At 26.6% G+C, this 461,373-nt stretch carries 452 protein-coding genes, 13 tRNA genes, 2 pseudogenes and 1 riboswitch (2 of these 468 cut by a window edge); of the genes and pseudogenes, 230 read left to right on the top strand and 237 right to left on the bottom strand.

All coding sequences use genetic code 11. The features are described 5' to 3' along the window. Window positions 1-739 carry the 3' portion of a hemolysin family protein gene (locus tag ACBT_RS06585; RefSeq protein ID WP_051429946.1) on the top strand. It extends 569 nt beyond the left edge of the window, so only the last 739 of its 1,308 coding nucleotides appear in the window; its start codon lies beyond the left edge, outside the window; the stop codon is at window positions 737-739. A gap of 59 nt (window positions 740-798) precedes the next feature. Here ACBT_RS06585 and folP read toward each other — a convergent pair whose 3' ends face one another. The 5 genes from folP to ACBT_RS06560 are packed head-to-tail and all read right to left on the bottom strand — an operon-like array spanning window position 799 to window position 4,843. Further along, a complete protein-coding gene (gene folP / locus ACBT_RS06580; protein WP_024775002.1) occupies window positions 799-1,938 on the bottom strand; it encodes a dihydropteroate synthase in 1,140 nt (379 codons plus the stop codon). 2 nt (window positions 1,939-1,940) lie between these two features. Then, entirely contained in the window at window positions 1,941-2,564 is a 624-nt protein-coding gene (locus tag ACBT_RS06575) for a DNA polymerase III subunit delta' (RefSeq protein ID WP_024775001.1), read from the bottom strand. Window positions 2,565-2,566: 2 nt separating this feature from the next. Then, the gene (locus ACBT_RS06570; protein WP_024775000.1) at window positions 2,567-3,118 is read right to left on the bottom strand and encodes a HobA family DNA replication regulator; all 552 of its coding nucleotides are present in this window, start codon (window positions 3,116-3,118) and stop codon (window positions 2,567-2,569) included. A 1-nt stretch (window position 3,119) separates the two neighbouring features. Beyond that, window positions 3,120-4,331 carry an aspartate kinase gene (locus ACBT_RS06565; protein ID WP_024774999.1) on the bottom strand — a complete coding sequence of 404 codons (1,212 nt, stop codon included), beginning with the start codon at window positions 4,329-4,331 and terminating at the stop codon, window positions 3,120-3,122. 17 nt (window positions 4,332-4,348) lie between these two features. Continuing rightward, window positions 4,349-4,843 (bottom strand): RNA pyrophosphohydrolase, encoded by a 495-nt coding sequence (locus ACBT_RS06560; protein WP_034218518.1) that lies wholly within the window; start codon window positions 4,841-4,843, stop codon window positions 4,349-4,351. Between the two features lie 55 nt (window positions 4,844-4,898). Between ACBT_RS06560 and hemW the strand changes: the two genes are divergently transcribed. The 11 genes from hemW (at window position 4,899) to mog (ending at window position 16,182) form a co-directional block, all read left to right on the top strand. Continuing rightward, the gene (hemW, locus tag ACBT_RS06555) at window positions 4,899-5,990 is read left to right on the top strand and encodes a radical SAM family heme chaperone HemW (RefSeq protein WP_024774997.1); all 1,092 of its coding nucleotides are present in this window, start codon (window positions 4,899-4,901) and stop codon (window positions 5,988-5,990) included. A gap of 9 nt (window positions 5,991-5,999) precedes the next feature. Beyond that, the gene (gene prmC, locus ACBT_RS06550; protein WP_024774996.1) at window positions 6,000-6,827 is read left to right on the top strand and encodes a peptide chain release factor N(5)-glutamine methyltransferase; all 828 of its coding nucleotides are present in this window, start codon (window positions 6,000-6,002) and stop codon (window positions 6,825-6,827) included. Between the two features lie 11 nt (window positions 6,828-6,838). Further along, window positions 6,839-8,803, top strand: coding sequence for a M3 family metallopeptidase (locus ACBT_RS06545; RefSeq protein ID WP_024774995.1), 1,965 nt, complete (start codon window positions 6,839-6,841; stop codon window positions 8,801-8,803). Between the two features lie 55 nt (window positions 8,804-8,858). After that, entirely contained in the window at window positions 8,859-9,332 is a 474-nt protein-coding gene (locus tag ACBT_RS06540; protein ID WP_024774994.1) for a hypothetical protein, read from the top strand. An 8-nt stretch (window positions 9,333-9,340) separates the two neighbouring features. Beyond that, complete coding sequence (locus ACBT_RS06535; RefSeq protein WP_024774993.1) at window positions 9,341-9,619, top strand: hypothetical protein; 279 nt, start codon at window positions 9,341-9,343, stop codon at window positions 9,617-9,619. Window positions 9,620-9,714: 95 nt separating this feature from the next. Then, window positions 9,715-10,749, top strand: a complete 1,035-nt coding sequence (gene aroB, locus ACBT_RS06530) for a 3-dehydroquinate synthase (RefSeq protein WP_024774992.1) — start codon at window positions 9,715-9,717, stop codon at window positions 10,747-10,749. Next, window positions 10,750-12,438 carry a mechanosensitive ion channel domain-containing protein gene (locus ACBT_RS06525; protein ID WP_024774991.1) on the top strand — a complete coding sequence of 563 codons (1,689 nt, stop codon included), beginning with the start codon at window positions 10,750-10,752 and terminating at the stop codon, window positions 12,436-12,438. It abuts the gene before it with no gap. Continuing rightward, entirely contained in the window at window positions 12,438-13,706 is a 1,269-nt protein-coding gene (mtaB, locus tag ACBT_RS06520; RefSeq protein WP_024774990.1) for a tRNA (N(6)-L-threonylcarbamoyladenosine(37)-C(2))-methylthiotransferase MtaB, read from the top strand. Before ACBT_RS06525 ends, mtaB begins: the two co-directional genes overlap by 1 nt. Further along, a complete protein-coding gene (locus ACBT_RS06515; protein ID WP_024774989.1) occupies window positions 13,687-15,153 on the top strand; it encodes an AAA family ATPase in 1,467 nt (488 codons plus the stop codon). The genes mtaB and ACBT_RS06515 overlap by 20 nt, the downstream gene beginning before the upstream one ends. After that, on the top strand, window positions 15,143-15,658 hold the full coding sequence (gene bioV, locus ACBT_RS06510; RefSeq protein WP_024774988.1) for a pimelyl-ACP methyl ester esterase BioV: 516 nt from the start codon (window positions 15,143-15,145) through the stop codon (window positions 15,656-15,658). Before ACBT_RS06515 ends, bioV begins: the two co-directional genes overlap by 11 nt. Next, on the top strand, window positions 15,655-16,182 hold the full coding sequence (gene mog, locus ACBT_RS06505; RefSeq protein WP_024774987.1) for a molybdopterin adenylyltransferase: 528 nt from the start codon (window positions 15,655-15,657) through the stop codon (window positions 16,180-16,182). Before bioV ends, mog begins: the two co-directional genes overlap by 4 nt. A 42-nt stretch (window positions 16,183-16,224) precedes the next feature. Here the strand turns inward: mog and ACBT_RS06500 are convergent, their stop codons facing one another. Further along, the gene (locus ACBT_RS06500; protein WP_024774986.1) at window positions 16,225-16,632 is read right to left on the bottom strand and encodes a hypothetical protein; all 408 of its coding nucleotides are present in this window, start codon (window positions 16,630-16,632) and stop codon (window positions 16,225-16,227) included. Window positions 16,633-16,747: 115 nt separating this feature from the next. Between ACBT_RS06500 and ACBT_RS06495 the strand changes: the two genes are divergently transcribed. Then, complete coding sequence (locus ACBT_RS06495; RefSeq protein WP_024774985.1) at window positions 16,748-18,955, top strand: endonuclease MutS2; 2,208 nt, start codon at window positions 16,748-16,750, stop codon at window positions 18,953-18,955. Window positions 18,956-18,985: 30 nt separating this feature from the next. Here the strand turns inward: ACBT_RS06495 and ACBT_RS06490 are convergent, their stop codons facing one another. The 3 genes from ACBT_RS06490 to ccsA form a co-directional block, all read right to left on the bottom strand. Further along, window positions 18,986-22,009: a DUF748 domain-containing protein gene (locus tag ACBT_RS06490; RefSeq protein WP_024774984.1), complete on the bottom strand. Its 3,024-nt coding sequence runs from the start codon at window positions 22,007-22,009 to the stop codon at window positions 18,986-18,988. A 68-nt stretch (window positions 22,010-22,077) separates the two neighbouring features. Further along, window positions 22,078-23,367: a zinc-binding metallopeptidase family protein gene (locus ACBT_RS06485; protein ID WP_024774983.1), complete on the bottom strand. Its 1,290-nt coding sequence runs from the start codon at window positions 23,365-23,367 to the stop codon at window positions 22,078-22,080. Window positions 23,368-23,426: 59 nt separating this feature from the next. Next, on the bottom strand, window positions 23,427-26,177 hold the full coding sequence (gene ccsA, locus ACBT_RS06480; protein ID WP_024774982.1) for a cytochrome c biogenesis protein CcsA: 2,751 nt from the start codon (window positions 26,175-26,177) through the stop codon (window positions 23,427-23,429). Window positions 26,178-26,333: 156 nt separating this feature from the next. Here ccsA and cmoB point away from each other — a divergent pair, with 156 nt between their 5' ends. Continuing rightward, a complete protein-coding gene (gene cmoB, locus ACBT_RS06475; protein ID WP_024774981.1) occupies window positions 26,334-27,248 on the top strand; it encodes a tRNA 5-methoxyuridine(34)/uridine 5-oxyacetic acid(34) synthase CmoB in 915 nt (304 codons plus the stop codon). Window positions 27,249-27,274: 26 nt separating this feature from the next. Here cmoB and ACBT_RS06470 read toward each other — a convergent pair whose 3' ends face one another. Together ACBT_RS06470 and ACBT_RS06465 are read right to left on the bottom strand one after the other, a co-directional pair. Further along, window positions 27,275-28,060, bottom strand: a complete 786-nt coding sequence (locus tag ACBT_RS06470) for an exodeoxyribonuclease III (protein ID WP_024774980.1) — start codon at window positions 28,058-28,060, stop codon at window positions 27,275-27,277. Continuing rightward, window positions 28,057-28,302 (bottom strand): hypothetical protein, encoded by a 246-nt coding sequence (locus tag ACBT_RS06465; protein ID WP_024774979.1) that lies wholly within the window; start codon window positions 28,300-28,302, stop codon window positions 28,057-28,059. Before ACBT_RS06465 ends, ACBT_RS06470 begins: the two co-directional genes overlap by 4 nt. 93 nt (window positions 28,303-28,395) lie before the next feature. Between ACBT_RS06465 and ACBT_RS06460 the strand changes: the two genes are divergently transcribed. Beyond that, window positions 28,396-29,121, top strand: coding sequence for a sulfite exporter TauE/SafE family protein (locus ACBT_RS06460; protein ID WP_024774978.1), 726 nt, complete (start codon window positions 28,396-28,398; stop codon window positions 29,119-29,121). On the opposite strand, the gene ACBT_RS06455 is transcribed toward ACBT_RS06460, so the two are convergent. The 8 genes from ACBT_RS06455 to ACBT_RS06420 form a co-directional block, all read right to left on the bottom strand. Further along, the gene (locus tag ACBT_RS06455; RefSeq protein ID WP_024774977.1) at window positions 29,118-30,029 is read right to left on the bottom strand and encodes an AEC family transporter; all 912 of its coding nucleotides are present in this window, start codon (window positions 30,027-30,029) and stop codon (window positions 29,118-29,120) included. The two genes, ACBT_RS06460 and ACBT_RS06455, sit on opposite strands and share 4 nt — an antisense overlap. 4 nt (window positions 30,030-30,033) lie before the next feature. Continuing rightward, complete coding sequence (locus ACBT_RS06450; protein WP_024774976.1) at window positions 30,034-31,266, bottom strand: glucose-6-phosphate isomerase; 1,233 nt, start codon at window positions 31,264-31,266, stop codon at window positions 30,034-30,036. Next, window positions 31,266-32,135: a UTP--glucose-1-phosphate uridylyltransferase GalU gene (gene galU / locus ACBT_RS06445; RefSeq protein ID WP_024774975.1), complete on the bottom strand. Its 870-nt coding sequence runs from the start codon at window positions 32,133-32,135 to the stop codon at window positions 31,266-31,268. Before galU ends, ACBT_RS06450 begins: the two co-directional genes overlap by 1 nt. A 1-nt stretch (window position 32,136) precedes the next feature. Then, window positions 32,137-33,513, bottom strand: coding sequence for a phosphomannomutase/phosphoglucomutase (locus ACBT_RS06440; RefSeq protein WP_024774974.1), 1,377 nt, complete (start codon window positions 33,511-33,513; stop codon window positions 32,137-32,139). A gap of 173 nt (window positions 33,514-33,686) precedes the next feature. Beyond that, entirely contained in the window at window positions 33,687-34,517 is an 831-nt protein-coding gene (locus ACBT_RS06435; RefSeq protein ID WP_024774973.1) for a flagellin, read from the bottom strand. Between the two features lie 57 nt (window positions 34,518-34,574). Continuing rightward, window positions 34,575-35,570 carry a GGDEF domain-containing protein gene (locus ACBT_RS06430; RefSeq protein WP_024774972.1) on the bottom strand — a complete coding sequence of 332 codons (996 nt, stop codon included), beginning with the start codon at window positions 35,568-35,570 and terminating at the stop codon, window positions 34,575-34,577. Window positions 35,571-35,577: 7 nt separating this feature from the next. Next, window positions 35,578-36,480 carry a GGDEF domain-containing protein gene (locus ACBT_RS06425; protein ID WP_024774971.1) on the bottom strand — a complete coding sequence of 301 codons (903 nt, stop codon included), beginning with the start codon at window positions 36,478-36,480 and terminating at the stop codon, window positions 35,578-35,580. 5 nt (window positions 36,481-36,485) lie between these two features. Next, a complete protein-coding gene (locus ACBT_RS06420) occupies window positions 36,486-37,085 on the bottom strand; it encodes an MBL fold metallo-hydrolase (protein ID WP_024774970.1) in 600 nt (199 codons plus the stop codon). A 54-nt stretch (window positions 37,086-37,139) separates the two neighbouring features. Here ACBT_RS06420 and ACBT_RS06415 point away from each other — a divergent pair, with 54 nt between their 5' ends. Together ACBT_RS06415 and ACBT_RS06410 are read left to right on the top strand one after the other, a co-directional pair. Continuing rightward, complete coding sequence (locus ACBT_RS06415) at window positions 37,140-37,958, top strand: ferritin-like domain-containing protein (protein ID WP_024774969.1); 819 nt, start codon at window positions 37,140-37,142, stop codon at window positions 37,956-37,958. A 27-nt stretch (window positions 37,959-37,985) separates the two neighbouring features. Continuing rightward, window positions 37,986-38,627, top strand: coding sequence for a hypothetical protein (locus tag ACBT_RS06410; RefSeq protein WP_024774968.1), 642 nt, complete (start codon window positions 37,986-37,988; stop codon window positions 38,625-38,627). On the opposite strand, the gene ACBT_RS06405 is transcribed toward ACBT_RS06410, so the two are convergent. Continuing rightward, window positions 38,628-39,218 carry a hypothetical protein gene (locus tag ACBT_RS06405; RefSeq protein ID WP_024774967.1) on the bottom strand — a complete coding sequence of 197 codons (591 nt, stop codon included), beginning with the start codon at window positions 39,216-39,218 and terminating at the stop codon, window positions 38,628-38,630. Between the two features lie 30 nt (window positions 39,219-39,248). Continuing rightward, complete coding sequence (dnaJ, locus tag ACBT_RS06400; protein WP_024774966.1) at window positions 39,249-40,361, bottom strand: molecular chaperone DnaJ; 1,113 nt, start codon at window positions 40,359-40,361, stop codon at window positions 39,249-39,251. Between the two features lie 103 nt (window positions 40,362-40,464). On the opposite strand from dnaJ, the gene recR reads away from it, so the two are divergent. The 11 genes from recR to ACBT_RS06345 all read left to right on the top strand — a co-directional run bounded on the left by recR (window position 40,465) and on the right by ACBT_RS06345 (window position 52,276). Next, the gene (gene recR, locus ACBT_RS06395) at window positions 40,465-41,037 is read left to right on the top strand and encodes a recombination mediator RecR (protein ID WP_024774965.1); all 573 of its coding nucleotides are present in this window, start codon (window positions 40,465-40,467) and stop codon (window positions 41,035-41,037) included. A gap of 5 nt (window positions 41,038-41,042) precedes the next feature. After that, on the top strand, window positions 41,043-41,219 hold the full coding sequence (locus ACBT_RS06390) for a hypothetical protein (RefSeq protein WP_024774964.1): 177 nt from the start codon (window positions 41,043-41,045) through the stop codon (window positions 41,217-41,219). Between the two features lies 1 nt (window position 41,220). Beyond that, complete coding sequence (locus ACBT_RS06385) at window positions 41,221-42,711, top strand: PAS domain-containing sensor histidine kinase (RefSeq protein WP_024774963.1); 1,491 nt, start codon at window positions 41,221-41,223, stop codon at window positions 42,709-42,711. Window position 42,712: 1 nt separating this feature from the next. Continuing rightward, the gene (locus tag ACBT_RS06380) at window positions 42,713-43,639 is read left to right on the top strand and encodes a dUTP diphosphatase (RefSeq protein ID WP_024774962.1); all 927 of its coding nucleotides are present in this window, start codon (window positions 42,713-42,715) and stop codon (window positions 43,637-43,639) included. A gap of 279 nt (window positions 43,640-43,918) precedes the next feature. Continuing rightward, window positions 43,919-45,154 carry a hydrogenase small subunit gene (locus ACBT_RS06375; protein ID WP_024774961.1) on the top strand — a complete coding sequence of 412 codons (1,236 nt, stop codon included), beginning with the start codon at window positions 43,919-43,921 and terminating at the stop codon, window positions 45,152-45,154. Beyond that, window positions 45,154-46,878: a nickel-dependent hydrogenase large subunit gene (locus ACBT_RS06370; protein ID WP_034218516.1), complete on the top strand. Its 1,725-nt coding sequence runs from the start codon at window positions 45,154-45,156 to the stop codon at window positions 46,876-46,878. Before ACBT_RS06375 ends, ACBT_RS06370 begins: the two co-directional genes overlap by 1 nt. A 10-nt stretch (window positions 46,879-46,888) precedes the next feature. Then, a complete protein-coding gene (locus ACBT_RS06365; RefSeq protein WP_024774960.1) occupies window positions 46,889-47,590 on the top strand; it encodes a cytochrome b/b6 domain-containing protein in 702 nt (233 codons plus the stop codon). A gap of 40 nt (window positions 47,591-47,630) precedes the next feature. After that, a complete protein-coding gene (locus ACBT_RS06360; RefSeq protein ID WP_024774959.1) occupies window positions 47,631-48,218 on the top strand; it encodes a HyaD/HybD family hydrogenase maturation endopeptidase in 588 nt (195 codons plus the stop codon). Beyond that, window positions 48,202-49,704, top strand: coding sequence for a Kae1-like domain-containing protein (locus tag ACBT_RS06355; RefSeq protein WP_024774958.1), 1,503 nt, complete (start codon window positions 48,202-48,204; stop codon window positions 49,702-49,704). The genes ACBT_RS06360 and ACBT_RS06355 overlap by 17 nt, the downstream gene beginning before the upstream one ends. After that, a complete protein-coding gene (hypF, locus tag ACBT_RS06350; protein ID WP_024774957.1) occupies window positions 49,701-51,941 on the top strand; it encodes a carbamoyltransferase HypF in 2,241 nt (746 codons plus the stop codon). The genes ACBT_RS06355 and hypF overlap by 4 nt, the downstream gene beginning before the upstream one ends. A gap of 17 nt (window positions 51,942-51,958) precedes the next feature. After that, window positions 51,959-52,276 carry a TFIIB-type zinc ribbon-containing protein gene (locus ACBT_RS06345; protein WP_024774956.1) on the top strand — a complete coding sequence of 106 codons (318 nt, stop codon included), beginning with the start codon at window positions 51,959-51,961 and terminating at the stop codon, window positions 52,274-52,276. A 3-nt stretch (window positions 52,277-52,279) separates the two neighbouring features. On the opposite strand, the gene ACBT_RS06340 is transcribed toward ACBT_RS06345, so the two are convergent. Further along, on the bottom strand, window positions 52,280-52,921 hold the full coding sequence (locus tag ACBT_RS06340) for a hypothetical protein (protein WP_024774955.1): 642 nt from the start codon (window positions 52,919-52,921) through the stop codon (window positions 52,280-52,282). Between the two features lie 109 nt (window positions 52,922-53,030). Here ACBT_RS06340 and hypB point away from each other — a divergent pair, with 109 nt between their 5' ends. The 13 genes from hypB to ACBT_RS06275 all read left to right on the top strand — a co-directional run bounded on the left by hypB (window position 53,031) and on the right by ACBT_RS06275 (window position 62,515). Further along, the gene (gene hypB, locus ACBT_RS06335) at window positions 53,031-53,837 is read left to right on the top strand and encodes a hydrogenase nickel incorporation protein HypB (RefSeq protein ID WP_024774954.1); all 807 of its coding nucleotides are present in this window, start codon (window positions 53,031-53,033) and stop codon (window positions 53,835-53,837) included. Between the two features lie 4 nt (window positions 53,838-53,841). Then, entirely contained in the window at window positions 53,842-54,123 is a 282-nt protein-coding gene (locus ACBT_RS06330) for a HypC/HybG/HupF family hydrogenase formation chaperone (protein WP_024774953.1), read from the top strand. 9 nt (window positions 54,124-54,132) lie between these two features. Continuing rightward, complete coding sequence (gene hypD, locus ACBT_RS06325; RefSeq protein ID WP_034218515.1) at window positions 54,133-55,257, top strand: hydrogenase formation protein HypD; 1,125 nt, start codon at window positions 54,133-54,135, stop codon at window positions 55,255-55,257. A gap of 27 nt (window positions 55,258-55,284) precedes the next feature. After that, window positions 55,285-56,133 carry an NAD(P)-dependent oxidoreductase gene (locus ACBT_RS06320; RefSeq protein ID WP_024774951.1) on the top strand — a complete coding sequence of 283 codons (849 nt, stop codon included), beginning with the start codon at window positions 55,285-55,287 and terminating at the stop codon, window positions 56,131-56,133. A gap of 9 nt (window positions 56,134-56,142) precedes the next feature. Beyond that, on the top strand, window positions 56,143-56,499 hold the full coding sequence (locus tag ACBT_RS06315) for a nucleotide pyrophosphohydrolase (RefSeq protein ID WP_024774950.1): 357 nt from the start codon (window positions 56,143-56,145) through the stop codon (window positions 56,497-56,499). Next, the gene (hypE, locus tag ACBT_RS06310) at window positions 56,500-57,498 is read left to right on the top strand and encodes a hydrogenase expression/formation protein HypE (RefSeq protein WP_024774949.1); all 999 of its coding nucleotides are present in this window, start codon (window positions 56,500-56,502) and stop codon (window positions 57,496-57,498) included. A gap of 10 nt (window positions 57,499-57,508) precedes the next feature. Next, a complete protein-coding gene (hypA, locus tag ACBT_RS06305) occupies window positions 57,509-57,850 on the top strand; it encodes a hydrogenase/urease nickel incorporation protein HypA (RefSeq protein WP_024774948.1) in 342 nt (113 codons plus the stop codon). A 281-nt stretch (window positions 57,851-58,131) separates the two neighbouring features. After that, window positions 58,132-59,067, top strand: coding sequence for an IS256 family transposase, variant Zn-binding type (locus ACBT_RS06300; protein WP_456057509.1), 936 nt, complete (start codon window positions 58,132-58,134; stop codon window positions 59,065-59,067). A 303-nt stretch (window positions 59,068-59,370) separates the two neighbouring features. Continuing rightward, window positions 59,371-60,096 (top strand): DUF4198 domain-containing protein, encoded by a 726-nt coding sequence (locus ACBT_RS06295; RefSeq protein ID WP_024774912.1) that lies wholly within the window; start codon window positions 59,371-59,373, stop codon window positions 60,094-60,096. A 1-nt stretch (window position 60,097) separates the two neighbouring features. Then, window positions 60,098-60,700 (top strand): CbiM family transporter, encoded by a 603-nt coding sequence (locus tag ACBT_RS06290; protein WP_024774913.1) that lies wholly within the window; start codon window positions 60,098-60,100, stop codon window positions 60,698-60,700. Then, window positions 60,697-61,179: a hypothetical protein gene (locus tag ACBT_RS06285; protein WP_024774914.1), complete on the top strand. Its 483-nt coding sequence runs from the start codon at window positions 60,697-60,699 to the stop codon at window positions 61,177-61,179. The genes ACBT_RS06290 and ACBT_RS06285 overlap by 4 nt, the downstream gene beginning before the upstream one ends. Beyond that, the gene (locus tag ACBT_RS06280) at window positions 61,176-61,820 is read left to right on the top strand and encodes an energy-coupling factor transporter transmembrane component T family protein (protein ID WP_024774915.1); all 645 of its coding nucleotides are present in this window, start codon (window positions 61,176-61,178) and stop codon (window positions 61,818-61,820) included. The genes ACBT_RS06285 and ACBT_RS06280 overlap by 4 nt, the downstream gene beginning before the upstream one ends. Beyond that, window positions 61,817-62,515, top strand: coding sequence for an energy-coupling factor ABC transporter ATP-binding protein (locus ACBT_RS06275; RefSeq protein WP_024774916.1), 699 nt, complete (start codon window positions 61,817-61,819; stop codon window positions 62,513-62,515). The genes ACBT_RS06280 and ACBT_RS06275 overlap by 4 nt, the downstream gene beginning before the upstream one ends. Here ACBT_RS06275 and ACBT_RS06270 read toward each other — a convergent pair. Beyond that, a complete protein-coding gene (locus ACBT_RS06270; RefSeq protein WP_024774917.1) occupies window positions 62,466-62,966 on the bottom strand; it encodes a gamma carbonic anhydrase family protein in 501 nt (166 codons plus the stop codon). The genes ACBT_RS06275 and ACBT_RS06270 overlap by 50 nt on opposite strands. A gap of 152 nt (window positions 62,967-63,118) precedes the next feature. Between ACBT_RS06270 and ACBT_RS06265 the strand changes: the two genes are divergently transcribed. The 5 genes from ACBT_RS06265 to ACBT_RS06245 are packed head-to-tail and all read left to right on the top strand — an operon-like array spanning window position 63,119 to window position 67,184. After that, on the top strand, window positions 63,119-63,349 hold the full coding sequence (locus ACBT_RS06265; protein ID WP_024774918.1) for an acyl carrier protein: 231 nt from the start codon (window positions 63,119-63,121) through the stop codon (window positions 63,347-63,349). Next, window positions 63,346-64,461 (top strand): D-alanyl-lipoteichoic acid biosynthesis protein DltD, encoded by a 1,116-nt coding sequence (locus ACBT_RS06260; protein WP_024774919.1) that lies wholly within the window; start codon window positions 63,346-63,348, stop codon window positions 64,459-64,461. Before ACBT_RS06265 ends, ACBT_RS06260 begins: the two co-directional genes overlap by 4 nt. Before the next feature lie 10 nt (window positions 64,462-64,471). Then, a complete protein-coding gene (locus ACBT_RS06255) occupies window positions 64,472-64,612 on the top strand; it encodes a hypothetical protein (RefSeq protein WP_169729042.1) in 141 nt (46 codons plus the stop codon). After that, complete coding sequence (locus tag ACBT_RS06250) at window positions 64,612-65,751, top strand: MBOAT family O-acyltransferase (protein WP_024774920.1); 1,140 nt, start codon at window positions 64,612-64,614, stop codon at window positions 65,749-65,751. Before ACBT_RS06255 ends, ACBT_RS06250 begins: the two co-directional genes overlap by 1 nt. Further along, a complete protein-coding gene (locus ACBT_RS06245; protein WP_024774921.1) occupies window positions 65,748-67,184 on the top strand; it encodes an AMP-binding protein in 1,437 nt (478 codons plus the stop codon). Before ACBT_RS06250 ends, ACBT_RS06245 begins: the two co-directional genes overlap by 4 nt. A 36-nt stretch (window positions 67,185-67,220) precedes the next feature. Here the strand turns inward: ACBT_RS06245 and ACBT_RS06240 are convergent, their stop codons facing one another. Next, window positions 67,221-68,456, bottom strand: coding sequence for an argininosuccinate synthase (locus ACBT_RS06240; protein WP_024774922.1), 1,236 nt, complete (start codon window positions 68,454-68,456; stop codon window positions 67,221-67,223). Window positions 68,457-68,553: 97 nt separating this feature from the next. On the opposite strand from ACBT_RS06240, the gene ACBT_RS06235 reads away from it, so the two are divergent. From ACBT_RS06235 to ACBT_RS06210, 6 genes are all read left to right on the top strand, one after another. Beyond that, window positions 68,554-68,802, top strand: a complete 249-nt coding sequence (locus tag ACBT_RS06235; RefSeq protein ID WP_024774923.1) for a S4 domain-containing protein — start codon at window positions 68,554-68,556, stop codon at window positions 68,800-68,802. Continuing rightward, the gene (gene trpD, locus ACBT_RS06230) at window positions 68,803-69,789 is read left to right on the top strand and encodes an anthranilate phosphoribosyltransferase (RefSeq protein ID WP_024774924.1); all 987 of its coding nucleotides are present in this window, start codon (window positions 68,803-68,805) and stop codon (window positions 69,787-69,789) included. After that, window positions 69,789-70,205, top strand: coding sequence for a tRNA (adenosine(37)-N6)-threonylcarbamoyltransferase complex ATPase subunit type 1 TsaE (gene tsaE / locus ACBT_RS06225; protein WP_024774925.1), 417 nt, complete (start codon window positions 69,789-69,791; stop codon window positions 70,203-70,205). Before trpD ends, tsaE begins: the two co-directional genes overlap by 1 nt. Beyond that, entirely contained in the window at window positions 70,174-70,923 is a 750-nt protein-coding gene (lptB, locus tag ACBT_RS06220) for an LPS export ABC transporter ATP-binding protein (RefSeq protein WP_024774926.1), read from the top strand. The genes tsaE and lptB overlap by 32 nt, the downstream gene beginning before the upstream one ends. A gap of 30 nt (window positions 70,924-70,953) precedes the next feature. Next, the gene (locus ACBT_RS06215) at window positions 70,954-71,985 is read left to right on the top strand and encodes a bifunctional 3,4-dihydroxy-2-butanone 4-phosphate synthase/GTP cyclohydrolase II (protein ID WP_024774927.1); all 1,032 of its coding nucleotides are present in this window, start codon (window positions 70,954-70,956) and stop codon (window positions 71,983-71,985) included. A 189-nt stretch (window positions 71,986-72,174) separates the two neighbouring features. Beyond that, complete coding sequence (locus ACBT_RS06210; protein WP_024774928.1) at window positions 72,175-72,525, top strand: hypothetical protein; 351 nt, start codon at window positions 72,175-72,177, stop codon at window positions 72,523-72,525. Between the two features lie 461 nt (window positions 72,526-72,986). Here ACBT_RS06210 and ACBT_RS06205 read toward each other — a convergent pair whose 3' ends face one another. From ACBT_RS06205 to ACBT_RS06160, 10 genes are all read right to left on the bottom strand, one after another. Beyond that, window positions 72,987-74,306 carry a replication endonuclease gene (locus ACBT_RS06205; protein WP_024774929.1) on the bottom strand — a complete coding sequence of 440 codons (1,320 nt, stop codon included), beginning with the start codon at window positions 74,304-74,306 and terminating at the stop codon, window positions 72,987-72,989. 21 nt (window positions 74,307-74,327) lie between these two features. Beyond that, window positions 74,328-75,518, bottom strand: a complete 1,191-nt coding sequence (locus tag ACBT_RS06200) for a type II secretion system protein GspD (RefSeq protein WP_024774930.1) — start codon at window positions 75,516-75,518, stop codon at window positions 74,328-74,330. 11 nt (window positions 75,519-75,529) lie between these two features. Next, a complete protein-coding gene (locus ACBT_RS06195) occupies window positions 75,530-75,745 on the bottom strand; it encodes a hypothetical protein (RefSeq protein WP_024774931.1) in 216 nt (71 codons plus the stop codon). A gap of 10 nt (window positions 75,746-75,755) precedes the next feature. Beyond that, window positions 75,756-76,889 (bottom strand): zonular occludens toxin domain-containing protein, encoded by a 1,134-nt coding sequence (locus tag ACBT_RS06190; protein WP_024774932.1) that lies wholly within the window; start codon window positions 76,887-76,889, stop codon window positions 75,756-75,758. Beyond that, window positions 76,889-77,329 carry a hypothetical protein gene (locus tag ACBT_RS06185; protein ID WP_024774933.1) on the bottom strand — a complete coding sequence of 147 codons (441 nt, stop codon included), beginning with the start codon at window positions 77,327-77,329 and terminating at the stop codon, window positions 76,889-76,891. Before ACBT_RS06185 ends, ACBT_RS06190 begins: the two co-directional genes overlap by 1 nt. Beyond that, on the bottom strand, window positions 77,329-78,879 hold the full coding sequence (locus tag ACBT_RS06180) for a hypothetical protein (protein ID WP_024774934.1): 1,551 nt from the start codon (window positions 78,877-78,879) through the stop codon (window positions 77,329-77,331). Before ACBT_RS06180 ends, ACBT_RS06185 begins: the two co-directional genes overlap by 1 nt. Next, window positions 78,876-80,831: a T-complex 10 C-terminal domain-containing protein gene (locus ACBT_RS06175; protein ID WP_024774935.1), complete on the bottom strand. Its 1,956-nt coding sequence runs from the start codon at window positions 80,829-80,831 to the stop codon at window positions 78,876-78,878. The genes ACBT_RS06180 and ACBT_RS06175 overlap by 4 nt, the downstream gene beginning before the upstream one ends. A 416-nt stretch (window positions 80,832-81,247) precedes the next feature. Continuing rightward, window positions 81,248-81,478 carry a hypothetical protein gene (locus ACBT_RS06170; protein WP_024774936.1) on the bottom strand — a complete coding sequence of 77 codons (231 nt, stop codon included), beginning with the start codon at window positions 81,476-81,478 and terminating at the stop codon, window positions 81,248-81,250. 79 nt (window positions 81,479-81,557) lie between these two features. Beyond that, window positions 81,558-81,956, bottom strand: coding sequence for a hypothetical protein (locus ACBT_RS06165; RefSeq protein ID WP_024774937.1), 399 nt, complete (start codon window positions 81,954-81,956; stop codon window positions 81,558-81,560). A 109-nt stretch (window positions 81,957-82,065) separates the two neighbouring features. After that, entirely contained in the window at window positions 82,066-82,650 is a 585-nt protein-coding gene (locus ACBT_RS06160) for a hypothetical protein (RefSeq protein WP_024774938.1), read from the bottom strand. A gap of 101 nt (window positions 82,651-82,751) precedes the next feature. On the opposite strand from ACBT_RS06160, the gene ACBT_RS06155 reads away from it, so the two are divergent. After that, complete coding sequence (locus ACBT_RS06155) at window positions 82,752-83,804, top strand: tyrosine-type recombinase/integrase (RefSeq protein ID WP_024774939.1); 1,053 nt, start codon at window positions 82,752-82,754, stop codon at window positions 83,802-83,804. A gap of 24 nt (window positions 83,805-83,828) precedes the next feature. Here the strand turns inward: ACBT_RS06155 and glyS are convergent, their stop codons facing one another. The 6 genes from glyS to ribA are packed head-to-tail and all read right to left on the bottom strand — an operon-like array spanning window position 83,829 to window position 87,760. After that, window positions 83,829-85,844 carry a glycine--tRNA ligase subunit beta gene (glyS, locus tag ACBT_RS06150; protein WP_024774940.1) on the bottom strand — a complete coding sequence of 672 codons (2,016 nt, stop codon included), beginning with the start codon at window positions 85,842-85,844 and terminating at the stop codon, window positions 83,829-83,831. Then, on the bottom strand, window positions 85,837-85,986 hold the full coding sequence (locus tag ACBT_RS06145) for a hypothetical protein (RefSeq protein WP_169729043.1): 150 nt from the start codon (window positions 85,984-85,986) through the stop codon (window positions 85,837-85,839). Before ACBT_RS06145 ends, glyS begins: the two co-directional genes overlap by 8 nt. Before the next feature lie 22 nt (window positions 85,987-86,008). Then, on the bottom strand, window positions 86,009-86,377 hold the full coding sequence (locus ACBT_RS06140; RefSeq protein ID WP_034218507.1) for a hypothetical protein: 369 nt from the start codon (window positions 86,375-86,377) through the stop codon (window positions 86,009-86,011). 1 nt (window position 86,378) lies between these two features. Next, a complete protein-coding gene (locus ACBT_RS06135; protein WP_024774941.1) occupies window positions 86,379-86,600 on the bottom strand; it encodes a PP0621 family protein in 222 nt (73 codons plus the stop codon). Window positions 86,601-86,603: 3 nt separating this feature from the next. Beyond that, window positions 86,604-87,188, bottom strand: a complete 585-nt coding sequence (gene rsmG, locus ACBT_RS06130; RefSeq protein ID WP_228130291.1) for a 16S rRNA (guanine(527)-N(7))-methyltransferase RsmG — start codon at window positions 87,186-87,188, stop codon at window positions 86,604-86,606. Continuing rightward, window positions 87,185-87,760, bottom strand: coding sequence for a GTP cyclohydrolase II (gene ribA, locus ACBT_RS06125; RefSeq protein ID WP_024774943.1), 576 nt, complete (start codon window positions 87,758-87,760; stop codon window positions 87,185-87,187). The genes rsmG and ribA overlap by 4 nt, the downstream gene beginning before the upstream one ends. Before the next feature lie 61 nt (window positions 87,761-87,821). Between ribA and hemB the strand changes: the two genes are divergently transcribed. The 4 genes from hemB to ACBT_RS06105 all read left to right on the top strand — a co-directional run bounded on the left by hemB (window position 87,822) and on the right by ACBT_RS06105 (window position 91,677). Beyond that, window positions 87,822-88,796, top strand: coding sequence for a porphobilinogen synthase (hemB, locus tag ACBT_RS06120; RefSeq protein ID WP_024774944.1), 975 nt, complete (start codon window positions 87,822-87,824; stop codon window positions 88,794-88,796). Window positions 88,797-88,808: 12 nt separating this feature from the next. After that, on the top strand, window positions 88,809-89,882 hold the full coding sequence (locus ACBT_RS06115; RefSeq protein ID WP_024774945.1) for a PAS domain-containing sensor histidine kinase: 1,074 nt from the start codon (window positions 88,809-88,811) through the stop codon (window positions 89,880-89,882). Continuing rightward, window positions 89,879-90,547: a response regulator transcription factor gene (locus ACBT_RS06110; RefSeq protein ID WP_024774946.1), complete on the top strand. Its 669-nt coding sequence runs from the start codon at window positions 89,879-89,881 to the stop codon at window positions 90,545-90,547. Before ACBT_RS06115 ends, ACBT_RS06110 begins: the two co-directional genes overlap by 4 nt. A gap of 80 nt (window positions 90,548-90,627) precedes the next feature. Then, the gene (locus ACBT_RS06105) at window positions 90,628-91,677 is read left to right on the top strand and encodes an IS630 family transposase (protein ID WP_176325391.1); all 1,050 of its coding nucleotides are present in this window, start codon (window positions 90,628-90,630) and stop codon (window positions 91,675-91,677) included. A gap of 44 nt (window positions 91,678-91,721) precedes the next feature. Here ACBT_RS06105 and ACBT_RS06100 read toward each other — a convergent pair whose 3' ends face one another. From ACBT_RS06100 to ACBT_RS06070, 7 genes are read right to left on the bottom strand one after another with little or no spacing between them, the layout of a single operon-like run. Next, on the bottom strand, window positions 91,722-92,789 hold the full coding sequence (locus ACBT_RS06100; protein ID WP_024775375.1) for a DUF475 domain-containing protein: 1,068 nt from the start codon (window positions 92,787-92,789) through the stop codon (window positions 91,722-91,724). Window positions 92,790-92,833: 44 nt separating this feature from the next. Further along, window positions 92,834-94,126: a branched-chain amino acid transport system II carrier protein gene (brnQ, locus tag ACBT_RS06095; protein ID WP_024775374.1), complete on the bottom strand. Its 1,293-nt coding sequence runs from the start codon at window positions 94,124-94,126 to the stop codon at window positions 92,834-92,836. 1 nt (window position 94,127) lies between these two features. After that, on the bottom strand, window positions 94,128-94,424 hold the full coding sequence (locus ACBT_RS06090) for a hypothetical protein (RefSeq protein ID WP_024775373.1): 297 nt from the start codon (window positions 94,422-94,424) through the stop codon (window positions 94,128-94,130). Between the two features lie 18 nt (window positions 94,425-94,442). Beyond that, window positions 94,443-96,713 (bottom strand): DNA translocase FtsK 4TM domain-containing protein, encoded by a 2,271-nt coding sequence (locus tag ACBT_RS06085; RefSeq protein WP_407647544.1) that lies wholly within the window; start codon window positions 96,711-96,713, stop codon window positions 94,443-94,445. A gap of 4 nt (window positions 96,714-96,717) precedes the next feature. Further along, window positions 96,718-97,665 (bottom strand): UDP-3-O-(3-hydroxymyristoyl)glucosamine N-acyltransferase, encoded by a 948-nt coding sequence (gene lpxD / locus ACBT_RS06080; protein ID WP_024775371.1) that lies wholly within the window; start codon window positions 97,663-97,665, stop codon window positions 96,718-96,720. Between the two features lie 37 nt (window positions 97,666-97,702). Continuing rightward, a complete protein-coding gene (gene ilvN / locus ACBT_RS06075; RefSeq protein WP_024775370.1) occupies window positions 97,703-98,200 on the bottom strand; it encodes an acetolactate synthase small subunit in 498 nt (165 codons plus the stop codon). Further along, a complete protein-coding gene (locus ACBT_RS06070; RefSeq protein WP_024775369.1) occupies window positions 98,200-99,897 on the bottom strand; it encodes an acetolactate synthase large subunit in 1,698 nt (565 codons plus the stop codon). The genes ilvN and ACBT_RS06070 overlap by 1 nt, the downstream gene beginning before the upstream one ends. 163 nt (window positions 99,898-100,060) lie before the next feature. On the opposite strand from ACBT_RS06070, the gene ACBT_RS06065 reads away from it, so the two are divergent. Then, entirely contained in the window at window positions 100,061-100,870 is an 810-nt protein-coding gene (locus tag ACBT_RS06065; RefSeq protein ID WP_024775368.1) for a hypothetical protein, read from the top strand. Here ACBT_RS06065 and ACBT_RS06060 read toward each other — a convergent pair. The 3 genes from ACBT_RS06060 to ACBT_RS06050 are packed head-to-tail and all read right to left on the bottom strand — an operon-like array spanning window position 100,867 to window position 103,453. Next, window positions 100,867-101,790 carry a Ppx/GppA phosphatase family protein gene (locus ACBT_RS06060; protein ID WP_024775367.1) on the bottom strand — a complete coding sequence of 308 codons (924 nt, stop codon included), beginning with the start codon at window positions 101,788-101,790 and terminating at the stop codon, window positions 100,867-100,869. The genes ACBT_RS06065 and ACBT_RS06060 overlap by 4 nt on opposite strands. Next, complete coding sequence (locus tag ACBT_RS06055; RefSeq protein ID WP_024775366.1) at window positions 101,787-102,344, bottom strand: CDP-alcohol phosphatidyltransferase family protein; 558 nt, start codon at window positions 102,342-102,344, stop codon at window positions 101,787-101,789. The genes ACBT_RS06060 and ACBT_RS06055 overlap by 4 nt, the downstream gene beginning before the upstream one ends. Further along, on the bottom strand, window positions 102,341-103,453 hold the full coding sequence (locus ACBT_RS06050) for a GGDEF domain-containing protein (RefSeq protein WP_024775365.1): 1,113 nt from the start codon (window positions 103,451-103,453) through the stop codon (window positions 102,341-102,343). The genes ACBT_RS06055 and ACBT_RS06050 overlap by 4 nt, the downstream gene beginning before the upstream one ends. An 85-nt stretch (window positions 103,454-103,538) precedes the next feature. Between ACBT_RS06050 and ACBT_RS06045 the strand changes: the two genes are divergently transcribed. Genes ACBT_RS06045 through trxC form a run of 3 tightly spaced genes read left to right on the top strand, consistent with a single transcriptional unit; the run spans window position 103,539 to window position 104,692 of the window. Then, entirely contained in the window at window positions 103,539-104,033 is a 495-nt protein-coding gene (locus tag ACBT_RS06045; RefSeq protein ID WP_024775364.1) for a putative metalloprotease CJM1_0395 family protein, read from the top strand. Beyond that, a complete protein-coding gene (locus ACBT_RS06040) occupies window positions 104,020-104,259 on the top strand; it encodes a hypothetical protein (RefSeq protein ID WP_024775363.1) in 240 nt (79 codons plus the stop codon). The genes ACBT_RS06045 and ACBT_RS06040 overlap by 14 nt, the downstream gene beginning before the upstream one ends. A 1-nt stretch (window position 104,260) precedes the next feature. Continuing rightward, window positions 104,261-104,692 (top strand): thioredoxin TrxC, encoded by a 432-nt coding sequence (gene trxC / locus ACBT_RS06035; protein ID WP_024775362.1) that lies wholly within the window; start codon window positions 104,261-104,263, stop codon window positions 104,690-104,692. Between the two features lie 12 nt (window positions 104,693-104,704). Here the strand turns inward: trxC and ACBT_RS06030 are convergent, their stop codons facing one another. After that, the gene (locus ACBT_RS06030; protein ID WP_024775361.1) at window positions 104,705-105,205 is read right to left on the bottom strand and encodes a DUF523 domain-containing protein; all 501 of its coding nucleotides are present in this window, start codon (window positions 105,203-105,205) and stop codon (window positions 104,705-104,707) included. Continuing rightward, a complete protein-coding gene (locus ACBT_RS06025) occupies window positions 105,202-105,984 on the bottom strand; it encodes an ATP-binding protein (RefSeq protein WP_024775360.1) in 783 nt (260 codons plus the stop codon). Before ACBT_RS06025 ends, ACBT_RS06030 begins: the two co-directional genes overlap by 4 nt. Before the next feature lie 111 nt (window positions 105,985-106,095). Here ACBT_RS06025 and ACBT_RS06020 point away from each other — a divergent pair, with 111 nt between their 5' ends. The 3 genes from ACBT_RS06020 to ACBT_RS06010 are packed head-to-tail and all read left to right on the top strand — an operon-like array spanning window position 106,096 to window position 108,406. After that, window positions 106,096-106,296: a hypothetical protein gene (locus ACBT_RS06020; RefSeq protein ID WP_024775359.1), complete on the top strand. Its 201-nt coding sequence runs from the start codon at window positions 106,096-106,098 to the stop codon at window positions 106,294-106,296. Continuing rightward, on the top strand, window positions 106,296-107,513 hold the full coding sequence (locus tag ACBT_RS06015) for a molybdopterin molybdotransferase MoeA (RefSeq protein WP_024775358.1): 1,218 nt from the start codon (window positions 106,296-106,298) through the stop codon (window positions 107,511-107,513). Before ACBT_RS06020 ends, ACBT_RS06015 begins: the two co-directional genes overlap by 1 nt. After that, on the top strand, window positions 107,513-108,406 hold the full coding sequence (locus tag ACBT_RS06010) for a DMT family transporter (protein WP_024775357.1): 894 nt from the start codon (window positions 107,513-107,515) through the stop codon (window positions 108,404-108,406). The genes ACBT_RS06015 and ACBT_RS06010 overlap by 1 nt, the downstream gene beginning before the upstream one ends. Before the next feature lie 9 nt (window positions 108,407-108,415). Here the strand turns inward: ACBT_RS06010 and ypfJ are convergent, their stop codons facing one another. The 8 genes and pseudogenes from ypfJ to ACBT_RS05970 all read right to left on the bottom strand — a co-directional run bounded on the left by ypfJ (window position 108,416) and on the right by ACBT_RS05970 (window position 115,065). Continuing rightward, window positions 108,416-109,306 (bottom strand): KPN_02809 family neutral zinc metallopeptidase, encoded by an 891-nt coding sequence (gene ypfJ, locus ACBT_RS06005; RefSeq protein ID WP_024775356.1) that lies wholly within the window; start codon window positions 109,304-109,306, stop codon window positions 108,416-108,418. Then, entirely contained in the window at window positions 109,303-110,478 is a 1,176-nt protein-coding gene (locus ACBT_RS06000) for a DNA recombination protein RmuC (RefSeq protein WP_024775355.1), read from the bottom strand. The genes ypfJ and ACBT_RS06000 overlap by 4 nt, the downstream gene beginning before the upstream one ends. After that, complete coding sequence (locus ACBT_RS05995; RefSeq protein WP_024775354.1) at window positions 110,475-111,692, bottom strand: M48 family metallopeptidase; 1,218 nt, start codon at window positions 111,690-111,692, stop codon at window positions 110,475-110,477. The genes ACBT_RS06000 and ACBT_RS05995 overlap by 4 nt, the downstream gene beginning before the upstream one ends. A gap of 33 nt (window positions 111,693-111,725) precedes the next feature. Further along, window positions 111,726-112,193, bottom strand: coding sequence for a phospholipase D-like domain-containing protein (locus tag ACBT_RS05990; protein WP_024775353.1), 468 nt, complete (start codon window positions 112,191-112,193; stop codon window positions 111,726-111,728). 2 nt (window positions 112,194-112,195) lie between these two features. Continuing rightward, on the bottom strand, window positions 112,196-112,561 hold the full coding sequence (locus ACBT_RS05985) for a YbgC/FadM family acyl-CoA thioesterase (protein WP_024775352.1): 366 nt from the start codon (window positions 112,559-112,561) through the stop codon (window positions 112,196-112,198). A gap of 32 nt (window positions 112,562-112,593) precedes the next feature. Continuing rightward, a pseudogene (locus ACBT_RS05980) lies at window positions 112,594-112,896 on the bottom strand (tyrosine-type recombinase/integrase); the annotation flags it as partial. A gap of 46 nt (window positions 112,897-112,942) precedes the next feature. Next, window positions 112,943-113,878 carry an IS256 family transposase, variant Zn-binding type gene (locus ACBT_RS05975; RefSeq protein ID WP_456057509.1) on the bottom strand — a complete coding sequence of 312 codons (936 nt, stop codon included), beginning with the start codon at window positions 113,876-113,878 and terminating at the stop codon, window positions 112,943-112,945. A gap of 545 nt (window positions 113,879-114,423) precedes the next feature. After that, on the bottom strand, window positions 114,424-115,065 hold the full coding sequence (locus ACBT_RS05970; protein WP_024775349.1) for a MarC family NAAT transporter: 642 nt from the start codon (window positions 115,063-115,065) through the stop codon (window positions 114,424-114,426). A 179-nt stretch (window positions 115,066-115,244) separates the two neighbouring features. On the opposite strand from ACBT_RS05970, the gene ACBT_RS05965 reads away from it, so the two are divergent. The 3 genes from ACBT_RS05965 to ACBT_RS05955 are packed head-to-tail and all read left to right on the top strand — an operon-like array spanning window position 115,245 to window position 117,875. Further along, window positions 115,245-115,400 carry a hypothetical protein gene (locus ACBT_RS05965; RefSeq protein WP_157833404.1) on the top strand — a complete coding sequence of 52 codons (156 nt, stop codon included), beginning with the start codon at window positions 115,245-115,247 and terminating at the stop codon, window positions 115,398-115,400. A 14-nt stretch (window positions 115,401-115,414) separates the two neighbouring features. Continuing rightward, window positions 115,415-116,080 carry a response regulator transcription factor gene (locus tag ACBT_RS05960; protein ID WP_024775348.1) on the top strand — a complete coding sequence of 222 codons (666 nt, stop codon included), beginning with the start codon at window positions 115,415-115,417 and terminating at the stop codon, window positions 116,078-116,080. Continuing rightward, on the top strand, window positions 116,064-117,875 hold the full coding sequence (locus tag ACBT_RS05955; RefSeq protein WP_024775347.1) for a sensor histidine kinase: 1,812 nt from the start codon (window positions 116,064-116,066) through the stop codon (window positions 117,873-117,875). The genes ACBT_RS05960 and ACBT_RS05955 overlap by 17 nt, the downstream gene beginning before the upstream one ends. A 30-nt stretch (window positions 117,876-117,905) precedes the next feature. On the opposite strand, the gene ACBT_RS05950 is transcribed toward ACBT_RS05955, so the two are convergent. The 5 genes from ACBT_RS05950 to ACBT_RS05930 all read right to left on the bottom strand — a co-directional run bounded on the left by ACBT_RS05950 (window position 117,906) and on the right by ACBT_RS05930 (window position 120,840). Continuing rightward, window positions 117,906-118,613, bottom strand: coding sequence for a pirin family protein (locus ACBT_RS05950; RefSeq protein WP_024775346.1), 708 nt, complete (start codon window positions 118,611-118,613; stop codon window positions 117,906-117,908). A 2-nt stretch (window positions 118,614-118,615) separates the two neighbouring features. Further along, window positions 118,616-119,470: a PAS domain-containing protein gene (locus ACBT_RS05945; protein WP_176325390.1), complete on the bottom strand. Its 855-nt coding sequence runs from the start codon at window positions 119,468-119,470 to the stop codon at window positions 118,616-118,618. A 358-nt stretch (window positions 119,471-119,828) separates the two neighbouring features. Then, entirely contained in the window at window positions 119,829-119,999 is a 171-nt protein-coding gene (locus ACBT_RS05940; protein WP_169729051.1) for a hypothetical protein, read from the bottom strand. Window positions 120,000-120,088: 89 nt separating this feature from the next. Next, entirely contained in the window at window positions 120,089-120,280 is a 192-nt protein-coding gene (locus ACBT_RS05935; protein WP_084031371.1) for a hypothetical protein, read from the bottom strand. Between the two features lie 77 nt (window positions 120,281-120,357). After that, the gene (locus ACBT_RS05930; protein ID WP_024776006.1) at window positions 120,358-120,840 is read right to left on the bottom strand and encodes a MarR family winged helix-turn-helix transcriptional regulator; all 483 of its coding nucleotides are present in this window, start codon (window positions 120,838-120,840) and stop codon (window positions 120,358-120,360) included. Window positions 120,841-120,939: 99 nt separating this feature from the next. On the opposite strand from ACBT_RS05930, the gene ACBT_RS05925 reads away from it, so the two are divergent. The 21 genes from ACBT_RS05925 to argC all read left to right on the top strand — a co-directional run bounded on the left by ACBT_RS05925 (window position 120,940) and on the right by argC (window position 149,269). Further along, window positions 120,940-122,175 carry a TolC family protein gene (locus ACBT_RS05925; protein ID WP_024776007.1) on the top strand — a complete coding sequence of 412 codons (1,236 nt, stop codon included), beginning with the start codon at window positions 120,940-120,942 and terminating at the stop codon, window positions 122,173-122,175. Further along, window positions 122,172-123,209, top strand: coding sequence for an efflux RND transporter periplasmic adaptor subunit (locus ACBT_RS05920; RefSeq protein ID WP_024776008.1), 1,038 nt, complete (start codon window positions 122,172-122,174; stop codon window positions 123,207-123,209). The genes ACBT_RS05925 and ACBT_RS05920 overlap by 4 nt, the downstream gene beginning before the upstream one ends. Window position 123,210: 1 nt before the next feature. After that, window positions 123,211-126,348: an efflux RND transporter permease subunit gene (locus tag ACBT_RS05915; RefSeq protein ID WP_024776009.1), complete on the top strand. Its 3,138-nt coding sequence runs from the start codon at window positions 123,211-123,213 to the stop codon at window positions 126,346-126,348. A gap of 85 nt (window positions 126,349-126,433) precedes the next feature. Beyond that, on the top strand, window positions 126,434-127,354 hold the full coding sequence (locus tag ACBT_RS05910) for a GGDEF domain-containing response regulator (RefSeq protein WP_024776010.1): 921 nt from the start codon (window positions 126,434-126,436) through the stop codon (window positions 127,352-127,354). 46 nt (window positions 127,355-127,400) lie between these two features. Next, a complete protein-coding gene (gene pnuC / locus ACBT_RS05905; RefSeq protein WP_228130323.1) occupies window positions 127,401-127,967 on the top strand; it encodes a nicotinamide riboside transporter PnuC in 567 nt (188 codons plus the stop codon). Between the two features lie 72 nt (window positions 127,968-128,039). Next, window positions 128,040-129,869, top strand: coding sequence for an excinuclease ABC subunit UvrC (uvrC, locus tag ACBT_RS05900; RefSeq protein WP_024776011.1), 1,830 nt, complete (start codon window positions 128,040-128,042; stop codon window positions 129,867-129,869). 13 nt (window positions 129,870-129,882) lie between these two features. Next, the gene (locus ACBT_RS05895) at window positions 129,883-130,908 is read left to right on the top strand and encodes an alanine racemase (RefSeq protein ID WP_024776012.1); all 1,026 of its coding nucleotides are present in this window, start codon (window positions 129,883-129,885) and stop codon (window positions 130,906-130,908) included. Between the two features lie 37 nt (window positions 130,909-130,945). Beyond that, entirely contained in the window at window positions 130,946-132,457 is a 1,512-nt protein-coding gene (locus ACBT_RS05890; RefSeq protein ID WP_024776013.1) for a PAS domain-containing sensor histidine kinase, read from the top strand. A gap of 5 nt (window positions 132,458-132,462) precedes the next feature. Then, entirely contained in the window at window positions 132,463-134,832 is a 2,370-nt protein-coding gene (locus ACBT_RS05885) for a hypothetical protein (RefSeq protein WP_138108841.1), read from the top strand. A gap of 2 nt (window positions 134,833-134,834) precedes the next feature. Beyond that, window positions 134,835-135,113, top strand: a complete 279-nt coding sequence (locus tag ACBT_RS05880) for an EscU/YscU/HrcU family type III secretion system export apparatus switch protein (RefSeq protein ID WP_024776015.1) — start codon at window positions 134,835-134,837, stop codon at window positions 135,111-135,113. Between the two features lie 502 nt (window positions 135,114-135,615). Further along, window positions 135,616-137,394: a penicillin-binding protein 2 gene (gene mrdA / locus ACBT_RS05875; RefSeq protein ID WP_024776017.1), complete on the top strand. Its 1,779-nt coding sequence runs from the start codon at window positions 135,616-135,618 to the stop codon at window positions 137,392-137,394. 105 nt (window positions 137,395-137,499) lie between these two features. Then, on the top strand, window positions 137,500-138,165 hold the full coding sequence (gene fliP, locus ACBT_RS05870; RefSeq protein WP_119184001.1) for a flagellar type III secretion system pore protein FliP: 666 nt from the start codon (window positions 137,500-137,502) through the stop codon (window positions 138,163-138,165). Window positions 138,166-138,172: 7 nt separating this feature from the next. Then, on the top strand, window positions 138,173-140,119 hold the full coding sequence (locus tag ACBT_RS05865) for an HD domain-containing phosphohydrolase (RefSeq protein ID WP_024776019.1): 1,947 nt from the start codon (window positions 138,173-138,175) through the stop codon (window positions 140,117-140,119). A 120-nt stretch (window positions 140,120-140,239) separates the two neighbouring features. Continuing rightward, entirely contained in the window at window positions 140,240-141,592 is a 1,353-nt protein-coding gene (locus ACBT_RS05860) for a TolC family protein (RefSeq protein WP_024776020.1), read from the top strand. Further along, window positions 141,589-142,311: an efflux RND transporter periplasmic adaptor subunit gene (locus ACBT_RS05855; protein ID WP_024776021.1), complete on the top strand. Its 723-nt coding sequence runs from the start codon at window positions 141,589-141,591 to the stop codon at window positions 142,309-142,311. Before ACBT_RS05860 ends, ACBT_RS05855 begins: the two co-directional genes overlap by 4 nt. Continuing rightward, entirely contained in the window at window positions 142,304-143,875 is a 1,572-nt protein-coding gene (locus ACBT_RS11785; RefSeq protein ID WP_024776022.1) for an efflux RND transporter permease subunit, read from the top strand. The genes ACBT_RS05855 and ACBT_RS11785 overlap by 8 nt, the downstream gene beginning before the upstream one ends. Beyond that, window positions 143,872-145,533 carry an efflux RND transporter permease subunit gene (locus tag ACBT_RS11780; RefSeq protein WP_024776023.1) on the top strand — a complete coding sequence of 554 codons (1,662 nt, stop codon included), beginning with the start codon at window positions 143,872-143,874 and terminating at the stop codon, window positions 145,531-145,533. The genes ACBT_RS11785 and ACBT_RS11780 overlap by 4 nt, the downstream gene beginning before the upstream one ends. Continuing rightward, entirely contained in the window at window positions 145,526-146,023 is a 498-nt protein-coding gene (locus tag ACBT_RS05840; RefSeq protein ID WP_024776024.1) for a protein disulfide oxidoreductase, read from the top strand. Before ACBT_RS11780 ends, ACBT_RS05840 begins: the two co-directional genes overlap by 8 nt. 89 nt (window positions 146,024-146,112) lie before the next feature. Further along, window positions 146,113-146,754, top strand: coding sequence for a DsbA family protein (locus ACBT_RS05835; protein ID WP_024776025.1), 642 nt, complete (start codon window positions 146,113-146,115; stop codon window positions 146,752-146,754). A 67-nt stretch (window positions 146,755-146,821) separates the two neighbouring features. Next, window positions 146,822-148,246, top strand: coding sequence for an SDR family oxidoreductase (locus ACBT_RS05830; RefSeq protein ID WP_024776026.1), 1,425 nt, complete (start codon window positions 146,822-146,824; stop codon window positions 148,244-148,246). 66 nt (window positions 148,247-148,312) lie between these two features. Further along, window positions 148,313-149,269 carry an N-acetyl-gamma-glutamyl-phosphate reductase gene (gene argC, locus ACBT_RS05825; RefSeq protein ID WP_024776027.1) on the top strand — a complete coding sequence of 319 codons (957 nt, stop codon included), beginning with the start codon at window positions 148,313-148,315 and terminating at the stop codon, window positions 149,267-149,269. Between the two features lie 43 nt (window positions 149,270-149,312). Here the strand turns inward: argC and ACBT_RS05820 are convergent, their stop codons facing one another. The 5 genes from ACBT_RS05820 to ACBT_RS05800 form a co-directional block, all read right to left on the bottom strand. Next, window positions 149,313-150,905, bottom strand: coding sequence for an ABC-F family ATP-binding cassette domain-containing protein (locus ACBT_RS05820; protein WP_024776028.1), 1,593 nt, complete (start codon window positions 150,903-150,905; stop codon window positions 149,313-149,315). 95 nt (window positions 150,906-151,000) lie between these two features. Then, the gene (locus ACBT_RS05815) at window positions 151,001-152,494 is read right to left on the bottom strand and encodes a hypothetical protein (RefSeq protein ID WP_024776029.1); all 1,494 of its coding nucleotides are present in this window, start codon (window positions 152,492-152,494) and stop codon (window positions 151,001-151,003) included. Window positions 152,495-152,615: 121 nt separating this feature from the next. Beyond that, the gene (locus ACBT_RS05810; protein ID WP_024776030.1) at window positions 152,616-153,251 is read right to left on the bottom strand and encodes an NAD(P)H-dependent oxidoreductase; all 636 of its coding nucleotides are present in this window, start codon (window positions 153,249-153,251) and stop codon (window positions 152,616-152,618) included. Window positions 153,252-153,285: 34 nt separating this feature from the next. Further along, window positions 153,286-154,314, bottom strand: coding sequence for an NADH:flavin oxidoreductase/NADH oxidase (locus ACBT_RS05805; RefSeq protein WP_024776031.1), 1,029 nt, complete (start codon window positions 154,312-154,314; stop codon window positions 153,286-153,288). A 31-nt stretch (window positions 154,315-154,345) separates the two neighbouring features. Then, window positions 154,346-154,933, bottom strand: coding sequence for an NAD(P)H-dependent oxidoreductase (locus ACBT_RS05800; RefSeq protein WP_024776032.1), 588 nt, complete (start codon window positions 154,931-154,933; stop codon window positions 154,346-154,348). A gap of 132 nt (window positions 154,934-155,065) precedes the next feature. On the opposite strand from ACBT_RS05800, the gene ACBT_RS05795 reads away from it, so the two are divergent. The 5 genes from ACBT_RS05795 (at window position 155,066) to ACBT_RS05775 (ending at window position 158,782) form a co-directional block, all read left to right on the top strand. Continuing rightward, window positions 155,066-155,437 carry a winged helix-turn-helix transcriptional regulator gene (locus ACBT_RS05795; protein WP_024776033.1) on the top strand — a complete coding sequence of 124 codons (372 nt, stop codon included), beginning with the start codon at window positions 155,066-155,068 and terminating at the stop codon, window positions 155,435-155,437. A 3-nt stretch (window positions 155,438-155,440) separates the two neighbouring features. Continuing rightward, entirely contained in the window at window positions 155,441-156,133 is a 693-nt protein-coding gene (locus ACBT_RS05790) for an AEC family transporter (protein ID WP_176325389.1), read from the top strand. 202 nt (window positions 156,134-156,335) lie between these two features. Continuing rightward, window positions 156,336-157,553, top strand: a complete 1,218-nt coding sequence (locus tag ACBT_RS05785; RefSeq protein ID WP_024774266.1) for an IS110 family RNA-guided transposase — start codon at window positions 156,336-156,338, stop codon at window positions 157,551-157,553. A 180-nt stretch (window positions 157,554-157,733) separates the two neighbouring features. Then, a complete protein-coding gene (locus tag ACBT_RS05780; RefSeq protein WP_151028996.1) occupies window positions 157,734-157,976 on the top strand; it encodes an AEC family transporter in 243 nt (80 codons plus the stop codon). Between the two features lie 65 nt (window positions 157,977-158,041). Next, window positions 158,042-158,782, top strand: a complete 741-nt coding sequence (locus ACBT_RS05775) for a thioredoxin fold domain-containing protein (RefSeq protein ID WP_024776035.1) — start codon at window positions 158,042-158,044, stop codon at window positions 158,780-158,782. A gap of 26 nt (window positions 158,783-158,808) precedes the next feature. Here ACBT_RS05775 and ACBT_RS05770 read toward each other — a convergent pair whose 3' ends face one another. Next, a complete protein-coding gene (locus ACBT_RS05770; protein WP_024776036.1) occupies window positions 158,809-159,831 on the bottom strand; it encodes a YeiH family protein in 1,023 nt (340 codons plus the stop codon). A gap of 100 nt (window positions 159,832-159,931) precedes the next feature. On the opposite strand from ACBT_RS05770, the gene ACBT_RS05765 reads away from it, so the two are divergent. Then, window positions 159,932-160,801 carry a LysR family transcriptional regulator gene (locus ACBT_RS05765; protein WP_024776037.1) on the top strand — a complete coding sequence of 290 codons (870 nt, stop codon included), beginning with the start codon at window positions 159,932-159,934 and terminating at the stop codon, window positions 160,799-160,801. 1 nt (window position 160,802) lies between these two features. On the opposite strand, the gene ACBT_RS05760 is transcribed toward ACBT_RS05765, so the two are convergent. The 15 genes from ACBT_RS05760 to ACBT_RS05690 form a co-directional block, all read right to left on the bottom strand. After that, on the bottom strand, window positions 160,803-161,327 hold the full coding sequence (locus ACBT_RS05760; protein WP_024776038.1) for a YbhB/YbcL family Raf kinase inhibitor-like protein: 525 nt from the start codon (window positions 161,325-161,327) through the stop codon (window positions 160,803-160,805). A gap of 25 nt (window positions 161,328-161,352) precedes the next feature. After that, window positions 161,353-161,880, bottom strand: coding sequence for an NAD(P)H-dependent oxidoreductase (locus ACBT_RS05755; RefSeq protein ID WP_024776039.1), 528 nt, complete (start codon window positions 161,878-161,880; stop codon window positions 161,353-161,355). A gap of 77 nt (window positions 161,881-161,957) precedes the next feature. Further along, window positions 161,958-162,839, bottom strand: coding sequence for a DMT family transporter (locus ACBT_RS05750; protein ID WP_024776040.1), 882 nt, complete (start codon window positions 162,837-162,839; stop codon window positions 161,958-161,960). 48 nt (window positions 162,840-162,887) lie between these two features. Continuing rightward, the gene (locus ACBT_RS05745) at window positions 162,888-163,388 is read right to left on the bottom strand and encodes a ribonuclease HI (RefSeq protein WP_024776041.1); all 501 of its coding nucleotides are present in this window, start codon (window positions 163,386-163,388) and stop codon (window positions 162,888-162,890) included. Beyond that, window positions 163,385-164,938, bottom strand: a complete 1,554-nt coding sequence (locus ACBT_RS05740) for a type II and III secretion system protein family protein (RefSeq protein WP_024776042.1) — start codon at window positions 164,936-164,938, stop codon at window positions 163,385-163,387. The genes ACBT_RS05745 and ACBT_RS05740 overlap by 4 nt, the downstream gene beginning before the upstream one ends. Before the next feature lie 9 nt (window positions 164,939-164,947). After that, a complete protein-coding gene (locus tag ACBT_RS05735; RefSeq protein ID WP_024776043.1) occupies window positions 164,948-165,370 on the bottom strand; it encodes a hypothetical protein in 423 nt (140 codons plus the stop codon). Next, window positions 165,363-166,562, bottom strand: a complete 1,200-nt coding sequence (locus ACBT_RS05730) for a CpaB family protein (protein WP_024776044.1) — start codon at window positions 166,560-166,562, stop codon at window positions 165,363-165,365. The genes ACBT_RS05735 and ACBT_RS05730 overlap by 8 nt, the downstream gene beginning before the upstream one ends. A gap of 18 nt (window positions 166,563-166,580) precedes the next feature. After that, complete coding sequence (locus tag ACBT_RS05725; RefSeq protein ID WP_024776045.1) at window positions 166,581-167,312, bottom strand: type II secretion system F family protein; 732 nt, start codon at window positions 167,310-167,312, stop codon at window positions 166,581-166,583. A 77-nt stretch (window positions 167,313-167,389) separates the two neighbouring features. Next, entirely contained in the window at window positions 167,390-168,772 is a 1,383-nt protein-coding gene (locus ACBT_RS05720) for an IS5 family transposase (protein ID WP_034218578.1), read from the bottom strand. A 194-nt stretch (window positions 168,773-168,966) separates the two neighbouring features. Then, window positions 168,967-169,896, bottom strand: a complete 930-nt coding sequence (locus ACBT_RS05715; RefSeq protein WP_024776046.1) for a type II secretion system F family protein — start codon at window positions 169,894-169,896, stop codon at window positions 168,967-168,969. Next, window positions 169,889-171,490: a CpaF family protein gene (locus tag ACBT_RS05710; protein WP_024776047.1), complete on the bottom strand. Its 1,602-nt coding sequence runs from the start codon at window positions 171,488-171,490 to the stop codon at window positions 169,889-169,891. The genes ACBT_RS05715 and ACBT_RS05710 overlap by 8 nt, the downstream gene beginning before the upstream one ends. Beyond that, a complete protein-coding gene (locus ACBT_RS05705) occupies window positions 171,487-173,076 on the bottom strand; it encodes an AAA family ATPase (RefSeq protein WP_024776048.1) in 1,590 nt (529 codons plus the stop codon). Before ACBT_RS05705 ends, ACBT_RS05710 begins: the two co-directional genes overlap by 4 nt. 9 nt (window positions 173,077-173,085) lie before the next feature. Beyond that, window positions 173,086-174,129 carry a hypothetical protein gene (locus tag ACBT_RS05700; RefSeq protein WP_024776049.1) on the bottom strand — a complete coding sequence of 348 codons (1,044 nt, stop codon included), beginning with the start codon at window positions 174,127-174,129 and terminating at the stop codon, window positions 173,086-173,088. A 7-nt stretch (window positions 174,130-174,136) separates the two neighbouring features. Next, window positions 174,137-174,553 (bottom strand): prepilin peptidase, encoded by a 417-nt coding sequence (locus ACBT_RS05695; RefSeq protein ID WP_228280440.1) that lies wholly within the window; start codon window positions 174,551-174,553, stop codon window positions 174,137-174,139. Between the two features lie 63 nt (window positions 174,554-174,616). Beyond that, complete coding sequence (locus ACBT_RS05690; protein ID WP_024776051.1) at window positions 174,617-174,805, bottom strand: hypothetical protein; 189 nt, start codon at window positions 174,803-174,805, stop codon at window positions 174,617-174,619. Between the two features lie 129 nt (window positions 174,806-174,934). Between ACBT_RS05690 and ACBT_RS05685 the strand changes: the two genes are divergently transcribed. The 5 genes from ACBT_RS05685 (at window position 174,935) to ACBT_RS05665 (ending at window position 179,669) form a co-directional block, all read left to right on the top strand. Then, window positions 174,935-176,227, top strand: coding sequence for an IS1380 family transposase (locus ACBT_RS05685; protein ID WP_176325388.1), 1,293 nt, complete (start codon window positions 174,935-174,937; stop codon window positions 176,225-176,227). Between the two features lie 387 nt (window positions 176,228-176,614). After that, window positions 176,615-176,932: a quaternary ammonium compound efflux SMR transporter SugE gene (sugE, locus tag ACBT_RS05680; RefSeq protein ID WP_024775345.1), complete on the top strand. Its 318-nt coding sequence runs from the start codon at window positions 176,615-176,617 to the stop codon at window positions 176,930-176,932. A 12-nt stretch (window positions 176,933-176,944) separates the two neighbouring features. Next, window positions 176,945-177,778 (top strand): ABC transporter ATP-binding protein, encoded by an 834-nt coding sequence (locus ACBT_RS05675; RefSeq protein WP_024775344.1) that lies wholly within the window; start codon window positions 176,945-176,947, stop codon window positions 177,776-177,778. A gap of 41 nt (window positions 177,779-177,819) precedes the next feature. After that, a complete protein-coding gene (locus ACBT_RS05670; RefSeq protein ID WP_024775343.1) occupies window positions 177,820-178,488 on the top strand; it encodes a UPF0323 family lipoprotein in 669 nt (222 codons plus the stop codon). Between the two features lie 2 nt (window positions 178,489-178,490). Then, complete coding sequence (locus ACBT_RS05665) at window positions 178,491-179,669, top strand: glutathionylspermidine synthase family protein (RefSeq protein WP_034218612.1); 1,179 nt, start codon at window positions 178,491-178,493, stop codon at window positions 179,667-179,669. A gap of 26 nt (window positions 179,670-179,695) precedes the next feature. Here the strand turns inward: ACBT_RS05665 and ACBT_RS05660 are convergent, their stop codons facing one another. After that, window positions 179,696-181,654 carry a methyl-accepting chemotaxis protein gene (locus ACBT_RS05660; RefSeq protein WP_024775341.1) on the bottom strand — a complete coding sequence of 653 codons (1,959 nt, stop codon included), beginning with the start codon at window positions 181,652-181,654 and terminating at the stop codon, window positions 179,696-179,698. A gap of 128 nt (window positions 181,655-181,782) precedes the next feature. Here ACBT_RS05660 and ligA point away from each other — a divergent pair, with 128 nt between their 5' ends. The 5 genes from ligA to ACBT_RS05635 all read left to right on the top strand — a co-directional run bounded on the left by ligA (window position 181,783) and on the right by ACBT_RS05635 (window position 187,707). Continuing rightward, window positions 181,783-183,729: an NAD-dependent DNA ligase LigA gene (gene ligA, locus ACBT_RS05655; protein ID WP_024775340.1), complete on the top strand. Its 1,947-nt coding sequence runs from the start codon at window positions 181,783-181,785 to the stop codon at window positions 183,727-183,729. A 132-nt stretch (window positions 183,730-183,861) separates the two neighbouring features. Continuing rightward, on the top strand, window positions 183,862-185,868 hold the full coding sequence (locus ACBT_RS05650; protein WP_024775339.1) for a HAMP domain-containing methyl-accepting chemotaxis protein: 2,007 nt from the start codon (window positions 183,862-183,864) through the stop codon (window positions 185,866-185,868). A 205-nt stretch (window positions 185,869-186,073) separates the two neighbouring features. Then, window positions 186,074-186,502, top strand: coding sequence for a hypothetical protein (locus tag ACBT_RS05645; protein ID WP_024775338.1), 429 nt, complete (start codon window positions 186,074-186,076; stop codon window positions 186,500-186,502). A gap of 73 nt (window positions 186,503-186,575) precedes the next feature. After that, window positions 186,576-187,511 (top strand): IS256 family transposase, variant Zn-binding type, encoded by a 936-nt coding sequence (locus tag ACBT_RS05640; RefSeq protein WP_456057509.1) that lies wholly within the window; start codon window positions 186,576-186,578, stop codon window positions 187,509-187,511. A 46-nt stretch (window positions 187,512-187,557) separates the two neighbouring features. Continuing rightward, window positions 187,558-187,707, top strand: coding sequence for a hypothetical protein (locus ACBT_RS05635; RefSeq protein WP_157833409.1), 150 nt, complete (start codon window positions 187,558-187,560; stop codon window positions 187,705-187,707). A 199-nt stretch (window positions 187,708-187,906) separates the two neighbouring features. Here the strand turns inward: ACBT_RS05635 and guaB are convergent, their stop codons facing one another. The 8 genes from guaB to rpmJ form a co-directional block, all read right to left on the bottom strand. Further along, window positions 187,907-189,352: an IMP dehydrogenase gene (gene guaB, locus ACBT_RS05630; RefSeq protein WP_024775320.1), complete on the bottom strand. Its 1,446-nt coding sequence runs from the start codon at window positions 189,350-189,352 to the stop codon at window positions 187,907-187,909. Between the two features lie 16 nt (window positions 189,353-189,368). Beyond that, window positions 189,369-190,727: an Asp-tRNA(Asn)/Glu-tRNA(Gln) amidotransferase subunit GatA gene (gene gatA / locus ACBT_RS05625; RefSeq protein WP_024775319.1), complete on the bottom strand. Its 1,359-nt coding sequence runs from the start codon at window positions 190,725-190,727 to the stop codon at window positions 189,369-189,371. Window positions 190,728-190,887: 160 nt separating this feature from the next. Beyond that, window positions 190,888-191,238, bottom strand: a complete 351-nt coding sequence (rplQ, locus tag ACBT_RS05620) for a 50S ribosomal protein L17 (protein WP_024775318.1) — start codon at window positions 191,236-191,238, stop codon at window positions 190,888-190,890. Window positions 191,239-191,252: 14 nt separating this feature from the next. Continuing rightward, window positions 191,253-192,251 carry a DNA-directed RNA polymerase subunit alpha gene (locus ACBT_RS05615; RefSeq protein ID WP_024775317.1) on the bottom strand — a complete coding sequence of 333 codons (999 nt, stop codon included), beginning with the start codon at window positions 192,249-192,251 and terminating at the stop codon, window positions 191,253-191,255. 17 nt (window positions 192,252-192,268) lie between these two features. Continuing rightward, window positions 192,269-192,895, bottom strand: coding sequence for a 30S ribosomal protein S4 (gene rpsD, locus ACBT_RS05610; protein ID WP_024775316.1), 627 nt, complete (start codon window positions 192,893-192,895; stop codon window positions 192,269-192,271). 10 nt (window positions 192,896-192,905) lie between these two features. Beyond that, on the bottom strand, window positions 192,906-193,298 hold the full coding sequence (gene rpsK, locus ACBT_RS05605) for a 30S ribosomal protein S11 (RefSeq protein WP_024775315.1): 393 nt from the start codon (window positions 193,296-193,298) through the stop codon (window positions 192,906-192,908). 9 nt (window positions 193,299-193,307) lie between these two features. Beyond that, on the bottom strand, window positions 193,308-193,676 hold the full coding sequence (gene rpsM / locus ACBT_RS05600; RefSeq protein ID WP_024775314.1) for a 30S ribosomal protein S13: 369 nt from the start codon (window positions 193,674-193,676) through the stop codon (window positions 193,308-193,310). Window positions 193,677-193,681: 5 nt separating this feature from the next. Beyond that, entirely contained in the window at window positions 193,682-193,795 is a 114-nt protein-coding gene (gene rpmJ, locus ACBT_RS05595; RefSeq protein WP_004509205.1) for a 50S ribosomal protein L36, read from the bottom strand. A gap of 252 nt (window positions 193,796-194,047) precedes the next feature. On the opposite strand from rpmJ, the gene ACBT_RS05590 reads away from it, so the two are divergent. Next, a complete protein-coding gene (locus tag ACBT_RS05590; RefSeq protein ID WP_024775313.1) occupies window positions 194,048-194,407 on the top strand; it encodes an HIT family protein in 360 nt (119 codons plus the stop codon). Window positions 194,408-194,426: 19 nt separating this feature from the next. Here the strand turns inward: ACBT_RS05590 and ACBT_RS05585 are convergent, their stop codons facing one another. From ACBT_RS05585 to ACBT_RS05575, 3 genes are read right to left on the bottom strand one after another with little or no spacing between them, the layout of a single operon-like run. After that, complete coding sequence (locus ACBT_RS05585) at window positions 194,427-195,356, bottom strand: DHH family phosphoesterase (protein ID WP_024775312.1); 930 nt, start codon at window positions 195,354-195,356, stop codon at window positions 194,427-194,429. A 9-nt stretch (window positions 195,357-195,365) separates the two neighbouring features. Next, on the bottom strand, window positions 195,366-196,433 hold the full coding sequence (gene leuB / locus ACBT_RS05580; RefSeq protein ID WP_024775311.1) for a 3-isopropylmalate dehydrogenase: 1,068 nt from the start codon (window positions 196,431-196,433) through the stop codon (window positions 195,366-195,368). Then, on the bottom strand, window positions 196,430-196,933 hold the full coding sequence (locus ACBT_RS05575; RefSeq protein ID WP_024775310.1) for a 3-isopropylmalate dehydratase small subunit: 504 nt from the start codon (window positions 196,931-196,933) through the stop codon (window positions 196,430-196,432). The genes leuB and ACBT_RS05575 overlap by 4 nt, the downstream gene beginning before the upstream one ends. Window positions 196,934-197,083: 150 nt before the next feature. Between ACBT_RS05575 and rpoD the strand changes: the two genes are divergently transcribed. Continuing rightward, complete coding sequence (rpoD, locus tag ACBT_RS05570) at window positions 197,084-198,955, top strand: RNA polymerase sigma factor RpoD (protein ID WP_024775309.1); 1,872 nt, start codon at window positions 197,084-197,086, stop codon at window positions 198,953-198,955. 8 nt (window positions 198,956-198,963) lie between these two features. Here the strand turns inward: rpoD and ACBT_RS05565 are convergent, their stop codons facing one another. Genes ACBT_RS05565 through hemL form a run of 4 tightly spaced genes read right to left on the bottom strand, consistent with a single transcriptional unit; the run spans window position 198,964 to window position 201,420 of the window. Beyond that, window positions 198,964-199,512: a hypothetical protein gene (locus tag ACBT_RS05565; RefSeq protein WP_024775308.1), complete on the bottom strand. Its 549-nt coding sequence runs from the start codon at window positions 199,510-199,512 to the stop codon at window positions 198,964-198,966. After that, on the bottom strand, window positions 199,496-199,807 hold the full coding sequence (locus ACBT_RS05560; RefSeq protein ID WP_024775307.1) for an AtpZ/AtpI family protein: 312 nt from the start codon (window positions 199,805-199,807) through the stop codon (window positions 199,496-199,498). Before ACBT_RS05560 ends, ACBT_RS05565 begins: the two co-directional genes overlap by 17 nt. 5 nt (window positions 199,808-199,812) lie before the next feature. After that, on the bottom strand, window positions 199,813-200,127 hold the full coding sequence (gene ppnP / locus ACBT_RS05555) for a pyrimidine/purine nucleoside phosphorylase (protein ID WP_024775306.1): 315 nt from the start codon (window positions 200,125-200,127) through the stop codon (window positions 199,813-199,815). Between the two features lie 9 nt (window positions 200,128-200,136). Beyond that, entirely contained in the window at window positions 200,137-201,420 is a 1,284-nt protein-coding gene (gene hemL / locus ACBT_RS05550; protein ID WP_024775305.1) for a glutamate-1-semialdehyde 2,1-aminomutase, read from the bottom strand. A 241-nt stretch (window positions 201,421-201,661) separates the two neighbouring features. Between hemL and ACBT_RS05545 the strand changes: the two genes are divergently transcribed. Further along, window positions 201,662-202,312 carry an energy transducer TonB gene (locus ACBT_RS05545; RefSeq protein WP_193210038.1) on the top strand — a complete coding sequence of 217 codons (651 nt, stop codon included), beginning with the start codon at window positions 201,662-201,664 and terminating at the stop codon, window positions 202,310-202,312. Window positions 202,313-202,323: 11 nt separating this feature from the next. Here the strand turns inward: ACBT_RS05545 and ACBT_RS05540 are convergent, their stop codons facing one another. Next, a complete protein-coding gene (locus ACBT_RS05540) occupies window positions 202,324-203,430 on the bottom strand; it encodes an FtsW/RodA/SpoVE family cell cycle protein (RefSeq protein WP_024775303.1) in 1,107 nt (368 codons plus the stop codon). A 19-nt stretch (window positions 203,431-203,449) separates the two neighbouring features. Between ACBT_RS05540 and ACBT_RS05535 the strand changes: the two genes are divergently transcribed. The 7 genes from ACBT_RS05535 to ACBT_RS05505 are packed head-to-tail and all read left to right on the top strand — an operon-like array spanning window position 203,450 to window position 210,581. Beyond that, window positions 203,450-204,436, top strand: coding sequence for an RluA family pseudouridine synthase (locus ACBT_RS05535; protein ID WP_024775302.1), 987 nt, complete (start codon window positions 203,450-203,452; stop codon window positions 204,434-204,436). Then, window positions 204,384-205,646, top strand: coding sequence for a fibronectin type III domain-containing protein (locus tag ACBT_RS05530; RefSeq protein WP_024775301.1), 1,263 nt, complete (start codon window positions 204,384-204,386; stop codon window positions 205,644-205,646). Before ACBT_RS05535 ends, ACBT_RS05530 begins: the two co-directional genes overlap by 53 nt. Window positions 205,647-205,664: 18 nt before the next feature. After that, window positions 205,665-206,858 carry a tRNA (guanosine(46)-N7)-methyltransferase TrmB gene (gene trmB, locus ACBT_RS05525; RefSeq protein WP_024775300.1) on the top strand — a complete coding sequence of 398 codons (1,194 nt, stop codon included), beginning with the start codon at window positions 205,665-205,667 and terminating at the stop codon, window positions 206,856-206,858. Then, a complete protein-coding gene (locus ACBT_RS05520) occupies window positions 206,855-207,517 on the top strand; it encodes a cell division ATP-binding protein FtsE (protein WP_024775299.1) in 663 nt (220 codons plus the stop codon). Before trmB ends, ACBT_RS05520 begins: the two co-directional genes overlap by 4 nt. Continuing rightward, window positions 207,504-208,322: an FtsX-like permease family protein gene (locus ACBT_RS05515; protein ID WP_024775298.1), complete on the top strand. Its 819-nt coding sequence runs from the start codon at window positions 207,504-207,506 to the stop codon at window positions 208,320-208,322. The genes ACBT_RS05520 and ACBT_RS05515 overlap by 14 nt, the downstream gene beginning before the upstream one ends. After that, a complete protein-coding gene (locus ACBT_RS05510) occupies window positions 208,315-209,640 on the top strand; it encodes a murein hydrolase activator EnvC family protein (protein WP_024775297.1) in 1,326 nt (441 codons plus the stop codon). Before ACBT_RS05515 ends, ACBT_RS05510 begins: the two co-directional genes overlap by 8 nt. After that, window positions 209,637-210,581: a hypothetical protein gene (locus ACBT_RS05505; RefSeq protein WP_024775296.1), complete on the top strand. Its 945-nt coding sequence runs from the start codon at window positions 209,637-209,639 to the stop codon at window positions 210,579-210,581. Before ACBT_RS05510 ends, ACBT_RS05505 begins: the two co-directional genes overlap by 4 nt. A 1-nt stretch (window position 210,582) precedes the next feature. Here ACBT_RS05505 and ACBT_RS05500 read toward each other — a convergent pair whose 3' ends face one another. After that, window positions 210,583-211,176: a M48 family metallopeptidase gene (locus ACBT_RS05500; RefSeq protein ID WP_024775295.1), complete on the bottom strand. Its 594-nt coding sequence runs from the start codon at window positions 211,174-211,176 to the stop codon at window positions 210,583-210,585. Window positions 211,177-211,258: 82 nt separating this feature from the next. Here ACBT_RS05500 and ACBT_RS05495 point away from each other — a divergent pair, with 82 nt between their 5' ends. Together ACBT_RS05495 and ACBT_RS05490 are read left to right on the top strand one after the other, a co-directional pair. Next, window positions 211,259-212,428 (top strand): pyridoxal phosphate-dependent aminotransferase, encoded by a 1,170-nt coding sequence (locus tag ACBT_RS05495; RefSeq protein ID WP_024775294.1) that lies wholly within the window; start codon window positions 211,259-211,261, stop codon window positions 212,426-212,428. 1 nt (window position 212,429) lies between these two features. Further along, window positions 212,430-213,314 carry a cation diffusion facilitator family transporter gene (locus ACBT_RS05490; protein WP_024775293.1) on the top strand — a complete coding sequence of 295 codons (885 nt, stop codon included), beginning with the start codon at window positions 212,430-212,432 and terminating at the stop codon, window positions 213,312-213,314. Window positions 213,315-213,484: 170 nt separating this feature from the next. On the opposite strand, the gene ACBT_RS05485 is transcribed toward ACBT_RS05490, so the two are convergent. Next, window positions 213,485-216,061, bottom strand: coding sequence for a bifunctional aconitate hydratase 2/2-methylisocitrate dehydratase (locus ACBT_RS05485; protein ID WP_024775292.1), 2,577 nt, complete (start codon window positions 216,059-216,061; stop codon window positions 213,485-213,487). 296 nt (window positions 216,062-216,357) lie between these two features. Between ACBT_RS05485 and ACBT_RS05480 the strand changes: the two genes are divergently transcribed. Next, entirely contained in the window at window positions 216,358-217,119 is a 762-nt protein-coding gene (locus ACBT_RS05480) for a M48 family metallopeptidase (protein WP_024775291.1), read from the top strand. Window positions 217,120-217,129: 10 nt separating this feature from the next. On the opposite strand, the gene ACBT_RS05475 is transcribed toward ACBT_RS05480, so the two are convergent. From ACBT_RS05475 to ACBT_RS05455, 5 genes are read right to left on the bottom strand one after another with little or no spacing between them, the layout of a single operon-like run. After that, window positions 217,130-218,353, bottom strand: a complete 1,224-nt coding sequence (locus tag ACBT_RS05475; RefSeq protein WP_024775290.1) for a sensor domain-containing diguanylate cyclase — start codon at window positions 218,351-218,353, stop codon at window positions 217,130-217,132. Further along, window positions 218,350-218,865, bottom strand: coding sequence for a Rab family GTPase (locus ACBT_RS05470; RefSeq protein WP_024775289.1), 516 nt, complete (start codon window positions 218,863-218,865; stop codon window positions 218,350-218,352). The genes ACBT_RS05475 and ACBT_RS05470 overlap by 4 nt, the downstream gene beginning before the upstream one ends. A 6-nt stretch (window positions 218,866-218,871) precedes the next feature. Then, complete coding sequence (locus ACBT_RS05465; protein WP_024775288.1) at window positions 218,872-220,497, bottom strand: BON domain-containing protein; 1,626 nt, start codon at window positions 220,495-220,497, stop codon at window positions 218,872-218,874. 9 nt (window positions 220,498-220,506) lie between these two features. Further along, on the bottom strand, window positions 220,507-221,079 hold the full coding sequence (locus ACBT_RS05460; protein ID WP_024775287.1) for a hypothetical protein: 573 nt from the start codon (window positions 221,077-221,079) through the stop codon (window positions 220,507-220,509). 30 nt (window positions 221,080-221,109) lie between these two features. Continuing rightward, window positions 221,110-221,820: a YebC/PmpR family DNA-binding transcriptional regulator gene (locus ACBT_RS05455; RefSeq protein ID WP_024775286.1), complete on the bottom strand. Its 711-nt coding sequence runs from the start codon at window positions 221,818-221,820 to the stop codon at window positions 221,110-221,112. Window positions 221,821-221,966: 146 nt separating this feature from the next. On the opposite strand from ACBT_RS05455, the gene ACBT_RS05450 reads away from it, so the two are divergent. From ACBT_RS05450 to ACBT_RS05430, 5 genes are all read left to right on the top strand, one after another. After that, window positions 221,967-222,713, top strand: coding sequence for an MlaA family lipoprotein (locus ACBT_RS05450; RefSeq protein WP_024775285.1), 747 nt, complete (start codon window positions 221,967-221,969; stop codon window positions 222,711-222,713). Window positions 222,714-222,717: 4 nt separating this feature from the next. After that, the gene (locus ACBT_RS05445; protein WP_024775284.1) at window positions 222,718-223,299 is read left to right on the top strand and encodes a Tgt2/MlaC family protein; all 582 of its coding nucleotides are present in this window, start codon (window positions 222,718-222,720) and stop codon (window positions 223,297-223,299) included. Between the two features lie 3 nt (window positions 223,300-223,302). Further along, a complete protein-coding gene (locus ACBT_RS05440; protein WP_024775283.1) occupies window positions 223,303-225,789 on the top strand; it encodes an efflux RND transporter permease subunit in 2,487 nt (828 codons plus the stop codon). Continuing rightward, window positions 225,786-226,349 (top strand): LOG family protein, encoded by a 564-nt coding sequence (locus ACBT_RS05435; protein WP_024775282.1) that lies wholly within the window; start codon window positions 225,786-225,788, stop codon window positions 226,347-226,349. The genes ACBT_RS05440 and ACBT_RS05435 overlap by 4 nt, the downstream gene beginning before the upstream one ends. Window positions 226,350-226,521: 172 nt before the next feature. Further along, window positions 226,522-227,160 carry an HAD family hydrolase gene (locus ACBT_RS05430; RefSeq protein WP_024775281.1) on the top strand — a complete coding sequence of 213 codons (639 nt, stop codon included), beginning with the start codon at window positions 226,522-226,524 and terminating at the stop codon, window positions 227,158-227,160. 23 nt (window positions 227,161-227,183) lie between these two features. On the opposite strand, the gene ACBT_RS05425 is transcribed toward ACBT_RS05430, so the two are convergent. Genes ACBT_RS05425 through ACBT_RS05410 form a run of 4 tightly spaced genes read right to left on the bottom strand, consistent with a single transcriptional unit; the run spans window position 227,184 to window position 229,135 of the window. After that, the gene (locus ACBT_RS05425; protein ID WP_024775280.1) at window positions 227,184-227,753 is read right to left on the bottom strand and encodes a TlpA family protein disulfide reductase; all 570 of its coding nucleotides are present in this window, start codon (window positions 227,751-227,753) and stop codon (window positions 227,184-227,186) included. Then, window positions 227,750-228,049 (bottom strand): hypothetical protein, encoded by a 300-nt coding sequence (locus ACBT_RS05420; protein ID WP_024775279.1) that lies wholly within the window; start codon window positions 228,047-228,049, stop codon window positions 227,750-227,752. Before ACBT_RS05420 ends, ACBT_RS05425 begins: the two co-directional genes overlap by 4 nt. After that, window positions 228,049-228,684 (bottom strand): DsbA family protein, encoded by a 636-nt coding sequence (locus ACBT_RS05415; protein ID WP_024775278.1) that lies wholly within the window; start codon window positions 228,682-228,684, stop codon window positions 228,049-228,051. Before ACBT_RS05415 ends, ACBT_RS05420 begins: the two co-directional genes overlap by 1 nt. A gap of 52 nt (window positions 228,685-228,736) precedes the next feature. Further along, a complete protein-coding gene (locus ACBT_RS05410) occupies window positions 228,737-229,135 on the bottom strand; it encodes a disulfide oxidoreductase (protein WP_228130306.1) in 399 nt (132 codons plus the stop codon). Between the two features lie 88 nt (window positions 229,136-229,223). Here ACBT_RS05410 and ACBT_RS05405 point away from each other — a divergent pair, with 88 nt between their 5' ends. After that, window positions 229,224-231,749 (top strand): glycosyltransferase family 2 protein, encoded by a 2,526-nt coding sequence (locus ACBT_RS05405; protein ID WP_024775276.1) that lies wholly within the window; start codon window positions 229,224-229,226, stop codon window positions 231,747-231,749. Window positions 231,750-231,761: 12 nt separating this feature from the next. Here ACBT_RS05405 and ACBT_RS05400 read toward each other — a convergent pair whose 3' ends face one another. After that, complete coding sequence (locus tag ACBT_RS05400; protein ID WP_024775275.1) at window positions 231,762-233,387, bottom strand: cation:proton antiporter domain-containing protein; 1,626 nt, start codon at window positions 233,385-233,387, stop codon at window positions 231,762-231,764. 113 nt (window positions 233,388-233,500) lie between these two features. Between ACBT_RS05400 and ACBT_RS05395 the strand changes: the two genes are divergently transcribed. The 5 genes from ACBT_RS05395 to ACBT_RS05375 all read left to right on the top strand — a co-directional run bounded on the left by ACBT_RS05395 (window position 233,501) and on the right by ACBT_RS05375 (window position 238,339). Continuing rightward, a complete protein-coding gene (locus ACBT_RS05395) occupies window positions 233,501-233,815 on the top strand; it encodes a DUF6172 family protein (protein ID WP_024775274.1) in 315 nt (104 codons plus the stop codon). Between the two features lie 79 nt (window positions 233,816-233,894). Continuing rightward, window positions 233,895-235,157, top strand: coding sequence for a serine hydroxymethyltransferase (locus tag ACBT_RS05390; RefSeq protein WP_176325387.1), 1,263 nt, complete (start codon window positions 233,895-233,897; stop codon window positions 235,155-235,157). Window positions 235,158-235,173: 16 nt separating this feature from the next. Further along, a complete protein-coding gene (locus tag ACBT_RS05385; protein ID WP_024775239.1) occupies window positions 235,174-236,013 on the top strand; it encodes a bifunctional helix-turn-helix domain-containing protein/methylated-DNA--[protein]-cysteine S-methyltransferase in 840 nt (279 codons plus the stop codon). Beyond that, entirely contained in the window at window positions 235,997-236,677 is a 681-nt protein-coding gene (locus ACBT_RS05380) for an endonuclease III domain-containing protein (protein ID WP_024775238.1), read from the top strand. The genes ACBT_RS05385 and ACBT_RS05380 overlap by 17 nt, the downstream gene beginning before the upstream one ends. A gap of 57 nt (window positions 236,678-236,734) precedes the next feature. Beyond that, window positions 236,735-238,339, top strand: coding sequence for a YcaO-like family protein (locus ACBT_RS05375; protein ID WP_024775237.1), 1,605 nt, complete (start codon window positions 236,735-236,737; stop codon window positions 238,337-238,339). Window positions 238,340-238,360: 21 nt separating this feature from the next. On the opposite strand, the gene ACBT_RS05370 is transcribed toward ACBT_RS05375, so the two are convergent. Further along, window positions 238,361-240,115 carry an ABC-F family ATP-binding cassette domain-containing protein gene (locus ACBT_RS05370; protein WP_024775236.1) on the bottom strand — a complete coding sequence of 585 codons (1,755 nt, stop codon included), beginning with the start codon at window positions 240,113-240,115 and terminating at the stop codon, window positions 238,361-238,363. A 115-nt stretch (window positions 240,116-240,230) separates the two neighbouring features. On the opposite strand from ACBT_RS05370, the gene ACBT_RS05365 reads away from it, so the two are divergent. After that, window positions 240,231-240,776 (top strand): hypothetical protein, encoded by a 546-nt coding sequence (locus tag ACBT_RS05365; protein WP_024775235.1) that lies wholly within the window; start codon window positions 240,231-240,233, stop codon window positions 240,774-240,776. A 21-nt stretch (window positions 240,777-240,797) separates the two neighbouring features. Here ACBT_RS05365 and ACBT_RS05360 read toward each other — a convergent pair whose 3' ends face one another. The 7 genes from ACBT_RS05360 to ACBT_RS05330 form a co-directional block, all read right to left on the bottom strand. Continuing rightward, window positions 240,798-241,490: a tetrahydrodipicolinate N-succinyltransferase N-terminal domain-containing protein gene (locus ACBT_RS05360; RefSeq protein WP_051429952.1), complete on the bottom strand. Its 693-nt coding sequence runs from the start codon at window positions 241,488-241,490 to the stop codon at window positions 240,798-240,800. A gap of 36 nt (window positions 241,491-241,526) precedes the next feature. After that, window positions 241,527-243,374 carry a primosomal protein N' gene (locus ACBT_RS05355; RefSeq protein ID WP_024775234.1) on the bottom strand — a complete coding sequence of 616 codons (1,848 nt, stop codon included), beginning with the start codon at window positions 243,372-243,374 and terminating at the stop codon, window positions 241,527-241,529. After that, entirely contained in the window at window positions 243,371-243,799 is a 429-nt protein-coding gene (locus tag ACBT_RS05350; protein WP_228130305.1) for a pilus assembly FimT family protein, read from the bottom strand. The genes ACBT_RS05355 and ACBT_RS05350 overlap by 4 nt, the downstream gene beginning before the upstream one ends. A 1-nt stretch (window position 243,800) precedes the next feature. Continuing rightward, on the bottom strand, window positions 243,801-244,010 hold the full coding sequence (locus ACBT_RS05345) for a hypothetical protein (RefSeq protein WP_084031349.1): 210 nt from the start codon (window positions 244,008-244,010) through the stop codon (window positions 243,801-243,803). Next, window positions 244,003-244,203: a hypothetical protein gene (locus tag ACBT_RS05340; protein WP_024775231.1), complete on the bottom strand. Its 201-nt coding sequence runs from the start codon at window positions 244,201-244,203 to the stop codon at window positions 244,003-244,005. The genes ACBT_RS05345 and ACBT_RS05340 overlap by 8 nt, the downstream gene beginning before the upstream one ends. 17 nt (window positions 244,204-244,220) lie before the next feature. After that, a complete protein-coding gene (locus tag ACBT_RS05335) occupies window positions 244,221-244,640 on the bottom strand; it encodes a hypothetical protein (protein WP_024775230.1) in 420 nt (139 codons plus the stop codon). A 116-nt stretch (window positions 244,641-244,756) separates the two neighbouring features. Then, complete coding sequence (locus ACBT_RS05330) at window positions 244,757-245,989, bottom strand: BaiN/RdsA family NAD(P)/FAD-dependent oxidoreductase (protein WP_024775229.1); 1,233 nt, start codon at window positions 245,987-245,989, stop codon at window positions 244,757-244,759. A 65-nt stretch (window positions 245,990-246,054) separates the two neighbouring features. On the opposite strand from ACBT_RS05330, the gene ACBT_RS05325 reads away from it, so the two are divergent. From ACBT_RS05325 to ACBT_RS05315, 3 genes are all read left to right on the top strand, one after another. After that, window positions 246,055-247,116, top strand: a complete 1,062-nt coding sequence (locus tag ACBT_RS05325) for a polysaccharide deacetylase family protein (RefSeq protein WP_024775228.1) — start codon at window positions 246,055-246,057, stop codon at window positions 247,114-247,116. A gap of 160 nt (window positions 247,117-247,276) precedes the next feature. Continuing rightward, window positions 247,277-248,380, top strand: coding sequence for a DUF808 family protein (locus tag ACBT_RS05320; protein WP_024775227.1), 1,104 nt, complete (start codon window positions 247,277-247,279; stop codon window positions 248,378-248,380). Window positions 248,381-248,475: 95 nt separating this feature from the next. Next, on the top strand, window positions 248,476-249,330 hold the full coding sequence (locus ACBT_RS05315; protein WP_024775226.1) for a hypothetical protein: 855 nt from the start codon (window positions 248,476-248,478) through the stop codon (window positions 249,328-249,330). A 48-nt stretch (window positions 249,331-249,378) separates the two neighbouring features. Here ACBT_RS05315 and ACBT_RS05310 read toward each other — a convergent pair whose 3' ends face one another. Next, window positions 249,379-250,914, bottom strand: coding sequence for a B12-binding domain-containing radical SAM protein (locus ACBT_RS05310; protein WP_228130304.1), 1,536 nt, complete (start codon window positions 250,912-250,914; stop codon window positions 249,379-249,381). An 85-nt stretch (window positions 250,915-250,999) separates the two neighbouring features. On the opposite strand from ACBT_RS05310, the gene ACBT_RS05305 reads away from it, so the two are divergent. Further along, window positions 251,000-251,299 (top strand): DUF3817 domain-containing protein, encoded by a 300-nt coding sequence (locus ACBT_RS05305; RefSeq protein WP_024775224.1) that lies wholly within the window; start codon window positions 251,000-251,002, stop codon window positions 251,297-251,299. A gap of 16 nt (window positions 251,300-251,315) precedes the next feature. On the opposite strand, the gene ACBT_RS05300 is transcribed toward ACBT_RS05305, so the two are convergent. The 3 genes from ACBT_RS05300 to thiI are packed head-to-tail and all read right to left on the bottom strand — an operon-like array spanning window position 251,316 to window position 256,625. Next, window positions 251,316-253,220, bottom strand: a complete 1,905-nt coding sequence (locus tag ACBT_RS05300; protein WP_024775223.1) for a YdgA family protein — start codon at window positions 253,218-253,220, stop codon at window positions 251,316-251,318. 12 nt (window positions 253,221-253,232) lie between these two features. Next, window positions 253,233-255,155, bottom strand: coding sequence for a hypothetical protein (locus ACBT_RS05295; protein ID WP_024775222.1), 1,923 nt, complete (start codon window positions 255,153-255,155; stop codon window positions 253,233-253,235). A gap of 9 nt (window positions 255,156-255,164) precedes the next feature. Then, window positions 255,165-256,625: a tRNA uracil 4-sulfurtransferase ThiI gene (gene thiI / locus ACBT_RS05290; protein WP_024775221.1), complete on the bottom strand. Its 1,461-nt coding sequence runs from the start codon at window positions 256,623-256,625 to the stop codon at window positions 255,165-255,167. Window positions 256,626-256,711: 86 nt separating this feature from the next. Here thiI and ACBT_RS05285 point away from each other — a divergent pair, with 86 nt between their 5' ends. Then, complete coding sequence (locus ACBT_RS05285) at window positions 256,712-256,969, top strand: hypothetical protein (RefSeq protein ID WP_024775220.1); 258 nt, start codon at window positions 256,712-256,714, stop codon at window positions 256,967-256,969. 3 nt (window positions 256,970-256,972) lie between these two features. On the opposite strand, the gene ACBT_RS05280 is transcribed toward ACBT_RS05285, so the two are convergent. Together ACBT_RS05280 and ACBT_RS05275 are read right to left on the bottom strand one after the other, a co-directional pair. Further along, window positions 256,973-257,464 carry a hypothetical protein gene (locus ACBT_RS05280; protein WP_024775219.1) on the bottom strand — a complete coding sequence of 164 codons (492 nt, stop codon included), beginning with the start codon at window positions 257,462-257,464 and terminating at the stop codon, window positions 256,973-256,975. Between the two features lie 11 nt (window positions 257,465-257,475). Next, entirely contained in the window at window positions 257,476-258,735 is a 1,260-nt protein-coding gene (locus ACBT_RS05275) for a putative Na+/H+ antiporter (RefSeq protein ID WP_024775218.1), read from the bottom strand. Window positions 258,736-259,174: 439 nt separating this feature from the next. Between ACBT_RS05275 and uvrA the strand changes: the two genes are divergently transcribed. Beyond that, on the top strand, window positions 259,175-261,994 hold the full coding sequence (uvrA, locus tag ACBT_RS05270; RefSeq protein ID WP_024775217.1) for an excinuclease ABC subunit UvrA: 2,820 nt from the start codon (window positions 259,175-259,177) through the stop codon (window positions 261,992-261,994). Window positions 261,995-262,016: 22 nt separating this feature from the next. Here the strand turns inward: uvrA and ACBT_RS05265 are convergent, their stop codons facing one another. Next, window positions 262,017-262,391 carry a hypothetical protein gene (locus ACBT_RS05265; protein WP_024775216.1) on the bottom strand — a complete coding sequence of 125 codons (375 nt, stop codon included), beginning with the start codon at window positions 262,389-262,391 and terminating at the stop codon, window positions 262,017-262,019. Between the two features lie 112 nt (window positions 262,392-262,503). Between ACBT_RS05265 and ACBT_RS05260 the strand changes: the two genes are divergently transcribed. Next, on the top strand, window positions 262,504-264,858 hold the full coding sequence (locus tag ACBT_RS05260) for an ATP-binding protein (protein ID WP_024775215.1): 2,355 nt from the start codon (window positions 262,504-262,506) through the stop codon (window positions 264,856-264,858). Window positions 264,859-264,880: 22 nt separating this feature from the next. Here ACBT_RS05260 and ACBT_RS05255 read toward each other — a convergent pair whose 3' ends face one another. Beyond that, window positions 264,881-265,477, bottom strand: coding sequence for a YiiX/YebB-like N1pC/P60 family cysteine hydrolase (locus tag ACBT_RS05255; RefSeq protein ID WP_024775214.1), 597 nt, complete (start codon window positions 265,475-265,477; stop codon window positions 264,881-264,883). Further along, window positions 265,477-265,884, bottom strand: coding sequence for a DUF4878 domain-containing protein (locus ACBT_RS05250; protein WP_024775213.1), 408 nt, complete (start codon window positions 265,882-265,884; stop codon window positions 265,477-265,479). Before ACBT_RS05250 ends, ACBT_RS05255 begins: the two co-directional genes overlap by 1 nt. 129 nt (window positions 265,885-266,013) lie before the next feature. Here ACBT_RS05250 and ACBT_RS05245 point away from each other — a divergent pair, with 129 nt between their 5' ends. Further along, entirely contained in the window at window positions 266,014-267,753 is a 1,740-nt protein-coding gene (locus ACBT_RS05245) for a L,D-transpeptidase family protein (RefSeq protein ID WP_024775212.1), read from the top strand. 10 nt (window positions 267,754-267,763) lie between these two features. On the opposite strand, the gene ACBT_RS05240 is transcribed toward ACBT_RS05245, so the two are convergent. From ACBT_RS05240 to ACBT_RS05225, 4 genes are all read right to left on the bottom strand, one after another. Further along, window positions 267,764-268,897 carry a hypothetical protein gene (locus ACBT_RS05240; RefSeq protein ID WP_024775211.1) on the bottom strand — a complete coding sequence of 378 codons (1,134 nt, stop codon included), beginning with the start codon at window positions 268,895-268,897 and terminating at the stop codon, window positions 267,764-267,766. A gap of 35 nt (window positions 268,898-268,932) precedes the next feature. Next, window positions 268,933-269,838, bottom strand: a complete 906-nt coding sequence (locus ACBT_RS05235) for a class I SAM-dependent methyltransferase (protein ID WP_024775210.1) — start codon at window positions 269,836-269,838, stop codon at window positions 268,933-268,935. Between the two features lie 124 nt (window positions 269,839-269,962). Next, window positions 269,963-271,120, bottom strand: coding sequence for an acyltransferase family protein (locus ACBT_RS05230; protein WP_228130303.1), 1,158 nt, complete (start codon window positions 271,118-271,120; stop codon window positions 269,963-269,965). A gap of 81 nt (window positions 271,121-271,201) precedes the next feature. Further along, window positions 271,202-271,900, bottom strand: coding sequence for an alpha/beta fold hydrolase (locus ACBT_RS05225; RefSeq protein ID WP_024775208.1), 699 nt, complete (start codon window positions 271,898-271,900; stop codon window positions 271,202-271,204). 148 nt (window positions 271,901-272,048) lie between these two features. Between ACBT_RS05225 and ACBT_RS05220 the strand changes: the two genes are divergently transcribed. The 3 genes from ACBT_RS05220 to ACBT_RS05210 all read left to right on the top strand — a co-directional run bounded on the left by ACBT_RS05220 (window position 272,049) and on the right by ACBT_RS05210 (window position 274,167). Next, window positions 272,049-272,243, top strand: coding sequence for a YgaP family membrane protein (locus ACBT_RS05220; RefSeq protein ID WP_024775155.1), 195 nt, complete (start codon window positions 272,049-272,051; stop codon window positions 272,241-272,243). A 149-nt stretch (window positions 272,244-272,392) separates the two neighbouring features. After that, complete coding sequence (locus ACBT_RS05215) at window positions 272,393-273,928, top strand: IS1634 family transposase (protein WP_176325386.1); 1,536 nt, start codon at window positions 272,393-272,395, stop codon at window positions 273,926-273,928. 44 nt (window positions 273,929-273,972) lie between these two features. Continuing rightward, on the top strand, window positions 273,973-274,167 hold the full coding sequence (locus ACBT_RS05210) for a YgaP family membrane protein (RefSeq protein ID WP_024775155.1): 195 nt from the start codon (window positions 273,973-273,975) through the stop codon (window positions 274,165-274,167). A 1-nt stretch (window position 274,168) separates the two neighbouring features. Here ACBT_RS05210 and ACBT_RS05205 read toward each other — a convergent pair whose 3' ends face one another. After that, a complete protein-coding gene (locus ACBT_RS05205) occupies window positions 274,169-275,464 on the bottom strand; it encodes a M99 family carboxypeptidase catalytic domain-containing protein (RefSeq protein WP_024775156.1) in 1,296 nt (431 codons plus the stop codon). Window positions 275,465-275,537: 73 nt separating this feature from the next. Next, on the bottom strand, window positions 275,538-275,900 hold the full coding sequence (locus tag ACBT_RS05200; protein ID WP_024775157.1) for a RidA family protein: 363 nt from the start codon (window positions 275,898-275,900) through the stop codon (window positions 275,538-275,540). Between the two features lie 146 nt (window positions 275,901-276,046). On the opposite strand from ACBT_RS05200, the gene ACBT_RS05195 reads away from it, so the two are divergent. Beyond that, window positions 276,047-277,747 carry a protein adenylyltransferase SelO family protein gene (locus ACBT_RS05195; RefSeq protein WP_228130299.1) on the top strand — a complete coding sequence of 567 codons (1,701 nt, stop codon included), beginning with the start codon at window positions 276,047-276,049 and terminating at the stop codon, window positions 277,745-277,747. 257 nt (window positions 277,748-278,004) lie between these two features. On the opposite strand, the gene guaA is transcribed toward ACBT_RS05195, so the two are convergent. From guaA to ACBT_RS11775, 3 genes are all read right to left on the bottom strand, one after another. After that, the gene (gene guaA, locus ACBT_RS05190; RefSeq protein WP_024775159.1) at window positions 278,005-279,540 is read right to left on the bottom strand and encodes a glutamine-hydrolyzing GMP synthase; all 1,536 of its coding nucleotides are present in this window, start codon (window positions 279,538-279,540) and stop codon (window positions 278,005-278,007) included. Window positions 279,541-279,601: 61 nt separating this feature from the next. Beyond that, window positions 279,602-281,053, bottom strand: a complete 1,452-nt coding sequence (gene nadB / locus ACBT_RS05185) for an L-aspartate oxidase (RefSeq protein ID WP_024775160.1) — start codon at window positions 281,051-281,053, stop codon at window positions 279,602-279,604. After that, window positions 281,050-281,181 (bottom strand): LptM family lipoprotein, encoded by a 132-nt coding sequence (locus tag ACBT_RS11775; protein WP_257117044.1) that lies wholly within the window; start codon window positions 281,179-281,181, stop codon window positions 281,050-281,052. Before ACBT_RS11775 ends, nadB begins: the two co-directional genes overlap by 4 nt. A gap of 153 nt (window positions 281,182-281,334) precedes the next feature. Between ACBT_RS11775 and ACBT_RS11720 the strand changes: the two genes are divergently transcribed. Then, window positions 281,335-281,577: a hypothetical protein gene (locus ACBT_RS11720; RefSeq protein ID WP_228130300.1), complete on the top strand. Its 243-nt coding sequence runs from the start codon at window positions 281,335-281,337 to the stop codon at window positions 281,575-281,577. Window positions 281,578-281,633: 56 nt separating this feature from the next. On the opposite strand, the gene ACBT_RS05175 is transcribed toward ACBT_RS11720, so the two are convergent. From ACBT_RS05175 to ACBT_RS05165, 3 genes are all read right to left on the bottom strand, one after another. Further along, the gene (locus ACBT_RS05175; RefSeq protein ID WP_024775162.1) at window positions 281,634-281,876 is read right to left on the bottom strand and encodes a hypothetical protein; all 243 of its coding nucleotides are present in this window, start codon (window positions 281,874-281,876) and stop codon (window positions 281,634-281,636) included. Between the two features lie 142 nt (window positions 281,877-282,018). After that, complete coding sequence (gene lipA, locus ACBT_RS05170; RefSeq protein WP_034218554.1) at window positions 282,019-282,918, bottom strand: lipoyl synthase; 900 nt, start codon at window positions 282,916-282,918, stop codon at window positions 282,019-282,021. A 10-nt stretch (window positions 282,919-282,928) separates the two neighbouring features. Continuing rightward, complete coding sequence (locus ACBT_RS05165) at window positions 282,929-283,648, bottom strand: lipoate--protein ligase family protein (RefSeq protein ID WP_024775164.1); 720 nt, start codon at window positions 283,646-283,648, stop codon at window positions 282,929-282,931. A 106-nt stretch (window positions 283,649-283,754) separates the two neighbouring features. On the opposite strand from ACBT_RS05165, the gene aceE reads away from it, so the two are divergent. From aceE to ACBT_RS05145, 4 genes are all read left to right on the top strand, one after another. Continuing rightward, window positions 283,755-286,427 (top strand): pyruvate dehydrogenase (acetyl-transferring), homodimeric type, encoded by a 2,673-nt coding sequence (aceE, locus tag ACBT_RS05160; RefSeq protein WP_024775165.1) that lies wholly within the window; start codon window positions 283,755-283,757, stop codon window positions 286,425-286,427. 10 nt (window positions 286,428-286,437) lie between these two features. Beyond that, window positions 286,438-288,099: a dihydrolipoyllysine-residue acetyltransferase gene (locus tag ACBT_RS05155; protein WP_024775166.1), complete on the top strand. Its 1,662-nt coding sequence runs from the start codon at window positions 286,438-286,440 to the stop codon at window positions 288,097-288,099. A gap of 10 nt (window positions 288,100-288,109) precedes the next feature. Further along, window positions 288,110-289,543 (top strand): dihydrolipoyl dehydrogenase, encoded by a 1,434-nt coding sequence (lpdA, locus tag ACBT_RS05150; protein ID WP_024775167.1) that lies wholly within the window; start codon window positions 288,110-288,112, stop codon window positions 289,541-289,543. Between the two features lie 99 nt (window positions 289,544-289,642). Further along, a complete protein-coding gene (locus tag ACBT_RS05145) occupies window positions 289,643-291,397 on the top strand; it encodes a YgiQ family radical SAM protein (RefSeq protein WP_024775168.1) in 1,755 nt (584 codons plus the stop codon). 28 nt (window positions 291,398-291,425) lie between these two features. Here the strand turns inward: ACBT_RS05145 and ACBT_RS05140 are convergent, their stop codons facing one another. From ACBT_RS05140 to ACBT_RS05130, 3 genes are all read right to left on the bottom strand, one after another. After that, window positions 291,426-292,274 (bottom strand): aldose 1-epimerase family protein, encoded by an 849-nt coding sequence (locus ACBT_RS05140; RefSeq protein ID WP_024775169.1) that lies wholly within the window; start codon window positions 292,272-292,274, stop codon window positions 291,426-291,428. A 10-nt stretch (window positions 292,275-292,284) separates the two neighbouring features. Next, window positions 292,285-294,369, bottom strand: coding sequence for a heavy metal translocating P-type ATPase (locus ACBT_RS05135; RefSeq protein WP_024775170.1), 2,085 nt, complete (start codon window positions 294,367-294,369; stop codon window positions 292,285-292,287). Between the two features lie 124 nt (window positions 294,370-294,493). Then, the gene (locus ACBT_RS05130) at window positions 294,494-295,870 is read right to left on the bottom strand and encodes a DEAD/DEAH box helicase (protein ID WP_024775171.1); all 1,377 of its coding nucleotides are present in this window, start codon (window positions 295,868-295,870) and stop codon (window positions 294,494-294,496) included. 224 nt (window positions 295,871-296,094) lie between these two features. Here ACBT_RS05130 and ACBT_RS05125 point away from each other — a divergent pair, with 224 nt between their 5' ends. Together ACBT_RS05125 and ACBT_RS05120 are read left to right on the top strand one after the other, a co-directional pair. Further along, window positions 296,095-296,472: a DUF302 domain-containing protein gene (locus ACBT_RS05125; RefSeq protein ID WP_024775172.1), complete on the top strand. Its 378-nt coding sequence runs from the start codon at window positions 296,095-296,097 to the stop codon at window positions 296,470-296,472. Then, the gene (locus ACBT_RS05120) at window positions 296,472-296,939 is read left to right on the top strand and encodes a DUF2721 domain-containing protein (protein ID WP_024775173.1); all 468 of its coding nucleotides are present in this window, start codon (window positions 296,472-296,474) and stop codon (window positions 296,937-296,939) included. The genes ACBT_RS05125 and ACBT_RS05120 overlap by 1 nt, the downstream gene beginning before the upstream one ends. 18 nt (window positions 296,940-296,957) lie before the next feature. Here ACBT_RS05120 and ACBT_RS05115 read toward each other — a convergent pair whose 3' ends face one another. Further along, a complete protein-coding gene (locus ACBT_RS05115) occupies window positions 296,958-299,180 on the bottom strand; it encodes a methyl-accepting chemotaxis protein (protein ID WP_024775174.1) in 2,223 nt (740 codons plus the stop codon). A 121-nt stretch (window positions 299,181-299,301) separates the two neighbouring features. Here ACBT_RS05115 and ACBT_RS05110 point away from each other — a divergent pair, with 121 nt between their 5' ends. Further along, the gene (locus ACBT_RS05110) at window positions 299,302-300,132 is read left to right on the top strand and encodes a ribonuclease HI (protein WP_024775175.1); all 831 of its coding nucleotides are present in this window, start codon (window positions 299,302-299,304) and stop codon (window positions 300,130-300,132) included. A gap of 55 nt (window positions 300,133-300,187) precedes the next feature. Beyond that, window positions 300,188-301,159 (top strand): aldolase catalytic domain-containing protein, encoded by a 972-nt coding sequence (locus ACBT_RS05105; protein WP_024775176.1) that lies wholly within the window; start codon window positions 300,188-300,190, stop codon window positions 301,157-301,159. 48 nt (window positions 301,160-301,207) lie between these two features. Here the strand turns inward: ACBT_RS05105 and ACBT_RS05100 are convergent, their stop codons facing one another. Then, complete coding sequence (locus ACBT_RS05100; RefSeq protein ID WP_024775177.1) at window positions 301,208-301,516, bottom strand: monooxygenase; 309 nt, start codon at window positions 301,514-301,516, stop codon at window positions 301,208-301,210. A gap of 68 nt (window positions 301,517-301,584) precedes the next feature. Next, window positions 301,585-302,943 carry an IS4 family transposase gene (locus tag ACBT_RS05095; RefSeq protein WP_024775179.1) on the bottom strand — a complete coding sequence of 453 codons (1,359 nt, stop codon included), beginning with the start codon at window positions 302,941-302,943 and terminating at the stop codon, window positions 301,585-301,587. A gap of 223 nt (window positions 302,944-303,166) precedes the next feature. Between ACBT_RS05095 and ACBT_RS05090 the strand changes: the two genes are divergently transcribed. Further along, a complete protein-coding gene (locus tag ACBT_RS05090) occupies window positions 303,167-304,648 on the top strand; it encodes an inorganic phosphate transporter (RefSeq protein WP_034218560.1) in 1,482 nt (493 codons plus the stop codon). Between the two features lie 39 nt (window positions 304,649-304,687). Here ACBT_RS05090 and ACBT_RS05085 read toward each other — a convergent pair whose 3' ends face one another. Further along, window positions 304,688-305,956, bottom strand: a complete 1,269-nt coding sequence (locus tag ACBT_RS05085) for a Y-family DNA polymerase (RefSeq protein ID WP_024775181.1) — start codon at window positions 305,954-305,956, stop codon at window positions 304,688-304,690. 210 nt (window positions 305,957-306,166) lie between these two features. Here ACBT_RS05085 and ACBT_RS05080 point away from each other — a divergent pair, with 210 nt between their 5' ends. Both ACBT_RS05080 and ACBT_RS05075 read left to right on the top strand, forming a co-directional pair. Beyond that, on the top strand, window positions 306,167-306,466 hold the full coding sequence (locus tag ACBT_RS05080; protein ID WP_024775182.1) for a c-type cytochrome: 300 nt from the start codon (window positions 306,167-306,169) through the stop codon (window positions 306,464-306,466). A 17-nt stretch (window positions 306,467-306,483) separates the two neighbouring features. Further along, window positions 306,484-307,770 (top strand): NAD(P)/FAD-dependent oxidoreductase, encoded by a 1,287-nt coding sequence (locus ACBT_RS05075; protein ID WP_034218561.1) that lies wholly within the window; start codon window positions 306,484-306,486, stop codon window positions 307,768-307,770. Between the two features lie 24 nt (window positions 307,771-307,794). Here the strand turns inward: ACBT_RS05075 and ACBT_RS05070 are convergent, their stop codons facing one another. From ACBT_RS05070 to ACBT_RS04995, 15 genes are all read right to left on the bottom strand, one after another. Then, window positions 307,795-308,796: a cysteine desulfurase gene (locus tag ACBT_RS05070; protein WP_024775184.1), complete on the bottom strand. Its 1,002-nt coding sequence runs from the start codon at window positions 308,794-308,796 to the stop codon at window positions 307,795-307,797. 2 nt (window positions 308,797-308,798) lie between these two features. Beyond that, a complete protein-coding gene (locus ACBT_RS05065; protein ID WP_024775185.1) occupies window positions 308,799-308,999 on the bottom strand; it encodes a hypothetical protein in 201 nt (66 codons plus the stop codon). Window positions 309,000-309,061: 62 nt separating this feature from the next. Beyond that, window positions 309,062-310,075, bottom strand: coding sequence for an energy-coupling factor ABC transporter ATP-binding protein (locus ACBT_RS05060; RefSeq protein WP_024775186.1), 1,014 nt, complete (start codon window positions 310,073-310,075; stop codon window positions 309,062-309,064). Continuing rightward, window positions 310,072-310,767 (bottom strand): ABC transporter permease, encoded by a 696-nt coding sequence (locus ACBT_RS05055; protein WP_024775187.1) that lies wholly within the window; start codon window positions 310,765-310,767, stop codon window positions 310,072-310,074. Before ACBT_RS05055 ends, ACBT_RS05060 begins: the two co-directional genes overlap by 4 nt. A 19-nt stretch (window positions 310,768-310,786) precedes the next feature. Next, a complete protein-coding gene (locus ACBT_RS05050) occupies window positions 310,787-311,599 on the bottom strand; it encodes a substrate-binding domain-containing protein (RefSeq protein ID WP_024775188.1) in 813 nt (270 codons plus the stop codon). 22 nt (window positions 311,600-311,621) lie between these two features. After that, window positions 311,622-312,869 (bottom strand): molybdopterin molybdotransferase MoeA, encoded by a 1,248-nt coding sequence (locus ACBT_RS05045; protein ID WP_024775189.1) that lies wholly within the window; start codon window positions 312,867-312,869, stop codon window positions 311,622-311,624. A 3-nt stretch (window positions 312,870-312,872) separates the two neighbouring features. After that, on the bottom strand, window positions 312,873-313,235 hold the full coding sequence (locus ACBT_RS05040; protein ID WP_024775190.1) for a winged helix-turn-helix domain-containing protein: 363 nt from the start codon (window positions 313,233-313,235) through the stop codon (window positions 312,873-312,875). Next, entirely contained in the window at window positions 313,219-313,644 is a 426-nt protein-coding gene (locus ACBT_RS05035) for a hypothetical protein (protein ID WP_024775191.1), read from the bottom strand. The genes ACBT_RS05040 and ACBT_RS05035 overlap by 17 nt, the downstream gene beginning before the upstream one ends. Beyond that, complete coding sequence (gene fdhD / locus ACBT_RS05030; protein ID WP_024775192.1) at window positions 313,637-314,428, bottom strand: formate dehydrogenase accessory sulfurtransferase FdhD; 792 nt, start codon at window positions 314,426-314,428, stop codon at window positions 313,637-313,639. The genes ACBT_RS05035 and fdhD overlap by 8 nt, the downstream gene beginning before the upstream one ends. Before the next feature lie 70 nt (window positions 314,429-314,498). Continuing rightward, window positions 314,499-315,464: a cytochrome b/b6 domain-containing protein gene (locus ACBT_RS05025; protein WP_024775193.1), complete on the bottom strand. Its 966-nt coding sequence runs from the start codon at window positions 315,462-315,464 to the stop codon at window positions 314,499-314,501. Further along, window positions 315,454-316,068, bottom strand: coding sequence for a formate dehydrogenase FDH3 subunit beta (gene fdh3B / locus ACBT_RS05020; RefSeq protein ID WP_171018042.1), 615 nt, complete (start codon window positions 316,066-316,068; stop codon window positions 315,454-315,456). Before fdh3B ends, ACBT_RS05025 begins: the two co-directional genes overlap by 11 nt. A gap of 9 nt (window positions 316,069-316,077) precedes the next feature. Further along, on the bottom strand, window positions 316,078-318,900 hold the full coding sequence (locus tag ACBT_RS05015; RefSeq protein WP_084031348.1) for a formate dehydrogenase subunit alpha: 2,823 nt from the start codon (window positions 318,898-318,900) through the stop codon (window positions 316,078-316,080). A 16-nt stretch (window positions 318,901-318,916) separates the two neighbouring features. Continuing rightward, a complete protein-coding gene (locus ACBT_RS05005; protein ID WP_024775197.1) occupies window positions 318,917-319,129 on the bottom strand; it encodes a hypothetical protein in 213 nt (70 codons plus the stop codon). A gap of 100 nt (window positions 319,130-319,229) precedes the next feature. Then, window positions 319,230-319,958, bottom strand: a complete 729-nt coding sequence (locus tag ACBT_RS05000; RefSeq protein WP_024775198.1) for a TorD/DmsD family molecular chaperone — start codon at window positions 319,956-319,958, stop codon at window positions 319,230-319,232. Beyond that, entirely contained in the window at window positions 319,948-321,600 is a 1,653-nt protein-coding gene (locus tag ACBT_RS04995; RefSeq protein ID WP_228130302.1) for a 4Fe-4S dicluster domain-containing protein, read from the bottom strand. The genes ACBT_RS05000 and ACBT_RS04995 overlap by 11 nt, the downstream gene beginning before the upstream one ends. A gap of 184 nt (window positions 321,601-321,784) precedes the next feature. On the opposite strand from ACBT_RS04995, the gene ACBT_RS04990 reads away from it, so the two are divergent. From ACBT_RS04990 to ACBT_RS04980, 3 genes are read left to right on the top strand one after another with little or no spacing between them, the layout of a single operon-like run. Next, window positions 321,785-322,924 (top strand): ABC transporter substrate-binding protein, encoded by a 1,140-nt coding sequence (locus ACBT_RS04990; RefSeq protein ID WP_024775200.1) that lies wholly within the window; start codon window positions 321,785-321,787, stop codon window positions 322,922-322,924. Continuing rightward, a complete protein-coding gene (locus ACBT_RS04985) occupies window positions 322,921-324,495 on the top strand; it encodes a sensor histidine kinase (RefSeq protein ID WP_024775201.1) in 1,575 nt (524 codons plus the stop codon). Before ACBT_RS04990 ends, ACBT_RS04985 begins: the two co-directional genes overlap by 4 nt. Then, the gene (locus ACBT_RS04980; RefSeq protein ID WP_024775202.1) at window positions 324,488-325,147 is read left to right on the top strand and encodes a response regulator transcription factor; all 660 of its coding nucleotides are present in this window, start codon (window positions 324,488-324,490) and stop codon (window positions 325,145-325,147) included. The genes ACBT_RS04985 and ACBT_RS04980 overlap by 8 nt, the downstream gene beginning before the upstream one ends. A gap of 1 nt (window position 325,148) precedes the next feature. Here the strand turns inward: ACBT_RS04980 and ACBT_RS04975 are convergent, their stop codons facing one another. From ACBT_RS04975 to ACBT_RS04965, 3 genes are read right to left on the bottom strand one after another with little or no spacing between them, the layout of a single operon-like run. Beyond that, window positions 325,149-325,421, bottom strand: coding sequence for a heavy-metal-associated domain-containing protein (locus tag ACBT_RS04975; RefSeq protein WP_024775203.1), 273 nt, complete (start codon window positions 325,419-325,421; stop codon window positions 325,149-325,151). A gap of 4 nt (window positions 325,422-325,425) precedes the next feature. Then, the gene (locus ACBT_RS04970; protein ID WP_024775204.1) at window positions 325,426-325,752 is read right to left on the bottom strand and encodes a transporter; all 327 of its coding nucleotides are present in this window, start codon (window positions 325,750-325,752) and stop codon (window positions 325,426-325,428) included. Next, a complete protein-coding gene (locus tag ACBT_RS04965; protein WP_024775205.1) occupies window positions 325,749-326,840 on the bottom strand; it encodes a transglutaminase-like domain-containing protein in 1,092 nt (363 codons plus the stop codon). Before ACBT_RS04965 ends, ACBT_RS04970 begins: the two co-directional genes overlap by 4 nt. A 217-nt stretch (window positions 326,841-327,057) precedes the next feature. Here ACBT_RS04965 and selD point away from each other — a divergent pair, with 217 nt between their 5' ends. From selD to ACBT_RS04950, 3 genes are all read left to right on the top strand, one after another. Continuing rightward, window positions 327,058-328,095, top strand: coding sequence for a selenide, water dikinase SelD (gene selD, locus ACBT_RS04960; RefSeq protein ID WP_201768306.1), 1,038 nt, complete (start codon window positions 327,058-327,060; stop codon window positions 328,093-328,095). A 452-nt stretch (window positions 328,096-328,547) separates the two neighbouring features. Then, window positions 328,548-329,837: an IS1380 family transposase gene (locus tag ACBT_RS04955; RefSeq protein WP_024774781.1), complete on the top strand. Its 1,290-nt coding sequence runs from the start codon at window positions 328,548-328,550 to the stop codon at window positions 329,835-329,837. 224 nt (window positions 329,838-330,061) lie between these two features. Further along, on the top strand, window positions 330,062-331,354 hold the full coding sequence (locus ACBT_RS04950) for an IS1380 family transposase (RefSeq protein ID WP_176325385.1): 1,293 nt from the start codon (window positions 330,062-330,064) through the stop codon (window positions 331,352-331,354). A gap of 319 nt (window positions 331,355-331,673) precedes the next feature. On the opposite strand, the gene ACBT_RS04945 is transcribed toward ACBT_RS04950, so the two are convergent. The 9 genes from ACBT_RS04945 to ACBT_RS04905 form a co-directional block, all read right to left on the bottom strand. Then, window positions 331,674-332,177 carry a tetratricopeptide repeat protein gene (locus tag ACBT_RS04945; RefSeq protein ID WP_024774779.1) on the bottom strand — a complete coding sequence of 168 codons (504 nt, stop codon included), beginning with the start codon at window positions 332,175-332,177 and terminating at the stop codon, window positions 331,674-331,676. After that, window positions 332,174-332,992: a tetratricopeptide repeat protein gene (locus tag ACBT_RS04940; protein ID WP_024774778.1), complete on the bottom strand. Its 819-nt coding sequence runs from the start codon at window positions 332,990-332,992 to the stop codon at window positions 332,174-332,176. Before ACBT_RS04940 ends, ACBT_RS04945 begins: the two co-directional genes overlap by 4 nt. 67 nt (window positions 332,993-333,059) lie before the next feature. Beyond that, window positions 333,060-334,766 (bottom strand): HD domain-containing protein, encoded by a 1,707-nt coding sequence (locus ACBT_RS04935; protein ID WP_228130286.1) that lies wholly within the window; start codon window positions 334,764-334,766, stop codon window positions 333,060-333,062. Further along, entirely contained in the window at window positions 334,747-336,123 is a 1,377-nt protein-coding gene (locus tag ACBT_RS04930) for a PhoH family protein (RefSeq protein WP_024774776.1), read from the bottom strand. The genes ACBT_RS04935 and ACBT_RS04930 overlap by 20 nt, the downstream gene beginning before the upstream one ends. A gap of 94 nt (window positions 336,124-336,217) precedes the next feature. Beyond that, window positions 336,218-336,697, bottom strand: a complete 480-nt coding sequence (locus ACBT_RS04925) for a glutathione peroxidase (RefSeq protein ID WP_024774775.1) — start codon at window positions 336,695-336,697, stop codon at window positions 336,218-336,220. Window positions 336,698-336,765: 68 nt separating this feature from the next. Then, window positions 336,766-337,212, bottom strand: a complete 447-nt coding sequence (locus tag ACBT_RS04920; protein WP_024774774.1) for an SRPBCC family protein — start codon at window positions 337,210-337,212, stop codon at window positions 336,766-336,768. A gap of 110 nt (window positions 337,213-337,322) precedes the next feature. Next, a complete protein-coding gene (locus tag ACBT_RS04915) occupies window positions 337,323-337,769 on the bottom strand; it encodes a low molecular weight protein-tyrosine-phosphatase (protein WP_024774773.1) in 447 nt (148 codons plus the stop codon). A 150-nt stretch (window positions 337,770-337,919) separates the two neighbouring features. Continuing rightward, window positions 337,920-338,417 (bottom strand): hypothetical protein, encoded by a 498-nt coding sequence (locus ACBT_RS04910; RefSeq protein ID WP_024774772.1) that lies wholly within the window; start codon window positions 338,415-338,417, stop codon window positions 337,920-337,922. Window positions 338,418-338,520: 103 nt separating this feature from the next. After that, window positions 338,521-339,855: a ferredoxin reductase family protein gene (locus tag ACBT_RS04905; protein WP_201768305.1), complete on the bottom strand. Its 1,335-nt coding sequence runs from the start codon at window positions 339,853-339,855 to the stop codon at window positions 338,521-338,523. 180 nt (window positions 339,856-340,035) lie between these two features. Here ACBT_RS04905 and ACBT_RS04900 point away from each other — a divergent pair, with 180 nt between their 5' ends. The 12 genes from ACBT_RS04900 (at window position 340,036) to ACBT_RS04845 (ending at window position 350,677) form a co-directional block, all read left to right on the top strand. Next, window positions 340,036-341,118, top strand: coding sequence for an ABC transporter permease (locus ACBT_RS04900; RefSeq protein WP_024774770.1), 1,083 nt, complete (start codon window positions 340,036-340,038; stop codon window positions 341,116-341,118). Next, window positions 341,115-341,738, top strand: a complete 624-nt coding sequence (locus tag ACBT_RS04895; RefSeq protein ID WP_024774769.1) for an ABC transporter ATP-binding protein — start codon at window positions 341,115-341,117, stop codon at window positions 341,736-341,738. Before ACBT_RS04900 ends, ACBT_RS04895 begins: the two co-directional genes overlap by 4 nt. After that, entirely contained in the window at window positions 341,722-343,293 is a 1,572-nt protein-coding gene (locus tag ACBT_RS04890; protein WP_024774768.1) for a hypothetical protein, read from the top strand. The genes ACBT_RS04895 and ACBT_RS04890 overlap by 17 nt, the downstream gene beginning before the upstream one ends. Continuing rightward, the gene (locus tag ACBT_RS04885; protein WP_024774767.1) at window positions 343,281-344,249 is read left to right on the top strand and encodes a hypothetical protein; all 969 of its coding nucleotides are present in this window, start codon (window positions 343,281-343,283) and stop codon (window positions 344,247-344,249) included. Before ACBT_RS04890 ends, ACBT_RS04885 begins: the two co-directional genes overlap by 13 nt. Continuing rightward, window positions 344,242-344,766, top strand: a complete 525-nt coding sequence (locus ACBT_RS04880) for a YceI family protein (protein WP_024774766.1) — start codon at window positions 344,242-344,244, stop codon at window positions 344,764-344,766. The genes ACBT_RS04885 and ACBT_RS04880 overlap by 8 nt, the downstream gene beginning before the upstream one ends. A gap of 3 nt (window positions 344,767-344,769) precedes the next feature. Next, the gene (locus tag ACBT_RS04875; protein WP_024774765.1) at window positions 344,770-345,225 is read left to right on the top strand and encodes a hypothetical protein; all 456 of its coding nucleotides are present in this window, start codon (window positions 344,770-344,772) and stop codon (window positions 345,223-345,225) included. After that, window positions 345,222-345,953 (top strand): metallophosphoesterase, encoded by a 732-nt coding sequence (locus ACBT_RS04870; protein WP_024774764.1) that lies wholly within the window; start codon window positions 345,222-345,224, stop codon window positions 345,951-345,953. Before ACBT_RS04875 ends, ACBT_RS04870 begins: the two co-directional genes overlap by 4 nt. 4 nt (window positions 345,954-345,957) lie before the next feature. Continuing rightward, a complete protein-coding gene (locus ACBT_RS04865; protein WP_024774763.1) occupies window positions 345,958-346,626 on the top strand; it encodes a response regulator in 669 nt (222 codons plus the stop codon). Beyond that, window positions 346,616-347,998: a sensor histidine kinase gene (locus ACBT_RS04860; RefSeq protein WP_024774762.1), complete on the top strand. Its 1,383-nt coding sequence runs from the start codon at window positions 346,616-346,618 to the stop codon at window positions 347,996-347,998. Before ACBT_RS04865 ends, ACBT_RS04860 begins: the two co-directional genes overlap by 11 nt. A gap of 12 nt (window positions 347,999-348,010) precedes the next feature. Next, on the top strand, window positions 348,011-348,892 hold the full coding sequence (locus tag ACBT_RS04855) for a phosphatase PAP2 family protein (RefSeq protein WP_024774761.1): 882 nt from the start codon (window positions 348,011-348,013) through the stop codon (window positions 348,890-348,892). Between the two features lie 5 nt (window positions 348,893-348,897). After that, window positions 348,898-349,254, top strand: coding sequence for a diacylglycerol kinase (locus tag ACBT_RS04850; RefSeq protein WP_024774760.1), 357 nt, complete (start codon window positions 348,898-348,900; stop codon window positions 349,252-349,254). Window positions 349,255-349,999: 745 nt separating this feature from the next. Further along, entirely contained in the window at window positions 350,000-350,677 is a 678-nt protein-coding gene (locus ACBT_RS04845; protein WP_024774759.1) for an IS630 family transposase, read from the top strand. Window positions 350,678-350,692: 15 nt separating this feature from the next. On the opposite strand, the gene ACBT_RS04840 is transcribed toward ACBT_RS04845, so the two are convergent. Then, complete coding sequence (locus ACBT_RS04840; RefSeq protein ID WP_138154195.1) at window positions 350,693-350,983, bottom strand: hypothetical protein; 291 nt, start codon at window positions 350,981-350,983, stop codon at window positions 350,693-350,695. A 126-nt stretch (window positions 350,984-351,109) separates the two neighbouring features. Next, window positions 351,110-351,208, bottom strand: a tRNA-Sec gene (locus tag ACBT_RS04835). A gap of 57 nt (window positions 351,209-351,265) precedes the next feature. On the opposite strand from ACBT_RS04835, the gene selA reads away from it, so the two are divergent. From selA to ACBT_RS04785, 10 genes are all read left to right on the top strand, one after another. Continuing rightward, window positions 351,266-352,615, top strand: coding sequence for an L-seryl-tRNA(Sec) selenium transferase (selA, locus tag ACBT_RS04830; RefSeq protein ID WP_024775242.1), 1,350 nt, complete (start codon window positions 351,266-351,268; stop codon window positions 352,613-352,615). Next, window positions 352,608-354,437: a selenocysteine-specific translation elongation factor gene (selB, locus tag ACBT_RS04825; RefSeq protein ID WP_024775243.1), complete on the top strand. Its 1,830-nt coding sequence runs from the start codon at window positions 352,608-352,610 to the stop codon at window positions 354,435-354,437. The genes selA and selB overlap by 8 nt, the downstream gene beginning before the upstream one ends. After that, entirely contained in the window at window positions 354,438-355,919 is a 1,482-nt protein-coding gene (locus ACBT_RS04820; protein WP_024775244.1) for a UvrD-helicase domain-containing protein, read from the top strand. It begins immediately after the preceding gene. Between the two features lies 1 nt (window position 355,920). Then, window positions 355,921-356,856, top strand: coding sequence for a hypothetical protein (locus ACBT_RS04815; protein ID WP_024775245.1), 936 nt, complete (start codon window positions 355,921-355,923; stop codon window positions 356,854-356,856). Between the two features lie 7 nt (window positions 356,857-356,863). Then, window positions 356,864-358,972, top strand: coding sequence for a hypothetical protein (locus tag ACBT_RS04810; protein ID WP_024775246.1), 2,109 nt, complete (start codon window positions 356,864-356,866; stop codon window positions 358,970-358,972). An 11-nt stretch (window positions 358,973-358,983) separates the two neighbouring features. Further along, window positions 358,984-359,730 (top strand): hypothetical protein, encoded by a 747-nt coding sequence (locus tag ACBT_RS04805; RefSeq protein ID WP_024775247.1) that lies wholly within the window; start codon window positions 358,984-358,986, stop codon window positions 359,728-359,730. A 70-nt stretch (window positions 359,731-359,800) separates the two neighbouring features. Next, a tRNA-Gln gene (locus ACBT_RS04800) sits at window positions 359,801-359,875 on the top strand. An 18-nt stretch (window positions 359,876-359,893) separates the two neighbouring features. Next, a tRNA-Tyr gene (locus tag ACBT_RS04795) sits at window positions 359,894-359,978 on the top strand. 21 nt (window positions 359,979-359,999) lie between these two features. Then, a tRNA-Phe gene (locus ACBT_RS04790) sits at window positions 360,000-360,075 on the top strand. A gap of 20 nt (window positions 360,076-360,095) precedes the next feature. After that, window positions 360,096-360,182, top strand: a tRNA-Leu gene (locus ACBT_RS04785). A 121-nt stretch (window positions 360,183-360,303) separates the two neighbouring features. Here the strand turns inward: ACBT_RS04785 and ACBT_RS04780 are convergent. The 23 genes from ACBT_RS04780 to ACBT_RS04670 form a co-directional block, all read right to left on the bottom strand. Further along, window positions 360,304-361,080 (bottom strand): alpha/beta hydrolase, encoded by a 777-nt coding sequence (locus ACBT_RS04780; RefSeq protein ID WP_024775248.1) that lies wholly within the window; start codon window positions 361,078-361,080, stop codon window positions 360,304-360,306. A gap of 12 nt (window positions 361,081-361,092) precedes the next feature. After that, entirely contained in the window at window positions 361,093-361,533 is a 441-nt protein-coding gene (locus ACBT_RS04775; RefSeq protein WP_024775249.1) for a DsrE family protein, read from the bottom strand. Then, on the bottom strand, window positions 361,526-361,975 hold the full coding sequence (locus ACBT_RS04770; protein ID WP_024775250.1) for an MOSC domain-containing protein: 450 nt from the start codon (window positions 361,973-361,975) through the stop codon (window positions 361,526-361,528). The genes ACBT_RS04775 and ACBT_RS04770 overlap by 8 nt, the downstream gene beginning before the upstream one ends. Continuing rightward, window positions 361,972-362,766, bottom strand: a complete 795-nt coding sequence (locus ACBT_RS04765) for a thioredoxin family protein (RefSeq protein ID WP_024775251.1) — start codon at window positions 362,764-362,766, stop codon at window positions 361,972-361,974. Before ACBT_RS04765 ends, ACBT_RS04770 begins: the two co-directional genes overlap by 4 nt. Window positions 362,767-362,843: 77 nt before the next feature. Beyond that, entirely contained in the window at window positions 362,844-364,610 is a 1,767-nt protein-coding gene (gene soxB / locus ACBT_RS04760; protein WP_024775252.1) for a thiosulfohydrolase SoxB, read from the bottom strand. 75 nt (window positions 364,611-364,685) lie between these two features. Then, the gene (locus tag ACBT_RS04755) at window positions 364,686-365,108 is read right to left on the bottom strand and encodes a hypothetical protein (protein ID WP_169729045.1); all 423 of its coding nucleotides are present in this window, start codon (window positions 365,106-365,108) and stop codon (window positions 364,686-364,688) included. Between the two features lie 11 nt (window positions 365,109-365,119). Further along, on the bottom strand, window positions 365,120-366,034 hold the full coding sequence (gene soxA, locus ACBT_RS04750; protein ID WP_024775254.1) for a sulfur oxidation c-type cytochrome SoxA: 915 nt from the start codon (window positions 366,032-366,034) through the stop codon (window positions 365,120-365,122). Window positions 366,035-366,064: 30 nt separating this feature from the next. Continuing rightward, window positions 366,065-366,370: a thiosulfate oxidation carrier complex protein SoxZ gene (gene soxZ, locus ACBT_RS04745; RefSeq protein WP_024775255.1), complete on the bottom strand. Its 306-nt coding sequence runs from the start codon at window positions 366,368-366,370 to the stop codon at window positions 366,065-366,067. Window positions 366,371-366,441: 71 nt separating this feature from the next. Then, window positions 366,442-366,894, bottom strand: coding sequence for a thiosulfate oxidation carrier protein SoxY (gene soxY, locus ACBT_RS04740; RefSeq protein WP_024775256.1), 453 nt, complete (start codon window positions 366,892-366,894; stop codon window positions 366,442-366,444). A gap of 15 nt (window positions 366,895-366,909) precedes the next feature. Next, on the bottom strand, window positions 366,910-367,260 hold the full coding sequence (gene soxX / locus ACBT_RS04735; protein ID WP_024775257.1) for a sulfur oxidation c-type cytochrome SoxX: 351 nt from the start codon (window positions 367,258-367,260) through the stop codon (window positions 366,910-366,912). A gap of 9 nt (window positions 367,261-367,269) precedes the next feature. Beyond that, complete coding sequence (locus ACBT_RS04730) at window positions 367,270-368,451, bottom strand: c-type cytochrome (RefSeq protein ID WP_024775258.1); 1,182 nt, start codon at window positions 368,449-368,451, stop codon at window positions 367,270-367,272. After that, the gene (soxC, locus tag ACBT_RS04725) at window positions 368,420-369,754 is read right to left on the bottom strand and encodes a sulfite dehydrogenase (protein WP_034218576.1); all 1,335 of its coding nucleotides are present in this window, start codon (window positions 369,752-369,754) and stop codon (window positions 368,420-368,422) included. The genes ACBT_RS04730 and soxC overlap by 32 nt, the downstream gene beginning before the upstream one ends. 215 nt (window positions 369,755-369,969) lie before the next feature. Beyond that, complete coding sequence (locus tag ACBT_RS04720) at window positions 369,970-371,154, bottom strand: cation:proton antiporter (RefSeq protein ID WP_024775260.1); 1,185 nt, start codon at window positions 371,152-371,154, stop codon at window positions 369,970-369,972. Window positions 371,155-371,166: 12 nt separating this feature from the next. Further along, entirely contained in the window at window positions 371,167-373,212 is a 2,046-nt protein-coding gene (locus ACBT_RS04715; protein ID WP_024775261.1) for an ATP-dependent helicase, read from the bottom strand. Between the two features lie 241 nt (window positions 373,213-373,453). Continuing rightward, complete coding sequence (locus tag ACBT_RS04710; protein WP_024775262.1) at window positions 373,454-374,677, bottom strand: NnrS family protein; 1,224 nt, start codon at window positions 374,675-374,677, stop codon at window positions 373,454-373,456. A gap of 78 nt (window positions 374,678-374,755) precedes the next feature. Next, the gene (locus ACBT_RS04705) at window positions 374,756-375,841 is read right to left on the bottom strand and encodes a DegT/DnrJ/EryC1/StrS family aminotransferase (RefSeq protein ID WP_024775263.1); all 1,086 of its coding nucleotides are present in this window, start codon (window positions 375,839-375,841) and stop codon (window positions 374,756-374,758) included. Between the two features lie 11 nt (window positions 375,842-375,852). Continuing rightward, window positions 375,853-376,842 carry a Gfo/Idh/MocA family protein gene (locus ACBT_RS04700; protein WP_024775264.1) on the bottom strand — a complete coding sequence of 330 codons (990 nt, stop codon included), beginning with the start codon at window positions 376,840-376,842 and terminating at the stop codon, window positions 375,853-375,855. A gap of 96 nt (window positions 376,843-376,938) precedes the next feature. Then, window positions 376,939-377,649, bottom strand: a complete 711-nt coding sequence (locus ACBT_RS04695; protein WP_024775265.1) for a tetratricopeptide repeat protein — start codon at window positions 377,647-377,649, stop codon at window positions 376,939-376,941. Between the two features lie 101 nt (window positions 377,650-377,750). Further along, window positions 377,751-378,290 (bottom strand): thiol peroxidase Prx-SUH, encoded by a 540-nt coding sequence (prx-suh, locus tag ACBT_RS04690; protein ID WP_024775266.1) that lies wholly within the window; start codon window positions 378,288-378,290, stop codon window positions 377,751-377,753. Between the two features lie 62 nt (window positions 378,291-378,352). After that, window positions 378,353-379,180, bottom strand: a complete 828-nt coding sequence (locus ACBT_RS04685; protein ID WP_024775267.1) for a CvfB family protein — start codon at window positions 379,178-379,180, stop codon at window positions 378,353-378,355. Next, window positions 379,177-379,995, bottom strand: coding sequence for a metal ABC transporter permease (locus tag ACBT_RS04680; protein WP_024775268.1), 819 nt, complete (start codon window positions 379,993-379,995; stop codon window positions 379,177-379,179). The genes ACBT_RS04685 and ACBT_RS04680 overlap by 4 nt, the downstream gene beginning before the upstream one ends. Before the next feature lie 9 nt (window positions 379,996-380,004). Then, complete coding sequence (locus ACBT_RS04675) at window positions 380,005-380,745, bottom strand: metal ABC transporter ATP-binding protein (protein ID WP_024775269.1); 741 nt, start codon at window positions 380,743-380,745, stop codon at window positions 380,005-380,007. A 46-nt stretch (window positions 380,746-380,791) separates the two neighbouring features. Further along, complete coding sequence (locus ACBT_RS04670; protein WP_024775270.1) at window positions 380,792-382,675, bottom strand: sensor histidine kinase; 1,884 nt, start codon at window positions 382,673-382,675, stop codon at window positions 380,792-380,794. 120 nt (window positions 382,676-382,795) lie between these two features. Between ACBT_RS04670 and ACBT_RS04665 the strand changes: the two genes are divergently transcribed. Continuing rightward, entirely contained in the window at window positions 382,796-383,305 is a 510-nt protein-coding gene (locus ACBT_RS04665; protein WP_024775271.1) for an NADPH-dependent FMN reductase, read from the top strand. A 22-nt stretch (window positions 383,306-383,327) separates the two neighbouring features. Here the strand turns inward: ACBT_RS04665 and ACBT_RS04660 are convergent, their stop codons facing one another. Both ACBT_RS04660 and ACBT_RS04655 read right to left on the bottom strand, forming a co-directional pair. Continuing rightward, window positions 383,328-383,519, bottom strand: coding sequence for an EAL domain-containing protein (locus ACBT_RS04660; protein ID WP_024775272.1), 192 nt, complete (start codon window positions 383,517-383,519; stop codon window positions 383,328-383,330). Window positions 383,520-383,538: 19 nt separating this feature from the next. Further along, window positions 383,539-384,921, bottom strand: a complete 1,383-nt coding sequence (locus ACBT_RS04655; RefSeq protein WP_034218578.1) for an IS5 family transposase — start codon at window positions 384,919-384,921, stop codon at window positions 383,539-383,541. A gap of 255 nt (window positions 384,922-385,176) precedes the next feature. Here ACBT_RS04655 and ACBT_RS04650 point away from each other — a divergent pair, with 255 nt between their 5' ends. Beyond that, entirely contained in the window at window positions 385,177-386,466 is a 1,290-nt protein-coding gene (locus ACBT_RS04650; protein WP_024774781.1) for an IS1380 family transposase, read from the top strand. Window positions 386,467-386,493: 27 nt separating this feature from the next. On the opposite strand, the gene ACBT_RS04645 is transcribed toward ACBT_RS04650, so the two are convergent. Then, window positions 386,494-387,987: a bifunctional diguanylate cyclase/phosphodiesterase gene (locus tag ACBT_RS04645; RefSeq protein WP_051429958.1), complete on the bottom strand. Its 1,494-nt coding sequence runs from the start codon at window positions 387,985-387,987 to the stop codon at window positions 386,494-386,496. A 108-nt stretch (window positions 387,988-388,095) separates the two neighbouring features. On the opposite strand from ACBT_RS04645, the gene pdxH reads away from it, so the two are divergent. Further along, window positions 388,096-388,734, top strand: coding sequence for a pyridoxamine 5'-phosphate oxidase (pdxH, locus tag ACBT_RS04640; protein ID WP_024775377.1), 639 nt, complete (start codon window positions 388,096-388,098; stop codon window positions 388,732-388,734). A gap of 4 nt (window positions 388,735-388,738) precedes the next feature. Here the strand turns inward: pdxH and ACBT_RS04635 are convergent, their stop codons facing one another. From ACBT_RS04635 to ACBT_RS04625, 3 genes are all read right to left on the bottom strand, one after another. Then, entirely contained in the window at window positions 388,739-390,766 is a 2,028-nt protein-coding gene (locus ACBT_RS04635; protein ID WP_228130309.1) for a sensor domain-containing diguanylate cyclase, read from the bottom strand. Window positions 390,767-390,924: 158 nt separating this feature from the next. After that, complete coding sequence (dbpA, locus tag ACBT_RS04630) at window positions 390,925-392,289, bottom strand: ATP-dependent RNA helicase DbpA (RefSeq protein WP_024775379.1); 1,365 nt, start codon at window positions 392,287-392,289, stop codon at window positions 390,925-390,927. Continuing rightward, on the bottom strand, window positions 392,286-392,834 hold the full coding sequence (locus ACBT_RS04625; RefSeq protein WP_024775380.1) for a DedA family protein: 549 nt from the start codon (window positions 392,832-392,834) through the stop codon (window positions 392,286-392,288). Before ACBT_RS04625 ends, dbpA begins: the two co-directional genes overlap by 4 nt. A 129-nt stretch (window positions 392,835-392,963) precedes the next feature. Here ACBT_RS04625 and ACBT_RS04620 point away from each other — a divergent pair, with 129 nt between their 5' ends. The 6 genes and pseudogenes from ACBT_RS04620 to thiC all read left to right on the top strand — a co-directional run bounded on the left by ACBT_RS04620 (window position 392,964) and on the right by thiC (window position 400,074). Continuing rightward, the gene (locus tag ACBT_RS04620; protein ID WP_024775381.1) at window positions 392,964-393,767 is read left to right on the top strand and encodes a DUF4197 domain-containing protein; all 804 of its coding nucleotides are present in this window, start codon (window positions 392,964-392,966) and stop codon (window positions 393,765-393,767) included. A 186-nt stretch (window positions 393,768-393,953) separates the two neighbouring features. Next, a complete protein-coding gene (locus ACBT_RS04615) occupies window positions 393,954-396,041 on the top strand; it encodes an EAL domain-containing protein (RefSeq protein WP_024775382.1) in 2,088 nt (695 codons plus the stop codon). Window positions 396,042-396,710: 669 nt separating this feature from the next. Beyond that, window positions 396,711-397,460: pseudogene (locus tag ACBT_RS11905) on the top strand (methyl-accepting chemotaxis protein); the annotation flags it as partial. A gap of 9 nt (window positions 397,461-397,469) precedes the next feature. Further along, a complete protein-coding gene (locus ACBT_RS04605; protein ID WP_024775384.1) occupies window positions 397,470-397,853 on the top strand; it encodes a PAS domain-containing protein in 384 nt (127 codons plus the stop codon). A gap of 74 nt (window positions 397,854-397,927) precedes the next feature. After that, window positions 397,928-398,026: riboswitch (TPP riboswitch) on the top strand. A 126-nt stretch (window positions 398,027-398,152) separates the two neighbouring features. After that, window positions 398,153-398,701, top strand: coding sequence for a spermine/spermidine synthase domain-containing protein (locus ACBT_RS04600; RefSeq protein ID WP_024775385.1), 549 nt, complete (start codon window positions 398,153-398,155; stop codon window positions 398,699-398,701). Between the two features lie 11 nt (window positions 398,702-398,712). After that, the gene (gene thiC / locus ACBT_RS04595; protein WP_034218628.1) at window positions 398,713-400,074 is read left to right on the top strand and encodes a phosphomethylpyrimidine synthase ThiC; all 1,362 of its coding nucleotides are present in this window, start codon (window positions 398,713-398,715) and stop codon (window positions 400,072-400,074) included. Between the two features lie 24 nt (window positions 400,075-400,098). On the opposite strand, the gene ACBT_RS04590 is transcribed toward thiC, so the two are convergent. From ACBT_RS04590 to htpG, 5 genes are all read right to left on the bottom strand, one after another. Further along, window positions 400,099-400,680 carry a hypothetical protein gene (locus ACBT_RS04590; protein ID WP_024775387.1) on the bottom strand — a complete coding sequence of 194 codons (582 nt, stop codon included), beginning with the start codon at window positions 400,678-400,680 and terminating at the stop codon, window positions 400,099-400,101. 62 nt (window positions 400,681-400,742) lie between these two features. Further along, on the bottom strand, window positions 400,743-401,867 hold the full coding sequence (locus ACBT_RS04585; protein WP_024775388.1) for an ABC transporter permease: 1,125 nt from the start codon (window positions 401,865-401,867) through the stop codon (window positions 400,743-400,745). Continuing rightward, window positions 401,867-404,584 (bottom strand): ribosome-associated ATPase/putative transporter RbbA, encoded by a 2,718-nt coding sequence (gene rbbA, locus ACBT_RS04580; RefSeq protein WP_024775389.1) that lies wholly within the window; start codon window positions 404,582-404,584, stop codon window positions 401,867-401,869. Before rbbA ends, ACBT_RS04585 begins: the two co-directional genes overlap by 1 nt. Continuing rightward, window positions 404,577-405,566: an HlyD family secretion protein gene (locus ACBT_RS04575; protein ID WP_034218629.1), complete on the bottom strand. Its 990-nt coding sequence runs from the start codon at window positions 405,564-405,566 to the stop codon at window positions 404,577-404,579. Before ACBT_RS04575 ends, rbbA begins: the two co-directional genes overlap by 8 nt. A 107-nt stretch (window positions 405,567-405,673) precedes the next feature. Continuing rightward, entirely contained in the window at window positions 405,674-407,584 is a 1,911-nt protein-coding gene (gene htpG / locus ACBT_RS04570; RefSeq protein WP_024775391.1) for a molecular chaperone HtpG, read from the bottom strand. Window positions 407,585-407,786: 202 nt separating this feature from the next. Here htpG and aqpZ point away from each other — a divergent pair, with 202 nt between their 5' ends. Together aqpZ and ciaB are read left to right on the top strand one after the other, a co-directional pair. After that, a complete protein-coding gene (gene aqpZ / locus ACBT_RS04565; protein WP_024775392.1) occupies window positions 407,787-408,485 on the top strand; it encodes an aquaporin Z in 699 nt (232 codons plus the stop codon). Window positions 408,486-408,658: 173 nt separating this feature from the next. Then, entirely contained in the window at window positions 408,659-410,542 is a 1,884-nt protein-coding gene (gene ciaB, locus ACBT_RS04560; RefSeq protein ID WP_024775393.1) for an invasion protein CiaB, read from the top strand. A gap of 353 nt (window positions 410,543-410,895) precedes the next feature. Here ciaB and ACBT_RS04555 read toward each other — a convergent pair whose 3' ends face one another. The 3 genes from ACBT_RS04555 to ACBT_RS04545 are packed head-to-tail and all read right to left on the bottom strand — an operon-like array spanning window position 410,896 to window position 414,721. Continuing rightward, window positions 410,896-413,553 carry an MlaD family protein gene (locus tag ACBT_RS04555; protein ID WP_024775394.1) on the bottom strand — a complete coding sequence of 886 codons (2,658 nt, stop codon included), beginning with the start codon at window positions 413,551-413,553 and terminating at the stop codon, window positions 410,896-410,898. Next, window positions 413,531-414,127, bottom strand: a complete 597-nt coding sequence (locus ACBT_RS04550) for a paraquat-inducible protein A (protein ID WP_024775395.1) — start codon at window positions 414,125-414,127, stop codon at window positions 413,531-413,533. The genes ACBT_RS04555 and ACBT_RS04550 overlap by 23 nt, the downstream gene beginning before the upstream one ends. After that, on the bottom strand, window positions 414,128-414,721 hold the full coding sequence (locus ACBT_RS04545; RefSeq protein WP_024775396.1) for a paraquat-inducible protein A: 594 nt from the start codon (window positions 414,719-414,721) through the stop codon (window positions 414,128-414,130). Between the two features lie 108 nt (window positions 414,722-414,829). Between ACBT_RS04545 and ACBT_RS04540 the strand changes: the two genes are divergently transcribed. Further along, the gene (locus tag ACBT_RS04540; RefSeq protein WP_024775397.1) at window positions 414,830-415,264 is read left to right on the top strand and encodes a globin domain-containing protein; all 435 of its coding nucleotides are present in this window, start codon (window positions 414,830-414,832) and stop codon (window positions 415,262-415,264) included. A gap of 22 nt (window positions 415,265-415,286) precedes the next feature. Here ACBT_RS04540 and ACBT_RS04535 read toward each other — a convergent pair whose 3' ends face one another. Beyond that, a complete protein-coding gene (locus tag ACBT_RS04535; protein ID WP_024775398.1) occupies window positions 415,287-415,760 on the bottom strand; it encodes a hypothetical protein in 474 nt (157 codons plus the stop codon). A 100-nt stretch (window positions 415,761-415,860) separates the two neighbouring features. On the opposite strand from ACBT_RS04535, the gene ACBT_RS04530 reads away from it, so the two are divergent. After that, on the top strand, window positions 415,861-416,754 hold the full coding sequence (locus ACBT_RS04530) for a DMT family transporter (protein ID WP_024775399.1): 894 nt from the start codon (window positions 415,861-415,863) through the stop codon (window positions 416,752-416,754). 6 nt (window positions 416,755-416,760) lie between these two features. On the opposite strand, the gene ACBT_RS04525 is transcribed toward ACBT_RS04530, so the two are convergent. Continuing rightward, a complete protein-coding gene (locus ACBT_RS04525; RefSeq protein ID WP_024775400.1) occupies window positions 416,761-416,958 on the bottom strand; it encodes a hypothetical protein in 198 nt (65 codons plus the stop codon). Between the two features lie 19 nt (window positions 416,959-416,977). After that, window positions 416,978-417,445 (bottom strand): Cys-tRNA(Pro) deacylase, encoded by a 468-nt coding sequence (gene ybaK / locus ACBT_RS04520; protein WP_024775401.1) that lies wholly within the window; start codon window positions 417,443-417,445, stop codon window positions 416,978-416,980. A gap of 156 nt (window positions 417,446-417,601) precedes the next feature. On the opposite strand from ybaK, the gene ACBT_RS04515 reads away from it, so the two are divergent. The 8 genes from ACBT_RS04515 (at window position 417,602) to ACBT_RS04480 (ending at window position 423,415) form a co-directional block, all read left to right on the top strand. Then, window positions 417,602-418,420, top strand: a complete 819-nt coding sequence (locus ACBT_RS04515) for a phosphate ABC transporter substrate-binding protein (protein ID WP_024775402.1) — start codon at window positions 417,602-417,604, stop codon at window positions 418,418-418,420. A gap of 3 nt (window positions 418,421-418,423) precedes the next feature. Next, window positions 418,424-419,260, top strand: a complete 837-nt coding sequence (locus ACBT_RS04510; protein ID WP_024775403.1) for a PstC family ABC transporter permease — start codon at window positions 418,424-418,426, stop codon at window positions 419,258-419,260. Then, entirely contained in the window at window positions 419,257-420,132 is an 876-nt protein-coding gene (locus tag ACBT_RS04505) for a PstA family ABC transporter permease (protein WP_024775404.1), read from the top strand. Before ACBT_RS04510 ends, ACBT_RS04505 begins: the two co-directional genes overlap by 4 nt. Then, entirely contained in the window at window positions 420,122-420,802 is a 681-nt protein-coding gene (locus ACBT_RS04500) for a phosphate ABC transporter ATP-binding protein (protein WP_034218632.1), read from the top strand. Before ACBT_RS04505 ends, ACBT_RS04500 begins: the two co-directional genes overlap by 11 nt. Window positions 420,803-421,019: 217 nt before the next feature. Next, entirely contained in the window at window positions 421,020-421,238 is a 219-nt protein-coding gene (locus tag ACBT_RS04495; protein WP_024775405.1) for a cold-shock protein, read from the top strand. 294 nt (window positions 421,239-421,532) lie between these two features. After that, window positions 421,533-421,673: a hypothetical protein gene (locus ACBT_RS04490; RefSeq protein WP_169729046.1), complete on the top strand. Its 141-nt coding sequence runs from the start codon at window positions 421,533-421,535 to the stop codon at window positions 421,671-421,673. Window positions 421,674-421,797: 124 nt separating this feature from the next. Then, the gene (locus tag ACBT_RS04485) at window positions 421,798-422,862 is read left to right on the top strand and encodes an agmatinase family protein (protein WP_024775406.1); all 1,065 of its coding nucleotides are present in this window, start codon (window positions 421,798-421,800) and stop codon (window positions 422,860-422,862) included. A gap of 112 nt (window positions 422,863-422,974) precedes the next feature. Further along, on the top strand, window positions 422,975-423,415 hold the full coding sequence (locus ACBT_RS04480; RefSeq protein ID WP_024775407.1) for a DoxX family protein: 441 nt from the start codon (window positions 422,975-422,977) through the stop codon (window positions 423,413-423,415). Window positions 423,416-423,469: 54 nt separating this feature from the next. Here ACBT_RS04480 and ACBT_RS04475 read toward each other — a convergent pair whose 3' ends face one another. The 5 genes from ACBT_RS04475 to ACBT_RS04455 all read right to left on the bottom strand — a co-directional run bounded on the left by ACBT_RS04475 (window position 423,470) and on the right by ACBT_RS04455 (window position 427,897). After that, complete coding sequence (locus tag ACBT_RS04475; RefSeq protein ID WP_024775408.1) at window positions 423,470-424,036, bottom strand: superoxide dismutase; 567 nt, start codon at window positions 424,034-424,036, stop codon at window positions 423,470-423,472. Window positions 424,037-424,111: 75 nt separating this feature from the next. Next, window positions 424,112-425,317: a mechanosensitive ion channel family protein gene (locus ACBT_RS04470; protein ID WP_024775409.1), complete on the bottom strand. Its 1,206-nt coding sequence runs from the start codon at window positions 425,315-425,317 to the stop codon at window positions 424,112-424,114. Window positions 425,318-425,377: 60 nt separating this feature from the next. Further along, on the bottom strand, window positions 425,378-426,298 hold the full coding sequence (locus ACBT_RS04465) for a manganese-dependent inorganic pyrophosphatase (protein WP_024775410.1): 921 nt from the start codon (window positions 426,296-426,298) through the stop codon (window positions 425,378-425,380). A 74-nt stretch (window positions 426,299-426,372) separates the two neighbouring features. Beyond that, complete coding sequence (gene hemH, locus ACBT_RS04460; protein ID WP_024775411.1) at window positions 426,373-427,314, bottom strand: ferrochelatase; 942 nt, start codon at window positions 427,312-427,314, stop codon at window positions 426,373-426,375. After that, window positions 427,304-427,897, bottom strand: a complete 594-nt coding sequence (locus ACBT_RS04455; RefSeq protein WP_024775412.1) for an ATP-binding cassette domain-containing protein — start codon at window positions 427,895-427,897, stop codon at window positions 427,304-427,306. Before ACBT_RS04455 ends, hemH begins: the two co-directional genes overlap by 11 nt. Window positions 427,898-428,277: 380 nt before the next feature. On the opposite strand from ACBT_RS04455, the gene ACBT_RS04450 reads away from it, so the two are divergent. Beyond that, window positions 428,278-429,528: a type II toxin-antitoxin system HipA family toxin gene (locus ACBT_RS04450; RefSeq protein WP_024775413.1), complete on the top strand. Its 1,251-nt coding sequence runs from the start codon at window positions 428,278-428,280 to the stop codon at window positions 429,526-429,528. Beyond that, window positions 429,528-429,890, top strand: a complete 363-nt coding sequence (locus ACBT_RS04445) for a helix-turn-helix domain-containing protein (RefSeq protein WP_024775414.1) — start codon at window positions 429,528-429,530, stop codon at window positions 429,888-429,890. The genes ACBT_RS04450 and ACBT_RS04445 overlap by 1 nt, the downstream gene beginning before the upstream one ends. Window positions 429,891-430,450: 560 nt before the next feature. Here ACBT_RS04445 and ACBT_RS04440 read toward each other — a convergent pair. Continuing rightward, window positions 430,451-431,005, bottom strand: a complete 555-nt coding sequence (locus ACBT_RS04440; protein ID WP_024775415.1) for a helix-turn-helix domain-containing protein — start codon at window positions 431,003-431,005, stop codon at window positions 430,451-430,453. Between the two features lie 189 nt (window positions 431,006-431,194). On the opposite strand from ACBT_RS04440, the gene ACBT_RS04435 reads away from it, so the two are divergent. From ACBT_RS04435 to ACBT_RS04405, 7 genes are all read left to right on the top strand, one after another. Next, window positions 431,195-431,461: a hypothetical protein gene (locus tag ACBT_RS04435; RefSeq protein WP_024775416.1), complete on the top strand. Its 267-nt coding sequence runs from the start codon at window positions 431,195-431,197 to the stop codon at window positions 431,459-431,461. Continuing rightward, window positions 431,415-431,678 carry a hypothetical protein gene (locus ACBT_RS04430; protein ID WP_024775417.1) on the top strand — a complete coding sequence of 88 codons (264 nt, stop codon included), beginning with the start codon at window positions 431,415-431,417 and terminating at the stop codon, window positions 431,676-431,678. Before ACBT_RS04435 ends, ACBT_RS04430 begins: the two co-directional genes overlap by 47 nt. A 62-nt stretch (window positions 431,679-431,740) precedes the next feature. Beyond that, window positions 431,741-433,030, top strand: coding sequence for an IS1380 family transposase (locus tag ACBT_RS04425; protein WP_024774781.1), 1,290 nt, complete (start codon window positions 431,741-431,743; stop codon window positions 433,028-433,030). 144 nt (window positions 433,031-433,174) lie between these two features. Continuing rightward, window positions 433,175-433,804, top strand: a complete 630-nt coding sequence (locus ACBT_RS04420) for a hypothetical protein (RefSeq protein WP_024774906.1) — start codon at window positions 433,175-433,177, stop codon at window positions 433,802-433,804. 127 nt (window positions 433,805-433,931) lie between these two features. Then, window positions 433,932-434,234: a hypothetical protein gene (locus tag ACBT_RS04415; RefSeq protein ID WP_024774905.1), complete on the top strand. Its 303-nt coding sequence runs from the start codon at window positions 433,932-433,934 to the stop codon at window positions 434,232-434,234. Further along, window positions 434,231-435,280, top strand: coding sequence for a tyrosine-type recombinase/integrase (locus ACBT_RS04410; protein ID WP_024774904.1), 1,050 nt, complete (start codon window positions 434,231-434,233; stop codon window positions 435,278-435,280). The genes ACBT_RS04415 and ACBT_RS04410 overlap by 4 nt, the downstream gene beginning before the upstream one ends. Window positions 435,281-435,438: 158 nt before the next feature. Continuing rightward, window positions 435,439-435,729: a c-type cytochrome gene (locus tag ACBT_RS04405; RefSeq protein ID WP_024774903.1), complete on the top strand. Its 291-nt coding sequence runs from the start codon at window positions 435,439-435,441 to the stop codon at window positions 435,727-435,729. A gap of 43 nt (window positions 435,730-435,772) precedes the next feature. Here the strand turns inward: ACBT_RS04405 and ccoS are convergent, their stop codons facing one another. Continuing rightward, window positions 435,773-435,994 carry a cbb3-type cytochrome oxidase assembly protein CcoS gene (gene ccoS / locus ACBT_RS04400; protein WP_024774902.1) on the bottom strand — a complete coding sequence of 74 codons (222 nt, stop codon included), beginning with the start codon at window positions 435,992-435,994 and terminating at the stop codon, window positions 435,773-435,775. Window positions 435,995-436,026: 32 nt separating this feature from the next. Continuing rightward, window positions 436,027-438,459 (bottom strand): heavy metal translocating P-type ATPase, encoded by a 2,433-nt coding sequence (locus tag ACBT_RS04395; protein WP_024774901.1) that lies wholly within the window; start codon window positions 438,457-438,459, stop codon window positions 436,027-436,029. Between the two features lie 106 nt (window positions 438,460-438,565). On the opposite strand from ACBT_RS04395, the gene ACBT_RS04390 reads away from it, so the two are divergent. Further along, window positions 438,566-440,185 (top strand): EAL domain-containing response regulator, encoded by a 1,620-nt coding sequence (locus ACBT_RS04390; RefSeq protein WP_024774900.1) that lies wholly within the window; start codon window positions 438,566-438,568, stop codon window positions 440,183-440,185. Here the strand turns inward: ACBT_RS04390 and gmk are convergent. From gmk to ileS, 9 genes are all read right to left on the bottom strand, one after another. Continuing rightward, window positions 440,178-440,792 (bottom strand): guanylate kinase, encoded by a 615-nt coding sequence (gene gmk, locus ACBT_RS04385; RefSeq protein ID WP_024774899.1) that lies wholly within the window; start codon window positions 440,790-440,792, stop codon window positions 440,178-440,180. The genes ACBT_RS04390 and gmk overlap by 8 nt on opposite strands. Next, the gene (locus ACBT_RS04380) at window positions 440,782-441,621 is read right to left on the bottom strand and encodes a hypothetical protein (RefSeq protein WP_024774898.1); all 840 of its coding nucleotides are present in this window, start codon (window positions 441,619-441,621) and stop codon (window positions 440,782-440,784) included. The genes gmk and ACBT_RS04380 overlap by 11 nt, the downstream gene beginning before the upstream one ends. After that, complete coding sequence (locus tag ACBT_RS04375; protein WP_024774897.1) at window positions 441,615-442,298, bottom strand: ABC transporter ATP-binding protein; 684 nt, start codon at window positions 442,296-442,298, stop codon at window positions 441,615-441,617. Before ACBT_RS04375 ends, ACBT_RS04380 begins: the two co-directional genes overlap by 7 nt. 39 nt (window positions 442,299-442,337) lie before the next feature. Further along, complete coding sequence (tsf, locus tag ACBT_RS04370) at window positions 442,338-443,381, bottom strand: translation elongation factor Ts (RefSeq protein ID WP_034218493.1); 1,044 nt, start codon at window positions 443,379-443,381, stop codon at window positions 442,338-442,340. After that, window positions 443,381-444,178, bottom strand: coding sequence for a 30S ribosomal protein S2 (rpsB, locus tag ACBT_RS04365; protein ID WP_034218492.1), 798 nt, complete (start codon window positions 444,176-444,178; stop codon window positions 443,381-443,383). Before rpsB ends, tsf begins: the two co-directional genes overlap by 1 nt. 217 nt (window positions 444,179-444,395) lie before the next feature. Continuing rightward, on the bottom strand, window positions 444,396-445,685 hold the full coding sequence (locus tag ACBT_RS04360; protein WP_024774896.1) for a UDP-N-acetylmuramoyl-L-alanyl-D-glutamate--2,6-diaminopimelate ligase: 1,290 nt from the start codon (window positions 445,683-445,685) through the stop codon (window positions 444,396-444,398). Further along, window positions 445,663-446,259, bottom strand: a complete 597-nt coding sequence (locus ACBT_RS04355) for a hypothetical protein (protein ID WP_024774895.1) — start codon at window positions 446,257-446,259, stop codon at window positions 445,663-445,665. The genes ACBT_RS04360 and ACBT_RS04355 overlap by 23 nt, the downstream gene beginning before the upstream one ends. 1 nt (window position 446,260) lies before the next feature. Next, window positions 446,261-446,536: a NifU family protein gene (locus tag ACBT_RS04350; protein ID WP_024774894.1), complete on the bottom strand. Its 276-nt coding sequence runs from the start codon at window positions 446,534-446,536 to the stop codon at window positions 446,261-446,263. A gap of 115 nt (window positions 446,537-446,651) precedes the next feature. After that, on the bottom strand, window positions 446,652-449,381 hold the full coding sequence (gene ileS, locus ACBT_RS04345; protein WP_024774893.1) for an isoleucine--tRNA ligase: 2,730 nt from the start codon (window positions 449,379-449,381) through the stop codon (window positions 446,652-446,654). A 182-nt stretch (window positions 449,382-449,563) separates the two neighbouring features. Here ileS and ACBT_RS04340 point away from each other — a divergent pair, with 182 nt between their 5' ends. From ACBT_RS04340 to ACBT_RS04255, 18 genes are all read left to right on the top strand, one after another. Next, window positions 449,564-450,922, top strand: a complete 1,359-nt coding sequence (locus ACBT_RS04340; RefSeq protein ID WP_024774892.1) for an FAD-dependent oxidoreductase — start codon at window positions 449,564-449,566, stop codon at window positions 450,920-450,922. 98 nt (window positions 450,923-451,020) lie between these two features. Further along, a complete protein-coding gene (locus tag ACBT_RS04335; RefSeq protein WP_024774891.1) occupies window positions 451,021-451,527 on the top strand; it encodes a CinA family protein in 507 nt (168 codons plus the stop codon). Between the two features lie 56 nt (window positions 451,528-451,583). Further along, window positions 451,584-451,659, top strand: a tRNA-Lys gene (locus ACBT_RS04330). 18 nt (window positions 451,660-451,677) lie between these two features. Further along, window positions 451,678-451,752: transfer RNA gene (locus ACBT_RS04325), tRNA-Glu, on the top strand. Window positions 451,753-451,772: 20 nt separating this feature from the next. Continuing rightward, window positions 451,773-451,848: transfer RNA gene (locus ACBT_RS04320), tRNA-Val, on the top strand. 13 nt (window positions 451,849-451,861) lie between these two features. After that, window positions 451,862-451,938, top strand: a tRNA-Asp gene (locus ACBT_RS04315). Window positions 451,939-451,953: 15 nt separating this feature from the next. Next, a tRNA-Lys gene (locus ACBT_RS04310) sits at window positions 451,954-452,029 on the top strand. A 20-nt stretch (window positions 452,030-452,049) separates the two neighbouring features. Further along, window positions 452,050-452,124 (top strand) — tRNA-Glu (locus ACBT_RS04305). A gap of 27 nt (window positions 452,125-452,151) precedes the next feature. Next, window positions 452,152-452,227: transfer RNA gene (locus ACBT_RS04300), tRNA-Val, on the top strand. A gap of 13 nt (window positions 452,228-452,240) precedes the next feature. Then, window positions 452,241-452,317 (top strand) — tRNA-Asp (locus ACBT_RS04295). Between the two features lie 70 nt (window positions 452,318-452,387). After that, on the top strand, window positions 452,388-453,971 hold the full coding sequence (locus ACBT_RS04290; RefSeq protein ID WP_024774890.1) for a sensor histidine kinase: 1,584 nt from the start codon (window positions 452,388-452,390) through the stop codon (window positions 453,969-453,971). After that, entirely contained in the window at window positions 453,952-454,614 is a 663-nt protein-coding gene (locus ACBT_RS04285) for a response regulator transcription factor (protein WP_024774889.1), read from the top strand. Before ACBT_RS04290 ends, ACBT_RS04285 begins: the two co-directional genes overlap by 20 nt. 73 nt (window positions 454,615-454,687) lie before the next feature. Then, window positions 454,688-454,933 (top strand): sodium/substrate symporter small subunit, encoded by a 246-nt coding sequence (locus ACBT_RS04280; protein ID WP_024774888.1) that lies wholly within the window; start codon window positions 454,688-454,690, stop codon window positions 454,931-454,933. 2 nt (window positions 454,934-454,935) lie between these two features. Beyond that, on the top strand, window positions 454,936-456,678 hold the full coding sequence (locus tag ACBT_RS04275) for a VC_2705 family sodium/solute symporter (protein ID WP_024774887.1): 1,743 nt from the start codon (window positions 454,936-454,938) through the stop codon (window positions 456,676-456,678). Continuing rightward, window positions 456,675-458,492: a DUF294 nucleotidyltransferase-like domain-containing protein gene (locus ACBT_RS04270; protein ID WP_024774886.1), complete on the top strand. Its 1,818-nt coding sequence runs from the start codon at window positions 456,675-456,677 to the stop codon at window positions 458,490-458,492. The genes ACBT_RS04275 and ACBT_RS04270 overlap by 4 nt, the downstream gene beginning before the upstream one ends. Next, on the top strand, window positions 458,492-459,106 hold the full coding sequence (locus ACBT_RS04265) for a 3'-5' exonuclease (protein WP_024774885.1): 615 nt from the start codon (window positions 458,492-458,494) through the stop codon (window positions 459,104-459,106). The genes ACBT_RS04270 and ACBT_RS04265 overlap by 1 nt, the downstream gene beginning before the upstream one ends. A 405-nt stretch (window positions 459,107-459,511) precedes the next feature. Continuing rightward, window positions 459,512-459,823 carry a DUF485 domain-containing protein gene (locus ACBT_RS04260; RefSeq protein ID WP_024774884.1) on the top strand — a complete coding sequence of 104 codons (312 nt, stop codon included), beginning with the start codon at window positions 459,512-459,514 and terminating at the stop codon, window positions 459,821-459,823. After that, window positions 459,823-461,373, top strand: the 5' portion of a protein-coding gene (locus ACBT_RS04255; protein WP_024774883.1) for a cation acetate symporter. The gene runs 99 nt beyond the window's last position; 1,551 of the gene's 1,650 nt are visible here — the first part of the coding sequence; the start codon lies at window positions 459,823-459,825; the stop codon falls past the right edge of the window. The genes ACBT_RS04260 and ACBT_RS04255 overlap by 1 nt, the downstream gene beginning before the upstream one ends.

The following is a 461,373-nucleotide window of genomic DNA, read 5'->3' as shown; positions in this document are numbered from 1 at the left end:
GGGTGGTTATATTGATTCTGTTGAAAGTGAAATTATAAAAAATGCAGTTGACTTTTCAGAAACTATTGCAAAAGAGATTATGACTCCAAGAAAAGATATGATTTGTATTAACTCTGAGAAAAGTTTTGAAGAAAATATTAAAAGAGTATTAAATTCAAGACATACAAGATATCCATATTGCCATGGTGGAAAAGATAATATAACGGGGATGATTCACACTAGAGATTTACTAAATAGTGCTTTACAAAACAATATAAGTGACTTTTCTAAGCTTGTAAGACCAATTATTATGGTTCCAGAGAATACTTCAATTTCTTCTATCCTTACAAGAATGAATAAAAGTAGAATTCATTTAGCTTTGGTTGTAGATGAGTATGGTGGAACTTCAGGATTGATTACTATGGATGATATCCTTGAAGAAATTATTGGTGAAACGACAGATGAACATGATCCAAAACAAGAAACTATCAAAAAAATAGACGAAAATACTTATGAACTTGATGGTATGGTAAATATTGAAAAAGTAGAAGAAATTTTAGATATAAGTTTCGATGAAACAGAGTTTTCTGTGACTATTGGTGGAAGAATTATAAGTTTAATTGGTGGAATACCTGTTGTTGGTGAAATAATTGAAGACGAAAATTGTACATATGAAATTTTAGAGATAAATAATAATAGAATCAAAAAAATCTTATGTAAAAAAAATCAAGAAGTAGAATCAGAATCTAAAGATTCTTAACTCTTTGTATATTAATTTCCAATCCAAATTTGGATTGGAAATACTTTTTATAAAAATATCTAATTAATCTTTTCTATTGCTTCAAAAACTTTTATAGCTTGAGAATGCTCTTTAACGTCGTGACATCTTATAATTGATGCACCATATCTAATAGATTCTAAATGAATTGCTAATGTTCCTGGAAGCCTATCTATAACTTCTGTAGGAGTAATCATATTTATCATTGATTTTCTACTCGCACCTATTAAAAGTTCATATCCAAAATGTTTGAAATGTTCTAAATTTTTAAGTAGAAGCAGATTGTGTTCTAAACTTTTTCCAAAACCAATTCCAACATCTAAAACTATATCTTTTACACCAAAATTTTTTACTTTTTCAACTCTTTCTTTAAAGAAATTGTCAATTTCAACTATTACATCTTCATAATATGGATCATTTTGCATATTTGTTTGATTATTTTGCATATGCATAATTACTGCTGTTGCATTATATTTTGCTACAAGTTCACAAACTTTATCGTTTTCTAGTCCAGTTATATCATTTATTATTTTAAAACCATGGTCTAAAACATAATTTATAACTTTTGGTTCATATGAATCTATTGAAAATTGAACTTTATCATAATATTTATTCTTATAAATAGTTTGAGCTATATCTTTTACTCTATCTAATTCAATTTCAGGACTCACAGGAAGACTTCCTGGTCTACTTGAAACAGCACCAATATCTATAATATTGGCTCCATCTTCAATCATTTTTTCTATTTTTTGAGAAGCTGATGAATTATCAAATCTACTATTTTTAAAAAATGAATCTTCATTTGCATTTAAAACACCCATTATTTTTACAGGAAAGTTTTCTTCATGTAGAAAACTTTTTAACACCTTTGCTAATTCTTTTAATCCAAAAGGTTGAGCTAACTCTTTTTTACTTAATATTTCAATATGTTTTATAGTTCCAATAAGCATTACATTTACATGTTTATCTCTTGCCACAATAACACCTTCTGGAACAGCTAAATCAGCTCCTATAGATAATGCATCTTGTTTTAAAATATTTGCAGCACCAACATGCATATTTTTTATTAAGAAAGTATGAACTTTTGTTTTTTTAGACATTATTTTAACGCCACTATTATCACAATTAAGCTTTGTTAAAAATGCATTAGCATCATTTAGTGAAATTTTATAAATATCCATAATTAAATCTTTTTGTTAAATAAAGTTAAAAGAAGAAGAGTCAATACATTTACGGGTTTTGAATTTAAATCTAAAAGTTTTATAGATTTAGAAAAAACTTCTAATTCTTTCTCTTTTAACTCAATTTTTTCATTTTTTATTTTTATTAAAATTTCTTCAACAATAATTTTTGCATCATTTTTAGATAACTTTTGATTGTCTTTTAAAAAATTGTAGATATCTTTTAAATCCAATTTTTTTATATTTAAATTCGATTCATTTTTTATTTCAAAAATTTTTAAATTTTTATAAGGTAACCTTGAATATATAGTTGGAAGTAGGGTGTTTTTTAAATTTGTCAATATAATAAAAACAATATTTAATGGAGGCTCTTCTAAAATTTTTAGTAAAGCATTTTGTGCTTCAACTCTAAAAGTTGCTCCACATAAAAATATATACTTTACTTCACTTGTAGCAATGTAAGCCTCTTTTATTGCTGTTTGAGCTTGTGCTATTTGAAATTCATCTTTTTCTTCATTTTTTATAACTCTTGTAGAGTGTTTTGGATACAACAAAATTTGTTTATCTAATGTATCTTGAATATCATCTACAAGTAAAATATGAGATTTAAAGAAAAAATCTTGCAAAATCAATTTTCCACATTTATTTGAGCAAATAGAGCTGCACTTAATGTTTTATTATACAATCTAAACATTTGTAGTAGTTTCATATCTAAAGCTTCATCATTTGATTTTAAATTTATAGCATCTTGTTTTTCTTCATCAAGTAGCCAAAGAAAAGAGTTCTTTGAAATTTTTGCAATATTCGCTCTATTATCTTGACTTTTCCCTATATACCAAAAACTATATCCATTTGGAAATGAAATACTTAGCATATCTTTTATATTCGTAATATCATCATCGGATTTTACTCCATCTATATATCCAAATATAGATCTAAAATCATAAAATGGTAAAAATGGTCTATTTAGTTTTGAAGAGTTTATATTTGATAAAATATAACTTAGAAACCAATCTCTCTCTTTGTCAGTAATCACGATAACTGAGTAATTTTTATCTAAAATATTTGTTATATTTCTAGCAACTATTGGAGTCCATTCAAATTTTTTCTCTTCTAACCAAGGAGATATAAGTCTATCTTCCCTGATTGTATCAACTGTCCAATTTAAAAATTCTTGCAAATTATTTATCCAAATGATATGCGTCGTGTAGTGCTCTTACAGCTAATTCAGCATATTTTTCATCTATAATCATAGAAATTTTAATTTCGCTTGTAGAGATTATTCTTATATTTATATTTTCATTTGCTAATGCTGTAAATGCTTTTGAAGCAACTCCTGTATGAGATTTCATACCAACACCAACTATTGAAACTTTACAAATAGCTTCATTGTAATCAATATTTTTTGCTTCAGCAGTAAATTGAGTCATAACTCTTTTACAAATCTCTAAATCAGTTGTAGGAATTGTAAAATCTAAATCAGTTGTTCCATCAAGTCCTCTTGTTTGAACAATCATATCAACATTTATATTTGCATCAGCAAGTGCTGTAAAAATTGCACTAGCAACTCCTGGTCTATCAATTACTCCATACATTCCAACTCTAACTTGATTTTTATCTAAAGCTATTCCACTTACTATTGGTTTTTCCATAATTTCCTCTTCGTTTGTAATTAATGTTCCCTCTACATCAGGTGTAAAGCTACTTCTTGATACTAAATTTACATTTAACTTTTTTGCCATCTCAACAGATCTATTTTGTAAAACTTTTGCACCTAAACTAGCAAGTTCTAACATTTCGTCATAAGAGATTTTTTCTAATTTTTTAGCTTTTGGTTCAATTCTTGGGTCTGTTGTATAAATACCATCAACATCAGTGTAAATTTCACAAACATCAGCCTTTATAGCTCCTGCAATAGCAACAGCAGATAAATCACTTCCACCTCTACCTAATGTTGTAACTCTAGAACCTTCAAGCGTTACTCCTTGGAATCCAGCAACAATAATAATGTTACCTTCTTTTAAGGCTTTTTGCATATTTGATGTATCAATTTTTTCTATTCTAGCTTTTGTATGAGAATTATCTGTTAAAATTCCAGCTTCTCTTCCACTCATAGAAATAGCCTTATAACCCATATTATTCAATGCAATTGATAAAAGTGCTGAAGTTACTCTTTCTCCAGCGCTTAAAAGCATATCCATCTCTTTTGGTTCAGGAGTTTTAGTATAGTATTCAGCATACTCGATTAATTTATTTGTTTCGCCACTCATAGCTGAAACAATAGCAATTACATCATGACCTTCATCTCTTATTTTTTTAATGATATTTGCAACATTTTGAATTCTATCTAATGCTCCAACACTTGTTCCACCGAATTTAAGTACTTTTAACATCTATTTTTCTTTCCTTTTTAAATATAACCTTCACTTTTAAAATATTTTAGAACTTGTTTATAAACAGTTCTTTTGAAGAAAGTTATATAATCGTAAATCTCTCTTGTAGGTACAAATTTATATTCACTAAATTCAGGAATTTCAGTGTTTATATTTATTTTTGCGCCTTTTTTTAGTTTCACTAAATAGTATTTTTGTTTTTGTCCATCATAAGGGTACATTTTTTGAGCAATTACTGGAGGAAATTCATAAGAAACCCAAGTTGGATATTCTGCAATTATTTCAACATCTTTTGTACCAATTTCTTCTTCAAGCTCTCTAAATAATGCTTCTTTAGTACTTTCCCCTTCGTCTATTCCACCTTGTGGGAATTGCCAAGCATTAGTTATATCAGTTCTTGAAGCTATGAAAATTTCACACTTAGCTGGATATTTAGATGATAATATAATAGCTGCAACATTTGGTCTAAAATTCTTTTTCTCTTTTTTAATAATCTCTTCTTTATCAGTCATAAATATACTTTTCCTTATAATTAGGGAGATATTTTAATAAATATAGGATTAAAAATTGCTTTTATACATACACATACCTTTTTGCGATAGCAAATGTTTCTATTGTGCTTTTAACTCATATACAACTAAATTTAAGTTAAAAGATGACTATATGGAGGCACTAAAAAAGCAATTAGCTAATAATTTAAAAAGACATTTAATAAATACAAATAAAAAAATCGAAACTGTTTTTATTGGTGGGGGAACTCCTTCTACTATAAAAGCTTCAAGCTACAAAGAGCTTTTTGATTTAATAAAACCGTATTTAATTGAAAATGCTGAAATTACAACTGAAGCGAATCCAAATTCAGCAACTCTTTCTTGGCAACAAGAAATGTTTGATTTAGGAGTAAATCGTATTAGTTTTGGAGTTCAAAGTTTTGATGAAAAAAAACTCAAATTTCTTGGACGTGCTCATAGTAGTCAAAGTGCTATTGAAGCTGTAAATAATGCTAAAAAAGTAGGATTCAAAAAAATCAATTGCGATATCATATATGGTGTTGTAAATGATAGTTTTGAAACTTTAAAAAAAGATTTTGATATAGTAAAAGATCTAGGAATAAATCATATTAGTGCATATTCTTTAATAATAGAAGAAAATACAAAATTCTTTTTGGATGAAAAATCTTTGAAAAAAGAGAAAAAAAGTTTAAAAATAGATGATGAAGATCTTAGTTATGAAATTTTTGATTATTTAGCAAAATTAGGTTTCAAACAATATGAAATAGCAAATTTTGCAACAAGCGAAGAGTTTGAATCAAAGCATAATTACGGTTATTGGAAACATAGAGAATATTTGGGTGTTGGCGCAGGAGCTGTTGCTTGTATAAATAATACAAGAGAATATAGTGAAAAAAACATTGAAAAATATATAGAAAATCCACTTTCAGTTGAAAAAGAGGAGTTAAGTCTTGAAGATATTAAGGCAGAGAAAGTTCTATTAGGATTTAGATGTAAATTTGGAGTAGAAATAGAACTTTTAAATAAAAATGAATTAAAAAGAGCAGAAGATTTAATTACTGAAAAAAAATTAGAGTTAAAAGATAATAGAATTTTTAACAATAATTATTTATTAGCTGATGAATTAGCATTATATATTTTAGATTAAGGAATAAAATTGACAATAAAAGAGTGTGTAAGAAAATACACAAATGATTTAAAATTAGTAACTCATATTCCTGCAAAGGAAGTTGAAATACTAATAATGTATTTACTTGATAAAAATCCGATTTGGTTACATTTAAATTATAACAAAGAGTTTGAAAAAGAGTTTGAGCTTAAAAAATTAGTTTTAAAAAGAGCTACAAATTATCCTTTAGAATATATTACAAAAAGAGCTTCTTTTTATGGAGAACAATTTATTGTAAATGAAGGTGTTTTGATACCAAGACCTGAAACTGAAATTTTGGTTGAAAATGCTTTTAATATTTTAAAAGAACAAAAAGATAAAAAATTGATTCTTGAAATTGGAACAGGAAGTGGTATTATATCTGTAATGTTAGCTGTTTTATTAAAAAATATAAAAATAATTGCAGTTGATATAAATGAAAAAGCTTTAGAATTAGCCAAACAAAATGCAATAAAATTTGGTGTTCTTGAAAGAATTGATTTTAGATATAGTAATTTATTTGAAAATGTAATAGAAGATAATATTTTTATGGTAGTTTCAAATCCTCCATATATAAAAGATAGTTATGTTTTACCAAAAAACGTAGGATTTGAACCAAAAAATGCACTTTTTGGTGGAGTTATAGGTGATGAGTTATTAAAGGATATTATAAAAAGTACTGAAGAGAAAAATATACCTTATCTATTGTGTGAAATGGGGTATGACCAGAAAAATAGCTTAGAAGAGTATTTTAAAGAGTTTAATGTAGAATTTTACTCTTTTTATAAAGATTATGAAAATTTCGATAGAGGATTTACTCTAAAATTTAAAAAATAAAAAGGAATAAAATGTTTTGTGAATTTAATTTAGAAAATTTAGAAAATTCTAGTGTAGAACTAGAAAAGATTTTAGAACAAAGTAGAGAAGAGATCAAAAATCTTTTGGCTATTGAAAATAAAACTTATAAAAATTTTGTATTACCATTTCAAGAAATAGGGGAGAGAATAAACGAATTTATTACTCCTATTTTTCATATTGATTCAGTAAAAAATTCTGAAATCACTTCAAAAGTTTACGAAGAGTGCTTACCAATTATTTCTAAATATGAAAGTGAAATAAGTCAAAATGAAAATATATATAGTGCTTTAAAATATATACAATATAATGAAAATAATACTTTAAATAGTATACAAAAAAAAGTGCTAGAAAATGAAATAAGAGATTTTGAATTATCTGGTTGTAATTTAGAAAAAGAGAAGAAACAAAGATTAGAAGAGTTAGATTTACAGTTAAGTGAGTTATCTCATAAATTTTCACAAAATTTATTAAAAGCCACTAACTCTTATTCATTGATTATTGAAAATTTTGAAGATGTAAAAGGTATACCTGATTCAGATTTAGAATTAGCAAAATTTGTTGAAGATGGAAAGTCTAAATATAAATTTACTCTTCATATGCCTTCTTATATAGCATTTATGACATATTCAACATCTAGAGAAAAAAGAGAAGAGTTGTACAAGGCCTATACAACAAGAGCTCCAGAAAACGGAAAAATAATTGAAGAACTTTTAAAATTAAAAGAAGAAAAAGTAAAAATATTAGGTTTTTCTAATTTTGCTCAATATTCACTTGCTACAAAAATGGCAAAAAGTGAAGATGAAGTTATAAAATTTTTAGAAGAACTTGGAAATAAAGCAAAGCCTAAAGCTATAAAAGAGTTTGAAGAAATAAAAGAGTTAGCATTAAAAGATGGTATAAATGATTTTAGAGCAAGTGATATAGCTTTTTATAGTGAAAAATTAAAAAAAGCCCAATATGATTTAGATGAAGAGTACTATAGACCTTATTTTGAGCAAAATTCAGTTCTTAATGGGTTCTTTGAATTTTTGTATAAAATGTTTAATATTAAATTCACAAAAGTTGAATCTAAAGCTTGGGATGAAAAAGTTCAAGTATATAATATAAGTGAAAATAATCAAATCATTGCTAGAATTTATATAGATTTAGAGTCAAGAAGTGATAAAAGAGGTGGTGCTTGGATGAATAACTGGCATTCATATTACAGAACATCTGATGATAAAATAAAACTTCCAACAGCTTATATAGTAGGTAATTTCCCTCAATCAACAAAAGATATTCCATCATTATTAAGACATAGTGATGTTGTTACACTTTTCCATGAAATGGGTCATGCATTGCACCATTTATTAAGTAAAGTTGATGAGCCTTTTGTTAGTGGAATATCTGGAGTTGCTTGGGATGTAGTTGAGTTCCCATCACAATTTTTAGAATATTTTTCATATGATAAAGATGTTTTAAAACTATTTGCAAAACATTATAAAACTGGTGAAGTGTTAGATGATGAAGCTATAAATAGATTAATTAAAGCTAGAAATTTTCAATCTTCAATGGCAACAGTAAGACAAATAGAGTTTGCATTGTTTGATTTTAAACTATATCAAGAGTTATACAAAAAAGAAGAACAAATCCAAAAATTACTCGACGAGGTACGTGAAAAATTTGCAGTTATAATTCCACCATCATATAATAAATTCCAAAATGGTTTTTCTCATATTTTTGCTGGAGGATATAGTGCAGGATATTACTCTTATAAATGGGCTGAAGTATTAAGTGCAGATGCTTTTTATATGTTTATAGAAAGTGGAAATATTTTTAATCAAGAGCTAGGATTAAAGTATAAAGAGTGTGTATTAAGTAAAGGCGGTTCATATAATATGGATAAGCTTTTCTATAATTTTGCAAAAAGAGAACCAAAAGTTGATTCTTTATTAAAAATAGATGGAATAATTTAGCAAAAATTTGTAATAATACGATTTTAATTATATAACACATAAGGATTTAATAACTATGACAAATGCTGAGACAATTTCAAAACTAAATAACGCTTTACAAACATTAATCAAAGCATATGAAGAATTACAAGATAAAAATAATAATTTAAAAGAAAGAATTGCTGAACTTGAGGATGAAGTATTAAATCTTGAGTTAATAAAAGAAAGCTTAGAAAAAGATGTAGCTAGTTTTAAAACAAATACAGAGCAAGATAAAACAAATATTTATTCTATGCTTGGAAAAATTGAAGATATTTTAAATAAAAAAGATAGTAACTTAGATTTTGTTTCTCCTATTTCTAGAGTAGAAAAAGAAGAAGAAATAGTTAAAGAAGAAGTTCAAAATGAAAAAGAAGAGGGAGCTATAAGTGAAAGTGAAAACTTACTTAGCTCTTTTGAAAATGTTTTAAATAAAAAAGATGAACAAAAAGAAGATAATAAATTGGATTTAACAAGAATGTCTTCTTTGTTAAATGGATTTCATAACTAAAACTTGAAATGATTGTTTGTGTAAATAAAGAGAGTATTTACAGCCTTTTTGGAGTAGATGATTTTGTTTCACTAGAAACTGCTTTAGATAATATAGCACCATCTTTGTTAGATTATCATTTCAAGGATTTTTGTGATAATAGTGAAGAAGTTTCATTCTTTAATAAAAGGGAGGTTGAAAACAGCTTTTCACAAGGTAGTTATACTCTTTTTTTAGATTATAATGAAAATCTTTTTTTAGAAATAGATGATTTAGAAGTAGATGACTCTACTTCGTCATTCTGGTAATAAAGTTAAAATAAGTATGACAAAAACAAAAATTTAGTTTTTCAGTAACTTTTAGCTATTATCCAATAAACTTAATAAAACTTTTGGATATAAAAATGATCGTAAAAATTGACCTTTCAAATGATAATTCATATAAAATTTATATAGAAAAACTACAAGCTTTAAGCTTTGATAGAAAAGTTGTTGTTGTAACAAATCCAACTATTGCTGGTTTTCATTTAGAATATTTAAAATCAAAAATAACTGCTAAAGAACTTAGTTTTTGTACTATTCCTGATGGAGAAGAGTATAAAAATATGAAAACTTTAGAGATGATTTTAGAATCTTGCTTTGAAGCAAAACTTGATAGAAAATCTCTTTTAGTAGCTTTTGGTGGAGGAGTTATTGGTGATATGACTGGTTTTGCTGCTTCAATATATCAAAGAGGTATAGATTTTATTCAAATTCCAACTACTCTTTTATCTCAAGTTGACGCAAGTGTTGGTGGAAAAACAGGAATAAACAATAAATTTGGTAAAAATTTAGTAGGAAGTTTTCATCAACCAAAAGCTGTTTATATTGATTCGAATTTTTTAAAGACTTTACCAAAAAGAGAATTTGGTGCAGGGGTTGCAGAAGTTATAAAAATGGCTGTTTGTTTTAATAGTGATTTTTTTGATTGGCTTGAAAAAAATGATTTAAGAGATGAAAAAAATATAGATATTGCAATACAAAAATCAGTTGAAACTAAAGCTTATGTAGTAAGTATTGATGAAAAAGAACAAGGATTAAGGGCTGCTTTAAATTATGGGCATACTTTTGGACATGTTATAGAAAATCTTACAAACTATAAAACTTATCTTCATGGTGAAGCTGTTGGAATTGGAATGTGCATGGCAAACGCTTTAGCTGTTAAATTAGGATTAATGACAAAAGAGCAAGAGCAAAGGGTAGAAAATTTACTAAAAAAATATGATATTCCAACAACTTATAAAATAGAAGATGTTGAAGACTTTTATGAACATTTCTTTTTAGATAAAAAATCTAGTAATAGTAAAATTAAATTTATTTTACCTGTTGGAATTGGTGATTGTAAAATTACTGATGAAATAAAAAAAGATGATGTCTGTGAAATTTTAAAAGGATTTTAATTGAAAAAAATTTTACTCTTAATACTTGCTAGTTTTTTATTTTTAAATGCTGCTAATAAAGTTGAAAAAACTACTGAAAAAAATGTAGAACAAACCACTAAAGAAGATACTAGTTTAGCAGAAAGTGATATTGAAATAGAAAATATGGTGGAAGCAAATATCTTAAATGAAAAAATTAGTAAAATTGAACTCTCTTTGAAAGATAATATTTTATTAAAAAGATATTCAAATTATCTATCTTATGGAAAAATATCTGCAGAACTTGATAATTTAAAAGATAGTTTAAAAAGAAAAAATAATTTAAGTGAAGAAGAGAGTTTTCAACTTTCAAATAAAATAAGAGTAAAAGAAAATGAACTAGAGTTAATAGCAGAATATAAAGGTTCGGCTATTGGTTCATTAATGAATCCTCCAGAAATAGAAAAAGTTGAAAATATTACAAATCCATTTGGAATAATAAATGCTTTATCAAATGTAAAAAAATTGGAAACTAATAAAAAACAATTTGCAAATGTTGAAATTGATATAAGTTCTTTAACTGATAAATTAGAAGAAGAATTGATTAATTACATGAAATTATATGAACTTGATCCAAAACCTGAATATAAAGAAAAAATTACATATCTTGAAAAGCAGAAAAAAGATTTTGAAATAGTATTAGACATAGTAAGTACAACTCAAGAAGTTTACAGTAAAAAAATTGAACAAGTAATTTTAGATATGAAAAATCAAATCACACAACAAGTTCAAAAAATGCTTGCTATTTTTGTAATAATAATTATTATGTTAGCTGTTTCATTTTTAGTTAAATTAGCTTTGAAAAAATATTTTTCACAAAATGAAAACTACTATATGGTAAATAAAATTATCAATTTTACTCTAGTATTTTTGATTCTAATGGTTCTTCTTTTCTCATATATTGATAATGTTTCATATCTAGTAACAATTCTTGGATTTGCTTCTGCTGGTATTGCTATTGCTTTAAAAGATTGGTTTATGTCTTTATTTGGTTGGATGGTTATAGTTACTTCAGGATCTATTCAAGTTGGAGATAGGATAAGAGTTACAAAAGGTGATGTTGAAACTGTTGGAGATGTTTTAGATATATCATTATTTAAAATTACAATAAAAGAAGACGTAACTATGGTTAGTTACTTAAAAAATAGAAGAGCAGGAAGAATATTTTTTGTTCCAAATAACTATATTTTCTCTGAACTTATTGCAAATTATAGTCACTCTGAGTTAAAAACTGTTTGGGATGGAATTGATATCACTTTAACTTTTGATTCAAACTTTAAGAAGGCACAAAAAATAATTAGGGATATTCTAAAACATTATTCTAAAGGTTATAGTGATATTACAAGAAAACAGTTATCAAAAATGAGAAATAAATATCAATTAAGAGCAACTGGTGTTGAACCAAGAGTATTTACTTTAATTGAAAAATATGGTGTTGTTGTATCAGGTTGGTATCTTACAAATTCATTTGCAGCTTTAGTTTTAAGAAGTACAATTTGTGCTGAAATAGTTGAAGCTTTAATGAAAGAAGATGATATTCACATAGCTTATCCAACGCAACAAATAAATATAAATAAAACTTCAAATGCTTATGGACCTTCAAGAAAAATGATGAAAGAAGATATAGATGATATTGAAGATATTATTACAAAAAGACAGGAAATTTTTTAATGAATTTTAGTACAGAAAAACCAAAAGTATTTTTTAAAACTTTTGGTTGTAGAACAAATATTTTTGATACTCAAGTTATGATTAGTAATCTAAAAGATTTTGAAGTAACTCAAAATGAAAAAGAAGCATCTATTGTAATAATTAATTCTTGTACTGTAACAAATAGTGCTGATACAACAGCAAGAAGCTACATAAATGGTTTAAAAAAACTTTCAAATAATCCAAAGGTGATTTTTACAGGTTGTGGAACTAGAACAAAAGGTGAAAAATTATTTACAGAAGATAAAATTGATGGACTTTTTGGTTCAAGTGAAAAAGAAAATATAAATGAGCTTTTAAAAATAGATGATAAATTTTTTAAATTAGGTGATTTAAAATCACTTGATAAAACAGTTGTTGAAGAGTTTGTTGGTAAAAGTAGGGCATTTATAAAAATTCAAGAAGGTTGTGACTTTAGATGCTCATATTGTATTATTCCTTATGTTAGGGGTGATGCTAGAAGTTATGAAGAAAATGTAATTTTAAATCAAGTAGAAACTCTTGCAGAAAATGGATTTAGTGAATTTATTTTAACAGGTACAAATGTAGGAAGTTATGGTAAAAAAATGCATACTTCTTTGGCAAAACTTTTAAAAAAAATGGCTTTAATAAAAGGTGTAAAAAGAATAAGAATGGGAAGTATAGAACCTATTCAAATTGATGATGAATTTAAAGAACTGATAAATGAACCTTTTATGGCAAAACATCTTCATATTGCATTACAACATACATCAAAAGAGATGTTAAAAATCATGAATAGAAGAAATAAAGTTTTAAGTGATTTAGAACTTTTTGAATTTTTAAGTTCAAATGGTTATGCTTTAGGTACAGATTTTATTGTAGGTCATCCTGGAGAAACTCCTGAAATATGGGAAGAAGCTATGAAAAATCTACATAACTTTCCTTTAACACACATACATGCTTTTACATATTCAAAAAGAGATGGAACACCAAGTGCAACTATGAAAGATATTATAAAAGGTGACATAGCAAAAGATAGGTATATAGAGCTTGTAGAAATAATCAAACAAAAAAATTATGAATTTAGAAAAAACAATCAAGTTTCTCTTGAAGTATTGGTTGAACAAGAAAAAAATGGAAAATATTTAGGTTTTGATCAATTTTTTAATCAAGTTGAAATAAGCTCAGATGAAGATTTAGTTGGAGATTGGTTAATTTTAGATGATTATAAAATAGGAACAACAAAAAATGAAGCAAGATTTAAATAGTAGAAATATTGATAAAAATTTTAAGCTGATGATTATTTCAGCTTTAATTCTAGTTATTTTGTTTGTTTACACAATCTATAAAAGCAAAACTGTAATAGAAGGAACTACTTATTACTTAGGAATAGGTTTTTTATTTATTCTTTTAATTTTAGCTTTTATTTTAAAGTTAAAACAAGAAAAAATAAGAAAGTTTATTAATAAAGAGGGTTTTAATACTTTTGATGATGAATTATCAAAAACGACATCTGCAAAAAGCTCAAAAAAAGATTTAGATTCAACAATTTCTCCTGTAAAGTCAAATATAACTTTTAAAGATGTTGCTGGAATTAAAGAGATAAAAGAAGAGTTAGAGGAAATTGTAGAATTTTTAAATAATCCTTCTAAATTCCAAAAATTTAAAGTTAAACTTCCAAAAGGTGTTCTTTTAGTAGGACCTCCAGGTGTTGGTAAAACACTTATCGCAAGAGCTGTTGCTGGTGAAGCACAGGTTCCATTTTTTTATCAAAGTGGTGCTAGTTTTGTTCATATTTATGTTGGTATGGGTGCAAAAAAAGTAAGAGAACTTTTCAATAGTGCAAAATTAAGTGCTCCTTCAATAATTTTCATAGATGAAATTGATGCTATTGGAAAAAGTAGAAGTGGAAAATCAAATGATGAAAGAGAATCAACTTTAAATGAACTTTTAACTCAAATGGATGGATTTGAAGGTGATAGTGGAGTTATTGTAATGGCTGCAACAAACAAAATTGAAATTCTTGATGATGCTCTTTTAAGAGCTGGAAGATTTGATAGAAGATTACATGTTGGATTACCAAATATTGATGATAGAAAAAAAATTTTAGAATTATATTTGAAAGATGTTAATTATGAAATTAATATAGAAAAATTAGCTTTAAGTACAGCAGGATTTAACTCAGCAAGTTTATCAACACTTGTAAATGAGTCGCTTTTATATATGATAAAAAGTGGAAAAAATATATTAGATGAAAGTGATATTGAAATTGCAAAAAATAAACTGGAATTTGGTAAAAAACAATTAAAAATTTTAGATAGTGATCAAAAAGAAATTTTAGCAATTTATCAAACCTGTAAAGCTTATATTTCAAAATCAAAAGTAAATCTTTTAGATGAAGGCGTAAATAAAATAAATAATGTATTTCTATCTTATAATGAAATGCTAGAAAATATAAAAAGAGAATTAGCTGGAAGTGTTGGTCTTGAATTGATTAAAAAAGAAAAATTTGCAATAGGTGAAGATGCTATAAAAAGAGCAGAAGATATTGCAATAGAAATGGTGAACAAATATAAAATGGCGGCTAGTATTGATGAAATTATATTTAGTGTAAAGGAGAGTTTAAAACTTGAATTTATGCAAAATATTTCTGAAATTGATAGACTAAAAGAAATTATGATTAAAAATGAGGTTATAAATAAAGATGACTTCTGAAAATTTTTTTAGTGGTTTTTGTTTTAAAAATGAATCAAAATTGTTCGATGAATATTTAGAGAGAAATGATTTTACTATTAGTGGTTTTTCATACGGTGCTATAAAAGCTTTTGAAAAAGCAATAAATTGTGAAACTAGAATTGATAAATTACAACTTTTATCTCCAGCATTTTTTCAAAATAAAGATGAGAAATTCAAAAAAATGCAGTTAATGTTTTTTAAAAAAGATGAAGAACAATATATAAAAAACTTTTTAGAAAATGTAAAATCTCCTTTTTATAAAGATGTAGAAAAGTATTTTTCAAAAGGAAGTATAGAAGAATTAAAAGAACTTCTAAATTTTATTTGGAATAAAGAGGAACTAAAAAAATTAGTTTCAAAAGGTATAAAAATAGAAGTTTTTCTTGGTGAAAAAGATTTAATAATTGATTCAAATGAGGCAAAAGAATTTTTTAAAGATTTTGCCACAGTTTATTATTTTAAGGATAAAGGACATTTATTATGATAGCAAAAATTGGTATTGTAACAACAAGTGATAGAGCTAGTGCTGGAATTTATGAAGATTTGTCAGGCAAAGCTATAATTGATACATTAAATGATTATTTAAAATCTCCTTGGGAGAGTGTTTATAGATGTATTAGTGATGATAGAGATACTATTGAAAATACATTAAAAGATTTAATTGATAATGAAGAATGCTGTTTAGTTGTGACAACAGGAGGAACTGGACCAGCTATTAGAGATGTAACCCCAGAAGCTACAGAAGCAGTTTGTGATAGAATGATGCCAGGATTTGGTGAACTTATGAGAAGTGTGAGTTTACAATATGTTCCAACTGCAATTTTATCAAGACAAACTGCAGGTCTTAGAGGAACTAGTTTAATAGTAAATCTTCCAGGAAAGCCAAAATCAATAAGAGAGTGCCTTGATGCAGTTTTTCCTGCTATTCCATACTGTATAGATCTAATTGAAGGTCCATTTTTAGAAACAAACGAAGAAGTAATTAAAGCATTTAGACCAAAAAAGTAAGCTTTTGAATTTAAAAGTTGGTATGAAATATACCAACTTTTACTATTTTAAAATATCTAAAATTTCCCTTGTATCTCCATAAATTCTGAAAATCTTATTTTCAACTTGATAAACTTCAGTATTTTTTATTCTTGGATATTTTCCTGTAACAATTATTCCGTTACTTAAAATACTAGAATCTACAACTTGTCCTTTTGCAATTTTTTTCTCCCAACCTGGAGGAAGAGTTCCACCATTTTCTAATTTCTTTTGAAGACCTTGAGGAATATCTTTTTGTTTTTCATATTTTACTTTTTTATCATCATAATAATCTTGATTTTTATCATAGTGATTATGATATTTATCTTGTTTATCCTTATTACCTCTTTCTTCATCATTTTGCTTTGCATAAAGAGATGAGCCTAACAAACAAACCGTTACAAATGAAACAACTACTTTTTTGTTTAACATAAACAACCTCCATTTTATTTTATAAATTGTACTATAAAATAGTATATAAATAGTGATTTTAACTAATTCACTATTTTCATAAAAATATCAAGCCCTTTAAGATATAATCCACCTCATGGAAAAATTAATTAAAAAACTAGACTTAAATGACTATATAACAAGCTTTTCTAAGCTTTTTTCGAGAGAGAAATCTATAATTCTTGAAGGTGATATAAATATACATTATAAAATAATTAGTGAACTTTCAAATTATAATTTTAATCCTCCAAAAAATACAATAAATCTTGATTCACAGCTAATGCATATACAAAAACAAGGGGTTTTGAAAGTATATGAAATCTATGAATTCGTAAAAATAATAAATTATTTTTTATATCTTAAAAGATTCAACTTTGAAGGTAAACTTCTTGAATGGATGGAAAAAATAGTAATTCCAAATGATATTATAAAAATTTGTGATTATTTTGATGAAAATTCAAAGTTAAAATCTGGAATAAGTGAAGATTATGACAATATTAAAGAATCAATAAGTAGAAATAAAGAAGAGACAAAACAAAGCCTTTATAAACTTGTAAATTCTTCAAAGTTAAAACCTTATTTAGTAGATATGCAAGTTCATTATATAAATCAAGAAGAGTGTTTATTAGTAAGAGGCGGTTTTAATCATGCATTAAATGGTAGTGTTATTGATAGATCAAATACAGGTTTTTTCTATGTTGTACCTCATAGTATTAGTGAATTAAAACAAAAAAGAAGTGATTTAGAGAATAAGCAAGAAGAAGTTTTATATAAAATTTGTAAAGAAGTTTGTTCTATTTTTGAGAAAAATCTTCTATTTTTAAAATTTATAAATAAAGAGTTTGATAAATTTGATCATTATCAAGCTAGAATATTTTTTGCCCAAATAGGAGATAAAAATTTTATTCTTCCTTCAAAAGATGGAATAAATAAATTAGTAGATTTTTCTCATCCTGCATTAACAAATGCAAAACCAATAACTGTTGACTTTTCAAAGAAAGTTATTATGTTAACTGGAGTTAATGCTGGTGGTAAAACTATGATGTTAAAATCAATTTTAAGTGCAATTTTTTTATCAAAATATTTACTTCCATATAATACGAATAAAAGTACAAAAGTTAGTAATTTTAAATCAATAAATGCTGTTTTAGATGATCCCCAAAGTGTAAAAAATGATATTTCAACATTTGCAGGAAGAATGCTTGAGTTCTCAAAATTTTTTGAACTTAAAAATGCAATAGTTGGAGTAGATGAAATAGAATTAGGAACAGATTCTGATGAAGCAGCAAGTCTTTTTAAAGTTATTATTGAAGATTTAATAAAAAATGATATTAAAATAATAATTACAACTCACCATAAAAGGTTAGCAGCTCTTATGGCTTCTAATCCAGATGTTGAATTAATTGCAGCACTATATGATGAAGAAAATCAAAGACCAACATATGAATTCTTACAAGGAACAATTGGAAAATCTTATGCTTTTGAAACTGCATTAAGATATAAAATTCCAAAAGGAGTTGTTCAAAGAGCAAAAGAAGTTTATGGGGAAGATAAAGATAAGTTAAATGAGCTTATTGAAAGAAGTAGTGAACTTGAAAGAGAATATAAACAAAAAATTGCAAAATTGAATAGTGAAATTGAGAATTATCAAAGATTATCAAATAACTTAAAAGAGCAAAAAGAAGAATTAGATACTCATATTTTAAAAGAGAAATCGAAACTTCACAAAGAGTATAAAGATGCAAGAGAAGAAGCAAAAAAAGCTATAAAAACAAAACTTATTGAAGATTCTCACAGACATTTAAATATATCGCACAAACTTGCAAGTCAAATAGAAGTTGAAAAAGTTGAAGATGAAACTTTGGCATTAGAGTTAAAAGTAGGGGACAGAGTAAAATATAGAAATACAAAAGGAAATATTTTATCAATAAAAGGTTCTAAGGCATTTATACAAAATGATGAAGGATTTAAAATGCAAGTTCTTTTAACAGATTTAAGAAGAAGTGGAAATCCTCCTCCAAAGCCAAAGAAAAAGGTTAGTGTAAATATAACAAAACCACAAAGTGGGGATATAAAACTTGATCTTCATGGGCAAAGAGTTGAAGAAGCTATGGAAAATCTAGATAAATTTTTAAGTGATGCTTTACTTGCTGGATTTGAAGAAGTTTTAGTTTACCATGGAATAGGAGCTGGAAAATTAGCACAAGCTACTAAAGAATTTTTAAAAAAGCATCCAAAAGTAAAAGGTTTTGAAGACGCTCATCCAAGTAGTGGTGGATTTGGAGCAAAAGTTGTAAAACTTTAAAATTAAGAGAGTTTGTAATCTCTCTTAATTTTATTTAATTTGTTCAATATTTAAATCAATATTTTGAGATGATTTTTTTATCTCATTTAATATAATTATCTGTTTTGGATTTATACTTTTTTCTTTGATTAAATAATCTTTAATATTTTGAGCTCTTTGATTTGCAAATTTCTCTTTTTCTTCTTTTTCATTAAATGAAGGAGCAAATTTAATTGCTATCTCTTCTTTTTTACTTAAAATTAGAGCAATTTTATCCAAAGTTTCTTTTTGTATTGGAGTTACTTCACTCTCTTTTAACTCAAAATTTACACTTTTTATCTCATCCTCACTAAAATTAAATAAGCTTCCAATCAATGAGAATGGTGATGTTATAGCCTTTGTAATTAAGTTTACAAAAGCCTTCCAAACAATAGAACCAATAGAAAACTGAGGATCATCAACATTTCCAGAAACAGGAAGATTTATATCAATAACATTTGAACTATTCTCTAATAAAGTAATAGCTAAATCAAGAGGTAATGATATAGCATCTGGACTCTCTACTTTTTCTCCTAATTCTAATTTTTTAATTATAATACTGTTTTTAGCTTTTAAATTAGAATCACTAATATTATAATTTAAATCTAATTCTAATTTACCATCTTTTATAGTTCTACCAACAAATTTTGCTGTATAAGGAGTAAAACTTTTCATAGCTATATTTTGGAATTTCATATTTACATCTGTTAATATTTTTAAACTATTTGGATTTACCAAACCAGTTATTTTTGCCACTCCATATTGGTCAACTTCACCTTTTATTTCAAGCTGAGACACACTTTGCTCTTTATTTTTTATCTCAGAAATTTCACCATTTAATTTTGAAACAGTTGTTTTAAATGGAATTGGAAGATTTTTATCTTCAAAATCAAGAGTAAGATTTTTTATATTTACTGGACCTAGATTTAATCTAAATTTATTTTCATTAGAATTTATATCTTTATTATTTTCAGTTGTTTGAGAAACTACTTTTTCTTCTTTTTTATCTTCATTATTAGTTACATTTTCATTTTTTGGTAAAGTTATAGAAATATAAGGATTTACAAGATCTGTTTTTTCTATTCTAAAAAAATTCTCTTTAGATACCAATTTTTTTAAATTTAAATTTATATTTTTTGTATCAATTTTTAGGTTTGTTTGAGTATTTAAAATACCTAAATTTGGTTCTACCAACTTGATTGAATTGAAAGATATATTTCCTTTATTAAATTTAAATTTATTTACATCTAAAGATAAATTTTTAGCATCAACTTTTAGATTATTTTTGTTGTCTAAAAGATTTATTGTTGGTTTAGCTAATTTCAAATTTCCTAAAGTAATATTTGAGTCTTTAGTAATTAATAAATCTTTAGAATTTATATTTATATTTTTTGTATCAACTGATAATTTATTTGTTAAATCTTCAAAATGAAGTTTTAAATTCTTTAATACAATGTTTTTTAGATTTATACTATTTTTTTCATCTATTAAAAAATTACTTATCAATACATTTAAATTAGAACTATCAATTTTTAATTTATTTTTATTATCTTTAAAATTTAAACTATTTAATTTTAGATCATTTGATTCAAAAGATATGTTTTTTGCAATTTCAAGATTTTTAAATGAGCTATCTAATTTTTTCGTATTAATATCTATATTTAATTTTTTTTCTTTAAAATCAAAATTATCTTTAATAAGATTAATATTTTCTATTTTCAAATCACCATTTACTACACTTAGATTATTTAAACTAAGATTTGTATTATTTGATTTCATATCTAAATTATTTTGTTTATCAATATAAGTAATATTTGGTGTTTTTAAATCTGCTTTATTTAAATATACACTAGAATCAACTATTTTTAAATCATTCGCATTTAAAACTATTGATTTAACATCAATTTTGCTATTTAATGAAATATTATCAAAGTTATAATTTGCATCTAGATTTATGTTTTTTATATTTATTTTCCAAGGTTTTGAAATTCCAGTATTTGTAACTATTTCGCTATTTTGTTCTTCTTTTTTTGAATTTATTAAATTTGCAAAATTAATTCCATTTTTATCCATAACCATATTTGCATTTAAATTATTGATATTTATTTCATCAAAATTGATATTTTGTTCTTTTAAATCAAAATCAAATTTCTTTATATCAAGTTTTTTAAAATTTGCAATTTTATTGTTTGATTGAATTAAATCTAGACTATTTATTTCTAAAAGTTCGCTATTTAAATTTAATAAAAATTCTTTTGAAGCATCAACATTATAATTTAATATAAGATTAATATTTGCTTCATCATTAACTGAAAAATTGAAAAAACTCTTATCAAAATCTAAAATATCTTTAACTTTTAAATCACTAATTTCAACTTTTCCATAGGCTTTAAATGGATTTATATTAAATGCACCTCTTATACTTACATCGGTAGTTTTATTTATTGTAAAACTTAGATTATTTGATGATAGAAAATTTTTATATGTACCTAAATCATAAATTGTGTAGTTTATATCTTTTAAATTTAAAATATAAGGTTCTTGATTTATATTACTTGTAAAATTAAAGTTTGTATTTTTTAAATCTAATTTTGCAACTAAAAAAGCAAGTTCTTTTGATGTGTTATCTTCTACTTTTGGCTCTTCTTTTTGATTACTCTCTTTTAAAAGTTGTGCCAAATTTATATTTCCATCTTTTGATTGAATTAAATTTACAAAAAGTTCATCAAGTAAAATATATTCTATTCTAAAATGTTTTTGGTCAATAGATTTTAGTATTCCAAGTCTGATTTCAAGCTCTTTAGCTTTTATAAGTTCTTGATTTTCTAAAGAAACAAGTTTAAAGTTATGAACTTTTAAATCAAAAGTTAAAGGATTAAACTCTATTTTTTCAATAGTTGCTTTTGCATTAAGATTTTCATCTAAATTTTTTGTAATTTGATCTTTTAAAATAAGGGGGAGAACAAAAAATCCAAATAAGATATACAAAAAAATTAATGATACAAACGTATATAAAAGTTTTTTTAGAATTCCCATAATAAGCCCCTTTTAAAATGATATTAATTATATCATTTTAAAATTAAAAGCTTAAAAAATATTTTTAATTATTTTAGATTATATGCAATTATTTTAACTATTTCAAAAACATTATTTATTGAATCTTTATATACAATCTCTTTTTTTGAATGGGGATATTTTATTGTAGGTCCAATAGAAGCTATTTTCAAATTTGGGAATTTTTCTTTAAAAATTGCACATTCTAAACCAGCATGAATTGCTCTTAGAGAAGCTTTACTATTTATATTTTTATAAATATTTAAAATAGTATCTGTAAAACTATTGATATCTGGATTCCAAGCAGGATATTTTCCATAAGTATTTACATTACAACCAATTTTTTCTAAATCTGATTTTGTACTATCTTTTAAATTTTTTAAATTTTCATTATTCATAGATCTGGCACTAAATTCAATAACAATTTCATCTATATTTGTTTTAATTAATGCAAGATTTATTGAATCTTGAACTACATTTAATTCTTTATTTAGTTCTCTTACACCATTTTTAAAAGAGTATAGATAATTTAAAAGAGTATCATCATAGATTGATAGATGTTCACTTTTAGTATCTATTTTTTCTATTTTCATATTATCAATTAATTTTTTAGGTTGTTTTTTAGTAGCAATTATAGCTTTTGCATTCGCAGGAATAGAGTTTATTCTTTCACCACCACTAATATCCAGTATTTTACCATCGCACCCTTTTATACTTTGTATTAAAAGTTTTATAGCATTTGGTATATTTTTATCAATATCAACACCGCTATGACCACCTGGTAAACTTGAAATAGAAATTTCATATAAATCTAAATTATCAATATTTGGAACAATTTTTTTGTTATTAAATATAGCTTTTATATCAACTCCACCTGCACAGCCTATACAAATTTCACCTTCTTCTTCACTATCAAGATTTAACATAAAATTAGCATTTATAGGAAGATTTAAACCATTTGCTCCAATTAATCCTATCTCTTCATCGCTTGTAAATAAAAATTCACCATCAAATCTCTCATACATTAAAGCAATCATATAAGAACAACCGATTCCATTATCTGCCCCTAAAGTCGAATCTTTTGCACTTAAACTATATTCATCTTCAATAATTTCTGGTACACAATTTTCTTTTAAACAAACAATGTCATAATGTGATTGAAATACTATTTTTGCATTACTATTTTCTTTTTTACATAAAATATTATGAACATCATCAACTAAACAGATATAACCTAGTTTTTGACTTAAATTTTGCATATAAGCTATAAATTCTGAGTGATTTCCTGAACATCTTTGAAGTTTTGTGATATCTTTAAATATATCTAAAATTGTTGGCATAGTTATCCTTTTGAAAATAATTATAAATTAAAAAAGGGCCTGAAAATCAAGCCCTTTAATTAAACAACTTCTTTTAAATCTCGATTCCTATAAGCAAGAATTATAGCCGCAAACGCAGTTGCAACTGTAACATATGCCCATGTTGGAATTGGTACAGGATCTCCTGTTGCATAAGAGTGCATTCCAGATAGATAGAAGTTTACTCCTAAATAAGTCATCATAATTGAGCTAAATGCCAATAAAGAAGCTGTTGCCAATACATAAGGAGTATTTAGAGATTTTACAAATCTTAAGTGTAACACTAAAGCGTAAACTACTATTGAAACATAAGCCCATGTCTCTTTTGGATCCCATCCCCAGTATCTTCCCCAAGATTCATTTGCCCAAACTCCACCAAGGAAGTTACCTATAGTAATAAATGCTAATCCAATTATTAATGAAATTTCATTTACTGCACTAACATGTTTAATAATATCATCTAAATGTGCTCTATTTTTTCTAAAGATAAACATAATCAAAGTTAAGAAACCTAATATTGCACTAAGTCCAAAGAATCCATAAGATGCTGTAAGTATTGAAACATGAATAGTTAACCAATAAGATTTAAGAACAGGAACTAAATTTGTAATTTGTGGATCAACATCTGTTAAATGTGCTGTAAACATAAAAATTCCAGCAATTATTGTTGCAGCACCAAGTGCAAGTAAAGAGTTTCTAAAGAAGATAACTCCTGCAAAAACAGCTGACCATGATATATAAATTAAAGTTTCATAGATATCACTCCATGGAGCATGTCCTGAAAGATACCATCTATATCCCATACCAAATGTTTGAATCATAAATAGTAAAGATAAAACAATAAATATTAATTTTGTTGTTTTTGCTGGTTTGAAATCTTGTTTAAAGATTATAACAAATGCTAAAACAACCATAATAAATCCTAAAAGTACATAAGCTAATGTAAGATTAAAGAAAATATCTAATTTATTGAAAATTATCTCTGCATTTACTTTTTCTTTAGAAGGTTTTATATCTGTTCCTACTTTATCTTGATATAAAGAAGTCATATCTATAAAATTATTTGCAGCTTCCCAGTTATTTTCAGCTAAAGCAGTCATAAGACCTTTTATTACACTTTGAATTGCTGCTTGATTTTGTCCTGTAAAACTTTGCATAGCTTCTAATGGAGAGTACCATTTAAAGTTATCATCAGCGCTTTTTTGATCATAAACTTTTGGGAAAATATTTAATAAGGCACCATTAAATACTGAATAAATAATATTTAGCTTTTCATCAGTTTTAATAATGTCTTTTTCATAAGTTCCTCTTTCAATAGGTTTTGTTTGAAGAGCTTTTTCTGTTTCAGCAGCTAAAAGATACTCACCTTTTTCATTGAAAGCTTCAGAGAAAGATATATATTTTTCTTCAGCTGGAATATTTAAGAATTTTTTTAATTTTGGAGTTTGGATTTTTATAATTTTTACATCTTTCCAAACATCAGGATTTGATAACATTCCTAAAATAATTTGATTTGCATCCATTCCTAAAAAAGTAGATTTTCCACTTAGTTTTTGAACAATTTCTCTATTTAATGTTGCAAGAGGTTTCATTCTTCCACCATTACTTTGAACTACTAAGTGCCCAAATTTATCAGCTGTTACTTTTGATTCATCTTTTAATTTATTTAAATATTGAACTGTTTGCTCAACTTTATTAACAGATGGTTCAGTTACTTTTTGTTCATTTGCATTTAAGTTTGAATTTGAAAGTAAAGCAATTGTTAAAATAAACATAGCTAAATTTTTGTTGCTAACATAGTTTGTTAATTTTCTAAATCTTGATTTTTTGTCAAAGAAATTTAAAAATAATCCAAGAGTTAATAGAAAATATCCAAGATATGTAGGCCATTTACCTGGGTCATTATTTACAGATAATATAGTTCCAGTCTCATCAGGGAAATATGAACTTTGGAAAAATAAGAAGTTACCTTCACCTAAAGTTCTATTCATAAAAATTCTGTAATCATAAGTTTTATCATCTTTTATTACTGTAATTTCAGATGCATATGATGAAGGACTCATACTACCAGGATATCTTTCTAATTGGAATTCATTTAATCTAATAGAAAAAGGTAAATCTAAATATCTTGAACCATACTCTAATAAAACAGTATAATTATCAAACTTAAGTTCTTTTGGAACTCCTAATTGACCTCTTAATCCAGGTAATCTAACACTCTCTTTTTTATCATTAAATGTTACATCAACAGTTAAAAGACCCATCATTGCTTTTTCTTTTTTTGCAAACATAAAATCTTTATAAGAGATTGTTAAGCTGTTATTATCGAACTTATTTGTATAAGAAAAATTATTTAATGAAGGAACTAAAGAGGTAAACTCTTTTTGATATTCATTGTGAGAAACTATTTTATCACCATCTTTTACAGTTACTTGTAAATAAGGCTCCAATGATATCATTTTATTTGTAGTTACTCCTTCTGGTATTTGCATAATACCTTCATAACCTACATATCTTGTTATTATTGCTCCTATTAAAATTACTACAAATGAAAAATGGAATAAAAATCTTGGTAAATTTTTCCACATTTTAAATTTATAAATTATTCCAATAAGATTAATAGTTGTTAAAACCATTACAATTTCATACCAAATGTTGTTATAGACTAAAACTCTTGCGGAAGAAGTTCCGAAATCATTTTCTATAAACGTAGCAACTCCAGCCCCAATAGCTAAAATAGCTAATAATACAAGAGTTGTTTTAAAAGAGAACAAAATACTTTTAAAATTCAAAATAGTCCTTTATATAAGTTTTTTCAAGGGATTTTATAGCTTTCTTGTTAACATTTAGTTAATAAGGGTGCGTATTCTAGCATATCTTATTTAAAAATCATGAGATATAGGTACTATAACCTTCGAATTAAGATGATTTCTTCTATAATTGCATCTATGAATTTAGAAGAACTTAAAAAGAAAAAAGATGAGTGCAGATCTTGGAAAAATGTTGAACCTTGGTATAAAAAGCTTCAAAATGCACAAAAAATTGAAAAAAACGATTTGTTTATAGATTATGGTGACTGGTTTAGTGTTGGAAAAAAAGAAGATTTAACACAAGATGAATATGAAATCATAGTTGAAACTGCAAGAACTCTTATTCCTTGGAGAAAGGGACCTTTTAAGATTTTTGATTTAGAAATTGATAGTGAATGGCAAAGTAATTTAAAATATAATTTGTTAAGACCACATTTTAATTTAAAAAATAAAATTGTTGCAGATATTGGATGTAACAATGGTTATTACATGTTTAGAATGCTTGAAGATAAACCAAAAAGATTAGTAGGATTTGACCCTTCACCTTTGACTCTTCATCAATTTGAATTTGTAAATCACTTTGTTAAATCTGATATTGTTTATGAAATGTTAGGTGTTGAACATTTAGAGTTTTATAATCATAAATTTGATTTTATATTTATGCTTGGAGTTTTATATCATAGAGCTGATCCTGTTGGAACTTTAAAATCGTTAGCACGAGGATTAAATAGTAAAGGTGAAATTATTATTGATACTTTTATGATAGATGGTGAAGATGAAATTTGTTTAACTCCAAATCAAAGATACTCTAAAATTCCAAATATCTATTTTATACCAACAATTCCAGCTTTAAAAAACTGGCTAATTAGAGCAGGTTTTGAAAATATTGAAGTTTTAGCTACTGTTGTGACAACAACAGATGAGCAAAGAGCGACATTTTGGTCTTTTGATGAGAGTTTAGAAAACTTTCTAGACCCAAATGATAATTCAAAAACTGTTGAAGGATATCCAGCACCTAAAAGAGTTTATATAAAAGCTAGAAAAATTTTGTAATAGTGGAATTCCACTATTATTTTTACTTAAATTTCTATTTCTAGAGCAATAGGACAGTGATCACTTCCATGAATATCAGCTAAAATATAAGCATCTTTTACAAAATCTTTTAAATCATCACTTATATAAAAATAGTCTATTCTCCAGCCAACATTATTTTCTCTTGCATTTGCTCTATAACTCCACCAAGAATATTTGTCTTTTATATCACCATTTATTAATCTAAAACTATCAATAAATCCATGATCCAAGAATTTTGTAATCCAATCCCTTTCCATTTTTAAAAATCCACTAGTATTTTCATTTGCTTTAGGACGAGCAATATCAATTTCAGTATGAGCCGTATTTACATCTCCACAAACAATTATTGATTTGTTTTGTATTTTTAGATTTTTACAATGTTCTAAAAATCTATCATAAAACTCCATTTTATAATTTAATCTTTCTTGAGAACTTTGTCCATTTGGGAAATAAATATTAAAAAATGCTATATCTTTATCTCCTAAAGTAAAATGAATTTCATTTATTCTTCCTTCATCTAAAATATCTACACTAGGACAAATACATTCAAAATGCGGTTTTATATCAGTAAAAAGTGCTGTTCCACTTCTTCCTTTTATTTTTGATTCACTTGCTATAATATGAGCAAACTCTTTTTGAAATATAGTTTTAGGAATTTGTGTGTTTTGTGATTTAGTTTCTTGAATAGCTAAAATATCAATATTAAAATCATCAACCCATTTTAAAGCGTTTTTTTTATCAACGGCCCTTACTCCATTTACATTCCAAGATATAAATTTATATCTTCTCATTTTTTATTTTCCTTATTCTCTTTTTTCTCTTCTTTTATTAATTTTTCAGGAGCTTTTGGAGGCGTTGGTTTTACAATTCCAATATTGTTTAAATTTTTATTTGATAGTGAATTATTTTTATTTAATAAATTTTCACCTTTTCCACCATGCATATCTATTTTGCCACTATTCTCACTTGTATAGTTATAGTTTGCAAATAAAAAATTTGTAAAAATAAATGTTACGATTAGTATTTTTTTCATAATTATTCCTTTTTTTTAAAAATAAATTATATTTAAACTTTAATAATAAAGGCTTTATTTGGTATTTTTCTTTAATTTTAGTTTAGGATTTTTATGGAAGAGCTCTTTTTAGGATTTCTTACTTTTTTTACATCTGTTGTAGCTGCGATTGTTGGAATAGGTGGAGGTATGATGTTAATTGCAATTTTACCATCATTTTTAGCAACAAATGCATTAATACCAATTCATGGTCTTACTCAAGTTTCAAGTAATTTAAGTCGTGCCTATTTTGGTTATAAAGATATTGAATTTAGTGTTGTTCCAAAATTTTTATTAGGTTCTATTTTGGGTATAGTTTTTTTTGCAGGAATTTTATCTTTAATTTCTCTTGATTATGTACCTTTATTTATAGGTATTTATATTTTATTATCTTTATGGAGTGAAAAATTTAATGAAAAGATAAAAAAATATGAAAATTATTACATTGCAGGTTTTTTTCAAACAGGTTTATCAATGGTAGTTGGAGCGACTGGTCCTCTTACAATGACACTTTTATTCAAAGATTTTAAAAACAAAGATAAAGTTGTTGCAACAGGAGCTCTTCTTATGAGCATCACACATTTTTTGAAGATTGTAGTATTTATATATTTTGGATTTTTATTCTTTGATTATATTGGAATCATTGTTTGTATGATTTTTGGGGCTATTTTAGGAAGTTATGTTGGTACAAAACTAAGAAATAGAATTGATGGTAAAAAATTTGCAATTATCTTAAAAATTATGCTTACATTTTTAGCAATAAATTTAATTTTTCAAGTAATTATAAAAAATATTTTTTAAATTAAATATTTTATATAAAATATTAGAATAGGGACTGCTAAAATTGTTTGTACAGTAATAATACTTGTCATAAGTGATAAGTTACCATTTAACTGACGTGCTAAAATAAACGAAGTTGGTGCCGTTGGCATTATTGCAAAAAGAACAAGTATTGAAATCATAACTTCTTCTAATTCAAACATTTTACCTATGAAATAAATAAAAAAAGGAAGAAGTAAAAATTTAGCAAAAGAACTTAATATAATATCTTTTTTACCGCTATTTATCTCTTTTATAACCAGATTATAACCTATAGAAATTAATCCTAAAGGTAAAGCTGCACCACTTAAAATTTTTAAAAGATTTTCTATACTTACTGGAATTTGTATAGTTGAAATATTTATCATAGCACCAATAATACAAGAGATTATTAAAGGATTTTTAAAAATAGATTTTAAAATATATGAAAAACTAATTTTACTATTTTCTGAATAAATAGCAAAAATTGTAATACAAAAAATATTTAAAATGGGAATCGCAAAAGTTATTATAATAGCTGAAAAAATTAGACCTTTTTCTCCAAACAAAGAACTACTTAAAGCTAAAAAAACATAGGTATTAAATCTAATTCCACCTTGAACAACTGATGTAAAAGAGTTATTTAAAGTAGGGCTAATTTTATTAAAAATAATTAAAAAAAACATTGTAAGAAATATTGCAAAAATAGAAACTAAAACTAAATCTACACTATTTGAATCAAGTTTTGCTTTTGAAAGTGTAAAAATTAAAAGAGCAGGCATTAAAATATAATATGTAAGCTTATCAGCCATAGGCCAAAAATCATTGGAAGGAAAACTTATTTTTTTAAATAAGTATCCCATCACAATAAGCGAAAAAATTGGAATTAAACTAGAAAAAATCTGTTCCATTATTCTAGTTTTTCTTTTTCAACATCTCTTTTAGAATAATCTTTCCACCTTCAACACCTGGTTGATCATAAGTATTTATTCTTAGGAATTTTCCTACAATAGAAGTTAATAATTCATAGTAAAATAACAATTTGCCTATTTCAAATTCACTGATTTCTTCTATCTCTATTAAATCTATAGGAATATCTTTTTTATACTCTTTTACTGATGCTATTGTTGCATCTGCTTGAAGGTTAATCAATTCTTTAAAATTCAGTCCATTTATATAGTCTAAATCTTCTAGTCCTTCAAGAGTTATTGGAGCAATTTTTGTATCATCTTTAAAATCTTTAATTTTAATAAATGTTACAGTTTTATCTCTTTTTCCTTCAACAATTAATTGTAAAAATGAGTGTTGATCAACTGGTCCTAAAAGTCCAATAGGAGTTAAACCTTGATTTGTATTATTTGCATCAATTTTTCCTAAACTTTCACCCCAAAGTTGAATATACCATTTATTGAAACCTTCAAGAAGTTGAGAGTAAGAGAAAATTGCATTTATATTATAAACATCTTTATATTCATAATAAGTTCTTGCTTTTTTAAGAAGTTGATTATATAACTCATTTTGTTCAAAAAATGAAGTTGATATTTTTCTAGCACCTTTTAAAAGTTCATCAATATCAAAACCAGCTAAATATAAAGGCACTAATCCTACATTTGATAGTACAGAGAATCTTCCACCAACATTTTTTGGTATTTCAAATGTAGAAATTCCATTTGCAGCAGCAAAAGAGTTTAATTTACTATCATCTTCAGTAATAACTAAAAGATTTTGACTATTCATTTTTACAATAGAACTTAAATATTTAAAAATAGAGATAGTTTCAATAGTTGTTCCTGATTTTGAAATAACTATAAATAAAGTATCTTCAAGATTTAATTGAGCTATTGTTCCATTTAAATTTATTGGATCTGTACTTTCAAAGAAAAAAAGCTCTTTTTTTAGAGTTTTATTTCTTTGTTTGTTATATTTTAGAAAATTATAGATTGCATAAGTTCCTAAAGTACTTCCACCAATACCAATAATTGCTATTTGTTTTTGTTTAAAATCAAGATTATCAAGTCTTGATTTTATAACTGAAGTGTCAACATATGGTAAAGAGTAATATCCAATATCTTCTCTCTCTTTTTTTATTTCTGTAAAAATATCTTCATCACTTAGAGATACAAAAGGATAATAAAGATTGTTTTTCATTATTTTTTACCGTTATCTTTTTTTTCTTGTTTTTTGTCATCTTTTATTGATTTATCATAAAAGTAATTTGTTGCTTTTACAAATCCATCAATACTTCCACAGTCAAATCTTTGTCCTTCAAATTTATATGCTAAAACCATACCTTTTCTTGCTTGAGTAAGTAATGCATCTGTAATTTGAATTTCTCCACCTTTTCCTGGTTTTGTTTCTCTGATGATATCAAAAATATCTGGTGTTAAAATATATCTTCCAATGATTGCTAAATTTGAAGGTGCTACTTCAGGTTCAGGTTTTTCAACCATGTCTTTTACCATAAAGATACCTGGTTCTATCTCATTTCCTGCAATAACTCCATATTTATTTGTATCTTCTTTTGGAATCTCTTCAATTGCAACAATAGAACAGTGGTATTTTTTGTATAAATCAACCATCTGAGATAAAACACCTTTTGAAGATGAATCACACAAGTCATCTGCTAATAGAACAGCAAAAGGTTGGTCACCAATTAAATTTTCACCACATAAAATTGCATGTCCTAAACCTTTCATCTCTATTTGTCTAGTATATGAAAAAGTACATTTTGTAATAACACTTCTAATTTCTGTTAAATAGTGCTCTTTACTTGTTCCTTTAATTTGGTGTTCAAGCTCATAAGAGATATCAAAGTGATCTTCAATTGCTCTTTTTCCTCTTCCCGTAACTATTGCCATATTTTCGATACCAGCAGCAAGTGCTTCTTCAACCCCATATTGAATTAAAGGTTTAGTTAATACAGGTAGCATCTCTTTTGGTGTCGCTTTTGTTGCAGGTAAAAATCTTGTACCATAACCAGCAGCTGGGAATAAACATTTTTTGATTGGATTTGTCATCTTAGTTTCCTTTTAAGTTGTTAAATAATTTTATTAATGCATCTTCATATATTTTTGCATTTTCTTTTGTATCTGCTTCAAATCTTGTTACTAATTTTGGAGTTGTATTACTAGCTCTTACTAATCCCCAACCTTTTTCAAAAATAACTCTTACACCATCAACTGTTATGATATCTTTAATTTTTGGAAAATCTGAAGATGGATTTTGTAAAGCTACTTTTAAATCTTCAATAATTTTAAACTTTGTCTCTTCTGTTACAGTTATATTTATTTCAGGAGTTGAATATACTTTTGGTAATGCTTCATACTCTTTATCAAAATCAAAACCTTGATCAATCAACTCTAAAGCTCTGAATGTTGCATAAATTGCATCATCATAACCAAAATATCTATCATTAAAAAATAAGTGACCTGATACTTCAGCTGCAAAAGATGCATTTGTCTCTTTTATTTTAACTTTTAGGTTTGAGTGACCTGTTTTATACATGATAGCTTTACCATAAGAGTTTATAGTATCATACATAACTTGCGAACATTTAACTTCACCAATAACTGTTGGATTTTTAATATGTTTAGAGAAGAATATGGCTAATATATCTCCTTTAAAGTTATATTTTGGAGAAAGTAGAGCAATTCTATCTGCATCTCCATCATAAGCAAATCCAAAATCAAATTTTCCACTAGCAAGTTCTTTTTTGATATCTTCTAATGTATGTTCATCACTCGGATCTGGATGATGATTTGGGAAATTTCCATCTGGCTCTTCAAATAAAATTTTGTGTTTAATATTTAATTTTGTTAGAATTTCACCTAAAACAACACCAGCAACACCATTTCCACAATCAAAAACAAACTCTTTATTTGTTAATTTTAAATGAGAAAAATGATTTACAATATAATCAATATATCTATTTTTACAATCTATTTTTATTGTTTCTTCATTATCTTCAATAGTTGAGTTATCAGCAAGAATCTCTCTTCCTAAAGCATAAATATCTTCACCAAAAAATGGATCTTTATTTAATGTAATTTTAAATCCATTATATTCTGGAGGATTATGAGAACCTGTAATCATTACAGAACCATCACATTTAAAACCATCAATTTCATTAAAGTTTGCAAAATAATTTGCAGGAGTTGGAACTAATCCCATATCAAGTACTTTTAATCCAGCTTTATTTATTCCTGAACTTAACCAACCTTTTAAAGTTGGTGAATGAAGTCTTGCGTCATAACCAACTGCCATGTAAACAGCATTAGGAACTCTTTTTAATAAAGATTTTGCCAAATAATACCCAATTTTTTTTACAATATCTTCATTTAATTCTTTTTGAAAAATTCCTCTGATATCGTACTCTCTAAATATAGATGCACTCATTTAAATATAACTCCTACTGTGTAATTAAAAATTGTGTAATTCTACCTAAAAATTGTTGAATAATTGTATTAATAGTTCTATTATAACGAAGTTATTTAGATGTTTTTTAGGAAAAAAATAAATATTTTGATTTAAATTGTAGAGGGTTTAAAAAAACTTTAAACCCCTAGTAGTTAACCAATAAGTCTAGAAACTATTTGTTGGTTTATATAGCTTGATTGAGCTTGTCCAAAAGCACCAATTTTAGCTAATATATTTTGTTTTGAAAAATTTGATGATTCTTTAGCATAATCTGTATCAAACATTGAAGCTGCATTTTGAGTATTTGTTCTTTGAGTTAATAAATTTCTTCCAGAACTTTCAAGTTGATTTTGAATAGAACCCATTTCACTTCTAATAGTATTCAACCCATTATTGGCTTTGTCAACTGTCTCTAAAAAATTTCTTGCTACTTCGGATGTAAAAGTAGAAGAATCTTGATTTACTAAATTTGAAAGCCCCAATCCAGTAGTATTTGACTGAACTGCTGGTGTTTCAATGAGATTTTCACCTTTTAATCCTGATTGATACTGTTGAATATTCGAAGCAGAATTATCCGTAGCACTTTTTTGAAGTAAACTTTGACCATTATAATTTGTACTACTTGCAATTTTATCAAATTGTTCAAGTTGAGATTTTATATCTTTTAAAATAGCATCTCTTCCTTCTTTACTTGTTGTATCAGTAGAAGCTTGTAGAAGTTTTTCTTTAATGTTATCTAAAATCTTTGATTGTTCATTTGTTGCACCAGAAGTAATCTGTGTTGCTGCAACTGCTGAGTTTGTATTTTCAATGGCTTGAGAATAACCACTTGATTGAGACAATAAATTATTTGCTATTGCTAAACTAGAAGCATTATCACTTGAACGATTTAATTCAATTCCCGTAGCAATTCTAGTCAGTGCTTGATTTGCATTTAAATATACATTTTGATTTAATAGAGAGTTATTAGAATTTATTTGCATTTTAAACTCCTTTCATAATTGTTTAATCATTCTATTACTTATGAGTTTAAAATATTATTAAAAAAATTCTATAGATTCATCAAAAATTTCAACACCATCTGCAGCAGTTAAATCACTATATTTTAGGAACTGAGATCTGCCTTTATTTTTTGCTTCATATAGCGCTATATCAGAATGTTTTATTGACTCATTTATTGTTTTTTCTGAATTTAAAACAAATTTATCCATTCCTATACATATTGTTTTTTTCAATGTTTGATTATTCGCATCATTTACAACTATATCAGTATTTGCAAAATCTTCTATTATTTTTAGAGCAAGTTCTTCTATTTGTTTTTCACTAGAATTATTTAAAATTGATACCAAAAATTCATCTGTACCTAATCTTCCTACTAAATCAAAACTATCAATATTTGAGTGAATAACTCTTGCTAATTCAACTAAAACTTTATCTGCAATATCATAATCAAATTCATCAATTACAGCTTTAAATCTATCAATTCCAACCATTAAAAAATATATCTCTTCTTGATTTTTGTTTGATAATCTCAAATGATTTGTTAAATTTTGAATTAAATAAGTTCTATTATAAACATTTGTAACAGAATCAAGAGATGATGATTCAATAAAATTTTTCTTTAAAATTAAACTTTGGATAATTGGACTAATCTGAAAAAATGAAGCTTGTATTGTTTCATAATTATCCTCTATCATTTTGTGATGCAATTTAGAATTTGCACAAAAAGAGATAGTGGCATTTAGACTAATATGTGTATTTATAATGAAAAAATGAGATAATTCATCATCTAAAAAGAATTCTTCACCTTTTGAAAAAATTTTATCTTTACTATTTTTATTTATGTCAAATAAACTAAATTCAACATTTGTAATTTTAAATTCATAACTTAACCAATTAAAAATATCTTCAGCGAGTTGTTTTAGATTTGTAGAATATGTTAGTTGTTCTTGAAGAGAAAATATACTTTCTAATGCTTTGTATGCGAATTCATTCGTAGCAGAAGATTTTATTAATTCCATCATTTTATGTTTCATATATTTCCTAAAATAAATCTATTTTATTTGTTTCTTCATCATTAAATAAAAAAACTTTCCCTCTACCTCTATTTCTAGCTTCATAGAGCGCAATATCAGATTTTTTTATTATTTCCTCTATTGTTGTTGCATTATCTGGAAAAATTGATATTCCTCCACAAATTGTTTTCATTAAAGTTTGTTTATTTGATTCATTTACAATTACACTTTCTTTACTAAAATTACTTATTAATTTTTCAGCAATCATAACAGCATTTGTATCAGAAATAACATTTAATAAAATTACTAAAAATTCATCATTTGAAATTTTTATTACAATATCAGATTCTCTCACACTACTTTTCAATGAATTTGCCAAAGCTTTTAAAACTTTATCACCAACTTCATAATCAAATTCATCAAGTACAGCTTTAAAGTGATCTATTCCAATTTTTATAAAAGCTACTTTTTTTTGTTCCCTATTTGAAAGACTTAATAAATTTGAAACATAATTATTTAAATAAGTACGATTGTACGAACTAGTAACTGGATCAATTAAAGATAAATCATTTATTGTCTTTTCCATATATTTATTATATAAAGATTGTGAAAAAAGATTTAAAGACATTTTTATCTTATCAAAATCTTGTAAAACTAATTCTTTTTCGTTTTCATCTCTTAGTAAAAAAATAAATATAATTTTAGTGTCAATATTTTGTGAAAATTCCATAGAAAATTCAATATAATTTGTATCTAAATCAAATAAAGAAAAAATGTTTTCTTTTATATCTTTTTTAGAAATATCTATTTTTATAGCATTTATGTTGTGATGTAGTTTTAAATATTCAAAAATATTTAAAGCACTTTTGTCTAAGTCTGAAACTTTCAACTTATCATTTTCATTTATTATTAATTCACAAGAATACTGCATATATTTCAAGCCTTTATATATTTTTCCCACTGCTTAATAGTTTGAATCTCATTATTTAAGGTTGTTTTCGAACCATGACCTGGATAGATATGATAATTATCTTCCCATTTTAATATTTTTTGAAGACTTTTTTTCATATCTTTTTCATTTGACATAGGAAAATCAAACCTTCCAATAGTTCCACTAAATATAAAGTCTCCACTAAAAAGTGTTTTATTTATCTCTATTACACTACATCCTGGAGTATGTCCTGGAAAATGATGAAATTTTACTTTAACACCAGCAATTTCAAGTTCTTCATCAGAATTTACCAAAATATCTGCATAAGATGGAGGCATTCCTAGATTATAAGGATTTAAAGTCAACATAAATTCATCATCTTTTGGTACATAAAGTTTTATATTAAAAAGTTCCTTTACCTCTTGATTAGACCAAATATGATCAAAATGCCCATGAGTATTTAACACAGCAACAGGATTTTCAACATTTTGTTTAATCCAAGCAGTAGCACCAACTCCTGGATCAATTATAAAATCTTTATCGTCAATAGTAACAATATAACAATTAGTCCCATAATCACCCATAGGATGAACTTTTATATTCATTTTAAACCTTACTTTGCTAGAATTTGACTGATTATATCAAAAAAAGGTTAATTTATGGATTATTTTTCTACTCTTGAAGCTATTTTGATTGAGAATGTAGCAGAAAATAAATTTAGAATGTTCAATGAATTTTACGAATGTTTTTTAAAAAATGATATAAGTTTTGATAATAATTATCAAGCACCAGTATTAAATAATCCATCATATTCAAGTTTTCTTAATACTATAAAACCAACTGCTTTACCACCAATTAAAAATTTCAAATCAATTGAAGGAAAAAAATATTTAGTTCATACAATTTTACACATTGAATACAGTGCAATTGATTTAGCACTAGATGCAGCTTTGAGATACCAAAATATGCCAATTGAATATTATAAAGATTGGTTAGAAGTGGCAAATGATGAAATTAGACATTTTCTAATGTTAGAAAGACTACTAAAAGAATTAGGTGGCTTTTATGGAGAATTTGATGTTCATAAAAATCTTTTTGAAGCTATGCAACAAACTCCCGATTTTCTAAGTAGGATGGCTTGTGTTCCTAGATATTTAGAAGCAAATGGACTCGATCAAAATCCGAAAATAATGCAAAAACTAAATTCAAATAAAGATGAATTTAATGTGAAATTTATAAAAGCTCTAGAGATTATTTTAGACGAAGAAGTTGAACATGTTCGAAAAGGTGATTTTTGGTTTAAATATGAATGTAAAAGGTTAAATCTTGACCCAATAAATACATATTATAAAGCTATTGAAAGAATTTTTCCAGGTAGTACACGAAGAAAAATGGATTTAAATTTTATTGCTAGAAAAGAAGCTGGTTTTTCGTGTGATGAACTTAAATTTTTATCAAAAAAAGACGATTGTTACTAATTGATTTTATTTTACTAGGATATTAATATGATAACTCCCAATTTAGCCATATCAAATAGAGATTTTGATGTAAAATCAACTGAAATAAAGAAGAAAAATGATGAATTTCTTAATACTATAAATAGTATTAAGAATACTACAAATATATCTTTAACTTATGAAGATATTAAAACTTTAAGTATAGAAGAGATAGAAGAAAAATATACAGATGAAGATGAAAAAATATTAGCAAAAAATCTTAAAATGGCTACATTTTTTTCAAAAGATGAAATATTAAGTAAGACTCTTTTTAACTCTATTTTAAAAAAACCTATAAGTTCTGGATATGATTATTTAAGTAGTAAATTTAGTGATAAAAACAATTATTTAAAAGCAAAATTTGATAATACTTCATTGTTTGATTTGTTACATATGTCTCTATCTTATTCCATAAATGGAAATAAAAATAATATTAGTAAAAATGATTTAGATGATATTTTGTTAAAAGTAAACTCTTTTGATTTTTTAGACTCTTTATCTTCTAATTATAAAAAAGGTTACGATAAATATAAGGAAAAAAATAACAAATACTCTTTTTTATATGATAATTATTCAAAAGAGTATGATGAAATTATAAAAAACTACAAAGAACTTGAAGAAATTAATAAATCTATAATCAAACAATTTTGATTATAGATTTGTAGTGAATATAAGATTTATAGAATTATCTTTTTCATATGTAACTAAATTACAACTTACTCTTTCAGCAGATAAAACACCTTGTAAAGTTTTTAAGGTATGCCAAAACTTCTCATTAAAAGGTATTTCTAACTTTTTTATTTTTTTAATTTTAATTAAATTAGCTATTGCATACACAGCTGCATAATAAAAGATTTTGTTTTTTGCTCTATTTATTCTATACATTTCCATTGATTTAAGATTATTGATGTAAACATATTTTTCAATTTCATTCATATTATGTCTATTTTCAATCTCATTGTATTTGTTTTGTATATGCTTTTTATATTCTTCCAATTCTAAATTTATTTTATTTTCTAAATCTGGATTTAAAGATAAAAGTTGTTTATATAATTTATCTATATTTGAATTATCAATTTTAATTGAGTATGAGTGATTTTTATTTGTATCATAGTCGCTATTAACTGCATCTAAAATTTCATAAATAAATGGTAAATAAATATATTTATCATCCTTACCTTGTTTAAAAGATACACCATGCTGATTTATTATTGGTTTATATCCTACATACTCAAATTTCATTTTATTCCCCCAATTGTTCTTTTTATAAATTTATGAAAACCATTTTTTAACTTTGTCAAACATTCCTTCAAATTTTGTTTCATGAGGAGTACTTTCAACTCCGAAGCTTTCTTGAAGTTTGTGAAGTAACTCTTTTTGTTCTTCATTTAAGCTTTTTGGATATTCAATTTTTATTTGAACTATTAAATCGCCTTTTCCATATCCTTGAGCTGATTTAACTCCCTCATTTCTAAAAGTAAATTGTTGTTTATCTTTAGCACCTTTTGGAATTTCAAGCTCAAGTTCACCTCTTAAAGATGGAACTTTTATTTTTGCACCTAAAGCTACTTGTGTGAAGAAAATAGGAGCTTCAAAATAGATATCATCATCGTGTCTTACAAAATGACTATCTTCTTTTACTTTTATTTGAAGATATAAATCTCCTCTTTGACCATTTGGAGCGATATTTCCTTTATTTGAAACTCTCATTCTCATTCCATCATTTATTCCTTCTGGAATATCAACTTTGAAATTATCACTTTGCTCTTCATATCCTAAACCATTGCATGATTTACAAGCGTTTACTTTAGCTTTTCCACTTCCAGCACAAGTAGGACAAGTTTGAGCAAAAGTCATGAATCCTTGTCTTGAATGAACTTGACCTTGTCCAGCACAAGTTCTACAGTTTTCCAACTTACCATCTTTAGCACCTGTTCCACTACAAGGTTTACAAGAAGTTTTATATTTATAACTAATATCTTTTTTACATCCAAATACAGCTTCATTAAATTCTAAAGTTAAATCAAAAACCATATCTAAATTGTAGTTATATGTCTTTCTTTCTCTTCTTTGGCTTCTTCCAAATCCAAACATCTCTTCAAAAATAGAACCTAGATCATCAAAACCGCCAAATCCTCCTGCGCCTCTTTGACCATGTCCTTCAAGACCAGCTTTTCCGTATCTATCATAGATAGCTCTTTTTTCATCATCACTTAAAACTTGATAGGCTTCATTTATCGCTTTAAATTTTTCTTCAGCTTCACTATTCCCTGGGTTTTTATCTGGATGATATTGCATAGCTAGTTTTCTATATGCCTTTTTTATAACAGTTTTATCAGCATTTCTCTCTATTTCTAATAATTCATAATAGTCAATTTCAACCAAAACTAATTCTCCATAAAATAATAATTTTTAAAAGCCGTATGTTATCAAAAAAAATAATAATTATAAATTAATCGATTAATTTTTATTTAGATATAATCCCAAAATGAATAGAGGACTAGAAAAATTTTATGAATTAGTTGAAGCTTTTGAATCGCTTCCTACTGTAGGTAAAAAATCAGCACTGAGGCTTGCATATCATATTGTAATGAATGATAATTACTGTGGTATAAAACTTGCCCATAGTATCGAGAATGCTCTCAAAAATATTACTAAATGTAAAAGATGTGGTTCTATGAGTGAGCATGAAATTTGTGAGTTTTGCCTAGATGAAAGTAGAGTTGGAGAAAAACTTTGTATTGTTCAAAGCGCCAAAGATATTTTTATTATTGAAGATTCAAAAACATTTGATGGAAGATATTTTGTAATTGATGAATTAGAACAAGATAAAATAAATCTTCTTGAAAATTTTATAATAAACAATGGTGTAAAAAGTATATTATTTGCTATAACACCATCTATTGCAAACGATGCATTTATATTGTTTATTGAGAGTAAATTAAAAAATTATGATCTTCAGTTTACAAAAATAGCCCAAGGTGTTCCTACTGGAGTTAGTTTGGAAAATGTTGATATATTATCCCTGTCAAAAGCTATACAAAGTAGGGTAGAGATTTAATAATTATGCAAAAAAAGATTATTTGTCAAAAATGCATACATTACTATGTAACTTGGGAAATTGGAAGAGGTCATGGTTGCAAAGCTTATGGTTTTAAATCTGCTCAACTTCCATCAGTTATTGTAAAAAAAAGTAGTCAAGAAGATTGTAAATTTTATACACCAAAATTTTCTAAGGAGTGAAATGGAAGATTTTTTAACACATATAGAAAAAAATAAAATTTCACTAATTAGACTTTGGGTTTCATCTTCTACAGTTTTAGATTTAATAAAAAAATATTCATTAGATGAAAATTTATTTATAAGAAGATATGCTTTTGCGCTTGTTGAATATTATATTTTAGTTATAAAAAATGATGGAAAAAACGAAAATGACCATTCAATAATTGATTTTGTGAAATATTTAAAAAAACACCATATTAAAATTAATGAGTTCTTTTTAATGTTTCTAGCATTTAAAGATGCTTTAATAGATTTTGCAACAAATGAAAAAATCAAATCCTCTTTTTTAGAAAAACGAGTTGATTTTTATTTCAAATCTATTCTTTCAGAACTTTTAGACTTATACTCTAAATCTATAGAACAAATTGAAAGTGCATTAAATAAATCTGTTGATATTGTAGATAAATATGTTTTAATGAGCAGATGCGATAAAGAAGGTAAAATTACTAGTGTTTCATCTGCTTTTTGTAAGCTAACTGGATATGAAGCATTTGAATTAATAGGTAAAAATTTTGATATTTTGAATTATCCAAATTATCAAAAAGAAAAACTTGAAGAGTTAAAAGAGAGATTAAAATCTGGAGAAATGTGGAGCGGAACTTTAAAAAGTATCAAAAAAAATGGTGATGTTTTTTGGTTAAAATCAACAATTCTTCCAAATTTTGATTCAAATTCAAATATTATAAGTTATGACTCTATAAATGAAGATATTACATCTAGTGTAGAATTAAAAAATAAACAAAAAATCTTAATAGAACAATCTAAATCTGCTGCTATGGGAGAGATGATAAGTATTATTGCTCATCAATGGAGACAACCTTTACAAGCAATATCAATACTAAATCAGAAACTTTCTATGACAAAAATGTTAAAAGGTGAAATTACTGATGAAGTTTTAGAAGATGTAACAAATGCAATAAATTTACAATTAGATTACATGTCTAAGACTATAGATGATTTTAGAGATTATTTTAAACCAAATAAGAAAAAAGTAGAGACAAATATTGAACATATTTTGAATAAATCCATAGATTTTTTATCTTATTTACTAAAATTAAATTCTATAAAAATAAATTTAAAAAATAATTCTCATTCAAATATTGAGGTTTTTTTAAATGAAATGGTACAAGTGTTTATTAATTTAATTAAAAATTCTTGTGATATCATGCTTGAAAAAAATATAGAAAAAAGAGAAATTTTCATAAATACTTATGAAAAAAATGGAAAACTTTTTGTTGAATTTGAGGATAATGGTGGAGGAATAGATAGTAAAATTTTACATAAAATATTCAATCCATATTTTTCAACAAAAAATAACAAAAATGGAACAGGATTAGGTTTGTATATGAGTAAAACTATCATAGAACAACATAGTTCTGGAAAAATATATGCTTTAAATAGTGAAATTGGAGCAAAATTCATTATAGAATTACCATTAAAAATAGGAGAATAATTTGATTTATAAAGATTTTAAAGAGAGTATTAAAAATTTAGGTTTTTTAACAATTGAGGATTTTATAAAATACGCAGGAGTTACTTCTGATGATATTTTATCTTGGGAAACAAAAAATGAAGTTCCTTATACAATCTCTTTGTTATTACATATTTTAAAAGGTGAAAAAGAGGTTTTACCTACAAATTGGGGTTTACAAAGTATAGTAGAAGAGTGTTTACCACTTGCTACATTACTTGAAGAAGCTTCATCTTTTCCACATAAATTAGAAGAGATGTTTTTATTACAAAAAAAATTGAATGATTCAACAAATGGTAAAAACTGGGAATTAGGCGTAAATAAATTTGGTAAAGAAATAAATTGGTTAAGATGTATACATATGGAAGTTTCTGAGCTAATAGAATCTACTCCTTGGAAACATTGGAAAAATATAAATTCAGACCCAGATATGAATAATATTCATGTTGAATTGGTTGATATTTGGCATTTCTTAATGAGTTATATTCTTCAAGAAACAAATGTTCCTAAAGCAGTATCTTTAGTAAATACACATTGTATATATGAAGCTTCTCAAGATATTGATGTAAAAGCTATGGTTAAAGAAGCTGAAAAATTATCATATATTGCTTTAGCAATTGATACAGGGAATATGCCTTCATTTAGTGGTATAGAAAGATTTATAGACCAATTTTTTAGATGCTGTAAAATTTCAGGTCTTTCATTTACTTGGTTACAAAAACTTTATATTGGTAAAAATTGTTTAAATCAATTTAGACAAGACAATGGATATAAAGAGGGTTCTTACAAAAAAATGTGGAATCACATAGAAGATAATGTTGTAATGGTTTCTCTTTTAGAAAAAATTGAAAATATAAGTTTTGAAGAACTATATAATAATCTTAAAATTGAATACTCTCTAGCAAAATAATAGTAGTTTTCTACTATTATTTTCTAAAAAATAATTTTTATCAATTATAAATTTTAGTGTAAATTAGTAACACAATTAATAAAAACTAAAATTTTCTTACGCTTATATACTTTTTGAACAATTATAATTCCAAAACCACCAAAAAAACGTAAATTTTTTTTTACCTTTTTATCACAAGACCCAAATAAATCAGTTTTTATGTTATTGTTTTTATAATTTTATAAGTTTTCTTACAATATTTTGTTAAAGAATATTTACTTTTAAGTAGGAGGAGGAAATATGACTGATAATATGGAAAGGGTAAGAGAAGTTTTTACTCAAAAATCAACTAGAGTTGATACAAATAAAGGTGATGAATTTTATAACTCTTTATTTGAAAAATCAAAAGCAAGACTTAAATCTTTAAGAGAACAAGAACCTCTTAAAAACATTGATATGATGGAAGTTATAGAGAGTGAAGGAATAAATAGAAGAGATTTTATGAAGTGGGTTAGTGCAACTACTGCTACACTTATGCTTCCTCCTATGTTTGCTCCTCTTGTTGCAGAAGCAACGGAACTTATGAATAGAGTTCCTGTTGTTTGGATAGAATTACAAGATTGTGCAGGGAATTCAGAAGCACTATTAAGAAGTTCTGCTCCAACAGTTGATGATTTGCTATTTGATGTTTTAAGTTTAGAGTTCCATGAAACTCTTCAAGCAGCTGCGGGATTTGATGCAGATAAACAGTTAGAAGAAGCTGTTCATCATTTTAAAGGAAAATATCTTCTTTTTGTTGAAGGTGCAATTCCTATGGCTATGAATGGTCAATATGGAACTATTGGAGCAATGGGTGAAACTTTCCATGACCATTTAATGAGAATGTCAAAAGATGCTGCTGCTATTGTTGCTGTTGGAACATGCGCTACATTTGGTGGAGTTCCAGCTGCTGCCCCAAATCCAACAGGTGCCGTAGGAGTAATGGATTTAGTAAAAGGGAAACCAATTGTTAATATTCCAGCTTGTCCTGCAAATCCAGCAAATATGGTTGGTGTAATTTTACATTACGTTTTAACAGGTCAGGTTCCTGAGCTTGATTCACTTTTAAGACCAAAATTTGCATTTGGGTATAGAATTCATGATAACTGTGAAAGAAGAGCCCATTTTGATGCAGGAGAATTTGTTGAAGAATGGGGAGATGAAGGTGCTAAAAATAACTGGTGTTTATATAAAGTTGGTTGTAAAGGACCGATGACATTTAACAACTGTTCAATAATTAGATATAACGATGGTGCAAACTGGCCAGTTGGTGTTGGACGTGGATGTATTGGATGTAGTGAACCAGATTTTTGGGACAAATATGCTTATGAAAGATCGATGGCAACTGCAAGAATTAAAGCACCTACAGGTGGAGTTGAAAAAACAGTTGATGAATTTGGTTTAGGTCTTTTAACAGCAACTGCTGTTGGTATTGGAGTTCATGCAATTGCAAGTGTAGTTGCTGGTAAGAAATCAAATGAAAATGAGGAGAAATAATGACGAAAAAACATTTAGTAGTAGATCCAATTACAAGGATTGAAGGACATCTTAGAATTGAAGCAATTATAGATGAAAACAATGTTATTACAGATGCCTACTCATCTTCTACAATGTTTAGAGGAATTGAAGAAATTTTAAAAGGAAGAGATCCAAGAGATTGTGGACTTCTTGCTATGAGAATTTGTGGAGTTTGTACAGGAACTCATTATCAAAGAAGTATTGAAGCTGTGGAAAATGCATTTAATGTAACTATTCCTAAAAATGCAAGATTGGTTAGAAATCTTATTCAAGGTGCTTTATATCTTCATGACCACGTTGTTCATTTCTATCATTTACATGCACTTGATTGGGTTGATATTACAAAAGCACTTGAAGCAGACCCAAAAGCTACTGTTACTGAAGCTCAAAAATGGGCTGCACTTTCAGGACAAAGAGCATGGAATGCAAATGAAGATGTATATATTCAAGTAAAAGAGAGAGTTCAAAAATATATAAAACAAGGAAGACTTGGTATTTTTGGAAATGCTTATTGGGGTAGCGAAGGGTTTAAATTAACGCCTGAACAAAATTTAATAGGTCTTTCACATTATCTTGATGCACTAGAGTTACAAAGAGATTTAGCAAAAATGATGGCTATTTTTGGTGGTAAAAATCCTCATCCACAATCTTTTGTAGTAGGTGGAGTTACTTGTGTTCAAGATATTAAAAATCCTGCAAGAATTGCTGAATTTAAACAAATTCTTAAAAGAGGTAGAAAGTTTATAAAAGAAGCTTATTTGCCAGATGTTTATATGGCTGGAACAATGTATGGAGAAGAAGCACTAAATGGAACAGGTGGTGGATTAGGAAACTATATGACGTATGGTGGATTTAATCTAGATGACTTACCATTTTATAAATCAAAAAAATTATTCCCAGCTGGTATAGTAAAAAATAGAGATTTAACTAAAGTTTATGAACTAGATGAGACAAAAATCACTGAAGATGTAACACATGCTTGGTATGAAGGAAATACAAACCTACATCCATTTGATGGAGTTACAAAACCAAATTATACAGGATTTGGTAAAAAAGAGAATAATATTGCTTATTTAGATACTAAAAATAAATACTCTTGGATTAAATCTCCATTATACAATGATGAAAGAATGGAAGTGGGTCCTCTTGCTAGAATGATTGTAGGATTTGTAAGTAACGATGAAAGAATTAAAAAATACGTTACAAATTTCTTAACAAATGCAAATCTTCCAGCAACAGTTTTATTCTCAACAGTGGGAAGAACAGCAGCTAGAGCAATAGAAAGTGAGCTTATGGCAGATATTATGCTCGAATGGGTAGATGAATTAGCTTCAAACGTTGCAAAAGGTGATCTATCAACATGGACAGAGTTTGATTTTAGTACAGTTGCGAAAGATGCAAAAGGATTTGGATTAGAAGAAGCTCCAAGAGGAGCATTAGGCCACTGGGTAAAAATAAAAGATGGAAAAGTTGTAAATTATCAAACTGTTGTTCCTTCAACTTGGAATGCAGCTCCTAGAGATTATAAAGGAAGAATGGGTGCTTATGAATCAGCTTTAATTGGTACAAAAGTAGCAAATGTTGAGCAACCTTTAGAAATTTTAAGAACTATTCATAGTTTTGACCCTTGTATTGCTTGTGCGGTTCACCTAATTGATACAAATGGTAAAGAGCTTGGTGTTTATAAAGTAAATCCAGTATAAGGAAGATGCTATGTCAAAAAATATAGAAATAAAAAGAATGACAGGAACTATGAGAATAGTTCACTGGGTTACATTTCTTAGTATGATAGTAGCTGTAATTACAGGCTTATATATTGGCCATCCATATTATCAAACATTCATAGCTGATCCTGCGGTTGATAAATATATTATGGCATGGAATAGATGGGCACATTTTATAGTTGCTATTATATTTGATGTAACAGCTATTTTAGTTGCATATTTATATTTCTTTTCAAGATTTGAAAAGCCTTATAAAAAGCTAATTCCTAATAAACAAAATATTGTTGAATTTTTTGAAGTGTTCTTAAATCTAATTACACTTAATAGAAGAAAAAAATTTGACTCAAGACATAGTGATAGTTTTAATATAGTGTTTTTTACAATATTTCATCTGTTGCTAGTATTTATGCTTTTTTCAGGACTTCAACTATATGTTCATGGTTTAGGTTCAGGAAATAGCTCTATTGGAGCTTGGTGGCCAGCAATGCTTCATCTAGTTACAGATTGGACTTTATATGTTTTTGGTGGAAATATGGGAGTTAGAATTGCTCATCATTACACTATGTACTTTATACTTATTTGGGTAATGTTCCATATTTATTATCAAATTTGGAGAACAATCTTCTGGAAAGAGGGTGATATTGCTATTGTATTTGGTGGAAGTAAGTTTGTAAAAGAAGAGGAGAAGTAGGTTTTAGAAGCAAAAGCTTCTAAAACTTTTAAATATTTATATGAAAAATACAATTATTATAGGTGTTGGAAATATGCTCTTTAAAGATGAGGGTATTGGGATTTACGCTAGTGAGTATATAAAACAAAATTATGATTTTGATGAAGATTTAGAGATTATTGATGGTGGAACATTGGGATTTAAATTAATGGCATATTTTCAAGAGTATAAAAATGTCATTATTTTAGATACTGTGTCTATTGATGATGAAGCTGGAAGTATATATAGACTTCCTAGCGATGTTTTATTAGGACTTGGTAAATATAGAAAAACAGCTCATGAAGTAGAAATTGTTGAGATGCTTGAAATTGTTTCAGTTTTAGATTCTCATGCAAATGTTACAATAATTGGAATAGTTCCACAAGATATAGAAAGTGTTGAAATAGGACTTACAAAAATAATGGAAGAAAAATTTCCACTTTTTATAGAAACTTCTATAAAAGAGATAGAAAGTTTAGGTTTTAAACTTAGAAAAAAATCAGATATAGATGTGGAAGATATTGTAAAAAGTTTAATTGGAAGTTATAATGGCTCTCATCTAGCTAGAATTCCAAATGAAGAGGATTTTACTCATGAAGTTAATCTATAAAATAGAATATAACTCAACTTCTTTTTATTTTAAAAGATTAATAGATGATTTAATAAATAGCTCAAATATAAATGCAAATACAAAACAATATTTTGGATTTATTTTAATATTTATAGATGATGAATTAGAAAATATAGAAAAATTCTTTTTGAATTTAGAAAGAAATCTTCCTTACTCTATGTTTTTAAAGAAATCTTATATAATTGAAGATTTTAATGAAGATATCAAAGAATTAGAAGATAAGAATTTAAAAGAAAATTTTGAGATTTTGACAAATATAAGAGTTAAAGATATTCTACAAAATTCAAATTTTGATTTTTTAAATCAAATCGTAAATTTAAATAAATCATTGGTTGTTAAATTTGAAGATTTAGAACTCTTTTTACCAAATAAAGATTTAAAAGAAAACTTTGAAAAAGAAAATTATGAAGTTAAATTAATAGTTACAAATAGTCAAATTTTAACAGATCTTTTTATAATAGAAGAATCTAAAATAAATCTTTTATGTTCAATAGAAAGACCTTTGGTTAAATTAAAATTAAAAGATATAAATGAAAACATTTCAAATAGTGGATATATTTTTACAAGACTTGTAAACTCATCAAAAGAGGTTGAACTATCAAAAGCATTGAAAGAACAAAATATTAATTATATTTTGTATATAACTAAAAAAGATGAGCTAAAAGCTTTTAGTTTTGAAGGGCTAAATCTTATTATTAGTGATGATAAAACTTTATATCCAAAGTATGATTACAGAAGAAATATTATTTTTAATTCAAGTAGTGAATATTTAAACTCTTTTTCAAATATTTATAATGCAGTTTTACATGAACATAATCTTTTAGATATAAACTCTATTGGAGTGTATTTTTCATTAAATTCTAAGAATAGTTTTGTGGATATAAAAGTTTTAAATGAAGAAGAAAAAAGAGTAATATATATTCCTGATATTGCATCAAATATGAATCAAATTTTAGAAGATATCTCATCTCTTGATGAAAATTGTAGAAGATTGGTTGATAATTTTTCAAAAAAATATCCTTATACAAAAGATATAAAACTTACAAATAACAATGGTTTTTCAACTATCATAGAAGCTATTGTAAAACTTTTAAATATACAATCAATTAAAGATTTTGAAGAGTTAGCACTAAATAGTGAATATACAAATGCTCTTCAAGTTGATATGAAATTAATCAAAATTGACAACAAAAATTATTTAGATTATAGAAAAATCATTCAATCTATAATGTCATATAAAATGGCAGATGTTGATAATGAAACACTTAGCTTCTCTTTTTATGAGTTTTTAGCTGAATTTATAATAGATTATTTAAGAGAAATAGCAAGAAAAACAAACTCAAAAGATATCGTTTTATGTGGAGATATATTTTCAAATAGGCAAGTTTTTCATAAAGTTTATAAAGAACTTAACAAAAAATATAATCTAATTTTACCAACAGAGTATGCAATGGATTACATATAAGTAAAAAAATAAGAGTTTATGGGACAGTACAAGGGGTTGGATTTCGCCCTTTTGTATATAATCTAGCAATTAAATACAATCTTTACGGCTATGTAAATAATGATAGTCTAGGAGTAAATATAGAAGTATCTGGAAAAACTAATGATATTTCTATTTTTTTAAAAGAGTTAAAAAATAATCCTCCACCTCTTGCAGTTATTGAAGATATCAAAGTAGAAAATTCAAATAAACAATTTTTTGAATTCAAAATAGAAAATAGTAATAGTTTTGATAATAAAACAACTACAATTCCCTCTGATATAGCTATTTGTAAAGATTGTATAGATGATATTTTTGATAAAAATAATTTTAGATATAACTACTCTTTAACAAACTGTACAAACTGTGGGCCTAGATACTCTATAATTAAAACTATTCCTTATGATAGAAAGAATACATCTTTAAAGGATTTTCCTCTTTGTAAAAAGTGCCAAAACGAGTTTGAAAATCCAACAAATAGAAGATATCATGCACAAGCAATATCTTGCGAAGAATGTGGACCAACAACTTTTCTATATGATAGTAAACAAACTCTAATTGCATCAAAAATAGATGCCATAAATTTAGCCTCATCGTATATAAATGATGGAAAAATCTTAGCTATAAAAAGTATGGGAGGATTTCATATTGTTTGTGATGCAACAAATGATAAGAGTATAATTAAATTAAGAGAGTTTAAAAAAAGAGCTATAAAACCGTTTGCTATAATGTTTAAGGATATAAACAATTTAAAAAATTATGCGGTTTATTCTAATTTAGAAGAAAATATTCTAACTTCAAAAGAAAGACCTATAGTATTATTAGAAAAAAAATATAATCAAAATCTATCAAATTTTGTTGCACCAAATATAAAAAAAATTGGCTGCTTTTTACCAAATAGTGCTTTACATTATCTTTTATTTATAAATTTACCTAATCCTATCATAGCAACTAGTGCAAATTTAAAAGGTGAATCAATTATTACAACAAAAGAGGATATTTTCTTAAAATTAAATAATTTAGTAGATTTTGTACTTGATTACAATAGAGAAATATTAAATAGTTGTGATGATTCAATAATACAAGTTGTGAATGAAAAAATTATAAAACTTAGAAACAGTAGAGGATATGCTCCAAGTAGCTTAAAAATTGATACTAAATTTAATAAAAAAATCTTAAGTTTAGGAGCAAATCAAAAATCAACTTTTAGTATTGCTTTTGATAATAAAATTATTACAAGTCTATATTTAGGAGATTTAGATTCAATTTCTTCTATAGAAAACTATAAAAAAACAGTAGAAAATTTTCTCTCTTTTTATGATTTTATACCTGAAATTATAGTTTGCGATAAACATCCAAAATATGAGAGTACAAAATTTGCTTTTGAATTAAAAGATAGAAATCCAAATTTAAAATTAGTTCAAATACAACATCACTACGCACATGTTCTAGCAGTTTTAGCAGAAAAATCTATAAATGAAGATGTTTTAGCATTTGTTTTTGATGGTACAGGATATGGAGATGATAAAAATATTTGGGGAGGTGAAGTATTTATTGCAAATAAAAAAGATTATAAAAGAGCTTATCACTTAAAATATTTTAAACTTTTAGGAGGTGAGTTTGCTATAAAAGAGCCAAAAAGAGTTGCTTTATCTTTACTTTTTGATAATTTTACACTAGAAGAGATTTTAAATTTACCTTTAGATTTTTTAAACTCTTTTGAAAAATCAGAGATAAAAACTCTATATACACTTTGGCAAAAGAATTTAAATTCACCTCTTTCTAGCTCTTTTGGAAGATTATTTGATGCAGTTTGCTCACTTGCTAATATTTTACACATACAAGAGTATGAAGGACAAACGGGTCTTTATATCGAAAATTTATATGATAAAAATATAAAAGAACTCTACTCTTATGAGATTATCAATAACTCTATTGATTTTTCAAAAATGATAAAAGAGATTTTAAAAGAAAAAGATAAAAAAATAGTTGCTTCAAAATTTATAAATACAGTTGCTAATATTGTTCTTGATATTTCAAATAGACATAAAGAAATGCCAATAATTTTATGTGGAGGAGTATTTCAAAATAAAACTTTAGTAGAAATTTTATTAAAAGAGTTTCATAAAATGAATAGAAAAATTTATTTAGGAGAGAAATATAGCCCAAATGATGAATCTATAAGTTTAGGTCAAGTATATTTTCAATTACAAAATTAAATAAAAGAGGTATTATAATGAAATGTCCTGTTTGTAAAGATGTAGATTTATTAATGAGTGAAAGACAAGGCGTTGAAATTGATTATTGTCCATCATGTAGAGGAGTTTGGCTTGATAGAGGAGAGTTGGATAAAATTATTGAAAAAAATTCAAATTATCAACCAAGTAATCAACAATCAAATAACCATTCAAACTATTTTAAAAATGATAATAGAAATTCATATAATAAACATAATAACCATCAACAATATAACTCTTACGATAATAAACACCAAACTCCTTATAAAAAGAAAAAAGAGGGATTTTTATCTGAAATCTTTGATTTTGATTTCTAATTTTTATAAAAAGCTAAGAGATTTTAAAATCTCTAGCTGTTCAGATTTTTTATAGTTAAACTTAAATTCATACTCTTTTAAATAGTAAAAAAAATTATCTTCATCGACTCCCTTGTGCTTTTTTAAATTTTTCTCCAAAAACTTCCAAAATCTATTTAGTTTTGTTTGATGTGCATTTTGAGAATGAATTTTATACCAACTTAAATATTGAATAAATCCATCCTCTACGTCAAATGCTCGATTACCTATTTTAGGCATCAAAAGAGTGTAAACTTTTTGATTTGAATAAAAACCAATAATATTTATAGCTTCGCTAAGACTCTTTTTTTTCTTCACTTTTTCTCTCTCTTTTAAATAGTAAAACTCTTCATATTCTGTATTGTCTTTAATCAATGAATTGTAAATATCTTCAGAATAAACTGCAATTTTTTGTCTTAAGAGATCAAATCTATCTTTTACAGTTTTATAATTTAGTTTTAATTCATTTGAAATTTCAAAAGCAGTTTTATTTTCACAGAATTTTTGAATTATCAGAATATCTTTCTCAATTTTCTTTAAAGAGAACTTCTTAGCACACTTTTTACATTTTATATAATCATTTGCAAGAGTATAAAACTCTACACTTTTACAATTTTGGCATATCATAAATAGATTTTAGCAAATTGGTTCTAAAAATATATATGTGTTTAATATACATCAAAGAATTTTAAAAAGAAATGGGCTAAACTGTAAAAAACTAAAAGGAAAGAATAATATGTGTAAAGATTGCGGATGTACGATAGCTGGAATGGAACACCACCACACTCATAACCATAATCACGACCATGGACATAGTCATCACCATCATCATGAAAATAGAGCTATTTTTAAAACTACAGATGAAAATATAAAAACAAATCCTTTATTAAATGACTCAAAAACTATTTCAGTAATTCAAAAAATTTTAGATAAAAATGATCATGAAGCAGCACATAATAGAGCTCATTTTGACCAACATAAAGTTTTAGGAATAAATTTAATGTCAAGTCCAGGAAGTGGGAAAACTACTCTTTTAGAAAAATTAGCAGAAAATTGTGATTTTAGATTTGCTGTTATTGAAGGCGATTTAGAAACATCAAAAGATGCTGATAGACTAAAAGCAAAAGGGATAAATGCTGTACAGATTCAAACGGGAAGTGCATGTCATTTGGATGCTTTTATGGTACATAAGGCTTTACATGATATTAAATTAGCTGATATTGATGTCTGTTTTGTTGAGAATGTTGGAAATCTAGTTTGTCCAGCATCTTATGATGTAGGAACTCATTTAAATATTGTTTTGGTTTCAGTTCCAGAAGGTGAAGATAAAATTGCAAAATATCCAGTTATGTTTAGAAGTGCTGATTTAATTTTATTTACTAAAATAGATTTATTACCATATTTTGAATACGATATTGAAAAAGAGAAGCAAATAGCTAGAAAATTAAAACCAAATGTAGATATTTTAGAAGTTTCTATAAAAGATGAGAATTCACTAAAAGCTGTTATAGATTGGATAAATTTTAAAAGAAAGATGAGATAACTATATGTGCTTATCAATACCATCAAAAATAAAAAGTATAGATAAAGAGACGAATACTTGTATAGTTGATACTATGGGAGTAGAAAGAAGTGCTAGTTTAGATTTGATAGATAAAGAGGTTGATATTGGAGATTATGTTTTGATTCATATTGGTTTTGCTATGAATAAAATAGATGAAGTTGATGCTTTAGAATCTTTAAAAGTTTATCAAGAGATAATTGACAAAATGGAAGAAAAAGATAGGCTTGAGATGATCCAAGAGTCTGACAATTATCAAAATAACTAAAAGTAAAATATTATGAAAGAGTTACAATTAAAAGATTTATATGATGGGTTTCGTGATGCAAAAGTTATAAAAGCTTATCAAAAATTAATAGGTGAGGATTTAAAAGATTATCATAAAACTATAAATATAATGGAAGTTTGTGGTGGACATACTCACACTATTATGAAATATGGAATACCTCAACTTTTAAACAAAAAGATAAATTTCATTCATGGACCTGGTTGTCCGGTTTGTGTTATGCCAAAAGATAGAATAGATAGTGCTTATGAGCTAAGTTTACAAAAAGATTTAATTCTTGTAACACTTGGGGATATGATAAAAGTTCCGGGAAGCAAGGGAAGTTTACAAAAAGTAAGAAGCGAAGGAGCCGATGTAAGATTTGTCTACTCTCCACTTGATTGTTTAAAAATTGCTAGTGATAATAAAGATAAAACAGTAGTATTTTTTGCAATAGGATTTGAAACTACAACTCCAATGACTTGTGCTTTACTTGAACAAGTTATAAAAAATGATATAAAAAATATTTTATTTCATATAAACCATATTACAGTTCCAGAAGTTATGAAAGTTTTGCTAGAAGATGAAAATTGTAAAATAGATGCTTTTTTAGGCCCATCACATGTTAGCGTTATAAGCGGAAGCAAAATTTATGAAGAGTTTCCAAAAAATTATAATAAGCCAGTAGTTGTAAGTGGATTTGAACCAGTTGATGTTATGCAAAGTATTTCTATGATTGTAAAACAGTTCAAAGAGAAAAGAGCTGATTTAGAAATAGAATATAAAAGACTTGTTTCTTATGAAGGAAACATAAAAGCTCAAAAACTTATAAACAAATACTTCAAAAAAGTTCCTTTTAAATTTAGAGGTATAGGAGAAGTAGAAAATAGTGGTTATGAACTAAAAGATGAATTTAATATCTACAATGCAAAAATAGTATATAAAGATATTCTACCAATACATGAAGTGAAAGAAAACAAAGCTTGCAAATGTCCTGATATTCTAAAAGGTGTAGCAAAACCAACTGATTGTAAAATCTTTGGAAACATATGTACTCCGACAAATCCTATTGGTTCTTGTATGGTGAGCTCAGAGGGTGCTTGTAGTGCTTATTATAAATATGGGAATTTATTATAAAAATATGAATTATTTAAAGGATAACTTATGAAAAAAATAGCATTTATTGGTGTTGGAGTTATGGGGAAATATATGGTTTCAAATCTTTTAAAAAATGGTTTTGAAGTAAGTATTTATGCAAGAAATAAACAAAAGGTTGAAGATACAATAAAAGAAGGAGCTATTTTTTGTGAAACTATTAAAAAGTGTGTAGAAAATAAAAATGCAGTTATCTCAATAGTTGGTTATCCAAAAGACGTTGAAGATGTATATTTTTCACCAAATGGTATAATAAACTCTGCTTCAAAAGATACTTACTTAATAGATATGACAACTACTACACCAACTCTTTCAATTAAAATTTATGAAGAGGCTAAAGAGAAAAATCTAAAAGCTTTAGATGCTCCAGTTTCAGGTGGAGATATTGGAGCTAAAAATGGAACACTTTCTATTATGGTAGGAGGCGAACAAAAAGATTTTGAAGCTTGTAAAAATATTTTTGATAGTTTAGGTAAAACAGTTATATATGAAGGAAAAGCAGGAAGTGGTCAGCACACAAAAATGGCAAATCAAATAGCAATAGCTGGCGTTATGGCAGGAGTTAGTGAAGCAATTGCTTATGGTAAAAAAGTAGGGCTTGATATACCAACAATGTTAAATAGTATTAGTAATGGAGCAGCACAGAGTTTTCATATGACAAATAATGCTCCAAAGATGTATAAAAGAGATTTTGAACCTGGTTTTTATATAAAACATATGGTAAAAGATTTAAAAATAGCTTCAGAAGAGATGCCAAACTTAGAAGTATTAAAAAATGTATTACATATGTACCAAACACTTGAAAAAAATGGTGATGGTAATTTAGGAACTCAAGCTATTTGTAAATACTATGAATAAAGGTTTCTTATGAATATAGAAAAAATAAAACAAAGAATACAAAAATTCAGTAATGATAGGAACTGGGAAAGTTTTCATAATCCTAAAAATTTAGTTATGGCATTAAATGGAGAAGTTGGAGAATTAAATGAGATTTTCCAATGGTTAAACTTTGAAGAGTCTATGAACTTACCAGAGGATGTAAAAAAACATACAAAAGAAGAGGTTGCTGATATAGCTATTTATCTTATTAGGATTTGTATGAAGCTTGATATTGATCTAGAAGATGCCATATTAAATAAAATGACAAAAAATGAAGCTAAATATCCAGTAGAAACATCTTTTGGTGGAAGTAAAAAATATAGTAAAAGTAGAGAAAATAGATAAATGACTAAAACAATAACACTAGCACATGGAAACGGTGGTCAAGAAAATAATGAATTGATAAAAGAAGTATTTTATGAAGCTTTTAAAAATGATATTTTAGAAAAAAGTGAAGATGCTGCAATTATAGAAAATGGAAAGTTAGCATTTAGTACAGACTCTTTTACAGTAAGTCCTATTTTTTTTAATGATGCTAACATAGGAAAACTTGCTATTTGTGGAACTTGTAATGATCTAGCAATGATGGGAGCAAAACCAAAATATCTTACTTGTTCAGTTATTATAGAAGAGGGATTTGAAGTAGAACAACTTAAAACTATTGTAAACTCAATGAAAAAAGAGTTAAAAAAGAATGAAGCAACAATTGTAAGTGGTGATACAAAAGTAGTGCCAAAAGGTACTGTTGATAAAATCTTTATAAATACTACTGGTATTGGAGAAGTAATATATAGTGGTATTAGTTCAAATAATATCACAGAAAATGACCTAATACTTGTAAATCGTGATATTGGAGCTCATGGAGCTACTATATTTACAGCACGGGAAGGAATAGATATTCATTCTAATTTAAAAAGTGATTGTAACTCTTTATTTCCTCAAGTAAAAGCTTTAATCGATAATGGTATTAAAATAACTGCACTTAGAGATGCTACTAGAGGTGGGGTAAGTGCTGTTTTAAATGAATGGGCAAAACAATCAAATATTTGTATAGAAGTTGATGAAGAAAAGATTCCAGTAAGCGATGAGGTAAAAGGGATTTGTGAAATGTTAGGTTTTGAAGCAACAAATCTAGCAAATGAAGGAACATTTGTTTTAGCAATTCATAAAAAGTTTGCTTTTAGAGCAATAGAAATTTTACATAAGTTTCCTGAAGCTTTGAATGCTTCAATTATTGGTAAAGTAACAGATCAATATCCACAAAAAGTTATTTTAAATAGTTCTTGGGGAACAAAAAGATTTTTAGATACCCCAACAGGTGAATTACTTCCAAGGATTTGTTAGGAGAATACTTATGCATGAATACTCAATTGTTCAATCTTTATTAGAAAGCTGCGAAGAACACGCACGTCAAAATGATGCAAAAAAAGTTACAAAAGTAATTGTAAAAATTGGAGTTTTAAGTGGAGTTGAACCTGATTTATTAAAAACAGCTTTTGATACTTTCAAAGAACAGACAATTTGTCATGATGCGAATTTTTTGATAAATATACAAAAGATAGAGATATTTTGTCATAAATGTAACACTAAATCAACTTTGGAAAAACATGAATTTTCTTGTCCAAAATGTGAAAGTGTGGACATAAGAATAACAGATGGCGAAGATATGTATCTTATGAGTTTAGAGTTAGAATGATTTTTCTAACTCTTTTTCATATTTTTGCAGTTCAGAAGAAGGTAAAGCTTTAGAAAAATAGAACCCCTGAACAATATCTAGTCAGCCCTGAAAAAGCCTAAATTATTTTATTTTCTACTAATTTTTTAGTCTCAGGGATGAATAAATATTAGTTTTATCACAATCAGTTGTAAAAATATTTGGCTTAATTAAAAAAAATGGGGTCTGAAAAGTTAAGCTAGCTTCGATACTATGGTTGTTTAAAAAGGATTATCTACAGATGTCTGTAAAAAAATAGTAAAATATGTCCAAAATGCTTATCAAAAAACACAAAAAAGATTGGTAAAAGAAATGAAATTCAACGTTATCAATGTAATAATTGTGGTAAAAAATTTCAATCAAAAAGAAGACCTGAAAAACTAGAAAATTCTCTTTTCAAAGAGTATGTTTATCATAGACAAACTTTACAAGATTTAGCTACTAAATACAATAAATCTATCCAATGGGTTCATTATAAAATTAAAGAATATCTTCCTATTGCAAAGGTACATAATCCAAGAGCAGTAAATTTAATATGTGATGCAACTTTCTATGGTAAGAGAAAAGATAAGTTGGGTACTTTAGTTTTTATGGATAGTATCACTCATGAGATATTAATTTGGAAACATATACAAACAGAAAGAGTAGATGATTATAAATACTTACTTGTTGAATTATTGAATCTAGGATATACAATTTTATCTGTAACAATATATGGTAAGAGAGGTGTTAACAGCGTATTTAAAGATTATCCAGTACAAATGTGTCATTTCCATCAGAAACGTATTATTCAAAGATATATAACATTACATCCAAAACTAGAAGCTAGCCAAGAGTTAAAGAAAATTATGACTAGATTAAAATATAGTGATGAGAATAGATTTACAAAAGCATTGGATATTTGGTATATAAAATATAAATCTTTTTTAGATGAAATTACTATTCATCCTGATAGTCAAAAAAGTTCATATACTCATAAAAAACTTGTAGCTGCTTATCGTAGTATTAGAAATAATTTACCATATCTTTTTACCTATAAAAATTATAAGAAATTAAATCTTTCAAATACAACAAATTTAATTGAGGGTGGAGTATTTTCTCCATTGAAAATATTAATAAAAATACATAGAGGTTTGAGTAAAAGTTTGAAGTTAAAGATTGTTGATGATTACTTAGTTAGCTATAAGAAAAAAGAATAATTCAGACCCCATTTTTTTTAATTAAGCCAAAAGATCCAATAGCTGATAAGATAAAATACTAATACCAATAATCAAAAAATATGGTAATAGATTTAAAAATGATTGTCTTATGGAAATTAACCATAAATTATTGTTGAGAAATAACACTTTTGTTCCTTAAATAATTAAAAACATTATTATACTTAAAAGTTGTTAATTTTATCTATTTATTTTTTTGTTCTAAAAATATATAAGAATTTATAAATTTTATTTTACATAAACTAAAGATAATTATAATTTGCAAAAAAAGTAGGATATTCTAATATGAAAAAAATTATTTCAACTTTAACTTTAATGGCACTTTTTGCAAATGCACATTTTTTGACACTTATTCCATCAAATGACAATATAGAAGATAAAAAAGATTCAAAAATAAAATTAGATGCAATGTTTATACATCCATTTGAGCAAAGTGGAATGAATATGGAAAAACCAAAAGGTATTTTTGTAAATAATAATAAAAATTCCCTAGAACTAAAAGAGACAAAAAAATTTAATAACAAAGCATGGGAAAGTTCATATTTAATAGAAAAACCTGGAATTTATAAATTTTTTGTACAACCCGAACCATATTTTGAAGAATCTGAAGGATTATTTATAAGTCATGTACCAAAAGTGGTAGTTAGTGCTTTTGGAATAGAAGAGGGTTGGGATAAGCCAATTGGTTTAAAATATGAAATAGTTCCTCTTACAAAACCATTTGCTATTTATGCCGGAAACATTTTTCAAGCAGCAGTTTTAAAAGATGGAAAACCCGAAGCTAATATTGAAGTTGAAGTTGAACTTTATAATGAGTTTGGTTTAAAGGCTCCAACAAATTCACATATAACTCAAAGTGTTAAAACCGATAAAAATGGAATTTTTTCTTTTGTCTTAAATCATAAGGGTTGGTGGGGATTTGCTGCACTAATTGAAGAGGGTGAAAAAGAGTTAAATGGTAAAAAATATCCTATTGAAAATGGTGCATTACTTTGGTTAAAAGCTTACTAAAATGCATATAAGTGATGGTATTTTAACTTTAGAAGTTACAATAGTATCAACTGTTGTAGCTTTTGGTTTTTTATTTTATTCATTTAAAAATTTGTCAAACGATAAAATAGCATTAGCTTCAGCTTTTAGTGCACTATTTTTTGTGGCTTCTTTTATACATATTCCTTTTGGACCAACACAAATTCATTTAATGTTATTGGGTTTTATAGGTATATTTTTAGGAAGTATTAGTATATTTTCAATCTCTTTAGCACTTATCTTACAAGCTTTATTATTAGGATTTGGAGGAGTTAGTTCTATAGGTGCAAATATTTTAATTATGGGTGTGTCTTCATATTTAGTATTTTTACTTTTTAATCTAAGAATTTTACAAAAATTAAATGAAAAAATTAAATTTTTTCTTGTAGGTTTTAGTGGGATATTAATATCTTCAATTATCCTATTTTTTCTTTTAATATTTTCAAAAAATGAATATGAAAACGTTGCATATTCAATATTTGTAATAAACATTCCTACAATGATTTTAGAAGGGTTAGTTACACTTTTTTTATTTTTATATATTAAAAAAGCTATGCCAAATTTATTAAAGGAATTAAATATATGAAATTTTTATTAATACTTTTTTTACCAATATTACTATTTGCTCATAAAGTGAATTTATTTTTGGATTTAAAAGATGATAATCTTTATATTAAATCCTATTTTGCGAATGCTAAAGCATGTGTTAATTGTAAATTTAAAATAGAATCAAATGAAAAATTACTTTTTGAAGGTATTTTAGATGAAAAAGGAGAATATAACTACAAAACATCAATAAATGATTTAAAAGTTATTGTAGATGCTGGAAATGGGCATACAGTAAATAAAAAAATAAGATTTCAAGAACAAAAAGATGAAGAAAAAACTATACAAATAGCAAAAATCAATAAAGAAATAGAAGGATTAATAGAAGAGAATAGGGCTCTCAAAAATCAAGTTAAAGTTTTAGAAGAACAATTAAACTACTTTGAAATTTTCAAAGTAATTTTTGGATTAGTTTTAATTGTTTTGATTTTTATATTTATAAAAAAAGTAAAAAATTGAATTTAAATCCAGCCATTGCACTTAGTAGTGCTTTTATTTTTAGCTTACTTTTAAGTTTTTCAAACTTAGAAGTTTTTTATATTGTTCCTATAATTTTTTTAATATTTTTAAATCTAGATAATATTTTTATAATTTTAAAAAAACTAATATTTTTAAACTTTTTCATACTATTTTTATCTGTTTTTTTCTATTTTGAAACAAATTTTATGGAGGCGTTAAATTTATTTTTAAAAGTAAATATGATTATTTTATTTAACCTTTTGTTATTTTTTTCTTCAAATGGTTTTGATATAGTAAAAGGATTTATGATACTTAGATTTCCAAAAAAATTTGTATCTTCTTTGTATTTTAGTGTTAAACTAATATTTGAATTAAATTTAGAGTTAAAAAATATTAGAACATCACTAAAAGCAAGAAATTTCAAAGCGAAAACAGATATATTTACATATAAAACTTATGGTAATATTTTTGGAATACTTTTTTTAAAAACTATTACTAAATCCGAACAATTAAAAGAGAATTTTTTATTAAGAGGCTTTAAAAATGAGATATTTCTAAGCTACAGCAATGAAATTAAAAAATTTGATTTTATATTAATTTTTATTTTAAATTTTATATTTTTACTAAAGGTAGTTTTATGAGTTGTTCAATGAATTTAAAAAATATTTCTTATAAAAAAAATAATAACTACTTATTTAAAAATATAAATTTAAATTTAGGACATAAAGAAAAAATGGCAATTATTGGACAAAATGGAGTTGGTAAATCAACTTTGATAAAAATAATTGCAGGATTAGAAGAACCAACAAATGGAGAAATAACTCTTTTCCACAACCAAATAAAAAATAAAAAAGATTTTGAAAAATATAGAGATGAAATAGGTTATTTACCTCAAGACGTAAGTAATTTTTTTCTTTGCATAACTGTAATAGAAGATATTATGTTTTCATTATTAACTTTAGGAGTTGATAAAAAAGAGGCTTATTCTAAGAGTGTAAATATCTTAAAAATATTAAATATTATACATTTAGAAAATAGAGTGATTTATGAACTAAGTGGTGGTGAACAAAAAATTGTAGCTCTTGCTGCAATTTTAGTAAAAGAACCAAAAATCTTACTTTTAGATGAACCAACAAATGCTCTAGATGAAGAGAGTGAGAAAAAAGTCTTAAGTATTTTAAATAGCATAGAAAAATCTATGATAATTGTTTCTCATCATAAATCTTTCATACAAAAATTAGTTTCAAAAATATATAAATTAGAAGATAAAACGTTAAAAAACGAGCCTATCTATACTCATTTTTATACTCAACATAGTGTTGTGCATGGGCTATAAATTTTTCCTCATCTTCTGCTGTTAGTTCTTTCACAACCTTAGCAGGACTTCCCATAATCAAACTTCTTGGTGGAAAAACTTTACCTGAAGTAACTAATGAATTAGCTCCAACAATACTTCCTTGACCAATTACAGCATTATCTAAAATAGTTGCACTCATACCAATTAAACAATTATCTTCAATTTTACAACCATGAAGCATTACTTTATGACCGATTGTTACATTATCTCCAATAATTGTTTTTGTATTTGTATCAGTATGAATCATACTTAGATCTTGAATATTTGTATTTTTACCAATCCTTACTTCATTTACATCTGAACGAATAACACATCCAAACCAAACTGATGAATTTTCACCAATTTCTATATTACCTATTAAATCTGCACTTGGAGCAATCCAAGCAGATGAATGAATAACTGGATAAAACTCTTTAAATTTCAAAATCATAACTTACTCCTTTAAAAGTTTAGATTCTAATACTTTAAAGTAGCAAAAGCATAGCAATCATATTACAAAAAAGTTACAAAATTTACTAAAATTTTTGTATAAATAATCAAAAAAATCTTATATAATGTCATTTTTATTTTCAGGAAAAGATTATGGATATAATAAATAGAATTAAACCGTTAGTGGAAGAGTTGGCTTTTAAAAAGCTTGAAAATGATGAACCCCTTTATACATCAAATTTAATTGATAGTATGGGTACTGTTGATCTTGCTATGATGCTTGAAGAAGAATTTAATATTAAGATTGATACAAGAGATATAATTGTAAGTAATTTTGATAGTATTGAAAAACTAGCAAATTATATTAAAAGTAGAATAGAGTGAGTAGGTTATTTTTAAACCTTCTTGCTTTTTTAACTGCTTGTTTTACTGTAATAATAATTTTTTATTTTAATAAAAATAATATTTTTAATCACTATTTTGAGTCTTTAGAATCTTTAAAGAAAACTCATAGTCTAAAAAATGATTTAGAAAGTGGTAAGATTGTAGTTTTTGGATCTTCTGAACTTGATTTTAAAAATCAAAAATTTACTCCACAAAATTTTTTTAATAATTTACAAATTCCTCTTAGAGTTCAAGGTAATGAAGGACAACAAGAATTTGCTATTTTATCTCAATTGGCTGCACTAAATAGTAAAAAAGTTGAAAACAATGCAAGAGTTGTAATTCTAATTTCTCCAAGTTGGTTCACGGGAAATCATAATGGTACAAAAATTCCAAAATTTTTAGAGTATATGTATGTGGGAATGATGGATAGGCTATATTTTTCAAGTAATATAGATGAAAAAATCAAAATGCAAATAAATAATTATGTACAAAAAAATCTAAGTTTAATAAAAGAACCTAGCTACGTATATAGTGATAATATAAATGAATATAAGAAAAATATTATTAATAGATATATTAAAAAAGCTATTATAAGCTATCTTGATTCAAAATATGAAACTAATGATAAATTTGAATATCAAAATATAAATATTGATTTTGAAAAACTAAAAGATGAAGCTCATAAATATGAACTACCATCGACAAATAATAACTTTGGAATAAATAATGATTACTACACAAGAGTAATTGAACCAAATATAAATAAAAACTATTTTCCTTTCTCTATTGAAATGACTAAAACATTGGAAGAGAATGAAGAATTTACACATTTCTTAACTCTTTTAGAAACTCTAAAAAATTACAAAATAAAACCACTTTTTATAATGCAAGATTTACATCCTTATACCTATGGAAAGAATAGAGAACAAATGGAAATTTTAATCAAGAACATACAAGACAAAGTAGAAAGTTACAACTATGAATTCTATAATATGTGGAGTTACGATAAAAAGAGTTATGAATTAGGAAACCTACATGATATGGTTCATTTAGGAGAATTAGGTTGGCTAAAAGTTAACCAAAAGATCATTGAACATTTTAACAAATAAGGAAATCTTTTTGAAATATTTTTTGAAATATTTTTTCGTCTATCTACTTTTAATTATTGGTTTTGCTTTTATTTTAATAGAAAAAAATATAAGCGATTTAAATGGTAAAGATACAGATTCTGAAGTAGAATTTGTTTATGAGGAGTTTTAATGGAAGATATCTTTCCATTTTCTGGTCTTGGATTTTTTTTAATATGCTTTGCATTTATAGCTTTTTTACATATTTTTAAAAATATATTAAAAAATGTTATATCTTATAAAATGGTAATTTTTATAGGGATTATAGCTTATATATTTTTTGCTATTCCTGAAAGTTATGAACTTTTTTTAATATTACTTTATACATATGTTATATATTGGTTATTTGTTACAAACAAATTTCAAGAAACTTTTTTCGCTATGATTGTTATTGCTTTTCCAATGATTATACATAAAATAGATATGGCAAATCCTATGTTTAAAATAATAGGTATTTCTTATATAACATTTAGAACTATTCAAGCCATTGTTGATAGTCAAAATTATGGAAAATTGTCTTTCTTTGAATTTACATCTTTTTTACTATTTCCAACAACTTTACTTGCAGGTCCAATAGATAGATCATATAGATTTCAAGAAGATTTACAAAAAGGTTATGAAAATCTTAATTTTTCAAATTTATTAAAAGGTTGGGAAATTTTAGTTATTGGTGTTTTATTTAAATTCATTTTTGCAGAGCTTGTAACAATGTTCTGGTTAAGTAAAATTGATGAAAATAGTACTAATATTTTGGATATGGTAAATAGTGCTTATTCTTATACGGTTTATCTATTCTTTGATTTTGCTGGCTACAGTGCAATGGCTGTTGGTCTTAGTATTATGATGGGAATTTTTATTCCAATGAATTTTAATCATCCTTATTTAGCACCTAATCCTCAAGATTTTTGGAGAAGATTTCATATTACACTTGGAAGCTGGTTAAATGACTATTTCTTTAAACCACTTTATAAATATCTTCATAATTTTGCTTATTTAAAAGGTAGAAAATTACTTATACAAAACATTGCTATAACTTCTACATTTTTACTTATGGGTATGTGGAATGGTTTAACTTGGTATTTTATTTTAAGTGGTTTTCTGTTTGGCATTTATTCAAGTATTCATAACTCATATGTTTTGTATATAAAAAAAGGTGGCTTTGATTATTTTTCAATATTTCCTCCAATTTTAAGTGTAAATATTAAAAGATTTTTAATGATAAACGGTGCAGTTTTTGCTTTATATTTTTTTAGTGGGAGGGTTCCTTTATGAGATTTGATTTAGAACTAATGGATTTTGTTGAGTGTGAAAAAGATTTTGATAATTTAGCTGTTTGTGGAAGTAATGAAGATTTAACATGGAAAGAATTTAAAGATAAAGTTGAAATTTTAAAAAATAAAATTTTAAAATACAATCTTCCAAAAGGTCATCCAATTATTATTTATGGTCATAAAGAATCTGATTTCATTGTAAGCATAGTTGCTTGTATGAACATGGGATATCCTTATATTCCTATTGATACAATTTATCCAAAATCAAGAGTTGATAAAATAGTTGATATAGTAAAATCTTCAATAATAATAAATTCTATAGAAAATGAAATCCATTTTGATGAAAATAATATATCTACAACATATCAATTATCTGATCCAATAGTTTACATAATATTCACTTCAGGAAGTACAGGAGAGCCAAAAGGTGTTCAAATAACACAAAATTCTATTTTGGATTTCCAAAAATGGCTTTCAAATGATTTTGGATTCTCAAATAAATCTGTTTTTATGAATCAAGCACCTTTTAGTTTTGATTTATCTGTTTACGAGGTGATTGGATTTTTAAGCTTAGGTGCAACTATTGTTTTAAATAGTAAAGATACTATAGAAAATCATCTTGAGTATTTTGAAAGATTAAAAAAATATTCTTGTGATTCTTGGGTTTCAACACCATCTTTTATAAGTAAACTTTTACTCTCTGAAGTATTTAATCAAAATAATTTAAAAGATTTAAAAACTTTTCTATTTTGTGGAGAAGTCTTACCAGCAAATACTGTAAAAAGAATAAAAAATAATTTTCCAGACTCTAAAGTTTTAAATACATACGGTCCAACAGAGGCTACTGTTGCTACAACTTTAGTTGAAATTACATCTGAAATTATAGAAAAATACTCAAAAAGTCTTCCAGTTGGTTATGTAAAAGAAGGAACTATAATAAATTTATTAAATATTGATGAACAAAATATTGGAGAAATGGAAATTATAGGAGACAATGTATCAATTGGTTATTTTAAAAACGAAGAATTAAATAGTCAAAAATTTGAAAAAAAATACGAAAAAAGAAGCTTCAAAACAGGAGATTTTGGATATTTTGAAAATGGTTTACTATTTTTTGCAAATAGAAAAGATGAGTTAATAAAACTTCACGGATATAGAATAGAACTAGGGGAAATAGATAAAGAAATTTTAACTAACAAATTAATCGAAGACGCTATAACTATTGCTTTAAAAAGAGGAGCTGAAGTTGTAAAATTGGTATCTTTTATAATTTCAAAAAATAACATAAATATTGAAGAATTAAAAGATAGTATCTCAAAAAATCTTCCGTATTATATGATACCTTCAGATATTGTAAAAATTGATAATTTTCCTTACAATGCAAACCATAAAATTGATAAAAATGAGTTGATTAATCTTTATAAGAGTTTATAAATTAGACAGAAATTCTGTCTAATTTATTTAAGAATTTTATCTTTGTTTTTTACCTGCAATTACAAGTCTTAAAGCATTTAATCTAATAAATCCTTCAGCATCTTTTTGATTATAAACTTCATCTTTCTCAAAAGTTGAATATGCATCATCATATAAAGATTTTGATGATTCTCTTCCAATAACCATAACATTACCTTTGTAAAGTTTTAATCTTACTTTACCTTCTACATTTTTCTGAGTTGCATCAATTGCTGCTTGAAGCATTTCTCTTTCTGGAGAGAACCAGTATCCTTGATAAATTAATTTTGCATATCTTGGCATTAATTCATCTTTTAAGTGAGCAGCTTCTCTATCAAGAGTTAAAGATTCAATAGCTCTATGAGCTTTTAACATAATAGTTCCACCTGGAGTCTCATAACAACCTCTAGCTTTCATTCCAACATATCTATTTTCAACAATATCAACTCTTCCAATACCATGTTTATTTCCAAGTTTATTTAAAGCTAATAAAAGATTCGCAGGAGATAATTTCTCACCATTTAATGCAATTGGATCTCCATTTTTGTATTCGATTTCAATAATTTCAGCTTGATCTGGAGCTTTCTCTGGAGATGTTGTCCATAACCACATTGATTCTTCAGGCTCATTTGCTGGATTTTCTAAATGAAGTCCTTCATAAGAGATATGTAATAAATTTGCATCCATTGAATATGGGCTAATTTTTGGATTTCCATTTTCATCAACATGTTTTTGTGCTATTTCAATTCCATGTTTTCTAGCATATTCAAGTAAGCTCTCTCTAGAATTCAATTCCCACTCTCTCCATGGTGCAATTACTTTTAATTCTGGATTTAAAGCTAACGCTCCAAGTTCAAATCTAACTTGGTCATTTCCTTTTCCTGTTGCTCCATGAGATACTGCTTCTGCACCTTTTTCATTTGCAATTTCAACTAATTTTTTTGCGATTAATGGTCTTGCTATACTTGTTCCTAAAAGATACTCTCCCTCATAAATTGCATTTGCTCTAAACATAGGAAAAACATAATCTCTTACAAACTCTTCTTTCACATCTAAAATATATACATTTTCTGGTTTAATACCACAAGCTATCGCTTTTGCTCTAGCAGGCTCAACCTCTTCACCTTGTCCTAAATCAGCTGTAAAAGTGATAACTTCAGCATTATATTCATCTTGAAGCCATTTTAAAATAATAGAAGTATCAAGTCCTCCACTATAAGCCAAAACTACTTTTTTAATATCTTTTTTACTCATTTTATATCCTATTTTAGTAAATTACTGTGGATTTTACCTAAGTTTTACTATAAAGAATTTTAAGCACTTTTAGAAATTTTTCGTTATAATCAATCTTATGAGAATAGATAAATTTTTAAACGCCGTAAATATTACAAAAAGAAGAGCTGTTGCTGAAGATATGTTGGAGCATAAAGTTGTATTTTTAAACGATATTCCAGTTAAAAAAGCAAAAGAGGTAAAAGTAGGGGATATTATAGAAATAAAATATCTTGAAAAAAGTGAAAAGTTTAAAATTATTCAAATTCCAACTACTAAATCAACACCAAAATCAAAAATGGATGAGTATATAGAGAGGTTAAACTAAATGTTTTTAGAGACAAAGCAAAAATTTGATGATATTTTTGAAAACAAATTAAGTCAAGAAGAGATAAGAGATTATTTCTTAGAGTTATATAATAGAGGAGAAACTGCATCTGAATTTGCTGGTGCTGCTAGTTCTATGAGAGATTATATGATTCCTCTTCCTATAAGTGAAGAATTAAAAGAGAAGTGTATAGATATTGTAGGAACTGGTGGAGATAAAAGTTATAGTTTTAATATATCATCAACAGTTTCAATACTTCTTGCAAGTGTAGGATCTTTTGTTGCAAAACATGGTAATAGAAGTGTTACTAGTAAAAGTGGAAGTGCTGATATGCTAGAAGCATTAGGTATAAACTTAAATTTAAGCTTAGAAGATACTGCAAAAATGCTAGAAGAAACGGGATTTGGTTTTATGTTTGCAGCTAACCATCATCCAGCTATGAAATATATCACACCTGTTAGAAAAACTATTGATCATAGAACTATTATGAATATTATTGGACCTTTATGTAGTCCAGCTGGTGTAAAAAAACAAGTTATTGGAGTTTTCCATAAAGATTTTGTTAATAAAATTGCAACTGCTTTAGATATGCTAGATTGTAAAAAAGCAATGGTATTATCATCGGCTGATGGTATGGATGAGATATCAATTTCAAGTATTACATATGCTACTTTATTAGATAATGGAAAACAAGTAGATGTTGAAATAAACCCTGAAAATTATGGTCTAAAATTAGCACCTAAAGATGAGATTGTTGGAGCAGGACCAGAAGTTAATGCTCAAATAACAAGAGATATATTATCTGGTAAAGAAAAAGGTGCAAAACTTGACATTGTTTTAATAAATGCAGCTGCAGCTCTTTTGGTTGATGGTAAAGCTAGAGACTTAAAAGAGGGGATTGAAATAGCAAGAGAAGCAATAGATAGTGGTCTTGCAAATAAAAAGTTAGAAGAGATTATAAAATACTCTCAAAGGCTTAGTTGTTAATGTGTAAAGAGTTTTTACTAGGTGAAGATGAGATTGAAGTTATAATCTCTTATCTTAAAGAACTTCTAGAAAATCGTGATTGTATTGTTATTCTAAGAGGTGATTTAGCTAGTGGGAAAACAACTTTAGTAAAACATTTCGTAAAAGCAATTGGATTAGATGATGTAGTGAATTCTCCTACTTTTTCTCTTCAAGTAGTGTATGGTAATGAAATTTTTCACTATGATTTATATAATAAAACACTAGAAGAATTTATTTCATTGGGTATGCTTGAAGAGTTTGAAAAAAGTGGTATACACTTTGTAGAGTGGGGTAGTGGTAAATTAGAAAATATTTTAAATGATTATGGATTTGATGTAATAGTGTTAGATATTTTAAAAAAAGATGATAAAAGGTTATATAAAATCGATGCATAAGTTAAAAATTGTAGAAATAAAAAAAAGTATTAAAAAAACTGAAATTTTACATGGAATTTCTCTAGAAGTTAATTCAGGTGAAATAGTTGGGCTTCTAGGACCAAATGGAGCAGGAAAAACAACAACATTTTATACAGTTTGTGGACTAGTAAAACCAAGTAGTGGACAAGTTTTTTTTGATAATGAAGATATAACATCTTTGCCTTTACATAAAAGAGCATTAAAAGGAATAGGGTATTTACCTCAAGAATCTTCAATTTTTAAAGACTTAAGCGTGGAAGACAATCTTCTTTTAGCAGCTGAAATTGTTTTTAAAGATAAAGAAGAACAAAATAGACGAGTAGAAGAACTTTTAGAATTACTCGATATTGAACCAATTAGACAAAGAAAAGGGATATCTTTATCTGGTGGAGAAAGAAGAAGAACAGAGATTGCAAGAGCTTTGGTTTCAAAACCAAAATTTTTACTTCTTGATGAACCTTTTGCAGGAGTTGACCCAATTGCTGTTAAAGATATTCAAGATTTAATAAGTGAATTAACAAAAATAGGAATAGGTGTTTTAATAACCGACCACAATGTAAGAGAAACTTTACAAATTTGTAATCGTGCTTATGTTATGAAAAGTGGTAGTTTACTTGCAAGTGGGACATCTGAAGAAATAAAAAATGATCCAAGAGTAAAAGAACATTACTTAGGTGATGATTTTAAATTTAATTAAAATATATAATAAATTATGAAAGATTGAAATATGAATGCAATAACAAGAGTAAAAGAAGCAATTGAAGAGATAAAAAAAGGTAATATGGTAATCATGCTTGATGATGAAGATAGAGAAAACGAGGGTGATTTAGTTTACTCAGCAGCATTAAGTACTCCTGAACACGTTAATTTTATGGTTACGCATGCTAAAGGTTTAGTTTGTGTAAGTGTTCCAAATGAAACAGCAAAAAGACTTGAATTATACCCTATGGTTAGTTCAAATACTTCAGCTTATGAAACTGCATTTACAGTTTCTGTTGATGATGCAAATGCTGCTACTGGAATTAGTGCTATTGAAAGAGACAATACTATAAAAATCCTAGCAAATCCTATAGCTAAAGCTGTTGAATTAGTTCGACCTGGCCATATTTTTCCACTTATTGCAAAAGATGGTGGTGTATTAGTTAGAACAGGGCATACAGAAGGAAGTGTAGATTTATGTAAGCTTGCAGGATTAAAAGGTGAAGCTGTTATTTGTGAAATCTTAAAAGAAGATGGAACTATGGCAAGAAGAGATGATTTAGATATATTTGCAGCAAAACATAACTTAAAACAAATTTATATATCTGATTTAGTTGAATATAGATTATCTCATGAAAAACTAGTAACTGAAATTTCTAGTGCACAGATTAAGTTTTTTGGACAAAATGCAATAAAAAAAGAGTTTAGAGATCATTTAGAAAATATTCATACTGCAATTATATTTGGAGAGTTAAAAGATTTAACTCATGTAAAATTTCATACAATAAGACCAGATATCAAAATCTTCATAAATGATGACAAACTTCACTCAATGTTAAAAACAATTAACTTTTTACAAAGTAAAGATGGAGTTTTAATATTTTTAAACAATGAAAACAAAAACCAAGAAATTGAGAAAAACTATGGAATTGGTGCTCAAATAATAAGTTCTTTAAACATTAAGAAAGTGAAATTAATGACAAGTGGTGGAAAACATTCATTTGTTGGTTTAAATGGATTTGGTTTAGAAATAGTTGAAGAAATACAAATAGAATCATAAGTTGGAAATAGCTAGTTTTAAATCCTAGCTATTTTTATATTATATTTAGTATTGAAAACTTTAATTAACAGTAGTTATTTTTTTTATTTTTTTAATAAATATGTGTAAATAGGTAACAAAAATAGCAATAAATAATTTTAAATTACTTGTAAAAATAAATTTAAAATAAAAAATAGGGGAGTTATTATTATGAAAAAAGCATTATTATTTTTAATAAGTATAAGTTTTGCAAATGGAGAAGTAATTTATAAAGAAAAAGAGTATAAATTTAATCAAAGTATTGAAAATGAATTAAGAAAATTTAATGAAAAAGAAACTTCAAAAAGAAATGATATTAAATTTAATGGAACAATAATAAATATAAAAGACTATAGAGATTATTATCAATACACACTAAAAGATCATGAAAAAGGATTAATATATTTAAGACTTGATACAAAAATGTATAAAGAGAAAAATATAATAAGTGGATATTGCAACGATAAAAGCTATTCTGAATATATTGAATGTTCTGTATATAATTATAAAATTATAAAGTAAAATATTGAAATAAAGTAAATTAGGTTTTTTAATAATTGTCGAACAACTTTTGATAATTAGACAAGAGTAAACTCATTGCCCCGCTACGCGGGGCTTCTGAGTTTACTTTATGCAGCTGCTTTTAATTTAATATTTAAAGATATTTTAGCAACTTGTAAACAGTTGCATTAGCATTTGTTAGAGAAACTATTTAACTGAAACTAAACAGAAATTTTTAAATTTTTAACATTACATTTATAAAATTTTAAAAATTTAAGTTTATTTTACAGTTATTCAGTGATTAAAATTCGAAAAAAACCCTAAGCATAGCTTTTAACGGGTTTCTTTAGAAATTTTATCACTAAAACATAGTTTTAAGGGCATTCTTTACGGTTGAGATATATTCTTTTTTTTCGCCAAAAAAAGAACCAAAAAAAGCAAAAAAAAAATAAATCCTAATAGGCGGTTTAAATTATCATTATTTAATATATATCTGTGTTATATAAATTTGCTGAAATTAAATCTTCATCTATGAATTGACGATTTATCAGTTCATTTTTAATTAGTGCATAATATTTTAAATTGACTGAATCAATATTTGTATTAAGTTTTTTATATTCCTGGTAGAGCTCTAAGTTAGTTCTGTAATTGATAGGTTTAGTATAATTTAATTTAACCAGGTGATTATCAATTTGTTTATAGAATTCACCTTCAATAATAATTTTAGGTTGTTTAATTTTTTTCTTATACTTTAATTCTATCTTTTTAAATATAGGTTTTTGAAATTCTTTTTTTTCTCCAAATTCTTTTATAATTTTTCCGTACTGATAGAATAGTTTATATTGACCTTGATTATATTGCAAGGTTCTTCCATGTTCATTAGTGATTGAAATATAATCATCTTCCTTTGACCATTCGGAAAGCGTAGGATTTTCCTTATAAGTAAAATTTAAATTATATAGATCTTTTTCAAGTGGAAGTAATTTTCTATAAACCCACATTGGAATCGTAGAATGAGAAGTAACTATTCTTAATATTCTGTTTTTTATATACCAAGCTTGAAGGTAATCTATTTCGGCTTCATTTTTAACATCTCTAAAAGATTTTAAAACATACTTTAATATATATCCTAAAGGTGAATGTAAATCAGTTTGAAAACCTTTTAAATCATTTGAGCCTTTTTTTAATTTTCTTATATTTTGGGGAGCAGGGAAGTATCTTTTATAATATTCTTTTAAAAGTTCTACTTTATTAAAAGGACAATAAACCAATAAATGAAAGTGCGGCACTCCATCTTTCTTATGTGGTTCAGCAGTTTTTATATAATGAATTTTAATATTATCTTTTTTAAATTGTTTAAAAATAAGTGATTTTAAAAATCTAGACCATTGGTAATTAATACAATTATATAAATCTTTTATTGTAAATTTTTCTTTTTTCATTATCTTATCTTGAAGAAAGCCAAAACGCTCATTATTAGGAATTAGTTTTTTATGTACACCAGGATAATATTTAGAAAAATCACCATAAAGAAAACCACGAAAGAAACCATCAAGAGTAATAGTTAAAAAAATAGGGGAATAACTAACATCAGTTTGAGTATTTATAAAATCCTGAATAGTATTAAGTTTATTTTGCATTTCAGAGTAATATCTTTCACTATGATTAGCAGAGTGAGAAACATCTAGTAAAGTTTTTACTTGACCGCTAGAAGTAACAAAAGAATTATTTTCTAAATATTTCTTTTGACGATCATGTTTTGTTTTTATATATTCTAAATCTTCTTTAGTTAATCCGTACATTTTAAGCCCTTTTAATATTTATTATTTGTCCCAATTTTTAATCTTATCTATGAACTTTTGTGGTGCTTCAAAATCTTCAACAAGCTCAAATATAATGCTAAGATTTGATAGTGAATCTTTTTGTGATTCATATTTAAATAGCCAACCTGCAAGTGGAATATCTTTTAAAACTGGAACGCCTGTTTCTTTTTTTGAGTTTTCTTTTTGATTCAATCCTGAAAGAATCATAATATTTTCTTTTGATAAATGAAAACTTTGAGTAATAGATTTTTTTGAAGTTATAGGCATATCATTATTTGTTAAAGAAACAATATTTGATAGTTCAAGGTTCAAATCAAGATAGACATTATCATCTTTGTAAATACGAGGTGTAACTTCAATTTTTAAACCTACATCACGATATTCGAAAGAATTTGAAGTCCTGAATTGTGTATCTTGAATTGTACTTGTACCTGTTCTAAAAGGCATGTTCGTAACAACATTAAAACTGTTTTTTTTATTATCTGTAAGAGTAAGTATAGGATTAGAAATAAAATCAGATATTCCATCATCATTTACAAATTTTAAAAAACTATAAAAACCTTTTTTTTGGTCTAAAGGTATCATATTTGTAGAACTGAAAGGATATGCTATTAAATTAAAAAAGAAATTTGAGTTATTATCAATATTTAAAATAGAATTTTCAGAACCATAATCTCTTAATTTATTTAAGTTTGTATCTAAAATTGTAATTTTTAATTTAAGTTGTTTTGGTAGTGTATCTATCTCTTGAATAGTATCTTTAATTGATTCAAATTCCATTTCATTTGAATGAACCATTAATATTTTAGAAGTAGCTATAAATTCAAATTTAATATCTTTATAAACATTTAGAAAGTTTTGAATATCATCATAATTTACAAAATTTAATTTTATAGCACGATATTTTGGTTTTTCTTCATAAGTTTTAATATCTCTTACATAGTACAAACCATTATTTTTTACAAGTTCTAGATTATGAATATTTAAAGCCTTTTCAAAAGCTTCAAGATATAGATCTTCTTTTCCTGATATTGTAAATATAAATGATTTGTCAGATAATGATTCATCAATTAGTATATTTACATTATTTTGTTCTGCTGCATAAATAGAAAAATCTGTAAGGTTTAATTGTTGAGATTCAGCTTTTAAAAATTGTATAAGTAATAATAATGTTAATAATATTTTTTTCATTTTAAGCCCCTTTATTTTTTTGATTCTAAATCTTCAATAGATTTATTAATTTTTGATATGTCATTGTAAGTATCTTCTATTTTACTTTGTAAGTGAGTATGACTAGATTTCAAAAAAATTAAAGTGGAATGTTTGTAATAATATAATTCTTTTTCAAGAAAATCAATTTTTAAATATAGTTCGTTTCGCTGCATGTATAACTTTTCAATTACTTTTTTAATGTCCATTTTAAGCCCTTTATTGTTGTGTTGTTGTATTAATTAAATTCATTGAAGAATCTTTTTTATCATCTTCACCAGTTGTAAATTCCATAAATGGAAAGTTTTTAGGATCATCTAATAAATAGATATTTGCTTTTTTACCTTTTTGTTCTAAGTACATATTTTCATCTTTTTTATCCTTTACATATTGAGTTAAAATTTTGATTGGTATTTCAGTAGTTTTATTATTGATTTTGTAATAACAAAAATTTTCATAACAAGTAAATTTAAATAGTTTTAATTGTTTTGATTCAGCAGCTGCACCAGGTGAATTTATATTTTGATTTTGTTGTGATTGATTTTCACCAGGTGAATTTATATTTTGATTTTGTTGTGATTGATTTTCATTTGAACCAGTAGTTTCAGCTATTGAAGAAGTAAATCTATAAAAAGAAAAATAGGCAATAGCTACAAGAAATAAAAGAAATAAAATATATTTATATATGATTGGTTTATCTTTTTTTTCAGCACCTGATACATATAAATTAAAATATTCAGGTTTTACTTTTAAAGAAACAATTCCTAACTTTTGATTTTTATATAATTCCCTTCCCGAATATTCTACATACTTGAAAGTATTTTTTGAAAATCTAAATCTTTGTGGAATTGCTTTATAAAAATATTCAGTTGAAGTTGTATAGTCTTTGAGAACTAAAGAAAGATTTTGAGTAATCATTATAATATCATGAAATAAGTGGCCGTGATAAGTAACCCACCAAATAAGAGAATCTTCTTTTTTATTTAGAAAATTATGGCACTCATCAATAACAAACAAAGATTTATAAATTTGTAGCTCTTTTGCTTTATCATTTAATAAATCATCATTAGCTTTATTTAAATACATAGAATGTAAGATTTGAATTTTTGAAAGAAATATATCAAAATCAAAAGGTTTAATTCTTTCATCAATTTCATAATTAAACTGATTTATATTTGTATAACAGTTCTCATAAAGACATTCAGTTTTTTTATCTAATCCAGCTTTTTCAAGTGCTTTATCTAAAAAACCTTTTTTAGGAATTTTAGGAGCTACAAAAGTTTCATAAATTAAAGCAACAGCTTTTAAAGTTTTACCACTTCTAGGAATACCAGTATAATAACTAATTGCCATTATTTAATACCAAGTTGAAGTAAAACACCAATTTTATAAAATTCATCACTTAATTGAGATAATGAATTAACAGCTAATTTTGCTATAAATGCGAGTAAAAGAGTTGTAAAAACTATTGTAAAACTTGCATAAAAATCAGATATAGCTTCAATTACTCCAAGCGATTGGAGTATCTTATAAGGAACAGTTAAAAAATCTTGACTCATTTTTAAATCTACAAAAGCCATTAAATCAGTAAATTTATTATAAACAAACATAATTAAAGTAATTATTGCAGTAAAAAGCGACAATCTAAAAGTAATTATTGCACCTATTAAAGTAATTTGAATTGGAAGGATAACGGCAGTTATACTAACTTTTTTACCAATCCAAAGAAAGAATTTAGCGAATGAACCCGCACTAGAAAAGAATCCGAGTAGTAAAGATATTAATTGTGGCATTATAAAAGAACTCCTATAAATCTAATTGAAAATGTGATTAATCCAATCATCAACATTAAATAAGTGAAAAAATAAATGATTGGTTTTAAATAACTCATATAGTGGCAGTAATCAACTATTACAGTTTGTAAACCTAAACCAAAAGAACTAAAATCTGCTTCATAAGTAGTAGGACAATTTACAACTTCAATATTTTTAAAAATATTCGTTGGATTAATAATAAGTGATTGAGTATCTGTTATTTGAGTATTAATTGTTGTGAATGAATCAGTAATATTAGTTTTAAAAGTTGTAAAAGTATTAATTAATGAATCTATTAAAGAATCTGTTTCTTCAATATTAGTATCTAATTCATTTGTATTTGTTTCTTCATCTTTTTTAAAATATTTATCAAGATTTAAATTTGTTTCAGGTTGTAATTCTAAATCAGGTGGAGTAGGTGGAGTAATTGAATCAGAATTTCCCAAAGTTGTATTTAATGTTTGCATAGAAGTATTTAAACTAGTCAAAGATTGATTAGTTATTTCTTGATTATTTTTCATAGTATCTAAAATAGTATTTGTATTCTTTTGTTCAGAAGTACGAACAGACTCATAACCTGATAAAGCTTTAATCTCTTTATTAATAGATTCAGTATTATTATTGTGTGAAGTATTTAGAATACCAATTAAATTATTTAGTGAATATTGGGGATTTGATTCTTGATTAATTTTCCTTAAATGGTTATTTATTTCACATAATAATTTATCTTGTAAAGTTAACATAGGATTATCACAGTTAGTACTTGCTTTAGTTGTATCAATAGTAATATCATTAATTTGAGGATTAGGATTAGGTAAATTATTAGCACTTTCAAATAATGAATAATATGATTTAAATTTTTCAGTTTGAGTAGGTGTATTTTTTGAAACTGTATCAGTCGGTGTTCCTAAATCATTAGGCAAATCGTAGGGTGTATCTCCACTAGATAAAAAACATTCTTTAGTTAAATAATTATAAGTGTAATTAAATTGTATTTTTGAAACAATTTCAGAGCCATTTGTAAAAGTAAATTGTGTGTAAGTAGGATTTGGATATTCAGGAGAATACATATATTTTGCAGTACTATAAGAATGTCCATAACCAGTTGTACAAAAAGTTTTTCCACTTTGAAAAGTATATTTATAAACGGGCTTTATATTAAAAAGATTATTTGCAGTACCCTGATCAAGTGCTGAAATATAAGTTGTTAAAGAAGGTAAATTTGGATATTTAAATAATAATTTTATATATTCAAATATTTCATAATTTTTTTTACCTGAAATCGGATCACAAGTTTTAGAAACATTATTATATTGATAACCTGTTTTTATAGAAGTAATACCACTCCTAGACATTTGTAAAGTTATTAAAGTATCAGTAGTGTTATAATATTGTACAAGTATATAATTATTAGTATCAGTTGCTTCAGAAAATTGAGAAGTACAATAATTCTTTCCATTATATGTTACTAAATAATCAGAAAAAGCAAAATTAATTAAAAAAGTTAAAATTATTAATATCTTTTTCATTTAGAAAGAACTCCTATTATAAATAATGTAGAGAACATCAAAGCAAACATTAAAGAAACATAAACAATAAAATAACCAAAAGTTTTTAATTCACTAAAATATTTACATATATCTATATTTATTTCTTTTTTTGATAAGTTATATTGTGATAAATCAAATTGATAAGAAATAGGACAATTAATAATATTTTGTTTTTCAAAAATATTATTAGTACCAGTAATAAGAGATTTTGTATCTTGTATTTGAGTTTGAATAATATTAAAAGAATTATTTATATTATTAACAAAAGTACCATATACAGAAATTAAAGAATCTATTATAGAATCTGTATCATTAGCATTATTAGTAACATTATCAGTATTTACAGTTGAATCAGAATAAAAGTATTCATCAAGGTTAGCAGTATTGCCTATTGTACCTTCTTCATTAGAACCAGTTCCACCAGTTGAACCGCCACCAGTTCCACCACCATTAGTTAAAGAAGGAAATAATCTTGATAAATTTGAAGTTAGTGAATCAATACCAGTTTTAATTGCAGAATATTGAGAAGTTTCATTTGAAGATAGTAAATTCAGATCTTGTAGTTTATTATTTTGTTGTTTTTGTAAAATAATTGCTTCACCTGATTGAATAGCAGTTTGCCTAAGATTATAAGCAATAGCTAATTCGTTTCTGTTCATAGTTTCATTATATTTTGCTAACATGTTGTTAATAGACATTTCAGGATTATCTTCTTGATTAATTTTCCTAAATCCACGATTAATTTCACAAAACATTTTTTGTTGATAAGTTAAATTAGGATCAGAACAACTTTTTGCTTCTTCTTCTTCTTCTTCTTCTTCTTTAATTTCAGGTACTTCACCGCCAACACCTGATTCATTTGAAGTATCACCTATATTAGTTCCATCAAGATATTGACCATTAGAATCAGATCCAGAACCTGATCCAGTATTTGAAGAAATAGAACCAGAACCAGAACCTGATCCAGTTTTATGACCATAGGTTTGAATAGGTTTCCAAGTGTTATAATCTACTTTTTCAGTTAAAGTAATACCGTCTTTATATTTTGTTAAATCGCCATTTGGTTCAAGAAGATATTTAACACCTTCATTAGTTTCAAAATATTTATTTCCTAATTTGTCAATAGCTTGATATTTAATAAAATTTCCAGTTTTATTAGGTGCTAAATCTCCAAATAAATAATCCACTTTTATTTCATTATTAGGATATTCAGTTATCAAAGCACCATTAGGATAAATAGTTTGTTTTGTCCCATCAGGAAGAATCATAGTAGTAGAACCATCATCATTATTATAAGTAATTGGATCAACCATAAGATCACCAGTTAAAGCACCTGATTTTAAAGAATTAGATAATTCATCAAGTTTAGAATCAGAAAATTCACCAGTTTCATCAAATTTTGGAAAACAAGAAAATGAAGAATAACCTGATTTATGCCTTTGATTAAAACCAAGAATATAAATTTGAGTATAATTTTCAGAGCAAGATAAAGGATTTTCTTGGTCATTAGGGTTAATTGAATCTACATTAGGAAGATGAACGGGAAAACCACCTTCACAAGAATAAAAACCTTCACCCGAAGCACCTTCGAATATAGAATACCAACTTTCAGTATTTTTACCGCAAATATATGGATATTCACCAATAAGAGCATTTGGATTATAAGTTACATAAGAAGGTAAAAGTGAAGCACCTGAAGGAATAGAGCCTTCTCTATCTTCACAAACATACATTCTACCTTTACATTGACCACCATCAGGATTATCAGGTAATTGGTGCATATATGTTAGTTTAGCTCCATTTAATCCAGTTCCATAAGAACACCCTGAAATACCACCAGTTTGCCAAGTTTGATTTTTTACATAACAGTATGAAGCAAATAATTGATTAACTGATAATAAAACCAGAAGAGAAAATAAGAGCTTTTTCATAGATTAAATCTTTTTAAATAAATTTAATAGTGCTATGAAAGGCAGAGAAATAAACATAGTATAAATTGGAAATGAAAAAAAATAGTTAAATGCCTGATTATCAGTAATTGCAATTATGTACATTTCCATATTAGAACCTTTTGAAAATAGAAAAAACGATTAAACTAGCACAGATAAGACCAGTTAAACCGCTTAAAAAATTAAACTCATTAAGAGTAAGACCTAAAGATATATGATCCATTAGAAAGACTCACGAGCATTTTTAATAGTTTCTATTGTTTTAGTAATTATTATTTGAGTAAAATTGAAAATTAAAACTATTGCAAAGATTGAAGATATTATAAAAGTAAAATGTAACATATATTTAATCCTTGAAATAATTTTAGTAAGAGTAGGAGGTACTACTCTTAAAAATTTTAACCTCTTGCCTTTTTAAGCATAGCAAAGAATAAACTAATACCTAAAGTAACACCAACAACTGCTACTGCAATTTCAACACCTGAATAATAAGCACCTAAATCTACTTCACCACCAAATTTTTTATTTGTTGCGTCGTAAGTAATTGCTGCTTGAGCACCAGTTGATAAAATTGTTGCAGCTGCAACAACACCTAAAGCTTTTGCTTTTTTTCCTAATTTTTTAAACATAATTTTCTCCTTATGAATGTTTTGTTTTTTGTTGTATGCACAGGTAAGAGTACACACAATCAAAAACAAAATAGGGGCATTAAGCCCCTTTTGAATCTTTTTTAATCAAAGAAGATAATCTTTGAATTAAAAAATCTGTTTTATCAGTACACACAACTTTAAGAAATGAAGATTTTTCAGGTCTAGAAGGTAATAATCCGTTTAACTCAAAAACTACTCCATTTGCTTTTAATGTTCGTAGAACCATATTTAATTCTGCTACTTGAGTAGGATTGTCGCATTTGATTTGTATCTCTAGTAATTGCTCTTTTTCAGCTATACCAAATTCTTCAGTTTCTTCTTCAATAATATTTATAAGTTTGATTGTCAAAGAATCACCATAATTATTACCGTCCATAACTCCAGCCTTAGTAACTTTTAAAGAATTAAAAGTTGCAACTTTATAGATAGTTGTGTATTGTTGTTGAGTAATTGTCATTTTTTGCCCTTTATAGTTATTTTGTTAAGCCCGATTTACAAGTAACGAACGGGGAGGGCTTAAACTACCCCGACCGAGTGAGAAAACTCACTAAAAAACAAAGCAGGGGTTAATTACTTTGCTTTTTATTAAGTTCATCTAATAACATTTCAAACTCTTTTCTTAATTTGAAAGGTCTATTTATAGTTCTTCTATATTTTGTTGAAGCTACAAAATCAATAATTTGTTTTATAAGTTCAAATGGTCTTTCATCTTTATAAAGCATTAATTCAACAGATTTAAAATTTTTATGAGTATCAACTTTAAATGAAGTAGGTATCAATTTAAAGAAATAGTTATAAATATTTTCAATAGCTTTAAAATAATCTTCAGAGCTATTTAATTTATTGAAATTAAAATCTAACGCTTTTTCAAGATTTAACTCATAAACATAAAAAGGAGTATTTTTTTTAACTTTCTTTTTTGCTTTTCTTCTTGTGATATATCCATTTTGAATAAGTGCTTTAATTGATTCAGACATCAAATTAGTAGTTTTGAAATTTAAATCACTTTGCATATCTTTAACCACAATATCGCTATGAGTTGAAATATAAAAGAACACACGGAATTGATTAGAACTTAAATTTTTATCAGTTGAAGCAGTTAATAAAAGCTTGTGATAATTTTCATTTATTCTAAATTCTTGTTTTTCCATAAGAGAAATATATCATAAGTATTGAAAACTATAATTTTCAAACTGATATTAATATATGATTTGATATACTTCTACTTACTTTAAGTTTATTAGGAATTTTTATGAGATATGAATTAGACTTTAAAAACGATTTTGATTCCACAATGCTATTTTGGCTTGAAAGATTTGTAAGAAATAAAATTACAAGTTTATCAAATAGATTAGTAAATGATAAAGACAAATTGGCATATATTTTAAAAAGATTAGTTACAGGTACAAAAAATATAGAAGAATTAGAATCTTTGGTTAAAGAAGCAAGAAATATTGGTTTAAGTGGAATAAACACATATTTTAATCCCCTACTAAAACTTTATAAATTTTCTACAAAATTAGGTTTAGCTTCAATGAAAGAATTTGATGAAGAACTTTTAAGTGATTTTTTAGCAAGTGAAACAAGTTCTTTATCAGATGCTAGTAAAAAAAATCACCGAATTGCCCTACTATCATTTTTTTCATATGTTGATAAACAAAATGAAACAACTGATGGTAATTCATACTTATTTAAAATTGAGTTAAAAAATTGGCAAGGTCTTAGTGGAAAATCAGGTTCTAAACTCCCCTCTTTTATGAATGAAGAAGAAGTAAATAGATTTTTGTCAGCTATCGATAAATATGAATTTAGTGAAAACCTAACTTATAGAAATAGAGTTATTTTAAAAATTATTCTTTACACAGGTATTAGGGTAAGTGAAATGCTAAACTTAAGATTAAAAGATATTTATAAAGAAGATGATGTTTATATGCTGCAAATTAGAGGAAAAGGAAATAAACCTCGAGTTGTAATGATAAAATGTAATATTATTAAGAATGATTTACAAAACTGGCTTAATCAAAGGATTTGTATCAGTGATATTTTAGTGTGCAATCAAAAAGGTGATAGGCTAACTCAAGCTTATGTTAGCAGAATTGTAGAAAATATTTTAATGAGTGCTGGAATTAGAAAAGAAAAAAATGGAGCGCATATGTTACGACATAGCTTTGCAACATTACTTTATTCAAAACACAAAGATTTAATTCTTGTTCAAGAAGCATTGGGCCATGCAGATATAAATACTAGCCGTATTTATACACATTTTGATAAAGATAGACTTAAAAAAACTACAGAAATATTCTAATAAAGTACCTAGAAGGTACTTTTATTAGATTGTAATTTCTTTAATATCAGCTATATTTCTAAAACCTAAATAAACTTGAGCAATTAAATTTTTTCTATTCATTTTTATTTTTTCATCTTCATGATTTACAAAAACTTTTTCAAAGAAACTATCTAATTGTGGTTTTAAGCTAAAAAGAGCTTCTAATTCTTCATCAAAAGATAAGAAGTTTGTAGCTTTAATTTTTTCAAAATTATTAAACAATTCTTTTTCTTCAACTTGCTCAAATAAAGAACTATTTACATTTAAATCTGAATTTAAATCAACATCTTTTACTATATTTGCAACTCTTTTAAATGTTGCACTGTAATCTTTGAAATTATCACTTTCAACAACAGGATTTAGAGCTTCAACTTTTTGATAAACTTTATAAATATTTGATTCTCCACTACTTAAAACTGCTTTTAGAACTGTAGGGTTTACATTAAAGATTTTAAACAATCTTTCATTGAAGAATTCTAATAAAAGTTTTGTGTCAAGATTTGTATAATTTATTTTTAAATCTTCAATAATAGTTTTAAAATCAATATCAATTTTATGTTCTATTGCAATTCTTACAATTCCTAAAGCAGATCTTCTTAATGCAAATGGATCTTTTGAACCTGTTGGAATTTTTCCAACACTAAATAATGCCATTAAATTATCAATTTTATTTGACATAGCCACAATTGAAGAAAAAATAGTGCTTGGTAACTCTGAATTTTCACCACTTGGAAGATATTGTTCTTTTAATGCAAGACTAATTTTTTCATCATTATTTGCAATTTTAGAGTAGTAATATCCCATAAGACCTTGTAATTCTGTGAATTCATAAACCATTTCACTCATTAAATCAGCTTTAGAAAGCATTATTGCTTTTTCTAAAATATCAGTTTCTTTTACATCAAGTTTTTTAGCTAAATAAGAAGCAATTTTTACTTCTCTTTCACATTTGTCATAAACTGTTCCTAAACCTTCAACAAAAACTAATTTTTTTAATCCATCATTTCTTAAACCATTTTTTATATCATTTTTATAGAAAAACATTGCATCAGCAAGTCTTGGTCTTAAAACTTTCTCATTTCCAGAAATTATATATCCAAAATCATCTGTTAAAGCATTTGAAACAACAACAAAATTATTTGCTAATTTTCCATTTTTATAAACAGCAAAATATCTCTGATTTGCTTTCATAGATGTAACAATAACTTCTGGTGGAAGTTCTAAAAACTCTTCATCAAATTTTCCTAAAAGTGCAGTTGGATATTCTGTAATTGCAACAACTTCATCTAAAAGTTCAATATCCAATTCTATTTGAACATTATGTTTCGTCTCAATATTTTTTAGTTGCTCAAGAATTCTTTTTCTTCTTTCATCTTGATATAGAATAACTCCATATTTATCAAGTTTACAGAAATAATCCCCAACATGTGAAAAACTAAAAGGTTCATAACTTTCCATTCTATGACCATAAGAAATATTAGATGATTTTACACCAAATAGTTCTCCTTCAATTATCTCACTATCAAGCATCATTGAAAAGAATCTAATAGGTCTTATGAAACTATCACTTCTACTTCCCCATCTCATAGATTTTCCAAAACTTAAAGAATTTACAAACTCGTTTACCATAGTATTTAAAAGTTCTTTTGCTTCAAGTCCAACTATTTGTTGTTTATAATATAAAACTTCACCTTTCCCAAAATCTTTAAAAGATATTTCATCTACACTAATCCCACATTTTGTAGCAAAACTAGCAGCAGCAGGAGTTGCAACACCATCTTTAAAAGCTATCTTTTTAGGTGCACCTATATGTTCAAACTCACTATTTTCTTGTTTTACTTGAAACTCTCTATGCCATAAAACCAATCTTCTTGGAGTATAAAATAACTCAAAATTACAAAGAAGTCTATTTTTTTCTAAAATATCACTCCATTTTTTCTCAATATTAGGAAGTTCTTGTAAAAATGGAATAGCTGGTAACTCTTCAACTCCAATTTCTATTAAAAGTGGTTTAAGCATTGTTTTTATCCTTATTTTGATTTTCTATATCTTCTAATTTATCTGTATGTTTCTTTATTTGTTGTCTATTGAAATTTATAATAAACATAGCAACCATAAACACAAATAAAATCACAACTATCGTATCAATTATCTCTTTCAATTTTTTCCTTTTAATAAAAAACTTAAATTAGTTCTTTATATATTACTCCATCAATTTCATCTAGTGCAATCTCTTCTAATTCATCATTAGATTTTATAATTGCCAAAATTTTAGAATCAAACATATAATTCTCTGCAATTTTTTGCATCTTTTTTGCCAAAGTTTTTTTACAAACTATATATTTAGCATTTAAACTATTTGCATACAATCCCTCTTTTACAGAGTTAATTTGAACAAAATAGTTTAAATTATTCAAATAGCAATATTTCAAAAGTTCTTCGTTATATTCAAAGAAAATTAGAGAATTAGGTTTTGTATTCTTAATTTCTTCAACATTTGAAACTTTAAAAAACTCTTCAAAAGGTACTATAGAATCTCCAATAATCTTCATTTTAAGCCTTTTTATTATTTAAACAATCTTTACTACAATAAAACTTCCCATTGCTTAATATACCTTCACTTTGAGACACATAAGTATTGCATGTAGGACACTCTACCATCTCTTCACTGATTAATTTATCATTCTTTTTTACACCATCAACTCTTCTATTTTTGAAAAATAATAAATATATAATAAATCCAACTAAAATAACTGCAATAACTTTTAATAACACTATTTATCCTTTTATATACAAATAGTTTCTATCACTTCTTGAAACTACTTTATAATCGTTTAATTTTGCTTCTTCTATCTCATTTTCAAGCATACTACCTTTATAAAAAAGATATGAAGAATTATCTTGTTTTATGTTTTTTGTTAATTCAATTAAGAGTTTTGTATTCGTAACTGCCCTACTTGTTATTAATTCAGCTTTTAAATCATCTACTGCTTCAACTCTTTTTTGTAAAATTGTAAGATTATTTAAACCTAAATTTGCCTTTACAAAACTTAAAAATGCAACTCTTTTTATTCTTGGCTCAATTAAATACCCTAAACTATCTTTTCTTGCAATTGCTAAAATTAACCCTGGATACCCTGCTCCTGTGCCAATATCTGCAAAACTAGAAAAATTTTCAATAAATGTAAGAGGAAAAAGTGAATCTAAAATATTTTCATAAATACTATCTTCATCCAAACTTCCACTTAAGTTATGAACTTTCCCCCATTTCTGCAAAAGCTCTATAAAAACTTTTATATCTTTATAAAAGTTTTCTTCTAAATTTATATTATGCTTTTCTAAAATAGTTTTTAATTTAATCAAAGCATATGTCCTAATTGCTCTTTTTTTGTATTTAAATAGTTTTTATTATAGCAATTTGGCTCAACTATTGTTGGAATTCTCTCCACTATTTCTACATCCAAACCTTCAAGAAACTTCATTTTTGCAGGATTGTTTGTAAGAACATTTATTTTTTTAATTCCTAAATCCTTTATAATGTACTCAACAATACTATATTCTCTTTCATCTTCTCTAAAACCTAAAGCTAAATTTGCTTCTACAGTATTTTTTCCTGCATCTTGTAAACTATAAGCATTTACTTTATTTAAAAGACCAATATTTCTACCTTCTTGTCTATGATAGATAATTAAGCCTCCATTTTTTGCTATATATTCAATTGCTAGTTCTAACTGCTTTTGACAATCACACTTTATACTTCCAAAAACATCCCCAGTAAGACACTCAGAGTGAATTCTTAGGTTTATTACATCCAAATTTTCAAAATTTTCACTCATTATTGCTAAATGTTCTTGATAACCTTGTTTATATGCTTTTATTTTAAATTTTCCGTGTTTTGTTGGAAGGTTTGCTATATTTGATTCAATTATATTCATTCTTTTTTTTAAACCTTAAACTGTTAAAATCGTAAGATTATATCCAAAAGAGGTAAATATTATGTTTAAACGATTTAGAAGATTAAGATTAAATGAAACTTTAAGAAATTTAGTTCAAGAAACAAGTATAAGTAAAGATGATTTTATATATCCACTTTTTGTAAGAAAAGGAAATGGAATAAAAACTGAGATTCCTAGTATGCCTGGTGTTTTTCAAATGAGTATTGATGAAATATTAAAAGAGTGCAAATATCTACAAGAAATAGGTTTAAACTCAATAATACTATTTGCAATTCCAGAAATTAAAGATTCTGTTGGAAGTGAGTGTTTATGCGATGAAAGTATAATCGCAAGAACAATAAAAGCTATTAAAGCAAAATTCCCAAATATGTTTATAGTAACAGATTTATGTTTTTGTGAATACACAGATCACGGTCATTGTGGAATTCTTGACCCAAAAACACAAAGTGTTCACAATGATAAAACACTTGAAATATCTGCACAACAAGCATTAGTTCATGCAAGAGCAGGAGCTGATATGATAGCACCTAGTGGAATGATGGATGGTATTATTACAACACTTAGAACTGCACTTGATGAAAATGAATTTAAAGATTTACCTATAATGGCATACTCTACAAAATTTGCTAGTGGATATTATGGACCTTTTAGAGATGTTGCTGAATCAACACCTTCTTTTGGAGATAGAAGAACTTATCAAATGAATGTTGCAAATAGACTTGAAGCTATAAGTGAGTCATTAGAAGATGAAAAAGAAGGAGCTGATATACTTATGGTAAAACCAGCTTTAGCATTTTTAGATATTGTAAGAGATATAAGAAACGAAACAAAACTTCCTTTATGTGTTTATAATGTAAGTGGAGAATATGCAATGCTAAAACATGCTGGACTTGCTGGACTTATTGATTATGAAAGAGTTATGATGGAAACAATGATAGCTTTTAAAAGAGCAGGAGCTAATATAATAATCTCATATCATGCAAAAGAAGTTTGTGAGATTCTAAATAGAAAATAAAATTCATATTTTATGAATAATTACCAAAAAGCAATAGAAAACTCAAATATTGTTTCAAAAACTGATATAAATGGAATTATTACATTTGTAAATGATGAATTTGTAAAACTTTTTGAATACAGTAAAGAAGAGCTTTTAGGTAAAAATCACAATATTATAAGACATCCTGATACTCCTAAAGAGAATTTCAAAACTCTTTGGGAAACAATTTTAAATAAAAAAGTTCATAAAGCAACTGTTAAAAATCTATCAAAAAGTGGCAAAACAATCTATTTAAATACAACAATAATACCAATTTTAGATGAAAATGAAGATATATTTGAGTTCATTGCAATAAGATATGATATTACAAATGAAATAATGCTTCAAAAAGAAGTTGAAGAAAAACAAAAAATTATATTTTTACAATCAAGAATGGCAAGTTTAGGACAAATGTTAGCAAATGTAGCTCATCAGTGGAGACAACCATTAACTGAGCTAAACCTAACACTCTTTAATCTCAAAAAAAGTTTTGAAACAAAAAATCAAAAAGAGTTTGATAAGTTTTATGATAGTAGCAAAAATCTTATTCTTGGAATGTCAAATACTATTGAAAATTTTACAAATTTTTTTACACCTCAGAAAGAAAAAGAAAAATTTTTATTAAATTTAAGTATAAATGAGGCTCTGAAAATTTTAAATAGAGTTTTACAAGAAGAAAATATAAATATAAAATTTGATATTTTAAAAAATTTAGAGGTTTTTGGGATTAAAAATGAATTAACTCAAGTTTTATTGAATCTTATAAATAATTCAAAAGATGCTTTTATCCAAAAAAGTATAAAACAAAAAGATATTACTATAAAAACCTACCTAAAAGATGATTTTATATATCTTGAATATCTTGACAATGCTCAAGGAGTAGATAAAGAGCTTTTTGATAGAATTTTTGAACCATATTTCACAACAAAACATCAAAGCAGTGGAACAGGTCTTGGGCTTTTTATTTGTAAAATTATTATTGAAAATAGCTTTGAAGGGCAAATTTTACATGAAAATACAAAAGATGGTTTAAAATTCACTATAAAGTTTCCAAAAATATTATGAAGAGTTTAAAAGTTTTAATAGTTGAAGATGAACAAAAACTAGCTAATTTAATCAAAAGTTCCATAAAAGATCTTTTTTACAAAGTATCTATTGCAAAAGATGGAGAAGAAGGCATAAAAAAATTCAACTCATTCAAACCAGATATCATAATTAGTGATATTTTAATGCCAAATCTAAACGGTCTTGAAATGTGTAAAAGAATAAAAATACAAAATAGTAATATTCCAATAATTATTTTAAGTGCTCATAGCCAAAAAGAAATGTTACTTCAAGCAATAGATATTGGTATTAATAAATATTTTATAAAGCCTTTTGATATAGAAAGTTTTATTGATTATTTAAAAGAGCTCTCAAATAAAATAAACATTGAAAAAAGTTTCAAGTTAAAAGATGGCTTTATTTTTATGAAAAATTCGATTAGTTTATATAAGAATAATGAATTAGTAAATCTTACAAAAAGAGAAAGAGAATTTTTAAACCTTTTACTTGATAACAAAAATTCACTTGTAAAACTTGAAACAATAAAAAGTATATTATGGGAAGAAGCTGATATTAGTGATGAAAGAGTAAGAACTTTTATAAAAAGGTTAAGAGCTAAAACTTCAAAAAATATTATTGAAAATGTATCTTCTCAAGGCTATATGATCTCTATTTTAGATAGATAATTTTACTATTTAGTACAACTGTACTATTACTCCACCGATAAATTAAACTAATATTATGGATATTGTTGGTACAATTTCTAATGGAAAAATTAGATAAAAATGATGCAAGAAAAGTAGATTCAAAGACATTGCAATATCTTCGGGATAGAGCAATAAAATTAAGAGAGAGTGGTGTTAGTAATATTGAGACAGCTAGTATTTTAGGTTTATCAAAAATTACAACTTCAAGATGGTATAGTAAATACAAAAAAGATGGACAAAAAGCTCTTAAAGTTCAAAAAACAGGTAGACCAAAAAAGAGTGGTAAACGCCTTAGTGATGAACAAGAATCAAGAATTATTAGTATGCTAATAGATACAACACCAGAACAGCTAAAATTTAAATTTGCCCTATGGACAAGGGAAGCAGTAAAACAATTGATTTTTAGAGAATGTAATATTGATATGCCAATATCAACTGTTGGAGATTATTTAGCTAAATGGCAATTTACATCTAAAAAGCCAATAAAAAGAGCTTATGAGAGAAAAGATAGTGCTACAAAAGCTTGGTTTGAAATAGAGTACCCAAAGATAAAAAAAGAAGCAAAAATAAATAATGCTGATGTTTGGTGGGCAGATGAAACAGCTTGTGTTTCATTGCCAAGTAATCTAAAAGGATATGCACCAATAGGAAGTAAAATAAAACCAATATTAACTCATACAGCTAAAAAGTTTAAAGTTAATATGATAAGTGCTATTACTAATACAGGTAAATCAATGTTTGCACTTTATGATGATTCAATAGCTACTGATAATTTTATAGATTTTTTAGAAAAAGTAATAAAGTCAAATGATAAAAAAGTATTTATGATAGTAGATAACCTAAGAGTACATCATGCTAAAAAAGTAAAAGAGTGGGAAGAAGAGAATAAAGATAAAATAAAACTATTTTATCTACCACCATACTCTCCTGAATTTAACCCAGATGAATATTTAAATCAAGATTATAAAAGTAATGTACATAAAAATGGTCTGCCAAAGAATCAAAAAGAGTTAAAAGAAAATACGCAAAATTATATGGAGAGTTTACAAAAAAATCCACAAAAAGTTGCAAATTTCTTTTTACATCCTAGTGTGAAATATGCTAGTTGATAAAATTAACTCTGTTTATTGGGGGAGTAATAAATAGTTTCTTATTAATTATTTGGATCAGTTAAAAATTTTCTATTTTTATAAATTGAATGAACAAATGCTAATCCAATTGGTACTATTGCAAAAGTAGTAATTAACATCGGTGGTAAATGATGGAAAATTTGAACTATCATAGATAAGGCTAAAAGACCAATAGACCACATAGCTCCATGTTCAAGGAAGATATATTTAGAAACTACTTCTCTTTCAACCATATAAATTGTAAGTGATCTTACAGCCATAGCACCAATTCCAAGTCCTAACATAATTATTACAACGTTTTGAGTAATAGCAAATGCACCTAAAACTCCATCTAAAGAGAAACTCATATCAATTACTTCAAGATACATAAAAGATATAAATCCTCCACTTAATTCTGTAATTTTAGAATCATTAGAATCATTTTTAAGCTCAATAGCTCCTTTTAATAACTCTAAAAGATAAAAAGCAATAACACCAATAATCATTGGAACTAAAATTTCTAATTTATTTACGGTTACTAACTTATCACCCATAACTACTTCATTCGGAGCAACATATGTAATTGCAAGCATTAAAAACATTATAAAAAGTGCTTTAATATCCCCTACTTTTGATAATTTTGTAGCAAAAGATTCTATATATTTAACCCAGTGAGTATCTTTATTTTCATCAAAAATGAATTTTAAAAATAACATTAATAAAAACATTCCACCAAAAGACATAATTACATGGTGAGAACTCTGAATAATTTTTTCATATTCTTCAGGATTTTTAATAGCTAATTCAAAAGAATCAATAAATCCCATAGATGTTGAAAAATATACAATTAAGATTGGAAATACAAATCTTACACCAAAAACGGCAATAATCATACCCCAAACAAGAAATCTTTTTCTCCATACAAGAGCCATAGTTGCTAAAATAGTAGCATTTACAACAGCATTATCAAAAGATAAACTAAGTTCTAAAACTGATAAAATAGTCCCTTGATAAAGTGCAAAAAATCCGCCATATAAAAACAGTAAAACAGAAGCTACAAACCAAACAGCGAAAAAACTGTAGAAGTAACTTATCATAGGTTTTTGTTTCAAAATAATTCCTTGAATCTATAATTTTTGCGTATTGTACCTAAAAATTATAGATTTTTAGCTTTTACTTTCATGAAGAAACCAATAAAACCAGAAATAAATGCTGGTAAAATCCATCCTAAACCTTCATTTGACAATGGAAATAATTTTAAAAATCCCATATTAAAAGTTGTTGTTGAAGAAATCAGTTCTAAAAAAGAAAAAATCATTGCAGCAAATGCAGCAAATTTATAAACATTATTATTTATATATTTATCAAAAAACACCAAAACTACTAAAATAATTGCAGCTGGATAAACAATACTTAGAATTGGGCCTGCAAATGAAATAATTTGTTCTAGTCCTATATTTGTAATAAATATACTAAATAAAGTTACAATTATTACTAAAGTTTTATAAGATATTTTTCTTTTGCTTAATTTAGAAAAGTATTCAGCAGTAACACTTACAAGAGCTGCTCCTGTTGTAAAACAAGCCAAAAAAACAACTATTCCTAAAAATATATTTCCATAATCACCTAATAAAATATTTATTATTTTATTTAATAAAACAGCTTTTGGGATATCAGCACCATATAAACTTGAAGCTGTTGCACCTAAATATGAAAGTCCAAAATATACTATCATTATTCCAAAAGCAGCAAGAAGTGAAGCAGAACCAATAATTTTAAAAGAGATTTTAGTGTTATTATATCCTTTTGCTTTAACAGTTTTTATAATAATAATTCCAAATGCTAATGCTGCTAAAACATCAAGGGTTTGATAGCCCAATATAAGTCCATCAAAAAATAAATTATCATTTGTAGTATTTAAAATTATCTCACCTATTGGAGTTACAAAGCCCTTAATAATTAAAAAAATCAATCCAAAAAAAAGTACAGGAGTTAAAATTTTTCCTAAAACTTCTATCATAATAGTAGGTCGAAAAGTAAAAAACATAATTAAACCATAATATATAATTGAAGTAATAATAGAATTTGAAAAACTAGCTCCAAATATAGGTACAACAAGCATTTCATAAGTTGTAGCACCTGTTCTTGGAAGAGCAATTAAAGGACCAATGCACAATACAATTGCTGACATTAATAAAATACCAGAGAGCTTTCCAAGTTTATTTGTTAAATCGTCTACATTTCCACCAACTTTAAGCAATGCAAACATAGCAATTGTAGCAAATCCAATATCAGCTAAAAAATAAGAGAAAAATGAAATATACCAGTCACTAGCACTTGTTAAGCCTAAGTATGGTGGGAAAATAATATTTCCAGCACCAAAATACATAGAAAATATTGCAAAACCTAAAATTATAGTATCTGTATATATTTTATTTTGTTTAAACATTTTATAACTTCTTTAATCTATTTAATAACAAAGATTCTACTATTTCATCAATACTTTTTTCTTTTGAAGCTATTAAAATTTCTATTCCATCATCTTGAAATGGCCAAACAAATTCAAGGTTATTTATAACCACTACTTTATTTACAAGACAAAAAATCTCTTCATATCTATCAAAAAAATCAACACTAACTATCTTAGCTCCATCTAAACTAACCACAGCCCATGCCCTATTTTCCTCAATAGAAGATATAACGGATAGAAATCTATCTTTTTTATCAACTGGAATTACAATTTTCATCTTTATTCCTCTTTTAATTTATATCAGGATTTCTCTGTTTCCTCTAGCATCAACTTCTGATAAAACTCCTGTTTGTTCTAATTGTTCTATTAAACTAGCTGCTCTGTTATATCCAATTCTTAATCTTCTTTGAAGATATGAAATAGATGTTTTTTTATCAGTAATAATAACTTCTTTAGCATCTTCATATAGCTCATCTAATTCTATATCTTCATTTTGAGAAGAACCTTTTGAAGAAGAACCACTAATACTCAAATTTTTATCTTTTATAAAATTCATATCATATTCAACTTCTCTTTGATTTTTTAAGAATTCAACAACTTGTTCAATTTCAGTTTCTGTACTCCAAGGAGCATGAATTCTTACAATACCAGGAGTTCCAGGAGGTGTAAATAACATATCCCCTCTTCCTAATAAAGATTCAGCACCCATAGAATCAAGAATAATTTTAGAATCAATTTTTTGCCCTACTTTATAAGACAATCTACTTGGTAAATTTGCTTTTATAAGTCCTGTTACAACATCCACACTTGGTCTTTGTGTTGCAACAATTAAGTGAATTCCACTAGCTCTTGCCATCTGAGCAAGTCTAGCAATTGAATATTCAACATCTTTTCCACTTGTCATCATTAAATCAGCTAACTCATCAATTACAACAACAATATAAGGCATTGTAGGTAATCCCTCTTTTTGTGCTTTTTCATTGTAATTTTCAATATTTTTAGTTCTTGTTTTAGCCATCAACGTATAACGTCTTTCCATTTCTCCTACCATATTTGCTAACGCATTTATTGCATCAACAGCTTTTGTAATAACTGGAGTTAATAGATGTGGGATATCATTATACATAGAAAATTCAAGCATTTTTGGATCTATCATTACAAGTCTTAAATTATCTGGTGAATTTTTATAAAGTAACGATAAAATCATCGAGTTAATTCCAACTGATTTACCACTTCCTGTAGTTCCTGCAATTAGTAAATGTGGAAGTTTTTTAAGATCTGTTACAAAAGGTTTACCGACAATATCTTTCCCTAAAATCATAGTTAATGGAGATTTAGAATTTTGGAAAATTTCACTATCAAGCATCTCTTTTAAATATATTGTTTGAGTATCTTCATTTGGAACTTCAATTCCAACAACATCTTTTCCAGGAATTGGTGCTTGAATTCTTATTGTTTGAGCTTTTAAAGCCATAGCTAAATCATCTTGAAGACTTAAAATTTTTGATACTTTCACATTTGGAGCTGGTTTGAACTCAAAAGTTGTAACAACTGGTCCAGTATAAGTTCTTACAACATCTCCATCTATTTTAAACATAGATAGTTTATCAAGTAAATCAGCAATTTTTTTATCTATAAATGCTTCATTTACTTTTGTCTTATTCTCTTTTGGAGAATCTTGAAAAAAACTTGTAGGAGGGAGTATAAAATCTTTTGGTTTTTCTGTTTTTCCGAACTCCAATTCAGATAAAAGTTTTGCATTTTCTTCTAACTCTTCAACAATTATACTATTTGTTTGAGGAACTACTATTTCATCTTCGAAGTTATTTAAAGCCAAATCTTTATCTTTTTTAGAAATTTTTACTATTGGTTCTTCTTCAAAAGATTCCTCTTCTTTTTTAAGCTCTTCTATCTTTGCTTTTAAAATAGTTTCTTGTTGTTCTCTTATTCTTTGTTCAACTGTTTTTTGAGCAGGTATAACAACCTCTTTTTTAACTATTTGTTGAGGCTTTGCAGGATAATTAGAAACTTCTGTTGTAACCTTTACAACTTTTGATATTTTATTTGCCATTTGAGCATTTCTTAGCTTTATTCTGTGTTTTAATTTTTTTAAATCTTCCACATCATAATCTGATAATTCAAATAAAATAAGTATAGATATTACAAATCCAAAAGTAACAAATAGATATAAACCAATATTTCCAATTATAGGAGACAAGCTATCAACTAAAATATTACCTATTTCTCCTCTATTATAAGGATTTTCTACTACTAAAGCTTGAAAAATTAAAGAAACAAAAAATATTAAAAGTAATACAGCAATATTTAAAATAATATCTTTATTATCGATATTTTTCTTAAAATTAATCATATAAATAGGATGAATAAAAATAAACAAATAAATGTATGATAAATATGAAAAATATTTTATTGAAAACTCTGAAAATGCAAAACCTACATCACCAACAATCTCTTTAGAATTTGCAAAAACTGAGAATTGAAAATATAATAAAATAAATAAAACAATTAAAGAAATAATTTTTTTTGTAATGGTGCAACCTTTTATGAAATTATTTTAATAAATTTGAAATTTTACCTTGTAGTTTAAGCCATTGTCTATGCTCAAATAAAGGAAAACCAGCCCATGATTTTTTCGGTTCAGTTATACTTTTTGTAACTCCACCTCGTGCTGCTATTGTTGTAAATGGTGCTATTTCTAAATGCCCTGCAGCTGCACTTTGTCCACCCATTACAACATAAGGATGAAGTGTCGTAGACCCAGAAATTCCAACTTGAGTCACTAAAATACATCCCTTACTTATTTTACAATTATGTGCTATATGAACTAAGTTGTCAATTCTAACACCATCTTCAATTATAGTAGATTTAAAAACTGCTCTATCAATAGTACAATTTGCCCCAATTTCAACATCAGAACCAATAATAACATTTCCATTTTGATAGATTTTTATATATTTTCCATCTTTTGTATTTGCAAATCCAAATCCATCACTACCAATTACCGTTCCAGCATGAATTATACAGTCATTTCCAATCTTACAATCTCTGTAAATTGATACATTTGGGTAAATAACTGTATTATTTCCAATAGTTACATTATCTCCTATAAAGGCTCCTGCCATAATAGTACAATCGCTTCCAATTTTTGAATTTTTACCAATATATACATTTGGCATAACTTTTGTACCACCACCAACTACTGGTTTTTCACCATCTAGTTCTATGATATTTGGTGCAAAAAGTTTTGATATTTTTGCTAAATATAAATAAGGTTCTTCACAAATAATTGCAATAGTAGAGCTTGGAACTTCTTTACTATTTTCTAAAGTTACTAAAACAGCTGCTGCATTTGTATTTTTCAAATCATCTATATATTTTTTATTCTCTAAAAAAGTAAGTTCGCTATTTGTAGCATCTAACAAAGAGTTTAATGCAGTAATTTCAATATCACTTTTACACTCTAAACCAACAATTTCAGCTATTTCATTTAATTTCATATTTTATCCTTAAATAAAAAAAGATAAGAGTAAACTCTTATCTTTCTATGGCAACAATTCCGCTTCTCACGACTTCAAGAGGATTAAATTTTTCCATAACTTTTATAAAATTTAAAATTCTATCACTTGAATCCGTTGCAGAAACAATAATAGCTTCATCAGTAACATTTTGAATAGTTCCATGATAAGCTCTTGCAATTACATCAATATCCGCTAAATTATTATCTATTGAGAATTTCATTAAAACTGTATCTTTTTCAATTACATTTTTATGTTCATTTACTTTTAAAACAGGAATTAATTTATTTAATTGTTTTACTATTTGATCAATTACTCTTTTATCACCTGTTGTAACTATTGTCATTCTTGAATATTGACTCTCAGCCATCGGAGCAACTGTTAAAGAATCGATATTATAACCTCTAGCTGAAAAAAGACCAATAATTCTTGATAATACATTGTGCTCATTTAAAACAACTACAGAGATAACTTGTCTTATAGTTTCGCTATTGTAATAAGTATTGAAGTTAGTCATTATCTATCTCCTTTTAATAAAGTCATCTCATTTAGTGAATGTCCATTTGGAACCATTGGTAATACCTCTTCATTTCTAGCAACAATTACTTCTATCATCGCTGGTTTTTTTTGTTCAACTGCATCTTTTAAGGCAACTTCAAATTCATCTTTTGTACCTACTCTATAACCTAAACCTCCAAAAGCTTTACAAAGCATTGGAAAATCAGGTTGTTTTGTAAGATCAGTTTCTGATAATCTATTATCATAGAACATTGTTTGCCATTGTCTAACCATTCCTAAATAATTATTATTTAGAATAATATTAATTACTGGTAACTCATATTCTACACAAGTCATAAGTTCTTGAATATTCATTAAAATTGAACCATCACCTGTAAAATTTACAACAACTCTATTTGAATCTTTAAATGCTCTAGCAGCTCCTAAGGCAGCTGGTAAACCAAATCCCATAGTTCCTAATCCACCACTTGTAATCCATTGTCTTGGATGTGAAAATGGAAAAAATTGAGCTGTCCACATTTGATGTTGACCAACATCTGTTGAAACAATTGCATTGTCACCTAAAATTTTTCCAACTTTTTCTATTACCCATTGAGGTTTGATTAATTCATTTGAATCAATATATCTTAAAGGCTCTTTTTCTCTATAATCTCTTAGTAACTCTACCCAATTAGAAAAATCATTTATTTCAATCTCATCAGCTTCTTCAATCATAGCTTTTACAGTTAATTTCAAATCTCCAACAATTGGATAATCTGGAACTACAAGTTTTGCAATTGATGTTGGATCAATATCAATATGAATAACTTTAGCTTTTGAAGCAAATTCATCTAATCTTCCTGTTACCCTATCATCAAATCTAGCTCCTAAAGAGATTAATAAATCTGTTTCATATGCAGCCATATTTGCAGCAAATTCTCCATGCATTCCTAACATTCCAAAAAACAATGGATTATTATCACCCATTACCCCTCTTGCCATTAGTGTCTCAACTGCTGGAATATTTAATTTTTTTGCTAAATCTCTAATCTCATAACCACAATTTGATAAAATCGCTCCTCCACCAATATATAAAAGAGGTTTTTTTGCACAACTTATAGCTTCCATTGCTCTTTTTAACTGTTTTTTATTGTAGTTTACAGTTGGTTTATATGTTGGCATATTCACTTCTGTTGGATATATAAAATCTGCAACTTGTGCTGTTATATCTTTTGGAATATCAATATGAACAGGTCCTGGTCTTCCAGTACTTGCTATGTGAAATGCCTCTTTAATTATTTTTGGTAAATCTTCAATTTTATTTACTAAATAGTTGTGTTTTGTACAAGGTCTTGAAATTCCAACTGCATCAATTTCTTGAAAACCATCTGTTCCAATAATTGTAGTTGGAACTTGTCCTGATATTATAACTAATGGAATCGAATCCATATAAGCATCAGCAATTCCTGTTACTGCATTTGTAAATCCAGGACCTGATGTTACTATTGCAACTCCAGTTTTTCCTGTACTTCTAGCATATCCTTCGGCTGCAATTACACAAGCTTGTTCATGTCTGTTTAAAATATGTTCAAAATAGTTTTGCTTGTAAATCTCATCGTAGACGTTCATAATAGCGCCTCCAGGGTATCCAAATACAACTTCAACCCCTTCTTGATGTAATGATTCTATTACCATTTTTGCGCCAGTCATTTTCATAAGTCTTCTCCATAAATTAAAAAGTAAGATTAGATTTTACTCAAAGTTCGATTAATTTACCTTTGTATAAATAAGTTAATTTTCTTTTTTTTCCTTTTTTATTTGACAAAAAAATAGATTTATTTTGATATAATCTAAAAAATAATTTTTAAAGGGATTGAAGATGGATGTAAATCAGATAAATAATAATCCATTAACTAGTGTTAATAACAATTCGTTATCTGGGATTGGTAATAACTCTCAGCTTCAGTTAAATAAATCAGATACTGTTCGAAAAGTAAGTGATTTAAATACAAATGAGTTAGATCTTAATCTAAGTAATCTAAGTAAACAAAGAAGTGAATTTTCAACAAACATCCAATCACTAAATGATGGTATTGCAATATCAAAGATAGCTACAAATGCTTTAGATAAACAACAGAACTATCTACAAAACATCCAAACAAAACTTGAAAATATAGATAATTTAAATAACAAAAATGATATTAAACAAAGTATAAATGAAGATTTAAGAGCTTTTAACAAAATATCTTATGAAACAAATTATAAGAGAGAATCTCTTCTTGTTCAAAATTATTATGATGATAGTCAAAATATTGAAATTAGTACAAAAAATCAAACTTTTTCAATGCAAAAACCAAATATTTCAAGTTTCGCAAACCAAATTTTTGAAACTATAAACAATAATGATTTAAATAACATCTCAAATTTATCAACTGCTAAACAATTAGTTTCAAGTATATCAGATGCTCTAAGTAAATTGACAGATAACTTTAATAACTTTAGTAAAGAGTTAGAAAACAAAGCTACAAACTCTATAAAAGAGCAAAATGATAATCTCTATAAAAATAGTATAAATTTTGGAAAAGAAACTAGTGATTTTTCAAAATCAAACATAAGTATTAATGCGGGGAATCTTATAGCTTCTCAAGCAAATATTATTCAAGAACAAAGTGTAAGGCTTCTTTCTTAAGCCTTACCACTCATTTTCAGTGCGCAATCTATTGCAACACCCTCTCTTAAACCATCATCTAAAACAATTGAAGTATTCTTTCCTAATACATCAAAAAACATTTTATATATGTAAGTCCCAACTTCCATAAACTCAACTCTTCCTTTTCCTACAAGTCTTGTTGTCTCTTCTATTGTTTTATTCTTTAAAATATTTAAACCATTTTCTAAATCCAAATATTCTAAAACCATTCCATTTATCTTATCTTTATCATAATTAAAATAATCCATTCCAATTTTCACAGCAGCTAGTGTCGTTGGTGTTCCAGCAGTTGCAACAAATGGAAAATCTTTTATATCAAAATCTAAGGTATTTAAAAACTCTTTTACTTCTTCTTTTCTTTTATCTAAATCTTGAAACAAATCACCATTTTTCAATGATTTTTGAGTCATTGTTACTATTCCAAAATCAAAACTTCTAGTAAAAGATTTATCTTCTAAACTTACTGTAAGTTCAGTTGACCCTCCTCCAATATCTAAAACCATAAATTTTTCTGATTTTAAATTTTCTCTTTCTAGTGCATATTTTATAGCAAGTAAAGTCAATCTAGCTTCTTCTTCAGCATCTATTATTCTAAACTTTGCACCACTATTTTTTTCTAAAAAGTTTAAAACTTCATTAGAATTATTAGCTTTTCTCATAGCAGCAGTCGTAACACAAACAGCATCTTTAGGATCAAATTTTAACTTCTCTGAAGATGATTTTAAAGCTTCAATTACTCTGTTTTGAGCTTCAAAACTTATCATACCGCTATTTACTAAACCATCTGCCAAACCAACAACTTGATGAAATTCATCAACAATCTTAAAATTTAAACAATCAAACTTCAAAACTCTAAATGAGTTTGATCCTAAATCAATAGTTATAAGCTCTTTTTTCATAAATGCTTTATTTTTATTTTAGAATTCAGTAAAAAACCAATTATTACCATCATTCCTAAAACAAAATATTCATGAATGAATCCTGTTAGATAAATCAAATAAACTACCCAAAGTAAAATTGCACCTAATGGTGTTGGTACACCTGTAAAGTATTTCTCAACTTCACCCTCTTCAGCATTTAAGTTAAATTGAATTAATCTTCTTAATCCTGAAATTATATAGTAAACAAAAGCACCTGCAATTAATGCCATATTAAAGAATTCTTCTTTTCCATTGAAAATAGCAAAATAAATAAACATTGCAGGAACAATTACAAAAGATAAAAAATCAGCATAAGAATCAAGCTGAATTCCAAATTCTGTTGAAAGGTTATATTTTCTAGCTATTTTTCCATCAAAGATATCAAAAGCACCAGCTAACCAAGCAAATAATGCTGCTGCAAAAAACTCATCATGAGTTAAAAAATATATTGCAAAAATTCCACTAGCTATGTTAAAGAAAGTTACAATATTTGCTAAATTAAAGTGACTATATTTGTTGAATAAAAAATTCATTCTTCCTCTTTTTTGTATATTTTATATCGATTTCTACCACTATTTTTAGCATCATACAAAGACTCATCAGCCATTTTATATAATCTATTTGCAGAAATATAACTTTTAGGTTCATAAATCACTGCTCCAATAGAAACTGAAACCAAGTCCAATATTTTACTATTTTTATGCTCAATTTGTAATTTGATTACATTTTTGTTAAGCTCTTCTAAACTATTTTCAAAAGATTTTTCATCTATATTAAATAAAATAATCCCAAATTCTTCTCCACCTAATCTAAAAACATATTCATACTGTTTCGAGAAATGCTCTTTTATGCATAAAGCAACTTTTTGAAGTGCCTCATCTCCCATATCATGCCCATAAGTATCATTGTAATTTTTAAAATAATCTATATCAACAATGATTAAAGCACTTTTCCATGAATTTTCATTTGAAATAAAAGTCATACTATCAAAAATAGTATCAAAATGTTTTCTGTTATACAAAGTAGTAAGGGAATCGGTTATAGACTCTATTTGATATTTTTTATTTAAAATTTGTAGTTGCTTATCTTTTTTTATGATTTGATAAACGATAAATAATATTATTAAAAATGCAAAAATTAAAATAAATAATATATTATAAAAAATATAATTTTGCATTTGTCCATACTCTTCTAAAAAAACTTGTCTTTGTAAAAAAGCTTGTTTTGTTTCATATTTTATTAAAATATCTGCACTATTTAAATTTTTATCATATTCATCTATTTTATTTATTTCAAAAGATTTTAAGATATCACTATTTATTGAATTAACAACATCTTTCTCTTTTTGAGTTTTAAAAGATGAAAGATAATAATTCCATTCAGTTAAAATAGAATCCTTTTCTTTACTTATATCACAGTTTTTGTTTTCATTTAAACAAGAAATTATTGTTTCAAAATCACTTTTTATAGTTTGAAGTTTAACAACAGGAATAAAATCTCCAAAATACAATATGTCTATCTGTTTTTTTAACTTCTCAACCTGAGAATTAAATAATATAGCAGAAAATATAAGTGCCATAAAAACAGTAAATACTAATAGTAGCAACTTCGAAGTTGTTGATTGTAAAAAATTAGTGAACATAAAAATTATTTTATCAAATATATCTTTAATTTATAGAAAAATAACAAAAATTATGATAGGATAAAAGAAATTATAGAGGGTTTGTATGGAATTAAAAAGTGATTATTTAAGTGCTTCTACAATTTATGCTCAATTAGCTCAGAAAAAAAGCGAATTGGCTAGTATTGATAAAAAAGAATTTGAAAAATCAGCTTTTGAGAAAAAAGATAAAGTAGTTTTAGGTGAAAAAAACTATGATGAAAGTGATTATTCAAGAGTCGTAGAAAAATTTAAGTCAAAAGATAAAGAGATTAGAAATCATGAACAAATCCATGCTAACTTAGGGAAAAGTAGCAGTCCTATAAACTATAACTATCAAATGGGTCCGGATGGTAAGTTATATGCAATGGGTGGATATGTAAAGCTTGATGTATCTATGCCTACAGATCCAAAAGCTGCGATGGCAAAAATTGAACAGATAAAAAAAGCTTCTAGCTCACCTGATGATTTAAGTGCAGCTGATCTGGGAATAGCTCAAACTGCAAATTTAAATAAAATGCTTTTATTAAGCTTGAAAGGAGATGAAAATGAGAATAGATAACAATTTAGGAGCTATGGTTAGCTCTGCTTTACAACTTCAAGAAAATATTTCAAATATATCAGATGTTGCTAAAGTTGTTGGAGATCCTGCTCTTCAAGAAGTAAGTGGTGATTTAATAGAACAAGTTACTGGACAAATTCCAGAAATTATTTCATATAGTGCAAATGCAAAAAGTATAGAAGTGCAAAGCGCTGTAATGGATAGATTATTGGATTTAAAGGCTTAATATGTCATCTCTAAATGTGATTTGCCCACACTGTTTAAAAGTAAACAAGATCCCACAAAAAGATGGTTATACAAAAGCAAATTGTGGATCTTGTAAAAATTCTTTACTTGATACGACTCCAATAGAGGCTGATGAAAATAATATAGATCATATTTTAGCAAACTCTGATATTCCAGTAATTGTTGATTTTTGGGCGCCTTGGTGTGGACCTTGTAAAATGTTTGCTCCTATATTTAACCAAACAGCACAAAAATATCCTTTAAAAGCACTTTTTGTAAAAGTAAATACAGAGGCTTTACCAAATTTAGGTGCTAGATTCCAAATTAGATCTATACCTACTTTAGTTGTTTTTAAATCAGGATTAGAGAAAAAAAGAAACAGTGGAGCTTTAGATCCACTAAGATTAACTAGTTTTATAAACGAGTTTATATAAATATTAAAAAGTTTATAGAGAACGATTTTTCTTTATAAACTTTTTTAACTCTTCAAGCTCAAATTCATTGAAAACTTTTATTCCATTCTCTTCTAAAAGTCTTGCACTAAGACCTTTTTCTTCTATTAAATTTTCACTAAAAGTTCCATCATAAATACTATTATTCCCACAAGATGGAGACTTTGATTTAAATAGAGCAACTTTTATACCATTTTCCAAGCAAATATCAAGAGCTTTTTTAGCTCCTAACAAAAAATTAATAGTAACATCATTTTGTTCTATGTCTAACACTTTAAAAGGTTTACTATGACTTGTTATTTCAGCTTTATTTCTTGGAATTCCAAGTCCGCCAGCTACTTCTGGACAAATAGAAAATATTTCATTTTCACACATAATATCCATAAAAAGCTCTTTTTGACTGAACTTAAATTTTGGATTCATAGCAACACTTGAATTTAATCCATCATATCTTGTATCTTCACCTAAAAGACAAGATGAAACTAATATTTTCATATATTTTCATCTTCAATATTTAATTTTATATCTTTTAAATCTTTATAAAAAAATGTTGGAAGTTGTATATTACTAAATGCACTTTTCATTGAAACAAAAATTTTAGGATTTTGCTCTTCAAGTTTTGCTAGAAGCTCTTTTGTTGCAGCTCTTGCATGAGGCATTTTTACGTCAAATCTAAGCCCTGGACAAGCTTCATCTCCAATTACTCTAATTTCATTTGAAGCTGCAAATGCTCTTAGTTGTCTCTCTCTACAAAAGATTAAAGGTCTAATAACTTCTAAACCATTATTTGCAGTATATTTTGGAGGCATTGTTCTCATTGTTCCATTATAAAATAAATTCATAAAATACGACTCCATTGCATCGTCTAAATGGTGTCCTAATGCAACTTTATTGTATCCTTGTTCCAATGCTGTTGTATATAAATATCCTCTTCTCATTCTTGAGAAAAAAGAACAAAAAGATGAGTTTTTTCTTATTTTTTCACCAGCAAGATCAAAAATCTGAGTATCAATTATTTCATGTTCAATTCCATGCTCTTTACAATGATTACTTAAAAATTCTATTTGTTCACCCATTCCATAAGTAATTGTTACTGCTTTAAAATCAAATTTAAAAGGTGCTTTCTTTTTCATTCTATTTAAAGTATGAATTAGTGTTAGAGAATCTTTTCCTCCACTAAATCCAACCATAACTCTATCACCCTCTTTTATTAATCCAAATTCAGCATTTACTTTTGCTACATTTGAAGTTATTTTTTTGCTTATTTCTATCAATTTTAATATTCCTAAACTATATTTTTTTGCGATTATATCTAAAAAGTTTTAATAAACTATTTTAGTTAAAAACTATATAATCTATTTTAAAAGATTATTTAAAGAGTTAAGATGACCCTAGAAGAAGAAAAAATATTTATAGATAAACTAAAAGAAACTATTTTGCCAGTCGCAATCTACTTAAATGAAAACGAGATTAAAAGAATTATTGAAAATGTTGAAAATTCAAATGAAAATTTGCCTGCAGGGTTTGGAAAAATGCTTTATGAACAAATTATCATTTTAAAATATAATAGATTAAGTGAAAAATAATGAGAGAATTTATTACATATAAAAAATCTTTAGAGATTTTAGAAAATATCAAAATAACTCATTCCACAAAAAGATTATTTATCTCAGATGCAATTGGTTATATTTTAGCAAAAGATATTATTGCAGATCATAATAGTCCAGAATTTCCAACTTCAGGTATGGATGGCTATGCATTTAAATATGAAGATATAAATCAAGATTTTCTAGAAATAACAGATAAAAATCCTGCTGGTTTTGTAGTAGAAACTAATGTTGTAAATGGAACTTGTATAAAAACTTTTACAGGTTCACTAATGCCAAAAGGTAGTGATACATTAATCCCTATTGAAAATGTTGAAGTATCTGGAAATAAAATAAAAATTACAAAACCAGTTACAAAAGGGTTTGCTGTAAGAAAAATTGGTGAAAACTACAGAAAAGATGAAATTTTAATCCAAAAAGGTACTAAAATTGGATTTAGCGAAATTGGAGTATTAGCTTCATTAAATATCGTACAAATTGATGTTTATGTAAATCCAACTATCGCTGTTGCAAGTACAGGAAGTGAAATTTTAGACTTAGGTGTTGAAAAAACAAATGACTCTCAAATAAGAAGCTCAAATCATTTAACTTTAGAAGCTTTATTCAAATCAAATGGTGCAAATGTTTTGCAAATGGGACCAGTTGATGATAATCTTGAAAATATTACATACTTTTTTGAAAACTCTCTAAAAAATGCAGATATTGTTGTAACAACAGGTGGAGTTAGTGTTGGAGATTATGATTTAGTTCAAGATGTAATTAAAGATAAATTAAAAGCAGAAGTTCTTTTTCATGGTGTTTTAGTAAAACCTGGAATGCATATACTAGTTGCGCTAAAAGATGAAAAAATTATCGTAGCACTTCCAGGTTTTGCATATTCTTCTACTATTTGTGCAATTTTGTATGTTTTACCTCTAATTTATAAGTTTAGAAATTCAAATGAAAAACTTCCTTTTGTAAAAGCTAAAATTACTCAAGATTTTAGAAAATCTCAAGATAAAACTATTTTTACAGCTTGTAATGTAAAATATGAAAATAATGAGTATGTTATAGATTTTGTTGGTAAAAAAAGTGGAACTAGTGCTATTTTAACAAATATGCTCGGTAATCCTGCACTTTTAATACAAGAACAAAATAGTTCTGATATAAAAAATGGAGATTTAGTAGATATTCTTTTACTAAACAATTTAAAATAGTGTCAAAACAACTTTTTTATCCCCTAATTATTATTTCAATGATTTTTTGGGGAGCATCTTGGATTAGTACAAAAGTTCTTACAAATTACATTGATGCCTACGAAATGGTATTTTTAAGAATGGGGATTTGTTTTTTATCTATGGCTCCTATAATCGTTTTCTTAAAAATGAACTATAAATTAGATTTTAAAACGTTTGTACTGATTTTATTTGCTTCACTTTTTTTAGTTTTATACTCTATATTTATGTACTTTGGTGTTGAACATGGAACAGGAAGTTTAGGAGGAGCTATGGTTCCTTCAATGATTCCAATAATTACCTATATTTTTGTTGCTATTTTAAATAAAAAAACGATTAGTTTAAAGCACTCTTTTGCTTTAGTTTTAGGGGCATTTGGTGTTTTAAATATGATAAATATATACCAATTTGATATAGATGTTATTTTTAGTAAGTATAATATCTTTTTTATTGTTGCTTCAATGCTTTGGGCAATTCTAACAATTATTACTTCAAAGTCAACAAAAATAAATGCTTTTGTTTTTACAACTTACACTTATTTAATAGCTAGTTCTGTTTTATATTTTTTCTATGTTGATAGCTCAATTTTTACAAAAGTAATAAATTTTGACATAACTTTTTGGTTCAATATGTTTATAATCACTATTCTAAGCACAACTTTCGCAACTTCAATATATTTCTTTGGAGCAGCAAAATATGGAGCAAAAGAAGTATCTAGCTTTGTATTTTTAGTTCCAGCTAGTGCAATTATTATAGGAAGTCTATTTTTAGATGAGAAGATAGAATTTTCAACAATTATTGGTGTATTTTTTGCAATGATTGCAATATATATTTTAAATAATTTAAGCTTTCTTAAATTTTTTAAGAAAGCTTAAAAGTATTTTTTAATTTATAGCACAAGTTTTTAAATCTCCACTATAAAATCCTTTTTTTAAAGCTTCCATTCTTTGCTGTGAACTTCCATGAGTAAATGAATCAGGTACAACATATCCTTGTGATTGTTTTTGCAAGGTATCATCTCCAATAGCACTAGCTGCTCTTAATCCAGCTTCTAAATCACCCTCTTCTATTGAACCAAACATTTTTTTTGAATAGTATGCCCAAATTCCAGAATAGCAATCAGCTTGCAATTCAACTTTTACTTGTAAAACATTTTGTTCATTTTTTGAAAGAGAATTTTTTGCTTTTTCTACTTTATTTAAAGTTCCTAATAAATTCTGAACATGATGCCCTATTTCATGTGCTACAACATATGCTTGTGCAAATTCACCAGGAGCTTTATACTTTCTTGCTAACTCATCAAAAAATGATAAATCTAGATATACTTTTTTATCTAATGGACAATAAAAAGGTCCAACTTGAGAAGAAGCAAATCCACAACCACTATTTACAGCTCCTCTAAAAAGTACAAGTTTAGCATCACTATAAGATAGACCATTTTTTCTTAAAACTTCTCTCCAAATATCTTCTGTTTGTGCTAAAACAACACTTACAAACTCTGCTTGTCTATCATCAATTTGTTTATTTACAACTTTAGTTTGATTTGTTTGAGTAGAAACTCCTCCATCAATAAGAGATAAAGGATTTATTCCAAATACAAAATATAAAAGAACTCCTATAATTAGAATAATTCTTCCAATTTTTGTTCCTAAAAGAGTTCTAATAAGAGGCAAAAGACTTAAAATTGAGCCTCCACTTGTTCTAGATCCAAAGTTCTGAGTTTCATCCCGTCTATCTTCTACATTTGAGCTTCTTCTATTATCTTCCCATTTCATAACTCATATTCCTCTTTAATAAACTTATTATCAATCAATTTTGTTGGTTTTACACCTAAATCTAAAAATTTTTGACTTCTAGATATTAAGTTTCCTCTTCCACTACTTAATTTATTTATAGCTTTTTCATAAGAATCTTTACTTTTATCTATACTTTTTCCAATCTCTTCAAAATCATTTAAAAAACCAACAAATTTATCATATAAATCAGCCGCCTGTTTTGATATCTCTTTAGCATTTTCACTTTGTCTATTATCTTGCCAAAGATTTTCTATTACTTTTAAACTTGAATAAAGTGTTGTTGGAGAAACTATTACTATATTCGATTTTAATGCAGTTTCAAAAATAGTATTATTTTGCGACATTAAAAGTGAAAATGCACCTTCAATTGGAACAAACATCAAAACAAAATCTAAAGTCCTAAGAGATTCTAAACTCTCATATTTTTTAGAGCTAAGATCTTTTATATGATTTTTAATAGAAAAAATTAATCTATTTATATGCTCTTTTTTTTCACCTTCATCTTTACTATTGAAATAATCAATATAAGAATTTAAAGAGAGTTTTGAATCAATAATAACATCTTTATTTGTAGGAAGATGAACTATTACATCAGGTCTTAAAGTTTGTCCTTCACTATTTTTATATGAATTTTGAACTTTATACTCTAAATCTTTTCTAAGTCCCGATTGCTTTAGAATAGATTCTAAAATCATCTCTCCCCAATCCCCTTGAATTTTACTTTGTCCTTTTAGTGCATTTGCAAGATTATTTGCATCATTTGATATTTGATTATTTAATTCTTTTAGATTTTTTATCTCTGTTAAAAGAGATACTCTTTGTTTAGTTTCTTCCGTAAAAACTTCATTTACTCTATTACCAAATATATTTAATTGCGATTTAAATGGTTCTAAAATTTGATTTATATTTTGATTTGATTTTTTTGAATTTTCTTCAAAAATTTTTGAAGTAATATTCTCTATTTCCATTTTTAGGATATTTTGATTTTCTCTGTTTTGTGCTAAAGAAGTTTCTAAAAACTCTTTTTCTAACTCTAAAGTTTTTATTTTTGATTTATATTTTTCAGTTACAAAAAACAAAATAGCCACAAAAACTATAAAAATAATTGCGACTATTAAATAAAAGTTTGTACTTTCAAACTCTAAAATCATATAAATTTCTCTTTTTCAACATCGTATCCAAGCTCTTTGAATCTCTCAATCAAAGGTGGATGTGAATAGTAGAAAAAGATATAAAGTTTATGTGAATGAGGAAAAGATTTATTTTCATTTGCAAGTTTTAATAAAGCATTTACTAAATCTTCTTTACTTGATAAATTTGAACCAAAACTATCAGCTGCATATTCATTGTGTCTTGAAATTAATGAGATTAAAGGCATCAAGAAAAAGCTAAGAGCTGGTGAAAATATCAAAAATATTGCAATGATTGATGATGGTTCACTATTTAATCCAAGACTTAAAAATAACTCTTCATTTAAATTTCCAAAAATTGCAAAAAATATAAACATTACTAACCCGATAATTCCTATATTTTTTAAAATATCACCATTTTTAAAATGTCCTAATTCATGACCTAAAACAGCAAGAAGTTCATTATGTGTTAATTTTTCAACCAATGTATCAAATAAAACAACTCTTTTTGTACTTCCAAGTCCTCCAAAATAAGCATTTAATCTACTATCTCTTTTACTTGCATCAACGCTAAATACTCCACTACTTTTAAATCCAACTTCTTTTAAAAGATTATTGATTTTTTCTTCTAGAACACTGTCTTTTAATTTTTCAAATTTATCAAACATTTTATCTCTAATAACTGGATAAAGCATGTTTATTAAAATAATAACAGCAAAAATAAAGATAAATCCAAAAATCCACCAAAAAGGAAAATTTAAAATGATATATGAAATTCCAGCAACTACTAATGAACCAAAAATAAGCGTAAGTAAAGCAGATTTTATAGTATCTTTTAAATATAAAGCTGGTGTCATATTTGAAAAACCATATTTTTTATCTAATTTAAAAGTTTGATAAAGTGAAAATGGTAAAGTAAAAATATAATTTACGACTATGAAAAGGTTTATAAAAATAACAGCTTTTAGAATTTGTGAATCAGTTACTATTTGACTATCCAAAAATTTAAGTCCAAACCCCAACCAAAAAACAAATATAATAAAATCAAAAAATGTACTAACAATTGCTAATTTTTCTTTATCAATACTATAATTTGCAGCCTCATAATATTTTTTAGTACTTAAAATAACTGCTCTTTTTTTCATACTATCTTTTACAAAACCAATTTGCATAAAAGATGTATAAATTGTAAAGAAAAAATATAAACAATATGCTATAACAAAAAATTGTAACAAAATTAATCCTTTAATAAAATTTAAGTATATATTTTATTCAAACTTTGCTACAAAATCTTTTAATTTTCCAACTAATTTCCAATCTTTAATAAAATATGCCATATCTATATTCTCTTCAAAAGATTTTTTTGTGAAATTCAAACTTCCAATTAGTGCTAGCTTATTATCAAAAAGCATCATTTTTAAATGCATTTTTTTATCTTCAACCAAAATAACATTTATATTTGCCTCTATTAGCATATTATAAACTTCATCATCTTCTTCTACTTTTGTTTTATCTAGTAAAACTGTAATTTTTGTACCATTTTTAGAGGCTTTAATCAAATCTTTTGCAATACTTTTGTACGAAAAATTATACATAGCAACAAATATAGATTCTTTTGAAGTTAAAATCTCATATCTAATTTTTTCTTTTAGATAATTAGAATCTTCAGGTAAAATGTATGCTTCATTTGAATATAAATTCAATACAAAAAATAGTATAAGTAAAATCTTTTTCATTCTTAATTCTCCAAAATTTCAAATATCTTTGATGGAATTTTTGCTGGTTTTCCACTTTTTAAAAATGCTAACTTGAACTCCGCTTCAAAAATAAGCTCATTTTGTCTAAAAATTTCTTGTTTCATAATAATTGAAGCAGCTTTTTTTTCTATTAATCTAGTATTTATATCCAAAATATCTGCAAATTTCGCAGATTTTATCCAGTTTGCTTTACATGATTTAACTACAAAAAATTCACTATTTGAATGAGGAAGTAAACCTTTTTTAAAAAAAAGTTCACTTCTTGCTCTTTCACAAAAATTTAAATAATTTGAGTGATAAACCATATCTCCACAATCTGTATCTTCGTAATAAACTCTTATTTGCATTATATAAACCCCTTAAAATAGTACTTCTTAGTTTATTTATTTAAAAAAGGGACAAAAAAAGGAACAATCTTAGATAAATTATTCAATCTTTCATCATCATTTTCTTTTATGAATTTTGTATAAACTTTTAATGTTATTGATATATCTTTATGCCCTAACATTCTTGAAACCCAAAGAATATTTTGACCTTGACTAATCATCATACTTGCAAATGTATGTCTTAGATTATATAGTTTTCTTTCTTTAATATTTATGTCCATCAAAAGCTCTTTAAACCTTTTAGCGATGATATCGTGAGAATAGAAAGGCTTATTAAAACTTGATAACAATAAATATTTATTATTACCAGTTTCGGCTTAATTAAAAAAAATGGGGTCTGAATTATTCTTTTTTCTTATAGCTAACTAAGTAATCATCAACAATCTTTAACTTCAAACTTTTACTCAAACCTCTATGTATTTTTATTAATATTTTCAATGGAGAAAATACTCCACCCTCAATTAAATTTGTTGTATTTGAAAGATTTAATTTCTTATAATTTTTATAGGTAAAAAGATATGGTAAATTATTTCTAATACTACGATAAGCAGCTACAAGTTTTTTATGAGTATATGAACTTTTTTGACTATCAGGATGAATAGTAATTTCATCTAAAAAAGATTTATATTTTATATACCAAATATCCAATGCTTTTGTAAATCTATTCTCATCACTATATTTTAATCTAGTCATAATTTTCTTTAACTCTTGGCTAGCTTCTAGTTTTGGATGTAATGTTATATATCTTTGAATAATACGTTTCTGATGGAAATGACACATTTGTACTGGATAATCTTTAAATACGCTGTTAACACCTCTCTTACCATATATTGTTACAGATAAAATTGTATATCCTAGATTCAATAATTCAACAAGTAAGTATTTATAATCATCTACTCTTTCTGTTTGTATATGTTTCCAAATTAATATCTCATGAGTGATACTATCCATAAAAACTAAAGTACCCAACTTATCTTTTCTCTTACCATAGAAAGTTGCATCACATATTAAATTTACTGCTCTTGGATTATGTACCTTTGCAATAGGAAGATATTCTTTAATTTTATAATGAACCCATTGGATAGATTTATTGTATTTAGTAGCTAAATCTTGTAAAGTTTGTCTATGATAAACATACTCTTTGAAAAGAGAATTTTCTAGTTTTTCAGGTCTTCTTTTTGATTGAAATTTTTTACCACAATTATTACATTGATAACGTTGAATTTCATTTCTTTTACCAATCTTTTTTGTGTTTTTTGATAAGCATTTTGGACATATTTTACTATTTTTTTACAGACATCTGTAGATAATCCTTTTTAAACAACCATAGTATCGAAGCTAGCTTAACTTTTCAGACCCCATTTTTTTTAATTAAGCCTGAAATTACTATTCATCCTGATAGTCAAAAAAGTTCATATACTCATAAAAAACTTGTAGCTGCTTATCGTAGTATTAGAAATAATTTACCATATCTTTTTACCTATAAAAATTATAAGAAATTAAATCTTTCAAATACAACAAATTTAATTGAGGGTGGAGTATTTTCTCCATTGAAAATATTAATAAAAATACATAGAGGTTTGAGTAAAAGTTTGAAGTTAAAGATTGTTGATGATTACTTAGTTAGCTATAAGAAAAAAGAATAATTCAGACCCCATTTTTTTTAATTAAGCCTTTTTTTTGGATCCATTTTTACTTCTTTCAAAATTTTTTAACTTTATTATTTACTATGCTGAAATAAAAAAATCATCTACATTAACATCATCTTTTATGAGACCTATTGTTTTATAATTATCGATAATTTTATTTATTTGTACGTCACCTTAATTTGGAAAATTAATAATTATTTCTTTTACTCCATTTATAATAAATTGAGTTCCCATACAAACAAGTAAAAAACCCATTATTTTAGATATTGCATCTACTCCATTTTCTCCAATTAATTTCATAATTGAATCTGCGCTTCTTAAACTTAACCACAAAATAATACTCAATAAAAGAGGAACAACTATAGATGATACATGTATAATCCAATCAGGTGTGTCAATTTGACCACTACTTACAGTTGATGCGGCACTAATAACCATAGCAATCGTTCCTGGACCTGCGGTAGTTGGCATTGCAATTGGAACAAAAGCAATATTTTCAGATTCTTCATTTTGCCCATCATGAACTTTTTTTGCAATAAATAACATTCTAAAACCAATATAAGCAACTATCAATCCACCTGCAATTCTAAGTCCCGGAATTGAAATACCAAAAGTCCTCATAATAAATTGTCCAAAATAAAATGATAGTACGATTATAAAAAATACATAAATTGATGCAAGTAATGCTTGTCTATCTTTAGCTTGTTTCGTCATATTTGAAGATAATATAATAAACAACGCAACTGTTGATACAGGATTTACTAATGGTACTAATATTAATAATCCTAAAACAATATTATTAAATAATTCAATCACCTATTTCCTTTATAGTTTTAAAAACTTATTCTTATTTTTAAATTTTATGCTAACAAACCAATAATTGAACTTAACTTATTAAAATTTTATTTATTAAATAAATATTACTTTAGGAAAAATATTACTTTCATCTTACAAATTAGTATTAAAATTCAATTATAAATTATAAGGATTTTATAATGCTACCATATGTATTAAATTCTGATTCTGTTTCAATATTGATTGATTCTGATGTAGTTGTAATATACAAAACCGATAAAAATTATGATAAGATTGTTAAGAATCTCAAATTAAAAAATTGGAATATAGTAAGAACATTAATTAAATATGATTAAAAGTATAAATAACTATGAATATTCTATTAATTGAAGATGATATAACATTAAACGATACAATCGCTGAATATCTTAAATTTAAAGGTGATGACATTGAATCACTTGAAGATGGCGATAAAGCAATAGAAATTATTGACAGCAAAGTTTTTGATTTATATATCATTGATATTAATATTCCTAACATAAATGGATTGGATTTACTAAAATATATTCGTCAAAAAGATACAAAAACTCCAATTATTATAATTACTGCCTCTCTTGAATTAGAAAATTTTAAAACTGCTTATAAAAGTGGTTGTGATGATTATATTAAAAAGCCTTTTTATCTAGAAGAATTAGATATAAGAATAAATAAGCTAATGTCAAAAAAATTTGATAGAAATAATATTATAAAAATCTCAAATTCAATTTCTTTTGACATGGAATATGAAGAATTAATTGTTGATGGAATTATTAAAAGACTTAGAAAAAAAGAAAGAAGATTACTCTCATTGTTATTACAAAATGTAAATAATACTGTTACTAATGAAATGATTGAAAATTATGTTTGGGAAAATGAGATAAAAGAATCTTACCCAATTAGACAATTAATTAATGATTTAAGAAAAGTTTTTGATAATGGTGAAAAATTCATTTTTATGGAAAGAGGATTAGGATACAGATTTGAAATTAAAGACTAAAATATATTTATTCCAAATTATTTTATCCACTATACTTTTTCTATTTTTAGTATTAAACTATTTCTCATATATACATCAATATAAAAAAGATATAAATGAGCATATAAATGAAGAAATAATTATTCATAAAAAACAGATATTATCATCAATAAATATTGCAAACGTCGAGTTTGGAAAGAAAGAACAACTTTTTTATGACATTCATAACGAAGCTTTAAATATTTTAAAAAACAATATAAATTTAGATTTAGAAGAGCTACAAAAAATATTAAAAAGTAGATTTCAACTAAAAGATCATATGAAAATTCAAATCTATTTAATAGACAAAAATTATACTATTTATAAAACTACATTTCCAAAAGATTTAGGATTTAATCTATCAATAGCAGCTGATGCAAAAGGTTATCTAGATAAAACATCAATTGATAATAAAATTTATGTATCAGATTTTGCTTCAACTGATTCAATGAACATGGAATACAAGCTTTATACCTATTCAAAACTTATTGAAGGCAAATATCTAGAACTTGGTTTTGTAGATACTAGACTAAACAACTATGCACTATCAATTGAAAATATTAATTTTAATTCAAAAATAAAAATTTATAATGTAGGAAAAAATGACACCGAATACTACTATTATGAAATGGATTTGCAAAATTATTATGAAAATAAGGAAGAGTTTTTTAAAACTGTAAAACGTTTTTCACTCGAACAATCAAATGATGACCTTATTTTAAATACATTAAAAAACAATAAACAAATTATTATAGATAATGGAAATATACAAACTGTTTATATAAATATTTTTGATGATAATATGTATAACATTTTAGGTTTTGAAAATTTTATTATGCAACTAGATATAAATATTAGCGATAAAAAAAAGTTCATGCAAAATTATGAATATATGTTTTTAATAACTTTAATAACAATATCAATATTACTAATTATTATGTATATTTTTATTAAAAAATATTTTACACTGCCTATTAATACAATAAGAGAAAGTCTAATAAATTCACAAAAAATCGAAGATGATTCAATTTTATTATCAAATGACGAGTTATCTGATATTTCAAAAATATATAATAAACTTTATGAAAAATTATCAAATGAGATAAATCTAAATTCAAATCTTTTAAAAGAAAATAAAAGATTTATTGCAGATACAGTTCATCAAATAAGAACACCTCTTACAAATATAATGATGAATGCTGAAATGGTTAAAAAATTACAAAAAGATAGCTCTCTTTACTCTTTTATTGATAAAATCGACGCTTCAGTTAATATGCTTTCAAACTCTTATGAAGATTTAGCTTATATAACAACATCTGATACTTTTGAATATGCAGCTGCAAAAATCAATTTAACTCATATATTAAAAGATAGGATTAGATTTTTTTCAACGATATCAAAAGTTAGTAAGAAAGAAATTGAATCAAATATAGAAGATAATATATTTATTAATATTAACCAAATAGAAGTAGAAAGAATAATAGATAATAATATTTCAAATGCAATAAAATATGCGACAAAAAATGAATTAATTACAATAAATCTTTACAAAAATAATGATAAGTTAATTTTAGAATTTAAATCATTTGGTAATGCAATCAAAAACAAAGATAGAATTTTTGATAAAAATTACAGAGAAGATGAAGGGAAAAGAGGCTTAGGTTTGGGATTAAATATGGTTAAAAATATCTGTGATAAATATGGAATATTATATGAAGTATCATATTTAAATAATCAAAATATTTTTACATACAATTTATCAAATCTAAAAAGCTAGAGATATTTATCTCTAGCTAAAAATCCTTTTTTAACAAGTTAAATCAGCTGGCATATCTATGAATAATACATGACTTTTAGTAACTGGTGAAATTGTTATTTTATCTTCACAAGTAATTTCCATTGCATCACCAAAATCTAATGTTACTCCATTTATATTTGCACAACCTTCAATTTGCATAAAATAAACTTGTCTATCTTTTTTTATTTCAAATTCAAGTTCTTTATCTAATTCACTTACATAAATATTAACATCTTGATAGATTTTAATAGGGCTATTCCCATCTTGACTTGATACTATATTTAAGAATTTATTATATCTTTGAGCCTCTTCATATTTATGTGAACCATAAAGTCTTGGAAGCCCTGCTTTTGGAGGAATAATCCACATTTGTAAAAGTCTTAAATCTTTACTTTTATGTAAGTTTTTTTCACTATGATATATTCCATCGCCAGCGCTTAGATATTGAACTTCTCCTCTTCTTAAAGTTTCACTATTTCCCATAGAATCTTTATGAGTAATTTCACCATCAACGATATAAGAAATAATCTCCATATTTGAATGAGGATGAGTTCCAAATCCAGTTTCTGGATGTATTAAATCATCATTCAGCACTCGTAAACACCCAAAGTTAATATTCTTTGGATTTCTATATTCAGCAAAACTAAAATGAAAACGACTTTGTAACCAACCTAAATCAGATGTTCCCATATTCTCTTTTGGTAATTTTTTCAACATATTTACTTCTTTATATTATTTATAAATTCAACAAAGATATTTTCTAAAGTTACATCATCACACTTATTTTGGTAAGTTGTGAGAATCTCTTTAGTCATAACATTAGCACCAAGTTTTGTAAATTGTACTCTTAATCCATTTAATAAATCAACTCCATTCCCACCTGAATGTGTTGCTAATTGAATAGCTCTTGAATCAAATAGTTTTCTAAAATCATCACCAATTCTTGAAACCCAAGCAATAGTATTTACAAGTACTGGAGAAACACTAAAATTGTATTCAGGAGATACAAGTTCCTTATCTACAAAATCATAATCTGTTTTATTTACTATATCTTTTTCTTTTGCTCCATATAACTCTTCAAATCTTTTATTACAAGAGATATAAACCCCTTTAGGATCTTTTATCCATAATAAATCTGGTGCATTATCAAAAACAGCTTTTAATTTATCATGTTCATTTTCTGCTTTTAGTTTTGCTAATGTTAACTCGGTTATATCTTGTACAGCACCTTTTGAATAAAGAGCAACTCCTTTTTCATCAAACTGTGTTACACACTCATCTTTTACCCATTTTACTCTTCCATCATTCATTAACAATCTATGTATTTGTTTATATACTGTTTGATTTTTGATAGAAGTTAGGTAAGCTTCTCTAACCATTTGTTTATCTTCAGGATGAACTTTATCTAAGAAATTATCATAAGTCGGAGTAAAAATATTTTTATCTAACTCAAATATATTATATACTTCATCTGTCCAAGATAAAACATTAGTTTTTAAATCATATTCCCAAAGACCAATATGTGATAATTTCTGCAGAGTTTCAAGCTGATTTTTATATTCGTATCTATCCATATTTACCTAATCATATTTTTATGAACTATTATACTACAGAAATTAATAAATAATAATTTCTATTAATTGGAAAATGTATTTTATTTATTACTGTTACTATTATTCAATAAGTAATGAAATAGTTAATAATATGGTAATTTGAGATAACTCAAACTAGAATTCAGTTAAATATAATTTAATTAGAATTAGTAACTTTATTTATCTAAGTAGATAAAATAATTTTTAAAGCTCTTTAAGAAATAAAACTAAGTATAAAGAAAACTTTTTTATTTTATATTAATTATTTATTAGTAATTAAATATTATTTTACTATTAATTAAATATTTAAATTAGAATAAATGTATTTACCAAATATAAACTATCTCTGTTTAGTTATTTCATCCACTGATTTTTTTATATCTGTAGCAACTTCACTTGTAGTTTCTTTAGTAGCTTCCCATGCTTCTTTACTATCTTTTTTTATTCCATACCAAGTTGCACAAGATTGAAAGAACATTACAAATATAATCAATATAATATTTTTAATCATAAAATTTTCCCATCATTAAACTATATTTTCAAAATCTTAAACATTTTGTTCTAGAGTGAAATTATACTAATTCATTTATGTTTTATGTATTAAATTTTCTTTGCTATATCCTTTTCCATAAGATTTGTTTTTCCACATCTTGGACAGGGATTCCCAGAATTTGAATGACAAGACCAACAAAACATACTAGTACAGTTCTCACAAGAAAGCTTACAATGTTTACAAACATAAGTCTTTTCTCTTTTAAATTTTTGTCTATTTCCAAATAACCAAGCAAACATTTAATTCCTTTAAAAATAAAAACAAGTATATTTCAAAGAAAAGTCATTATAGATGATTTATATCAATATTGAAATCATTAAATCATAGAGTAAAGTAGTTTTGATAATATTTTTTTTAAGTCGTTTTGCTCTTTTTGACTAAGAACTGAAAAAGATTCTTGAAGTCTACAAGATGTGTTTTTTATACAATCTTCTATTAAAGAGACTCCATTTTTAGTTAATGAAACAAAAGTTTTTCTTTTATCTTCTTTTGAAATAGTTCTTTTTATATATTCCCTATCTTCAAGTTTGTTTAAAACCTTTGTCATACCACCAGATGAAAAAATTGTAGCATCATATAACTCTGTTGGCGTTAATGAGTGTTCTATATTATTAAAATACAAAGCTGCCAAAACGTCAATTTCTGAATGGATTAAATCATAATTACTTTTGAAAAAACTTTCAGAAACATTATGCAAATTTTTAGTAATGAGTAACATTGGTAATGATAAAGTAAACACTTCATGGCTTTCATTTTGTGATACTCTTTGGTAAAAATCATCTATATATTTTTTATTCATGAAGCTAATTTTAGCAAAAAAATCTTTAAATTATCTTTCTAGCAAGATAATATTAAGAGAAAAGAAGATAAACTTTTATTTTATTTAAAAGGAGTGATTTTGAAAAAATTATATTTTTCTTTTTTTGTACCTCTTTTTTTATATAGCCAAAACTTAGATGAGTTAGTAAATTTATCTATTGAAAACAAGCTAATAAATGCTTCAGCACAAAGTCTTGAAGCAATAAAAGAAGATTATAAAAGTGTACAAAGTGGTTATTTACCGAAATTAGATGTTGGAGCTGGTTATTCTATAGCAGAACATGAATCAAGTACAACTCCTCATAAAGGGGCAAATGCTTATGGTAGTGTAAACTACTTACTTTATGATGGTGGAAAAAAATCAGATGTTTATGAATCTTATGAAAATACAATAAAAAGTGGTGAAAAAAGTTTAGAAGCTCTTAAAAATGGTATATCTTTAACTGTAATAAATTATTATTACAATTATTTATCACTACTTGCTAAAAAAGAGACAAAAATTCAGGAAATAAATGAATTAAATGCTCAAAAAGATAGAATCACAAGATTCTTTGATGCAGGAAGTACAACTGAAGATGAACTTCAAAAAATCATCTCTAGAGTTGAAAATGCAAAAGTTACTCTTCAAGAGATAGAACTTGAAATTACTACAATTTTACATAATCTTGAATATATTACAGGAAATCAAGTATCTATTAGTGAAGGCTCTATTATTGAAGCATTAACAGCAGAAAAAGAGAAAAATTTAAGATTTGATATTCAAGCTTTAGAATATGATACAAAAACAAAACAAAGCAATGCGAATGCACAAAAAAGTGATTATCTTCCAAAAGTTACTTTAGATAATACTTTTAATTACTATGACAGAGACTATAGCAATAAATCTAATGAACCTGCTGGTTTACAAGATCATCAAAATATTGCAAGTGCAAATATGAAATGGAATCTTTTTGCTTTTGGAGAAACAAAGCATAAAGTTGAATCAAAACAAAAAGAATATTTATCGAGTAAACTTAAATATGAATATGAAAAAAATAGAGCAAACGTTGATTTACAACTAGCTTTAAAGGCTTATGATATTTCAAAAGCTAAAATTAAATCTAGTGAAGCGAATATAAAAGCTGCACAAAGTGCTTATGAAATTATAAAATCAAAATTTGAAAATGGTCTTATAGATAATGTAGCATTTCTACAAAGTTTAACTGAAAAATACGACGCTATAAGCCAACATAAAACTGCTTTAAATGATTTAGAAATTAAAAAAGCAAATATTATTTATCACAGTGGTGAAAAATTACAGGAGTATATAAAATGATAAAAAAATCAATAATTACAATGTATTTGCTTTTTGGATTAAATAATCTAATGGCAAATGAAGCACCAGGATTACCTGTGCAAACTTTCAAAGTTACAAATCAATCAAATACGACAAACAAAACTTATCCAACTATTTTAAAAGCTTATGAGCAAGTTGATGTAATGGCAAGAGTTCCAGGAACATTAACAAAAAAACATTTTAGTGAAGGTGATTTCGTAAAAAAAGGAACTCTTTTATATAGTATTGAACCTGATACTTATCAAGCTATCTTAAATGTAAAAAAAGCAAATTTTGTAAAAGCAAAAAAAGATTTTGAAAGAGCAAAAACTCTAATAGCTTCAAAAGCAATTAGTCCTCAAGCTTATGATGATTACACTTTTCAATATGATAGTGCAAAAGCTGCTTTAGATGAAGCTCAAATAAATTTAAACTATACAAAAGTAACAGCTCCAATTGATGGAATTGTTGGAATTAAAAAATTTGATGTTGGAGATTTAGTTGGAAGTGGTGCAAATAATTCACTACTTGTTACTATTACAAATACAGATCCAATTCATGCCGAATTTTCAATACCTAAAGATGATATGAATAAGTATCTATCTCAAATAAAAGATAAAACTGCAAAAATAAATCTTTTAGCAAATGGAAAAAAATATGAAGGTGGAGAAGTTGATTTTATCTCTCCTGTGATCGATTCAAATACTGATACTTTATTAGTTAGAGCAAAATTTGAAAATAAAAATAGAGATTTAATAGCTGGAAATTTCACAAAAATTGAAGTTAGCAATTTATCTTTAGGTGATGTTTTTGTTGTACCTGAAAATGCTGTTTTAAGAACTGCTCAAAGTAGTATTGTAATGGTAATAGATGAAAATAATATAGCAAAACCAAGACCAGTAGTTGCTGGTGATTTAGTTCAAAATGGAGTTGTTATTAAAAGTGGGTTAAAGGCTGATGAGCAAATTGCTGTAAGTAATCTTGCAAAATTAAGACCTGATACTAAAGTTCAAATAGTAAATAAAGAGAAATAATATGTTATCTGCATTTTTTATTAAAAACCCCGTTTTTGCTGGTGTTTTGTCTATTATTGTTTTTCTAGTTGGACTTATATCTATGTTCAATCTTCCAATTGAACAATACCCAAGAGTTTTACCTCCACAAATTCTTGTAAGTACAGCATATCCAGGTGCTAGTGCAGATACTATTGCAAAAACTGTTGCAGCTCCACTTGAAGAAAAAATCAATGGTGCAAAAAATATGCTTTATATGAACTCTTTAGCTGAAGATAGTGGAAGATTAACTATAAATGTATTTTTTGAAGTTGGAACAGATCCAGATGATGCAAAAATCGATGTAAACAATAGAGTTCAAGCAGCTCTTTCATCAATGCCTGAACAAGTAAAAAGACAAGGTGTTGTTGTAGGAGAAAGAAGTCCTAGTATTTTACTTTTTGCTATGCTTCAATCTCCAAACAAAACTCATGATTCATTATATCTTTCAAACTATGCTCTTTTAAATATGGTTGAAACTTTAAAAAGGGTTGATGGAGTTGGTGATGCAATGATTTTTGGAGCAAAGGATTATTCTATTAGAGTTTGGATTGACCCAGCTAAATTATCTAAATATTCACTAGCTACTACAGATGTTATTACAGCTATTCAAGAACAAAATAATCAATATGCTGCTGGTAAAGTTGGTGCAGAACCTCTTGAAAATAAGCAAATGTACACATATACTATCAAAACTCCTGATAGATTTAGTGATCCAAAACAATTTTCAGATATTGTTATTAGAGCAAATGCAGATGGAAGTAGTCTGAAACTAAAAGATGTTGCACATATTGAACTTGGAGCTAGTTCATATAGCGTTCAAACAAGATTAAATAATGCACCATCTTTACCTATTGGAGTATTTTTACAAAGTGGTGCAAACTCTTTAGAAACAGCAAAAGCTATCAAAAAAGCTCTTGAAGAAGCTAGTAAAAACTTCCCTGAAGATATGACTTATACTATTCCTTATGATAGTACAGATTTTATTACAGCTTCTATTGAAGAAGTTGTAAAAACATTTGTTGAAGCACTTTTACTAGTTATTTTAATTATTTTCATATTCTTACAAAGCTGGAGGGCTACAATTATTCCTTTAATTGCTGTACCAATTTCTATTGTTGGAGCATTTGCAGGAATGTATGTATTAGGATTTAGTATCAATCTTTTAACACTATTTGGGCTAGTTCTTGCAATTGGTATTGTTGTTGATGATGCTATTATTGTTATTGAAAATATTGAAAGACATATGGATGAAGGAAAAACTCCTCTAGACGCTGCATTTATTGCAATGAAAGAGGTAACTGGAGCCTTAATCGCTATTATTTTAGTTTTAGCAGCTGTATTCGTACCTGTTGCATTTATGGGTGGATTAAGTGGAGAAATGTACAGACAATTCGCGATTACCATAGTTATATCCGTAATTATTTCTGGATTCGTTGCAATTACTTTAACTCCTTCTTTATGTGTAAGAATCTTAAAAAATAAAAAACATGAACCAAAAGGTTTTGCAAAATGGTTTAACAACATGTTTGATAAAGCTACTACTGGTTATTCATTTTTAGTTAAAAAAACAATTAGATATTCATTTATTTCTCTTTTAATTTTTGGTGGATTAGTATTTGTTTCGTGGGATATGTTTAAATCAATGAAAACAGGTCTTGTTCCAGATGAAGATCAAGGAACTATATTTGTATTTGGATTTAATCCTCCTGGTTCATCACTATCTAGATCTTTAACTTTAAGTGAAGAAATAAATGCAATAGTTGCAAAAGATCCAAATGTACAAAATATTATTACACTTGCAGGTTATGACTTTACAACTTCAGCTGAAAGATCGCACACAGTTGCAACTATTATTAAACTAAAAGATTGGAGCGAAAGACCAAATCCTGAACAGCACGCTCAAGAAATCTTAGGAAGATTAAGTAAACAACTAATGGGTACTAGTGAAGGATTCTCTTTTGCTGTTGTGCCACCTCCAATTATGGGTATGAGTGTCACTGGTGGATTTGATATGTATGTTCAAGATAGAACTGGGGGAAGTATTGAAAATTTAGGAAAAGTTGTAAATCAAATTATTGAAAAAGCAAAAACTAGACCTGAATTAATGGGTGTTAGAACTTCACTAGCACCAAATGTTCCAATGTTTAAAATGGATGTTGATGTCGAAAAAGCAAAAGCAAAAGGTGTAAATATAAACGATATTTATAGCACTATAAATGCAACTTTTGGAAGTTATTATGTAAATGATTTCTCATTATATGGAAGAACTTATAAGGTAAATTTACAAGCAATTGACACATACAGAAATAATATAAATAATATGGAAAATATTTTTGTAAGATCAAATAAAGGTGAGCTTTTACCTCTTAGCTCTTTTGTTAGTATTAAACAACAAGTTGGAGCTGATATTGTAGAAAGATTTAACCTTTTCCAAGCAGCAAAAGTTTCAGGACAACCAGCAGCTGGATATAGTTCAGGAGATGCTTTAAAAGCTATTGAAGAAGTTTCAAATGAAGTTTTACCTGAAGGATATACAATCTCATGGGTTGGAACAGCTTATCAAGAAAAACAAGTTGGTGGAAGTTCAGCACAAGCTTTTATTTTTGGTATTGTTTTCTTATTCTTGATTCTTTGTGCATTGTATGAAAGATGGTTATTACCAATTGCTGTTGTTCTTGCTGTTCCATTTGCAATATTTGGAGCAATTTTAGCAACTAATTTAAGAGGTTTAGATAATAATATCTACTTCCAAATTGGACTTTTAGTTCTTGCTGGACTTGCTGCTAAAAATGCTATTTTGATTGTTGAATTTGCTTTACAAAAAAGAAAAGAAGGATTTAATCTTGTTGATTCAGCATTAGAAGCTGCAAAAGTAAGACTTAGACCAATCGTTATGACTTCATTAGCATTTACTATTGGTGTTCTACCACTTGCCATTGGTGGAGGTGCTGGAGCTGCTAGTAAACACTCAATTGGTACAGGAGTTATTGGTGGGATGCTTACAGCAACATTTATAGCAATTATATTTATTCCTCTATTCTATATACTTATTTCAAAAATAAGCAAAGATAAAAAAGATGAAATCTTAATAGAAGATGTAAAAAAGGAAGAGAGTTAATCTCTTCCTTTTTTTAATCCACTTAATATAATTTTTTTGATAATATTTTTCCTCAAAAAATTATTTTAATAAAAAAGAGTTTTTAATGCCAGAAATAAATCAACAACCAACTATATTAATTGTAGATGATATGATTACAAATATTTTAATATTATCAGATTTACTAAAAGATGAGTATGATATTAAAATTGCCAAATCTGGTTTAAAAGCGATAGAAATTGCAAATTCTCAAAATATAGATTTAATACTTTTAGATATTGAAATGCCTAAAATGAATGGTTATGAAGTATGCAAAAATCTTAAAAACTCAGAAAAAACGAAAAATATTCCTATCATATTTGTTACAGCAAGGAATAGTGAAACAGATGAAGAAGAAGGTTTAAATTTGGGAGCTATTGACTATATTACAAAACCTTTTAATAAAACTATTGTAAAGCTAAGAGTAAAAAATCATATAAAACTCAAAGAAAAAACTGATTTATTAGAGCAGCTATCAATGTATGATGGACTTACAAATATAAAAAATAGAAGATTTTTTGATGAAATTTTTGAAAAAAGTTATTATGAATCAAGAAGAAAAAAAACAAATCTTGCTTTAATGATGATTGACATTGATTTTTTCAAACCTTATAATGACAATTATGGTCATGGAAAAGGGGATGAAGCTTTAAAAAAAGTTTCTCTAGCTATTAATAATACTTTATTATCCCATAGAGAAGATGATCTAGTCGCTAGATATGGAGGAGAAGAGTTTGTAGTTTTAATAAAAGATATTTCTTTAGATGAATTAAATAAAATTGCAAACAATATCTTAGACTCTATTAAAAAATTAAAAATAAAACATGATTATTCAAGTGCTAATGAATACTTAACTGTTAGTATTGGAATAGCTAACTTTGATGGAAATAAAGATATTCCAAAAATTGAACTTCTAATAAAATCAGATGAAACTTTATACAAAGTAAAAGCATCTGGAAGAAACAATTTCTTAATCACAAATTTATAACTAAATTACTTATTAAAAAGGATATTTAATAGAAAATATTTTTAAAATGATAAATGAAGCAATTTTACAAATGAGTTATTGGGAAATTATTGCTGCACTTTTATCAATATTTTATATCTCTTTAGCAATAAAACAAAATATTTGGTGTTGGATAGCTGCTTTCTTTAGTACATTAATCTATTCTATTTTATTTTTTGATGCAACTCTACTTATGTCAAGTTTTTTAAATGCTTACTATTTGATTATGGCTATTTATGGTTGGTACAGTTGGAAAATAAGAAATGATTATAAAGATTCAAATTTAAAAATATCAACTTTGAATCTATCTGTAAATGCAAAAATAATTGTTGTTTTGTCAATTATTTCAATCGTTCTTGGATATTATATGACAAATTATACTAATACTTCATATGCATATCTTGATTCAACAATCACTATATTTTCTCTTGTAGCAACATATATGATGACAAAAAAAATATTAGACAACTGGATATATTGGATTATAATTGATAGTGCTGCTATTTACCTATATTTTAAAAAAGAGTTTTATGTAACTTCTATTTTATACAATCTTAGCTTTTTTAGCTTATATGGAATGGAAAAAAGAATATAAAAGCTATCAAGAAATAGATAAATCTTAATTTTAAATATCCAGAATTAAATAGCTTTTAGTTAAAATCCTTTTATGAATTTAGAAGAAAAATTAAAACTGCTTCCATCAGAAGCCGGAGTCTATCAGTACTTTGACAATCAAGGACATCTTTTATACATTGGAAAGGCTAAAAGCTTAAAAAATAGAGTAAAAAGTTACTTTAAATTCAGTCCTACTTTACAAGCTTCAAACGATTTAAGTCCACGAATTTATAAAATGATTAGCGAAACTGTTTTTTTAGAATGGATTGTTGTTCCAAATGAACATGATGCCTTAATTCTTGAAAACTCACTAATTAAACAGCTAAAACCAAAATATAATGTACTTTTACGAGATGATAAAACATACCCTTATATTTTCGTAGATTTAAATGAAGATTTTCCAAGATTAGAAATCACAAGAAAAATAGAAAAAGGAAAAAATATAAAATATTTTGGTCCATATTCAAGTGGTGCTAGAGATATGCTTGATAGCATTTATGAGATAATTCCCCTAGTTCAAAAAAAATCTTGTGTGAAAAGTAAAAAAGCTTGCTTATTTTTTCAAATAGGAAAATGTCTAGCTCCATGTGAAAATAAAGTGAATAAAGATGAGTATAAAAAGATTTTAGATGAAGCTTTAGGATACATCTATAATAAATCAAAACTATTAAATAAACTAAAAGAAAAAATGCAATTTTATTCTGAAAATTTTAGATTTGAAGAGGCTTTAGTTTTACGAGATAGAGCGAAAACTATTGAAAAATCAGAAATTAAAACTGGAATTGATTTAACAACAAATGAAGATTTAGATATTTTTGCCATAAAATCTAGTAATAAAAAAGCTGTACTTGTAAGAATGTTTATAAGAGATGGAAAACTAGCTTCTTCAAACTATGATTTCATGAAAACAAATGACGATGTTGAATTTGATATACAAGAAGCCTATAAAAGAGCAATAATAAATTACTATTCAAATGAATTACCAATTATTCCAAAAGAGATAATTGTGGCCGATGAGATTGAAGATATTATCACGATTGAAGAATTTTTATATAAGAAATTCAATAAAAAAATAAAAATAGTAAACCCAAAAATAGATAAAAAAGCTTCTATTGTAAAAATTGCTTTAAATAATTGTGATGAACTTTTAAGATTAGAGAATATTAAAGATGAGAATTCTATATACAATGAATTAAAAGAACTGTTTTCCTTAAACTGTGTTCCAAATATAATAGAAACTTTTGACAATTCACATCTTATGGGACAGGCAACAGTTGGTGGAATGGTTGTATGGAATAAAGGAAAAGAGAATTTTGATAAAAAATCTTATAGACACTATAATCTTGAGAGCTTAGATGAATACTCTCAAATGAAAGAGATGCTATATAGAAGGGTTGAGAGTTTTGATAAAAATAATCCGCCAGATTTATGGGTAATTGATGGAGGGACGACTTTACTAAATTTAGCTTTTGATATAGTTGACTCAATTGGGGTAAATTTAGATATTATTGCTATTTCAAAACAAAAAGTTGATGCAAAAGCTTATAGAGCAAAAGGAAATGCAAAAGATATAGTGCATTTTAAACAAAATGGTGAGATTAAAAGTCTAAATTTGCTTCCTAGCGATAAAAGACTACAATTTATTCAAAGATTAAGAGATGAAGCTCATCGTTTTGCAATTAGTTTTCATAAAAAGCAAAAAAGAAAAGAGGATAAAGAGATTTCGCTTCTACAAATTAAAGGTATTGGTGAAGCAAAAATAAAAAAATTACTCTTATATTTTGGAGAGTTTGAAAAAATCAGAAATGCTTCTTTTGAAGAGTTAAAATCTGTCTTAAATGAAGCAGATGCACACAATATTATAAACTATTTTAATAATTAATAAGGAATTAACTTTGGCAAAAATATTAATAAACAAAAAAAACCTTTTTTACAATTTTGAACTTATTTCAAAAAAAGCAACAAACAAGGAAAAAGTTGCTGTTGTTCTAAAAGATAATGCTTATGGTCATGGACTTGTTGAAATTGCAAAACTTGCAAATGAATTTGGAATAAAAAAAGCTGTTGTAAGAACAATAGAAGATGCAAAAAAAATTGAAGATTATTTCCCTTATATTTTAGTTCTTGCAGATACAACTTTTCACAACTATTCACATACTTTTCACATAGCAATAAATAGTCTAGAAGATATTAATAAAGTGCCACAAAATGCTAACGTTCATCTAAAAATTGATACAGGAATGCATCGAAATGGTATATCAATAAATGACATAGAGATGGCTTTTTTAGGACTTTTAAAACAAAAAGCTAATATTACAGGTGTTTTCACGCACCATAGAGGAGCAGACACTTTAAGTACTGATTTTTTTTGGCAAAATGAAAATTTTGCTAAAGCAAAAACAAAGGTAAAAGAGGTATGTGAAAAACTTTCACTACCTTTACCACAGTTTCACTCTTGCAACTCAGCAGCACTTTTTAGACAAGAAAATTTCACTGAAGATTTTGCAAGAGTAGGAATTGCAACTTATGGTTATTTAGATAATGATGGTGTTTTTGATTTTCCAAAATTAAAACCTGTTATGTCACTTTGGGCACAAAAGCTAGCAACTAGAAAAATAAGAAAAGGTCAAAGTATTGGTTATGGTGGAAAATTTACTGCAAATGAAGATATGATAATTTCTACTTATGATATTGGATATGGAGATGGTTTTTTAAGATTAAATGAAAATGATAACTATACAACTCCTAAAGGTTTTAAAATTTTAGGAAGAGTATCTATGGATAATTTATCAATAAATAGTGATGAAAAAGAGGTTTGTATTTTTGATGATGTTACCACTTTAGCAAAAATTCACAAAACTATAACATATGAAATAACTTGTAGCTTAAAAGAGAGTATGAAAAAAGAGATTTTGGTATAATGAAAGAAATTATCTAAATAGTATCGAAAGGAGAGTTGTGGATTTAGATTATTATAAAGAAAAACTAGAACAACTACAAAAACTTACAAAAACAGGTTTTTGGGAACTCGACTTGAGAACTAATACTATTATTTACTCTAATGAGATTTATAATATTTTAGAAATCGATAAGGAAAATTTCAATCATAGTTATGAAAACTTTTTAGATATTGTACATCCAGAAGATAGAGATAGAGTTAATAGTTTCTTTTTTCACTCTTTTAAAAATGTAGGAAAAGATTCTACTATTACACATAAAGTTTTTACAAAGTCTGGAAAATTAAAATATTTAGAACAAAGATATCAAATAAAATTTGATGAAAATAAAAATCCTATAGCATCTTTTGGTACAACTCAAGATATTAGTGAACAAGAATATTATAAACAAAAACTAAAAGAAGATTTAATTAAAATTGAAGATCATCAAAATGAGCTTGAAGCGATATTTAATAATACAATAGATGGTTTAGCAATAATTGATTTAAATACAAACTTTCTAAAGGTAAATAAAACTTACTGTGACATTACAGGACTGACGGAAGAAGAACTTTTAAGTACAAATTGCATAGAAATAACTGCTCCTGAATATAGAGAAGAATCTCTAAAAAGTTTTGAAAAATTTTTATTAACAAATGAACCAAAACCACTCGAAAAAATTTGTAAAATAAAAGATAGAAAAGTAGAAGTAATTTTATATCCTTATAGAATCAATGAAAATCATATTATGGTTAATATGAAAGATATTTCAAGAGATAAATTAATACAAGAGCAATCAAGACTTATATCTATGGGAGAAATGGTTGGAAACATTGCACATCAATGGAGACAACCTTTAAGTATAATAACATCTATTGCAAGTTCCATTACTATTTTAAATAATCTAAATAAACTGCCTAAAGAAAATTTAAACACTGATATGGAAAAAATCATGGAACAATCAAGGTATCTATCTGATACTATTGATGATTTTAGAAATTTTATAGTAAATGCCACTGATTTAGAAAATATTAGTATAGTAAATACTATTAAAAAATCTCTATCATTAGTTGACTCAGCAATAAAAATGAATAAAATAAGAGTTGTTACAGATTTCCAAGATGATTTAATAATATCTGGTTTTCAAAATGAATTAATACAATCTTTTATAAACATTATAAATAATGCAAAAGATGCTCTTATTCAAAATGTAGAAAATAGTAAAGATAGATTAATATTAATTTGCACTAAAGAATTTGGAAATCGTCTAAGAGTTGGAATAAAAGATAGTGGGAAAGGTATAGATGAAGAGATTTTAGATAGAATTTTTGAACCATACTTTACGACAAAGCATCAAAGTTTTGGAACAGGTATTGGGCTTGCTATGAGCCATAAATTTCTTACTCAAAGACATAAATGTACTATTGAGGTTAATAATACAACTTTTAAATTTAAAGATAATGAATATAAAGGAGCTTATTTCATAATCTTTTTTGAAGATAATTTAAATTTAGAAAATTTGAAAAAGGCTTAAAATTGTTGGTTTCGGGAAGTACAACATTAAATATTCTATTGGCAAATAACAATAAAGTTATAAGTGATGTACTAAAAGAAGCTGATGCTCAAACTCTTGAAAATATAATAAAACAAGATCCAAAAGTAAAAGCAAATGCAAGTGAAGTTATAAAAGAACTCTTCCAGAATATTAAAGATGGTACTAAATCTACAGCAACTATAGAAAACATTCTTAAGAACTCGGCTATATTTAAAGAACTAGGTAGTGTATCAACAAATCTTGTGACCCTATCAAATATGTTGCAAGAAGTTGAAAATAGTGATAACTTAGCAAAATTCAAACCACTATTAGAGAATTTATCAAAAAATATAAAAGATTTAGATGCGACAACTTTAAAGGAACAAATAAAAAGTTCAGGTGTTTTTCTTGAGAATAAAATAGCAAATACACAAAACCCTAAACTTGAAAATATTTTAAAAGATATCCAAAGCTTAGTAAAAACTGTTCAAACTCCTCTTACAAATCAAATAGATGTTCAAATAAACAAAATTTTACAAGATATTCAAAATCCAAAATCAAATGTAAATCAATCTATACAAAATCAAAATAGCCAAACAAAACCAAATTTACAAACAACTTCGCAATCAAATACATCAAGCAATCAAACAATTAATAACCAAACACCCTTAAATCAATCAGCAAATCAAATTTTAACTAATACAAATAATATAAATCAACCAAGCTCTGAAAACCAATTGAATAAAAATTTTGCTACTTCAAATAATCCAATACAAGTTATTAAAAAAGAGAATAACCAAGTAGAAATTTTACAGACAAAAATAAATACTCAAAGTCCACAAATACAAAATACAGTTCAACAAAATCCTCAAACTCTTAATTTACAATCAAAAGAGCCTATTTTAAAAAATCCTTTAACAAATGATTTAAAAGTATTAACTCAAAATTTACAAAAATTAAGTGAAAATTTGACTCCAAAAGAGTTTGAAAATTTATCAAATTTAACAAAAGAGTTAAAAACCGTTGTAAATCAAGCATCTCTAGTAGAATCAAAATTTGAAAATGTCTCAACAACACAACAAAAACAATCAGTGTTTAATCAGGCAAATCAAACAAACCAACAAAATCAAATAAATTCTCAACAACTAAATCAAAATATACAACCACAAGTTTCACCAAATATACAAAACCCAAATAATCAAGTTCAAAATTTGCAACAAAATATTTTTAATGCTCAAACTCAGTTAAATAATATAAATACCACTTTAGTACAAAATCCAGTTCAACAAACTATTCCAAATCAAATACAAAGTACACAAGCATTTTTAAATCAAATTCAAAATCAAATAAAAGAAAATACAAATCCTCAAATAATTAATCAAAATCAAACACAAAATATTCAATCAAATTTACAAATAAATCAACCTCAAATTCTAAATCAATCTACTGAAGAAATTGCATTTAAAGAGCAAATTACAAATGAAACAAAGCAACTTTTAGTTCAAATAAAAGATGAAATAGTAAAAAATCCAAATATTGTTCAAAATAAAAATATTTTACCAATTATTGACAATTTATTAAAAATGGAAAATTTGTTCGTAAAGAATGAAACTCTACAAAATTTAACAGATATGAAACAGTTAAATCAGGCTTTGAGTCAAAATAATCTAAGTACATTTTCAAATAATTTTGCATCTAATTTATCCCCTCTTTTAAACAATTTAAAAGAAAGTTTAAATAATTTAACAAATCCAAATATATCAAATATTCAAACTCATTTAACAAAAACTATAAATAGAATAGAACATATAATCTCAAACACTGAAATTGAAAAAGAGAATAAAATATCTTCTAAAGACGATATGAAAACTCTTTTACTAGAACTAAAAGAAGAATTAAGTACAAAAACGGATGCAAAATCTAGCGAAATTTTAAAACAAGTTGATAAAATATTAACTCAAATAGATTTCTATCAATTAAACTCTTTAATCTTAAATTCAAATCATGTCTATGTTCCTTTCTTTTGGGAAATGCTAGAAGATGGTTCAATAAATATCAAAAAAACCGAAGAAGACAAGTTTTACTGTCAAATAAATCTTACATTAAAAGATTTTGGAAAAGTTGATTTAATGCTTGGTTTATACGATAAAAATAAAATGGATTTAACAATATATGCACAAAGAGATCATTTTAAAACTGCGATTAAAGAAAACATAAAAGATTTAAAACTGGCTTTGAATAATGTTGATATTATTCCTGTTAACATAAAACTACTAGATATGAAAGAAAATTTGGAAGAAGATACTCCAACTAGCAACTATTTAAATAATAGTTATAACCAAAGTATTAATTCTGGAATAGATATTAAGGTTTAAAAATGGCTAAAAAAATAGAAGAAAACTTTATTCAAAAAGCCGTAGCCTTACAATATGATTTAGAAAAAGACAATGCTCCTCTAATTACAGCAAAAGGACAAGGTGTAACAGCTTCAAATATTATTAAAATAGCCAAAGACAATAATATACCTATTCAAAAAGATGAAGATTTAGTTGAACTTTTATCAAAAATAGATATTGATAAAGAGATACCAAATTCTATGTACAAAGCTGTTGCAGAAATTTTTTCCTTCATTTATGATCTATCCAAAAAAAAATAATTTGATATTTTTAAGAGATTATATAATATAATCTAATACTTCAATTTACAGAGATTTTTTAAAATATGATTAGAAACCGACTTGAAAATCCGATTATTCTTTTTTTTGTTCTACTTGTAATTATCTCTATAAACCTTATTGCATCAATTAATTTTTTTCTAATAATGTTTTCAGGAGTATTATTCACTGCTTTTTATATTTTTTTAAAGAAAAGATATCTTTATTCTTTAATATTTGTAGTTATTGCTTTTTTATTTATTGAGATAAATTCCGGACTAAAGCCTTTTTCACTAACCTTACTATCTTTATTTATTTATATTTTTATTATTCCAAAGTCAGATTCTTATGGTTCGTATGATTTAGCAAATAGCTATGTTTATATGCTATTTTTTTATGTTGGTCTTATCATAATGTGGTCACTATTTTACGGAATGGATGAAAAAATATTTTTTGCCCTACTTTTAAATATACTATTTGACTTTATATTTTTTGGAGTATTTCTTTGAATTTACGACTAAATTTAATCTATATATTTATTATAGCAATAATTATAACTTTACTATCTAGAGTATATTTTCTTTCTATTAAATCAAATACTTATTATGAAGAATTATCAAAAAATAACTACATTAGTAGAGTAAATAAAGTTCCTGTTAGAGGAATTATTGAAGATAGAAATGGTGAAAAAATAGCTATAAATGAAATGGGATTTTCTATATCTATAAAACCTCATTTAAGAAGTGCTAAGAAAAGAGCTGAACTAGAAAGAATTGTAGATTTAATAGTAAAACAACTCCCTAATTTAGATAAAGAAAAACTAATTAAAACTTATTTGAAAGAAGATTCTGCATATAATCATAACTTTATAAATGTTGTTGATTATGTTCCTTATGATGAATTTTTCTCAAAATATACAATTTTAGCATCACATGAAGATATAAAAATCGATTCTTCAACAAAAAGATTTTATCCATTTAGAGATGCTGCTTCTCACGTAATTGGATATACAGGAAGAGCATCTACAAAAGATATTTTAAACAATGAAATTGCCAAGTTTACTGGAACTGTTGGTAAAAATGGAATAGAAAAATATTACAACAATAAACTTCAAGGTGAACTTGGTTACAAAGATGTAAAAGTAAATGCCTATAATAAAGAAATTGAAGTTTTAGAAGAAAAAGAACCTTCAACAGATAATAATATAAAAATATCTATTGATATTAAACTTCAACAATATTTAAAAGAAATTTTTGTGGGTAAAAGTGGTTCAATAGTAATCATGGATGCTACAAATGGAGAGATTTTAGCAGCAGCCTCTTTTCCTGAATATGATAGTAATCTTTTTGCAAGAGGAATTTCTCAAGAAGATTGGGATAAGATGAAAAATGATTTTAATCATCCATTCACAAATAAAATTACAAATGGATTATACCCTCCTGGTTCTGTTATTAAAATGGGTGTTGCACTTGCTTTTTTAGAGCATGGTATAAGTGAAAACTTTTCTGTAAATTGTACAGGTTCTTTACCTATTGGAAATAGAAATTTTAGATGTTGGAAAACTACTGGTCATGGACATATTGACTTCAGAAGCTCTCTAGAACAAAGTTGTGATGATTTTTACTATAAAGGTAGTTTAAAATTAGGAATAAATAAAATTTCTCAAACACTTGATAAATTAGGAATAGGGAAAATAACAGGTGTTGATTTAAACAATGAATTTGCAGGAATAAACCCAAATAAAGAGTGGAAAGAGAGCAAATTAAAACAACCTTGGTATGTAGGAGAAACGGTTATTACATCAATTGGTCAAGGAAATATGCTTACAACTCCTCTTCAAATAGCAAGATATACTGGATATATAGCAACTGGAAAGCTTTCAAAACCACATTTTAATAAATTACATTTTGAAGAGCCAAAAGAACTTGATATTCCAGAAAAATATTTAGAAACTATGAGAAAAGGTATGTATGATGTATCTTATGGAGATAAAGGAACTGCTAGAAAATATTTAAGTTCTAAAGTTCCAATTGCTACAAAAACAGGAACAGCACAAGTTGTAAGTATTCCTCAATCTGAAAAAGTAAGAATGAAAGAGAGTGAAATGGAGTACTACCAAAGATCTCACGCTTGGATTACTAGCTATGGACCATATAAAAATCCTAAATATGTTGTTACTATTTTACAAGAACATGGAGGTGGTGGAGGAAGTGCCACTGGTGAAGTTTTAAGTAAAATTTATAATAAGCTTCTAGACCTTGGCTACATCACTTTGGAGAATTAATAAGATTTTAGATAAAATCCTAGACTTTATATTATAGGATTTTATTTGAGAATATTTTTAGTTTTATTATTTTTCTTTAGCTTCACTTCAGCAGAAACTGCACCTATGGTAAACTTGTCTGTAGCTGCTATAGAAGAACCTGCACAATTTGTTAAAACTATTAATATTGCAATATTCCTAGCCCTTTTAGTTCTAGCCCCTACTTTACTTTTAATGGTGACATCTTTTACAAGATTTATCATTGTTTTTTCACTTTTAAGACAAGCTTTAGGACTTCAACAAACACCGCCATCACAAGTTATTATCTCTCTTGCTTTGATTATGACTATTTTTATAATGGAACCTTATGCAAAGAAATCTTGGGAAACTGCTATTTCTCCATATATGGATGAAAAGATAGGTTATGATGTGGCAATAGAAAAAGGGATACAACCTTTTAAAGAATTTATGCTAAAAAACACTAGAGAATCAGATTTAGCATTATTTTATAGAATCAAAAAAGAAGAAAACCCAAAGAAAATAGAAGATGTATCTATTACAATTTTAATGCCAGCATTTATAGTTTCAGAGTTAAGAACAGCATTTGAAATAGGTTTTTTAATATTTTTACCTTTCTTGGTTATTGATATCATTGTTGCATCTATTCTAATGAGCCTTGGTATGATGATGTTACCACCAGTTATGATATCCTTACCTATAAAAATTATCTTTTTTATAACAATTGATGGTTGGCAGCTAATTATTGGGAATTTAGCACAATCTTTCAAGTAATTAATCTATGAAAAAAATATTCTTTACATCTATAGTTTTCGTAACTATTTTATTAATATCATACTTTTTTTATTTCATTCCAACAAATAAAGATATATCTAGTAAGATTTACTTAGACAAAAGTGAAAAAATGAAAGAGTTATTTCGTGAAGAAGTTAAAAAAAAATATGGGAAAACAGATGTTCTTACATATATGCTAAGCGAAGATAAAAAAATAGTTGAAGCTCTTATAAAAAAAAATTCTTCTTTACTAAACTATGAAAATACTTTAAAACAAATAGAAAAACTAACTGATTTTAGAAATCTTTGGATACAAATTATTGACAAAAATGGTTATAGTTTTTATAGAAGTTGGACTAATGAAGTAGGAGATTATGTAGCTTCTGGTAGATTAGATGTTGCTGAAATGATGAAAAATCCAAGACCTTTAAAAGGTATAAGTGTTGGAAGATTTGATTTAACTTTCAAAACAATGTTTCCCCTATTTCACAATGGTGAATATATAGGTTTAATAGAAATGGTTTCTAAATTTAACTCAATAGCAAGTACTCTTAAAAACCAAAATATTGAACCACTGATGATTGCTCATGAAAACTATACATCTAATTTTATAAAACCCTTTTCAAATCTTTTTATAGGAAATAACTATGTTGCAAATGTTAATGCATCAGAAGAACTAATAAAAAAAGTTGAAAAAAACGGAATTAAAAAATTTTTATATATAAAAAATTATATTCTATTTGAGAATTATTTAGTTACAACAGATGAAATAAAAGATATTCATGGTGGAGAGATGGGATTTTTTATTCTGTTTTTTGATCAAAATAATTTGGACAAATCAGCACTTACAGAATTTGAAAATCAATATTTAATAGAAATTGCAATATTTTCAATTATTTATATTTTAATTATTTTATATTTTTTAAACAGAAATTATACAAAAAAATTAAATCTAGAAGTTAGAAGAAAAACAGCAGTTATAAATGAACAAAAATCAAAACTTGAATCACTACTACAAATTTATGATAAAAATGTAATTTTTTCTAAAACAGACTTAAAAGGTTTTATTACACATGCGAGTGAAGCTTTTTGTAAAATTAGTGGTTTTTCAAAAGAAGAATTAATAGGAAAACCACATAATATAGTTAGACATCCTGACATGCCAAAAGATATTTTTAAGAAGATGTGGGAAAAGATTCCAAAAGAAGAAACAGTAACTTTCGAAATAAAGAATTTAAGAAAAGAAGGTAGTCCTTATTGGGTTCTTGCTGATATTGGACCAGAATATGATAAAAATGGAAAACATATTGGATATTTTGCTATTAGAGAAGATATTACAGCTAGTAAAGAATTAGAAGAAGTACAAAGAGATATCATTTTTACAATGGGTTCTATTGCAGAATTTAAATCAAAAGAGACTGGTGAACATATAAAAAGAGTAGCAAAATATTCAAAAATTTTAGCACTTGCTTATGGTTTAGATGAAACTGAAGCTTCAATGATTGAGCTTGCTAGTCCAATGCATGATATTGGTAAAATTGCAATATCTGATGGTATTTTAAATAAACCAACACGGCTAACTTTTGAAGAATTTGAAATAATTAAAACTCATACTCAAAAAGGGTATGAAATGTTAAGTGTTTCATCGCGACCACTTTTAAAGATGGCTGCTACTATTGCTTACTCACATCATGAGAAATATGATGGTACTGGATACCCTTTAGGGTTAAAAGGTGAAAATATTCCATTATATGGAAGAATTACTGCAATTGCAGATGTTTTTGATGCTCTTTCTCAAGATAGATGTTATAAAAAAGCTTGGCATATTGATGATATTTTAGAGTATATTAAAAAAGAAGAAGGAACATATTTTGATCCAGTTTTAGTTGACCTCTTTTTCAAAAATATAGATACAATATTAGAAATCAAAGAAAAATATCAAGATAAAAATTAAATAAACATTTCTTATATTAATAAAAACGATATCTTATAATATAATTTTTATTTATAATTAAGGAGCTAAAAAGCTCTTTTTTTAGGTATAATTATAGAATTATTTTATATAGGAAAATATATGAAGAAAATTTATCTAAGCTTATTAATTTCTCATTTTTGTTTTGCACAAACTATAAATTTTTCAGAAGCTTTAAAACAATCATTAGGAAATAGTAAAGATTTAAAAAAGCAAGAACTTAATATACAAATATCAAAAGAAGATACAAATAGTATTACTGCCTCAAACTATGGAGTTTTATCTCTGAACTCAAATATTAGCCGTACAAACCATGCTGGATATGTTTTTATGGGGAAATTATCTAGTAGAGAAGCTACTTTTAAAGATTTTGGGTTTTCTCAAATGAATGAAGGAATAAATACAACTCCAAAAGATTTAAATTATCCAGGTGATAGAACAGCTATAAATAACTTTGTAAGCTATGATTTACCTCTTTTTACAGGATTTAAACTAGAAAACTATAAAGATATTTCAAAATTACAAGAGAAAGCAAATGAAATTTTATATAATTTAGACAAAAAAAATTTAGAATTTGAAGTACTTAAAGCTTACAATGGTGCTGTATTAAGTAAAGACTATCTAAAAACTATGAAAAATGCTCAAAAAAATATTGAGTTCATTCACAACAGTGCACTAGAATTTCATAAAAATGGTCTTGTGACAAAAATTGATGTAAATGAAGCAAAAGTATATATGTTAAATGTAAATTCAAAACTAGTGGAAGCAGAAAATAACTTTAATTTATCACTAGCATATCTAAAATTTCTTACATCAAATGAATTAATCAGTGATGTAGAAGGAATTCAAAATATCTACTTTGATTTTGAAAATGAAGAAGAGCTATATAAAAAAGCTCTTGAAAAAAGAGATGAAGTATCTTTACAGAAAATTTCAATTGATGCAAATAATAAAAACATTGATATACAAAAAAGTTCATATTATCCACAAGTTTTCACTCATTTAGAATATGGTGTGAATGATAATAGATTTACATCTGATCAAGATAAAGATTACTATATGGCACTTTTAGGAATTAGCTTAATTATTTTTGATGGTTCAAGAAATGCATTAGTTGAAAAAGCTAAATTAGAAGAGTTAAAATCAAAGCTAGATTATGAAAAATTAAAAGATGGTATTAAATTAGAACTTGAAAAAGCAATGCTTAATTATAAAGCAAAACAAGCAATACTAAAAGAAAAAATAGAAGCAAAAGAGCTTGCAAATGAAGTTTTAAATCAAGCTAAACTTCAATATAAAAATAGATTAATCTCAATGACTACTTTGATTAATCAAGAGACAAACTATGAAAAAAGTCAAACTATGCTTTTAGAAGCCATTTATGAGAATTCTTTGGCACTTGCAAATTTGAATTTAGTTTTAGGTAAGAATATTAAAACAGGAGAAGAAAAATGAAAAAATTTATAGTTTTAGCACTTTTAATAACAAATATTTTCGCAAATATTATAGAACTAGATGGAGTAACTGAATCTCAAAATGAAAAAATAATCTCTAGTAAAATGATGGGATACATTACAAAAGTAAATGTAAATGAAGGGGATAGTGTAAAAAAAGGAGATATTTTATACGAAATTGATTCAACAGGAATTACACATGATAGTGATATTTTAAAAAGTCAAGTTAAAACTCTTGAACTTAATCTAAAAAGATATAAAAATTTATTAGACCAAGATTTAGTTTCAAAATATGAATATGAACAGTTAGAATTAAATTTACTTACAGCAAGAACGAAACTAAATGAATTAAATGCAAACTTTAGCTATCTAAAAGTAAAAGCTCCTAATGATGCTTTAGTAATTAAAAAATCTATTAAAGAAGGTGAAATGGCAATGCCAGGAATGCCTCATCTTATTTTAACTGATTTAAATTCACTAATAATAAAAGCAAATATTGCTGAATCAAATCTAAAAAATATTAAATTAAATCAAGAAGTGGATATAGAAATACCATCTTTAGAATTTAAAACAAAAGGGAAAATAGTTGCAATTTACCCAAATACTGTAGCAAATGCTCACTCATTTGTAATAAAAATAGATTTTGATAAAAAAGATTTCCAAATCTATCCATCAATGTATTCAAAAATATCTATAAATTTGGATAAAAAAGATGAATGAAAAAAATAGTAATAATCTAAATATTGCTGGAAAAATTGCAAAAAATTTTATCGAACATCCATTAACTCTAATATTGGGAGTTTTTATTTTAATTTTGGGAGTTTTTTCTCTACAAATTATGCCAAAAGAAGAAAATCCACAAATAAAAGTAAGTGGAGGAGTTGTTATTGTAGCACTTCCAGATGCAAAAGCTAGTGAAGTCCAAAAGATAATAATAGAGCCTCTAGAGAAGAAAATAAGAGAGATTAAAGGAGTTGAACATATCTACTCTTTTGCAAAAGATAGCGTAGGAATCGTTCAAGTACAGTTTTATATTGGAGAAGACAAAGAACAATCAAATCTTAAACTTTATGACCAAGTTATGAGGAATATGGATTTAATGCCAAAAAAAGCAATGCAACCAATAATAAAAACTATGGATATAGATACAGCAATTCCAATAGCAACAGTTGCATTTTATAGTGCAAAAAAAGAGGGTTCTGACATCTTAAGTCAAACAGAACTTTATAATATTGTAAATCCTTTAACGAAAGAGATTAATAGAATAGATAATGTAGCTTTAGTAGAGTTAAAAGGTGAAAAAAAAGAACAATTTAATATTTTAGTTGATATAAATAAACTAAGCTCATATAACTTATCTATGGCTTTTATAGCAAAACAAATTGAGGCTTTAAATTTCAATACTCCAAATATTTCAAACTATACAAAAAATGGTGAATTTACTATTTTTTCAATTGAAAAAGGAATTGAAACGATAAAAGATTTAGAAAATCTAATAATTTCATATAATTTTCAAACTCCAATATATCTAAAAGATATTGCAAAAATAGAAAAATCATATAACATCCAAAATAAAAAAGATGCTTACATTTATACAAAAAATAAATCAGGAAAATTTGAAGAAAACAATCAAATTACGCTTATGGCTTCAAAATTAAAAGGTTCAAATTCGGTAACAATAAATGAAGAAATTTTTCAGTATTTAGATAGTAAAAAAGAAGATTTAGCACAAAAAAATGTTAAGTTTACAATTACAAGAGATGATGGATATACAGCAAATAATGCTGTAAATGCTTTGGTAAAAGACCTTTTAATCTCAATTGTAATAATCTCAATTTTACTTATATTTACTCTTGGATTTAAAGAAGCCATGATAGTTTCTTTAACTGTTCCTATGATTTTATCTTTAACTCTGTTTATTGGATTTTTACTTGGTGAAACTGTAAATAGAATAACACTTTTTGCACTTATAGTATCTCTTGGAATGCTTGTTGATGCTGCAATTATAGTAATTGAAAATATTCATAGGCATAAAAAAGAAAATCCTAGTTTAGATATAAGAATAATTAGTATAAATGCTACAAATGAAATAGGAAATCCTACAAATATAGCAACAATAGCTATTATTATGGTATTTATACCTATGTTCTTCGTTGGTGGTATGATGGGAGAATTCATGCACCCTCTTCCTGTTTTTGTATCAATTTCTTTAGCTGTTTCGCTATTTATTGCATACGCATTTACTCCATATTTTGTAAATAAGTTTTTAGGTGGTAAAAAATGAGTCTAGAAAAAATAGTTTTAGATATTTTAAATAGCAAAAAGAAGATATTTTTAGTTTATTTTATCACTTTAGTTCTCTTTGTATTAGCAATTTTATCTTTTCCAACAAATATTTTAAAAGCAAAAATGCTTCCAGATAAAGATTCTGATAGTTTCTCAATCTATATTGATTTAAAAGATGGTTCTAGCAAATATGATACAAAAAAAGTAGTTGATTGTGTTATAAAAAATCTTGAAAATGAAGAGAATATTTTAAATATTTCAGCTTTTTTATCTCAAGGTCAACCTATAGATTTTGCAGGAATGGTTAAACAAAGTTCACTAAAAGATAAAGAATCTCAAGCTGAACTTATGATAAATATTAAAAGATTTAAAGATAGAGATATTACAAGTTATAACTTAGTAAACATTCTTAGAGAAAAAGTTCAAAATAGTTGTCAAAAAGATGAAACAATAATAAAATTTATTCAACTTCCAGCAGGTCCTCCTGTTTTATCTTCACTTGTTGCTGAAATTTATGGAGGAAATAGCTTTAATTCTAGAAGAGATTTTACAATAGAAGTTGCAAACATATTTAAAAATCAAAATACTTTAGTAGATATTGATATTCTTACAAGTGAAGATTTTAAAACTTATATTTTAAATATAAATAGCAGTAAAGCAATTATGAGTGGTATCGATTTAGAACATTTAAAATCAACTTTATATCTTGCATTTGAAGGTATGGAGATAGCTGTTGTAAACGATAAGGATGCACAAAGCCAAATCCCAATATTTTTAAGACTTGATGATAGCAAAAAATTAAACGATAATTCAAAAGAAGCTTTAAACTTAAAATTAAACAGTCTAAAAATTATAAATAATATGGGACAAATGATTAGTATTTCAGAACTAGTTTCTATTAAAGAAAGTATCAAAGAACCAGTTGTTACATCAAAGAATTTAAAGCCTTTAATAAATGTAATAGCAGAAACTTCAAATGATAGCCAAATCTACCCTCTTTTAAATTCAAGAGAAGAGATGATTGAAAAATTCTCAAATAAATATGAAATTATAAAAACCAATATGCTAAACCTTTCATTTGTACATAAAGATACAAAAGAGAGATTTGATTTAGTTTTTGATGGAGAATTACAAGTTACTATTGACACTTTCATTGATTTAGGTACAGCTTTTATAGTAGCCTTAATCTTAATTTTTTTACTTATGGTTATGTATTATAAAAATTTTGCTTTAAGTGGTGCAATAGTTCTTTCAAGTTTTATTTCAATTATTGGAGTGATTTTTGCTCATATCATTATGGATATTTTTACAAAAGATATCTTTTATCTTACAGCAACATCACTTATTGGATTTATAGCATTGATTGGAATAAACTCTAGAAACTCAACTTTGATTATTGATTTTGCAAAACAGTTAGTTATTGAAGAGAAACTTGAGGTTAATCAAGCTATTGCAAGAGCAGCAGCAACAAGATCAAAACCAATAATTTTAACTGTTTTAGTTTTAGTTTTTGCAAGTAGTCTTATAGCAAATGATGCAGTTTTTGGTGGACTTGGAGTTGCACTTATTGGAGGAACATTAATCTCTTATGTGGTTTCTATGTTTTTTGTACCTGTTGTTATAAAAAATAGTTTAAGAAAGATTGTCAATGAATGAAAAAATAAAAAAAATTCTTAGAGAACTTATAAAATACACTGTAGTAATCATAATTGCTTTAAATATTGTTAGCTACTACAATTCTCTTGATTTAAACAAAGAAAAATTTGATATTAAAAGTTTTACTTTATTAGATGGCAGTGAATATTTATTAGAAAACGAAAAGCCTATTTTAATAAACTTTTGGGCAACTTGGTGCCCAGTTTGTAAACTAGAAGAAGCAAGTATTGAAAAAATCTCTAAAGATTTTCAAGTAATAACTATTGCCACACAATCGGGAAGTAATCAAGAAATAAAAGAGTATTTAAAGAAAAACAATCTTACATTTAGAGTTATAAATGATGAAGATGGCTCTTTAGGACAAAGATTCAATATAAAAGCTTATCCAACTACTTTTATTTATGACAAAAATTTGAATCTAAAATTCAGTGAAGTTGGTTATAGCTCATATATTGGATTATATTTAAGAATGAAATTTAGTAACTTCTAAAATCTATTTTCAAGCAAATAAGAAGTATTGACATAAACTACACAAAGTTTATGATAGAATCGCTCGAAATATAAATTTTAGGAGTATTTATGCAAAATAAAAAGCTAGTTTTGCTATCAACAATTATAATTTTGGCAATATTTTTTGTTGGAATTTATATCTACCAAAACAAAGAGTCAGAAAAATATATTAATTTATCAAAAGAACAATCAACACTTTTTCAAAGAGATTACTCATTTGTAGTAGGAAATAAAGATGCAAAAGTTCAATTAGTTGAATTTTTTGATCCAGCTTGTGAAACGTGTGCATTATTTCATCCTCATGTAAAAGAGATATTAAAAAACAATGATGAAAAAATTAAGTTAGTTCTTAGATACGCGCCTTTTCATGAAAATTCAGATTATGCAGTAATGATTTTAGAAGCAGCAAGAGAACAAGGATTATTTTTAGATGTATTAGATTTTATGTTTGATACTCAAGATTATTGGGTAAAACATCACAAAGTTAATATAAAAGATTTATGGGATATCTTACCAAATGTAAAAGGTCTTGATATGCAAAAAATAAAAGAGTTTATAGATACTAAAAAAGCTGATTCAATCATTAAACAAGATTTAGAAGATGCAAAAGCATTAGGAGCAAATAAAACTCCATCTTATTTTGTAAATGGAAAACCATTACAAGAATTTGGATTAGAAAATCTTAAAAAGCTTATTAATTCAGAGTTATAAAATATTTATAAATAGTGTTATAATCTTCTAATTAAATAAAATATATTTGTTTAATCAAAGGCTTAAAATGAAAGTATTACTTACAGGTTCAACAGGATATATTGGTAGAAGATTAAAACAAAAACTACTAAATGATGAAAATATAGAGCTATCTCTTTTAGTTAGAAATAAAAAAAGTGTATCTTCTTTAAATAAAAATATAAAAATCATTGAAGGTGATACTTTTAATAAAGATTCTCTAAGAGAAGCTCTGAAAAACATAGAAATCGCGTATTATTTAATTCACTCTTTAAGTAACGAAAACTACAAAGATCTAGACAAAATTTCAGCTCAAAATTTTTTAGAAATCGCAAATGAATGTGGCGTTAAAAGAATCATCTATTTAGGTGAATTAGGTGTAAAAAACGAAAATACAAGTGAACACTTGTTAAGTCGTATTGAAACTGGAGAAATTTTAAGTTCAAATAAAAATATTCAAACAATTTGGCTTAGAGCTGGGGTAATTATTGGTTCAGGAAGTGCTAGCTTCGAAATTATTAGAAATTTAGTTGAAAAACTTCCTATTATGACAACTCCAAAATGGGTAGACACAAAAGCTCAACCAATATCTGTAAATGATGTTTTATCTTATCTTCATAACTCTTTATATCTAGATGCAGAAAGAAGTTTAATTGTTGATGTTGGAAGTGAACAATTAAGCTATAAAAATATGATGTTAAAAACTGCAAAAGTACTAGGTTTAAAAAGATATTTGATTACTTTTCCATTTATGAGTATAAATCTCTCTTCTTATTGGTTAAATCTTTTTACACCTGTAAATTTTAAAGTTGCAAAAGCTTTAATTGAAGGTCTTAAATCAGAAGTAATTATTCAAAATGATAATGCAAAAAAATATTTCCCAAATACTATTCCAATTTCCTATGAAGATGCTGTAAAAAATGCTATCAAAGAGATAGAAAATAATCAAGTAATTAGTAGATGGAATGACAAAGGAGATGGAGTTTGGGAAAAAAATCCTCAAAATGAGATATCAAAAGCTATTTTTATAGATAGAAGAGAATTAGATATTTCAAATTTAGATACTTCAAAAGTTTATCAATCATTTATAAGTATTGGTGGTGAAAATGGTTGGTTTGATTTTGACTTTTTATGGGAGATAAGAGGAATTATTGATAAATTAGTTGGTGGAGTTGGATTAAAAAGAGGAAGAAGAAGCCAATGTGATTTAAGAATTAGTGATTGTTTGGATTTTTGGAAAGTTGTTGATTTAAAAGAGAATGAAAGACTTTTACTTTATGCTCAAATGAAACTTCCAGGAGAAGCTTGGCTTGAATTTAAAATCAAAGATAACAAACTAATCCAATCTGCATATTTTTATCCAAGAGGAGTTTTTGGAAGATTATATTGGTATTCTTTAGTTCCTTTACACTATTTTATATTTAATAATATGATAAAAAGTATTGTAAAAAAGGCTAAAAACATTACTTCATAAAAATAAAATAAAGAACCTTTTGGATACACTATATACAAAATATAAATAATAATTTGGGGATACAATATGAAATTTAAAGTATTTGTAGATGGGCAACATGGAACAACAGGTTTAAAAATCCATGAGATGCTTGAAAATAGAGATGAAATAGAACTTTTAACAATAGCTGAAAAAGACAAAAAGAATATAAAAAAAAGAAAAGAGCTTTTAAATAGCGCTGATTTAGTATTTTTATGCCTTCCTGATGTTGCATCAAAAGAGTCAGTTAGCCTAATTGAAAATGAGAATGTAAAAGTAATTGATGCAAGTACTGCTTTTAGAACAGATAAAAATTGGGTATATGGAATACCTGAACTAACATCTAAACAAAGAGATAAAATAAAGAATTCAAAAAGAGTGTGTGTTCCTGGTTGTCATGCAAGTGGTTTAATAGTTGCGATGAAACCTTTAGTAAAAAATAAAATAATTAGCAAAAAACACAAACTAATTTGTCACTCAATTACTGGATTTAGTGGTGGTGGTAGTTCAATGATAAGTGATTATGAAAATGGAGATTTTGAAATTATTGGAGGACAAAGACCTTATGCTTTAAATTTAAATCATAAACATCTTCCTGAAATGAAACATGTTTTAAAACTAAAAAAAGCTCCTATATTTACACCTAGTGTTGGAAATTTCAAACAAGGTATGCTAGTAATTTCTTACTTAGAAAAAGAAAATTTAAAGAAAAAAAATGTATCAAAAGATGATTTACTAAAATTATATAAAGATTATTATAACAACGAACTATTTATTAAAATAATAGAAAATAATGATGAATACCTAGATAATGGTTTTTTAAATCCAATGAAATGTAACAATACAAACAGTTTAGAAATTTCAATTTATGAAAATGAAACTGACTTAGTAATAATATCAAGACTTGATAATCTAGGAAAAGGTGCTAGTGGTGCTGCTATTCAATGTATGAATATTATGTTAGGACTTGAAGAGAGAAAAGGTCTAAATATAGCAAAAAACTGATTTTATAAAGTAAGTTTTAAAACTTACTTTATATATTAAGAGTTTATGAAACTTTTGTCTCCATAAACTCCTCATAACTACCTTTAAAGTCAATGATAGTTCCATCTGGTTGAATTTCTATTATTCTATTTGCATAAGCATCTAGTAACTCTCTATCGTGAGATACACAAATAACAGAACCTGCATATTGATGTAATCCTTCTCCTAATGCAATAATAGCCTCTAAATCAAGATGGTTTGTAGGTTCATCTAAAACTAAGAAGTTTCCTTGTTCTAGCATGATTTTAGATAACATCATTCTATGCTTTTCTCCTCCTGAACAAGAATCTACTTTTTTTTCTTGTTCTTGACCGTTGAATAGCATTCTTCCTAAACAATTTCTAATTTCACCAATATCAGCTTCTCTATCAAAACCTCTTAACCAGTCATATAAAGTAAAATCACCATTTATAATGTCTGTTGTATTTTGTGGGAAATAAGAGTTTTGAATAGTTGCACCCCATAAAACTTCTCCACTATCAGCTTTTAAATTATCCATTAAAATTTCACAAAGTGTTGTTTTTCCAACTCCATTTGGTCCTATTAGAGCAATTTTATCACCTTTTTCTAATGTAAATGAAACATCTTTTAATACAACTTTATCTCCGTAAGATTTACAAATGTTTTTTACACTTAATAACTCTTTTCCTACTTCTCTTTTTTGTCTGAAAATAATAGAAGGATCTCTTCTACTTGATACTTCAATTGCTTGAATATCTAATTTATCTAACTGTTTTTGTCTTGAAGTTGCTTGTTTTGCTTTCGAAGCATTTGCACTAAATCTAGCAATAAATTTCTCAAGTTCTTCTTTCTCTTTTTGTTTTTTATTAACATCAGCTTGTTGTTGTTTTGCAATTAATGTAGAAGCAATATACCAATCATCATATGTTCCACTAAACTCTCTAATTTTTTTGAAATCAACATCTAAAATATTTGTACAAACTGCATTTAAGAAGTGTCTATCGTGAGAGATAACTACCATCGTTCCATCATGATGTTGAAGTTGATTTTCTAACCAACCAATAGTATCTATATCAAGATTGTTCGTAGGCTCATCTAGGAATAAAATATCAGGTCTTGGGAAAAGAACTTGTGCTAAAAGAACTTTAACTTTATCACCACCTGTTAAAGTACTCATTAAATTTTGGTGAGTTGAAGATGGAAATCCTAAATCTTCAAGAATTTTTGTAATTTTAATATCGTATTCATAAGTTGGATCTTCTTCACAACAAATAATCTCTAATTCTGCTAATCTATTATTAACTTCATCAGTAAATTCAGGGCTCATATAAAGCTCTTCTTTTTCTTTTACTGTATCATATAATCTTTTATTTCCAATCAAAACTGCATCAAAGATAGTAAAATTCTCATATGCAAATTGATTTTGAGATAAAACTCCTACTTTTTTTCCATTTTGAATTTGCACTTCACCTTCAGTAGCTTCTTCTTGTCCTGAAAGAATTTTTAAAAAAGTAGTTTTTCCAGCTCCATTTGCCCCGATTAAACCATATCTTTTTCCAGAATCGAGCTTTAAATTAATTTCAGAGAAAAGTACTCTTGCACCAAATGCTTTTTTTAAATTAACTGTTTGAACCATCTTATAACAACTCCATATTTATATTATTTTTTGATTGATTTTTAAAATTTTAAGGATTATATCCAAAAAAAAGTTTTTCTATCTTAAGAGTGAAATTATAACTCTTTTTCAAAAGCTAATTTCATAATCTCATCTTCGCTTATACCGTCACTATTCTCTTCATTTGGTGGATTTTTTATCCATAAAACTTTAGTTTTTAATTGATCTAGTTGATATTTCGTAAGATTTTTTATAAGTTGGTCTGTAACCATCTCTTTTGTCAAAGTATTTGCATTCAACATTTTTTTAATAACTTTTTCTAAGTTCTTTTTAGTAGCTTCAAATGCTTTTTCTTCTTCTGTTAAAGATATATACTCTTCATCAAGATACTTCATAACAGAATCACCTGGATATTTGTAAGTTGTTACACCTTTATAATTATATTTTTGACATTTTAGTCTAGCTATATAAACTCCAGTGAATACATATCCAAAAACTGTGTTTATACCTTCTAAAGATCTTAATGGATTATGAGAGCAAATAAAATCACCTTTTACAGTTGTAGGAGAATTTTGTAAAGATGTAATATTGTTATGTAAAATAATAAAACTTCCTTTTACCTCTTTTGGTCCACCTCTAAGAGAATTTAACTCATTTTTATGTGCTAGAAAACTTCCATTTACTTTTACAGGACTACCTTCAAGAGAAACTAACTCATTTTCACTAATATCAAAATCTCCATCAATAACATTGAATTTTAAAGGCAGTTTATATAAATTTGGTAATCTTCCAGAAAGTCTTACATCTCCAGAAACATCAACGGAACCATCACTTAAAATCGTATAATTTTTGATATCGTATCTATTTAACCAAGTTATTATATCTTCATTGTTTACTAAAGATACAACTGGTTTATAAATATGTGCAATAACTGCACTACCTTTATACCTTAAACTTTGATCTTCTTCATTGAATTTAGACGAAAGATTATTTAACTTAACATCAGTAACCAAATCTCCCATAATCTCATCAGCAATACCATCTAAGTCACTAAGTTTATTTCCATGACAAAGGTAATCACCTTTTACAGTAATTGGCCCACCAGTTAATCTTTCTATAAAGTTATGTGAACAATCAAAATTATCATCAATATTTTTTGGTCCACCATCTAAAGAAACTAATTTATTATCATTACATTTAAAAAAGCCCTTAACAGTTCTAGGGCTTGCTTTTATAGAAGTTAACTCATTAAATGAACAATTATAATTACCTTTTACCTCTTTAGGTCCATAAGATAAATTTTTTAATAAGTTATGTGAGCAATCAAACTCCCCTACTTCAACTGGACAGTCAAAAAGTGAAGTAAGTTTGTTTTTTGAGCAGTTGAAATCTCTTGCAACAACTTTTGGACAACCCACTAGAGATGTTAAGTTATTGTTACTAATATCAAAATATCCTTCAATTCTATCAAAAACTATAGGTAAATTTTGTCCCTTTAACTTATCATTTAAGTTAACATTTCCTTGTACAGAGACTTGATAATCATCAGAAATTATATAGTTATTTATTGAGTGCTCTTTTAACCAAGCTTCAATTTCTCCAAGATTCATCTTCGTTGACCTTTTTCAAATTATATATTCCCGATAATATCACAATTTTTCTTATATTTTTATAACCTTTTAAATACTCTATATTATTAATTTTTTATCAAAAAATAATTTTTATCTTATGTTATTTGATATATTCAACTACTTCATCAAATGGTAATCTCATTTGAGTAGATTGTGGATTTATTCTATATCCAAAAGGAACAACAACACTTAATCTATATTTTGATGTATCTAAGTTTAAAACTTTTTCTACATTTTCTCTTTCAAAACCTTCAATTGGACAAGAATCAATTCCTCTAATAGCAGCTGCTGTCATCATATTTGCCATTGGAATATATGTCTGTCTAGCAGTCCATGCAAAAACTTGTTCATCATTTTGTAAAACATTTGTTACTGTTAAATGGTTTTTATATAAATTATTATAAAAATCTTTTTTATCTTGAGGCATTTCTCTTCTCGCAAATCTTTTTGCAGGAACTCCACTCTCTGGTTTAACACTCTCAATTGCCGCTAAAATAACAACTAAATGAGAACATGAAGTAACTTGTACTTGATCCCAGCAAAATGGTCTAATTTTAGCTTTTAATTCTTCATTTGTAATAACTAAAAACTTCCACGGTTCTTGCCCAAAAGAGCTAGGAGATTTTCTTCCAACCTCTAAAATATACTTCATATCTTCTTCGCTAATTTTTTTTGTATCATCAAATACTTTACAAGCGTGTCTAAAATCCATAGCTTCAATAAATGTTTTTTCCATAATCTTCTCCTTATTTATTAATTAATTTTTTATTTTAAAATGCTCTTATATATGAGCTATTTATCTTGTCTTTTTCATTTAATTCATTTGCTGCATAAAAAACAAGATTTGGATTTTTAAGTAACTCTCTTCCATAAGCTACAAAATCACAAAATTCATTTTCAAGTAGATATTCACCATCTTTTCCAGTAGTTATTAACCCAACTGCAATCACAGGAATATTAACAGATTTTTTAATCGCTTTAGCCCAGTTTGCTTGATAAAAAGGTTCTATTTTTGGAGCTTTATCTATTTTTTCCATATTTCCACCACTTGAAACATGAATTGAATCAACACCAACCTTTTCTAACTCTTTACTTAAATAGATAGAATCATTTACATTCCAACCATTTTGCATCCACTCATCAGCACTAATTCTAACAATAAGAGGTAATTTTACCCTATTTTTTATCTCTTGTGCAATTTCAATAACTAATTTACATCTATTTTCTAAACTTCCACCATAAATATCTGTTCTATGGTTTGTTAGTGGTGATAAAAATTCGCATAATAAGTATCCATGAGCAGCATGAAGTTCTACCGAATCATAATCTGCTTTTTGAGCCCTAATTGCAGCATTTACAAACAACTCTTTTACATTTTTTATCTCTTCAAGTGTTAACTCTATTGGCGTTTTGTAAGGAGCCAATTGACTAAAAGCAATTGAACTTGGAGCAATACAAATATCATCATTTACTTCTGATTTTCTTCCTGCATGAGCAATTTGAATTGCGCTTTTTGCACCAAATAAGTGTAACTTCTGATTCATTTTTTTATGATTTTCAATTAAAGAGTCATCCCAAAGTCCTAAATCAAAATTTGAAATTCTTCCTTTTGGTTCAACCGCTGTTGCTTCAACAATAACTAAACCAACATCAGAAGCTGCTCTTGAAATATAATGAAAATAATGAAAATCTTTTAATTCTCCACTATTATCACTTTTATACATACACATAGGAGGCATTACAACTCTATTTTTTAGATCTAAATTCCCTATTTTACCACTTTGTAATAATAAGCTCATTTTTACTTCCTTTTATATACTAATATTTATATTATTTTTGTAAAAAATTTTCTTTTAAAGTATTCTCAAATTTTTCTAACTCTTTAGTTAAATCTAAATCTCCTTTGAAAATATCATGAACTGAATAAGTTTTTAAAGGTTCAAAACCAACAAATTGGAAAGTTTTATGAGTAGCAACATTTGCCTCATCTAAAGATAGTCCATCAAAAAAACTTTTAGGATTACTAAATTCTGTTGTTGGACAATTGTAAGTTATACTTAACATATATTTTTTACCTTTTAAAAGTCCTCCACTTCCGTAAGTTTTAGAAACATCACTTCTACTTCTTCCATCGCTTTCATAATGTCTTCCTTGAGTAAAAGTTTCATCAAAATATTTTTTTGTAATCCAAGGAACTCCCATCCAATATACTGGATATTGAAGTAAAACTGCATCAGCCCACTCAAATTTTTGACACTCTTCTTCTATGTTATAACCTTTTTCAATCTCTGTGTGTTTTACTTCAAAACCATTTTCTAAAAAGAATTTTGTTGCTCTATCTATATAGCTTCGAGTTAATTCCCCTTTTGCTACTACATCATAATATTGGTGACCATTAATTATTAAAACTTTTTTCATTATAGCTCCTAGTAAAATATTAGAAAATTATATATTTCATAAACTTAATTTCCCCTTGCTTTACTTTAGGTAAGTAAAAGAAATTAATATTCTTTTTGTTATAATATTTTTTCAAAATTTAAGGAATAAATTATGTATTATATAAATGATAAAGAGTACCGATGTAGCGTAGCTGTAACTCTTGATATTTTCAATGATAGATGGAAATTAGCAATTATTTGGCATCTCCTTGATGGTGAAAAGAGATTTAAAGAACTTCATGAAATAATAAATGAAATAACACAAAAAACTTTAACTATAAAATTAAAAGAGTTAGAAGAGAAAAATATCATTCATAGAGAAGTGTTTCCACAAATTCCACCAAAAGTTGTTTATAGTTTAACTTCTTGTGGAAAAAATTTAAAACCTGTACTAGAAGAGATGCATAAATGGGGTATAGATTATGTAAAAGAGTTTGGTGAGATAACTTCTGAAAATTCGTGTGAAAATAAAATTTGCGAGTAAAATATGGAAAATATAGTTTTAGTTTTATTTTCACTTTTTTTAGGATATATTTTAAACCGTTTTAGAATAATACAAAAAGATGGTGCAATAGCTTTAAATAAATTTGTATTGTATGTTTCTTTTCCTGCAATTGTACTTTTACAAACTCCAAAAATTAACTTTTCCTTAGAACTTATGATTCCTGCGATTATTGCTTGGATTGTAATGACTCTAAGTGCATTTTTAATACTTTTTTTATCAAAGTTATTTAACTTTAGTAAAGAAGTAACGGGAGCTTTAATGCTTGTTGCTATTTTAACAAATAGCTCATTTTTAGGTATTCCTATGCTTAGCACTTATTTAGTAGGCCAAGATTTTATGCCTTATTTACTAATATATGACCAATTTGGAACTTTCTTAGCTTTTGCGGTATATGGTACATTTATTGTATCAATTTATACTAGTAAAACAAAAGTTACATTTAAATTGATAACTATAAAAGTGCTTACTTTCCCTCCATTTTTATGTTTGATTATTGCTCTATTTTTTGTAGGGGTAGAATTTCATCCAACTATTGCTAAAGTTTTAGAAATTTTTGCAATTACTACTGTTCCTGTAGCCCTTGTTGCAGCAGGGTTACAACTACAACTCATACTTCCAAAAGAAGATATTAAACCTTCGTATAATACATTTATCAATCAAAGTTTAAAATATTGATTGAAGTTCTATGAAACTCATAGCTCTCACAAAGGCTAATAATAAACAAGTTTTTTTCCTTTTAGGATTTAAATACCTACATATAAAACGTCTTGTGTTAGCTTTATTAAATCATCTATAGGATGCTCGGGAGAAAAATATTTTCTACCTGTTATAACACGAAGCTATGAGATTTTAAACTATCACATTATGGAGGATTATTATGTATTATGTTGGAGTTGATATTGCTAAAGACAAACACTATGTTTGTATTTTAGATGATGCAAAAGAGTTAGCTTGCAAACCTTTTTGGATTTATAGTGATATATTAGGATTAAGAGAACTACTCAAACGATTAGCTGAACTATCATTAGATATGAATGACTTTATTATTGGTATAGAATCAACTGGAGCATTTAGTGAAAATTTCTATAGTTATATTACTGATGCAGATTATAAAGTAATACTTTTAAATTCTTATCAAACTTCTAAGTATAGAGATTTCTCTACTCTTAAAAAGATTAAAAATGATTCAATAGATGCTTATGTTATTGCTGAATTACTTGCTAGTGGTAAATACAAAGCTAGTTATATTAGCAATGAAGATTATCACAATTTAAAAGTTTTAAATCGATTAAAAAAATCATTAGATGATAAAATAAAAACTATTAAAAGAGAGATAACAACTGTTGTTGCTACTGTTAATCCAGAGATTGAAAAAGTATTTCCAAATATCTTTACCAAAACTGCAATAGCGATCATTAAATCTTACCCAACCGCAATGGATATTTCAAAAGCTACGCCAGAAAAGCTAACTAAGATTTTTCGACATATCAAAGGTAATAGCTTTAATCTTGAAAAAGCAAAATATCTTATAGAACTTGCTAAATCTTCTATTTATACAGGTCGTGCAAATGAATCTAGAGCTTTAATGATCAAGACTAATATTAAGATATTAGAGCTTTATATTCAAGAAAGAGATGAAGTTGAAGAACAAATTCAAATTCTTATAGACAATCAACTTGATGATGATTCAAGTAATATTGAAAATCTTAAATCAATTCCTGGAGTATCTAATAAAACTGTTACAGCAATATTAGGAGAATGTGGAGACCTTAGAAGATTTGAATCAGCTAAAGCTTTCATAGGTTTTTTAGGTCTATATCCAACTTTATATCAATCAGGTAAATCTTTATCAACTGGAACTTTAGCTAAAAGAGGAATACCCATAGCTAAACATGCTCTTTATATGGCAGCAGTATCAGCTGTTAGACATAATAACGAACTTCATAAACTTTTTAGAGACAAAGTATCATCTGGTAAATCCAAAAAAGAAGCATTGATAATTATTGCTAAAAAATTAGCATCTATTATCTATTCTCTTTTTAAATATAACCAAGCATATAATCCATATAGAGTACTAATCCAACATAAAAAGTAAACTTGTTAGTTTAACACTTGTGAGAACAATGAGTTTTCATAGAACTTTGACCAAAATGTATTATTATTTTTAAATTTGATCATTTGAACATTTCAAAAAATGCTCAAAAAATCAAACCATAAAGCACGCCTTAAAAAATAGCCTAGTCGTTTAAGCTATTCTTTATAGGATGGTTTTAGTGTGGCATTAATTGTAAAACTTATTTTTGCTCCAATAGTTGCTATTATTGTTTGCAAAATATTTGGATGGACTGGTTTAGCTGCAACTGTATCAATTTTGGAAGCTGCTATGGCTCCAATGATAACAGCAGGTGCAATTGCAGCTATGGCTGGACTTGCTCCAAGACTTAGTTCTGCTATTGTTGGATATGGAATTTTATTCTCTTTTGTAACTACATATATACTTAAAACATTTATTATTTAGAGTAATTTACATACTCTAAATATTATCTAGATACAATACGCGCAAAAATTTAATTAAGGATAATTATGTCTTATATTTTAAAATTAATATTTCTTACTTTTCTAATAGTAAGTTCAAGCTTTGCTTCCCTAAAAGAGCTTCCTAAAACTGAAATATTAAAATTAGAAAAACTTGAACTTCTTAAAAAAAACAATATAAAAATAAATAAAGCTTTTGATATAGGAAGTTTATATATGTTAAATATCAACGTTAAAGGAAATAATGATGAAGTTTTTTTAACAAAAGATAAAAACTATCTAATTTCTGGTGTAGTTGTTGATGTAAAAACAGGGTCTCAAATTTCAGCACCAGTTGATTTATCAAATTTGAAAAATAAAGAAGCTTTAATTTATGGAAATGGAAAAGATGAATATGTACTTTTTACAGATCCAGAGTGCAGTTACTGTAAAAAATTTGAGTCTTACTTTCCTTTATTAAAAGACAAAGTAAAAATAAAAATATTTTTCTTTCCTCTAGATTTTCATGAAAATGCTAAAGACTTATCTTTTTATATAATGGGGCAAAAAACAAATAATCAAAAAATTGATGCGATGTTTGAATTTAATATTGGAGATGATTTAAGTAAAATTAAAAATCTAAAATACTCAAAAAATGAACTAGATAAATTAGAAAAAAAGCTAAATGAACATATTGAATTAGGAATTGGTCTAGATATTCAAAGCACTCCAACATTATTTGATAAAGATGGAAATAGTATTGTTTGGATAGATATGCTTCAAAAATATGGAATTGAGTTTAAAGAATAAAAGAAGTATCTATATTTAGATACTTCCTAAAAAAATAATTTAACTAAAATATATCCTAATATAATTAGCCAAATAAACAAAATCAAAGATAGATAAAAAGGTTTCATTCCACTATTTTTGAACTTATCAAAACTTGTTTCCATTCCTAAAGCACACATAGCCATAGTTAAAGCAAAGTTATCTATAAAATTTATAGTATCAATAGTGCTTTTTTCTAATAATTCTAAAGAATTAAATCCTATTGCAACTATAAAAAATAGTGCAAACCATGGAATAACAACTTTTGATTTTTCCTTTTTAGTGTGAAATCCTGTTTTAATCAACCAAAATGATAATACTATCAAAAATGGAACTAAGAATATAACTCTTATCATTTTTTCAATTATGGCATTATTTGCAACAACTGTACCCAAAGCATTACTTGCACCTACAACGTGAGCTACTTCGTGTAATATTGCTCCCAAGTAAAGTCCAATTTCATTACTAGTAAAACCAAAAATATTTAATCTATCTAGAAGTGGAAATAAAAACATTCCAATTGTTCCAAAAATTACTACAAAAGATACAGCAACAGCACTTTTATAGGATTCATTTCTTAAAACACTTTGAGTAGCCATAACAGCAGCAGCTCCACAAATAGAACTACCTGCACTACATAAAATGGCTAATTCTTTATCCATTTTTAATAATTTAACTCCAACTATATAACCAAATATAAAAGTAAAGAATACTATACAAAAAGCTAGTAGAATTCCATTAATCCCAATTTCCTCAAGATTTTGAAAAGTTAATCTAAAACCGTAAAGTATAATTCCTAATCTTAAAATATATTTCGTAGCAAAGATTATTCCTTCTTTAAAATAACTTGGAAATTTTAATCTTATTGTATTTGCATAAATCATTCCTAAAAATATTCCAACGATTAATGGACTAATCCCTAATTCATCAAAAAATTGAAATTTTGAAATTATTGTAGATAGATATGCAATAATTCCAACAAATATAATTCCAATAAAAGTATTAATAATAATTTTATTATTAGTTTTCATAATATATCTCCTTTTATTATTGGAAGTATAATCCTATTTTTATAATTTGTAAAATATATTATTTTTAATATAATAATAAATATTTTTAATAAGGAAATTTATGACTTTAAAAGAATTAAACTTTTTCTATAAACTAAGTGAAAATCCTCAAGTTACTCAAGTTGCAAATGAGTTAAATATCAGTCAATCAGCTATTTCACTAGCTATTAAATCTTTAGAAAATAGTTTAAATGAACAACTTTTTGACAGAATTGGTAAAAAATTAATACTAAATGAAAAAGGTAAATACTTTAAAGAAAAAACTTTTCCACATTATTTAAAACTTATTGATACTCAAAATATTTTTTTGGAAAATAGACTTGTTGGAAATATAAAAGTAGCATCAAGTAAAACTATTTCTAACTACATAATGCCAAATATTTATTTTGATTTTTTAACAAAATATAAAGATGTAAAACTAGATATTTTAACTATAAATTCAAGTAAAATATTAGATTTGATTTTAAAATCAAAGCTTGATATTGGACTTATTGAAGTTAATTTTGAGAATAGTAATATAATAAAAGAAAAATTATGTGATGATGAGCTTATTGTTGTAACAAGCGATAAAAAACAAGAGAAAACTGCTTTTATAGATAGTATAAAAAAGAAATGGATTTTAAGAGAGATTGGAAGCGGTACTAGAGAAATTTTTATAAATAAAATAGGTGCAATATCAGAAGATTTAGATATTTTTATGCAACTTCAAGATTTTGAAGAGATAAAAACAATAATTCTAAATAATTCAAACACTGTAACTGCTATTTCAAAAGTAGCTGTAAAAAAAGAATTAGAAGAAGAAAAACTTTTTCAAATAAAACTAAAAAATTTAGACTTTAAAAGAGAATTTTATGTAATTTATCACAAAAAAAAGTCTAAAAACCTACTTTTTGAAACTTTTATAGAATTTCTAAAAAATAGGTTTCATTAGTTTATCTTTTATAATAAGAAATTATTGAAGCTTTAGAAATTGTATGTGAATTTAAATAATATCCAACTGTTGCTGGATTTGCATTTTTATCCAAACCTAAAGTTTCAACATCAAGTGCATGAACTGTAAAAATATATCTATGAGCTTTGTCTCCTAATGGAGGACAAGCACCACCAAAACCACTTTTTCCATAATCAGTTATACTTTGAATAGCATCTTTTGACTCATTATTTCCAAAACCTGAAGGTAGAGTTGTTTTATCTTTGGAAATATCAAAAACAACCCAATGCCACCATCCTGAACCTGTTGGTGCATCTGGATCATATACAGTAATTGCGAATGATTTAGTCTCTTTTGGAGCATTTTGCCAAGATAATTGTGGTGAAATATTTTCTCCACTACATCCAAAACCACTAAACTCTTGCTTTTTTGTAAGCTGTCCTTTTAAATCTGAACTACTTAATGTAAAATTATCTGCAAATAAAAAACTTGCACAACATGCAAAACTAAATAATACTTTTTTCATATTTTCTCCTATGCCCAATTTTTAATTATTTTATTAAATCATTTATATAACTAAGATAATTTTTAGCCTCTTTATCTAAATTATCGTCATTAATTGCAAAAGTTTCATAAACAATAAATGGTTTTTTATAATTCATTTTTGTATAACTAGCAGTTCCTTCAAATGGTTTTAAAAAATCTTCAACACTATATTTATTTCCACCATGTTCACTATATTCTTTTAAGCTTCCTCCAGCTGTTGTACAAATAGAAAAAATTTTATTCTCTAATTTATAATTCTCGCCATATGCAAAATTATACTCTAAAACTACATCAAACCACTCTTTTAAAAGAGCTGGTGAACTTAACCAGTACATTGGAAATTGAAAAATTATTACATCATGATTTAATAATAATTCTTGCTCTTTTTTTACATCTATTTTAAAATCTGGATACTTTTCATAAAGATTATTTATAGTTATACTTGGCTGATTTTTTATTATATTTAATAAACTTTTATTTACCCTTGAGCTACTTTCTAAATTTGGATGTACTACATTAATTAAAACTTTCATTTTATAATCCTTTATAATTTTGAATAATAATAAAATATTTTTATATAAAAATTATTTAAATATACTTTTTTTATAAACTATTTTTCTTTTAATATTATAACTGTTGCAAAAACTGACAGTAATATTCCTATTAAAACTCCATAAGATATAGTTTGTCCTTCAAATAAAAACATAAGAATTGCAACGATTGCTGGATTTAAATAAATATATGCCATGATTTTCTTTGCACCTAATACTAAAGTTGCTTTTTGATACAAAAAAAGAGTAATAATAGTAGCACCAATAACCAAATAAAGTAATGCATACAGATGATTTACCTCTATTTTATTCCATTCATAAGAAATACCTAAAATCTCCATTGTAAGAATCATCCATATAATTCCACCAAAAATTGTTGTAAATGCTAAAACTAAAGGATCATCCTTTTGTGTATACAAAATTTTTATAAATATTGGATACAAAGCCATACAAAAAGAGGCAATTACAAAAATAATATCACCTTTATTTATTTGCAGTGATAAAAATAAATTTATATCTGCATCAAAGACAACTATACAAGTAGAAACTATTCCTAAAATATATACAAACAGTTGCTTTAAAGGTATTTTCTCTTTAAAAAAGAATATACATAAAATCGCTGTCATTAAAGGAACCAAAGTATAAATACTTCCTGTATTTAAAACAGTTGTGTATTCTAGAGCTTTTAATATTCCTATAAAATAAAGTGTATAAACAAGACTTACTATCATAGCCTTTGGAAATACTCTAAAAACTTCTAAAATTTTTTTCTTATTGAAAATAATTAAAGGTGAAAGAATTAAGAATGCTAGTAAAAATCTAAATAGAGTTAGTGAAATTGGATCAATCACTCCTGATATTTTTAAAGAAGCTAAAAAAGAACCCGCTACAAGTACTATTGCTATAATTGCTAAAATATGTGCTTTTATAATTTCATTCAAAATAAATCCTTTAAAATAATATATTGAATCTATTTTGATTCTATCAAATTATTTATAAACTCTTAGTGCGTTTCTTGAAGCTTTATCTACAAGATTAAAAATATTATCAATTTCGTCTTTAAGAATTGTTTTCTTGTGTCCTTTTACTTTTACAAAACTTATATCTAATTTATCAATTTCCTCATAAAATTTAATATATAAATCATAATTACTTATTAGTTTTCCAGTTGAAGAGTGATAGTTATTTTTTTCTAATCTTTCTTTTCTAGTTTTTAAGGAAATTATATTTTGACAGTCTGTATATACTACTATCTCATAGTCTAAAATATCTTTTTTTTGTTCTTTTATTTCATCTAATGCCCATAAAAAAGATTGTAATTCTAATTTCGTAGAACTACTATTCTCAAATTTTTTAATTTTTATAATATTTCTTAAAGCTTCTAAAGAGATAGATTTATCATCTCTTTGTAAATAAGCTGCAAACCCTATTTTTGTTTGAGGGTTTACACTAGAATCAGTAAATAATTCAATTCTTTTATTTACTATCAATTACCTAACTCTTTTATTTTATCCTCTAAAGTTTTTGTCTGTATATCATTTTTCTTTTTTTCTGAAACTTCAACACTTTTTTCATCTAAAACTGGTTTATTTTCTAGAGTTCTATTAAACTCAGTTACTCTTTGTAACTCTTCTAATTGATTATTATTTCTTGAATCAACTATTTCTGGAGTAATAAAAAATACTAATTCACTTTGCCCTTGTCTGAATGCTTTACTTGTAAAAAGCATACCAATAATTGGAATATCTCCTAAAAGTGGTATTTTCTCTATATCTTTTGAATTATTACTTGTAATTAAACCACCAAGAACGATTGTAGAAGAGTCACTAACTACAACATTAGTTTTTATAGATTTTTCTGTAAAACTAGGTATTCCATCTACTGTATTAACCCAATCAATTTGTGTTGATTTTGTATTGATACTTAAATTAACAAAGTTATCATTTATAATATTTTCAGCTTTTATATCTAGCTGTAATCCATAGTTAATGTTTCTAACTTCTGTTGTTGGAACTCCTTGATTTGTAGTTGTAGCTATTTTTAAATAAATTGTACCACCAGCAAGAAAAGTTGCATCTTGTTTTTCTAAAGTCAATAAGGTAGTTTCATCTAAAATAGAAGCAACACCTTCACTAGCTAAATAATTTAATGTTAATCCTGCATTAAAATGTTTACCTAAGTAATTTGCTGCACCTGTTAATCCACCAGTTAGAGAAACAGCATTTGACATAATTTGATCTATTGCACCATTTACTAAAGTATTTCTTTGATTATTAACTAAGCTCATTTTATCACTATTTACATTATTCCAAGTATTTGGAACCATACTTGTTTTTCCATCTTTATCTGTAATTTGTTTATAATCTTTCACTTGGTAATCTGCAGGATATGAATTTAATGGTTTATTGGAATAAGTGCCATCTGGATTTTTTACTTCCATATAATTTTTACTAGAAACATACCAATTATTTTTTAGTGTTAAACCTTTATTATTATTTATTTCAGCAGCATAAAGTTTAATTCTTATCATTTTTTCTGGATTTTCTACACTTATTAAATCAATTAAATCTTTTTCTACTTCAACATTTGCTTTTTTAAATAGATCAATAATAACATTTTTAGTTTTTTGATCTTCAATTTTTCCTTTTAAAATTACTTTTCCATTACTTTGAATAGTTTCTAAATCAGGGGCTACTTGTTTAGCAACTTTGATTATATCAATAAGATTTTCAACTATATTTATATTTACATGCATTGTTGATGAGTCTACAAAAGTAACTAAAATATTACCCGTTCCTATCTCTTTTGCAAATATTTTAATTGCTCTTAAAGGCTTAGCATTGTCATCAACAAAATCTATTTCTATATTTTCTTCATTACTAACTTTTATGTTTTTAACCATTTTCTCAAACTCTAAAACTTCAAAAGAACCTTTGCTCAAAGAAAAACTTTTATCATTTAAATCTTTTTGAATTAATTCCATAGAAAAAGAAAAACTGAACATTAAGAAAAAAGCAAACAATATTTTAATTGAACCCATATAAATCTCCTAGTTAAATGAGAGTGTTAAAAAACACTCTTTTTCAAATTCATTATTTTCATTAAAAACTACAGTTTTTGAATGAATATTATTTTCTACAATTGGTAAAAAGCTATTTGCTAATGTAGTCTTTACATTTACTATAACTTGGTAATTTGAAATTGAATTATTTACATTACATAATAAATTTGTTGCATCTACTGGTGCAAAATAATCATCTTTTACCTTATTTATACCCTCTATGATATCAGCTTCATTTTTATTAAGTGCCACCATTCTACCTATATAATCAGCAATAGCATCTGTATTATCTTTTACTTTCATAACATTTGAATAATCTATTATAAAAAATAAAAAACCTACAAATATTGTAAATAATACAATCCACAACATTATTTGGTCAATTACAGCTTTTTTCATATTTTTATTCATACTTACCTAATTTTTCACTTATAAATGGTGCATCAACTTCTCTTACAACTGTTTCATGAACATATTTACCATCACACGTTTTATACCACTCATTTTGTTTCTCTACATATGGAATAATTATATTTTTATATAAAATTGTTTTATTTTCAGAATCTTTTGATGGAGATGTTCTAATAAAAAAGCTGTTAACATTTCCAACTATAAACTTATCTTTGATTGAAGAACAAGTTTCATTTGAATTGACAAAAATTTCAACATTTTTCATTTTTGATTTCTCTTTATTTTTATCATTTGAGTAATCTATTGTTGCACTTTGAGTTAAAACTGAAGTGTTTGATGTATACATTCTATATTTATGTTTTATCTCATTGATTTGTGATTTTGTATCTAAATTTCTAGTTTGAACAGGTGTTGATTCTTTTTCTTTTTCATCATTTTTTATATTATCATCTTCATCATTACTTTTATCTCTATAAGCTGTTTTAACCATCCAAAGTTGATTTCCCTTGTTGTAGTTTTCAGTTAATCTTAATAATACATCCAAATCTATATCAAGAATTATTTCATCAGATTTAACTTCTTCAACTACTTCAACAACTTTCTTTTCAACTGTTTTCTTAACTGTTTGCTGAGTAATGCTTTGTGATTCATGATGCCCATTTCTAATAAATCCCAGAACTTTTAAATTTTCTGCAATAAATTCAACAGCAAATTCAGGATATCTTCCTTTTGAATCTGGTTCCCCTTCAGGATAAACTGAAATAATATTTATATATTCACCTTGAACTAGAGCATAATTTGGATTTTTGAAAAGTTCAAATTTCATATTGTATGAACTTTTTTCAAAATCTATAATCTTCTTCTCCTCTTTTACAAGTTGAGTATCTAGTTTTTGTTTTAAGAAAATTTCATTTTTATATATTTTCTCATTTGTAAATTTACCTATTATCTCTTCTTTTAATAAAGGTGGATTTAAAATAAACTCTTTTGATATTTTTGTTTGAGCTAAATGTTCAATAGTCAAAAGAGTATCTCTTGGAATATCATCTTTAGCTATATAAACTGTAACTAACTCACTTTTTGCTTTTTGGGTTTGTTGATTTTTTTTGAAAAAAAACAAAGCTGCCCCAATTGCAGAAAATAATAAAGAAGCTAAAACGATGATAGCAATCAACTGCTTATTTATTTGCATAATTTATCCTTTTTAAATTTATATTCCCATAGTTATTTTTCCAGCCATAATTGGAAAAACTATAAAAGCTCCTAAAGCTGGTAAAACGAAAAGAAAAATAATTAACATTAAATACATATTTAAAGTATTTACTTTCCCTTTTATTTGATAAAATCTCTCTTTTCTCATCTCTTCTGATTGCATTGTAAAAATATTTTTAACTCCTATTCCTGTCTCTTCACTAAGAATCAAAAAATCTACAATTTTATCAATGTCTCTACTATCAACTCTTGTTTTCAAATTTTCATAAGCTACTTTTGTTGAATAGTTTGTCATTTCGTACTCTAAAATAGAAATCTCTTTTATAAGTTCTGGATCAATAATTCCTGCACTTCTTTTTGAAACTTCAAAAAATGCATTTTTTAAGCTTCCTCCTGATTCTAAAATAACATTAACTAAATCAAGAAAAACTCCCAAATCTCTATTTATCTTATCAACTCTTTCTGATTTTGCAATATATAAATAGATCTCTCCTCCAAAAATTATTGCTAAAACACCAACAATAACTGAAATAACTCCTACAATTAAAGAGAAGAAAAATGGTAATACAGACATAATTATTATTCCAATAAGAGCAAAAAGTAATCTAGCTTCTGTATACTCCTTATAAGTAATTCCTGCTTGAATTAGTTTCATTGTAAAGTTATTATCATGACTTTTTTTATTTTTTTGCTGTTCAATTATATTTTTATTATCAAGTTGAGATAGCAAAATAATATTTTTTTGTTGTTCTCTTCTTTGTATAAATAGTCAGTCCTGAAAAACACACTTTTGGAGTTTAATTTTTTTTAATAATCCAAATTTGAAAATTTCATGGTGATTTTTAGTTGCAATAAGAACATAATCAGTTCTTTTTGGTGTTGCAATTGTTGATAAGCTTCTTTTAATAAAGATAAATTTCCTGTAAAAAATGCATAAAAGTAGATATTCATCCACTTTTTTAGATTAAATGCTGTTGCTGCTAGTAAAAGATTAATCTGGTCGCCAAGAAATCCTTTAAGATAATTTCTTTGCATTCTATGATCAGATTTTAAGTGTCCAATAATAGGTTCTATTGCTGCTCTTCTTCTAAATTTCTCTTTTTTGATATTAATTTGTTTAGTTGTATCTTTCTTTTGTAAATTACTTGGTATTGAGATATCAATAACAGTTTCATTATTGATTATTATTTGTTTACTTCCTCTATATCCTCTATCACAAATAACTTCATTTATAGTTTTAGATCCTAAATTTGAAATTGTATTTTCTAATGCTAACTTTAGAGTTTTACTATCATGTTCATTTTCTCTATGTGCAGAAACTCCAACAATAATTCCTGAATTTTTAGTTGTTACAACAGAAGCTTTTGTACCATATTCATAACCTTTATGGTCTTTACCTTTATTTACTGCATATGCATCTATTTCATGTAAAGAGTAAATTTTATTCTTTGTATTTTTCTCTTGTAAAAGTACTCTTATGTACAAGTAAAATTTAGTAGCATATTTATTATGAAGTTCAAGATTATCACCAAATTTTCTATCAATATCTCTAAGAATTGTTTTTGCAATTGTTCTGAGTCTTTTCATAGAAGCTTTTGCTTTTATAATCTTTTTTGGATGTCTAAAGAATCTTAAATTTATTCTATGTTGTTTTATCTCTTTGATATAGCTTCTTCTTAGTTTAATATTTTCAACTTTTACTATTTTATGCAAATGGTTAATTATTTTAATTGCTAGTTTACCATCTGTTGGGTAGGTTAAATTACTCTCTTGAATAGTTGTATCAGCTATTACTTGTGATTCATTTAGATTTTCATTACTATGAATTTCAATACTATGTTTAAAAATAAATTCAAATCCTTTTTTACCTATTCTATTTCTAAAATAAACTAAATCAGTACTATGACATGGTAATGCTGTTTGGAAATCACTAAATCCACAGAAATATTGAAAGTATGGATTTCTTTTCCAAGCAATAACTACATTTTCATCACTAAGATTTTCTAACTGTTTTAGTAATAGTAATCCAACCATTAAACGAATTGGTTTAGCTGGTCTTCCCTCTTTAGAGTAATATTGTGCAAATTCATCTTCAAATTTCGACCACTTAATTGTATCTGCTAAAACAACTAAAGGATCTTTTGAATCTAACATATCCATTAATGAACCATAAAAGAGATTTTTCTGCACTTATTTCTCCAAATTTCGACCAATAATTTAGTCATATTTCATATATAATTGGTCGAAATTATAGCAAAAAAGTAGTGACAAATGCCTTAATTAAGGTATTTGTAGTGTTCTTCAGGAGTGACTAAATAATAAAATAGCCAAAATTAAAATAGCTACTAAGATTGGTGTGAAAATATAAACCATTAATTCATTCATCATTTTATCTTTGTCAATAAATTATTTATAAATATTCCAAAAGCAACCCAAAGACATATAAAAAACATTTGAACTTTTCCAATATCACTACCAAAAAAATGAGCATTTAAAGAGTTTCCTAAAGCATTATTCATCATCATATATGTGAAAACTATTAAACCTATTATCATATAAGTACCTACTCTTATCTCTTTTGTAGAAGATGTAATCTCTTGTTTTATTTCACCTTGATCTTGCAAAGTTTTTCTTAATGTCTCAAGAGTATTAGAAAATTTTCCTCCAGATTTTCTTCCAATTGAAATTGTTAGATAAAAAATTCTCAACTCTTTTGATTCAATAATTTCAAACATTTTTTCAAAACATTTATCTTCACCAATAATTGCTTTTTCATTTATATAAATATTAAAAACATCTTGAGTTAATTTTGATTTACAAGTAAGAATAGATTTTTTTAAAGCCTGTTCAAAACCAACTCCACTTTTCATCATACTTGTAACTTTATCTATCATTCCTTTTAAATTTGTATTAAACTCTTCTTCTCTAGCCTTAATTAATTTAACTAAGAATAGATAAGGGAAAAAAGAAAATATTAAAAATGTAAAAACAAAAATAACCTTAGAGTTAGAAATAAAAAATATAAAAAAGCTAAATAAAAATCCAAAAACAATACTTATTAAAATAAACATAAATTCTGCACCTTTAGCATTAAAACCTGCATATTTAAGCTTTTTACCTAACCAGCTACTATTTTTTAAAGAGACATTTTCAGTTTTATTTTTATCAATAATTTTACTATGCGTACTTGAAAGTGTATTTATTATTACTCTTTTTAACTTCATTTTTGAATAATAAGCATAAAGAGTTACTAAAAAAATCACAAGTAACAATGGAATAGTAATTATAAAAAATAAAAATAAATTATCATCCATTTTCAATCTTCTTTATTTTTTGGAAATGTGGCCATTTATGAAATAATTGAGGATCTTTTTTCACAAAATAATCCATAAAAGAGTCTTTCCATCCACACATAACAGAGGGTAAATCATCTTCTAAAGCTTCAATTAACATAGATTTAGGCATTTCAAATTTTGGGTCAAAAACTCTTTTATCAATATCTACTCCAAACATATTCATTTGGTCAATAGTTCTTGATGGAGTTGATAAAACTTGGAATTCTCCTTTTGTTCTTTTCAAATCTGTAGTATCTCTTTTAAATTGAAAAATATTATTTAAAGAAACAACTCCATTATCTTCTATTCTTTTTTCTATTTCAGAAACTGTAATAACTTTTCTCGTTCCATCAGGAAATCTTACAAGTTGAATAATTAAATCAACTGCTGACACAATTTGTGTTCTAATAAAATTGATATTTGCAGTTGGTCTAGCTTCTAGATACATGTTTTCAATTCTAACAAGAGCTTCCTTTGTATTATCAGCATGAACTGTTGTCATAGAACCTGGATGACCAGTATTCATAGCATTTAACATAACAACAATTTCAGGTCCCCTACACTCACCAACAATAATTCTTCTTGGACTTGATCTTAAAGCTGAACGTAGTAAGAAATCAAGAGTAATAGCTCCCTTACCCTCTTCATTTGCCATTCTTGCTTCATATTGACGAATTGAGTGACAAGGCATTTGAGGTTGCATCTCTCTTGTATCTTCAATAACCATCAACTGTTCATTCTCATCGATAAATCTAGTAACTGCATTTAAAAAAGTAGTCTTTCCACTAGATGTTCCACCTGAAACAATAATATTACACTTTCCTTTAGCAGCTTTTACCAAAAAATACGCCATTTTATAATCCATTTGCCCAGAATCAATAAGCATTTCAAGAAGCAAAGGCATTTCATTAAACTTTCTAATAGTTACACAACTTCCATCATTTGCGGCAATTGGAGGAATTTGAACTTCTACTCTTGAACCATCATTTAACTTACTTGAAATTATTGGATGTGCCTCATCGATTTTTCTATTATTTTCAGCAAGCATTTTATCTATTATTTTTCTTAACTCTTCTTCACTTCTAAAAGTAAATGGAGTTTGTACAGTTTTACCTTTATAAATAATATCTATATAATCTTTTGTGTTTATAATTACGTCATTTAATCCATCTTTAGTTATATTAAAAATAGTAGAGATATGACCAAAACCTATAATATTATTTACAATCATATTTTTTATATCATCTAAAATTTCTCTTTTTAAAAGTCTAGCTTCTTTAAAAGATAATATATATTCAGGAAGAACTTCTTCTAAGCTCTCTTTTGTTATTTTTTGGTCAGATTTTAATTTCAATAAAAAACTATCATTTATTTTAAGTGCTAAATCATATAACTCTTTATTTAAATAAAGTTCTGGAAAAACCAACTCAGAATGAGATATATACTGTTTATATTTCTCTATTTTTTCCTTAGAAATATCAACATCTTGAATCAATTCTTCTTTTTCATCAACCTTTTTATGAACAACCTCTTTTTGTTCTTGATCTTCGATTAATGTTCTCAAACTTCTCAATTTTTATCCTTTGAAAAAAAAGATGAAAATAAACTTTTTTTACTCTCTTTTTTTTGTTCTTTTTTATAAAAATTTTTTTCTTGCAAAATAGAGTCAAGTTTTCTTATAAATAATGAATCTGGATAATTTTTTGAAGCAAGTTCACAGTAATTCCAACATTTTCCTAAAACATTATAATCATTAGGAATTTTAAAACTTTCAAATTGGATTTTATCTTCACTGTTAATATTTAAAATAGAAGTAACATCTGTAACTGATATTGCATTTTTTGAATCATATCTATTTACAATAAATGAAATCTTATCTTTTAACCCTGCTCTTTTCATCAAAGAATAGAAAGTTTTTAACTTCGAAATATGTGGTAATGTCATCTCAGTAATTAACCAAAATTCATTTACAATATCATAAATAGTCGATTTTAAATTAGAAGCATTTGCCGCTCCTGTATCAATAATAATAAAATTGAAATAATTGCTAGAAGAAGATATATAATCCAATAATTTTTCTATAAAAACATCTTTTTCCAAAAACTCTTTATCTATATGCTTTTGGATACCTGTAATACAATAGAAATTTTCTCTTTTTTTAATAAGCCCATTTTCAAGATTATTTTCAATGTTAAACTCATTTGAATTTATTAAATCAATTATTGATTTTTGAGGAAGAGGATTATTCTCTAAAAAAAGATTACTAACAGCTTTTGTAGTGGATAAATCTATATATAAAACATTTTTATCAGGAAGATTATTACTGATTAAATCTGCTATATTCATAGAAATTGTTGTAGAACCAATCCCTCCTGAAATTCCACCTACTGCAATGATTTTATTACCAGATTTATTTTTATTAAACAAAGTATTTTTCTTATTTAAAATAATACTTTTTAAATTTTCAGCTCTAAATTCATTTATTGAAATATAATCTTCTATTCCAATTTTTCCACAATACATTGAAGTATGATGGCTATTTGGTCCAATTACAATGATTAACTCATTCAATACTTTTATTTTTTCTTCAATTTTTGAAATCATTTTTTCATCATTGACTAAAAAAATAATTATATGTTTTGTATCTTTTACTCTTAAAATGTCAAAATATTTTTCAATTGAAATATCTCTTGTAACATCAACATTAAATAAACCTTCTAGTCCAGATTTTAAATTTTGTGCTAATAACTCTAAATCTTCATCATGAAATAAATAAATATTAAAAGGAATTTCATTTCCGAAAAGTTTTTTTTGTACATCTTTCTCTTTTTTTAAATATTTTTTTATTTTATTTAATAATTTTTTTAAAACTGGATTTGATTTAATTCTTTGATTTATTAACAAATAACCATAAATTGTCTTTTTATCTTTTAGAATAATTTTAAAATTTCTCTTGCTATTAGTAGCATTATTTGAAGAATTAGAAGATATGTCAAATTTATGAAAATAGTCATTGTATTCATATTCATATTTATAATATGAAATAGTATTTAGATTTGTTAAATCATAAAATAACTCTACTAACTCATATATACTTTCATTTATAAAGTTGTTTTCGTAAGATAACTTTAGCTTTTCTTGATATTCACTTAATTGCATTATTATCTCCTAATATACTAATTCTATCTGTTTTGTTTTCGCAGGAACAATTACTGTATTTAAAGTAATATATCTATTATCAGGATTACTTACTGTTACAAAATCATATCCTGTAACTTTTACTCTTACAATACCATTCGCTTTTGCATTTGAATCAAGTGTGATAATATCCATTTCTATTGGAAGTTTTTCTCCCGTTGTTCCTATTAATTCATAAAGCCCACTTGATAAATGATTTATTTGTGTTCCCCATGTTGAAGTTGTATTTCCTAAATATGTACCCAATAAGCAAATTGGAGTATCAGATGTACCATTTTCGAAATTTATACTATGATTTGAATAATATACGTCATCTATAAGTTTTGAATAATTACCAAATTCACTCTCTCCATGTGTTGTACAACCTGCAGATGTACTATTACAACTTTTAGTATCGTAGCCTAAAGTTGAAAAATCAAATTTACTACTTAAAATAAACGAACAATCACAATCACAATTTGTAACAACAGGATAAAAACTATTTTTATCACTATACTTTAAATTTGCACTTAAATTGTAAGTTATATCAAAAGTATTACCTATCTTAAAAGCTTGGTCATTTACAGCAAAAGGAGCAATTCCTCCTGAATAAGTTGAAGTTGGTTTATTTGTATCAACTGAAGTTATAGTAGCTTTTGATTCTGCATTTAAATCAAATGAAGCTAATCCAAAAAATTTAAACCAAAAAGTCTCTTGCTTATAATTTGAAATAGTTGCAGTAACACTATTTGGCTTACTTGTAAAATCCCATTTATAAACTATTTTACCTTTAACTTCATTTCCTAAAGGTGTTTCACTTAACATATCTTGATGAACATTCTCAGCAGCTAAACTATTTTCTTCCACATTTACATAGTATTTTGCTAAAGTTAAAACAGCATTATCCGTAATTTTTTTTAAATTATAATACTTATCTCTAGCTTCCATATTATCACTAATAGTTGCGCCAATTCCCATAAGAGTAACAAATAAAAAAAGTCCTAAAAATACCTGATCAATAAAGGCTTTCTTCATATTTTTCCTAAAATTTAACTGTATAAATATCAAATTTAACTAATAACTCTACAATAAAAACTGATATAAACATCAATGGAACCATTGGTGCAACTTTTCTTTTTTCAATCTTTTGCATATAAAGTAAAGCAAAAGTTTGTAAAATTCCTGTAATTATTAAAAAAAGAGCAAAAGAACTAACCCCTAGATAAAGCCCAACTAACATCATATATTTTATGTCACCACCACCAATTATAAGTTGTCTATTCAACAACATAACAATGATAAAAAAAAGTAGGATGACAAACGCCAATATAATAGAGCTTATATATATTTTCGACTCAAAAAATCCAAAAACCAAAAGCATCAAACTCATAGTCATTATCAAATTATTTGGAACAAGAAATTTTTTAAAATCTGTATAAGACAAGAAAAGAGAAAATATATAAAAGACTATTGTAAATATTACAAATCCTTTGAATAAGAAGCAGCTAACGCTACTTCTTACTTATTGTGCAGGTTTTGCATTATCAATTTGTGTTTGAGCATCAGTTTTGATATCTGTAACATTATCAGTCATCCACTTACCTAAACCAACAACTGCACCTACTCCAATAATAACAAGTAATAAAGTTACTAGAATTTTATCCATAGCACCCTTTTCATTTTTTAATCTTCTTTTTAAAAAATCTAACATTTTATACTCCTCAAAGATAAGTTTATAAGTCTTCCAACATATAAACCCAAATTTTTCAATAGAGAAATGATAATCTAAAACAAACTGGCATATAATAGTCTCTACAACTTCATTTATAAGGATCACCAAATGGGTGAGTTAAAAATTGCTTATTCAGATAAAAAAGTAACTCCTTTGGGAGGTATGAAATTATTAAAAGATTTTATAGATCACTTACAAATATTACCTTATTTAAATGAACTAAATATTCCTCAACCAAATTCAAATAGAGGATATGATCCAACTATTTTAATATTAGGTTTTTGGCTTAGTATTATTACAGGTGGTAATAGATTTTCTCACACAGATTGGCTTCGTTATGATACAACACTGCAATCAATATTTGAACTAGATAAACTTCCTTCAAGTAGTACATACAATAGATTTTTCTATAAATTTGATATTGAGAAAAACTCACAAATATTTCCACAATTACAACAATGGTTTATGGATCAGTTTAAAGTTGGAAAGCTAACAATAGATTTAGATTCAACAGTTATTACAAGATATGGAAATCAAGAAGGAAGTGCTATTGGATATAATCCAAAGAAAAAAGGAAGAAAATCTCATCATCCTTTAATGGCATTTGTAGATCAAACAAAGATGGTTGCAAATGCATGGCTAAGAGCAGGTAATACTTCAGATACAAATAATTATAAAGCATTTTTGGAAGAGACATTTGATGTAGTATTAAAAAATAAATCTGTTGGACTAGTAAGAGCTGATAGTGGATTTTATAGTGATAAATTTTTATCTTGGTTTGAAAAAAGAGATCTAAATTATGTAATAGCAGTAAAGTTCTATGAAAATTTTAAATATGAAATAGGCTCAATTGAAGATTGGTCATCTATTACTAAAGGTTTAGATGTAGCAGAACTATATTTCAAACCAAATAATACTAATAATACAAGAAGATATATTTTAGTTAGAAAAAAAGTTGAAAACTATCCAAATAGTGGAGGTAAATTACTATTTGATGAACCTACATATAGATATAGTGCTTATGTTACTAATCTTACTCTTCCTCTTGATCAAGTATATAATATTTATAATACAAGAGCAGATGCAGAAAATAGAATCAAAGAATTAAAATATGATTTTGGATTAGATAATTTTGCACTTGATAAATTCTATGCAACTGAAGCTGCTCATAGATTTATGCTGGTGGCATACAATATTATGGCACTTTTTAAACATCAAATTTTACAAACAAATATGCAACTTTCAACATTAAGATCCTATTGCTTTGCATTAGGATCTTGGATGACAAATCATGCGAATGAAAAAGTACTAAATATATCACTTCCAAGGAAAAGAAGATCTTGGATGGATGGATTATTTGAAAATATAAAACAAGTCACCAAGCCATATAAATATAAATAAGATATTTTAGATTATTTGTGCCAGAAATTTAGTAATTATTATAAGATTAATTTATACCAAGAATATCCTATTGCAAAATCCGGGATAAAGAATAATTATTACTCTTTCAGGATTATTACACTTTAAAACTTATGTTATTATAAAATTTATACACCATAAATAGGCTTTTTATAAAAAATTATTTAGGAAATATTTTATTAAAAACAATGAAAATTATTTTAATAATTAATTAACTAAAAATTATATTTGAAATTAAATAATATCTATGTACTTTAATTTTATTTATAGTTTAATCTAGTTATGATAAATTATAAAAGCTGGGACGACCCAGCCTCTTTACTCACCGAGGACGGCCTCAATATCAAAATCAAAAAAAAGGATTTTTTTATGAGTTGGGGAATACTATTTCTAGCTGGAATTTTTGAAATATTTTGGGCAATTGGTTTAAAATATAGTGATGGATTTACAAAACTAATCCCAAGCATTTTCACTCTTATTACTATGATTATAAGTTTTTATCTTCTAAGTTTAGCTTTAAAAACTTTACCTATTGGTACAGCTTATGCTGTTTGGGTTGGAATTGGAACAATTGGAACAGTTATTGCAGGAATAATACTCTTTGGAGAATCTACTAGCTTGATTAGAGTTGTAAGTATTTTATTTATATTAATAGGAATCATTGGACTTAAATTTACTACAAATTAGGAAAGAAAAAATATGTACATAATAGACTTTGAAAATATTGATGTTGCTTATGACAATATAGATAGTTATAAAGATAGAGATATTGACAGTAATTATAAAGAAAATATTGTTTTAAAAGATATTAATCTAAAAATTGAAGAAGGCTCTCATTGGGCAATTTTAGGCGCAAATGGAAGTGGAAAATCAACACTTTTAAAGTTAATACTTTCTGAAATTCATCCAAGAGCGACAAAAGAGTTTAAAAAAGAGATTATGGGATTAAAAAGATACTCTATTTTTGAACTTAAAAAATATTTAGGTGTAATCACAAATGATTTACACAACTATTTTTTACAAAATGCCTCATATATGAGTGGATTTGAAGTTGTCTTAAGTGGATATTATAGTTCTATTGGTATTTTCACACACCAAGATTTTACATCTTCTCAAATATCAAAAGTTTTTGAAGTTATGAATTTTCTAGATATTATTAACTTAAAAGATAAAAAAGTATCTGCTATGAGTACAGGAGAATTAAGAAAATGCTTAATTGCAAGAGCTTTAATTCATACACCAAAAGCTTTTATTTTAGATGAACCAACAGTTGGGCTTGATATAAAATCGCAAATAAATTTTATTAAAATGTTAAAAAAATTATCAAAAACTACTTCCATAATCCTAGTAACTCATCATCTTGAAGAAATTTTTGAAGAAATTGACAATGTTGCTTTAATTTACAACAAAACAATTTATAAAAGTGGTAAAAAGGATGAAATCCTAACAAGTGAAAACTTGAGTGAAATTTTTGACACAAAAATCTCAATTAAAAAAAAGAATGAAAGATATTTCATAGAAGAAATTTTGTAGAATATATGAGTTTTTATAAAATATATAAAAAGGATTAAGTTTTGAAAAAAAATATTCATATTAAAAAAATAAGTGATTTTGCCAAAATTGGTGGTCTTACTTCATTTTTAATTTTGGGTTTAACAGCTTGTAATGATAGTTCAAGTCAAAACCAAACTCAAGCTAAAAACACAACAATAACAGAAGCAACAAAACAAGAAGGTGCATTTGTTGTGATTGAACAAGCAGCTGATGGTAGTTATAAAATTGCAGATGAATTTCCTGCTTCTAAAACTACTATTGTTTTAAGAAGTCCTGATGGAACTGAAAAGATTTTATCTCAAGAGGAAATTGATAAACTAGTAAAAGAAGAAGAAGCAAAAATTGATGCAGGAACTTCTCCTCTTACAAATCCTCAATTAAGTGATGGAGCTATGGGACTTGGTGGAGTTTTATTATCTTCGATTGCTGGAGCTATGATAGGTTCATGGCTTGGAAATAAACTATTTAATAATCAAAATTTCCAAAACCAAAAAGCAGCTCAGTATAAATCCCCACAAACATTTAGTAAATCTCAAAGCTCTTTTGGAAATCAAGCAGGAACTGCTTCAAATACATCAACTCAAAAGAAAAGTGGATTCTTTGGAGGTAACAATACGAGCTCATCTACTACAAGCTCTACTTCAAAATCTTCATCTTTCTCTTCACCAACAACTAGCACAGGAGGTTGATTATGAGATTAGAAAAAGTAGCTCCACTTGCAGATGAATATTTAGAATCAATAGGATTTGTTTGGCACACAGATAGCGATAATAGCTCTTATATTAGTAATGAATTAGTAGTTATAAATGAAGATGAAGCAAATGCTTACTATGAGGCTGTTAATGAACTTTACGATATGTTTGCTGAGGCTGGGCAATATGTAATTGATAATGATTTATTTCATGAGCTAAATATTCCTTTTAATCTTATTGAAGTAATCAAAGAATCTTGGGAAAATGATGTTCATTGGCACTTATATTCAAGATTTGATTTAGCAGGTGGAATAGATGGAAAACCTATAAAATTAATTGAATTTAATGCTGATACGCCAACTTCACTTTTTGAAACGGCAATAATACAATGGGCTATGTTGAAAAAAAATAACCTAGATGAAATGAGTCAATTCAATAATCTTTATGATGCACTAAAAGATAATTTCAAAAGAATTATAACTTTAGATAGTGATATTGAAAAATTTGAAGAGTACTATTCTAATTTAGGTTGGAAAATTTTATTTTCATCAATCTCTAGTTCTAGTGAAGATATTAATACTACAAAACTTTTACAGCATATCGCTAGTGAAGCAGGTTTTAATACAGATTTTGAATTTATTGAAAATGTACAATTCAGTGATGAAGGAATCTTTAAAGATGATGAACTATTTGAATTTTGGTTCAAACTTATTCCTTGGGAAAATATTGGAATTGAAGAGAGTGAATTAGCTCTTATTCTAACTGAAATTATAAGAAATAAAAAAGCAATTATTTTTAATCCTGCTTACACTTTAATTTTTCAATCAAAAGCATTCATGAAAATTTTATGGGATTTATATCCAAATCATCCCCTACTTCTTGAAACTTCATTTGAGCCTTTAGTTGGTAAAAAATATGTTGAAAAAAGAGCTTTTGGTAGAGAAGGTGCTAATACAAAAATTGTAAATGCTGATGGTTCGATTGATACTCAAACTTCTGGTGAGTATGAAGGTCACAAGGCTATTTATCAAGAGTATGTAGAGTTTCCAAAAGATGAAAATGGAAATTTCTATCAAGCTGGAGTTTTCTATGCTTATGAAGCTTGTGCTTTAGGATTTAGAAGAGGCGGAAAAATTTTAAACAACATGTCAAAATTTGTAGGACATATTATTAAATAATAAGAAACGGATTTTCCGTTTTCTTATTAAAAGCTCTCCCATTCATCATCTTTTGAACTATCTTTTATCTGTGTAGTTTTTTTATTTTGAGAAACTGGTTGTTGACTTATTTCATTTCTTAAGTGAGTCTTTTCTTTTTGATTTGATTCAATTTTTGGTTTAACATCATTCTTACCATTAAACTCTTTTTTATTCGCATCTTCAACGATTAATTTTGCAATATTATCTGTACTTAACGCAATATCGTGTGATTGTGTAGCAACCATTGCATTTTGTTGTGTTTGTTGATCTAACTGATTTACTGCATCATTAATTTGCTCTATTCCTAAAAGTTGTTCTTTTGAAGCATTTTGAATATCTGATATTAGATTGATTGTTTGAGAAATATTTTGATTTAATTCTTTATAGCCATCTATCATTGTTGAAGCAATATTTTTACCTTCATTTGCTTTGATTGTAGCTTGTTCAACTATATTTTTAATCTCTTTTGCAGCTTCTGCACTTCTACTTGCAAGATTTCTTACCTCTTGTGCAACAACTGCAAATCCTTTTCCAGCTTCTCCAGCAGTTGCAGCTTCAACAGCGGCATTTAAAGATAAAATATTTGTTTGGAAAGCAATTTGGTCAATCACTGAAATAGCTTCATTTACTAAATTAACTTGAATATTTATCTCATCCATTGCAACTGTTGTTTGATTTGCTAACTCTTCACCATGATTTACTGATTTTGTAACACCTTCAGATAATCTAGACATTTGTGAAATACTCTCAGTATTATTTCTAATATTGCTTGTTATCTCTTCAAGTGCTGCTGCTGTCTCTTCTAAAGAAGCTGCTGCTTCATTTGAACTTAAATTTAATTTATCAACATTTGCTAAAAGTATTTTAGAACTATTATCAAGAGTCATACCATTTGATTTATTCTCTATTAACATATTAGTTACAGACTCTCCTAATTGATTCACTCCATTAGCAAGTCTTAAAAGATGTTCTCTTAACCCATTAGCATTTACACTATTTCTATAATCATAATTTGCATATTCTTCAAGAACTTTTAAAATATTATTTATGTTTGATTCTAGAATATCACCCATATTATTTAAAACAGATTTTAATTGCATTAAAGAAGGATTTGAAACATTTAAAGTTATTCTTTTTTGCATTGCACCTTGTTCGAACTCTCCTAAAACAGTAATTGTTTCATCAATAATTGCTCTATCTTCTTCTATTCCTTTTTGAGTTCTTAGAATATTTTCATTTACTATTTTTGACATTTGTCCAAATTCATCTTTTGCACTCTCATCAAGAGTTTTTACACTATTTTGTTCTCTATTTAAATATGCAAAAAATGATAAAAATCCTTCTTTAAATCTCTCAAGAGAATTTGTAATATTATTTGAAATTAAATATGAAACTATTACAAATATAAGTATAGAAACTACTACTAAAATTATTAAATTTCTACTCAAAGAGTCATTTGCTTCATCTCTTAAAGTAATTGCACTTTGATTTATTTCTAAAATTTTATCTTCAAGTTTTAATCCTATTTTAGACATATCTGAAACTTTTTGTTTTGTAAGTTCTAACTCAGTTTCACCATTTTTTGTTTCATCAATTTTTGCCTTAGAAACATCATGAAAATTGTCAAGATACTCTTTTGAAATTTTTAAAATTTCATCTGTAAGTTGTATGTTTTTCTCACTAATTAATGTAGGTTTTAAATTTCTCACCTCTGTTTCTAAGTCTTGAAATTTAGAAATAACATTTTGTTTTGTTTCTTCATTTGCATTTCTAAAAAATTGATAAACAGCTATTCTTCCTTCCAAAAGATGTTCAACAAAATCTCTTGTATGAGAAACTATTTTTTGTCTATCATTTGCATATCCTGTAAAATAGTTATAAATTGAACCTGAAATTACTATTATTATTATAAATAACATTGGAAAAAGAAATAATTTTGTTCTTGTGTTAAAATTATTTAACATTTATTTGTATCCTTTTTTATTAAAATGTCGGATTCTAGCAGTTACTAAAATAAAATTAGATTAAAATTTCTAATATTTATGTCACTTTTAAGTATAATCTGCAAAAATGAAACAAAGAAGAAATAATAATGACAAATTTTGAATATGAAAAGAATATTGAAAAATTAATAATTTGGGCAAAAGCTTACTATGTTTACGATGAACCCCTTGCTAGCGATGAAGAATATGATAAATTAGCAAGAGAATGTTTAGAATTTGAAAAAAATAACCCAAATTTAGCTCATCCAAATTCTCCAAATAAAAGAGTGGGTGGTTATATATTAGAAGGTTTTTCTAAAGCTTCTCATCTTAGTCGTATGTGGAGTCAAGAAGATGTTTTTAATACAAAAGAATTAGAAGATTGGATAAAAAGAGCTTCAAAAGTAGAAAATAATTTAGAGTTTTTTATTCAACCAAAATTTGATGGAGCAAGTTTAAATCTTATCTATGAAAATGGTCTTTTAAAGCAAGCAATCACAAGAGGTGATGGAACAGTTGGAGAAGATGTTACAAATAATGTTTTCACAATTCAGTCTATTCCACTTAAAATTTCTGAAAAATCATTAATAGAAATAAGAGGTGAAGTCGTAATAAGAAAAAACGATTTTGAAGCTATTAATCAAGAAAGATTAAAAAACAATGAACCAACTTTTGCAAATCCTAGAAATGCTGCTGCAGGAAGTTTAAGACAACTCGACCCAAAAATAACTGCAAAAAGAAAACTATATTTCACAGCTTGGGGAGTAGGACAAAATAATCTAAACTTTGAAAAAACTAGTGAACTTATGGAATATATTTTTTCATTAGGATTTGAAAAAACTCCTATGCAAGAACTTTGTAAAGATGTTTCTGAAATAGAAACAATCTATAAAAAAATGGTAGAAAAAAGAGATGATTTTTCTATGATTCTTGATGGAATGGTTGTAAAAATAAATGATATAAATACACAAAATAGTTTAGGATACACTCAAAAATTTCCAAGATGGTCATGTGCTTATAAGTTCCCTGCAATTGAAAAAACAACTCAATTAAAAGATATTATATTACAAGTAGGTAGAACTGGTGTTGTAACTCCTGTTGCCATCGTAAAACCAGTAGAAATTGATGGAGCAATAGTAGAACGTGCAACTCTACACAATTTTGATGAAATTGAAAGACTTAATTTAAAAATAAATGATGAAATAATTATTATTCGAAGCGGTGATGTAATTCCTAAAATAACAAAAGTTTTAAAAGATAGAAGAGATGGTAGTCAAAAAGAAATTATAAAACCAACACTTTGTCCAGATTGCAAAAGTGAACTTTTAATTGAAGAGATTATTATAAAATGTCAAAATTTAGATTGTCCTTCAAGAGTTGTAAATTCGATAATCTATTTTGCTAGTAAAAATTGCCTAAATATAGATGGTTTAGGAGATAAAATCGTGGAACTTTTAGTAAAAGAAAAAAAGATATATGATATTTTAGACCTATACTCTTTGAAATATGAAGATCTAGAAAATTTAGAAGGATTTAAAGAAAAGAAAATAAACAATCTTTTAAATGCAATTGAAAATTCAAAAAATAGTGATTTATATAGAGTAATTACAGCATTAGGGATTGAGCATATTGGTGAAGTTGCATCAAAAGCTATATGTAATAAATTTGGACTAAACTTAGTTGATATAACTTTTGAAGATTTAACTAGTATTGATGGTATTGGTGAACAAATGGCAAATTCATTTTTGGAATTTATGAGAGTAAATAAAAATATAGTTTTAAAACTTTTTGATATTTTAAGTCCAAAAGTTACTATAAAAGAAGAAGCAAAAGATAATCCTTTTAAAAATAAAACTGTTGTAGTAACAGGAACTATGAGTAAAAGTAGAGATGAAATAAAATTATTTTTAGAAAATCTTGGAGCAAAAGTAAATTCTAGTGTATCTAAAAAAACAGATTTCTTAATTTATGGAGAAGATGCTGGAAGTAAATATGATAAAGCTTTAGAGCTTGGAGTTGCAATTTTAACTGAAGATGAGATGCATTCAAAATTATAAATAAGTAATTTTTTTAAGTATAAATAATATATTATTCTGCTGAAAAATAGAATCAATAGGAGTAATATAATTTACAACCATCAAAAATAAGATTTTAAATTTTAAAATCTGTTTCATTTACGAGGAGTAAAGATGATTAAAAACTTAAAAATTAGAGCAAAACTAATTGTTTTATCTTTTGTTTCACTAGTTATAGTACTATTCTTAGGTATTACTAGCATATCTAAGTTAGAAGAAACAAATGAAGGTTTAAAAAGAGTTTACAATGATAGAGTACTACCTTTAGTAGAATTAAAAAATATTTCTGAAGCATATGCTGTTAATGTTGTCGATACAGCTGTAAAATTGAGAAATAATAAAATCTCTTTTGAGAAATGTGTTACAAATATTTCTGAAGCTAAAGACATTATTAATAAAAATTGGAATGAATATTTAGCCACAAATCTGGATGAAAAAGAAAAAATAATAGTAGAAAATATAAAAAATATTCTTTCTACAGCAAACAATACTACAGATGCTATACAACAGGCATGTACAAATAAAGATTCAGAAAAAATCACTTCAATAATTATAAACAGTTTATATGAAACAATAGAACCTGTTTCTAATAATATTGCACAATTAATGGATCATCAATTAAAAGCTGCCGCAGAAATAAATAATCAAGCAACTAAAGATTATGATAGTACTATAATTCAAACTATTATTACTGTTATAGTAGCTTTCATATTATTGATATTTATATCTTTTTTAATAATTTCAGATATGACAAACAAAATAACAAATTTCAAGAATGGTCTATTAGGATTCTTTGCTTATTTAAATAGAGAATCAAATGACTCAAAACTTTTAGAAGACTCTTCAAAAGATGAATTTGGAGAAATGGCAAAAGTTGTAAATGAAAATATTTTAAGAACTCAAAAAGGTATTGAAGAAGATAGAAAATTAATAAATGAAACTATTGCTGTTTTAGGAGAATTTGAGCAAGGAGATTTATGTCAAAGATTAAATTTAGATGTTGAAAATCCTGCTTTAGTAGAATTAAAAAGAGTTATAAACAATATGGGAAGTGTTTTAGAAACGAATATAGATAATATTTTAAAAGTTTTAGAACAATATTCAAATTATAACTATCTAAATAAAATAGATCAAAAAGGTTTAAAAGAACATTTATTAAAGCTTGCAAATGGGGTTAATACACTTGGTGATTCAATAACTAGTATGCTAGTACAAAATAAATCAAATGGATTAACATTAGAACAAAGTTCTAGCGTACTTCTTGCAAATGTTGATAAACTAAATTTAAGTTCAAATGAAGCAGCAGCTTCTTTAGAGGAGACAGCAGCAGCACTTGAAGAGATAACAAGCAATATTAGAAACAATACAGAAAATATTGCAAAAATGGCTAAATATTCAGGTGAAATTACAAAAGCATCAGCAGATGGAGAGAAACTTGCTAATAAAACAACTTTAGCAATGGATGAAATAAATAATAAAGTAAATCTTGTAAATGAAGCTATTTCAGTTATTGATCAAATAGCATTTCAAACAAATATTTTATCTTTAAATGCTGCTGTTGAAGCTGCAACTGCTGGAGAAGCTGGAAAAGGATTTGCTGTTGTTGCTCAAGAAGTGCGAAATCTAGCAAGTAGAAGTGCAGAAGCGGCAAAAGAGATTAAATCTATAGTTGAAGAAGCTACAAAAAAAGCAAATGAAGGTAAAGATATTGCAAATGAGATGATTCAAGGATATAAAAGTCTAAATGATTCAATAAACTCAACGATAAATTTAATTTCGGATGTGGAAATGTCAAGTAAAGAACAATTATCTGGAATCGAACAAATAAATGATGCAGTAAATCAGTTAGATCAACAAACACAACAAAATGCTGCAATATCAACACAAACAAATGATATAGCAATAACTTCAGATAAAATTGCAAAATTAATAGTTGAAGATGCTAATAAAAAAGAATTCCATGGTAAAAATGATATTGTTGCAAAAACTATAGAGCAAAATTCAAAAAAATTTGATAATAGTTTAAAAACTACAAAAACTAATTCAAATAAAATCTCAACAAAAGAAAATTCTTCAATTAAAGGTAGTAGTCAAAATGATGATGAATGGGAGAGTTTTTAATCTTTAGTAAGAAAACGGATTTAATTTCCGTTTTCTAGTTTTTCTTATACGTGATAGTTTGGAGCTTCATTTGTAATTGTTACATCATGTACATGAGATTCTCCTGACTTCATCACTTTTTTAAAATCATGAAAAGAACACTCTTAAAAGCTCATATATATGGGTTTCTAATTTTAAAGTTGGGTGACCCACGATATAATTTTATATGTTTATACGTAAAAAAAGAAATTCAAGCGGCAGTGTTAGTATTCAAATCTTAGAAAAAGTTAATCGTAGAAATATACTTATTAAAACAGTAGGTTCTTCAAAAGATAAAAATGAGATTGAATTATTCTATGAGGAAGCTTTAAAATTAATTCCGGAACTAACAAATCAACCAATATTAGATCTTTTTCCAAGCGAGAATAGTGAGAATATTTTTGATACATTTGTAAAAAATCTTTCAACAAATAGTGTTTTATGTATTGGACCAGAACTATTTATTGGGAAAATATTTGATTATATTGGATTTAGTAAAATAACAAAAGATGAAATATTAAAACATTTAGTAATCACAAGACTTATAAACCCTGGTAGTAAATTAAAAGTTATTGAATACCTAAAAAGAGGCTTAATTAAAAAAAATGGGGTCTGAAAAGTTAAGCTAGCTTCGATACTATGGTTGTTTAAAAAGGATTATCTACAGATGTCTGTAAAAAAATAGTAAAATATGTCCAAAATGCTTATCAAAAAACACAAAAAAGATTGGTAAAAGAAATGAAATTCAACGTTATCAATGTAATAATTGTGGTAAAAAATTTCAATCAAAAAGAAGACCTGAAAAACTAGAAAATTCTCTTTTCAAAGAGTATGTTTATCATAGACAAACTTTACAAGATTTAGCTACTAAATACAATAAATCTATCCAATGGGTTCATTATAAAATTAAAGAATATCTTCCTATTGCAAAGGTACATAATCCAAGAGCAGTAAATTTAATATGTGATGCAACTTTCTATGGTAAGAGAAAAGATAAGTTGGGTACTTTAGTTTTTATGGATAGTATCACTCATGAGATATTAATTTGGAAACATATACAAACAGAAAGAGTAGATGATTATAAATACTTACTTGTTGAATTATTGAATCTAGGATATACAATTTTATCTGTAACAATATATGGTAAGAGAGGTGTTAACAGCGTATTTAAAGATTATCCAGTACAAATGTGTCATTTCCATCAGAAACGTATTATTCAAAGATATATAACATTACATCCAAAACTAGAAGCTAGCCAAGAGTTAAAGAAAATTATGACTAGATTAAAATATAGTGATGAGAATAGATTTACAAAAGCATTGGATATTTGGTATATAAAATATAAATCTTTTTTAGATGAAATTACTATTCATCCTGATAGTCAAAAAAGTTCATATACTCATAAAAAACTTGTAGCTGCTTATCGTAGTATTAGAAATAATTTACCATATCTTTTTACCTATAAAAATTATAAGAAATTAAATCTTTCAAATACAACAAATTTAATTGAGGGTGGAGTATTTTCTCCATTGAAAATATTAATAAAAATACATAGAGGTTTGAGTAAAAGTTTGAAGTTAAAGATTGTTGATGATTACTTAGTTAGCTATAAGAAAAAAGAATAATTCGGACCCCATTTTTTTTAATTAAGCCAAAATTAATGATAAAAATTTGTCAGTGCAAAAAGCACTAGAAGAGATAAAAACAATTTATGGACTAGAATATACTAATCCAATTACAAATAAGAAAAAATTTGAAATTCTACAACTAAACGAAATTCAACTAAAAATACAAAATATTATCGATATTGAACTTGGGTGACCCATTGATGAAGTCAGGAAACTATAGAGCAAAATTCAAAAAAATTTGATAATAGTTTAAAAACTACAAAAACTAATTCAAATAAAATCTCAACAAAAGAAAATTCTTCAATTAAAGGTAGTAGTCAAAATGATGATGAATGGGAGAGTTTTTAATCTTTAGTAAGAAAACGGATTTAATTTCCGTTTTCTAGTTTTTCTTATACGTGATAGTTTGGAGCTTCATTTGTAATTGTTACATCATGTACATGAGATTCTCTTAATCCTGCACTAGTAATTTCAACAAACTCTGCTGTATCTTGGAAAGTAATTATATCTTTTGCTCCTAAATACCCCATAGAACTTCTTAACCCACCAACAAACTGATGAATAATATCTGAGATAGTTCCTCTATAAGCAACTCTTCCTTCAATTCCTTCAGGTACAAGTTTATCAGCAGCTGTTCCTTCTTGGAAATATCTATCTGTACTTCCTTTTGTCATAGCTCCAATACTTCCCATTCCTCTATAAGTTTTGAATTTTCTTCCTTGGAATAGTATAACTTCACCCGGACTTTCTTCTGTTCCAGCTAATGCACTTCCCATCATTACACAGCTAGCACCAACTGCTAAAGCTTTTGCAACATCACCAGAATATTTAATACCTCCATCAGCAATAATAGGTACTCCAGATTTTTTAGCTTCAATAGAACATTCATCGATAGCACTCATCTGAGGAACTCCAACTCCTGCAACTATTCTAGTTGTACAAATACTTCCTGGTCCAATTCCAACTTTAACTGCATCAGCACCAGCAGCTATTAAGTCTCTCGTTGCTTCAGCTGTTGCAACATTTCCTGCAATTAACTGAACATCTAACTCAGCTTTAATAGCTTTAACTGTATCTAAAATTCCTTTTGAATGACCATGTGCAGAATCTAATACTAAAACATCAACACCAATAGCAACTAAAGCTCTAGCTCTATCTAATTGATTAACTCCAATAGCAGCCCCTACTCTTAATCTTCCAAATTCATCTTTACAAGCATTTGGATACTCAATTTTTTTATTTATATCTTTTATAGTAATAAGACCAATTAATTTGTTATTATTATCAACTATTGGAAGTTTTTCTATTTTATTTTGATGCATAATTTCAGCAGCTTGCTCCAAAGTTGTTCCTTCTTTTGCAGTTACTAAAGGCATTTTTGTCATTTTTTCATATACTTTAAATCTATAATCTTTTGTAAATCTCATATCTCTATTAGTTAAAATACCAACTAAAATTTTGTTTTCATCAACAACAGGAACACCAGAAATTTTATATGTAGCCATAATATCTTCTGCATCCTGTAAAGTTTGATCTGGTCTAATTGTAATTGGATCAATTATCATACCTGATTCTGATTTTTTTACTTTTTGGCATTGTAGAACTTGAGATTCAATATCCATATTTTTATGAATTATACCAATTCCACCAAGTCTTGCCATTGCAATTGCAGCTTGATATTCTGTTACAGTATCCATTGCAGCACTTACAAAAGGAATATTTATTTCAATATTTTTTGTAAGTTTAGTTTTTGTACAAACTGATTTTGGTAATACCTCTGATTTTGCAGGTACAAGTAATACATCTTCAAAAGTTAAAGCTCTTTTTCTTATTCTCATTTTAAAATCCTATTAATTATTTTGTATATTTTACAGCTTTTTCCATAGATAAAGCACCATCAAATAAAGTTTGTTCTTCAAAAGAGTTTGCAATCAACTGAAGTCCTATTGGAAGTCCTAAGCTATCCTTCGCAACTGGTAAACTAATAGCAGGCAACCCTGCAAGATTTATTGAAATAGTATATAAATCAGCTAGATACATTTCTAAAGCTGTTGAGTATGAACCGAATTTAGGTGCTGTTGTTGGAGCAACTGGACTTAAAATTAAATCAGCACTTTCAAAAATTTTATCAAATTCTGATTTGATAATTGATCTAACTTTTTGAGCTTTTATATAATAAGCATCATAATAACCTGAACTTAATACAAAAGATCCAACCATGATTCTTTTTTTAACTTCGTAACCAAATCCTTGAGTTTTTGTATCAACATACATATCTTTTAGATTACTACTTGTTGCTCTATATCCATATCTTACACCATCATATCTAGCTAAATTTGCACTAGCTTCTGCTGCTGAAATAATATAATATGTTGAAATTATTTTACTTGAATCAATCATATTTGTATGTACAATTTTATGACCTTGTTCTTCTAAAATTTTAACTGTATTATTAAATGCTGTTTTAATTTCATCACTTGCTTCATCTATAAAATTGTCAATAACGGCTATTGTAAATTTTTTATCACTATTTAAATTTGGAGTCACTTTTGTATATTCAATATTTGCACTTGTTGAATCTTTTTCATCATATCCAGCTAAAATATCATATAAAATAGCAGCATCTTCAACATTTTGTGTAATTGGTCCACATTGATCAAGTGAAGAGGAGTAAGCTGCAATACCATATCTAGAAACTCTTCCATAAGTTGGTTTCATTCCAACACATCCACAATATGCAGCAGGTTGTCTTATACTTCCACCTGTATCTGTTCCTAATGCAGCAATTGCAAGACCTGCAGCAACAGCGGCAGCACTTCCTCCACTACTTCCACCAGGAATTCTTGAAGTATCAACCGGATTTAGTGTTTTACCATGGCAAGAAGACTCAGTCGAGCTTCCCATAGCAAATTCATCCATATTTGTTAATCCAAATGGACTTAAACCAGCATTTTTCAATTTTTCAATAACCGTTGCATTAAACGGTGCTATATAACCTTTTAAAATATTACTAGAACAAGTAAGTTCCCAATTTTCTACATTAATATTATTTTTTATAGCTATTGGAATACCATTTCCACAACTATTTATATCTTTGTTCTCTAACTGCTCAATATAAGCACCAATATTGCTATTTTTAATCTTTATTTTTAAATCTTCTCTTAATTTTTGTATATCTTCACTATTTAAGTTTAGTGCTTCTTTTAGAGTCATAAATTAGTTCTCCTATGTTTTGTAGGTGTAGTAAACGGCTGATTATATCAAAAAGTTATTTAAAAAAAGTGTAAGCGAGTAAGAAGGAATGAAGTTAATTGTATTTAGTTGAATTTTTTGAATAAAAAAAGGGACATTTTACTGTCCCTTGAAGCTCTTATTAGATAAAAGAGATAAATGCCATAGGAGTAGCATCACCTTTTCTAACTCTAGTTTTAATAATTGAAGTATATCCACCATTTCTACCTTCGTATTTTGGTGCAATTTCATTTATTAATTTTTTAGTAGCCTCTTTACATTGTAAAGCTGCAAATACATATCTGTGTGTATTTAAATCAGCATTTCTTGCAGATGTTACTAATTTTTCGATAAATCTTTTTAATTCTTTTGCTTTTGGAACAGTTGTTTCGATTTTCTCTCTTTCAATAATAGCAATTGCTAAATTTTTTAACAATGCTTTTCTATGAGCAGAAGTTCTATTTAACTTTCTATATCCGTGCTTATGTCTCATATTAAACCCTTAATTTATGCTTTAAGTTGCTCTAATTTTCTTCTTAATACAGAAGCAACATTCTCTGGAAGTGTATTTTCAACTGGGTAACCTAAAGACTCTAGTTTTTCAGCTATTTCGTCATAAGATTTTTTCCCAAGATTTTTGATATTTTTAACTTCAACTTCACTCATAAGTACTAGTTCACCTAAGTATTTAAGTCCTGCTCTATCTAAAGAGTTAAAACTTCTAGCACTCAAATTTAGTTCTTCTATTCTTTGAACTAACTCTTTAATCTCAACAGACTCTTCACCAGAATCGCTTACAGTTACTTCAGATAAATCAAATACCTTATTAAATACTGACATTTGTGAATACATAACACTAACTGCTTCTTTAAATGCAGCTATTGGTGTAATTTGTCCATTTGTTAATACTCTAAATACAGCTTTTTCAAAGTTAGGATTATCTTCAACTAACATTTTTTCAATATCGTAAACTACCTTCTTAACTGGTGTGAAGAATGCATCAATTGGTATATAATCAGGCCCAACAATATCTCTAATATCTTCAGAAGGCATATAACCTATACCTTTTTGAATAATAACAGAGAATGTTAAGTTACAATCGCTATTAATTGTCGCTAAATGCGCATCTTTTGAAACAACATCTACTTCAGAGTTAATTAAATCTTCACCCTTAATATCTCTTGGCCCATTGAATGTATATTCAACAACAACTTGTTTTTTATCACCATTAATTTTAAACTTAATGTTTTTTAAATTAATAACAAAAATAGCTACATCTTCTAACATACCCCTTAATGAGTCAAACTCATGAGTAGCACCCTCTATTTTTACAGCAATTGGAGCATATCCAACAGATGAACTTAAAAGAAGTCTTCTTAAAGGGTGTGCCAAAGTAATTGCAAAACCATCTTCAAATGGGTATGCTGATATTTTAGCCTCATTTTCGCTGATAGCTTCTATCTCAACTTCAGTTGGTAAAAATGGAGTTTCTGCAAATTTTTTCATTAGCTACCTTTTATTTATTATTTAGAATATAACTCTACGATTAATCTCTCTTCAACAGGAATAACTATCTCTTCTCTAGCAGGTATTCTTGTGAAAATTCCAAATACTTTATCTTTGTCAACATTAACCCAATCAACCATTCCAGTTTGATTTGTTAATTCAATTGCTCTTTTAATTTGTGGATTATTTTTTGATTTTTCTTTAATCTCAATTTTTTGTCCAGCTTTTACTATGTATGAAGGAATATCAACTTTTTTACCATCAACTAAAACATGTCCATGAGTTGTTATTTGTCTAGCAAACGCTCTTGTTGTTGCAAATCCCATTCTATAAATAACATTGTCTAATCTTTGTTCAATTAATGAAATAAGAATAGATCCAGTGTTTCCTTCTCTTCTTACTGCTTCTTTAAAGTAGTTGCTGAATTGTTTTTCTGAAACACCATACATAAATTTAACTTTTTGTTTTTCTCTTAATTGTAATCCATACTCAGAAATTTTAGCTCTTCTTTGTCCATGTTGTCCTGGAGCAAATGGTCTTTTTTCTAAAGCACTTTTACCTGAAAGTCTTCTCTCACCTTTTAATCCAAGGTCTGCTTCAAGTCTTCTTTCGATTTTTTCTACTGGTCCTCTATATCTTGCCATATTTTACTCCTTACACTCTTCTTCTTTTAGGAGGTCTACAACCATTGTGTGGCAATGGTGTAACATCTTTTAACCAAGTAACTCTAACTCCGTTTATAGCACCAACTGATTTAACAGCAGTATCTCTTCCAGAACCTGGTCCTTGAATTTTAATTCCTACATTCTTAATACCATGTTCCATTGCTTTTGACATTGCATCTTCAACAGCAGCTTGTGCAGCAAATGGAGTTGATTTTTTAGAACCTTTAAACCCTAAGTTTCCAGCACTTGACCATGCAATAACATTCCCTGCATTATCTGTAACTGTAACTAACGTATTGTTAAAACTTGCAGCAATATGGATGATTCCATCAGCAATATTTTTTCTTACAATTTTTTTTCTAGTAACTTTTCTTTTTGCCATTATCTATCCTTATTTAGTCGCTGCACCGATAGTTTTCTTTTTACCTTTTCTTGTTCTAGCATTAGTTTTAGTCTTTTGCCCTCTACAAGGTAAACCTTTTCTATGTCTTAACCCTCTATATGAACCTAAATCCATTAAAGCTTTAATATCCATCGCAACTTTTTTTCTTAAATCCCCTTCAACCATATAGTTTTCTTGGATCTCTTTTCTAATTAAAGCAGCCTCATCTTCAGTTAATTCAAATGCTCTTTTATTATAATCAATACCTGTTGCATCTAAAATAAGTCTTGAATTGTGTAATCCAATTCCAAAGATGTATGTTAAAGCATACTCCATTCTTTTTTTATTTGGTAAATCAACACCCGCGATTCTTGCCATGTGTCTTATCCTTGTCTTTGTTTATGTTTTTTGTTTTCGCAGATTACTCTTACGATACCTCTTCTTTTGATAACTTTACATTTATCACACATTTTTTTAACTGAAGCTCTTACTTTCATAAGTCTCGTCCTTCTTATCATTTGTGTTTTAATTTCCAATTTCAACAGGAAAAAGCCTTAAAAAATAGTATTTTTATTTTTAAGCTTTTACCAACTCTTTATAAAATATCAATCTATTTTATAAAAACTTCTTCTATGGGTTAAAAAATGGAACTGGAGTATATTTAAAAATTGCTTAATTCTTGTTGAAATTATTATATATTATTTTAGAATATATTATAGTATTATTACAAAATAAATTTTGGAGATAAGATGGAATTATTTAGAAATAATTTAATAAAAATCGAAGTTGAGAAAAGTGAAATTCCTTGGCTTAAAATATTTACTATAGATAATATAAAAGAATTTTCACAATGTAATCTTGAAACAAAAAATGAAATTTGGAAATATCTTGATATTATAGAAAAAGAGATGATTTCTTATTTTAAACCTGAAAAAATAAATATTGCTTCATTTGGGAATTACGTTCCTCATGTACACTTTCATATAATGGCAAGATTTAAAGAAGATAGTTATTTTCCAGAGCCTATGTGGGGTAAAAAACAAAGAGATGCAAATTTAGATCTGCCCTCTTTTGAAAAATTTTATGAAAATATAAAAAAGAGATTTTAACTCTTTTTTATATTAAAATTTATCCATCTTGATTTATTTTAGTAATTAACTCTTCCAAAACTCTAGAAAAATCTTGTGTATCAATTTGACAACCACCTGCAGCTGTATGACCACCACCATTATATTTAAGCATCAATTCACCAACATTTGTATTTGATGTTTTATTAATAATTGATTTTCCAGTACTAAATACAACATTTTGTTTATCTTTTCCCCAAACAACATGAATAGATATATTTTGTTCAGGAAATAAAGCATAAACTAAAAATCTATTACCAGGATATATAATCTCTTCATCTTTATAATTTATTATGAGAAGATTTTTTTGAATTCTAGTGCATCTTAAAAGTTGTTCTTTAAACTCTTTAGAATACTTATTATATAAGTCTATTCGCTCTTTTACGTCAGGTAACTCTAAAATTTCTTCTATGCTAAGTTTTACACAATGATCAATTAAATCCATCATTAAAGCATAATTAGAAATTCTAAATTCTCTAAATCTTCCAAGTCCTGTTCTAGAGTCCATTAAAAAACTAAGTAATGCCCAACCTTTTGGATTTAAAATATCATCAATTGTAAAATCAGCACTATCAGCCTTATTTGCCCCATACATCATATCTTTGAAAAAAGAAGGAAAAACTTCATCCCCTCCATAATAATCATAAACAACTTGAGCTGCACTTGGAGCATTTGGATCAATTATATGATTTTCATATTTCTCATTTCTGATAGTTTCAGAAAAATGGTGATCAAAAGCTAGATATACTCCACTTACGTAAGGAAGATTTGTTGTAATATCATTTTGTGTTATTGTTATTTTTCCGTCTTGCATATCTTTTGGATGTACAAAACTAATGTCATCAATGATATTCAAATATTTTAGCAAAGTACCACATACAAGTCCATCCATATCACTTCTAGTAACTAATCTATACTTTTTTTCACTCATTTTTATACCTTATTTATTGATATACTCAACTATTTTATCACCCATGGCAACACAATTTAATACTTCTTTTGCATCAAATGCTGCTAAATCTTTTGTTCTATATCCATCTTTTAATGCATCTTTTATTGCTTGTTCTATTAAATCTGATGCTTTCTCTTCATTTAGTGTATATTTTAGCATCATAGCAGCACTTAAAATAGTTGCTATTGGATTTGCAATTCCTAGTCCTGCAATATCAGGAGCTGATCCATGTATTGGTTCATATATTGCAGTTTTATCACCTGTTGAAGCTGAAGGAAGTAATCCAATTGAACCAACAACCATTGAAGCTGTATCAGAAAGAATATCACCAAAGATATTTCCTGTAACAATAACATCAAATTGTTTTGGATTTCTTACAAGTTGCATAGCAGCATTATCTACATACATATGACTTAATTCAACATCAGGGTAATCTTTAGATAATTCATTCATTGTATCTCTCCAAAGTTGAGACACTTCAAGAACATTTGCTTTATCTACAGAGCAAACTCTTTTACTTCTTTTTCTTGCAAGTTCAAAAGCTGTTTTACCAATTCTTACAATTTCTGGTTTTGTATAAACCATTGTATTAAATGCTTTAAATCCATCATTTTCTCTTGGCTGTCCAAAGTAAATACCACCAATAAGTTCTCTTACAACCATAATATCACAGCCTTTGATAACTTCTGGTTTTAAAGTTGAAGCATTAACTAATTCATCATAAACAATAGCTGGTCTTAAATTTGCGTAAACACCCATTTTTTCTCTGAATTTTAAAAGTCCAGTTTCTGGTCTTAATTCTCTTGGAAGTGTATCCCATTTCTCTCCACCGATTGCTCCAAATAAACATGCATCAGAGTTTAAAACACCTTCAACTGTTTCATCTGGAAGTGGAACACCTGTTGTATCAATAGCAATACCACCCATTAGATATTCTTTATAGCTAAGTGTAAAATCACATTTTTTAGCAACAGCATTAAGTACTTTTATTGCCTCATCAACTATCTCAGGACCTATCCCATCACCTTTTATTATTGATATATTATAGTTTCTCATTGGTTAGCCTTTTTCATTTCATCTTTTGCATAATTTATTAATCCACCACTAGCAATTAATTCTTGCATGAAAGGAGGAATTGCTATAAATTTATAAGTTTTATTTGTAGTGTTATTTGTAATTTCTCCATTATCTAAATCAATACTAATTTCTTCACCTTCTTTAATCTCTAAAGATTCAGGAAGTTCAAAAATAGGAAGTCCCATATTGAAAGCATTTCTATAGAAAATTCTTGCAAAACTTGGAGCAACAACAGCCGCAATTCCAGCTGCTTTCAAAGCTATTGGAGCATGTTCTCTACTACTTCCGCATCCAAAATTTTCACCAGCAACTATAATATCACCTTTTTTTAATTTTTTTGGAAAATCAGGATCTGCATCTTCCATAACATATTTTGCTAAGTGGTCTGGATCTGAACTATTTAAATATCTTGCAGCAATAATAACATCTGTATCAATATTAGCTCCAAAATTCCAAACTTTACCTGTAATTTTACTCATATTCTATCCTTAATATTTTTTAGACAATAATTAAGGGATGATTTTATCTAATAATTTAGTAAACTTTGTTTAAATAAAGTATTTTAAACTCTTATTTAAACTATTTGGGTATAATATACCACTATTTAAAAAGGAGGATTTCCTAAATCAATGAGTACAAAAGATATAAATAAAGTAATTGAACAGCTTATAAAAGAGTATAAAGACTCAGTTCTAACATACGAAAAAATTATCAAGATTTTCCCAAAAGCACCAACAGGAGCTACTATTAAGAAAATTCTTGCGCTTGTTCAACTATATAATGTAACAGTTATTAGTTCTCAAGAACAAGCAAAGCTACTAAATGATGAAGAAGCTAAAAAAAGAAGAGAACAACGTGAAAAATTAATCGAAAGTGAAGACGATGAGTTTGACTTATTAAAAAATAAAGAACTTCTCGAGTGGTCAAGATCAGATTCACCTGTAAGAATGTATTTAAGAGAAATGGGACAAATTCCACTTTTAACAAAAGATGAAGAGATAGAGATATCAAAAAGAATTGAAACTGGTGAAGACATAATTCTTGATGCAATTTGTTATGTTCCTTATCTAATAGATTTCATTTTAGAGTATAGAGAACCCCTAGTTAATCGAGAGAGAAAAGTAAAAGAACTATTCAAGAACTTCGACGATGAAAATGAAGAAGAGGAAGAAGAAGATCTTGATGAATTTGAAGATGAAGAAGAATACGATGCAGAAGATGAAGAGAAAAAATTATCTGGTGCGAAACAAAAAAAACTAGATAAAAGAGCCCAAACTATTATTGAAGCATTTAAGAATTTAGAAAAAGCAAAAAAAGAGTGGTTAAAATTTCAAACAAAAGAGACAGCTAAATCTGATGATGAAACAGATTTAATGACTTTTAATCTTGCAACTGCATTTAAGAAAAAATTATTAAAAGAAGCTCTTTTAGATTTAGGACCAACTTCAAAACTTATTACAGAAATTGTAAAAGCTATGGAAACTTCATTAAAAAGTGAAGATGGATTTGAAGATGAATTAAAAAGATTAGAATATAGATTACCATTATTTAATGAAACTTTACAAAAAAATCATCAAAAGATTTTAGATAATATTGTAAATTTATCAAAAGCTCAAATAACTGCAATGGTTCCTGAGGCTACAATGGTTTCTACATATATGGAAATCAAAAAGCTTTTCCAAACAGCAGAAGCTTCAAAAGATGGATTTGACTTAACACCTGAAGAGTTAAAAGCCGTTTTAGAGCAAATAAAAAGAGGTAAACAAATAACTGATACTTCAAAAACTAGAATGGCTCAATCGAATTTAAGACTTGTTGTATCTATTGCAAAAAGATATACAAATAGAGGTCTTCCATTCCTTGATTTAATTCAAGAAGGAAATATTGGTCTTATGAAAGCTGTTGATAAATTTGAGTATAAAAAAGGTTACAAATTCTCAACTTATGCAACATGGTGGATTAGACAAGCGATAAGTAGAGCAATTGCTGACCAAGCTAGAACTATTAGAATACCAATTCATATGATTGAAACTATTAATAGAATTAATAAAATCATTAGAAAAGGTGTTCAAGAAAATGGTAAAGAGCCAGATGTAGAAGAAATTGCAAAAGAAGTTGGATTACCTGTTGATAAAGTAAAACAAGTTATCAAAATTACAAAAGAACCAGTTTCTCTTGAAGCTCCTATTGGAAGTGATGATGATGGTAAATTTGGAGATTTTGTACCAGATGAAAAAGCTCCAACACCAATTGATAACATCATGAAAGAAGATTTACAAGGTCAAATTGATCAAATTCTAGGTCAATTAAATGAAAGAGAACAAGCTGTTATTAGAATGAGATTTGGTCTAATGGATGATGCTAGTGATAGAACTCTTGAAGAAATTGGAAAAGAGCTTTCAGTTACAAGAGAAAGAGTTAGACAAATTGAATCAAGCGCTATTAAAAAATTAAAACACCCAAAAGTTGGGAAAAATCTTAAAAATTATGTAGAGAGTTAATCTCTCTACTATTTTCTTAAAACTTTAGTAAATAAAACTCCTATTGGTACGATACTAAGTCCAATGATAAATGCTAATGGTATAAGTAACTTATTGTTATTTAAAGCAAAAAAACCAAAAATTAAAAATCCATATCCCAAAACTCTATATATAGATACAAAACCGCCTGCACTAAAAAGCGTATTTTTTAAACTATTTTGTTTTACTCTTTTTTTCTCTTCAGTTATAATTTCTTTAATCTTTTCAGGTGTTAACTCAGATTCAGAAACTTCTTCATATTCACTATATAGGTCATATGGATCATCAATCTCATCAATTTTATCTCTTTCATCACTTGATACTTTAGTATTTTCTTCTGTATTTAACAATCTATTTTTGATATTTTTTCTATAAGATAAAAAAGATGCAATTGTTACAAATAATGAAGCAAAAAAAGCAACTTGAATATTTAGTAACCAAATAGAATTTTGGAAAATTATTGCGTAAACAGTTAAGCAAAGATTTAAAACTAAAAAAACCTTCGCAAAACTTAATATTTGACTATTTATCTTCATCATCGAAAGATTTATCACCATGTTTTGCCCTATATGAATATCTAGGGTCATCTTCCATTCCCTCATATACTTTTTGAGCTCTTTTATATGCTCTATAAACATTTAATCCAGCAGCAAAGACTCCCCAAAATATACCTAGCCACAAAGTCCAAGTATAACCTGTAAGATGTTTAAGTCCAAGCCCTATTCCAACTCCTATTACTATTGCAGCAACCATAGATATTCCAACAGATAAGCTATCTAAAGCTTCTATTTTATCTCTATGTTTTGGTTTTGTTTCTTCTATTTTTTCTTCCATAAAGCCTACTTTACATAAGAACAACAATAATCAGTTATTGCTTTTACTTTTATGTCAAAACTAGAATTTGCAGGAACAGAAAAACTACTACCAGAATTATATGCAACCCAGTTTTCTTCTCCTTTTAATCTAACTTCAACTGCACCAGCAATTATTTCCATAATTTCTGCTTCAGCTGTACCAAAAAGATACTCTCCTATCATCATAATCCCTAGAGATTTTTTACTTCCATCACTATCAATAAATGTTCTGCTAGTAACATTTCCATCAAAATAAATATTTGCTTTTTTTACCAATTCTACATTTTTAAAGCTTTGCATTTAAAACCCTTATTTTAAATTTTTCATTACAGTATCAGCATCTTTTATACATGCATCAATATCTTTATTTGTGATTTCTGTACAAATAAAACCTGCTTCATATTGGCTACAAGCAAAATAAAAACCTTTTTTTAACATTTCATGATGAAATATTGCAAATCTTTTAAAATCACAAAGTCCAACGTCTTTAAAATTTTTTGGCTCTTTTTCACAAAAGAAAAATCCAAACATGCTCCCTCTTGTATTTACTTGTAAAGGAATTCCATTTTTATATGCAACTTTTTTAAGTCCATCTACTAATCTTTTTGCTTTTTTACTTAACTCATCATAAATTTCTGGATTATCTTTTAGTTTTCTAAGACTCTCTAAACCAGCAGCCATAGCAACAGGATTTCCACTTAAAGTACCTGCTTGATAAATCTTTCCTTCAGGAGAAAGATGACTCATTATCTCTTTTGAAGCTGCAAAAGCACCAACAGGCATTCCAGCACCAATTACTTTTCCAAAAGTTAAAATATCAGCTTGAACATCTAAAATTCCACTTGCACCTTTTAAACTAGCTCTAAATCCACTCATAACTTCATCAAAAATTAGTAAAGCCCCATGTTTATCACAAAGTTTTCTACAAGCTTTTAAGAATTCATTTGTAGCTGGAACCAATCCCATATTTCCTGCTATTGGTTCAATAATAATACAAGCAATATCAGAACTTTGTTCAAAACATTTTTCTAATTGTTCGACGCTATTATATTCACACAAAAGAGTATGTTTTGTTAAATCAGCAGGAACTCCAGGACTACTTGGTGCACCAAAAGTTGCCATTCCTGAACCAGCTTGAACTAGCAAAGAATCAGAATGTCCATGATAACACCCTTCAAATTTAATAATATCATTTTTACCAGTAACACCTCTTGCAAGTCTAATAGCACTCATTGTAGCTTCAGTTCCTGAACTTACGAATCTTACTTTATCGATATTATCAAACATTTCAACAATTTCTTCTGCTAATTTTGTTTCAAGATTTGTTGGTGCTCCAAAACTCAAACCTTTTTTTGCTGTTTTAATAACAGCTTTTTCTATATCTTTATTGCAATGTCCAAAAATAAGTGGTCCCCAACTTTGTACAAAATCTAGATATTTATTTCCATCAATATCATATAAATATGCACCTTTTCCTTTTTTTATAAAAGGCGGTGTTCCACCTACACTTTTAAATGCTCTTACAGGAGAATCAACTCCACCTGGAATTACTTCACAAGCTTTTTCATAAGCTTTAATAGATTTTTCAAACATCTTTAATCCTATATTTTGTAATAAGTATAGATTTTACAATAATTTATATAAGCAAAAGATTATTTAAATTTTTAAGTAATTAAAATAGTATATTTTTAACTTTTTTTACTATAATTCGCGAATGAAAAAGATATTACTGGCTATACTAATTTCATTGTTATTACACTTAACATTTCTTTTTAATTATAAATCAAGTGATAAAAATCATAGCGAAGAAGAAAAAAAGGTTGAAAAAACAGATATGAAGTTTGTAAAATTAACTGAAATCAAAGAACAAAAAGTCTTAATTGAGAAACCTAAAGATACACCCCTACCTGAAAAAAAAGTAGAAAAAATTATTGAAAAACCTAAAGAAGTGAAAACTCCAAAAACAATAGATAAACCAAAAAACAATCCTGAAAAAATTGTAAAAAAAGAGATAAAAGAAGCTAAAGAGTTCCAAAATAAGGTTTTAAAAGAACAAGTTGTAGAAAACAAACCAACAATTCAAGATAAAACTTTAGAAAATTTTTTAAATCAAAAAGAACCAGTAAATAAAGAAATTTTAACGCAATTAGAAAAATTATACGGAAAAGAGTATCAAAATTTTACAACTGTTCAAAAAGCTTATTTAGAAAAAAATTTAAATAATTTTCAAGTAATTACACAAAGAGTTTTAAATCGTATGGGATATCCAAAACTTGCTGAAAAATTAAGAATTGGTGGAGTTAATATAGTGGAATTTATGTTTCATCCAGATGGAAGTATTAGTGGATTAAAAATTACTAGTTCATCTGGATATACAATATTAGATGATTACAGTTTAGAATTAATAGAAATAGCCTATAAAGATTATCCAAAACCAACAGAAAAAACAAAAATTAAATTTCAAATTTTCTATAGAATGTATTAATTATTTTAAAACTATCTATCATAACTACTATACATATCTAAATATCTAAATGCTATCAAATTTTCCAAAATAGCAAAAGTTATTATAAAGTTTATAAAGGAACTTCCCCCATAAGAGAAAAGTGGTAATGGAATTCCAACAACTGGAGCAAATCCAATAACCATTAAAATATTTACGCTCATGTTTAAAAATATTAACAATGCAAGTCCAGACGCAAATACTTTGACTACATAATCATCTTTAAAAAAATAATTTATGGATAAAAGATGTAAAATCAATAATGTATATAAAACTATTAACCCTATCGCACCTAAAAATCCATATCTTTCAACTAAATAAGCAAAAATAAAATCACTTGTTGAAATTGGCAAAAATTTCAATTGAGTTTGAGTTGCTTCATCACTTTCTTTTCCAGAAAATCCCCCTGAACCAATAGCAATAATTGATTGTTGAACATGATAGCTTGGCTTTTCAGCAACTATAAAATCATGTATTCTTTTCTTTTGATAATCTTTTATTCCATAGGTATAAATAAAAGGAGATGTAATACCTAAAACAATGATTATAAATGCCCAAATTTTCCAGTTTACACCAACTAAAAATAGTATTCCATAACCAACCAGTAATAAAACTAATGCTGTACCTAAATCAGGTTCTTTTGCTACTAGAATGAAAGGTAAAAGAATATAAAAAGAAAAATATATAAAATCTTTTACCCCATAACCTTTTTCTGGTGGTTGTCTAAGTTGAATCAAGTATCCCAACATTAAAATAAATATAGGTTTAATAAGTTCTGATGGCTGAATTGTGGTATTTATGAATGGTAACTCAATCCATCTTTTTGCACCTAATTTTACAACTCCAAAAAGCTCAACAGCCACCAACAAAGCAATTCCTATCCAATATAAAAAAGGAATAATTCTAAGTCTTCTCCTAATAGGTAGAAAAAACACAATAACAAATACAACTAATGAAAGTGAGTAATACATTAATTGTTTATTCGCTAGTGATTCGTTTGTTTCACTAATTAAATGGTATGATAAAGCTATCAAAGGTAAAACGAATATTATTAACAAAAAATCAAAGTGTGAAATAATTCTTTTATCTAGTAAACGCATAACAAAAGAGTATCATAATATGTATAAATATTTTATTGCAAAAAATGAAGAAAGACTTGATAAGTTTTTAGCATCAAATATAGATGCTTCAAGAAATCAAATAGAACAGCTAATTAAGAAAGAATTTGTAAAAGTTGATGAAAAAATAGTAAATAAAACTGGTTTAAAACTAAAAGAAAATCAAAAAGTTGAAGTATTTTTTCCTGAAACAAAATTTTCAAATGTTAAAGATGAAGAATTTATTAAAGATTCTTTAAAAGACAAGAATATTGAGATAATTTATGAAGATGAAGATATTTTAGTATTAAATAAACCATATAATTTAACTGTTCACGATGCACCAAGCGTAAAAGATGCAACTTTAGTAGATTGGCTAAAATTAAAAAAAATTTCACTTTCGACAATAAGTGGTGAAGAAAGACATGGAATAGTACATAGATTAGATAAAGGAACTAGTGGTCTTATAGTAATTGCAAAAACTAATGAAGCACATACTTCTTTAGCTAAACAGCTTGAAGATAAAAGCATGGGAAGATATTATTTAGCAATTACTGATATGCCGCTAAAAGATAACTTAATAATTGAAAGACCAATAGCAAGAAATCCTAATAATAGACTCAAAATGGATATTATTGAAAATGGAAGATATGCAAAATCAGCTTTTTTAAAAATTTCTTTAAGTGATAATGAGAAATATGAATTAGTATCTGCTAAACTTTTTACAGGGCGTACACATCAAATAAGAGTTCACTTGAACTCAATAAATAGGCATATTCTTGGAGATACTTTATATGGATTTAAGGGCGAATTAAATAAAATAAATAGATTTTTTTTACACGCTTATATCCTATATTTAACTCATCCAACAAAAAATATAAAGATGAGCTTTTGTGCAAATTTACCAGATGATATGAGTAATTTTTTAAAAACTAATTTTTCTAAGGATTTTTCAAATGAAAAGATTAATACAAGCAACATCATTAACAACTTTTCTTCTTTTATATAGTGGTTGTAGCAATGTTATTGATTCACTTTCAACAACAACGGCTCCAAAAGTAAATCAGTCTGCTCCTACTGTAAATTACTCTTCTATAAAATCTCTACCTGATATGACATCAATAGGTTTCGAATGGCAAAAATTAGATGATCCAAGAGTAGTTGGATACAATTTTTATAGAACAGAAATAAGCAAAGGTGAAAAAACTTTAAAACTAATATCAAAAATTGATAGTAGACATGCTACTCACTATGTAGATAAAGGTTTAGAACCAAAAACTAAATATGCTTACCAAATTTCATCTGTATTAAGTGATGGAACAGAATCACCAACAACGGAAGCATATATTGCAGAAACTCTTCCTAGAATAAAACCTGTTGCTTTTGCCCAAGCTGTGTCAAATCTTCCAAAAAAAGTAAAACTTCTTTGGGAACCACATCCAGATCAAAGAGTTAACTATTATAGAGTTGAAAAATATAACGATACTTTAAATGAATGGATATATTTAGCTACAGTTAATCAAAGATTATCTGCTGAATATCTAGATACTGGTCTTAGCAACTCTTCAAAGCATAAGTATAGAGTTAAAGCATTCACTTTTGATGATGTAGAATCAGCTCCTACAAAAGTATTAGAAGCTGTTACAAAACCTGCTCCAAAAAGTGTAACTGGGTTAAAAGCATCTAATAATATTCCTAAAAAAATATTTTTAACATGGAGTGCGTCACCAACAAACGATGTTGTACAATATGAAATACATAGAAGTAATTATGAATCTTTTGGTTATAAAAAGATAGAAACTGTAAATTCAAATGTTTTAGAATATACTGATGACTTAAAAGAAGATGGTTTAAAATATTATTATAAAATCATTGCTATTGATAAAGATGGTCTTGACAGCACTTCAGACTTAAAACCTGTTAAAGGTGAAAGTTTAGGAAAACCTACAAAACCAAACTTATCTCAAGCTTCTATTCAAGGAGGAGTTGCTGTTTTAAATTGGTCTAGTACTCCAAGAGCAGTTTCTTATACAGTAATTAAAAAAACAAAGCAAAACTTTTTTCAATATAAAACTACAAAATTTGAAAACATTTCAGGAACAAGTTTTCAAGATAGTGATATTGTAAGTGGTATTGATTATAAATACTCAATTCAAGCAATTGATGAATTTGGAATAGCTTCAGAATCTTCAAATGAAGTAAGTTTAGTTAGAAAATAAAAAGATATAAGAGAAATTATGCCCCATATAGTATTTGAAAAAAAAGATTTAATAAGTACACCATCTTCAAAAGATGGTGTAGATTTTCAGTTTATAGCACAATCATATGATTTTACAAAAAGTAATAGAAAAATAGAATATAGAGTTGCTACAAAATATAACAATAAAGAGTTTTTATTAACAATCAAACCAAAAGATGAAAATCTTATGATTAAATCTGATAAGGTTACTAGATTATCTCCTGTTAGTTTAATAAAAGATAGTCTAAATGCTTATGTTAAAGAAAACTCTTCTAGAATAATATTTTCAAATACAAATAGTTTTAAAGCGGAAAAAGAACAAAAACATAAATATTTAAAAGATATAAACTATTTTGTTGATGAATTTGAAACAAATAAAGAGATTCAAATTGAAATAGGATTTGGGAGTGGTAGACATTTATTACACCAAGCAAAATCGAATCCAAATATTCAATTTATTGGTCTTGAAATTCATTATCCATCAATAGAACAACTATTAAAACAACTTGAAATTCAAAATATTACAAATGTTTTGGTAATAAACTATGATGCAAGACTTTTTATGGAGTTTATTGAATCAAATAAAGTAGGAAAAATATTTGTTCATTTTCCTGTTCCTTGGGATAAAAAACCACATAGAAGAATATATTCAAATGAATTTATAAATGAAGCATTTAGAGTTTTAAAGGTTGGTGGAACATTAGAATTAAGAACTGATAGTAGAAATTATTTTGATTTTTGTCTAGAACTACTTACTAATTTACCAAAGGGGAAAATAAATATTGATATAAATAAAGATTTAGAAGTTAGTAGTAAATATGAAGATAGATGGAAAAAACAGGGAAAAAATATCTATGATTTAACACTAACTTCATTAAATGAAGACAAAGCTATAGATTTGTCATTTGATTTTTCTTTTGAAAATAGTATAAATTTAAAAGATATAATCTCAAAAATTCCAGAAAAAGCAATTATAGTTAATAACTATTTTGTACATATAGAAGAACTTTACACAATTTTGGGAAAAGAAAATTCAGGATTAATAAAAGTTACTATGGGAAATTTTGACCGTCCAATTACAAAATACATATTAATACAAGAAGGAAAAGCATCATATTACCAAGGGAATCCTCTTCCTACAAGTTCAAATATAGATGCTCATAAAAATTTAAAAGAGATTTTATTTAAATGATCGAAGCAACAAATATCTATTTAACTTATGATGACAATAAATATATTATTAAAAAAGGAAATTTTTCTATAAAACCAAAAGAGTTTATCTTTATTGGTGGAAATTCAGGAAGTGGTAAATCTACTCTTCTTAAATCTTTTTATGGAGAAATTCCTATAAAACATGGCAATTTAAAAATTGCAGGACAAGAAGTTTTTGGAATTGGTGGAAAAAAGTTAAGACTTCTTAGAAAAAACATAGGAATTATATTTCAAGATTACAAACTTGTAAATGAATTTACAATTGAAGAAAATATTATGATTCCTCTAAAAATAAATGGTTATTCTAATGAGGTATCAAAAGAGCAAGCAAACAAACTATTAGCTCACGTAAGACTTAGTCATAGAGCTGGATATTATCCAAATGAATTAAGTGGGGGAGAACAACAAAGAGTTGCTGTGGCTCGTGCGTTAGCTCACAATCCAAAAATTATTATTGCAGATGAGCCTACAGGGAATCTTGACGATTATTCTGCAGATTTAGTATGGAATCTATTAAAAGGTGCAAATGAACAACTGGGTATTACAGTTGTAGTTGTAACTCACAGAGTTCCTCGAAATTTGGGTATAAAATTCAGACAATTATCAATTGATGATGGGATTATTTATGAAGTCTCTTAAAAATATTTTTGCATTTTTAATACCGTTATTATCAATGTTAATTGCATTTGCTATATATTTATTAATAAACAATGTAGTTGCTAGTTATCAAAGTAAAATATCAAAAGATTATTCAATTGTTGTAGTGTCTACTTCTGTTTTAAGTAAAGAAGAGATGCCAAAACTTGCTGGTATTAATATAGATACAATTCAAGCTTTATCAAATGATAAAATAATTGACAATATAAAAACAAATCTTTCTGAAAATTCTATAGAACTTTTAAAGCAAAAATTGCCAAATTTTTATCAAATCAATCTAGAAATTTTTCCTACAAGTAGTGAATTAGAAGACATAAAAACAACTCTTTTAAAAAATCCGAATATAAAAAAAGTAGAAGTATTTTATAAAAATCATAACCAAATATATCTTCTCTTACTTTTATTAAATAGTGTATCTTTTATTCTATTTTTTATAATTGCTATTTTTGCAATTATAATTATTGCTAAACAAATAAAATTATGGTTTCATGAACATCACATTAGAATATCAATTTTAAGACTTCATGGTGCATCTATAATATATAGTGCAACTTCTATTTTAAATTATGCAATGCTAAGTGCTTTATTATCTTTTATTATAAGTTCAATTTTTTTATACTATGTTTCATACAATATAGAAGTGTTATTTCCTCAAGAGTTACAAGATATTGTTGATATACAAATTAATTTAGGGTATGAAATACTTAAACTGTTTTTATTATCTTTTTGTATATCTATTTTTACCATTTTTGGTGTTTTACTAAAGTATAAAATTAACAATGATTAAGATAATTATAATTTTATTATTAAGTTTTTGTTTTACTGAAGCTTCAAGTATTGATAAGAAAATACAACAAAATAAAAAACAATTAGATAGTACTAAACAAGAAGAAGAAAATAAAAGTTTAAAAATAAAAGAACTTGCAGACAAAATTGAATCTCAAAATGAAAATATATCAAAATTAGAAAAAGATATTAAAGAGGTAAATAGCGATATTGAAGAACATCAAAAATTACTTGAAGAATCAAAAAATAAGCTAACAGAATTAAAATCAAAATCAAATAAATTAATTCAAGAAAAAACTTCAAGTGAAAGTCAAATAGTTGACACTATTGTAGAAGAATTTTCAATTTCAATAGCTTTAAAATTAGCTTCTGAGAATTCTCTTCAAGAATTGGTTGATAATGAAATATATACTCTTTTAGCACAACATTCTAAAGATAAAGTTACAAAAATAAACAATAATTATAATTCAATTACGAATGATTCTACTACAAATCAAAAAGATATTGAAAAAATATCTTCGTACATAAATGATAGGCAAAAAACAAAAGATAAATTAACAAACTTGAAAAAACAACACTCTAACTCATTAACTGATTTAGAAAAACAACATAAAGCATACCAAGAAGAGTTAAACAAAGTTGTTAAGAATCAAGAAAGTATTAAAAATCTACTATCTCAACTAAATATTTTAAAACAAGAAGAGATTAAAAAAGCAGAAGAAAAAGCTCTTGCAAAAGCAGAAGAAGATAAAAAAAGAAAACTTGAAGCATTAATGAACAATAAAAAATCTTCAGAAGAAAGTAGTATAACAGAAGAAGATGAATCACAAGTTCAAACATCTGATACTAGAAATCAAAAATTTGCAAAAAATTTAAATTTAGATGTAAAAAAAATTGGTTCATCAACAGATGGAGTTACTATCACAAAATATAAAGGTGAAAAGACTATTGCACCTTTAAAATCATTTAAAATTGTAAAAAATTTTGGTACATATTATGATCCAGTTTATAAAATCAAGTTATTTAATGAATCAATTGTTTTAAAAAGCACAGAACCAGAATCAAAAGTTGTATCAGTTCTTAGTGGTAAAGTTGTTTATGCAAAGAAAAATGCTGGGATGCTTGATAATGTAGTAATAATTCAGCATGAAGGGGGAATACATACTATCTATTCACATTTAGATGATATTGCGCCTACTTTAGTAGTTGGAAAATGGGTCCAAAAAGGTTCTGTTGTAGGAAGAGTAAATGAAACTTTATCTTTTCAAGTTACAAAAGATTCTGCACATATAGATCCTAAAGATTTATTCAAAATATGATTTTAAAAAAAATTATTATTAAAGATCAGAAAGAACTTTTTAGACATAAAAACTATCTTTTATCTCTTGATTTAGAATTTGATAGTTTAAAAAAAGAGTATTCAAACAGTAGCCATTTAGATTATAACGTTGAACTTGAATTAGTTGATTTTTTAAAAAATCATGAATTCAAATATAGTTTTGAAAATGAAGAGATTAAAGATTCTAAGAAAATTATTTTAGTTTCTTATAAAACTATCTATATTGATGAAAATACAATTTTTATTAATGAAAGAAAAAGTGATAAAAAGTTATATTTTTTAAATAAAAATGATAACAATATTTTAATAATAGATTTAAAAAATGAAATTTTTAAATCATACAAAATTCCTAATAAAAATGAAAAAATAGAAAAGTTAAGTATTCAAGTTCTTGAAATCTTAGCATCAAATGAAGATGATTTCAAAGAGCTATTTACAATATTCTCTATTTTAGAAAACCAAAATAGTCAAGATTTACTATTTTTAGAAAAATTAAAAAAATTTAAATATTTTTGTATTGCAAAAATAAAAGATTTACAACGAGATATGTTTTTATGTAACTGTGTTCCAGGATTTTTCCCTGAAACAAATTTTTATATAAAAGGCGATAGAGTTTTCTCCGATTACACAAATTTCTTTTTACCATTTGATTTAGAAATTAAGATTTGGAAATATTTATACAACAATAGAGAGCTAATTGGTTTCTATAAAGAACCAACTCTCTATGAATTATTTATTGGAAGAAAAATTTATACTTTAAATGAATACTCAGAAAAAGTAAAAAGATTAATAGTGAATGCAGAATTCAATCAAAAAAATAATATTCAAATAACTCTTTCAAATGGTGTCACAACTCAAAAAATTTCAAAAGAGTTCACAAAAGAGGAACTTTTAAAAAGAGTAATTGAAGCAAGAGATTAATTTAAAGAAGTGATTTAAAATTTTTTTCTATAATTTTATAATTCGGACAAAATTTTTGAACTAAATTCCAGAAATCTTTTGAATGATTTTTATGCTTTATATGAGCTAATTCATGAACAACAATATACTCCATAATATACATTGGATATTTCATAAGTAAAATATTAAAATTCAACTCATTTTTATAATTACAAGATCCCCAAGTTCTTTTATTTTTTCTGTATGAAATCTTTGTAGGATATAATTGCATAATATTTGAATATTTTTCTACTAATAGGGGAATTATTTTTTGAATTTCATTTTTATAAAAATTATCTAAATTTTTTATTTTAAAATTTTTCAATTCTTTTTTTTCACCTAAATATAAAAAGAATCCTTCCTCAATTGTTTTATTTTCAACTCTTTTTATATTTTCTAAAATCCACTCTTTTTTTCTATTAATTAAATCTTTTGCATCATAAATTGTAAAATATTTATTTGCTTTTATTTGCAATAAATCTTTAGATAGGATTCTCAAATAACAGTGTTTTATATGCTTTTTATTTTGTAATTCAACACTTATTACATTTTCATTTAAACTAATTTGAAAATTCAAAAAAAACCTTTAAGTAAATTTTAGATAAAATCCGCACGATTATACCATAAGTGTAATGATAATTTAATTGAGGATAACTATTATGAAAATTGCAGATAGAATGGAGAAACTAGCTCCTTCACTTACTTTATCTATAACAGCTTTAGCAAATGATTTAAAAGCTCAAGGTAAAGATATTCTAAGTTTTAGTGCAGGTGAACCTGATTTTGATACGCCACAAGTTGTAAAAGATGCAGCTATTAAAGCAATTAATGAAGGAAAAACTAAATACACAGCTGTTGAAGGTATTAAGCAAACTAAGCAAGCAATTATCAATAAGTTAAAGAAAGACCACAATTTAGATTATAAGTTAGATGGTATTGTAATAAGTAATGGAGCAAAACATTCACTATTCAATTTAGCGCAAGCATTAATTGATGAAGGTGATGAAGTAATTATCCCAAGTCCATATTGGGTTACTTATCCAGAATTAGTTGTTTATAGTGGAGGAATTCCTGTATTTATTGAAACGGATGAACATACAGATTTTAAAATTACTGCGAAACAATTAAAAGAAGCAATCACTCCTAAAACAAAAATATTAATGTTAAACTCTCCTTCTAATCCAACTGGCTCAGTTTATTCAAAAGAAGAGTTATTAGAATTAGCAGAAGTTTTAAAAGGAACTAATATCATCGTTTTATCTGATGAAATGTATGAAAAACTAATCTACAAAGGTAAAAAATTTACTGCTACTGCTGAAGTTTCAGAAGATATGTATAATAGAACTGTAACTATAAATGGTCTTAGTAAATCTGTTGCAATGACTGGTTGGAGATTTGGATATGTTGCATGTCCAGATGCAAAATTAGCAAAAGCTATGTCAAAACTTCAAGGTCAAGTTACTTCAAATGTAAACTCTATGACTCAGTATGCAGCTATTGTAGCTCTAGAGGGTGATGCTGATAAAGATATCGAAATGATGAGAATCGAATTTGAAAAAAGAAAAGATTATGCAGTAAAAGCGATAAACGATATTGAAAAATTATCATGTTTTGATCCAGATGGTGCTTTTTATTTGTTCATCAACATTAAAAAGTTTTCAAATGACTCTATGAAATTCTGTGCTGATTTACTAGAAAGTAAAGGAGTAGCACTTGTTCCTGGCCTTGCTTTCGGAATGGAAGGATATGTTAGACTATCTTTTGCCACAAGCATGGAAAATATTAAAGATGGAATAAACAGAATTAAAGATTTTGTAGAAAATAATTAATATGTCTCCTCAAAAAAAAGCAACCGTTGTATCTTCTACCGTTGCAGCAATTCTTACTATTATAAAATTAGCAGTAGGGCTATTTAGTGGCTCTGTTGCTGTTTTAGCCTCTGCCATTGATTCAATTTTAGATATGTTTGTATCAATTTTCAACTATTTTGCTATTTCAAAATCAGAGAAACCAGCTGATAAAACTTTTAACTATGGTAAAGGAAAGATTGAAGCTTTAGCATCTGTAATTGAAGGAACAATTATTTCAATGTCAGGGCTTTTTTTATTATATCAAGCATTTTCAAAATATAAAAATGGAGAAGTATCAAGCTACCTAGAAATTTCAATTTATGTAATGATATCTTCTTTAGTAATTACAATTGGACTTGTTTTATACTTAAACTACATAGCTAAAAAAACTCATAGCATGGTAATAAAAGCTGATGCTCTTCATTACAAAACAGATGTTTTCAGTAGTATTGCAGTTTTATTGTCACTTTTATTAGTGTCTTTAACAGGATATGAACTTTTCGATGTAATAATTGGTAGTTTAATAGCCTTATATATCATCTATTCAGCTTATAATTTAATTCATAGTGGAATCATGGTATTACTTGATAGAGCGTTGGATGAAGAAATGGTAATAAATATTATTTCAATATTTATGAGTCATAAAGATGTTCATAGTTTTCATCATCTAAAAACTAGAGAAGCTGCAAATAAGATTTTTGTAGAAGCTCATTTAGTTTTTTCGGATACATCAATATCTTTAGTAAAAGCACATAAAATTAGTGATTTAATTGAAGATGAAATAGAAAAATTAAATGACAAAAAAGAGTGGCATATTACAATACATTTAGATCCTTATGACGATTCAAAAGTTCAAAATGAATAAGTTTTAATACTTTTTATTTTGAATAACCTCTTCAAATAAACAATCCACATTATTATTTTATATATTTATAAAACATAATTAATATACATCGACTAATAATAGAAAACTTTACAAATAAAAAAGCCCAAGATTAAAAATCTTGGGCTTCAAATTCTTTTAATATATAGAAATTATCTAGAAGTTAAAAGAGTTGTTAAGTGGTCTGCAGTTACTTGATGGAAGTTTAAGTATTTATAAACGTTATCTTTGTTACTTGCATTTATTTTCTTAGCAACTATATCTAAGTATTCTTGAACAGTTGGAATTCTTCCTAAAAGTGCAGCAACAGCAGCAACTTCAGCTGATCCTAAATAAACTTTAGAGTTTTTACCAAGTCTATTATCAAAGTTTCTAGTACTTGTAGAGAATACTGTTGAACCTTCACCAACTTGTGCTTGGTTACCCATACATAATGAACAACCTGGAATTTCAATTCTAGCACCAGCAGCAGCAAATGCAGCATAGTATCCCTCTTCTGTTAATTGAGCTTCATCCATTTTTGTAGGAGGGGCAACCCATAGTTTTGCTTTAGCAACACCCTCACCTTTTAATACTTCTCCTAAAGCTCTGAATAATCCAATATTTGTCATACAAGAACCTACGAATACTTCATCAATATTTTTTGGTCTGTTATCATCAGCTAAGATTTCAGATAAAGTAGCAACATCATCTGGATCATTTGGACAAGCTAAAATTGGTTCTTTAATTTCATCTAAGTTAATTTCAATTGTAGCTAAATACTCAGCATCTGCATCTGGCTCTAATAATTGAGGGTTTTTAATCCACTCTTTCATTTTATCAGCTCTTCTTTGTAAAGTTTTTTTATCTTCGTAACCTTCTTCAATCATTTTTTCAATTAATGCAATATTTGAAGATAAGTACTCAATAATTGGTTCTTTGTTTAATTGAACAGAACAAGCTGCTGCAGATCTTTCAGCAGATGCATCTGATAATTCGAATGCTTGCTCAACTTTTAAATCTGGTAAACCTTGGATTTCAATAATTGTTCCAGCAAAAATATTCTTTTTATTTTTCTTAGGAACTGTTAATAATCCTTGTTTAATTGCATAATATGGAATTGCATTTACTAAATCTCTTAAAGTAATACCTGGTTGCATTTTACCTGTAAATTTAACTAAAACAGATTCTGGCATAGTTAAAGGCATCATACCTGTAACACCTGCGAATGCAATAAGTCCTGATCCAGCTGGGAATGAAATACCAATTGGGAATCTTGTATGTGAATCTCCACCTGTTCCTACTGTATCTGGTAAACATAATCTATTTAACCATGAGTGAATAACACCGTCACCTGGCTTAAGTGTAACTCCACCTCTTGAATTAATGAAATCTGGTAAAGTATGTCTTAATTTAATATCTGCTGGTTTTGGATAAGCAGCTGTATGACAAAATGATTGCATAACCATGTCAGCACCAAAAGATAATGCAGCAAGTTCTTTAATCTCATCTCTTGTCATTGGTCCAGTTGTATCTTGTGATCCTACAGTTGTAGCGATTGGCTCAACATACATTCCTGGTTTAACACCCTCAACACCACAAGCTTTTCCAACCATTTTTTGTGCTTGAGTATAACCTTTACCATTATTAGTTGGTTGTTCAGGAGCAATAAATGCAGTTGAAGCTGATAATTTTAATGCTTCTCTAGCTTTTGCAGTTAAACCTTTTCCAATAATTAATGGAATTCTTCCACCTGCTCTCATCTCATCAGTTAAAGTATTTGGACTTAATTTAAATGTAGATACAACTTTTCCATCTTTTAAGATTTCACCAGCATATGGTTTTAATGTAATAACATCTCCTGTTTCAATACTATCAACATTTGCTTCAATTGGTAAACATCCTGAATCTTCTGCAGTGTTAAAGAAAATTGGAGCAATAATAGAACCAATTACAACTCCACCTGTTCTTTTATTTGGAACACCTGGAATATCTCTTCCCATATGCCATTGTACAGAGTTAATTCCTGATTTTCTTGAACTTCCTGTTCCAACAACATCACCAACATATGCTAAAGGATGACCTTTTGCTTTTAACTCAACCATTTTTTCTAAAGGTTTTTCCATTCTTGATTGTAACATCGCAGTTGCGTGTAATGGAATATCAGCTCTTGTAAATGCAACAGTTGCAGGAGATAAATCATCTGTATTTGTTTCACCTGGAATTTTGTAAACTGTTAAAGTAATCTCTTCTTCTAATGCTGGTTTATTTGTAAACCACTCAGCATTTGCCCATGATTCAATAACTTCTTTAGCTTTTGCATTTCCTGCATCCATTAAAGATTTTACATCATTAAATGAGTTATAAACTAAGATTGTATTTTTTAACTCTTTAGCTGCTGCATCAGCAACTTCAGCTATTTTAAGTGCTTCAACAAGTGGTGGTACATTGTATCCTCCCATCATTGTTCCTAAAATTTCAATAGCTTCAACTTTTGAAATTACAGAACATGCAACTTTACCTTGAACGATATCATTTAAAAAAGCAGCTTTTACATAAGCAGCATCATCAACACCTGGATTGATTTTATTTTTAAATAAATTTAATGCAAATTCTGCATCTTCAACTTTACTAGCTTTTAAAAGCTCTACTAATTCAGCAGTTTGAGCAGCTGTAAGTGCAAGACCTGGTAATCCACCCTCATTCGCTCTTTGTGCTTCATGTGCTTTATAATCTTGTAATAAACTCATTTTTTCTCCTATTAAATTTAAGAATTTGGGCAAATTATATCACAAACAGTTTAATTATCTTGTACAGTTTCTGTAAAGATTTGTACAAGTTTATATTTTGTAAATAAAAGTTACATATTGCAACTAATAATGTTTTTTAATAAAATATGAAGAAAATATTTTATGATTATATTCAAATAATGTACAATAGTTGTACATTGTTATAGATTTTAGTTCATAACTTTTTTTTATAAAATTAAGAATTTACTTATGATAAGTAGATTAATATAACGTAAATTATTACTATAAGGGAAAATATGATTAGCTCAAAACAAATTATTTTATCAATATCTACTATTTTTATTTTAACTAGTTGTACAAGTAAATCTCCATATACAAACAGATCTCAAATGATATTTGTTTCATCTTCAGAAGAGATGGCTCTAGGCGAGAAATCTTATAAAGAAGCTTTAAATGAAGCAAAAGTTATAAATAATACAAAAGATTCTCAAAGAATAAAAATAATTGGTCAAAAAATTGCTCAAGTTTCACAAAAAAATGATTTTAAGTGGGAGTTTAATCTAGTTGAAGATGATCAGGCAAATGCTTTTTGTCTTCCTGGAGGAAAAGTTGTTGTTTACACAGGAATTTTAAAATATGCAAAAAATGATGATCAATTAGCAACTGTAATTTCTCATGAAATTGCACATGCACTTGCAAGACATGGCGCTGAAAGAATGAGTCAGAATATGGTTCAGCAAGGGGTAGGAATGATTGGAAACATAGTTGTTGGAGCAACTGCCCCACAATATCAAAATGCTTTCAATATGGCATATGGTGCAGGTTCAAATTTAGGTGTTATGCTTCCTTATGGAAGATTACAAGAAAGTGAAGCAGATGAAATTGGAATTTACCTAATGTACAATGCAGGTTATAATATAAGTGAAGCTATTAAATTTTGGGAAAATATGAATGAAGGAAAATCGGACAGAAGTGATTTCTTTTCAACACACCCTAGTTCAGATACAAGAATTAGTGATATTCAAAAAATTATAAACAAAATCAATAAAGATAAATAAACAAAAAGGATTAAATACTTTTTTGTTTATATAAATACATATTTTTGTCAGCTTTATCAAGAAGTTTTTCAACGTTGTCACCATCATATGGATATAAACTAATCCCTAAACTAAAAGAAAAATCAATAATTATACTCGAGCTATAAAGCAGTGGCATCTTACTTGAAACACTTTTAATTCTAGAGATAGTTTTTTCTAAATAGTCTATAGATTCAATGTTTTCAAGTAATATGACAAACTCATCTCCACCTAATCTAGCAACTGTATCATTTTCTCTTAAAACATTAGTTAAAATATCTCCTACATGCTTTAAAAGCATATCTCCTACATGATGACCAAAGTTATCATTTACATCTTTAAACTTATTTAAATCAATAAAACATAATGCAAAAAGAGAGTCATTTTCTTTAGATTTTTTTATATTTTCCTCAATCTTTTTCATTAAATATAATCTATTAGGAAGATTTGTTAGAGTATCATGATTAACTGCATATTCCAACTCTGATTCAATTTTCTTAAGATATGTAATGTCTTGACAAATTATTATTCTAGAAGAATCTTCATTACTTAAAGGAATAACATCCGCATGAAAAAAAACTTCAGTATTGTCAAATTTATTAGCTCTAAAAATACTATTTATACTGTTCAAATTAGATTTATTTTCCCTTGAATGAAAAAAATCTGAAAAATGTTTTCCTAATAAATCTAATTCATCTAAAGCAAAAAAATTGGTACAAGCATGGTTAACTTCTTTTATTATTCCAAATTTATCAATTCTAAAACTTATTAACTTCTTATTTATAGCATTGTAATAATCTTCATCTTTTTCTTTTAAAAGATGCTTTCTTAAATTATCTTGATTTATTTTTTGTATAGTTTGAAGATAACTAATTGAACTATGAAGCTGTTTTGAAAACATGGCAATAAAGTATCTTTCATTTTCAATATTACAAATTTCAATATTTACATCATAAAATATATCATTCCTTGAAATCATAGAAATATGTAAATAATTTCGTTTAAAATTATATACTTCATTTAAAGAATCTTCTGCCCCTACAAATTCATAAAAAACTTCTCTAATATCCATATTTTTAACAATTTCTACATTTTTCTCTACAAACATACTCATATTCATTGTAAAATCAAAAATTTTTAAATCTTTATTAAAGATAATATAAGAAATATTATATTTATTACAAACTATTGGTAAAACTAAATCTTTATCAATCATTGTAAGCTACTTTTTATTACTTGAGAGTTTAAAACTTCAAAAATCTCATTAACTGAGATATTATCTTTTGCAGAAGTCTTAAAAATATCAATTATATTTGAAGATAAATTTTTATACTTATAAATATCTATATCATCGTGCTCCATATCACTTTTGTTAAAAGCTATAAATATTGGTGAATTTACAGCTATTTTTTGACATACTTCTATATGTTCAGTTATTGAATTAATACTTTCAATTCTTGTTATATCAGCAACAATAATAAATGCCTTTGAACCATTTAGATGATGACTAAATATAGGTTTAAATTCTGTTCTTCCCTCTATATCCCAAATCATAATTGTTGTTTCATATATTTTATTATCTATATCTGTTTTTAATATTTTTTTAGAGATAGTTACCCCTATACTACTTTTATAATCTTCACTAAAACTATTATTTACAAATCTTCTAATAAGACTTGTTTTACCAGTACCAAAATCACCTACTAATACTATTTTATAACTAAACATGAAAACCTACTTTTTCCATTTAAATATTACTTTTCGACCCTGTTCTGGATATTCACTTTCATCTATATCTTTAGGAATTTCATTTCTTCCTATATCTACTAACTTTTGAGTAACGTTTCCTTTTAATTTCAAATATTTCATTACAGCTTTTGCTCTTTCATGAACCAAAGTTTCATTTCTTTCTTGAGTTCCTGTAAAATCTCTAAAAGCATAAATTTCTAAAACTAAATCATCATCTAATTTATGAAGTAAATTTATAATATTTATAAGCTTATATTCCTGATTTGTCAAAATCTCAGCTGAATTTTGATCAAAATGTATAGATTCATCTATATTTGGAGGTACAATTTTTATATCAAAATTGATTTTTTCAAGTCCTTCAACTAAAGAAAATTGATTTTCAACATATTTTCTTTCTGCCCTACTAATAACTGATCCAAAAATTTTTAAATTTGGATAATCATAATTATACTCTATTTTATTACCATCTTTTTGGTTTAGTGCCATTCTTAAATAAGTTATTTTGTCATAAATGTCTTTTGGTGTATTTAAATTTACAACTTGAACATTATTTTTTATACTTTTTACCTCTTCTAATTCTTTTAAATCATTAAATGCCATATCTTTATAAATTGCATTTGGAACAACTCCATTTACAAAAATATTTTTATTTTCAACAGTAACTTCTAACCTATAAATAGTTAAAGATGAATTTTTAAAAAGAATTTCATTGGCTTTTTTTTCTAAATTTCTATCAATAATATAACTATAAGAAAAATATGAAATAACTAATAATAAAACTACAGGAAAAATATATATTATAGGATGGATTTTTTCATTTTTTTCTATGAATTCTTTATGGCTTAATAGAGGTAGTAGCATATTGTTAAATTCATCAATAGGTAAACTTTCAAGATCCCCATTAAAATCTCTTATTTTACTTCCATATTGCGAAACAATCAAAGATAATATATCTTCAATTTTTCTGTAAGTATCGTTTGAAACAACTCCATCAATAATAGCAGCCAAATAACAACTAGTACTACTTTCTATAACTATTTTACTTCCACCATAGTCAATAATATTTAGTTCTTTATTTTCTTCATTTTTATCTACCCAATCATTTACAAAGCTTCTTATTGCCGTAAGCATAGATGCAACCATTTCTGGTTCATTAATTTTACTATTCTCATTTTGTAAAGTAGTCAATACAATACCACTATTTTTTTCAATTAAAAAAATTGTTTTTATATAAGCTTTTGTACTTTCTTTAATTAAAAGTTCTGTTTCACTTATACCTTGTACTTTTGCTCTAATTTTTCTACTTATCACTTTAAAAGACAATTTATTTCTGATTTTATTATTAATAGAATTAATCATATCCTCAAATGTTCTTGAGACATATTTCGTAATCATATTTCCAATAATAGGATATAAGCTATCAACAACATCATCTCTTGATGATTTAATATTATCTTTTATTGCCGTTGTAACAACTGGTGATATAATATTTTTTATATGTTCACTACTATTAAATTCCGATTCCAACTTATTAAAATTGCTTTTTAATTCATCAAAATCTTCAAGCTCATTTTTTAATAAGAGCTCTTTCAATTTTTGTAGTTCATTCATTTTTTAAAACTACTCTTGTGGTTGTTCGATTAGATTTAACTGGTTTTGAATATTATTCCCTTTAATTTTCAGAGCTGCTTCCATCATAATTTCTGCTGCATCATCTCTTGAAAGTTTTACATTGTTCATTTGAGCTAATTTATCTTCAATAAACTCAAAAACCTCTAATTTTAAGAAATTTAGCTCTTCACTTAAAGATTTTTTACTATCGTTTTGATCTTTTGTTAATTGCTCAATTTTTACACCAATTTCATCATTTAGTAAATCAATACTATGCTGAAATCTCTTTTCTTGTTTTAAATTATTATCTTTTATATCAGCAAATTCATCTTGCTGAACAGTAGTTAGATTCTTAATTCTTTTAGATATAAGTTCAACTTCATTTTCAAGTTTTTGATTAAACTCTTTTTGACTAAACTCAATTTTTGACTTTAAATCATCAAAAGATCTTTTAATATCAATTTCAAGTTTTTCAAATCTTTTATTTAGTTCTCTTGATTGAGAACCAAATAAAATTTCCCTGATTTGATCAACATTACCTAATTCACTTGTTTCACTTGATAATTTCTTATTCTCTTGCATATGCCCTCCTAAAATATTACTAAATACTAACTAAGCTATATTTGTATAAACTGCTTGAACATCATCATCATCTTCAAGTTTTTCTATTAACTTTCCTATTTCTTCTTGTTGAGCTTCTGTAAATTCTTGAGGATTATTTGGAATTCTTTTTAACTCAGCTTTTGTAAGTTGAATTCCTAATTCTTCAAATTTATTGTTCATATTACCAAAATCTGTATAGTTTGCATAAGCTAAAATAACACCATCTTCTTCTTCAAGTTCTTCTAAACCAGCATCTATTAATTCCATTTCTAAATCTTCAAGTTCATAATTACTTGGTTTATTGAATTCAAAAATAGCTTTTCTATCAAAAAAGAATTCTAAAGAACCTGTAGGTACAACTTGTCCACCTGTTTTATTAAAATACATTTTAATATTTGCAACTGTTCTTGTATTGTTATCAGTAGCTGTTTCTACGAAAACCAAAACACCATGAGGACCTTTTCCTTCAAAATTCACTTCAGCAAAGTTTGCTGCATCTTTACCTGTTGCTCTTTTTATTGCAGCATCAATATTTGCTTTTGGCATATTTTCAGCTTTTGCATTTAAAATAGCTGTTCTTAAAGCTGAATTCATTTCAGGATCAGGAACACCAGTTTTTGCTGCTACCTCAATAGCTCTTGCCAATTTTGGAAATACTCTTGACATATTTCCCCATCTTTTCATTTTTGCTGCTTTTCTATATTCAAAAGCTCTACCCATAAAATAACTCCAAAATGTAATTTTAAAATAGCAATATTGTAGCAATTTTTTAATAATTTTTTGGTAAATCTATTTATAAATTTCTTATTAAAGTTAATCTGCAAGAATTTTTCAATATAATGTTTGCTTTATTTTAAAGGATCTTTATGAAAAAAGTACTTTTTACCATATTCTTTATAACTTCAATATCTCTTTCAAGCTTTGCTGCTGAAAGCGATTTTCCTGATGATATAGATAGTGAATTTAAATCAACTCAAAGTGTAGTTTTTGATCCACTAAGTGGTTATAATAGAGTAATGACATCTTTTAATGATAGCTTTTATACAAATGTTGCTTCTCCAGTTGCAAGAGGTTATGCATATGTAGTACCAGAAGTTGCAAGAACAGGAATAAATAATTTTTTCACAAATTTAATGTTTCCTATTAGATTTGCAAATAATATTCTGCAATTTAAATTTGAAAATGCTAGTAAAGAATTAGGAAGATTTGTAGTTAATACTATATGGGGGCTTGGTGGTTTTATGGATCAAGCAACAAATACTTTAGGTATGAAAATTTATAGAGAAGATTTTGGACAAACTTTAGGTCACTGGGGAATTGGAGATGGAGTTCATGTTGTTTTACCATTACTTGGACCTTCAAATTTAAGAGATATTGTAGGATTAAGTGCAGATATTGCGTTGTCACCAACAAGTCAATTAGCACACAATACAATACCATATAAAATTCCACAAAATGATTTACAAGAATTGGGGATTGATATTTTATATAAAACAAATGAGTACTCTTTCCATCCAGATTTTTATGAAAAAATTAAAGCCGATGCGATTGATTTATATCCGTATTTACGAAATATGTATAATCAAAAAAGAGAAAAAGAAATACAGGAGTAGATAAATGTTTAAAAGCAATTTATTAAAAATTACAATTATTCTAACTATTTTATTAACAAATAGTTATGCACTTAAAAAAGAAGAAATTCAAAGTGAAATGGCTGAGAGAATTGATAATGTATTAGTAGTATTAAAAAATAAAAGTTTATCAAAAGAAGAGAAAAAGAATCAAGTTATAAGTATTGTAAACGATACTTTTGATTTTGAACTTATGGCAAAAATTGCTTTAGGAAAGCACTCTTGGGAGACTCTTAGTGAAGAAAAACAAAAAGAGTTCACAGCAACTTTTGAAGATAAATTAAAAAAATCTTATAGTGATAAATTAGAATTATACAACGATCAAAAAGTTAAAATACTATCACTTGATCCTTATAATAATACTAGACTTCAGTTAAAAACTGAACTTTTAGGAAAAGAAGGAACATATAGTATAAACTACAATTTTTATGAAAAAAATGGAGAATGGTATATCTACGATGTTGATTTAATTGGTGTTAGTATTATTCAAACATACAGACAACAATTTTCTGGCCTTTTAAAAGAGAAATCTTTTGATGATATGTTTGCACAATTTAAAAATCAATAATTTATGTATAAAAAAATTTACGATACTTTAATTTTTAAATATCCTGTTTTATTTTTAATAATAGCCTCTCTTTTTGTAGGCTATTTATCTTACAATGCTAAAAATATGCAAATTGATGCAAGTGCAGAGACTTTGCTCTTAGAAGATGATGAAGATCTTAAGTTTTTTAGAGAAAGTTTTAAAAAATATCAAAACTCAAATTTCTTGGTAGTTACCTTTAGTCCAAATAAAGCACTTTTAGAAAAAGAAACTTTAGAAAAAATAAAAAATATTTCAAATGATTTTCTAAAAGTAGAAAATATTGCAAAAGTTGATTCAATTTTAACAGTTCCCCTACTTCAGTCACCAATAAGACCAATATCTGACTTAGTTGCTGGTGTTGATAGCTTAAGTTCAAAAGAATTTGACAAAGATTTAGTAAAAAATGAATTTTTAAACTCTCCTTTGTATAAAAATGCTTTAGTAAGTTCGGATTTTAAAACAACAGCTATTATACTTCATTTAAAAGATGATGAAAAATATTTTAAGTTTATTGAAAAAAGAGAGAGACTATTAGAAAAACAAAAAACTCAAGCTCTAAGTAAAGAAGAGATAGAAGAATTAGAAAAAAATAATTTAGAGTTTAAAGAATATAGAGAAGTTAGTAGAGAAAATGAAAGTAAAAATATTGAAAATATTAGAAATGTCATAAAAAATTATGAAGGTGATGCTAAAATATTTTTAGGTGGGGTTAATATGATAGCAAATGATGCTATTCATTTTGTAAAAAATGACCTTATAGTTTATGGTTTTAGTTTGATTTTTATATTTATTTTTGTTTTATATTATATTTTCAAAAGCTTTAGATGGGTTTTTATAGTTTTATTTATTTGTTTTATTTCAATTTTATCAACTGCTGGAATTTTAGGTATATTTAATTGGGAAGTTACAGTAATCTCATCAAACTTTGTTGCACTTCAGCTAATAATTACTATGTCAGTGGTTGTTCACTTAGTTGAAAGATATAAAGAATTATATTTTAAATATAAAAAAGCAAGCCAGTATAAACTTACAATAAATACAGTTTTATCAAAATTAATACCTTCTTTTTTTGCAATAATAACAACTGTTGTAGGTTTTTCTTCTTTAGTTTTATCAAATATTGAACCTGTAATAAATTTAGGATTAATGATGAGTGTTGGAATACTTATATCTTTAGTTTTATCTTTTATATATTTTCCAATATTTTTATTATTAATTGGCAAAAAAGAAGAAATAGAAAAGAAAGATAAATTAATTTCATTCATTCCAAAATTACCAAATATAGTTTTAAATCACGGTGGCAAAATAATTATTCTTGCTATATTAACTACAATTTTTTCTGTTATTGGAAGCTCTAAAATATTTGTTGAAAATTCATTTATCAACTATTTTAAATCTAATACAGAGATTTACAAAGGTATGAAAGTAATTGATGAAAATCTAGGTGGAACAACCCCTCTTGATATAATAATCAAGTTTAAAGATAATAAATCTGAAGAAAAAAGTAACACAAATACAAAATCTAATTTTGATGAATTTGAAGATGAATTTGCTTTAAAAAATGATGATAAACAATATTGGTTTTCTCAAGATAAAATGGAATTAATAACAAAAATCCATGATTATCTTGATAATATTCCTGAAATAGGAAATGTTCAATCTTTAGCAACTTTATTAAAAATTGGAAAAACTTTAAATAACAATCAAGATTTAGATGGAATTACACTTGCACTAATTTATACTCAACTACCAGAAGAGTATAAAAAATTAATCTTAAGTCCTTATGTAAATCTTGAAGCAAATGAAGCAAGAATCAATATTAGAATTATAGATTCAAATGATAATTTGCGAAGAAATGAACTAATAAGAAAAATAAATAATGATTTAGAAAAAATTATTACAAATAAAGAAACGACATATAGGCTTACAAATCTTATGATTTTATATAATAATATGCTTCAATCTTTATTTGATTCTCAAATAGCAACAGCTGGTGCTTCTTTAATTGTTCTAGCTATAATGTTTTTAATTTTATTTAGAAATATAAAAATGGTAATTATAGCTTTAATTACCAATCTAATACCTATATCTTTAGTTTTTGGTATTATGGGATGGCTAGAGATACCTCTTGATATTATGACTATTACCATTGCTGCTATTGCTCTAGGAATAGCTGTTGATGATACCATTCATTTTATGCATAGATTTGATTTTGAATTTAAACAAAGTCATGGTAGCTATTCAATTTCAATAAATAAAGCATTAAATACAGTAGGTCATCCTATGTATCATACAACTATAATCATTGTAATTGGTTTTTCTATTTTAATGCTATCAAATCTAGTTCCTACAATATATTTTGGACTTTTAACAGCTGTGGTAATGATAAGCGTATTAATAGCTAATTTATTACTTTTACCAAGATTACTTATTATTTTTAAACCATTTAAAAAGGAGAAAAATATATGAATGTAGCAATATATTGTGGCTCAGCATTCGGAAATGGTGATATTTATCAAGAAATGACTATAAAACTTGCACATAAACTTGCATCTGAAAATATCAATATTGTTTATGGTGGCTCAAAACAAGGTCTTATGGGAATAATCTCAAATGAATCATTGAAACTAAATAACAAAGTTATAGGTGTTATAACTTATGATTTAGCAGGAAAAGAGCTAGAAAATACAAATATTACAACAATTTATAAAGTTCATACGATAAGTGAAAGAAAAACAAAAATGGAAGAATTAAGTGATGCTTTTATTGCTCTTCCTGGAGGTTATGGTACTTTTGATGAAATTTTTGACGTAATATCTTCTGCACAAATTGGTTATCATCAAAAACCATCTATTTTTTTCAATATTAATGGATACTACGACAAATTAATAGACTTTTTATATTCTTGTGTTGAAAATGGATTTATTGCAAAAAGATTTGTTGATATGCTTATTGTAAGTGATGATATAGATGAAATAATAGAAAAAATAAAAAAATACGAAGCTCCAAAAGCAAAATGGGAAAAATAAGATAAAAATTATCTGGTTTACTATTGATTAATACTTTATTTAAATAATATTAATCATGTAAGTCTATAATTACTTTGTAAGTTGATAATTTTTTAACTTAAACTCCTCCTATATACTTTAAGGGAAGCTTTAAAAGCTTCCCTTTTTTTTATCTTATTTTTAAGGGTAATACATGAAAAATTTAAAAAACTACATTCTTTTTGATAATGATGGAATATTAGTAGAAACTGAAAAATGGTACTTTGAAGCAAATAAAAAATCCCTGGCTTTGCTGGGTTTAAATCTAGATATGGATTTTTATCAAAATATTATGATCAAGGGTGGAAGCGCTTTTGAATTAGCTCAACTTCACAATATAAAAAATAATATTATAGAAAAACATAGAAGAATAAGAGATAACTATTATCAAGAATTTTTACAAACAAAAGATATAACTATACCAAATGTTAAAAAAGTACTAAAAGAGTTATCAAAAAAATATAAAATGGCAATAGTAACTACTTCAAGAAGAGTTGATTTTGAATTAATTCATAATAACAGAGGTTTAATTGATTTTATGGATTTTGTACTTTGTGTTGAAGATTATACAAAAGCTAAACCACATCCAGAACCATATTTAAAAGGGTTAGAAAAATTTGGAGCAAAAGATTACGAAGCTATAGTTATTGAAGATTCTCAAAGAGGTTTAGAAAGTGCAAAAAATGCTAATATTGATTGTATAGTTATAAAAAATGAGTTCACGTCAAAACAAGATTTTAAAAAGGCTGATTATTTCATAAATAGTTTTGAAGAGCTAAAAACTCTTCTTTAATTTAACTGCAAATATTGAGAATCTTAATTCTCAATCGCAATTTTAAGATATTTTTCTAACTCTTCTTTAGGAACTTTACCTACAAACTTATGTACAAATTTTCCAGTTTTAGAAAATAAAAACATTTCAGGAACTTTTTTTACACTTAATTCATCCGCTAACTTTTGATTATCACTACCCATTGTTATTGGATAATTTATTTGATGTTGTTTTATAAACTCTTTAATCTCTTCCGAAGTTTTTGGATCTTGAAAAAGAACAGAAACAATTTCAAGATTATCTTTGTTTATCTCTTTTATCTCTTTTAACATTGGTAAAGATTCAATACAAGGCGGACACCATGTAGCAAATATATCTATAATAACAGCTTTTTTATTTTTAAATTCATCAAAATCTAAGCCCTCTTCTGTACTTGTAAAGCTTATAATTTTTTCATCTGTTGTTATTAAACTATAATTTTGAGATTGAAACTTTGGTTTTTCTTCATTTATTTTTGTTTTTGAAACAGCATTTGACGTTATTGGTGACTTAGAATCACAAGCTGTAAATCCAAATGCTATAAAAGCCAAAGATATAAATAAAATTTTCTTCATACACACTCCATTTTTGATAAATTTTGTAAAATTTGTTTTGATTCATCTTTGTCAAAAAATATATTCATAGATAATTCATGATTTACTTTTTTCAAAAATTGAACCTTTTTTTCAATTTCTAAAGCTTTATTTCCAGAACAAGAAGCCAAAATTTGTTTTAGTTCTTCCTCATAAGCTTTTATAATTTCATCTTTTTTCATAGCTTTTGGTTTTTCTACGAAATTATTTTTATTTTTAAAATATAAATACAAAAAAGTAAAAAAACCAGCAACAATTAAAGCTAAAAAATATTCCATTATTTGTAAATACCTTTTTCTACTAAATCAAAAAGATCTTTTTGACTCAAGTTTTCAAGTTCAATACCATTTACAAATATTGTAGGTGTTCCTCTTACATTTAAAGATGTTGCATCTAACCTATCTTGTTTGATTATTTCTGCTATTTTTGGATTTTTAATATCAACTTTTAATTTTTCAATATCAAGCCCCGATACTTCTTTTAAAAATTCCCATAAAAGTTCTGGTTTTTCATTATTATGCTTTGCCCAAATAGGTAATTTTTCAAAAATAACATCTAAAACTTCATCATAAAGATTTTGCTCTCTTGAAGCTTCTAATATTTCAATAGCCATTTTTGAGTTTTTATGGTTCGCTAAATATTTTGTAACTATTAAAATATCATCACTATACTCTTTATACAGTTTTTTCATAATAGGATGAAATAGTGCACAAGATTCACACTCTGGATCCATAAACTCAACAACTACTATATTCTTTTTATTATCACCCTTTTTATATGAATACTCTTTTAATAAAGTATCACCAATATTTCCCACATTGCTTGTAGTACTTCCCTTATAAAAATATACTGCACCGGCAAATATAATCAAAACAACAAAAATAGAGATAAAAACTAAATTTTTATTCTGCATTTCTTTCCTTATAGATTTTTTGGTACTTTATCTAAAAAAGAATAACAAATAATTAAAGACAATTTTTCTTCTTATGCAAAAATAAAACTATAAAAATAATAAAAAATGCAGTAAATGACATTAAAGGAATAGTTATAAATCCAAACCAATTTAAATAATCAATACTACATGGAACACCATTTACACAAGGTGACAATTTTTCAGGAATTATTTTTAAAATTAATAAATTATGATAAATTGAAATAATTAAACCAATAAATACTAATGGAAAACTGTACTTAAACACGCTTTTATCAGGGTATAAAAGGTTTGTTAGAAATATAAATACAAGAGGATACATAAAAATTCTCTGGTACCAACATAAGCTACAAGGAACAAAATTCATTATTTCTGAAAAGAACAAGCTACCTAATGTAGCAATCAAAGAAACTAAAAAAGCAACAAATATCAAAATAATTATCCTTACACGATTTTATAATAAGTTTCATTGTAACAAAAAAATGTTAATATTCGCAATATTTTTATAAAAGGAAAACGAGTTGAGATATATTATCTTAGGTCTTATTATGGCTGGACTTTTTCAAGTCTTTTTTTGGATTACACAAGACAATCTTGTAACAATAAAAGACAGCTCTATGGACAAAATAGAGTCTCTTTCTTACTCTCCATATGAGGGGTATGAAAAAAAACTTTTGTCGAAACAACAAATTTCTGACGATGTAAATTTATTACAAAACTTTACAACAAAAATTAGAACATATGCGGCAAAAGAAGCTTATGAAATCTTAGAAGGTTCAAAAGATAGCACTATGCCAATCGATTTAGGACTTTGGATTAGTGGTGATCATCAAGAAAACTATCTTGAAATACAAAGAGCTTTACAAATTTTGGAAAAATATCCAAACAGAGTAGAAAATGTAATTGTTGGAAATGAGGTTTTGCTAAGAGCTGATATAACAGAAGAAGAACTTTTTGCTTATGTTGATTTCATGAAATCTCTTACAAATAAACCAATAACAGTTGCCGAAACTTGGGATGTTTGGGAAAGAGTTCCAGATCTAGCAAAACATGTAGATTTTTTAACAATACACATTTTACCTTATTGGGAAAAAATTCCAATCGATAGATACAATGAGTTCCTACTTGAAAAATATTCAATAGTTGAAAAAATTCATCCAAATAGAAAGATAGTAATTGGGGAAACTGGTTGGCCAAGTCATGGTTATAACAATAATAAGGCTATTCCAAATATAAAGAATCAAGCTCAAGCTATCAGAAGCTTTGTTAGTTTAGCACAAGAAAAAGGATGGCATTATAACATCATTGAAGCATTTGATCAACCCTGGAAAGGTTATGATGAGGGTAATGTTGGACAATATTGGGGAATATTTGATGTTGATAGAAAACTAAAATTCCAACTAGCCGGAGCAATTGAATTAAATCAATATTGGTTATATCAGATGATTGCAGCCATTTTAATTGGTGCTTTACTAACAATCTTTGGACTTAGAAATCAAAAAGTTAATATTAGCCATGCATTTGCTTACGCAATAGCTGCTCAAGGAATGGCATTTGGTATCGTAATGGCTGCAATTTACCCATTTATAAACTATATGAATTTTGGTATGTGGGTAATGTGGGGAATGGGAAGTTTTTTAATGATCCCACTTGTAATTATAACTTTAGCAAAAGCAAATGAGCTATTTAGATCAACTATTGGAGTAACTCCAACAAGATTGGTTCCACTTGATTTAAAATCTCAAAATGCACCACTTGTTTCAATTCATGTTCCTGCATATAAAGAGCAACCACATGTTTTAGCTGAAACATTGGAAAGTTTATCAAAACTTAGATATCCAAATTTTGAAGTTTTAGTTATCATAAATAATACTCCTGAAGACTTTTATAAAACTCCAATTAAAGAGCTTTGTGAAAAATTAGGAGATAAATTTAAATATCTTGATATTAAGTGTACAGGATTTAAAGCTGGTGCTTTAAATGCAGCACTTGAATATACAGATAAGAATGCAGAAATTATTGCTGTTATTGATGCAGATTATAAAGTAGAATCTCCTTGGCTTATAGACCTAGTACCTTTATTTGACGATCCAAAAGTTGCTATTGTTCAAGCACCTCAAGATCATAGAGATGGCGATGAATCAATTATTAAAAAAGCTATGAATGCAGAGTATGCTGGTTTCTTTGATATTGGTATGGTTGATAGAAATGAAGAAAATGCAATAGTTGTTCATGGAACAATGGTAATGGTAAGACTTAGTGCTATGATGGAAGTTGGTGGTTGGGGAACTGACACAATTGTTGAAGATAGTGAATTAGGTCTTAGATTATTTGAAGCTGGATATATAGCTCATTATACAAATAGAAGATATGGATTTGGACTTTTACCTGATACAGTTGAAGCATTTAAAACTCAAAGACATAGATGGGCTTATGGAGCTATTCAAATTCTTAAAAAACACTGGAGAGAGTTCAAACCAAGTTCAAATAGACTTAGTCCTAGACAAAAAAATAAATTTGTTACAGGTTGGTTCTTCTGGTTAAGTGATGCTATGGGTCCAATTATGGCGGTTATGAATATTATTTGGGTTCCAGTTATTATATTTGTCGGAGTTACAATTCCTACAATTCCACTTACAATTCCAATTATTACAGCGTTTTTAGTAAATATTTTACATACGTTTATTTTATATAGAACAAAAGTGAAAGCTACATTTAAAGAAATTTTCTTAAGCTCAATTGCTTCTATGAGTTTACAGTTAATTATTTTTAAAGCTGTATTTGATGGATTTATCAAAGATGGTTTACCATTTAAAAGAACAGAAAAAGGTGGAAAAGCTAAGAAAAGTGCAAACCCTATTAAATATGAAACAATTTTATGTATTTTACTTTTAACTGCTTTTTTTGCTCTGATATTTACAAATCATACAGGAATTACTGAAATTTATGTATTTGCAGCAACTATATTTATTCAAACTATTCCATATATTAGTGCAATTATTATGAGAATATTGGAGTTATACTCTATTAAAAATCAGAAATCTTAAAAGATTTCTGATTTAATCATATTTGTGTAAACTTAAATCACAAGAATGTGTCGCTTCTTCTACTAATAATCTTCCAACTTCAGCGTGAGCATGTACAAATTTCTTTATATTTAAATCCATTAAAAGATGTTTTTCTTCCATTGATTCATATTTTAAAATAATATTTGCCTCTGGATAATATTTAAGAATAGCATCACAAATTAAAATTTTGTCATGAGTTTCAGTTATTGTCACAATTATACTTGAAGATTTTTCAGTTCTTAAAGCTTCTAAAACAGATTTTTTTTGTAAATGTCCAAAATATGCTTTATATCCCATTTTTGTTGCAAATTGAACCTGTCTTAAATCATTTGTAACAATAATAAAAGGTACATTTCTATCTGCTAAATCTCTTGCAACAACTCTTCCTAAAATAGAAAAACCACAAATAATTATATGATTTTGCTCATCAAGAGGTTGAATATTATCTGACTCATATAAATCTTTAGAAAGTAAACTAGAAATTTTATAAATATTATTTAGGAAAAATGGTGTTAATATCATAGACATTACTGAAATAAGAGTTAAAAAATTTGCTGTTTGAACAGGGATAACATGTTGGCTTGAAGCTAGAGTAAATATAGCAAAAGAGAATTCTCCAACTTGACAAAGTGCAATTGCACTCTTAATAGATGTATTATTATCTGATTTTCTTCTTATTATTAAATATACAACTAAACCTTTTATTATCATTATAAGTAAGAATAGTCCAACAATGATATGCGTATTTTCTAGAAAATAAATAATATCAATTTTTGTCCCTACAGTAAAAAAGAAAGTTCCTAAAAGTAAATCTTTAAAATTTGAAATGTCTGATTCAACTTTTATTCTAAATTTTGTATCTGCGATTATCATTCCCGCTAAAAAAGCACCCAAAGAATATGTAAATCCTAAATATTCTGCCAAAAGAGCGGCTCCTATAACTATAGAGAATACTGCACTAATAAAAAGCTCTTCTAACCTTGTTTTTGATGAAAATTGTAATAACCAATCTATTATTCTTTTTCCAAAGATAAACATAAATAAAGTAATTACAACTGCGGAAATAAATGTATTTAAAATAACTTCGGTTATAGACAATTTTTCATTTGTTAAAAATGAAATTAATAATAAAATTGGAATAACTGCTAAATCTTGATAAATTAATATAGCCGTTGTTTTCTCTCCATAAGGCGTATGAATATCTTTTGAAGATTTCAAATATGGTAAAACAATAGCTGTAGAAGATAATGAAAATGCAAATGATATAATCAAAGATACTTCAATACTTAAATGAAAAATAAAATATGTAGCTAGAAATATTAATCCAGCACTTATATGTACTTGCAAAAAACCATTTAAGAGTAAAATCTCTTTCATTTTTCTAATTTTATCAAAGCTTATTTCTAGACCTATTGTAAACATTAAAAAAACAATTCCAAATTCTGCAATTGCATCTAAAGAGCTTATATTTGCACCCTTTAAATGAAAACCATAAGATATTATAACCCCTGTTAAAATATATCCTATAATTTGAGAAATTCCAAACCTTTTAAATATTATATTTAAAATTGTTGCTGTAAATAGAGCTAAAAAGAGTGTTAATAAGAAATGTTCCATCGTGCTTCTTTGTGTGAAAATACGCGATTATAACAAAAATTTTCTTGAATTTTTTAAATCAAATAATTTTTTATTTATCTTTGCTATAATCTATTTTTCAAAAGGATAAATAAATGAGAAAAGTATTTCAAATAGATGTTTCAAATAAAACTAGAGATAGACAAATCGATAGTATAAAAAATGAAATTAGAAAATATATAAAAAGAGAAAAAAGTAAAAAATTACCAGAAGAGTTCAATTCATGGTTTTTTGATTGTAAATTTGGACAAACTCTAGAACTTGCAAAAGAGATAAGTTTTGCTGATATTATTAAAAGTGTTGATTTAGCAAATGGTGAAAATTATCCTAGTTTTTATCTAGAAATAATTTCTCGTCCAGTATTTAAGGAAAAGAAACTATCAGTAGATGAAGAAATTTTAGAAGATTAAAATTTAGCAATTTTTGGATTGTTTAAAAGTATAATTTTTAGTTAAGATTTAATAAATAATTTTAGTAAAGGAACAAGAGATGAGATATATAACAGAAGAAAATTTAAAAGTAGCAGACTCAGAGGTATTTGAAATAATTGAGGCTGAATTAAAAAGACAAACAAACCATTTAGAAATGATTGCTAGTGAAAACTTTACTTCACCTGCAGTTATGCAAGCTATGGGTTCAGTATTTACAAACAAATATGCTGAAGGTTATCCATATAAAAGATATTATGGTGGTTGTGAGCAAGCTGACAAAGTAGAACAACTTGCAATTGACAGAGCTTGTAAAATATTTGGTTGTAAATTTGCAAATGTTCAACCTCACAGTGGATCTCAAGCAAATGGTGCAGTTTATGCAGCATTATTAAAAGCTGGTGATAAAATCTTAGGTATGGATTTATCTCATGGTGGACATTTAACTCACGGAAGTAAACCTAGCTTCTCTGGTCAAAACTACTCTGCTTTCTATTATGGTGTTGAACTTGATGGAAGAATTAATTATGATAAAGTAGCTGAAATTGCTAAAATTGTTCAACCAAAAATTATTGTTTGTGGTGCAAGTGCATATGCTAGAGAGATTGATTTTAAAAGATTTAGAGAAATAGCTGATAGTGTAAATGCTATTTTATTTGCTGATATTGCTCACATTGCTGGTCTTGTTGCTGCTGGTGAACATCAATCTCCATTCCCTCATGCTCATGTTGTAACAACAACTACTCATAAGACTTTAAGAGGTCCAAGAGGTGGTATGGTTATGACTGATGATGAAGAGATTGCTAAAAAAATTAATAGTGCAATTTTCCCAGGATTACAAGGTGGACCTTTAGTTCATGTAATTGCTGCAAAAGCTGTTGCATTTAAAGAAATTCTTGATCCAAAATGGAAAGATTATGCAAAACAAGTAAAAGCTAATGCAAAAGTATTAGGAGAAGTGCTTGTAAAAAGAGGATATGATATTGTAAGTGGTGGAACAGATAATCACTTAGTACTAGTATCATTCTTAAATAAACCATTTAGTGGTAAAGATGCAGATGCAGCTTTAGGAGATGCAGGAATTACTGTAAATAAAAATACAGTTCCAGGTGAAACAAGAAGCCCATTTGTTACAAGTGGTATTAGAATAGGAAGCCCTGCACTAACTGCAAGAGGAATGAAAGAAAAAGAATTTGAATTTATTGCAAATAAAATTTGTGATGTACTAGACAATATTGAAGATAAAGAGTTACATAAAAAAATCAACAAAGAACTTGAAGAATTAGCAAGCAACTTTGTTATTTACAACAGCTCTACGTATTAATAAAGGTTTTTAAAGATTGCTAACACATAAAGATAGCTCTACTTATAAACAAATAGAAAAAGCTATAAAATACATAGATGAGAATTTCAAATCTCATCCAAGTATTGATGAAGTAGCAAAAAATATTGGTATGAGTAAGTACCATTTTATAAGAGTATTTAAAGAATATGTAGGTGTTACACCTAAACAGTTCTTACATAGTGTTACACTAAATTATGCAAAAGAGCATATCAAAGAGTCCAAATCCATTCTTGATAGTAGTTTGGATATTGGACTTTCTAGTTCAAGTCGTCTTCATGAACTTTTTGTAAACCTTATAGGAGTAACTCCAAAAGAGTGGAAAGAAAAAGGTAAAGATGTAGAGATAACTTATGGATTTGGACAAACACCTTTTGGTGAAGCTTTGATTGGTTTTACAGATAAAGGAATTTGTTATTTAGGTTTTTGTGATAACAATAAAAAAGATATTTTTCAAAGATTTAATCAACTTTGGGAAAATGCTAATTTAATTTTTAATGAAAAATTAGCAAATGAATATTTGGAAAATATCTTTATAAAAAATAAAAAATATCCTCTTTTTGTAAAAGGTACAAATTTACAGATAAATGTTTGGAAAGCACTAATTAATATTCCAAATGGAGAAATTGCAACATATAGTGATATAGCAAATGTCCTAGATAAGCCAAAATCAGCAAGAGCAGTTGCAAATGCAATTGGTAAAAACCATATAGGTTATTTAATTCCTTGTCATAGAGTAATAGCAAAAAGTGGAGCTATGAGTGGTTATAGATGGGGCATAGAGAGAAAAAAGAACCTATTAGAATATGAAATAAATAAAGATGAACAAGATATTTAAAATTTATAATAAACTTTATAACACTTATGGCCCTCAAGGTTGGTGGCCATTTATGGATTTAAAGGAGTACTATCATAAACTTGATTACTCATATCCAAAAAATGAAAATCAAATCTTTGAAGTATGCTTAGCTTCGATTTTAACTCAAAATAGAAGTTTTAAGCAAGTTGTTCAAAGTCTTGAAAATCTAAGAAATGCTGATGTTTTAGATTATAAGAAAATAAAAAATCTTCCAATAAAAAAGTTAAAAGAATTAATAAAGCCTTCAGGATATAGCAATCAAAAATCTCAATATATTCTAAATTTTATAAATTTTTTTGAGAATCTGAATGGAAAAATTCCAACTAGAGATGAACTTTTAAAAATAAAAGGAGTTGGAGAAGAAACCGCTGATAGTATGCTGTTGTATGGTTTTAAACAACCTCATTTTAAAGTAGATGCATATACAAAAAGATTGTTACTTCATAATAATCTTATAAATGAAAAAACAAAATATATAGAGATTAAGAATCTTTTTGAAAAAGAATTAAAAAAAGAGATAAAAGATGAACATGAGCTAGTGATTGTCTATCAAGAATTTCATGCTTTAATAGTTTGTCATTCAAAACTATACTATTCAAAACAACCTTATGGAAATGGTTGTTTTATAAATCAAATTTTATAAAATCTAACTCTAATAACTTTTAGCTATACTTCACAAAAATTTTAAGAAAGAAATAATATGAACTTACTCTCAAAAGATGCTCCTCTAGAGACATCTATAACAAAAATGAAAAAAATAATAGATGATTTTGGATATAAAATCAAACTATCAAAAGAAAAAAATCCTGTAAAAAATAGCTTCTCAATAAATTTAAGTTTCGAAGGTGCAAATAATTTTATTTTTTCAAATGGAAAAGGAAGCCTTTTAAACTCTTGTTTAGCAAGTGCATATGGTGAATTTATAGAAAGATTACAAACAAATTTATATTTTAATGATTTTTACTTAGAAAATAGAAAATTTTTCAAAGATCAAAAAGAGTTTGATAAAAATGAAGATTTCCTAGATTCTGAACTTAAAAAATATTACACTATGGAAGGACTTGAGAAAAATGATTTTTTAGATTTTAATTCAAGTAATTTTGAAAATATTGTAACTCTTCCTTTTATAAATCAATCTTCAGAAAAAACAGTATATTTTCCTACAAGTATATTATCAAACTTGTATGCAAGCAATGGATTATCAACAGGAAATACAAAAGATGAAGCAAAAGTTCAAGCTTTATGCGAAGTTTTTGAAAGATATGTAAAACTTAAAGTTATAAAAGAAGGGCTATCTCTTCCAGAATTTCCAAAAGAAGTTTTAAGCTTTTTCCCAAAAATAAATGAAGATATAAAAGCACTAGAAAATCATGGTTATATAGTTAAAGTTTATGATGCTTCACTTGGTGGACTATATCCTGTTACTGCAATAGCATTTATAAATCCAAAAAACAACACTCTATTTTTATCTTTTGGAAGTCATCCTATATTAGAAGCTAGTATTGAAAGAACATTGACTGAATTATTGCAAGGAAGAGAAATAGATGAATTAGATAGCTTTGAAAGACCTAGTTTTGACCTTGAAGAGATAGGTTCAAATTCAAATTTAGAGTCACATTTTGTGGATTCGAATGCTAAAGTAGGACTTCAATTTTTAAATAAGAATAAATCTTTTGATTATACTTCTTGGAAATTTAACATAGAAAATAGCACTGAACAATTTATATTTTTAAAAGATATTTTAGACAAAGAAAATAAAACAATCTATTTAAGAGAGTATGATTATTTAGGGTTTTACTCTTGTCATATGATAGTTCCTAATTTTTCTGAAATTTATCCACTTGAAGATATGATTTATAACAATAAAAACCAAGGGAAATTAATACGAGATTTTATTTTAAATAAAGATAAGTATGATTTAGAAGAATTACTTGATGAATTAAATGGATTTGATGATTCTGTAAATATAGGTCCATTTATTGGTGTTATTTTCAAAAAAGATTTCTCTTTATTTGAGTTTAAAGCTGATATTTTAATTAAACTAGAAGAGTATGAAGAAGCGATTTTCTATCTTGAACAATCAAACAAACCTTTTAATTATATATTAGCTCAAGTACTAAGAGCTTATCAAGAAGATTTAGATTTAGAAGATCATATTGAAGGGCTTTGTGATGTTTTTGGTGAAGAAAATATACAAAGAGCTTTAAATATTATAGAAGGAAAAGAATCTTTAATAAACTTAGAATTTGCAGATGCATATAAAAATATTCTAAAACTATTTGATTCTAAAAAAGAGAAAAGATAAAATATCTTTTCTCAAAACTTACTAGCTAAGTTCTGCCATTTTTTCATCAAACTCTTTATTTATAGTCTCAATCTTTTGCATAATTTCTAAGATACTATTTTCAACTTTAGTTTTATCAGCCCCAAACAATGTAGAAACTTTATTTTCAAGTTCTTCAAGTTCAACTTTCAAAGGTTTCAAATCTTGACTTTTTTTAGCAACTAACTGTGCTCTTAATTGCTTACTCTCTTTTTTATTTAACTTTGGCTTATCTTTTTTATCTTCTTTTTTACTAGTTTTTTTATCATCAATATCATCACCCCAACCTATTTTCTCTAAAAACTCGTCATAAGTTCCATTGAAATAATCAGCTCCATCATTTGTAAATACAATTAATCTATCACAAACAGCTCGTAATAACTCCTCACTGTGAGTTACAATGATACTTGATCCTTCAAAAGCTTTTATAGCATTTGTAAGTGCCTCAATTGATTCAATATCAAGGTGATTCGTAGGCTCATCTAGAAAAAGTAAATTTACATCTTTTGCTATAATTTTTCCAAGCATTACTCTAGATTTTTCCCCTCCAGATAATAAAGAGATTTTTTTCTTTGCATTATCTCCACTAAACATCATAATTCCACAAATATTTCTAATAACTGGTTCTGGAATTTTATTGTTTACACTTTGTATCTCTTCAATAATTGTATTGTTTAGATTCAAATGATTTATATTTGTTTGTCCAAAATGTCCAAAAACTGTACTTGGATGATAATCTACAGTTCCACTAAGAGCTTTTAGTTCTCCAGCAATAACATTTAAAAGTGTTGATTTCCCTTTTCCATTTTTTCCAATAATTCCTAAAGTTTCACCTTTACTTAATGCAAAAGTTATATCTTTAAATAAAATATTGTCTTTTGAATATCCAAAACTTAAATCTTTTACTTCAACTAGGAATTTCGCACTTGTATCTTTATAGTTAAAATCAAAATTTAAGTCTTTATCGTACTCTAAATCTTCCATAACTTCCATTTTTTCTAAAATTTTAACTTTTGATTGAGCTAATGTTGCTGTTGCAGCTCGTGCTTTATTTTTTGCAATAAACTCTTCAAGATCTTTTATTTTCTTTTCTTGTGCAATTTTTTGTTTTTCATAATGCTCTTCATTTGCACTTAATTGCTCAAAGAATTTGTCTGTACTTCCTTGAATAATAAAAGCATTTCTTCTAATAATTCCCATAGTATGAGTACAAACACTATTCATAAAATCTCTATCGTGTGTTATAAGGATAACTTCTCCATCAAAACTTTTCAGAAATTCTCTTAACCAACGAATAGAAAGAATATCTAAGTAGTTTGTAGGCTCATCTAGAAGTAGCATATTTGGTTCTGTTAAAAGCAATTTTGCTAAATTAATTCTAATTTGATATCCGCCTGAAAATGATTTTGGCTCTTTTTGCAAATCATCTTCACTAAAACCTAAACCAAACAGAATTTTCTCTGCTTTATAAATATTGTATTTATCATCTTCACTTAAAGCCAATGCTGTTTCATCAATTAGTGTTTTTTCAGTGAAATCAAAATACTGTTTTAAAGCTCCAATTTTATAGTTCTTTGGAGTTGCAATTTCTCCACTATCTGGTTGTTCTTCACCAAGAATAAGTTTAAAAAGAGTCGATTTTCCAGTACCATTTCGACCAACAAGACCAACCTTATCACCTTTATTTAATCGTAAATTCAAATCTTGATATAAATCTTGTGTTGGGTAAGATTTTCTTATGTTTATTAGCTCTACCATTTTTTCTCTTTAATTATTTAAAATTTTTTGGGCAAGATTATAAGATATTTTGTGTTATAGCTTGGTTATGCTAGAATTCATAAATAAATTTTCTGAAAGAAACAATAAAATATAAATGAAAAATTACATTTTAAACCGATATGACAAAGATGATTCTGGAAATCTAATTATAAAGATTCACACACCTAAAATAGAAGATTTATATGAAGATTATGATAAGAAATCATCATTTATAAAAAAAGATTTAAAATATAAACTAGAAGAATATTTATTTGAATGTGTTGATGAAATAGGAAATATTCCTTTTATTTTACAATTTCATTTTGAAGAAAAAATCAACTTAGATTCATCAAATAGACTTCAAACAAGTATAAATGAATATTTTTCATATCTTCAATTTTTAGAAAAGAAAAGTATGAAAGAGAGCTTGAAGAATTCTGTTATATTTTTTATTGTTGGTTTTTTACTAGTTTTTATCTCATTTTCACTATCAGAAAATGAAAATTTATTTTATAAAATAATCTCCGAAGGATTTATGATTGGCGGTTGGGTAGCACTTTGGGAAGCTTTAGCAATAGTTTTAATAAATTGGTTACCACTAAATAAAAATCTAAAAATTTACAAAAAAATAGCAAATGCTAAAATTGAGATATTTTATTAAATAGCAAGAATTGCTATTTAACTATTTTAATAAACTACCTTTACAAGCTATTTCATCATCAGAAAGAATTATATGCTTTAAAAGTCTTGAGTACTTTCCAACATAATCAATTTTCGGAAATTTATCAGCAACTTTTAAAATAATCTCATTTTGTCTTAACCACTCTAATTCAACAGGAACACCATCAATCCATGCACAATTTGTAAGTAGCTCTTCAACACCTTCTAAATTTAGGTTCTCTACTTTTTTAGTGTGTTTTGCAATAAGTTTTAAATAAGTAGTTTCAACACTTTGTGGTTTATCATCTTCAAAAATAAATACGACTCTAAAATCATCCGCACTAAGACCACTATCTATTGGTAAAGATGCTAAAGTAGAGATAACTTGAAGATTTTTATGTTTCTCTTTTTCTTCATAAAATGGTTTATAAGCCTCTATACAAAAAGTTAAAAAATTATCAGTTAAAGGAAAAACTGCTTCACTTCTATTTATATCAATTTCATATCCACTTTGTTTAATAGCAGCTAAAAACACAGTCCCACTTCCACTATTTTCATTCCAATTTATAGTAGGATAAGTAGCTTCAAGAATAAGATTTTTATCCAAAACTCCTCGACTCAATCGTGCAATACCAAAAGCCAAAGGTTTTTTATACCAACTTTGTTTTTCTATACTTGAAACAAGCTCTTTAAACTCATCTTTTGTATTTACCATTTTGTCTCCTTAAATTTTTTTAATTTTACTAAATTATTAGTAAATTGTATCCATATCTATTGAAATATGTGATGATTTTATAGAATGAAGAGATCTTAATAACTCCTTTGAATTCTTTGAACGAATTAAAATTTCATATCTATATTTATTTGCTATTTTAAAAATTGCACACTCTCCAAATCCAACAACTTCTATTTCATTTATTGATTTTAGATATTTTACAATCTCTCCTAATTCTTCCTTTACTTTTAATCCATTTGTAGAAGAGAGTATAACTCGAGCAAGTTTCACAAAAGGTGGATACAAATCTTTTCTAAACTCCAATTCATCTTTTAAAAAATCTAAATAACTAGCCTCTTCTAAATAGTGTTTAAAAAACTCTTCATTTTTTGTCTCTATTACAACTTCTCCAAAGCCATTTCTTCCACTTCTACCTGCTATTTGAATAAGTAAAGACAATGCTTTTTCTCTAGCTTTATAGGAATTCATATTTAGCAAACAATCAATTCCTAAAATAACTGCTAGTTTTACATTGTGATAATCATGCCCTTTTGACAACATTTGGGTACCAACAAGAACATCAATTTTATTATCATTAAACTCATCAAGTATCGTTTTTAGAATTCTCTCATTTTTTATTGTATCTGTGTCAAATCTTTTTATTATATTTTTTGGAAATTCATTTTTTAAAAGTTCTTCTATCTCTGCCGTTCCAACTCTATGATTTTTAATAATTCCTGTTTTACAAGAAGGACAAAATTCTGGTATTTTTTGAGTAAATCCACAATAATGACATTTTAAAGCCAAATCATTTTTATGTAAACTCATAGACACACTACAAAATGGGCATTCAACACTTTTACCACAATCAAAACATATTTGGTGTTTAAAATTTGCTCTAGTTGGTAAAAAAACTATTGTTTGATGATTGCTTTTTATAGTATTTTCAATTTTTAGAAGTGTATTTTGTGAGATTTTCTGACTTGTGTTTTCAAAAATATAACTTTTTTTTGTTTCATAAAAAGTCCTATCTAATTCAAAATATGGAATTTTATGAAAACTATTTATTGAAGGTGTTGCACTTCCTAAAATAAGTTTTATATCAAATTTCTTAGCTATAAAAATAGCTAAATCTTTTGCATTATATCTTGGAGTACTATCACTTTTATAGGAATCATCATGTTCTTCATCTACTATTATCAAACCTAAATCTTTATATGGTAAAAAAAGTGCAGATCTTGCTCCTGCAATTAGTTTTATCTCACCATTTTGAAGATTTTCTAAAATTTCTCTTCTCTTTTTAACACTAACCTTTGAATGCCAAATTGCAATAGTTTTTCCAAAAACTTCTTCAAGTCTTTTTTGCATTTGAGGAGTAAGAGAGATTTCAGGCATTAGAAAAACTGCTTGTTTTCCATTAGTTATAACTTCTTTTATTGTTTTTATATATATTTCAGTCTTTCCAGCACCCGTCTTAGCAAAAAGTAAAGCTTGTTTTTTACTATCCAAGAAATCTTTTGCTTCTTGCTGAAAGCTAGATAAGTTTATCTCTTTTTTAAACTCAATTATTTTATTTTCATACTCAATATTTTTGTTAAAAAACTGAAAAATAGTTAAACTTTGTCCCATTGAACAAACATAATATTTACTAATAAAATCAGCAACTTCTAACATAAAAGAGCTACAACAAAAATCTGTTATTTTTAAAATATCACTACATTTAAACTCTGGTTTTTCAACTTTTTTTATAATAATGGCTTGATTTGAGTTTTTTCTATTTGCTAAAGTAACTTCAACCAAAGTTCCAATTTCTATTAAATTTTCACTTTGATAAGTAAGATTTTCTAAAGGTGATTTTAAAATTGCAACTTCATAAAAATTCATTCTATCTCTTTACATAAATTTTCATTACTAATACAGACAAAATTGCCATTTTCTAATACAAATTCAAATGTTTTACTTTGTGTAAAAAACAGATACTTTACATTTGATATTTTTGCCCAATTACCATAATTTTTATCATTTATAGTTGTAGATAAAATTGGAGTATCTAATACATTTTTAAACAATTCTTCGTTTTTTATGTTTATTCTTGCACTATCTAGTGAATCAATATTTACATTATTTTGAAGTAGAACTTCATTACTCTTTTTTCTAGTAATTACAGATTGTATCAAAGCATAATGTGATTTTAAAGTTAAAATATCTGAATTTTCATTTATATTATTAAATTTTGGAATAGCAAATGAGAAGATCAATCCCATTACAACTATTGCAATTATTATTTCTAGTAATGAAAAAGCTTTTATATTAAAATCCTGATAATTTTTCAGTTATTTTTTCAATATTCTTTTTAAACATTCTAAACTCTTGGCTTAAATTCAAATAAGCAATAAGAAGCTCTTTTGTATCATTATTTTTTGATAAACTAAGATATTTACAAAGCTCTTTTTCTAACTCTTCATCTACTGTTATAGTATATGCTAAATTATTTATGTGGAATGTTACATCTTTATTCACTATCTTTCCCTCCAATCAGAGCTAAAGTACTATTTATTGCTAAAATCATATCTTGATTATTTTTTATTAATTCATCATTTTCATTTTTTAATTCATTAACTTTTTTTAACAATGCAATATTTTCAAGCTTTACTTTTTCATATTCATACAACAATTTCTCGATTTTACTATCTAAATTATCTATTAGTTGCATTAGAATTTACCCTAAAACTATTCAAGATTTCTATCTCTATCATCAATGAAAACTTTTGCTACTTCATATAACATAGCTACAGATTTTCCCCATTGAGAGTAATCATCTAAGTTTTCAAGCTCCAACCCAAAATTTTTTGAAATTTTATCCATTAAAATTTGTTCATTTATATTAAAACTTCTATCAATATGAATCAAAATCATAAGCTCTAAAATAACTATTTTCTTACTTCTATTACTTTTAAAATTCTTTAATGTATCTTCTAAACTAAAATTCTTTATATCAAAAGAGTCTATATTTTCTATACCCATTTCAGCGCAATATTCTAAAATAATCTCTTCCTCACTCTCACCAAAATCATTGTCGATTCTTGCTAAATAGTGAGCTAATTGTAAAAAAGCAAATTTTTCCCTAGCCTCTAACTTCATTAATAACATATTATAAATCCTATTTTTTTTATTATATAATATTATATTATATTTTTGCTAATTTATTGTAGCCTAGAAGCCGCCAAATTTCTATATTTAAAATATTTTACAAATAAGAACTAAAATTATTTTGATTTTCCTGCTAGAAATCCACTTGAAAAAGACCATTGGAGATTATATCCTCCACAAGGCCCATCAATATCAACTATTTCACCACAAAAATACAATCCTGAAACTATCTTACTTTGCATAGTTTTAGAATCAATCTCTTTAAGACTAACTCCCCCTCTTGTTATCATAGCTTGTTTAAAACCATCGTGACCAACAATTGTAAATGGTGTCCAAGCCAAAGTTTTAACTAGTTTTTCTCTTTTTATTCCTTCTATTTGCTTAAATCTTAAATTTTGTTCTATTTCACACAATTTTAAAATTTCAATTGCAACACTAGGAGCAAGTAAAGTTTCTAAGTTTTCTAAAATAGTATTTGTTGGATTTTTTACTATTTCATCTTTTAAATGTTTATAAATTTCTTCTTCATTTTTACCTTTAATAAAATTTATAAGCAAAGGAACTTCATCATAATTAGCTAAAATAGGTGTAATTTCTCTTGCAAAATCTAAGATAACTGGTCCTCTAAGCCCTTCTTTTGTAAAAATCAAATCTCCAACAAGTTTTAAATTCTTATATTTTGATATGTTTACTTTCAAAATAGCTTTAGCAATAGTATCTGCTTTACAAGAAGCAAAATTTTTCTCTTTAGTAAAAAGAGGCATCATAGCTGGATGTGTCTGTGTGACTTTATGTCCTAATTCTTTAGCAAAAATATAACCATCTCCAGTTGCTCCTAAAGTTGGATATCCCAAACCTCCAGTTGCTAAGACTAAATTTCTTGATTTGAATTTTTGACTAGGAGTATTTATTATAAATACCTCATCAATTTTTTGAATAGACCCTATTTTTATAGAAGTTTTTATACTAACTCCCAATCTTTCAAGCTCTTTTGTTAAAGCTTCAAGTATTATAGTTGAACTATGGTTTATTGGAAAAATTCTAAAACCATCCCGAGCAATTGTTTCAACTCCAATACTAGCAAAAAATTCTATTAAATCATCTCTTGAGAACTCTTCTAAAGAATCTTTTATAAATCTTCCACTCTTTCCAAATTTTTCACAAAATTCATCTTGAGACAAAGTATTTGTAAGATTACACTTTCCCCCACCTGTAGCCTTTAGTTTTAATGCAATTTGTGGCATTTTTTCTAATAGTAAAACTCTTTTTTTATCCTTTGCCGCACTAATACTTGCTAGTATCCCAGCAGGTCCCGCACCAACAACAATTAAATCATAAATATCTTCCAATTTTTCGCTTCTTTTAAACTCTTTTTTGTATTATAGCGAATTGAATTTAAGCCTTTAGGAATTTTGTGTTTAGCCTTAGTCGTATTAATTTTATTTTATTCTTTTTATCTATTAATTTATTTTCAAATGATGAGTTTTATACCATTTCTATTTGTAGCAATATAAGTTATAAAGATGCAGTTAATTGTAAAAATAATATTTTAAAAGAGCATAAATACGATATTACAATCACAAAAGATAAAGAAGCTAAATATTATAGAACTAACTATGGAATTTTTAATTCTAAAGAAGAAGCCCAAAAGATAAAAGATACTCTACCTGATAGTTTGGATAAATTTCAACCCCTTATTATAAAACTAGATAAAAAAGTATCAAATTTTGAATTCTATGAAATATATCCAATAAACCAAAAAACTAAAATTGTAGAAAAAGAAGAGCTTAAAAAAGACATTACAAATAAAAAAATAGCTATTTTAACTTTTGATGATGGTCCATTAAGAGCAACGAAAAATATTTTAGAAGTAGTTAATGAAGAGAATATTCCAGCTACTATGTTTTTTATTGCTAGCCAAATAGAAAATTTTAAAAGTATTTATGAACAAGCTTTAAGTTATTCAAATATTACTATTGCAAATCATACATATTCACATGCAAATAATAAATATAAAAAATTTTATAGTAATCCTGATTTGGTTGTAGAAGATATAATAAAAGCAAACTCTATAATATCAGAAGATAGAAGTTCTAAAACAGCTTCAGCATTTTTACCTGTTAGACTTGCTGGCAGAAATGTCTTTAGGCTTCCAATAATAACAAAAAATGATAATATGATTAAAAAAGAGCAAAGAGAAATAGAAATTATTGGTTATGACAATATATACAAAGAAGGTTATTATATTTATGGTTGGGATATTGATTGGCCTTATGAGCCTAATGGGAGACCAGCAAAAACACCAGATGAAATTTTAAACTCTATGGAAAAAATATATAGTAAAAATAATAAAGTAATCTTGCTAATGCATGATTTTATGTTTAGTAATAATTTTAATGGAAAAGAGAATTTAAAAACGTTAATTCAGCTATTAAAAGATAATGGATGGAGTTTTGAGAATATAGAGAATTATTAAATAATACTATTTCACTACATATGTGTTAAATATATCTGCTAATATATAAAGTACCAAAAGAGCAAAAATAATTTTACTGTAATTCAAAATATCTCCTTTTATTATTATATTAGTAAATCTTAAATACTATTCTATTTTAAAAAATATAAAAAGGAATTTAATGGCTGGAATATTAGGCTATTTATCTATTTTAGCAGATGATATCGGATCACTTGCTGGAAAAACAGCAGCTACAACTGCCAAATCTCTTGCAACATCTCTTGATGATATAGGATTACTGTTTGATGATATAGCAACTTATACAAAACTTGCAAGTATAAAATCTAGTGGACTTTTAGTAGATGATCTTGCTGCTATTGCAAATTTTACAAATGAAACAACATCTGAAATCTTAAAAAAAGAGTTAGAAAAAGCAAAATCTGCTGAAGAATTTGCCGAAAATATTAAAAAACTAGATGAAAAAACTCAACAAGAAATTATAAAAGAGCTTGAACACTTAAGAGAAATTGCAATGCTTGAAGCAAAAAGAAAAGCAGCATTAAGAGAACTTCCAATTGTATACAAAATAGCAAAAGGAAGTTTTATAAACAAATTTATAATTATCCCTGTTGTTTTACTATTAAGTTATCTTGCACCATGGGCTATAGGTCCTATTTTAATTATTGGGGGAGCTTATTTAGCTTATGAAGGTGTTGAAAGTATTTTAGAAAAATTTGGTCATCATCAAGAAGAAGAGCAAACAACTCAAAAAGAGAGTTCAGATGAAGATTTTGAAAAACAAAAAGTAAAGAGTGCAGTAAAAACAGATTTTATCTTATCTTTTGAAATTATAGTTATTAGTTTAAGTCTTCTTGATAATAGTGATTTTATAACTAAACTTATGGTTCTAATCTCTGTTGGAATATTAACTACAATTTTTGTTTATGGAATTGTTGCATTTATCATAAAACTAGATGACATTGGTTTTTATTTACAAGAGAAAAAGAGTATTACTCTACAAAAAATAGGAAATGGTTTTGTAAATTCTATGCCTTATATTATTAAAACTATTGGGGTATTAGGTACTATTGCTATGCTTGCTGTTGGTGGAGGAATTATTGCTCATGAAACACATATTTTACAATCAATTGAAAATGTAATAAAATCTATCCCACTTGGTGGATTCTTTAGTGAAATAATACTAGGAGCTATAGTTGGTTATGTAGTAGTTTTAATAGTTCCAATATTTTCAAAACTATTTAAAAGTTTAAAATTAAGTAAGTAGAAATACTTACTTAAAACTTTTTTTCTTTATATAAATCTTCATAATCCCTTTTTTTATAGATATTTTGTTACAATTTTTGAGCAAAAGGATTTCATATGGATGAATTTATAGAAATATATAATAAAAATCAGAAAAATATAGAGATTTTTATAAAAGAGAGCATTTACAATATTGGTGATTTAAAATCAAAATCTAACAAAAACTACAAACAACTTTTTAAAATATTTCCATCTTTAGAGTTAATTTACATTTCTGATATAAATACATTAGATCAAATTTCACCAAATATATTTAGAGATAAAATTGTAGATAAACCAATTGGTAGAAATAGACAATATTTATTAACTAATATTGATTTAAAAAGTGAGAAAGTTGCTATTACAAGACCTTATGTAAGTAGTGCAACAGGAGAAACATGTATTACAACCATAATTAAATTAGATGATTGTATAGTATTTTTAGATTTTAATTTAGAATCTATTTTAAAAAAATTAGGCTTTCTTGAAATAAATAAAAATTTTAATTTTTTAAGTAAAAGCTTCTATGTTGTTGTATGTTCTTTAATGATTGCATTAGCCCTTTTTGCAATTTATTACTCTTTACATGATTTTATTGATTCTTTTTTAAATGATTCTATTTCTATTGAATATATATTTGAGCCTATCATTGCCTTAACTTTAGGATTAGCAATATTCGATTTAGCAAAAACCATTTTAGAGCAGGAAGTTTTATTCAAAAGCTACTCAAAAAATGAAAAATCAGAATATAAAGTTTTAACAAAATTTATGATTACCATTATTATAGCTTTACTAATTGAAGCTCTTCTTGTAGTGTTTAAAATAGCAATAAACGATTATAATCAAATGCTAAGTGCTTTATATTTAATTATTGGTGTTGGAGTAATAATTCTATCTCTGTCTATTTTTATATTCATAACAAAAAATAAATAACTCTTTTAAGTATAAAGTATCTTTAGAAAACTTTATACTTATCTTATATTACTCTTCATTGTCTTTTCTTAGAATTTGTCTTCTATTAGCTTTGTTTAGTTCTATTTGTATAAACTCTTTTTCATATTTTTTATATCTTTTTAAAAATGGTGGTATTTTTCTACCTTCAACTGTCATAACATCATCTAAGATTGTTTTTACGATTAGCTCTTCATCATACATTTGACCTAAATATTCAAATAAGTATTCAGCTACTCTATCTAGTGAAATTTTAAAAGTACTTTCACTTCTTTTATAAATCCATTTACTAAAATCAAAGAAGTTGTCAAAAACTTTTCCATCTTTAAATAATAATTTAGAAGTTTTTATAAAATTTCCACTGTTATAAACTATATCCCAAAATCTTGCAAATCTCTTCATATCTTGCATAAGTGAAAAATCTATTTGATTGTTTTTTAATATATCATAAGGAGGATTTGGATTATAAACCATTCCATAAACCTCATCATGTCTACTTAAAGTTGTTCCAGAAAGTTTTTTTAATATTCCTATTTGTATTTCACCATTACTCAAAGTATAAAGCAAATCCAAATTTTCTCTAAAGCTTTCAATAGTTTCACCAGGTAGTCCTACAATTAAATCTATATGCATATGAGCATTTGTTTCATTGCTTAAAAAAGATAAGTTATCTTTTATCTTTTCCATTTTTAAATTTCTATTTATAGTTTTTGCAACATCTAAATTTAAAGTTTGAATCCCTACTTCAAGTTGGAGGCTTCCAGCTTTAAACTGTTTTAAAAGCTCTCTTAGTTCTAGTGGGAAATTATCTGGAATTACCTCAAAATGTAGAAAATAATCTTCATCTTTTGCTAAGAAATATTCCAAAATTGCTTTTGCATAAGATATCTTTAGATTAAATGTTCTATCTATAAATTTATAATTTCTTGCACCTCTATTCCAAAGTTTATCAATCTCATTTATAAAAACATCTGTTGGTAAATACCTCATACTAGAATCAATACTAGATAAGCAAAATTCACAAGTAAAAGGACAACCCCTACTACTTTCTATATAGATATGTCGATTTTTTATATCAAAATCTGTATAATAATCATAAGGTAACTCAATTTTATCAAACTCTACAGGTTTTGCTTGAATTATTTTATCTTTTGGACGAATTCCACCTAAGATATTTTTACATAAGTTATAAACACTTACTTCACCTTCTCCAAACATAAAATAATCTGCCATATTAAAATCTACCCTATGTGGTAAATAACTTACTTCTGGCCCTCCAAGAGCTACTATTGTACTTGGACTAATTAGCTTTATATATTTTACAATTTCTTCAACGTCTGTTGCATTCCAAATATATGTAGAAATAGCAACTATTTTTGGCTTATAAGCTAAAATCTCTTCAGCAATAGTTTGATTCTGACTATTTATTACAAACTCTAAAATTTTTGCTTCATCTTTTAACTCTTTTAAATTTGCAAAAAGATATCGCAAAGATAAGCTAGAGTGAGAAAACCTAGAATTTAAAGTAGTTAGTATTATGTTTTTATTTTCTATTTGATTCATCATGGGCGGATTTTACTTAAAAAGGTGTTATATTAACCTTTGATAAAGAATAGTTTAATATACTAGCTTAAAAATTATAAGGAAAGAGATGTTTAGAACAAGATTTGCTCAATTTAGATTAATTTCAATTATTGAAGGAATATCTTATTTAATATTAGTTTTTTTCGCTATGCCGCTAAAATATTTTTTTGCTGAACCTATGGCTGTAAAAATTTTTGGAATGATGCACGGAATATTTTTTATTCTTTTTTGTATTGCTTTATACAATGCAATGAGAAAATATAGTTGGAATTTTGGATTTAGTTTAAAACTATTTATATATTCACTTGTTCCATTTTTGTTTATTTTAATAGAAAAAGAGATTATGAAAAAAAGAGAAAATATTTAGGCAATTGCCTAAATATTTATTTGAATTTACCTTTTTCTTCAAGTAAATCTATATCAGCTATTTTTACAAAATAACTTTGTTGGTCTTGTGTTTGACTAGATTTTTCAGTTGGAACTAATTCATATTCACCTTCAACATTTGAAGAGTATCCTCTTAAATTTATCTCTAAGAAATCATTAAAATCTGTTACATCTATATCTAAAGTAAATGTTTTTTCACTATTTACATCTTTCCAGTTTTCATCAAAACCTTCTACCATTAAATATTCAGCTTTAACATTTTTACCTAACATACCACTATATAAATCATCTCCTGCTTTATAAAAATCTAAACTGGCAAAGTTTTTCGAACTCTTAGCTTTTATTTTCGAACCATCTTTTAATTGAGGAAAAGATACGCTAATTCCACCTGAATTTATCTTTTGTAATGCAGTTTTATATTTAAACTCTACTCTTAAAGTATTTTTATCTAACAACTTATAATTATAAGATACTCTATTATCATCTTCTGTTTCATAATTTCCACTCTCATCATACATATAAGAGTTATCTATCTCATTTTCTGGAAATTTCAAACCCTCTTTAGTTACAGATAAAGTATTATTAACATAAAGACCATCTGGTTTTAATTCAACTTTGAAAACTTTAAATTTTTTATCTTCTGAATCAAGTAAAACTATTTTATTATTTTCATCTAATTTCAACTCTTTATTTACATTGTCAACAGACTCTTTATCAATTTTTAAATCAAGGTTAATTGTTTCAAAGATATCATAAATACCTTCAAATTTCATAGATGATAAATCTTTGCTTAAAGCAAATTTAGATTTAAAATCAAGCTCTTTAAACCACTCTTTATTTTGTAAATTTAAATTTTTTGAGTTACCATTTAGAAATATTTCTATACCAGCTTTTGAAAGTGCATCTAAAAACTCTTTAGATTTTGTAGCTAATTTATCTGAATCTTGTTCTAAAGAATTATAAGCATCCATAAACTCTTCATATTTTTTAAATGGCACTTTATTAAAACTTAATTCTATAAAACTATTTTTTAAGCTTGTTTGAGTAGCAGCTCCTAATTCATTTGGCTGTTTTAAATTAAATTCATCAAAAGATATTTTTGAATTTCCTTCAATTAAATCATTTACAATCTTAGAAAAAGAAGAAATTTTTGTATTTTTTAAATTTAAATCTATACTATTGTCAATAATTTCTATTTTTGCAATATCAAGTTTTGAATCAACTGCTTGATTTAATTTTTCTTCATAAAAACTTTTAATTCCTTCAAAAGAGAATGTAAAATTATCTTCTTTACTAGTTAATTTTAATAAATCCATATTAAAAGTTTTTATATCTCCATTCATACCTCTTAACGTCATAGTTCCATCAGGCATAACATAATTTATATCTTTTATCTTATAGTTTTTATTTTCATCGATAGATACTTGGAATTCTCTATTTTTCAACATATTCTCTAAAGTATTTGTTGATTTATTATCTTGATTTGATAATAACTCTTGCATTAAACTATTTGACAACTTCGTTAAATATAAATTTAAATCTAGTTTTTTATTTAAAATATTTACTTTAAAATCATAATCTACACTAAGACCTTCTAAAGCACTATCAATATCTCTTTTATCAAAAAGCTTTATAGCTTTTTCTAGACTTTTTTTAAGTTCTCCTTGTTCTTGAAGACTAATTACATAATCTAAAGCTTTTTGTGCATAAGCTACTTCTATTTTACCTTCTGCTTCAATTTTTAATAGAACATCTTTTTTGTTGTATGTAACATTAAAACCATTATTTTTTAACTCTTCTATTTTTGCTTCTATTTTACTATTTGCTGTACTTCTCAAAGTAAAACATACAGCAATAACAATAGCAACTAAAACAGCTAATCCTAAAACTATCTTTTTCATCTATCTCTCCTTTTATTTATTTTTCTTTAATGTTTGTAAATCTATATCTGCAATTTTTATATAATATGACTGTTGATCTTGTGTAGAACTATAATCTTGTGTAGGTAAAAGTTCATAATTTACTTTATCAGCAGCCGTAGAATATCCTCTTAAATTTATCTCTAAAAAATCATTCATATTTGACACATCAATATCTAAAGAAAACTCTTTTTCAATAGTTGTATCTGTCCAGTTTTCATCAAAACCTTCTATCATAAGATATTCGGCTACTACATTTTTATTTAATAAACCACTAAACATAGTATCTCCTTTTTTATATACATCTAATTTAGCAAAATTTTTACTCGTTTTTGCTTTTATAGATTTGTCATCAACCAATTGAGGGAAAGATACTGCAATTCCACCACTTGAAAGAGAGTCTAAAGAAGTTTTATATTTAAAATTAACTCTCAAAGTATTTTTATCTATCATCTCATAAGTGTGAGATATATTTGTATCATCTAAATAACTATTAGGTGCATAAGCATCATCAAAAGAGTTTTTTGGAAACTTAAGTTTATCTTTTGTTATAGATAAAACATCATTTATATAAATTCCATCTGCTTTTAGTTCTAATTTTAAAAGTTTAAAATCTTTATTTGCTGAATCAATAAATTTCACTTTAGATTTTATATCTTCATTGCTATTCTCTAAAGCTTTTTGTGCAGATAAACTATCAACTTCTATATCAATTTTTAAAACATTAAAAACATCATTTAAATTATCAAATTTCATAGATGATAAGTTTTTACTTAATTCAAAATCGGAGTTAACTTTTAGTTTTTTATACCAATTGTTGTTTTCATAAATTAAATTTTCTGAATCTGCTGAAATTTTTAAAATTAAATTTGATTTAGATAAAGCTTCTAGGAAATCTTTTTGTTTACTTAAAAAGTTTTCATAACCTAAAGCAAAAGATTTAGAAAACTCTTTATATTTTTCATAAGGTAATTTATCATATTCAAAAACTAAAGAACTATTTTTAACAGTTATAAAATCTTTTTTAGTTTTATCTTTATCTTCTGAAGTATAAGAATATTCAAAATATTTACTGTTAAATTCATCAAAAGATATTTTTGTTTCACCTTTTAAATCATTATTATTAACAGCAAAATTAGATGAAAGTTTTAAATTTTTTATATTAAATTCCTCGTTAAGCCCTTCATAAATGAAATTTCCTATATCTAACTTTGAATCCCTTTTATTATTTTTATTTTCGTTGTACGAAAAAGTTGTATTTTCAATTAAAAATCTATTATCTAAATACCCCATATCATAATTTGCTAATTCAAATTTCATAAAAGGGATATTTAATTTACTTTTATCACCATTTATACCTCGTAAAATTAGAATTCCACTAGTAGAAACAAAACTAAAATCATTAATTTTAAACTTTCCTTCTTCGTTTATATTAATTTTAAGTTCTCTATTTTGTAATAATTTTTCAAAATTTTGTGGAGCATAACCATAAGAATATTTTGTTAAAAAATCATATTTAGATCTATTTGATAAAGAAACTAAATATAAATTTAAATCAAGTTTAGAATTGATATTGCATAAACTAAAATCATACTCAAAAGTTAATCCTTCCATTAAATCATATTTAGTTTCGCTTGGTATGATTTTTAAAAACTCCTCTAACTCTTTTTTTAGAGCTCCATCATCTTTTTTGCTTATTAGATATTCTATAGCTTTTGATGGGTAAGAAATTTCAATTTTACCTTTACCTTTTGTAGTTAAAAACTTACTGTCTTTTTCATAAGTTACATAAAATCCATTTTTATTTAACTCATCAATCTTTGCATTAATTTTTGAATTAATACTACTATTTAAAATAAATCCACTAACAACTAGTACAAAACATATTATTAGCGCCCCTATACCTATTTTTTTCATTTAAATCCTCTATTTTGGTCTATAAACTTTTATGTTTTCAAATTTATGTTCATCTTTCAAATATTGTCCATGTAATTGACTCATTACACCTTTATCACAATAAAGCAAATAAGTTTTATCTTGCTCTAATTTTTTAAACTCTTTCTTTAAATCATAAAATGGAATTTTTAAAACTTTACAAGGTGCATTTAAAGTATCACTACTTTGTCTAATATCTATGATTATATCACTTTCGTTTAGATTATTTACAACTTCTAATGTTCCAACTTTACAAACATCATCTAAAACTTCATCAATATTTTTTACTTTTGCATTTTTTATAGCTTCTTCTAAAACTGAATAATCAAAAGCTTTAGACTCTTTTTCTACTCTAGTAAAACTTCCATTTGTTACAGGATGTTGTGATATAACACCACAATATTCAGGCATAGCTTCTGCAAATCTTTTTGTACCGATTTTAGAAGCTATTTCAATAATATCTGGCTTACTCATAAATGATAAGGGTCTTAATACCAAAATATTTGATACATCATCAATTAATCTCAAATTTTTTAAAGTCTGACTTGAAACTTGAGCAACGCTCTCCCCAGTAATCAAAGCATCTACATTTAAATTTTGAGCTATTTTTTCACTAGCTAATAGCATCAGTCTTTTTAGCATAACACCCATATAAGGTGCACTAATATCCTTAAATATTTGACTAACTACATCTTCAAAAGGAACAGTTATAAAGGATACTCTATGTGAACTTCCAAACTTATTCCACAAATACCAAGAAACTTGTTTTACTCCTATTTCATGAGCAACTCCACCTAGATTAAAAAATACAAAATGTGTTTTCAATCCTCTTTTCATAGCCAAATATGAAGCAACAGTAGAATCAAATCCTCCAGACATTAAAGATAAAACTTCCCCTTGAGTTCCTAATGGAAACCCACCAAGTCCATAATGTTTTTTAGTAATAATATTTAATTGAGCATGTTCTAATTCAACTTTTATAGTAACTTCTGGATTTTTTAAATCAACACCTTTTGTTTTGTTATGAGCTAACATATATCCACCAACAGTTTGCTCAATATGTGTTGATTTGAAATCTTGTTTTCCAACCCTTTTTGCACGAACAACAAAAGTTTTATCTTCTATTGTTTTTGCCATATGTTTATTTACTTCTACTTTTATCTCATCTAAAGTATGCATATTATCTATTTGTATTGCTTCTAAAACCTGTTGTATTCCTGGTGTTTCAAGAAGTTTTTCTCTTAAATTATCACTAAATTCAGAAGGACAAACTAATTCAATTTTGTCAAAAAATTTTTTAATTTTTATATCACTTGAAATGTTGTTTGAAATTCTTTGAAGATTAAAAAAGAGTTGATTTATCATTTGTCTTTTAGCTGTTTCGCCTTTTATCATAATCTCTGTAAAATATTTGATTATGAATTTTTGTGTTTTAACACTATTTTCTTCCATTTTTGTACTGCCTGTTTATTTTTTAAGTCGGGATTATATCATTTTTTGAGATAATATAGCTTTTACAATATTTCAAAAGGCAAGAAATGAATATAGAAACTTTGGAAGATTTAGCTAAAGAGTTAAAAAATGATAAGAACAAAAATGTTTATAAAATTTTTGACGATTATGCTAAAAAAAACAATTTAAGTGAAGAAGAATTAGAACAAAAACTATCAAAAGAGTATGATTGTTTCAAATGTGATAGTTGTGAAAAGTTTTACTGTTATGATGAATACTCATTCTTTGATGAAGAGTGTATTTATTGTTTTGACAGCGAAGCCGATGATGAAGATGAGTTTTAAACTCTATTCATCATCAAAACTTGCATCTAGTTCATCTTGAATTATTAAAGCATCTATTGATCTTGGTTTTAAATTTAAAACCTTTGAACCTCCAGAACAACTTACAACTATTTTATTATCAACTACTGAAAAAGTAACTTTACCAGCACTTTGAATTATATAATCTGAAAAAAGTCTGTTTGCTACTCTTTTAAAAGAGAATTTTTCCGGGAAAATAATAAACTTTGAAGAAGTCATTATATATCTAGACTCTGTTTTAAAAACTTCAAGTAACCTATTTTTTATATTTTCATTTGTCTTTCCTGCAATTAAATCACACTTTAAATCTTCGTGTAAAAGACAAATTCTATCTTCATTTATTTTTACAAAACCAAACTCTTTTGGTTTTACTCTGGTATTGTAAAATTGTTTGAAAACTTCTATATGATCAAGAGAATTAGAGAAAACTATTAAACTTTTATTTGTTCTTGCAAATTTTGCAAAATTTGAAACCATTTCTTATATCCTTATAAAATAATAAAACACAAACTTGCTATTAATGTAGGAAGCAAGGCTCCTAAAAATAGATATCTAGGATCTATTGAATTATCATCAAAATGACTTTTTAGTATTGCAGCTCCAGCTGGGTTTGGTGCATTTGCAATAATAGTTAATCCACCACCACAAACTGCCCCTGCAACTAGGAAATATTTAAACTCATCACTTAATCCTTCAACTAGTGAACCTAAATAAGTAATTGCTGCATTATCTGTAAATGCTCCTAAAGTTATTGCCCCAACAAAAGCCTCTACATTACTCATATTTGAAATTATACTTTTAAGCCACCACTCTTGTTGACCTCCTAAAAGAACCAATCCTCCTAGAAAAAATGCAACTAAAAGACCTTCTCTTAACATCAATCTATCTTGATATTGTTGGTAAGCATAAGTAACTCCTAAAAATAATAAAAATATACTCATAAAGAAAGCTGGATAATGACCAAAATATACAACTAAAAAAAGAAATACAAAATGAGAAAAAACTATTGCAAATGGTATATTTTCTCTATCTGTTACAGTTGTTCTAATATTTATGAATGACAACTCTTTATAAAAAATAATAATCATTATAGTTGTATTCAGGAATATTGCAACTATTGCTTTCCAACCAAAAGTTGTAAACATAAAAGTTGTACTCCAATCCCAAGTTTGTGCAACCATTAATATTGGAGGTGCTGCAAAGTTTGTTAAAGTTCCACCAATAGAAACATTTATAAACAAAGTACCTAACGTCATATATTTAAGTTTTCTTGAAATACCTTGAGAAAATAGTTTATCTGCTAAAATTAATGCAGCTAAAGTCATAGCTGCTGGTTCAGTTATAAGAGAACCAAAAAGAGGAACTATCGCCATAACAACGAAATAAAAACCAATCGCACCTTTTTTTGGTAGTGCATTTGACATTTTTCTTACTAAAGTTACGACTGTTTGTAAAATAGGTCTAGTTCCAGCTATAACCATAATTACAAAAACAAACATAGTTTCAACATAACTTCTTGAATTTACATAATCTATAGTTTCATACTTTCCCAAAAAAATAAACATAAATATAACCAAAACCATAGCCCAAATTCCAAAAACAACTTCTATTTCTCCTAATAGATGAAAAAGACCAGAATGTTTTTCACTTCTATGTGCTAAATGTTCAAAATATTTAACTGAAAATATATGAATGATTGCTATTGCAAAAATTATGGCAGCAATAATCTGTAAAGTAGTAGGTGGCATAAAAACTCCTTAAAAAATAATTTTTTATTTTAATAATTTTCATTTTACAAAATTAGTGCTTAATTTTTTAAAATTATTTTATAGCAATTTAAAGTTACTTTATTTTATCGATAACATACTATTATTTATAATATATTGTATAATTTTATTTAAATAATTACAATTTATATAATAAATAATACTATTAAGAATTATAAAAATATTTATTATTTGGCTTATATAATAATTTATTAATGTCAATAATGTATAGATTTTATATAATTATAAATTATACAATTAAAGATTTTAAAATTGTTAAATTATTTTTATTTTAAATATTGTATATGTTTAAATACTATTTAAAATTTATTTATAGGACATAATTTTCTTATAATATTTTATTTACTATATTATCAACAAAATTATCATATAATCTTAACTTTAATTTTAAAGGTGACTTATGAGTGATACAATAAAAATATTTAATGCCAAAGAAAATAATTTAAAAAATATTAATTTAGAAATCCCAAAAAATAAACTAATCGTTTTTACGGGACTTAGCGGTAGTGGTAAATCAACACTTGCTTTTGATACCCTTTACGCAGAGGGACAAAGAAGATATATTGAATCATTATCTTCATATGCTAGACAATTTCTTGATAAAGTTGGGAAACCTGATGTTGAAAGAATTGAAGGTCTAACTCCCGCAATTGCAATAGACCAAAAAACAACATCAAAAAATCCAAGATCTACTGTTGGAACAATTACAGAAGTTTACGATTATTTTAGGCTTTTATATGCAAGAATAGGAAAACAGCACTGCCATCAATGTAATAAACCTATATCTCAAATGAGTGTAACGGATATTATAAACCAAGTTTTATCTTTACCAAATGAATCAAAACTTTTAATTTTATCTCCTTTAATAAATCGTAAAAAAGGAAGCTTTTCAGATCTTTTAGAAAGTCTTAGAACAAAAGGTTATGTAAGAGCTATGATTGATGGTGTAATGGTAAGACTTGATGAAGATATTGAATTATCCAAAACACAAATGCACACAATCAAAGTAGTAATTGATAGAGTTACGGTTAATGAGGCAAACAAAGATAGAATTGCTCAAGATGTCGAAAAAGGTTTAAAAGAAAGTTTTGGAGAACTTGAAATTGAAATAATAAATCATGAAGAGTTAAATATAGAAAAGCATATACATTATTCAGAACATATGGCTTGTTTTGACTGTAAAATATCTTTTGAACCACTTGAACCATTATCATTCTCATTTAATTCACCAAAAGGAGCTTGTAGCTCTTGTGATGGGCTTGGAATAAGATATACACTTGATATGAAAAAAATTATAAATGAAGATTTGGATATAGAAAATGGAGCTATAAAGATTATATATGGTTTTAATAAAGGCTACTATTTTAAAATGCTTATGGCATTTTGTGAAAGTGCTGGAATAAGTGTAAAAATTCCATTCAATGAATTAGAAGAACATCAGAAAAAAGCAATTTTACATGGAAGCGTAGATGATTTCTCATTTTTTTGGAAAAAGCATAAGCTTACAAGAAAATGGGAAGGAATAGTAAAACTAGCATATGACATGATAAAAGATGAAAAAGAGATGGCTGAATACATGACTGAGAAAAAATGTGATTCATGTAATGGAAATAGATTAAAACCTGCATCTTCAAGTGTATATGTTGCAAATAGAACTATTTCTGACATTTTAAATATTCCTATTGAAGATGCACACAAATTTTTTCAAGATGATAAAAATTTTGATTATCTAAGTGCTCAAAATAAAATGATTGCTGCTCCAATTTTAAAAGAGATAAAAGAGAGAGTATTCTTTCTTTATGATGTTGGTTTAGGATATATAACTCTAGGAAGAGACGCAAGAACAATAAGTGGTGGAGAAGCCCAAAGAATAAGAGTTGCTTCTCAAATTGGAAGTGGTTTAACAGGGGTTATGTATGTACTAGATGAACCCTCTATTGGTCTGCACGAAAGAGATACTAGTAAACTAATAAAGACTTTAAGAGCACTACAAGAAAAAGGTAATACTGTAATAGTTGTTGAACATGATAAAGAAACTATTATGGCTTCAGACTTTATAGTTGACATTGGTCCTAATGCCGGTAAATTTGGTGGTGAGGTTGTATTTGCAGGAACTTTAGATAAAATGAAGAAAGCAAAAACTTTAACAGCTCTTTATGTTACGGATAAGAAAAAAATAGAATATGTACATAACAGACCTCAAAAAGATTTTATTGAAATAAAAAATGTAAATATAAATAATATTAAAAATCTTGATGTAAAAATTCCTCTTAGAAATCTAGTAAGTATAACTGGTGTTAGTGGAAGTGGAAAATCTTCATTAATACTTCAAACATTACTTCCAGTTGCTCAAGAACTTTTAAATCGAGCTAGAAAAGTAAAAAAAGTTGATGGTGTTGAAATAGATGGACTTGATAAACTAGATAAAGTTATTTATCTTGACCAAAGCCCAATTGGTCGTACTCCAAGAAGTAATCCAGCAACATATACAGGACTTATGGATGATATAAGAGACCTTTTTAGTAAAACAAAAGAAGCTAGTCTTAGAGGTTATAAAATTGGACGATTCTCTTTTAATGTAAAAGGTGGAAGATGTGAAAAATGTCAAGGAGAAGGTGAAATAAAAATAGAAATGCACTTTTTACCAGACATCATGGTTAAATGTGATGCTTGTCACGGAAATAGATACAATACTCAAACTCTTGAGATACTTTACAAAGGTAAAAATATATCAGATGTTTTAAATATGAGTGTAGATGAAGCTTTAGAATTTTTTGCGAAAGTACCAAAATTGCATGCTAAACTAAAAACATTAAGTGATGTAGGATTAGGATATATAACTCTAGGACAAAATGCAATTACACTAAGTGGTGGAGAAGCACAAAGAATTAAACTAAGTAAAGAATTAAGTAAAAAAGATACTGGAAACACTCTTTATATCTTAGATGAACCTACAACTGGGCTTCATTTTGCAGATGTTGATAGACTTACAAAAGTATTACATCATCTTGTAGAACTTGGAAATTCTGTTCTTGTAATTGAACACAACTTAGATGTTGTTAAGAATTCTGATTTTGTAATAGATATAGGCCCTGAAGGTGGAAATAAAGGTGGAAAAGTAGTTGATATGGGAACTCCAGAATTTTTAGCTCAAAATCATAAAAATTCAGGTTCATACACTGGATACTACCTAGATAAAGAGATAAATAAGGCAGAGTAATCTTACTCTACCTTTACAATTTTTAGCTATCTTTACTTAAAGTTGCTTCTTGCATGCTTATAACATAAGCTTTTACTCTCATCATTTCTTCTGTTGGATATTGGTTTTCTATGTTTCCTCTTTCCACTTTTACATAAAAGTCTCTTGATTCTTTGTTATAACCAAAATCAATATTTGAGATTAAAGACTCATACTTCGCAGCCACTTTTGATGGATCTACTTTTATTTGCTCAACTGCTTCATTCTTTTTACCTTTAGAAATGGCCTCTTGCTGAACTTGTTCCAAATCTTTCTTATTGTTAATTGATGCTGAATCTGCAGTAGATCTTACTTGCTGCATCTCAATGTTTTTATTCTCTTTGTACTGATCAATTCTAGGAATCATACCTACTTCCATTTTCGACCTCCTTAAAAGTTTTATTACTATCATTATACACAAATTAAATAATTTTTGCATTTACCTTTTTTTGATATAATCTTAGAATATTTCAAATAATAAAGGTTGAATAATGTCAAATTCATTTAATTATGAGAGTTTAAAACTATTTTATATAGGAAAACAAAAAGATAATAACAGTTATGTTCCTCTTGTTTATCAAAATAAGGATTTATTAACTCATGCTGCAATTATTGGTATGACAGGAAGTGGGAAAACTGGGCTTGGAATAACTATTCTTGAAGAAGCAGCTATAGATAACATACCTTCAATAATAATAGACCCAAAGGGAGATATGACAAATTTACTTCTTACATTTCCAAATCTTCAAACTAGTGATTTTGAACCTTGGATAGAAGAACAAGAAGCGATTAATAGTGGAAAAACTATACAAGAATTTGCGCAAAGTCGTGCAGAACTTTGGAAAAAAGGATTAGAACAAGATTTCCAAGATATTTCAAGAATTGAAAAACTAAAAAATTCTGCTGATTATACTATTTATACTCCCGGAAGTGATGCAGGAGTTCAAGTTTCTATTCTTAGTTCATTCAAAGCTCCTTCAAAAGAAGTATTAGAAGATAATGAACTATTAGTCTCTTTGATTAACTCCACTGTAAGCTCTATTTTGGCTCTTATTGAAGAAAAAGCTGATTCAAGTTTAAAAGAGTCAATTTTATTATCTTCTATATTTTTAAATGCCTTTAAAGAACAAAAAGATTTATCACTTGAAGAGTTAATTAGCCTTATTGTAACTCCACCTTTTTCAAAAATTGGGGTTTTTGCTTTAGAGACTTTTTTTGCACAAAATGACAGATTGAAACTAGCATTAAAACTAAATGGAATCATAGCAAATCCAGCTTTTTCAACTTGGATAGAAGGAGAAGCTCTCGATATTTCAAAAATGCTTTATGATGAAAATGGGAAAGCAAAAGTAAGTATATTTTCAATTGCTCATTTAAATGATGCTCAAAGAATGTTTTTTGTAACTATTTTATTAAACCAAATGGTTGCATGGATGAGAAGACAAGAAGGAACAACTTCTTTAAAAGCCCTACTTTACATGGATGAAATTTTTGGATATTTTCCCCCTTCGAGTAATCCTCCTTCAAAACAACCGATGCTTACACTATTAAAACAAGCAAGAAGTTTTGGAATAGGAATAGTATTATCTACTCAAAATCCAGTTGATATAGATTATAAAGGTTTATCTAATATTGGAACTTGGTTTATAGGAAGACTTCAGACAAAACAAGATATTGACAAAGTAATAGATGGTCTAAGTGGAGCTAATCAAGGTATAAATAAAGCTCAAATAGCATCTCTTTTATCAAATTTAGAAAAAAGAAATTTTGTTTTAAACAATGTAAATGATGATGGAATTAAAGTATTTGAAACAAGATGGGCACTATCATATCTAAAAGGTCCAATTCCAAAAGATGGAATAAAAAAACTTATGAGTGAAAAGAAATCCTTAAATAACAAAGAAAAAATATCTGTAAATACTAGTGAAACAAAAATCGATATCTCAAAAAGTATTCCTAAACCAATTTTAATAAGTAATATTGGAGAGTTATATCTATATAGTTCTCAAAACAGTAATTACTATATGCAACCATATCTTATATGCTCAGGTTCTGTTAGATTTGTAAATACATCTATGCAAATTGATATTGAGAAAAATTTAAAATATAAGTTCTATCTTGATGAAAAAATGGAAGAAGTAAATTTTGATGAAAAAGAAGAGTTTTCTGATTTAAAATTTGAAACAAAAGAAAAAGCAAATACTAATTACTACGAACTACCTAAATTTATTCAAAATGAAAGAGATTTGAAACAAATTGAAAAAGATTTTTCTGATTATTTATATAGAAATTCTAAGCTTACTTTATACAAAATTGATTCTTTAAAATTATCTTCAAAACAAGAAGAAAATTTAGAAGATTTTAAAATTAGAGTTCAAGATAGATTAAATGAAAAAATCGATTTAGAAATAGAAAAATTAAAAAATAAATATGAAAAAGAGAATAGTGATTTTGAAACTAAAATATCAAAGTTATATGATAAATTAGATAAAGAAAAAAGAGAAGCTACAGCCTCTACAACCGATACAATTTTAGATATAGGGACTTCAATTTTAGGTGCTTTTTTTGGTAAAAGCAATGCTGCTTCTAGCTTAGGGAAAATAGCTAGTGGAGCAAAAGGAGCAAATAAAATTTTAAAAGAGAGAGAAGATGTAAAAATTGTAGAAAATGAAATAGCAGTGTTACAAGAGCAAAAAGCTTCTCTTTTAAATATTTTAGAAACTGAAGTATCAAAAATTAAAGAAGAAAATTCAATATCAAAATTTCAAATTGAAGAGTTCTATATAAATCCAAAAAGAACTGACATTTACAACCTAAAATTAGAACTTTTATGGCAAGAACAATAAGAATTTAAAGGTATGAAATAAATCAAAAATTTATTTCATACCTTTTTTCAAGATTTGTATTTTTTAGAATACTATTTATAGTTATTCCATTAATTCCGTAAAAATCAAATAAATAAGTATACAAATTTTCATTAAAAAGTTTAAAATATACTTCATTTATAAACTCTGTACAATATAAAGTATCATTATCTAAAAGGAAAGAGTAATCAAACTTTATTTTACTTTTTTCATATTCATCTAATATTTTTTTTAAATCTTCTTCTTCAAAACTATTTTTAGTTCTATAAACTGCAATTTTTTTTGCATTTTTTGTAAAATCTAAAATAGATTGAATCTTTAAATCATCATTTTTTTCATCAGCTTCCATATGATAAATTTTTAGCTCATTATCTTTTCTAAAAACTATTCCAAGATGAGAGTAAGGGGATTTATCAATATTTGAGAACATATCACTTAAAATATTTTGTTCTTTCCTAAATATTATATCACCACTTTTTAATTCAACCATATTCTTAATATTATCGCTATTTAGACTCTCTTTATTTTTGTCTAAAAACTTCATAACTTGAAAATAAGAAAAAAATAGTAAAAATATTAATACTATGAATCTAATTTTCATTATTTATTAATGCTAACTTTCCATTGATCTTCTAATTTTTCAAGCTCCAAAATATTGTTTTTTACATTATCTTTTGTTTTTTCTTCAACTATAACAGTTGCATTTACTTTACTATTTTCTTTAACATCAACTACTTTGAAACTATTTAAATCTTTAAAAATAGTTTTCATACAAGCTGATAATTCATTTTCTTGTTTTAAATCTTTATCAAAACATCCCATTGTAAATGTAAGCCCCATCAATCTTTGTGTAGAATCTGTTGAATATTTTTTAAATGTTGCAACATCTCCATTTTTTAAAGAGTTATAAAATTTCTCAGTTGCATCTTTTGGACTCTCTCCTCCACAAGCTGTAAATAAAATAGCACTTGAAAGCGCTAAAATTGAAACTTTAATAGTAGTTTTCATACTTTCCCTTTTCTATATTTTTTAAAACAATATCCAAAAAAAACTTACAAATAAAATTTTAGTATAAACAAAAGTAGTTTTTAATTATTTTTTTGTTATTTTAAAACTTTATTTTATATGGAGACATAAATGTTAAACTTCAAATTTATGATATCTATTTTATTGTTAAATAGCTATCTGTTTTCTTCTAGTATCAATTTAGATTTAAAAAATTATTTAAATAAAGATGCTAACTCAACATTAGTAAAAATCGATAGATTAAAAAATTATTATTCAAATAATGATGCTAAAACTTATTGGATAGATAAGAGTGGAATTAAAAGTATCTCTTTAGAATTTATAAATTTAGTTAAAAATGATCCTGTTTATAAACCAAATGTAAATAAACTTTTTAAAATAGATGAACTTGAAGAAAAAATTTCAAAATTGGATAAATCTAATCATTCATACAATAAAGATTTATTTGATATTGAAATATTGCTAACTCAGATTTACGATAAATACACAAATTATTTACTAAAAGGCTCAATTAATTGGCAAGCTTTTCAAGAAAAATTAAAAGAGTTGAAATTAAAGGATATTGATGCCCAGTGGGATAGAGATCTTGTAAAAAAAGATAATAAGCAGATATTAAAAGAGATTATTGAGAAAAATGATGTTTCAATAATTTCAGAAAAAATTGATACTAATTTTCCTAATAAAAAAGAGCTTGAAGATTCTATATTAGCTTTAGAAAAGATTATTAAATCTGGCGATTACAAAAAACTACCTCCTTTTAAAACCCTAAGAATTGGAGATTATGGAGAAAATGTAAAATTCTTAAGGGAGAGACTTTTCCAAAGTAACAATTTACAAACTGCTTGTAAAAATAGTGTAAATATTGAGAATTTAGTTACAAATAGTGTAAATACTGAAGAAAATACAAATAAAGAAGAGATAAAAGAAAATGAAGTAATAAAAACTATATCTTGTGAAGAGTATTTTGATGAAGATTTAAAAAATGCTGTTATTAGTTTTCAAAAACAACATGGTCTTTTAGCAGATGGAATTGTTGGTCCTTCAACACAAACTTTTTTAAATAAAAGTGCAAAAGAAAAAATAAATCAAATTAGATTAAATATAGAAAGAATGAGATGGCTCCCTAGAGATTTTGGAGAAAAATATTTACTAATAAATATTCCTGAATATAATTTAAAAATTATTGAAAAAAATGAAATAAAACTTAACATGCCAGTAATTGTAGGTGATGTAAAATACCCTACTCCAATTTTTTCAGACAAAATGTCGTATATTGTATTAAACCCTACTTGGAATATACCTAGCAGTATAATTAAAAAAGAGGTTATTCCAAAATTAATGGAAGATCCAAACTATCTAAATACAAAAGAGATAACTGCATTTAATAACTGGAGAGATGAGAGTGAACCAGTAAATAACAAAGATTTAATAGATAGCATTATATTAGAGAATCCTGAGGCATTGGAAGGGTTAAGATTAACGCAAGCACCAGGTACTCAAAATCCACTAGGAAAGATGAAATTTATGTTTCCAAACAAGCACTCTGTATACTTGCATGATACACCAAATAAATATCTGTTTGCAAATAGTAGAAGAGCTTATTCTCATGGATGTATAAGACTTTCAAAACCAAATGAACTGTTAAATATACTATCAGAAGATAATCAAAATATTGATCAAAATAAAGTTACAGAAATTTTAAAAGATAATAAAGAAAAATCTATAGGACTAAATCAAAAACTTCCTATTCACATCATCTATCTTACATCTTGGGTTGATGAAAATGGAACTTTACAATTTAGAGAAGATATATATAACTACGACAAAATCCAAAAAGAGTTGCTTTTTTAAGCTCTCTTTTTTATTTTATTATAGAGATATTTTTTAAAATATGTTTTATATTATCAACACTTAGTCTATGAGTATCATCTAAAACTTTCATAAAAAATCTTACTTCTGCATTTGTAAAACCATCTGGTTCTTTCTCTTTTATTGAGACTTCATCATTTCCACAAAGTCTAACTCTTTGTAGTTTTTCATTTGTCTCTTTTACATAATAAACAACATCTATTTCTGATTGATTAATTTTTTCTAAAGTTACAATAATCTTATCCTCTTTTACGATATAGCAAAAGTCATTAAATAGTTCTTTGAAATCTTTACTATTTATATAACCAATATAAAGCTTTGTATAAATATCAAAATATAAAAACATTTTTGGAGTAGAAAAAAACTTCAAATCAACTTCAAATTTTGGATGTTTTCGAGAGATATTTAAAATCCACTCTAAAGTTGGAAAATATGGGAACTTCTTATATTTTATGCTATAAGCTTCTATAAATTTTTTATCTTCTGGTGCTTTTAATGTTTGAAGTTCATTTTTTACTTTTTTTGCAAATATTATTTTCTCTATTAAATCATCATCATTCAAATCATTTGTAAGCCAAATAGTTGAATATTCTGGGAAGTTTTTAGTTCCTGTTGAACCTTTTGTTAAAACTATTAAAGCTTTTATTTCTAAAGAAGGAAAGATTATTTTTAAAAGTGCATATTTTTTTGCTAATCTCTTGTTTAAACTTGCTGTTTTTTTTGAAGTACTCATTTCTACAAAATATACACTATCTTCAGTAAAAAAAAGTGCATCAAACTCACTAATATCTTTATATGCTGATTTATAAACTATTTGAGAACTTCTATCTATTAAAAGTCCACTCTTTATAAAATGGTTTTCCTTTGCTTGATAAGGTCCTTTTAGAACAAAACTTTTTATATCTTTATTTTCTAAAGCATATTTTAAAAGAAGTTCATAGATAATATTTTCATAAATTTCACCAACAAAACTACTATAAGCTGTAATATATGAGATATCATCTTTTGAGATATTATTTTTAACCAAGTATTTTAAAGTTTTACTATCATAAGAGTAATGAAGAAGGTTCTCTTTTATATCATCTATTTCTAAATTTTTAATCTTTTCCGTAATTTTAAACTGCATCTTTAAATCTTTTCCCCATAATTTACTTAATTATACTAAATCTTTTCGAAAATTAAAACTTTAAGTCCATTTTCATCACTATTTGAGACAAATTCTTTTGGATTTTCTATTCTTTTTATAAATTTAAAGTCAGGAGCAAACTCTTTGAATATCTCTTTTAAATACGAACTAGTTAAAAAAGGATCATTTAAACAAGCTACTATTAATGAACCTTTATTAGAAAATGAATCCAATCTTTTTACAATCTTTACATAATCATTTGTTGCGACAAAAGAACCTTTTTGGAAAGATGGAGGATCTATTATTATAATATCAAATGGTGATTCACTTTTAATTCTACCAAAAGATTTCAAAATATTATGAGGAAGAAATTTAACATTTTTTGTTTCTAAACCATTTATATGGTGATTTTGTCTTCCTATAGATAAACTATTTTTCCCCATATCAATATTTACAACTTTTGATGCTCCTCCAAAAATAGATGTAACAGAAAAAGCACAAGTATATGAAAAAAGATTTAATATGCTTTTATTTTTAGATATATTTTTTATATATTCTCTTGTATTTTTCATGTCAAAAAACAGACCAATATTTCTATTTCTAAAATCAATTTTATACTTCAAACCATTTTCTATAGCATAAAAATTTTCTGGAATTTCTCCATATATTGATTCGAAAAAGTCACTATTTTTATACTTTCTTTGAACTATTAAATTTTGAAAGTTATTAGATAAAGTTAGATTTTTTAATATTTTAATAATTTCTAACTCTTCAGAATTTTCTTCATAAAAAGTTGCAAAAAGTGTATTATCTAAGCTATCAACAGTCAAAAATGAAAAATTATCATAGAAATTCCCTCGACCATGAAAAACTCTTTTTATTTCATCTGTTTTATCTTTTAAATTAATACTTATATTCTCTTCTAAATTCTGTAAATTCATAAAATTTCTTTTCTATTGTTTTAATTTTAGATTATACTTAAAATAGCTAAATAATTTAAATGTTGATAGTGCTAAAGGGTGTTAAAAAGTAAAATAATAAAAGTAGAGAATAACTCTCTACTTTTTATTTTGTAATTTTATCAACAAAATTACTTACAGGTGTTACAAGTTTTTGTAAAAGCATACTTACAAGAATAAATACAACCATCCACACAATAACAGCTGCCCAAGAAGGTAAATAATCAAAGAAAACATCATATCTTCCCATTAATGGCCAGTGAATTAGATAAACTTCATAAGAAAATGCTCCATAAATAGCTAAAAACTTACTTTCAACCTTTTTAAGAACAAATATAACTACAAATGCCATCATAATAACAACACAAGCTAATTGCTCAACTAAATAGTTCTCTCCTAGTATCGCTTTTACTGTAGGCCAATCTTTTGCGCTTGTATGCTGAGAAACATAAGCTACTATTAAAGCCATCACTAAAATAACTAAATATCTAGGTAGATTTGAATTATCTCTAAAATTTTTAATTGATTCAACCAATTTATTTTTTTCATTTGGTTTGATTGCTAAAAGCCAAGCCATAACAATACCTATAGAAAAGGCTACTGAATGAAGTCTATGAAGCCAATTACTTCCAAGGTCAAGTGGATTTGTTCCTCCAATTATTAAAGCAATAACTGCAAGGATAATAGCAGTTAACCAAGGTGCTTTTTTAATAAAAAATAGTGGGAAAAGAATATAAAACATCATCATCCAAGTAATATACCAAAATGGCGAGTTTACATCAGCAAAACCATCAGCAGTTGGGAAAAATCCAAGTGCAGACTTAATCATATACATAAATCCATAATTTTTATCTAGGAAAATAAAATCAGCAATAAACATTATTATTAGAGCTATCCAAAAAGGAATAAAAATTTTAATTACTCTTTTTTTATAGAACTCCAAAGTACCCATTGGTCTTTTCATCATTCCCACAGTTAGTCCAAACCCTGACATTAGTAGGAATAAATCAACTCCAACTCCAGCAATTGTAGAAAGAGGATACAAAAACTCCCAATTATTTACTTTCATATAAGTAAAATGTGCAAATACAACGGTTAAAATTCCCAACCCTTTTAACTCATTTGTAACACTAATAGGAAAAACATCCGTATGAGAACTTTTTTTAATAGTAAGAAAAACAACTAATAAAAAAGCAACAATTACAATCTGAGTTGCAAATTGAACATCATCTGTAATTTCATATGTAACCTGACCTATAGCCATTGGCTATCTCCTTTTAAAATAAATATCTGTTAATATAATATCTTAAAAACATTTATTTATTACTTTATATAAATAAACATTTTAGTTATTCATCCAATTTTTTATATTTTGTGCAAGTTCATCAGGAAATTCAAGAGGAATATTATGACTCGTACCAAATCTTTTTATTAAATTTATATTATGTTTTTCATTTTCTAATTTTCTAATTGCTAAAGAATCAAGTAATCTATCATCAGAGCTATAAAACATAGTTACAGGCAATTTTAACTCTTTTAAATGTGATGATAAATCCTCTCTATTAAAAGTACTCTCAAGTTGAGATATAAATGTATCTTTACCCATTTCATTAAACATAGTAACAATAGTTTGCAATAATTCTATATCATTTTGATTTTGTTCTTCAACTAGAGTTTTTGCTTTTTGTATATCTAAATAAATTTCATCATTTATTTTCGCAAATTCTAATTTTTCTCTTCTTCTAGCTAACTCAATATCAGAAGTTTTTGCAGGAGTTGCACTTAGCATAAACAATCTTTTTACTCTAGAAGGAAAATTTATTGCAAAATATGAGGCAATATAACCTCCTAAGGAAAAACCTAAAAGATTAATTTTTTCTTCTTGAATCTCTTTATGTAAAAGTTTATTAATTTCATCAAAATTTGTACTTTTTGGAATTTTCAAATGTACAATTTCAAAATCATCTTCTATTTTTGGTAAAATCCTATTCCATAATCGTTCATTTGTCATAAGCCCAGGAATAAAATATATTTTTTCTTTCATTATATAAAACCTTTAAATTTTTTATTAGATTTTACTAAAAGCCAACTTAATGAAGAAATCTCATCATTTTTAATAAGTTTTACTTATTTATATTAGATTAAGTATACTTATATAATAATCTCAAATATTTATAATCATGGAGTTTAAAATGAATGTATTTGATAAAATAAGAGCATTTTGTAGACCATTTAGAATTGTTATAGGATTAGTTTTAATAGCCATAGGATATTTTACAAGTAATGAGTGGTTTTATTTAGGAGTTATCCCTTTGGCAGCAGGACTTATTGATTTTTGTCCACTTTGTAGTGTTAGTGGAAAATGTACACCTAAATTTAAGAAGTAAATTACTTCTTAAATTTAATAATTAACATTCCAGAAAATTTATTACCCCTGACTTCATCACTTTTTTAAAATCATGAAAAAAACACTCTTAAAAGCTCATATATATGGGTTTCTAATTTTAAAGTTGGGTGACCCACGATATAATTTTATATGTTTATACGTAAAAAAAGAAATTCAAGCGGCAGTGTTAGTATTCAAATCTTAGAAAAAGTTAATCGTAGAAATATACTTATTAAAACAGTAGGTTCTTCAAAAGATAAAAATGAGATTGAATTATTCTATGAGGAAGCTTTAAAATTAATTCCGGAACTAACAAATCAACCAATATTAGATCTTTTTCCAAGCGAGAATAGTGAGAATATTTTTGATACATTTGTAAAAAATCTTTCAACAAATAGTGTTTTATGTATTGGACCAGAACTATTTATTGGGAAAATATTTGATTATATTGGATTTAGTAAAATAACAAAAGATGAAATATTAAAACATTTAGTAATCACAAGACTTATAAACCCTGGTAGTAAATTAAAAGTTATTGAATACCTAAAAAGATATAGAAATATAGATATTGATATTATGAAGATTTATAGGTTTATGGATAAGTTTCATAATAAATACAAAGATGAAATAGAACAAGTTGCTTTTTTACATACAAAAAAAATAGTTGGAGAGATAACTGTTTTATTTTATGATGTAACAATACTCTACTTTGAGAATGAGGATGAAGATGATTTAAGAAAGATTGGATTCAGTAAAGATGGGAAATTTCAAAGTCCACAAATAATGCTTGGACTTCTAGTAGGTGAATATGGATACCCAATAGGCTATGATATTTATGAAGGAAATAGCTATGAAGGTAATACACTAATTCCAATACTAGAAAAGTTTGAACAAAAGTTTAATTTACAAAAACCAATTGTAATTGCAGATTCAGGATTATTATCAAAACAGAATATTGAAGAACTGAAAATAAATAACTATGAATTTATTCTGGGTGCAAGAATAAAAAATGAAAATCATATTACAAAAAAAGAGATACTTTCTCTAAATCTTAATGATGAAAATAATTTAGCATCTGTCAAAAAGGATGATCTCACTTTAATTTTATCATATACTCAAAAAAGAGCAAAAAAAGATAAATATAATAGAGAGAAAGGTTTAAAAAGATTAGAAAAAACTATTAAAAGTGGGAAACTTACTAAAGATAAAATCAATAGTAGAGGATATAATAAATACCTTCACTTAAAAAATGAAATTGAAGTTGTAATAAATTATGAAAAATTTGAACAAGATGGACTTTGGGATGGTATCAAAGGATATGTAACAAATACAACTCTTTGTCCAAATGATGTTATTGAAAATTATTCAAATCTTTGGCATATAGAAAAAGCTTTCAGAATTTCAAAAACAGATTTAAAAATTAGACCAATTCATCACTATTTAAAACATAGAATTGAGGCTCATATTTCAATATCATTTATAGCCTACACAGTCTATAAAGAACTAGAAAGAATTATTAAAATTAATGATAGAAATTTGTCAGTGCAAAAAGCACTAGAAGAGATAAAAACAATTTATGGACTAGAATATACTAATCCAATTACAAATAAGAAAAAATTTGAAATTCTACAACTAAACGAAATTCAACTAAAAATACAAAATATTATCGATATTGAACTTGGGTGACCCATTGATGAAGTCAGGAAATATTTATAATCATGGAGTTTAAAATGAATGTATTTGATAAAATAAGAGCATTTTGTAGACCATTTAGAATTGTTATAGGATTAGTTTTAATAGCCATAGGATATTTTACAAGTAATGAGTGGTTTTATTTAGGAGTTATCCCTTTGGCAGCAGGACTTATTGATTTTTGTCCACTTTGTAGTGTTAGTGGAAAATGTACACCTAAATTTAAGAAGTAAATTACTTCTTAAATTTAATAATTAACATTCCAGAAAATTTATTACCTTTATAGAATTCTACTCTATATTCGTTATTATTTGTATCTATAGAGTAAGAATTTTGTATATCACCTTTCGTTAGTAAAATATCATCTTCACTATCAACTCCATCTTTGCTATAACCTATAATATTTACCCTATAAGAAGATTTTAGAATTTTAAAATTATTTTCAACTTCTATAATATTACCTAGCTTTGTTTCAATAATTTTTCCATCAATATCAATTTTTATCTTTTCTTTTGCATCATGTAATTCAAAAATTTCTGGAACTAAAGTAGTAACTTTCTGGTTCCCAATATAAACTTCATAATAATTTTTTACACTTTTAACATTTCCTAAAATATGTTCAAAATTAAAACTATTTTTTGAATTCTTCATTGGTACGAATCTTAACTCATTTTTAATATTTTCTAAATCTAATTTTATATTATCGTTTATTGTTAAAGTACCAAATTGAGCTATTAATTTTTGTACTTCATCATAATTATTTAAATCAAAATCTTTTTCAAATTTTATATCCATCAAATTCATAAACTCTTCAATTGATTTTAATTGATAAATTACCTTATGAGTAAGATCTGTAATATTTTTACTTGTCTCTATTGCAAAAGCTGGTTTATTATTTGTAACAGCAAAATAAGTTAAAGATAATTGTTGTTCTTCATCTTTTGCTTTTGTTTCAGTATTTTTAACACTAAAAAAATGGAAATCTTGAAATAATTTATCTTTATTTAATGCGTCTCTTACTTTTGAAGCTATCTCATCTAAATTACCAAATTTATCTAAAGAGTGTATTTTCTCTTGATCAATAATTGTTGTTTGTCCCCATGCTTTTGGGTTAAAAATCGCATTTTCATAATCTTTTCTATAGAAACCATGTCCATCATGTAAGTTTAGAATCAAATCAACTTTTTTATTTGTAATCAACTTTTTTATTTTTTGTATATTTGCAAAATCTGGATCTTTTTTATCAATTTTACTAAATTTTCTATTCATATCTTTGTATATACCTCTAGCATCTGCCATCATACTATCAATATTAACACTAGGAGCCACCCATACATTACCTTTTTTTATTTTATAATGTTTCTCAAAAAATGCAGGTGCAAAATAACCTCCAGGCTCATCACCATGAATACCACCAATAATAAGAAGTGTATTACCTTTTACATCTGCTTCTTTTTTATATAAAGAAAAATCTTTATTGGAACCGAAAAGATTTATAACTAAAATAAAAAGAACAACCAAAAACTTCATAATTCTCCTAAAAATAATAAAAAAATAGTTAATATAATATCAAAACGCTTTTTAGAAATTGGTTAAGATTGTATTATTTATATTTTTCACCAGCTGCTGCCGTAAATGTCATCTCAACAAGTAATTTTGGATTTACTATTTCAGCCTTTACACAAGCCCTACTTGGAGCTGTTCCTTCTGAAAACCAAGAATCCCAAACTTCATTTAGAGCATCAAAATTATTAAAGTCTGTTATATAAATAGTTACTGCTAAAATTCTTGATTTATCACTATCGATTAACGCTAAACTAGCTTCTGCTTGGTCGAATATTTGTTTTACTTGACCTTTTATATCTGCATTTTCATCTGTATCAGCAACTTCTGTAAAAGTTGCGATTTGATTAAATACAGTAATATCTGACCAACGTTTACATGGATTTATTCTATGAATTTTCATTAAAAACCTTTTTAATATCTAAATTTTAAAAATTTTATCTAATTAGTATTTAAACAGTTAAGATTTAAGAACTATATGAATCAATAGGATTATTTTTATAGTTATGTTAAAATCTTAATAAATAAAAATTTATGGAAAATATTATAATGAAAAAAAACAGTAATAAAAATATAGAAACATTTGAAGAACTATCTAATTTGGGTGACTACTCTTTTATAAAAAATCTAAATTGTGATCCCAATTCAAAATTAAATGGTGATAATAAATCACCAAGAGAGATTTTTAGTGGACATTATGTACTAGTAACTCCCACTCCAATAAAAAATCCAATATATATTTCTCACAGCCAAAAGTTTTTCGAAGAATTAGGTTTTAGTGAAGCTCTAACAAATTCAGAAGATTTTATCAAAATGTTTTCAGGAGATATGCATAATATTTCTAAACTTACACAAAATATAGGTTGGGCTACTGGATATGCATTATCTATTTATGGAACTGAATATTATGCCCAATGTCCTTTTCAAACTGGAAATGCCTACGGAGATGGTAGAGCAATATCAATATTTGAAGCAATTATAAATGATAAAAGGTGGGAATTTCAACTAAAAGGTGCTGGAAAAACACCTTATTGTAGAGGTGCTGATGGACGTGCTGTTTTAAGATCAAGTGTTAGAGAATTTTTAGCACAAGAACATATGCATGCGCTTGGTATTCCTACATCAAGATCATTAACTTTATTTACTTCTAAAGATGAACAAGTAAAAAGACCTTGGTTTAGAAACAATTCTTATTCAAAAGAGCCTGAAGTTATGATTGATGAAGATGTTGCTATTGCTACAAGAGTTGCTTCTTCATTTATAAGAGTTGGCCAAATAGAACTATTTGGAAGACGTGCAAGAAAAAATGAACATGAAAATGCTTTAAAAGAGTTAGAGATGATTATTTTACATTTGATTGATAGAGAGTATAGTGAAGTAATCAGAAAAGATTTAAGCTTAGAAGAAAAAGTTATTTTATTAGCAAATGAGTTTCAAAATCGTCTTACTTCATTGGTAGCTAATTGGTTAAGAGTTGGATATTGTCAAGGTAATTTTAATAGTGACAATTGTGCTGCTGGAGGATTTACACTTGATTATGGTCCTTTTGGTTTTATCGAAATGTTTGATCCTAAATATCAATCTTGGACAAATGGAGGAATGCACTTTTCATTTTTCAATCAACCAATAGCTGCTCAGAAAAACTTTAAATCATTTTGCAATTCTCTAAAACTCTTATTTAATGGTAATTCAGAAAGTTTACAAAAACTTCAAGAAATTGAAAATAACTTTTCAAATGTTATGCAATCAAAAATAGAAAATATGTGGGCTAATAAACTTGGAATTGATAAATTTAATTTTGAATTATTTGAAGAACTAATAAATCTTATGATAGAAACAAAAGTTGACTATACTATATTTTTCAGAGAATTATCAAATATTCCAAATGATGTTTATCTTCTTGAAAAAAGTTTTTATAAAAATTTAGAAAATGAAGAGATAAAAATAAAATGGAATAATTGGTTAGAAAAATGGAAATTACATATTAATCTTAAAGATGAAGAATCTACACAAGAATTATCAAATAAAATGAAATTAATCAATCCTAAATATACTTTAAGAGAATGGCATCTAGTTTGGGCATATCAAGAAGCAGAAAATGGAAACTATGAACCAGTAAATGAATTACAAAATATTATGACAAATCCATATTCTGAGCAAACAAAAGAAATAGAAGAAAAATATTATGTTAAAAAACCTTCAAACTTTTTTGGAATAGCAGGTATATCTCATGTTAGTTGTTCATCATAAAAAAGTTTTAATTTCGAGAGTATAAAGTAATAAATGGTGATATTTATTTTTTATGAAAAGTATATATTTCCAGCAAGAGCAATAATTGTTAACACTTTTAATAATAAAATTTGTGCAATTTTGCTTTCTTTTATTTTATCTATCAAATCTTACCTTTTAAAAAATTTTATATAAATATCAAAAAGCTAAAAGAAAGATGTATTAAAAGTACATCTTTCTCTAACTTAATGAAAAAATAAATTCAAAGTTATTAGAAATTATTCCCACTCAATAGTTGCAGGTGGTTTTGATGAAATATCATACACTACTCTATTAATTCCATCAACTTCATTAATAATTCTTCTTGAAATTGTTTCAAGTATTTCATGTGGAATATGTGCAAAAGTTGCTGTCATTCCATCTGTTGCATCTACTATTCTTACACAAACAGTGTTGTCATAAGTTCTATTATCTCCCATAACTCCAACAGATTTTACATTTAAAAGTACTGTAAACGCTTGCCAAGTTTTTTCATAATATCCAGTTGAATGTAATACATCAAGTAAAATAACATCTGCTTTTCTTAATAAATCTAAGTCTGGTTTATTTACATCTCCCATAACTCTAATTGCAAGTCCAGGTCCAGGGAAAGGATGTCTATTTATCATATTTCTTGGAAGTCCTAACTCTAATCCTAAAGCTCTTACTTCATCTTTAAAGATTTCTCTTAGAGGCTCAACTAACTCAAATTTCATCCAATCAGGAAGTCCACCAACGTTATGGTGAGATTTTATAGTTTTAGATGGTCCTTTTACAGAAACAGATTCAATAACATCTGTATATAAAGTTCCTTGCGCTAAAAATTCAACACCTTGATGTTTTTTTGCTTCTTTATCAAATACTTCAATAAAAGTTTCACCAATAATTTTTCTTTTTCTCTCAGGATCTGTAACCCTTGCTAATTTAGTTAAAAATTCTTCACTTGCATCAACAGTAATTAAATCAATACCTCTAGATTTAAAAATAGTTTCAACTTGTTCTCTTTCATTTGCTCTTAAAAGACCATTATCAACAAATACTGGAATTACTTGATTTCCAATTGCTTCAAAAAGAAGAGTTGCTACAACAGAACTATCAACCCCACCTGAAACAGCACATAAAACTTTTTTATTTCCAACTTGATTTTTAATTTTTGCCATTTGTTCTTTTGCGAAACTTCCCATATTCCAAGTACTTTCACAACCACAAATATATTTTGCAAAATTTTTAAGAAGCTTACTTCCACACTCTGAATGATAAACTTCAGGATGAAATTGGAAGGCATAAATATTTCTATTTGTATCAGCAATAGCTGCATAAGGTGAGTTTTCACTAATTGCTATTTTCTCAAAACCAGATGGAATTTCCTCTACTCTATCTCCATGACTCATCCAAACAATTTGCCCAGATGTAGTGTCTTTGAAAATTTCATTATCTGCTACAATTTCTAACTGCGCTTTACCATATTCATGACTAGTTGCAGGAACTACTTTTCCACCGAAATGTTGAGCAATAAGTTGCATACCATAACAAATTCCTAAAATTGGAAGTCCTAAATCAAATATTGTACTATCTGGATGATATGAATCAGCGGCATAAACAGAAGCTGGTCCACCTGAAAGAATTATTCCTTTTGGAGTTCTTGCCATAATATCTTCAATTGATTCACTATATGGAACAATCTCTGAATAAACTCCACTCTCTCTTAATTTTCTAGCAATAATTTGTGTATATTGGCTACCAAAATCTAATACAACTATCGGTACATGTTTCATAAAAATTTTTACCTTTCTTTCACGCTTTTTTTTAATATTTTATTCTATCTAAAAAGACTTTTTAATCTTCTTTTATAAAATGAGCCCCTAAAGATTTCTCTCTTTTTAGACTTGCTTTTAATATAGTTCTTGCTGTTAAAAGTCTTAAATATAGTAATCTTCCAACATCAAGCTTCAGATAATTCTCTATTCTTTCTAGTGCTTCTTTTAACTCTTTTTTACTTCTAACAATTCCTGCAGTTTCCCACATTGTTCTTCTTAAATCGTCTTTTATCTCTTTATCTATATTCTTATTTCTTGTATAAACTTTTATCTCTTTGGTATAGTTTTCTTTTGATATTTTAAAATTTTCTTTTAAAGAATTATTTACTGCAATTCTTGAGAATACTAGCCCTTCTAATAAAGAGTTTGATGCTAATCTATTTGCTCCATGAACTCCATTACATGCAACTTCACCAATGGCATAAAGATTTTTAAAACCTTTAACTTTTGTATCCAGTCCAACTTCAATTCCACCCATACAATAGTGAAATGCTGGGCTTATTGGAACATTTTCAAAAGGAAGTTCATATCCTAAGTCTTTAATATTCTCATATATATTTGGAAATCTTTGTTTAAATGCTCTTTTTTCAAAGTTTTCAAATGATAAATAAACACCCAATCCAGTTCTTTTATTGTAATCAAAAATAGCTCTACTCACTATATCTCTAGGAGCCAACTCTCCATCTTCATGATAATCAAATAAAAATCTTTTACCATTTTCATCTACAACAAAAGCACCCTCACCTCTTAATGCTTCGCTTAAAAGAGGTTTTCTAGCAAAACTTGTACCTTTTAAAACCGTTGGATGAAATTGAGTCATTTCCATATCTTTTAAAGAAATGTTTTTTTCAGCGATAATTCCATGAACTTCTCCTGCATTAGCAGTTGAATTTGTATGATACTTATAAATAGAACCAACCCCTCCACTAGCAATTATAACGTTATTAGAAAAAGCAACTTTTTGTTCATATTCACTTGTGAAATATTGTACCCCATAACAAATATCATCTTGAATTAATAGATCACAAACTACTGCTTGAGTCAATATTTCATGAGGGCAGTGTTCAAGTAAGAATAGATGAATTTCTCTTCCTGTAGCATCTCCAGAAGCGTGTAAAATTCTATTTCTACTATGAGCAGCTTCTTTTGTGTAAGCCAAACTTCCATCTTCCTTTTTATCAAAATTCATACCTGCATCAATAAGCTCTTTTATTGTAGGAATTGATTCTTTACTTAAAAGCTCAACTGCCTCAAGATTGTTATAATTAGCACCAGCTTCTAATGTATCTTTTATATGCGCTGGGATATCAGTTTCATCAACTGCACTTGCTATTCCACCTTGTGCCCAGAAAGTATTTGAATTCCAAGTAGACATTTTACATAGGATTAAAACTCTTTTATCTTTTGGTATAAGTCGAGCTGCATTTAATCCTGCTATTCCAGCTCCAACTATTATATAATCATATATCATTGTTGTTTTGTTTCTTGTTTATCACTTGGTGCATAAATAGGATCTGCTTTATATCCACAACCACTAAAACTAAATAAAACTCCTGCTATAATTAGCGTATGAAAAAAATTAACGATATTCTTACTCATATTGAATCCCTTCCTGAATTTAAAAAATTTAATACCATAAAATCAATCTCGAAATTTATTGATATTCTTCCTGCAAAACTTAAAAATGGTATCAAATTTGCATATGTAAAAAATAGAACTCTTTTTTTTGTATTGACTCACCAAGTATATAAAATGGAATTCAAGTATAACAAAGAGGAAATAAAGAATTTATTAGAAAAATATCAATTTGACGATATTTCTGATATAGATTTTTTTGTAACAAATAATATAAATGTTGAAAAAAATAAGAAAATTGAAGATACGAAATATGAAGAACGCTCTTTAGGGATTTTTGAAAATAAAGTAAAAGATGAAAAACTTTTTTTAAAATTTGAAAATATTAGAAAGATTATAAAAGAGTCAAAAAATACTTGAAGAATAAATTTTTAATCTAAAAACTTATTACAAAGTATAAATTTAACAATGAAATATTAAAAACCTACAGCAAAGATATTTTTCTTTTTATTATGTTTTAATGACATATTTTGTGCTTGAATATAGATGTTACATAATCTTAATTCAAATAAATCTTGTGCATCAGAATGTAACCAATAATCTTCTTCAATTAAACTTCTTGCAAGATCTTCAACCTTTTTATTATCCATGTTTCTTATGGCTTCAACTGTATAACTAATCTCTTGAGGCTTCCTCTCAAACTTTTCCGTAATACTCATATATAATTCCTTTTTTTTGATATTTATTTTTAAGTTCTTAACCTAAAAATTATAATATTTTAGTGAATATTTATTTCAATTCGATTACATTATCTAAATAAGAAGGTATTTAAATTCATAAAATTTAAATACCTAAATTATCTTATAAAGCAGTAGCCATATTTAAATAATGATGAGCCATGTAAGAACTTCTAGCATATGGACTTGCTTTTACAAACTCAAATCCCATTTTATAAGCAATATCTTCATATCTTTGAAATTGTTCTGGTTTTACATACTCAATAACCTTCTCAAAGTCTCCACTAGGTGCTAAATATTGGCCAATACTTAAAAATTTACAACCTACTTCTAATAAATCTTGAAAAACTTGAATCATCTCATCTTCTGTTTCACCAAGCCCTACCATTAAAGCACTTTTTGTTTTTATTTTATCTCCACCAAGCTCTTTTAGTTTTCTTAAAACTTCTAAACTTCTTGCATAAGTTCCATTTCTTCTAATTCTATATAAGCTCGGAACTGTTTCTACATTGTGTCCAATAATAGTTGCACCTGATTCTATAACTCTTTTCAAACTATCTTCATTTCCTTTGAAATCAGGAATTAATATTTCAACTTTTGTTTGAGGAGATTTTTCTATAATATCTTTTGTTACTTTATAAAATTGCTCAGCTCCACCATCTTTTAAATCATCTCTAGCAGGACTTGTTATTACAACAAATTTCAGCCCTAAACTTAAAACTGAAGTGGTTACTTTTTTTATCTCTGTTTCATCAACTCCATTTGGTAATCCTGTTTTTACATTACAATATGTACATCTTCTAGTACAAATATTTCCTAAAATCAAAAATGTAGCGTTTTTATTTGAAAAACACTCACTTATATTTGGACATTTTGCTTCTTGACAAATTGTGTGAAGCCCACCTACATCTTTTAATAAATTTTCCATTTCAACTTGCGTATGAGGAGTTAATTTTTTTCTTAACCATTCTGGTTTTTTAAAATTTGCTTCACTTGTATTATTAGTATTAAATTGTTGTGTCATATTTTCCTCTTTAATTATTTTCATTATTTAATCTATTTAAAATTTCTATTTCATCACTATTTAAATCATCTTCAATAAATTCTACATTAAAACTTTCTATAAATGCTTTTACAAGAGCATCTTTTGCCTCTTCAAAACCTAAATTTATTCCAAAATCATCTAAACTACTTCCAAAAAATTCACTATTTTGTTTTTTAAATAATGGAATTGAACCATGTTGTAAAATGCAATTTTTTGCTCTTTTTTGAGCATTTCCACCAATCTTTTTATCATTTATTATAATATCATAGGCTTCAAATCCAACTTGACAAAAAGGACTTTTACTCAAAATTATATTTTCATTATCCTTTGCAAAACTAGCTTTTAATCCTAAATATTCGTAAAATTTCAACAAAAATTGACATAATAGAAAATATGTCTCTTTTACATCACGATTTTCAATCATATTTGGATTTAAAACTATTGTATAAGAGATATCATGTCCATGAAAAAGAACTCCACCACCTGTTAATCTCTTAGATACATTGTTTTTATACTCCTCTTTTAACGAAGAATAATCGTCTATATTTTGCCCTGCACCAAAACTAATGCTATCTTCCCAAGAATAAATTCTTAAAATTGGTAAGCTATCATTATTAAAAGCTTTAAATAATGCTTTATCTATATTAGAGTTAACCTTAGAACTAAGGTTTTGTGATATAATCAATCTAAATTTATTGTTAAACTTCATCTATTTTTTGTCCTAAAAAGATTTGACTAAGTGAATTATAATTTAATTCATATTAAAATTGCAAATTAATTTTAAAAATTAAGATAACTTTTATAAAAGGAGATTTATGCCAAAGTTACATTTAGAAGATATCAATCCACTGGAAACAAAAGAGTGGATGGAAGCTTTAGAAGCTGTTATAGAAGAAGAAGGAGTTGAGAGAGCTCATTTTCTACTAGAAAAATTAATAGACAAATCAAGAAGAAGTGGCGCTCACTTACCTTATAGTGCAACAACTGCTTATATAAATACTATTCCTACTAGCGAAGAACCAAAGATGCCAGCTGACATGGATTTAGAAAGAAAAATAAGATCAATTATTAGATGGAATGCTCAAATTATGGTTCAAAGAGCTTCAAATAAACAACTTGAACTTGGTGGTCATATAGCATCTTTTCAATCATCTGCTACACTTTATGATGTTGCTTTTAATCACTTTTTTAGAGCACCAAATGAAAAAGATGGTGGAGATTTAATATTTTTTCAAGGACACATTTCTCCAGGTATTTATGCTAGAAGTTTCTTAGAAGGAAGATTTACTCAAGAACAAATGGATAATTTTAGACAAGAAGCATTTAATGATGGATTATCATCTTATCCACATCCAAAACTAATGCCTTCATATTGGCAATTCCCTACAGTATCTATGGGACTTGGACCATTACAAGCTATTTATCAAGCAAGATTTTTAAAATACCTTACAAATAGAGGAATTAAAGATTGTAGTGAACAAAAAGTATATTGTTTCATGGGAGATGGAGAGTGTGATGAACCTGAATCTTTAGGTGCAATTGGTATGGCTGCTAGAGAAGGTTTAGATAATCTTATTTTTGTTATTAACTGTAACTTACAAAGACTTGATGGTCCAGTTAGAGGAAATGGAAAAATTATTCAAGAACTTGAAGGTGAATTTAGAGGAGCTGGTTGGGAAGTTCTTAAAGTAATTTGGGGAGGTCTATGGGATGCACTTTTAGAAAAAGATACATCTGGTAAACTTCTTGAATTAATGGAACAAACAGTTGATGGAGAATATCAAAACTTTAAACAAAAAGGTGGAGCATATACTAGAGAGAATTTCTTTAATAAATTCCCAGAAACTGCAAAACTAGTTGAAAATTTAAGTGACAATGATATTTGGAAATTAAATAGAGGTGGACATGACCCTGTTAAAGTTTATGCTGCATTCAAAAGAGCAGTTGAAACAAAAGGAAGACCAACAGTAATCTTAGCAAAAACTGTAAAAGGTTATGGAATGGGAAGTGCTGCTGAAGGTATGAACATTGCTCACCAAGTTAAAAAAGTAGATGTAAACCACCTAAAAGCGTTTAGAGATAGATTTGATTTACCTATAAGTGATGAAGCAGTTGAATCTTATTCATATTATAGACCATCTGAAGATTCTCCTGAAATTAAATATCTAAAAGAAAGAAGAGCTTCTCTTGGTGGATTTGTACCTCAAAGATTAGAGAAATTTACAAATAAACTAGAAATTCCTGCTTTAGGTGATTTTGAAAGTATTTTAGCTGGAAGTGGAGATAGAGAAATATCTACAACTATGGCATTTGTAAGAGTTTTAAATGTTTTATTAAAAGATAAAAATATTGGAAAAAGCATTGTTCCAATCGTTCCTGATGAAGCTAGAACTTTTGGTATGGAAGGTATGTTTAGACAATTTGGTATTTATTCAAGTGCTGGACAAAAATATATTCCACAAGATAAAGATCAAGTAGCATTCTATAAAGAAGATATTAAAGGACAAGTTTTACAAGAAGGAATTAATGAGTTAGGAGCTATGAGTTCATGGATTGCAGCAGCTACTTCATATTCAGTTAATAACTGTCCAATGATTCCATTCTATATTTTCTATTCTATGTTTGGATTCCAAAGAACTGGTGACTTATGTTGGGCAGCTGGTGATCAAAAAGCAAGAGGATTCCTTGTTGGTGGAACAAGTGGTAGAACTACACTAAATGGTGAAGGTTTACAACACGAAGATGGTCACTCTCACATTTTAGCAAATACTGTACCAAATTGTATTACTTATGATCCAACTTATGGTTATGAAGTTGCAGTTATTGTAAAAGATGGTATTGATAGAATGTATGGTGAGAAACAAGAAGATATCTTCTACTATATTACAACTTTAAATGAGAACTATGTACAACCTGCAATGCCTGAAGGTGCTGAAGAGGGAATTATAAAAGGTATCTATAAAGTTAAAACTTTTGAAGCAAGAAATGATTTTCAAGTTAAACTTTTAGGTTCAGGATCAATTTTCCAAGAAGCTATTAAAGCAGCAGAAATTTTATCAAGTGAATATGATATTAAAGTAGATATTTACTCTGTTACTTCTTATAATGAATTAACAAGAGAAGCTCAAGATGTTGAAAGAGCAAATCTTTTAAATATAGATAAAGAGCCTCTAGTACCATACGTTGAAAAAGTTTTAGGAAGCAATAATGACAACATTATTATTAGTGCAACTGATTATATAAAAGCTTATTCTGAACAATTAAGACCTTACATAAAAGGAAGTTTTAAAGCTTTAGGAACTGATGGTTTTGGAAGAAGTGATAGTAGAGCAAACTTAAGAAAATTCTTTGAAGTTGATACAAACTTTATTGTTTATACTACTTTAGCAGAGCTTGCAAGAAATGGTAAATTAGATAAAAAAGTGGCTCTTGAAGCTATGAAAAAATATGAGATTGATGCAACTAGAATCAATCCAAGAAATGCTTAAGGAGTAAAAAATGGCAAAAGTTTATGATGTTTTTATTCCAGATTTAGGTGCTGATAAAGATGTTGATTTAATTGACATAATGGTAAAAATTGGTGATAGCGTTGAAATTGAAGATGGGCTTATCACTTTAGAAACTGAAAAAGCTTCTATGGATGTTCCAACTCCTTATAAAGGTAAAATTGTTGAAATTTTAGTAAAAGTTGGTGATAAGGTAAACAGTGGAGATTTAATTGCTAAAGTTGAAGCAACTGATGAAGTTGAAGTAAATAGCTCACAAGCAGATGAAGTTGCTGCTACTGCTTCAAAAGTTGAAGAGGTAAAAGAGGAAATTGCTGCTATAACTCCTCCACAATTTGTAAAAGAACAAACTATAAAATCAGTTGTTGAAGAAGTAAGAGTTCCTGATTTAGGGGCTGAAAAAGATGTAGATTTAATTGATGTTATGATTCATATAGGAGATATAATTGTAAAAGATTACAGTATTATCACTCTTGAAACTGAAAAAGCTTCTATGGATGTTCCTGCACCTTTTGGTGGAGAAGTTATTGAAATTTTTGTAGAAAAAGGTCAAAAAATCAATAGTGGAGATTTAATTGCAAAAGTTATTAAAACTGTTGTAATTGAAGATAAAGTTCCAACTCCAACTTTTGCTGCAAGTTCAACTCCTACAACTGTTGAAAAAGAGAGTGGTTCTAAACCAACTTTACAAGAAGTAGCAGCTAGAAGTGCAGATATTGAAGAAGAGAGTAAAGTTTTATCTAAAAAAGCTACAAAAGTTTATGCAAGTCCAAGTGTTAGAAAAGTAGCAAGAGAGTTTGGAGTTGATTTAGGTTTTGTAAAAGGTAGTGGAAATAAAGGAAGAATTTTAGTTGAAGATATTAAAGCTTATGTAAAAGAGCAACTAAATAAACCAGCTTCTGCTTCAAGTATCGGATTTGGATTTAGCCTTCCTGAGTCAAAAGAGATTGATTTCTCACAATTTGGAAAAGTAAATAGAGTTGAATTAAGTAGAGTTCAAAAAATATCTGGACCATTTTTACATAAAAACTATTTATCAGCTCCTCATGTTACACAATTTGATGAAGCTGATATTACTGAACTTGAAGAGTTTAGAAAAGAACAAAATGAAAAAGCAAAAGATTTCAAACTTTCACCTTTAGTATTTATTATTAAAGCTGTTCAAAAAGCTTTAGCTATTCATCCAAAATTCAATTCAAGCTTAAGTTTAGATGGACAAGAATTGATTATGAAAGAGTACTATAACATTGGAGTTGCAGTTGATACTCCAAATGGTCTTTTAGTACCAGTGATTAAAGATGTTGATAAAAAAGGGTTTAAACAAATTGCTCTTGAATTAGCAGAACTATCACAAAAAGCAAGAGATGGAAAACTAACTTCAAATGATATGAGTGGAGGATGCTTTACAATTTCTAGTCTTGGTGGAATTGGTGGTACATATTTTACACCAATTATAAATGCTCCTGAAGTTGCAATTTTAGGAATTTCAAAATCTTCTATTAAACCTGTGTTTAATGGTAAAAAATTCAAACCAAGATTAATGCTTCCATTAAGTCTATCTTATGACCACAAAGTAATAGATGGTGCTGATGGTGCTAGATTTACAACAACTGTATCACAACTTTTAAGTGATATTAGATTGTTAAGTCTATAAGGAGACTAAAATGACTGAAGTTAAAACTCAAGTTTTAGTAATTGGGGCAGGACCTGGTGGTTACTCTGCAGCATTTAGATGTGCTGATTTAGGTCTTGAGACAGTTATAGTTGAACGACACCCTACTTTGGGTGGAGTTTGCTTAAATGTTGGATGTATTCCTTCAAAAGCACTTTTACATGTTGCAAAAGTTATAGAAGAAGCAAAACATATAGAAAAAGCTGGAATATTTTACGAAAGCCCAAAAATAGATATTAAAAAAGTTGCTGAATACAAAAGTGGAGTTGTAAAAAAACTTACTGGTGGATTAGATGCTATGGCAAAGATGAGAAAAGTTCAACATATTCAAGGTGTTGCTAAATTCTTAGATGAACATAGTGTTGAAGTTAGTTTATCAAATAGTGATGAAAAAACAAAAGTAACTTTTGACTACTGCATTATTGCTGCAGGTAGCCAAAGTTCAAAAATGTCATTTATTCCTCATGAAGATCCAAGAATTTGGGATTCAACAAATGCTTTAGAAGTAAAAGAAGTTCCTAAAAAACTTTTAATCCTTGGTGGAGGAATTATTGGTCTTGAGATGGGTACAGTTTACTCAACTTTAGGAAGCCAAGTTGATGTTGCAATTAGAGGTGAACAACTAATGACTGGAACAGATGCTGATTTAATAAAACTTTATACAAAAGCAAATGCAAATAGATTTAATATCATGTATAAAACTCAAACTCAAAGTATCATTCCAAAACCTGATGGTATTTATGTAGAATTCAAAGGTGAAAATGCACCTAAAGAAGGAATTTTATATGATGCTGTTTTAGTTGCTCTTGGAAGAAGTGCAAATGGAAATAAACTTGGTCTTGAAAATACAAATGTTGAAGTAAATGAACAAGGATTAATCAAAGTTGATTCTCAACTAAGAACAAAAGTTCCTCATATTTTTGCTATTGGAGACATTATTGGACAACCAATGCTTGCACATAAAGCTGTTCATGAAGGTCATGTAGCTGCTGAAGTAATTGCTGGTCATAAAGTTTACTTTGAGCCAAAACAAATTCCTTCTATTGCATATACATTCCCTGAAATTGCTTGGGCTGGAATGACTGAAATTGAAGCTAAAAAAGCTGGAATAAACTATGAAGTTTCTACTTTCCCATGGAGCGCAAGTGGAAGAGCACTAGCTAGCGATGTTTCAAATACAGGTATGACAAAATTAATCTTCAACAAAGATACTCATCAATTAATTGGTGGAGCAATTGTTGGAGAAAATGCTGGAGAGCTTTTAGGTGAAATTTCACTAGCTCTTGAAATGGATTGTGATGCTGAAGATATAGCTCTTACAATTCATGCTCACCCAACGCTACACGAATCTATTGGTATGGCTGCTGAGATTTTCGAAGGAACAATCACAGATTTACCAAACGCAAAAGCTGTAAAGAGAAAGTAATTTCTCTTTACACAAAACTTTTCAAACTATAAATTAAATCACTTCATAAAATCTATTTGGGCATAATACTAATAATATATTATTAAAAAAAGAAGATTAATGGATAAATTAAATAAATTTTTACCAACAACTAAAGAAGAGATGAAACAACGAGGTTGGGATGAGCTTGATGTTGTTTTAATAACAGGTGATGCATATATAGATTCGCCTTTTATGGGAATTGCTGTTGTTGGAAGAATATTAGAAGATATTGGACTAAGAGTTGGAATAATAGGACAACCTGATGTTAATAGTGATATTGATGTTAAAAGATTAGGTGAACCAAAACTTTTTTGGGGAGTTAGTGGTGGAAGTATTGACTCAATGGTTTCAAACTATACAGCTACAAAAAAGTTTAGAAATGATGATGATTATACTCCTGGTGGAAAAAATAACAAACGACCTGATAGAGCAACTTTAGTTTATACAAATTTAATAAGAAGATATTTTAAAAATACTGTTCCAATTGTTTTAGGTGGGATAGAAGCAAGTCTTAGACGACTTACACATTATGATTATTGGTCAAACAGTTTAAGAAAACCAATTTTATTTGATTCAAAAGCTGATTATATGGTTTATGGAATGGGTGAACAAGCAATAATAGATTTGGGGCTTTATTTAAAAGAAGGTAAAGACGTGAAAACTATTGCAGGGCTTTGCTATATTTCAAAAGAACCAGTAAAAGAGTATATTCAAATTCCATCTCATAAAGAGTGTTTAGAAAATAAAGAGAAATATATTGACCTTTTTAGAACATTTTATGACAATAATGACCCAATGTATTCAAAAGGTCTCTGTCAAGAAGTAGATGGAAGATACCTAATCCAAAACCCACCAAGCCGTTATTTAGAAGAAAATGAGATGGACAAAATAGCCTCTTTCCCATATCAAAGGGATTTACATCCATATCATGCAAAAGAAGGAAAAGTAAAAGCTTTAGAGACTATAAAATTCTCAATTATGACACATCATGGTTGTTGGGGAGAGTGTAATTACTGTGCGATTGCAGCCCATCAAGGAAGAACTATAAGAACAAGAAGTGAACAAAATATTTTAGGTGAAGCAAAACATTTCACAACTATGAAAGATTTTAAAGGAATTATCTCTGATGTGGGTGGACCAACTGCAAATATGTATGGTTATGAATGTAAAAAAAAGATAAATTTAGGAACTTGCATAGATAATAAAAGATGTGTTGATGCGCATAGACTTTGTCGTACAATGAAAGTAAATCATAGTAGAAACATAAATCTTTTAAGAGATATAAGAGCAGTTCCTGGTGTTAAAAAAGCATTTATAGCTTCTGGAATTAGATATGACTTTATAGCTGCTGATAAAAATCATGGAAAAGAGTATTTAAAAGAGATAATTGACCATCATATTTCAGGTCAAATGAAAATAGCTCCTGAACATACAAGTGATGAAGTACTTCACCATATGGGAAAACCAGGAAAACAATCACTTATTGAGTTTAAAAGAATGTTTGATGAACTCAATAGAGAAACTGGTAAAAAACAATTTTTAACATATTATCTAATAGCTGCTCATCCAGGATGTAAAGAAAGCCACATGCATGAGTTAAAGCAATTTACAACTCATGAATTAAAGATAAATCCTGAACAAGCTCAAGTATTTACTCCAACTCCAGGAACTTACTCAGCTGTTATGTATTACACAGAACTTGATCCATTTACAAAAGAAAAAATCTTTGTTGAAAAAGATACATTAAGAAAAGAGAAACAAAAAGAGATAGTTGTTACAAAAAAAAGTTTTTCTAAACCAAAAAATAGTTCTGGTTCAGGAATGCAAGGTTAAAGAATAAAGAGATTTTTTTCTTTATTCTTTAAATTTCAATACTATAAAAACAAGAAAAAATTTCATCTTTTTGCAAGATTTGAATTCCTTTTTTCTCTTCTATATTTTGATTCGAATTTTCTTCATCTGCAACTCCAAACCAAGGTTCAATACATACAAAAGGTGCAAGATTTGGTTTTGACCAAATTCCTAAATAAGGAAATCTTTCAAATTCAACTTTTAAAATTTTATTATTATTTTTATCTCTTAGATTAATAGATTTTATACTCAAATCATTAAAAATCAAAGCATCATTTTTAAATATATTTTCATCTAAAAAAAGTTTATTTTCTATAAAAGACAACTCTTCATCTTTATAAACTAACCCTTTTTCATTTAAAAAATATCTCTTGGCTTTTTCTACATTTTCAAATTCTAAAAAATCACCATCTAAAATATTAAAAGCTGGATGGGCACCTATTGAAAAATAGATACTATCTTCACTTCTATTTTTTATTTTATAAGAAATTATTAGTTTTGTTTTGTCTAATTTATATGAGATATTCAACTCAAATAAAAAAGGATAAATTTTAAAAGTTCTTTCATCACTTTTTAAAACAAACTCTATAAAATCTTCCTCTTTTTTAACTAATTCAAACTCTTTATCTCTTGAGAAACCATGTTGAGACAAATTATATTTTTTATCTTTATAAAAATATATATCATCTTTTAATCTTCCAACAATAGGAAAAAGAACAGGTGAGTGCCTTGCCCAGTATTTTGAATCTGCTTGCCATATATACTCAAAATTATTTGTAATTTTTTGAAGGCTATTTAGTTCTGCTCCAAAAGATCTAATTTTTGCTTTTATAAAACTATTTTTTATTTCATAATTCAAAATATTTCTCCTATTTATTTATATCTTTTAGTATTCTCATTGAATTAAATATTGCTATTAGTGCAACTCCCATATCTGCAAAAATTGCTTCTTTCATTCCTATAAGCGCACTTGCTCCTAAAAATAAAAAGCCAATTTTTATAGCCATAATAAATACAATGTTTTGATATACAATAGCTTTAGTTTTTTTAGCTATTTTTATAGCATCACTTATTGCATTTAAATTGTCATTTAAAACTATAACATCAGCAGATTTAATAGCTAAATCACTTCCAACTCCACCCATAGCAAAACCAATATCTGATGCAGCTAATGTTGGAGCATCATTTATTCCATCCCCCACAAAAGCTGTTGTTTTTCCACTCTCTTTTTTTATTTCTTCATAAATTTTCAATTTATCTTGAGGGAGAAGCTCATATTTTATATTCTCTATTCCTATAGCTTTTGATACTTCAATTGCTTGCTCTTTTTTATCACCTGTCAACATATAAGTTTTAAAGATATTCAATTTTTTTAATTCTTTAATAAACTCTTTTGCTTCAGGTTTTATAATATCACTTACTACAATATACCCAACAAGTTTTGAATCAATTGATACATAAACAACATTTAACTTCTCTTCTAAATCTTCTGAAATCTTTATATCGAATTTTTCAAGAAGTTTTTTATTTCCTATTAAAATCTCCTTTTCATTTACAATAGCTTTTATACCCAAACCACTAAACTCTTTACTTGAATTTAACTCTTTTAAATTTAATTCTTTATCATAAGATTTTACAATTGCTTTTGCTATTGGATGAGTTGAAAAACTCTCAACTATTGCAGCATATCTTAAAAGTTCATCTTTATTTATATCAAAAGCTTCTACTTTTATAACTTCAAAAACACCTTTAGTTAAAGTTCCTGTTTTATCAAAAACAATATTTTCAATTTCTGTTAGTTTTTCTATATAATTTGCACCTTTTACTAAAATACCTTTTTTTGAAACAGCACCAATTGCGCTAAAAAAAGATAGTGGAATAGATACAACCAAAGCACAAGGACAAGAAATAACTAAAAATACCAAAGCTCTTTCAATCCAATCAGAATATAAAGCACCTTCTATAAAAAATGGTGGTAAAAATGCTAAAAATAGAGCCATAACAACAACAATAGGAGTATAAACAGCTGCAAATTTTGTTATAAACTTCTCAGCATTTGCTTTTTTTGAACTTGCATTTTCTATAAGTTCTATAACTTTTGCAATAGTTGAATCTTTATAAAGAGAGTTAACTTTTAAATAAACAGCGTTTGAAACATTTATAAATCCACTTAAAACAGATTCATTCTCATTTATAGTTTTTGGTCTAAATTCCCCTGTTATTGCACTTGTATCAAATAGGCATGAATTATTTAATAATATAGCATCTACTGGAACTTTTTCACCTACTTTTACTAAGATAATATCTCCAATTCTTAGCTCTTCAGGAGTTCTTTGAACTACAATATCACCCTCTTTTACAAAAGCATACTCTGGTTTGATATCAATTAGTGCATTTATATTATCTCTAGAATTTGAAACAGCAACCCTTTGAAACATTTCACCTACTTGATAAAATATCATAACCGATATACCTTCAACAAAATCAGCCAAACCAAAAGCACCCAAAGTTGCTATTGACATTAAAAAGTATTCATCAAATACTTTTCCATTTATTATGTTATTAAATGCTTTGTATAAAACATCCCAACCTACAATTATATAAGCCACAATATAAACTGCAATTTGCATTTGTCTATTTTCTATATAGTTATAAGAGATATAAGTTAAAAAAAGAGATACTAGCGTAATAGCTAAAAGCTTTTTATCTAGAAGTTGCCAAAATGTTTTTTGCTTTTTATTCTCTTCTTTTACTATAAAAACTTCCTTTTCAATTTTTTGAATCTCTTTTTCAATAACATCCAATAAATCATTATTTGTATTTTGTTCAAAAGTAAGAGTTGAAGTAGAAAAATTCAATTTAACATTTGATAATTCTGGCATATCATTTAAAGTTTTTTCTATTTTTAAGGCGCAATTTGCACAATCTAAATTTTGTAATTTTACTTTTTTCATCTATGAAATCTTTCTTTTTTTATATTTTAAGAGAAAAAAGTATATCTATAAGGATATGAATTGATTATTAATTTTAAAAGTAAGTAAGATGATTTTGAAAACATCTTACTTATAGGATTAGAATTTATTTAGTTTTTAAAGTTGAATTCACTCTTCTATTTCTTGAGCCATTAGATGAAGATTCACTTTTTTTTGAAAAATGTCTATTGTTGTTTTCTCTAGATTTTGAGCTTAAAGATGAATTTTCTTGATCTCTTTTTGAATTAGAAGTTTTATCTTGTGATGTAGAAACTTTATTTTTTGTTGCTCTACTTTGACTATTATTTTTATTTTTACTGTTTGAAATAGATTCCGCTTTTATATTTGGATCTACTTTAAATCCATCTATTGCAATTTTATTTATTTTTTGTTTAATTAATTTTTCTATTCCAAATAAATATTCATGTTCATCAACACAAACTAAAGATATAGCTTCACCTTTATTTCCAGCTCTTCCTGTTCGTCCAATTCTATGAACATAATCTTCAGGAACATTTGGTAATTCAAAATTTATTACATGTGGTAATTGATCTATATCTATTCCTCTTGCTGCTATATCAGTTGCAACCAAAACTCTTACTTTTCCTGATTTAAAATCATCTAAAGCTTTTGTTCTTGCACCTTGAGATTTATTTCCATGAATTGCAGCTGAAGTTATTTTATCTTTTATTAAAGCTTCACTTAGCTTATTAGCACCATGCTTTGTTCTTGTAAAAACTAAAACTTGTTTCAAATTATTTTTATTTAAAAGATGAACTAAAAGCTCTTTTTTTCTATTTTTATCAACTAAATGGATAGTTTGTTCAACTTTATGTGAAGTGCTATTTGCTTTTGAAGCCTCTATTAAAACTGGAGAATTTAGTAATCCATCTGCTAATTTTTTAATTTCAGGTGAGAAAGTAGCTGAAAAAAGTAGATTTTGTCTTTTTTTTGGAAGAAGTGCTAATATTTTTTTAATATCATGTATAAATCCCATATCAAGCATTCTATCAGCTTCATCTAAAACCAAAAATTCAACTTTTGATAAATCTAAACTATCTTGAGATACCAAATCAAGCAATCTTCCAGGAGTTGCAGTAATAATATCAATACCTTTTTTTATAATAGCTTTTTGTGGGTTTATTCCAACTCCTCCAAATATAACAGCTGATTTAAAAGAGAGATATTTTCCGTAAGTTTGAACACTTTGTCCAACTTGTGATGCTAATTCTCTTGTTGGAGTTAAAATAAGGGCTTTTACAACTCTTTTTTTATCTTTTGAATAGTTTTTATTTAATAACTGCAATAATGGAAGTGTAAAACCAGCAGTTTTTCCAGTTCCTGTTTGAGCAGCTGCTAAAACATCTTTTTTTGACAATATTACTGGTATAGACTGTATTTGAATAGGAGTTGCTTTTGTATAACCCTCTTCTTTAACTGCACGAAGAATTTCTGTGCATAATCCTAAATTTAAAAATGACATAAGTACCTTTTGTTTTATAAACCCACAAAAGTTATTAGCTTAAGTTACGATCTAGGTTGAATAATTTGAGTTTAAATGAGTTGTAGAAATACTACAAAAACGAAGTCATGCATAGACCGAAGTATGCTAAAATTAAAAGATTATATCATAATTTTAAAATCATTTACTATTTTCATAAAATTAATTTGCTAAAATCAGTAAAAAAAATATATAAAAGGAAAAATATGCAATATATTGAAATTTCAGACAAAAGTGTTCAAGAAGTAGTTGAAAAAATTAAAGAGATTGCACCAAATTATAAATTTGGTGTTTTACATGTTCACAATATAAAAGAAACTCTAAAATCTAAAGGTAAAGATTTAAGTGAAGATTGTCAAGTTTTAGATATTTGTAATCCAAATGTTGCTGAAACTTTTTTAAATGAGGATATAACTTTATCTTGTATTATGCCTTGTAAAATAGCAGTTTATACAAAAGATGGAGAAACTAATATTGCTTTAAACTCTGTTGTACAATTAGTAGATGATATAAATCCTGATTTAATTGAACTTGCACAAACAACACAAGAAGATCTTCTAAAAATTATTGACGAAGCAAAATAGTGATAAATATCAACGAAGTAAATTCAATTTCAAGTATGATTCAACTCTCAGTTGCACCAGTTTTTTTACTAGCTGGTGTGGCTGGACTTTTAAATGTTTTTACAAGTAGACTAGTTCGAATAATTGATAAAGTAGATAGACTAGATAAATTTGAAAATGAAAAAAAAGAGCAAGGTAAAATGGATGATGAATTAAGAGAAATGATAAAAGCTAGAAGAAATTTTTTAACTATGAGAATGAACAATACTAATCGTGCAATATTCTTTGGTACAACAACAGGTCTTTTAGTCGCTCTTGTAATTATTACAATTTTTTTAAGTTCATTTTTTCATTTTGAACACACTTTTTTAATAGCAAATCTATTTATCCTAGCAATGGGTTCTTTGGTAGCTTCATTGGTTTTATTTTTAAAAGAGCTTTTTTATACAACAAAGTTTGTAAACAATAAAGAGAGTTATATTCCTTAAAATATAACTCTACTTTTTTTATTTTCCATCAAACTCTTTTGAATTCACTTGAGCAATAATCTCTTTAGATATTTTCAATGTTTGTTGAGCAATATCATTTGCAACTCCTGCATTTTGTGCATTTCTTTGAGTTATTTGATCTAAATTATTTACAGCATCATTTATCTGAACCATTCCTGTTGATTGCTCTTTACTTGCAATTGTTACATTTTGAATTAGATCTATTGTTGTTGAGATATTTTCATTTAAGCTTGAATATCCAACTATCATCTCATTTGCAATTACACTACCCTCTTTTGTTTTATTTGTAGCTAATTCAACTATTCTTTTTATCTCATTTGCTGCTTCTGCACTTCTACTTGCAAGATTTCGAACCTCTTGAGCAACTACTGCAAATCCTTTTCCAGCTTCTCCTGCTGTTGCTGCTTCTACTGCTGCATTTAGTGAAAGAATATTTGTTTGAAATGCAATTTGATCAATAACAGTTATTGCTTCACTTATTGCTAAAGCTTGTTTATTTATATCTTCCATTGAAGCAACTGTTCTATTTGCTAAATCTTGACCAACTTTTATAGCTTCTTTAACTTTCTCTCCATATTGAGCCATTTTAGTAGTAGTTTGAGTATTATTTGTTATATTTGAAGTTATCTCTTCAAGGCTTGCTGCTGTCTCTTCAAGACTTGCTGCTTGTGAATTTGCTGCAGTTGCAATATTTTGCATATTTGAACTTAAAGTCATAGCATTTTGACTTAAAGTTAATCCAATATTTTTATTTTCTACAAGCATTTGAGTTATTACATCTCTTAAAACATTAACATCTTTTTCAAGTTCTTCAATAATTCCCTCTAAATCATTTTCAGCCAATTTTGGTCTAAAATCGAATTTTGAATAAGAAGTTAAAACTCTTAAAATATTTGTAATATTAGTATTTAATGTTCCTAACATTTCATTTATAATATCTTTCAATTCATTTAAAGCAGGATTATTTGAACCTAATTCAATCTTAACATTTAAATGACCTTTATTTATCTCGTTTGCAACTCTAATAGTATCAGCAATTAAAGCTCTATCTTTTTGAATATTTGCCTTAGTATTTTCAATATTTTTATTAATAATTTTTGACATCATTCCCAATTCATCTTTTGAATCAATATTTATTAACTTAATATCTTCCTTTTCAAAATTTATAAATGCAAAAAAGTTTTCAACTCCAGCTCTTACACTAGCAACATCAATCAAAATTGTAAAAGCGATTGTTCTTGCAAGCACCATTGTAATACCAATTCCAAAAATACTTAAAAGTCCGTAAATAATCATATTTTTGTTTGCTTGTGCTAACTCTTCATCTATTTCAAGTACTAAATGATTTGATACAAAATCTTCAACTTTTTTAAGTAAATCAATTTTTGAAGTAACTTCTTTAAACCAAAAATTTGGGTCAACATTGAAATTTTCTTCTAAATTTAGATAAAGTGCTGTTTTTCTCATTTCTTCAACTGATTCAATAGCTTTTCCTACTACAGTTTTATCATAAAAATCTGTTGATTCTTTAGCACTTACTTTAAAAAACTGGTTTATATATACATTTTGCTCAGCAATAACTGTATAGAATTTTGCTTTTAAACCTTCAGTAAATCTATTTTGCGCAAATGTATTTGTTCCTACTGCTCTTTCAATTCCTGATTGCTCTTTTGCTAATAAAATACTCATATAAGATATTAACTCTTTTGATATATTTGCACTATCAGAAATTTTTATAACTGAACCTAGTATATTTAACAAATAAGTATTTACATCTGTATAGTAAGCAATTGCAACTGGAGCTTTTATTGAAAAGCTATTTACATTTTTTCTTACTTCTTCTAATTTTTGTAAGCCCTTTAAACTATTTTCTAAATTACTTATAAAATCATCTCTATAACTGCTTTTATCAAATGTAGATAAAAAATTATTTAAATCTTTTAATCTATCATCAACTAAAACTCGTTGATTTGGTAACTCAACTTTGAATTTTTCACCTTTACTACCAATAAATCCTGCTGTCATACCTCTTTCTTTTTGAGTTTCATGAACTAAAGCACCAATTTTTGTAGATAAAACTACAACATTATCTAAAGATTTAAGATTTTTAGCACTTAAATACGAATCAATTGATAATTTTGCAGCTAGCAAAATAACCACCATAAGTGGAATAAGCATAATTAAAATTAGCTTCTGTTTTATAGAGAGTTTTGACAACATTCTTTTTCCTACATCAAATTTATTTATATATATTATCAAAAAAATTTATTTTTTGGAAAGCTATAAATTTGCAACTTTTTAGTAAAATGCCCTAAAAAAATTAATTATAAGAAAAATTATTATGAAATTAGATGAAAAATTTTTAGAACTTATCCAAGATAACGATACTTTAACGCAAAGTCAATTTGAAATTTTAGAAATTTCAAATGAAAATAAAAAAAATTGGAAAAATATAGCTTTACAAAAAGATGTTACAAAAAATAACAAAAATCTCCTTATGTTATTAAAAGGTATTAATAATTTTGAGATATCCAACAAAATAATACTTAATTATCATATGGTATTGGAATATAATAATATAAATGCAAAAGTTTATACACCAAAAGTTGAAGAAAATAATCAAAAGAACGATAGTTATGTAATTGAAAATTTAGATAAAGAAGAATTTTTACATATTTATTGTGATGGAGCTTGTAGTGGAAATCCTGGACCTGCAGGAAGTGGTATAGCAATATACTCAAATGGAAGTAAACCCATACTAATTTATGGAGCATATATAGAAAATGGTACGAACAATATTGCAGAATTAAATGCTCTAAATCAAGCATTAATAATAGCTTCTCAAAGTGGTTTTACAGAACAAATCCATATTTTTAGTGATTCAAAATATGCAATAGATTGTATTTCTACTTGGGCTTATTCTTGGAAAAAGAATAATTGGAGTAAAAAAGGTGGAGAGATAAAAAATCTTGAATTGATTATTGAAGCTCATAACCTTTATGAAAAACTCAAAAAACAGTTGGTTTTGGAATATGTAAAAGGGCATAGTGGCATAGAAGGAAATGAATTAGCAGATAGAATGGCAGTAAATGCAATAAATGAGAAATCAGTTGATTTTAGTTTTTATAGATATGAGAAAATAGAAGATGTAATTAATATGAAATCATATTAATTTAAAATTTTGTTACAATTGGATAATATTTATTATTAAAATGCTAAGGAAAGATATGCTGGAGAAAAAAGGGACGATTTTGAGCGTAAGAGAAGATTTAAAAGTTTTTGACTGTACTATTAGAGATGGTGGGTTAGTAAACAATTTTTATTTTACTGATGAGTTTGTAAAAGCTCACTATGAAATGTGCGTTGCAAGTGGTGTTGATTATATGGAGATTGGTAAAAATGTATCTCCTACACTTATGAGTGAAGATGAATATGGTCCTTGGAACTTTTGTAAAGAAGAAGATATTAGAAGAATTGTTGGAGAGAACAAAACAAATCTAAAAATTGCTGTTATGAGTGACATTGGAAGAAGTCTTAAAGAAGAACTTAGACCGAAAAGTGAAAGTGTTGTAGATATGATTAGAATTGCAACATATATTCATCAAATTCCAGCAGCTATTGAATTAATAGAAGATGCTCATGCAAAAGGTTATGAGACAACTGTAAACATTATGGCTATTTCAAAATCTTTTGATGATGAACTAGATGAAGTTTTAGCACAACTTGCAAAAACTAATGTTGATGTTATTTATATTGCAGATAGCTTTGGTTCTTTTTATCCAGAACAAATTAGAAAATTAACAGAGAAATATCTAAGTTTCGCAGAGAAATCAGGTAAAAAAGTTGGAATTCATGCACATAACAATCTTCAACTTGCATATGCAAATACTTTAGAAGCGATGATTTATGGAGCAAGTTTCCTAGATGTTACTGTTTCAGGACTTGGAAGAGGAGCTGGAAATTGTCCGTTAGAGCTTCTTTTAGGATTCTTAAAAAATCCTAAATACAATCAAATGCCAGTTTTAGAATTTATAGAAAACTATATAGTTGATTTAGAGAAAAAACTTGACTGGGGATATAGTATTCCATATATGATAACTGGTCAATTAAATGAGCATCCAAGAAGTGCTATGAAAGCAAGAGATGAAGGTGATACAAAATATAGAGAGTTCTTCAAAACTATCTCTTTTATGGAGTAGTTTTATTCTATTTTATTAAAAGGGATAAGGTTTTAGTTGTCCCTTTTTTTATTTTAAGAAATCTGCTTTACAGATTTGACTTAAAGGTAAATTAACATCAAAAATTTTTGCTCTTATATTTTTATATCCAAAACTTTCTAGTCTTTTAGTATGTTTATCTAAATACCTTTTTGCATCATTTTTATTTGAAAATAGATATATTCCACCTGCTATTTTTTCATCTTTATTCTCAGTCCAAATTTTCCATAATAAACCATCTTCATTTGAAATATCATTTGCTAAATCTATAAAAGCATTTGAAAAACCTTCTCCAAATATTCCATCATGAGGAAAATCAACTTGTAATATATAAACCATAAAAACTCCTTTAATTTTTTATTATTTTAAAGTTAATATGCTTCATATTTAGTTATTATATAAATAACTCAACTTTCGCAGATAAAACCTAACTGTTTTTTAGTGTAAACCCTGAGCATTAGGATAATCTGTTCCAAATCTTTATTTCTCTTGACAATTTCTTGGGCTTGAACTAGTTGTTCTAATATTTTTATAAATAGTTCCATCGAAATTGCAAGGGTTTCAAGCTGACACTCTAAATTTCTGAAAAGTTCTCCTAATGTTTGTGGTTCATTATTGATACGATTGATATAGCTTGTAAGGTTATAAGCAAGGAAAGATAGAGTAATCCTAGCAATGAGTGCTTCGTAAATTCTATTTTCTTCTTTACCAAATTGGAAATACTCTCGCAAATCTTTATATCCTTGTTCTATGTTCCATCTTTTTTTATAGGTATTAATAATTTCAATATCTGATAAATTTATATTTGTTGAAACAATTGGAATAAGATTATCTTTTGTTTTTATAAAAACTATTTTAATTCTACCAAGTGTTTTATGTGTAGTTGTAGTTGATACATAGCTGTATTTTATAGAATTGTAGTTACCTAGTTTAGAAGATTTATGACTTTTTACTCGAGTGTACAGTCTTTCAAGCGTATTATATTTTCCTGTAAATTGCCAAATTCTATTTGATTTTGATAATCTTGCAATTACATCAAGACCTTTTTCTTTTATTTCATAAATAAAATTTGGTTTGGCATACCAACTATCAACAAGTAAATAATCTGCATATATTCCAGATTTTAATACTCTATTTACCATTTGAAGAGCTAAATTATTTTTACTATTATTACCTTCAACTCTTCGTTTATAAGCATTACTTTTATGATGAAAATAGTTTTCATTAACATTTACAATTTGATTTTTGTTGTAGTTAATAGAAAAATCTAACATCATATCAGTATGGGAATCACTATAATTTAGTGATACAATATTCAAACCTTTTACAGTTCTATGTTCCTTATTATTCCAAAGATTTCTACAGCTTCCTTCTATAAATTTTCCTCTTTTAATTTCAACTGTGTCATCAATAATTAATACTCTAGTATCAGTAGCCTTTTGAAGTATATGAAGTTTTGAGATTAATTTTACAGAACTTAATAGTAATAGTTTTCTCCAATTATATTTACTGTTTTTCAAAAGTCTATAATATACATCCTTTTTATAGCTATCAGAGCTTTGTTTCATAAATGTAGAGATTCTTTTATTAATGATAAACATATATAAAAAATGTAAAATTATTAAGTATGGTGATTTTCCAATATCTCTTTTTATAAAATTACTCTGTTTTAAAATTGAACTAAAATTTATATCTCTTAAAACAGATAATACTGGATTTTTTAATACGTTGTTCATAGCAGTTTGGATAAAATTATCAAGTCTCATAAAAAAGCCCTTTATATAGTTGATTGTCGTGATGAAATTATATCAAAAAGTGCCTATTTATGGGCTTTATTGTATCTTTTACATATAAGAAATTAATGATTTTTTATGTGCGAAAGTTGAGTAAATAATTTTTAATGAAAAAAAGATTTAAAAGTAAAACTAGAATATAATACTATAAATTTTAGTTAATACTAAATATACTTTGTTAGGTGAGGATACATAAATGTCTGTCTTGTTGGATGCTATAAATAATATTGATAACTTCACAATTGCGCTGTTGCTTTTGTCTCTTGGTATCGCGTTATTTTATGAGATGATTAACGGTTTTCATGATACAGCAAATGCTGTTGCCATGATTATATATACTAATTCTATGAAACCAGGATACTCTGTTATAATGGCTGGAATTATGAACTTTTTAGGTGTAATTCTAGGTGGAATTGGTGTTGCTTACGTTATTGTACACTTGCTACCACTTGATATTATGGTTTCTTCAAATCAAAATGCAACTTTAGTTATGATTTTTTCACTCTTAATCTCTGCTGTTGTTTGGAATTTAGGTACGTGGTATTTTGGGTTACCTGTTTCTAGTTCACATTCACTAATAGGTTCAATAGTAGGGGTTAGTATAGCTTTTGGTATGATGAATGGATTTACTTTCTCTCAAAGTGTAAATTGGAAAGTTGTTTATGGTATTTTAACAGCTTTAGCACTCTCTCCTTTATTTGGTTTTGGATTTGCATTTTTAATTATGAAACTTTCTAGAAAAATTGTTAAAAATCCAAAATTTTTCAAAACTCCTAGTGCGGATGGTAAAAAGAAACCAAATTTTTGGATGAGAACAGGAATCATAGCCACTGGAGCTGGTGTTAGTTTTGCCCATGGTTCAAATGATGGACAAAAAGGTATAGGTCTTATTATGATCATTCTAATTGGAATCTTACCAACATACTACGCTTTAAACATGGAAGCTCACCAATATAAAATCATGCAAACAAGAGATGGTGCTGCAAATTTAGCAAAATTCTATGCTGATAATAACGAAACACTTACAAAACTTTTAGAAGAAAAAAGACTTATTAGTGCACTAAAAATAGAAAATAAAATTGCAGAATGTGATGTTAATCAAGTATATAACACAACTTTAGAAATTTCTAAAAAATTGGATGGTTTAAAAACATATTCTGAACTTTCAAACGAAGATAGATGGAAAATTCATACTGCTGTATTATGTTCTGATAACTTTTTTGGACAAGTTGAAAGAGCTTACAAGCTAATAGATAAAGATAAATCAGATTATATTGGTGACCAAAGAAAACAGATGATTACCTCTACTGAATACGTGCCATTTTGGGTAATAATTGCGGTTGCTTTAATGTTAGGTATTGGAACAATGATAGGTTATAAAAGAGTTGTTCTTACTATTGGTGAAAAAATTGGTTCTAAGCCAATTAATCATATGCAAGGAGCTGTATCACAAGCAATGGCAATGGTAACTATTTTATTAGCAAACTTTGCACACGCTCCAGTTAGTACAACTCACATTGTATCTAGTTCTGTTGCTGGAACTATGGTTGCTGAACCTGATGGTGGAGTACAAAAGAAAACTATTAATACTATTTTAGTAGCATGGATTATCACTTTACCAGTTACAGCTTTTATGGGTGCTGGTATTTATATGGTATTAGACCATCTTATGAGATAATTTCTTTAAATATTTGAAAGATTAATTCTTTCAAATATTTTACTTTCTAATTTCATATGCACTTTTTACAATATCGACACCAAATTTTTCTCTAAGATTTTGTATATTTTTATCTAAAATCTCTTTTTTCAAATCACTCTCATATTCAAAAAGATTAAAAGTATGTTCATTCTTTTTTGCAAAATTAAAAACTGTAATATAAAGCTGTATAACACCGTGATTTCTATGTTTATCTGCCTCTTTAAATAACTTAATCATTGAAGTTTTAAAATCAAATTCATTAAAAATCTTATTTGTATTTTCTTGAGCTTTTGACAAGATATTGTATTCATATCTTAGTTGTATTTGATATGAAAGCGGATTATGATTCTCTTTTTTTACAATAAAACTCAGATATCTACTTAAAATCATAACCCTTCTTTTAAGTTCATCTCTGTTTGAAACTACATCAAAACTTCGCCCTATCCCTAAAGATTTTCGCTCTTTATTTATAGTTAATTTATTATCTCGTATTCCACAAACTCTATTATAAGTATCAACTCCTATCTTTCCCCATGAATACAAAAGTTTTTGATTTTTTCTAATATCTCCCAAAGTTTTAATATTGTAACCTTTTAATTTTTCACAAAAAGATTTTCCAATACCTGTAAAATTTTCTACTAAAATATCTTTTGTAAACTCTTCAATATCATCTTTTTTTAAAAGTCTTACACCATCAGGTTTTGCAAAATTTGTCATAAGTTTTGATAAGTATTTAGTTGGAGCAACTCCAATTGAAGCTGGTAATCTTAACTTATCAAAAATTTTATTTTTTAAATCTTTTGCAAAATTAAAAGCTTCATCCTCCTCTATATAACCAGTTAAATCTCCAAAAAATTCATCTATTGAAAATTGTTCAATTAATGGAATCTCTAGTTCTAGAAGCTCTTTTAATTTATTTGATAAATCATCATAAAGTTCATAATTAGGTACTATCATTTTTAAATGTGGGCAAATTCTTAATGCTTCATTTACACTCATTGCGGTTTTTACACCAAAAGCTCTAGCCTCATATGATGCAGTAGTTATTATTCCTCTAATTTTTCCATTTTCATCAATAAAATAATTTTCATTATTTTTTATATTTGAACTAATTATTTTACTTGAGAAACTTGCTCTATTTATTGAAAGTTTTCTATTTAATTTTTCATTTGAAAAAATGTCATTACTATTTCTTCCTCCAACAGCAACAGCTATATTTAAGAGGTTTTTATCAAGAGTTCTGTGAGCTGATACAAAGTAACAATCTAAATCTATATGAATAAACATGTTGCAATTATATTGAAATAATTTGTAATTTAACAAAAATATTGCAAATTGAAATATTATTATTTCTTAAAATTTTGGCTATAATATGTAACATATAGTTACAATAAAATGAATAAAAAAATATAATCATTCTTGAGTTTATTAATTAAATATCTATTAAGTTTATAATATTTAAAATCTACAGTAGAAATTAATCTAAGGAGAGAATAGATGAAAAAACTTGCATTATCACTATTTTGTTTAGCAAGTATGTCTTTTGCAGTAGAATATGACGCTGTAAGAGGAGAAATGCTTTCACTGTCATGCGCAAATTGCCATGGAACTAATGGAAAATCAACAACTACAATACCAGTAATTGCAGGACTTGATAAAAACTATATGTATCAAAAGCTACTTGATTATAAAGCTGGTAAAAGTGTTGGTGATACACAAATGATGCAAAAGCATACAAAAGGTTTTACTGATGAAGAGCTTGAGCAACTATCTTACTACTTTTCAAAAGTTAAATAAGCTGAAAGGATAAAATTATGTTAAATAGAAGAGATTTCGGAAAAATAGTTTTAGGAGCAACTGCTCTATCTTTTGCTGCTTGTAATGGACTAGGAAATAGCTTAGCTACGATTCCTGCAAATAAAAAAAGAGTTGTTATTGTAGGTGGTGGTTTTGGTGGTGCTGCAGCAGCTAGATACTTAAGAAGATTTGATCCAAATGTGGAAATTGTTTTAGTTGAACAAAATAAAGAGTACTATACTTGTCCATTCTCAAATGCTGTAATTGCAGGAATGGAAAAAATTGATTTTATAAAAAGAGATTTATCTACTTTAGAAAAAAAATACAATATTAAAGTTGTATATGCAAAAGTTAAAAAAGTTGATGGAGCTACAAATAGTGTAATTTTAGATAATGGTTCAGTTATTAGTTATACAAAAGCTATCGTAAGTCCAGGAATTGATTTTAAATTTGAAAAAGGTTACACAGAAGAAAATCAAAAATTAGCTCCTCACGCTGTAAAAGCTGGAGAGCAAACAACAATTTTACAAAAACAACTTGAAAATATGAAAGATGGTGGAACTTTTGTAATGGTTGCTCCTGCTGATCCTTTTAGATGTCCTCCTGGTCCTTATGAAAGAATTTCTCTTGTAGCACATTATTTAAAAACTCATAAACCAAACTCTAAAATTATTGTTTTAGATCAAAAAGATAAATTCTCTAAACAAGTTTTATTCACAAATGGATGGAAAGAACTTTATGGAGATATGATTGAATGGAGAGCTGCTCAATTTGGTGGAAAAGTTTTAGAAGTAAATCCAGCAAAAAGAGTTGTAAAAACTGAAGATGAAGAGATTGTTGCAGATGTTTTAAACTATATTCCAAACCAAAAAGCTGGTCAATTAGCATTTGATTCAGGTCTTGTACAAGGTGATTGGTGTCCAATTCATCCAAAAACATTTGAATCTAAACTTGTAAAAAATGTACATGTAATTGGAGATGCTTCAAGTGCTGCACCAATGCCAAAATCTGCATTTAGTGCAAGTACTCAAGGGAAAGTAGTAGCAATGCAAATAGCAAGAATCTTAGCAAATAAAGAGATAGTAAATCCTCCAAAACTTGCAAATACTTGTTATAGTTTATTAAGTCCAAATTATGGTATTTCTATTGCTGCAGTTTACAATGCTCATGATGATAAAATCGAAAGTGTAAATGGAGCTGGAGGAGTAAGTCCTGAGAATGATCCAGATGGACACATCAGACTTCTTGAAGCAAAATATGCATATGCTTGGTATGAAAGCCAAACAAAAGACGTATTTCAATAAAAGTTAGGAGAAATCTCCTAACTTTTAATTTAAAATTACTATTTGTCTATATCTTTGAAATATTTTATCTACAATTTTTTCTATTAAATCTTCACCATAATCTTCTGAAAAATTTAATGATATTGAATTTCTACTAGTTACTTCATCATATCCCATAGCTTGAATTACTCTTGAAGGCTTAGAAAGTCCTAAGCTACATCCTTCACCGTTTGATAAAAAAATATTATCAAAAACTAAAGTTCGTATAATTTCCCTTGCTTTTATATTTTTAAGCCCAAAATGTAAGGTATAAGGTAAAGTTTTATTATTATCAACAAAAAAATAAATATCATCTTTAAACTTTGTTATTAATTTTTCTTTAAAAATATTTTTAACTTTTATATTAAATCTTCGATTTTTAAGACTCTCAAAACAAGCCTTTATAGCTATTGTATCTATAAATGCTAAACTAGAATTCTCAAAAAGTTCATCATTAAAAAGTAAAACACCACTAAAATGATATCCACAAAGCTTATAATTATCAAAGTATATAGCATCACTAATCTTTGAAAAATCAGCACTTGCATTTGAAATAATTTTTGCATTTGTAAAATTTTTAATTTCTTCTAATGAAGTTATTAAAAAAGTATCCATAACATAAGATGATAAAAATAAAAATTCTATATCTTTATTTTTCAATTGATCAAAATTCACGTTGCCAGCTTTTTTTAACTCAATAAATTCTACATCAAATCCCAAACTTTGATACAATTTAGCACCTTCAATCAAGGCTTCACATTCACCTAAACTTACAGCAATTTTTACTTTTAAATCTTTAGAAAGATTAAGGAATAGTCCTAAGAATCCCTCTTTTGAAAAAGAAAAAGTTTTTATTTGAGAAAAGTTAAATTCATTTTTAAAGTCTTTTTCTAAATTTATAAATTCCGAACTACTACTAATTCCTTTTAAACTATCTAAAGAATAGTTTTCAAAATCTTTCAAATCAAGACAAATTGGATTGTATTGTAAAGCATTTAATTTTATCAAACTTATGCCTGTTTGTTAAAAGGTTTAACCAACTCTTCGAACCACTTAGTAGCATCTTCTATAGAATCAAATCTTTTTGATTTTGCAACTTGATCTTGACCTTCATAAAATCTAACTCTTATTCCATCTTCAACATGATCAATTTTTGCTCTAGTTATCTTTGAAAAGTTTAAATAAACTCTCTCATTTAATTTTATAAACATATCTTACTCCTAAAATGTATTTAATGAATTCTACTTCAAAACTTATTTCAATATTATAAAATCTATAACCATTTAATATTATTTAAATCAAAGCTTACAACTATTTTGTCTCCTGGAAAAAGTTTTTGAGATTCAAATTTTGCTTTCGAAATAGAACAATTAAAAATAACCCCTGAAATAGAAAACTCAACTTGTAAATATTCTTCTTTTTCATCTTGAAAAATTGAAATAATAGAACCTAAAAGCGAATTCTGATTTCCTAATAAAAAAGAATCCTTTGAAATATTTATATCACTTGAATTTATCATCAAAATAGAATCTCTTTTTTTACTTTGACTATTTGGAATAAGTAATCTTTGATTATCCATAAATACTTTTACCAAACAACCATTATCATCTTTTTGCCAAGGAGAAAATAGTAAATTTATATTTTTATTTTCAAATAAATGTCCTTGAAAAAGTGCAATTTTTTTATCACTTATATGATTTAACCAATTATAATCATGGCTTGAAATAAATATAGTTGTATTATATTTTTGTTTTGCGTGCAGTATAGCTTCTTTTATGAGTTGAGCAGAATTTGTATCAACTCCCGATGTTGGTTCATCCAAAATTAAAATTTTAGGCTTTAAAATCAATCTTGCAGCAAGTGCAACTCTTTGCGCTTCACCACCTGATAATTGACTCCATTTTCTTTTTGAAAAACTTGTTTCTAATCCAACCATAGATAAAGCTTCTTCAACTTTTTTATCTATATTTTCTACTTCTCCTCTAATTTTTAAACCATAAGCAATATTATCAAATACAGTTCTTTTTAAAAGATAAGGATTTTGCGGTAATACCACTATATCTTTTTTCATTTGTAAATCAATTTTATTTAAATTTTCAAGAAAAATTTCACCTTCAATTGGCTTACAAATAAAAGCTAATATAGAAAAGAGTGTTGATTTTCCACTACCATTTGGCCCAAAAAACCCAACTATTTGATTCTTTTCTAAAGTTAAATGTTCTACATCTAAAACTTTTTTCCCATCAAAATAATGCTTTATATTTTTTAGTTCATATAAAATATTCATGAAACCCATCTCCTTTTCAAAAAGGCTAAAGAGATATTTACAATAAGTGCAACTGCAAAAAGTACTAATCCTAAAGCAATTCCAGTTACAAATTCACCTTTACCTGTTTCTAAAGATATTGCTGTTGTGATTGTTCTTGTATAATATTTAATATTTCCACCAACCATCATTGAAATACCAATTTCAGTTATTATTCTTCCATAAGCGGTCATTGCAGCTGTCATAAGACCAAACTTGGCTTCTATTAAAGTAGCTTTTAGAATTTCATAAGAATTTGCACCAAGACCTTTTAAAGATAAATACATTCTTTTGTCTACCATCTCAACTTGTGCTGCTGTTAAAGCAATTATTATAGGTAATCCTAAAAAAATCTGTCCTATAATTATTGCTTTTTGAGTAAAAAGTAAATTATATTCTCCAAAAAATCCTGCTTGAGAAAGGCTTGTATAAACTATAAGCCCAATAACAACTGTTGGAAAAGCTAAAAGAGTGTCTACTATAGTTTTGATTACTGTTTTGCCGTAAAAATTATAATATCCTAACAAAAACCCTAAAGGAAGGCCAATAATTAAACTAATAAATATTGACCATGAAGATACTGTTATTGTTGTGATTATTGCTGAATAAACACTTTCATCACCAATAGTCAATAAATTTATAGCCTCTTTAAAACCATCTACTAATAGACTCATCTTCTAGCTTACCTTCTAATTATTTTTTTGCATTTGGTGTAAATAAAGGTTTATTTAAAAGCTTAAAATCGCCAATAAATTTTTGTGTTTCATCTTTAACAATCCAATTTGAAAACTCTTTTGCTAAATCAAATTTTACATTTGGACACTTATCTTTATTTATAGCTATTACACTATATTGATTAAATAATACATTGTCATTTTCAACAACAATTTTCATATTATTAGTATCACCTTTTTGAGATTCGTATTTTATCCAAGTCCCTCTATCTGTTAATGTATATCCATTCTTTTCAGCTGCCATATTAATTGTAGCTATCATACCTTGCCCAGATTGAATATACCAATTATCTTTTTCTGGAACTTTTTGACTAACTTTTTCCCACACATTTAACTCTTTTTGGTGAGTACCTGAACTATCTCCTCTACTTATGAAATTTGCTTTTTCATCTTGTATTTTTTTGAATGCATCTGCTGTTGTCATACCAGATATTTTTACTGGATCATTTTTTGGTCCAATGATTACAAAATCATTATACATAACCTCTTTTCTATCTACTCCAAATCCATCTGCTACAAATTTCTTCTCACTTGCTGGTGAATGCACTAAAAGTACATCTACATCACAATTTTCTCCCATTTTAAGAGCTTTTCCTGATCCTGTTGATACCCATTTTAGAGTATTACCTGTTTCTTTCTCAAATTTTGGAGCTAAAGAATCAAGAAGTCCTGTATCTTCTGTACTAGTTGTAGTAGCCATCATTAAAGTATCCGCAAATAGACCACCTGCAACAATTGAACTTAATCCTAAACTTAATAAAAACTTTTTCATATTTTTCCCTTTTTTATTTATTTTAATTTAAAAAATTTACCTTATCATCAAAAAAATGTCCATCTAGTAAAATTAGTTTTACTTCTTGATTTTCATTTATACTTGAAACCTCTTCAGAAGTAACTAAAATAGCATTGCTTTCATAAAGTACAGTAATCATTCCTGAACCATATTTATTTGCTCTTGCTACTTCAAAAATTGAATTTTTGACTTTTCCTAAAACTATATTTACCCTCCCTTTTTTGGTTTTAAACTCATTTTTATTTGTAGCTTTTACAAATCCATGATTTATAAAAACTTCTCCTTGAAGTTTTTTTAACATAGGAATTACAAACAAATATATATTTATCATAGCTGTCAATGGATTTCCAGGAAGACAAATAACTAAACTATCTCTCATTTTTCCCATCATAATAGGTCTTCCAGGTTTTATATTTACTCCATGAAAAGCTATGTCTAAACCATTTTTTAGAAAAGCTTCACCAACAAAATCAGCATCTCCCATAGAGATACCACCAGTACTTATTATTACATCATAATTTTTTAGATTTCTAATAAACTCTACAGATTTTTCTAAATCATCAGGAATAACACCACAATATGTTGCTTCAAAATTTTTTTCTTTTAGTTGAGAAATAAGAGCATAAGAGTTACAATTATATATCTCTTCATCAGTTGAATTTTCCCAAGGTTCTTTAAGCTCATTTCCCGTTGATAATATTGCAATAGTTATTTTTTTATAAACTTCTACAATCATTATCCCTTGTGAAGCCAAAAGTGCAATAATTGAAGAGTTTATAACTTCTCCTTTTTTCAAAATTACATCACCTTCTTTTTGTTCTTCACCTTTAAATCTTAAATTTGAACCTTTTTTTATATCTTCTGGTATTTTTACACTACTTTCAGAGACAAAAGAACAATTTTCAATAGGAATAATAGTATCAACGCAAGAAGGAACTTTTGATCCCGTCATTATTTTATAACATTCATTTTCTTTTAAACTCTCTTTTAAATCATCTATTTTATCACCTGCAAAAATAGATTTTTTTATCTTAAGAGTTTTTCCTGCATCACAAAATTTTATTGCAAAACCATCCATTGCTGAATTATTAAAAGCTGGAAGATTTTTTTTACAAATTATGTCACTACTTAAAACTCTTCCTATAGAATTATTTATTGGAATCAGCTCACAAAGTTGAGTTGGATTTACTAGCTCTAGACTTTTAAAAATTGCATTTTCAAAATCTAAATAATTGAGTTTATCGTGCATATTTCATCCTTTTTTTATTTTTATCGACAAATTATCTAAAAATAATTCTTTAAACCTCTTTTCAGAATAGTCTTTTATATCATTATTTAAAGTTTTGTAAAGCTCAATTAATTCTTTGGCTTTTAGTGTAAGTTTAGTTCCACTATCTTCACCTCTTCCTTGTTTTACAACTACTAAATCATCTTCTATAAACTCTTCTAAAATTTTTATATGAGACCAAGCTTTTTTATAATTCATACCAATTTCTTGAGAAGCTTTACTAATAGAACCTGTTTTTTCTATTTGTTCTAATATTTCAGTTTTTCCATGACCAAAAATAAGATTTTTATTTTCATCTTCTATCCAAACTTTAACTTTTACTTCCATTTTTAAGCCCTTTTTTTTCTCTAAAACAACCAAGTTGGCAGTAAATAACTTCAATATCAGAATTTTTAACTGTTGAACCAACAATTTTTAAAGAAGATTTTTTTGCTTCTTCCCACAAATTTTTACAAGAAATTTCTTTTTTTAAATATTTATTTTTTAAATTAGAATAAACCTCTTCATTCTTTTCCAAAAATTCTAAGTTTCCAAAAACTCCTAATTCACAATTTGTAATTTTAATATTCATAAATTTTGTTATTGCACTCATATCTTTAAGTTCACAACCAATTTTTTTTGCAACTTTAAATGATTTTATACAAGATAGTTTTCCATATTCATCTAAATTCTCAAAAATAATATTTTTTTGTTCTTGTGTTAGATTAAAATTTATTTTATCGTCAATACTAGACATCTATTCTTCCGCTATGTGTATAAAGGTTCATTTTTTTACCTCTTGCAAATCCAATAAGTGTAAGTCCATGTTTATGTGCAGTTTGTACTCCTAAATGAGTTGGTGCAGTTCTTGAAACAACAATTGGGATTTTATGCATAACTGCTTTTGTAACCATCTCCGAACTTAATCTTCCACTAACAAATAAAATTGATTGAGTAGTATCAAGTCCTTGAAGTTTACATTTTCCTATGGCTTTATCAATTGCATTGTGTCTTCCTATATCTTCAGCTGTTACTGTTGTGCCATCAAGTAGGTAAATCATGGCCTTATGTACACAACCTGTTAGTAAATATAGTTCACTTTCTTGATAAAACTTTTTAACTTCTGTGTAGATAGTCTCTGGTTTAATTTTAAAAGAAGTTTGATTAAATGGAATTTCTAAACTTCCTTCAACATTTCCTGTAACTCCTCCTCCACATCCGCTTACTAGAGTTTTTTCTTTATATAGATTTTGTAGGGAATTCTCATCTATTTTTGCTTTAACATCTACTCTTAATCCATCAGAGCTAATTGTTAATTCTTCTATGTCAGCAATAGAAGATATTACATTTTCACTCATTAAAAACCCAATTGCATGAGCATCTTGGTCTTTTGGAATACACATCATAGATATTGTTTTTTCTCCATTTAAAAAAAGATTTAAACGTGACTCTTCGATAGTCACATCTTCAACCATTTGAGCTTCATTTTCTATAAGTTTTTCTATTAGTACTTTTTTTAAATATTTTGTGTTGTCACTCATCTTATTCCTTAATATGCAAAATTTGCATATTTAATATTTTTTTAAAAATAGAAAAAGCTATAAGCTTTTCCTATCTTTTTAATAAATCTTTATCTTCTTCTAATACATCAGGTCTTAATTGTTCTAAGTATTCGACAGGTAATTTACCTGTTATAACACCGGGAATATAACCTTTTACTGAAACAAAATATGAATATACTGTTTCAAATGTAAAGAATGAAATAATAGCACTACCCATAAAATGGATAAATAGAATAAATCTTTTTATCTGAATTGTTTGAGCATGCGTTGCTGCATCTGGGAACATATACCAGATTATAAATCCACTAAATACAAGTAAAAATCCAAAAGCTACATACATATAGTAGTTTATTCTATTCATAGGCTCATATTTTCCTCTTAAGAAAATCTTATGCCATATTTTTGAACTTGGTCTTATAAAATATTTATGATCTTTAAATGCAATTACAGTTACAAACAACCAAACTGGAATCCAAGCTACACCTACAACTTCGTGTGTTGCTCTCATAAGTCTAGGAATATATCCTCCACCTGTCCAATTTCCAAATGTTATTGAAAAACCTGTAATAAACAGATAAATCATTATTACAATATTTAATAAAAGAACAACCCTTTGAAAAAGTGAATATACTTGAACTTTATCATTTTCTCTTGTAATTTTTGCTTGTTTTCTTCCTTTTGCAACAATAAACATTATAAGAAACAATACAAACTCGAATGCAAATACTATTGGTAGTAAGTGTTGTCTCTCTTCGAATGCTCTTATAACTTCTGGTGCTATTGCATCATATCTTGGTCCAAAAAGTCCTACTTCCATTTGTTGATAGTGTGTTAAAGTATCAAATGGAACAACTTGTCCAGTGAAATTACCTTTCAACATTTGCATTAAAAACTGATATACATAATTTATATCAGCAATTGTTGCTAACCAAAAATACCAATAAGTCAAAAGGATGAATAGAAAACCTATAATTAAATAGGCCTTATATTCACTTAGAAAACTTTTACTTTCCATATGCTTTGTCCCAACCATATGGAGTACTGTGTGGTCCATGTCCTAAAGACATAACTCTTTCTCTATAAATATTTGAAATTGATTCAGCATCTCCAACTAATAACGCTTTTGTCGAACACATAGCGGCACATACAGGAACTTTACCTTCAGCAATTCTATTTTGACCATAAAGTTCTCTTTCATGTTCACTATTAGTTTCATCAGGTCCACCTGCACACATTGTACACTTGTCCATAACACCTTTTGTACCAAATGCACCATCTTTAGGAAATTGTGGAGCACCAAAAGGACATGCATATAAACAATATGAACAACCAATACACTTATCTTTATCATGTAAAACAATACCATCATCTCTAATATAGAAACAATCTACTGGACAAACTTGTTCACAAGGGGCATCTGTACAGTGCATACATGCAACAGATAAAGAGAATTCCATTCCTTGTTTACCCTCATTTACAGTTATTACTTTTCTTCTACTAATTCCAACAGGTAATTCGTGAGCTGAAGAACAAGCAACTGAACATCCATCACAATGAATACATCTATTTTCATCACAATAGAATTTCATTCTTGCAAAATTAATTTTATTATTACTCATGCCCTTCTCCTAAACTCTTGAAATCTGACACAATCCACCTTTTGTTTCAGGGATTTGTGTAACTATGTCATAACCATAGTTTGTAACAGTATTTGCACTCTCACCAACTGCATAAGGTAATGTTCCGTCTGGATATTTGTTAGTTAAATCAACACCTTCCATATAACCTGCAAAATGGAATGGAATAAATATTCTATCTGGAGTTACAGAATATGAATATTTCGCTTTAACTTTAATTCTAGTTCCTTGAGGAGAGTGAATCCACATCATAGAACCATCTCTAATTCCATATCTTCCTGCTAAATCAGGATTAATATCACAGAACATTTCAGGAGTTAATTTTGCTAAATATTTACTAGCTCTATTTTCAACACCTGCACCATTTAGATTTACTAATCTTCCTGTTACTAGATTTATAGGGAAATCTTTAGCCCAATCTTGTTTTGTTTGTTCACTAACATATCTAGTATCAACTCTAAAGTGATTTGGTTTGTCAGCAAAACTCGGATAATCTTTAACTAAATCTGTTCTTGGTGAATGTAAAGGTTCTCTATGTTTTGGAATCGGATCTGCCCATCCCCAAACTTTAGCTCTAGCTTTTGCATTTCCATAAGGAGCAATTCCAGCTTCAATACATTTCTCAACAATTAGATTCGATTTGTCAACTTTCCAGTTTGCACCCATTTTCTCTTTTTCTTCAGGAGTTAAAACAATTTTTAAAACTGTTTCAATATTATCTTTAGTAACTTCAGGATATCCAATATTTTGAACTCCCCCAACTGGTGCAGAACCTTCTGGAGTTAAAAGGTTATTACCTTCATGTTCTAATCCGAAATTATTTCTAAATCCCATACCACCAAATTTAACTGGTTTACTAATATCATATAAATTTGGGCTTCCTGAATGTTTTGTTGTCCAACATGGCCAAGGTAATCCATAATATTCTCCAGCCATTTCACCATATCCAGCCAATGAAATTTCATCAAACATATGCCAATTGTCAGTATGTTTTTTAAGTCTTTCAGCTGTCCATCCTGTAAGTCCAATAGTTTTTATTACTTTTGATATTTCATTTGTTGCATCTTCAGGCCAAACAAAATCTTTACCTTTATCCATACCAGCTATTAGTTGGTCATAGAAACCTAATCTTTTAGCTAATTCAAACATGACATCTTGATCTGGTTTTGATTCATACATTGGTTTTACAACCTCATATCTCCACTGACCACTTCTATTTGTTGCTGTAACTGAACCTGAAGTTTCAAATTGTGTTGCAGCAGGTAAAATATAAACATCATTTTGTTTATCAGTGATAATAGCACCTTCGTTTACAAATGGATCACAGAATACTGCAATATCAAGCTTATCTAATGCTTCTTTTACTTTTTTTGTTTGAGCAGTTGAAGTAATTCCATTACCCATTACAAATAAAGCTTTTAAATTTGTTCCACCATTATGAATAGCATCTTCACCTTCATTTCCGGCTAAAACTCCAGCCCACCATCTAGCTAATGTAAATCCATTTTTACCCATCCATTCTGGTGATTTAAATCTTCCTTTTAGCCATTCAAAATCAACTCCCCATGAAGAAGCAAAATATTTCCATGAACCTTCAGCTAAACCATAATATCCTGGTAATGAATCAGATAAACAACCTAAATCTGTTGCACCTTGAACATTATCATGACCTCTTAAAATATTAGCTCCACCACCAGCAATTCCCATGTTACCAAGTGCAAGTTGTAATATTGGTGCCATTCTTGTATTAGAAGTACCAATAGAGTGTTGAGTAAGCCCCATAGCCCATACTAAAGTTCCTGGTTTTGATGATGCATATAATTTAGTAATTTGCATAATTAAATCTGCTTTTACTCCAGTAACATCAGCAACTCTTTCAATCGGCCAGTTTTTAGCTTCAGCCATAATATCTGCCATACCATAAACTCTATCATTTATGAAATCTTTATCATGCCAACCGTTTTCAAATATAATATTTAACATTCCATACATAAATGGAATATCAGTACCTGGTCTAATTTGTGCATATAAATCAGCTTTTGCAGCTGTTTTTGTATATCTTGGATCTATAACAATAATTTTTGCATTATTTCTTTCTTTTGCTTTTAAGAAATGTTGAAAACCAACTGGATGATTAACAGCTGGATTTGCTCCAAAAATTATAATAGCTTTAGAGTTTTGCATATCTCCTAAAGAATTTGTCATAGCACCATAACCCCATGTATTTGCCACACCGGCAACTGTTGAGCTATGTCAAATTCTAGCTTGGTGATCTATATTATTTGTTCCAAACATAGCAGCAAATTTTCTAAAATAATATGCTTGCTCGTTATTAAATTTCGCTGAACCTAGGAACATTACTGAATCTGGTCCATCTTTTTGTCTTAAATCTTCAAGTTTTGAAGCAATCCCATTTAAAGCTTCATCCCAAGAAATTCTTTGCCATTTTCCATCTTTTTTAACCATTGGATGTTTAACTCTAACTTCGGATCTAACCATATCGATCATATCAGAACCTTTACAACAATGTCCACCTAATGATACTGGATGATCTTGAGCAACTTCTTGTCTTACCCAAACTCCATTTTGAACTTCTGCTACAATCCCACAACCAACTGAACACGCTGTACAAATAGATTTAACCATTTTTGAACCAGGAAAAGGATTTTTAATCTCTTCTTCTGTCGCTGTTCTTGTAGCTGTAGTACTAGCAAAAGATGATGTAACTCCAAATGCAGTAGCAACAGCAGCCATTTTCATAAATGACCGTCTACCAACTTTAGCATTTAAAGTTTCATATGTATTTGCTGACATACAATACTCCTACTTTTTATTTTGCTTTTTTATAAAACTCTTCCCACGCCGCAGTTTTTGTATAAAGAATCTCTTTCTTTCGAGATTTTCCAACAACAACACCATTATTACTATCACCATTTTCAGATGACGGTTTACTATTTGAAGCCATAAGAGCCGTACTTGTAGCGACAGCACCAGCTGCAACCATAGCAGCTTTTTTTGCAAATTCCCTTCTGCTTACTTGCACACTCTCCTCCTTATAGAAAATTAAGCCCCTTAATTTTAAGAGACTTTATAAAAGAAAAATGTTATTTCCTTTATAAAATCCCAAAAAGAAAAAAACCTTTTTAGTATTTTGGCCCTAAAGCTTTTAATGCTCTATTTTTTTCTCTTCTATTTCTTTCTTCTTCTGAAATATTTCCCCAATTATCTTCTGCTTTTTTTACAATTCTATCTTTTTTTAATGGTTTTGGAACTTCTAAAAATAATCTTTCAAATTCAATAAATGAGTGTAAAACCACCATAAGTTCTTTATAGATTTTTGCTTTATCATATTCATAAATTTCCTTTGCAAAATCATCTACGAAACCATTCAAAATTTCTGCAAAAACACAATGAACAGTATTTTCATATATTTTTTCACCATTTGCAATTAAATTAGATAATTCAGCCATAAAAGAAAATATAAAACCAACTGAGTCTTCATATTCATAAAAATTCTTTTCATCTCTTCTAAGCTTTGTTTTTGCAACAAAATCTAACATCTCAACTCGTTTTTTACCTGACTCAACCCCATCATTATAAAATGAAGCAGTTAATCTAATTTTTTTATTAGTTGGATTGTAAAAAAGATCATCAAACTCCTGTACTAAAGCTGTATTTGAGTCTTTATCTAAAAGATTTGAAATATTATTCAATGCTGATTGTGAACTATCATCTAAAGCACTATCTTTTAATATATTTAAAAGTCTTAATAATTCAAAATAATTTTCCATTTTAGGACTAAGTACAAAAAAATTCGCAAAGAAATTATAATACAGCGCCCTTGCTTTATGTATTGTTTGATTATTTTCCATTATTTAATCCTTCCATTTTTTGATTAAAATAACTTTGCATCATGATTTTTGGTTTACAATCAGCACAGCAATAAAGACTTCTCTCTTTTACAGGATCACTTGAAAAAATTGGACTCATAATTGCCGCAATTTTTTCTATTGCCTTAGCTGTTGCAAACTCTTTTCCACACTCAACACATGCGAAAAGTTTATCTTGAGCTAATATGTTATCTTTAAACCAATTTGGTTCTAGCTCTATTATATCTCTTTTTATCGTTAAACAATTTGTCTCAGGACAAGAAACTTCACAATATCCACAAGATGTACAAAGACTAGGGTTAAATCTTAATGTATTATCCTTAGGTTCTGCTATTAAAGCATCTACATTACAAGCACCAACACACACAAGACACAATGTACAAGTATCTTGATTTATCTCTACTTTTCCGTAATGAATATGCTCTCCAGTTTTAACTTCACCTAAGTTATCGTTAGCAACTATTTTTTGAAGTCTATGAGAAAATATCTCTCTTTTTTTAAGACCTTCTTGATTAAAATTAAAATAAGAATTTTCTATAAAAGATACTTCTTTTAAAGCTATTTCTAACTCTTCTTTATTCATTGCTACTAAGATCGCGTCTTTTTGGTATCTTTTTTGACATATGTCATTTAAAATTCTAATAGCATCATTTGTACCTTTTGACAAAAAATCACTGTAAAAGATAATTTGAGAACCTGACATTTGAAGTAATGTTAAAAGAGAAGATTCATGTAAAAATTTTTCACCCTCAATAGCAAATGGGAAAACACCTTCTTTTAAATTTATTTCTAAATTTTCAATATCCATTTTTTTTGGAATTATTAAAGGATGTTTATTTTTATAAAACTTACTTACCTCAAATAAACTCTCTTTATTTGTTGGTGCATAATCTAAAGCTCCACTTGGACAAACAGAGATACATCCTCCACAACCATGACAATCTATTTGAGAGAAAGTTAAAGTTTTTGTAGTGTCGTCTTTTGTGATTGCAACTGTAGGACAAACCTCTTCACACTTTCCACAAATAACATTTCTTCTTCCATCATATTGACAAATTGTTTTATCATAAGTTGTAAATTTTTTATATGAGTATGAATTTAAATTATTTTTTATTTCAGAAATTACTTCTTCTATACTAGATAAATTTGGATCAAAAGTCCCACTTTGTTTTAATCCTTCTTCTTTTGCATCAAACCAAACTATTTGAGATACATTTAAGACAACATCTTTACCGTTACTATCAACTGTAACTTTTAAATTTCCAATGTGTCCTTCAATACTTTTAAGTATATTTTCATTTATTTTATAAATATCAAAATCATCTTTATTTAAATATTTAGTAAATTCTTTAAATTGTTCTTCACTATTTGTAACAACCAAAAGTTCTTTAGAAATCTCTTGAGAATAAGAGATATCTTGCGATAAATCATATTTTGTTACAGCTATTTCATAAAGTTCTAAAACATTTGATATTTTATTAGGTAGATTGTCTTGCGAATTTTTAATATAAAAATCTATCTCATTTGCAACAAATTCGCTTTTTACATCTTTTGTGTTCGATATTAAAAATGTTTGATTGTCTAAACCATCCAAACTTGTAGTAACTTGGATTTTTTCACTCACAGGAAAATCCAACCCGTTTTTGTTATAATAGATAAAATCTTGCATAAACTATGCCCTTAATTTTTTAGTAAAAAATATTTTACCATATTCTATATGTATGAAAATTAAATAGTACTTAAATATATAAAATATAGAGTATTTTTACAATATTAAATATTTAATGTACACTTTAGTAAACTTTCATATGTTTAAAAAAATTTTATCAATAATTCTAATTGTTTTTTTATTATATTTTTTCCTAGAAGAGGACAAATACTCTTTAAAAAATATACAAATTGCTTCATCAATGCCTTTAACAGGATTAATGCAACCTTGGGGAAATGCTGTATTAGAATCTACAAAAAGTTATTTTTCTTATACAAATGATAATAATTTGCTAAATGGAAAAAAAATTGAATTTGTAACTCTTGATGATAAATATGAACCTGATTTAACTTATGAAAATGTAGAAAAACTAAAAAAAGAGAATATCTTTGCTTTCTTTGGAATAGTTGGAACACCAACAATAAAAAGAATACTTCCAACAATTTATGATGAAAATATTTTATTTTTTTCTCCATTTTCAGGAGCAAATTTTTTACAAGATGAAAGCTTATCAACTTTGATTAATTTTAGGGCCTCATACAAACAAGAGTTAGAACATTTAATAGATTACTTAAAGAATAAAAATATAGAAAATATTGCAATATTTTATCAAAATGATGACTATGGAGAAGAAGGCTATATATCTAGTTTAGAAATAATAAAAAAACAAAATCTAAATTTGGTCGCAATAGGTAGTTACAAAAGAAATACCTTAGCAATAGAACATGCTTTTAATGAGATAAAACTATCAAATCCTGAAGCAATAATCTTAATAGGTGCTTATGGTGCAAATAGCTTTTTTATTCAAAAAGCAAAAAATGATGATATTTTAAAAGATTCTATTTTTTGTAATGTATCTTTTAGTGATGCAAATTCGATTATAAATGATTTAAAAACTACAAAAACATCTACTGAAAATATAATTTTTTCACAAGTTGTTCCAAATTATGATGATAAAAATTTAAAAATTGTGCAAGAGTATCAAGAAATTATGAAAAAATATTCACCAAATTCTAATATTGGATTTTTATCTTTTGAAAGTTTTTTGGCTTCAAAAGTTTTGGTTGATGCAATAAAAAGAACAAATGACAACCTAACCAAAGACAACTTTTTGGAAGCATTAAAAAATACACCTAAAGAACTTTTATATGAAATAAAAATTGATTATAAAAATAAGAGATTACTGAATCAAACATATCTTTTTGAATATTTAAATGATAGTTTCAAAGAGTTAAAATGAAAAATTTATTAATTACAACTCTAAAATATTTTGACAATCTGAAATTCAGTTATAAAACTTCATTTTTAATATTTATAATTTCTGGTGGTATGCTTTGTATAATAGTTTTGTCACAAATATCAATATTTACTCTAAAAAATGATTTTGATATTTTATTTGAAAAAAGAACAAAAGGTTTAATAGAACTTGAACATATAAAAGACTCATATAAGATAAATATTCAAGACACTTTAGATAATTTTGAGAATAAAAGATTAAATTTTGTTCAAGCAAAAGATGTATTAAAACTAGCAAGTGAAATCATAGATAAAAACTGGCATTTATATAAAGAAAATAGTAGTTTAGAAAATAGATTTTTTATTGTAAATTGGATTAAGAAATTTGTTTTAAATCCAAATAATTTATATGAAAATAAAGTTTTAAAAGATGAAATAATAAAGAATATTAATTCAAAAATGTTAAGTATAAATTTACTTTTAAAAGATATTAGAAATGAAAAAGATGAAGAGTATTTTAAAAAATTAAAATTTGAAATAAACTCTATTTCTGTACATTTAGCAAGTTTGATGAACTATGATTTATCAGTTGCCATAACTGAGAAAAGAGATACTGATAAAGTATTTAATATAATTACTATTTTCTCATTCATATCCATTTTTATAGTATTCTTTTTTTCAATAATTTTGTCTTTATTTATTACAAAGCATTTTAAACAAATACATTATTTACAAGAAAAAAATGTTGAAGAAAAAACAAAAGAGTTAAAAGAGTTAAATAATAGTTTAGAATTAAAAATTGCTCAAGAAGTTGCTAAAAATAGAAAGAAAGATATTATTATGTTCCAACAAGCGAGATTTGCAAGCTTAGGAGAGATGTTAAATAATATTGCTCATCAATGGAGACAGCCTTTAGGCTCTTTATGTATGATTATTCAAAGCTTCCAAGTTAAAATGCAATTTGGAAAACTAACAAGTGAATTTGTACAGCAAAAAACTGAAGATGCACTACTTTTAGCACAAAATATGTCAAATACTCTTGATGATTTTAAAAACTTTTTTGATCCAAGTAAAGCTAAAAAAAAGTTTTTTATAGAAGATTGTATCGAACACTCAATAGAACTTTCAAAATATTTCTTAAATAAAGAGCATATAAAAGTAGAATTAAATATCAAAAAGAATATTGAAATTTTTAGTTATTACAATGAGCTCTCACATGTTTTTCTTAATATTATAAGTAACTCAAAAGATGCTTTAATTAGCAATGTTGACAAAAATGATAGAATAATAAAAATAGTTGTGAATAGTAAAAAAGATTTTTTATTTGTTAATATAATAGATAACGGTGGTGGAATTCCAGCTGATGTTATGCCTAAAATTTTTGAACCTTACTACACAACAAAATATAAAAGTGCAGGAACAGGAATAGGTCTTTATATGTCAAAACAAATTATTGAAAAACATATAAAGGGACAAATTAGCTGCAAAAATATAAAATATAAAATAAAAGATGATGAAACTTTTTCTTGTACATCTTTTGTAATAAAAATACCACTAAAGGATGAGGATGAGTAAAAAATTTGATATTTTAAAAAACTTTAATGTTTTGTACCTTGAAGATGATGAAAATTTATTAAGACATACAAGTGATATTTTGGAAGATTTCGTAGGTGAATTGTATAGTGTAAAAACAACTATTGAAGCTATGAATATAATTTTAGAAAAAAATATCGATGTAATAATAAGTGATATTCTACTTGAAAATGAAAATGGTATAAATTTCTTAAAATATTTAAAAAATAAAGATATTGAAATCCCAGCTATTCTTACTACAGCTCATACAGAAACAGATTATTTACTTGAAGCAATAAAATTAAAAGTTGAAAATTATATTGTAAAGCCTATAAATATCCAAGAACTTCTATTAACTTTACATGATATTCTTCTTCCAAAAGTTCAAGAAAAAGAGCTAAGAAAAAACCAAAATATAATAAAAACAATTGGTGCTATAAGTGATGGAAAACAAGTAGAAATAGTAAAATATATTTTCAATAATTTAGATGAAAAAAATCAATTTTTTGCTTCATATAGCGAAATAATGGAACAATTTTCTATTTCAAAACCAACATTAATCAAGCTATTTAAAGATTTAGCAGATAAAAATATCCTTACAAAAACTGCTCATAAGACTTATATTTTTAATGAAAGTAGCTTAGAAACTATCTAAGTTACTCACTTTTTGTAGAGATTTCAACACCCTCATATGATGTCGTTTTTATAGCAGCTAGGATATCTTCTATCTTAACTTTTTCATTATAAATAACACTTACCTCTTTTGTATTAAGTCTAACACTTACTTTTTCAACTCCCTCTAGTTTTGAAATCGCTTTTTTAACAGCCGTTGTACACAGAGGACAATGCATACCTTCTACTTTAAAAATAGATACATTTGAAGAAAAAGCAAAATTAAAAAATATAAAAAGTATTAAAAAGAATCTCATAAAATCACTCCATAAATAAAGGTAAAATTTCAGGATAAAATAATAGAAATATTATAAAAACAAGAAATGCACTAAAATAAACAGATTGTTTTATTCTATCTTTTTTACTACATTTGCAAACTATTTTTTTTCTAAAATTTAAAATTGCAAATACAAAAAATATTATAGTTAAAATAGCAAGAGGAATTCTTGTAAACTCCAAAGTTGTAAAGAAACTAAGTACCCCACTTGAAATACCAAAAAATAAAAAAATAAAAGCTGGTAAACAACAAAGAGTTGATAATAGTGCAGTAAAAACTGCACCAATTATCACAAATTTATTTTGTTTCATAAAATCTCTTGAGATGTATAACTATATGTAAATGTTTTAGGATTATAATAATCTTTTGCATCCTCACCAACTTCAGCATAAGGATAACCTAACATATTTAAAGGATATTGAGTTGGTTTTGGCTCTAGTATAAAATCTCTAGCACTATTAAACCCTACCCAATTCATCTCCCAAGAACCAAAGAAGTAATCTTTAACATTTTGAAGTTTTTTATCATCATTTGGTAATTTTTCAGCTAATTTTACTTTTGTAACATCAGCAGGATCACAAGGAACCCAACCAATTCCATCTATGTAAAATTCTGCTCTACAATGTTGAGCACCTGTTATATTTGCAAAACCTTTCTCATCTGCTTTACCACAAGCATTTGAGATTTTTGATTGCCCTACTCTAATTCCAAAAGTCTCTCGCGCAGGAATTTTTGCATTTCTTAAAAGACAAACAAATACAGAACTTATATCTGTACATTTTCCACCATAAATTTTCTCTTCAATTGATTTTTTTGCATCACCAACACCACAACCAATAACACTTTCATCTCTATACATTGTTGATACTGTCCAATTATAAATAGCTTTTGCTTTTTCAAGTGAAGTGTTAGCACCTTTTACTATTTCATTTACATATTTTGTAAGTTTAGGAGTTACAGGAATATGTTCTGTTCCTTTTAAAAATTCTACTACTTCACTAGGATAAATTGTACTTGATGTAGCTTTAGAAAAATCTGTTGATCTTTCTTGCATAACAACTGCAAAATCAAGGTCTAAAGTTGGTTTTACATTTGCATTATTCCATTTTACATATAATACTCTTGTATTGTATGGATTTTTTACAATTTCTGCCTCACTATAATTTCCATTATATGAAAAACCTACAACTTTTTGATAATCTTCATCTTTTGGAAGTGGTATCCAAAGTTGAGTAATCTCTTTTGTTTGTTCAAATTCATATTTATTTGAAACTTTAAATTTTCTAGGAGTTTTAGTTATTCCAAAAGGGTTTGATTCAGTTGCTAGTGCAATACTTGGATATAAAAATGCAGCACTTGATAGTGTAAAAGTCGTTTTAAAAAATGTTCTTCTTTTCATCGTAATTTATTCTTTATAATTGATTAGTTCGAATTGAAGATATAAAGAGCTTTCTTTATGTCATACCATAACTATGGTCTGTGAACTTAAATTAAAACAATCTTAATAAATAATCTATAAGTAAATGCTTAAATAGTAAAAAATAATTTACTATTCTTAACTAAAATTTTACTCTTCTACTTGTATAATAGTGTCATTTTAAAGAAAGAAAGTATAAATGAACAACGAATATAAACTAACTAAATTTGTTCAAGCAGCTGGTTGAGCAGCAAAGATGGGTTCGGCGGACCTAAAACAAACTCTTTGTAACTTAAATGGCAAAAATGAACAAGTTTTAATAGGATTTGATACAAGTGATGATGCTGGAGTTTTTAGACTAAGTGATGATTTAGCAATAGTTCAAACTTTGGATTTTATAACACCTGTTGTTGATGACCCCTATATTTATGGGCAAATAGCTGCTGCAAATTCACTTAGTGATGTATTTGCAATGGGGGCTGAAGTAAAAACTGCTTTAAATATTGTAGGTTTCGACAAAAAAAATCTATCAAAAGATGCACTAGGAGAAATATTAAGAGGTGGTTTTGAAAAAATCAAAGAGTGCGGTGGAGCACTTCTTGGTGGACATACTATTGAATCACCTGAAATGTACTATGGACTAAGTGTTACAGGAACAATACATCCAAACGATGTTATTAGAAATAATAGTGCAAAAGTTGGTGATGTGTTAGTTCTTACAAAACCTCTTGGAATGGGTGTTTTAACTACGGCTATAAAAAGAGATTTAACAGATATTTCTGTTATTAAAGAGTGCGCAAAAATTATGGCTAGTTTAAACTATTTGCCATCAAAGATTATGAAAAAATATAGAATAAATTCTTGTACGGATATTACTGGATTTGGTCTTTTAGGACATGCTTTTGAATGTATAAATGAAGAAATATCTTTTAGTTTATCTTGCAATGATATACCACTTGTAAAAGAAGCTATAACTTTTGCAAAAGATGGTGTAATTCCAGGAGGAACAAAGAAAAATATGAAATTTTGTGAAGACAAAGTTTTATATTTAAAAAATCTAGAAGAGTATTATAAAGCTTTACTTTGTGATGCTCAAACATCTGGTGGACTTTTAATATCAATGAATAAAGATGATGCAAAAGAGTATATAAAAGAACTTGAAGAACTTAGTTTTGGATATGCAAAAATTATTGGAGAAGTAATTCCAAGAAGTAGTTCACCTATTATAATTTGTTAAGCAAAAATCTATTTTTGCTTACAAATTTCTGGTTTACTATCACAAATAAGATTAATTGAATTTTTTGCTTCACTATGTCCTTCTTTATTTGCTCCTGACTTCATCAATGGGTCACCCAAATTAAAAATCTATAATATTTTGTATTTTTAGTTGTAAAAATTCAAAATTTATATTCTTTCTTTTGATTAATTTATTCTATTCTGTATATTGTTTAAAATGTTCAAATGCTTTTTTACTAACAAATTTTTGTCATAAATTTTTTCTATACTTATTTTACATTTTTTATAAACTTTATAAGAAATTATTGAATCAACTTAAGGCTTTTATACAATAATTCGATAAATATTGTATTTTAAGTAGTTAAATAATCCCGCATTATGCAATAGCTAAATAAGAATCTAAAATAAAGTACCATAAAATAACACTTCATAAGCATTCATAAGGAACACCAAATGGGTGAATTAAAAATTGAGTATTCTGATAAAAAAGTTACACCATTTGGTGGGATGAAATTATTAAAAAATTTTATAGATAAAACAAGAGTAATTGAAGATTTAAAAAGTGTAAATTTACCTATTGGATTTTCAAATAGAGCATATGATCCAATAAATATTATTCAAGGATTTTGGTTAGCTATATTTACAGGAGCAAGTAGATATATCCATGCCGATTGGTTAAGATATGATACAACATTACAAACAATATTTGAAATAGATAAATTGCCAAGTCAATCAACATATAGCAGATTTTTTCATAAATTTAATATTGAAAAGAATTCTGAAATATTTCCAATATTACAACAAAAATTCCTTTCACAACTAGATGTAGGACCACTAACAATTGATTTAGATTCAACAGTAATAACAAGATATGGTGAACAAGAAGGAGCTAAGAAAGGTTATAACCCTAAAAAACCTGGTAGAAACTCACATCATCCAATTATTGCATTTATAGATCAAACAAAAATGATAGCAAATACATGGATGAGAAGTGGTAATACTAGTTCACTTAATAATTATGACGCATTTTTAAATGAGACATTTGATATATGCTTAAAAGATAAAAAAGTTGGACTTGTAAGAGCAGATAGTGGATTTTATTCACAAGAATTCTTAGAATGGTTTGAAAAAAGAGGTATTAATTATATTGTGGCTGTAAAATTTTATGAAAATATAAAATACACCATTGGAAATATAACTAAGTGGATTAAAATCACAAAAGGACTTGATGTAGCAAGCCTAAGATTTAAACCTGATAACGGAAGTGAAAGAAGATATATAATTGTTAGAAAATTAAGTGAAGAATACCCAAAATCAGGTGGTAAACTTCTATTCGATGAACCTATATATAGATATAGTGCTTATGTTACTAATATTGAACTGCCAGTTGATCAAATTTATAATATATATAACACAAGAGCTGATTGTGAAAATAGAATAAAAGAACTTAAATATGATTTTGGAGCTGATAACTTCTGCTTAAAAGATTTTTATGCCACAGAAGCCTCTTTTAGATTTATTATGATGGCATACAATATTATGGCACTTTTTAAACATGAAGTAGTAAATTCAAATATGATGCTTTCAACACTACGATCCTATTGCTTTGCATTAGGATCTTGGATAACAGAACATTCAAATCAAAAAGTACTAAAAATATCACTTCCACAAAAAAGAAGAACTTGGATGAATGGTTTATTTGAAAACGTAAAACAAAGTCAAATTCCCTTTAAGTATACATAGATAATTTTCAATAAAAATACTTAAAAATTACAGAGAAAATCTATAACTTTTAGTTATAAATAAATATTTTATTGCTTCTTCTATTGCATAATCTGGGATAATTATATTTTTGATTTATTTTATGAGATTTAAATAATAATCCCAAATTTTTCAATAGAGAAATGATAATCTAAAACAAACTGGCATATAATAGTCTCTACAACTTCATTTATAAGGATCACCAAATGGGTGAGTTAAAAATTGCTTATTCAGATAAAAAAGTAACTCCTTGGGGAGGTATGAAATTATTAAAAGATTTTATAGATCACTTACAAATATTACCTTATTTAAATGAACTAAATATTCCTCAACCAAATTCAAATAGAGGATATGATCCAACTATTTTAATATTAGGTTTTTGGCTTAGTATTATTACAGGTGGTAATAGATTTTCTCATACAGATTGGCTTCGTTATGATACAACACTGCAATCAATATTTGAACTAGATAAACTTCCTTCAAGTAGTACATACAATAGATTTTTCTATAAATTTGATATTGAGAAAAACTCACAAATATTTCCACAATTACAACAATGGTTTATGGATCAGTTTAAAGTTGGAAAGCTAACAATAGATTTAGATTCAACAGTTATTACAAGATATGGAAATCAAGAAAGAAGTGCTATTGGATATAATCCAAAGAAAAAAGGAAGAAAATCTCATCATCCTTTAATGGCATTTGTAGATCAAACAAAGATGGTTGCAAATGCATGGCTAAGAGCAGGTAATACTTCAGATACAAATAATTATAAAGCATTTTTGGAAGAGACATTTGATGTAGTATTAAAAAATAAATCTGTTGGACTAGTAAGAGCTGATAGTGGATTTTATAGTGATAAATTTTTATCTTGGTTTGAAAAAAGAGATCTAAATTATGTAATAGCAGTAAAGTTCTATGAAAATTTTAAATATGAAATAGGCTCAATTGAAGATTGGTCATCTATTACTAAAGGTTTAGATGTAGCAGAACTATATTTCAAACCAAATAATACTAATAATACAAGAAGATATATTTTAGTTAGAAAAAAAGTTGAAAACTATCCAAATAGTGGAGGTAAATTACTATTTGATGAACCTACATATAGATATAGTGCTTATGTTACTAATCTTACTCTTCCTCTTGATCAAGTATATAATATTTATAATACAAGAGCAGATGCAGAAAATAGAATCAAAGAATTAAAATATGATTTTGGATTAGATAATTTTGCACTTGATAAATTCTATGCAACTGAAGCTGCTCATAGATTTATGCTGGTGGCATACAATATTATGGCACTTTTTAAACATCAAATTTTACAAACAAATATGCAACTTTCAACATTAAGATCCTATTGCTTTGCATTAGGATCTTGGATGACAAATCATGAGAATGAAAAAGTACTAAATATATCACTTCCAAGGAAAAGAAGATCTTGGATGGATGGATTATTTGAAAATATAAAACAAGTCACCAAGCCATATAAATATAAATAAGATATTTTAGATTATTTGTGCCAGAAATTTAGTAATTATTATAAGATTAATTTATACCAAGAATATCCTATTGCAAAATCCGGGATAATACTACAATTTTAACTTCTTATTTTACGTATAAACATATAAAATTATATCGTGGGTCACCCAATTTTAAAATTAGAGGCCCATGAATTCGAGTTTTTGAGACCATTTTTTTAATAATTATGAAAAAGTGATGAAGTCAGGAACTTGAAGAACTTAGTTTTGGATATGCAAAAATTATTGGAGAAGTAATTCCAAGAAGTAGTTCACCTATTATAATTTGTTAAGCAAAAATCTATTTTTGCTTACAAATTTCTGGTTTACTATCACAAATAAGATTAATTGAATTTTTTGCTTCACTATGTCCTTCTTTATTTGCTTTTAAGAACCAATTTAAAGCCTCTTTATCATCAGCTTGTAAAACAGCTAAGCTAGGTTTTATATCATCTTTTTCATCCATATATTTGTTACAAGCTGTAATTTTACCATCTGAATTTTTTAAATTATCTTCACCTAAATAATAGATAATTCCCAAATTATACTTTGCTTCAACATGTCCTAAAGCCGCAGCTTTTTTATAATACTTTACAGCTTCACTAATATTTTGACGAACCCAACAACCATAATCATATAGTCTTGCTAACTCAAATAACACATTTTTATCTTGTTTATTTTCTAAACTTTTTAAAATTGTATAAGCATTTTTATAATCATCTTTTTCTAACGCTTTTGTTACATCATTAAAATTTTCTGCGTACAAACTTTTAACTAAAATAAAAAATAAAACTATTTTTTTCATACTTCCTCTTTATTATTCAAAAATTCTTTCATCCAAAATTTAGCCATTTCTAAATCTTTTTTAACACCATAACCTAACTCATACATAGTCGATAAATTCTTTTGAGCATCTTTTAAGCCCTGTTTTGCAGCTTTTTCATACCAAGAAACAGCTTCTTCATATTTATCTTTATAATAAGCTTGAAGTCCCATCTCATATTGAGCATTTCTATTCCCGTTATTTGCAGATATTAAAAAGAGTTCAAAAGGTTCAATATTATCAGGTTTACCTTCAAAATCAAAATATTCACAAATATATCCAATATAAAATAGCGCATCTGTATCATTTTTCTTCGCAAGAGCTTTAAAAATATCTAAAGCTTTTAAAAACTCCTCTTTTTTGAAAAGTTCTATTCCATCTCTTAAAGAGTAAATTACTTCACTTTCTTCAAATAATTTCATTATTTTTTTTGCTTCAATATTTCCATTTACAATTGCTAAATCAAAATAATCTTTTGCTAAATCATCATCTTTTGGTACATCTTTTCCTCTATGATAAATCATTCCTAGAGCAAATGCTGCATCTGCATGATTATTTTTTGAAGCTTCTTGGAAATAACAAATAGCTTGACTTATATCTTTATCAACAAAATCAGCTTTTTCATACATTTTTCCTAAATAGTATTGTGCAGTTGAATTATTTTGACTTGCAAATTTCTGAAAAATTTTAAAAGCTTTTATATAATCAAACTCATCATAAGCTTTTATTCCTTCTTCTAAAGTTCCTCCAAAAAAAGGTCTAAAAAGCAAAGATATCATCGAGAAGAAATCTTTCATTTTCTATCCTATAAATTACTTAAAATATTATATCAAATAGATTTTAAAAGAGAAATTCCAAAAAGAACTATTTCTCAAATATATCAAACAACATTTCTTTTAAATCTACTTTCATTTCAGGCGATAATGTCTTTTTATTTGAATAAAGATAAAAAGGAACTGTATTTCTCATAGAATATTTTAACCTTTTTCTTAAAGTAGATATTTCATCTATATTTATTAACTCATCTCCATCATACAAATAAAAATCTTTTGAAATTCCCAAATTGAAAGATACTATTTGATACTCAAAAAATAGTTCATCTTCTTCATATTTTTTTATAATATTATCTAAGGCAAATTGTAGTTTGTTTAATCTATTTGGAGTTATATAACCAAAACTTTCTCTAAATTTATATCTCTCTACAGTAGTAAAATCAAGAACTTTATAAAACTCGTTTAAGTTTTTCCAAGGACTTCTAAATCTTCTTTTGCCAAATAAAACTTCTTCAAAACAATACATATATTTCATATCTTCTTTTGATAGAATATCTTTATTTTTTATATCAAAATATCTATTTTTAAATAATGAAATTAACCAATTTTCATCAAGCATTGAAATAGTATCTAACTCTTTTTGTTTATTTATATTTTTAAAATTCCAAAGCATAGAAATTGAATTTGAAAGTTTCTCTTCTTCATTCTCATTTTCAAAATATTTACTAGCTAAATATTGAACTACAGTTTCAAGTAAAGTATCTGTTTTTGCAATTCCATGATTAAAAATAACTTTTTTATAAAGATTAAACCTCATCTCTAACATATGCTCAATATCAATTAAACTCATATCATAAAAACTTAAATAAAAAGCGCAATCTTTTTCTACTAAAACTGCTTGTTTTGTGATTCTAATATGATCATTTGGTCCTGTAATATATCCACTTGCAAGCATATCTCTATTTATATAATCTAATCTATCAGCATCAACTGTGCTATCTATAAAATTATGTAAAACTTTGAAATCAAAATTTTCAAAAGTTTGTTCTTCTAAAATCAAAATAGCCAATCTTTTAATCAGTTTTAAATACTCTTTTTCATACTCTTTAGAAATCAACTCCTCTAACTCATAATCAAAAAGTAGCTTTAAAAGATTTTCTCCTATTGCTTCATGTAAAACATCTTTACCATAATTTGTAATCTCTTCATAATTACTTTTAAATCTCAACTCTTTTTCGAAAAGTTCTTCTTTATTTTCTTTTTTTAATTTTATTTTTTGATAAACTTTTTTTAAAGCATATTCAACTTGATGAGAAAATGGAAGATGCCCAACATCATGAAGCAGAGCAACTATTCTTATAGTTTGTAAAAAAATAGTATAAGTTGCTCTTTGAGATTTTGATTTTGTTGGTATTGTAAATTGATACAATGCTTTATTATCAAAATAATCCATATCATCAAAAGTAAGTTTTAAATTCTCTTCTATAATTATTGCAACTATTGTGTTTTTTAAACTTGATAAGAAATTATTTTTTGTTTTTTTATCAGCATTTAAAAGAGCATTTTTAAACAAAAATGAACTTAAATGCATAGTTCCTAAACTATGAATGAATCTTTTTGTAGTTATTGATGGATATGAAAAATATGCTAGCGCATTTTGAGTGATAAATTGTAATCTATTTACAATCTTTGTTTGAAGAATTTTATCTTCAAGTTTTGTATATTCAATGTGATTGTAAATAGTATCATTTATAAGTCTATTTTGTATATTTAATCCTTTATTGATTTTTGTTTTCAAAAATTCTTTCTGTAAACTCTGCAAACTTACCACGAACCGCTTTTTCAAGCTCTATTGCAAACATTTTAAGTTCACTATGAGTTTGTGAAGTCTGTTTTAAAAGAGTTGTTAAACCATTATTATATTTATTTAAATATAAATTGTCTATTTGTCTATTTGAACCAATAATTATAGCCATACAACTCTCATCTAATCTTGAAAGAATCAATTGAGTAGTTTTTTCACTACTATTTTGCCACTCATCCATAATTACAATTGAACTACTTAAAGTTCGTCCTCTTGCTTCTCCAGGCCATAAAGTCTCCATACAATATTTAGCTTTTAACTCTTCAATCTTTGAAGTTATTGACTCTTGTTTTTCTCTATTTTCGCTCTTTTTTAAATGTTTTTTAGCAATAAATTCTAATGTATCATATAAAGCCATATTATAAATTCTAAATTTTTCATCATTTCCTGCTAAAAATCCAACCTCAGCACCTTTATCCAATGATTCAATAGAATTTCTAACATATACAATTTTGTCATATAATCCTAAATCAATCAATCTCATAGCACTAACAATGGACATCAAAGTTTTTCCGCTTCCAGCTTTTGCATCAATTACAAGTAAATCGTACATATCACTTAAAATTGCTTTGGTAAAAAGTTTTTGTTTTAAATTTACAGGTTTAACATTTAAAGCTTTAAAATCTGTCTCTTTTAAAATATCGATTTTACCATTTGTAATGATTGCATATTCTACATTTCCATCATCACTTTCAAAAGAGTATGAAAAATTCTCAATTTCATGATTTTCATCTATAGATGAGATGTCTTTATTCTCTAAACTATTGAATTTTGAAGAATCTATTTTTAGACTTTTTACAAAATTAAATTTTGGAACAGTTGATTTATCATCGTGTAAAGTTTCTGTTTTAATTCCTTTAAATAATGCAAAAGTTCTAGCATAAACATCTAAAGATAGAAAAATAGTTTTACAACCTTTGTAGTAGTCTTGAGCAATAGAAGCTACTTCGATAATTCTTTTATCATTTGATTCAGAAATATGTATTTGTTCAATTTGCGTTTCATACTTATCTTTTGAGACAATATCAAGATTTAGTTCTTCATCATAAAGTTTTACAACTTTAAATCCAGTTTTATAATCAACCTCTTTTATTTTCATCTTTGCTAATAATCTTGCAAACTCTCTTGAATAGTAACCCAATTCATTAACTAACTTCTTTTTATCCTCTAGTTCAAGAAGTACAGTTTCAGGTATAACAATGTGGTTAGTTTTATTGTCTGATATTTTGTAGAGATTTTGAAGATTTTGTAAGATGATATTTGTATCTAATACATATACTTTTTCTTTCATAACAAAATTATACTCTAGAATAATAACAAAAAAGTTACATTTTTATTAAATTAACTGTCAAATAAAATTATACTTGACAGTTAATTTTTCTAATTTATTTTAATAAATTTATAATATCTGCTTCAATTTCTTTGGGTGTAGTACTTGGAGCATATCTTTTTACAACATTACCATTTTTATCAACTAAAAACTTTGTAAAATTCCATTTTATAGCTTCTGTTCCCAAAACACCTTTTGAATTTTCTTTCAAGAATTTATATAAAGGATGAGTATTTTCACCATTTACATCAATTTTACTAAACATATCAAACTCAACACCATAAGTTAAAGAACAAAACTCTTTAATTTGCTCTTCAGTTCCTGGTTCTTGAGATAAAAACTGATTACATGGAAATCCTAAAACTGCTAAACCTTTATTTGAATGTTTTTTATGTAACTCTTCTAATCCCTCATACTGATTAGTAAAACCACATTTACTAGCAACATTTACAATAAGCATAACTTTGTTTTTATATTTTGACATGCTTACAACTTTACCATTTATATCTTTTACTTCAATATCATATATACTCATACTATTTTCTCCAAATAAAAATGTAATAAAAAACAACGCACTTAATATAATTTTCATAAACAACCTTTCTACTTTTCAGCAAAATATTTCTTTGTTTGAAAATGTCTATATTCAAACATATTTTTAATATCTTTTTTAACCAAAGGTGCCAATATTTTTCCAAATATTCCAAATGGTAACTCAAATTTAATAACATCTTTTAATTCACACTTAGTTTCTTTTTGTGTAAATATATGACTATGTTCCCAATAAGCAAATGGTGATTTAAGAGCTACATCTACTAATAAATTTGGATATTGTAACTTATCTATTTTTACTATCCAATATATTGGTATGAAAGCTCTTGTAGTTTTTAACTTTACTAACTTACCTTCATATGTTTTGTCTTCATAATTAAGAAGTTCTACTTTTGTATGTTTTGGGGTAATTAATTTAATATTATTAGTATCTAGATGAAAGTTAAATAACTCTTCAACTGTACAATCTATTAAACTAGTTTGTTCTAATATATGCACAATTTACCCTCCTATATTTTTATATTTGCAATAAAAGTATTGTAGTAGAAAAAAATATTTTTTGGTAACTATAAAATGTTATTTAAAAACTGTTATTTGTAAGATTACAGTTATTTATTTTCTAGGGATAAAAGTAGATTCTTTACACTTTTTTCTACCATATTAAAAACTTCTATAAAGCCATCAAAACCATTAAAATAGTATGGGTCTGGAACATCTTTCCCACCAAAACCAAAATCTCCCAATTTTACTAAGTTTTTGCATCCCATATTTTTTAAATTATAGTAGTTATTACTATCCAATGCAACGACTAAATCAAATTTATCTATATCACTTTTTAAAAATTGTTTAGCTCTATATTTTGATATATCAATGTTATTATCTCTAGCAACTTTTATAGAGTTCTCACATGGAATTTCTCCTTGATGTTCTTTACTTGTTCCAGCTGAATCAACAAGAAGATTTAAGTTATTATTTTTAATATAATTTTCAGCAACTCCTTTTGCAAGTGGAGAACGACAAATATTTCCAAGACAAACAAATATTATTGATTTCATATTTTTCCTATTAAAAAATTATTTTCTAATTTTACTCTATTTAAAATATGATTTTGTACTTATTGATGTGATAGGGAAGGATTATTTTGTGAGAAATTTTAATTAGTATATAGCCCAAATAGCTATATACTAACTTTTAATTATAAGATTTTAATCTTCATTACTAAACATATTAAAAAATACGTTAGCAATTATCATAAACAATCCTATTACAAAAGCAGCCGTACTGATATAAACAATAGACTCTGTTAAAAAGTGATTTTTTGCAGCATCTCTTCCAATAAGTGGAGCTAAATAGAACATTAAATACCATGCAAATGAGTATAAAGTACCAACACCAATCATTGTCGCACTAAAAGACTTCATACTATCTTTCATTTTTGATACTAAAATAATTAATAACAAAGCTAAAGAATATGCAGCAATACCACTTGAATGGAAGTGCGCTCTTTGAACATATCTCCAAATTTTATCTTTACTTTTGTCGTCATGAACAGTAGGGTTTGCTTGAATATTTTCAGAAATATAATTTTTAAATACTTCCTCTTTTGCTCCAAATACAATTCCTAAACCTGTACCAAAAATTAACGTAAACAAAGTTATTAAAAGACCAACTCTTATAACTTTTAAATCAATATTTAAACCCATTTTGTGACTCCATTTTTTATTTTTGGAAGTCTAAAAAAACAACTTAAATTTTCACTGTAAGATTTGTTGACAATTTCTTTACAATTTAAATTTATTCTATAAATTATCTCATCTCAAATAGTTCTTGATGAAAATCTTCAGGATTTAAACCACTTGAGACAAAATCTTCTCTTAAACTTTGCCCAAATTTAAGTGGTCCACAATACCAAATACTAGAATTTTGCCAATTTGGTACTAACTCTTTAATTTTTTCAGAGCTTAATCTTTCATCAATTTTACTTACAAATAAATGTAAATTAACATTAGAATTTTTTACATCCTCTTTTAAATTTTCTAGAAATTCATCATCAGGTTTAGAAGTAGAATGGAAAAAATGTATAGTTTTATCATTTGGATTTTTTTCAAGATCATTCATTCTTGCAATAAATGGTGTTACCCCTATTCCAGCTCCTATATAAATATGTAATTTTTTATCATCTCCAAAATCAAAACAGCCATAAGGTCCTTCAACTTCTACATTCATTCCTATTTTTAAAGTATCTTTCAATCTACTTGTATGATCACCTAGTGCTTTTGTAATGAAAGTCATTTTTTTATCATTTTTATCCCAAGATGAAGCAATTGTATATGGATGATGTCCCTCTTTTTTATTCGATGTTACAAAAGCAAATTGCCCTGCTTTGTGTCCTTTCCAAGTATCATCTAAAAGTAAAGTCGTTTCTAGTATTTTAAGTTTTGGATATTCAACTAAATCTACTATTTTAGCTTGAGATTTTCTACTATTTCCTATTTTTTTAAATAAAGAAATAAATGCAGCAATAGTCCCAAAAACCATCATTACAATTAGTAGTAACCCGATTGGTTCAGACCAATAACCTATTTTTGTAAGAATAATAGTGTGATAAACCAAAGCTATATAAACCAAAGCAAAAATCTTGTGAGATTTAACAAACCAATGGTATGGAATTTTTTTAATTAAAGCTATAAATATAAGAATAACCATTATATAAAATGCCCATTCTCCAACACTCTCAGAAAGACCTTTTTGAGTTTTAAACCAAGCTTCAATTGTTCCTAATACTTCATTAGATGGTGTTTTTACTGGTTTTTCTAACCAACCCCAACCAACCATCCATTTTGTACCTTTAGCAAACCACCAGTGAAGAACTCCTAATAAGAAAGCTGAAATACCCAACCATTTATGAAGTTTATATATTTTATCTATTCCATCAAAATATGGCTCAATAAATTTTGGACGAAGAGCTAAAATCATTACAATACTCATAAGTATTATTGCTAAGACACCACTATATTGAATAAATACTTTACGAAATGCAAAATATGTAAAAGGCTCTGGATAAAGAGTATCTGCTAGTAACCATAAAATAGTAGGCACTACCAAAATCATTAAAAAGGAGAATTTCATTCGTTTCATCATCTTATTCCCAATAAAGTTATAAATTTATTATATTTAAAATAATAACATTTGCACTTAAATGAAATCTTAATAGTTATTCAAACATTAAGATTTAACTCTTTTATGAACAAAAATTCATATTTAGTTCATTAAGAATTCATATTCAAAGATTAAACTTACCAAAATTAAAAAGGAAAATCTTTGATTTCACACGCTTACAAAGCTCTAATCGCAAACAAGTTAAAAACATTTTTAATCATAATAAGTCTTATATTCTCTATTGTTTCAATATTTTTAATAAGTTCTATTTCAAATGGAGTAATCTCTATGTACTCATCAATGCTAAAAAGTGATGGTGACATAATAATTACTCAAGCAAAAATTTCTGATACATTTTTTTCAAATGTTGATATTAATTTAATTAAAGAAATAGAGTATTTAAAAAATATAAATGAAGCAGGAGCTATGACAGTAGGAGCAAGTCCTGTAGAAAAACTCCCTATTGTAGCTATTTATGGAGTAACTCAAAATAGATTTAAAAATTATAAATTAGAAAAAGGAAAATATCCTTTAAATAATGAAGTTATAGTTGGGAAATCAATTTTTGAACAACTATCAAATAGAAATGAAGTTCAAATTGCAAATAAAACTTTTAAAATTTCTGGTGTTTTTGAAAGTGAAATAGGATTTGAAAATGGTGGAATTGTTTTAAATATATCAGATGCTGGAGAAATTTTCAATAAATCAGCTTCAATGATTTTAGTAAATACAGCTTTAAATTCAGATGTTGAAGAGATTATAAAAGAGATAAAAACTTTATCAAAAGATATTGATGTTAAATCTACTCAAAATTTTGTGGATAACTACAATCAATTTAAAATTATAAAAACATCATCAAATGTTATTTCATTTATAGCTTTTTTCCTTGGATTACTTGGAATTGTAAGCCTTATGAGCATCACAGTAAATCAAAGAAAAAGTGAATTTGGAATCAAAAGAGCTTTGGGTATAAAAACTTCTAAAATTGTATATTCAATAATAATTGAAAGCTTTCTAATCGGAATATTTAGCTTCATTTGTGCATTTATTCTTTCAAATATTGTCTTATTTTTTATAAAAAATATAGATAGTTTACAAGGTTATGTAAATGGAGAAATTAGTTTAGATTTAACTGTTTATATATTCTTAGCCTCTATTCTAATGGCAATTATAGGTTCAATAATTCCTGCATTAAATGCGGCAAAAACAGATCCTGTTCTTTTAATACAAGGAAATAAAATATGATAAAAGTTAAAAATTTAACTCACTATTATAACAATGATAAAGCTCTTGAAAATATAAATTTAGAGATAAATAAAGGTGAATTTGTATGTTTAGTTGGAGAAAGTGGTAGCGGAAAATCTACTCTTTTATCAATAGTTTCAACTCTATTAAAACCAACAAAAGGTGAACTGTTTTTTGAAAATTTAAATTATAAGAATATAAAAGATATTGATGATTTTAGAAAAACAAATATTGGTTTCATCTTTCAATTTCACTATTTAATAAACTATCTAACTGTTAAAGAAAATATAAAAATAGCTAACGAAAAAGCTACAGACAATGAAATTTACAACTTATTAAAAATTTTAAGAATAGACAATCTATCAAATAAATATCCAAATGAGATTTCAGGAGGGCAAAGACAAAGAGTTGCTATTGCTAGGGCTTTAATAAATAAACCAAAGGTAATAATTGCAGATGAACCAACAGGAAATTTAGATTCAAAAAATTCTTTAAATGTTTTTGAAATATTTAAAAAACTAAGTCAAGAGCAAGTTACTATAATAGTGGCAACTCACGATAAAAATTTAGCAAATTTTGCTACAAAAATTTATGAGGTAAAAGATGGAAAAATCAATTAATTTTGAAAACTTTATAAACAAACATTTTAAAATATCTATTGCATTTTTTGCAATTGGACTATTTTTTGGAATTGCCTATTCACTTAATTTATTGGGGTTTGTTATTGATTCACAAACATTAAATCCTGTAAATTTAAGAGCTGTACATATTAGTTTGATGCTTTATGGATTTGTTCCTTTAATGCTTTCATATCTTCCTTTTTTACTTATAAATAAAGAGGTTGGTATCTCTAAAGAGGGATTAAAATATCTAAATATCTACACTCAAATTTGGTATATTTTTCTAATCTTCATGATATTTTCACTACTTTTAGGAAAAAATAGAGGTTTAGCATTTTATGATTTTGCTTATGAACTAAATTTCTTACTAGCATTTGCAGGATTATTTTATATTTTGGCTCTATACAAATTTATAAAACTTTACAAGATACTTCCTTTATGGATAAAAGTATGTTTACAAATTGTAATCATTGCTCCTATTGCTCTTTTAATTTTAATGAATCCAACTATTGGTCAAGTTGAAAGTACAGTAAGTGGTCCTCATGGAGACAACACTTTAGGTATGAGCTTAGCTTTAATTCCTATATATTATTTAATCATAAAGCTTTTAAACATTACAGAGTTTAAAGCTAGATGGAATATTTTATGGATTATTCCAACAATATTTTATTTCTTAACTGTTCTTTATAGAATATTTTTTGAACCTTTAACATACAATCAAGAGTGGTTTGCTCAATATCTAACTCTTTTATATATTCCTCTTTTATATAGATGGTACAAAGATAGTAATATCACAAATGTTGCTAAAAGAACTCTTTTAATTTCAATCTTGGCTTTTTTATTTGTTGACATAGAAGGAAATATTTTATTTATTCCTGAAATTAGATGGTTGTTTCATAGAAATGATTTAATAGTTGCTCATGCTCATGTTGCAATGGGAATTGGAGTATTTTTTATGGTTATAGCTATGTTTATAAACCATATAAAAGAACTTCATGTAGCAAAATTTATAAATATATATTTAGTTGGAATTTTAGGAATATTTTTTGTTCTTTCTATTTCTGGTTTTTCACAAGCTGGATTTACTTCAATATCTACTTATAATTTATGGATATTTAGAACAATATTTGGTTTTGTTGCATTTGGGTTTATATTTGCATTTATTAAATTGAAAACATCTTATTCAAAATTAGGTTTTTATAATTTAATGGGTGTTTTAAGCGATGGATTAGGTGGAATTTTATTAATACTTCTTGCTAGTTTTTTATATCCAATTTTGGGATTTGGTTTTAGTGGAATTTATGAATATGTTGTTTTTACTTTCGTTAGTATGACAGGAATTATTCAATACTTTGCTCTAAAAAATGAAGCTTATGAGAATATTTTAACAAAAATTAGTGTAGTTATTAGAATATTTGCTAGTTCTATGTTTTTTGCCTTATATGCTTCAGGAAAACTTGGAATTGAAGCTCTTTTAATTTCATTTTTCGACCTAACATTTGTTTTCGTTTATTTAATCTTTTTTCAATCAAAGGAGTACTTATGCAAAGATTAATATTGATATTTTTTATAGCTAGTGAGTTGTGTTATTATCTACTTATAGCTCAAACTGGGGTTGTTGAATATTTTTCATCAAACTTGTCTTTAATAGCACCTCTTCCTATTGGTGGAGTGATTGGTTCTTTATTAATTTCATATATAAAAATAAACAATAAAATAACACTATTTTTAATAGCTCAACTTATTTTGAGTTTTATGTATCCAAATTACAATTTTTTGACACTATTTCTCTTAGGCTTCACTGTTGGTAGTATGGCTCCAATGATAATAAATGAAGTTAAAAAAACTTCTTTAATAGAATTAGGTTTTGCTCTAAGTTTATCTTATGTAACAGGAACTATTTTATTTAATTATGAAGTATCTCAAAGAGAAATTATTGCAGTTACACTTACATCAATTACTTTAATTTGTTCGTTATTTTTACCTCAAAATAATCAAGAAGAAAAAAGTTTGATTAGTCCAAATCACTCTTTATTAATAATGGTTTTATGGGTATTTTTAGACTCTTCTTTGTTTGAATCACTTTCAAGAGACTTAGCAGTTTCTATTTGGAGAGGTGGTTTTACTTTTGAAATAGCTTTATTTCATGTTATTGGTTTAGTTTGTGCTTTATATTTTAAAATGGAAAAAAATCAAAATGAATTATTTATATTAATACTTTTTGCTCTTTCATATCTTCTATATTTTTTAAGAGAAGGGTTTATTTTATCACTAGTTTATCCATTTGTAATATCTTATTACAATGTTGTGATTCTTCAATCTATTAGAAAAAAAGATTTTAGAACTATTTCATTATTTATGATATTTATTGGATGGATGGCTTCCGGTACTGGACTTTTAGTAGCATTAACAAATATGATATTTATAGTTCCAATTATAATTTTATTAGCAATCTTTAAAGTAATCAACAAAGAATATACATTAAATAATAAGGAGATTAAATATGTTTAAAAAACTAATTCTTACATTGGCTTTGTGTATTGGTTTATATGCAGAAAATTTATCAGTATCAAGTGGAGCACTTATGGCTCATACTGAGATTTTTGGTGATAGTCAGATTAATCCTATTACTAGAAATTTAAAAGGTGAACTATCGATAGAAAATAGCTTAGAATCAATAAAAGGTAAAATTTATTTTCAAACGATTACTCTTATAAGTGACAAAAAAGATAGAGATGAGCATATGTACAAGCTTTTAAATGTAGATAAATTTGAATCAACATCTTTTGAAATAAAAAGTATTGTAAAAAATGAAATAAATTACGATATAAATGGAGTTATAACACTAAATGGTATTTCAAAAAAGATTACTGTTAAAAGTGATATAAGTGAAAAAAACAATCAAATATATCTTGACGGGAAATTTTCTTTCAATCTTACAGATTTTAATTTAGAACCACCTTCAATGTTATTATTAACAGTTAGAAATCAAATAGATATTACATACAAAATATATCTGAAAAGATAGATTATGTTAAAGATATTTATATTATTGATGATTACTACAAACTTTATATTTGGGGGAAATTTGAAAGTTGGTGATAAATTAAATAATTTTTCTCTAACAGATCAATTTGATGGAATTCATACTATTACTAATAATATTGAAACAATAATTATAACTTTCCAAAAAGAGACTCTTATGATGGTAAATGACTTTTTATCATCAAAGAGTTCACTGTTTTTAAAAGAACATCGTGCGATTTTTATAAACAATATTTCATCAACTCCAACAATTATCACAAAGATGTTTATACTTCCAAAATTAAGAGATTATAAATATGGCATTTTATTAATTTATGATGAAAACAATACAAAATTTGCAAAGCAAGCTGATAAAATAACTACTTACTCTTTAGAAAATGGAATAGTAAAAGATATAAAATTTCTATCATCTGCAAATGAATTAGGTAATTTATTAAAATGAATTTTAAAAATATTTTTCAAACAGTAGAAATAGATATTGAAAATAAAAAATTAAATGATTTAAAAATTCTTCATTTAAGTGATTTACATATAAACAAAAAAACTTCAACTGAAAAAATTGCTAAATTAATTAAGTTTTGTAATGATTTAGAATTTGATTTTTGTGTTATTACTGGTGATATAATTGATACTAAAGTAAAATTTATTAAAGAACAACTATCTATATTAAGTCAATTAAAAAATAAGGTTTTTTATATAAGTGGGAATCATGATCTGTTTTATGGATTAGAAGATTTAAAAAATGAACTTAAAAATTTTATTTTTATGGATAATAAAATTTTTACAATTAATCATAAAAATGAAAATATTTATATTGCTGGACTTCCTGATAGATTTTCAAAATTTTTTAAAATCCAAAGAGAAGAAGAAATAATAGAAAATTATCTAAAACAATCTCCTTCTATTTTTATATCTCATCAACCTAAAGATTATAAGATAGCTACAAAATCAAATTCTAATCTATTTTTATGTGGACATACTCATGGTGGTCAAATTTACCCTTTTCACTATTTTGTAAAACTTGTTCAACCATTTTTATCAGGGCTTTTTTACAGAAAAAATACAGCAATTTATGTAAATAAAGGAATTGGAACTTGGGGTGTTGATTTTAGATATAAAGCAAAAGCAGAAATAACTATTTTGAAATTAATTTCAAAAACAGTAGAATAGTCTTATGAAGATATTAATAATAGAAGATGATTTAAAAATCATAAACTTTTTAAAAAAAGGTTTAGAAGAAGAGTGTTATATAGTAGATTTTGCTACAAATGGAGATGATGGTCTATACCTTGCCAGTGTAAATGAATATAACCTCATCTTGCTTGATATTATGATTCCAATTAAAGATGGAATTGAAGTTTGTAAAAGTTTAAGAAGTTCAAATATTCAAACTCCAATTATTATGTTAACTGCAAAAGATTCAATTGAAGATAAAATAAAAGGTTTAGATATAGGAGCAAATGATTATTTAGCAAAACCTTTTTCTTTTGCTGAACTATTAGCAAGAATTAGAGTTCAATTAAGAACAACAAACTCTTTATCAACAAAGCTTTCAATAGCAGATTTAGAACTTGATTTGTTAAATAAAACAGCAGTTAGAGCAAATAAAAATATACCTCTAACAGCAAAAGAGTTTTCACTCTTAGAATATTTAATTAAAAACAAAAATAGAGTTTTAAGTGAAACAACAATAAATGAAGCCTTATCATCTTTTGAAGATTCAAATATAAGTAATATTGTAAATGTATACATTTATAGACTTAGAAATAAAATAGATAAAGATTTTGATAAAAAGCTTATTAAAACTATAAGAGGAATAGGATTTAAAATTAGTGAAGATTAATTTATCAATAAAAAAAAGACTTTTAGCCTACCATTTTTTAATCCAAATTATTGTTTTAGTAATTTTTTCATTTTCTTTATACAAAGCTATAGAAATTTCAACTATAGATAAACTTGAAGCAACTCTAAAAGTTATAATTCTTGATATAACAGATGATTTACAAGAAAAGAATAAAATTTTAGATGCTCTTTTAGATGAAGAAAAAGAGTACAAATACGAACCACTTTTCATTAGAATTTTAAATGATAAAAACTTTGAAAAAATAATTCAAACAGATAATTTTCCAAAAGATATCATAAATAATGAAAAATATTTATCTAATTTAAAATCAAATACTATAAGCTTTGAAGAGCAAAAAAACTATTTTATAAGTAGAATAAAAATTAATTATCATAATGAACAAACCGTAATTATAGAAGCTATTACAACAAAAGATGTTATAACAACAACTCTAGAAAATCTTCTTTATATACTATATTTTATCTTTCCAATAATTCTGATTTTTGCTGTTATTGGAGGAAATTTCATAATTTATAAATCATTTTATCCTTTTAGAAATATTTTATTTGAATTAAAACAAATAAATGCGAATGATTTATCATCTAGATTAAAACCAAGAGAAATAAAAGATGAAATTTCTGAATTAGTGAATGAAATCAACAATCTTTTATCTAGACTTGAAAACTCTTTTGAAAAAATTTCTCAGTTTAGTTCAGATGCATCTCACGAATTAAAAACACCACTTACAATAATAAAAGGTGAATTAGAAATAGCCTTAAGAAAAGATAGAAGTATAGAAGAATACAAAGAGACTATAAATACATCATTATGTGAACTTTCTGGAATAGAGCAAACAATAAATGATTTATTATTTTTAGCTAAAAATGAAAATGAGATTATTACAGATAGAAAAGAATTTTTTTATCTAGATGAAGTTGTAGATGAATCAATAAATGAACTAAAAAATTTTGCAAAACTTCATAAAGTTGAAATAGTTTTTGAAGTTGAAGATAATTTAGAATTTTTTGGTTTTTCAAATTTATTAAAAATCGCAATAAAAAATGTTTTAAAAAATGCTATTCAATTTAGCTTTGAAAATTCAAAAGTCATAGTTAAAATATTTGAAAAAGATGGATTATTAAATATTTCAATTAAAGATTTTGGAATAGGAATTCCACTTAATGAACAAAAAAATATATTTGAAAAATTTTATAGAACAGATAAAAGTAGAAATAAAAATTCAGGTGGTACAGGACTTGGAATGTCAATTCTAAAAAAAATAGTAGATATTCACAAAGGACAAATAACCATAGAAAGTAAAGAAAATATTGAAACAACAGTGACCATATCATTTAACAAAACTTACACTTAATAGGAATCAACAATGGATCAAATTATATTATCATGGATTCAAGAATACAGTACTTTTATAATTAAATATATAGGTTATTTTTTTGTAATAATTTGGTTTATATTTTGGTTGATTATGTTTTATTGGGGATGTGAAATTACAAAGTTTTGTAAAAATATATATAGAAAATATCGTTTATTTTTTAGAAAACTATTAATTCCTTTCCCAAAAACTAGAGATTTTTTAATACAACGTTTTGATAATAGTAAACTGAGTGGATTAAATTTAACTTTAGCTTCTATTATATTTGTAAGTTTATTTTTTCTACTTTCAGGTGTTACTGAAGAGTTTATTGAACAAGATTTTATTATTCAAATAGACTATTGGGTTGCAAAAAATGTTGCATTAATTAGAACAGAATCAATTGTAAACTTTTTTCATTACATAACTTTATTTGGAAACGGTGAAACTGTTTTTTCTTTATTAACTATAATATCTTTAATAATGATTTTTAAATACAATTATTTTTGGTCAATGCCCTTAATAATAAGTGTTTTTGGAGCTATATCTAATGTATGGCTATCAAAATATTTTTTCCTACGTTCACGTCCAGTTGAGGCAATCTTTTTTGAACACACTCCCTCTTTTCCAAGTGGACATGCAGCTGTTAGCATAGCATTTTATGCTTTATTATTTTATATATGGTGGAGACGTCAAACTAGTTGTAACATTCGTATTATAATAACTTTTTTAGGTAGTACTTTTGCATTATTGTTAGCATCTAGTCGTATTATTATTGGTGTTCATTATATAACAGACGTAATGGCAGGATTATTACTTGGTGCTTTATGGTTTGTAATTGCAGTTAGCTTATATGAATGGTTAAATTACAAAAAATATATTAAATTAAAGTAAAAATTATGAAAAATCAATCAATATGGAAAAAACTAAAATTTGCATTTAATGGAATTGTTTATGCTACTAAAAATGAACATAATATGCAAAGACATTTAATTTCAGCTCTAATAGTAATATGCTTATTCTCATATTTTAAAATTTCCATTTTTTGGTGGGCTTTGATAATTTTATGTATAGGATTGATTATTGCTTCAGAATTGTTAAATTCTGCAATTGAAGCTTTAATTGACTATTTACACCCTGAATTACATGAAAAAATTGGTAAAATAAAAGACATGCTAGCAGGAATGGTACTAATTTTAAGTATTACGGCTGCAATAATCGGATTTTTGGCTATTTTATCTGTATTAAGCACATAAAAGTCAATCACTAGAGGTGTCAACTGAGGTATCGGTTTTAATAAAAGTGTCTATAAGTCTTTTATAAAGAAAGTGCCGGGTAGAGGAATCGAAATAAATTCTATTACACAGTTACTTGTTTTAAATAAATTTTAGATAACCACTGCATATATCGGAGTATTCGGACAGGAATGCCGGAGTTCAACCGGACACTTTTGCAATGAGATTTTCTAGGGTGTAATTATAACACAATGTGTCCGGTTGAATTAATTATTTTCAAATTTTTGATTCAAATTTGAGTATTTTGGTCTTAAAGAATCACCTTCAATTTCAATTCTATGAGATGGTATCTCTCTTAGAACTTTAAATAGAAGAATAGATGAAAAATCAGCACTTCCAAGCTACTCTAAACAAGGAGGCCTTGTCCTCTTTCCTCTTGAAAATCTAGCAAAATATATAACAGCTCTTGGAAAGCTATAAAATATAGTTTTCAAAAGCTGCTATAGAATCTATTGCAAAATCAGGTGCAAATTTTAAATAATGTTTTATTGTAGTTTCAATATTAGTAGAGATTTCACATCAATGTTTCCACCCATTTCACAAATAAGTTTCCACTTGTTTCACTAACTTGTTTCCACCTATTTCACTTTTATGTTTCCATTTTTTGAAACATTTGTGAAATAAATTTGGAAATTTTGTTGGCGAAATAATTTTTACAAGTCTCAAGAGATAAACTAACTCCAAAAATATTATTTTGGAGTAAATTATGGAGAAACTTAGTATGGGTAAATGGCAATTTACAAGTAAAAAGCCAATAAAAAGAGCTTATGAGAGAAAAGATAGCGCAACAAAAGCTTGGTTAGAAGAAATATATCCAAAAATAAAAAAAGAAGCAAAAAAAGATAATGCAGATATATGGTGGTGTGATGAGACAGCTTGTCAAAATCTAGCAAATAATCTTAAAGGATATGCTCCTATTGGTACATATAATAAACCAGTATTAGAACATACTGCAAAAAAATTTAAGATAAATATGATTAGTGCAATAACAAATACAGGCAAATCTATGTTTAGTCTATATGATGAATCTATAAAGATTGATAGTTTTATAGAATTTTGTAAAAAAGTTATCGATTCAAATAGTGGTAAAAAAGTATTTTTAATTGTAGATAACCTAAGAGTTCATCATGCAAAGATAGTAAAAGCATGGGAAGAAGAGAATAAAGATAAAATAAAACTATTTTATCTTCCAGCTTATTCACCTGATTATAATCCAGATGAATATCTAAATCAAGATTATAAACAAAGTGCTAATAAATATGAATTGCCAACAACACAAAAAGAACTAAGAAATAATACTGAAAAATATATGCTGTCAATTCAAAATAATCCACAAAAAGTAGCTAACTTTTTTAAACATCCAAAGGTTCAGTATGCTGGTTGATTTTTGGGTATTTAGTTAGGGGAGTAATAGTGATTTTCTAGATAAACTAGAGTTTGATGTGTCGTTATCTTCACTATTCAACTGTTTTTTTAGTAATACTTTTTTAGCTTTTGTTATATTAAATCCATCAGATTTTGTACCAACTTTTTCATCTACAACTTTACCATTTTTACGATATCTTATGTAGTAAGTTGTATCTTTGATTCTTTCTCTTTTATACACACCTGGTGTGCCAGTTTTTTCTAATGCCATGATGCCTTTTATTTTCCCAACGAATTTCCCAACAATATTGGCATAAATTGACATAAAAAGTATTTAAAATGATTTTATTTTAGTTTTTAAATTTTATTTTGTAGATTGAAATTAATTGGCATTTGTTTTGTTTTTTTGTAGATAAAGTACTATTTAATGGTAATTTTAAAAATAATATTATGGCGAGAAGGTAGAGGAATTGAACCTCTCTCGGCGTTTACACAAAAACCGACAATCAGGGTTGAAGCCTGTGGTGCTCACCAGATACACATACCTTCCATAAAGGATAAAATAGTATAATAGTTCTCTTTAAACAACTATTAAAAGGTTTATTATATGTTATTAAAATCCATTCCAAAGGTTGATAGGTTTATCACAAACATAGCTTTTGAAGGGTTAGCAAAATCGTTAATCACTAAAATATCTAAAGAAAAAATATCAAATTTAAGAGAAAATATTTTACAAAACAAAATACTTAGTTTTGATGAAAATTTACTAATAAAAGATGTTATTGATGAATATAAAAATATTACATCTTCTTCTTTAAAACCTCTAATAAATGCAACTGGTATAATAGTTCACACAAATTTAGGAAGAAGTTTACTTCATAAAGAAACTCTAGAAAAAGCATTTAATATAGCTACTTCTTACAATAATTTAGAATATGATTTACAAAAAGGACAAAGAGGTGAAAGATATGAGCACATCACAAAAAGTTTAAAAGAACTTTTAGATTGTGAAGATGCTTTAGTAGTAAATAACAATGCAAGTGCTGTTTTTTTAATCTTAAATACATTTTGTAAGAATAAAGAAGTTGTTGTAAGCCGAGGAGAACTTGTAGAAATTGGTGGAAGTTTTAGAGTTCCTGAAGTTATGAATCAAAGTGGTGCAATATTAAAAGAGATTGGAACTACAAATAAAACTCATCTAAGAGACTATGAAAATGCCATTTGTGAAAAAACTTCTATGCTTATGAAAGTACATAAATCAAATTATGAAATAGTTGGATTTTCAAGTGAAGTAAAATTTGAAGATATATCAAATCTTGCAAAACAACATAATCTAATAGACTATTATGATATGGGAAGTGGTCATATTGATGAACTTCCTTATGGATTAGGAAAAAATGAACCAAGTATTAAAGAACTTATGAAACAAAATCCTAGTTTACTCAGTTTTTCAGGAGATAAACTTTTAGGAAGTGTTCAAGCGGGAATTATCATAGGGAAAAAAGAACTAATATCAAAAATAAAAAAGAATCAACTTTTAAGAATGCTAAGAGTTGATAAAATAACTCTAGCACTTTTAGAAGAGAGTATTAATTTATATCTAAAAAATGAACTTGATAAAATTCCAACATTAAAAATGCTAAATACAAGTATAGAGATGCTAGAAAATAGAGCAAAAAAAGTTCAAAAATCTTTAGAAAATATTTTAAAAACAGAAGTTTTAAATACTAATACATTAGTTGGTGGAGGAACAACTCCAAATAGGAAAATTCCAACTGTTGCACTAAGTTTAGAATTTAAAGATTTTAAAGCAAATAAAATTGAAAAAATTTTAAGAGATAATTTAATTATAAGTCGAATTGAAAATGATAAAGTTTTACTTGATTTTAGAACAATTTTAGAAGAAGATTTAGAAAAACTAGAAAATATTTTAAAAGAGATTTTTAAAAATGGCTAATATCATAATAGGAACAGCAGGTCATATAGACCATGGTAAAACAGCACTTATTCATGCCTTAAATGGTTTTGAAGGTGATAGCACAAATGAAGAAAAGCAAAGAGGAATAACAATAGATTTGAGTTTTTCTAATCTATCTTTTGGTCAAAGAAATATAGCTTTTATAGACGTACCAGGGCACGAAAAACTTATAAAAAACATGATTGCTGGAGCTTTTGGATTTGATTATGTAATGCTTGTAATTAGTGCAAAAGAAGGAATTATGCCCCAAACTATTGAGCATATTCAAATCTTAGAACTTTTAGGAGTAAAAAATCTAATTATTGTTATCACGAAAAAAGATTTGGTAGATGAAAATTTTCTAGAAGAACAAGAGAAATCCATCCTAGACTATTTAAAATCTTACAATTTTGATATAAAATTTATAAAAAGAGTATCAGTTTATGATGAAAATTCTATAAATGATTTAAAAAATGCACTTTTTTCTATAAATAGTAATCAAAAAGAGTCTGAAAACTTTTTTAGATTTTATATAGATAGAGTATTTAGTGTAAAAGGTATTGGTACAGTAGTTACTGGTACTGTTTTAGGTAAAAAAATAGAATTAGAAGAGAAAGTATTTTTACCACATTTACAAAAAGAGACAAAAATAAAAAATATTCAAGTACATAACCAAAATGTACTTGAAGCAAATATCTCCAATAGAGCCGCTTTAAATCTTTCAAATATTGACAAAGATCTTTTAAAAAGAGGTAATATTATCTCTAAAAAAGGATTTTTAAGAGGATTTAACTCTATTGATATTAGCTTTAATTGTCTAAAAGATAAAAAATTAAATCACAATCAAATTTATACACTATTTATTGGTGCAAAAAAATTAGATGTTAAAGTTTTACTTTTTGATAGCTTAACTACTCTTGAGAAAGGGTTTGCAACAATAAAAGCAGATGAAAATATTTACTCTATTTTTGGTGAAAAATTAATTTTAAGAAATCAAAACGAAACAATTGCTGGAGGAATTGTATTAAATCCAATAATTGATCCTATGAATAAAAATCAAAAAACAAGATTACTTTCAAATCTTGCAAAAAAAGATTTTAATGAAGCATTTAAAGTTCTTTTAGAAGCTCATAAAAAAGGTTTAGGAGTAATATCATCAACTCAAAGATTTGCTCTAAGCCACGAAGAAGCTTTAGATTTTGCAAAAAATTTAGAAGATGTTTTTATAGATGAAAAAGAGCTTGTTATTTATCCAAACTCTACAAAAAACGAAATAGAAATCTTTATAAAAAATATATATAATAAAAATCAATATGCTCTTCTTTCAGCTTCATCAATAGCTCTTAGAGCAACATGGGCAAGCCTTGGATTTATTCAAGAAGCTTTAAGTGATTTAGTAAAAATTGGATTTCTAATAAAAGAAGAAAACTTATACAAAAGTGCAAATATAAAAAAAGATATAAAAAAAGATTTAGAAGATATCTTTTTAAATAGATTAAAAAGTGAAGATTTAACTCCAACTGCTCCATATAATATCTATGATGATCTTGATATTGATAGAAAATTAGGAGATGATATTTTAAAATCACTAACAGCTAAAAAACAAGTTATTAGACTACAACACAATCTTTTTATTCACTTTGAAAGCTTGAATAAAGCTGTTAAAACAATGAAAGATATAATAAAAAAAGATGGATTTATAGAGATTTTCAACTTCAAACAAAGATATGATTTAAGTAGAAAATATCTAGTAGCTTACTTGGATTATTTAGATAATTTTTCGGATATAAAAAAAGTTGAGAATAGAAGAGTATTTGCCTAGATGACATTAACGCAAGAGCAAGAAAATATTGTAAATAGCTCTTTGGAGTCATTTAAAATCAATGCTGTAGCTGGTAGTGGAAAAACAACTACCCTACTTTTATATGCACAAAAAAATCCTCACTTAAGAATACTTTACCTTGCTTATAATAAATCTTTGCAAATTGCTATATTAGATAAATTAAAAGATTTTAAACTTAACAATTTAAGCACAAGTACAATTCATTCATTAGCCTATAATAAAACTAGAGCTTATAACTATCAACTAACAAATGAACTAAAGGCACATATTTTAGATAGATTTCTTAGTTATTACGAACTTGATATCAACCAAAAAACATTTTATGCTTCAAATTTATATTTAGCTGTTCTAAAAGACTTTATAAACTTTTATTGCAACTCTAGTTTAATTGCTATTGATGAAAAACTTCTTGATAGTTTCATAAAACAAAGTGATTTTGAAGCACAATATTTGGAGCTAATTAACAAAGAAAAAAAACAGCTTCTAGTACATTTAAAAGCAGTTTTGAGTGCAATGAAAAAAGGTCAACTTGAAGCAACTCATGATTTTTATTTAAAAATGTATTATCTAAGTAAAAATTTAAGCAAAGATATTGATTATGATTTAATCTTAATAGACGAAGCGCAAGATATAAGTGATGTAATGATTGCTATAGTTGAAAATTTTGAGAAAAAACGAATATATGTGGGTGATAGTTTTCAACAAATCTATAGTTTCAGATACGCTTCAAATGCACTAAATAAGATAAATCTTCCATCATATAGCCTAACAACAAGTTTTAGATTTTCAAATTCTTATGCTAAAACTCTTCAAGCATTACTAAATAAAGCTTATGCTTTAAATGGTAAACATGAACTTATCTTAAATGGGATAGATTGCAGTACAAAAATTGGTTCAGAATTTATAGATTTTAAAAAACCCTTTACAATAATTTCCAGAACATCATTTGCTTTAATAGCTGAAATTGTGAAATATATTCATGATAAAAAGAAAATATATTTTGAAGGTGGTTACTCCTCTTATTCATTCATGAATCAAACAGTTTACTCTATTTTTTATCTAAAAAATAGAAAAAATGAAAAAATAACAGTAGATGAACTTAAAAATTTTGGCTCAATATATGAGCTAGAAACTTTTGCAAAAGAGACAAAAAACCAGGAATATTTAAACATAATAAAATTTATAAATACTTATGGAGATAATATTTTTGAAATAAACAAAAAAATAAAAGACTTAGTAACCACAATAAAAGAAGAAGCTGATATTATATTTACAACCACTCATAAAGCAAAAGGCATGGAATACAATCAAGTAATTATGACTGATGATTTTATTACGAAAAAAGATATATTAAATACAAAAAAATCTTTAAGTTTCAATCAAATAAATGAAGAATTAAATATATATTATGTAGCTAGCACAAGAGCAAAAAGTGCCATATCTTTGGCATCATTGGAGTAATATGAAAAAATTATTAATTTTTGTAACTGTTTTATTGCTAACGATTTCAGTAATATTTATTTTAAAAAAAGAGAATAGAAACTTTAATTTTTCATACTATTTTTGGGAAAATAACTACAATTTAGAACAAGATACAAATGATAAACTTTATATAAAAGCTTTAGATATTAAATACTCAAATAAACTAGAAATCATAGAAACAAACTTTATAAAATCTGCTCCAAAAGATTTCATTCCTGTTGTTTTTATTACAAATAAAACTCTACAAAATCTTGATTATAAAGTTATCTCAGATCAGATAATAAATCTTGTAAAAAAATTTAATTTCAATGAAATCCAAATAGATTGTGATTGGAGTGACAGTACTAAAAACAATTATTTTTTACTTTTAAAAGAATTAAAAAATAATTTAAATAAAAATATAAGTGCAACAATTAGACTACATCAAATTAAATATTTTAATAAAACTGGTGTTCCTCCTGTTGATTATGGAGTTTTAATGTACTACAATATGTCATCTTTAGGTGATTTTAATACAAAAAATTATATTTTAGATAATAATGAAGCAAAAAAATATCACTATAACTTCGAAAATTATCCATTAAAACTCAAACTTGCACTTCCACTTTATTCACAAGCCGTTCAATTTAGAGACAAAAAAGCTATAAACTTATTTGAAAATGTAGAACAAATAGACTTTAATGAAGAGTTCGAGAAATTAGATGAAAATAAATATAAAGTATTAAAAAGTCACTATTTCAAAGGGAAATATATATATGAAGGTGATATTTTAAGATTTGAAAATGTTAATGAAAAAGAACTAAAAATAGCATTTGATGATTTTTTTGAATTAAGTAAAAATAGTTTTGATGAAGTGATTTTTTATACAATTAAATACAAAACTAAGTATAATTTAGAAAATTTATTGAAAAACTAGGATATTTATGTTTTTAAGAACTCTTATAGCAACTCTTATTTTAAAATTATCTTTATTCTCTTGCGCAGATTATTGGGATCCAAATAGTATTCAATATATGTTTTTAGATAAAAAAGATAATCTATTTTTACAATTTAGTGAAGATTTAAATGATCCATCAATATACAATCAAATTACATATTTGTACAGTGAAGAGAGTAAAAAGCAAAATATAGACGAATGGAAAAAAGAGTTAAAAGATAAATATAGTTATGAAGAAATTGAAGATTTTATATATAACAAAAATCTTAGAAGATTAAGTGAAATAGAAGCTAAAGAGTATATAAATTTTGTATACGAACAAGACAATTGTGTAAATAATAGTTTTGGTGAAACAAAACCTACAAGATGTACAAACTTTATACCAAAAGCTCTAAAAAAACTTGAAGATGCTAAAACAGATTTTTATAAACAAAGATATTTTTTTCTCGCACTTAGAATGGCACATTATCACAAAAAAAATCCTTTAGAAATTTACAACAAATACTCTTATCTAATAGAAAATTCTAATTCCATAGTAAAAGATTGGATAGATGCTTTATATGCTGGAGCTTTAATTAAAAGTGGAGAAAAAGCAAAAGGTGTTTATTTATTCTCAAAATTATTTGATGAGGCGATAAATTCTCATTTAGCTTTATATAACTTCTTTCATATTAGAAATCAAAATGATTTTGACTTGGTTTTAAATCTTGCTCAGAACAGTGATGAAAAAGCAAAAATATATGTTCTAAGAGCTTTAGATAGTTCAAGTAATACAATTGAAGAGATGAAAAATATTTATAATCTTGACAAAAATTCAAAATGGTTAAATTTTTTATTATATAGAGAACTTCTAAAATCACAAACTTATTTTAATACTTATGACTATTTCGAAGAAATAGATGAATCACAAAATAATATATTTTATTCAAAATATATAGAATTTCTAAAAACTTTAGAACCAGAAAATAGATATTTAGTAGACTTAAGCTTAGTTTATTTCAATATATACTCAAAAAATTATGAAGAAGCTAAAAAAGTTTTAAATAAACTTTTAGAAGCTTATCCAAAATCACATGAAGTACGAACAGCATCTTACATTTTGTATCTTCAATCTTTAGAAAAAATAGATAAAGAGACTGAAAATGTAATTATTGATAAAATTGAAAAGTTAATTGATGAAAATCATACATCAAATACTACATATGAATATACTTTAGAAGTCTTGTCAAAGTTATATAAAAAACAAGGTTTGGATTTTAATACATTTTTATCTCAGAATTATTCATATATTGACTATACAGCTTTAGATTTAGATAAATTTAGAATGTTTGAAGAGTTTTTATCAAAACCTCAAGATTCAAAATTAAAAACTTATTTACAAAAGAAATATCAGAATCTAACAAAAAATAGTCAAGAGTTTGATTATGCAAAAGTTTCAGTTTTAATAAATAATTTAAAATTTAAAGAAGCATTAGATACTAAACTTTCTATTTTAGATACAAATTTAGAATATAATCCATTTAATGGTTTGATTCGAGGAAACAATAGAAGTGGTAAAAAAAATGAGATGACAATAAAACTATTTTTAAATAAAATTATTGAAATTGAATCTATTTTACAAAAAAATCCAATCAGTGCTATGGATAATTTTCTATATGCAAATGCTCTATACAATCTAAGTTATTTTGGTAATTCAGACAGAGCTACAACTACATATAGAAGTGTAGCTTATATTCATACACCAAAATTACAAGAAGAAAAGTTAAATTTAGCTTTGAAACACTATGAGATTGCTTTAAATAATTCTCAAGATAATGAATTAAAAGCAAAAACAACATATCAAATAGCAAAAACAAAATTAGCTCTATTTGATTTAAAATATGATAAAGATGGCTATCCACAAGGCCTTTCTTGGATGTATTCAAAAAATCAAAAATATTTTTATGGTTCTGATGATAAATTTTATGAAGATTTTTTACTAAAAGATGGTAAAAAATATTTTGATAATTTACAACAAAACTATAAAGATACAAAATATTATAAAGAACTTCTAAAAGAGTGTGGTGATTTTAGAACTTATATTAACAATAAATAAAAAGGAGAAATATGCAGTATTTTGGAGAAATTGAGACTAAGTATGAAGAAGTTTTTTTAACAAAAAGCTATATGTATTTTAATAAAGATGAAGAAGAGATTACAGTAAAAGATCTAAAAAGTTTAATAAAATCAAAAGATGATAGAAAAAAGAATATTATCGGTACTGTTTTTATTTATAATCCAACAGTTACTCCTGTTGGTTTTGATTCAAATAAACATCTTTTAGAACAAAATTTTGATAATTTTGATGAATTAATTGAGCTTAAATGTGAAAATTATATAACAGCATTCAAACAAGCAATGAAAGATAGTTGTGAAGGTAAAATTGTAGAGGTTAAAAATCTATTTAATCTAATAGAGTCTAATATAGATTCTTCAAATCTTTTAAGCAAATTTAATGAGGATTTAGAAAAGTATAATTCTAATCAAAATACAGAATTTGACAGAGATATAATGTATGTAGATGCTCAAAACTATATTCCTAGTGGTAAATTTGTATATTTCTGTTGGGGTGATAAAATAAATGAAAAAGAGTTTCCTCATATTTTTAATTACGCAAAAACTATTTATGAAAATAGTGTAAGAAATGGTAAAAAAATAGCTTTTACTTACAAAAAAGAGAAAACTTGTGAAGAATCAATAAAATATCTTCAGTTTTCAAATCCTATGCAGAATTTTAAAAATAGAAATTCAATAGCTTTTGCTATCAAAAGATCTTTCGATACATTTCCTCCTCAACCGGCTTTTTATGAATAATTTCATAAAAGGCTTTAATTTTAGCTAGTTTTAATAATTATAATTATATAATTCCGTCCACTTAAATTATTGGGGTATCGCCAAGCGGTAAGGCAACGGTTTTTGGTACCGTCACTCGAAGGTTCGAATCCTTCTACCCCATCCAAATTTAAGTATTTTTCATGGTGAGGTTGGAGAGTGGTCAAATCCTGCGGACTGTAAATCCGCCGCCTACGGCTTCGAAGGTTCAAATCCTTCTCTCACCACCACTTTTTTAAAAGTCAATGTATGGTTCGATAGCTCAGTCGGTAGAGCAAAGGATTGAAAATCCTTGTGTCGACAGTTCGATTCTGTCTCGAACCACCACTTGATTTATACACACTTGTGCGAGTGTGGCGGAATAGGTAGACGCGCGGGACTTAAAATCCCGTTCCGGTTTCGGAGTGTGAGTTCGATTCTCACCATTCGCACCACTTTTATATTAATCTTATTTTTTTAATATTTTAAATTATAAGATTTGTATCCATGATAAATTTATAAAATTATTTTGTAAGTGAAAATTTCAAGCAAGGATAATAGAATCCTTACTTTTCTTTATTCTTCTAGAAGTTTTTCAATATATTCTTTAGATTCTCTAGTCATTTCAAGTTCCATATGAGGAGCATCTTTTGCTTCAACAAGCTCAACATTTAAACCTTTTTTCTTAGCTATCTCATAAAATTCTTTATTAATATTTGGTGTAGAAATATCATCAGCTGTTCCATAAACAATAGCTATCTTAGTCTCTTTTGAGATTTTATCTAATACATCAATAGCACTAATAAGAGATTTATCTTCTGGCGCTTTTTTGTGTATATCATAAACTCCACCTGCACAAACTAAATTATCAACCAAATTAGGTTTTACACCAATTGCAGTTGCACTTAGCATACAACCAGCGCTATGAGCAATAATAGTTGTTTTTTTAGAATCATATTTTTCTTTTAATGCTTCAACTAATTCAACAAAAAAATCAACATACTCTTTTTTTGCTGCTAAGTTCTTTTCTGTTTTAGAACCTATATATTTCAATTTGTTAGATGAACTTTTTGAATATCCAGGAAGAGCCACTGCTAAAGTTGTAATTTCACTACTCATAGATACATCTTCTGCAAAAGGAGAATATCTAGCAATTACATCTGTTCCCTCATCCCAAGTTCCATGAATTATTATAGTTAATCCATCTTTTTCACCTTCAAATGCTTTAAAATTTATACATTCACCTTTTGCGAAAACAAAATCTTCACCTTTATTTAAACAATCCTCTTTTATATCTGCAAAAGCTATATTTGCAAATAAAATTGAACCCAAAACTAATGATTTTTTTAACATGCCATCTCCTTTTTAATAAGCTGTAATTCCGATATATCCATCAACTTGTCTTTCAATCACTTCAACTATTCCGGCTTGAGTAAATGATATATTATCTATAAAATCACTTTCTTTCCATTTCATAGTTTCCATAGTATTTTTACAAGCGATAAACTCAACATCATATTCCATAAGAGATTTAATTCTCTCTAATGTAGTTTTATCGTAATCTTTTTTTAAAGCTCTTAAACCCTTACCATATGCTACAACAACTATTTTCAAACTTTCTGAAGGATACTCTTTTAAAATATTATACATTGAACCAATTGTATGACTAACAGTATCAACATCTCCGACATAAAGTGAATAAACTACTTTTCTAGGATTCTCAAAACTAGGTTTTGGTTCACTAAAATTCGTTTGTGAAAATGCAAAACTAACTAAACATAAAACTAAAAACAGTTTTTTAAACATTATAAACCTCTACATTCATATCTTTCTGAACTAATCCAGATTTTAGGATTCTACAATAAACTCCCCTATGCCCTTTTAAAAGCGTTGGTAAATTCTCGTCAAAAACATTTAAATGGTTACAAACTGTACAGATTTGTGTAATTTCAATGAAACTATCACCAATTTTAAAGATAGTCCCAACTTCAAAATTATGTGGATCAAAATCTAATAAAATATTTTCACCTAAACTCCCAAATGCCAAATCTATACTATTTTCTTGTGCAATTTCATAAGATTTCAAACCAACAATCATAACAGTTTGATCTAATTTTTTACCCGCAAATTTATCAAACTCTATTCCATAATTTTCTATTAAATTAAGTCTTTCAACCTTTGGTCTAGGTAGTCCACTACTACCTAATGTAGCACTAAAGATTTCTAAAACTTTTCCTACATTTTTCATTTTAAATTCTTCTTTAAAATATCCATATAATCCTTTTTAGACCAAGAACCTGGATATTGATTATTTAAATTCCCTTTCTCATCAACAATGAAGAAACTAGGAGTTATTTTCTTATATTCTTTCTGCAAATCAAAAGGTAATGAAGAGTTTTCCATATCTACCTCTACAAAAATATAATTCTTATCACTAAAATCTTTTATTTCAGACAATGAAAGAACTTCTTTATCCATCTTTTTACAGAAAAAACATGTTTTAGATGTAGCATAAATCAAAATCTTTTTAGATTCATTTTTGGCTTTATTTAAAAGCTGTTTTTCTTCTTCAGTTTTTAGTAAAGGTTCTTTAACAACTAAATCTTCTTTTAGATTTGCTTTATAATCTAAAAAATAATAACTCAAATTAACATAATCTTCATTTGTCAATTCGCCTTTCATACTAGGTTTATTATCATAATAATTCATTACTGTATCATCACAAATAGCGTTAAATCTATCTGGATTTTCTAAGTAATCTTTTAAAAATTTCTCTATTTCTAGAACTTGAATATCAGGTTCATTTGGATCTCCTATTTTTTTAGGCCCATCCATCATTGCCCAAACTATCATATTTGCAGTTGGAGTTTTTAAATTTAATAAAGTATTATCTTTTTCAAAATAGTTCTCTTTTATCAAATTTAAAGGTATATACTCTTTATGACAAGAAGCACATTTTTGTTCAAAAACTTTTTTACCATCTTCATAAGTTGCATATAAATTTAAAACAAAAATTAAAATAATTAATATTAATCTCATATGATTCTCCTTTTTCCATTTAAAAAATATATTCTAATATCTTTTAGATAGAAAAAGGCACAAATTTGTGCCTTTTATCAAATAATCCCAGGATTTCCCTTAACTCCAACAATATCTGGAGTATCAACTTTAAGATTACTAATATTTTTAATATTTTTTAAATATGTTTCAACAGTTTCCCAAACTGGCTCACCATCAGCTTTTGAACCAACAGTAGACCAACCTGATACTCTATAAGCTTTAGAAGCATCTAATTTCTCACCAGTTTTAGTTAAAACTATATCAGATATTCTACTTCCCATTTTTGCTTTTGGATCTATTTTATAAGAAATTCCACCTGTTCTTACCATATCTCCACCTTGTTGATAGAATGGATCTTCATTGAATAAGTTATCAGCTACATCTTCTAAAATATCTTTTAAATCACTACCTTTAATATCTCTTACATAAGTTTCAGGATATGTCATAGCAGTTTGAGTCATTAAGTCATCAAATGTGATAGTTTGACCTTTCATTACAGATGTTCCCCATCTAAAACCTGGGCTTAATGAAATTTGAGCATCTTTAACTTCCATTAAAGCATCACAAATAATTTGATCCCATGAACCATTGAAGTTTCCCCTTCTAAATAAAGTCTCTTCTGTTGTTGCAATTGGTCTTGTTAATTCTTTTAAATAAGGTAATCTAACATCTTCAATATATTTTTTCATCTCTTTATTTTCTGGAACTAAATCAGAGAAAATAGGAAGAAGTGTAAATTTAAAATCTTTAATTTTTCCATTTTGAATATCAAGATCTAGAACATTTAAGAATTTACCATTTGATCCAGCATTACATACATAAGTTGTACCTTTTGGATTTTTTACAGGCACTGCTTCAGGAACACCATCATGAGTATGTCCACCCATAATAAAATCTATTCCTGTACATACTTCAGCCATTTTTTTATCTGTATCAAAACCATTGTGAGATAAAACAATAACAGCATCTAGCTTCTCTTCAGTTCTTATTTTATCAACTAGTTCTTGCATAGTATCATCATAAATACCAAATGTCCAATCAGGAATAAATCTTTGTGGATTTGCAATAGTTGTATAAGGGAAAGCTTGACCAATAATAGCCACTCTTGCATTACCCATTTGTTTAATTGTATATGGTTTAAATGCGTGTCCTGTGTCTTCATCAAATACTGGTGCATCATTCATTAAAGCATCTTCTTTAACAAATACATTTTGTGCTAAAAATTCAGCTTTTAACTCTTTTACATTTGCTAATACTTCTTCAGCTGTATATGTAAATTCCCAGTGACCAACACAAATATCTACACCTAAAAGATTAAGTGCACCAACCATATCCTTTCCTCTAGTCCATAAAGAAGTTGCACTCCCTTGCCAAGTATCTCCACCATCTAGAAATAAAGTTTTATCTTTTCCAAAACTATCTCTTAGAAAATCTACAACTGTCTTAATTTGTGCAAAACCACCTGTCTTACCCATAACTTTAGCATGTTCTTCAAAGTTTACACATGAAAATGCATACTCTAATCTTTTATTACCTTTAATACCATAATAATCTAAAAATTTTTCACCAACAATATGAGGTGGTTTTCCTAAATTACCATAGAAACCTAAATTTACACTTGGTTCTCTAAAGTATACTGGTAAAAGCTGTGCATGAGAATCTGTCATATGTATAAATCGAGCATTCCCAAAAGGTTTTAATTTATAATAATCTTCAATTTTTTTTGAAGTATCTGTCATTCTTGTGTGCGAATTTGCAAATACTGGTGCAGCTCCTAGAACTGCCATCATATAAACAAATTCTCTTCTACTTAATTTACTCATTTTGTTTTCCTTTATATAAATAAAAAAAAGCCAAGATTACTCTTGACTTTTTAAAATCTGTTACAAAAAATTCAATTAGTACTTGTACCCATCGCTAGGACTAGCTAATTTCCAATTTTTCTTAGAATCTTCCATTTGTGTTAAAGCACTAATAGCGAAGCTACAAGATCTCCAAGCTGCAAATTCTAAAGAAACCATTTCACCTGTTGGTTTAGCCTTATTATCAACAATTGCAATCTCTTTTGCACCATTTTTTAATGCTTCTTTTGATGCATCAATATATTGGCTAGTTTTCATTCCAAGTCTCATAAATTCAACTTTATTCTCAATTGCTAACTTGTTATATTTTTCTGCTGTCTCTAATAATTTTTCAACACCATTTGCTTTTACATCACACTCTTTTTTTACATCTAACTTTGAAAAATCTTCAGCTGATAATGAAGTAAGAGTTAAAGATAATATTGCTGAAATTGCTGTAATTTTTAAAATACTTTTCATTATAAATCCTTTTATTTTCTTACATCTGGACCATCAACTGGCATTCCATTTGACATATATGATAAGAAATAAAGAAGTTCTATCATTTCTTGACTTTCATCTTTTGGAGGAACTTGACCTTGATCCACAACACATCCAGAAAGTCTTCTTTCAACTGTTCCTATTTCTGCCCATCTTAATCTTACTACAGGGAAACTCGTAACTTGACCAACAAGTGGTGATAAAATCTCATTTCTAACTCTTTTACCAGCACCATCAATATGACAAGTAGCACAAGAAAGTTTTAAATATCCTCTTTGAGAATAATAATACTCTTTACCTCTCTCATAAGCTTTTTTCTCAGCCTCGCTGTTTATTTTAATGTCAAACTTTTTACCAGCTTCTTTACTTTGATTTACAAAGTAAGCTTGGAATTCAGCCATAGGACCTTTCTGAGTATCCCATTCTTTTTCTCCATTTGCTCTTAAACAATCGTTAATCGCAGAAGTTAAAGAAACCATTTTTTTAGTTTTTTGATCATAATATGGGAAAGTCCCAGATATTGTTAAATCAGGAAAACATGTTTGTAATGAATTTCCATTCGCAAATTTTTTAGTATAAAGTTCTTCACCTTTTTCAATTGCCTCTTCATATGGTGGCATCTCTTTTAAAGCTTCATACTGTTCTTTTGCATCTTTTGCATAGGCATAACTTCCGATATTGAAGTCCATATGCTTAAGACCTTTTTCATATTTTGTTGCTAATTCTTGCTCATCTGAGTACGGAAAAAATCTATTTAAATTTTTCGCTGGATCTTCAAATTTAGCTTCAAAATATTTAATAGCTTCTATTCTATCTTTTTCTGCACCAGCATTAAAATTTGCAGCACTTAGTGTAGTTGCTGCAAATAATAAGATAGCAGAAGATTTAACTATTTTAGAAAACATGTTTTCTCTCCTTTTAAAATTTAAATCAAATTATTTGATTTTTTCAGTAGTTGTATCTGTATTCCCTTTTAAATCTGTCCAAGTGAAACTTAATTCATCACCTGCATTTGCACCTTTAAATGAAAATTTAAAGTATGGATCTTTTGATAAAAATTGACTTGTAGAAGCTTCGTAAACTACTTTCTCACCAACTTTTGCAATTACATAAGTAATAAAGTTAGCTTCTTTTTTAGCTCTTTCAGCTTCTTGATAACTTAACATATCGTGAGATGCTAATGCTTTAACCTCAACAACACCATTTTTGTCTAATTTTGCTTTAATTTTTGTAGTTGCCATTTTAATGTCCTTTTCTTAATTATTTATATATTATTTATTTTTAAAATTTATCTGTGAATTAGTTGACAATATCAACCTCCACATCCACCCATAGTAACCTTAATTTCTTTAGTTACAGAATGCAATTTTCCACCAACTTCAGCAACTACTGTTACTTTACCAGTTTTTGCCATTTTAATTCTGAATGCATAATCTAATACCATATTATCATTTACAGTAAATACTGCAACTGCACTTTCAGGATTTGCATCTTGGAATACTGCAATTTTACTTGCTTTTAATTCTGTATCAAAAGATACAGGAACAACTGCACCATTTTCTGCAATTTCTGGAGCTTTTAAATTAATTCCACCTTCAGTTGTTGTACTTGTTCCAAAAATTTCTTTAATTGCTTCGTCAACTTTTGTTGCAGTCCATGCTTTTGGTTTACTTTTTCTAAAATCCTCAGCACTTAATTGAGCTGGAACTGTAGCAGCAGCTAATACACCTAATCCTAATCCTAAAAAATTTCTTCTATTTAACATGATTTTTTCCTTTTTTTAATTTATTGTTTTTAAATAAGCAACTACTGCTTTAATTTCATCTGGGCTTAACCAACCATTTCTTCCAAATGCAGGCATTGCTGTAATTGGATTTCCTGTTGATGGATCAAAAACTTTATCATATAAAGCTTCTTCTGACCATAATGCTAAAAATTGTAATTTTGGTCCCATATTACCTGGTCCATCAATCTCTTTTCCATTTGCAGCATGACAAGCCAAACAGTTACCTTTTGTATTTGTCATAAAAATTTTTTCACCTTTTTTCACTAAATCATCATTAGCACTAGAACTAACAATAATTAAAGAACATAAAGCTGAAATGCTTGCTATTCTTTTTAATAAATTCATAGCCTCTCCTTACTTACTAGAATTGATCATATAATCGATAATTTGTTTAAACTTCTCATCGCTTATATCCGCTCCACCTTTTGGTGGCATAGCATTTATACCATTAATTCCGTTAGAATATACTTGTTCTAACCCTTTTGAAACTACTTTATCCCAAGCAGCTTTATCTCCAACAACAGGTGCTCCAATTGCCGCATTTGAGTGACAAGCTGAACAACCCGCATTCTCATAATCTGCTTGACCAGGTGCAGATTTACTTGCATCTACTTTTGGCAATTCTCTTGCAGTAGAAAGAGGTTCATTTGCAGCTTTTGATAAATCTTCTTGAATTCTAAGAACTAAATTTTCAACATCATCTTTTATACAATCCTTCATACATCTTGTACCTTTTCCATAGTTTGTAGGATCACTTAAAAACTTAGTCATATTTTCAACACCTTTTTTTGGATTTTCAGGTGTATTTGTTTCTGGATAGAATCCATTAACATTTGGCATAACTATTTTCTGAAATTTTTCTTTATCTAAAACAAAATCATCATCTAGTTCTTGTCCGTCAATAGTAATATTATTTACAGATAATAAATAAGCTGTAAGTGCATAAGTTTCACTATTTGTTAAACTTTTTGGATGATTAAAAGGCATTGACTCTTGTATATACCAAAATAAAGTAGAAGCATATGGCCAATACGAACCTATAGTTTTATCTGGATTATCTGGATCTGGATTTTCATCTGCTGGATTTAATCTTTGATGTTTAAGTGAAGCCACTGTACCACCTGCAAGTTTTGGATAACCTTTTCCTCCACTTCCAAAATCTCCATGACACATAACACATTGTGCATCATAAAGCTCATTTCCTAATTCAACAGAACCTTCAGCTTTTTTTGGTTTTCCATTTTCATCTAAAACAACTTTACCGTGTTTCATTTCAAATTCAGGTAAACCACTATTATCGTAAGCTACATCTAAATCCCAAGCTGCAATTTCTGTTTTAGTTGCATCTCTTCCTATATTAAATTCTTTTGTATCTTGCGTATTTACATGGTATTGTGTATATTTTCCATCTTTAACTGGATATTTTACAGCACCATCAACAGAAGAAGCAGCATGAGCTGAACTTACAAGAAGAGTAGCTAAGCTAATGCTTAAAATAGTGCTTTTAAGCTTTTTTATGTTTTCTAATATGAACATTATTACACTCTCCTTTTGCTGTTATTTCCCAAGTTACAATTGCATTTCTGTGATATACAGATTCAACTCCAACTGCTGCAGTTTCTTCATCAATTGTTGGTTGGATATTTCCAAAATCATCATAAGCTCGGCTTGATAATAATAAAGGTTTTCCATCCCATTTGTATATATAACTAAATCTTGTCCAAGATTTTGGTAAAACTAATCCTTTAAGTTTCGCTTCAACCCAGTTATCACCACCATCAAAAGATATATCAACACCTTTTATAGTTCCATGACCACTCCAAGCAATACCTTCAATTTCTACCATATCACCTTTTTTAAGATGTGTCCACGGTTTTTCAGGACATGGTTTAGTAATTACAGAATTTACTTCATTTACCCAGAAAAATCTTATTGCTTTTCCTGATTTTTGAAGCATTGTATATTTTGAAGTTTCTTCTTTTGCATGCCAAGGTTTATCACTAAATTCAAGTCTATTTAACCATTTAGTATTTAAATTTCCTTCCCATCCTGGAACAACAAGTCTTATTGGATATCCTTGTTCTGGTCTTAAAGCTTCACCATTTTGTCCCCAAACAACCATAACGTCATCAAGAGCTTTTTCAACTGGAATTGTTCTTGGATTTGATGCATTATCACTTCCAACAGCTAACATCCAAACAGCATCTTTTTCTAATCCAATATCTTCTAATATTGTTTTTAACATTACACCAGTCCATTGAGCAGAACTCATCATTCCTTTCATAAACTGTAAACTATTAAATTGAGGAGCTCTCCATTCAGGACTTCCATTTGCAGGACACTCAATAAAATATGTTCTTGTTTCACTTGGATATCTTTTTATATCTTCTAAAGTTAAAACAACTTCTCTTTTAACTTTACCGTGAATCATTAACCTATATTCGTTTGGGTCAATTTGTGCAGTTCCTCCATGATTTCTTGTAAAAAATAAACCATTTGGAGTTATTATTCCTTCAGACTCATGAATTGGACACATTGAGATAGATGCATATGCATCTCCCGAAGATAATAGGTCGTGAGTTCTTCTAATATTATTATGTTCATAAACTGATGGCATACCGTAAGGATTTTTGTTTACCACATCACCTAACTTTTGCCCCCAAGGTGCATCATTTATAATAGCTTTATCATCTGCTTTTAAAGAAACAGGTGATAACACAGATGCAGCACTTAGAGCACCAGCCGAGTAAATAGCAGTTTTTTTAAAAAAATCTCTTCTACTTGTAGCTTCTACAATAGATGAATCTTTTGTAGTTTTCAAAGCTTTACTACTATCCAAACTAACCTCCTATAAAATTTTGACTATTTTTTTATTACTAATGTCAAAGTGGATTATAGATTTTATAAGTTAAAATAGAACTTAAACTATTAATTTTTCTTATAGGAAATTTACTAAAATACTCATAAAAATAGCATAATAATAGCATATGTTACAAAATGTTTTTTTATAGATTTTATTTAATTATAATAATAAAAAGGCTAGCTTATAGCTAACTATCTTTTTATTATTTTTGAGTCAGGTTTTATATCTAGTTTAAAAATTTTATATAATTTTCTAATTAGTATCATCAATAATAATCCATCTAGCATACTAGCAATTATAAATGAAAAATATTCATTTTGAGAAATTAATCCATAATTGTATGAAAGCATTGCAATTGCAACCATAAATGTCAGAGGCATTGAATCACTAAGAGCAAAAAGTGTAGTTTGTTTTGGTTTTAGATAATTTAAAAATACTAAATATGAACTAACCAATCTAATAGAAATAATTGCAGCCATAATGAAAAATGCATGTTGCAGTATATCAAGTGTTATCATATCAAGCTTTACTGTTGAACCTGTATAAATAAAGAAAATTGGAGCAAAAAAACCAAAACCAAAAGACTCTATTTTATGTAACAATTCTTGTTTTTGATTAAAGAACATTTTAAAAAACAACCCTGCTGTAAATGCACCTAAAACCACATCTATTTTTAAAATAAGCATTATTGATACTAAAATTAAAAGTAAAGATATTGAAAATCTTATATCTTGATCATGCTTGTCATCTTCATTATCTGGTATAAGGTATTTTTTAACTTCTGGAAACCACCAAAAAATCATATATGAAAATCTAAGAAGTAAAATAGTAACAATAACAACAGCAATAATTGTTAATATTGATGTGAAAAATTTACTGCTTAAACCAAATTCAGTCCATCCCCCAAATAAAGTTAAAGCCAAAATACTAATAACTTCACCCACAACTCCAATAGATAAGGCTAAATTTAACCAAGGTTCATCTTTTCCGTACTCTTTTATTAGCATCATCAGCATACCTAAAGAGAAGATAGGAAGAGCAACAAAATAAGTTAAACCTAAATCAAAAAACCAACAAACAGCTCCAGCAATACTATACAACAGAACAAAATACAAAATAACATTCACTGCAAGAGTTGCTTTAATAACTTTAACTAGCTTGAAATTTATCTCCAACCCTGCTAGGAACATAAGATATATAAATCCAAATTTAGCTACAAGTTTTAAAGTCTCATCAGCATAAATTAGCCCCAAATAACCACAAATTAAACCTAAAATTATTTCTACAACAACTACAGGTATTTTTAAAATCTTAGCAAGAATTGGCGCAGTCATAATTATCATACAAATTGTTATTATTAAAACTATTTTTTCCATATTTTCCTATACTTACTGTTGTGGTTCATCATCTGTTTTCATCCCAGCTTCTGTTAGAAATGGGCTTGCCACAAAAGTTAATTTTTTTATTTTGTCATATTTTGCATAAGATAGATATAAAATATCTTTTGCTCTTGTAACTGCAACATAAAATAATCGTCTCTCTTCTTCTAGACTTCCACCTTTACTCATAAGCTTTCTATTTGGAAATCTTCCATCCATTAAATCAATTACGTAAACTTCTTTAAACTCTAAACCTTTACTAGCATGGATTGATAAAAGATTTACACCATCACCTTCACTAAGCTCACTACCACCTAAAATCATTGAGTTTATAAACTTAGATAAATCAGAAAAATTTCTAGCTAAATTACGTAGCAATATAGCTTTTCTATTTATTTTAGCTAAGGATTTTGTCTTTTGAATAGCATTTATTTCACCATCTTTTTGTGTTGCCCTTTTTGTAGATAGCATATCTTTTATTTTTGAATAAGCCATAGATGAGCTTATCATTGAAAGCAAATTTTCTGGATTTTTTGTTCTTCTTAACTGTTTAAAAAGCAGATAAATATCATAAATATATTTTGCACCATCTATAGTCAATTTTGGATGTTTTAAAATAGGATTTGCTAAAAAGGCTTCTTCAAAATTACAATCTTTAAATTTTGAGATACTTCCAAGCTCTAAAAAATCATCAAAAAGTCCAAGTTGTTGATTTTTTGCTCTACTTTCATATGGGTTGTTTATACTTTGATTTGGATGAAAAAATCCATTTAATAAACTTCCATCTCCTAATTTTATTAGTGCATCAAAAACATCTTTAGCTATTGCTTTTCCTATACCTTTTCCATGCTCAAGAATATGAATAAATGCCATCATATCATTAGTAGAAATTTGTAAAACTAAAATATCAAGAAGAAATTTAACTTCAATTGAGTCAAAAAAACTCATTCCACCTTTTCTTTTTGCAGGAATAGAAAACTCTCTTAAATTAGCTTCTATACCATCTGCACTCGAATTATTTCTATAAATTATTGCAATTTCATTGTGAGGAGTTGATGATTTTGAAATAAGTTGTGAAATATATTCATACTGGGAAAAAAGTTCATTAAATACTAAAAGTTTAGGTTGATGATTATTTTCAAGTCTTACAACTTCTAATTTTTTTGGATAAACCCTTTCATTAAACTCAATAACTTTTGTAGCTAAATCTAAAATAGGTTTAGTAGAACGATAATTTTTTCTAAGGGTAAATACATTTGCGTCTTTATATCTTTTTGCAAAAGTAGAAATAATACCAATATCAGAACCATTGAAAGCATAAATACTTTGATCATAATCTCCTACACAAAAAAGAGATTTTGGTCTAAAAGCATCTAAAAGTCTTCCTTGTAAAGGATTTGTATCTTGATATTCATCTACAAGTATTTCTTGGAATGCAAAATCTTTTTCTTTTAAAACTTCTAGCATCGTAGTTAATAAATCATCAAAATTCACGTATCCATACTCTTTTTTTAAAGAGTTAAATTCATCAATAACATCTTCATAAATTAATGTATATGATTCATGTGCAGGACTTTTTTCTTTTATCCAAGAGGTAAAATCTTCGCTATTATTTGAGTTTAAATATAAAGAATAAATATCATATAAGTAACCACCATCATAAGGATTTGCCTCCTCGTTTCTATCCATAAACACTCTTTTTTCATATATAGATTTAAAAAGTGTTTTAAGTTCATTTGGTTGTTTAAGTGTTATGTTAACATCTAATTCTTTTAAAAGTTTGAAAGAAACAGAGTGAAAAGTTCCAGCCATAATCTCTTTTGCTATATCTTTTGAAAAAATCTTTGAAACCCTATTTATCATCTCAACTGCTGCTTTATTAGTAAAAGTTAAAAGTAAAATCTCTTTTGGCTTTATTCCACTATTTATTAGATGAGCTATTCGTCCTACAATAGTTGATGTTTTTCCAGTACCTGCACTCGCAATTATTAGGTTATAACCACTTTTACAAGTTGCTGCATTAAGTTGTTCTTGATTTAAATTTGATAATGGCATAAATTAAGGCTTATATTTTTTGTTTAAAAAGTGAAATCATTTTGGAATAGTAGTATAAGGGTAGTTAAAAGTAGATAAAAAAAGAGAGCCGCCTAGGGGAAGCGACTCTCTTCATACACAAGGAAACATAAAAATTATCTATTTAAGAAACTTATCTTAAAAAAATATTTTTTATAAATAAGTCAATAAATCAACTTACTTATAAAGAAATTATATATAAAAAAGATTAATAAAAAATTAATCATGCTTTCCATTTCGAACTTTTTTCTACTTTTTTCTCATTTTCGACTAAAATCACTATATATTTACTTGACCAAATAATTAAAAATATTACTAATAAAAGGGAGGTAACATCAATAAACAATAAATAATTTAAATCAAAATTAGAGCTAATTGATGTAAATATACGCAAAAAAGTCAATATTTGAATTGCTATAAAAGTGGCTACAACAAAATTATTTGTTTCTATCTTTCTTCCTGAGTGACCAAGAATAACTCTAGTACCAAATCCAATTAAAACTGTAACAAAATAGCCAACAGCTAATGTATGAATCACTGCTTTTTCAAAGAAAAAATCAGGATTTACAAATACCATAACACCTTCAAAAATAGATATTAAAAATGCAATAGGAATCCAAAATAATCCTATATGCAGTACCCAAACAATTGGTGGCATTTGACTAACAGGAAGTTTCCATTTTATTAACTCTTTTGATATAAATATAAATAGTGGAATATCCACAATTAAATTTAGTTTTGGATTTTCAAAACTTAATACACATACTTTTAAAATTAGTAATAAAAACAAAATATCTAGTAGTCTTGAACTTTTATTTATATTATATTCAGGAGCCATTACTCTAGTAAAAAAGGGAATCATTCTTTGAGAAATAGTAAAAATAATCATAAATAAAAATAGATAAAAACCACTATTTATAGCAATTTTAGAGAATAAAGTAGATAAAGAAAAATCAAATTGTGAAATCAAAAACAATAAGTGAGCAACCAGCCCTGAAGCAAAAGATATTAAAACCCACTTTGTATCATTTTTATCTTTTAAAATACTTTTTTTATGAATTGAATAAAGAAGATTAAAACTTAAGATTTGTACAAAAAGAATTAAAATTTGAAAAAATATAACTAATTTTGGCAAAAAAATTATTGAAAGAAAAATTCCAATACTTCCTATAAAATATAAAAGAAATTGATTCATATAATCTTTTGAAGCTATTTCACTTTGCATCAAGAATTTAGGAAATACAACGAATAAAAAACCAAGAAAAAATTGAATGAAAACAACAAAAATCAAACTATATGCATGATAAGTTAAAAGAGATGAATTTAAAATCAAAATATTTGAATAACTAAAAAAAAGAAGCAACATAAACAAAATAAAGAAAATTACTCCATTTGTAAAAAACGGTTGATGTGGTTGGGATGAGAATTTTTTATACCAAGAAGTCATAAGAATCTCCTAAAAATTTTAAGAGATTCTATCTGCTTTAATAAAAATTGATATTGACTTTAAACAAGAAAGCCTATTTTAAAGATTTCCTACAATATATTCAATCTCTTCATCAGTAACATATGGATTCATTGGTAAGCTCATTATCTCTTTTGATACTTTTTCCGAAATTGGGAAATCACCCTCTTTTAAATTTAAATATTTAAAACATTCTTGTACATGTAGAGGCATTGGATAATGTACTGCCGTTGGAATTCCTAGATTTTGTAGTTTTGTTTGAACTTCATCTCTGTTTTGTACTCTAATTGAGTATTGTGCCCAAGCCGATGTTCTATCATCTTTAACGAATGGAGTTTCTATATTTTTTGCATTTAAAGCTTGTGTATATTTAGAAGCTACATCTTGTCTAAGTTTTAAATCTTTTTCATAGTATTTTAATTTTACATTTAAAACTGCTGCTTGAATAGTATCTAATCTTCCACCCATACCAATATATTGATGATGATATCTTATACTTTGACCATGAAGTCTAAGAGATTTTATTTTATCTGCAAGTTTATCATCATTTGTAAACACTGCTCCACCATCACCATAACAACCTAACGGTTTAGCAGGGAAGAAAGAAGTACAAGAGATATCACCTAAAGCTGAATCACTAATACCTTTATAAGTAGCTCCAAAGCTTTGAGCTCCATCAACGATTACTTTTAGGTTATGTTTTTTAGCTATTTGATTTATTTCATCTATATCAGCTGGTTGCCCATATAGAGATACTGGAATGATAGCTTTAGTTTTAGAAGTGATTTTTTCTTCAATTTTACTTGGATCAATATTATATATTTTTTCATCAATATCAACAAATACTGGTTTTGCTTTTAGAAAAGCTATTGTTTCTGCTGTTGCGAAGAAAGTAAAAGGAGTTGTAATAATTTCATCACCAGGTTGAATATCTATAGCCATCATAGCAAGTAAAAGAGCATCTGTTCCACTTGAACATGATATTGCATGTTTAGCAGCTGTAAATTTCTCTAAATCTCTTTCAAGCTCATCTATTTGAGCACCCATAATAAAATTACAATCTCTTGCTACTTTTAAAATAGCATTTTCTATTTCATCTTTATATAAGTTATGTTGAATTTTTAAATTTGCAAAGTCTATTTTCAATTTTTTTCCTTTTATTTGTTCATATTGTTATCAGCCATTGTTAGAATTTCTTGAATTCTAATAGCTTGTACAGGGTTTGAGAAAGATTCTGTTTTATTAACAACAGATAATCTAAAGTGTTCAATACTATTAAATAAAGCATCTTCTACTTCAATTTTAGGGATATATGCATCTAATTCATTTGTTTTTACACAATAATCATCACTATAAATATCATCTCCTTTTAAAACCTCTACATTTTTGTTGTATACAACTAATTTTTCAGATAATTTTACATCATCATAAACTAACATCTTTTTTGTACCAACAATAGTTAATTTTCTATCTTTTATTGGTGAAATCCAATTTGATTCTATTTGAGCAAAAAAGTTATCATATTTCAAAGTTAAAAATGTAATACTCTCTTTTGGATTATAAATTTTTTCTCCAAAAGATTTTATCTGCTTTGGAAAAACTCCATCCATTAAGTAATCAATTATAGATAAATCATGTACAGCTAAATCCCACATTGAACTAACATCTTTTCTAATTTGTCCAAGACTTGTTCTTGTTGCATCAATGTATAAGATATCTCCTAATTCGCCATTAGAAATTATCTCTTTTATTTTTTTAATTGCTGGATGAAAAATCATAATGTGGTCAATATGAATTATTAAATTTTTTTCTTTTGCTAAAGCCTCTAGTTCTAGAGCCTCTTCAATTGTAGAAGTAAAAGGTTTTTCAACATATACATGTTTATTGTTTTCTAAAGCAGCTTTAATTAATTTGTAGTGAGTACCTGTGTTTGTAGCAATAGCAACAGCATTTATATTTACATTATTCAAAATATTTTCATAGTTTGCATCATAATTTACAGTTTCTATATAAATAGACTTTGCTTTTTCTATATTACTTTCAATCATATCACAAATTGTGTGTAGCTTTAGATTTGGATTTGCATTTATATTTCTAGCGACATTCGGTCCCCAATAACCAAAGCCCACCAAGGCGATATTCATCATCTAAATTTTCCTTCAAGTATTTTTAAGATTTGGCATTGTACTCAAATAAAATTTAGATGAAACTTTATAAATAATTTTTAAACTCTAAAATTAATTTTAGAGTTTACTATATTCTTTACATCCTTCTTCATTATTTAATAAACAAGCCTTATTAAAATAATTTTTTGCTTGACTTTTATTTACTGCAAGAAATTTACCATCTAAATAAGCAACTCCTAAATTAAAACAAGCATTTGAATAACCTAAATCACAAGATTTTTGATATAAATTTACTGCTTTTAATGGTGATAATTCTACACCTTCTTCATTATAATATTTGTATGCTAAATTGTAACAAGCTTTTGCATGGTCAAGATTACAAGATTTTGTAAGAAACTCTATCGTTTTAAAATTGTCTTGCTCTTTTTCATAAATTGAAGATAGATTAAAACAAGCACTAGAATTTCCATCCTCACATGCTTTACTATAAATATCAATAGCTTTACTTAAATCTTTTTGAGTTCCAAGCCCTCTCTCGTCCATATACGCAAGATTAAAACAAGCCTGATTATGTCCTTCGTCACAAGCTTTTTTAAATAATTCATAAGCTTTAGAATAATTCTTAGCAATATGTTCACCTTGAAAATACATCAAACCTAAATTATAACAACCAGCAAATGCTCCTTTTTGACAAGCAATATTAAAAATATTTGCAGCTTCTAAAACATTTCCTTTTTCAAGTTCTACATAACCATCTTCAACCATAGAAGCATTCGAAAAAGAGAAAGCAAGGGCTAAAGCAATTATAGCTTTGATAATTTTTTGCATAAAAGATCCTTTGTTTGGAATTTAAACAATATTACAATTTTTAGATTAATAGTAGGTAAAGAAAAGAAGAAATTAGGTAAGAATTCTTACCTAATCATTTTTTAGTGACAACTTCCACAACAAGAAGTTGAAGTAGCTTCAGATGCTGCTGCTAAAACTGCATCGTAATTTGGTTCATTTGTAATTTCAGGAACAATCTCTTTATATGTAATTTTTCCAGATGGATTTACAATAAATACTGCTCTTGCAGTAAGTCCTGCTAATGGTCCATTTGCTTGTAAAACTCCATAAGATTTAGCAAATGCTTTTGCTCTAAAATCAGAAGCAACTTTTAAATTTTCTATACCTTCTGTTGTACAAAATCTTTTCATAGCAAAAGGTAAATCCATAGAAACTACAATAACTTCAGCATTATCAAGTTTCGATGCAGCTTCATTAAATTTTCTAGCTTCTGCAGCACAAACACCTGTATCTAAAGATGGAACTGATAAAATAATTTGAGCTTTACCTTTTTGACCACCAATTTGAATATCACTTAAATCAGCTGCTACTGCTGAAACAACTGGAGCAATATCTCCAAGGTTTAACTCTGTACCATTTAAACTTACTTCCAATTCACCTTTGAATTTTACTGTTGCCATAAAGGTATCTCCTTTTTTGATTAAATATTCTGTAATTATAGTTATTTAGGATAAAATCTGTCTTAATTAAAAAGTTTGATTTTATCACTTAATAAAACTATTTTTTTATCTTCTATTAGTTTTGTTAATGTAGCTTTATAAGATTTTTTACTCATTCCAAAAACTTTTTTTATGTCTTCAGCATCGCTTTTGTAAGTAAAACTTATCTCTCCACCATTGTTTTTTAAAACTTCAATAATTTTATTATCATCTATTTTTTGACCAATTTTTTGTAAACTTATATCTAATTTGTTATCTTCTCTAACTTTTTTAACATAAGCTCTTTTTTTATCACCAATTCTTAAATTTTCGAAAACTTCTGAATGAAAAATCATTCCTTCATAAAGATTGTTTACAATAACCTTATAACCTAAAGGTGTTTTTGAATATAAAATTATTTCTACTTCATCATTTTGCTTTAAATTTTTTGGTTCACTTTGTAAAATATATTTTTCACTTGCAATTAACCTACTTGTTCTTTCATCAAATTGCATTTGTAAAACTTTATACGAACCTACAGTAAAAGTACCTTTTTGTCTATTTTTTGGAACCAACAAATCTTTCGCTAATCCAATATCTACAAAATATCCAAATTTCGCACTATCAACTATTTTTAAATTAGCAAACTCATTTAAATACAAATATGGTTTCAAAGTAGTAGCAACTAGTCTATCTTCACTATCTGTATATATAAACACATCAACTAAACTTCCTATTTGCATAGATTTTTCAACATAAATATTTGGCAATAAAACTTCTGTTTCATCACCACTTATTAAGTAAATTCCTGGTTCACTAACTCTATTTACTCTTAAAGTGTTTACAACACCTTGTTTTAATTTTTCATTCATTGGTTTTTCCGTCTTTCTTTTTTATTTTTTAATATTTTTATAGTTGCCAAAGCAACAACACTGACCATTATAATACTAGCACCTGAACTAATATCATACAAATATGAGATAACTAACCCACAAAGTGTAAACATTGTAGCTAAAATTGAGCTAATAATCATCATATTTGATAATTTATTTGCGAAAGTTTCTGCTAAATATGTTGGAATTGTAAGAAGAGCAATAACTAAAATGAGTCCAACTGCCTTTATTGCAGCAACTACACACAAACTTGCTAAAATCAAAATAAGTGTATAAAAAAACTTTACATTTATTCCTCGTAAACCTGCAAACTCACTATCATAAGACACTGCTAAAATTGGTTTATAAAAAAATACAACAATTATTATAATAAAAATATCAAGTAAAGTCATAAAAATTAAATCTTCACTAGATACAGCAATAATACTTCCAAATAAGTAGCTCATTAAATCAACATTATAGCCTGGTGTTATATCAATAAATACTATTCCTATGGCCATTCCACTTGCCCACATCATTCCAATAATTGCATCTATTCTACTTTTATTTTTTAAAGTAATGATAGCAATTAAAATAGCAGTAATAATGGCAAAAATAGTAGCTCCAAAAAGTATTGGAATTCCTAAATAAACAGCAAGACCAATTCCTCCATAAGCACTATGAGCAATTCCACCTGTTAAAAAAGTAATTTTATTTACTACAACTAAACTTCCAATAATTCCAGCTGCAATTGAAATTAAGATTCCTGCAATTATTGCATTTTGTATAAAATCATATTGTAAAACTTCTAACATATTTTTACCTTAATGCTTATGATTGCAACACATTTGTGTTTTTCCTAAAGCTGACAACAACTCAACTTCACATAAATGATCATCACCTAAAGTAACATTTCTTTGAACATCTTTTAGACTATGATAAACCAAACTTCTATTGACATGAGCTACATCTTTTGCATAATTTAATAAAATTGATAAATCATGACTCACAACAACTATTGCTATAGATTTATTAAGCTCTCTTAAAAGTTCATATATATCTTGCTGACCTTGCACATCAATGCTAGCTGTTGGCTCATCTAACATTAGTATTTTTGGATTTGAACACAAAGCACGAGCAATAAAAACTCTTTGTCTTTGCCCTCCACTTAAATCTCCAATTTTTTTATCTGCAAATTTTTCCATTCCTACTTGTTTTAAAGAACTTAAAGCACAATCAATATCTTCTTTTGCATAACCAAATAGCTTTCTTTTAGTTTTTATATGTCCCATTAAAACAACTTCTAAAGCTGTTATTGGAAAATCTGTATTTAAATTTGTATTTTGAGGAACATACCCTACTTCACTATTTTTTATATTTTTTGTCAATTTTCCCTTTTGAAGAGGTAAGAGTTCTAAAATAATCTTAAGAAGAGTAGATTTTCCACCACCATTTGGTCCAATGATGGCTAGAAAATCACTATTTTTTATAGTAAGATTTACATTTTCTAAAGCTTTTGTGTTTCCATAATAATGTGTTAAATTTTCTATTTGTATTAAATTCATATTAACCTTTTTCTGCAACTTGGTTGCAATGTTACCTAAAAATCAATTAAACATTTAAAGTAATAGTAAATTCAGCACCTTTGTATTTTTGTTTATTATAATTAAACTCAACATTTTGAACAGAAATTTCTCCATTCAACTGTAAAATAATCTCTTGAGTCATATATAAACCTATCCCTGTACCTTGATTTTTATCTTTTGTAGTGAAATATGGATTAAATATTTTTGATAAATTTTCTTTCTCAACTCCACCCGCATTATCTTTTATAATAATCTTTAATTGCTCGTGTTTTTTATAGACATCAATAAAAATATACTTTTCATAATCTTTATTAATTAACTCATCTCTTGCATTATTTAATATATTTATTAAAGCTTGAATTAATTTATTTTCATGAGAAAAAATCTCTACATCTTGAATATTTTTTATAATAAATATATCTTTAGTATTTAATTGAACTGAAATTAAATCCAAAGTTTTTGATATTGTATTTACAATTTTAAAATTTTCTTTCTCTTTATTTGGACTAAAGAAATTTCTAAAATCATCTATTGTTTGAGAAAGATAAAATGCTGAAGCGTTTATTTTTTTAGTAGATTCTAAAAAAAATGCATCAGTAAGAGTTCCCATCTCTTTTTGAATTAACATACCACTTGCTGATGCGGTAATAACAGACAATGGTTGTCTCCATTGATGAGCTATATTTCCGATCATTTCTCCCATAGTTGCCATTTTTGATTGTTGAAAAAGTAGTGCTTGTCTACTACTTAACTCTTCTTTATATTTTATAAACTTCTTTTCAATATATTTTGAAACGTAATAAGAGATTATTAGTAAAAATATAATTAATATAACACTACCAACTAAAGTATCTTTTATATTTTGCTCAAAATCTTTATCAAGTTTTTTCTTTACCTCAATTATTTCAAAATCTACATCATCTTCATAAAATAAAGCACCAATAATCCAATCCCAACTACTAAGCGCTTTTACATAACTGATTTTATTTACTTTGTAATCTACATTTGAATTAGCGTATTTTTCTTCATATTTATAAAAATTATCAACTTTTGAATTTGCAGCATCTATCATACCTTGAAAATTAATTTTTCTTGCAGATACAAGACTATCGAACTTATCTTTTGAGTTTATAAGTTGTTCATCTTTATTTAAATATACACCTTCTTTTGTAATGATAAAAATATTTCCACTTTTACCAAACTTTATAGTATTTAAATAATCAACTACTTTTCGTTGAACATTATCATTATATTCATCAAAATATTCTCCTGTTCCAATTACAAAATTTAATGGTTCAAAATATTTATAGAATGCGATTTTTCTTGAAGATAGATTAGTAGTTGGATTATTCCAATAATATTCATCATATCTTTCACCTTTATTATTTAGAGTGTTAACTATTGTTTTTACAAATGCATAACCATTATCATCTTTATATTCTAAATAATTCTTTCCCTCTCCTTCTTTATCAAGTGGAGTTAAAAGCATATTGCCAAATTCATCAATAATATAAAAATAACCCCTTCCTTCGTTATATCTTATTTTATCTAGAGTAATTTTTATAATTTCAATAATTTCATTTCTATTTTTTATATCTTTATATTTTTCATAAATATTTGAGGCTATTGAGTGAGCCTCATAAGCTTTACTTTTTATTGAAGTTCTAAGTTCTTTTTCTGAATTTTCTTGGATATATTGTACATATGAATAAGCCCTATTTACTTCATCTTTTATCATATTTGCATTTTGTAAATAAAATTTCTTTTCCAAATCTTTTTTTTCATTTAAAAATTCTCTTTTATTTTCTATATATAAAAAAAGAACTAAAATAGAAGTCAAAAATAGGATCAAAACAACTGGTGCGTATCTTATAATTTTTAATAGTTGTTGTTCTTTTTCTTTATCCATTTTACATATCTTTGATTTAAAATTTAATACTTGACCGATTATATAAGAATTTTTATAAAATCTGCTTTATTATTTAAAATAAGTTATAATTATTTTTTAAAATTTTATTAGGAAAATAATATGTCAAAAATAGGAATCATTGTAGCTAGTTCAAATAATAATTTAAAATTAGGTTTAAAATTTCAAGAATTAGCAAAAAATTTAAATGTAGAAACTGAACTTATAAATTTGGTTGATTATAATCTTCCACTTTATAGTACAAACGAAGAAGAAAAAAATGGAATTCCTGAATCTGTTTTAGATTTAGCAACGAAAATTATGGATTTAAAAGCTTTTATAATTGTAGCACCAGAATATAACGGAGTTATGCCCCCTGTTTTAAACAATGCTATGGCTTGGACTTCAAGAGCAACAAAAAACTGGAGAGATGCTTTTGATGATAAAGATGTAGCATTGGCAACGCACAGCGGTGGTGGAGGACAAAAAGGTCTTCAAGCAATGAGAATTATGTTCCAACACCTTGGAGCAAATATTTTAGCTAGAGAAATTCTTACTACTTATGAAAAAGCACTAAATGAAGATGCAGCAAAAGCTGTAATTTTAAAATTAGCTAAACTTACAAACGCTTAAGAGATTTATCTCTTAAGTATTTTCAAATCAAAATCTTATTACTTGGCTCATGTATATAGAAACCTTGAGCATAATCTATTCCCATACTAGTAACTTTTTCCAGAATCTCTTTTTGAGATACAAATTCAGCAACTGTTTTAATATTTTGAAGTTTAGCAAATTCTAAAATTGTTTTTACAATATTGAAATAATTAGTCAGTCCTGAAAAACACACTTTTGGAGTTTAATTTTTTTTAATAATCCAAATTTGAAAATTTCATGGTGATTTTTAGTTGCAATAAGAACATAATCAGTTCTTTTTGGTGTTGCAATTGTTGATAAGCTTCTTTTAATAAAGATAAATTTCCTGTAAAAAATGCATAAAAGTAGATATTCATCCACTTTTTTAGATTAAATGCTGTTGCTGCTAGTAAAAGATTAATCTGGTCGCCAAGAAATCCTTTAAGATAATTTCTTTGCATTCTATGATCAGATTTTAAGTGTCCAATAATAGGTTCTATTGCTGCTCTTCTTCTAAATTTCTCTTTTTTGATATTAATTTGTTTAGTTGTATCTTTCTTTTGTAAATTACTTGGTATTGAGATATCAATAACAGTTTCATTATTGATTATTATTTGTTTACTTCCTCTATATCCTCTATCACAAATAACTTCATTTATAGTTTTAGATCCTAAATTTGAAATTGTATTTTCTAATGCTAACTTTAGAGTTTTACTATCATGTTCATTTTCTCTATGTGCAGAAACTCCAACAATAATTCCTGAATTTTTAGTTGTTACAACAGAAGCTTTTGTACCATATTCATAACCTTTATGGTCTTTACCTTTATTTACTGCATATGCATCTATTTCATGTAAAGAGTAAATTTTATTCTTTGTATTTTTCTCTTGTAAAAGTACTCTTATGTACAAGTAAAATTTAGTAGCATATTTATTATGAAGTTCAAGATTATCACCAAATTTTCTATCAATATCTCTAAGAATTGTTTTTGCAATTGTTCTGAGTCTTTTCATAGAAGCTTTTGCTTTTATAATCTTTTTTGGATGTCTAAAGAATCTTAAATTTATTCTATGTTGTTTTATCTCTTTGATATAGCTTCTTCTTAGTTTAATATTTTCAACTTTTACTATTTTATGCAAATGGTTAATTATTTTAATTGCTAGTTTACCATCTGTTGGGTAGGTTAAATTACTCTCTTGAATAGTTGTATCAGCTATTACTTGTGATTCATTTAGATTTTCATTACTATGAATTTCAATACTATGTTTAAAAATAAATTCAAATCCTTTTTTACCTATTCTATTTCTAAAATAAACTAAATCAGTACTATGACATGGTAATGCTGTTTGGAAATCACTAAATCCACAGAAATATTGAAAGTATGGATTTCTTTTCCAAGCAATAACTACATTTTCATCACTAAGATTTTCTAACTGTTTTAGTAATAGTAATCCAACCATTAAACGAATTGGTTTAGCTGGTCTTCCCTCTTTAGAGTAATATTGTGCAAATTCATCTTCAAATTTCGACCACTTAATTGTATCTGCTAAAACAACTAAAGGATCTTTTGAATCTAACATATCCATTAATGAACCATAAAAGAGATTTTTCTGCACTTATTTCTCCAAATTTCGACCAATAATTTAGTCATATTTCATATATAATTGGTCGAAATTATAGCAAAAAAGTAGTGACAAATGCCTTAATTAAGGTATTTGTAGTGTTCTTCAGGAGTGACTAATTAGTATCTGTAATAAAATCTTTAATTAATGAGCCATCAATTTTTATCCCGCATTATGCAATAGCTAAATAAGAATCTAAAATAAAGTACCATAAAATAACACTTCATAAGCATTCATAAGGAACACCAAATGGGTGAATTAAAAATTGAGTATTCTGATAAAAAAGTTACACCATTTGGTGGGATGAAATTATTAAAAAATTTTATAGATAAAACAAGAGTAATTGAAGATTTAAAAAGTGTAAATTTACCTATTGGATTTTCAAATAGAGCATATGATCCAATAAATATTATTCAAGGATTTTGGTTAGCTATATTTACAGGAGCAAGTAGATATATCCATGCCGATTGGTTAAGATATGATACAACATTACAAACAATATTTGAAATAGATAAATTGCCAAGTCAATCAACATATAGCAGATTTTTTCATAAATTTAATATTGAAAAGAATTCTGAAATATTTCCAATATTACAACAAAAATTCCTTTCACAACTAGATGTAGGACCACTAACAATTGATTTAGATTCAACAGTAATAACAAGATATGGTGAACAAGAAGGAGCTAAGAAAGGTTATAACCCTAAAAAACCTGGTAGAAACTCACATCATCCAATTATTGCATTTATAGATCAAACAAAAATGATAGCAAATACATGGATGAGAAGTGGTAATACTAGTTCACTTAATAATTATGACGCATTTTTAAATGAGACATTTGATATATGCTTAAAAGATAAAAAAGTTGGACTTGTAAGAGCAGATAGTGGATTTTATTCACAAGAATTCTTAGAATGGTTTGAAAAAAGAGGTATTAATTATATTGTGGCTGTAAAATTTTATGAAAATATAAAATACACCATTGGAAATATAACTAAGTGGATTAAAATCACAAAAGGACTTGATGTAGCAAGCCTAAGATTTAAACCTGATAACGGAAGTGAAAGAAGATATATAATTGTTAGAAAATTAAGTGAAGAATACCCAAAATCAGGTGGTAAACTTCTATTCGATGAACCTATATATAGATATAGTGCTTATGTTACTAATATTGAACTGCCAGTTGATCAAATTTATAATATATATAACACAAGAGCTGATTGTGAAAATAGAATAAAAGAACTTAAATATGATTTTGGAGCTGATAACTTCTGCTTAAAAGATTTTTATGCCACAGAAGCCTCTTTTAGATTTATTATGATGGCATACAATATTATGGCACTTTTTAAACATGAAGTAGTAAATTCAAATATGATGCTTTCAACACTACGATCCTATTGCTTTGCATTAGGATCTTGGATAACAGAACATTCAAATCAAAAAGTACTAAAAATATCACTTCCACAAAAAAGAAGAACTTGGATGAATGGTTTATTTGAAAACGTAAAACAAAGTCAAATTCCCTTTAAGTATACATAGATAATTTTCAATAAAAATACTTAAAAATTACAGAGAAAATCTATAACTTTTAGTTATAAATAAATATTTTATTGCTTCTTCTATTGCATAATCTGGGTTTATATAGTCAGCTTTTAATTTAATCAAATATGCAAAATTTGAGTAACCACTTCCAAAATCATCAATTGCAATCTTACATCCAAGTTCTCTTACGTTTGCAATAAATTCATTTATTTCATCAAAGTCAACTATTTCTTCACTTTCAACTATTTCAAAAACAACTTTATGTCCAATATTGTATTCATGTAGTTTTTTTAAGATAAATTCTCTCATATTTTTATCAATTATATCTTCCAAAGTTAGATTTATACTAAATTCAAAATCTTTATCCTTAAAATATTCAAAAGATTTTTCAATTACTTTTTTTGTAATCAATAAATACTGTCTAGATTTCTTAGCTATATCTAAAAAATAAAATGGAGAATAGACCTTTCCATCTTTTTCAATTAATCTAACTAAACATTCATATTTTTCTATTTTTTTTGTTTTTGTATTATAAATAGCCTGATAAAAAGGAACTATTCTATCATCATTTAATGCATTCTTTATTCTTACTGCCCAAATCCTATTATTCTCATAAAATTTTTCAAGTTGCAAATCTTTGCTATATATAATCTCATATTTAAACTTTTGAGAATGCTTTTTTATCATATTAGCACTCTCTAATAAATATTTTTTATCTTCGAATGAAAAAACATATTTAAAATCAACATAAATATTTTTATCCCTTAACTTTATAGGTTCTTTTGTTACTGATTTTAAAATATTTTTTATATTTTTTATAAAATCCTCTCTATCTTCAAAATTACCCAAAATAGCAAATTCATCAGAATGAACTCTATATACACTATAATTTTTATAGTTAATCAACTCTTTTTTTAATCGTTTCGCAATAGTTTGAAGAAGTTTATCTCCTTTTTTATGGGAATATAAATCATTTATTAAACTAAAATTTACTATATCTATAATAGCAATCGAAGGTTTTGAAAAAGCAGTAATATCTTCCAATAGTTTAAATCTATTTGAAATTTTTGTAACAATATCTTCTCTTAAAGCCCTCTCTAATTTTTCTGTTTTTTCCACTAAGTCAGTTACTTCATGTCTAAATGATATGTACTCAAAAATAGTTCCATCTTCATTTAAAATTGGTGTTATTACATTATCTACAAAATAAAAAGAACCATCTTTTTTTCTATTTCTAAGTAATCCTTTCCAACTTTTTTTGCTTTTAATAGTTTCCCAAAGATCGTCAAATTTTTCTTTACTTTCTTCACCTTTTAAAAGGCTATGAGATTTCCCCATAACTTCTTCTTTAATATATTGAGAAACTTCAACAAATTTATCATTTGCATAAGTTATGTTTCCTTGTAAATCACCCTTTGATACTATATTTGTTTCTTCTGCAGCTTTATAATATTGTTTTAAAATATAATTTTCTCTTTTTAATTCTTTTATTAACTCTTCAAGCTCAAAATTAGGCAATTTCCAAATCCTTTATACATTATTTAATCGATTATATCTTCTTTAATTTAACAAAATATAAAATATAATTAATATTTGGCTAGAATAAACTAAAACAAAGGAGAAGCTTTGGATATTTCAGATATTAGAGGAAAATACACTACAAAAAATCTTGATATTAATGATTTAAATAAAAATCCTTTCAAGCAATTTGAAATTTGGTTTAATGATGCGATGAATGAAAATTTATTGGAACCAAACGCTTTTACACTTGCAACGGTTGGAAATGAAATGATGCCTAGTGTAAGAACTGTATTATTAAAATATTTTAGTGAAAAAGGATTTGTATTTTTTACAAACTATGATAGTAAAAAAGCAAAACAAATAGATCAAAACCCAAAAGTAGCAGCTTTATTTACATGGCTTCCTCTTGAAAGACAAATTAAAATAGAAGGTAGTGTTGAAAAAATATCAAAAGCTGAATCTTTAAAATATTTTTTAAGTCGACCAAAAGGTAGCCAACTTGGAGCTTGGGTTTCTAGACAAAGTGAAGTTATAAGTTCAAGAGCTTTGTTAGAACAAAAATTTGAAGAAATGAAAAATAAATTTTTAAATAAAGAGATTCCTTTTCCATCTTTTTGGGGTGGATACATTATAAAACCTATAAGAATTGAGTTTTGGCAAGGTGGGGAAGATAGACTTCACGATAGATTTTTATATGAATTTAAAGAAGATAATTCTTGGGAAATTAAAAGATTAGCGCCCTAATCTTTTAATCCTCAAATAATTCTATTGTATTTTTACCTTGTTTTTTTGCTTCATACATTGCTGTATCAGCTTGTTTTATTAAATCTTTTACACTAACACTATCATCATTAAATAAAGTTATTCCAATACTTGGAGTTGATATATTTTTGTAACCTTCTATAGAATCAATACTATTTAAAGCATCTTTTATTTTTGTTGCTAAATATTTGATATTTCTTCTAGCTTCATCTCTTGTTGAACCTAAATTATCAAGTAAAATTACAAATTCATCTCCTCCTACTCTTGAAACTGTATCTTCTTCTCTTATGCTTTCTTTCATTTTTTTAGCAACAGTTATTAATAATGCATCTCCAATATCATGTCCCAATGTGTCATTTATAACTTTAAAATTATCTAAATCTATAAATATTAAACCACCTATTATCTTATGTCTAGTAACTTTTCTAATAGCTTGCTCTATTCTATCTGTTAGTAAAAGTCTATTTGGAAGACCAGTTAAATTATCATGCGTTGCTTGATACTCTAGAACTTTCTCTTTATCCTTTATTTTTCCAATATCAAAATATTGTCCTAGATAATGAGTAGCTTTTCCATTCTTATCTTTTATAGCAGTAATAGTACCTTTTAATGGAATTATTTCATCATTTGATTTTTTATTATATAACTCACCAGTCCAGAATCCATTGATTCTTAAACAATTCCACATATCCTCAATAAACTTATAATCTTGGTGTGGCGTTTTAAAAATTCTTGGGTTTCTTCCAATTAATTCATCTTTTGTATAACCCATAATAGAACAAAATGCCTGATTAACTCTAACTATATGTCCCTCAGTGTCTGTTATTAACATTGGCTCTGCAATATCAAAAGAATATGAAGAAAGCCTTAGTTCATCTTCTTGCTCTAATCTTTGTTCTTCATACTTTATTTTTTCTAAACAATGATTAATATCATTTACCAACTTATCAAATAATACTTCAACTTCCTTGTCAAAAAAACCAATTTGAGTTGAATAAATTATCATAACCCCGACAACTTTATCAAATTTTTTGATAGGAAAAGTAGCCATTGAATTTATATTCAAATTTTTTGCTTCATTGTAGAATACTGATAAATTTTTTTCGTAAAAATTATTTATAATAATATTTGTTTGCCATTTAACAGTTTTTGATACTAAATTTTCATGTGAAATATCTTCATAATAATTTACTTGAGAAGATATAATTTGTTTTAATTTTCCATTTTTTGCATATATTTTTTTATCGGAAACATCATAGAAAAATGCAAACTTGAAATTCTCATTTTGAGCTAAAATTTCACAAATATTTGGATACAAAGACTCTTTATCATAAGTTTTAGTTAAAAATTTATTCGTCTTACTTAAAATTTCATAAATATCTTTATATGTTTTAATTTTTAAATAACTTTCTTGCTCTTTTGAAACTATAGTTTTCAAAACAAAAAATAAAGACCCCATAGTAAAAAATACTATTATTAAAAATAGTATAGAAATATTTTTATCATTTAAAAGCTCATCTTTAAATAGATTCGTCTCTTTATCTATAGTTTCAAGTAAAGAACTTAAAAGCTCTTTTAGATATTTTGAATTTTCATCATGAGATAAAAAATCAACTATTTTACTTAAATCAAGATTGTAGTTATTAGCATATTTAAAATGTTTTGAAAAGAAAAGTGAAGATAAAATATTTTTCTTAGTTGATTTATAAGCTTCAGATATTTGATATAAATTTAATTTTTCACTATCCAGACTTTGTCTTATCTCTTTTATTCTATTCAAATCATAATCTAGATTCTCAACTTTTGATTCTAAATTTAAAATTTTTACAGTATTTAATAGTTCATTGTATAGTTCATCACTATTTTTAAACTCTTTTTGTAAGTCAACTTTGTCTTTTTGAGTTAAAAAATATTTTACTACAGCATTTTGTTCTTTATCTATTGCAAAAATAAGTTCTTTTATGTTTTTTACAAAGACTAAATTGTCTTTCATAATTTCAACTTGTTTAAACATAATATTCTTTTGATAAACTATAAAAGAACTATAAACAAAAATTAAAAGTATAGGAAGTGTGAATATAGATATAATTTTCAAAAAAAGTCTATTTTTAAACAAAGCATGCCTTTAGTTATTTAATTTTACACATTACTATTAATTCATTAAAAAAATTATTATTTTTCGTATATGTTATAATATTTTCCTTTAATTTTTGTTTTATTTAATTTATCTAAAACAAAATCTAACTTATCTTTTTTTACTGCAACATAAGAACAAAAATCTAATACATCAATTTTACCAATATCATCTTTTTCTAAACCAATTCCAGCAGTTAAACTTCCTAAAATATCCATTTTTCTAAGCTTATGTTTTTTGCCACCATTTATAAAAATAGCTCTTAATCCTAAATCTATCTCAAAATTTGGATTATCTCGAATTACTTTTGCCTCTTTAAACTCAATATCATTAAATATTTCTTTGAATTCTAAAGCTCTATTTTGTTCATCTTTTGTAAAAAAGCTAACTGCAACTCCACCTTTACCTGCTCTTGCTGTTCTTCCAATTCTATGAGTATGAATTTTTGAATTTAGTGCTAAATCATAATTTATAACCAAATCTACATCGTCTATATCAAGACCACGACTTGCAACATCACTTGCAACTAATATAGGGTAAGTAGAATTTGAAAATAAGATTAATGTCTCATCTCTTTGTTTTTGTTCTAAATCACTATGCATAGTTAAAATATCTAATCCATCTTCATACAAAATATCTGCTAATTTTTCACATGTAATTTTTTGATTACAAAAAATAATTGTAGATTTTGCTTCAAAACTTCTGATTATTTTTTTAATATTTTGTGCTTTTTCACTCTCAGTTAACTCATAAAATTCTTGTTTTATAATATTTTTTTCTTCATTCTCAACTTCTATAAAAAGTGGATTATTCAAAATATTTGAAGCTAAAAGTTTAATGTCATCTGTATATGTTGCAGAAAATAGCATAGTTTGTCTATTTTTTGATAAAAAGCTTGAAACTTTCTCTATATCATCATAAAATCCCATATCAAGCATTTTATCGGCTTCATCAAGAACAAAAGTTTCCACAAAATCTAAATTTAAATTTTTTTCATCTAAATGCTTTAAAATTCTTCCTGGAGTTCCTACAATAATGTGTGCTTGATGACTTAAAGAAACAACTTGAGGTTTAAAAGGTACCCCACCACAAAGTGTAAGAATTTTTACATTATGAACATGTCTAAATAAAAGTCTTAAATTTTGTGCTATTTGATTTGCTAACTCTCTTGTTGGAGCAAGTAATAAAGCTTGAATCTTAAACTCTTTTACTCTTAATTTTTCAACTATTGGCAAAGAAAAAGCTACAGTTTTTCCACTACCTGTTTTTGCTCTTGCTATTAAATCTTTCCTCTTTAAACTACTACTTAAACTTAACTCTTGGATAGGTGTAAGATTTATATAACCTAAGCTTTCAAGATTTTTTATAAAATCTTTATTTATATCTAATTGTGAAAATGTCACTGTTTTTTAACCTTTTTTTTGTCTTTAAAACTATAAACTAAAATTCCTAGCACTAATAAAACAGTGAAGAAACCAACATACTTAAAATCATCTGCAAAACTTAAAAGAAGTTTTCCAGCTGTAAAACTAATATAACCAATAACTATAGCCCATATTGCAGAAGCAATAGCATTTAAAACTGTATATTTAAAAGGATTGTAAGCTGAAATTCCCATAACTAGGGGTACTAAAGTCTTAACTCCATAAATATACTTTTGTATAAATATCATAAATGAACCATATTTTTTAAGCATAGTTTTTACCATGGCAACTTTTCTTCTATGTTTATTAACTGTTTCATCCATGTATGATTTATTATATTTTGCAAAGTAGAATAAAAATTGACTACCAATAAAATTTGAAACACCAGCAACTATAACTGTTATATAAATATTTAAATCACCTGCATATGAAAAAGCCCCAGCTATTGCTAAAGCTAAAAAACCACCACCAAAAGAGTATAGAAAAAGAGCTATATAGCCCCAATCTTGAATAAATTGTTCCATGAAAATCCTAATTTTTCTATAAAGCCTTTATTCTATCCAAAATGGTATAAAAAGATTATTTTTTTTCTTTTCACAATTTTTACATAAGATTTTAATATAATCCTGTAATTTATTTTACGAAGGAATTTTATGAAAAAATCATTTATAGTTGCAGGAATTTTATTTTCAACTCTTAGTTTTGGATTTGACTTAAAACAAATAGCAAGTGATGTTGCAAAGAATATACCACAAAATGTTGAAACTACAGGAAATAATCAAAAATCAAATTTAGATAATTCTACTATTTCAAATGGATTAAAAGAGGCTTTAAAAAATGGTGTTACTTATGCCACTTCAACTTTAGGTAAAGATAATGGTTACTTAAATAATGATAAAGTTAAAATACCTCTACCTGATAATTTAAAAAATGTTGAAGGGGTAATTAGAAAAGCTGGTGGTGATAAAATGGCTGATGATTTAATCAATTCTATGAACGCAGCAGCTTCAAAAGCGGCTCCAAAAACTGCTGATATTTTTATGAATGCCATTTCTAAAATGAACTTAAATGATGCTCAAACTATTTTAAGTGGAAAAGATAATGCAGCAACAGAATATTTTAAGAAAAATAGTTCAAATGAACTTAAAGCTATGATAAAACCAATAGTTCAAGAGTCTATGAAAACAAACAACGTTGCACAATATTACGATGTTGCAAATAATTTTTATCAAAATAGTGCAAAAGGTTTAGTAGGAAACAGCTCAATTACAGGACTAGCAAAAAATTTTGGTGTTGATTCATATGTACCTGGAAATAATAATGAAAGTTTAGACGACTATATTACAGAAAAAGCAATGGACGGACTATTTTCTATGATAGCTCAAAAAGAAGCTGGTATTAGAAAAAATCCTCTTGAACAAACTAGCTCAATTTTAAAAGAAGTGTTCAGTAAATAATAAAGTTAAGGATTTTAATTCCTTAACATAATTTATTTGATTATTAATATACAATTTCATAATTTTTTCCCATTTTAAAGCCATTTCCATTAACTTTAAAAAATTATTTTGGTATTATTTGAGCACTTAAATAAATAGTGTTGTGATAATATTATTTTAGAATAATGAAATTTTTGAAGGTTTTAGATGACAGAAAATTATAAAGAAATAGATAATTTAGAAATATATAAATATAGTTTTTTGAATTCTAATGAAGCTATGATTATTTTTACTTCAAAAGAATTTATAGCCTGTAATAATGAGCTTGCGAAATTCTTAGAGTTAAAATCAACTGATGATTTTAAAACATTAAATCCTTTTGAAATCATTCCTGCATATCAACCTGATGGTACTTTATCTCATTTAAAATTCAAAGAATATTTAGAAATTTGTAAAAACTTAGGCGAAGTAAGATTTAACTGGTTATATAAAACTGTAAAAAACAAAGATTTATTTGTTGAAGTACTACTAAAAAAAATAACTTTTGATAATAAAGAGTATTTTTTAGCAAAATGGTTAAATAGAAATGAATTAAGAAAATTAGAAAAAGAGTTAGAAAATAAAAATCTTCAACTAGAGAAGAAGAAAACTTATTTAAATGAAATAGATAGTATTTTCAAAGAACAAAATATAAATAAAGATGATTTCGTAGATACACTGTTTTTGCTAAATGAATATAAAAATGCAATAGATGAAAGTTCTATTGTCTCAAAATCAGATAAACAGGGCAAAATAACTTTTGTAAATAATAAATTTTGTGAAATTTCTGGATACAACAAAGAAGAACTTATAGGTAAAAATCACAATATTGTAAGGCATCCTAGTATGGGTAAAGATTTCTTTAAAAATCTTTGGAAAACTATTTTAAATAAAAATATATTTAGAGGAGTAATAGTAAATAAAAAGAAAGATGGGAATCCATATTATGTAGATACGACAATTGTTCCTATCGTTGATAAATATAATGAAATAATTGAATTTATAGCAGTAAGACATGATATAACACAAATTTATGAAAAAGAAAAAATCATTCAAGAACAATATATGGATGATTTAACAAAACTCCCAAATAGACAAAAATTAATAAGTGATTTAAAAGATACTAAAGATGCTTCAATTGTTCTAATAGACATTGCAAAATTCAAAGATATAAATGAATTTTATGGCTATGAAATAGGAGATTTAGTTTTAAAAGAGTTTGCAAAAAATTTACAAAAATTAGATATCTTTGGATTAAATTTTTACAAACTTTCAAATGATATCTTTGCAATTTTAGTATTAAAAAATAGTTTGATAGAGTCTTTACCAGAATTATTAAACAATATTTTAGAAAAAATTGAAAAAAAAATAGTTGTAGAAAAATATAATTTTTCACTATCAATTTTTATGGCTGTTGCTTCTAAGAATTTTTTTGAGAATCCTCTTATAGCAGTTGAATTTGCAATGAATTTAGCAAAAAATAAAAATAAAAAAATACTATTTTTAGAACAACATCTAGAAGAATATGAAAAAATTAAAAGAAATAAAGAATTAATTGAAATAATAAAAAATGCAATTTTAGAAAATAATATACTTGTTTATGGACAAAAGATTCTAAACAATATCACAAAAGAAGAAAAATATGAAACTTTAATGAGATTAAAAACAAGTGATAATAAAATACTACTTCCATATACTTTCTTAGAAGTTTCAAAAAAAGCAAATTTATATCTAGATTTAACAAAAGCATTAGTAAAAAAAGCTTGTAGCTACTTTAAAGATAAAGATTGCGAATTTAATATAAATCTTACAGTTGAAGATATAAAAGATGAAAATACAATAAACTATATTTTTGAAAATATTAAAAAAACAAATACAGCTTCAAAAATAACTTTTGAAATAGTCGAAAGTGAAGCTATTGATGATTTTGGTTTAATAAATGAATTTGTAAAAAAAGCAAAAAATTTAGGTTGTAAGATTGCAATAGATGACTTTGGAACTGGATATTCAAATTTTGAATATATAATCAAATTAAATATTGATTTTATAAAAATAGATGGTTCATTAGTAAAAAATATATCAAATGACAAGAATGTAGAGTTAGCAATAAAAACGATAAATAGCTTTGCAAAAGTTTTAAATATTAAAACCGTAGCTGAATTTGTACACAACGAAGAAGTTATGCAAAAAGTGAATGAGTTAAATATTGATTATTCACAAGGTTATCATCTACACAAACCAGAATATTTAGTTTAAATTTAAAGAGGAGAAGAAGTGCTTATAAATATTTCAACTAAATATAGAATCTTAATAATTATGATTCTTAGTCAAATAGGGTTTATATCTATTAGTATTTTTGCAATATTAAGTGATTATAAGATTTCAGGAATAATTGCATTAAATATATTTTTTGCAATTATTGTTGGTTATATTAGTTTTTATTCGATGCAAAGAATTGTAGGAGGAATAGATAGAGTTAAAGAGTATATTGAAGATTTAATGGATTTTGTATTTTTTAAAACAAATCATATTAGAGTTGCAAAATATATAAAAAATGACGATATTGGTATTATATTAAGAGAATTAAATAATTATGTTAGTAAATATGACAAAATAAGAAAAGATGATATGCATATTATGGGTGAAATAGTAATTGCTCTTGACAAGGTATCTCAAGGTATTTATACTTCAAAAATAAACTCTACTACATCTAATCCGATGATTTATACGCTAAAAAATATTGTAAATAATATGCTAGAAAAAGCTAATAAGAATATGGAAGATTTAGTTGAAATTGTTGGACTTTATTCTGAACAGGATTATAGAAAACAGATGCAAATAAATCCTAAACTAAAAGGGAAAATGCTTCTAACTATGCAAAGAATAAATAAACTTGGTGCTGAATTAAATTCTAATGCAAAACAGAATCTAGAAAATGGTAATTTACTTGAAAACTCTTCAATTCAGATGAGTAAAAGTATAGATAATCTAGCTCAAAAAGCAAATGAACAAGCAGCAAGTCTTGAAGAAACTGCATCTGCTTTAGAGCAAATTACAAGTATTACAAAAAACAATACTCAAAATGCTTCACAAATGGCAAATTTGAGTAAAGATGTAAAACAATCAGTTACATTAGGTGAAGATTTAGCAAATAAAACAGCTTCTTCTATGGATGAAATTAACTCAAAAGTTAAAGCTATAAATGAAGCAATAAGCATAATTGATCAAATAGCTTTCCAAACAAATATTCTATCTTTAAATGCTGCTGTTGAAGCAGCAACAGCAGGAGAAGCTGGAAAAGGATTTGCAGTTGTTGCACAAGAAGTAAGAAATCTTGCAAGTAGAAGTGCAGAAGCGGCACGTGAAATAAAAGATTTAGTTGAAAATGCAACTTATAAAACTGAAGAAGGTAAAAAAATATCTGATGAGATGATAGAGGGTTATCAAAATTTAAATAATTTAATCTCTCAAACTATAAATATTATTTATGATGTAAGTATTGCTTCAAATGAGCAATTAAAAGGAATTGAGCAAATAAATAGTGCAATAAATATCCTTGATAAAGCAACTCAGGAAAATGCAATTGAAACAAATAATGTATCTTTGATATCGCAAAAAACACTAAACATGGCTAAACTATTAGTAGAAGATGCCAAAACAAAAAAAGTAAGCTAAGGATTAAATATGTCAAAAGAGATAGTTTTAGAAGACCATGCCTTTTTAGTTAGTGAAACAAATGAAAAAGGAATAATTACATTTGCAAGTGATGATTTTTGTGAAATTGCAGGATATAGTGTTGAAGAATTAATTGGGAAACCTCACAATTTAGTAAGACATCCTGATATGCCAAAAGCAGCATTTAAAAATTTGTGGGATACTGTAAAAAGTGGAAAAGTTTGGACTGGATATGTAAAAAATGCTACTAAAAATGGAGATTATTACTGGGTTTATGCAACAGTTTATCCCACAATTACAAGTGAAGGAACTAAAGGGTATTTATCTTGTAGAAGAAAAGCTACTTCTGAAGAAATACAAAAAGCAATTAATCTTTACAAAACGTTACAATAAGAACTATAGATTTTATATAACCAAAATATTATTGAATTATTCAACTTTTAAAAGTTGTTTATGATAGAATACTTTTTTTATTGCAGGGGGACGCTTTTTGCGTTGAGAAGGTAAAACCTGACCCTTTGAACCTGTTGGTTAATACCAGAGTAGGAAGCGATTTTTAATAATTAAATTTAATAAACTTAAAATAGATAATCTAAATTTAATAAAAAGGGTGCTTTCTTCGGGAAGTACCCTTTTTTTTACTCAAAAATCTGGCTAACAATAAAAAAATATATTTAATAAAGGATTTTGAAATGAAGATTAGCAATGCATTTGCTGAAATGATGGTACACATACCACTTTGTACACATATTGAAGCAAAAAAAGTTTTAATAATTGGTTCTGTAAATGATGAGTTAAAAAATGAAACTTTAAAACACTCAAAAGAGTCAAATTTTGAATTTGGTGATTTATCAATAGTAGAAAACAAAGAAAATAAAGAGATAGATATAGTAATCTTAACAGATATTAGACCTGATTTAAAAATTTTGGCAAATATTTATAGAGTGCTTAAAGATGATGCAATTTTATGTTTTTTATCAAAATCATTTTCAAATAACAAAGATGAATTAAAAGAGGATTTAAAACTTGTAGGTGAAAAGTTTTGGATTGCTATGCCTTTCAAATTTGAACATGATACAGCAATAATTGCTTCAAGAAAATATCATCCAACAGCTGATTTAAATCTACAAAGAGCAGATTTCTTAGAAGATTTAAAATATTATAGTGCTGAAATTCATTCAGCTTCTTTCGTGTTTCCTGCAAGTATTCACAAAGAACTTACTGGTATTGCAAAAAGATAAAGGAAAATAAAATGACAAATATTCAAAAATGGTTAGAAGATCATAAAAATGATGTTGTACGAACACAAATGTACTACGCAAAACAAGGAATTATTACTCCTCATATGGAATTTGTTGCAAAAAAAGAGAACCTTGATGTAGAATTTATAAGAAGTGAAATTGCAAGAGGTAGACTAATAATTCCTGCAAACGTAAATCATATAAATCAAGAACCAATGGCTATTGGAATTGCAAGCTCATGTAAAATTAATGCAAATATTGGTAGTTCTGCACTTGCAAGTGATGTAAATGCTGAGATAGAAAAAGTAAATGTTTGTTTAAAATATGGTGCTGATACAATTATGGATTTAAGTACAGGTGGTGACTTAGATATGATAAGAAAAGCTGTAATAAATCACTCAACAGTACCTATTGGAACAGTGCCTATTTATCAAATTTTACACGATGTAAAAGATAAAATTGAAGATTTAAGTATTGAAAAAATGTTAGAGGTAATTGAAAGACAAGCACAACAAGGTGTTTCATACTTCACAATTCATGCCGGATTCTTACTAGAATTTATGCCTCACATTGCAAAAAGAAAAATGGGAATCGTTTCAAGAGGTGGTTCACTAATGGCTGCTTGGATGATGCACTATCATAAAGAAAATCCTTTCTACACAGCATTTGATAAAATCTTAGATATTTGTAGAAAATATGATGTTTCTCTTTCTTTAGGAGACTCTTTGAGACCAGGTTGTTTAGCTGATGCATCTGATGAAGCACAATTAAGAGAATTAAAAGTTTTAGGTGATTTAACTTTAAGAGCTTGGGAAAAAGATGTTCAAGTTATGATTGAAGGACCTGGTCATGTACCATTAAATCAAATAGAAAGAAATATGAAAATAGAAAAAGAGTACTGCCATGAAGCACCTTTTTATATTTTAGGACCACTTACAACTGATATTGCTGCTGGTTATGATCATATCTCTTCTGCTATTGGAGCTGCTGTTGGTGGATGGCATGGTGCATCAATGCTTTGTTATGTAACTCCAAAAGAACACTTAGGTTTACCAAATGCTGAAGATGTTAGAAATGGAATTATTGCATACAAAATTGCAGCACACTCAGCTGATATTGCTAGAGGAAGAAAAGGTGCTAGAGATATTGATGATGCTATGAGTGATGCTAGATATAAATTTGATTGGAATAAACAATTTGAACTTGCTCTAGATCCAGATAGAGCTAGAGAGTATCATGATGAAACATTACCTCAAGATGTATTTAAAGATGCAGAATTTTGTTCAATGTGTGGACCAAAATTTTGTTCATATAAAATAACTCAAAAAATAGTAAAAACTCACGGAGAAGCTATAGAAAATATGGCTGTTTAAATATTTTAAGCTAAAGTTTTATCTTTAGCTTGAAGTTACTCTAAAATAGTTATTTATAGAATTTTTCTTTACTAAACTAAAATTGAAATCTAAATCTAGGTTAAATTTTTCTTCAAAACTAAACTTATAATCTTTTTTGAAATTTTTTAAAAGAGCTTGAAAAAGTGAATATTTTTTATCTATCACAAAAATATCTTTGTTCATCTCATATAAATATACAACATTCAAATAGTAACTACCATCTACAAAATAAGTTTGAAATTGATAGTGAGAAAACTCATAATTATCAATTAATTCAAATCTTTTTGCACCAATATTTTCTTTTAATAGAGATAAAAAATGCCCAAAAGCCTGTCCATTCCAAGTAGCATCACTATAAGTGTGAATATACTCAATATAAATCTCTTTTGTTTTCAAAGTATAAGCATCAAGTACATAAGCGTCATGTCTTGTTTTTGTTTCAATATTTGAAATAGGATATTTAAAACTATAATCACTTGTAATCTTAAATCTTAAATCATTCTCTTCTAAACTAAAATAAGGAATGGATAACTTTGTAACCTTTTTAAATGCAAATTTAAGACCCTCGAATAAAGCTCCAAACACTGTGATACCTTCTTTTAAATTTAAGCTATTATATCCATAAAGAGCTATTTAATCAATTTACACTAATTATCCATTCCTAAACTTCTTTTAAAAATCAATAGTGTGAAAGTAAAAAACACCAAACCAACTATGAAAATATCTAACATTTGTACCCAAACTATACTAAAACCTGCATCCCTAAATAAAATAGCTTGTGATAATTCTACAAAGTGACTAGTAGGCATTAATTTCATTAAATATTGGATTACTAATGGCATACTCTCAAATGGTGACATAGTACCTGAGAGCATCATTAATGGAAGAATCGTCAAAATAAAAACCATCCCTAATTGAGGCATATTTTTTACAATAGTTCCAATAAAAACTCCCATAGAAGTTGTAGCAAATAAAACTAAAAATGTAGAAAATAAATATAATGGAATTGAACCACTAATAGGTATAGAAAGAAGAGTTTCAACAATAAACCATAAACTAAAAGATACTCCAATTAAAACTATAATACAAACAGCTAATATTTTTGAAAACATTATCTCAAAAGATTTTAAAGGCATTACCATTAAATGTTCAATAGTACCATGTTCTCTTTCTCGAACTAATGAAGCAGCTGAAAGTAATATAGATATCATCACAATATTATTTATAATCTCATTTATACTTCCAAACCATTCTCCTTTTAGATTAGGATTGTATTTGTATCTAATAACAAGTTCTGGATTTATTTTATTTTCATAATTACTATTTAAAAAATTTTGAACCTCTTCATTTATAATATTTTTTACATAGCCTGAACCAATACCAGCTTGAGTCATCCTTGTAGCATCTATGTTTACTTGAATCTCAGGTGCTTTAGAAGATAAAACATCTTTTTCAAAACCATCAGGAATTAGTACTATAAATGTGTAATACCCTGAATCCATTTTTCCATCAATATCGTAATAAGAGATAATATCTGGAGTGTTAAATCTTGGTTTAAAAAAACCATCTATTATTTTTTTAGATAATTGACTTTTATCATTATCAACAAAAGCTATTGAACCATTATTTATTTCAATTGAAGTTTTTGTTCCACCTATATAAATTGCCACGGAAAAAACATATATAATAAATATAATCATACCTTTATCATATAAAACTGTTTTTAGCTCTTTAATCATTAAGTTATATATATTTAGTACTGTTTTTAACACTATTTTTCCTGCTTATTTAAAACTAAATAACTAAAATATAATATAACAAAAATTGATATACTTAATACAAAGAATTCAAGTTGTAACTCTTTAAAAGATATATTTTTACTAAAAACTCCCCTACTAATATTTATAAAATATGTAACGGGAAATGAATTTCCAATAAATTGTCCAATACCTTCAAGAGAGCTCACTGGCTCTTTTAATCCTGAAAATTGTATTGTAGGAAGCAGTGTTAATATAGCTGTTCCCATTAGTGCAGCAATTTGAGTTTTAACAAAAGATGAAATAAAAAGCCCTATTCCTGTTGTACAAATAATATATAAAAACACGCCTAAAGTAAGAGTAAATAAACTCCCTTTTAATGGTACATCAAATACAAAAACAGCAAAAGCAACTAAACCAAAATAGCTAATCATACTAACAATCAAATAAGGTAATTGTTTTCCTAATAAAAACTCCAATTTTTTAACAGGCGTTGCATAAAAATTCACAATAGAACCTAACTCTTTTTCTCTTACAACACTTAATGCCATTAAAATTGAAGGTATAAAAATCAAAAGTAAAGATATAACAGCAGGAACCATAGAGTAGATACTTTTAAAATCTTGGTTATACCTATATCTTAGTAAGATATTTACATCTGATTTCATATCAATTCCTAAACTCTCTTGGTAATAATTTTTAATATAGTTATAATGTAAACCTTGAACATAACCATGTATTGTCTCTGCCCTAAAAGGAAAAGTTCCATCAATCCAAACAGCAATCTCTTCTTGATAACCTTTTTCTATATTTTTACCAAAATCAGGAGGAATTATAAAAGCTAAACTTATTTTAGCACTCTTCATCCTCTCATCTAATTCCTCAAAAGAGTTTAATTCTTCTTTTTCAATAAAATATCTGGAACCAGCTACATTTTGTATATAGTTTACACTAGCAGGTGATTTATCTTGATCTAAAACTGCAAATTTAAGATTATCAACATCAAAACTTATCCCGTATCCCATAACAAAAAGTAAAATAATAGTTCCTAAAAGAGCAAATGTTAATCTTACTTTATCTCTTAATAACTCCAATGATTCTTTATAACTATAAGCTAATGCTCTTTGAAAACTAAAAAAACTATTTTGACTTTTATTTGTATCTTTAGAATAATCACTCTCTTCTATAAAAACATCTTTTTTTTCAACTTCATCTAAAGCTTCTTCTAAATATGAGATAAATGCATCTTCTAGGTTTTCTTTATTTTTTAGTTTTACTAATTCATCTGGACTATTACTTACTAAAACTTTACCTTTATGCATCAAAGATATTCTGTCACACCTTTCACCTTCATTCATAAAATGAGTAGAGATAAAAATAGTAACATTCTCATTTCTTGATAAGTCAACCAAAAGCTTCCAAAAATTATCTCTAGAAACTGGATCAACTCCTGATGTTGGTTCATCTAAAATGAGCATTTTAGGACTATTTATAACAGCAACGGCTAAAGACAACCTCTGTTTTATTCCTAAAGGTAAATCTTTTGCTGAATAATCTTTATACTCTTTTAGAGAAAATTTTTCTAAAAGATAATTTATTCTTGTTCCTTCATCTTTTATATTAAAAAGCTTTGCATGAAGATTTAAATTTTCATAAACACTCAACTCACTGTATAAAGAGAAAGATTGAGTCATATAACCAACAAACTCTCTCATATTTAAAGAGTTGTTTTTTAGTTCTTTTCCAAAAAGCTTTACAGTTCCACTACTTGGAGTTAATAACCCAGTAAGCATCTTCATAGTTGTAGTTTTCCCACAACCATTTGATCCTAAAAATCCAAATATTTCACCCTCTTTTATTTTTAAATTAACATCATCAACAGCTATAAAATCTCCAAATTTCATACTCAAATTTTCTACTTCAATAGAGTATAAACTACTTTGTTCATCTTTCTTTGGAACTACTAATTTTTCATAACCAATAATTTTTTCATCTGGTAAGAGTTTTATAAATGCATCATCTATATCAACGCTATTTGTATTTTCTAAAATCTCTTTTAAAGTTCCTTGCATCAAAATTTTTCCATCATCCATAGCAATGATAGTATCAAAAGTAGCAGCTTCTTGCATATATGCAGTTGCTATTAAAACACTCATATCTTGATTTTTATCTTTTATTAGATTTATAAGTTTCCAAAACTCTCTTCTTGAAAGAGGATCTACTCCCGTAGTTGGTTCATCCAAAATTAGAATTTCAGGATCATGTATCAAAGCACAACAAAGACCTAATTTTTGCTTCATTCCTCCAGAGAGTTTTCCAGCTGGTCTATCTTTAAATTTTATTAAATCAGTGCTTTCTAAAAGTTGTAAAATTCTTTTTTTTCTTTGCTCTTTATCTAGTCCAAAAAGCTTAGCAAAAAACTCTATATTTTCATAAACAGACAATGTCATATATAAATTTTTTCCTAAACCTTGTGGCATATACGCAATTTTTGGACAAATAATATCTCTAGATTTTTGAATACTTATATCAGAATTTAGAACTTCGACTTTTCCTTCTTGAATAATTTTTGTTCCTGAAAGGATTGCTAAAAGAGTAGATTTCCCAACCCCATCAGGTCCAATAAGTCCTACCATTTTACCTTTTGGTATTTCTAAATTTATGTTGTCTAAAGCTAATACTTTCCCATATTTATGAGAAAGATTAGTTATTCTTGCAACAATTTCACTCATTAGGTTTTATATCTTTTGGTAAATTATTTAAATACTCTGGCCAAACTGCATTTTTATCTAACTTTATGTATGCAACACCTGGTAAACCTGTTTTAACTTGTTCATAATATTTTTCTATCAAATCTGAATTAATTTTAACTTTGACTCTAAACATTAATTTTTCTCTCTCTTCTTTTGTCTCAATCTCTTTTGGAGTAAATTGAGCCAAAGGTGAAACAAAAGTAACTGTAGCTGGAATTCCAACATTTGGTATAGCATCAAAAACTATTCTAGCTTCTGAACCTATATCTACAAGTCCTGCTTGAGAAGTTGGAAGAAAAACATTCATATATGTGTCCATTAAATCAAGAATTACTAAAACTTTCCCACCACTTGGTACTATTTCACCATTTTGTGCAATTTTGTATAAAACTCTTCCTTTTATTGGTGAATACAATTTTGAATCTTCAATATTTACTTTTATAGTCTCTATTTGAGCATCTAAGGCACTTATAGTAGCTTCTGAACTATTAACTTGAGTTTTTGCTGCATTTAAAGCAATTTGAGCGTTTTTTAATTCAGTTTCTCTTTTTTGAAATTCAGCTAATGAAATACTTTTTGATTTAAAAAGATTATTTGCTCTATCAAAATCCTTTTTCACTAAAGAAAGTTCACTTTGTCTTTGATTTACAATCTCTAAAGTATACTTTTTATTTTCTATTGCTTGATTTTTATGAGCTATTGCTTCTTGAAGTTTTGTGTTTAACTCTTTTACCTCTATTTGAGCAAGGAGTTGATTTTTTTCTACTAAATCTCCCTCTTGAACCGCAATACTTTCCAATCTTCCAGATAATTTAGAGGATATATCAACTTGAGTAGTTTGTGTTCTACCATTTCCAAAAGCAAAACTTTCAGGAATATTTGATTCTCTTTTTATATAGTAAAAATAATATAGAGCCCCAAAAAATAAACCTATTATTATAAATAAAAATAATTTTTTCAAAACATTTCCTAATGCTAGAATGTGTTTTGATTGTATCTAAAAATTAATTAAGTATTAAGAAGAGGCTATTTGAATTAAAAAAAATCAAATAGCCTAAAATTACAGTTTTATAATGCTTTTGCAGTTATTTTTGTAAGTCTTTTTGTAAATGCAACAGCATCACTTACATCTAAACCTTCACTAATTTTTGCAAGGTCTAATAGAATCCAAGATACATCTTCAATCAATTCATCATTTGATGAAGCTTGTAATTTTTTTACGATTTCATGTTCTGGATTAATCTCTAAAATTGGTTTAACTTCTGGTACATTTTGTCCCATAGCTCTAAACATGTGTGCCATAGCTGCCATTTGAGCATCTTGTGCATCTTTTGTAATACATGAAGCTGATTCAGATAATCTTGAAGTAACTTTTACCTCTTTTACTTCATCTCCTAATTTCTCTTTAATTTTTGAAACTATATCTTTAAACTCTTCTTCAATTTTTTGTTTTTCTTCTTCACTTTGCTCTACTTTTGGAGCTTCAGCTGTAGTAATATCAGTAAATATCCACTCTTTAAATGCTCCAATTGTTGGAGTTATAATTTCATCAATCTCTTTATCATCTAAAATTAAAACTTCAATATCATTTTTCTTATAGCTTTCTAAAAGTGGAGAATTTCTTAAAACTTTTTCATTTTCACCAACAATATAGTAAATAGCTTTTTGCTCAGAATTTGCTCTAGATTTATAATCTTCAAGTGAAGTCATTTTACCATTTTCAGTTTTTGTTGATTTGTATCTTAGAAGTTCAAGAATTGAATCTTTATTTGTGAAATCTTGATAAACACCCTCTTTTAAAGCTCTATTATATTGCTCAATAAATTTAGAATATTTTTCTTCGTCTTTTGATAATTTTTTAATTTCACTTAAAATCTTTTTAACACTACTTTGTTTGATATTTGCTAAGATTCTATTTTCTTGTAAAATTTCTCTACTTACATTTAATGGTAAGTCTTCACTATCAATAATCCCTCTTACAAATCTTAAGTAAGTTGGTAATAATTCTCTATTATCATCAGTTATAAATACTCTTTTTACATATAGTTTAATTCCACTTTGATAATCAGCTCTATACATATCCATTGGAGCTATTTGAGGAACATAAAATAGTGTTGTATACTCATTTACACCCTCTGTTTTTGTATGAATTGTAAGCATAGGATCTGAGCTATCTTGTGAAATTGATTTGTAGAAGTTATTATAATCTTCATCTTTCAGTTTAGCTTTTGGTTGAGTCCAAAGTGCTGTTGCTTCATTTATTTGCTCATGTTTTCTTTCAGTTTTTTTAGTTGCTTCTTTTCCAGCTTTTTTATCCTCTTCACTTAACTCTTCTGTTACTTCTTGGTCATAATTTAAGAAAATTGGATAAGCAATATGATTTGAATATTTTTCAATAATATTTTTAATTCTATATTTACTTGCAAATTCTGATACTTCATCATCTTTAAGTTTGATATAAATAACTGTTCCATTTGTCTCTTTTATGCAAGGAGCCAAATCAAACTCTCCAGTTCCATTTGATGACCATTTATAAGCAGTCTCTTCTCCAGCTTTTTTAGAGATTACATCCACTTTATCAGCAACCATAAATACAGAATAAAACCCTACTCCAAATTGTCCAATAAGATTTGAATCTTTTTTTGCATCACCTGTCAGTGCTTCAACAAAAGACTTTGTACCTGATTTTGCAATAGTACCAATAGAATTAATCATATCTTCTTCATTCATACCAATACCATTATCAATAATTGTTAAAGATTTATCTTTTTCATCAAAAGTGATATTAATCTCCCCTTTCCATGAAGCAAATTTATCCTTTAAATTTTCATCTGTAAGTCTTAAATAATTTAATTTATCGATTGCATCACTTGAATTTGATACAAGTTCTCTTATAAAAATCTCTTTATTTGAATATAAAGAGTGAGTCATAAGGTGCAATAATTGACCTACTTCTGTTTGAAATTGATGTTTTGCCATTGTTTATTATCCTCTCTTGTTTTAATATTTTTTATAAATTTTTAAATTTTCAAAAAAGAATTTTAATGTGAACTTTATAAAAGTAAGCTAAAGTTTTAAAAAATTTTAGCACTTTTATATATGGAGTGCTAAGAATTATATTGTATAATTTTTTTAGTTATTTTATAGTAATATTTTAAAATATTTTTTTAGGAGAAAAATTATGTCATTAACAAAAAAATTATTCGTTGAATTTCTAGGTACTTTTTGGCTCGTACTTGGTGGTTGTGGAAGTGCTGTTTTAGCAGCTTCATTTCCAGAACTTGGTATTGGATTTGTAGGTGTATCTTTAGCATTTGGTCTTACTGTTTTAACAATGGCTTATGCAATAGGCCATATTTCAGGTTGTCACTTAAATCCTGCAGTATCATTTGGTCTATGTGTAGGTGGGAAACTTTCTGTAAAAGAGCTTATACCTTACATTATTTCACAAGTTTTAGGAGGAATTGCTGGAGCTTTTGTTTTATATCTTATTGCTACAGGAAAAGCAGGATTTGATGTAACAGCTGGATTTGCTTCAAATGGATATGGTGAACATTCACCAAACGGATATAGCTTGATTTCTGTTTTAATTACTGAAGTTGTAATGACTTTTATGTTTTTAATTATTATTTTAGGTTCTACAGATAAAAAAGCTTATGCAAAATTTGCACCTATTGCTATTGGACTTGCATTAACTTTGATACACTTAATCACAATTCCTGTATCAAATACATCTGTGAATCCTGCTAGAAGTACTGCTGTTGCAATATTTCAAAGATCTTGGGCAATAGAGCAATTATGGTTATTCTGGATAGCTCCTATTATTGGTGCAATTCTTGCAGGAATAGTCTATAAATTCTTAGAAACAGAAAAATACTAACATAACATCCCAAAAATGGGATGTTTAAACCTATTAAACTTTTAATATCTTCACCAAAGTTAAACTATACAAAAATAATCTTTATGCTAGAATACAAATCTAACTTATCAATAAAACTAATACAAATATTGAAATTATAGTATATAAATAAGAATTAAAGGAAATTAATAAATATGACAAAACAAGAATTTATAAAAGATTTACAAAAAATATATGACTTTTTGGACAACCAAAAAGCAAAAACAAATGAGTTATTAAAATTTTTAGAAAATGAAGAGTTTACAAAACTATCTATAATAGATGATTTTGCAAAAAAATTAGATTTAGTGATGTCAAGTGATTTAAGATTTGCTCTTGTAACTAGACTTGTAAATTTAAGAGATGATAGTTTGATTCAAGTTTTAAAAAAACAAGAAATTAGTGAAAAAGAAATTATCTCATACCAAGAAAAAGCATATCAATTTGTAAAAGAGTATTGGCATGATATTCATACAAAATTTATAGATTTTATTGTTCAAAACAAACTTCTTACGGATTTTTATAGAGAAATTTTCATTGGAGTTTATAATGTAGGACTTCAAATGAGTGCATGGCAAACATCTTGGACAGCACATATAATAAATGGAATAAATAAAGAACTAGTTTCTAAATTTGATGGTAATGAAGCAAAAATTATGGAATATCTTGAAAGTGAAAAACTTTTTGATTTAGGGCATGGTGGAATTACTGCTGATAGATGTTATTCAGCATTAGTTAAAGATGGTGAAAATTATAAATCAGAAGCTTATATAAAAGCATTTAAAAAAGAAACTACTGAAGTTGTAGATGCTCTAGAAGAGTTTGTAGATAAACTAATAGATCTTGAAGATGAAATATATAACCAGAAATGGGATTATATAGCCTATATTCAATCACTAATTGCTGCATTTAGTGAAAATAGAACTGATGAATTAGTTGCAAAATGGGCAAATGTTGATAGAGCTTGGATGAAACTAAAAACTCCAATTCAAATAGGACATCCACTTGAGTACTATGAGGACCATTATAGAAAAGCTGTTGCTTTAGAGTGGGATATTAGACTTACAAATCCAAAATTTACACAAAATGATCACAGAGTAAATAAAATAAAATCTGCATTTACAAAAATTTATAATAGTTTTAAACCAACTGAAAATTATAAGAAAATCTATGATTTTAGCTTCAAATCTTTAGATAAAGTTCAACTTTATGTAGGAAGACCTGCGTTATTTTTTGGAGCTGAGTTAAATGGCCTTTTTTCAGCACAAGTTGTTCCAAATGATGAAGTTGTATCAAAAGAAGAAGGTAAAAAGATTTTTGCTTTTAGTGATGAAATTTTACAAAGTAGCCGTGCAAAACCATTTTTAAAATTATCTAGAGAGATTTTTGGACAAGAATTCTTAACAAAAGATAGAATGTTTCTATTCAACGAAACTACATCTTGGCACCAAGTTTATGATATCAGCACAATCGGGCATGAATATGGACATATTTTATGGTGTGATGAAGAGAGTGAATCAGTTATGAATAAAACTGGAAACTATAAAAATATAGAAGAATTCAAAGCCACAACAGGTGGCTTAATCTCTTTTTTACTAGATGAAGATAAAGATGAATTACATTTAAAAGAACAAGTTTTAATTGACCTTGTAAAAAGAAGTGTTGGATTAATTTCTTGGATGGAAGTTGATGAAGTTCAACCATACTATTGTGAAGGGTTAATTCATCTAAGCGGACTATTTAAAAGTGGTGCTTTAAATTGGGATAATGAAAATAAAAAATTGGATATAGATATAAGTGACAAAAAATATGAAATATTAAAAACTTGGTATATAGAAAATTATACTGCTTTAGCAAAACACTATTTAGAAAAACTAGATGCTACAGAATTTTTAAATCGATATGCTACAAAAAAAGAAAAATACTTTATGCCAAATGATGAAACTATAAACTCATTTGTAAAATATTATTTCAAAAGATATCAAGAAATTGGACAAGAATTAGATACTCTTGATAAAAAAGAAAATTACATAAAATAAGAGAAATTTCTCTTATTTTATGGTAGTGTTCATAACTCTGTGTCAGCATCAGATAAGTTCTAAAATTCTATCATAAATTTAAACTATCATCAAGCCGTCCTTCAAATTGGATGGCTAGTTGAGAGATTATAGATGAAAATAAATATAATGACGAAGATAGATATAAAAAATAATTTTATATCTTATATATACTTTTAAAAAGACTAAATAACTTTGAAATTGCTAAATAAATTTTTGATTTAAAATTAGATTGTTATCATTATTTTATTCATACAATACTCATTGTTTTAAAGGAAAAAAATCTTTTCCTTTGATAAATAGATTGTATATATTAATCTTAAATAATGATTAAATTATTTTATACTAGGACTAATTGTTTTCCAATCTGCTCTTAGAGTTTTATTTAAAATGAATCTATCGTTACTTGAAGCAATCTCTTTATATTCATAAGGTGTTACAACAACCAATCCCCCTTTTATAATACTTGTAATTGTGTTTGATTCAATTTTTGAACCAGAAAAAATTGAAAACTCCATTTCAAATCCACTAATATCATAAAACTCCGAATTTGTTCTTACAAATTTTGTATATTTATCATAGATTAAGCAATCAATTACAACTTTTGAAGCATCATTACTTAAATCTACTTTTAAAATTTTTCCTATTTGCACATTTTTATAATAAATTGGAGAATCTACATTTACACTGGATGCTGTTTTATCTTCAACTTTTATAATTGTGCCTAAATGTGAATTTACAGATGGTTCCTTATCACTTCCTATAAATTTTGTTTGATATTCACCATTTTGACTTTTAATAACACCAATATTTACAGCCATTACTGTTGAACCTACATTTGCAACCTCTTGAAGAGAAATTCTAGGTTTTTTCAAATAAAATATAGTTCCATCTTTTGCAAACTCTTTAAAATCTTTATCAATTATTACTTTTACTTCAACTTTTTGGTTTTTGTTTAAAGATATTTTTTTAACTTTTCCTATGTTTGCACCCTTATAAACTATCTTTGAAAAATCTTCTTGAAGTCCTTCTACGTTATCAAAAACAATAGTTACCATATTTGTTGCCATTTGCATATCATCAAAACTAGAGTATATTTCATGATTTCCCAAAGGTATTTTAGAACTATTATCAAGTTCTATTGAACCTTCCAATAATGATGTAAAATTATCAACTTCAAATAACACTCCACTAAGGCTTGCTTTAAAATCAAATTTTGGCTTTTTGAAAAATCTACTTGTATTTTTTATATATTGTCTAAAATCTTCATAAATAAATAGTTCGACTTTTGATACAGCATCATCAAATTTTATATTTTTTACAAAACCAATTTCTTGATTTTTATAGATAACAGCCATATTTTCTTTTACAACAAAACTATTATCAAACTCAGTGTATACTACAAAACCGCTATTTTTATCTCTGTTTATCTTTTCTATATCTTTGTATGATTGATATAAAGTAAACTCTTTTTTACTTAGTTTTCCTTCACCTTTATTTGAAACAAGTCCTATAGCTCCATTTAAAACAGATTCTAATCCACTATAATTAACACTTAAATCAAAACTTTTTATCTCTACTAGTTTCGAGCTCATATCATAAAATTTACTATTATCATTTATTAAATCTTTATATTTTTCATCTATTAAAATAGAGATTTTTACACTTTTATAGTCATTACTTAAATCATAACTATCAACTCTTCCAATTTCAATATTTTTATAATAAATTTTTGATCTTTCATTTATTGAGTTTAAATTACCTGTTACTAAATCAATCTTTATAGTATTTAAACTTTTTTTCAAATCTTTTTTTGTAACTCCAAAAAATTTATTACTAAATTCACCATCTTTGTAATCAAGTGAAATATAATTCCCTTTTATAATATTTCCTAGATTTTTTATTCCGCCAAATGAAATAGATGGTTCCTCTACAAAAAATCTTGAATTTTTTGTAAGTAAATATTTATACTCTTCATAAACATAGGCTTTTGTAGATAAAACATCTTCATTTAGCTTAATATCTGTAACCTTACCTATTTCTATACCTTTAAATAAAATAGGCGTTTTTTCTTCAATCTTAGCATCATTAAAATCTAAAGAAAAATATATTTTTTTCTTTAAATCATCTTTTGATGAATATAAAAGTTGAACATCTTCTTTAGATATTTTTTCATCTTCTTTGAGCGTTGTAACTACAGTAATTCCGCCAATAATAGCAGAATATAAAGAACCAACTTCTATATTTAATCCACTTGCTCCATAACTTACTTTTAAAGCTTCATTCATAATAAATTTTGAGCTTTTATTTACTAAATAGTTATATTTATCATAAATATAAATACTTGCATATACCTCTTCACCTTTAAACTCTTTTGAGACAACTTCTCCGATTTGATATTTGTTATAAAAAATTGGAGTTCCCACATCTATATTATCTTTATCATTTGCTAAAAGAGTTACATAATAACCATTTTCTTCAAACTCTTCATCAGGTTGTGAATCAAGACCATCAAAGTACCATTGATGCTTTATATTTTTTAGATCATCTTGTTTTTTAAAACTAGTTGATAATTCAATTTTATATCCACTTATTAATGTACTAAGTCCTGAAATTTTTGTTAAAGATACGGTTGGTTTTTTTATCCAGAATTTTGAATTTTCATTTGCTACATATTCGGCAACATCACTATTTACTAAAATATTAACTGCAACATTTTTTAAATCTTCATGCATAGAAATTTTTGTAACTTTTCCTAAAGTTAGACCTTTATATTCAAGTGGAGTTATATTTTCTTTTAAACCCTCTGCACTTTTAAAATATACGACTATATTTGTACCTTTTTTTGAGTAAGAGTCATAAGCTATATAGCCCAAAATTCCAAGTATAACTAGAGGTAGTAACCACACCAATGAGAATTTTTTCTTAATCTCCTGCTTTGCTTCATAAACTACTGTTTCATTCAAATTATTATTCGTCATCTCTTTGCTCATCCCAAATTATCCTCGTATCAAATCTATTTGCTGCAAAAATTGTAATTATTACCATTAAAGCAAAAGATGTTGCAGCAACTCCACCTTTTATATTAAATAACTCATCAAGTTGAACAATAGAAGCCATTAAAGCTACTACATAAATATCTATCATTGACCATTTTCCAATAGCTTCGATACATTTGTACAATAATATTTTCGTCTTATTTTCTATTTTTACATTTACTCTTAAACTTAAAAAAATAAAAAATAGAGCAAATAATTTTACTATTGGTATAGCAACACTTGCAACAAAAATAACTCCTGCAATGAAGTAACTTTTATACTCCAAAAAGCTGATAATTCCTTCAATTATAGTACTTTCTTGATTTACTCCAAGTTGAGTAACAACCATCATAGGATATATCATTGCTGGAATATATAAAAGCATTGCACAGATTGTAAGAGCTAAAGATATTTGCAAAGAATTTTCTACTCTTCTTCGCACTTTATGATTGCATCTATCACATTTAAAAGGAGTGTAATCATCCTTTTCATAAACCTTTTTACAATTTTTACAAGAAATCAAAACCATTTAGTCATCCAAAATAGCACTTGCATCAAATTTTATATTTGACATAATAAAGCAAAATACATATGCCAAAATTACAAAAAATCCAAAATCAAATTTTGTATTACTTACCATTCCTACTAGTTTTATGTAAGTTACTATCAAACTTATAATAAAAACTTCCATAAATCCCCACTCTTTAAAAAAATGATATGAATCATAAAGAAGAGATTTCTTAAAAATTTCTACCTTAAATTTTAGTTGCACGAAAATTAAGATAATTATAATTGAATTAAAAAGTGGAGCTAAAATTATTGTAAAAAGTACTAAAAAAGATACAACATAAAAATCTTGTTCAAATAAAATATAAACAGTTTTTAAAATATTTGCATCTAATTGTTGTTCATTTAAAGTTAAACTTATCAAGGGATATAAAGATAAAACAAAAAACAGCATCAAGCTTGAAATAGCATAAAAAAGTGAATCTATAGAAAAATTTTGCTTTGTTTCTAATTTATTTCCACATCTAGGGCATATTTGAGAAACATTTAAGTTATCACCCTTTTTTACGAAAAGTCCACAACTATAGCACTCTACAATTTTTGTTAAATCTATCATATTTTCTCTATTTTAAAAATCTTGCGTATTCTAACATAGATTAAGTAAAGCTAATAAAACCTAAACTATTGTAAAATAAAAATTAATATATAATTTAAAGGTTTTAAAATGCAGTTTAATATATCACCAGCACAGTTTGGAGTAAGATCAAGCGTTACTCTTCCAAATCCAGAATTTTTAAAGGTAGTTGGAGAAGACGGTCTTAGAAAAATTATTAGTGACCACTATGATTTAATTAGAAAAAGTCCAATTAACAATATCTTTCCAGAAGATGAAAAAGAGTTTGAACAAGCAAAAATAAATTCAAGTGATTTTTTTATTCAAATTTGTGGCGGTCCAAAATATTTTAATGAAAATAGAGGTGCTCCAATGATGGTTGCAAGACATCAACCATTTAAAATAACTCCAAAAACTAGAATGGTTTGGTTAGAGTGTTACATAGAAGTTCTAAAAAAATTAGATATTGATGAAGAGTTATTAAAATCGTTTTGGAACTATTTAGACATCTTCTCAATTTGGATGGTAAATACTCCTGAAGATTAATATTTAAGAGCTATTTTAGCTCTTAAAATCCAAATCTAACACCTAAACTTGCTGTATCATAATCATAACTATGATTACTTTTACTCATATTCATAGTTTTATATGAACCTTCCAAAGATAATAAAGAACTAATTCTATACTCCAAAGCTCCACCATATCCTAATCCTGTATATGTACTATTGTCATAAAATTGAACAGCTCCTGTTCCAATACCATAAACTCTTAAATCCTCAATAAATTCATAACCTAATTTTAAATCTAAATCAGCTGTTGTTGCACTAACTCCTGCTTTTACTCTTCCATAACTAAGACTATTTGCAAAAGCAAAAATTATATCATTATCAAATTTTGTACTTGAATTTTGTCCTATTGAATATTGTGTATAACTATAATTATCTACTTTTGCAGCACTAATTCCAGCATAAAATTTTGTATCCATTGCAAAAGAAGAAGAGAAAAGTCCAACCAAAAGAGTTGTTGTTATTATTTTTTTCATTTTTACTCCTAAAATTTAAGGGAAGATTATATAAAAATACATCTTAAACCCTAAAATAAGAGTTCTTTGAGTAAAATCAAACAAAAATTAAAGGTTATTTTTGACACTACAAACAAAAGGAATTATTCTTGCAATAGTATCAGCAGTTTGCTACGGTACAAATCCACTAGGGGCATTAATGCTTTATGAAGATGGATTAAATGTAAACTCTGTAATATTTTATAGATTTAGTTTTGCCGTTATTGCTTTACTATGCTTTATGTTATTTCGTAAAATATCTTTCAAAATATCTTTCAAAGATTTATCAATATTAATATTTTTAGGTATTTTATTCGGTATTTCTGCGCTAAGTTTATTCAACTCATTTTTACATATGGATGCTGGACTTGCCTCAACAATTTTATTTACATATCCTATTTTTGTTGCAATAATTATGGCACTATTTTTTAAAGAAAAGAATTCAATAATTACAATATTATCTATAATTTTCGCATTTTTAGGTGTAGTTTTACTTTACAAAGGAGATGATGCAAATGTTAGTTCTTTTGGAGTTTTCTTAGTATTTGTATCATCATTATGCTATGCTGTTTATATTGTAATAATAAATCAATATTTGAAAATGGAGGCATTAAAAGTTACTTTTTACTCTATGCTTTTTTGTGCAATCACAATATTTATTCACTCATTTTTTGAAGAGAGTTCAAATATTATGCCTCTAATCAATTTTAATATGTGGTTTTACACCCTATTTTTAGCACTTATTCCAACCATTATCTCTTTACTATTTTTAATAAAATCAATTCAAATAATTGGTTCAACAACTGCTTCTATTTTAGGAGCGCTTGAACCATTAACAGCTGTTATGATTGGTGTATTAATATTTGAAGAAAAATTATCACTTGCTTTAATTATTGGAATATTCTTGATACTTTTTGGAGTTTCATTAATAGTTTTAAAAAATTATTTTGAAAGATTATTAAAAATAAGAGATTAAAATCTCTTATTTAGGAGGAATTTGAGTTTTTTCTAAAATCTCTTTAGTTTCTTGAATTTTTGGCTGTTGTAAATAAGTTAAAACTGCTCCAAAAACTAAAAGTAAAATTACAATTAATCTTACAGTATTTCTTTTTTGCTTTGACTCATTTCCATTGTAATCATCAATTTTTTCTAAACTTGGCTCACCTTTGTTTTTACTCATAAAAAACTCCTTTTGTTTATTATGAAACTATTCTACCCACTTTTGCTTTTAATATAACTTCCAAATCTTTTGGAAAAACTTCAATATCTAATCCTCTCTTTCCACCGCTTACAAAAACTGTTTTAAAATCTCTTATACTTTCATCTAAAACTGTTTTTAAAAGTTTTTTTTGTCCCAAAGGGGATATTCCTCCAAGTAAATATCCTGTTATTTTTTGTGCTTCATCTTTATTGGCCATCTGAGCTTTTTTTACACCAAATATATCTGCAACCTCTTTTAAATTCAGCTGATTTGCAACAGGAATAACGCAAACAACCAACTCTTTTGGAGTTAATTCAACAAGTAATGTTTTATAAATCTGTCTTGCATCTAAACCCAATTTTTCAACTGCTTCTTCACCAAAATTTATACAAGACGGGTCATGTTCATACTTATGAATTTTAAAATTACATTTATGCTTTTTTAATAAATTAATCGCTGGTGTCATTTAAATAGAACCTCTTTATTTTTATATGATTTTAACATAGTTTTGATATACTAAAACCCTATTTTGGATATCAGGCTTAAGGTTTAAGCAACAAAGATATTTTCCAAATCTCTTCTTTGTCTTCTTATCCAATTTCTAATTAAAAAGGGAATTGAAATGAAAAAATTGATTTTATCAATGTGTACACTTTTTGTTTGTTCACTTAGTGCAAACAGTGATTTAGAGTTATTTAAAGGTTTAAAAGGTACTTTAAATATTGCTGGTGGAACTGCTCATATAGCCTCTGAAAAAGAAGCTATGAAAAATATTATGCAAGCTTATCCTGAGATTACAATGACAATTGCTGGTGGAGGAACTGGGGTTGGAATTAAACAAGTAACTGAAGGTTTAGTAGATATTGCAAATGCTGGTAGAGCTCCTAAAAAAGATGAAATAGAAAGAGGTGATTTAAAAAGTTTTGTTTTTGCTATGGATGGGATTGCAGTTATAGTTAATAAAGATTTAAATGTAAAAAATCTAACTACAGAACAGCTAATTGATATTTTCACAGGAAAAATAAAATCTTTTGAAAAATTAGGTCTTAATGCAGGAAAAATAAACCTTTATGTAAGAGATGCTTCAAGCGGAACTATGGAAGTATTTACAAGTGAAGGTATTAAAAAAGCTGAAATTTCACAAGATGCAAAAGTTGTTGCTTCAAATGCTGCAATGAAAACAGCTGTTTTATCAGATAAAAATGGAATTGGTTTTATCTCTTTTGGAACAGTTGATGATAGCGTAAAAGCTATTTGCATTGATAATAAATGTCCTAGTATTGATACTATTTTAAGTGGTGATTACCATATTTCAAGAGGATTGTATATGGTAACAAAAGGTGAACCAAAAACTCTAGCTAAAGCATTTATAGATTATATGAAAAGTAATAGTGGTGCAGAAATCACTAAAAATTTAGGGTTAATTCCTTATCAGAAATAGTTTATGTACTTTTTATTTAATTTTGGGCTTGTTATATCAGTTTTTATAACAAGCTCACTAATACTACTTATTGCTATATTCTTAATATATTTCTCATTTCCATTAATAACTTTTGGAAATTTTTTTGATTTCTTTTCTTTAAAATGGGATGAAAAAAATAATCTTTTTGGTTTACTTCCTATGATTCTAGGAACAATTTATATAAGTGTATTAGCAACAATATTTGCAAGCATAATGAGTTTTTCATTTGCTTCTTTAATGGCATTTTTCTTGCCAAAAAATAGCATAAATTTATTAAATAAATTTATGCTATTTTTATCAGGAGTTCCGACAGTTTTATATGCATTTATTGCTATATTCTTGTTAGTTCCATGGCTAAATGATATTTTAGATGGTCAAGGCTTTAGTATTTTAACAGCATCATTTGTACTTAGTTTTGTCATTCTTCCTACAATGACTATAATTTTATTTAATACATTTAATTCTACTTTCAAAAAAATTGTATTTGCAGCAAAATCTTTAGGAGCTACAAAAGAAGATATATTTTTTGACATAGTTTTGAAAAACTCAAAAAAAGGAATATTAAGTGCGATTATTTTAGGCTTTGCAAGAGCCGTTGGAGATACAATGATAGCTTTGATGATTGCAGGAAATAGCCTAAAGATCCCAAATTCTATTTTAGATAGTGCAAGAACTTTGACATCTCATATTGCTCTTATAAATGCAAATGATTATGAATCAACTGCCTTTAAAGCAATATTCTTATGTGGTTTACTACTTTTAATATTTTCTTTTTTAACTGTAAGTAGTTTAAAAATAATAAATAAAGAGAAAATATGAATAGAAAAGTATTAATTTTTATATTCTTTACAATAACTATTTTTGCTTTAGCAATCTTAGGAATATTTTTTACTTTTGTTTTTTACAAAGGATTAAACAGTTTTTCATTAAATATAATTTTTGATAATGTAGGATTTTGGGATGCTATATTAGGAAATAAAAGAGTATTTGATGGAATATTTCCTGCTATCATGGGGTCTATATTTGTATCATTATTAGCTGTAATATTTGCTCTACCTATTGGTTTCTTAAGTGGAGTTTTTATAGCTATATTTGCTTCTAAGAAATTAAAAAATCTATTTAGTTTCTCATATGAATTGTTAGCGTTTGTTCCATCAATAGTAGTTGGTCTTTTTGGTCTATCTATAACTATATATTTACATAATAATTTTTTTCAAGAACTATACACTTGTCTTTTAATATCATCAATTTGTCTTGCAATTTTAATAATTCCATACATAGTAAAAATGACAGAACAAGCTCTTTATACAATACCTCATCAAATAAAAAATTCTGTTTTAAACCTAGGGGCTACAAAATATCAAAATCTTTTTTTATTACAACTTCCATATATTAGTAAACAACTTTTTAGTAGCATTGTTTTGTCCATTGGTAGAGCCGTTGAAGATACAGCTGTTATAATGATGACAGGTGCGGTTGCAATGGCTGGTATTCCAACTTCTATTTTAGAAAAATATGAAGCTATTCCATTTTTTATATTTTACATTTCATCTCAATATCAAGATATTTATGAACTAAACAAAGGTTATATAGCATCTATGATTTTACTTTTTGTATCGTTAAGTCTTTTTATATTTGCTTTTTTAATACAAAAACTAACACTAAAAAGAGGTAAAAACTTTGAACAGTAAAAAAACTATCTTAAAAATTGAAAATCTAAATCTATTTTATAACAGTAAACAGATTTTAAAGGATTTAAACTTAAATATTATAGAAAATTCAATAACAGCAATAAGTGGCCCAAGTGGAATTGGAAAAAGTTCTTTACTTCTTGTATTAAATCAAATGATTAGAGAATTTGAAAATGCAAGTTTTAGTGGAAAAGTATATTTTAGTGATAATGAAAAAATTATTGATGTCACAAATTTATCAAACAAAGAGTTACCAGAGCTTAGAAAAAAGATTGTTTATGTAAGTCAACATCCTGATATCTTACCTTTTTCAATTTCCGAAAATTTATATTTTCCTTTGAAACTTCAAAAAATAAAAAAAAGTGATGCAAATAATTTGATTATAGATATTTTAAGACAAGTTCATTTATATGACGAAGTAAAAGATAGATTAAATGATAGTGCTTATTTACTCTCAGGTGGTCAGCAACAAAGATTAATTTTAGCTAGAGCTTTAATCTTAAAACCAAAAGTTTTACTTCTTGATGAACCAACAGCATCACTAAATGAGGAATTATCTTTAAAAATAGAAAACTTAATCTTAGAACTTAAAAATGAATGCACAATAGTGATAATTTCACACTTTAAATCTCAAATTCTAAATGTAGCTGACTCTATTTTTAGAATTTAATAAGTAATAATTGAAGAATTAAATAAAAAGCTTGCTTTTATATTTTTATTCAGTTACAATTCATTTCTTGAAGATGATTTAGGGTTTTTGACTACATCTTTTGTTTGCTTTTATTGATAACTACAGATTAATACTAACTTACTTAATACAAATTAAAACTCCTTTAAACTTTACAGATTACTTTTTAAAAGTGAAAAATTAATTATAAGGAAATGCTATGGCAGATCAAAATATTGGAACAGTAAAATGGTTCAACTCAGAAAAAGGTTTTGGATTTATTCAAATTGAAAATGAAAATAAAGATTTCTTCGTTCACCACAGTGAAATTCAAAATTCAGGATACGGAAGAGTATCTCTAGACGAAGGTCAAAGAGTATCTTTTGAAATCGGAAGAAATGAAAAAGGTCCTCAAGCTAAAAACGTTAGAGTAATCTAAGTTTTCTTGAAAAAATCAGTTTCAAATACCAAAATATTGGATTTGAAATATGATATTCATTTGGAAAGGCCATCAATAGTTAAAAAAGTAATTATTTGGTCTTCTAATGAAATTTAGACGTTTTAGCTATAACTACAATTTAAAACTTAAATTAATTATAGAATAAAACTATCTAGCTTAATTTTAAACAACCTAAATACTAATATAACTGCCATAGACTATCACCCTAAGCAAAAATATCCTTTAGAAAAAACTAAATTAAACCTTGATAAAAAAATTATAAAGGAGAAAACAATGTCAATAACAAATGTAAGCAAAATTACAAAACAGTTAGTTTTACTAAGACTTATAAACAGTGGAGAATCTTTAGAAGATGCTTCTTCAAAAGCTGGTTTATCTATCAAACTTTCAAAAAATTATTTAAATATAAAGTGATATAATCTCTTTATATTCACAATTTCTAAATAAATTACAATTTTTATAAAAAAATCTAAAATTAACTTTACTATTTCCTTGATTATCCTATAATAGAGCTATTATTACAACATTGGGGGAAATCATGTCTTACAGAACTTTAGAAGAAGAAATAAGAGTATTGGAACTTGGACTTCCTCCACAAGAAAACGATGGTTTTATTGGTGGAAGATTAGATCCTTTAGAAGCTAGTTTAGTTTTAATTCCCGTTCCTTGGGAAGCGACTGTTTCTTTTGGAGAAGGAACTGCTCACGCTCCAGATGCAATTAGAATCTCAAGTCATCAATTAGATGTTGAAAATTATCACTATATAAAACCTTACAAAGCTGGTATTGCCATGCTTGAAACAGATAGAAGATTATTGAAGCTTAGCGATAAAGCAAGAAGAAAAGCTTTAAAAGTTATATTTGCTCTTGAAGATGGAAAATCACCAAGTAAAAAAGCTTTAAAATTCGTAAATGAAGCTTCTCACACTTTAAATGAGTCAGTTTATGAAAAATCTATGGATCAATTAAAGAAGGGGAAATTTGCAGCTGTTGTGGGAGGTGATCACTCATCACCACTAGGATTAATCAAAGCTTTAAATGATACACAAACAGAATCATTTGGAATTTTACATGTTGATGCACATCATGATTTAAGAAAAGCGTATGAAGGATTTACATATTCTCATGCTTCAATTTTTTACAATGCCATGAATGAATGCGATAAAATATCAAATCTTGTTCAAGTAGGAATCAGAGATTATAGTAGTGAAGAAGCTAATAGAATGATTGAGTATGGACAAAAAGGTGCTTGTTTGTATGATACAGCTATGCAAAGCCAACTTGCAAGTGGAAAATCACTTGAAGAAGTATTTTCACCATATATAGAAAAACTTCCACAAAATGTTTATTTATCTATTGATATCGATGGTTTAGAACCACTTAATTGTCCAAATACTGGTACTCCAGTTCCTGGAGGATTGAGATATGGTGAGTTAGAACATCTTATTTTTATGATTGTAAAAAGTGGTAAAAAAATTATAGGTTTTGATCTTTGTGAGGTTGGATATAGCGAAGCTGGTTGGGATGCAAATGTTGGAGCTAGAGTTTTATACCAACTATGTGGTGCATTATTAGCTAGCCAAGGTAAAATAGAATATAAATAAGAGAGAGTTTAAAACTCACTCTTTTTGTTCTTATTATTTATTTTATTACTAATTAGTAGTTAGTTTAATCTTAAAAAAGCTACAATTTTAAAAAAATAAAAAAGGAGCTTTTATGAGAAGTTGTGAAAACAAATTATCTTGTGCTTTAAATGAAGATATTGGTAAACTAATTTTAAGAGTAAGTATTGCGGGACTTATGCTATTTCATGGTTTCTTTAAACTTTTCAATGGAATAGATGGAATAAAATTCTTAGTTACACAAGCTGGATTACCAGAATTTATTGCTTATGGTGTTTATTTAGGAGAAATTGTTTTTCCTATTTTAATTATTGTTGGTTTATTTACTAGAATTTCATCATTTTTCTTTGCTTTAACAATGGTTTTTGCTATATTTTTAGCTCATAGTAATGACATATTTTCTTTAGGAAAAACTGGTGGTCCTGTTATTGAATTGGCATTAATTTACCTATTAACTTCTGTTTCAATTATGTTTGTTGGAGCGGGGAAAATTAGTTTAGATGCTAAATGTACTGAAAAGTGTAATAAGAATTAAGTTCAAGCAAGATTTATAAATTTAAAAAAGTATGGATAAAATCCATACTTTTTTTTATGCTAAATTTTTAGCTACAAAATCCCAGTTTACTAATTTCCAGAAGTTTTCTAAGAATTTTGGTCTAGCATTTCTAGTATCAATATAATATGCATGTTCCCAAACGTCACATGTTAAAACTGGTTTTAAACCATCTGTTAATGGACATCCAGCATTTGAAGTTGTAACAATTTTTAATTCTCCATTGTCAAGAACTAACCAAGCCCATCCTGAACCAAATTGTCCGATAGCTTTAGCTGTAAACTCTTCTTTAAATTTATCAACTGAACCAAAAGTTTTTGTTAATGCAGCTTCAACAGACGCTGGAATTGCACCTTGATTTGGAGTTAATCCATTCCAGAAAAAGTCATGATTATATACTTGAGCAGCATTGTTAAATAATCCACCTGTAGATTTTTTAATAATATCTTCTAAATTCATATTTTCAAATTCTGTTCCCACAATTAGGTTATTTAAATTTGTAACGTATGTATTGTGGTGTTTACCATGATGATACTCTAGTGTCTCATTTGACATTAGTGGCTCTAAACTTGTAAATGGTAATTTCATTAATTCATGTTTCATATTATTTCCTTTTTTATTAAAATTAGACCATTAGAATACAACTTTTTTACTTTGCATCTATTTAAAAGATATTTTTTATCCATATTGATATGGTTTTATTCCAAATTCACTCAAAACAGAATAAATATGATCAAAAATATCTGACTGAATATTTTCATAATCAGCCCAAACTGTTGTTGCAGTAAAACAATATATTTCAAGTGGAATTCCATATTCATCAGGAGCCAACTGCCGTACCATAATTGTCATATCTTTATTTATATTTGGATGATTTCTTAAATAAGTTAATAAATATGCTCTTAACGTTCCGATATTTGTAAGTCTTCTTCCATTCATAGCAACACTTAAATCAAATTTATTTAACTCATTATAATTTTTTATCTCTTCTTGTTTTTCTTGTAAATAAGGAGCTAATAAATTTGCTTTTTCAAGTCTTTTTATATCATCTTGAGTTAAAAATTTAATAGTTCTAATATCTATTCTAACTGCTCTTTTAATTCTTCTTCCACCTGATTCTCTCATTCCTTGCCAGTTTTTAAAAGAATCTGATACAAGTGCATATGTAGGAATTGTCGTAATTGTTTTATCAAAATTTCTAACTTTTACAACATTTAATCCTATATCTATAATATCTCCATCTGCACCATATTTTGGCATTTCTATCCAATCACCAATTTGCACCATTTTATTTGTTGAAAGTTGAAGACCAGCAGTAAATCCTAAAATTGTATCTTTAAATACCAACATTAAAACAGCAGACATTGCTCCAAGTCCACTTAAAATTGCAACTGGAGATTTGTCCATTAATATTGAAATAACATAAATAAAACATATAATTCCAAATATTAATTTTATACTTTGAATTACACTTTGCATTGCAAAAAATGGAGTTTGAGTTTTATGATAAAGAGTTTTAAAAGTTCTATCTATCAAAGAATATATAGCTAATAAACCAAATATAAATATCCAAATCAATGAAATAGTAAGTAAAGTTTCATAAATAAAACCATCTACTACCCAAATTGTTGTTTGCCAATATACTAGTAAACCTTGAAAAACTAGAGCTAATCTTTGAAAAAGATTTAATTCCAATAAAATCGAAGTAAATACATTTCTTCTTTTTTTATCAATTTTCTTAATACTTTTTAAAATAACCTTATGCAAGATTATGTGTGTAACTATAGCAGTAATAGTAATAATTAAAAGTATCGAAATACTCATTGTTAAAAATGTAGGTTCAATTCCAATATCTCTTAAAAATTGTGCTAAATATTTTTTCATTTTTTCCCCTTAAATAATAAAAAGAGTTATAGTAGAAAAAGAGCCCAAAAGGCTCTTTTTTTAAGCAAATGCAGGTTCTAAGAAAGGAATAATTTGTTTTTTTCTTGAAAGACAACCATCTAACCAAACTTTTCCATCTTCAAGTTTGCAATTAAATGCTTTTTCAAAAATCGAAGTATCATCACTTGTTACAAGTACTTCACTTCCCTCTTTCATAATATCAGTTAGTAAAAGAGCTACTGTATGTAAATTTTGTTCCTCTTTTACTTTTTTAATATCAGCCATTAATTCATCTTTGATTTTATCAAAAACCGACCCATCAACAACTTCAAGTTGACCAACACCAACTTTTTTTCCATGCATATCAAAGTTTTTATAATCTCTCATTACTAAATCTCTAACTGGTGTTCCTTCAACTTCAGATTTTACTTTGAACATCTCCATACCTAAAGCACCATAATCTTCAACATTTGCAATTTTTGCTAACTCTTTTACAACTTGAATATCAAGTGTAGTACATGTTGGAGATTTAAAAATAACTGTATCACTTAATATTGCACACATCATAATAGCAGCAATATTTGCAGGAATTTCAACTTTATGATAGTCATACATCTCTTTTACTATTGTGTTTGTACAACCAACAGGTCTAATCCAACACTCTAATGGAGCTGAAGTTGTTATATCTCCTAATTTATGATGATCAACAATACCAACAACTGTTGTTTTATCTAACTCTTGAGGAGCTTGTGCAATGTCTGAATAATCAGTAATAAATAACTCATCACCTGCAAAAGAAGTTTTTAAAACTGGAGCTTCAAAACCAAATTTATCTAAAATAAATTTTGTTTCAGGATTTAACTCTCCTTGTCTTGCTGGTGTTGCAGGACGTCCAATTTTATTTAATAAATATGCTAAAGAGATAGCTGAACAAACTGAATCTGAATCTGGGATAATGTGTCCACATGTATATAATGCCATTTTATTAAGTCCTATTTTTTAAAATTTTATGGATTTTACCCAAAAAGAGGTAATTTTTCTTTTAAATTAAGATATTAACTTATCTTACAAATATCTTTTATAGCTTCAATAAAATTATCACTATCATTTACACATTTACAAACTTTATAATCTTCTATTTCTAGCTCTTCTGCAACGTGTCTATATTCAATATCAAGTTCAAAATCTGTTTCAGAGTTATCTACAATAAACGCTATTGGATAAATTAATACTTTTTGATTTTTAAAGTTTTTTAGCATATTCTCAAGTGATGGTTCTAACCATTTCATTGGACCTACTTTTGATTGATATGCTAGATTTATAGATTTAAATTTCAAACCTTTTTTTTCTAACATATCACTTAAAATAGAAATATGTTCTTTCATTTGAAGTTCGTATGGATCACCATTATCAACTATTTTCTGAGGTAGTCCATGAGCAGAAAAAATCAAGTTAAAATCTTCTTCTTTTTTTACATTTCTCTCTATTTCTTCTACAATACAAGAGTTAAAACTACTATTTTTATAAAAATTTTCAATATATCTTACATTCTTTCCAAAACTATAAGGTAAAAAATCTATAAAATCTTCAACAGATGATTTTGTAGTGGTTGTAGAATACTGAGGATATAAAGGTAAAAGTACTATCTCTTCCATACCATCTTTTAAAATTTCATCAATCACATCTTTAGCAAAAGGTGGTGTATATCTCATAACTTGATAAGTTTTATACTCTTTTATTTTATCATTACATTTGTTCACTAGCTTTTCTGTTAAAAGATTAATTGGTGAACTATTTCCGATTAATTCATAATTACTCCATGCATCATTTAACCTAGTTTTTGTAATAAAAAAAGCTATCATTTTTCTTAATAAATTACTTTTTACAGTTAAAATATTCTTATCATTAAACATATTTGTCAAAAACATTTTTAACTCATCTTTATTTCTAGCTCCACCCATATTTAGTAAAACTAGAGCTTTTTTTCTATTTTCCATCTTCCAACCTTATTATTTCATTACTACACCATTTTGCCATATCAATATCATGAGTTACCAACAAAATCCCACAACTATCTAACAAGCCAACAAGAAGTTTCATAGTTTCATAAGATATTATGTTATCAAGGGCTGATGTGGGCTCATCTACTAATAACAAATCTGGTTTTAACAATATTGCTCTTAAAATAGAACATCTTTGAAGTTGTCCTCCACTTAATTCATAAGGCTTTTTATATAAAAGTTCCATTTCAAGGCTTAATTTTGACAGAATATTATCTAGTTCGCCTTTAAAATCTCTTTTTATTACATCTTTTATTTGTTCGAAGATAGTGTATGTAGGATGAAAAGAACCAAAAGGATCTTGAAATATAATTGCTGTTTTCCCTTTTACAATTTCTCCTTTTTGAGCTTTAAGATTTCCTAAAATTAATTCAAACAAAGTAGTTTTACCACTTCCACTTTTTCCAAATATCGTTTTTAACTCACCTTTTTTAAGTTCTAAATTAAAATTCTTAAATATAAAATTATTTTTTTTATAAAAGAAATCTAAATCTTTAACCTTTAACACATTTTCACTCAAAACTATCCTTTTAAAAATTATTTTTACTCATTTTAAATATTCACGAATATTATACAATAATTATATCTATCGATATTTTATACATAAAATAAAACTAGATTAGCCGTAAATTCCTATCTTCTACAACTTTTACAAATTACTTTATATATAAAATATTAAGTTTTATACATTACATAATAGCACAAAATCGACACACTAATTTTAATCTGTTTTAGTTTTAAATTATCTAATATTTAAAACTATATTTTTAATGAAATATAAAATGCAGTATATAATAATATACACTAAATGAATGTATTTCAACATATCACAAACATAAATATTTGTAGTTATATATCAAAATATGATATAATTACAAATATTTATGGATTAGGAATAAAATGCAAAAAATTTCAATATATATATTTGGGAATCATATAGCAGATATGTATCAAGAAGAAGATAAGGTGTATCTAAAACAAGTTGATGACTTATGTAATAAAGTGAGTCCTTTGATGTTAAATTCAAATCAGAAGGAGATAGATACAACACATCTAACACATCTTGAGAGAGTTGCAGGATTCATTAGCGATTCATTACCTGGTAATTTTGGTAATGAAATATTAAATAACTTCTTTTTACAAAACTCTAATAAATATCCAACTGTAAGTGATAAACTTCTTTTTATAGGCAATCGTGGACTTGGAGCAATTACATATGAACCATCAATGGAAAAAGAAAATGAATTTATTGAAACGATAGAATTAAAATATATGTTTGAAAAAGCAAAGGAGTTAAAAAAAGGAGGAGATTATCATTCATTACAAGATGCCTTTGTGATAAGTGCGCACTCATTTGTTGGAGGGGCTAGAAGCAAAGCAGTAGGAGCCATAAATCTTGACACAAAAGAGGTATTTTTAGGTGATCGCACAAAACCATTAAAAGATGGCTTTTTCCACGCAATTATCAAATATGATGATACAGCAAACGATGATGAAAATAAATCAACATATTCTAAAGTTGAGTATATTTATCATATTCTTGCAAAAAAGTGTGGCATTGATATGGCAGATTGCTATTTGGTTCAAACTGATGACAAACATCATTTTGTAACGAAACGTTTTGATATAGAGCCAAATGGGAAAAGATATCATGTGCATTCACTTGCAGGATTACTTCACTTAGACTACAATATTCCAAGATCTATAGGGTATGAAGATTTGTTAAGAACCGCAGTAAAATTAGGAGCAATAGGAAGTCTGAAACAACTTTTCTTACAGATGCTTTTTAACTATATGTTTGTAAATCAAGATGATCATAGTAGAAACTTTTCTTTTATGTGCGATAGTGATTTTAAATACAAAGCTACACCAGCTTATGATTTAACATTTGCAAAAGGGGAAAAACAGACAGTTGAGCATCAATTATCATTATATGGTAAAGCTCTTTCAAAAATTGACATTGATGACATAACTACACTTGCAACTGAGTTTTCAATTGATTTAGAATTTGTTGCAGCTTCTTTAGAAAAAATGAAAAATCTGCGCGATAAAGATTTACCACAACTACTTAAAGATTATGAAGTAAAGCCATCAAAGCAAAAACAAATTATTGAACATACAAGCAATAGAACACTTCAAGGGGCACTTTAATGAGTAATAATTTATTAAAAAAACTGCAAGATTCACAAGCAAAAGCCAAGAAAAAACTCAAAAACAAACTTAATCCAAATAGTGCTTTTGGTACACTTACAGATGAAGAGATAGCAATGGTGTTAGCCCTTAGAGCAAAAAATTTGCGACTTTCACAAAATAAAAAGCAGAGTGATTTTGCAAAAGAAGCAGAGCTTAGTTCTCCAACAACATACTCTAACTATGAACAAAAAGGGAGTATTTCAATGATAAATTTTATTAAAGTGATGAGAACATTCGGAAGGCTTGAAGAGCTTGAAAAACTATTGCTTCAAACTACAAAAGAGAAAATTGAAAAAATTGAAAAGCAAAGAATTAAGTAGCTAAATATTATATATTTGTAATTATTTGGCTTTTATGAGCTTAATTACAAATATATTGGATAGTTCTTTTTTTAATTATAATGTATAAATTTATAATAAAACTTGAGTAATAGTTAAAATTGCAATGATTTAGGAAAATATGATATCAGTTCAAATGATTTTAAATTTACTTAAGTAAGAGATAAATTTGAATAAAAAATTAAATAGTAGAATTTATGAAAAAGAAAATAAACCACAAATTAATGAAATTTTAAATCGTAAAAGAGCTGAATAAAAGGATTATTATTTAATAAGTTTCTTTTCTATTTTTTATGTAATGCAGAGATAGGGAGTAAACTCCCAAAAATGTACACATTTTTATTCTCTGCTCTATCGAGATTCACTTGCTAAAACTTTTTTTCAAAAAGATTTTAGGTTTTTTCTAAAGAAAAAATATTTAATTAATCTCCGATTTAAAATATATCATCTAAGTCTATTTGATTTTCAATTTCAAATATCTAAGTCGTTGTATCATTTGTTCATCTGATAATTTTCTAATAGATACAAATTAGTATTAAGTTTTATTTTTTAAACTTATCTTCAAATTTTTTAATCTGTTCTTCTAAAAAATTATAAAACAAATTTGTTGTTTGTTCATCTTCAGCTAGACGTGGATCATATTTAAGCATAAGCTTTTTTATATCTTCTTCAAGTTCATTTACTTTATTTATTCTTGTAGCATCATTTAGAAGTTGCTCAAATAAATATAACATTCTTAGATTTTTTATTTCTGTTATTTGAATATTATATTTTTTACAATTTGCTTCTAAAATTGTTATTTTTTCAAAATAATCATATTCAAAATCTAAATTTTCAAATAAGTCTACTTCTTTTTTTAAAAAATTATCTCTGTCGTCTATAAAATCATGTATAGAATTTATATCATCTTGAAAATCTTTAAAAATTTTATCGTATATACCCAATTTTTTACATCTTTTTTTGATTGCAATAATTGAATCATTATTGTTCCATTTAGATATCGCTTGTTGGCTAATTCCTATTTTTTCAGCTAATTCCTTCATTGTAAAAACATCATAATGGCTCATCATCTTTTGAATTAAATATTTTGTATTCATAAAGTTCCCTGTAAATATACCAAATACAACAAAAATACAACTATTTAAGCTTTATGAAAGCATTAAATGTTTAATATTTGGTTGTTAAAAGGTTGTTTAAACTAAAAATTAAACTATTATACCTTTATGTTCCTTTACATTTCAATGTTAGAAAAATGTTAAAAAAAATAAAAATATAAGGACAAAACAATGATAAAAAAACAGCAATTAGTAGAATTTATGGAGAGTGAGATTCCATCTGCAAATATACAATTAGCACTAAAAAAGTTCAAAGATGAAATTATGGAATTACATAGTTCAGGCTATGCAATTCATCAAATACAAAGATATTTAACGAATACTCATAACTTAAAAGTTGCAAGACAAACAATAGGTGGATTTATCAGAAAAGAGAAAGGAAAACTAAATAATGAAAAAAATACCAAATTTCATACCATTGCAAACAGCTCTTATTGATGATATAAGAATAAAAAGATTAAATAAGGACCATTTAAATTGTAGTGGACTGGGAATATTAATTGGCTTATATTTCTATTTACTTAAAAATCCGAATCTTACTTGTAGCTACAATGAAATAGATATAATAGCAGATGAGCTGAAGGCTAGCATACCTATTATTGTAACAGTAATAGAGAGATATAACTTATTTGAACCCGCATTATGCAATAGCTAAATAAGAATCTAAAATAAAGTACCATAAAATAACACTTCATAAGCATTCATAAGGAACACCAAATGGGTGAATTAAAAATTGAGTATTCTGATAAAAAAGTTACACCATTTGGTGGGATGAAATTATTAAAAAATTTTATAGATAAAACAAGAGTAATTGAAGATTTAAAAAGTGTAAATTTACCTATTGGATTTTCAAATAGAGCATATGATCCAATAAATATTATTCAAGGATTTTGGTTAGCTATATTTACAGGAGCAAGTAGATATATCCATGCCGATTGGTTAAGATATGATACAACATTACAAACAATATTTGAAATAGATAAATTGCCAAGTCAATCAACATATAGCAGATTTTTTCATAAATTTAATATTGAAAAGAATTCTGAAATATTTCCAATATTACAACAAAAATTCCTTTCACAACTAGATGTAGGACCACTAACAATTGATTTAGATTCAACAGTAATAACAAGATATGGTGAACAAGAAGGAGCTAAGAAAGGTTATAACCCTAAAAAACCTGGTAGAAACTCACATCATCCAATTATTGCATTTATAGATCAAACAAAAATGATAGCAAATACATGGATGAGAAGTGGTAATACTAGTTCACTTAATAATTATGACGCATTTTTAAATGAGACATTTGATATATGCTTAAAAGATAAAAAAGTTGGACTTGTAAGAGCAGATAGTGGATTTTATTCACAAGAATTCTTAGAATGGTTTGAAAAAAGAGGTATTAATTATATTGTGGCTGTAAAATTTTATGAAAATATAAAATACACCATTGGAAATATAACTAAGTGGATTAAAATCACAAAAGGACTTGATGTAGCAAGCCTAAGATTTAAACCTGATAACGGAAGTGAAAGAAGATATATAATTGTTAGAAAATTAAGTGAAGAATACCCAAAATCAGGTGGTAAACTTCTATTCGATGAACCTATATATAGATATAGTGCTTATGTTACTAATATTGAACTGCCAGTTGATCAAATTTATAATATATATAACACAAGAGCTGATTGTGAAAATAGAATAAAAGAACTTAAATATGATTTTGGAGCTGATAACTTCTGCTTAAAAGATTTTTATGCCACAGAAGCCTCTTTTAGATTTATTATGATGGCATACAATATTATGGCACTTTTTAAACATGAAGTAGTAAATTCAAATATGATGCTTTCAACACTACGATCCTATTGCTTTGCATTAGGATCTTGGATAACAGAACATTCAAATCAAAAAGTACTAAAAATATCACTTCCACAAAAAAGAAGAACTTGGATGAATGGTTTATTTGAAAACGTAAAACAAAGTCAAATTCCCTTTAAGTATACATAGATAATTTTCAATAAAAATACTTAAAAATTACAGAGAAAATCTATAACTTTTAGTTATAAATAAATATTTTATTGCTTCTTCTATTGCATAATCTGGGTTGAAATAATAAAAGACACTGATGGAAATAAATTTTTTTCTCCTATATTGAATAATTCTCTAGAACCTTATTTTGAAATTTGTGAAACGAATAAAATAAGAAGTGACTTAGCAACACTAAAAAGAAAACAGAAGAAGCAGCAACAATTAAAAGAGTTAAAAAACTTACTTTCAGTTGAGTCTTCAAGACTCAACTTACCTAATATAATAGAATATAATATAATTAAATCTAATGTAATTGAAAAGAAAATATCTTCTTCATCTTCTTCTAACAATTTTTCTTATGAAAATGAAAAAGAATTTGAAGAGTTTTTTAATTGGTTAAAAGGAAATATAGTAGAACCAATAAAAAATGAAAGATACTATAAAAATACAATTCATAAAAATCTTATTAATGGTGACATTAAAACTTTAGAAAACTGGGGAAATTTTTTAGCCTATAAAAAAGAAGATAGGAAAAAAGCTTTTATCAGAAGAATTCAAAATCTTGAATGTAAACAAATATTTTATCTTGATTGTTACAGATACATTTTAAAAATTGAAATAAATGAAAATTCAAAAGAATTCAAAATCACAACTTCATATTTTGACGATAAAGAGATAAATCATATTATCACTTGTAAATTTTCACAGTTAGAAGAGATTGAAAAGTTAATTAAAAAAGAAAGTAGCTCATAATAAAACAAAAAACTATCAAAAAAACAAAAAAAAGAGTTAAAGCATAACAGATATTAATTTAAATAGAAAATCTCTTCTAAGTGCTTTAAAATGATTTTAACAACACATATAAAAAAAGGAGCATAAAATGAGTAATGCAATTACAGTTGATTTTAGCGTTTTAGGATTGTTACCCAACATAGCTAAACAGATGGATATAATGCAAAATGAAATTTTAGAATTAAAAAGGCAGTTAAATCCTAAATATGATTTAACTAAAAGAGCAGGTGTAAAAGCATTTTTAAATATTTCAGATGGAACACTGAATAATATGATAAAAGATGGAAGATTTAAGCAAAATATTCACTATACAAAACAAATTAATGGTAAAAAGGTTATGCTTTTATTTGTAGAAGATGGAATTTTAGCCTACAAGAAAGGACTAGAATGACATTTTATAATCGTAATGGCATACTTTATGCAAGAATCAATGGAAAAAGAGTATCCACCAAACTAGTATACTCAAAAGAAAATATCAAGCTTTATAAAAGCTATGCAAAAAATGAAGAGTTCTTTAAAAAATTTGATGTTAAAAATGATTCTACTAAAACTATAGCAGATCTTTGCGAAGAAGTATTAATTGAAAAAGAAAAAAAGCTACAACAAACAACTATTGATAGCTATTGGAGTAATTTTAAAACTCACATATTACCATTTATTGGTAACAAATGTCCACATGAAATTACACCTAAGCAAATTAAGGAGTGGTATTCAAGCATTAATACTTTAGGAACATTAAATATCTGTGTTAACAGTATTCTAAAACCAGCTTTTGAAATTGCAATAATAGAAGGCTATATAAGAACTAGCCCATTTGTAGTTAAGTTTCCAACTCTAAGAAGTAACTATGAAATGAACCCTTTTAACCTTGAAGAAATAAAGCTGTTATTAGACAATGCAGAAGGTTGGTTTAAAAACTTTTTAGGCATAGCATTTTTCACAGGTTTGCGTACAGGAGAAATATTAGCTCTAGAATGGAAAGATATAAATTTACAAAATAGTTTAATTTCTATAACTAAAACTCAAACTAGAGGAATAAATAAACAGCCTAAGACAAAAAATAGCATTAGGGAAATAGATATTTTATATCAAGCAGAAATATTTTTCAGAAATCAACAAAAAATAAGTGGTTTAGGACAAAATATTTTTAATGCAACTAAACGAACGGGAAAATTGTACGGAAGTTGTTCATTAAAATATAGATGGAAAGAACTTCTTAAAAATTGTAATTTGGAATATAGAAATATTTATCAAACTAGACATAGCTTTGCAAGTAATATGTTAAGTAACAAAGAGGATATATTTTGGGTTTCAAAAATGCTAGGACATAAAAATCCAAATATAACTCTTGAAAGATATTCTAAATATGTAAAAAAGGATAGAAATAAAAAAATTACTTTTTTAGATAAAGAGAATTTTATCTTTGCACAAAATTGACACAGTAACTACTGTAATATAGTACAAATCGCATTCCACGAATAATATACAATAATAAGTAAAACTTCTAATTGCAATAGCACAATTAAAGAGAAATATTAAGCCTAAAAAAAGAAAAAAAAGCTACAATACTTTTCTTAATTTTTAAGGAGAATACAATGAAAAAAATCGTTTTAGCAACAGTAGCATTAGCAGCTTTCGCATTTGCAGATGCACCAGCAGCTTATACAGCTTGTAAAGCATGTCACGGGGTTAAAGGTGAAGTTAACACTACAACTCAAAGCAAATCTTTTGTTCCAGGAAACTTAACAAAAGCTGACATTGAGAAAAACCTAAAAGGTTACAAAGATGGAACTTATGGTGGACCAATGAAAGCAATTATGAAAGGTCAAGTAGCTAAATTATCTGATGCTGATATTAAAGCATTAGCTGATTATATGGGTAAATAATTTAAAAATTATTTTTCTACTATTTGAAATTTGAGGAAGAGTTTTACTCTTCCTCTTTTTTTATACTTTTTTTTGCTTCTTTTACTGAGTTTTCTTTTTTTATAGCATCATTTAAATCTTCTACACTATCAAAAAGCATACCATTTGTCATTTTTGATGCATCATCAAATTGTCCTGATTTTGCTGCCCAAACAAAAAGTAAAAGCATTCCAGCTGAAATTATTAAACCAACAATCAACATAAAAAAAAGTGTGTCATTAATCATTATTCTCTCCTAATATCTTTCAAAAGTATAACTTATCTAACTTTTATTCTAAGTGAGTTTAAAACAACTACTAAAGAGCTTAAACTCATTGAAAGTGCTGCAAATAATGGAATTACAAGTCCTGCCATAGCTAATGGTATTGTAACAGCGTTATAAACTAATGAAAAACCAAGATTTTGTTTTATATGTTTGTATGTTTTTTTAGAAATAATAAAAGCATCTTTTAATGATTTTAATTTTGAACTTAAAAGTACAACATCTGAAACCATCATAGAAATATCAGCAGAATTTCCCATAGCAATAGCAACATCACTAAAACTTAAAGCTACACTATCATTTACTCCATCACCAACCATAACTACTATTTTACCGTTATTCTTTTGCTCTTTTACAAAATCTGCTTTATCTTTTGGACTCAAAGCTGCTCTATAATTCTCAATTCCTAATTTATTTGCAACATCTGAAGCTACAAAACTATTATCACCTGTTAACATTACTGATTCAATATTTTGAGATTTTAAATAATCAATCAACTCTTTTGCATCATCTTTTAATTCATCTTTTAGTTCAAAAGTTGCAATTATTTTCTTGTTTATTGCAAATAAATATTGAGTAGTTTTTGAATTTAATTCTATATTTAAATCTACTTCAAACTCTTTTAATAGTGCTTCATTCCCACCTAAAATTTCATCTTTTCCATATCTAGCACTTAAGCCTTTGGCTTCAATATTTTTCACATCTTCTAAAACTAACTGTGTTACTTTATATTTTTCCTTAATATATTTCTTAACAGCAATACTTACAGGATGATTTGAACTATCAAGTAAAGAATAAAGAAGATTTAAACTCTTTTCATCATCTTTAAATAAATTAATATTGCTAACCTCTAATTCACCTTTTGTAAGAGTTCCTGTCTTATCAAATACAACAATATCTGCATTTGCTAGAGTTTCAATATATTTTGCCTCTTTAAACAATAAAGATTTCTTTGCTAATTCACTAATTCCGACTAAACTAGCCATTGGAGTAGCAAGCGCCAAAGCACAAGGACAAGCAATCACAACTACTGAAACAGCAGTTATAAAAGATCTTTCAAATTGATTTGTTCCTTCGAAATAAAAACCTAAATCTAAACCTAAATAGTACCAAACTAAAAAAGTAATAAAAGCAATACTTAAAATGATTAAACTAAAACCTCTTGAAAGTTTATTTGCTAAAGTTTGAATTTTTGGTTTTGAATTTAAAGAGTCTTCTAAAAGTGTAACTATCGATGAAAAAGTAGAATTTTTAAAATCTTTTGTAACTTCAAAGTGAATTAAAGAATCTAAAATTACAGTTCCACTAAATAAAGAATCTCCCACTTTTTTATATACAGGAATTGACTCACCTGTTAAACTAGATTCATCAAAAGAGGCATTTCCAAAAATTATTTTTCCATCAACTGGAACTTTTTCACCGATTTTAAGTTCAATGATATCCCCTATTCTTATCATATTTAAAGCTTTTGTTTCTTTTTTACCATCTTTACTTATAACTATAGCTTCCAAAGGAAGTGTTGATTTTATCTTATCTAATGTATCAACTGCAGATTTTTTACCAATAACTTCAAGATATTTTCCAACTAAAACAAAGGTTACAATCATAGAAACTGAATCAAAGTAGCTCTCTCCTTTTGCTCCAAACAAAATAGTCAAAGAGTAAATATAAGTCATAGTTGCACCAGTACTTACTAGTAAATCCATATTTACCATACGATTTTTTATACCAAAATAAGCACCTTTATAAAAAACAAAACCACTAAAAAACAATACAGGAGTTGTAAGTAAAAATTCTGCAAAGTGAATCATATCTTTTACTTCAGGACTCATTCCAGTAAAAAAACCTGTATATTTTGCTACACTTAACATCATAATATTCATTGTACAAACAACAGCTACCATTATTCTTACAAAATAATCTTGCTTTGCTTTACTTGCTTGTTTATCTGCAACACTTGAATCATAAGCATAAGCGTTATAACCTATGCTACGTATTTTTTTTATAATCTTTGAAAGTTTTAAAATTTCACTATTAAAAACAACTCTTGCTTTATTTGTAGTGAAATTTATATTTGCTTCAATTATACCTTTTGTATCATACAAGATCTTTTCATTTAACCAAACACAAGCGGCACAATGAATTCCTTCAAGAATCAAATCAATTTGAGTGAATCCATCTTTTGTAATTGTTGTGTAATTTTTTAAAAAATTTTCTGAATCAAATTTTACTAAATCATCATTTGAGACATGTAAAGGAGCACTTAAAGTCTTATTTCCAAGTTTTTCATAAAAAGAATCTAAATTTTCACTTTTTAAAATATGATAAACATTCTGACAACCACCACAACAAAAATTTAAATCATTCTCTTTTATCATTATTTTTTCATCAAATGATAAATGACAATGATTACACTCTATAATTGACAAAAAATCTCCTTAAACAACGCCTTAAAAAAGTTATTTTTTTGTAAAATTACTCATCTTTTAAGTTTTTTTGTGTATTATATCTTAATATAATTCAAAGAGTGTTTTAATGATAGATAATATTGACATACTAAAAAATGTAACTATTTTATATGCAGAGGATGAAGCAGACTTAAGGGATGTAACTTCTTCTATTTTAAAATCGTTTACAAAAAACCAATATATTGCCACTAATGGTAAAGAGGCTTATGAACTTTTTTTAGAACATGAAGATGACATTGATTTAATTATAACTGATATAAATATGCCTATTTTAAATGGTTTAGACTTCATAAAAAAAGTAAAAGATATAAATTTAAACATTCCTGTAATAGTTACAACAGCATTTTCAAATAAAGAATATTTACTTGAAGCTATTGATATAGGTGTTGATAAATATGTTTTGAAACCTATTGATATTACAAAATTACTTCAAGCCATGAGTCAATCTCTTGTATATCATGAATTAAAAGATTTATATACAGATAAACTAACAAAGTTATCAAATAGAAATAAACTTAAAAAAGATTTAGAAAAAAATGAATCTGATTTAGTTGCTTTAATAGATATTGATGAATTTGCAACTATAAATGACCTTTTTGGAGAAGGAATTGGAGATAAAATTTTATTTGAATTTACAATCAAACTAAAAGATTTTTTTCCAAAAAATGCATATTCTATATATAGAATCGAATCTGATAAATTTGCTGTTTTATCAAATAAAAATTCATCAACAGAAGATTTTTATAATTTTTGTAAAGCATTTATCGACAAAATAGAACTTGAATCTTTTTACGTAGATGAAAATGAAATAGATATAAATATAACTATTGGTATTGCAAAAAGCAAGGGATTACTAGCTTATAAATATTCACAAAGAATCATAAGCTATGCTAGAAAAAGATTCCAAAAAATTATGATATATGATGATTCTTACAAAATACAACAATCTTTTGAAGAAAATATAAAATGGATCAAACAATTAAAACAAGGTTTCAAAGACAATCTTCTTCAAGCATTCTTCCAACCAATTGTAGATACACAAACTCAAGAAATTATAAAATATGAGGCTTTGATTAGATACATTTCACCTGAAGGTGTAGAATTTGGACCATATAGTTTTTTACAAATTGCTAAAAAAACAAAAATGTATCCAAACATTGTACAAGTTATTTTAGATGACGCACTAAAGCTAATTAAAAATAAACAAAAAAGAGTATCCATAAATATATCTTACGATGATTTGTCAAATGAAAAAACAACAAATTATATTTACAACTATTTAGAAAGTCATAAAGAGTTTACAAAGTATTTAGAATTTGAGATTTTGGAATCTGAAGAAATATCAGATTTTGATTTAGTTGAAAGATTTATTACAACTGTATCAAGTTATGGATGTTTAGTTGGAATAGATGACTTTGGAGCTGGATACTCAAATTTCCACCTTCTTTCTAGGCTAAATGTTGATTTCATTAAAATTGATGGTTCACTAATAAAAGATATTCATAATTCAAAAGATTTAGAAATAATTGTAAAAACTATTTCTAATATTGCTAAAGAGTTCCATATAAAAACAGTAGCTGAATTTGTATCAAATGAAGAAATTTACCATAAGATAAAAAATCTGAATATAGACTTAGCTCAAGGTTTTTATTTTTCTAAACCCTTAAGCTACAACGATATTATTTAAACCAAGAGTTTAACAAAGCTTCTTTATCAAAGAGCTTTGCTTTTATTCTTGCTGTATTTGCGATTGCTAAAATCTCTTTAGTCGCTTTTTCTAAATCATCATTTACTATTAAATAATCATAATCTAAAAAAGAATTTATCTCTTCTTTCGCATTAATTAATCTTTTCTCAATTATATCTTTGCTATCGCTGTTTCTGCTATATAATCTATCTTTTAGGATAGTTAAAGAAGGTGTAGTAATAAATACAGATGTAACTTGAGTATTTAGCTTTTTACGAACAATTTTGTGCCCTTGTACATCAATATCAAAAATTACAAGTTTACCCTCATTTAATGCTTCAACTATAGGTTTTAAAGATGTTCCATAATAGTTATCATGAACTTTTGCCCATTCAAGAAAATTTCCATCTTCAATATCTTTTTCAAAACTTTCTTTATTCACAAAATAGTAATCAACACCATCTTTTTCACCAGTTCTAGGAGCTCTTGTTGTAGTAGAAATAGAAAAATAGTAGTTATCAATATTTTTATAAATCTCTTTTAGAAGAGTAGATTTACCACAACCACTAGGTCCAGAAAGAATTAAAATAGCACCTTTATTTTCCATTTTGATTCTCCTTTAAACTAATTTTTACATCAACTGTTTCTCCACTAACAAGCCTATTTATAACAGTTTGATCAAATTTTTCTAGAAAAGGTCTTAACTCTTCAATATCAAATTTGTTTAAAACTAAATTATATGTTTTTGCTTCATTTTGTGCCAAATCAAATTCATATTCTCTAACTTCTTCTAGAGCATCATCAATAATTGAAGATATATCTTTCCAGTCACTTTTTTCAAGTTCTATTTCATTATGAATTTTTTCTTCTTTTAAAATATTATTTATTTTATTAAGTTCACTATTATCTAAAATTCCACCATTATCCAACAATGATATATTTACTAAGCTTTCATCAATAAAATTAAACTCTTCATCAGAATCAAAACTTCTTGAGTTATCCTGATAATCATATACTGAATTATCTTCTAGAATACTATTTTTTTGAATTATAAAAGTTTTGTCTTCTTCATCAAAACTATTATATGTATAAGATGATCTTCTATTATAATTAAGTTCATCATCATATAGAGTTTCCATTTGTTCATTAAAAATTGCTTCTAATTTTGTAGGTAAAAATGGTCTAGGAATAATAAAATCTCTAGCTTTACTAAAAGAAAGTTCTTCTGAAGATATCGCTCCCAATCTTCTTGTATACTGCTTATAATTGTTAAAATTATCATCAATAAAAGCTTGATCAACTATAATAAAATCATACTCTTCATTAACAATAGTAGATTTTTGAATAGTTAAATCAATATTCATTTTTTTACAAACTAATGCAAAAATATGTTCAATTATTGTAGTATCACAAATTAACAGAACTTTTTTTAGCATTTTAGCTCCACTAATTTTAAATCAACCAACTTATAAACCTTATCACATTTGAAAGCTAAGTCTTCTTCATGAGTAACTAAGATAAGACCTGCATCATTCTCTTTTATGTATCTAAAAAGAGTATTCATAACTACATTTGCAGTATCTTTATCTAAATTCCCAGTTGGTTCATCAGCAAAAATTATTTTTGGTTTTTTCATAAGAATTCTAGCAATCGAAAGCCTTTGTTGCTGTCCACCACTTAGCTCCCCAACACCTTGATTTATAACATGGTCAATATTTAACTCTTTTAGAAGTTTTAAATCTAAATTAGTATGACTTAAAAGAGTTGCTATATTTAAGTTCTCTATTGCACTAAACCCTCTAAATAAATAATGAGCTTGAAAAATAATTCCAAAATCATCTCTTCTTATTTTTAATAACTGATTTTGCTTCAAAGAGTACAAATCTTTACTTTCAAAAACAACGTTACCAGTTGTTGGCTTTAAAAGTGAAGATAATATATTAAGTAAAGTCGATTTACCACTACCACTTGTTCCAATAATTGCAATAGATTCTTTTTTTTCTAAAGTTAGACTAATATTTTTAAAAAGTTCATAATCAAAGTTATGAGATAGATTTTTTGCTTCTAGTAAAGGGGCTGCAAGGAGTGCCTTATTATTAATTTGTTCACTCATTGCATATCCTTTATTATAATAGTTTTTTAAAAACTAAAATTATTTACCCATTTGTTTTGCAACTTCAGCTGCGAAATCTTCTTCTTTTTTCTCGATTCCTTCACCAAGTTCAAATCTAATGTAACCAGTAATTTCAATTGAAGCATCAACTTCAGCAATTGCTTGCTCAACTGTTTTTTTATCATCCATTACATAAGCTTGAGATAAAAGAGCAAATCTTCCATCTAATTGAGTATTATCAGTAATAAATCTTTCGATTTGTCCTGGAATAATATTTGCCCAAATTTTTTCTGGTTTTCCAGCTGCTCTTAATTCTTCTTCAAATCTAGCTTTAGCAGCAGCAATTGCTTCTTCAGTTAATTGAGATCTAGAAACAAACTCTGGAATTTTCTTTAATGGTTTTTTTAATCTAGCTAATTCATCATTTTCAGCTTCGATTTCAGCTCTAATAGCTCTGTTTTCAGATTCAACAAATGCTGGATCTAAATCTTTATATGAAATAACCGTTGGTTTCATAGCAGATGCATGCATTGCTATATTTCTTAATAAAGCAGCAGCTTTATCTTTTACACTTTCAGCACATTTAGCAGCTAAAACAACTCCTGTTCTTCCAGTAACGTGAACATATCCATTTACAACTTGACCTTCAACAGTAGATAATTTTCTAGCAACTAGATTTTCACCAATTGTTGCAATTTTTTCTGCAAGGAATGTTGGAAAATCTTGCCCATTAATAGATGAACTATTTAACGTTTCAGCATCATTAATTCCATTAGTTAACGCATGAGATGTAATCTCTTTTGTTAAGTTAATAAAATTTTCATTTTTAGCAACGAAATCTGTTTGAGAGTTTAATTCTAAAATAACAGCTTTTGTATTATCAGCATTAATCTCGATAGCAACTAAACCTTCAGCAGCTACATTTCCAGCTTTTTTAGCAGCTTTTCCAAGCCCAGCTTCTCTTAAAGCTTGAACCGCTTTATCGATATCACCACCAGTTTCATTTAATGCATTTTTACAATCCATCATTCCTGCACCAGTTAATTCTCTTAACTCTTTAATTAGTTGTGGAGTTACTGCCATTACGCTTCTTCTCCTTCTCCAAAGTTAAGATCTTCACCTTCAGCAACTGCTTCAGCTAAAAGCTCATCTTTTTCTGCTTGAGAAATAGGCTCAACTACTTCTTCTCCATTTGCATCAGCTAATGCTGCTTTACCTTCATTCATAGCTGCAGCCATTTCGTTACAGAATAAATGAATTGATCTAATAGCATCATCATTTCCTGGAATTGGTAAATCAACAACATCTGGATCACAGTTTGTATCTAAAGGTGCAACAACTGTAATTCCTAATCTTCTAGCTTCTTGAATAGCAATTTTTTCTTTAACTGCATCAAGAACGAACATCATATCAGGAAGTTTGTTCATTTCTTTAATTCCACCAAGGTATAACTCTAACTTTTCTTCTTTTCTAGTAAGCATTAAAGCTTCTTTTTTAGTTAAAAGGTCAAGTTGTCCTTCTTCTCTCATTTTTTTAATAATTTCTAATTTTCTAATTGATTTTTTAATTGTTCCAAAGTTTGTAAGCATTCCACCTAACCATCTGTGGTTTACATATGGCATTCCACAAGATTCAGCAGCTTTTTTAATAGTTTCACTAGCTTGTTTTTTAGTACCAACAAAGATCATTGTTTGACCTTCAGCAGCTCTATCTCTTACAACATTGTATGTATATCTGAAGTATCTTAATGTTTTTTGTAAATCTATAATATAGATATTTTTTCTAACACCGAAAATGAATTTTTTCATTTTTGGATTCCATCTTCTTGTTTGGTGTCCGAAGTGTACACCACACTCTAATAGGTCTTTCATAGTAACCATGAGTAATTCTCCTTGAATTAATTTGTTTTTATTTTTTTCTAGGGTTTAAGCCTCTGCATCCCTTAATACCAAATGGTACAACCCGGGCAAGGATTGATGCATGTGAGGTTCTAATATAAAATTAGAATGTGGATTTTATCTAAAAGTTTTTTAAGATTTGATTAATTGTTTTTACTAGAGGAATTAATGCATATTTAATAAAAATAGAAACTTAAAGTTAAGCTTCTATCTCTTTTAATACTTTTAAAATCTCTGATTTATCAGAAAAAGGAAGTTTTTGGTCATAAATAATTTGGGTAGATTCATCACCTTTACCCAAAACTAAAATAACGCTATTTTTATTTGCAAGCTTTATAGCTTTTCTTATAGCTTCTTTTCTATTCACTTCTATTTCATAGCTAATATTTAAAGGAATTCCAGAAATTATATCATTTATTATCAAATCTGGATCTTCGAATCTTGGATTATCACTTGTTACAATTATGTGTTTAGAATATTTTGCAGCTACTTTTCCCATTAATGGTCTTTTTAAACTATCCCTATTTCCACCTGCACCAAAAACACAAATTATATCTTTTTGTGGAAAACTTTTTAATACTTCATCCATTCCATCAGGAGTATGAGCAAAATCCACAACAATTAGAGGATCTAGATTTATTATCTCCATTCTTCCACTAACTCCACCAAAATTTTCTAAAACTTTACAAATATCTTCTAATTTATTATTTGTTATTAAAGAAACTGATGCAACACTTGCCATTAAATTATAAATATTAAAAATACCCATCATCAAAGATGAAAATGCATAATTATTTTTAGCGTAACTAAACATTACATGCATACCTTGATTAAATGAATAGGCATCAACTTTAAAATTTGAAGGCTTATCTAAAGAATAAGTAAATGCATTTTTAGAATTATATTTTACAACTTTATCGTCTATGTTTATTAATTTTAAACTATCATCATTCAAAAATGAGTTTTTAACATTTATATACTCTTCTATTGTTTTATGATAATCTAAATGATCTCTAGTGATATTTGTATGAATTTTAATTGCAAAATCTAATCCTTCAATTCTTTTTTGTTCAATTGCATGAGAACTAACTTCCATTATAAAAAATTGACAATTATTTTCTAAAGCTTTTTGTATATGTGCAAAATTTCCAAGCTGAACTGGAGTAGTTAATGAATACTCCTCTTCTTGAACACCGTTAATAAAAAATCCTCTAGTTCCTTGAAGTGCAACTTTATAACCTAAATCTAATAAAATAGAATATATAGCTGCTGCTGTTGTTGTCTTTCCATTTGTTCCTGTTATTCCAACAATTTTTATGCTACCCATATCTAAATATTTTTTTAAATCATTTGCATTTATTACTTCATGACCATTATTTATAGCAACATATTTAAACTTTTCATTTTGTTTTGAGACAACAAAAATAGAATCTTTTTCAAGTTCATTTGTATTATCTGTAAATATTTTACCGTTTATGTTTAATTTCATTTTGTTTCTCTTCTAATTTTTTATATAGCTTTATTATCTCGTTATCATAATTAAAATATTCATTAAAGCCATCAAGATAAGTATATGCTGTGTTATCAAAACCATTATCAATCAGTTTTGTAATAAAATCATAAAAATCTTCCCTATTATCAATTGCTACTTTTGTTGAAAACATAATATCTTCAAAAGCAAGTTTAAAAGATCCTCTTTGCTCAACAGTTTTATTAAAATCACTATAATTTATTGCTTCAAGATTATTTATATTTGATTCTGCAATATCTTCCAATATTCCCATCATTTTTTCAATATCACCATCATATGCATTTATAACATCTTTTATATAGTCAATTGCTTCGTCTAATCCATCTTTCTTTAAAACAGAAAAATAATCAAATAAAGATAATGCTTTACTCTCATCTTCGATAGATATATCACAAAGAAGAGCATAAATTGGATACTCTTTATTATCAGGAAAATTAGAAATCAATAAAGAGTAATTAAACAAAGCCTCTTTAAATTTTTTCTGTATAAATAATGAATTTGCATTTTCAAATATTCTATTTTCGTTTATCAAATTAATCCTCTAAATAATCAGTTTTTCCAATAGGAACATTAACTATTTTTAAATCTGGATGTATTGCACTTTTTAACTCTTTTTCAACAACATATTTTAATGTACTTCCACTTGCACTACAGCCAACACAAGCACCTTTTAATTGTACATAAACTTTTGCATTTTTTATTTCTAAAAGTTCAATTGCTCCACCATCTCGTGCAAGCATAGGAGAAATTTTTTTACTTATAATATTGTTAACTGGTTCTTGTAAATCTTCATCACTAAATGGAAACATATTTATTCACCTTTTTTTTCATATTTCTTTACAAAAAATATTCCAATAGCAGTTAATACCAATATAACTGCTATTGTTTGAAATATAAATGTAAGTGTAACTTCATTTTCAAACATTAATTTACTACTTCATCACATCTAGAACATAGTTCATCTTCATTAGATGAAGTATATTTCCAACATCTAGGACATTTATGTCCAGTTGCTTTAAATACTTTAAATTCACTATTTTCTATTTTGAAACTTCCTAGTTCTTTTTCTGCAGAACTAACGTTTGAAACTCTACTAACTAAGAACCAATCACTTGATTCAACTTCATCTAAAGCTAAAAACTCTTCACTTGTAGTAACAATTTCTAGCTCTAGCGTAGATTTAATTATTTTCTCTTTACTTAAAGCATCTTTTATTTCAGAAAATTTCTCTTTTGCTTCTAAAAATAATTCATCATTTATTGATGATTTTACTTCTGGTAATTCATATTTTTCAAAATCAAAAATATCTTTTGAATCTCCTTTTATAATAGCTGGAGCAAAATCTAATAATTCATCCATTGTATAAGTTAATATACATGCTAATGTGCTAATTAATTTTTTAGTAATCATTGCCATAGCAGTTTGAGATGCTGTTCTATGAATATCATCTTTTTTATCACAATATAATCTATCTTTACAAACATCTAAATAAATTCCTGATAAATCAACAACCAAGAAGTTATTTAATTTATTTAAACCTTTTGAAAATTCATATACTTTAAAAGATGCTTCAATTTCATCAAAAACTTTTTTTGCTTTTTCTAAAATCCATTTATCTAATTCACCTAATTTATCAATTTCAACTAAATTTTCAAGACCGTCAATATTTGCTAATAAAAATCTAGCTGTATTTCTAATTTTTCTGTATAGTTCACCATTTTGTTTTAAAATGTTGTCAGAAATTTTTAAATCACTTTGATAATCACTCATTGCAACCCAAAGTCTTAAAATTTCACTTCCATACTCTTTTAAAACTTTATCAGGTGCTACAACATTACCTTTTGATTTACTCATTTTTTCACCTTTTTCATCAACAGTGAACCCATGAGTTAGAATTGATTTATAAGGTGCAATCTCACTACTGGCTGAAGTTGTAAGAAGTGAAGATTGGAACCAACCTCTGTGTTGGTCACTTCCTTCAAGATACATATCAGCAGGGAATGTTCCTGCATCATAATTTCCACTTCTTAAAACAGCATTTTGTGTACTTCCACTATCAAACCAAACATCTAAAATATCTAAAGTTTTTTCTAAATCATCAGGATTTAATCCGCTTCCAGGATATAATAAGTCTTTAATATCCATATCATACCAAGCATCACATCCATGTTGTTCAAATATCATTGCTGTAAAGTTTAAAACTTTTTCATCAAAAACTATCTCATCTGTTTTTTTATTTCTAAAAAATGCAATTGGAACTCCCCAATCTCTTTGTCTTGAAATACACCAATCAGGTCTTCCTTCAAGCATAGCTTTTAATCTATTTCTTCCCCATTCTGGATAAAATTTTAGATTTTCAACAACTTCAAGAGCATTTTGTCTTAATGTCTGATTTTTTTGTCCATATTCATCATCAATTGAGATAAACCACTGTTTTGTTGCTCTAAAAATAATTGGAGTATGTGTTCTCCAACAATGTGGATATGAGTGTTTTATATCAACTCTTTTTAACAATGCACTTCCAAGTTCTTCTAAAATTAAATCATTCGCTTTAAATACATTTAATCCTAAATATTTATCAGCATCTTTAAACAATTTTTCTCTAACAATTGTTTCATCATATTTTCCATAAGCATCAACTGGCATAATTACTTCAATACCATATTTAAGTGATACTTTATAGTCATCCTCTCCATGCCCTGGAGCTGTATGAACAGCACCACTTCCTGAGTCCATTAAAACATGCTCACCAAAAATAATTCTAGAATCTCTTCCATTTAATGGATTTGTAGTTTTTGTATTTTCTAATTTTAATATATCCATTGTTTCAACAATAGTTCCTGAAATAACACCTTGCTCAATTAAAGAATTGTATAGTTTTTTTGCTACTATAAATTTATCACTTGTAAGAACATACTCTTCATCTTTATTTAATGCAATTGCTTGATTAGCTGGTAATGTCCATGGAGTTGTTGTCCAAATAATAATACTAGCATCTAAATCTTGATGTTTAAATGCAACAAAAATAGAAGGAGATACTTTATCTTCATATTCAACTTCAGCTTCAGCTAAAGCTGTTTGCGCAGCCCAAGACCAATAAACTGGTTTACTTCTTTGAACCAATAATCCTTGCTTAGCAATAGCACAAAGCTCTCTATAAATATTTGCTTCAAATTTAAAATCCATTGTTAAATATGGATTTTCCCAATCTGCAATAACTCCTAAAGATTTAAATTCATCTTTTTGAATATTTACAAATTTAGTTGCATGCTCTCTACATAATTCTCTTAATTTAGATTTAGCTAATATTTTTTTCTTTTCACTTCCAATTTTCTCTTCTACTTTTTGTTCAATTGGAAGACCATGACAATCCCATCCTGGCGTGTATCTAATAGATTTACCATCAAAATAGTGAAATTTATTTATGATATCTTTTAAAATTTTATTTAAAGCATGTCCTATATGAATATTACCATTTGCATAAGGAGGTCCATCATGAAGTGTAAAACTAGAACAACCTACTCTATTTTTTTTCATTTTTTCATAAACTTTTATATCATCCCACTTTTTATATCTTAGTGGTTCATTTTGTGGAAGATTCCCTCTCATTGGAAAATCTGTTTTAGGAAGTAGCAAACTCTCTTTATAATCCATTATATCACCTTATTTTTGTTATTTCTCACATTACTTAAAGCAAAGATTGTATCTAAATTTGTTTAAATTCTTAATTTAATAGCTTAAAATAAATTATAAATCTAATAATTTATATAACATTTAAAAATTTATATGATAGAATCTTTGCCAAATTTTGACATTTAAAAATATAGGATAAAAAAATGAGCGAAAAACACTATGAGGTCGTAATTGTTGGTGGAGGAATTTCAGGAGCTGCTTTATTCTTTGAATTAGCAAAATACTCTGATGTAAATAACATTTGTTTACTTGAAAAGTATGAAGATCTTGCAACTTTAAATTCTAAAGGAACAAGTAACTCTCAAACAATCCACGTGGGTGATATTGAAACAAATTATACTTTTGATAAAGCAAAAATAACAAAAAGAACTGCAAAAATGATTGAGAAGTTCTGTTTAGCATATGATTTACAAGATAAAATCATGTTTAAACATCAAAAAATGGCTCTAGGGGTTGGAGAAAAAGAAGTTCAATTTATAACTGATAGATATAATAAATTTAAAGAAATTTTCCCTTACTTAGAGTTATGGGATAAAGAAGCTTTAAGAGAAAAAGAGCCATTACTTGTTTATGCTGATAAAGAAAGAACTAAAGATAGACCTGAACCAATTGTAGCTATGGGAACAAATGACCAATATACTACTGTTGATTATGGAGAAATGACTAAAGAATTAGTTAAAGCTGGTCAAAATGCTGATAGCCAAAAAATAACAGATGTTTATTTTAATTCTGAAGTAGAAGAAATTCAAAAAATTGGTGATAAATTCAAGTTAACTACTACAAATGGTGCTGTTTATACAGCAGATTTTGTTGTTGTAAATGCTGGAGCTCACTCTTTATACTTAGCTCATAAAATGGGTTATGGTAAACATATGGGTTCTTTATCAATGGCTGGTTCTTTCTATATAACAAATGGTACATACTTAAATGGTAAAGTTTATATGGTACAAAATGACAAACTTCCATTTGCTGCACTTCATGGTGACCCAGATATTTTATGTGATGGAAAAACAAGATTTGGACCAACAGCTCTTGCATTATTAGTTTTAGAGAGATACAAAGGTGGAAAATCTTTCTTCCAATGTCTAAAAACTATGAATTTTGACGGAAACATTGTAAAAATTTTCTGGGATCTATTAAAAGATAGTGATATTAGAAACTATGTATTTAAAAACTTCTTATTTGAAATCCCAGGAATTAATAAAAAATTATTTGCTAAAGATGCACAAAAAATTGTTCCTTCTTTAAGTGCAGATGATATTGAATACGCAAAAGGATTTGGAGGAGTAAGACCACAAGTTCTTAATAAAAAAGAGCAAAAATTAATGCTTGGAGAAGCTTCTATTACTGAAGAAAAAGGAATCATATTCAATATGACTCCATCTCCTGGTGCAACTTCTTGTTTAGGAAATGCCGAGAGAGATATTCAAATAGTTTGTTCTTATCTTGGTAAAAACTTCAATCATGAACAATTCTTAAAAGATTATACAGATGAAGAATAAAATATAAAAGAGCAATTTGCTCTTTTATATAATTACTTTTATGCTTCAATATACTCTCTACCTATTATAATACCCTTACATTAAACAAAAGGCAAAAAATGTCTCAACATATATTCAATCATCGTGATATGGAAATTTTACAAGAACTGTTAAGAAAAAATAAAAAAACTATTACTTGTGCAGAATCTTGTACAGGTGGGTTAGTAGCTAGTATGATTACAAAGATTAGTGGTTCAAGTGATATTTTTAATGGTAGCATAGTTTCTTATTCAAATCTAATAAAACATAGAGAATTAAATGTACAAAATAGTACTTTAGAAAACTATGGAGCGGTTAGTATTGAAACTGTTAATGAAATGTTAGAAGGTGTTATTAAAAAATTTGAAGCAAATTTTGCAATTGCAATTTCAGGAATTGCTGGACCAAAAGGTGGAAGCACAAATAAGCCAGTGGGTACTGTTGTGATTGGAATATGTGATGACAAAGCCCATAAAATAGTAGAAGTATATCATTTTAAAGGTTCTAGAGAAGAGGTGCAGCAACAAGCAGCAAATAGGTCTTTAAAAGAAATTTTGAAATTTATTCAAAAAACTCTTGACAATTAAAATATTTTGCACTATAATTCCAGTCCAATTTAAGTAGAAAGCTTAAAAAGGAAAATGACTTGTTAGCTCAGCCGGTAGAGCATCTCACTTTTAATGAGGAGGCCGATGGTTCGAATCCATCACAGGTCACCATTTTTTTGTTGCATACTTGGCCCCTTCATCTAACGGTTAGGATTCATGGTTTTCATCCATGCCACAGGGGTTCGAATCCCCTAGGGGTCACCAAGGTCATTTATGCAACTTCTGGTCGATTAGCTCAGTTGGTAGAGCGCTACCCTTACAAGGTAGATGTCATAAGTTCGAGTCTTATATCGACCACCATTATTTAAAAGGTGCGGCCATAGTTTAGTTGGTTAGAATGCCTGCCTGTCACGCAGGAGGTCGCGAGTTCGAGTCTCGTTGGCCGCGCCATTTTATTATTTTCATGACTTGTTAGCTCAGCCGGTAGAGCATCTCACTTTTAATGAGGAGGCCGATGGTTCGAATCCATCACAGGTCACCACTTTTATTGTTACATATCTTGGCCCCTTCATCTAACGGTTAGGATTCATGGTTTTCATCCATGCCACAGGGGTTCGAATCCCCTAGGGGTCACCAAGGTCAAAATATGTAAAATCTCCCATAGGTCGATTAGCTCAGTTGGTAGAGCGCTACCCTTACAAGGTAGATGTCATAAGTTCGAGTCTTATATCGACCACCATTATTTAAAAGGTGCGGCCATAGTTTAGTTGGTTAGAATGCCTGCCTGTCACGCAGGAGGTCGCGAGTTCGAGTCTCGTTGGCCGCGCCACTTTTTTATAACATCTTTATTATAATAATCTAGCTATCATTACCGTAATTTATTTAAGGTCAAAATATAAATGTTAAAAGCAAAAAGTCTTTATCACCTAATTGTTTATAGTATAGTTTTTATTATAATATTAATATCTTTTTTCACATTTACAATTATTAACAACGCTCACGAAGAACTTCAAGAAAAAATTCATACATTAAAAACTGATTATACTAACAGTCAAAAAGCTCTTCTTAAAAATCATGTTGATTATGTAATTAAATTTATTGATTATTATTACAAACAAAACAAAGATTCAAAACAATTAGAGGATATAAAAAAAGATGTGATAATAGCAATTAATCAACTAAAACTAAGTGATAATCCAAATGAATATATTTTTATTTATGATTTTGAAGGAAATGTAGTTTTAAGTTCAAATGAAAAGCTAAATGTAGGAAAGAATTTTTTAAATGTAAAAGATTCATCTGGAAAATATCCAATTGTCGAATTAATCAAAGAATCTCAAAAGGAAAATGGAGGTTATGTAAATTATTTCTGGACGAAACCTGAAGTTTCTAAGGAAACAAATAAACTCTCTTTTGTAAATTCATTTAGTAAATGGAATTGGACTATTGGAAAAGGTGTATATCTAGATGAAATAGATAGATTGATAAAACAAAAAGAAGAAGCTTACAATAAAAAGATTTCTAATTACACTTTACAAATAACTTCCCTTACTATTTTACTTATTTTATATTCTATATTCATCTACAAGAATGCAACTATTCTAATTGTAAATGACGTAAAAGAGATTGGAAACTATTTTAGAGAGTCCCAAAATAATAACGATCCTATAAATGAAAATAAAATCATTTTTGGAGAGTTTAAAGTTATTGCAAATTATGCTACAGATGCTATGAATAATATGAAATTAAGAAGTTCTATGCTTGAAGATTTAAATAAAAATCTAGAAATAAAAGTAAATGAAAAAACAAAAGAATTATCAAATTTAGTTCAATCTCAAAAACAATTTATTAAAAACTCTGTTCATGAGATAAATACTCCTTTAGCAATTATTAGAACAAATATTGACTTATTAAAAATGAAAGTTCCAAATAATAACTATATTACTAATATAGAGTCAGGTTCAAAAATAATTCAATACATATATGATGACTTATCATATTTAATTAAAAAAGATAGAGTTACTTATGAAAAAGAGTACCTTGAATTTTCAAAAATATTAAAAGAAAGAATGGATTTTTTTGAAGAAATTGTGAAATCAAACTCTTTATACTTTATAAAAAATATTGAAGAGGATGTTTATATAAAGTTTAATCAAACAGAATTACAAAGAATTATTGATAATAATTTATCAAATGCTGTTAAATATTCATTTAGTAAATCTCCAATTTTTGTAAAACTATTATACATAAGTGATGATGAAATAGAATTTAGTGTTACTACAAATTCAAAAAAAATAGAAAATGTTGATAAAATATTTGATGATTTTTATAGAGAAAATAATGCAAGAGGTGGTTTTGGATTAGGACTAAAAATTGTAAAAGAGATTTGTGATAAGAATTTAGTTATAATAAATATCTTATCAGATACAAAAGAAACAAAATTTATATATAGGTTTAAAATAAATGAAGATATTACTTCTTGAAGATGAATTGATGCTAAATAATGCAATCAGTGAATACTTAAAGAGCATTGGTCATATGGTAGAGAGTTTTTTAGATGGGGCTGAAGTATTAAATAATATTGAACAAGGTTATGATCTACTTATTCTTGATGTAAATGTTCCAAATGTAGATGGATTTTCAGTTTTAGAAGAATTAAATAATAGAAAAATTCATATTCCTACTATTTTTATATCTGCACAAATTGATATTGAAGATATTACAAAAGCATATAACTTAGGAGCTAGAGAGTATTTAAAAAAACCTTTTCATTTAGGTGAACTTGGTATTAAAATAAATCAAATTCTAAAAAAAGAACAAAATAATACAACTCATATTAAATTTTCAGAGAACTACTCTTATTCAAAAGATAAGCAAACTTTATACTTTAATGGTGAACCACAAAATTTAACTAAAAAACAACTCGAAATAATTCATATACTAGCATTAAATATTAATATGATAGTAGATTTTGAAAGATTTAGAGTAGATGTTTGGGATGCTGAAAATATCGATAATCCAACAATTAGAGCTGAAATATCTCGACTTAAAAAAAGTCTTAAAGAAGATTTCATAAAAAATATTAGAGGTCTAGGATATAAAATAGATAGGTACTACTCTATATAAAATTAAATATAGCTTTATGCTATGTTTTTGCTACTAAAAAACACTATAATCTATCATTTTATAAGGAGTAATAGTGAATAAAGAGCAATATTGGAAAGAAAATGTAGTATTTATTGTTAAATTATTACTTACTTGGTTTATATTCACTTTTGGCCTCTCTACTTTTGCTGCAAATTTTTTAAATAATTTTGAATTTTTTGGTGTTAAAATAGGATTTTTCTTAGCTAATCAAGGCTCAATTCTTTTTTTTATTTTAATTATTTACATCTATATCAAAAAAATTTCTAAACTTGATAAAAAATATTCAATAAGCGAATAATAATGGAACTTCAATCATTAATTTATCTTTTTGTAGGAATATCTTTTACAATATATTTTGGTTTAGCATTATGGACTAAATCAACTTCTACTAAAGATTTCTACATTGCAAAAAATAGCTTTACCCCTATTTCAAATGGAGTTTCAATAGCAGTTGACTTTATTAGTGCAGTTACATTCGTAGCGCTTGCTGGAACTATTTCGTATATAGGTTTTGATGGTTCAGCTTATATTATGGGGTTCACTGGTGGATTTGTTCTTCTTACATTACTTATTGTTCCATATTTAAGAAAATTTGGAAAATTTCATCTATCTGAATTCATCGAAGCTAGATATTACTCAAGATTTGCGAGAAATATCACAATACTTATAATAATAATTGTTTCATTTATATATATTTCAGCTCAAATGAAAGGTATTGGAATTGTTTTTTCAAGAATTTTCCAAATAGATAAAGAAATAGCATTGGTTGTTGCTATTTTTGTTGCCTTTTTATACTCTTTACTTGGAGGAATAAGACAAGTTACGTATACTCAAATAGCTCAATACATAATAATTTTATTTGCTTTTATAACACCAATTATATTTCTCTGTCTAGAATTTACAAATGGATTTTTACCTCACCTTGCCCTATTTTCAAAAACAACTTTTGCATTTGATACTGGGATAAAAGTTATTCCTGAAGGAACTTTTTTACTTCATGTTTTAGATAGTAGTTTAGAAGATTTTGGATTTAGTTATACAAAGGCTCTAGGTCTTTTAGATATATTTACAATATCACTTTCTTTAATGCTAGGAGTTGCTACTCTTCCTCATATTTTAGTAAAGTTCATATCAACACCTAGCGTAAATGACTCTAGAAAATCTGCTTTTTGGGCTTTAATTTTTATAGCAATCATTTATACTACATTATCTCCACTAGCAGCACTATCAAAGCTAAATAACATAAAACACACTCAAAATGTTGAATATGAAGCTTTTATAAATGATGAAATAAAATTTCAAAATGATTCACCTAACAATGGTAAATGGCTTCAAACTTGGCAAGACATTGGTGAAATAAAATATATTGAAAAAAATAATGATGGAAAAATCCAAATAAATAACTCAAATTCAAATGAGTTGTTTATAAATCCTGATATTCAAACTCTTGTAAATCCTGAAATTGCAAATCTACCAAATTGGACTATTGCTCTTATTCTTGCAGGTGCTCTTGCAGCAGCACTGTCTACAATGACTGGCTTAATTTTAATAACTACAAACTCTATACTATTATTATTTGTAGAAAAAGAGATTGCATATAATAGTACTAAATTTAAGATTTTATCAAAACTATTTTTGTTAATAATTATCTCTTTAGCAACATTTTTCACAATTCCATATTATTCAATAATAAAAACAATTACAATTTCTTTTACAATTTTAGCAGGAACTTTATTTCCTATAATTGTTCTTGGAATATTTAACAAAAATATTACTAAAGAAGGGGCAATAGTTGGTTTACTTACTTCACTCATATTTATGCTAGTATACATCATCTATTTTTGTTTTATTAATAATGACATAAATTCATCTGATGAATATTTATTTGGTATTACACCTATAGGTATTGGGATAATTGGTGCCGTACTAAACTTTATTGTTGCAATAATTGTTTCAAAATTTACACCAAAAGTGCCAGATGATGTTATTTTACTAATTGATAATTTAAGATCCCCATCAATAAATCAAAAGGAAAGCTTATGAGCATTCAAGACCAAGAGATTTTTTTATCTAACATTCATCCTTTTGGACATTTAACTCCTAGCCAAATGTCAATGTGTCTTCAACATATGGATATTGCTTACTATCCAAAAGACACTATATTAATAAGTCCAAATAACATTCCAAATACTTTTTTTATTATTATAAAAGGTTCCGTTTTTGAATATTCGAAAGAAAATAATTTAATCATGGATTATCAAAGTGAAGACTCTTTTGATTCAAATTCACTAATATATGGAAAATGTGAACACACATTCAAAGTTCATGAAGAACTAATATGCTACGAAATAGATAAAAAAGCTTTTTTATCTTTGATGGAAAAAAATCAAGAATTTAAAGATTTCTTTTTAAAAGATTTAGTAAACAAAATTAAAACTTTAAAAGATAAAGAGTATACATCAGAGTTATCATCTTTTATGATAGCAAAAGTTCAAGACACTCTAATTCATGAAGCTTGTATTGTAGAAGAGGATACAAAATTAATTGATGCAATAGAAAAATCAATGGAGTTTAAAACTTCTACAATTATAGTAAAAAGCAAAGAGTTAGGATACGGAATTATAACTGACTCTCTTTTGAAAGTAAAAGTTCTTTTACAAAGAAGGGATCTAACAATATCAGTAAAAGATATTGCAATTTTTCCTTTATTAACTATACAAAAAGATGATTATTTATTTGAAGCATTAACTATACTAGTAAAAAGAAATATAAAAAGAGTTGGTGTAGTAAATAGTAGTGGAGAAATGGTTGGAATACTTGAACAGATTGATATTCTTTCACATTTTGCAAATCACACTTATGTTATTGAATCAAAAATAAGAAATGCAAAAAATGTAGAAGATTTAAAAAATGCAAGTAAAGATTTCCTTGATATTATTACTAGCCTTCAAGCAAAAGGTGTAAAAATTTATCACATTTCAAATTTAATTGGTCAGCTAAATACTAAAGTTTACCAAAAACTTTATAGTCTTACTCTACCTAAAGAACTTCAGAATAATGCTTGTCTAATAGTAATGGGAAGCGAAGGAAGAAATGAACAAATAATTAAAACTGACCAAGATAATGCTTTGATTGTAAAAGATGGAGTAGATGTAGATCAATATAGACCTTATATGAAGCAATTAACTGATGACTTAATAGCATTAGGCTATCCACCTTGCGAAGGTAATATTATGGTTTCAAATCCAGCTTGGTGTAAAAGTTTTAGTGATTTTAAAAGCGATATTGTAAAATGGATAAATAATCCTGACATGAAAAGTTATTTAGACTTAGCCATATTTATTGACTCTTTTTCTGTTGCAGGAGATAAAGAGTTATTAATAAGTTTGAAAGAATATGTATTTAATAAAGCTCAAAATGATTTATTCTTAGCATATTTTGCAAAATCAACAACTGCTTTTGAAACTCCAACAGCAATCTCAAATTTTATTGGAAAAAATAGCTTAATAAATATAAAGAAAGCTGCTATATTTCCTATTGTTCAAGGAATAAGAAGCTTAAGCTTAAAAGAAAAGATAAAAGAAACTACAACTATAAAAAGAATAAAAATTCTTGAAGACAGAAAAATTATTGAAAAAAACATGGCTGCAGAGTTAGTTGAAGCATTTGAAATAGTAAATACATTAAGATTAAAAAATCATCTAGAAGCAATAAATAATGCAAAACCAATATCAAATAAAATTGATACAAACACTCTTGGAAAAATTGAAAGAGACCTTTTAAAAGAGAGTTTAAAAATTGTAAATGAGTTTAAAAAGTTTGTATCTTATATATTTAAATTGGATAAAATTTACTAATGTTTAAAAATATTTTACGAAATTTAGAGAAAAAGAAATTAAAAAGTAAAAGATTTGAATCTTTATTTGAAACTCCACCACCAAATGAATATGTGAGTCTTGATTGTGAAACAACTGGATTGAATCCAAAAAAAGATGAAATATTATCTATTGGAGCAGTTTTAATAAAAGATAACAAAATTTTAATGAGACAAACATTTAATATTTTTGTTAAACCATCAAAACTAATAAATCCAGAATCAATAAAAATTCATCATTTAAGACAAACTGATTTAGAAAATGCACTTGAACCAGAAATTGCAATCTTTCAACTTCTAAATTTTATTGGCTCAAGGCCAATTGTAGGATACTATATCGAATTTGATATTGCAATGATTTCAAAATATACAAAAAAAATCATAGGAGTAAAACTTCCAAATGAAGCTATCGAAGTATCAGGAATATACTATGATCATAGAAAAAAAATAGCAAATAATGGTTTTTTAGATTTAAAATTTGATACTATAATGAAATATTTAAATATCCCATTTTTAGGAAAACATGATGCATTAAATGATGCTATCATGACTGCTATGATGTTTTTAAAGTTGAAAAATCTAGCACAAAGTAAATAAATTTACTTTTTAACTAAAAGTAGCAAATTTATTGCTACTTTAGCATTTTTATCCATATTAATTTTGAAATTTCTGGAATTAATTTATTGCTAATTATTTTTTCAAGATCTCTTACTTCATTATTTTTGTCTAAAATAGAAGATTTTTAATCTGCTAACTTTTTGTTAAATATAAGTATAAAACAAAAAAATGAATCTTATTTATCAAATTTAAATGATAAATTTACAATTAAATATAAAAATATATAAACCAAATTACTTTTTAAAAATAAAAAAATACCAATTTATAATTATAAGAAGTCCATTTTTTGGGTTTTTTTCACTTTTTTAAACAATTTTCTAAAATGCTATGTTTTTGCAACTAAGATATTTTACTATTTCAATGAATCTTATTTTAGGAGAAAAAATGAATAAAGAATTGGTAGAAAGGATTAAAGCTAATCCTAAATACACAGAACTTATTACAAAAAGAAGTTCTTTTGCTATTAAATTAGCAATCTTTATGTTGGTAATTTATTACGGTTTCGTTTTACTTATCGCGTTTAATAAAGAATTTTTTGCTACGAAAATTGGTGAAGTGATGACTGTAGCTTGGCCTATAGCTGTTGCAATTATTTTTATTGCATTCATAACAACTGTTATCTATGTTCTTAGAGCTAATGGTGAGTTTGAAGACTTAGAAATGTCTATAAAAAATGATGTAAAGGATATTTTATAATGTTAAAAATATTTACTCTTTTAGGTTTATCATCATTAGCACTATTTGCTGCTGAAGGTGCAAATACTCTAAATATACCTGCTGTTATTATGTTTTTTGTGTTCATAGTTGCGACTATGGGTATTACAAAGTGGGCTGCTAGTAAAACAAAATCTGCTTCAGATTTCTATACAGCTGGTGGAGGAATTTCAGGTTTCCAAAATGGTTTAGCAATTGCTGGAGATTATATGTCGGCTGCTTCATTCCTTGGTATTTCAGGAATGATTTTCCTACACGGTTTTGATGGTATGATTTATGCTATTGGATTCCTAGTTGGTTGGCCAATTATTCTATTCTTAATGGCTGAAAAATTAAGAAACTTAGGTAAATTCAACTTTACAGATATTGCTGCATATAGATTAGATGAGCAAAAAATCAGAATTCTTGCTGCATTTGGTTCTTTAACAGTTGTTACTTTCTACTTAATTGCTCAAATGGTTGGAGCTGGAAAATTAATTGAATTATTATTCCATATTCCTTACGCTTGGTCTGTTGTAATAGTTGGTGCATTAATGATTGTTTACGTAACATTTGGTGGAATGCTTGCTACTACATGGGTACAAATTATTAAAGCTGTATTACTTTTATCAGGAGTAACATTCATTGCTATAATGGTACTTTCTCATTATGGATTCTCATTTGGTAATTTAGCAGCTGAAGCTGTTAGTATGCACCCAAAAGGTGATGCAATATTAAAACCAGGTCCATTTGTATCTGATCCTGTTTCTGCTGTATCTTTAGGACTTGCTTTAATGCTTGGAACTGCTGGATTACCTCATATTCTTATGAGATTCTTTACAGTTGGAAATGCAAGAGAAGCTAGAAAATCTGTTGTTTGGGCAACTGCGTTTATTGGTTACTTCTATTTGATAATTGGAGTTGTTGGTTTAGGTGCTGTTGTTTTCTTACTAAGCCCTGAAGGAGCTGCTTTCTTTAAAGATGGTGTTATTGATCTTAAAGGAGTTATCGGTGGAGCTAATATGGCTGCTGTACACTTGTCTCAAGCTGTTGGTGGTGATATATTCTTAGGATTCATTGCTGCTGTATCTTTTGCTACAATCTTAGCAGTTGTTGCTGGACTTACATTAGCTGCTTCTAACTCTATTGCACACGATTTATATGCAATCGTTATTAGAAAAGGTCAAGCAACTGATGCTGAAGAAATGAAAGTTTCAAAAAGAACAGTTCTAGTTATTGGTGTTGTTGCAATTCTTTTAGGATTTGCATTTGAAAATCAAAATATTGCATTCATGGTTGGTCTAGCATTTGCTATCGCGGCATCAGCTAACTTCCCAATATTAATTTTATCAATCTATTGGTCAAAATTAACAACAAGAGGTGCATTTATTGGTGGATTCATAGGTCTTATTACTGCAATTACACTAGTTGTATTAAGTAAAACTGTATGGGTTGATATCTTTAAATTTGAAAGTGCTATATTCCCATATACACAACCTGCATTATTCTCTATATTAGCAGCGTTTATTGGTATTTGGTTCTTCTCAATTACT

This window comes from Aliarcobacter cibarius (assembly GCF_013372265.1).
Lineage (GTDB): Bacteria > Campylobacterota > Campylobacteria > Campylobacterales > Arcobacteraceae > Aliarcobacter > Aliarcobacter cibarius.
This window is presented reverse-complemented; position numbering and strand designations above follow the sequence as displayed.

What these genes read in the sequence shown, in the direction of transcription:
- folP (WP_024775002.1), bottom strand. Translation starts at nt 1,938, where the DNA reads ATGGATATTTATAAAATTTCACTAAATGATGCTAATGCATTTTTAACA.
- ACBT_RS06565 (WP_024774999.1), bottom strand. Translation starts at nt 4,331, where the DNA reads ATGTTAAAAGTACTTAAATTCGGTGGAACAAGTGTTGGAGCATTAGAT.
- ACBT_RS06560 (WP_034218518.1), bottom strand. Translation starts at nt 4,843, where the DNA reads ATGACTGATAAAGAAGAGATTATTAAAAAAGAGAAAAAGAATTTTAGA.
- ACBT_RS06545 (WP_024774995.1), top strand. Translation starts at nt 6,839, where the DNA reads ATGTTTTGTGAATTTAATTTAGAAAATTTAGAAAATTCTAGTGTAGAA.
- ACBT_RS06540 (WP_024774994.1), top strand. Translation starts at nt 8,859, where the DNA reads ATGACAAATGCTGAGACAATTTCAAAACTAAATAACGCTTTACAAACA.
- ACBT_RS06535 (WP_024774993.1), top strand. Translation starts at nt 9,341, where the DNA reads ATGATTGTTTGTGTAAATAAAGAGAGTATTTACAGCCTTTTTGGAGTA.
- aroB (WP_024774992.1), top strand. Translation starts at nt 9,715, where the DNA reads ATGATCGTAAAAATTGACCTTTCAAATGATAATTCATATAAAATTTAT.
- mtaB (WP_024774990.1), top strand. Translation starts at nt 12,438, where the DNA reads ATGAATTTTAGTACAGAAAAACCAAAAGTATTTTTTAAAACTTTTGGT.
- ACBT_RS06515 (WP_024774989.1), top strand. Translation starts at nt 13,687, where the DNA reads ATGAAGCAAGATTTAAATAGTAGAAATATTGATAAAAATTTTAAGCTG.
- bioV (WP_024774988.1), top strand. Translation starts at nt 15,143, where the DNA reads ATGACTTCTGAAAATTTTTTTAGTGGTTTTTGTTTTAAAAATGAATCA.
- mog (WP_024774987.1), top strand. Translation starts at nt 15,655, where the DNA reads ATGATAGCAAAAATTGGTATTGTAACAACAAGTGATAGAGCTAGTGCT.
- ACBT_RS06500 (WP_024774986.1), bottom strand. Translation starts at nt 16,632, where the DNA reads ATGTTAAACAAAAAAGTAGTTGTTTCATTTGTAACGGTTTGTTTGTTA.
- ACBT_RS06495 (WP_024774985.1), top strand. Translation starts at nt 16,748, where the DNA reads ATGGAAAAATTAATTAAAAAACTAGACTTAAATGACTATATAACAAGC.
- ACBT_RS06490 (WP_024774984.1), bottom strand. Translation starts at nt 22,009, where the DNA reads ATGGGAATTCTAAAAAAACTTTTATATACGTTTGTATCATTAATTTTT.
- ACBT_RS06485 (WP_024774983.1), bottom strand. Translation starts at nt 23,367, where the DNA reads ATGCCAACAATTTTAGATATATTTAAAGATATCACAAAACTTCAAAGA.
- cmoB (WP_024774981.1), top strand. Translation starts at nt 26,334, where the DNA reads ATGAATTTAGAAGAACTTAAAAAGAAAAAAGATGAGTGCAGATCTTGG.
- ACBT_RS06470 (WP_024774980.1), bottom strand. Translation starts at nt 28,060, where the DNA reads ATGAGAAGATATAAATTTATATCTTGGAATGTAAATGGAGTAAGGGCC.
- ACBT_RS06465 (WP_024774979.1), bottom strand. Translation starts at nt 28,302, where the DNA reads ATGAAAAAAATACTAATCGTAACATTTATTTTTACAAATTTTTTATTT.
- ACBT_RS06460 (WP_024774978.1), top strand. Translation starts at nt 28,396, where the DNA reads ATGGAAGAGCTCTTTTTAGGATTTCTTACTTTTTTTACATCTGTTGTA.
- ACBT_RS06455 (WP_024774977.1), bottom strand. Translation starts at nt 30,029, where the DNA reads ATGGAACAGATTTTTTCTAGTTTAATTCCAATTTTTTCGCTTATTGTG.
- ACBT_RS06450 (WP_024774976.1), bottom strand. Translation starts at nt 31,266, where the DNA reads ATGAAAAACAATCTTTATTATCCTTTTGTATCTCTAAGTGATGAAGAT.
- galU (WP_024774975.1), bottom strand. Translation starts at nt 32,135, where the DNA reads ATGACAAATCCAATCAAAAAATGTTTATTCCCAGCTGCTGGTTATGGT.
- ACBT_RS06440 (WP_024774974.1), bottom strand. Translation starts at nt 33,513, where the DNA reads ATGAGTGCATCTATATTTAGAGAGTACGATATCAGAGGAATTTTTCAA.
- ACBT_RS06435 (WP_024774973.1), bottom strand. Translation starts at nt 34,517, where the DNA reads ATGCAAATAAATTCTAATAACTCTCTATTAAATCAAAATGTATATTTA.
- ACBT_RS06430 (WP_024774972.1), bottom strand. Translation starts at nt 35,570, where the DNA reads ATGAAACATAAAATGATGGAATTAATAAAATCTTCTGCTACGAATGAA.
- ACBT_RS06425 (WP_024774971.1), bottom strand. Translation starts at nt 36,480, where the DNA reads ATGCAGTATTCTTGTGAATTAATAATAAATGAAAATGATAAGTTGAAA.
- ACBT_RS06420 (WP_024774970.1), bottom strand. Translation starts at nt 37,085, where the DNA reads ATGAATATAAAAGTTCATCCTATGGGTGATTATGGGACTAATTGTTAT.
- ACBT_RS06415 (WP_024774969.1), top strand. Translation starts at nt 37,140, where the DNA reads ATGGATTATTTTTCTACTCTTGAAGCTATTTTGATTGAGAATGTAGCA.
- ACBT_RS06410 (WP_024774968.1), top strand. Translation starts at nt 37,986, where the DNA reads ATGATAACTCCCAATTTAGCCATATCAAATAGAGATTTTGATGTAAAA.
- ACBT_RS06405 (WP_024774967.1), bottom strand. Translation starts at nt 39,218, where the DNA reads ATGAAATTTGAGTATGTAGGATATAAACCAATAATAAATCAGCATGGT.
- recR (WP_024774965.1), top strand. Translation starts at nt 40,465, where the DNA reads ATGAATAGAGGACTAGAAAAATTTTATGAATTAGTTGAAGCTTTTGAA.
- ACBT_RS06390 (WP_024774964.1), top strand. Translation starts at nt 41,043, where the DNA reads ATGCAAAAAAAGATTATTTGTCAAAAATGCATACATTACTATGTAACT.
- ACBT_RS06385 (WP_024774963.1), top strand. Translation starts at nt 41,221, where the DNA reads ATGGAAGATTTTTTAACACATATAGAAAAAAATAAAATTTCACTAATT.
- ACBT_RS06375 (WP_024774961.1), top strand. Translation starts at nt 43,919, where the DNA reads ATGACTGATAATATGGAAAGGGTAAGAGAAGTTTTTACTCAAAAATCA.
- ACBT_RS06370 (WP_034218516.1), top strand. Translation starts at nt 45,154, where the DNA reads ATGACGAAAAAACATTTAGTAGTAGATCCAATTACAAGGATTGAAGGA.
- ACBT_RS06365 (WP_024774960.1), top strand. Translation starts at nt 46,889, where the DNA reads ATGTCAAAAAATATAGAAATAAAAAGAATGACAGGAACTATGAGAATA.
- ACBT_RS06360 (WP_024774959.1), top strand. Translation starts at nt 47,631, where the DNA reads ATGAAAAATACAATTATTATAGGTGTTGGAAATATGCTCTTTAAAGAT.
- ACBT_RS06355 (WP_024774958.1), top strand. Translation starts at nt 48,202, where the DNA reads ATGAAGTTAATCTATAAAATAGAATATAACTCAACTTCTTTTTATTTT.
- ACBT_RS06345 (WP_024774956.1), top strand. Translation starts at nt 51,959, where the DNA reads ATGAAATGTCCTGTTTGTAAAGATGTAGATTTATTAATGAGTGAAAGA.
- ACBT_RS06340 (WP_024774955.1), bottom strand. Translation starts at nt 52,921, where the DNA reads ATGATATGCCAAAATTGTAAAAGTGTAGAGTTTTATACTCTTGCAAAT.
- hypB (WP_024774954.1), top strand. Translation starts at nt 53,031, where the DNA reads ATGTGTAAAGATTGCGGATGTACGATAGCTGGAATGGAACACCACCAC.
- ACBT_RS06330 (WP_024774953.1), top strand. Translation starts at nt 53,842, where the DNA reads ATGTGCTTATCAATACCATCAAAAATAAAAAGTATAGATAAAGAGACG.
- ACBT_RS06320 (WP_024774951.1), top strand. Translation starts at nt 55,285, where the DNA reads ATGAAAAAAATAGCATTTATTGGTGTTGGAGTTATGGGGAAATATATG.
- ACBT_RS06315 (WP_024774950.1), top strand. Translation starts at nt 56,143, where the DNA reads ATGAATATAGAAAAAATAAAACAAAGAATACAAAAATTCAGTAATGAT.
- hypE (WP_024774949.1), top strand. Translation starts at nt 56,500, where the DNA reads ATGACTAAAACAATAACACTAGCACATGGAAACGGTGGTCAAGAAAAT.
- hypA (WP_024774948.1), top strand. Translation starts at nt 57,509, where the DNA reads ATGCATGAATACTCAATTGTTCAATCTTTATTAGAAAGCTGCGAAGAA.
- ACBT_RS06295 (WP_024774912.1), top strand. Translation starts at nt 59,371, where the DNA reads ATGAAAAAAATTATTTCAACTTTAACTTTAATGGCACTTTTTGCAAAT.
- ACBT_RS06290 (WP_024774913.1), top strand. Translation starts at nt 60,098, where the DNA reads ATGCATATAAGTGATGGTATTTTAACTTTAGAAGTTACAATAGTATCA.
- ACBT_RS06285 (WP_024774914.1), top strand. Translation starts at nt 60,697, where the DNA reads ATGAAATTTTTATTAATACTTTTTTTACCAATATTACTATTTGCTCAT.
- ACBT_RS06275 (WP_024774916.1), top strand. Translation starts at nt 61,817, where the DNA reads ATGAGTTGTTCAATGAATTTAAAAAATATTTCTTATAAAAAAAATAAT.
- ACBT_RS06270 (WP_024774917.1), bottom strand. Translation starts at nt 62,966, where the DNA reads ATGATTTTGAAATTTAAAGAGTTTTATCCAGTTATTCATTCATCTGCT.
- ACBT_RS06265 (WP_024774918.1), top strand. Translation starts at nt 63,119, where the DNA reads ATGGATATAATAAATAGAATTAAACCGTTAGTGGAAGAGTTGGCTTTT.
- ACBT_RS06250 (WP_024774920.1), top strand. Translation starts at nt 64,612, where the DNA reads ATGGAAGATATCTTTCCATTTTCTGGTCTTGGATTTTTTTTAATATGC.
- ACBT_RS06245 (WP_024774921.1), top strand. Translation starts at nt 65,748, where the DNA reads ATGAGATTTGATTTAGAACTAATGGATTTTGTTGAGTGTGAAAAAGAT.
- ACBT_RS06240 (WP_024774922.1), bottom strand. Translation starts at nt 68,456, where the DNA reads ATGAGTAAAAAAGATATTAAAAAAGTAGTTTTGGCTTATAGTGGAGGA.
- ACBT_RS06235 (WP_024774923.1), top strand. Translation starts at nt 68,554, where the DNA reads ATGAGAATAGATAAATTTTTAAACGCCGTAAATATTACAAAAAGAAGA.
- trpD (WP_024774924.1), top strand. Translation starts at nt 68,803, where the DNA reads ATGTTTTTAGAGACAAAGCAAAAATTTGATGATATTTTTGAAAACAAA.
- tsaE (WP_024774925.1), top strand. Translation starts at nt 69,789, where the DNA reads ATGTGTAAAGAGTTTTTACTAGGTGAAGATGAGATTGAAGTTATAATC.
- lptB (WP_024774926.1), top strand. Translation starts at nt 70,174, where the DNA reads ATGATAAAAGGTTATATAAAATCGATGCATAAGTTAAAAATTGTAGAA.
- ACBT_RS06215 (WP_024774927.1), top strand. Translation starts at nt 70,954, where the DNA reads ATGAATGCAATAACAAGAGTAAAAGAAGCAATTGAAGAGATAAAAAAA.
- ACBT_RS06210 (WP_024774928.1), top strand. Translation starts at nt 72,175, where the DNA reads ATGAAAAAAGCATTATTATTTTTAATAAGTATAAGTTTTGCAAATGGA.
- ACBT_RS06205 (WP_024774929.1), bottom strand. Translation starts at nt 74,306, where the DNA reads ATGTACGGATTAACTAAAGAAGATTTAGAATATATAAAAACAAAACAT.
- ACBT_RS06200 (WP_024774930.1), bottom strand. Translation starts at nt 75,518, where the DNA reads ATGAAAAAAATATTATTAACATTATTATTACTTATACAATTTTTAAAA.
- ACBT_RS06195 (WP_024774931.1), bottom strand. Translation starts at nt 75,745, where the DNA reads ATGGACATTAAAAAAGTAATTGAAAAGTTATACATGCAGCGAAACGAA.
- ACBT_RS06190 (WP_024774932.1), bottom strand. Translation starts at nt 76,889, where the DNA reads ATGGCAATTAGTTATTATACTGGTATTCCTAGAAGTGGTAAAACTTTA.
- ACBT_RS06185 (WP_024774933.1), bottom strand. Translation starts at nt 77,329, where the DNA reads ATGCCACAATTAATATCTTTACTACTCGGATTCTTTTCTAGTGCGGGT.
- ACBT_RS06180 (WP_024774934.1), bottom strand. Translation starts at nt 78,879, where the DNA reads ATGAAAAAGATATTAATAATTTTAACTTTTTTAATTAATTTTGCTTTT.
- ACBT_RS06175 (WP_024774935.1), bottom strand. Translation starts at nt 80,831, where the DNA reads ATGAAAAAGCTCTTATTTTCTCTTCTGGTTTTATTATCAGTTAATCAA.
- ACBT_RS06170 (WP_024774936.1), bottom strand. Translation starts at nt 81,478, where the DNA reads ATGTTTAAAAAATTAGGAAAAAAAGCAAAAGCTTTAGGTGTTGTTGCA.
- ACBT_RS06165 (WP_024774937.1), bottom strand. Translation starts at nt 81,956, where the DNA reads ATGACAATTACTCAACAACAATACACAACTATCTATAAAGTTGCAACT.
- ACBT_RS06160 (WP_024774938.1), bottom strand. Translation starts at nt 82,650, where the DNA reads ATGGAAAAACAAGAATTTAGAATAAATGAAAATTATCACAAGCTTTTA.
- ACBT_RS06155 (WP_024774939.1), top strand. Translation starts at nt 82,752, where the DNA reads ATGAGATATGAATTAGACTTTAAAAACGATTTTGATTCCACAATGCTA.
- glyS (WP_024774940.1), bottom strand. Translation starts at nt 85,844, where the DNA reads ATGCTTAAACCACTTTTAATAGAAATTGGAGTTGAAGAGTTACCAGCT.
- ACBT_RS06140 (WP_034218507.1), bottom strand. Translation starts at nt 86,377, where the DNA reads ATGAAGATTATTGGAGATTCTATAGTACCTTTTGAAGAGTTTTTTAAA.
- ribA (WP_024774943.1), bottom strand. Translation starts at nt 87,760, where the DNA reads ATGAATATAATTGAATCAAATATAGCAAACCTTCCAACAAAACACGGA.
- hemB (WP_024774944.1), top strand. Translation starts at nt 87,822, where the DNA reads ATGTTTAAACGATTTAGAAGATTAAGATTAAATGAAACTTTAAGAAAT.
- ACBT_RS06115 (WP_024774945.1), top strand. Translation starts at nt 88,809, where the DNA reads ATGAATAATTACCAAAAAGCAATAGAAAACTCAAATATTGTTTCAAAA.
- ACBT_RS06110 (WP_024774946.1), top strand. Translation starts at nt 89,879, where the DNA reads ATGAAGAGTTTAAAAGTTTTAATAGTTGAAGATGAACAAAAACTAGCT.
- ACBT_RS06105 (WP_176325391.1), top strand. Translation starts at nt 90,628, where the DNA reads ATGGAAAAATTAGATAAAAATGATGCAAGAAAAGTAGATTCAAAGACA.
- brnQ (WP_024775374.1), bottom strand. Translation starts at nt 94,126, where the DNA reads ATGTTTAAACAAAATAAAATATATACAGATACTATAATTTTAGGTTTT.
- ACBT_RS06090 (WP_024775373.1), bottom strand. Translation starts at nt 94,424, where the DNA reads ATGAAAATTGTAATTCCAGTTGATAAAAAAGATAGATTTCTATCCGTT.
- lpxD (WP_024775371.1), bottom strand. Translation starts at nt 97,665, where the DNA reads ATGAAATTAAATGAAATAGCTGAAATTGTTGGTTTAGAGTGTAAAAGT.
- ilvN (WP_024775370.1), bottom strand. Translation starts at nt 98,200, where the DNA reads ATGACTAACTTCAATACTTATTACAATAGCGAAACTATAAGACAAGTT.
- ACBT_RS06070 (WP_024775369.1), bottom strand. Translation starts at nt 99,897, where the DNA reads ATGAAAATGACTGGCGCAAAAATGGTAATAGAATCATTACATCAAGAA.
- ACBT_RS06065 (WP_024775368.1), top strand. Translation starts at nt 100,061, where the DNA reads ATGGATGTAAATCAGATAAATAATAATCCATTAACTAGTGTTAATAAC.
- ACBT_RS06060 (WP_024775367.1), bottom strand. Translation starts at nt 101,790, where the DNA reads ATGAAAAAAGAGCTTATAACTATTGATTTAGGATCAAACTCATTTAGA.
- ACBT_RS06055 (WP_024775366.1), bottom strand. Translation starts at nt 102,344, where the DNA reads ATGAATTTTTTATTCAACAAATATAGTCACTTTAATTTAGCAAATATT.
- ACBT_RS06050 (WP_024775365.1), bottom strand. Translation starts at nt 103,453, where the DNA reads ATGTTCACTAATTTTTTACAATCAACAACTTCGAAGTTGCTACTATTA.
- ACBT_RS06045 (WP_024775364.1), top strand. Translation starts at nt 103,539, where the DNA reads ATGGAATTAAAAAGTGATTATTTAAGTGCTTCTACAATTTATGCTCAA.
- ACBT_RS06040 (WP_024775363.1), top strand. Translation starts at nt 104,020, where the DNA reads ATGAGAATAGATAACAATTTAGGAGCTATGGTTAGCTCTGCTTTACAA.
- trxC (WP_024775362.1), top strand. Translation starts at nt 104,261, where the DNA reads ATGTCATCTCTAAATGTGATTTGCCCACACTGTTTAAAAGTAAACAAG.
- ACBT_RS06030 (WP_024775361.1), bottom strand. Translation starts at nt 105,205, where the DNA reads ATGAAAATATTAGTTTCATCTTGTCTTTTAGGTGAAGATACAAGATAT.
- ACBT_RS06020 (WP_024775359.1), top strand. Translation starts at nt 106,096, where the DNA reads ATGACCCTAGAAGAAGAAAAAATATTTATAGATAAACTAAAAGAAACT.
- ACBT_RS06015 (WP_024775358.1), top strand. Translation starts at nt 106,296, where the DNA reads ATGAGAGAATTTATTACATATAAAAAATCTTTAGAGATTTTAGAAAAT.
- ypfJ (WP_024775356.1), bottom strand. Translation starts at nt 109,306, where the DNA reads ATGAAATGGGAAGATAATAGAAGAAGCTCAAATGTAGAAGATAGACGG.
- ACBT_RS06000 (WP_024775355.1), bottom strand. Translation starts at nt 110,478, where the DNA reads ATGATTTTAGAGTTTGAAAGTACAAACTTTTATTTAATAGTCGCAATT.
- ACBT_RS05990 (WP_024775353.1), bottom strand. Translation starts at nt 112,193, where the DNA reads ATGAAAAAGATTTTACTTATACTATTTTTTGTATTGAATTTATATTCA.
- ACBT_RS05985 (WP_024775352.1), bottom strand. Translation starts at nt 112,561, where the DNA reads ATGCAAATAAGAGTTTATTACGAAGATACAGATTGTGGAGATATGGTT.
- ACBT_RS05965 (WP_157833404.1), top strand. Translation starts at nt 115,245, where the DNA reads ATGCTACCATATGTATTAAATTCTGATTCTGTTTCAATATTGATTGAT.
- ACBT_RS05960 (WP_024775348.1), top strand. Translation starts at nt 115,415, where the DNA reads ATGAATATTCTATTAATTGAAGATGATATAACATTAAACGATACAATC.
- ACBT_RS05950 (WP_024775346.1), bottom strand. Translation starts at nt 118,613, where the DNA reads ATGTTGAAAAAATTACCAAAAGAGAATATGGGAACATCTGATTTAGGT.
- ACBT_RS05945 (WP_176325390.1), bottom strand. Translation starts at nt 119,470, where the DNA reads ATGGATAGATACGAATATAAAAATCAGCTTGAAACTCTGCAGAAATTA.
- ACBT_RS05940 (WP_169729051.1), bottom strand. Translation starts at nt 119,999, where the DNA reads ATGATTAAAAATATTATATTGATTATATTTGTAATGTTCTTTCAATCT.
- ACBT_RS05935 (WP_084031371.1), bottom strand. Translation starts at nt 120,280, where the DNA reads ATGTTTGCTTGGTTATTTGGAAATAGACAAAAATTTAAAAGAGAAAAG.
- ACBT_RS05930 (WP_024776006.1), bottom strand. Translation starts at nt 120,840, where the DNA reads ATGAATAAAAAATATATAGATGATTTTTACCAAAGAGTATCACAAAAT.
- ACBT_RS05920 (WP_024776008.1), top strand. Translation starts at nt 122,172, where the DNA reads ATGATAAAAAAATCAATAATTACAATGTATTTGCTTTTTGGATTAAAT.
- ACBT_RS05915 (WP_024776009.1), top strand. Translation starts at nt 123,211, where the DNA reads ATGTTATCTGCATTTTTTATTAAAAACCCCGTTTTTGCTGGTGTTTTG.
- ACBT_RS05910 (WP_024776010.1), top strand. Translation starts at nt 126,434, where the DNA reads ATGCCAGAAATAAATCAACAACCAACTATATTAATTGTAGATGATATG.
- pnuC (WP_228130323.1), top strand. Translation starts at nt 127,401, where the DNA reads ATGATAAATGAAGCAATTTTACAAATGAGTTATTGGGAAATTATTGCT.
- uvrC (WP_024776011.1), top strand. Translation starts at nt 128,040, where the DNA reads ATGAATTTAGAAGAAAAATTAAAACTGCTTCCATCAGAAGCCGGAGTC.
- ACBT_RS05880 (WP_024776015.1), top strand. Translation starts at nt 134,835, where the DNA reads ATGGCTAAAAAAATAGAAGAAAACTTTATTCAAAAAGCCGTAGCCTTA.
- fliP (WP_119184001.1), top strand. Translation starts at nt 137,500, where the DNA reads ATGGTAAACTTGTCTGTAGCTGCTATAGAAGAACCTGCACAATTTGTT.
- ACBT_RS05865 (WP_024776019.1), top strand. Translation starts at nt 138,173, where the DNA reads ATGAAAAAAATATTCTTTACATCTATAGTTTTCGTAACTATTTTATTA.
- ACBT_RS05860 (WP_024776020.1), top strand. Translation starts at nt 140,240, where the DNA reads ATGAAGAAAATTTATCTAAGCTTATTAATTTCTCATTTTTGTTTTGCA.
- ACBT_RS05855 (WP_024776021.1), top strand. Translation starts at nt 141,589, where the DNA reads ATGAAAAAATTTATAGTTTTAGCACTTTTAATAACAAATATTTTCGCA.
- ACBT_RS11785 (WP_024776022.1), top strand. Translation starts at nt 142,304, where the DNA reads ATGAATGAAAAAAATAGTAATAATCTAAATATTGCTGGAAAAATTGCA.
- ACBT_RS11780 (WP_024776023.1), top strand. Translation starts at nt 143,872, where the DNA reads ATGAGTCTAGAAAAAATAGTTTTAGATATTTTAAATAGCAAAAAGAAG.
- ACBT_RS05840 (WP_024776024.1), top strand. Translation starts at nt 145,526, where the DNA reads ATGAATGAAAAAATAAAAAAAATTCTTAGAGAACTTATAAAATACACT.
- ACBT_RS05835 (WP_024776025.1), top strand. Translation starts at nt 146,113, where the DNA reads ATGCAAAATAAAAAGCTAGTTTTGCTATCAACAATTATAATTTTGGCA.
- ACBT_RS05830 (WP_024776026.1), top strand. Translation starts at nt 146,822, where the DNA reads ATGAAAGTATTACTTACAGGTTCAACAGGATATATTGGTAGAAGATTA.
- argC (WP_024776027.1), top strand. Translation starts at nt 148,313, where the DNA reads ATGAAATTTAAAGTATTTGTAGATGGGCAACATGGAACAACAGGTTTA.
- ACBT_RS05820 (WP_024776028.1), bottom strand. Translation starts at nt 150,905, where the DNA reads ATGGTTCAAACAGTTAATTTAAAAAAAGCATTTGGTGCAAGAGTACTT.
- ACBT_RS05815 (WP_024776029.1), bottom strand. Translation starts at nt 152,494, where the DNA reads ATGAATCTTGGAGAAATTGAAGCTTGGTTAAAAGAGCACTCAATAAAT.
- ACBT_RS05810 (WP_024776030.1), bottom strand. Translation starts at nt 153,251, where the DNA reads ATGGAAAAAACATTTATTGAAGCTATGGATTTTAGACACGCTTGTAAA.
- ACBT_RS05805 (WP_024776031.1), bottom strand. Translation starts at nt 154,314, where the DNA reads ATGAGCTTATTATTACAAAGTGGTAAAATAGGGAATTTAGATCTAAAA.
- ACBT_RS05800 (WP_024776032.1), bottom strand. Translation starts at nt 154,933, where the DNA reads ATGAAAAAAGTTTTAATAATTAATGGTCACCAATATTATGATGTAGTA.
- ACBT_RS05795 (WP_024776033.1), top strand. Translation starts at nt 155,066, where the DNA reads ATGTATTATATAAATGATAAAGAGTACCGATGTAGCGTAGCTGTAACT.
- ACBT_RS05790 (WP_176325389.1), top strand. Translation starts at nt 155,441, where the DNA reads ATGGAAAATATAGTTTTAGTTTTATTTTCACTTTTTTTAGGATATATT.
- ACBT_RS05785 (WP_024774266.1), top strand. Translation starts at nt 156,336, where the DNA reads ATGTATTATGTTGGAGTTGATATTGCTAAAGACAAACACTATGTTTGT.
- ACBT_RS05775 (WP_024776035.1), top strand. Translation starts at nt 158,042, where the DNA reads ATGTCTTATATTTTAAAATTAATATTTCTTACTTTTCTAATAGTAAGT.
- ACBT_RS05770 (WP_024776036.1), bottom strand. Translation starts at nt 159,831, where the DNA reads ATGAAAACTAATAATAAAATTATTATTAATACTTTTATTGGAATTATA.
- ACBT_RS05765 (WP_024776037.1), top strand. Translation starts at nt 159,932, where the DNA reads ATGACTTTAAAAGAATTAAACTTTTTCTATAAACTAAGTGAAAATCCT.
- ACBT_RS05760 (WP_024776038.1), bottom strand. Translation starts at nt 161,327, where the DNA reads ATGAAAAAAGTATTATTTAGTTTTGCATGTTGTGCAAGTTTTTTATTT.
- ACBT_RS05755 (WP_024776039.1), bottom strand. Translation starts at nt 161,880, where the DNA reads ATGAAAGTTTTAATTAATGTAGTACATCCAAATTTAGAAAGTAGCTCA.
- ACBT_RS05740 (WP_024776042.1), bottom strand. Translation starts at nt 164,938, where the DNA reads ATGGGTTCAATTAAAATATTGTTTGCTTTTTTCTTAATGTTCAGTTTT.
- ACBT_RS05735 (WP_024776043.1), bottom strand. Translation starts at nt 165,370, where the DNA reads ATGAATAAAAATATGAAAAAAGCTGTAATTGACCAAATAATGTTGTGG.
- ACBT_RS05730 (WP_024776044.1), bottom strand. Translation starts at nt 166,562, where the DNA reads ATGCAAATAAATAAGCAGTTGATTGCTATCATCGTTTTAGCTTCTTTA.
- ACBT_RS05715 (WP_024776046.1), bottom strand. Translation starts at nt 169,896, where the DNA reads ATGGATGATAATTTATTTTTATTTTTTATAATTACTATTCCATTGTTA.
- ACBT_RS05705 (WP_024776048.1), bottom strand. Translation starts at nt 173,076, where the DNA reads ATGCAATTAAGTGAATATCAAGAAAAGCTAAAGTTATCTTACGAAAAC.
- ACBT_RS05700 (WP_024776049.1), bottom strand. Translation starts at nt 174,129, where the DNA reads ATGAAGAAAGCCTTTATTGATCAGGTATTTTTAGGACTTTTTTTATTT.
- ACBT_RS05690 (WP_024776051.1), bottom strand. Translation starts at nt 174,805, where the DNA reads ATGTTAGATTTTTTAAAAAGAAGATTAAAAAATGAAAAGGGTGCTATG.
- ACBT_RS05685 (WP_176325388.1), top strand. Translation starts at nt 174,935, where the DNA reads ATGGGTGAGTTAAAAATTGCTTATTCAGATAAAAAAGTAACTCCTTTG.
- sugE (WP_024775345.1), top strand. Translation starts at nt 176,615, where the DNA reads ATGAGTTGGGGAATACTATTTCTAGCTGGAATTTTTGAAATATTTTGG.
- ACBT_RS05675 (WP_024775344.1), top strand. Translation starts at nt 176,945, where the DNA reads ATGTACATAATAGACTTTGAAAATATTGATGTTGCTTATGACAATATA.
- ACBT_RS05665 (WP_034218612.1), top strand. Translation starts at nt 178,491, where the DNA reads ATGAGATTAGAAAAAGTAGCTCCACTTGCAGATGAATATTTAGAATCA.
- ACBT_RS05660 (WP_024775341.1), bottom strand. Translation starts at nt 181,654, where the DNA reads ATGTTAAATAATTTTAACACAAGAACAAAATTATTTCTTTTTCCAATG.
- ligA (WP_024775340.1), top strand. Translation starts at nt 181,783, where the DNA reads ATGACAAATTTTGAATATGAAAAGAATATTGAAAAATTAATAATTTGG.
- ACBT_RS05650 (WP_024775339.1), top strand. Translation starts at nt 183,862, where the DNA reads ATGATTAAAAACTTAAAAATTAGAGCAAAACTAATTGTTTTATCTTTT.
- ACBT_RS05645 (WP_024775338.1), top strand. Translation starts at nt 186,074, where the DNA reads ATGTTTATACGTAAAAAAAGAAATTCAAGCGGCAGTGTTAGTATTCAA.
- guaB (WP_024775320.1), bottom strand. Translation starts at nt 189,352, where the DNA reads ATGAGAATAAGAAAAAGAGCTTTAACTTTTGAAGATGTATTACTTGTA.
- gatA (WP_024775319.1), bottom strand. Translation starts at nt 190,727, where the DNA reads ATGACTCTAAAAGAAGCACTAAACTTAAATAGTGAAGATATACAAAAA.
- rplQ (WP_024775318.1), bottom strand. Translation starts at nt 191,238, where the DNA reads ATGAGACATAAGCACGGATATAGAAAGTTAAATAGAACTTCTGCTCAT.
- ACBT_RS05615 (WP_024775317.1), bottom strand. Translation starts at nt 192,251, where the DNA reads ATGAAAAAATTTGCAGAAACTCCATTTTTACCAACTGAAGTTGAGATA.
- rpsD (WP_024775316.1), bottom strand. Translation starts at nt 192,895, where the DNA reads ATGGCAAGATATAGAGGACCAGTAGAAAAAATCGAAAGAAGACTTGAA.
- rpsK (WP_024775315.1), bottom strand. Translation starts at nt 193,298, where the DNA reads ATGGCAAAAAGAAAAGTTACTAGAAAAAAAATTGTAAGAAAAAATATT.
- rpsM (WP_024775314.1), bottom strand. Translation starts at nt 193,676, where the DNA reads ATGGCAAGAATCGCGGGTGTTGATTTACCAAATAAAAAAAGAATGGAG.
- rpmJ (WP_004509205.1), bottom strand. Translation starts at nt 193,795, where the DNA reads ATGAAAGTAAGAGCTTCAGTTAAAAAAATGTGTGATAAATGTAAAGTT.
- ACBT_RS05590 (WP_024775313.1), top strand. Translation starts at nt 194,048, where the DNA reads ATGGAATTATTTAGAAATAATTTAATAAAAATCGAAGTTGAGAAAAGT.
- ACBT_RS05585 (WP_024775312.1), bottom strand. Translation starts at nt 195,356, where the DNA reads ATGAGTGAAAAAAAGTATAGATTAGTTACTAGAAGTGATATGGATGGA.
- leuB (WP_024775311.1), bottom strand. Translation starts at nt 196,433, where the DNA reads ATGAGAAACTATAATATATCAATAATAAAAGGTGATGGGATAGGTCCT.
- ACBT_RS05575 (WP_024775310.1), bottom strand. Translation starts at nt 196,933, where the DNA reads ATGAGTAAAATTACAGGTAAAGTTTGGAATTTTGGAGCTAATATTGAT.
- rpoD (WP_024775309.1), top strand. Translation starts at nt 197,084, where the DNA reads ATGAGTACAAAAGATATAAATAAAGTAATTGAACAGCTTATAAAAGAG.
- ACBT_RS05565 (WP_024775308.1), bottom strand. Translation starts at nt 199,512, where the DNA reads ATGATGAAGATAAATAGTCAAATATTAAGTTTTGCGAAGGTTTTTTTA.
- ACBT_RS05560 (WP_024775307.1), bottom strand. Translation starts at nt 199,807, where the DNA reads ATGGAAGAAAAAATAGAAGAAACAAAACCAAAACATAGAGATAAAATA.
- ppnP (WP_024775306.1), bottom strand. Translation starts at nt 200,127, where the DNA reads ATGCAAAGCTTTAAAAATGTAGAATTGGTAAAAAAAGCAAATATTTAT.
- hemL (WP_024775305.1), bottom strand. Translation starts at nt 201,420, where the DNA reads ATGTTTGAAAAATCTATTAAAGCTTATGAAAAAGCTTGTGAAGTAATT.
- ACBT_RS05545 (WP_193210038.1), top strand. Translation starts at nt 201,662, where the DNA reads ATGAAGTTTGTAAAATTAACTGAAATCAAAGAACAAAAAGTCTTAATT.
- ACBT_RS05540 (WP_024775303.1), bottom strand. Translation starts at nt 203,430, where the DNA reads ATGCGTTTACTAGATAAAAGAATTATTTCACACTTTGATTTTTTGTTA.
- ACBT_RS05535 (WP_024775302.1), top strand. Translation starts at nt 203,450, where the DNA reads ATGTATAAATATTTTATTGCAAAAAATGAAGAAAGACTTGATAAGTTT.
- ACBT_RS05530 (WP_024775301.1), top strand. Translation starts at nt 204,384, where the DNA reads ATGAAAAGATTAATACAAGCAACATCATTAACAACTTTTCTTCTTTTA.
- trmB (WP_024775300.1), top strand. Translation starts at nt 205,665, where the DNA reads ATGCCCCATATAGTATTTGAAAAAAAAGATTTAATAAGTACACCATCT.
- ACBT_RS05520 (WP_024775299.1), top strand. Translation starts at nt 206,855, where the DNA reads ATGATCGAAGCAACAAATATCTATTTAACTTATGATGACAATAAATAT.
- ACBT_RS05515 (WP_024775298.1), top strand. Translation starts at nt 207,504, where the DNA reads ATGAAGTCTCTTAAAAATATTTTTGCATTTTTAATACCGTTATTATCA.
- ACBT_RS05510 (WP_024775297.1), top strand. Translation starts at nt 208,315, where the DNA reads ATGATTAAGATAATTATAATTTTATTATTAAGTTTTTGTTTTACTGAA.
- ACBT_RS05505 (WP_024775296.1), top strand. Translation starts at nt 209,637, where the DNA reads ATGATTTTAAAAAAAATTATTATTAAAGATCAGAAAGAACTTTTTAGA.
- ACBT_RS05495 (WP_024775294.1), top strand. Translation starts at nt 211,259, where the DNA reads ATGAAAATTGCAGATAGAATGGAGAAACTAGCTCCTTCACTTACTTTA.
- ACBT_RS05490 (WP_024775293.1), top strand. Translation starts at nt 212,430, where the DNA reads ATGTCTCCTCAAAAAAAAGCAACCGTTGTATCTTCTACCGTTGCAGCA.
- ACBT_RS05485 (WP_024775292.1), bottom strand. Translation starts at nt 216,061, where the DNA reads ATGAGTTTATTACAAGATTATAAAGCACATGAAGCACAAAGAGCGAAT.
- ACBT_RS05480 (WP_024775291.1), top strand. Translation starts at nt 216,358, where the DNA reads ATGATTAGCTCAAAACAAATTATTTTATCAATATCTACTATTTTTATT.
- ACBT_RS05475 (WP_024775290.1), bottom strand. Translation starts at nt 218,353, where the DNA reads ATGATTGATAAAGATTTAGTTTTACCAATAGTTTGTAATAAATATAAT.
- ACBT_RS05470 (WP_024775289.1), bottom strand. Translation starts at nt 218,865, where the DNA reads ATGTTTAGTTATAAAATAGTATTAGTAGGTGATTTTGGTACTGGTAAA.
- ACBT_RS05465 (WP_024775288.1), bottom strand. Translation starts at nt 220,497, where the DNA reads ATGAATGAACTACAAAAATTGAAAGAGCTCTTATTAAAAAATGAGCTT.
- ACBT_RS05460 (WP_024775287.1), bottom strand. Translation starts at nt 221,079, where the DNA reads ATGCAAGAGAATAAGAAATTATCAAGTGAAACAAGTGAATTAGGTAAT.
- ACBT_RS05455 (WP_024775286.1), bottom strand. Translation starts at nt 221,820, where the DNA reads ATGGGTAGAGCTTTTGAATATAGAAAAGCAGCAAAAATGAAAAGATGG.
- ACBT_RS05450 (WP_024775285.1), top strand. Translation starts at nt 221,967, where the DNA reads ATGAAAAAAGTACTTTTTACCATATTCTTTATAACTTCAATATCTCTT.
- ACBT_RS05445 (WP_024775284.1), top strand. Translation starts at nt 222,718, where the DNA reads ATGTTTAAAAGCAATTTATTAAAAATTACAATTATTCTAACTATTTTA.
- ACBT_RS05440 (WP_024775283.1), top strand. Translation starts at nt 223,303, where the DNA reads ATGTATAAAAAAATTTACGATACTTTAATTTTTAAATATCCTGTTTTA.
- ACBT_RS05435 (WP_024775282.1), top strand. Translation starts at nt 225,786, where the DNA reads ATGAATGTAGCAATATATTGTGGCTCAGCATTCGGAAATGGTGATATT.
- ACBT_RS05430 (WP_024775281.1), top strand. Translation starts at nt 226,522, where the DNA reads ATGAAAAATTTAAAAAACTACATTCTTTTTGATAATGATGGAATATTA.
- ACBT_RS05425 (WP_024775280.1), bottom strand. Translation starts at nt 227,753, where the DNA reads ATGAAGAAAATTTTATTTATATCTTTGGCTTTTATAGCATTTGGATTT.
- ACBT_RS05420 (WP_024775279.1), bottom strand. Translation starts at nt 228,049, where the DNA reads ATGGAATATTTTTTAGCTTTAATTGTTGCTGGTTTTTTTACTTTTTTG.
- ACBT_RS05415 (WP_024775278.1), bottom strand. Translation starts at nt 228,684, where the DNA reads ATGCAGAATAAAAATTTAGTTTTTATCTCTATTTTTGTTGTTTTGATT.
- ACBT_RS05400 (WP_024775275.1), bottom strand. Translation starts at nt 233,387, where the DNA reads ATGGAACATTTCTTATTAACACTCTTTTTAGCTCTATTTACAGCAACA.
- ACBT_RS05395 (WP_024775274.1), top strand. Translation starts at nt 233,501, where the DNA reads ATGAGAAAAGTATTTCAAATAGATGTTTCAAATAAAACTAGAGATAGA.
- ACBT_RS05390 (WP_176325387.1), top strand. Translation starts at nt 233,895, where the DNA reads ATGAGATATATAACAGAAGAAAATTTAAAAGTAGCAGACTCAGAGGTA.
- ACBT_RS05380 (WP_024775238.1), top strand. Translation starts at nt 235,997, where the DNA reads ATGAACAAGATATTTAAAATTTATAATAAACTTTATAACACTTATGGC.
- ACBT_RS05375 (WP_024775237.1), top strand. Translation starts at nt 236,735, where the DNA reads ATGAACTTACTCTCAAAAGATGCTCCTCTAGAGACATCTATAACAAAA.
- ACBT_RS05370 (WP_024775236.1), bottom strand. Translation starts at nt 240,115, where the DNA reads ATGGTAGAGCTAATAAACATAAGAAAATCTTACCCAACACAAGATTTA.
- ACBT_RS05365 (WP_024775235.1), top strand. Translation starts at nt 240,231, where the DNA reads ATGAAAAATTACATTTTAAACCGATATGACAAAGATGATTCTGGAAAT.
- ACBT_RS05360 (WP_051429952.1), bottom strand. Translation starts at nt 241,490, where the DNA reads ATGGTAAATACAAAAGATGAGTTTAAAGAGCTTGTTTCAAGTATAGAA.
- ACBT_RS05355 (WP_024775234.1), bottom strand. Translation starts at nt 243,374, where the DNA reads ATGAATTTTTATGAAGTTGCAATTTTAAAATCACCTTTAGAAAATCTT.
- ACBT_RS05340 (WP_024775231.1), bottom strand. Translation starts at nt 244,203, where the DNA reads ATGCAACTAATAGATAATTTAGATAGTAAAATCGAGAAATTGTTGTAT.
- ACBT_RS05335 (WP_024775230.1), bottom strand. Translation starts at nt 244,640, where the DNA reads ATGTTATTAATGAAGTTAGAGGCTAGGGAAAAATTTGCTTTTTTACAA.
- ACBT_RS05320 (WP_024775227.1), top strand. Translation starts at nt 247,277, where the DNA reads ATGGCTGGAATATTAGGCTATTTATCTATTTTAGCAGATGATATCGGA.
- ACBT_RS05315 (WP_024775226.1), top strand. Translation starts at nt 248,476, where the DNA reads ATGGATGAATTTATAGAAATATATAATAAAAATCAGAAAAATATAGAG.
- ACBT_RS05310 (WP_228130304.1), bottom strand. Translation starts at nt 250,914, where the DNA reads ATGATGAATCAAATAGAAAATAAAAACATAATACTAACTACTTTAAAT.
- ACBT_RS05305 (WP_024775224.1), top strand. Translation starts at nt 251,000, where the DNA reads ATGTTTAGAACAAGATTTGCTCAATTTAGATTAATTTCAATTATTGAA.
- ACBT_RS05300 (WP_024775223.1), bottom strand. Translation starts at nt 253,220, where the DNA reads ATGAAAAAGATAGTTTTAGGATTAGCTGTTTTAGTTGCTATTGTTATT.
- ACBT_RS05295 (WP_024775222.1), bottom strand. Translation starts at nt 255,155, where the DNA reads ATGAAAAAAATAGGTATAGGGGCGCTAATAATATGTTTTGTACTAGTT.
- thiI (WP_024775221.1), bottom strand. Translation starts at nt 256,625, where the DNA reads ATGGAAGAAAATAGTGTTAAAACACAAAAATTCATAATCAAATATTTT.
- ACBT_RS05285 (WP_024775220.1), top strand. Translation starts at nt 256,712, where the DNA reads ATGAATATAGAAACTTTGGAAGATTTAGCTAAAGAGTTAAAAAATGAT.
- ACBT_RS05280 (WP_024775219.1), bottom strand. Translation starts at nt 257,464, where the DNA reads ATGGTTTCAAATTTTGCAAAATTTGCAAGAACAAATAAAAGTTTAATA.
- ACBT_RS05275 (WP_024775218.1), bottom strand. Translation starts at nt 258,735, where the DNA reads ATGCCACCTACTACTTTACAGATTATTGCTGCCATAATTTTTGCAATA.
- uvrA (WP_024775217.1), top strand. Translation starts at nt 259,175, where the DNA reads ATGAGTGATACAATAAAAATATTTAATGCCAAAGAAAATAATTTAAAA.
- ACBT_RS05265 (WP_024775216.1), bottom strand. Translation starts at nt 262,391, where the DNA reads ATGGAAGTAGGTATGATTCCTAGAATTGATCAGTACAAAGAGAATAAA.
- ACBT_RS05260 (WP_024775215.1), top strand. Translation starts at nt 262,504, where the DNA reads ATGTCAAATTCATTTAATTATGAGAGTTTAAAACTATTTTATATAGGA.
- ACBT_RS05255 (WP_024775214.1), bottom strand. Translation starts at nt 265,477, where the DNA reads ATGAAAATTAGATTCATAGTATTAATATTTTTACTATTTTTTTCTTAT.
- ACBT_RS05250 (WP_024775213.1), bottom strand. Translation starts at nt 265,884, where the DNA reads ATGAAAACTACTATTAAAGTTTCAATTTTAGCGCTTTCAAGTGCTATT.
- ACBT_RS05245 (WP_024775212.1), top strand. Translation starts at nt 266,014, where the DNA reads ATGTTAAACTTCAAATTTATGATATCTATTTTATTGTTAAATAGCTAT.
- ACBT_RS05240 (WP_024775211.1), bottom strand. Translation starts at nt 268,897, where the DNA reads ATGCAGTTTAAAATTACGGAAAAGATTAAAAATTTAGAAATAGATGAT.
- ACBT_RS05235 (WP_024775210.1), bottom strand. Translation starts at nt 269,838, where the DNA reads ATGAATTTACAGAATTTAGAAGAGAATATAAGTATTAATTTAAAAGAT.
- ACBT_RS05230 (WP_228130303.1), bottom strand. Translation starts at nt 271,120, where the DNA reads ATGGCTATAGGTCAGGTTACATATGAAATTACAGATGATGTTCAATTT.
- ACBT_RS05225 (WP_024775208.1), bottom strand. Translation starts at nt 271,900, where the DNA reads ATGAAAGAAAAAATATATTTTATTCCTGGGCTTATGACAAATGAACGA.
- ACBT_RS05220 (WP_024775155.1), top strand. Translation starts at nt 272,049, where the DNA reads ATGAATGTATTTGATAAAATAAGAGCATTTTGTAGACCATTTAGAATT.
- ACBT_RS05215 (WP_176325386.1), top strand. Translation starts at nt 272,393, where the DNA reads ATGTTTATACGTAAAAAAAGAAATTCAAGCGGCAGTGTTAGTATTCAA.
- ACBT_RS05210 (WP_024775155.1), top strand. Translation starts at nt 273,973, where the DNA reads ATGAATGTATTTGATAAAATAAGAGCATTTTGTAGACCATTTAGAATT.
- ACBT_RS05205 (WP_024775156.1), bottom strand. Translation starts at nt 275,464, where the DNA reads ATGAAGTTTTTGGTTGTTCTTTTTATTTTAGTTATAAATCTTTTCGGT.
- ACBT_RS05200 (WP_024775157.1), bottom strand. Translation starts at nt 275,900, where the DNA reads ATGAAAATTCATAGAATAAATCCATGTAAACGTTGGTCAGATATTACT.
- ACBT_RS05195 (WP_228130299.1), top strand. Translation starts at nt 276,047, where the DNA reads ATGAAAAAAAACAGTAATAAAAATATAGAAACATTTGAAGAACTATCT.
- guaA (WP_024775159.1), bottom strand. Translation starts at nt 279,540, where the DNA reads ATGAAACATGTACCGATAGTTGTATTAGATTTTGGTAGCCAATATACA.
- nadB (WP_024775160.1), bottom strand. Translation starts at nt 281,053, where the DNA reads ATGATATATGATTATATAATAGTTGGAGCTGGAATAGCAGGATTAAAT.
- ACBT_RS11775 (WP_257117044.1), bottom strand. Translation starts at nt 281,181, where the DNA reads ATGAGTAAGAATATCGTTAATTTTTTTCATACGCTAATTATAGCAGGA.
- ACBT_RS11720 (WP_228130300.1), top strand. Translation starts at nt 281,335, where the DNA reads ATGGAATTCAAGTATAACAAAGAGGAAATAAAGAATTTATTAGAAAAA.
- ACBT_RS05175 (WP_024775162.1), bottom strand. Translation starts at nt 281,876, where the DNA reads ATGAGTATTACGGAAAAGTTTGAGAGGAAGCCTCAAGAGATTAGTTAT.
- lipA (WP_034218554.1), bottom strand. Translation starts at nt 282,918, where the DNA reads ATGACACAACAATTTAATACTAATAATACAAGTGAAGCAAATTTTAAA.
- ACBT_RS05165 (WP_024775164.1), bottom strand. Translation starts at nt 283,648, where the DNA reads ATGAAGTTTAACAATAAATTTAGATTGATTATATCACAAAACCTTAGT.
- aceE (WP_024775165.1), top strand. Translation starts at nt 283,755, where the DNA reads ATGCCAAAGTTACATTTAGAAGATATCAATCCACTGGAAACAAAAGAG.
- ACBT_RS05155 (WP_024775166.1), top strand. Translation starts at nt 286,438, where the DNA reads ATGGCAAAAGTTTATGATGTTTTTATTCCAGATTTAGGTGCTGATAAA.
- lpdA (WP_024775167.1), top strand. Translation starts at nt 288,110, where the DNA reads ATGACTGAAGTTAAAACTCAAGTTTTAGTAATTGGGGCAGGACCTGGT.
- ACBT_RS05145 (WP_024775168.1), top strand. Translation starts at nt 289,643, where the DNA reads ATGGATAAATTAAATAAATTTTTACCAACAACTAAAGAAGAGATGAAA.
- ACBT_RS05135 (WP_024775170.1), bottom strand. Translation starts at nt 294,369, where the DNA reads ATGAAAAAAGTAAAATTACAAAATTTAGATTGTGCAAATTGCGCCTTA.
- ACBT_RS05130 (WP_024775171.1), bottom strand. Translation starts at nt 295,870, where the DNA reads ATGTCATTTTTAAATTTAGGATTATGCACAGAAATTCTTCGTGCAGTT.
- ACBT_RS05125 (WP_024775172.1), top strand. Translation starts at nt 296,095, where the DNA reads ATGCAATATATTGAAATTTCAGACAAAAGTGTTCAAGAAGTAGTTGAA.
- ACBT_RS05115 (WP_024775174.1), bottom strand. Translation starts at nt 299,180, where the DNA reads ATGTTGTCAAAACTCTCTATAAAACAGAAGCTAATTTTAATTATGCTT.
- ACBT_RS05110 (WP_024775175.1), top strand. Translation starts at nt 299,302, where the DNA reads ATGAAATTAGATGAAAAATTTTTAGAACTTATCCAAGATAACGATACT.
- ACBT_RS05105 (WP_024775176.1), top strand. Translation starts at nt 300,188, where the DNA reads ATGCTGGAGAAAAAAGGGACGATTTTGAGCGTAAGAGAAGATTTAAAA.
- ACBT_RS05100 (WP_024775177.1), bottom strand. Translation starts at nt 301,516, where the DNA reads ATGGTTTATATATTACAAGTTGATTTTCCTCATGATGGAATATTTGGA.
- ACBT_RS05095 (WP_024775179.1), bottom strand. Translation starts at nt 302,943, where the DNA reads ATGAGACTTGATAATTTTATCCAAACTGCTATGAACAACGTATTAAAA.
- ACBT_RS05090 (WP_034218560.1), top strand. Translation starts at nt 303,167, where the DNA reads ATGTCTGTCTTGTTGGATGCTATAAATAATATTGATAACTTCACAATT.
- ACBT_RS05085 (WP_024775181.1), bottom strand. Translation starts at nt 305,956, where the DNA reads ATGTTTATTCATATAGATTTAGATTGTTACTTTGTATCAGCTCACAGA.
- ACBT_RS05080 (WP_024775182.1), top strand. Translation starts at nt 306,167, where the DNA reads ATGAAAAAACTTGCATTATCACTATTTTGTTTAGCAAGTATGTCTTTT.
- ACBT_RS05075 (WP_034218561.1), top strand. Translation starts at nt 306,484, where the DNA reads ATGTTAAATAGAAGAGATTTCGGAAAAATAGTTTTAGGAGCAACTGCT.
- ACBT_RS05065 (WP_024775185.1), bottom strand. Translation starts at nt 308,999, where the DNA reads ATGTTTATAAAATTAAATGAGAGAGTTTATTTAAACTTTTCAAAGATA.
- ACBT_RS05060 (WP_024775186.1), bottom strand. Translation starts at nt 310,075, where the DNA reads ATGAATATTTTATATGAACTAAAAAATATAAAGCATTATTTTGATGGG.
- ACBT_RS05055 (WP_024775187.1), bottom strand. Translation starts at nt 310,767, where the DNA reads ATGAGTCTATTAGTAGATGGTTTTAAAGAGGCTATAAATTTATTGACT.
- ACBT_RS05050 (WP_024775188.1), bottom strand. Translation starts at nt 311,599, where the DNA reads ATGAAAAAGTTTTTATTAAGTTTAGGATTAAGTTCAATTGTTGCAGGT.
- ACBT_RS05045 (WP_024775189.1), bottom strand. Translation starts at nt 312,869, where the DNA reads ATGCACGATAAACTCAATTATTTAGATTTTGAAAATGCAATTTTTAAA.
- ACBT_RS05040 (WP_024775190.1), bottom strand. Translation starts at nt 313,235, where the DNA reads ATGGAAGTAAAAGTTAAAGTTTGGATAGAAGATGAAAATAAAAATCTT.
- ACBT_RS05035 (WP_024775191.1), bottom strand. Translation starts at nt 313,644, where the DNA reads ATGTCTAGTATTGACGATAAAATAAATTTTAATCTAACACAAGAACAA.
- fdhD (WP_024775192.1), bottom strand. Translation starts at nt 314,428, where the DNA reads ATGAGTGACAACACAAAATATTTAAAAAAAGTACTAATAGAAAAACTT.
- ACBT_RS05025 (WP_024775193.1), bottom strand. Translation starts at nt 315,464, where the DNA reads ATGGAAAGTAAAAGTTTTCTAAGTGAATATAAGGCCTATTTAATTATA.
- fdh3B (WP_171018042.1), bottom strand. Translation starts at nt 316,068, where the DNA reads ATGAGTAATAATAAAATTAATTTTGCAAGAATGAAATTCTATTGTGAT.
- ACBT_RS05000 (WP_024775198.1), bottom strand. Translation starts at nt 319,958, where the DNA reads ATGGAAAATAATCAAACAATACATAAAGCAAGGGCGCTGTATTATAAT.
- ACBT_RS04990 (WP_024775200.1), top strand. Translation starts at nt 321,785, where the DNA reads ATGTTTAAAAAAATTTTATCAATAATTCTAATTGTTTTTTTATTATAT.
- ACBT_RS04985 (WP_024775201.1), top strand. Translation starts at nt 322,921, where the DNA reads ATGAAAAATTTATTAATTACAACTCTAAAATATTTTGACAATCTGAAA.
- ACBT_RS04980 (WP_024775202.1), top strand. Translation starts at nt 324,488, where the DNA reads ATGAGTAAAAAATTTGATATTTTAAAAAACTTTAATGTTTTGTACCTT.
- ACBT_RS04975 (WP_024775203.1), bottom strand. Translation starts at nt 325,421, where the DNA reads ATGAGATTCTTTTTAATACTTTTTATATTTTTTAATTTTGCTTTTTCT.
- ACBT_RS04970 (WP_024775204.1), bottom strand. Translation starts at nt 325,752, where the DNA reads ATGAAACAAAATAAATTTGTGATAATTGGTGCAGTTTTTACTGCACTA.
- ACBT_RS04965 (WP_024775205.1), bottom strand. Translation starts at nt 326,840, where the DNA reads ATGAAAAGAAGAACATTTTTTAAAACGACTTTTACACTATCAAGTGCT.
- ACBT_RS04955 (WP_024774781.1), top strand. Translation starts at nt 328,548, where the DNA reads ATGGGTGAATTAAAAATTGAGTATTCTGATAAAAAAGTTACACCATTT.
- ACBT_RS04950 (WP_176325385.1), top strand. Translation starts at nt 330,062, where the DNA reads ATGGGTGAGTTAAAAATTGCTTATTCAGATAAAAAAGTAACTCCTTGG.
- ACBT_RS04945 (WP_024774779.1), bottom strand. Translation starts at nt 332,177, where the DNA reads ATGAAAAAAATAGTTTTATTTTTTATTTTAGTTAAAAGTTTGTACGCA.
- ACBT_RS04940 (WP_024774778.1), bottom strand. Translation starts at nt 332,992, where the DNA reads ATGAAAGATTTCTTCTCGATGATATCTTTGCTTTTTAGACCTTTTTTT.
- ACBT_RS04930 (WP_024774776.1), bottom strand. Translation starts at nt 336,123, where the DNA reads ATGAAAGAAAAAGTATATGTATTAGATACAAATATCATCTTACAAAAT.
- ACBT_RS04925 (WP_024774775.1), bottom strand. Translation starts at nt 336,697, where the DNA reads ATGAGTATATATGATATTGAAGTAAAAGATATAAATGGTAAAGTTGTA.
- ACBT_RS04915 (WP_024774773.1), bottom strand. Translation starts at nt 337,769, where the DNA reads ATGAAATCAATAATATTTGTTTGTCTTGGAAATATTTGTCGTTCTCCA.
- ACBT_RS04910 (WP_024774772.1), bottom strand. Translation starts at nt 338,417, where the DNA reads ATGGGTTTAAATATTGATTTAAAAGTTATAAGAGTTGGTCTTTTAATA.
- ACBT_RS04905 (WP_201768305.1), bottom strand. Translation starts at nt 339,855, where the DNA reads ATGATGAAACGAATGAAATTCTCCTTTTTAATGATTTTGGTAGTGCCT.
- ACBT_RS04895 (WP_024774769.1), top strand. Translation starts at nt 341,115, where the DNA reads ATGATAAAAGTTAAAAATTTAACTCACTATTATAACAATGATAAAGCT.
- ACBT_RS04890 (WP_024774768.1), top strand. Translation starts at nt 341,722, where the DNA reads ATGGAAAAATCAATTAATTTTGAAAACTTTATAAACAAACATTTTAAA.
- ACBT_RS04885 (WP_024774767.1), top strand. Translation starts at nt 343,281, where the DNA reads ATGCAAAGATTAATATTGATATTTTTTATAGCTAGTGAGTTGTGTTAT.
- ACBT_RS04880 (WP_024774766.1), top strand. Translation starts at nt 344,242, where the DNA reads ATGTTTAAAAAACTAATTCTTACATTGGCTTTGTGTATTGGTTTATAT.
- ACBT_RS04875 (WP_024774765.1), top strand. Translation starts at nt 344,770, where the DNA reads ATGTTAAAGATATTTATATTATTGATGATTACTACAAACTTTATATTT.
- ACBT_RS04870 (WP_024774764.1), top strand. Translation starts at nt 345,222, where the DNA reads ATGAATTTTAAAAATATTTTTCAAACAGTAGAAATAGATATTGAAAAT.
- ACBT_RS04865 (WP_024774763.1), top strand. Translation starts at nt 345,958, where the DNA reads ATGAAGATATTAATAATAGAAGATGATTTAAAAATCATAAACTTTTTA.
- ACBT_RS04855 (WP_024774761.1), top strand. Translation starts at nt 348,011, where the DNA reads ATGGATCAAATTATATTATCATGGATTCAAGAATACAGTACTTTTATA.
- ACBT_RS04850 (WP_024774760.1), top strand. Translation starts at nt 348,898, where the DNA reads ATGAAAAATCAATCAATATGGAAAAAACTAAAATTTGCATTTAATGGA.
- ACBT_RS04845 (WP_024774759.1), top strand. Translation starts at nt 350,000, where the DNA reads ATGGAGAAACTTAGTATGGGTAAATGGCAATTTACAAGTAAAAAGCCA.
- ACBT_RS04840 (WP_138154195.1), bottom strand. Translation starts at nt 350,983, where the DNA reads ATGTCAATTTATGCCAATATTGTTGGGAAATTCGTTGGGAAAATAAAA.
- selA (WP_024775242.1), top strand. Translation starts at nt 351,266, where the DNA reads ATGTTATTAAAATCCATTCCAAAGGTTGATAGGTTTATCACAAACATA.
- selB (WP_024775243.1), top strand. Translation starts at nt 352,608, where the DNA reads ATGGCTAATATCATAATAGGAACAGCAGGTCATATAGACCATGGTAAA.
- ACBT_RS04820 (WP_024775244.1), top strand. Translation starts at nt 354,438, where the DNA reads ATGACATTAACGCAAGAGCAAGAAAATATTGTAAATAGCTCTTTGGAG.
- ACBT_RS04815 (WP_024775245.1), top strand. Translation starts at nt 355,921, where the DNA reads ATGAAAAAATTATTAATTTTTGTAACTGTTTTATTGCTAACGATTTCA.
- ACBT_RS04810 (WP_024775246.1), top strand. Translation starts at nt 356,864, where the DNA reads ATGTTTTTAAGAACTCTTATAGCAACTCTTATTTTAAAATTATCTTTA.
- ACBT_RS04805 (WP_024775247.1), top strand. Translation starts at nt 358,984, where the DNA reads ATGCAGTATTTTGGAGAAATTGAGACTAAGTATGAAGAAGTTTTTTTA.
- ACBT_RS04780 (WP_024775248.1), bottom strand. Translation starts at nt 361,080, where the DNA reads ATGTTAAAAAAATCATTAGTTTTGGGTTCAATTTTATTTGCAAATATA.
- ACBT_RS04775 (WP_024775249.1), bottom strand. Translation starts at nt 361,533, where the DNA reads ATGTTTAAAAAACTGTTTTTAGTTTTATGTTTAGTTAGTTTTGCATTT.
- ACBT_RS04770 (WP_024775250.1), bottom strand. Translation starts at nt 361,975, where the DNA reads ATGAAAAATGTAGGAAAAGTTTTAGAAATCTTTAGTGCTACATTAGGT.
- ACBT_RS04765 (WP_024775251.1), bottom strand. Translation starts at nt 362,766, where the DNA reads ATGAGATTAATATTAATTATTTTAATTTTTGTTTTAAATTTATATGCA.
- soxB (WP_024775252.1), bottom strand. Translation starts at nt 364,610, where the DNA reads ATGAGTAAATTAAGTAGAAGAGAATTTGTTTATATGATGGCAGTTCTA.
- ACBT_RS04755 (WP_169729045.1), bottom strand. Translation starts at nt 365,108, where the DNA reads ATGAAAAGTATTTTAAAAATTACAGCAATTTCAGCAATATTATCTTTA.
- soxA (WP_024775254.1), bottom strand. Translation starts at nt 366,034, where the DNA reads ATGTTTTCTAAAATAGTTAAATCTTCTGCTATCTTATTATTTGCAGCA.
- soxZ (WP_024775255.1), bottom strand. Translation starts at nt 366,370, where the DNA reads ATGGCAACTACAAAAATTAAAGCAAAATTAGACAAAAATGGTGTTGTT.
- soxY (WP_024775256.1), bottom strand. Translation starts at nt 366,894, where the DNA reads ATGTTAAATAGAAGAAATTTTTTAGGATTAGGATTAGGTGTATTAGCT.
- soxX (WP_024775257.1), bottom strand. Translation starts at nt 367,260, where the DNA reads ATGAATTTATTAAAAAGAATAGCAAGCATTTCAGCTTTATGTTCTTTA.
- ACBT_RS04730 (WP_024775258.1), bottom strand. Translation starts at nt 368,451, where the DNA reads ATGTTCATATTAGAAAACATAAAAAAGCTTAAAAGCACTATTTTAAGC.
- ACBT_RS04720 (WP_024775260.1), bottom strand. Translation starts at nt 371,154, where the DNA reads ATGGAAAAAATAGTTTTAATAATAACAATTTGTATGATAATTATGACT.
- ACBT_RS04715 (WP_024775261.1), bottom strand. Translation starts at nt 373,212, where the DNA reads ATGCCATTATCAAATTTAAATCAAGAACAACTTAATGCAGCAACTTGT.
- ACBT_RS04710 (WP_024775262.1), bottom strand. Translation starts at nt 374,677, where the DNA reads ATGACTTCTTGGTATAAAAAATTCTCATCCCAACCACATCAACCGTTT.
- ACBT_RS04700 (WP_024775264.1), bottom strand. Translation starts at nt 376,842, where the DNA reads ATGATGAATATCGCCTTGGTGGGCTTTGGTTATTGGGGACCGAATGTC.
- ACBT_RS04695 (WP_024775265.1), bottom strand. Translation starts at nt 377,649, where the DNA reads ATGCAAAAAATTATCAAAGCTATAATTGCTTTAGCCCTTGCTTTCTCT.
- prx-suh (WP_024775266.1), bottom strand. Translation starts at nt 378,290, where the DNA reads ATGGCAACAGTAAAATTCAAAGGTGAATTGGAAGTAAGTTTAAATGGT.
- ACBT_RS04685 (WP_024775267.1), bottom strand. Translation starts at nt 379,180, where the DNA reads ATGAATGAAAAATTAAAACAAGGTGTTGTAAACACTTTAAGAGTAAAT.
- ACBT_RS04680 (WP_024775268.1), bottom strand. Translation starts at nt 379,995, where the DNA reads ATGTTAGAAGTTTTACAATATGATTTTATACAAAATGCAATAATTGCA.
- ACBT_RS04675 (WP_024775269.1), bottom strand. Translation starts at nt 380,745, where the DNA reads ATGAATTTAATACAAATAGAAAATTTAACACATTATTATGGAAACACA.
- ACBT_RS04670 (WP_024775270.1), bottom strand. Translation starts at nt 382,675, where the DNA reads ATGGATAAAGAAAAAGAACAACAACTATTAAAAATTATAAGATACGCA.
- ACBT_RS04665 (WP_024775271.1), top strand. Translation starts at nt 382,796, where the DNA reads ATGTCAAAAATAGGAATCATTGTAGCTAGTTCAAATAATAATTTAAAA.
- ACBT_RS04650 (WP_024774781.1), top strand. Translation starts at nt 385,177, where the DNA reads ATGGGTGAATTAAAAATTGAGTATTCTGATAAAAAAGTTACACCATTT.
- ACBT_RS04635 (WP_228130309.1), bottom strand. Translation starts at nt 390,766, where the DNA reads ATGTTTAAACAAGTTGAAATTATGAAAGACAATTTAGTCTTTGTAAAA.
- ACBT_RS04625 (WP_024775380.1), bottom strand. Translation starts at nt 392,834, where the DNA reads ATGGAACAATTTATTCAAGATTGGGGCTATATAGCTCTTTTTCTATAC.
- ACBT_RS04620 (WP_024775381.1), top strand. Translation starts at nt 392,964, where the DNA reads ATGAAAAAATCATTTATAGTTGCAGGAATTTTATTTTCAACTCTTAGT.
- ACBT_RS04615 (WP_024775382.1), top strand. Translation starts at nt 393,954, where the DNA reads ATGACAGAAAATTATAAAGAAATAGATAATTTAGAAATATATAAATAT.
- ACBT_RS04605 (WP_024775384.1), top strand. Translation starts at nt 397,470, where the DNA reads ATGTCAAAAGAGATAGTTTTAGAAGACCATGCCTTTTTAGTTAGTGAA.
- ACBT_RS04600 (WP_024775385.1), top strand. Translation starts at nt 398,153, where the DNA reads ATGAAGATTAGCAATGCATTTGCTGAAATGATGGTACACATACCACTT.
- thiC (WP_034218628.1), top strand. Translation starts at nt 398,713, where the DNA reads ATGACAAATATTCAAAAATGGTTAGAAGATCATAAAAATGATGTTGTA.
- rbbA (WP_024775389.1), bottom strand. Translation starts at nt 404,584, where the DNA reads ATGAGTGAAATTGTTGCAAGAATAACTAATCTTTCTCATAAATATGGG.
- htpG (WP_024775391.1), bottom strand. Translation starts at nt 407,584, where the DNA reads ATGGCAAAACATCAATTTCAAACAGAAGTAGGTCAATTATTGCACCTT.
- aqpZ (WP_024775392.1), top strand. Translation starts at nt 407,787, where the DNA reads ATGTCATTAACAAAAAAATTATTCGTTGAATTTCTAGGTACTTTTTGG.
- ciaB (WP_024775393.1), top strand. Translation starts at nt 408,659, where the DNA reads ATGACAAAACAAGAATTTATAAAAGATTTACAAAAAATATATGACTTT.
- ACBT_RS04555 (WP_024775394.1), bottom strand. Translation starts at nt 413,553, where the DNA reads ATGAGCAAAGAGATGACGAATAATAATTTGAATGAAACAGTAGTTTAT.
- ACBT_RS04550 (WP_024775395.1), bottom strand. Translation starts at nt 414,127, where the DNA reads ATGGTTTTGATTTCTTGTAAAAATTGTAAAAAGGTTTATGAAAAGGAT.
- ACBT_RS04545 (WP_024775396.1), bottom strand. Translation starts at nt 414,721, where the DNA reads ATGATAGATTTAACAAAAATTGTAGAGTGCTATAGTTGTGGACTTTTC.
- ACBT_RS04540 (WP_024775397.1), top strand. Translation starts at nt 414,830, where the DNA reads ATGCAGTTTAATATATCACCAGCACAGTTTGGAGTAAGATCAAGCGTT.
- ACBT_RS04535 (WP_024775398.1), bottom strand. Translation starts at nt 415,760, where the DNA reads ATGAAAAAAATAATAACAACAACTCTTTTGGTTGGACTTTTCTCTTCT.
- ACBT_RS04525 (WP_024775400.1), bottom strand. Translation starts at nt 416,958, where the DNA reads ATGAGTAAAAACAAAGGTGAGCCAAGTTTAGAAAAAATTGATGATTAC.
- ybaK (WP_024775401.1), bottom strand. Translation starts at nt 417,445, where the DNA reads ATGACACCAGCGATTAATTTATTAAAAAAGCATAAATGTAATTTTAAA.
- ACBT_RS04515 (WP_024775402.1), top strand. Translation starts at nt 417,602, where the DNA reads ATGAAAAAATTGATTTTATCAATGTGTACACTTTTTGTTTGTTCACTT.
- ACBT_RS04510 (WP_024775403.1), top strand. Translation starts at nt 418,424, where the DNA reads ATGTACTTTTTATTTAATTTTGGGCTTGTTATATCAGTTTTTATAACA.
- ACBT_RS04505 (WP_024775404.1), top strand. Translation starts at nt 419,257, where the DNA reads ATGAATAGAAAAGTATTAATTTTTATATTCTTTACAATAACTATTTTT.
- ACBT_RS04495 (WP_024775405.1), top strand. Translation starts at nt 421,020, where the DNA reads ATGGCAGATCAAAATATTGGAACAGTAAAATGGTTCAACTCAGAAAAA.
- ACBT_RS04490 (WP_169729046.1), top strand. Translation starts at nt 421,533, where the DNA reads ATGTCAATAACAAATGTAAGCAAAATTACAAAACAGTTAGTTTTACTA.
- ACBT_RS04485 (WP_024775406.1), top strand. Translation starts at nt 421,798, where the DNA reads ATGTCTTACAGAACTTTAGAAGAAGAAATAAGAGTATTGGAACTTGGA.
- ACBT_RS04480 (WP_024775407.1), top strand. Translation starts at nt 422,975, where the DNA reads ATGAGAAGTTGTGAAAACAAATTATCTTGTGCTTTAAATGAAGATATT.
- ACBT_RS04475 (WP_024775408.1), bottom strand. Translation starts at nt 424,036, where the DNA reads ATGAAACATGAATTAATGAAATTACCATTTACAAGTTTAGAGCCACTA.
- ACBT_RS04470 (WP_024775409.1), bottom strand. Translation starts at nt 425,317, where the DNA reads ATGAAAAAATATTTAGCACAATTTTTAAGAGATATTGGAATTGAACCT.
- ACBT_RS04465 (WP_024775410.1), bottom strand. Translation starts at nt 426,298, where the DNA reads ATGGCATTATATACATGTGGACACATTATCCCAGATTCAGATTCAGTT.
- hemH (WP_024775411.1), bottom strand. Translation starts at nt 427,314, where the DNA reads ATGGAAAATAGAAAAAAAGCTCTAGTTTTACTAAATATGGGTGGAGCT.
- ACBT_RS04450 (WP_024775413.1), top strand. Translation starts at nt 428,278, where the DNA reads ATGCAAAAAATTTCAATATATATATTTGGGAATCATATAGCAGATATG.
- ACBT_RS04445 (WP_024775414.1), top strand. Translation starts at nt 429,528, where the DNA reads ATGAGTAATAATTTATTAAAAAAACTGCAAGATTCACAAGCAAAAGCC.
- ACBT_RS04440 (WP_024775415.1), bottom strand. Translation starts at nt 431,005, where the DNA reads ATGAATACAAAATATTTAATTCAAAAGATGATGAGCCATTATGATGTT.
- ACBT_RS04435 (WP_024775416.1), top strand. Translation starts at nt 431,195, where the DNA reads ATGATAAAAAAACAGCAATTAGTAGAATTTATGGAGAGTGAGATTCCA.
- ACBT_RS04430 (WP_024775417.1), top strand. Translation starts at nt 431,415, where the DNA reads ATGAAAAAAATACCAAATTTCATACCATTGCAAACAGCTCTTATTGAT.
- ACBT_RS04425 (WP_024774781.1), top strand. Translation starts at nt 431,741, where the DNA reads ATGGGTGAATTAAAAATTGAGTATTCTGATAAAAAAGTTACACCATTT.
- ACBT_RS04415 (WP_024774905.1), top strand. Translation starts at nt 433,932, where the DNA reads ATGAGTAATGCAATTACAGTTGATTTTAGCGTTTTAGGATTGTTACCC.
- ACBT_RS04410 (WP_024774904.1), top strand. Translation starts at nt 434,231, where the DNA reads ATGACATTTTATAATCGTAATGGCATACTTTATGCAAGAATCAATGGA.
- ACBT_RS04405 (WP_024774903.1), top strand. Translation starts at nt 435,439, where the DNA reads ATGAAAAAAATCGTTTTAGCAACAGTAGCATTAGCAGCTTTCGCATTT.
- ccoS (WP_024774902.1), bottom strand. Translation starts at nt 435,994, where the DNA reads ATGATTAATGACACACTTTTTTTTATGTTGATTGTTGGTTTAATAATT.
- ACBT_RS04390 (WP_024774900.1), top strand. Translation starts at nt 438,566, where the DNA reads ATGATAGATAATATTGACATACTAAAAAATGTAACTATTTTATATGCA.
- gmk (WP_024774899.1), bottom strand. Translation starts at nt 440,792, where the DNA reads ATGGAAAATAAAGGTGCTATTTTAATTCTTTCTGGACCTAGTGGTTGT.
- ACBT_RS04380 (WP_024774898.1), bottom strand. Translation starts at nt 441,621, where the DNA reads ATGCTAAAAAAAGTTCTGTTAATTTGTGATACTACAATAATTGAACAT.
- ACBT_RS04375 (WP_024774897.1), bottom strand. Translation starts at nt 442,298, where the DNA reads ATGAGTGAACAAATTAATAATAAGGCACTCCTTGCAGCCCCTTTACTA.
- tsf (WP_034218493.1), bottom strand. Translation starts at nt 443,381, where the DNA reads ATGGCAGTAACTCCACAACTAATTAAAGAGTTAAGAGAATTAACTGGT.
- rpsB (WP_034218492.1), bottom strand. Translation starts at nt 444,178, where the DNA reads ATGGTTACTATGAAAGACCTATTAGAGTGTGGTGTACACTTCGGACAC.
- ACBT_RS04360 (WP_024774896.1), bottom strand. Translation starts at nt 445,685, where the DNA reads ATGAAATTAAACATAAACGGTAAAATATTTACAGATAATACAAATGAA.
- ACBT_RS04350 (WP_024774894.1), bottom strand. Translation starts at nt 446,536, where the DNA reads ATGTTTCCATTTAGTGATGAAGATTTACAAGAACCAGTTAACAATATT.
- ileS (WP_024774893.1), bottom strand. Translation starts at nt 449,381, where the DNA reads ATGGATTATAAAGAGAGTTTGCTACTTCCTAAAACAGATTTTCCAATG.
- ACBT_RS04340 (WP_024774892.1), top strand. Translation starts at nt 449,564, where the DNA reads ATGAGCGAAAAACACTATGAGGTCGTAATTGTTGGTGGAGGAATTTCA.
- ACBT_RS04335 (WP_024774891.1), top strand. Translation starts at nt 451,021, where the DNA reads ATGTCTCAACATATATTCAATCATCGTGATATGGAAATTTTACAAGAA.
- ACBT_RS04290 (WP_024774890.1), top strand. Translation starts at nt 452,388, where the DNA reads ATGTTAAAAGCAAAAAGTCTTTATCACCTAATTGTTTATAGTATAGTT.
- ACBT_RS04285 (WP_024774889.1), top strand. Translation starts at nt 453,952, where the DNA reads ATGAAGATATTACTTCTTGAAGATGAATTGATGCTAAATAATGCAATC.
- ACBT_RS04275 (WP_024774887.1), top strand. Translation starts at nt 454,936, where the DNA reads ATGGAACTTCAATCATTAATTTATCTTTTTGTAGGAATATCTTTTACA.
- ACBT_RS04270 (WP_024774886.1), top strand. Translation starts at nt 456,675, where the DNA reads ATGAGCATTCAAGACCAAGAGATTTTTTTATCTAACATTCATCCTTTT.
- ACBT_RS04265 (WP_024774885.1), top strand. Translation starts at nt 458,492, where the DNA reads ATGTTTAAAAATATTTTACGAAATTTAGAGAAAAAGAAATTAAAAAGT.
- ACBT_RS04260 (WP_024774884.1), top strand. Translation starts at nt 459,512, where the DNA reads ATGAATAAAGAATTGGTAGAAAGGATTAAAGCTAATCCTAAATACACA.